This window comes from Lysinibacillus sp. ACHW1.5 (genome assembly GCF_022014815.1).
GTDB classification, from domain to species: Bacteria; Bacillota; Bacilli; order Bacillales_A; family Planococcaceae; genus Lysinibacillus; species Lysinibacillus capsici.
On record NZ_CP091777.1, the window covers coordinates 1729134 to 2190506 of the forward strand.

The 461373-nt window shown below is 38.7% G+C and carries 520 protein-coding genes, 4 pseudogenes, 4 riboswitches and 3 other annotated features (2 of these 531 running past the window's edge); of the genes and pseudogenes, 379 read left to right on the forward strand and 145 right to left on the reverse strand.

The features are described from left to right. The 3 genes from L6W14_RS08195 to L6W14_RS08205 form a co-directional block, all read left to right on the forward strand. On the forward strand, positions 1 to 638 hold the 3' portion of the coding sequence (locus L6W14_RS08195; protein ID WP_237900292.1) for an HAD family hydrolase. The gene continues 13 nt to the left of window position 1, outside the view; the window shows 638 of its 651 coding nt (coding positions 14-651); its start codon lies beyond the left edge, outside the window; the stop codon is at positions 636 to 638. Between the two features lie 149 nt (positions 639 to 787). Then, positions 788 to 1219, forward strand: a complete 432-nt coding sequence (locus L6W14_RS08200; protein ID WP_066037421.1) for a hypothetical protein — start codon at positions 788 to 790, stop codon at positions 1217 to 1219. 79 nt (positions 1220 to 1298) lie between these two features. Then, positions 1299 to 3491: a YheC/YheD family protein gene (locus tag L6W14_RS08205; RefSeq protein WP_237900294.1), complete on the forward strand. Its 2193-nt coding sequence runs from the start codon at positions 1299 to 1301 to the stop codon at positions 3489 to 3491. A 76-nt stretch (positions 3492 to 3567) separates the two neighbouring features. Here L6W14_RS08205 and L6W14_RS08210 read toward each other — a convergent pair whose 3' ends face one another. Further along, positions 3568 to 4779 (reverse strand): ATP-grasp domain-containing protein, encoded by a 1212-nt coding sequence (locus tag L6W14_RS08210; RefSeq protein ID WP_237900296.1) that lies wholly within the window; start codon positions 4777 to 4779, stop codon positions 3568 to 3570. Between the two features lie 140 nt (positions 4780 to 4919). Between L6W14_RS08210 and L6W14_RS08215 the strand changes: the two genes are divergently transcribed. Then, positions 4920 to 6314: a Mur ligase family protein gene (locus tag L6W14_RS08215; protein WP_054550872.1), complete on the forward strand. Its 1395-nt coding sequence runs from the start codon at positions 4920 to 4922 to the stop codon at positions 6312 to 6314. A gap of 142 nt (positions 6315 to 6456) precedes the next feature. Next, on the forward strand, positions 6457 to 7842 hold the full coding sequence (gene murF / locus L6W14_RS08220; protein WP_131519835.1) for a UDP-N-acetylmuramoyl-tripeptide--D-alanyl-D-alanine ligase: 1386 nt from the start codon (positions 6457 to 6459) through the stop codon (positions 7840 to 7842). A 42-nt stretch (positions 7843 to 7884) separates the two neighbouring features. Here murF and L6W14_RS08225 read toward each other — a convergent pair whose 3' ends face one another. Together L6W14_RS08225 and L6W14_RS08230 are read right to left on the reverse strand one after the other, a co-directional pair. Continuing rightward, positions 7885 to 9240, reverse strand: coding sequence for a C40 family peptidase (locus L6W14_RS08225; protein WP_237900298.1), 1356 nt, complete (start codon positions 9238 to 9240; stop codon positions 7885 to 7887). Positions 9241 to 9481: 241 nt separating this feature from the next. Next, complete coding sequence (locus tag L6W14_RS08230; RefSeq protein ID WP_048390278.1) at positions 9482 to 9847, reverse strand: VOC family protein; 366 nt, start codon at positions 9845 to 9847, stop codon at positions 9482 to 9484. A 711-nt stretch (positions 9848 to 10558) separates the two neighbouring features. Further along, a riboswitch (cobalamin riboswitch) is annotated at positions 10559 to 10751 on the forward strand. A gap of 29 nt (positions 10752 to 10780) precedes the next feature. On the opposite strand from L6W14_RS08230, the gene L6W14_RS23025 reads away from it, so the two are divergent. The 7 genes from L6W14_RS23025 to L6W14_RS08260 all read left to right on the forward strand — a co-directional run bounded on the left by L6W14_RS23025 (position 10781) and on the right by L6W14_RS08260 (position 17625). After that, complete coding sequence (locus L6W14_RS23025) at positions 10781 to 10903, forward strand: hypothetical protein (RefSeq protein WP_004229388.1); 123 nt, start codon at positions 10781 to 10783, stop codon at positions 10901 to 10903. 62 nt (positions 10904 to 10965) lie between these two features. Further along, positions 10966 to 11133, forward strand: a complete 168-nt coding sequence (locus L6W14_RS08235) for a hypothetical protein (protein ID WP_167444835.1) — start codon at positions 10966 to 10968, stop codon at positions 11131 to 11133. Between the two features lie 169 nt (positions 11134 to 11302). After that, on the forward strand, positions 11303 to 12664 hold the full coding sequence (locus tag L6W14_RS08240) for a PepSY-associated TM helix domain-containing protein (RefSeq protein WP_237900300.1): 1362 nt from the start codon (positions 11303 to 11305) through the stop codon (positions 12662 to 12664). Between the two features lie 181 nt (positions 12665 to 12845). Next, complete coding sequence (locus L6W14_RS08245; RefSeq protein ID WP_237900303.1) at positions 12846 to 14324, forward strand: sensor histidine kinase; 1479 nt, start codon at positions 12846 to 12848, stop codon at positions 14322 to 14324. Further along, positions 14302 to 14988 carry a response regulator transcription factor gene (locus tag L6W14_RS08250; protein ID WP_112117822.1) on the forward strand — a complete coding sequence of 229 codons (687 nt, stop codon included), beginning with the start codon at positions 14302 to 14304 and terminating at the stop codon, positions 14986 to 14988. Before L6W14_RS08245 ends, L6W14_RS08250 begins: the two co-directional genes overlap by 23 nt. Positions 14989 to 15103: 115 nt before the next feature. After that, positions 15104 to 15814, forward strand: coding sequence for an ankyrin repeat domain-containing protein (locus L6W14_RS08255; protein ID WP_131519840.1), 711 nt, complete (start codon positions 15104 to 15106; stop codon positions 15812 to 15814). A 728-nt stretch (positions 15815 to 16542) separates the two neighbouring features. Continuing rightward, positions 16543 to 17625: a hypothetical protein gene (locus L6W14_RS08260; protein ID WP_131519841.1), complete on the forward strand. Its 1083-nt coding sequence runs from the start codon at positions 16543 to 16545 to the stop codon at positions 17623 to 17625. Between the two features lie 111 nt (positions 17626 to 17736). On the opposite strand, the gene L6W14_RS08265 is transcribed toward L6W14_RS08260, so the two are convergent. The 4 genes from L6W14_RS08265 to L6W14_RS08280 all read right to left on the reverse strand — a co-directional run bounded on the left by L6W14_RS08265 (position 17737) and on the right by L6W14_RS08280 (position 21356). Beyond that, on the reverse strand, positions 17737 to 18342 hold the full coding sequence (locus L6W14_RS08265) for a response regulator transcription factor (protein WP_004229368.1): 606 nt from the start codon (positions 18340 to 18342) through the stop codon (positions 17737 to 17739). Beyond that, positions 18339 to 19451, reverse strand: coding sequence for a sensor histidine kinase (locus tag L6W14_RS08270; RefSeq protein ID WP_131519842.1), 1113 nt, complete (start codon positions 19449 to 19451; stop codon positions 18339 to 18341). Before L6W14_RS08270 ends, L6W14_RS08265 begins: the two co-directional genes overlap by 4 nt. Before the next feature lie 13 nt (positions 19452 to 19464). Further along, on the reverse strand, positions 19465 to 20592 hold the full coding sequence (locus L6W14_RS08275; RefSeq protein ID WP_237900305.1) for a DUF418 domain-containing protein: 1128 nt from the start codon (positions 20590 to 20592) through the stop codon (positions 19465 to 19467). Positions 20593 to 20744: 152 nt separating this feature from the next. After that, positions 20745 to 21356 (reverse strand): class I SAM-dependent methyltransferase, encoded by a 612-nt coding sequence (locus L6W14_RS08280; RefSeq protein WP_237900307.1) that lies wholly within the window; start codon positions 21354 to 21356, stop codon positions 20745 to 20747. 230 nt (positions 21357 to 21586) lie between these two features. On the opposite strand from L6W14_RS08280, the gene L6W14_RS08285 reads away from it, so the two are divergent. Beyond that, positions 21587 to 21829, forward strand: coding sequence for a hypothetical protein (locus L6W14_RS08285; protein WP_004229360.1), 243 nt, complete (start codon positions 21587 to 21589; stop codon positions 21827 to 21829). Positions 21830 to 21880: 51 nt separating this feature from the next. On the opposite strand, the gene L6W14_RS08290 is transcribed toward L6W14_RS08285, so the two are convergent. Next, a complete protein-coding gene (locus L6W14_RS08290; protein WP_131519845.1) occupies positions 21881 to 22930 on the reverse strand; it encodes an NAD(P)/FAD-dependent oxidoreductase in 1050 nt (349 codons plus the stop codon). 147 nt (positions 22931 to 23077) lie between these two features. Between L6W14_RS08290 and L6W14_RS08295 the strand changes: the two genes are divergently transcribed. The 10 genes from L6W14_RS08295 to L6W14_RS08340 all read left to right on the forward strand — a co-directional run bounded on the left by L6W14_RS08295 (position 23078) and on the right by L6W14_RS08340 (position 34305). Continuing rightward, a complete protein-coding gene (locus L6W14_RS08295) occupies positions 23078 to 23866 on the forward strand; it encodes an ABC transporter ATP-binding protein (protein WP_237900309.1) in 789 nt (262 codons plus the stop codon). 13 nt (positions 23867 to 23879) lie between these two features. Then, positions 23880 to 24806 (forward strand): iron-hydroxamate ABC transporter substrate-binding protein, encoded by a 927-nt coding sequence (locus L6W14_RS08300; protein WP_048390303.1) that lies wholly within the window; start codon positions 23880 to 23882, stop codon positions 24804 to 24806. A 23-nt stretch (positions 24807 to 24829) separates the two neighbouring features. Continuing rightward, positions 24830 to 25831, forward strand: a complete 1002-nt coding sequence (locus L6W14_RS08305) for a FecCD family ABC transporter permease (RefSeq protein ID WP_048390305.1) — start codon at positions 24830 to 24832, stop codon at positions 25829 to 25831. After that, complete coding sequence (locus tag L6W14_RS08310; protein WP_048390307.1) at positions 25824 to 26831, forward strand: FecCD family ABC transporter permease; 1008 nt, start codon at positions 25824 to 25826, stop codon at positions 26829 to 26831. Before L6W14_RS08305 ends, L6W14_RS08310 begins: the two co-directional genes overlap by 8 nt. A gap of 147 nt (positions 26832 to 26978) precedes the next feature. After that, positions 26979 to 27920 carry a nuclease-related domain-containing protein gene (locus L6W14_RS08315; protein ID WP_237900311.1) on the forward strand — a complete coding sequence of 314 codons (942 nt, stop codon included), beginning with the start codon at positions 26979 to 26981 and terminating at the stop codon, positions 27918 to 27920. Positions 27921 to 28683: 763 nt separating this feature from the next. Beyond that, positions 28684 to 29103, forward strand: coding sequence for a MarR family winged helix-turn-helix transcriptional regulator (locus L6W14_RS08320; RefSeq protein ID WP_054550884.1), 420 nt, complete (start codon positions 28684 to 28686; stop codon positions 29101 to 29103). 11 nt (positions 29104 to 29114) lie between these two features. Then, a complete protein-coding gene (locus tag L6W14_RS08325) occupies positions 29115 to 30314 on the forward strand; it encodes an MFS transporter (protein ID WP_131519847.1) in 1200 nt (399 codons plus the stop codon). Between the two features lie 162 nt (positions 30315 to 30476). Next, positions 30477 to 31346 (forward strand): iron uptake system protein EfeO, encoded by an 870-nt coding sequence (gene efeO / locus L6W14_RS08330; RefSeq protein WP_048390316.1) that lies wholly within the window; start codon positions 30477 to 30479, stop codon positions 31344 to 31346. 9 nt (positions 31347 to 31355) lie between these two features. Beyond that, a complete protein-coding gene (gene efeB / locus L6W14_RS08335) occupies positions 31356 to 32615 on the forward strand; it encodes an iron uptake transporter deferrochelatase/peroxidase subunit (protein ID WP_131519848.1) in 1260 nt (419 codons plus the stop codon). Continuing rightward, positions 32590 to 34305: an FTR1 family iron permease gene (locus L6W14_RS08340; RefSeq protein ID WP_237900313.1), complete on the forward strand. Its 1716-nt coding sequence runs from the start codon at positions 32590 to 32592 to the stop codon at positions 34303 to 34305. Before efeB ends, L6W14_RS08340 begins: the two co-directional genes overlap by 26 nt. Before the next feature lie 41 nt (positions 34306 to 34346). Here L6W14_RS08340 and L6W14_RS08345 read toward each other — a convergent pair whose 3' ends face one another. Then, positions 34347 to 35192 carry a pentapeptide repeat-containing protein gene (locus L6W14_RS08345; RefSeq protein WP_237900315.1) on the reverse strand — a complete coding sequence of 282 codons (846 nt, stop codon included), beginning with the start codon at positions 35190 to 35192 and terminating at the stop codon, positions 34347 to 34349. 138 nt (positions 35193 to 35330) lie between these two features. Here L6W14_RS08345 and L6W14_RS08350 point away from each other — a divergent pair, with 138 nt between their 5' ends. The 4 genes from L6W14_RS08350 (at position 35331) to L6W14_RS08365 (ending at position 40976) form a co-directional block, all read left to right on the forward strand. After that, positions 35331 to 36935 carry a PucR family transcriptional regulator gene (locus L6W14_RS08350; protein WP_237900317.1) on the forward strand — a complete coding sequence of 535 codons (1605 nt, stop codon included), beginning with the start codon at positions 35331 to 35333 and terminating at the stop codon, positions 36933 to 36935. Between the two features lie 129 nt (positions 36936 to 37064). Continuing rightward, positions 37065 to 38333 carry a cytosine permease gene (locus L6W14_RS08355; RefSeq protein ID WP_112117837.1) on the forward strand — a complete coding sequence of 423 codons (1269 nt, stop codon included), beginning with the start codon at positions 37065 to 37067 and terminating at the stop codon, positions 38331 to 38333. Beyond that, on the forward strand, positions 38330 to 39433 hold the full coding sequence (locus L6W14_RS08360) for an S-methyl thiohydantoin desulfurase family protein (RefSeq protein ID WP_237900318.1): 1104 nt from the start codon (positions 38330 to 38332) through the stop codon (positions 39431 to 39433). Before L6W14_RS08355 ends, L6W14_RS08360 begins: the two co-directional genes overlap by 4 nt. Continuing rightward, positions 39426 to 40976, forward strand: a complete 1551-nt coding sequence (locus tag L6W14_RS08365) for a hydantoinase/oxoprolinase N-terminal domain-containing protein (protein WP_054550891.1) — start codon at positions 39426 to 39428, stop codon at positions 40974 to 40976. The genes L6W14_RS08360 and L6W14_RS08365 overlap by 8 nt, the downstream gene beginning before the upstream one ends. 17 nt (positions 40977 to 40993) lie before the next feature. On the opposite strand, the gene L6W14_RS08370 is transcribed toward L6W14_RS08365, so the two are convergent. Beyond that, the gene (locus L6W14_RS08370) at positions 40994 to 41668 is read right to left on the reverse strand and encodes an HAD family hydrolase (protein WP_237900320.1); all 675 of its coding nucleotides are present in this window, start codon (positions 41666 to 41668) and stop codon (positions 40994 to 40996) included. 6 nt (positions 41669 to 41674) lie between these two features. Further along, positions 41675 to 41908 carry a cyclase gene (locus tag L6W14_RS08375; RefSeq protein WP_237900322.1) on the reverse strand — a complete coding sequence of 78 codons (234 nt, stop codon included), beginning with the start codon at positions 41906 to 41908 and terminating at the stop codon, positions 41675 to 41677. Positions 41909 to 42098: 190 nt separating this feature from the next. Here L6W14_RS08375 and L6W14_RS08380 point away from each other — a divergent pair, with 190 nt between their 5' ends. The 11 genes from L6W14_RS08380 (at position 42099) to ptsP (ending at position 52727) form a co-directional block, all read left to right on the forward strand. Beyond that, the gene (locus L6W14_RS08380; RefSeq protein WP_237900324.1) at positions 42099 to 42875 is read left to right on the forward strand and encodes a hypothetical protein; all 777 of its coding nucleotides are present in this window, start codon (positions 42099 to 42101) and stop codon (positions 42873 to 42875) included. Further along, a complete protein-coding gene (locus L6W14_RS08385) occupies positions 42872 to 43228 on the forward strand; it encodes a GntR family transcriptional regulator (RefSeq protein ID WP_048390347.1) in 357 nt (118 codons plus the stop codon). The genes L6W14_RS08380 and L6W14_RS08385 overlap by 4 nt, the downstream gene beginning before the upstream one ends. 9 nt (positions 43229 to 43237) lie before the next feature. After that, positions 43238 to 43945, forward strand: coding sequence for an ABC transporter ATP-binding protein (locus L6W14_RS08390; protein ID WP_066037440.1), 708 nt, complete (start codon positions 43238 to 43240; stop codon positions 43943 to 43945). Positions 43946 to 44032: 87 nt separating this feature from the next. Further along, positions 44033 to 44953 carry an ABC transporter ATP-binding protein gene (locus L6W14_RS08395; RefSeq protein ID WP_237900326.1) on the forward strand — a complete coding sequence of 307 codons (921 nt, stop codon included), beginning with the start codon at positions 44033 to 44035 and terminating at the stop codon, positions 44951 to 44953. After that, entirely contained in the window at positions 44931 to 45872 is a 942-nt protein-coding gene (locus L6W14_RS08400) for an ABC transporter permease (RefSeq protein WP_237900328.1), read from the forward strand. The genes L6W14_RS08395 and L6W14_RS08400 overlap by 23 nt, the downstream gene beginning before the upstream one ends. A 179-nt stretch (positions 45873 to 46051) precedes the next feature. Continuing rightward, entirely contained in the window at positions 46052 to 47995 is a 1944-nt protein-coding gene (gene nagE, locus L6W14_RS08405) for an N-acetylglucosamine-specific PTS transporter subunit IIBC (RefSeq protein ID WP_237900330.1), read from the forward strand. Between the two features lie 97 nt (positions 47996 to 48092). Then, a complete protein-coding gene (nagA, locus tag L6W14_RS08410) occupies positions 48093 to 49253 on the forward strand; it encodes an N-acetylglucosamine-6-phosphate deacetylase (protein WP_259419089.1) in 1161 nt (386 codons plus the stop codon). Positions 49254 to 49319: 66 nt separating this feature from the next. Continuing rightward, positions 49320 to 50030, forward strand: coding sequence for a sugar isomerase domain-containing protein (locus L6W14_RS08415; RefSeq protein ID WP_237900334.1), 711 nt, complete (start codon positions 49320 to 49322; stop codon positions 50028 to 50030). Between the two features lie 20 nt (positions 50031 to 50050). After that, positions 50051 to 50755 carry a glucosamine-6-phosphate deaminase gene (locus L6W14_RS08420; RefSeq protein WP_237900336.1) on the forward strand — a complete coding sequence of 235 codons (705 nt, stop codon included), beginning with the start codon at positions 50051 to 50053 and terminating at the stop codon, positions 50753 to 50755. After that, the gene (locus tag L6W14_RS08425; RefSeq protein ID WP_004229305.1) at positions 50752 to 51018 is read left to right on the forward strand and encodes an HPr family phosphocarrier protein; all 267 of its coding nucleotides are present in this window, start codon (positions 50752 to 50754) and stop codon (positions 51016 to 51018) included. The genes L6W14_RS08420 and L6W14_RS08425 overlap by 4 nt, the downstream gene beginning before the upstream one ends. Continuing rightward, positions 51015 to 52727 (forward strand): phosphoenolpyruvate--protein phosphotransferase, encoded by a 1713-nt coding sequence (gene ptsP / locus L6W14_RS08430; RefSeq protein WP_237900338.1) that lies wholly within the window; start codon positions 51015 to 51017, stop codon positions 52725 to 52727. The genes L6W14_RS08425 and ptsP overlap by 4 nt, the downstream gene beginning before the upstream one ends. A 42-nt stretch (positions 52728 to 52769) precedes the next feature. Here the strand turns inward: ptsP and L6W14_RS08435 are convergent, their stop codons facing one another. Continuing rightward, positions 52770 to 53441, reverse strand: a complete 672-nt coding sequence (locus L6W14_RS08435; protein WP_237900944.1) for an HAD family hydrolase — start codon at positions 53439 to 53441, stop codon at positions 52770 to 52772. A 72-nt stretch (positions 53442 to 53513) separates the two neighbouring features. Beyond that, complete coding sequence (locus L6W14_RS08440; RefSeq protein ID WP_054550900.1) at positions 53514 to 54281, reverse strand: sporulation protein; 768 nt, start codon at positions 54279 to 54281, stop codon at positions 53514 to 53516. A 111-nt stretch (positions 54282 to 54392) separates the two neighbouring features. On the opposite strand from L6W14_RS08440, the gene L6W14_RS08445 reads away from it, so the two are divergent. The 3 genes from L6W14_RS08445 (at position 54393) to L6W14_RS08455 (ending at position 56420) form a co-directional block, all read left to right on the forward strand. Continuing rightward, a complete protein-coding gene (locus tag L6W14_RS08445) occupies positions 54393 to 55247 on the forward strand; it encodes a LysR family transcriptional regulator (protein WP_237900340.1) in 855 nt (284 codons plus the stop codon). A gap of 76 nt (positions 55248 to 55323) precedes the next feature. Then, complete coding sequence (locus L6W14_RS08450) at positions 55324 to 56058, forward strand: urease accessory protein UreH domain-containing protein (RefSeq protein WP_237900342.1); 735 nt, start codon at positions 55324 to 55326, stop codon at positions 56056 to 56058. A gap of 41 nt (positions 56059 to 56099) precedes the next feature. Next, positions 56100 to 56420, forward strand: coding sequence for a YnfA family protein (locus tag L6W14_RS08455; protein WP_237900344.1), 321 nt, complete (start codon positions 56100 to 56102; stop codon positions 56418 to 56420). A 45-nt stretch (positions 56421 to 56465) separates the two neighbouring features. On the opposite strand, the gene L6W14_RS08460 is transcribed toward L6W14_RS08455, so the two are convergent. From L6W14_RS08460 to L6W14_RS08470, 3 genes are all read right to left on the reverse strand, one after another. Next, the gene (locus L6W14_RS08460) at positions 56466 to 57233 is read right to left on the reverse strand and encodes a class I SAM-dependent methyltransferase (protein WP_237900346.1); all 768 of its coding nucleotides are present in this window, start codon (positions 57231 to 57233) and stop codon (positions 56466 to 56468) included. A 284-nt stretch (positions 57234 to 57517) separates the two neighbouring features. Then, a complete protein-coding gene (nhaC, locus tag L6W14_RS08465) occupies positions 57518 to 58894 on the reverse strand; it encodes a Na+/H+ antiporter NhaC (protein WP_237900348.1) in 1377 nt (458 codons plus the stop codon). 101 nt (positions 58895 to 58995) lie between these two features. Then, positions 58996 to 59760 carry a sulfite exporter TauE/SafE family protein gene (locus tag L6W14_RS08470; protein WP_237900350.1) on the reverse strand — a complete coding sequence of 255 codons (765 nt, stop codon included), beginning with the start codon at positions 59758 to 59760 and terminating at the stop codon, positions 58996 to 58998. Positions 59761 to 60150: 390 nt separating this feature from the next. Here L6W14_RS08470 and L6W14_RS08475 point away from each other — a divergent pair, with 390 nt between their 5' ends. The 8 genes from L6W14_RS08475 (at position 60151) to L6W14_RS08510 (ending at position 67693) form a co-directional block, all read left to right on the forward strand. After that, a complete protein-coding gene (locus L6W14_RS08475) occupies positions 60151 to 60771 on the forward strand; it encodes a DUF47 domain-containing protein (protein WP_004229078.1) in 621 nt (206 codons plus the stop codon). A 15-nt stretch (positions 60772 to 60786) separates the two neighbouring features. Beyond that, on the forward strand, positions 60787 to 61803 hold the full coding sequence (locus L6W14_RS08480) for an inorganic phosphate transporter (RefSeq protein ID WP_004229076.1): 1017 nt from the start codon (positions 60787 to 60789) through the stop codon (positions 61801 to 61803). A 241-nt stretch (positions 61804 to 62044) separates the two neighbouring features. Further along, positions 62045 to 62743 carry a response regulator transcription factor gene (locus L6W14_RS08485; protein WP_237900353.1) on the forward strand — a complete coding sequence of 233 codons (699 nt, stop codon included), beginning with the start codon at positions 62045 to 62047 and terminating at the stop codon, positions 62741 to 62743. Continuing rightward, complete coding sequence (locus L6W14_RS08490) at positions 62740 to 64188, forward strand: HAMP domain-containing sensor histidine kinase (protein WP_237900355.1); 1449 nt, start codon at positions 62740 to 62742, stop codon at positions 64186 to 64188. The genes L6W14_RS08485 and L6W14_RS08490 overlap by 4 nt, the downstream gene beginning before the upstream one ends. Then, entirely contained in the window at positions 64185 to 65258 is a 1074-nt protein-coding gene (locus L6W14_RS08495) for a LolA family protein (RefSeq protein ID WP_237900357.1), read from the forward strand. The genes L6W14_RS08490 and L6W14_RS08495 overlap by 4 nt, the downstream gene beginning before the upstream one ends. A gap of 9 nt (positions 65259 to 65267) precedes the next feature. After that, positions 65268 to 65489 (forward strand): hypothetical protein, encoded by a 222-nt coding sequence (locus L6W14_RS08500; protein WP_221683140.1) that lies wholly within the window; start codon positions 65268 to 65270, stop codon positions 65487 to 65489. Positions 65490 to 65598: 109 nt separating this feature from the next. Beyond that, positions 65599 to 65814 carry a hypothetical protein gene (locus L6W14_RS08505; protein WP_237900359.1) on the forward strand — a complete coding sequence of 72 codons (216 nt, stop codon included), beginning with the start codon at positions 65599 to 65601 and terminating at the stop codon, positions 65812 to 65814. A gap of 103 nt (positions 65815 to 65917) precedes the next feature. Further along, positions 65918 to 67693, forward strand: coding sequence for a cation:proton antiporter (locus L6W14_RS08510; RefSeq protein ID WP_237900361.1), 1776 nt, complete (start codon positions 65918 to 65920; stop codon positions 67691 to 67693). A 273-nt stretch (positions 67694 to 67966) separates the two neighbouring features. On the opposite strand, the gene L6W14_RS08515 is transcribed toward L6W14_RS08510, so the two are convergent. Then, on the reverse strand, positions 67967 to 68320 hold the full coding sequence (locus L6W14_RS08515; RefSeq protein ID WP_237900363.1) for a DUF4260 domain-containing protein: 354 nt from the start codon (positions 68318 to 68320) through the stop codon (positions 67967 to 67969). After that, a complete protein-coding gene (locus L6W14_RS08520) occupies positions 68321 to 68746 on the reverse strand; it encodes a MerR family transcriptional regulator (protein WP_237900365.1) in 426 nt (141 codons plus the stop codon). 124 nt (positions 68747 to 68870) lie between these two features. On the opposite strand from L6W14_RS08520, the gene L6W14_RS08525 reads away from it, so the two are divergent. The 3 genes from L6W14_RS08525 to L6W14_RS08535 all read left to right on the forward strand — a co-directional run bounded on the left by L6W14_RS08525 (position 68871) and on the right by L6W14_RS08535 (position 72230). Further along, entirely contained in the window at positions 68871 to 69377 is a 507-nt protein-coding gene (locus L6W14_RS08525) for a sigma-70 family RNA polymerase sigma factor (RefSeq protein ID WP_237900367.1), read from the forward strand. Continuing rightward, positions 69370 to 70560, forward strand: a complete 1191-nt coding sequence (locus L6W14_RS08530) for a hypothetical protein (protein ID WP_237900369.1) — start codon at positions 69370 to 69372, stop codon at positions 70558 to 70560. The genes L6W14_RS08525 and L6W14_RS08530 overlap by 8 nt, the downstream gene beginning before the upstream one ends. Before the next feature lie 221 nt (positions 70561 to 70781). Then, a complete protein-coding gene (locus tag L6W14_RS08535; RefSeq protein WP_237900372.1) occupies positions 70782 to 72230 on the forward strand; it encodes a tetratricopeptide repeat-containing diguanylate cyclase in 1449 nt (482 codons plus the stop codon). Between the two features lie 51 nt (positions 72231 to 72281). Here the strand turns inward: L6W14_RS08535 and L6W14_RS08540 are convergent, their stop codons facing one another. Then, on the reverse strand, positions 72282 to 72830 hold the full coding sequence (locus L6W14_RS08540; RefSeq protein WP_237900373.1) for a GNAT family N-acetyltransferase: 549 nt from the start codon (positions 72828 to 72830) through the stop codon (positions 72282 to 72284). Positions 72831 to 72995: 165 nt separating this feature from the next. Between L6W14_RS08540 and L6W14_RS08545 the strand changes: the two genes are divergently transcribed. From L6W14_RS08545 to L6W14_RS08585, 9 genes are all read left to right on the forward strand, one after another. Then, positions 72996 to 73466: a DUF2975 domain-containing protein gene (locus L6W14_RS08545; RefSeq protein WP_048390401.1), complete on the forward strand. Its 471-nt coding sequence runs from the start codon at positions 72996 to 72998 to the stop codon at positions 73464 to 73466. Between the two features lie 10 nt (positions 73467 to 73476). Continuing rightward, complete coding sequence (locus L6W14_RS08550) at positions 73477 to 73698, forward strand: helix-turn-helix domain-containing protein (protein ID WP_004229042.1); 222 nt, start codon at positions 73477 to 73479, stop codon at positions 73696 to 73698. A gap of 119 nt (positions 73699 to 73817) precedes the next feature. Then, positions 73818 to 74468: a TetR/AcrR family transcriptional regulator gene (locus tag L6W14_RS08555; protein ID WP_237900376.1), complete on the forward strand. Its 651-nt coding sequence runs from the start codon at positions 73818 to 73820 to the stop codon at positions 74466 to 74468. Between the two features lie 56 nt (positions 74469 to 74524). Then, positions 74525 to 76843 (forward strand): ABC transporter permease, encoded by a 2319-nt coding sequence (locus L6W14_RS08560; RefSeq protein WP_237900378.1) that lies wholly within the window; start codon positions 74525 to 74527, stop codon positions 76841 to 76843. Positions 76844 to 76848: 5 nt separating this feature from the next. Next, positions 76849 to 77604 (forward strand): ABC transporter ATP-binding protein, encoded by a 756-nt coding sequence (locus L6W14_RS08565; RefSeq protein ID WP_237900380.1) that lies wholly within the window; start codon positions 76849 to 76851, stop codon positions 77602 to 77604. A gap of 103 nt (positions 77605 to 77707) precedes the next feature. Next, positions 77708 to 78226 (forward strand): sigma-70 family RNA polymerase sigma factor, encoded by a 519-nt coding sequence (locus tag L6W14_RS08570; RefSeq protein ID WP_221683153.1) that lies wholly within the window; start codon positions 77708 to 77710, stop codon positions 78224 to 78226. After that, positions 78213 to 78875, forward strand: a complete 663-nt coding sequence (locus tag L6W14_RS08575) for a TIGR04104 family putative zinc finger protein (RefSeq protein ID WP_237900381.1) — start codon at positions 78213 to 78215, stop codon at positions 78873 to 78875. The genes L6W14_RS08570 and L6W14_RS08575 overlap by 14 nt, the downstream gene beginning before the upstream one ends. Positions 78876 to 79016: 141 nt before the next feature. Beyond that, positions 79017 to 79568: a biotin transporter BioY gene (locus tag L6W14_RS08580; protein ID WP_004229030.1), complete on the forward strand. Its 552-nt coding sequence runs from the start codon at positions 79017 to 79019 to the stop codon at positions 79566 to 79568. A gap of 18 nt (positions 79569 to 79586) precedes the next feature. Then, positions 79587 to 81152 (forward strand): amidohydrolase, encoded by a 1566-nt coding sequence (locus L6W14_RS08585; RefSeq protein WP_237900383.1) that lies wholly within the window; start codon positions 79587 to 79589, stop codon positions 81150 to 81152. A gap of 34 nt (positions 81153 to 81186) precedes the next feature. Here the strand turns inward: L6W14_RS08585 and L6W14_RS08590 are convergent, their stop codons facing one another. Continuing rightward, positions 81187 to 81396 (reverse strand): hypothetical protein, encoded by a 210-nt coding sequence (locus L6W14_RS08590; RefSeq protein WP_048390417.1) that lies wholly within the window; start codon positions 81394 to 81396, stop codon positions 81187 to 81189. Between the two features lie 212 nt (positions 81397 to 81608). Here L6W14_RS08590 and L6W14_RS08595 point away from each other — a divergent pair, with 212 nt between their 5' ends. The 23 genes from L6W14_RS08595 to L6W14_RS08705 all read left to right on the forward strand — a co-directional run bounded on the left by L6W14_RS08595 (position 81609) and on the right by L6W14_RS08705 (position 100641). Then, a complete protein-coding gene (locus tag L6W14_RS08595; protein ID WP_237900385.1) occupies positions 81609 to 83378 on the forward strand; it encodes a glycerophosphoryl diester phosphodiesterase membrane domain-containing protein in 1770 nt (589 codons plus the stop codon). Positions 83379 to 83594: 216 nt separating this feature from the next. After that, complete coding sequence (locus L6W14_RS08600; protein ID WP_237900387.1) at positions 83595 to 84551, forward strand: stalk domain-containing protein; 957 nt, start codon at positions 83595 to 83597, stop codon at positions 84549 to 84551. A gap of 317 nt (positions 84552 to 84868) precedes the next feature. Continuing rightward, complete coding sequence (locus L6W14_RS08605; protein ID WP_004229022.1) at positions 84869 to 85660, forward strand: DeoR/GlpR family DNA-binding transcription regulator; 792 nt, start codon at positions 84869 to 84871, stop codon at positions 85658 to 85660. Between the two features lie 13 nt (positions 85661 to 85673). Next, a complete protein-coding gene (locus L6W14_RS08610; RefSeq protein ID WP_205447410.1) occupies positions 85674 to 86939 on the forward strand; it encodes a class-III pyridoxal-phosphate-dependent aminotransferase in 1266 nt (421 codons plus the stop codon). A 43-nt stretch (positions 86940 to 86982) separates the two neighbouring features. Then, complete coding sequence (locus L6W14_RS08615; protein WP_237900388.1) at positions 86983 to 88002, forward strand: phosphotransferase enzyme family protein; 1020 nt, start codon at positions 86983 to 86985, stop codon at positions 88000 to 88002. A 25-nt stretch (positions 88003 to 88027) separates the two neighbouring features. Further along, the gene (gene eat, locus L6W14_RS08620) at positions 88028 to 89434 is read left to right on the forward strand and encodes an ethanolamine permease (protein WP_048390427.1); all 1407 of its coding nucleotides are present in this window, start codon (positions 88028 to 88030) and stop codon (positions 89432 to 89434) included. Between the two features lie 20 nt (positions 89435 to 89454). Beyond that, on the forward strand, positions 89455 to 90198 hold the full coding sequence (locus L6W14_RS08625) for an HAD family hydrolase (RefSeq protein WP_237900390.1): 744 nt from the start codon (positions 89455 to 89457) through the stop codon (positions 90196 to 90198). Positions 90199 to 90202: 4 nt separating this feature from the next. Then, complete coding sequence (locus tag L6W14_RS08630; protein WP_237900392.1) at positions 90203 to 90493, forward strand: hypothetical protein; 291 nt, start codon at positions 90203 to 90205, stop codon at positions 90491 to 90493. 15 nt (positions 90494 to 90508) lie between these two features. Further along, positions 90509 to 91990 (forward strand): aldehyde dehydrogenase family protein, encoded by a 1482-nt coding sequence (locus tag L6W14_RS08635; RefSeq protein ID WP_237900393.1) that lies wholly within the window; start codon positions 90509 to 90511, stop codon positions 91988 to 91990. 14 nt (positions 91991 to 92004) lie between these two features. Beyond that, on the forward strand, positions 92005 to 92286 hold the full coding sequence (locus L6W14_RS08640; RefSeq protein WP_004229005.1) for a BMC domain-containing protein: 282 nt from the start codon (positions 92005 to 92007) through the stop codon (positions 92284 to 92286). Between the two features lie 16 nt (positions 92287 to 92302). Continuing rightward, on the forward strand, positions 92303 to 92917 hold the full coding sequence (gene pduL, locus L6W14_RS08645; RefSeq protein WP_237900395.1) for a phosphate propanoyltransferase: 615 nt from the start codon (positions 92303 to 92305) through the stop codon (positions 92915 to 92917). 5 nt (positions 92918 to 92922) lie between these two features. Further along, positions 92923 to 93543 (forward strand): hypothetical protein, encoded by a 621-nt coding sequence (locus L6W14_RS08650; protein WP_237900398.1) that lies wholly within the window; start codon positions 92923 to 92925, stop codon positions 93541 to 93543. A gap of 15 nt (positions 93544 to 93558) precedes the next feature. Next, a complete protein-coding gene (locus L6W14_RS08655; protein ID WP_048390435.1) occupies positions 93559 to 93849 on the forward strand; it encodes a BMC domain-containing protein in 291 nt (96 codons plus the stop codon). A gap of 30 nt (positions 93850 to 93879) precedes the next feature. After that, entirely contained in the window at positions 93880 to 94650 is a 771-nt protein-coding gene (fabG, locus tag L6W14_RS08660; RefSeq protein WP_103117888.1) for a 3-oxoacyl-ACP reductase FabG, read from the forward strand. Positions 94651 to 94668: 18 nt separating this feature from the next. Further along, the gene (locus L6W14_RS08665) at positions 94669 to 94944 is read left to right on the forward strand and encodes a BMC domain-containing protein (RefSeq protein ID WP_048390439.1); all 276 of its coding nucleotides are present in this window, start codon (positions 94669 to 94671) and stop codon (positions 94942 to 94944) included. Positions 94945 to 94960: 16 nt separating this feature from the next. Beyond that, the gene (gene pduL, locus L6W14_RS08670) at positions 94961 to 95803 is read left to right on the forward strand and encodes a phosphate propanoyltransferase (RefSeq protein ID WP_066037475.1); all 843 of its coding nucleotides are present in this window, start codon (positions 94961 to 94963) and stop codon (positions 95801 to 95803) included. Between the two features lie 6 nt (positions 95804 to 95809). After that, the gene (locus tag L6W14_RS08675; RefSeq protein ID WP_004228986.1) at positions 95810 to 96079 is read left to right on the forward strand and encodes a EutN/CcmL family microcompartment protein; all 270 of its coding nucleotides are present in this window, start codon (positions 95810 to 95812) and stop codon (positions 96077 to 96079) included. Then, the gene (locus tag L6W14_RS08680; RefSeq protein WP_237900946.1) at positions 96069 to 96461 is read left to right on the forward strand and encodes a BMC domain-containing protein; all 393 of its coding nucleotides are present in this window, start codon (positions 96069 to 96071) and stop codon (positions 96459 to 96461) included. Before L6W14_RS08675 ends, L6W14_RS08680 begins: the two co-directional genes overlap by 11 nt. 48 nt (positions 96462 to 96509) lie before the next feature. Beyond that, complete coding sequence (mdh, locus tag L6W14_RS08685) at positions 96510 to 97448, forward strand: malate dehydrogenase (RefSeq protein WP_066037477.1); 939 nt, start codon at positions 96510 to 96512, stop codon at positions 97446 to 97448. A 171-nt stretch (positions 97449 to 97619) separates the two neighbouring features. Then, complete coding sequence (locus tag L6W14_RS08690) at positions 97620 to 98153, forward strand: cysteine hydrolase family protein (RefSeq protein WP_237900400.1); 534 nt, start codon at positions 97620 to 97622, stop codon at positions 98151 to 98153. Then, positions 98143 to 98688: a GNAT family N-acetyltransferase gene (locus L6W14_RS08695; protein WP_237900401.1), complete on the forward strand. Its 546-nt coding sequence runs from the start codon at positions 98143 to 98145 to the stop codon at positions 98686 to 98688. Before L6W14_RS08690 ends, L6W14_RS08695 begins: the two co-directional genes overlap by 11 nt. A gap of 25 nt (positions 98689 to 98713) precedes the next feature. Then, positions 98714 to 99583 carry a DMT family transporter gene (locus L6W14_RS08700; protein WP_237900403.1) on the forward strand — a complete coding sequence of 290 codons (870 nt, stop codon included), beginning with the start codon at positions 98714 to 98716 and terminating at the stop codon, positions 99581 to 99583. A gap of 635 nt (positions 99584 to 100218) precedes the next feature. Next, positions 100219 to 100641 (forward strand): hypothetical protein, encoded by a 423-nt coding sequence (locus tag L6W14_RS08705; protein WP_237900406.1) that lies wholly within the window; start codon positions 100219 to 100221, stop codon positions 100639 to 100641. Between the two features lie 35 nt (positions 100642 to 100676). Here L6W14_RS08705 and L6W14_RS08710 read toward each other — a convergent pair whose 3' ends face one another. Together L6W14_RS08710 and L6W14_RS08715 are read right to left on the reverse strand one after the other, a co-directional pair. Next, on the reverse strand, positions 100677 to 101750 hold the full coding sequence (locus L6W14_RS08710; protein WP_237900408.1) for a hypothetical protein: 1074 nt from the start codon (positions 101748 to 101750) through the stop codon (positions 100677 to 100679). Further along, positions 101743 to 102297 carry a sigma-70 family RNA polymerase sigma factor gene (locus L6W14_RS08715; RefSeq protein ID WP_237900410.1) on the reverse strand — a complete coding sequence of 185 codons (555 nt, stop codon included), beginning with the start codon at positions 102295 to 102297 and terminating at the stop codon, positions 101743 to 101745. Before L6W14_RS08715 ends, L6W14_RS08710 begins: the two co-directional genes overlap by 8 nt. A 163-nt stretch (positions 102298 to 102460) precedes the next feature. Here L6W14_RS08715 and L6W14_RS08720 point away from each other — a divergent pair, with 163 nt between their 5' ends. From L6W14_RS08720 to L6W14_RS08730, 3 genes are all read left to right on the forward strand, one after another. Next, the gene (locus L6W14_RS08720; protein ID WP_237900412.1) at positions 102461 to 103018 is read left to right on the forward strand and encodes a GNAT family N-acetyltransferase; all 558 of its coding nucleotides are present in this window, start codon (positions 102461 to 102463) and stop codon (positions 103016 to 103018) included. Positions 103019 to 103194: 176 nt separating this feature from the next. Further along, on the forward strand, positions 103195 to 103449 hold the full coding sequence (locus tag L6W14_RS08725) for a hypothetical protein (protein ID WP_237900414.1): 255 nt from the start codon (positions 103195 to 103197) through the stop codon (positions 103447 to 103449). A 205-nt stretch (positions 103450 to 103654) separates the two neighbouring features. Further along, positions 103655 to 104638, forward strand: a complete 984-nt coding sequence (locus L6W14_RS08730; RefSeq protein WP_237900416.1) for a hypothetical protein — start codon at positions 103655 to 103657, stop codon at positions 104636 to 104638. A gap of 244 nt (positions 104639 to 104882) precedes the next feature. Here the strand turns inward: L6W14_RS08730 and fumC are convergent, their stop codons facing one another. Beyond that, positions 104883 to 106274 carry a class II fumarate hydratase gene (fumC, locus tag L6W14_RS08735; protein ID WP_131519885.1) on the reverse strand — a complete coding sequence of 464 codons (1392 nt, stop codon included), beginning with the start codon at positions 106272 to 106274 and terminating at the stop codon, positions 104883 to 104885. Positions 106275 to 106552: 278 nt separating this feature from the next. Continuing rightward, positions 106553 to 106768, reverse strand: a complete 216-nt coding sequence (locus L6W14_RS08740) for a hypothetical protein (RefSeq protein ID WP_054550939.1) — start codon at positions 106766 to 106768, stop codon at positions 106553 to 106555. Between the two features lie 310 nt (positions 106769 to 107078). Here L6W14_RS08740 and L6W14_RS08745 point away from each other — a divergent pair, with 310 nt between their 5' ends. The 5 genes from L6W14_RS08745 to eis all read left to right on the forward strand — a co-directional run bounded on the left by L6W14_RS08745 (position 107079) and on the right by eis (position 110846). After that, positions 107079 to 107291, forward strand: a complete 213-nt coding sequence (locus L6W14_RS08745; RefSeq protein WP_039884758.1) for a helix-turn-helix transcriptional regulator — start codon at positions 107079 to 107081, stop codon at positions 107289 to 107291. Beyond that, positions 107288 to 107686: a hypothetical protein gene (locus L6W14_RS08750; protein WP_131519886.1), complete on the forward strand. Its 399-nt coding sequence runs from the start codon at positions 107288 to 107290 to the stop codon at positions 107684 to 107686. Before L6W14_RS08745 ends, L6W14_RS08750 begins: the two co-directional genes overlap by 4 nt. Positions 107687 to 107886: 200 nt before the next feature. Beyond that, positions 107887 to 108444 carry a hypothetical protein gene (locus tag L6W14_RS08755; RefSeq protein WP_237900417.1) on the forward strand — a complete coding sequence of 186 codons (558 nt, stop codon included), beginning with the start codon at positions 107887 to 107889 and terminating at the stop codon, positions 108442 to 108444. Positions 108445 to 108894: 450 nt separating this feature from the next. Further along, on the forward strand, positions 108895 to 109626 hold the full coding sequence (locus L6W14_RS08760; protein ID WP_048390527.1) for an AAA family ATPase: 732 nt from the start codon (positions 108895 to 108897) through the stop codon (positions 109624 to 109626). Then, a complete protein-coding gene (eis, locus tag L6W14_RS08765) occupies positions 109623 to 110846 on the forward strand; it encodes a GNAT family N-acetyltransferase (RefSeq protein WP_131519888.1) in 1224 nt (407 codons plus the stop codon). The genes L6W14_RS08760 and eis overlap by 4 nt, the downstream gene beginning before the upstream one ends. A 30-nt stretch (positions 110847 to 110876) precedes the next feature. Here the strand turns inward: eis and L6W14_RS08770 are convergent, their stop codons facing one another. Further along, complete coding sequence (locus L6W14_RS08770; RefSeq protein ID WP_237900420.1) at positions 110877 to 112259, reverse strand: MocR-like pyridoxine biosynthesis transcription factor PdxR; 1383 nt, start codon at positions 112257 to 112259, stop codon at positions 110877 to 110879. A 110-nt stretch (positions 112260 to 112369) separates the two neighbouring features. On the opposite strand from L6W14_RS08770, the gene L6W14_RS08775 reads away from it, so the two are divergent. Next, positions 112370 to 112810, forward strand: a complete 441-nt coding sequence (locus L6W14_RS08775; RefSeq protein WP_237900422.1) for a GNAT family N-acetyltransferase — start codon at positions 112370 to 112372, stop codon at positions 112808 to 112810. 104 nt (positions 112811 to 112914) lie between these two features. Here the strand turns inward: L6W14_RS08775 and L6W14_RS08780 are convergent, their stop codons facing one another. Continuing rightward, positions 112915 to 113607 carry a class I SAM-dependent methyltransferase gene (locus tag L6W14_RS08780; RefSeq protein WP_237900423.1) on the reverse strand — a complete coding sequence of 231 codons (693 nt, stop codon included), beginning with the start codon at positions 113605 to 113607 and terminating at the stop codon, positions 112915 to 112917. 232 nt (positions 113608 to 113839) lie between these two features. On the opposite strand from L6W14_RS08780, the gene L6W14_RS08785 reads away from it, so the two are divergent. From L6W14_RS08785 to L6W14_RS08810, 6 genes are all read left to right on the forward strand, one after another. Further along, on the forward strand, positions 113840 to 114442 hold the full coding sequence (locus tag L6W14_RS08785; RefSeq protein ID WP_237900425.1) for a CPBP family intramembrane glutamic endopeptidase: 603 nt from the start codon (positions 113840 to 113842) through the stop codon (positions 114440 to 114442). Between the two features lie 72 nt (positions 114443 to 114514). Next, positions 114515 to 114700, forward strand: a complete 186-nt coding sequence (locus L6W14_RS08790; protein ID WP_237900427.1) for a helix-hairpin-helix domain-containing protein — start codon at positions 114515 to 114517, stop codon at positions 114698 to 114700. Then, entirely contained in the window at positions 114693 to 114860 is a 168-nt protein-coding gene (locus L6W14_RS08795; protein ID WP_016993359.1) for a hypothetical protein, read from the forward strand. Before L6W14_RS08790 ends, L6W14_RS08795 begins: the two co-directional genes overlap by 8 nt. A gap of 8 nt (positions 114861 to 114868) precedes the next feature. Beyond that, positions 114869 to 115501 (forward strand): hypothetical protein, encoded by a 633-nt coding sequence (locus tag L6W14_RS08800; protein WP_131519892.1) that lies wholly within the window; start codon positions 114869 to 114871, stop codon positions 115499 to 115501. Positions 115502 to 115582: 81 nt separating this feature from the next. Then, complete coding sequence (locus L6W14_RS08805; protein WP_237900429.1) at positions 115583 to 116569, forward strand: helix-turn-helix transcriptional regulator; 987 nt, start codon at positions 115583 to 115585, stop codon at positions 116567 to 116569. A 48-nt stretch (positions 116570 to 116617) separates the two neighbouring features. Continuing rightward, on the forward strand, positions 116618 to 117250 hold the full coding sequence (locus tag L6W14_RS08810) for a type 1 glutamine amidotransferase family protein (RefSeq protein WP_237900431.1): 633 nt from the start codon (positions 116618 to 116620) through the stop codon (positions 117248 to 117250). Between the two features lie 51 nt (positions 117251 to 117301). Here the strand turns inward: L6W14_RS08810 and L6W14_RS08815 are convergent, their stop codons facing one another. Continuing rightward, the gene (locus L6W14_RS08815; RefSeq protein ID WP_237900433.1) at positions 117302 to 117799 is read right to left on the reverse strand and encodes a DUF1648 domain-containing protein; all 498 of its coding nucleotides are present in this window, start codon (positions 117797 to 117799) and stop codon (positions 117302 to 117304) included. Between the two features lie 93 nt (positions 117800 to 117892). Between L6W14_RS08815 and L6W14_RS08820 the strand changes: the two genes are divergently transcribed. Continuing rightward, complete coding sequence (locus tag L6W14_RS08820) at positions 117893 to 118633, forward strand: sulfite exporter TauE/SafE family protein (protein WP_004228897.1); 741 nt, start codon at positions 117893 to 117895, stop codon at positions 118631 to 118633. 3 nt (positions 118634 to 118636) lie between these two features. Then, positions 118637 to 119581, forward strand: a complete 945-nt coding sequence (locus tag L6W14_RS08825) for a PD-(D/E)XK nuclease family protein (protein WP_237900434.1) — start codon at positions 118637 to 118639, stop codon at positions 119579 to 119581. Positions 119582 to 119618: 37 nt separating this feature from the next. Here L6W14_RS08825 and L6W14_RS08830 read toward each other — a convergent pair whose 3' ends face one another. Beyond that, complete coding sequence (locus tag L6W14_RS08830; RefSeq protein WP_237900436.1) at positions 119619 to 119852, reverse strand: DUF3923 family protein; 234 nt, start codon at positions 119850 to 119852, stop codon at positions 119619 to 119621. A 226-nt stretch (positions 119853 to 120078) separates the two neighbouring features. Between L6W14_RS08830 and L6W14_RS08835 the strand changes: the two genes are divergently transcribed. The 3 genes from L6W14_RS08835 (at position 120079) to L6W14_RS08845 (ending at position 122350) form a co-directional block, all read left to right on the forward strand. Beyond that, entirely contained in the window at positions 120079 to 120732 is a 654-nt protein-coding gene (locus L6W14_RS08835; protein WP_237900438.1) for a hypothetical protein, read from the forward strand. 125 nt (positions 120733 to 120857) lie between these two features. Then, positions 120858 to 121010, forward strand: a complete 153-nt coding sequence (locus L6W14_RS08840; RefSeq protein WP_167444836.1) for a hypothetical protein — start codon at positions 120858 to 120860, stop codon at positions 121008 to 121010. Between the two features lie 179 nt (positions 121011 to 121189). Next, on the forward strand, positions 121190 to 122350 hold the full coding sequence (locus L6W14_RS08845) for an MFS transporter (protein ID WP_237900440.1): 1161 nt from the start codon (positions 121190 to 121192) through the stop codon (positions 122348 to 122350). Positions 122351 to 122418: 68 nt separating this feature from the next. Here the strand turns inward: L6W14_RS08845 and L6W14_RS08850 are convergent, their stop codons facing one another. The 4 genes from L6W14_RS08850 to L6W14_RS08865 all read right to left on the reverse strand — a co-directional run bounded on the left by L6W14_RS08850 (position 122419) and on the right by L6W14_RS08865 (position 125475). After that, positions 122419 to 122766, reverse strand: coding sequence for a VOC family protein (locus L6W14_RS08850; RefSeq protein ID WP_237900442.1), 348 nt, complete (start codon positions 122764 to 122766; stop codon positions 122419 to 122421). A gap of 107 nt (positions 122767 to 122873) precedes the next feature. After that, the gene (locus L6W14_RS08855; protein WP_048390553.1) at positions 122874 to 124040 is read right to left on the reverse strand and encodes a Ger(x)C family spore germination protein; all 1167 of its coding nucleotides are present in this window, start codon (positions 124038 to 124040) and stop codon (positions 122874 to 122876) included. A 130-nt stretch (positions 124041 to 124170) separates the two neighbouring features. Next, on the reverse strand, positions 124171 to 124416 hold the full coding sequence (locus tag L6W14_RS08860; protein ID WP_004228871.1) for a YkuS family protein: 246 nt from the start codon (positions 124414 to 124416) through the stop codon (positions 124171 to 124173). A gap of 81 nt (positions 124417 to 124497) precedes the next feature. Then, a complete protein-coding gene (locus L6W14_RS08865) occupies positions 124498 to 125475 on the reverse strand; it encodes a dimethylarginine dimethylaminohydrolase family protein (RefSeq protein WP_237900443.1) in 978 nt (325 codons plus the stop codon). A 118-nt stretch (positions 125476 to 125593) separates the two neighbouring features. Here L6W14_RS08865 and L6W14_RS08870 point away from each other — a divergent pair, with 118 nt between their 5' ends. After that, positions 125594 to 125791, forward strand: a complete 198-nt coding sequence (locus L6W14_RS08870) for a transmembrane Fragile-X-F protein (protein WP_048390561.1) — start codon at positions 125594 to 125596, stop codon at positions 125789 to 125791. Between the two features lie 136 nt (positions 125792 to 125927). Here L6W14_RS08870 and L6W14_RS08875 read toward each other — a convergent pair whose 3' ends face one another. After that, positions 125928 to 126503 carry an LOG family protein gene (locus tag L6W14_RS08875; RefSeq protein ID WP_237900445.1) on the reverse strand — a complete coding sequence of 192 codons (576 nt, stop codon included), beginning with the start codon at positions 126501 to 126503 and terminating at the stop codon, positions 125928 to 125930. A gap of 79 nt (positions 126504 to 126582) precedes the next feature. Here L6W14_RS08875 and L6W14_RS08880 point away from each other — a divergent pair, with 79 nt between their 5' ends. Beyond that, a complete protein-coding gene (locus L6W14_RS08880; RefSeq protein WP_237900948.1) occupies positions 126583 to 126900 on the forward strand; it encodes a MazG-like family protein in 318 nt (105 codons plus the stop codon). Between the two features lie 10 nt (positions 126901 to 126910). Continuing rightward, the gene (locus tag L6W14_RS08885; RefSeq protein WP_237900447.1) at positions 126911 to 127354 is read left to right on the forward strand and encodes a GNAT family N-acetyltransferase; all 444 of its coding nucleotides are present in this window, start codon (positions 126911 to 126913) and stop codon (positions 127352 to 127354) included. A gap of 33 nt (positions 127355 to 127387) precedes the next feature. On the opposite strand, the gene L6W14_RS08890 is transcribed toward L6W14_RS08885, so the two are convergent. Continuing rightward, positions 127388 to 127840, reverse strand: a complete 453-nt coding sequence (locus L6W14_RS08890) for an NUDIX domain-containing protein (protein WP_237900449.1) — start codon at positions 127838 to 127840, stop codon at positions 127388 to 127390. A 95-nt stretch (positions 127841 to 127935) separates the two neighbouring features. Between L6W14_RS08890 and L6W14_RS08895 the strand changes: the two genes are divergently transcribed. After that, a complete protein-coding gene (locus L6W14_RS08895) occupies positions 127936 to 128436 on the forward strand; it encodes a hypothetical protein (protein WP_227744841.1) in 501 nt (166 codons plus the stop codon). A 286-nt stretch (positions 128437 to 128722) separates the two neighbouring features. Here L6W14_RS08895 and L6W14_RS08900 read toward each other — a convergent pair whose 3' ends face one another. From L6W14_RS08900 to L6W14_RS08915, 4 genes are all read right to left on the reverse strand, one after another. Beyond that, positions 128723 to 128983, reverse strand: coding sequence for a hypothetical protein (locus L6W14_RS08900; protein WP_237900450.1), 261 nt, complete (start codon positions 128981 to 128983; stop codon positions 128723 to 128725). 54 nt (positions 128984 to 129037) lie between these two features. Beyond that, positions 129038 to 129427: a hypothetical protein gene (locus L6W14_RS08905; RefSeq protein WP_237900452.1), complete on the reverse strand. Its 390-nt coding sequence runs from the start codon at positions 129425 to 129427 to the stop codon at positions 129038 to 129040. 3 nt (positions 129428 to 129430) lie between these two features. After that, entirely contained in the window at positions 129431 to 129616 is a 186-nt protein-coding gene (locus tag L6W14_RS08910) for an antitoxin VbhA family protein (protein WP_048390572.1), read from the reverse strand. 304 nt (positions 129617 to 129920) lie between these two features. Continuing rightward, a complete protein-coding gene (locus tag L6W14_RS08915) occupies positions 129921 to 131093 on the reverse strand; it encodes a multidrug effflux MFS transporter (RefSeq protein WP_237900950.1) in 1173 nt (390 codons plus the stop codon). 276 nt (positions 131094 to 131369) lie between these two features. Here L6W14_RS08915 and L6W14_RS08920 point away from each other — a divergent pair, with 276 nt between their 5' ends. The 4 genes from L6W14_RS08920 (at position 131370) to L6W14_RS08935 (ending at position 134150) form a co-directional block, all read left to right on the forward strand. Continuing rightward, entirely contained in the window at positions 131370 to 132221 is an 852-nt protein-coding gene (locus tag L6W14_RS08920) for a GNAT family N-acetyltransferase (protein ID WP_237900454.1), read from the forward strand. A 103-nt stretch (positions 132222 to 132324) separates the two neighbouring features. Continuing rightward, positions 132325 to 132858: a GNAT family N-acetyltransferase gene (locus L6W14_RS08925; protein ID WP_237900456.1), complete on the forward strand. Its 534-nt coding sequence runs from the start codon at positions 132325 to 132327 to the stop codon at positions 132856 to 132858. Between the two features lie 160 nt (positions 132859 to 133018). Then, positions 133019 to 133234, forward strand: a complete 216-nt coding sequence (locus L6W14_RS08930) for a hypothetical protein (protein WP_054548789.1) — start codon at positions 133019 to 133021, stop codon at positions 133232 to 133234. Between the two features lie 136 nt (positions 133235 to 133370). Next, positions 133371 to 134150: a class I SAM-dependent methyltransferase gene (locus L6W14_RS08935; RefSeq protein ID WP_237900458.1), complete on the forward strand. Its 780-nt coding sequence runs from the start codon at positions 133371 to 133373 to the stop codon at positions 134148 to 134150. Between the two features lie 211 nt (positions 134151 to 134361). On the opposite strand, the gene L6W14_RS08940 is transcribed toward L6W14_RS08935, so the two are convergent. Beyond that, entirely contained in the window at positions 134362 to 134757 is a 396-nt protein-coding gene (locus L6W14_RS08940; protein ID WP_048390581.1) for a hypothetical protein, read from the reverse strand. Positions 134758 to 134949: 192 nt separating this feature from the next. Here L6W14_RS08940 and nagZ point away from each other — a divergent pair, with 192 nt between their 5' ends. The 7 genes from nagZ (at position 134950) to L6W14_RS08975 (ending at position 143177) form a co-directional block, all read left to right on the forward strand. Continuing rightward, positions 134950 to 136638 carry a beta-N-acetylhexosaminidase gene (gene nagZ, locus L6W14_RS08945; RefSeq protein ID WP_237900460.1) on the forward strand — a complete coding sequence of 563 codons (1689 nt, stop codon included), beginning with the start codon at positions 134950 to 134952 and terminating at the stop codon, positions 136636 to 136638. A gap of 66 nt (positions 136639 to 136704) precedes the next feature. Beyond that, complete coding sequence (locus L6W14_RS08950; RefSeq protein WP_237900462.1) at positions 136705 to 138141, forward strand: AcpB/EbpR/MafR family transcriptional regulator; 1437 nt, start codon at positions 136705 to 136707, stop codon at positions 138139 to 138141. Positions 138142 to 138344: 203 nt separating this feature from the next. Continuing rightward, a complete protein-coding gene (deoD, locus tag L6W14_RS08955; protein WP_054548784.1) occupies positions 138345 to 139052 on the forward strand; it encodes a purine-nucleoside phosphorylase in 708 nt (235 codons plus the stop codon). Between the two features lie 62 nt (positions 139053 to 139114). Continuing rightward, complete coding sequence (locus L6W14_RS08960) at positions 139115 to 140296, forward strand: NupC/NupG family nucleoside CNT transporter (RefSeq protein ID WP_237900464.1); 1182 nt, start codon at positions 139115 to 139117, stop codon at positions 140294 to 140296. Positions 140297 to 140463: 167 nt separating this feature from the next. Next, a complete protein-coding gene (locus L6W14_RS08965; RefSeq protein WP_237900466.1) occupies positions 140464 to 140892 on the forward strand; it encodes a hypothetical protein in 429 nt (142 codons plus the stop codon). A gap of 165 nt (positions 140893 to 141057) precedes the next feature. Next, positions 141058 to 141996 (forward strand): oxygen-dependent tRNA uridine(34) hydroxylase TrhO, encoded by a 939-nt coding sequence (locus L6W14_RS08970; protein ID WP_115674027.1) that lies wholly within the window; start codon positions 141058 to 141060, stop codon positions 141994 to 141996. A gap of 287 nt (positions 141997 to 142283) precedes the next feature. After that, the gene (locus L6W14_RS08975; RefSeq protein WP_131519909.1) at positions 142284 to 143177 is read left to right on the forward strand and encodes an SDR family oxidoreductase; all 894 of its coding nucleotides are present in this window, start codon (positions 142284 to 142286) and stop codon (positions 143175 to 143177) included. Between the two features lie 165 nt (positions 143178 to 143342). On the opposite strand, the gene L6W14_RS08980 is transcribed toward L6W14_RS08975, so the two are convergent. After that, positions 143343 to 143834 carry a DinB family protein gene (locus L6W14_RS08980; RefSeq protein WP_237900468.1) on the reverse strand — a complete coding sequence of 164 codons (492 nt, stop codon included), beginning with the start codon at positions 143832 to 143834 and terminating at the stop codon, positions 143343 to 143345. Between the two features lie 227 nt (positions 143835 to 144061). Between L6W14_RS08980 and L6W14_RS08985 the strand changes: the two genes are divergently transcribed. The 14 genes from L6W14_RS08985 to L6W14_RS09050 all read left to right on the forward strand — a co-directional run bounded on the left by L6W14_RS08985 (position 144062) and on the right by L6W14_RS09050 (position 154683). After that, complete coding sequence (locus L6W14_RS08985) at positions 144062 to 144277, forward strand: helix-turn-helix transcriptional regulator (RefSeq protein WP_054548780.1); 216 nt, start codon at positions 144062 to 144064, stop codon at positions 144275 to 144277. After that, on the forward strand, positions 144264 to 144758 hold the full coding sequence (locus L6W14_RS08990) for a hypothetical protein (RefSeq protein ID WP_237900470.1): 495 nt from the start codon (positions 144264 to 144266) through the stop codon (positions 144756 to 144758). Before L6W14_RS08985 ends, L6W14_RS08990 begins: the two co-directional genes overlap by 14 nt. Positions 144759 to 144887: 129 nt before the next feature. Continuing rightward, positions 144888 to 145556: a VanZ family protein gene (locus L6W14_RS08995; RefSeq protein WP_237900472.1), complete on the forward strand. Its 669-nt coding sequence runs from the start codon at positions 144888 to 144890 to the stop codon at positions 145554 to 145556. Between the two features lie 79 nt (positions 145557 to 145635). After that, positions 145636 to 145947, forward strand: coding sequence for a hypothetical protein (locus tag L6W14_RS09000; RefSeq protein ID WP_237900475.1), 312 nt, complete (start codon positions 145636 to 145638; stop codon positions 145945 to 145947). A gap of 140 nt (positions 145948 to 146087) precedes the next feature. Next, positions 146088 to 146339: a binding site (T-box leader), on the forward strand. Between the two features lie 78 nt (positions 146340 to 146417). After that, positions 146418 to 146567: a hypothetical protein gene (locus tag L6W14_RS09005; RefSeq protein ID WP_237900476.1), complete on the forward strand. Its 150-nt coding sequence runs from the start codon at positions 146418 to 146420 to the stop codon at positions 146565 to 146567. A 771-nt stretch (positions 146568 to 147338) separates the two neighbouring features. Then, positions 147339 to 147569 (forward strand): hypothetical protein, encoded by a 231-nt coding sequence (locus L6W14_RS09010; RefSeq protein ID WP_066038523.1) that lies wholly within the window; start codon positions 147339 to 147341, stop codon positions 147567 to 147569. 90 nt (positions 147570 to 147659) lie between these two features. Next, positions 147660 to 148166, forward strand: a complete 507-nt coding sequence (locus L6W14_RS09015; RefSeq protein WP_371824165.1) for a GNAT family N-acetyltransferase — start codon at positions 147660 to 147662, stop codon at positions 148164 to 148166. Between the two features lie 138 nt (positions 148167 to 148304). Further along, positions 148305 to 148808, forward strand: coding sequence for a hypothetical protein (locus L6W14_RS09020; protein WP_237900481.1), 504 nt, complete (start codon positions 148305 to 148307; stop codon positions 148806 to 148808). A 242-nt stretch (positions 148809 to 149050) separates the two neighbouring features. After that, on the forward strand, positions 149051 to 149548 hold the full coding sequence (locus L6W14_RS09025) for an RNA polymerase sigma factor (RefSeq protein ID WP_016994968.1): 498 nt from the start codon (positions 149051 to 149053) through the stop codon (positions 149546 to 149548). Further along, positions 149535 to 150650: a hypothetical protein gene (locus tag L6W14_RS09030; RefSeq protein WP_237900483.1), complete on the forward strand. Its 1116-nt coding sequence runs from the start codon at positions 149535 to 149537 to the stop codon at positions 150648 to 150650. The genes L6W14_RS09025 and L6W14_RS09030 overlap by 14 nt, the downstream gene beginning before the upstream one ends. 220 nt (positions 150651 to 150870) lie before the next feature. After that, the gene (locus tag L6W14_RS09035) at positions 150871 to 151695 is read left to right on the forward strand and encodes a stalk domain-containing protein (RefSeq protein WP_237900485.1); all 825 of its coding nucleotides are present in this window, start codon (positions 150871 to 150873) and stop codon (positions 151693 to 151695) included. A gap of 147 nt (positions 151696 to 151842) precedes the next feature. Continuing rightward, the gene (locus L6W14_RS09040; RefSeq protein ID WP_237900487.1) at positions 151843 to 152160 is read left to right on the forward strand and encodes a hypothetical protein; all 318 of its coding nucleotides are present in this window, start codon (positions 151843 to 151845) and stop codon (positions 152158 to 152160) included. A gap of 528 nt (positions 152161 to 152688) precedes the next feature. Then, positions 152689 to 153789 carry an alpha/beta hydrolase gene (locus L6W14_RS09045; RefSeq protein WP_237900488.1) on the forward strand — a complete coding sequence of 367 codons (1101 nt, stop codon included), beginning with the start codon at positions 152689 to 152691 and terminating at the stop codon, positions 153787 to 153789. Positions 153790 to 153999: 210 nt separating this feature from the next. Further along, positions 154000 to 154683 carry a hypothetical protein gene (locus tag L6W14_RS09050; protein ID WP_237900490.1) on the forward strand — a complete coding sequence of 228 codons (684 nt, stop codon included), beginning with the start codon at positions 154000 to 154002 and terminating at the stop codon, positions 154681 to 154683. Between the two features lie 415 nt (positions 154684 to 155098). Here the strand turns inward: L6W14_RS09050 and L6W14_RS09055 are convergent, their stop codons facing one another. Next, positions 155099 to 156148, reverse strand: a complete 1050-nt coding sequence (locus tag L6W14_RS09055; protein ID WP_237900492.1) for a hypothetical protein — start codon at positions 156146 to 156148, stop codon at positions 155099 to 155101. Then, the gene (locus L6W14_RS09060; protein ID WP_237900494.1) at positions 156138 to 156713 is read right to left on the reverse strand and encodes a sigma-70 family RNA polymerase sigma factor; all 576 of its coding nucleotides are present in this window, start codon (positions 156711 to 156713) and stop codon (positions 156138 to 156140) included. The genes L6W14_RS09055 and L6W14_RS09060 overlap by 11 nt, the downstream gene beginning before the upstream one ends. A 1235-nt stretch (positions 156714 to 157948) precedes the next feature. Between L6W14_RS09060 and topB the strand changes: the two genes are divergently transcribed. Both topB and L6W14_RS09070 read left to right on the forward strand, forming a co-directional pair. Then, positions 157949 to 160078: a type IA DNA topoisomerase gene (gene topB, locus L6W14_RS09065; RefSeq protein ID WP_237900496.1), complete on the forward strand. Its 2130-nt coding sequence runs from the start codon at positions 157949 to 157951 to the stop codon at positions 160076 to 160078. A gap of 107 nt (positions 160079 to 160185) precedes the next feature. Beyond that, positions 160186 to 161031 carry a nucleotidyltransferase gene (locus L6W14_RS09070; protein ID WP_237900498.1) on the forward strand — a complete coding sequence of 282 codons (846 nt, stop codon included), beginning with the start codon at positions 160186 to 160188 and terminating at the stop codon, positions 161029 to 161031. Between the two features lie 84 nt (positions 161032 to 161115). Here the strand turns inward: L6W14_RS09070 and L6W14_RS09075 are convergent, their stop codons facing one another. Further along, positions 161116 to 161727: a TetR/AcrR family transcriptional regulator gene (locus L6W14_RS09075; RefSeq protein ID WP_237900500.1), complete on the reverse strand. Its 612-nt coding sequence runs from the start codon at positions 161725 to 161727 to the stop codon at positions 161116 to 161118. Positions 161728 to 161929: 202 nt separating this feature from the next. Between L6W14_RS09075 and L6W14_RS09080 the strand changes: the two genes are divergently transcribed. From L6W14_RS09080 to L6W14_RS09170, 19 genes are all read left to right on the forward strand, one after another. Then, positions 161930 to 162682, forward strand: coding sequence for a glucose 1-dehydrogenase (locus tag L6W14_RS09080; protein ID WP_237900502.1), 753 nt, complete (start codon positions 161930 to 161932; stop codon positions 162680 to 162682). A 512-nt stretch (positions 162683 to 163194) separates the two neighbouring features. After that, a complete protein-coding gene (locus L6W14_RS09085) occupies positions 163195 to 164553 on the forward strand; it encodes an aspartate kinase (RefSeq protein WP_048390622.1) in 1359 nt (452 codons plus the stop codon). Between the two features lie 104 nt (positions 164554 to 164657). Further along, positions 164658 to 164843, forward strand: coding sequence for a hypothetical protein (locus tag L6W14_RS09090; RefSeq protein ID WP_131519919.1), 186 nt, complete (start codon positions 164658 to 164660; stop codon positions 164841 to 164843). A gap of 204 nt (positions 164844 to 165047) precedes the next feature. Continuing rightward, positions 165048 to 165731, forward strand: coding sequence for an adenosylcobinamide amidohydrolase (locus tag L6W14_RS09095; protein ID WP_237900504.1), 684 nt, complete (start codon positions 165048 to 165050; stop codon positions 165729 to 165731). Beyond that, positions 165728 to 166684: an adenosylcobinamide-phosphate synthase CbiB gene (gene cbiB, locus L6W14_RS09100; RefSeq protein ID WP_237900506.1), complete on the forward strand. Its 957-nt coding sequence runs from the start codon at positions 165728 to 165730 to the stop codon at positions 166682 to 166684. The genes L6W14_RS09095 and cbiB overlap by 4 nt, the downstream gene beginning before the upstream one ends. Next, the gene (locus L6W14_RS09105) at positions 166671 to 167765 is read left to right on the forward strand and encodes a pyridoxal phosphate-dependent aminotransferase (protein ID WP_237900508.1); all 1095 of its coding nucleotides are present in this window, start codon (positions 166671 to 166673) and stop codon (positions 167763 to 167765) included. Before cbiB ends, L6W14_RS09105 begins: the two co-directional genes overlap by 14 nt. Beyond that, entirely contained in the window at positions 167762 to 168370 is a 609-nt protein-coding gene (locus L6W14_RS09110; protein WP_048390631.1) for a histidine phosphatase family protein, read from the forward strand. The genes L6W14_RS09105 and L6W14_RS09110 overlap by 4 nt, the downstream gene beginning before the upstream one ends. Positions 168371 to 168382: 12 nt before the next feature. Beyond that, positions 168383 to 168958: a bifunctional adenosylcobinamide kinase/adenosylcobinamide-phosphate guanylyltransferase gene (locus L6W14_RS09115; RefSeq protein ID WP_131519924.1), complete on the forward strand. Its 576-nt coding sequence runs from the start codon at positions 168383 to 168385 to the stop codon at positions 168956 to 168958. A gap of 20 nt (positions 168959 to 168978) precedes the next feature. After that, complete coding sequence (gene cobS / locus L6W14_RS09120) at positions 168979 to 169755, forward strand: adenosylcobinamide-GDP ribazoletransferase (RefSeq protein ID WP_237900510.1); 777 nt, start codon at positions 168979 to 168981, stop codon at positions 169753 to 169755. Continuing rightward, complete coding sequence (locus tag L6W14_RS09125; protein ID WP_237900513.1) at positions 169728 to 170324, forward strand: histidine phosphatase family protein; 597 nt, start codon at positions 169728 to 169730, stop codon at positions 170322 to 170324. Before cobS ends, L6W14_RS09125 begins: the two co-directional genes overlap by 28 nt. Next, the gene (locus L6W14_RS09130; RefSeq protein WP_131519927.1) at positions 170276 to 170668 is read left to right on the forward strand and encodes a bifunctional adenosylcobinamide kinase/adenosylcobinamide-phosphate guanylyltransferase; all 393 of its coding nucleotides are present in this window, start codon (positions 170276 to 170278) and stop codon (positions 170666 to 170668) included. The genes L6W14_RS09125 and L6W14_RS09130 overlap by 49 nt, the downstream gene beginning before the upstream one ends. A 31-nt stretch (positions 170669 to 170699) precedes the next feature. Then, the gene (locus L6W14_RS09135) at positions 170700 to 171194 is read left to right on the forward strand and encodes an ECF transporter S component (RefSeq protein WP_048390640.1); all 495 of its coding nucleotides are present in this window, start codon (positions 170700 to 170702) and stop codon (positions 171192 to 171194) included. After that, positions 171191 to 171877 (forward strand): hypothetical protein, encoded by a 687-nt coding sequence (locus tag L6W14_RS09140; protein WP_237900515.1) that lies wholly within the window; start codon positions 171191 to 171193, stop codon positions 171875 to 171877. Before L6W14_RS09135 ends, L6W14_RS09140 begins: the two co-directional genes overlap by 4 nt. A gap of 436 nt (positions 171878 to 172313) precedes the next feature. Then, the gene (locus L6W14_RS09145; protein WP_237900517.1) at positions 172314 to 174047 is read left to right on the forward strand and encodes an ABC transporter ATP-binding protein; all 1734 of its coding nucleotides are present in this window, start codon (positions 172314 to 172316) and stop codon (positions 174045 to 174047) included. Continuing rightward, the gene (locus tag L6W14_RS09150; RefSeq protein ID WP_237900519.1) at positions 174044 to 175855 is read left to right on the forward strand and encodes an ABC transporter ATP-binding protein; all 1812 of its coding nucleotides are present in this window, start codon (positions 174044 to 174046) and stop codon (positions 175853 to 175855) included. Before L6W14_RS09145 ends, L6W14_RS09150 begins: the two co-directional genes overlap by 4 nt. 41 nt (positions 175856 to 175896) lie before the next feature. Beyond that, positions 175897 to 176316 carry a DUF1801 domain-containing protein gene (locus L6W14_RS09155; protein ID WP_004228761.1) on the forward strand — a complete coding sequence of 140 codons (420 nt, stop codon included), beginning with the start codon at positions 175897 to 175899 and terminating at the stop codon, positions 176314 to 176316. Positions 176317 to 176442: 126 nt separating this feature from the next. Then, positions 176443 to 177426, forward strand: a complete 984-nt coding sequence (locus L6W14_RS09160) for an alpha/beta hydrolase (protein ID WP_131519931.1) — start codon at positions 176443 to 176445, stop codon at positions 177424 to 177426. Between the two features lie 2 nt (positions 177427 to 177428). After that, complete coding sequence (locus tag L6W14_RS09165; RefSeq protein WP_066038510.1) at positions 177429 to 178100, forward strand: response regulator transcription factor; 672 nt, start codon at positions 177429 to 177431, stop codon at positions 178098 to 178100. Then, a complete protein-coding gene (locus L6W14_RS09170; RefSeq protein ID WP_131519933.1) occupies positions 178097 to 179086 on the forward strand; it encodes a sensor histidine kinase in 990 nt (329 codons plus the stop codon). Before L6W14_RS09165 ends, L6W14_RS09170 begins: the two co-directional genes overlap by 4 nt. Before the next feature lie 34 nt (positions 179087 to 179120). Here the strand turns inward: L6W14_RS09170 and L6W14_RS09175 are convergent, their stop codons facing one another. Further along, positions 179121 to 179990, reverse strand: a complete 870-nt coding sequence (locus L6W14_RS09175; protein WP_131519934.1) for a DMT family transporter — start codon at positions 179988 to 179990, stop codon at positions 179121 to 179123. 109 nt (positions 179991 to 180099) lie between these two features. After that, the gene (locus L6W14_RS09180) at positions 180100 to 180957 is read right to left on the reverse strand and encodes a LysR family transcriptional regulator (RefSeq protein WP_237900521.1); all 858 of its coding nucleotides are present in this window, start codon (positions 180955 to 180957) and stop codon (positions 180100 to 180102) included. Between the two features lie 136 nt (positions 180958 to 181093). Here L6W14_RS09180 and L6W14_RS09185 point away from each other — a divergent pair, with 136 nt between their 5' ends. The 7 genes from L6W14_RS09185 (at position 181094) to L6W14_RS09215 (ending at position 186623) form a co-directional block, all read left to right on the forward strand. Next, a complete protein-coding gene (locus tag L6W14_RS09185) occupies positions 181094 to 182302 on the forward strand; it encodes an MFS transporter (RefSeq protein WP_237900523.1) in 1209 nt (402 codons plus the stop codon). A gap of 29 nt (positions 182303 to 182331) precedes the next feature. Then, positions 182332 to 182712 carry an SRPBCC domain-containing protein gene (locus L6W14_RS09190; RefSeq protein ID WP_237900525.1) on the forward strand — a complete coding sequence of 127 codons (381 nt, stop codon included), beginning with the start codon at positions 182332 to 182334 and terminating at the stop codon, positions 182710 to 182712. Positions 182713 to 182824: 112 nt separating this feature from the next. Continuing rightward, positions 182825 to 183541, forward strand: a complete 717-nt coding sequence (locus L6W14_RS09195; RefSeq protein ID WP_131519937.1) for a toast rack family protein — start codon at positions 182825 to 182827, stop codon at positions 183539 to 183541. Between the two features lie 119 nt (positions 183542 to 183660). Further along, positions 183661 to 184212 (forward strand): sigma-70 family RNA polymerase sigma factor, encoded by a 552-nt coding sequence (locus L6W14_RS09200; RefSeq protein ID WP_131519938.1) that lies wholly within the window; start codon positions 183661 to 183663, stop codon positions 184210 to 184212. Next, positions 184187 to 185251 (forward strand): DUF4179 domain-containing protein, encoded by a 1065-nt coding sequence (locus L6W14_RS09205; RefSeq protein ID WP_131519939.1) that lies wholly within the window; start codon positions 184187 to 184189, stop codon positions 185249 to 185251. The genes L6W14_RS09200 and L6W14_RS09205 overlap by 26 nt, the downstream gene beginning before the upstream one ends. Before the next feature lie 83 nt (positions 185252 to 185334). Then, a complete protein-coding gene (locus tag L6W14_RS09210) occupies positions 185335 to 185859 on the forward strand; it encodes a tubby C-terminal domain-like protein (RefSeq protein WP_048390662.1) in 525 nt (174 codons plus the stop codon). Positions 185860 to 185891: 32 nt separating this feature from the next. Then, positions 185892 to 186623 carry an alpha/beta hydrolase gene (locus tag L6W14_RS09215; protein WP_131519940.1) on the forward strand — a complete coding sequence of 244 codons (732 nt, stop codon included), beginning with the start codon at positions 185892 to 185894 and terminating at the stop codon, positions 186621 to 186623. Positions 186624 to 186748: 125 nt separating this feature from the next. Here L6W14_RS09215 and L6W14_RS09220 read toward each other — a convergent pair whose 3' ends face one another. Genes L6W14_RS09220 through L6W14_RS09230 form a run of 3 tightly spaced genes read right to left on the reverse strand, consistent with a single transcriptional unit; the run spans position 186749 to position 190618 of the window. Then, positions 186749 to 189223, reverse strand: a complete 2475-nt coding sequence (locus L6W14_RS09220; RefSeq protein WP_237900527.1) for an ABC transporter permease — start codon at positions 189221 to 189223, stop codon at positions 186749 to 186751. Next, entirely contained in the window at positions 189223 to 189951 is a 729-nt protein-coding gene (locus L6W14_RS09225) for an ABC transporter ATP-binding protein (protein ID WP_371824167.1), read from the reverse strand. The genes L6W14_RS09220 and L6W14_RS09225 overlap by 1 nt, the downstream gene beginning before the upstream one ends. Before the next feature lie 52 nt (positions 189952 to 190003). Next, positions 190004 to 190618 (reverse strand): sigma-70 family RNA polymerase sigma factor, encoded by a 615-nt coding sequence (locus L6W14_RS09230; protein ID WP_308339955.1) that lies wholly within the window; start codon positions 190616 to 190618, stop codon positions 190004 to 190006. A 105-nt stretch (positions 190619 to 190723) separates the two neighbouring features. On the opposite strand from L6W14_RS09230, the gene L6W14_RS09235 reads away from it, so the two are divergent. The 8 genes from L6W14_RS09235 (at position 190724) to L6W14_RS09270 (ending at position 199527) form a co-directional block, all read left to right on the forward strand. After that, positions 190724 to 191617 carry a DoxX-like family protein gene (locus L6W14_RS09235; RefSeq protein WP_131519943.1) on the forward strand — a complete coding sequence of 298 codons (894 nt, stop codon included), beginning with the start codon at positions 190724 to 190726 and terminating at the stop codon, positions 191615 to 191617. A 5-nt stretch (positions 191618 to 191622) separates the two neighbouring features. Continuing rightward, the gene (locus L6W14_RS09240) at positions 191623 to 192234 is read left to right on the forward strand and encodes a DUF4166 domain-containing protein (protein WP_131519944.1); all 612 of its coding nucleotides are present in this window, start codon (positions 191623 to 191625) and stop codon (positions 192232 to 192234) included. Further along, positions 192203 to 193759: a YndJ family protein gene (locus L6W14_RS09245; protein WP_131519945.1), complete on the forward strand. Its 1557-nt coding sequence runs from the start codon at positions 192203 to 192205 to the stop codon at positions 193757 to 193759. The genes L6W14_RS09240 and L6W14_RS09245 overlap by 32 nt, the downstream gene beginning before the upstream one ends. A 63-nt stretch (positions 193760 to 193822) precedes the next feature. Next, a complete protein-coding gene (locus tag L6W14_RS09250; protein WP_131519946.1) occupies positions 193823 to 194266 on the forward strand; it encodes a hypothetical protein in 444 nt (147 codons plus the stop codon). A 162-nt stretch (positions 194267 to 194428) separates the two neighbouring features. After that, a complete protein-coding gene (locus tag L6W14_RS09255) occupies positions 194429 to 196111 on the forward strand; it encodes a methyl-accepting chemotaxis protein (protein ID WP_131519947.1) in 1683 nt (560 codons plus the stop codon). Between the two features lie 71 nt (positions 196112 to 196182). After that, positions 196183 to 197142 carry a hypothetical protein gene (locus L6W14_RS09260; protein ID WP_237900529.1) on the forward strand — a complete coding sequence of 320 codons (960 nt, stop codon included), beginning with the start codon at positions 196183 to 196185 and terminating at the stop codon, positions 197140 to 197142. A 227-nt stretch (positions 197143 to 197369) separates the two neighbouring features. Then, positions 197370 to 198881: a right-handed parallel beta-helix repeat-containing protein gene (locus L6W14_RS09265; RefSeq protein WP_227744846.1), complete on the forward strand. Its 1512-nt coding sequence runs from the start codon at positions 197370 to 197372 to the stop codon at positions 198879 to 198881. A 454-nt stretch (positions 198882 to 199335) separates the two neighbouring features. Then, on the forward strand, positions 199336 to 199527 hold the full coding sequence (locus tag L6W14_RS09270) for a hypothetical protein (RefSeq protein ID WP_048393895.1): 192 nt from the start codon (positions 199336 to 199338) through the stop codon (positions 199525 to 199527). A 63-nt stretch (positions 199528 to 199590) separates the two neighbouring features. On the opposite strand, the gene aac(6') is transcribed toward L6W14_RS09270, so the two are convergent. Then, positions 199591 to 200025, reverse strand: a complete 435-nt coding sequence (gene aac(6'), locus L6W14_RS09275) for an aminoglycoside 6'-N-acetyltransferase (RefSeq protein ID WP_237900531.1) — start codon at positions 200023 to 200025, stop codon at positions 199591 to 199593. Between the two features lie 123 nt (positions 200026 to 200148). Between aac(6') and L6W14_RS09280 the strand changes: the two genes are divergently transcribed. From L6W14_RS09280 to L6W14_RS09290, 3 genes are read left to right on the forward strand one after another with little or no spacing between them, the layout of a single operon-like run. Further along, the gene (locus tag L6W14_RS09280; RefSeq protein WP_048393890.1) at positions 200149 to 200745 is read left to right on the forward strand and encodes a class I SAM-dependent methyltransferase; all 597 of its coding nucleotides are present in this window, start codon (positions 200149 to 200151) and stop codon (positions 200743 to 200745) included. A 27-nt stretch (positions 200746 to 200772) separates the two neighbouring features. Beyond that, complete coding sequence (locus tag L6W14_RS09285) at positions 200773 to 201348, forward strand: DNA-3-methyladenine glycosylase I (RefSeq protein ID WP_131519951.1); 576 nt, start codon at positions 200773 to 200775, stop codon at positions 201346 to 201348. Further along, positions 201338 to 202021: a DUF1963 domain-containing protein gene (locus tag L6W14_RS09290; protein ID WP_131519952.1), complete on the forward strand. Its 684-nt coding sequence runs from the start codon at positions 201338 to 201340 to the stop codon at positions 202019 to 202021. The genes L6W14_RS09285 and L6W14_RS09290 overlap by 11 nt, the downstream gene beginning before the upstream one ends. Here the strand turns inward: L6W14_RS09290 and L6W14_RS09295 are convergent. After that, positions 202018 to 202323, reverse strand: coding sequence for a transposase (locus tag L6W14_RS09295; RefSeq protein ID WP_131519953.1), 306 nt, complete (start codon positions 202321 to 202323; stop codon positions 202018 to 202020). The genes L6W14_RS09290 and L6W14_RS09295 overlap by 4 nt on opposite strands. Positions 202324 to 202398: 75 nt before the next feature. On the opposite strand from L6W14_RS09295, the gene L6W14_RS09300 reads away from it, so the two are divergent. Both L6W14_RS09300 and L6W14_RS09305 read left to right on the forward strand, forming a co-directional pair. Beyond that, positions 202399 to 202599 (forward strand): hypothetical protein, encoded by a 201-nt coding sequence (locus tag L6W14_RS09300; RefSeq protein WP_131519954.1) that lies wholly within the window; start codon positions 202399 to 202401, stop codon positions 202597 to 202599. 158 nt (positions 202600 to 202757) lie between these two features. Continuing rightward, on the forward strand, positions 202758 to 203057 hold the full coding sequence (locus tag L6W14_RS09305) for a GPW/gp25 family protein (protein WP_048393880.1): 300 nt from the start codon (positions 202758 to 202760) through the stop codon (positions 203055 to 203057). A gap of 116 nt (positions 203058 to 203173) precedes the next feature. On the opposite strand, the gene L6W14_RS09310 is transcribed toward L6W14_RS09305, so the two are convergent. Then, positions 203174 to 203674, reverse strand: a complete 501-nt coding sequence (locus L6W14_RS09310; RefSeq protein WP_131519955.1) for a hypothetical protein — start codon at positions 203672 to 203674, stop codon at positions 203174 to 203176. Between the two features lie 237 nt (positions 203675 to 203911). On the opposite strand from L6W14_RS09310, the gene L6W14_RS09315 reads away from it, so the two are divergent. The 3 genes from L6W14_RS09315 (at position 203912) to L6W14_RS09325 (ending at position 205510) form a co-directional block, all read left to right on the forward strand. Then, positions 203912 to 204298 (forward strand): hypothetical protein, encoded by a 387-nt coding sequence (locus tag L6W14_RS09315; protein ID WP_131519956.1) that lies wholly within the window; start codon positions 203912 to 203914, stop codon positions 204296 to 204298. Between the two features lie 77 nt (positions 204299 to 204375). Beyond that, positions 204376 to 204996, forward strand: a complete 621-nt coding sequence (locus L6W14_RS09320) for an NAD(P)-dependent oxidoreductase (protein WP_131519957.1) — start codon at positions 204376 to 204378, stop codon at positions 204994 to 204996. 358 nt (positions 204997 to 205354) lie between these two features. Beyond that, complete coding sequence (locus L6W14_RS09325; protein ID WP_016993988.1) at positions 205355 to 205510, forward strand: hypothetical protein; 156 nt, start codon at positions 205355 to 205357, stop codon at positions 205508 to 205510. A gap of 197 nt (positions 205511 to 205707) precedes the next feature. Here the strand turns inward: L6W14_RS09325 and L6W14_RS09330 are convergent, their stop codons facing one another. Next, on the reverse strand, positions 205708 to 205908 hold the full coding sequence (locus L6W14_RS09330) for a hypothetical protein (RefSeq protein WP_016993987.1): 201 nt from the start codon (positions 205906 to 205908) through the stop codon (positions 205708 to 205710). Between the two features lie 117 nt (positions 205909 to 206025). Between L6W14_RS09330 and L6W14_RS09335 the strand changes: the two genes are divergently transcribed. The 3 genes from L6W14_RS09335 (at position 206026) to L6W14_RS09345 (ending at position 207599) form a co-directional block, all read left to right on the forward strand. Then, positions 206026 to 206355, forward strand: a complete 330-nt coding sequence (locus L6W14_RS09335) for a hypothetical protein (protein WP_237900533.1) — start codon at positions 206026 to 206028, stop codon at positions 206353 to 206355. Beyond that, positions 206339 to 206977, forward strand: a complete 639-nt coding sequence (locus tag L6W14_RS09340; RefSeq protein ID WP_237900535.1) for an O-methyltransferase — start codon at positions 206339 to 206341, stop codon at positions 206975 to 206977. Before L6W14_RS09335 ends, L6W14_RS09340 begins: the two co-directional genes overlap by 17 nt. Before the next feature lie 64 nt (positions 206978 to 207041). Then, the gene (locus L6W14_RS09345; protein WP_237900538.1) at positions 207042 to 207599 is read left to right on the forward strand and encodes an isochorismatase family protein; all 558 of its coding nucleotides are present in this window, start codon (positions 207042 to 207044) and stop codon (positions 207597 to 207599) included. Between the two features lie 37 nt (positions 207600 to 207636). Here L6W14_RS09345 and L6W14_RS09350 read toward each other — a convergent pair whose 3' ends face one another. Together L6W14_RS09350 and L6W14_RS09355 are read right to left on the reverse strand one after the other, a co-directional pair. Beyond that, entirely contained in the window at positions 207637 to 207858 is a 222-nt protein-coding gene (locus L6W14_RS09350) for a hypothetical protein (RefSeq protein WP_237900540.1), read from the reverse strand. Then, entirely contained in the window at positions 207859 to 208206 is a 348-nt protein-coding gene (locus L6W14_RS09355) for a hypothetical protein (protein WP_237900542.1), read from the reverse strand. A gap of 296 nt (positions 208207 to 208502) precedes the next feature. Here L6W14_RS09355 and L6W14_RS09360 point away from each other — a divergent pair, with 296 nt between their 5' ends. After that, positions 208503 to 209384: an AraC family transcriptional regulator gene (locus tag L6W14_RS09360; RefSeq protein ID WP_131519961.1), complete on the forward strand. Its 882-nt coding sequence runs from the start codon at positions 208503 to 208505 to the stop codon at positions 209382 to 209384. Between the two features lie 12 nt (positions 209385 to 209396). Here the strand turns inward: L6W14_RS09360 and csaA are convergent, their stop codons facing one another. From csaA to L6W14_RS09375, 3 genes are all read right to left on the reverse strand, one after another. Next, complete coding sequence (gene csaA, locus L6W14_RS09365) at positions 209397 to 209729, reverse strand: chaperone CsaA (protein WP_004228641.1); 333 nt, start codon at positions 209727 to 209729, stop codon at positions 209397 to 209399. Between the two features lie 88 nt (positions 209730 to 209817). Continuing rightward, on the reverse strand, positions 209818 to 209994 hold the full coding sequence (locus tag L6W14_RS09370; protein WP_004228639.1) for a hypothetical protein: 177 nt from the start codon (positions 209992 to 209994) through the stop codon (positions 209818 to 209820). A 77-nt stretch (positions 209995 to 210071) separates the two neighbouring features. Further along, positions 210072 to 210413, reverse strand: a complete 342-nt coding sequence (locus L6W14_RS09375) for a DUF7668 domain-containing protein (RefSeq protein WP_131519962.1) — start codon at positions 210411 to 210413, stop codon at positions 210072 to 210074. A 116-nt stretch (positions 210414 to 210529) separates the two neighbouring features. On the opposite strand from L6W14_RS09375, the gene L6W14_RS09380 reads away from it, so the two are divergent. The 4 genes from L6W14_RS09380 to L6W14_RS09395 all read left to right on the forward strand — a co-directional run bounded on the left by L6W14_RS09380 (position 210530) and on the right by L6W14_RS09395 (position 213429). Continuing rightward, entirely contained in the window at positions 210530 to 210814 is a 285-nt protein-coding gene (locus L6W14_RS09380) for a DUF5316 domain-containing protein (protein WP_237900544.1), read from the forward strand. A gap of 725 nt (positions 210815 to 211539) precedes the next feature. Beyond that, positions 211540 to 211848 carry a hypothetical protein gene (locus L6W14_RS09385; RefSeq protein ID WP_004228634.1) on the forward strand — a complete coding sequence of 103 codons (309 nt, stop codon included), beginning with the start codon at positions 211540 to 211542 and terminating at the stop codon, positions 211846 to 211848. Positions 211849 to 211954: 106 nt separating this feature from the next. After that, entirely contained in the window at positions 211955 to 212374 is a 420-nt protein-coding gene (locus L6W14_RS09390) for a hypothetical protein (protein ID WP_048393864.1), read from the forward strand. Between the two features lie 260 nt (positions 212375 to 212634). After that, positions 212635 to 213429, forward strand: coding sequence for a DnaD domain protein (locus L6W14_RS09395; protein ID WP_237900546.1), 795 nt, complete (start codon positions 212635 to 212637; stop codon positions 213427 to 213429). Here L6W14_RS09395 and L6W14_RS09400 read toward each other — a convergent pair. After that, complete coding sequence (locus tag L6W14_RS09400; protein WP_131519965.1) at positions 213415 to 214335, reverse strand: phosphotransferase family protein; 921 nt, start codon at positions 214333 to 214335, stop codon at positions 213415 to 213417. The two genes, L6W14_RS09395 and L6W14_RS09400, sit on opposite strands and share 15 nt — an antisense overlap. Before the next feature lie 369 nt (positions 214336 to 214704). Here L6W14_RS09400 and L6W14_RS09405 point away from each other — a divergent pair, with 369 nt between their 5' ends. Continuing rightward, complete coding sequence (locus L6W14_RS09405) at positions 214705 to 215481, forward strand: N-acetylmuramoyl-L-alanine amidase (RefSeq protein WP_048393857.1); 777 nt, start codon at positions 214705 to 214707, stop codon at positions 215479 to 215481. Between the two features lie 106 nt (positions 215482 to 215587). After that, positions 215588 to 215872, forward strand: a complete 285-nt coding sequence (locus tag L6W14_RS09410) for a hypothetical protein (protein ID WP_048393855.1) — start codon at positions 215588 to 215590, stop codon at positions 215870 to 215872. A gap of 44 nt (positions 215873 to 215916) precedes the next feature. On the opposite strand, the gene L6W14_RS09415 is transcribed toward L6W14_RS09410, so the two are convergent. From L6W14_RS09415 to L6W14_RS09430, 4 genes are all read right to left on the reverse strand, one after another. Beyond that, complete coding sequence (locus tag L6W14_RS09415) at positions 215917 to 216525, reverse strand: copper amine oxidase N-terminal domain-containing protein (RefSeq protein ID WP_131519966.1); 609 nt, start codon at positions 216523 to 216525, stop codon at positions 215917 to 215919. 129 nt (positions 216526 to 216654) lie between these two features. After that, complete coding sequence (locus L6W14_RS09420) at positions 216655 to 217146, reverse strand: DUF2975 domain-containing protein (protein WP_131519967.1); 492 nt, start codon at positions 217144 to 217146, stop codon at positions 216655 to 216657. Positions 217147 to 217288: 142 nt separating this feature from the next. Beyond that, entirely contained in the window at positions 217289 to 217996 is a 708-nt protein-coding gene (locus tag L6W14_RS09425; RefSeq protein WP_131519968.1) for a DNA alkylation repair protein, read from the reverse strand. Positions 217997 to 218014: 18 nt separating this feature from the next. Beyond that, complete coding sequence (locus L6W14_RS09430) at positions 218015 to 218611, reverse strand: TetR/AcrR family transcriptional regulator C-terminal domain-containing protein (RefSeq protein WP_237900548.1); 597 nt, start codon at positions 218609 to 218611, stop codon at positions 218015 to 218017. 127 nt (positions 218612 to 218738) lie between these two features. On the opposite strand from L6W14_RS09430, the gene L6W14_RS09435 reads away from it, so the two are divergent. Next, on the forward strand, positions 218739 to 221819 hold the full coding sequence (locus L6W14_RS09435) for an MMPL family transporter (protein WP_237900550.1): 3081 nt from the start codon (positions 218739 to 218741) through the stop codon (positions 221817 to 221819). A gap of 84 nt (positions 221820 to 221903) precedes the next feature. On the opposite strand, the gene L6W14_RS09440 is transcribed toward L6W14_RS09435, so the two are convergent. Continuing rightward, on the reverse strand, positions 221904 to 222524 hold the full coding sequence (locus L6W14_RS09440; RefSeq protein WP_131519971.1) for a hypothetical protein: 621 nt from the start codon (positions 222522 to 222524) through the stop codon (positions 221904 to 221906). 226 nt (positions 222525 to 222750) lie between these two features. On the opposite strand from L6W14_RS09440, the gene L6W14_RS09445 reads away from it, so the two are divergent. The 6 genes from L6W14_RS09445 to L6W14_RS09470 all read left to right on the forward strand — a co-directional run bounded on the left by L6W14_RS09445 (position 222751) and on the right by L6W14_RS09470 (position 226687). After that, positions 222751 to 223140 carry a KGG domain-containing protein gene (locus L6W14_RS09445; protein WP_131519972.1) on the forward strand — a complete coding sequence of 130 codons (390 nt, stop codon included), beginning with the start codon at positions 222751 to 222753 and terminating at the stop codon, positions 223138 to 223140. 179 nt (positions 223141 to 223319) lie between these two features. Further along, on the forward strand, positions 223320 to 223874 hold the full coding sequence (locus L6W14_RS09450; RefSeq protein WP_112117949.1) for an integrase: 555 nt from the start codon (positions 223320 to 223322) through the stop codon (positions 223872 to 223874). Positions 223875 to 223945: 71 nt separating this feature from the next. Beyond that, positions 223946 to 224128 carry a hypothetical protein gene (locus tag L6W14_RS09455; protein WP_227744851.1) on the forward strand — a complete coding sequence of 61 codons (183 nt, stop codon included), beginning with the start codon at positions 223946 to 223948 and terminating at the stop codon, positions 224126 to 224128. A 627-nt stretch (positions 224129 to 224755) separates the two neighbouring features. After that, complete coding sequence (locus tag L6W14_RS09460) at positions 224756 to 225793, forward strand: threonine aldolase family protein (protein ID WP_237900552.1); 1038 nt, start codon at positions 224756 to 224758, stop codon at positions 225791 to 225793. A gap of 94 nt (positions 225794 to 225887) precedes the next feature. Continuing rightward, a complete protein-coding gene (locus tag L6W14_RS09465; RefSeq protein WP_131519975.1) occupies positions 225888 to 226439 on the forward strand; it encodes a DUF1697 domain-containing protein in 552 nt (183 codons plus the stop codon). Between the two features lie 35 nt (positions 226440 to 226474). Further along, positions 226475 to 226687 carry a hypothetical protein gene (locus tag L6W14_RS09470; protein ID WP_237900554.1) on the forward strand — a complete coding sequence of 71 codons (213 nt, stop codon included), beginning with the start codon at positions 226475 to 226477 and terminating at the stop codon, positions 226685 to 226687. Positions 226688 to 226733: 46 nt separating this feature from the next. Here the strand turns inward: L6W14_RS09470 and L6W14_RS09475 are convergent, their stop codons facing one another. After that, on the reverse strand, positions 226734 to 226925 hold the full coding sequence (locus L6W14_RS09475; protein WP_131519977.1) for a hypothetical protein: 192 nt from the start codon (positions 226923 to 226925) through the stop codon (positions 226734 to 226736). Positions 226926 to 227381: 456 nt separating this feature from the next. Between L6W14_RS09475 and L6W14_RS09480 the strand changes: the two genes are divergently transcribed. Continuing rightward, positions 227382 to 228182 carry an SDR family NAD(P)-dependent oxidoreductase gene (locus tag L6W14_RS09480; protein WP_016991487.1) on the forward strand — a complete coding sequence of 267 codons (801 nt, stop codon included), beginning with the start codon at positions 227382 to 227384 and terminating at the stop codon, positions 228180 to 228182. A gap of 62 nt (positions 228183 to 228244) precedes the next feature. Here L6W14_RS09480 and L6W14_RS09485 read toward each other — a convergent pair whose 3' ends face one another. Together L6W14_RS09485 and L6W14_RS09490 are read right to left on the reverse strand one after the other, a co-directional pair. Next, the gene (locus L6W14_RS09485) at positions 228245 to 228748 is read right to left on the reverse strand and encodes a DinB family protein (protein ID WP_131519978.1); all 504 of its coding nucleotides are present in this window, start codon (positions 228746 to 228748) and stop codon (positions 228245 to 228247) included. A gap of 349 nt (positions 228749 to 229097) precedes the next feature. Then, positions 229098 to 229970: a DMT family transporter gene (locus L6W14_RS09490; protein ID WP_131519980.1), complete on the reverse strand. Its 873-nt coding sequence runs from the start codon at positions 229968 to 229970 to the stop codon at positions 229098 to 229100. 213 nt (positions 229971 to 230183) lie between these two features. Here L6W14_RS09490 and L6W14_RS09495 point away from each other — a divergent pair, with 213 nt between their 5' ends. Then, entirely contained in the window at positions 230184 to 230600 is a 417-nt protein-coding gene (locus L6W14_RS09495) for a GNAT family N-acetyltransferase (RefSeq protein ID WP_131519981.1), read from the forward strand. Between the two features lie 371 nt (positions 230601 to 230971). Here L6W14_RS09495 and L6W14_RS23030 read toward each other — a convergent pair whose 3' ends face one another. The 3 genes from L6W14_RS23030 to L6W14_RS09505 all read right to left on the reverse strand — a co-directional run bounded on the left by L6W14_RS23030 (position 230972) and on the right by L6W14_RS09505 (position 232268). After that, the gene (locus tag L6W14_RS23030; RefSeq protein ID WP_256451369.1) at positions 230972 to 231094 is read right to left on the reverse strand and encodes a hypothetical protein; all 123 of its coding nucleotides are present in this window, start codon (positions 231092 to 231094) and stop codon (positions 230972 to 230974) included. Between the two features lie 51 nt (positions 231095 to 231145). Beyond that, entirely contained in the window at positions 231146 to 231595 is a 450-nt protein-coding gene (locus L6W14_RS09500; RefSeq protein ID WP_237900556.1) for a DinB family protein, read from the reverse strand. 127 nt (positions 231596 to 231722) lie between these two features. Next, on the reverse strand, positions 231723 to 232268 hold the full coding sequence (locus L6W14_RS09505) for a DUF7010 family protein (RefSeq protein WP_131519983.1): 546 nt from the start codon (positions 232266 to 232268) through the stop codon (positions 231723 to 231725). A 364-nt stretch (positions 232269 to 232632) separates the two neighbouring features. Between L6W14_RS09505 and L6W14_RS09510 the strand changes: the two genes are divergently transcribed. The 3 genes from L6W14_RS09510 to L6W14_RS09520 all read left to right on the forward strand — a co-directional run bounded on the left by L6W14_RS09510 (position 232633) and on the right by L6W14_RS09520 (position 235128). Beyond that, positions 232633 to 233199 carry a TetR/AcrR family transcriptional regulator gene (locus tag L6W14_RS09510; protein WP_048393822.1) on the forward strand — a complete coding sequence of 189 codons (567 nt, stop codon included), beginning with the start codon at positions 232633 to 232635 and terminating at the stop codon, positions 233197 to 233199. Between the two features lie 126 nt (positions 233200 to 233325). Continuing rightward, positions 233326 to 234450: an ABC transporter permease gene (locus L6W14_RS09515; RefSeq protein WP_237900558.1), complete on the forward strand. Its 1125-nt coding sequence runs from the start codon at positions 233326 to 233328 to the stop codon at positions 234448 to 234450. Then, positions 234451 to 235128, forward strand: coding sequence for an ABC transporter ATP-binding protein (locus tag L6W14_RS09520; RefSeq protein ID WP_131519984.1), 678 nt, complete (start codon positions 234451 to 234453; stop codon positions 235126 to 235128). A 510-nt stretch (positions 235129 to 235638) separates the two neighbouring features. Here the strand turns inward: L6W14_RS09520 and L6W14_RS09525 are convergent. After that, on the reverse strand, positions 235639 to 236823 hold the full coding sequence (locus L6W14_RS09525) for an MFS transporter (RefSeq protein WP_237900560.1): 1185 nt from the start codon (positions 236821 to 236823) through the stop codon (positions 235639 to 235641). A 17-nt stretch (positions 236824 to 236840) separates the two neighbouring features. Further along, positions 236841 to 237659: a MerR family transcriptional regulator gene (locus tag L6W14_RS09530; RefSeq protein ID WP_237900562.1), complete on the reverse strand. Its 819-nt coding sequence runs from the start codon at positions 237657 to 237659 to the stop codon at positions 236841 to 236843. Between the two features lie 239 nt (positions 237660 to 237898). On the opposite strand from L6W14_RS09530, the gene L6W14_RS09535 reads away from it, so the two are divergent. Next, on the forward strand, positions 237899 to 238384 hold the full coding sequence (locus tag L6W14_RS09535) for a DUF2975 domain-containing protein (protein ID WP_237900564.1): 486 nt from the start codon (positions 237899 to 237901) through the stop codon (positions 238382 to 238384). Between the two features lie 212 nt (positions 238385 to 238596). Continuing rightward, a complete protein-coding gene (locus L6W14_RS09540) occupies positions 238597 to 239043 on the forward strand; it encodes a GNAT family N-acetyltransferase (protein WP_237900566.1) in 447 nt (148 codons plus the stop codon). A 509-nt stretch (positions 239044 to 239552) separates the two neighbouring features. On the opposite strand, the gene L6W14_RS09545 is transcribed toward L6W14_RS09540, so the two are convergent. The 4 genes from L6W14_RS09545 to L6W14_RS09560 form a co-directional block, all read right to left on the reverse strand. Then, a complete protein-coding gene (locus L6W14_RS09545) occupies positions 239553 to 240200 on the reverse strand; it encodes a pentapeptide repeat-containing protein (protein ID WP_131519989.1) in 648 nt (215 codons plus the stop codon). A 75-nt stretch (positions 240201 to 240275) separates the two neighbouring features. Beyond that, positions 240276 to 241226 carry a bile acid:sodium symporter family protein gene (locus L6W14_RS09550; protein ID WP_237900568.1) on the reverse strand — a complete coding sequence of 317 codons (951 nt, stop codon included), beginning with the start codon at positions 241224 to 241226 and terminating at the stop codon, positions 240276 to 240278. An 89-nt stretch (positions 241227 to 241315) separates the two neighbouring features. Beyond that, the gene (locus L6W14_RS09555) at positions 241316 to 241507 is read right to left on the reverse strand and encodes a hypothetical protein (RefSeq protein WP_054549391.1); all 192 of its coding nucleotides are present in this window, start codon (positions 241505 to 241507) and stop codon (positions 241316 to 241318) included. A 37-nt stretch (positions 241508 to 241544) separates the two neighbouring features. Then, the gene (locus L6W14_RS09560) at positions 241545 to 242078 is read right to left on the reverse strand and encodes an HXXEE domain-containing protein (RefSeq protein WP_237900570.1); all 534 of its coding nucleotides are present in this window, start codon (positions 242076 to 242078) and stop codon (positions 241545 to 241547) included. Positions 242079 to 242224: 146 nt separating this feature from the next. Between L6W14_RS09560 and L6W14_RS09565 the strand changes: the two genes are divergently transcribed. Both L6W14_RS09565 and L6W14_RS09570 read left to right on the forward strand, forming a co-directional pair. Further along, on the forward strand, positions 242225 to 242503 hold the full coding sequence (locus L6W14_RS09565) for a hypothetical protein (protein WP_131519992.1): 279 nt from the start codon (positions 242225 to 242227) through the stop codon (positions 242501 to 242503). 257 nt (positions 242504 to 242760) lie between these two features. Then, positions 242761 to 244533 (forward strand): oleate hydratase, encoded by a 1773-nt coding sequence (locus tag L6W14_RS09570; protein WP_066038265.1) that lies wholly within the window; start codon positions 242761 to 242763, stop codon positions 244531 to 244533. 185 nt (positions 244534 to 244718) lie between these two features. On the opposite strand, the gene L6W14_RS09575 is transcribed toward L6W14_RS09570, so the two are convergent. After that, positions 244719 to 245180, reverse strand: coding sequence for a GNAT family N-acetyltransferase (locus L6W14_RS09575; protein ID WP_237900572.1), 462 nt, complete (start codon positions 245178 to 245180; stop codon positions 244719 to 244721). 78 nt (positions 245181 to 245258) lie between these two features. On the opposite strand from L6W14_RS09575, the gene L6W14_RS09580 reads away from it, so the two are divergent. The 3 genes and pseudogenes from L6W14_RS09580 to L6W14_RS09590 form a co-directional block, all read left to right on the forward strand. After that, on the forward strand, positions 245259 to 245654 hold the full coding sequence (locus L6W14_RS09580) for a pyrimidine dimer DNA glycosylase/endonuclease V (protein ID WP_237900574.1): 396 nt from the start codon (positions 245259 to 245261) through the stop codon (positions 245652 to 245654). Between the two features lie 15 nt (positions 245655 to 245669). Next, complete coding sequence (locus L6W14_RS09585) at positions 245670 to 246293, forward strand: HAD family hydrolase (protein ID WP_131519996.1); 624 nt, start codon at positions 245670 to 245672, stop codon at positions 246291 to 246293. A gap of 378 nt (positions 246294 to 246671) precedes the next feature. Next, positions 246672 to 246818: pseudogene (locus L6W14_RS09590) on the forward strand (ABC transporter permease); the annotation flags it as partial. 102 nt (positions 246819 to 246920) lie between these two features. On the opposite strand, the gene L6W14_RS09595 reads toward L6W14_RS09590, so the two are convergent. Together L6W14_RS09595 and L6W14_RS09600 are read right to left on the reverse strand one after the other, a co-directional pair. Then, positions 246921 to 247157 carry a DUF362 domain-containing protein gene (locus L6W14_RS09595; RefSeq protein WP_131519997.1) on the reverse strand — a complete coding sequence of 79 codons (237 nt, stop codon included), beginning with the start codon at positions 247155 to 247157 and terminating at the stop codon, positions 246921 to 246923. An 11-nt stretch (positions 247158 to 247168) separates the two neighbouring features. Next, the gene (locus L6W14_RS09600; protein ID WP_131519998.1) at positions 247169 to 247678 is read right to left on the reverse strand and encodes a YwhD family protein; all 510 of its coding nucleotides are present in this window, start codon (positions 247676 to 247678) and stop codon (positions 247169 to 247171) included. A 582-nt stretch (positions 247679 to 248260) separates the two neighbouring features. Here L6W14_RS09600 and L6W14_RS09605 point away from each other — a divergent pair. The 3 genes from L6W14_RS09605 to L6W14_RS09615 all read left to right on the forward strand — a co-directional run bounded on the left by L6W14_RS09605 (position 248261) and on the right by L6W14_RS09615 (position 249859). Beyond that, positions 248261 to 248611 (forward strand): PadR family transcriptional regulator, encoded by a 351-nt coding sequence (locus L6W14_RS09605; protein ID WP_237900576.1) that lies wholly within the window; start codon positions 248261 to 248263, stop codon positions 248609 to 248611. After that, positions 248598 to 249596, forward strand: coding sequence for an HAAS signaling domain-containing protein (locus L6W14_RS09610; protein WP_237900578.1), 999 nt, complete (start codon positions 248598 to 248600; stop codon positions 249594 to 249596). The genes L6W14_RS09605 and L6W14_RS09610 overlap by 14 nt, the downstream gene beginning before the upstream one ends. Before the next feature lie 125 nt (positions 249597 to 249721). After that, positions 249722 to 249859 (forward strand): hypothetical protein, encoded by a 138-nt coding sequence (locus tag L6W14_RS09615; protein ID WP_004228528.1) that lies wholly within the window; start codon positions 249722 to 249724, stop codon positions 249857 to 249859. Between the two features lie 152 nt (positions 249860 to 250011). Here the strand turns inward: L6W14_RS09615 and L6W14_RS09620 are convergent, their stop codons facing one another. Then, positions 250012 to 250422, reverse strand: coding sequence for a DUF3888 domain-containing protein (locus L6W14_RS09620; RefSeq protein WP_131520000.1), 411 nt, complete (start codon positions 250420 to 250422; stop codon positions 250012 to 250014). Positions 250423 to 250893: 471 nt separating this feature from the next. Further along, positions 250894 to 251532 carry a hypothetical protein gene (locus L6W14_RS09625; protein WP_237900580.1) on the reverse strand — a complete coding sequence of 213 codons (639 nt, stop codon included), beginning with the start codon at positions 251530 to 251532 and terminating at the stop codon, positions 250894 to 250896. A gap of 134 nt (positions 251533 to 251666) precedes the next feature. On the opposite strand from L6W14_RS09625, the gene L6W14_RS09630 reads away from it, so the two are divergent. Beyond that, positions 251667 to 252551 carry a gluzincin family metallopeptidase gene (locus tag L6W14_RS09630; protein WP_131520002.1) on the forward strand — a complete coding sequence of 295 codons (885 nt, stop codon included), beginning with the start codon at positions 251667 to 251669 and terminating at the stop codon, positions 252549 to 252551. Between the two features lie 403 nt (positions 252552 to 252954). Here L6W14_RS09630 and L6W14_RS09635 read toward each other — a convergent pair whose 3' ends face one another. Further along, positions 252955 to 253077 (reverse strand): YjcZ family sporulation protein, encoded by a 123-nt coding sequence (locus L6W14_RS09635; RefSeq protein WP_081456919.1) that lies wholly within the window; start codon positions 253075 to 253077, stop codon positions 252955 to 252957. 224 nt (positions 253078 to 253301) lie between these two features. Between L6W14_RS09635 and L6W14_RS09640 the strand changes: the two genes are divergently transcribed. The 5 genes from L6W14_RS09640 to L6W14_RS09660 all read left to right on the forward strand — a co-directional run bounded on the left by L6W14_RS09640 (position 253302) and on the right by L6W14_RS09660 (position 255451). After that, entirely contained in the window at positions 253302 to 253637 is a 336-nt protein-coding gene (locus L6W14_RS09640) for a hypothetical protein (protein WP_131520004.1), read from the forward strand. A gap of 16 nt (positions 253638 to 253653) precedes the next feature. Beyond that, the gene (locus tag L6W14_RS09645; RefSeq protein WP_237900582.1) at positions 253654 to 254061 is read left to right on the forward strand and encodes a hypothetical protein; all 408 of its coding nucleotides are present in this window, start codon (positions 253654 to 253656) and stop codon (positions 254059 to 254061) included. 48 nt (positions 254062 to 254109) lie between these two features. Continuing rightward, positions 254110 to 254817: an alpha/beta fold hydrolase gene (locus L6W14_RS09650; RefSeq protein WP_237900584.1), complete on the forward strand. Its 708-nt coding sequence runs from the start codon at positions 254110 to 254112 to the stop codon at positions 254815 to 254817. Between the two features lie 41 nt (positions 254818 to 254858). After that, positions 254859 to 255062, forward strand: coding sequence for a hypothetical protein (locus L6W14_RS09655; protein WP_237900586.1), 204 nt, complete (start codon positions 254859 to 254861; stop codon positions 255060 to 255062). Between the two features lie 176 nt (positions 255063 to 255238). Then, entirely contained in the window at positions 255239 to 255451 is a 213-nt protein-coding gene (locus tag L6W14_RS09660; RefSeq protein WP_237900588.1) for a hypothetical protein, read from the forward strand. 291 nt (positions 255452 to 255742) lie between these two features. Here the strand turns inward: L6W14_RS09660 and L6W14_RS09665 are convergent, their stop codons facing one another. Further along, positions 255743 to 256096: a hypothetical protein gene (locus L6W14_RS09665; protein ID WP_237900590.1), complete on the reverse strand. Its 354-nt coding sequence runs from the start codon at positions 256094 to 256096 to the stop codon at positions 255743 to 255745. A 190-nt stretch (positions 256097 to 256286) separates the two neighbouring features. On the opposite strand from L6W14_RS09665, the gene L6W14_RS09670 reads away from it, so the two are divergent. The 11 genes from L6W14_RS09670 to L6W14_RS09720 all read left to right on the forward strand — a co-directional run bounded on the left by L6W14_RS09670 (position 256287) and on the right by L6W14_RS09720 (position 265576). Further along, positions 256287 to 256511, forward strand: a complete 225-nt coding sequence (locus tag L6W14_RS09670; protein ID WP_048393782.1) for a hypothetical protein — start codon at positions 256287 to 256289, stop codon at positions 256509 to 256511. Positions 256512 to 256725: 214 nt separating this feature from the next. Further along, positions 256726 to 257073 carry a CPCC family cysteine-rich protein gene (locus L6W14_RS09675; protein ID WP_227744856.1) on the forward strand — a complete coding sequence of 116 codons (348 nt, stop codon included), beginning with the start codon at positions 256726 to 256728 and terminating at the stop codon, positions 257071 to 257073. 469 nt (positions 257074 to 257542) lie between these two features. Beyond that, on the forward strand, positions 257543 to 258448 hold the full coding sequence (locus L6W14_RS09680) for an NAD(P)/FAD-dependent oxidoreductase (protein ID WP_237900592.1): 906 nt from the start codon (positions 257543 to 257545) through the stop codon (positions 258446 to 258448). 199 nt (positions 258449 to 258647) lie between these two features. Continuing rightward, positions 258648 to 259145 (forward strand): P-loop nucleotide/nucleoside kinase family protein, encoded by a 498-nt coding sequence (locus L6W14_RS09685; RefSeq protein ID WP_237900594.1) that lies wholly within the window; start codon positions 258648 to 258650, stop codon positions 259143 to 259145. Positions 259146 to 259301: 156 nt separating this feature from the next. Then, positions 259302 to 259553: a binding site (T-box leader), on the forward strand. A gap of 77 nt (positions 259554 to 259630) precedes the next feature. Beyond that, positions 259631 to 260992, forward strand: a complete 1362-nt coding sequence (locus L6W14_RS09690) for an amino acid permease (RefSeq protein WP_112117983.1) — start codon at positions 259631 to 259633, stop codon at positions 260990 to 260992. Positions 260993 to 261189: 197 nt separating this feature from the next. After that, positions 261190 to 261660, forward strand: a complete 471-nt coding sequence (locus tag L6W14_RS09695; protein WP_131520388.1) for a peptide-methionine (S)-S-oxide reductase — start codon at positions 261190 to 261192, stop codon at positions 261658 to 261660. A 429-nt stretch (positions 261661 to 262089) separates the two neighbouring features. Further along, positions 262090 to 262932 (forward strand): DUF5700 domain-containing putative Zn-dependent protease, encoded by an 843-nt coding sequence (locus L6W14_RS09700; RefSeq protein WP_237900596.1) that lies wholly within the window; start codon positions 262090 to 262092, stop codon positions 262930 to 262932. An 874-nt stretch (positions 262933 to 263806) separates the two neighbouring features. Beyond that, positions 263807 to 264094 (forward strand): RNA polymerase alpha subunit C-terminal domain-containing protein, encoded by a 288-nt coding sequence (locus L6W14_RS09705; protein ID WP_237900951.1) that lies wholly within the window; start codon positions 263807 to 263809, stop codon positions 264092 to 264094. Between the two features lie 18 nt (positions 264095 to 264112). After that, positions 264113 to 264673 carry a DUF4256 domain-containing protein gene (locus L6W14_RS09710; RefSeq protein ID WP_131520385.1) on the forward strand — a complete coding sequence of 187 codons (561 nt, stop codon included), beginning with the start codon at positions 264113 to 264115 and terminating at the stop codon, positions 264671 to 264673. Positions 264674 to 264899: 226 nt separating this feature from the next. Then, a complete protein-coding gene (locus L6W14_RS09715; RefSeq protein ID WP_225341030.1) occupies positions 264900 to 265040 on the forward strand; it encodes a DUF3953 domain-containing protein in 141 nt (46 codons plus the stop codon). Between the two features lie 335 nt (positions 265041 to 265375). Beyond that, positions 265376 to 265576 (forward strand): hypothetical protein, encoded by a 201-nt coding sequence (locus L6W14_RS09720; RefSeq protein ID WP_131520383.1) that lies wholly within the window; start codon positions 265376 to 265378, stop codon positions 265574 to 265576. Between the two features lie 177 nt (positions 265577 to 265753). On the opposite strand, the gene L6W14_RS09725 is transcribed toward L6W14_RS09720, so the two are convergent. Further along, the gene (locus tag L6W14_RS09725; protein ID WP_225340930.1) at positions 265754 to 266011 is read right to left on the reverse strand and encodes a hypothetical protein; all 258 of its coding nucleotides are present in this window, start codon (positions 266009 to 266011) and stop codon (positions 265754 to 265756) included. A gap of 572 nt (positions 266012 to 266583) precedes the next feature. Between L6W14_RS09725 and L6W14_RS09730 the strand changes: the two genes are divergently transcribed. The 4 genes from L6W14_RS09730 (at position 266584) to L6W14_RS09745 (ending at position 272316) form a co-directional block, all read left to right on the forward strand. Continuing rightward, positions 266584 to 268215, forward strand: a complete 1632-nt coding sequence (locus L6W14_RS09730; RefSeq protein WP_237900598.1) for a DUF5050 domain-containing protein — start codon at positions 266584 to 266586, stop codon at positions 268213 to 268215. A 669-nt stretch (positions 268216 to 268884) separates the two neighbouring features. Next, positions 268885 to 269514, forward strand: a complete 630-nt coding sequence (locus L6W14_RS09735; protein ID WP_048393769.1) for a hypothetical protein — start codon at positions 268885 to 268887, stop codon at positions 269512 to 269514. A gap of 739 nt (positions 269515 to 270253) precedes the next feature. Continuing rightward, entirely contained in the window at positions 270254 to 270892 is a 639-nt protein-coding gene (locus L6W14_RS09740) for an SLATT domain-containing protein (protein WP_237900600.1), read from the forward strand. Between the two features lie 17 nt (positions 270893 to 270909). After that, on the forward strand, positions 270910 to 272316 hold the full coding sequence (locus L6W14_RS09745) for a reverse transcriptase domain-containing protein (RefSeq protein WP_237900602.1): 1407 nt from the start codon (positions 270910 to 270912) through the stop codon (positions 272314 to 272316). Positions 272317 to 272406: 90 nt separating this feature from the next. Here the strand turns inward: L6W14_RS09745 and L6W14_RS09750 are convergent, their stop codons facing one another. The 3 genes from L6W14_RS09750 to L6W14_RS09760 are packed head-to-tail and all read right to left on the reverse strand — an operon-like array spanning position 272407 to position 273561. After that, on the reverse strand, positions 272407 to 273126 hold the full coding sequence (locus L6W14_RS09750; protein WP_237900604.1) for a site-specific integrase: 720 nt from the start codon (positions 273124 to 273126) through the stop codon (positions 272407 to 272409). A gap of 26 nt (positions 273127 to 273152) precedes the next feature. Continuing rightward, positions 273153 to 273338, reverse strand: a complete 186-nt coding sequence (locus tag L6W14_RS09755; protein WP_237900606.1) for a hypothetical protein — start codon at positions 273336 to 273338, stop codon at positions 273153 to 273155. A gap of 52 nt (positions 273339 to 273390) precedes the next feature. After that, positions 273391 to 273561 (reverse strand): hypothetical protein, encoded by a 171-nt coding sequence (locus L6W14_RS09760; protein WP_237900608.1) that lies wholly within the window; start codon positions 273559 to 273561, stop codon positions 273391 to 273393. Between the two features lie 789 nt (positions 273562 to 274350). Between L6W14_RS09760 and L6W14_RS09765 the strand changes: the two genes are divergently transcribed. Then, the gene (locus tag L6W14_RS09765) at positions 274351 to 274536 is read left to right on the forward strand and encodes a hypothetical protein (RefSeq protein WP_237900610.1); all 186 of its coding nucleotides are present in this window, start codon (positions 274351 to 274353) and stop codon (positions 274534 to 274536) included. A gap of 32 nt (positions 274537 to 274568) precedes the next feature. Here L6W14_RS09765 and L6W14_RS09770 read toward each other — a convergent pair whose 3' ends face one another. Further along, on the reverse strand, positions 274569 to 275324 hold the full coding sequence (locus tag L6W14_RS09770) for a DUF4393 domain-containing protein (RefSeq protein WP_237900612.1): 756 nt from the start codon (positions 275322 to 275324) through the stop codon (positions 274569 to 274571). 526 nt (positions 275325 to 275850) lie between these two features. Here L6W14_RS09770 and L6W14_RS09775 point away from each other — a divergent pair. The 14 genes from L6W14_RS09775 (at position 275851) to L6W14_RS09840 (ending at position 285547) form a co-directional block, all read left to right on the forward strand. Further along, a complete protein-coding gene (locus L6W14_RS09775) occupies positions 275851 to 276087 on the forward strand; it encodes a phage holin family protein (RefSeq protein ID WP_237900613.1) in 237 nt (78 codons plus the stop codon). 161 nt (positions 276088 to 276248) lie between these two features. Next, on the forward strand, positions 276249 to 276440 hold the full coding sequence (locus tag L6W14_RS09780; RefSeq protein ID WP_237900616.1) for a hypothetical protein: 192 nt from the start codon (positions 276249 to 276251) through the stop codon (positions 276438 to 276440). 52 nt (positions 276441 to 276492) lie between these two features. Beyond that, positions 276493 to 276693, forward strand: a complete 201-nt coding sequence (locus L6W14_RS09785) for a M15 family metallopeptidase (protein WP_237900618.1) — start codon at positions 276493 to 276495, stop codon at positions 276691 to 276693. A gap of 52 nt (positions 276694 to 276745) precedes the next feature. Next, a complete protein-coding gene (locus tag L6W14_RS09790) occupies positions 276746 to 276853 on the forward strand; it encodes an anti-lipopolysaccharide factor (protein WP_237900620.1) in 108 nt (35 codons plus the stop codon). Between the two features lie 430 nt (positions 276854 to 277283). Beyond that, positions 277284 to 277982, forward strand: a complete 699-nt coding sequence (locus L6W14_RS09795; RefSeq protein ID WP_237900622.1) for a hypothetical protein — start codon at positions 277284 to 277286, stop codon at positions 277980 to 277982. Between the two features lie 881 nt (positions 277983 to 278863). Further along, positions 278864 to 279295, forward strand: coding sequence for a BrxA/BrxB family bacilliredoxin (locus L6W14_RS09800; RefSeq protein WP_004228455.1), 432 nt, complete (start codon positions 278864 to 278866; stop codon positions 279293 to 279295). Further along, positions 279283 to 280071: a class I SAM-dependent methyltransferase gene (locus tag L6W14_RS09805; RefSeq protein WP_237900624.1), complete on the forward strand. Its 789-nt coding sequence runs from the start codon at positions 279283 to 279285 to the stop codon at positions 280069 to 280071. The genes L6W14_RS09800 and L6W14_RS09805 overlap by 13 nt, the downstream gene beginning before the upstream one ends. A gap of 63 nt (positions 280072 to 280134) precedes the next feature. Beyond that, positions 280135 to 280689, forward strand: a complete 555-nt coding sequence (locus L6W14_RS09810) for a hypothetical protein (protein WP_131520377.1) — start codon at positions 280135 to 280137, stop codon at positions 280687 to 280689. Between the two features lie 4 nt (positions 280690 to 280693). Next, positions 280694 to 281185, forward strand: a complete 492-nt coding sequence (locus L6W14_RS09815; RefSeq protein ID WP_237900626.1) for an immunity 22 family protein — start codon at positions 280694 to 280696, stop codon at positions 281183 to 281185. A 103-nt stretch (positions 281186 to 281288) separates the two neighbouring features. After that, a complete protein-coding gene (locus L6W14_RS09820) occupies positions 281289 to 282050 on the forward strand; it encodes an ANT(4')-I family aminoglycoside nucleotidyltransferase (protein ID WP_237900628.1) in 762 nt (253 codons plus the stop codon). 495 nt (positions 282051 to 282545) lie between these two features. Then, positions 282546 to 283340, forward strand: coding sequence for a nucleotidyl transferase AbiEii/AbiGii toxin family protein (locus L6W14_RS09825; RefSeq protein ID WP_237900630.1), 795 nt, complete (start codon positions 282546 to 282548; stop codon positions 283338 to 283340). A gap of 193 nt (positions 283341 to 283533) precedes the next feature. After that, positions 283534 to 284013, forward strand: a complete 480-nt coding sequence (locus L6W14_RS09830; RefSeq protein ID WP_237900953.1) for an RNA polymerase sigma factor — start codon at positions 283534 to 283536, stop codon at positions 284011 to 284013. Next, complete coding sequence (locus tag L6W14_RS09835) at positions 284010 to 284519, forward strand: hypothetical protein (protein WP_237900632.1); 510 nt, start codon at positions 284010 to 284012, stop codon at positions 284517 to 284519. Before L6W14_RS09830 ends, L6W14_RS09835 begins: the two co-directional genes overlap by 4 nt. A gap of 251 nt (positions 284520 to 284770) precedes the next feature. After that, complete coding sequence (locus tag L6W14_RS09840) at positions 284771 to 285547, forward strand: basic amino acid ABC transporter substrate-binding protein (protein WP_004228443.1); 777 nt, start codon at positions 284771 to 284773, stop codon at positions 285545 to 285547. Positions 285548 to 285606: 59 nt separating this feature from the next. Here L6W14_RS09840 and L6W14_RS09845 read toward each other — a convergent pair whose 3' ends face one another. Both L6W14_RS09845 and L6W14_RS09850 read right to left on the reverse strand, forming a co-directional pair. Continuing rightward, the gene (locus tag L6W14_RS09845) at positions 285607 to 286056 is read right to left on the reverse strand and encodes an SRPBCC family protein (RefSeq protein WP_237900634.1); all 450 of its coding nucleotides are present in this window, start codon (positions 286054 to 286056) and stop codon (positions 285607 to 285609) included. 203 nt (positions 286057 to 286259) lie between these two features. Then, a complete protein-coding gene (locus tag L6W14_RS09850; protein WP_054549302.1) occupies positions 286260 to 286697 on the reverse strand; it encodes a MarR family winged helix-turn-helix transcriptional regulator in 438 nt (145 codons plus the stop codon). Between the two features lie 150 nt (positions 286698 to 286847). Between L6W14_RS09850 and L6W14_RS09855 the strand changes: the two genes are divergently transcribed. From L6W14_RS09855 to L6W14_RS09870, 4 genes are all read left to right on the forward strand, one after another. Further along, on the forward strand, positions 286848 to 287252 hold the full coding sequence (locus L6W14_RS09855) for an Ohr family peroxiredoxin (protein ID WP_131520372.1): 405 nt from the start codon (positions 286848 to 286850) through the stop codon (positions 287250 to 287252). Between the two features lie 22 nt (positions 287253 to 287274). Further along, entirely contained in the window at positions 287275 to 287901 is a 627-nt protein-coding gene (locus L6W14_RS09860; protein ID WP_066037868.1) for a nitroreductase family protein, read from the forward strand. A 67-nt stretch (positions 287902 to 287968) separates the two neighbouring features. Next, positions 287969 to 288331 (forward strand): DUF1304 domain-containing protein, encoded by a 363-nt coding sequence (locus tag L6W14_RS09865; protein WP_237900636.1) that lies wholly within the window; start codon positions 287969 to 287971, stop codon positions 288329 to 288331. Positions 288332 to 288388: 57 nt separating this feature from the next. Further along, the gene (locus L6W14_RS09870; protein WP_237900955.1) at positions 288389 to 289123 is read left to right on the forward strand and encodes an SDR family NAD(P)-dependent oxidoreductase; all 735 of its coding nucleotides are present in this window, start codon (positions 288389 to 288391) and stop codon (positions 289121 to 289123) included. 261 nt (positions 289124 to 289384) lie between these two features. Here L6W14_RS09870 and L6W14_RS09875 read toward each other — a convergent pair whose 3' ends face one another. From L6W14_RS09875 to L6W14_RS09885, 3 genes are read right to left on the reverse strand one after another with little or no spacing between them, the layout of a single operon-like run. Next, positions 289385 to 290521, reverse strand: a complete 1137-nt coding sequence (locus tag L6W14_RS09875; protein WP_112118787.1) for a zinc-dependent alcohol dehydrogenase — start codon at positions 290519 to 290521, stop codon at positions 289385 to 289387. Between the two features lie 21 nt (positions 290522 to 290542). Further along, a complete protein-coding gene (locus tag L6W14_RS09880) occupies positions 290543 to 290905 on the reverse strand; it encodes a spore coat protein (RefSeq protein ID WP_048394572.1) in 363 nt (120 codons plus the stop codon). A 12-nt stretch (positions 290906 to 290917) separates the two neighbouring features. Next, the gene (locus L6W14_RS09885; RefSeq protein WP_016993944.1) at positions 290918 to 291127 is read right to left on the reverse strand and encodes a hypothetical protein; all 210 of its coding nucleotides are present in this window, start codon (positions 291125 to 291127) and stop codon (positions 290918 to 290920) included. 775 nt (positions 291128 to 291902) lie between these two features. Here L6W14_RS09885 and L6W14_RS09890 point away from each other — a divergent pair. After that, positions 291903 to 292511, forward strand: coding sequence for a YpjP family protein (locus L6W14_RS09890; RefSeq protein WP_036080766.1), 609 nt, complete (start codon positions 291903 to 291905; stop codon positions 292509 to 292511). 411 nt (positions 292512 to 292922) lie between these two features. Here the strand turns inward: L6W14_RS09890 and L6W14_RS09895 are convergent, their stop codons facing one another. Further along, positions 292923 to 294416 carry an SH3 domain-containing protein gene (locus L6W14_RS09895; RefSeq protein ID WP_237900638.1) on the reverse strand — a complete coding sequence of 498 codons (1494 nt, stop codon included), beginning with the start codon at positions 294414 to 294416 and terminating at the stop codon, positions 292923 to 292925. A 484-nt stretch (positions 294417 to 294900) separates the two neighbouring features. On the opposite strand from L6W14_RS09895, the gene L6W14_RS09900 reads away from it, so the two are divergent. Then, on the forward strand, positions 294901 to 295248 hold the full coding sequence (locus tag L6W14_RS09900) for a hypothetical protein (RefSeq protein WP_237900640.1): 348 nt from the start codon (positions 294901 to 294903) through the stop codon (positions 295246 to 295248). Between the two features lie 302 nt (positions 295249 to 295550). Further along, positions 295551 to 296096: a hypothetical protein gene (locus L6W14_RS09905; RefSeq protein WP_237900642.1), complete on the forward strand. Its 546-nt coding sequence runs from the start codon at positions 295551 to 295553 to the stop codon at positions 296094 to 296096. A gap of 628 nt (positions 296097 to 296724) precedes the next feature. Here the strand turns inward: L6W14_RS09905 and L6W14_RS09910 are convergent. Then, the gene (locus L6W14_RS09910) at positions 296725 to 297165 is read right to left on the reverse strand and encodes a carboxymuconolactone decarboxylase family protein (protein ID WP_131520347.1); all 441 of its coding nucleotides are present in this window, start codon (positions 297163 to 297165) and stop codon (positions 296725 to 296727) included. A gap of 14 nt (positions 297166 to 297179) precedes the next feature. Beyond that, complete coding sequence (locus L6W14_RS09915) at positions 297180 to 297821, reverse strand: FMN-dependent NADH-azoreductase (protein ID WP_131520346.1); 642 nt, start codon at positions 297819 to 297821, stop codon at positions 297180 to 297182. 170 nt (positions 297822 to 297991) lie between these two features. Here L6W14_RS09915 and L6W14_RS09920 point away from each other — a divergent pair, with 170 nt between their 5' ends. Beyond that, positions 297992 to 298492, forward strand: coding sequence for an RrF2 family transcriptional regulator (locus L6W14_RS09920; RefSeq protein ID WP_103118029.1), 501 nt, complete (start codon positions 297992 to 297994; stop codon positions 298490 to 298492). 147 nt (positions 298493 to 298639) lie between these two features. Here the strand turns inward: L6W14_RS09920 and L6W14_RS09925 are convergent, their stop codons facing one another. Beyond that, positions 298640 to 299053, reverse strand: a complete 414-nt coding sequence (locus tag L6W14_RS09925) for a gamma-type small acid-soluble spore protein (protein WP_066036862.1) — start codon at positions 299051 to 299053, stop codon at positions 298640 to 298642. Between the two features lie 194 nt (positions 299054 to 299247). Here L6W14_RS09925 and L6W14_RS09930 point away from each other — a divergent pair, with 194 nt between their 5' ends. The 4 genes from L6W14_RS09930 (at position 299248) to L6W14_RS09945 (ending at position 301860) form a co-directional block, all read left to right on the forward strand. Next, positions 299248 to 300144, forward strand: coding sequence for a TetR/AcrR family transcriptional regulator (locus L6W14_RS09930; RefSeq protein WP_237900644.1), 897 nt, complete (start codon positions 299248 to 299250; stop codon positions 300142 to 300144). 347 nt (positions 300145 to 300491) lie between these two features. After that, positions 300492 to 300830, forward strand: a complete 339-nt coding sequence (locus L6W14_RS09935) for a hypothetical protein (protein ID WP_237900646.1) — start codon at positions 300492 to 300494, stop codon at positions 300828 to 300830. A 48-nt stretch (positions 300831 to 300878) separates the two neighbouring features. After that, entirely contained in the window at positions 300879 to 301325 is a 447-nt protein-coding gene (locus L6W14_RS09940; RefSeq protein WP_237900648.1) for an HTH domain-containing protein, read from the forward strand. Positions 301326 to 301482: 157 nt separating this feature from the next. Beyond that, complete coding sequence (locus L6W14_RS09945; RefSeq protein WP_237900650.1) at positions 301483 to 301860, forward strand: hypothetical protein; 378 nt, start codon at positions 301483 to 301485, stop codon at positions 301858 to 301860. Between the two features lie 82 nt (positions 301861 to 301942). Here L6W14_RS09945 and L6W14_RS09950 read toward each other — a convergent pair whose 3' ends face one another. Next, positions 301943 to 302596 (reverse strand): FusB/FusC family EF-G-binding protein, encoded by a 654-nt coding sequence (locus tag L6W14_RS09950; RefSeq protein ID WP_131520341.1) that lies wholly within the window; start codon positions 302594 to 302596, stop codon positions 301943 to 301945. A gap of 1069 nt (positions 302597 to 303665) precedes the next feature. Here L6W14_RS09950 and L6W14_RS09955 point away from each other — a divergent pair. Continuing rightward, positions 303666 to 304313 carry a class I SAM-dependent methyltransferase gene (locus L6W14_RS09955; RefSeq protein WP_066036856.1) on the forward strand — a complete coding sequence of 216 codons (648 nt, stop codon included), beginning with the start codon at positions 303666 to 303668 and terminating at the stop codon, positions 304311 to 304313. Beyond that, positions 304303 to 305277 carry an HD domain-containing protein gene (locus L6W14_RS09960; protein ID WP_237900652.1) on the forward strand — a complete coding sequence of 325 codons (975 nt, stop codon included), beginning with the start codon at positions 304303 to 304305 and terminating at the stop codon, positions 305275 to 305277. The genes L6W14_RS09955 and L6W14_RS09960 overlap by 11 nt, the downstream gene beginning before the upstream one ends. 18 nt (positions 305278 to 305295) lie before the next feature. Here L6W14_RS09960 and L6W14_RS09965 read toward each other — a convergent pair whose 3' ends face one another. After that, a complete protein-coding gene (locus L6W14_RS09965; protein ID WP_227744884.1) occupies positions 305296 to 305649 on the reverse strand; it encodes a hypothetical protein in 354 nt (117 codons plus the stop codon). 148 nt (positions 305650 to 305797) lie between these two features. Here L6W14_RS09965 and L6W14_RS09970 point away from each other — a divergent pair, with 148 nt between their 5' ends. From L6W14_RS09970 to thrS, 10 genes are all read left to right on the forward strand, one after another. Beyond that, the gene (locus L6W14_RS09970) at positions 305798 to 306280 is read left to right on the forward strand and encodes a hypothetical protein (RefSeq protein WP_237900654.1); all 483 of its coding nucleotides are present in this window, start codon (positions 305798 to 305800) and stop codon (positions 306278 to 306280) included. Between the two features lie 29 nt (positions 306281 to 306309). Then, positions 306310 to 306765 carry a MarR family winged helix-turn-helix transcriptional regulator gene (locus tag L6W14_RS09975; protein WP_227744883.1) on the forward strand — a complete coding sequence of 152 codons (456 nt, stop codon included), beginning with the start codon at positions 306310 to 306312 and terminating at the stop codon, positions 306763 to 306765. Beyond that, entirely contained in the window at positions 306765 to 307112 is a 348-nt protein-coding gene (locus tag L6W14_RS09980) for a DUF3147 family protein (protein ID WP_016993931.1), read from the forward strand. Before L6W14_RS09975 ends, L6W14_RS09980 begins: the two co-directional genes overlap by 1 nt. Positions 307113 to 307127: 15 nt before the next feature. Then, on the forward strand, positions 307128 to 307613 hold the full coding sequence (locus L6W14_RS09985; protein WP_048394534.1) for a GNAT family N-acetyltransferase: 486 nt from the start codon (positions 307128 to 307130) through the stop codon (positions 307611 to 307613). Positions 307614 to 307660: 47 nt separating this feature from the next. After that, positions 307661 to 308125, forward strand: coding sequence for a hypothetical protein (locus L6W14_RS09990; protein ID WP_131520336.1), 465 nt, complete (start codon positions 307661 to 307663; stop codon positions 308123 to 308125). 123 nt (positions 308126 to 308248) lie between these two features. Further along, positions 308249 to 308755, forward strand: a complete 507-nt coding sequence (locus L6W14_RS09995; protein WP_237900655.1) for a hypothetical protein — start codon at positions 308249 to 308251, stop codon at positions 308753 to 308755. 121 nt (positions 308756 to 308876) lie between these two features. Continuing rightward, complete coding sequence (locus tag L6W14_RS10000; RefSeq protein WP_048394530.1) at positions 308877 to 309473, forward strand: hypothetical protein; 597 nt, start codon at positions 308877 to 308879, stop codon at positions 309471 to 309473. 11 nt (positions 309474 to 309484) lie between these two features. Beyond that, positions 309485 to 309841: a membrane lipoprotein lipid attachment site-containing protein gene (locus L6W14_RS10005; RefSeq protein ID WP_131520333.1), complete on the forward strand. Its 357-nt coding sequence runs from the start codon at positions 309485 to 309487 to the stop codon at positions 309839 to 309841. 14 nt (positions 309842 to 309855) lie between these two features. Beyond that, complete coding sequence (locus tag L6W14_RS10010) at positions 309856 to 310086, forward strand: hypothetical protein (RefSeq protein WP_131520332.1); 231 nt, start codon at positions 309856 to 309858, stop codon at positions 310084 to 310086. Between the two features lie 378 nt (positions 310087 to 310464). Then, positions 310465 to 312381 carry a threonine--tRNA ligase gene (gene thrS / locus L6W14_RS10015; RefSeq protein WP_131520331.1) on the forward strand — a complete coding sequence of 639 codons (1917 nt, stop codon included), beginning with the start codon at positions 310465 to 310467 and terminating at the stop codon, positions 312379 to 312381. 124 nt (positions 312382 to 312505) lie between these two features. Here thrS and L6W14_RS10020 read toward each other — a convergent pair whose 3' ends face one another. After that, the gene (locus tag L6W14_RS10020; protein WP_048394519.1) at positions 312506 to 312976 is read right to left on the reverse strand and encodes a hypothetical protein; all 471 of its coding nucleotides are present in this window, start codon (positions 312974 to 312976) and stop codon (positions 312506 to 312508) included. Between the two features lie 172 nt (positions 312977 to 313148). Further along, on the reverse strand, positions 313149 to 313319 hold the full coding sequence (locus tag L6W14_RS10025) for an aspartyl-phosphate phosphatase Spo0E family protein (RefSeq protein WP_004230265.1): 171 nt from the start codon (positions 313317 to 313319) through the stop codon (positions 313149 to 313151). A 518-nt stretch (positions 313320 to 313837) separates the two neighbouring features. On the opposite strand from L6W14_RS10025, the gene L6W14_RS10030 reads away from it, so the two are divergent. Both L6W14_RS10030 and L6W14_RS10035 read left to right on the forward strand, forming a co-directional pair. Then, positions 313838 to 314233: a hypothetical protein gene (locus tag L6W14_RS10030; protein WP_237900657.1), complete on the forward strand. Its 396-nt coding sequence runs from the start codon at positions 313838 to 313840 to the stop codon at positions 314231 to 314233. A 128-nt stretch (positions 314234 to 314361) separates the two neighbouring features. Further along, complete coding sequence (locus tag L6W14_RS10035; RefSeq protein WP_131520328.1) at positions 314362 to 314919, forward strand: histidine phosphatase family protein; 558 nt, start codon at positions 314362 to 314364, stop codon at positions 314917 to 314919. A 53-nt stretch (positions 314920 to 314972) separates the two neighbouring features. On the opposite strand, the gene L6W14_RS10040 is transcribed toward L6W14_RS10035, so the two are convergent. After that, positions 314973 to 315524, reverse strand: coding sequence for a GNAT family N-acetyltransferase (locus L6W14_RS10040; RefSeq protein WP_131520327.1), 552 nt, complete (start codon positions 315522 to 315524; stop codon positions 314973 to 314975). A 200-nt stretch (positions 315525 to 315724) separates the two neighbouring features. On the opposite strand from L6W14_RS10040, the gene L6W14_RS10045 reads away from it, so the two are divergent. The 3 genes and pseudogenes from L6W14_RS10045 (at position 315725) to L6W14_RS10055 (ending at position 317228) form a co-directional block, all read left to right on the forward strand. Beyond that, positions 315725 to 316312, forward strand: coding sequence for an SMI1/KNR4 family protein (locus L6W14_RS10045; protein ID WP_237900659.1), 588 nt, complete (start codon positions 315725 to 315727; stop codon positions 316310 to 316312). Continuing rightward, positions 316309 to 316797: pseudogene (locus L6W14_RS10050) on the forward strand (GNAT family N-acetyltransferase). Before L6W14_RS10045 ends, L6W14_RS10050 begins: the two are co-directional and overlap by 4 nt. Continuing rightward, positions 316794 to 317228 carry a GNAT family N-acetyltransferase gene (locus tag L6W14_RS10055; RefSeq protein WP_237900661.1) on the forward strand — a complete coding sequence of 145 codons (435 nt, stop codon included), beginning with the start codon at positions 316794 to 316796 and terminating at the stop codon, positions 317226 to 317228. Before L6W14_RS10050 ends, L6W14_RS10055 begins: the two are co-directional and overlap by 4 nt. A gap of 14 nt (positions 317229 to 317242) precedes the next feature. Here the strand turns inward: L6W14_RS10055 and L6W14_RS10060 are convergent, their stop codons facing one another. Next, the gene (locus L6W14_RS10060; protein ID WP_237900663.1) at positions 317243 to 317980 is read right to left on the reverse strand and encodes a class I SAM-dependent methyltransferase; all 738 of its coding nucleotides are present in this window, start codon (positions 317978 to 317980) and stop codon (positions 317243 to 317245) included. A gap of 343 nt (positions 317981 to 318323) precedes the next feature. On the opposite strand from L6W14_RS10060, the gene ccsB reads away from it, so the two are divergent. After that, complete coding sequence (ccsB, locus tag L6W14_RS10065; RefSeq protein WP_237900665.1) at positions 318324 to 319493, forward strand: c-type cytochrome biogenesis protein CcsB; 1170 nt, start codon at positions 318324 to 318326, stop codon at positions 319491 to 319493. 159 nt (positions 319494 to 319652) lie between these two features. On the opposite strand, the gene L6W14_RS10070 is transcribed toward ccsB, so the two are convergent. Next, positions 319653 to 320843 carry an amidohydrolase gene (locus L6W14_RS10070; protein ID WP_237900667.1) on the reverse strand — a complete coding sequence of 397 codons (1191 nt, stop codon included), beginning with the start codon at positions 320841 to 320843 and terminating at the stop codon, positions 319653 to 319655. 13 nt (positions 320844 to 320856) lie between these two features. Next, the gene (locus tag L6W14_RS10075) at positions 320857 to 322386 is read right to left on the reverse strand and encodes an AbgT family transporter (RefSeq protein ID WP_237900669.1); all 1530 of its coding nucleotides are present in this window, start codon (positions 322384 to 322386) and stop codon (positions 320857 to 320859) included. Positions 322387 to 322536: 150 nt separating this feature from the next. Here L6W14_RS10075 and L6W14_RS10080 point away from each other — a divergent pair, with 150 nt between their 5' ends. Beyond that, on the forward strand, positions 322537 to 323835 hold the full coding sequence (locus L6W14_RS10080) for a hypothetical protein (protein ID WP_131520321.1): 1299 nt from the start codon (positions 322537 to 322539) through the stop codon (positions 323833 to 323835). A 132-nt stretch (positions 323836 to 323967) separates the two neighbouring features. On the opposite strand, the gene L6W14_RS10085 is transcribed toward L6W14_RS10080, so the two are convergent. From L6W14_RS10085 to L6W14_RS10095, 3 genes are all read right to left on the reverse strand, one after another. Further along, positions 323968 to 324168, reverse strand: a complete 201-nt coding sequence (locus L6W14_RS10085) for a cold-shock protein (protein WP_004230248.1) — start codon at positions 324166 to 324168, stop codon at positions 323968 to 323970. Positions 324169 to 324397: 229 nt separating this feature from the next. Further along, the gene (locus L6W14_RS10090) at positions 324398 to 325024 is read right to left on the reverse strand and encodes a response regulator transcription factor (protein ID WP_131520320.1); all 627 of its coding nucleotides are present in this window, start codon (positions 325022 to 325024) and stop codon (positions 324398 to 324400) included. Continuing rightward, complete coding sequence (locus L6W14_RS10095) at positions 324999 to 327191, reverse strand: ATP-binding protein (RefSeq protein WP_131520319.1); 2193 nt, start codon at positions 327189 to 327191, stop codon at positions 324999 to 325001. Before L6W14_RS10095 ends, L6W14_RS10090 begins: the two co-directional genes overlap by 26 nt. Positions 327192 to 327381: 190 nt before the next feature. Here L6W14_RS10095 and L6W14_RS10100 point away from each other — a divergent pair, with 190 nt between their 5' ends. The 20 genes from L6W14_RS10100 (at position 327382) to L6W14_RS10195 (ending at position 344494) form a co-directional block, all read left to right on the forward strand. Next, complete coding sequence (locus L6W14_RS10100) at positions 327382 to 328290, forward strand: hypothetical protein (RefSeq protein WP_131520318.1); 909 nt, start codon at positions 327382 to 327384, stop codon at positions 328288 to 328290. A gap of 47 nt (positions 328291 to 328337) precedes the next feature. After that, positions 328338 to 329315 carry a thymidylate synthase gene (locus L6W14_RS10105; protein ID WP_131520317.1) on the forward strand — a complete coding sequence of 326 codons (978 nt, stop codon included), beginning with the start codon at positions 328338 to 328340 and terminating at the stop codon, positions 329313 to 329315. A gap of 183 nt (positions 329316 to 329498) precedes the next feature. Continuing rightward, positions 329499 to 329684: a hypothetical protein gene (locus tag L6W14_RS10110; RefSeq protein WP_048394492.1), complete on the forward strand. Its 186-nt coding sequence runs from the start codon at positions 329499 to 329501 to the stop codon at positions 329682 to 329684. 46 nt (positions 329685 to 329730) lie between these two features. After that, positions 329731 to 329937 carry a hypothetical protein gene (locus L6W14_RS10115; RefSeq protein ID WP_036080672.1) on the forward strand — a complete coding sequence of 69 codons (207 nt, stop codon included), beginning with the start codon at positions 329731 to 329733 and terminating at the stop codon, positions 329935 to 329937. A gap of 104 nt (positions 329938 to 330041) precedes the next feature. Beyond that, a complete protein-coding gene (locus tag L6W14_RS10120) occupies positions 330042 to 330455 on the forward strand; it encodes an Rrf2 family transcriptional regulator (RefSeq protein ID WP_131520316.1) in 414 nt (137 codons plus the stop codon). A 70-nt stretch (positions 330456 to 330525) separates the two neighbouring features. Continuing rightward, positions 330526 to 331155: an NAD(P)-dependent oxidoreductase gene (locus L6W14_RS10125; RefSeq protein WP_237900672.1), complete on the forward strand. Its 630-nt coding sequence runs from the start codon at positions 330526 to 330528 to the stop codon at positions 331153 to 331155. 155 nt (positions 331156 to 331310) lie between these two features. Beyond that, complete coding sequence (gene aspA / locus L6W14_RS10130; protein ID WP_004230240.1) at positions 331311 to 332729, forward strand: aspartate ammonia-lyase; 1419 nt, start codon at positions 331311 to 331313, stop codon at positions 332727 to 332729. A gap of 160 nt (positions 332730 to 332889) precedes the next feature. Then, positions 332890 to 334134, forward strand: coding sequence for a methyl-accepting chemotaxis protein (locus L6W14_RS10135; RefSeq protein ID WP_237900674.1), 1245 nt, complete (start codon positions 332890 to 332892; stop codon positions 334132 to 334134). Positions 334135 to 334602: 468 nt separating this feature from the next. After that, positions 334603 to 334905 (forward strand): urease subunit gamma, encoded by a 303-nt coding sequence (gene ureA, locus L6W14_RS10140; protein ID WP_036080666.1) that lies wholly within the window; start codon positions 334603 to 334605, stop codon positions 334903 to 334905. Between the two features lie 15 nt (positions 334906 to 334920). Continuing rightward, the gene (locus L6W14_RS10145) at positions 334921 to 335289 is read left to right on the forward strand and encodes an urease subunit beta (protein ID WP_237900676.1); all 369 of its coding nucleotides are present in this window, start codon (positions 334921 to 334923) and stop codon (positions 335287 to 335289) included. Next, complete coding sequence (gene ureC / locus L6W14_RS10150; RefSeq protein ID WP_237900677.1) at positions 335286 to 337001, forward strand: urease subunit alpha; 1716 nt, start codon at positions 335286 to 335288, stop codon at positions 336999 to 337001. Before L6W14_RS10145 ends, ureC begins: the two co-directional genes overlap by 4 nt. Before the next feature lie 53 nt (positions 337002 to 337054). Then, complete coding sequence (locus tag L6W14_RS10155; protein WP_048395740.1) at positions 337055 to 337501, forward strand: urease accessory protein UreE; 447 nt, start codon at positions 337055 to 337057, stop codon at positions 337499 to 337501. After that, positions 337443 to 338183 carry an urease accessory protein UreF gene (locus tag L6W14_RS10160; RefSeq protein WP_237900679.1) on the forward strand — a complete coding sequence of 247 codons (741 nt, stop codon included), beginning with the start codon at positions 337443 to 337445 and terminating at the stop codon, positions 338181 to 338183. The genes L6W14_RS10155 and L6W14_RS10160 overlap by 59 nt, the downstream gene beginning before the upstream one ends. Positions 338184 to 338200: 17 nt before the next feature. Further along, positions 338201 to 338830, forward strand: coding sequence for an urease accessory protein UreG (gene ureG, locus L6W14_RS10165; protein ID WP_054549250.1), 630 nt, complete (start codon positions 338201 to 338203; stop codon positions 338828 to 338830). Continuing rightward, on the forward strand, positions 338823 to 339629 hold the full coding sequence (locus L6W14_RS10170; RefSeq protein ID WP_237900957.1) for an urease accessory protein UreD: 807 nt from the start codon (positions 338823 to 338825) through the stop codon (positions 339627 to 339629). The genes ureG and L6W14_RS10170 overlap by 8 nt, the downstream gene beginning before the upstream one ends. A 28-nt stretch (positions 339630 to 339657) precedes the next feature. Further along, complete coding sequence (locus tag L6W14_RS10175; RefSeq protein WP_237900681.1) at positions 339658 to 341244, forward strand: ABC transporter substrate-binding protein; 1587 nt, start codon at positions 339658 to 339660, stop codon at positions 341242 to 341244. Further along, a complete protein-coding gene (locus L6W14_RS10180; protein ID WP_131520313.1) occupies positions 341234 to 342202 on the forward strand; it encodes an ABC transporter permease in 969 nt (322 codons plus the stop codon). Before L6W14_RS10175 ends, L6W14_RS10180 begins: the two co-directional genes overlap by 11 nt. Then, a complete protein-coding gene (locus tag L6W14_RS10185) occupies positions 342199 to 343011 on the forward strand; it encodes an ABC transporter permease (protein ID WP_054549248.1) in 813 nt (270 codons plus the stop codon). Before L6W14_RS10180 ends, L6W14_RS10185 begins: the two co-directional genes overlap by 4 nt. After that, the gene (locus L6W14_RS10190) at positions 343004 to 343753 is read left to right on the forward strand and encodes an ATP-binding cassette domain-containing protein (RefSeq protein WP_131520311.1); all 750 of its coding nucleotides are present in this window, start codon (positions 343004 to 343006) and stop codon (positions 343751 to 343753) included. The genes L6W14_RS10185 and L6W14_RS10190 overlap by 8 nt, the downstream gene beginning before the upstream one ends. 6 nt (positions 343754 to 343759) lie before the next feature. After that, the gene (locus tag L6W14_RS10195) at positions 343760 to 344494 is read left to right on the forward strand and encodes an ABC transporter ATP-binding protein (RefSeq protein ID WP_227744880.1); all 735 of its coding nucleotides are present in this window, start codon (positions 343760 to 343762) and stop codon (positions 344492 to 344494) included. Positions 344495 to 344552: 58 nt separating this feature from the next. On the opposite strand, the gene L6W14_RS10200 is transcribed toward L6W14_RS10195, so the two are convergent. After that, a complete protein-coding gene (locus L6W14_RS10200; RefSeq protein WP_237900959.1) occupies positions 344553 to 344921 on the reverse strand; it encodes a YhfM domain-containing protein in 369 nt (122 codons plus the stop codon). Positions 344922 to 345031: 110 nt separating this feature from the next. Between L6W14_RS10200 and L6W14_RS10205 the strand changes: the two genes are divergently transcribed. Then, positions 345032 to 345412 (forward strand): PH domain-containing protein, encoded by a 381-nt coding sequence (locus tag L6W14_RS10205; protein WP_048395723.1) that lies wholly within the window; start codon positions 345032 to 345034, stop codon positions 345410 to 345412. A 163-nt stretch (positions 345413 to 345575) separates the two neighbouring features. Here L6W14_RS10205 and L6W14_RS10210 read toward each other — a convergent pair whose 3' ends face one another. Further along, entirely contained in the window at positions 345576 to 346343 is a 768-nt protein-coding gene (locus L6W14_RS10210; RefSeq protein ID WP_237900683.1) for a GNAT family N-acetyltransferase, read from the reverse strand. A gap of 213 nt (positions 346344 to 346556) precedes the next feature. Beyond that, a riboswitch (cobalamin riboswitch) is annotated at positions 346557 to 346741 on the forward strand. Positions 346742 to 346966: 225 nt separating this feature from the next. On the opposite strand from L6W14_RS10210, the gene L6W14_RS10215 reads away from it, so the two are divergent. Then, positions 346967 to 347722, forward strand: coding sequence for a hypothetical protein (locus L6W14_RS10215; protein WP_131520308.1), 756 nt, complete (start codon positions 346967 to 346969; stop codon positions 347720 to 347722). A 136-nt stretch (positions 347723 to 347858) separates the two neighbouring features. On the opposite strand, the gene L6W14_RS10220 is transcribed toward L6W14_RS10215, so the two are convergent. After that, positions 347859 to 349796 (reverse strand): elongation factor G, encoded by a 1938-nt coding sequence (locus L6W14_RS10220; RefSeq protein ID WP_237900685.1) that lies wholly within the window; start codon positions 349794 to 349796, stop codon positions 347859 to 347861. 182 nt (positions 349797 to 349978) lie between these two features. Further along, a riboswitch (cobalamin riboswitch) is annotated at positions 349979 to 350166 on the forward strand. A gap of 162 nt (positions 350167 to 350328) precedes the next feature. On the opposite strand from L6W14_RS10220, the gene L6W14_RS10225 reads away from it, so the two are divergent. The 3 genes from L6W14_RS10225 (at position 350329) to L6W14_RS10235 (ending at position 354109) form a co-directional block, all read left to right on the forward strand. Continuing rightward, a complete protein-coding gene (locus L6W14_RS10225) occupies positions 350329 to 351321 on the forward strand; it encodes an ABC transporter substrate-binding protein (RefSeq protein WP_131520306.1) in 993 nt (330 codons plus the stop codon). A gap of 51 nt (positions 351322 to 351372) precedes the next feature. After that, positions 351373 to 352050, forward strand: a complete 678-nt coding sequence (locus tag L6W14_RS10230) for a precorrin-3B methylase (protein ID WP_237900687.1) — start codon at positions 351373 to 351375, stop codon at positions 352048 to 352050. 70 nt (positions 352051 to 352120) lie between these two features. Then, positions 352121 to 354109, forward strand: coding sequence for a S9 family peptidase (locus L6W14_RS10235; RefSeq protein ID WP_237900689.1), 1989 nt, complete (start codon positions 352121 to 352123; stop codon positions 354107 to 354109). A gap of 178 nt (positions 354110 to 354287) precedes the next feature. Here the strand turns inward: L6W14_RS10235 and L6W14_RS10240 are convergent, their stop codons facing one another. Both L6W14_RS10240 and L6W14_RS10245 read right to left on the reverse strand, forming a co-directional pair. After that, positions 354288 to 355484 (reverse strand): class I SAM-dependent rRNA methyltransferase, encoded by a 1197-nt coding sequence (locus tag L6W14_RS10240; RefSeq protein WP_131520303.1) that lies wholly within the window; start codon positions 355482 to 355484, stop codon positions 354288 to 354290. A gap of 62 nt (positions 355485 to 355546) precedes the next feature. After that, positions 355547 to 356464, reverse strand: coding sequence for an alpha/beta hydrolase (locus tag L6W14_RS10245; protein ID WP_237900690.1), 918 nt, complete (start codon positions 356462 to 356464; stop codon positions 355547 to 355549). A gap of 160 nt (positions 356465 to 356624) precedes the next feature. On the opposite strand from L6W14_RS10245, the gene L6W14_RS10250 reads away from it, so the two are divergent. Beyond that, positions 356625 to 357101, forward strand: coding sequence for a dihydrofolate reductase (locus tag L6W14_RS10250; RefSeq protein WP_237900693.1), 477 nt, complete (start codon positions 356625 to 356627; stop codon positions 357099 to 357101). Positions 357102 to 357144: 43 nt separating this feature from the next. Here the strand turns inward: L6W14_RS10250 and L6W14_RS10255 are convergent, their stop codons facing one another. Beyond that, positions 357145 to 357780: a PAQR family membrane homeostasis protein TrhA gene (locus tag L6W14_RS10255; protein ID WP_131520300.1), complete on the reverse strand. Its 636-nt coding sequence runs from the start codon at positions 357778 to 357780 to the stop codon at positions 357145 to 357147. Between the two features lie 275 nt (positions 357781 to 358055). Here L6W14_RS10255 and L6W14_RS10260 point away from each other — a divergent pair, with 275 nt between their 5' ends. The 5 genes from L6W14_RS10260 (at position 358056) to msrB (ending at position 361782) form a co-directional block, all read left to right on the forward strand. Then, positions 358056 to 358898: a DegV family protein gene (locus L6W14_RS10260; protein ID WP_237900695.1), complete on the forward strand. Its 843-nt coding sequence runs from the start codon at positions 358056 to 358058 to the stop codon at positions 358896 to 358898. Positions 358899 to 359299: 401 nt separating this feature from the next. Then, entirely contained in the window at positions 359300 to 360229 is a 930-nt protein-coding gene (locus L6W14_RS10265) for a GDSL-type esterase/lipase family protein (protein WP_227744879.1), read from the forward strand. A 4-nt stretch (positions 360230 to 360233) separates the two neighbouring features. After that, positions 360234 to 360815 (forward strand): YpmS family protein, encoded by a 582-nt coding sequence (locus L6W14_RS10270; protein ID WP_004230217.1) that lies wholly within the window; start codon positions 360234 to 360236, stop codon positions 360813 to 360815. A 12-nt stretch (positions 360816 to 360827) separates the two neighbouring features. Then, positions 360828 to 361361 (forward strand): peptide-methionine (S)-S-oxide reductase MsrA, encoded by a 534-nt coding sequence (gene msrA, locus L6W14_RS10275; RefSeq protein ID WP_237900697.1) that lies wholly within the window; start codon positions 360828 to 360830, stop codon positions 361359 to 361361. After that, positions 361354 to 361782 carry a peptide-methionine (R)-S-oxide reductase MsrB gene (gene msrB / locus L6W14_RS10280; RefSeq protein ID WP_237900700.1) on the forward strand — a complete coding sequence of 143 codons (429 nt, stop codon included), beginning with the start codon at positions 361354 to 361356 and terminating at the stop codon, positions 361780 to 361782. The genes msrA (L6W14_RS10275) and msrB overlap by 8 nt, the downstream gene beginning before the upstream one ends. A gap of 336 nt (positions 361783 to 362118) precedes the next feature. Here the strand turns inward: msrB and L6W14_RS10285 are convergent, their stop codons facing one another. Then, positions 362119 to 363960 carry a methyl-accepting chemotaxis protein gene (locus L6W14_RS10285; RefSeq protein WP_237900701.1) on the reverse strand — a complete coding sequence of 614 codons (1842 nt, stop codon included), beginning with the start codon at positions 363958 to 363960 and terminating at the stop codon, positions 362119 to 362121. Positions 363961 to 364208: 248 nt separating this feature from the next. On the opposite strand from L6W14_RS10285, the gene L6W14_RS10290 reads away from it, so the two are divergent. Next, positions 364209 to 364427 carry a YozE family protein gene (locus L6W14_RS10290; RefSeq protein WP_048395688.1) on the forward strand — a complete coding sequence of 73 codons (219 nt, stop codon included), beginning with the start codon at positions 364209 to 364211 and terminating at the stop codon, positions 364425 to 364427. 111 nt (positions 364428 to 364538) lie between these two features. Next, positions 364539 to 365246, forward strand: a complete 708-nt coding sequence (gene deoD / locus L6W14_RS10295; RefSeq protein ID WP_048395686.1) for a purine-nucleoside phosphorylase — start codon at positions 364539 to 364541, stop codon at positions 365244 to 365246. 107 nt (positions 365247 to 365353) lie between these two features. On the opposite strand, the gene L6W14_RS10300 is transcribed toward deoD (L6W14_RS10295), so the two are convergent. Continuing rightward, positions 365354 to 366388: a beta-propeller fold lactonase family protein gene (locus L6W14_RS10300; protein WP_306461349.1), complete on the reverse strand. Its 1035-nt coding sequence runs from the start codon at positions 366386 to 366388 to the stop codon at positions 365354 to 365356. Positions 366389 to 367266: 878 nt separating this feature from the next. Between L6W14_RS10300 and L6W14_RS10305 the strand changes: the two genes are divergently transcribed. The 4 genes from L6W14_RS10305 to L6W14_RS10320 all read left to right on the forward strand — a co-directional run bounded on the left by L6W14_RS10305 (position 367267) and on the right by L6W14_RS10320 (position 369335). After that, on the forward strand, positions 367267 to 367719 hold the full coding sequence (locus L6W14_RS10305; protein WP_131520297.1) for a hypothetical protein: 453 nt from the start codon (positions 367267 to 367269) through the stop codon (positions 367717 to 367719). A 105-nt stretch (positions 367720 to 367824) separates the two neighbouring features. Further along, positions 367825 to 368199 carry a hypothetical protein gene (locus L6W14_RS10310; protein ID WP_131520296.1) on the forward strand — a complete coding sequence of 125 codons (375 nt, stop codon included), beginning with the start codon at positions 367825 to 367827 and terminating at the stop codon, positions 368197 to 368199. A gap of 8 nt (positions 368200 to 368207) precedes the next feature. Continuing rightward, complete coding sequence (locus L6W14_RS10315) at positions 368208 to 368711, forward strand: NUDIX hydrolase (RefSeq protein ID WP_131520295.1); 504 nt, start codon at positions 368208 to 368210, stop codon at positions 368709 to 368711. 69 nt (positions 368712 to 368780) lie between these two features. Then, positions 368781 to 369335, forward strand: a complete 555-nt coding sequence (locus L6W14_RS10320) for a hypothetical protein (protein WP_131520294.1) — start codon at positions 368781 to 368783, stop codon at positions 369333 to 369335. A gap of 5 nt (positions 369336 to 369340) precedes the next feature. On the opposite strand, the gene L6W14_RS10325 is transcribed toward L6W14_RS10320, so the two are convergent. Then, on the reverse strand, positions 369341 to 369484 hold the full coding sequence (locus L6W14_RS10325) for a hypothetical protein (protein ID WP_237900703.1): 144 nt from the start codon (positions 369482 to 369484) through the stop codon (positions 369341 to 369343). A gap of 83 nt (positions 369485 to 369567) precedes the next feature. Here L6W14_RS10325 and L6W14_RS10330 point away from each other — a divergent pair, with 83 nt between their 5' ends. The 4 genes and pseudogenes from L6W14_RS10330 to L6W14_RS23180 all read left to right on the forward strand — a co-directional run. Further along, positions 369568 to 370149 carry a group-specific protein gene (locus tag L6W14_RS10330; protein ID WP_237900705.1) on the forward strand — a complete coding sequence of 194 codons (582 nt, stop codon included), beginning with the start codon at positions 369568 to 369570 and terminating at the stop codon, positions 370147 to 370149. A gap of 592 nt (positions 370150 to 370741) precedes the next feature. Further along, entirely contained in the window at positions 370742 to 371155 is a 414-nt protein-coding gene (locus L6W14_RS10335; protein WP_131520291.1) for a GNAT family N-acetyltransferase, read from the forward strand. 121 nt (positions 371156 to 371276) lie between these two features. Then, positions 371277 to 371933 carry a DUF2306 domain-containing protein gene (locus tag L6W14_RS10340; RefSeq protein ID WP_131520290.1) on the forward strand — a complete coding sequence of 219 codons (657 nt, stop codon included), beginning with the start codon at positions 371277 to 371279 and terminating at the stop codon, positions 371931 to 371933. Between the two features lie 501 nt (positions 371934 to 372434). Then, positions 372435 to 373169, forward strand: a pseudogene (locus tag L6W14_RS23180) (hypothetical protein); the annotation flags it as partial. A gap of 441 nt (positions 373170 to 373610) precedes the next feature. Here the strand turns inward: L6W14_RS23180 and L6W14_RS10350 are convergent. Then, positions 373611 to 374309, reverse strand: coding sequence for a DUF421 domain-containing protein (locus tag L6W14_RS10350; protein WP_237900709.1), 699 nt, complete (start codon positions 374307 to 374309; stop codon positions 373611 to 373613). A gap of 160 nt (positions 374310 to 374469) precedes the next feature. On the opposite strand from L6W14_RS10350, the gene L6W14_RS10355 reads away from it, so the two are divergent. Next, a complete protein-coding gene (locus tag L6W14_RS10355; protein WP_237900711.1) occupies positions 374470 to 375489 on the forward strand; it encodes a serine hydrolase domain-containing protein in 1020 nt (339 codons plus the stop codon). 52 nt (positions 375490 to 375541) lie between these two features. On the opposite strand, the gene L6W14_RS10360 is transcribed toward L6W14_RS10355, so the two are convergent. Continuing rightward, positions 375542 to 376219, reverse strand: coding sequence for a hypothetical protein (locus L6W14_RS10360; RefSeq protein WP_227744877.1), 678 nt, complete (start codon positions 376217 to 376219; stop codon positions 375542 to 375544). A gap of 135 nt (positions 376220 to 376354) precedes the next feature. Between L6W14_RS10360 and L6W14_RS10365 the strand changes: the two genes are divergently transcribed. Beyond that, positions 376355 to 376828 carry a hypothetical protein gene (locus L6W14_RS10365; RefSeq protein WP_131520286.1) on the forward strand — a complete coding sequence of 158 codons (474 nt, stop codon included), beginning with the start codon at positions 376355 to 376357 and terminating at the stop codon, positions 376826 to 376828. 20 nt (positions 376829 to 376848) lie between these two features. Here L6W14_RS10365 and L6W14_RS10370 read toward each other — a convergent pair whose 3' ends face one another. Both L6W14_RS10370 and L6W14_RS10375 read right to left on the reverse strand, forming a co-directional pair. Next, positions 376849 to 377046, reverse strand: a complete 198-nt coding sequence (locus tag L6W14_RS10370) for a hypothetical protein (RefSeq protein ID WP_131520285.1) — start codon at positions 377044 to 377046, stop codon at positions 376849 to 376851. A gap of 341 nt (positions 377047 to 377387) precedes the next feature. Next, on the reverse strand, positions 377388 to 377693 hold the full coding sequence (locus L6W14_RS10375; RefSeq protein ID WP_237900713.1) for a hypothetical protein: 306 nt from the start codon (positions 377691 to 377693) through the stop codon (positions 377388 to 377390). 282 nt (positions 377694 to 377975) lie between these two features. On the opposite strand from L6W14_RS10375, the gene L6W14_RS10380 reads away from it, so the two are divergent. Continuing rightward, on the forward strand, positions 377976 to 378500 hold the full coding sequence (locus tag L6W14_RS10380) for a GNAT family N-acetyltransferase (protein WP_237900715.1): 525 nt from the start codon (positions 377976 to 377978) through the stop codon (positions 378498 to 378500). Between the two features lie 35 nt (positions 378501 to 378535). Here L6W14_RS10380 and L6W14_RS10385 read toward each other — a convergent pair whose 3' ends face one another. Further along, a complete protein-coding gene (locus tag L6W14_RS10385) occupies positions 378536 to 379693 on the reverse strand; it encodes a Ger(x)C family spore germination protein (protein ID WP_131520283.1) in 1158 nt (385 codons plus the stop codon). 155 nt (positions 379694 to 379848) lie between these two features. Here L6W14_RS10385 and L6W14_RS10390 point away from each other — a divergent pair, with 155 nt between their 5' ends. Continuing rightward, positions 379849 to 380643, forward strand: a complete 795-nt coding sequence (locus L6W14_RS10390; RefSeq protein ID WP_237900717.1) for a PhzF family phenazine biosynthesis protein — start codon at positions 379849 to 379851, stop codon at positions 380641 to 380643. 281 nt (positions 380644 to 380924) lie between these two features. Here L6W14_RS10390 and L6W14_RS10395 read toward each other — a convergent pair whose 3' ends face one another. Both L6W14_RS10395 and L6W14_RS10400 read right to left on the reverse strand, forming a co-directional pair. After that, complete coding sequence (locus tag L6W14_RS10395) at positions 380925 to 382304, reverse strand: MATE family efflux transporter (RefSeq protein ID WP_237900719.1); 1380 nt, start codon at positions 382302 to 382304, stop codon at positions 380925 to 380927. 17 nt (positions 382305 to 382321) lie between these two features. Next, positions 382322 to 382801 carry a DUF6530 family protein gene (locus tag L6W14_RS10400; protein ID WP_016994140.1) on the reverse strand — a complete coding sequence of 160 codons (480 nt, stop codon included), beginning with the start codon at positions 382799 to 382801 and terminating at the stop codon, positions 382322 to 382324. Between the two features lie 243 nt (positions 382802 to 383044). Between L6W14_RS10400 and L6W14_RS10405 the strand changes: the two genes are divergently transcribed. The 10 genes from L6W14_RS10405 (at position 383045) to L6W14_RS10450 (ending at position 393627) form a co-directional block, all read left to right on the forward strand. Next, positions 383045 to 384676: a diguanylate cyclase gene (locus L6W14_RS10405; RefSeq protein WP_131520281.1), complete on the forward strand. Its 1632-nt coding sequence runs from the start codon at positions 383045 to 383047 to the stop codon at positions 384674 to 384676. Positions 384677 to 384699: 23 nt separating this feature from the next. Continuing rightward, positions 384700 to 385062, forward strand: a complete 363-nt coding sequence (locus L6W14_RS10410) for a response regulator transcription factor (protein WP_048392951.1) — start codon at positions 384700 to 384702, stop codon at positions 385060 to 385062. Continuing rightward, on the forward strand, positions 385055 to 387850 hold the full coding sequence (locus L6W14_RS10415) for an ATP-binding protein (RefSeq protein ID WP_237900721.1): 2796 nt from the start codon (positions 385055 to 385057) through the stop codon (positions 387848 to 387850). The genes L6W14_RS10410 and L6W14_RS10415 overlap by 8 nt, the downstream gene beginning before the upstream one ends. A 680-nt stretch (positions 387851 to 388530) precedes the next feature. Then, a complete protein-coding gene (locus L6W14_RS10420; RefSeq protein WP_131520279.1) occupies positions 388531 to 390216 on the forward strand; it encodes a methyl-accepting chemotaxis protein in 1686 nt (561 codons plus the stop codon). Positions 390217 to 390420: 204 nt separating this feature from the next. Continuing rightward, positions 390421 to 390759 (forward strand): hypothetical protein, encoded by a 339-nt coding sequence (locus L6W14_RS10425; protein WP_237900723.1) that lies wholly within the window; start codon positions 390421 to 390423, stop codon positions 390757 to 390759. Positions 390760 to 390778: 19 nt separating this feature from the next. Next, positions 390779 to 391372: a histidine phosphatase family protein gene (locus L6W14_RS10430; RefSeq protein WP_237900725.1), complete on the forward strand. Its 594-nt coding sequence runs from the start codon at positions 390779 to 390781 to the stop codon at positions 391370 to 391372. 240 nt (positions 391373 to 391612) lie between these two features. After that, complete coding sequence (locus tag L6W14_RS10435; protein ID WP_237900727.1) at positions 391613 to 391756, forward strand: hypothetical protein; 144 nt, start codon at positions 391613 to 391615, stop codon at positions 391754 to 391756. Positions 391757 to 392184: 428 nt separating this feature from the next. Beyond that, on the forward strand, positions 392185 to 392721 hold the full coding sequence (locus tag L6W14_RS10440; RefSeq protein ID WP_131520276.1) for a TlpA family protein disulfide reductase: 537 nt from the start codon (positions 392185 to 392187) through the stop codon (positions 392719 to 392721). 97 nt (positions 392722 to 392818) lie between these two features. Further along, positions 392819 to 393157 (forward strand): hypothetical protein, encoded by a 339-nt coding sequence (locus L6W14_RS10445; protein WP_131520275.1) that lies wholly within the window; start codon positions 392819 to 392821, stop codon positions 393155 to 393157. A gap of 245 nt (positions 393158 to 393402) precedes the next feature. Next, a complete protein-coding gene (locus L6W14_RS10450; protein ID WP_131520274.1) occupies positions 393403 to 393627 on the forward strand; it encodes a hypothetical protein in 225 nt (74 codons plus the stop codon). Between the two features lie 50 nt (positions 393628 to 393677). Here the strand turns inward: L6W14_RS10450 and L6W14_RS10455 are convergent, their stop codons facing one another. Continuing rightward, complete coding sequence (locus L6W14_RS10455; RefSeq protein WP_237900961.1) at positions 393678 to 394190, reverse strand: GNAT family N-acetyltransferase; 513 nt, start codon at positions 394188 to 394190, stop codon at positions 393678 to 393680. A gap of 415 nt (positions 394191 to 394605) precedes the next feature. Here L6W14_RS10455 and L6W14_RS10460 point away from each other — a divergent pair, with 415 nt between their 5' ends. Both L6W14_RS10460 and L6W14_RS10465 read left to right on the forward strand, forming a co-directional pair. Beyond that, positions 394606 to 394821: a hypothetical protein gene (locus tag L6W14_RS10460; RefSeq protein ID WP_237900729.1), complete on the forward strand. Its 216-nt coding sequence runs from the start codon at positions 394606 to 394608 to the stop codon at positions 394819 to 394821. A 31-nt stretch (positions 394822 to 394852) separates the two neighbouring features. Then, the gene (locus L6W14_RS10465; RefSeq protein WP_237900731.1) at positions 394853 to 395047 is read left to right on the forward strand and encodes a hypothetical protein; all 195 of its coding nucleotides are present in this window, start codon (positions 394853 to 394855) and stop codon (positions 395045 to 395047) included. Positions 395048 to 395058: 11 nt separating this feature from the next. On the opposite strand, the gene L6W14_RS10470 is transcribed toward L6W14_RS10465, so the two are convergent. Beyond that, the gene (locus L6W14_RS10470; RefSeq protein WP_131520271.1) at positions 395059 to 395949 is read right to left on the reverse strand and encodes a DMT family transporter; all 891 of its coding nucleotides are present in this window, start codon (positions 395947 to 395949) and stop codon (positions 395059 to 395061) included. Between the two features lie 192 nt (positions 395950 to 396141). On the opposite strand from L6W14_RS10470, the gene L6W14_RS10475 reads away from it, so the two are divergent. From L6W14_RS10475 to L6W14_RS10485, 3 genes are all read left to right on the forward strand, one after another. Next, positions 396142 to 396630 (forward strand): Lrp/AsnC family transcriptional regulator, encoded by a 489-nt coding sequence (locus L6W14_RS10475; protein ID WP_131520270.1) that lies wholly within the window; start codon positions 396142 to 396144, stop codon positions 396628 to 396630. Between the two features lie 371 nt (positions 396631 to 397001). Then, the gene (locus L6W14_RS10480; protein ID WP_237900963.1) at positions 397002 to 397280 is read left to right on the forward strand and encodes an ArsR/SmtB family transcription factor; all 279 of its coding nucleotides are present in this window, start codon (positions 397002 to 397004) and stop codon (positions 397278 to 397280) included. Between the two features lie 51 nt (positions 397281 to 397331). Continuing rightward, the gene (locus tag L6W14_RS10485; protein WP_237900733.1) at positions 397332 to 397715 is read left to right on the forward strand and encodes a VOC family protein; all 384 of its coding nucleotides are present in this window, start codon (positions 397332 to 397334) and stop codon (positions 397713 to 397715) included. Positions 397716 to 397762: 47 nt separating this feature from the next. Here L6W14_RS10485 and L6W14_RS10490 read toward each other — a convergent pair whose 3' ends face one another. Both L6W14_RS10490 and L6W14_RS10495 read right to left on the reverse strand, forming a co-directional pair. Continuing rightward, positions 397763 to 397936 carry a hypothetical protein gene (locus L6W14_RS10490; RefSeq protein ID WP_175400719.1) on the reverse strand — a complete coding sequence of 58 codons (174 nt, stop codon included), beginning with the start codon at positions 397934 to 397936 and terminating at the stop codon, positions 397763 to 397765. Positions 397937 to 398027: 91 nt separating this feature from the next. Continuing rightward, the gene (locus L6W14_RS10495) at positions 398028 to 398873 is read right to left on the reverse strand and encodes a copper amine oxidase N-terminal domain-containing protein (protein ID WP_237900735.1); all 846 of its coding nucleotides are present in this window, start codon (positions 398871 to 398873) and stop codon (positions 398028 to 398030) included. A 221-nt stretch (positions 398874 to 399094) separates the two neighbouring features. Between L6W14_RS10495 and L6W14_RS10500 the strand changes: the two genes are divergently transcribed. From L6W14_RS10500 to L6W14_RS10510, 3 genes are all read left to right on the forward strand, one after another. Beyond that, a complete protein-coding gene (locus tag L6W14_RS10500) occupies positions 399095 to 399259 on the forward strand; it encodes a hypothetical protein (protein WP_004230164.1) in 165 nt (54 codons plus the stop codon). Between the two features lie 99 nt (positions 399260 to 399358). After that, complete coding sequence (locus L6W14_RS10505) at positions 399359 to 399850, forward strand: GNAT family N-acetyltransferase (protein WP_131520268.1); 492 nt, start codon at positions 399359 to 399361, stop codon at positions 399848 to 399850. 5 nt (positions 399851 to 399855) lie between these two features. After that, positions 399856 to 400794 (forward strand): DUF2268 domain-containing putative Zn-dependent protease, encoded by a 939-nt coding sequence (locus L6W14_RS10510; RefSeq protein ID WP_237900737.1) that lies wholly within the window; start codon positions 399856 to 399858, stop codon positions 400792 to 400794. 23 nt (positions 400795 to 400817) lie between these two features. On the opposite strand, the gene L6W14_RS10515 is transcribed toward L6W14_RS10510, so the two are convergent. Continuing rightward, the gene (locus L6W14_RS10515) at positions 400818 to 401297 is read right to left on the reverse strand and encodes a DinB family protein (protein WP_237900739.1); all 480 of its coding nucleotides are present in this window, start codon (positions 401295 to 401297) and stop codon (positions 400818 to 400820) included. A gap of 86 nt (positions 401298 to 401383) precedes the next feature. After that, entirely contained in the window at positions 401384 to 402001 is a 618-nt protein-coding gene (locus L6W14_RS10520; protein ID WP_004230157.1) for a LysE family translocator, read from the reverse strand. A 212-nt stretch (positions 402002 to 402213) separates the two neighbouring features. On the opposite strand from L6W14_RS10520, the gene fabZ reads away from it, so the two are divergent. The 5 genes from fabZ to L6W14_RS10545 all read left to right on the forward strand — a co-directional run bounded on the left by fabZ (position 402214) and on the right by L6W14_RS10545 (position 404675). After that, entirely contained in the window at positions 402214 to 402639 is a 426-nt protein-coding gene (fabZ, locus tag L6W14_RS10525; protein WP_237900741.1) for a 3-hydroxyacyl-ACP dehydratase FabZ, read from the forward strand. 17 nt (positions 402640 to 402656) lie between these two features. Then, positions 402657 to 402839 (forward strand): hypothetical protein, encoded by a 183-nt coding sequence (locus L6W14_RS10530; protein WP_131520265.1) that lies wholly within the window; start codon positions 402657 to 402659, stop codon positions 402837 to 402839. An 89-nt stretch (positions 402840 to 402928) separates the two neighbouring features. Beyond that, the gene (locus L6W14_RS10535; protein WP_131520264.1) at positions 402929 to 403423 is read left to right on the forward strand and encodes a hydroxymyristoyl-ACP dehydratase; all 495 of its coding nucleotides are present in this window, start codon (positions 402929 to 402931) and stop codon (positions 403421 to 403423) included. Then, complete coding sequence (locus L6W14_RS10540) at positions 403407 to 403865, forward strand: DinB family protein (protein ID WP_237900743.1); 459 nt, start codon at positions 403407 to 403409, stop codon at positions 403863 to 403865. Before L6W14_RS10535 ends, L6W14_RS10540 begins: the two co-directional genes overlap by 17 nt. A gap of 63 nt (positions 403866 to 403928) precedes the next feature. Beyond that, a complete protein-coding gene (locus L6W14_RS10545; protein WP_131520262.1) occupies positions 403929 to 404675 on the forward strand; it encodes a polysaccharide deacetylase family protein in 747 nt (248 codons plus the stop codon). A gap of 43 nt (positions 404676 to 404718) precedes the next feature. On the opposite strand, the gene L6W14_RS10550 is transcribed toward L6W14_RS10545, so the two are convergent. Continuing rightward, the gene (locus L6W14_RS10550; RefSeq protein WP_131520261.1) at positions 404719 to 404997 is read right to left on the reverse strand and encodes a translation initiation factor 2; all 279 of its coding nucleotides are present in this window, start codon (positions 404995 to 404997) and stop codon (positions 404719 to 404721) included. Positions 404998 to 405128: 131 nt separating this feature from the next. On the opposite strand from L6W14_RS10550, the gene L6W14_RS10555 reads away from it, so the two are divergent. The 9 genes from L6W14_RS10555 to L6W14_RS10595 all read left to right on the forward strand — a co-directional run bounded on the left by L6W14_RS10555 (position 405129) and on the right by L6W14_RS10595 (position 416998). After that, on the forward strand, positions 405129 to 405902 hold the full coding sequence (locus L6W14_RS10555) for a GNAT family N-acetyltransferase (RefSeq protein ID WP_131520260.1): 774 nt from the start codon (positions 405129 to 405131) through the stop codon (positions 405900 to 405902). Between the two features lie 300 nt (positions 405903 to 406202). Further along, complete coding sequence (locus L6W14_RS10560; RefSeq protein WP_048392917.1) at positions 406203 to 407717, forward strand: lmo1851 family serine protease; 1515 nt, start codon at positions 406203 to 406205, stop codon at positions 407715 to 407717. 68 nt (positions 407718 to 407785) lie between these two features. After that, complete coding sequence (locus L6W14_RS10565) at positions 407786 to 408688, forward strand: CobW family GTP-binding protein (protein WP_131520259.1); 903 nt, start codon at positions 407786 to 407788, stop codon at positions 408686 to 408688. A gap of 443 nt (positions 408689 to 409131) precedes the next feature. After that, entirely contained in the window at positions 409132 to 409821 is a 690-nt protein-coding gene (locus L6W14_RS10570; RefSeq protein WP_048392912.1) for a CAP domain-containing protein, read from the forward strand. 102 nt (positions 409822 to 409923) lie between these two features. After that, a complete protein-coding gene (locus L6W14_RS10575; protein WP_131520258.1) occupies positions 409924 to 410235 on the forward strand; it encodes a helix-turn-helix domain-containing protein in 312 nt (103 codons plus the stop codon). A gap of 162 nt (positions 410236 to 410397) precedes the next feature. After that, the gene (locus L6W14_RS10580) at positions 410398 to 413352 is read left to right on the forward strand and encodes an EAL domain-containing protein (protein ID WP_237900745.1); all 2955 of its coding nucleotides are present in this window, start codon (positions 410398 to 410400) and stop codon (positions 413350 to 413352) included. Positions 413353 to 413473: 121 nt separating this feature from the next. Further along, positions 413474 to 414907 (forward strand): spore germination protein, encoded by a 1434-nt coding sequence (locus tag L6W14_RS10585; RefSeq protein WP_131520256.1) that lies wholly within the window; start codon positions 413474 to 413476, stop codon positions 414905 to 414907. Continuing rightward, positions 414904 to 415932 (forward strand): GerAB/ArcD/ProY family transporter, encoded by a 1029-nt coding sequence (locus L6W14_RS10590; protein WP_237900747.1) that lies wholly within the window; start codon positions 414904 to 414906, stop codon positions 415930 to 415932. Before L6W14_RS10585 ends, L6W14_RS10590 begins: the two co-directional genes overlap by 4 nt. After that, on the forward strand, positions 415922 to 416998 hold the full coding sequence (locus L6W14_RS10595; RefSeq protein WP_131520254.1) for a Ger(x)C family spore germination protein: 1077 nt from the start codon (positions 415922 to 415924) through the stop codon (positions 416996 to 416998). Before L6W14_RS10590 ends, L6W14_RS10595 begins: the two co-directional genes overlap by 11 nt. 43 nt (positions 416999 to 417041) lie before the next feature. On the opposite strand, the gene L6W14_RS10600 is transcribed toward L6W14_RS10595, so the two are convergent. After that, positions 417042 to 418388 carry an MATE family efflux transporter gene (locus tag L6W14_RS10600; protein WP_066036795.1) on the reverse strand — a complete coding sequence of 449 codons (1347 nt, stop codon included), beginning with the start codon at positions 418386 to 418388 and terminating at the stop codon, positions 417042 to 417044. Positions 418389 to 418559: 171 nt separating this feature from the next. On the opposite strand from L6W14_RS10600, the gene L6W14_RS10605 reads away from it, so the two are divergent. After that, positions 418560 to 419636 (forward strand): undecaprenyldiphospho-muramoylpentapeptide beta-N-acetylglucosaminyltransferase, encoded by a 1077-nt coding sequence (locus tag L6W14_RS10605; protein ID WP_237900749.1) that lies wholly within the window; start codon positions 418560 to 418562, stop codon positions 419634 to 419636. An 81-nt stretch (positions 419637 to 419717) separates the two neighbouring features. Here the strand turns inward: L6W14_RS10605 and L6W14_RS10610 are convergent, their stop codons facing one another. After that, positions 419718 to 420266 carry a GNAT family N-acetyltransferase gene (locus L6W14_RS10610; RefSeq protein WP_004230128.1) on the reverse strand — a complete coding sequence of 183 codons (549 nt, stop codon included), beginning with the start codon at positions 420264 to 420266 and terminating at the stop codon, positions 419718 to 419720. A gap of 542 nt (positions 420267 to 420808) precedes the next feature. On the opposite strand from L6W14_RS10610, the gene L6W14_RS10615 reads away from it, so the two are divergent. The 9 genes from L6W14_RS10615 to L6W14_RS10655 all read left to right on the forward strand — a co-directional run bounded on the left by L6W14_RS10615 (position 420809) and on the right by L6W14_RS10655 (position 433021). Further along, positions 420809 to 422836 carry a diguanylate cyclase domain-containing protein gene (locus L6W14_RS10615; protein ID WP_237900751.1) on the forward strand — a complete coding sequence of 676 codons (2028 nt, stop codon included), beginning with the start codon at positions 420809 to 420811 and terminating at the stop codon, positions 422834 to 422836. Between the two features lie 113 nt (positions 422837 to 422949). After that, a complete protein-coding gene (locus tag L6W14_RS10620) occupies positions 422950 to 423624 on the forward strand; it encodes a response regulator transcription factor (protein ID WP_237900753.1) in 675 nt (224 codons plus the stop codon). Further along, the gene (locus L6W14_RS10625) at positions 423621 to 425006 is read left to right on the forward strand and encodes a HAMP domain-containing sensor histidine kinase (protein WP_237900756.1); all 1386 of its coding nucleotides are present in this window, start codon (positions 423621 to 423623) and stop codon (positions 425004 to 425006) included. Before L6W14_RS10620 ends, L6W14_RS10625 begins: the two co-directional genes overlap by 4 nt. 232 nt (positions 425007 to 425238) lie before the next feature. Continuing rightward, positions 425239 to 428064, forward strand: a complete 2826-nt coding sequence (locus L6W14_RS10630; RefSeq protein WP_237900757.1) for a 2-oxoglutarate dehydrogenase E1 component — start codon at positions 425239 to 425241, stop codon at positions 428062 to 428064. A 90-nt stretch (positions 428065 to 428154) separates the two neighbouring features. Beyond that, a complete protein-coding gene (gene odhB / locus L6W14_RS10635) occupies positions 428155 to 429417 on the forward strand; it encodes a 2-oxoglutarate dehydrogenase complex dihydrolipoyllysine-residue succinyltransferase (RefSeq protein WP_237900759.1) in 1263 nt (420 codons plus the stop codon). Between the two features lie 340 nt (positions 429418 to 429757). Continuing rightward, positions 429758 to 429944: riboswitch (Lysine riboswitch) on the forward strand. A 119-nt stretch (positions 429945 to 430063) separates the two neighbouring features. Beyond that, on the forward strand, positions 430064 to 430921 hold the full coding sequence (locus L6W14_RS10640; RefSeq protein WP_004230114.1) for a transporter substrate-binding domain-containing protein: 858 nt from the start codon (positions 430064 to 430066) through the stop codon (positions 430919 to 430921). 170 nt (positions 430922 to 431091) lie between these two features. Further along, complete coding sequence (locus L6W14_RS10645; protein ID WP_004230111.1) at positions 431092 to 431817, forward strand: amino acid ABC transporter permease; 726 nt, start codon at positions 431092 to 431094, stop codon at positions 431815 to 431817. A gap of 12 nt (positions 431818 to 431829) precedes the next feature. Then, positions 431830 to 432561 (forward strand): amino acid ABC transporter ATP-binding protein, encoded by a 732-nt coding sequence (locus L6W14_RS10650; protein WP_004230107.1) that lies wholly within the window; start codon positions 431830 to 431832, stop codon positions 432559 to 432561. Positions 432562 to 432823: 262 nt separating this feature from the next. Continuing rightward, positions 432824 to 433021 (forward strand): DUF6501 family protein, encoded by a 198-nt coding sequence (locus tag L6W14_RS10655; RefSeq protein WP_237900761.1) that lies wholly within the window; start codon positions 432824 to 432826, stop codon positions 433019 to 433021. A 48-nt stretch (positions 433022 to 433069) separates the two neighbouring features. On the opposite strand, the gene L6W14_RS10660 is transcribed toward L6W14_RS10655, so the two are convergent. Further along, positions 433070 to 434137, reverse strand: coding sequence for a toxic anion resistance protein (locus tag L6W14_RS10660; RefSeq protein WP_009371332.1), 1068 nt, complete (start codon positions 434135 to 434137; stop codon positions 433070 to 433072). Then, positions 434134 to 434784 carry a 5-bromo-4-chloroindolyl phosphate hydrolysis family protein gene (locus tag L6W14_RS10665; RefSeq protein WP_237900763.1) on the reverse strand — a complete coding sequence of 217 codons (651 nt, stop codon included), beginning with the start codon at positions 434782 to 434784 and terminating at the stop codon, positions 434134 to 434136. Before L6W14_RS10665 ends, L6W14_RS10660 begins: the two co-directional genes overlap by 4 nt. Positions 434785 to 435195: 411 nt before the next feature. Here L6W14_RS10665 and L6W14_RS10670 point away from each other — a divergent pair, with 411 nt between their 5' ends. After that, a complete protein-coding gene (locus tag L6W14_RS10670) occupies positions 435196 to 435408 on the forward strand; it encodes a hypothetical protein (protein WP_237900765.1) in 213 nt (70 codons plus the stop codon). Between the two features lie 94 nt (positions 435409 to 435502). On the opposite strand, the pseudogene L6W14_RS10675 reads toward L6W14_RS10670, so the two are convergent. The 3 genes and pseudogenes from L6W14_RS10675 to L6W14_RS10685 all read right to left on the reverse strand — a co-directional run bounded on the left by L6W14_RS10675 (position 435503) and on the right by L6W14_RS10685 (position 437926). Further along, positions 435503 to 435760: pseudogene (locus L6W14_RS10675) on the reverse strand (CPCC family cysteine-rich protein). A 111-nt stretch (positions 435761 to 435871) separates the two neighbouring features. Further along, complete coding sequence (locus L6W14_RS10680) at positions 435872 to 436153, reverse strand: acylphosphatase (protein ID WP_237900768.1); 282 nt, start codon at positions 436151 to 436153, stop codon at positions 435872 to 435874. 45 nt (positions 436154 to 436198) lie between these two features. Next, positions 436199 to 437926 (reverse strand): globin-coupled sensor protein, encoded by a 1728-nt coding sequence (locus L6W14_RS10685; protein ID WP_237900771.1) that lies wholly within the window; start codon positions 437924 to 437926, stop codon positions 436199 to 436201. A 123-nt stretch (positions 437927 to 438049) separates the two neighbouring features. Between L6W14_RS10685 and L6W14_RS10690 the strand changes: the two genes are divergently transcribed. The 3 genes from L6W14_RS10690 (at position 438050) to L6W14_RS10700 (ending at position 439523) form a co-directional block, all read left to right on the forward strand. After that, positions 438050 to 438334, forward strand: coding sequence for a DUF1033 family protein (locus tag L6W14_RS10690; protein WP_237900772.1), 285 nt, complete (start codon positions 438050 to 438052; stop codon positions 438332 to 438334). 222 nt (positions 438335 to 438556) lie between these two features. Continuing rightward, the gene (locus tag L6W14_RS10695) at positions 438557 to 438757 is read left to right on the forward strand and encodes a cold-shock protein (protein ID WP_004230088.1); all 201 of its coding nucleotides are present in this window, start codon (positions 438557 to 438559) and stop codon (positions 438755 to 438757) included. A 274-nt stretch (positions 438758 to 439031) separates the two neighbouring features. Further along, positions 439032 to 439523, forward strand: a complete 492-nt coding sequence (locus L6W14_RS10700; RefSeq protein WP_237900774.1) for a YkvA family protein — start codon at positions 439032 to 439034, stop codon at positions 439521 to 439523. Between the two features lie 61 nt (positions 439524 to 439584). Here L6W14_RS10700 and L6W14_RS10705 read toward each other — a convergent pair whose 3' ends face one another. Continuing rightward, a complete protein-coding gene (locus L6W14_RS10705) occupies positions 439585 to 440400 on the reverse strand; it encodes a S1C family serine protease (protein WP_237900775.1) in 816 nt (271 codons plus the stop codon). A 58-nt stretch (positions 440401 to 440458) separates the two neighbouring features. After that, the gene (locus L6W14_RS10710; RefSeq protein WP_237900777.1) at positions 440459 to 441097 is read right to left on the reverse strand and encodes a hypothetical protein; all 639 of its coding nucleotides are present in this window, start codon (positions 441095 to 441097) and stop codon (positions 440459 to 440461) included. A gap of 171 nt (positions 441098 to 441268) precedes the next feature. On the opposite strand from L6W14_RS10710, the gene L6W14_RS10715 reads away from it, so the two are divergent. From L6W14_RS10715 to L6W14_RS10730, 4 genes are all read left to right on the forward strand, one after another. Next, a complete protein-coding gene (locus L6W14_RS10715; RefSeq protein ID WP_237900779.1) occupies positions 441269 to 441739 on the forward strand; it encodes a DinB family protein in 471 nt (156 codons plus the stop codon). Positions 441740 to 441819: 80 nt separating this feature from the next. Further along, a complete protein-coding gene (locus tag L6W14_RS10720) occupies positions 441820 to 442377 on the forward strand; it encodes a TetR/AcrR family transcriptional regulator (protein WP_237900781.1) in 558 nt (185 codons plus the stop codon). 27 nt (positions 442378 to 442404) lie between these two features. Beyond that, positions 442405 to 443640 carry a beta-ketoacyl-ACP synthase II gene (fabF, locus tag L6W14_RS10725; protein WP_237900783.1) on the forward strand — a complete coding sequence of 412 codons (1236 nt, stop codon included), beginning with the start codon at positions 442405 to 442407 and terminating at the stop codon, positions 443638 to 443640. Between the two features lie 199 nt (positions 443641 to 443839). Next, complete coding sequence (locus L6W14_RS10730) at positions 443840 to 444586, forward strand: amidohydrolase family protein (RefSeq protein WP_237900785.1); 747 nt, start codon at positions 443840 to 443842, stop codon at positions 444584 to 444586. Positions 444587 to 444640: 54 nt separating this feature from the next. On the opposite strand, the gene L6W14_RS10735 is transcribed toward L6W14_RS10730, so the two are convergent. Beyond that, on the reverse strand, positions 444641 to 445360 hold the full coding sequence (locus L6W14_RS10735; RefSeq protein ID WP_237900787.1) for a metallophosphoesterase family protein: 720 nt from the start codon (positions 445358 to 445360) through the stop codon (positions 444641 to 444643). Between the two features lie 129 nt (positions 445361 to 445489). Then, the gene (locus tag L6W14_RS10740; RefSeq protein WP_004230062.1) at positions 445490 to 447094 is read right to left on the reverse strand and encodes an ABC-F family ATP-binding cassette domain-containing protein; all 1605 of its coding nucleotides are present in this window, start codon (positions 447092 to 447094) and stop codon (positions 445490 to 445492) included. Positions 447095 to 447689: 595 nt separating this feature from the next. Between L6W14_RS10740 and L6W14_RS10745 the strand changes: the two genes are divergently transcribed. Beyond that, entirely contained in the window at positions 447690 to 449576 is a 1887-nt protein-coding gene (locus L6W14_RS10745) for an FAD-dependent oxidoreductase (protein ID WP_305799923.1), read from the forward strand. A gap of 17 nt (positions 449577 to 449593) precedes the next feature. On the opposite strand, the gene L6W14_RS10750 is transcribed toward L6W14_RS10745, so the two are convergent. Both L6W14_RS10750 and L6W14_RS10755 read right to left on the reverse strand, forming a co-directional pair. Continuing rightward, positions 449594 to 450781 (reverse strand): MFS transporter, encoded by a 1188-nt coding sequence (locus L6W14_RS10750; RefSeq protein ID WP_237900967.1) that lies wholly within the window; start codon positions 450779 to 450781, stop codon positions 449594 to 449596. A gap of 123 nt (positions 450782 to 450904) precedes the next feature. Then, complete coding sequence (locus L6W14_RS10755; protein WP_131520404.1) at positions 450905 to 451204, reverse strand: ArsR/SmtB family transcription factor; 300 nt, start codon at positions 451202 to 451204, stop codon at positions 450905 to 450907. A gap of 113 nt (positions 451205 to 451317) precedes the next feature. After that, positions 451318 to 451537: a binding site (T-box leader), on the forward strand. Between the two features lie 44 nt (positions 451538 to 451581). Here L6W14_RS10755 and argS point away from each other — a divergent pair. The 4 genes from argS to recQ all read left to right on the forward strand — a co-directional run bounded on the left by argS (position 451582) and on the right by recQ (position 457699). After that, on the forward strand, positions 451582 to 453255 hold the full coding sequence (argS, locus tag L6W14_RS10760; RefSeq protein WP_237900789.1) for an arginine--tRNA ligase: 1674 nt from the start codon (positions 451582 to 451584) through the stop codon (positions 453253 to 453255). 130 nt (positions 453256 to 453385) lie between these two features. Further along, positions 453386 to 454561 (forward strand): MFS transporter, encoded by a 1176-nt coding sequence (locus L6W14_RS10765; protein WP_131520247.1) that lies wholly within the window; start codon positions 453386 to 453388, stop codon positions 454559 to 454561. A 254-nt stretch (positions 454562 to 454815) separates the two neighbouring features. Next, on the forward strand, positions 454816 to 455919 hold the full coding sequence (locus L6W14_RS10770; protein WP_237900791.1) for a TcaA NTF2-like domain-containing protein: 1104 nt from the start codon (positions 454816 to 454818) through the stop codon (positions 455917 to 455919). A 7-nt stretch (positions 455920 to 455926) separates the two neighbouring features. Then, on the forward strand, positions 455927 to 457699 hold the full coding sequence (gene recQ / locus L6W14_RS10775; RefSeq protein ID WP_237900793.1) for a DNA helicase RecQ: 1773 nt from the start codon (positions 455927 to 455929) through the stop codon (positions 457697 to 457699). A gap of 61 nt (positions 457700 to 457760) precedes the next feature. Here recQ and msrA (L6W14_RS10780) read toward each other — a convergent pair whose 3' ends face one another. After that, on the reverse strand, positions 457761 to 458282 hold the full coding sequence (gene msrA, locus L6W14_RS10780) for a peptide-methionine (S)-S-oxide reductase MsrA (protein WP_081011039.1): 522 nt from the start codon (positions 458280 to 458282) through the stop codon (positions 457761 to 457763). 174 nt (positions 458283 to 458456) lie between these two features. On the opposite strand from msrA (L6W14_RS10780), the gene L6W14_RS10785 reads away from it, so the two are divergent. The 3 genes from L6W14_RS10785 to L6W14_RS10795 all read left to right on the forward strand — a co-directional run bounded on the left by L6W14_RS10785 (position 458457) and on the right by L6W14_RS10795 (position 461140). Next, positions 458457 to 459407: an LCP family protein gene (locus L6W14_RS10785; RefSeq protein WP_237900795.1), complete on the forward strand. Its 951-nt coding sequence runs from the start codon at positions 458457 to 458459 to the stop codon at positions 459405 to 459407. A 64-nt stretch (positions 459408 to 459471) separates the two neighbouring features. Then, the gene (locus L6W14_RS10790; RefSeq protein ID WP_048392857.1) at positions 459472 to 460671 is read left to right on the forward strand and encodes an AI-2E family transporter; all 1200 of its coding nucleotides are present in this window, start codon (positions 459472 to 459474) and stop codon (positions 460669 to 460671) included. 103 nt (positions 460672 to 460774) lie between these two features. Further along, positions 460775 to 461140, forward strand: coding sequence for a cupin domain-containing protein (locus tag L6W14_RS10795; protein WP_048392856.1), 366 nt, complete (start codon positions 460775 to 460777; stop codon positions 461138 to 461140). A 55-nt stretch (positions 461141 to 461195) separates the two neighbouring features. Here the strand turns inward: L6W14_RS10795 and L6W14_RS10800 are convergent, their stop codons facing one another. Then, positions 461196 to 461373, reverse strand: partial view of an aminotransferase class I/II-fold pyridoxal phosphate-dependent enzyme gene (locus L6W14_RS10800; RefSeq protein ID WP_016992684.1) — the 3' end only. Its footprint extends 998 nt past the window's final position; only the last 178 of its 1176 coding nucleotides appear in the window; its start codon lies beyond the right edge, outside the window — the gene reads right to left on this strand; the stop codon is at positions 461196 to 461198.

The following is a 461373-nucleotide window of genomic DNA, read 5'->3' on the forward strand; positions in this document are numbered from 1 at the left end:
TAATTTTTGATTTTGACGGTACAATCATTGATACGGAAACAGCATGGTATAACGTTTTTAAAGATGCCTATGCACAATATGGTGTTGAATTATCGTTAGCAACCTATGCTAAGTGCCTTGGGACCAATCTTCAAACCTTTAATCCCTATACATATCTTGTTACACATCATCACATACAACTGGATGTGGAGGCTTTTCAAACATCCATTCAGCAACGCCATGCACAATGGATGGAAACGGAAACGCTAAGACCTGGTATTTTAACATTGCTACAGCAGGCAAAGGAAGCGGGTTTGAAGATTGGACTTGCTAGTAGCTCCAGTCGTCAATGGATTGATGTGTATATGGATCGGCTGGGTATCCGACATTACTTTGATTGCTTTTGTAGCGCTGACACGGTGACAAATGTTAAGCCTGATCCAGAGCTTTACTTGCAGGCGCTTGAACAATTAGGAGTAGAGGCTGATGAGGCCATGGCAATTGAGGATTCACCGAATGGCGCACAAGCCGCTGTAGCAGCGGGACTTTATACAGTGGTCATTCCGAACGAGATTACCAAGCAATTACCATTCAATACAAAACACCATACCGTTACTGCATTAGAACAATACACAATACATGATCTCCTCGCAACATAAGCTTTGGCAAAAGCCTCCCCCTCATTGGTGGAGGTTTTTTTAGTTTCTTTAGGAAGAAGTCGCCATATTTTTTGTCGCAACATATGATAACGAGAGGGCAACTTACACGGATCAAATCGTATAGTCAAACTAAGAGAGGGGGCTACGAATTGAATAGTGATAAGAAAAGAAATCACTTTTTATGTGAAGCTTTAAGTGATTTAAAGGATCTTCAGGATATTATGATGAATTTTCATTCTAAATATTTTGGTCAGCTACTTATTAAAATTGTCGGGAGTGATACGATTCCATTTTTTTTAATTACACATAGTGGTGCTCATTTAAGTTTATTGGATACAGTGAAACAGTTTGAGACAGAGTTTTTCCGCATTGAGGATGTTGATAGAGAGCGTTGCCGTGGCACAGTATCATTGTTGCGTGCTTTTGATTATGAAGGAAACGATACAAATTCGATTGCAGATGTGGTGAGGTTAGAAAAAACAAGTACAAAGAAATCTATTGAACTCAGTGGTATATCGGCCATTCAGCTCTTAAAGCCAGACATGTTGAAGGGGAAATTTATCATAGAGCCGAAATGGTAGTACCATATTAAACTACTAAAGCTAGAGCATCTGTCTATATGCAAGGGATACAAAGTGAATGTAATAGAGAGAGAATCTAATGAAAGGAAGTTTAGCTATGACGATTATTGGTATGCTGCATCATCGACTTGATCCAACAACAGTGCTCAAGTCCTATGCCTTTGCAGCAGTTGCGAAAGCTGAAGGCGCAACATTTTTTTACTTCACACCTAAAAGTGTGGACTTTGCCAAACGTTCTATTCGAGCAAAGGTCTATGAGAATGGACAATGGCAAGAGAAAACAATGCCCTTTCCTGATGTTATCTATAATGCAGGAAGCCCTGAGAAATTATCTGTCTCGAAGGAGATTATTGACCGTTTAAAAGAGGAGATTCCATTCACAACCCATTCAATCGGGAACAAATGGAATGTGATGAAACGATTAAAGGAAGCGAAGGAATTTGAACAGTATTTGATTCCCTCTGAAATTGTAAAGGATGCCGATTTATTTCATAAGTTCGTTAATTATTATAAACGAGTTGTGTTTAAGCCAATTGATGGACGAAAAGGGAAGGGTATTTATTTTATAACGAAGGCTGGAGCCAAATATTTTGAGGTGCGAAAGGATAGCACCACGACAACCTATACAAAGCCACAATTGGATGCATTGATAAAGGAGCAACTTACGTCTGGCACCTTTATTATGCAGCCGTATATTCAATCTGTTACAAAATCTGGTCAGGTCTATGATTTCCGCCTACATGTTCAAAAAAATGGAGAAGGTAAATGGGTAGTGACAACGGTGTATCCACGCATTGCACCGAATGGCTCCATCATACCGAATATTAATAATGGTGGCTATACCAATTATTTAGATCCTTTTTTGGAGCAGGAGTTTAAGGAAGAGGCCTATAATATTCGGCGAATGCTTGAGCATTTTTCACTGGCGCTGGCACATCATCTAGATGAAATTCAAATGGCGAAATTTGGGGAAGTTATTGATGAAATTGGCATTGATGTAGGGTTAGATCAACATCAAAAAATTTGGATGTATGAGGTCAATTGGCGCCCAGGCTGTCCTCCTGCCTTTTACTTGGAATTAGATGTGGTCATCCATTCTATCCGTTATGCGATGTATCTTGCCAAAAATCAAAAACCGCTGAAAAAGAAAATTGTCCAACAAAAAACGAAGCAGGTGGAGGCAAAGAAAACCTTACCTATTATTGCGATTACAGGAAGTGCAGGGAAAACCACGACAAAGGCATTTGTGGGTTCGATTTTATCGAAAAAGTGGAATGTATTTGAATCAAAGGATTATTGGAATACGACGGAGCATACGAAAAAGCATAAGGAAGAAATCAATGATACACATCAGGCCGTTGTATTAGAGTATGGTATGGCTTACCCAGGCATTATTACTAATCACTGTAGCATCATTCAGCCGAATATTAGTATTGTAACGAATATAGGCTTAGCCCATGTTGGGAACTTTGATGGAGATGTAAGGGGTGTTGCCAAGGCAAAATCGGAATTGATTCATGGCATGGATCAACAGGGATTACTCATTGTCAATCAAGATGATGACAATTCAAGATACTTAGAGACACAGCAATTTAAAGGGAAAATCATCACGGTAGGCATTAAAAAAGAAGCGGATTACTGTGCATATGATTTGCAATATAAAGATGTCGGCATGTCCTTTAAAATGAAGCTGCATGGGCAAGAAATAGAATTATATATTCCTATTTTAGGAGAACATCATGTATACAACGCATTGAATGCAGTGGCAGTGGCTGATTTTTTAGGATTTAGTCCACTTGATATTCAGGCAGGGCTCAACTTTAAAAAACCACCAAGACGTTTAACGATTTATAATTGCCGTGATGATATAACGGTTATTGATGATACAGTACACTCTCATCCGCAGGGGGTTCGTGCTGCGCTCGATGTACTGAAGAATATCGCAACAAATCGCAAGGTAGCCATTATTGGGCAAATGCGAGAACTTGGTGTCTTGAGGGAAGAGGAATATCGTAAGGTTGGAGAGTACGTGTATGAGATCGGCATCGATGAATTTATTACCTATGGCTTTAGGACAGATGAAATGAGTAATGCTGCCATCGCGAAGGGCATGGACCCATCCAGAGTACATCATTTTATTAATAAAGATCAATTGCATGCCCTTCTTGAAAAGCTCATTAAGCCCCATGATACCATTCTTGTGAAGGGTGCAAGTAAAACCAATATGTTTGAAACCGTGAAGTTTTTAGATCAAACGTTTAAAGAAGAATAATCGTTTACGACTGATGAAGATAAAAAAGCCCGAGTAACTGTCCACTGGCAAGCGGCAATTATTCGGGTTATTTTTTTCAAACTCTCAAAATGAATTTTATTTCCTTCGCTGCAGTGATTGCGTGATTTCTTGCTTCCTTCAAGGTTGCTCCCTCTGCAATGACATAGGCGTAACGATGACCCATCGATAAAGGTGGGGTGAGGAGGGTGCCTCTTCTCGGTTTGACATATACTTCAACGACGCCATTTGATCTTGTCGCTCTTGCCTTGCCAATAACCTTTTCTAAAATTCCTCTACTTTCCACAATGACATATTTTGTATACACAAATTTTTTATGTCTTGGTTGCAGATTAGGCTGTTCTCCTAGCAAAATCTTCAGTGTTTCTTCTACTAAACTAAAACCTAGAGCTGCTTGTAGCATATTATTCATAGCGCCACCTGAAATTCGAGGATTGATCTCGATAAGTTTCCAACCATTTTGGGTTAATCGAAGCTCTAAGTGAAGAGCCCCATTCTCAATACCAAAGGCTTTCACGATGGAATGGAGTACCTCCTCGATGCCTGATTGGATGTCTTTAGGGGCTTTCACTAGAACACCATAGCCAGTAATGATAAATCGTTTTCCTTGCGTAATTTCTTGCTCAATTATACCAATGACATGTGGTTGTTGTTGATAAACAACCGCCTCTACTAAATATTGAGGGCCATCTAGATATTCTTCAATCATGATGGTTTCATAGGGATTTTTACTGCGTAGTGCTTTGAGGTGGTTATTGAGCTGGTCGGCATCCGTTGCTAGTAAGACATCTTTTGAGCCAGTTGATTTAGGAGATTTTACGATTAATGGAAAGGTTAAATTTTTAGCTATAGGTTCGTTCGGTTTCATGAGCGAAAATTTTGGTGAGTATGGTTGATCTTGTAAAAACTTTCTTGTTTTTTCTTTATCCTCCATAGTTTCAATGGCACTGGAGGATGTATAGTTCTGACAAAATTCATCACATAGTATTGAAGCAATATGGACAAATGGATCAACAAAACTAACGATACTTTTAATATTTAATCCAGCTTTTCCTAGTTTCTCAATTTCATCTTTCATGCTCTCGATATCAAAAGTATCAATGAGTATCATTTTATGGATGTCGGGGTAGGCTCTGCGCTGCTGAAGTTGTTTTTCATTATTTGTGAAAAGTACTGTGAAGTAGCCTAATTTTTCTGCTGCCCTTGTTGCTTCACGACTAGACCCAGATTTGTTTGTACCGATAAATACAATGGCTTTCAGGTATATCACTCCTTCTATTGGTACTTAGATACTTAATCACCTTTATATATATGCAATGAAATAGATTTCCTCTAGTTATGTATCTTGTCTACATCCAAGCAACTTTTAAAAGGTTACATATACTAGAAAAGAAAGGAGGGAGAAAAGATATGAAGCCTCTTTCGGTGAAAAATTTAGCAATGATTACGGCAGGCTATCTAGTGCACGGGTCAGAGGATACACTGATTCAGCATGGGGCTTATCGATTAAAGCAAGTGAAAAAGTCCAATACGGCCCTTTTTACAAGTAAACGTATTGTTAATTGGAAAAATCTTGAGCCACTTTCTCCTCTAGTGCTAGTGACCGATAGAGCTTATCGGCCAACTGACATTCCCAATCATGTCATTATGATACAGGTAGCGAATGCAGAAGAGGCCTATTGGAAATTTGTCCATTTTTATCGCAGCCAGTTTCATATTCCGATTGTCGCGATCACAGGTACATCAGGCAAAACAACGACAAAAGAGATGATTAAACATATTCTTTCGGCTGATCGGAAAGTGACTGCGACGACATTGAGCAGCAATTCTAGAACGGCTTCTTTGCAATATTTACTGGGCATTGAGGATGAAACCGAGGCTGCCGTTTTTGAAACAGCAGTGGGCTCACCTGGAGACGTTACGAATGCAGGGAGATATTTCAAACCGACAATCGGTATTATTACGAATATCGGAGCCCATCATTTAAATTATTGCAAAACATTAGAAGGCTATATTCAAGCAAAGGGAGAAATGCTAGATATCATTCATCCAAAAGGTACATTAATTATCAATGCTGAAGATATGAATACGAAAAAAATAGATGTTTCGAGATTTCGTGGGCGTTTGATTAGGGTAGGAAAGCATGACTCCTGTGATTTTCGCGCAAGCCATATCCACTACTATCAAAAAGGGATGAAATTTATTCTGCATCATGATAGAAAAAGCTATGACATACTTGTACCAGGGTTTGGAGAGCATCAGGTTTATAATGCTCTTGCTGCCATTGCCGCGGTCCATGATATGGGGATCCCTATTCCAGTCGCAGCACAACAGCTTCAATCATTCCGTCAATTAAAAAAACAACTGCAACTCTTTGAGGGCATTAATCATTCCATGTTATTGGATGATACATGGAGTATTACAACCACTTCCTTAGAGGCTGCCTTAAAAGTGTTGAATGAATTAGGTGACGGCAAGAAAAAGATTGCGGTTATTGGTACGATTACCGATTTAGGTTCATGGGGCTACATTATTCACGAACAGGCGGGTGAATTAATTCAACGGATTGGCGTGGATGTCCTGATTACCATTGGAGAACACGCAAGGATTATGGCTGATCATGCAGTAAAGCTAGGATTTAGCGCGCCTGTTTATACATTTAAAAATAGTACGCTAGTCTATCCGTTATTGCAGAAGATTGTGGATGAAAATACCATCATTCTCATAAAGGGAGATATGTATAGCAAACAGGTCTCTAAACTAGCAACGGAGCTAAAGCTAAAGCCTCCACCACCTGCTGATTAGCTTCTTTCCATATAGGATATTGACTGTGCCACATAGAAGAGCTTTCTAATAAGGTATAGTAATTGATCAAAAAGCAGCACGCTAGATCAAGAGAAGAAATAAGTCATCTACAAGATTGATAAAGAGAGGAGGCGTAGTACACTTGCAATCCATTAGTGTGCAGAAACTTAGAAATGTCCTACAGGGAAAGCTCATTCACGGATCTGAACAATGGTCTGTTAAGCAGGCGATCTACTATAATCGGCATGATTTAACAAAGAGCCATTCGCTCCTGTTTGTTAGTCGAAACGATCAAATCAATTGGCAAGAGATTGATCGGAAAGGTCCGTCTCTTATCATATCCGATAAATCGTCTACAGAGTTAAAAAATGCACTGGAAAATACAACCGTTTTACAAGTGAAAAGTGTTGCACAGGCATATTGGACATTTATCGAGTATTATCGTGGGCTCTTTGAAATTCCCGTTGTGGCTTTAACAGGAACTTGTGGGAAAACAACGACAAAAGAGATGTTAAAACATATTGCTAGTCAGCATTGGCAAGTGCAAGCATCCATCAGTAGTAAAAACGAGCCAAGGCAATCATTACCTTATTTAACGGGCATTGACGATAAAACACAAGCTGCTATCTTTGAATTAGGCTTAGGGAATACGGGGAATATTAAACATCAATGTATGATCTATCAGCCAACTATTGGGATCATTACAAACATTGGTGTGCATCATCTAGATGGCTGTCTCAATTTGGAGGGCTATATTAAGGCTAAGGCAGAAATTGTGGAAGGCATTAAAGAAGATGGCACGTTAATCATTAATGCTGATGATGCCAATACTAAAAAAATCTCATTGAAAAGATTTAAAGGGAAGATTATCAAGTTTGGCTTACAGGATACGGCAGATTACAAGGCTTCGAAAGTGGAGTTTGCCAATACGGGCATGAAGTTTGTTTTAGAGGTAGCGGATGAAACATACAATGTGTTTGTCCCAGGCTATGGAGAGCATCAGGTCTATAATGCCTTAGCCGCGATTGCAGCGAGCCATGAAATGGGGCTGACCATTCGTCAGGCAATCGCAGGACTAAGAACATTTAAACAGATGGCAAGACATTTAGAGTTTACGACAGGACTTGGTGACAGTACGATTATTGATGATACATGGACAAATAACCCAACATCTGTAGAGGCAGCCTTAAAAGTGCTAGATACGGTGGGAAAAGACAAAAAGGTCATTCTTGTTTTAGGGGATATAAAGCGATTAGGCAATTTTGAAGAAAAATATCATCGCGAAATCGGCTCCATGGTAGCAGTAAGAAAGATCGATACATTGATTACCATCGGCAAAAGGGCAGAGAAGATTGCCGATCAAGCGCAAAAGGATGGAACCAGCGCAGAGGTTCATACGTTTAAAGAGGTAGCAGGCGTTTTAGAATTATTGAAACCAAAGCTAGATGCAGACACGATAGTTTTAATTAAGGGACCGATGTCTAGTAGATCCATGATCGAATTTGCCAATAAACTAAAAAACGCATAGAAAAAGGGTGTCTCAACATGATTGAGACACCCCTATCCTCATTTATTTTAAGACGCGTCGAGCGCTTACAAAATTCTTTTGTGCCCACGTCGAAGAAATGTTTTGTTTTACAATATTATTAGTTGTCATACTAATATATTGGTTATTGCCTATATAAATACCCGTTTGTGTGATCTCTTGTCCACCATTATTCGTAGAGAAGAACAGTAGATCCCCTTTTTGTAATTGTGATTTTTGAATACGTGTCCCTACTAAAGCCTGTTTACTTGCTAGTTTATCTTTTAAATCAATACCATGCTTTTTAAAGACATAATAAGTAAAGCCCGCACTTGTAAAAGTCAGTGCACTCTCATTGTACGTATAGCCGAATTTTGCTTTGCTTGCTAAGCCAGTAGCAGTTGCAATAATTTTATCGGCAGATGTACTTGCTGAAGGTGCACTTACGCTGGGCGTAGAGGTGCTACCAGAGAAAACGCGCTTCGCTGTAATATAATGTTCAGTATAGTAATCTACAAATAATACTCTTGTCATTACACCATCTGAATTAGGGATGATGATACGGTGATCTCCTGCGTAAATCCCGACAAGTGAAGGTGTTTTAGAGCCTTTGACACTATTAAAGAAAACTAGGTCACCTTTCTTTAAGTTAGCACGTGCCACAGTGGATCCTTGGTTCATTAATTGGTTTAATGAAGTTGCGCCGAGTGTCACACCACTTTTACGATAGATAAAATCAACGAAAGTTGGAGCTGTAAAGCGTAAGCTAGCCTCATTTGTTGTGGAACTAATCGTTACTTTGTTTTTATAGGATAGAGCATTCTCTACAATTTTATCGCCTTTTGTAGCAGGGTTGGCAGATAGCAGAGTAGGTAATACTCTACGTGCAGATACATAGTTTTCCGTATAATACGGCTTACTATTTAAATCAGAGATAACTATATTTTGTTTGGTATCAGCCATATGGATGATTTTATTGTCGCCAATATACATGCCGACATGATCGGGATCAGTTCCTGTTTTTTTACTTTTAAAGAACACTAAATCGCCTTTTTGTAATTGGTTTCTCGCTACATAAGTCCCTTGCTGAATCATATAATTTTCATTATACGTACCAAGGTCTACCCCGTTTTTCTCGAAGATGTACATTAAAAATGAAGCACAAGAAAATTTGTATGGGTATGTAGGCTTGTAAACTGAATTGCTGTATGTTGCTTGCCCCATTAAGCTTTTACCAGTCTGAATTAATTGGTCTGCTTTTGCAGCTACCGCCTGTGCGTTGTTCTGAGCATTTGTAGTCGCAGCCTCTACTTGTATTGGCGGGATCGCTGTTTGCACCATTCCAAATGAACTAAATCCAATTGTTAATGCAAGTGTTGTAGATAAAAATCGTTTATTCATTTTGTGTAACCTCCTAAAGCATCTAGTAGGATTTCTCCTGTATACCTTTGCCATGGAAATAATCGTAGCATGAAAAAGTAGGGCTTCTGAGCGGTAAATGTTACCAGGGTAACTGAAGGGAGGGCTTCAACACTTGCTATAAAAGGCTTTATCAAGGGAATTTACAGTTTTATTACAAATGTTTCAGTAAGATGTAATATGGAACAATTCCATGAAAAAAGCTGCCCCAAAACGAGGCAGCCTACACGATTTTCTGTATCATTTCTACACGATTACCAAAGGGATCACGGAATTCAAAACGCTCGTAATGAGGAATAGGCACAGAATCGAGTATCTTGATTTGATGAGCTGCGAGTTTCTTCCGCCAATACTGAATATCCGCTACTTGATATGCAATATGCGCCTTTGTGGTCAAACGATCGAAGCCATCCTCTGTCCCTACATGGACCTCCTGTTGACCAAGCTGTAACCAAAATCCCCCACGTCCTTTGAGAGAGTCAGGCTTCTCTAATTCTTGAAGTCCTAAGACATGACAATAAAAATCCTTCCCTTGCTCCTCACAACCTTTCGGAATTGTAATTTGCACATGATGTAAACCCATTATCATCTCAGACCGCCCCCTTTTTTTCTTAATTATAGAGTAATTTCTAAATATTTGAAATGGATGGGAGGATAGAATTTGAACTGATGGATAGAACTTTAAAAGTAGGGGATAGAATTCTAAATCATCAAATGGAAGGATAGAGTTTAAACTGGTGGATAGAATTTCAAAAGTGGAGGATAGAATTCAAAAACTGGTGGATAGAATTATCAAATTGAAGGATAGAGTTTAAACTGGTGGATAGAATTTCAAAAGTGGAGGATAGAATTCAAAAACTGGTGGATAGAATTATCAAATTGAAGGATAGAGTTTAAACTGGTGGATAGAACTTCAAAAGTGGAGGATAGAATTCAAAAACTGGTGGATAGAATTATCAAATTGAAGGGTAGAGTTTAAACTGGTGGATAGAATTTCAAAAGTAGAGGATAGAATTCTAAAACTGGCGGATAGAATTATCAAATTGAAGGATAGAGTTTAAACTGGTGGATAGAATTTCAAAAGTGGAGGATAGAATTCTAAAACTGGTGGATAGAATTATCAAATTGAAGGATAGAGTTTAAACTGGTGGATAGAACTTTAAAAGTGGAGGATAGCGCTTCAAATTTAGTGGATAAAACCTCGAAAGAGAGGGATAGAGCTCTAAATCTAATCTTTAGAACTTCAAAAGACCAACATTTCTATTCTGTTAAGATTTAATACTATGGTATAATAATAAAAACGGAATAATAGGATAGAGGTACAAATTAGATTTTTTAATTTGTTTAAAAGGGAAGATCGGTGTGAATCCGACGCTGTCCCGCAACTGTAAATGGGAGCACATTTCAAAAGGCCACTGTTACGAGTCGGAATGGGAAGGTGAAAGGTGTGATGAACATAAGCCAGGAGACCTGCCTTTATCTAGTACAGCCAAAAAACCTACGCGGATAGGGGGTGTTGAGTGTGACTAGAGAATTTCTCCTGCATGCTCATAGTACGATGATTGCTAAAAAGGGTGCTTCTATGTTTAATAGAAAGCTTCTTTCCATCTGGCAATCACCGTATTATGTCGTGTATTTGTCATAGTAGACATCTTTCTGATGAGGGAAAGATGTTTTTTTATGGAAAAAATTAAAGGAGCGGTCCACATGAATCCACAAGTTGTTGAGTACTATGAAAGCTTATTCAAATTTGAAATTATGCAAGAGCCTAAACCCTTAAAGGAGCTTGTCGAACAATATGTTGGGCATGATGCTTCACATGAGCAATCTATTCTAGCAGCATACGCAAATGTTTTGAAAGAATTAAGAGGATAGAATATGTTTGGCTACTTCGAAAAACGAAGTAGCCATTTTTATGAGTAAATAACATAATACCAATTGGAATACATTTGTTTGTCATAAAACTGCCTTTAGGACTTCATTCATATTTCACTTTTTACTTATATAATTAATCTGCTATAAATAGAGAGATTGGAGATTAAATATGAAAAATTTGCTTTATTCTAGGTTTTGGCGACTGCATTTTTTCGCAGCACTTTTTATTACGCCTTTATTGCTGTCTCTCACATTAAGTGGGATTGGTTATTTGTTTTTTACAGATGTAGAAAATCGATTATATGACGATTATTTCTTTGGTGAGAGCCATAAGGAAGAGGTCTTAACAATTGATGAAGCCGTGGAAAAAGCGGAGGCAGCATTTGCAGGATACTCTACTACAAAAGTGATTATGTTGGAGGAGCCATATAATACGCGTTTAACTTTATCAAATGGCACTAAACAAAAGTACGTATTTTTAGACGATCACAATCAAATGGTTGGTAGTCAGGACGCCGATTATACATTTTCAAATATTATGAGAAATACGCATAGCTCCCTCTTTATTGGTGGTACCTTTGTAAACTATTTAGTAGAGCTAGCAGCTTGTTGGACGATCTTTTTATTACTGTCAGGTCTTTATATGACATTCAAGGGAAATCTCCTAAAGAAGGGCAAGTCAGAGAATAAGAGGCAAAAAAGTAAGAGATTGCATGCACTTGTTGGGACAATCATTACCATTCCAATGGTGATGTTCATTTCGACTGGGCTATTATGGTCTGCTTTTCAAGGTTCCATGCTTGCAGATATAGCGTCAGAAAATCCTACTTTTGGGTATCCATTACTCCAACAAAAGCCACCAACATCTGATGTCTCTGAAATTCCATGGGCCACTCGTCAATTAGAGGCACCGACATCAGAAGGAGAACATGCTCAACATCATGGCGGTGGTGCTGTCCGTTATACGAACGACAGCCAAATGACGATTGCTCAGCTTGAAAAAGAAATCAATTCGATGAACATTGCTAAGCCTTACTCTATAATTTATCCGACAAACGGTGAGGGCGTCTATACAGTGGCGAAGGCTAGTAATTCTGGTGTAACAGGGCTAGATGTAAAACCTACAGCGGAAGCCACAATGTATTTTGATCAGTATAGTGGCAAGTTTATCGATCAAGTGAATTATGACGATTATGGCCCATTAGCTAAATTCTTTACATGGGGAATACCATTACATGAGGGGCATTTATTCGGCTGGCCGAATAAGCTTTTAAACTTAGTGGTTTGTCTAGCCTTTTTAGCCGTAATCGTGTGGGGCATTCGCACTTGGATTTTACGTAGAAAAAAAGGGGAGCTGTCTGCACCACCGCAAATTTCTCATAAAATATCCATGCCATTCATTATTTTCCTTGTCATATTAGGGATTATGATGCCGCTATTTGGTGCGTCATTAATCGCTGTGGTAGTAATTGAATTTATCCTTTTAGGTTGGCAAACAAAGAAGAAGCTAAGAGCACAAGAAACTAAATAAAGCTAAGATGATACGGCACAGCGGGTTTGTGCCGTATCTTTTTTTTTGTTTATTTCATTTATAGGAACGCAATACTATACTGAAGCGGCAAAAATGTTTATAGATTTTTCAGCATGATTTTATAAAGTTTTAAGATTTGTATGGTACATTGCTAGTAGTTTCAGCTTATGGGGGTATGTAGATGTCAATAAAAACAAGGTTTTTGCTATCTTATGTGGGTGTCATCATCATTGCCATCACACTATTACTAGCAGCGGTATTTCTTTTTTCCTTTGCCATTACAGGTGATGTCAAAGCGATTGAGCATTTTTATAAAAAATCTTATGTCCAAAAGCCTTTGACGACAGTAGAGGAAAATGCGTTTCTAGATTTAAAATTACTAGCTAAAAAAAGTCCCCAGCAGCTTTTAGATCTCGAACAGCTTGAACAAATCAATGCGCCTTCGATAGAGATTGTGGTACGAAAAGATCATCAAATCGTGTATTCAACACAGAAAGAGCATAAACAATTATTGCTTCAAAGCTTACCTAGCTTTGAAGCGACCAATATTAATTCTCGTGACACCATCATGATAAATCGAGCCTTTTATACGTATGTTAAATTTGATTTTTATTTTCCAGATCAAACAGAGGGCAGTATTTTCGTATTGAGAGAGGTTAGTTCCCATGCAGAGGTAACGAGGGAACTGCTACCGATTCTTTTAGGTATTTTATTTGTCCTGTTTATGATGATTATTGGCTTTTTAAATTATTTAGTATCAAGAAGTATTATTAAACCGATATCGGCATTAAAGGAAGGGGCAGAACGAATTAAATCGGGCGACTTGGATTTTGAAATTGCGACCCACTCGAAGGATGAAATTGGTCAGCTGAATCGGTCATTCGAGGAAATGAGAGTCAAATTAAAAGAATCCATCCAGCTTCAGCTTCAATATGAGGAAAATCGAAAGGAGCTCATCTCCAATATCTCCCATGATTTAAAAACGCCGATGACTTCCATTATCGGCTATGTGGAGGGCATTAAAGATGGTGTGGCAAATACAGAGGAAAAGATGGATAAATATTTAACGACTATCTATACAAAGGCAAAGGATATGGATGTATTAATTGATGAGCTATTCTTATTTTCTAAATTGGATTTGAAAAAGATTCCCTTCCAGTTGGAAAGCATCAATCTCCAGCAATATATGCATGATTATGTAGAGGATGCAAGCTTTGATTTTATTGCACGAGATATTCATTTACAATATCTATCAGCAGGCTCGCCGCTTTTGGCAATGGTGGACCGAGATAAATTAAGACGTGTCCTGACGAACCTTTTAAGTAATAGCGAAAAATATATGGATAAGCCGTATAAGCAAATCATTATTTCCTTGCATGAGCGAGCAGAGGATGCGATTATTCAGGTAACAGATAATGGTGCAGGCATTGATCCTGTCGCATTGCCCTATATTATTGATCGATTTTACCGTGCGGAGCCTTCACGTAATTCGCAAACAGGAGGCAGTGGCTTAGGGTTAGCCATTGCCAAACAAATCGTTGTTGAAATGGGTGGCGATATTTGGGCAAAGAGTGAATTAGCAAAGGGCACGAGCATATTCATTTCATTGAAAAAGGCTGAGGAGAAGGTGAATCATCATGAAAAAAATTCTGCTAATTGAAGACGAGGTGAGCATAGCTGAGCTTCAACGAGATTATTTAGAGATTAATGGCTTTACAGTAGATATCCAACATCATGGAGAGGATGGGCTACAGCAGGCACTTAAAGGTAATTATGATTTAATCATTTTGGATATTATGCTACCAGGGATAAGTGGCTTTGACATTTGTAAACAGATTCGAGCGGTACACAATATTCCCATTTTATTTGTTTCAGCTAAAAAGGAGGATATTGATAAAATTCGTGGTCTTGGACTAGGAGCGGATGATTATATTACAAAACCATTTAGTCCGAGTGAATTAGTGGCAAGGGTCAAGGCCCATTTGTCAAGATATGAGCGTCTGGCGAGCCATCAACAAACAAATCATATGATGTCCATTCATGGTATTACAATCGATACTTCGGCTAGAAAGGTGTTTGTTAATGGTGAGGAGATTGCCTTTACAACGAAGGAATTTGATTTACTTGTCTTTTTTGTTAGACACCCCAATCAAGTATTAAGTAAGGAACAGCTATATGAGCGAAACTGGGGCTATGAATCAGCTGCAGACGTTTCGACTGTCACTGTTCATATACGAAAGCTACGTGAAAAAATTGAACGAGAGCCAGCGCATCCCAAGTTTTTGGAAACAGTATGGGGTGCAGGCTATCGCTTCAATGTTTAAGTAAAACTACCTCGTCCTTGTGACGGGGTAGTTTTTTTAGACTTTTTTAAGAATTCGTTAATGGGCAATTTAGCATTACCGCTTACACTGAGGAAGGAAAGGCGGTGTATTAAAATTGAAAAAAAGGCAGGCAGTTATCATTGCATTAACATTTTTACTTCAAGGGTGTGCCTCAATTGATACAGAAACAATACAGCATGATAAAGGTGGGAGTGAAGTGGTGGGAACAGAATGGGCGAGTGAGTTGCTCAAGGCAGCTGAAAGGGGAGATATCGATGGGCTTCAATATGCTTTGAAACAAAAAGGGGACATCAATGTACAAGATTCAAATAATCGAACAGCTTTGATGATAGCTACCTATAATCAGGATATAGAGGCAGTTAAATTATTAATAGATGCAGGAGCAGATGTTAATATTCAGGATAATCAGCAAAATACGCCATTTCTCTATGCAGGTGCGGAGGGCTATCTGGCTATTTTAAAGATGACCATTCAAGCTGGTGCTGATCCGACTATTTTAAATCGATATGGGGGGACAGCACTCATACCAGCAGCAGAGCATGGTCATGTGGAGGTCATCGAGGAGCTATTGAGCAATACCGATATTGACGTCAATCATGTGAATCATTTAGGCTGGACAGCCCTGATGGAGGCGATTGTCTTAAATAACGGCAATCCAACACAGCAAACCGTAATACAACGACTAATTGAACATGGTGCTGATGTAAATATTCCCGATCAAAATAACGTGACACCTCTGCAACATGCAAAACAACGAGGATTTAAAGCAATCGAACAAATTCTACTTGCAGCAGGCGCAAAGTAACCCAAACTGTAGAGATGGCTCTCTACAGTTTTCTAAGTGTTGAAAAACAAAACAGTCAATTGAAAGGTAGAAATGGATTTCCGTTGCAGGCTACTTGCTTTCCTGTGGGCGAGCGCCGAATCACTTCCTCCGCTACCGCTCCATTTAGAGTTTCGCCTGTCTTGCTATCCCACGGGAGTCAAGCAGCCTTCCACTTCAACCCACTAACTTATTAGCAAAGGTTTTCAAATAAAGTGAAGGTGTTCACTACTCTTTATGAAGAGGTGTTGTCATGCATCACTTCTCCACATTGAAAATAACAACTTATCCCCTCTAAGAATACAGTTAATGGACGATTTGATCGCTATGTTACTATAAAAAAAAGTAAAGACACTTTGCAGAATGATTGATTGGAGTGGAGCCAGCGTCACTCCTAGGGGATTTAGCGTCACAGAGGAGACCCTGGAGCGAACGTAAGTGAGTGAAGCGGCTCATCGGATGCCCCCTGGAAAGGACGCTGGTGTAACGGAAATCAACCCCTCGACTTGCAAAGTTGCTTTTTCTGGCGTTGACATCATCTTTTTTCAACAACATGCAAACTGTAGAGACAGCTCTCTACAGTTTTTTGTTCTTAAATTATTTTTCCTATTTTTTAATTCTTTTTTAATAGTTTATTTAGTAGCAGTTTAGATATGGACTTTATGATAAATTTTGTCAACCAAATTACACCATAAAGGAGAGTTCAACAAATGAAATTAAGAAAACGTATTGTCCCAGCAGCATTGGCTTTATCCGTAGTATCAGCAGGTCTAGTAACCATAGGCGAGCCATTAAATGCAGATGCGGCAAGCAATAAAGCAGTAGTAGCGGAAAACGAGCAAGTAGCTAAAATTACAAACATCAAGCCATTAAATACAATGACACTACAAATTACATTTAATCAGCCATTAGCAGCAGCTGATGTAGACCTAAATCATTTAGATGCTATAAAAAAACATTTTACGTTTAATGGAGATTTAGAGATTGTCAATGTGCCACGCTTAATGACAGGCTCTAAGAGTACATATATTGTACCAACAACATTCCAAGAAGATGATTTTATCTATACATTGAGCTATAAAGAGCAACGCAATAAAGTTTTTGAGGGCACAGATGAAAAGGTATATGTACGCAATGTGGAGCAAGTTACAAATGATACATTTACATTGGAATCCTTTCAGGAGGATGGCGTAGTAGATTATGCTAATATTATTGAAGCCTATCGCGCAGGCCGTGGAGATTTAGCATTTAGCTTAGATGGTCATAATCGAGATGCTAGCGGCAAACGCTTTGATGTTATTTCTTCCTTACGTGATCGCTATGTGACGGTGAGAACAAGTGAGGGAGAAGAGTTTGTTGCTAATTATGTACCATTTACACAAGCAGCTGATGGCAGACAGGCTCCTCAATTTAGACTCCCTGCTGGCAAGGTTTTAAAACCTGGTGTGACTTACCGTGTGTACGCACAATGGGCGGAAATAGATGTAAGGAGCTTTGTAGCGAAAGAAATCGCGCCAATCACTCTGCAAACAGCGAAAGCCATGGATGAAAAATCCTTTGAATTACAATTAAGAAACGATCCGCAATCTGATTTACTTGCTGGCCGAAGTGTAGCGTTAAAAGGCAGTGATGGGAGTACATTGCAAGCACAATATCGTTATTCATCACGTAAAGGTACTGTTGGCATTTTTGATCTAACGAATGGTGGTACGTTGAAAGCAAATGTCAGCTATACTGTAATCCCATTAAACAACTGGGCTATAGCAACAGATTTAGTTCTACAAGGAAAATAAACGTTCTTTTGCTTAATAAAATAATGAATCTGTCATTTGAAGCTTAAATAAATGGAACGTATTTTATGCTAACAATGTAAAAATCTCGTCACAGCTGTGGCGAGATTTTTTTTATAGCCAGCCTTTTTCACCTGCTACCTGAGCGGCTTGCTGTCTAGATTCAACTTGTAGCTTTTGAATAGAGGTAGATAAATAATTGCGAATCGTGCCCTTCGTTAAAAATAACTGCTTACTGATTTCGTTTGTGGTCAAGCCTTTTTTGACTAGCTGAAGCACCGCAATTTCTCGTTCATTTAAAGGGTTTTGCTCCTTCATAAATAAGGAGGCGGCTAAATCCTTGCTGACCACCTTTTCTCCTTGCATGATTTTTCGAATAGTAGCAATTAAATAATCGATGGGTTCATCTTTCAATAGATAGCCGTGTACCTCGCAATCCATTGCCTTTTGCAAATAACCAGGGCGTGCAAAGGTTGTTACAATCATTACCTTGCAAGGGAGGTTGGCCTGTTTAATTTTTTCAGCAAGCTCAAGCCCTGATAGATGGGGCATTTCAATATCAACTAGGCAAATATCTGGTGGCTCCTGCTGGATCAATTCCCATGCTTGTTGTCCATCTGCCACCTCAGCTATGACCTCAATATCAGGCTCAAACGCTAGTAGCGAAGTTAGGGCACCACGTAACATTTGTTGGTCTTCTGCTAGTAATACACGTATCATGTTAGAGGCTCCTTTCCATCTTGAATTGGTAGAGTGAGGGTGACGCTGGTGCCTACTGGTGTGTCACTTTCAATCAGGGCAAAGCCTTGCAGCATATGCATTCTTTCTTTTATGGAGTGGATGCCATTCCCACGTCCTTGTGACTGTAAACCGATGCCATCGTCTTTCATCACAAGTGTATAGTGTCCAGCACAACATTGAATGGCGAAATGACATTTTTTTGCCTGACTATGCTTGAGAATATTCGTAGTCGTCTCTCGTACACATAGAGCAAGCATCGTTTCCTCCACACTAGAAAGTACGATTTGAGGACATTGATTGTCAAGGGTTGTCGTAATATTCGCGCTTTGTAAAAGCTGTTGGCAATGGATAAGCTCCGTTTGCAACGAAATAAAATTCATATCAGACACAAGCTCACGTACTTGTTTTAAGGCGGTACGGGTAGTGGCTAATATGTCATGTAGCTCAGGCTTCACGCTTGAAGGATCTCGGTCAATCAGTTTGGTCGTTAGTTCGGTTTTTACTTTAATCATTGTGAGCGTATGGCCAATTGTATCATGAAGGTCTCTAGCGATCCGTTGTCGTTCCTCTTGCTGAACAAGCTGTGTATTTACGTCTGCCAGCTCAGCCTGCAGATTTTTCGACTTTTCCACAAAATAAATGAGAATCGGGAGCACCAGTTGAAACATCATTATCGGTACTAGTACCTGTGATTCCTTTGGTAAAAGGGAATCTGTTGTCATGTACAAAACCGTCAAAAACATGACAGCGATGGCTACAATCCCACAGGCAATATGCCATTTTGATTTTGCACGTCCTAGTAAGTCGGCAAAGGTAAAGCCAAAAATAAGCATAAAAGGATCGACAATTATGCTAAGTAAGGTGATAAGGACAAAGGCTACTAGAGATGCAGTAAGAAGCCTCCAATCTCGATGCCATAAAGCAATGTAGAAGGCTATTAGGTATAAAAGGAGCACTGTTATTTTCATAGCTAAGGGAAGGGAATGAGACCCTAATACTAATGCGAATAGGAAAATGACAGAAGCTGCATCAATGATTAAATAATGCTTAATTTGTTCTCTAGGATATATTTTTATTACTAGCACCATCCTTTGTTGCTGATTACTGTGTCATCGCTTGAAGGGCTTTTTTACGAATCCATTCCATAGGGCCCATTTGAAATTTCTGTAACCAAGCGAACGCTATAACAAGTTGTAAGATTGATAGAGATAGCCAAATACCAATGACAGTGAAGCTATTGACTTGCCCACCTAAGCCAAGCCCCCAGCCATAAAAAATAATCGACGCAAGCACGTTTTGGAGGACATAGCAGCTTAAAGACATTTTACCAACATGAGCAAAGCGCTGCCAAAGCCAGTCTAGCCTCTTATATTCTACCAGTTTACCTAAAATTCCAATATAGCCAATGGATAGAAGAGGGGCACAAAGATAGCGAACAGGTAAATCAAAAAGCCCACCAGGAATAAAAATAAGCAGATTGATAGGAAAGCCAACGAATACACCGATATTAAATAGCTTTTGTCGAGTTTGACGTCCTTTGTCAGTTGGTGAAAATACCTCATTACGCATGAACTTTATACCAAGTAAAAATAAAAAGACATTCATCGGGATAATAAATATAGCTTCTGAGCGATAAAATAAAAAGTTTGTGAGACGATGCTGCACCTGCGCAAACCATGTGCCATGTTCATAGAGCTCAGAAACGGATGCCATACCATTTAATGAAACACCAGCTCCTTGTAAGGTACTGATAAAAATAAGCAGAATCATTAGGATGTGAAAGCCACCAAAAAAATAAAAGGCTCCTGTCATGACCTTATCACCCAAACGTACAATAAAAGCGACGATGAATGCTGTGACAGCATAGCTCATTAAAATATCATACTCCATCACAAGCGTGTAGTGCAGTAGCCCCTCTAACCCTAAGAAGACGATAGTCCACAGGTACACTCCTGGCCAGGCTGTACCTCTCCGTAAGGCTTGCTGATATTTTAATTGCAGACCTACTCCAAACATAATTGTTAACAATCCAAGCAGCTTGCCATTAACGAAAAATAATACAACCATACGTAAAAAATCATTGAAGGACCACCAACCAGAATAATCACTTGTTGTTATATACGATAAATCACCAAGATAAGCAAAAATCCAAATATTTGTGCCAAGCGTTCCTAAGACGGCAAAGCCTCTTAACATATCGATAAAGGGGAGTCTTTGTTGTGTTTGCATAAGTTCGATCACTCTTTCTTTTTTTTCTTACCTTAAGGATAAGAAAATTTCAAGAGAAAACCTATTCACACCAGTCAAAGAATCTAGATGACAGGTGTCATAAAGTATGCTGTGCCAGCACAAAAACCAGCAACGCTTTTGCTGCCGGCTCATTATTTTGTACAGGTATAGATGCGATAGTCTAAAAGGTCTTCGTATTTTTCATTCATGGCAATATGCTGATCCATGATTTTATAGAATTCGGATTCTATATCTTTGGAAACTTGAAATTCAGGCTTGGATGAGATGGATTTGTTTTTTTGTATACGGATATCATAAAAACCAGCCTGTTGCAGTAGTCTTACCCAATCCTTTTTCCTGAGGAGAGACTGAAAGCCGTAAAATTGTTGGAGGTCGTCTGCAAGTTCGGTACGAAGTGTTTGAGGAATGGTAAATTCGATAGCAATGAAGCGGCCACCTTTTTTCAATAAACGATAAATTTCCTGCAAAGCCTGCTGCAAATTAACAAAGGCCAGAACCGACTCAGCTAGAATCAAGTCAAATGTCTCGTTCGCTAACGAGGTTTGTTCAATAGAGCCTTGCAAAAGTTTAACAGGTAGACGTGCTTTATGCATACGCTGACGAGCCTTTTCTATCATGATGGGCTGAATATCGAGACCTGTGACGTTTGCTTGATAGGAAGATGCTAAATAAGCAGCCGTTTGCCCTGTACCACATCCCACATCTAAAATATGTGCGTTTCGTTCGATATTCTCTGCTTGCAAAACAGCCTTTGATAGATTAATGCCCCCAGGATGTGCGCCTCCGACCCCGAACTTAGCTAAAAAGGTAAGATAATGAGAGTCTTGTATAGTACCACCTTCTTTTTTCTTATAGTATGACAGGGAAACTAGTATGGTTCCCTTATTATTTTTAACCTCTTCTTCAAAAGTCTAATTCGCTATAAAAATTTTCACATATACTAGTGAGAAGCTTTCAGATAGGGGGTGTATAAATGCCATATTTTCAGCCGAATGCTAGAAGAGGTCCATATCCGCCAAACAATAGGCAATATTTTGGCCCACCTTTTCGAGGTAGGATGGTGCAACCATACTATTCTCCCAATCAACAACAGCAAGGTCCTAGATTAGGAAATTTACCAGATCATTTAAATACAATTATGGGGCATGCTGGGACGATTACAAATGGAGTAAATATGTTGAGACAGATGGGGGCGTTATTAAGTTTATTTAGATAAAAAACTAGAAACCCTCTTAAGATCAGGCTCTTAAGAGGGTTATATTTAGGTTTAATGGGCTGGTGCAAATTGCTTTTCGATAATAGAGCGATTTTTCTCTTTAAATAGCTCATTATGTGAGGACACCATGCCATGACGATAGGCAGTTGGTTCTAAATACGTTTTAATAGAATTGACTGCATTGGCGGCATCTTGGAATGTGCCAAGTAGCAAATTAATTTTTCCATCAAATGATAAAATATCACCTGCTGCAAAAATACCTGGCTGTGCTGTTTCACCTGTTGCCTTTCCTTCAACATAATAATCATCCTTTTTCGGAATGGCAATGGCCTCATCAAATGCAAGAGACGCCTCACGATTATAGCCATGACTGACGATTACCTCATCGATTTGACGCGTATAACTTTGCTTCGTTATCGTATTCTCACATGTGACTAATTGAATAGCCGTTTTATCAATATTTGCGGAAAGCTTTGTAATCGTTGTATTACACTCAATGCGCACACCTGCATCCAGTGCTTCCTGTACAGTGGCTTCGTGTGCTGATAGATTCTCTTTGCGGTAAACAACCGTTACGCTTTTGGCAATCGGACTTAATTCAACAGCCCAATCGATGGCTGCATTACCACCGCCTGAGATCATGATATCCTTATCGACAAAACGTTTATACGATTGCACAGTGTAATGTAGATTGGACATTTCATATTTTTCAGCACCCTCAAGTGTTAGCTTTTGAGGGCTAATAATGCCGCCACCTACAGCTAACAGTACCGTTTTAGAATAATGCTTTTCACCGGCTGCTGTATGAATGACAAAAATATCATTGTGACGTTCAATTAAATCTACTTTTGTACCTGTCAAAATTGTAGGATCAAATGTTTTGGCTTGCTCGATTAATTGTTTAACAAATTGTTCACCCAAAACGGGAGGATGTCCCCCAATATCCCATATCAGCTTTTCAGGATAAAGTAATACTTTACCGCCAAGCTGTGGTTGACTTTCTAATAATTTTGTTTTTAAACCCCGTAAACCACTATAAAAGGCACTATATAAGCCAGCTGGGCCACCGCCAATAATTGTCACATCATACACATGCTGCATTTTTATTGCCACATCCTTAACAAATAGTAAAAAAGTAATTGACAAAATCTTATCAGGTAACTAGACTAATTCTAGTGATAATGATTATCATTTTTAGCTTTGAATATCATAGCATGGAAAGAAGTAAAAAGAAAGTGAGGGTCCGATTTGCGTTTAGAAGTTGAATCGATTCGTGTTGGTTATGAGAATAAAACGATTGTGCATGACTTATCGCTGCAAATTCCTGATGGCAAAATCACGACAATCATTGGTTCAAATGGTTGTGGAAAATCAACCTTGTTAAAAGCTATCACACGGATTTTAAAGCATGAGAGTGGACGGGTCATATTAGATGGTCAAAATATTTCCAAGTTGAAAACAAAAGAATTAGCAAAAGAACTGGCAATCTTACCACAGAGTCCAGAAAGTGCACATGGTTTAACAGTGGAAGAGCTTGTATCCTACGGTCGATTTCCTTATCAAAAGGGCTTCGGGAATTTATCACAAAAAGATAAAGATGTTATTGGCTGGGCTTTACAGGTAACCAAAACAGAAGAATTCCGTTTACAATCTGTAGATGCTTTATCTGGTGGACAACGTCAGCGCGTATGGATTGCGATGGCCTTGGCCCAAGAAACCGACATTATCTTTTTAGATGAACCGACAACTTATTTAGATATGGCTCATCAGCTAGAAGTTTTAGAGCTACTTTACAGGCTGAATGAAGAACAGGGGCGCACGATTGTCATGGTCCTCCATGATTTAAATCAAGCGGCACGTTTTTCAGATTATATTGTAGCGCTTTCACAAGGTGAGCTTGTAAAATTCGGAACGGCTGAAGAAGTGATGGTTCCAGAAGTATTGAAAAAAGTATTTAATATAGATGCAGTTATTGGCAAAGATCCACGAACGAACAAACCAATGTGCATTACATATGACTTATTACAAACCATTTAAAAGGAGAATAACAATGAAAAAGTGGCTATTACCAATGTTTATGATGCTTGTGCTCGTACTTGCAGCATGTGGCAGTAAGGAAGAAAAAACAGAGAAGGCTGATGAAGGCTCAAAAGAGGAAGCTTCAACAGAAACAATCACATATCAATCAGAGTCAGGCCCTGTAGAAGTACCAGCAAATCCGAAACGTGTTGTTGTACTATCTTCTTTTGTAGGAAGCTTATTACAGCTTGATGTAAATGTGGTTGGTGTGGATGCATGGGCAGCAAAAAATCCCAACTTCGAAGATGCGATTAAAGATGCTGTTGTAGTTGAAAATACTGATATTGAAAAAATTCTTGAGCTAGAACCAGATTTAATTATTGGCTTAAATGGTATTGAAAATGCTGATAAATTAGCAGAAATCGCGCCAACTGTATTATTTACGTATGGTAAAGTAGACTATTTACAGCAGTTCATCGAAATCGGTAAAGTGGTAAATAAAGAAAAAGAAGCAACTGCTTGGGTAGAAGATTTTAAAACACGTGCAGCAGAAGCTGGTAAAAAGATTAAAGAAAAAATCGGTGAAGATGCGACTGTAACAGTAGCAGAGAACTTTAATAAACAGTTCTATATTTATGGCGATAACTGGGGTCGTGGAACAGAGATTTTATATCAAGAAATGGGCTTGAAAATGCCTGAGAAAGTAAAAGAAACAGCGTTAGAGCCTGGCTACTATGCTATTTCTCAAGAAGTTTTAGGGGAATATGCAGGTGACTATGTGATCTTCAGTATGTTCCAAGATCAAGATAATTCCTTTACAGATGCAGCATGGTTTAAAGATTTAGAAGCAGTGAAAAATGGTCATTTATTTGAAGTGAATGCAAATGCCTTTTATTTCAATGACCCTATCACATTAGAACATCAACTGAAGTTCTTTGAAGAGAAATTTTTACAATAATTAGTAGAGAGTAGCGAAGGCGAATGACAAAGTTTCGAAAGCTTCCATTTTGGCTTCAGGTATTGCTTGCATTGCTTGTATTAATTGGTACTGCCAGTATCTCGCTGTGCTTAGGGGCAGCGAATACAAGCATTCAAGATGTCTTTCAAGCAATTGTCGGACAAAGTGGAGGTAAACATTACACGATTTTACGTGAAATTCGATTTCCTCGTATCATTGCAGCTATTTTTGTTGGGAGTGCCCTCGCAGTCGCTGGGGCGATTATGCAAGGGGTTACACGGAACCCATTAGCTGATCCAGGGCTGCTTGGTTTAACGGCAGGGGCAAATGCTGCCCTTGCTTTAACAATGGCATTTATCCCTAAATTCTCGTATTATACGTTAATTTTAGCCTGCTTTGTTGGGGCGGGAATCGGTATGATGTTAGTTTATGGGATTGGTGCTTCTACTAAAAAAGGCTTTTCCCCTTTAAAGCTTGTTTTAGCTGGTGCGGCTGTCACAGCCTTATTACAGGCAATCGCTGAAGGGACGGGCATTTTATTTCAAATTTCCAAAGATGTTTCGATGTGGACAAGTGGCGGTTTCATTGGCACAACATGGCAGGCATTATTGATCGTACCCGTTATTATTATTGGCTTACTGCTTTCATTTGCTTTTAGTCGTCAATTAACGATTTTAAGCTTAAATGAAGAAGTAGCAGTGGGTGTCGGACAAAATACTACGCTCGTAAAGGGTGTAATGATGTTCGTTGTGGTTATTCTGGCTGGCTCTGCTGTGGCCCTAGTCGGAAATCTAGCTTTCGTTGGCTTAATGGTACCGCATATTGTCCGCGCGTTTGTTGGGACAGACTATCGTTTTGTCTTACCGATGAGCGCCATTGTTGGTGGCTGGTTTATGGTGTTGGCTGATTTCGCAGGGCGCATGATTAACGCACCTTATGAAACGCCAGTTGTCGCTATTATTTCGATTTTAGGTCTTCCATTCTTCCTATTATTAGTGCGGAAGGGAGGACGTCAATTTGTTTAAAGAAGGTCGCAAAAAACAGCGTAAATGGTTACTCATATGGCTTGTGGTAACCTTGTTCATTTTTATTTTAGGGATTTCATTAGGTGCTGCTTCGGTTTCTATTGACCGAATTCTTCCAACCTTACTGGGCGATGGTAGCTTTAAAGAGTCCTTTGTACTCTTTTCAGTCCGTTTACCTAGAATGTTTGTGCTAGCGGCTGCGGGTATGGCATTAGCACTGGCAGGGGCCGTATTACAGGGCGTAACCCGCAATGATTTAGCAGACCCAGGAATTATAGGTATCAGTGCTGGCGCAGGTGTTGGGATTACTGTCTTTTATTTGCTAGTAGATGGCGACCTTCCTCACTTTGCCTATATTTTACCGATTGTCGGCTTTTGTAGTGCCTTAGTGACAGCACTGGGTATTTACTTTTTCTCTTATCAGCGTAATAAGGGTGTCCATCCTGTGCAGTTCATTTTAGTAGGGGTAGGCGTAGCATCAGCCTTATCAGGGGTCATGATGGTATTAATATCCTCTGCTGAGCGGAGCGATGTACAATTTATTGCACAATGGCTAGCCGGAAATGTATGGGGCACAGATTGGCCATTTTTCTGGGCGCTAATGCCTTGGCTTGTACTGGGCATCCCTTACATTTTCTATAAAGCCAACGTTTTAAATGTCTTGGCCATGACGGAGCAAACAGCAGTCGGTCTTGGTATGAACATTGGGCGAGAACGTTTCCGATTATTAATTGTTGCGGTTGCACTAGCGGCTGCCGCGGTATCCGTAACAGGGGGAGTAGCCTTCATCGGTTTGATGGCTCCCCATATTGCAAAACAGCTCGTTGGTCCACGCTACCAATTCTTTTTACCATTGACGCTATTCATTGGCGCAAGCTTGCTAATGCTTGCTGATACCATTGGACGTGTTGCTATTGCAAGTGCAACGGTTCCTGCTGGGATTGTTGTTGCATTTATTGGCGCACCTTATTTTCTATATTTATTACGCAAAAATGTATAGAAATGTATTAGTTATTGGTCACAAAAACAGTCTTTCGATCTAATAAAAATAATGAAAAAAAGATTTTACATCATCTATCTTTCAAGTTTTTGAGAACCTCATTTGTTGAGGTTCTTTTTTTGTATAATCAGAACAGGAGGTGCATACATGATTCTATTAGCACGACAACCATCGGACTTGCAAAAAATACTAGAGGTGGTGCTCCGTAGATTGCCACAGACGCATAATAACTACGCTTATTATGGTGAACGTTTGAGCCGTGTCCAAGCAGGTCTTGCAGGGGAACAACGTGTTGATGCAGAATGGCTCGAAATCGATTTACCAACCCCACATTATTTTCTACATGATTTTCAAACCGCAAATAGCTACGGATCTACCCATCAAATGGATACCATCTTTCTCTGCCCTCATTTTTTACTTATTCTTGAAATCAAAAATATAACAGGAAATCTCTCATATGATGTCCCTTTTGCACAGTTTACACGGATGACATTGGATGGCACTGTGGAAGGAATGACTGATCCGTTTGTTCAGCTGGATCGGCATGTCATATGGATGAAAAAGCTTCTACTGCAAGAACGTATCGAATTACCTGTTGTACATGCGGTAGTGCTGGCAACGAAAAATGGCATTTTAACAAAGGGTTTTGAGGGGCAACCGATATTTCATGTGAAAGGGTTACGATTTCATCTACAAAAATGGATAGAGCATTATCAACCTACAGAAAGCGTTGATCTTTTACAATTAGCCAACCTTCTATTGTCCCTGCACACAAAGTTGAAAAAAGAGGTAGAGGTGCCTCTTAAGGAAATGGTGAAGGGTGTGTTATGTCCACAGTGTGTTAACGGGCAGCGATTATTGTATCACTATAAAAAATGGACGTGCCCACGTTGTGGATTGGTGGACGATGATGCATTGGTTCGAACATTAGAGGACTACAGGTTACTAGTCGGGCAGCAGGTAACCAATCGAAGCTTCCGCGAATTCTTTGGCATTGACTCTCCCGATTTAGCGTACAAGTTGATGCAACAACTCCCTTTGAAAGCAGAGGGTGTCAAAAAGCATCGGAAATATTGGATTAAGGAATAGCGAACTAAGCGTTACAATTCAAGCGGTCTGAATTGTCGCTTTTAGTGCTGTAGAGAGAAAGGGCGCTTGAAGTAAGTGGATAGAGTGCTGAAAGTGACGGATAGAACAAGGAAAGTAGCGGATAGAACGCGCAAAGTGATGGATAGAACAGAGAAAGTGGAGGATACGCTTCGCGTAAGTGGATAGAGTGCTGAAAGTGACGGATAGAACAAAGAAAGTAGCGGATAGAACGCGCAAAGTGGCGGATAGAACAGAGAAAGTGGAGGATACGCTTCGCGTAAGTGGATAGAGTGCTGAAAGTGACGGATAGAACAAAGAAAGTAGCGGATAGAACGCGCAAAGTGGCGGATAGAACAGAGAAAGTGGAGGATACGCTTCGCGTAAGTGGATAGAGTGCTGAAAGTGACGGATAGAACAAGGAAAGTAGCGGATAGAACGCGCAAAGTGGTGGATAGAACAGAGAAAGTGGAGGATACACTTCGTTTAAGTGGATAGAGTGCTGAAAGTGACGGATAAGATAGAGAAAGTAGCGGATAGAACGCGCAAAGTGATGAATAGAACAGAGAAAGTGGAGGATACGCTTCGTGTAAGTGGATAGAACAAGGAAAGTAGCGGATAGAACGCGCAAAGTGATGGATAGCGCAATAAAAGTGAAGGATACCACTCACCCCCAAGAGCGATGTTTCGCTTATTTCCTACTAGACAAATAGAGTTTTTAGGTATATAGTTAGCTAGGCTAACTAATATAAAAGGAAGTGATAGTGTGACAATTGAACAGGAATTTTTTAATCAGTACCGCTTAATGTATCGGCCGTTTATTAATCAGCTGAATGTGCAGCTTGAACCTTATCAGTTATATAGCTCACAGTGGGCAGTGCTTCGTTTCTTGAATGATAAGGGTCCACATTCATTTGTAGATATCGCGAATTTCATGTCTATAGAGAAGCCAAGTGTCACGAAGCTTGTACATAAACTGGTGGAGCTAGGCTATGTGGAAACGATGACGGGCAAGGATAAGCGTGAAAAGCTGGTACACCTATCAAAGCATGGGGAAGAGCTTGTGCTGGAAATAAAGTCGCATCTAAATCCATTTTTTGAGCAGGCTTTGGCAGGCGTGCCAAAACAAGATATTGACATTGCGACACAGGTTTTAGCAAGAATTTGTATGAATATTAATCAATAGGGGAGAGCAACGTGGAAGCAGCCAGAAAGAAACTATGGACAAAAGATTTTTTAATTGTCTCACTTATTAATTTTACCATTACGTTAATCTTTTATTTATTAATGGTTACGATAGCAGCATATGCGGTGGAGCATTTTAATGCCTCTACAAGTACAGCTGGGCTTGTATCGAGTATTTTTATTATCGGGACACTATTAGGTCGTCTTGGGACAGGGCGTATTATTGGAGACTGGGGTAGCAAAAAAACATTATTTTGTGGACTATTATTATTTATGTTATCAACAATGTCTTATTTTATAGCAGGCAATTTACCGCTGCTGATGATCAATCGTTTAGTACAGGGGATTGCACTAGGGATTGCCAGTACAGCAACAGGTACCATTATTGCACAAATTTTACCAGCTGAGCGTCGTGGAGAAGGGATTGGTTATTATAGCTTAAGCGCTATTCTAGCCACAGCCATTGGCCCATTTATTGGAATATTATTAACACAGCTATTTGCAGATTATCGTATGATTTTTGCAGTAGATTCTGTGTTAGCGATTATTTGTTTCTTTATGTATTACATTGTGACCGTGCCAGATGCACCGAAAAAAGCAAAGGATACAGCTGTAAAGGCTGGGTTTAAAGTGACGAACTTTATTGAAATGCGTGCAGTACCGATTGCCTTTGTGGCACTTGTGATTGGCTTTGCTTATTCAGGTGTGATGTCGTTTATGACGTTTTATGCAAAGGAGCTAGATTTAGTATCAGCAGGTAGCTACTTCTTTATTATCTATGCTATTGTCATTTTGGCTACACGTCCATTTACAGGGAAATTGCTTGATACAAGAGGGGCAAATATCATTATCTATCCATGCTTAGTGTTGTTTGCAATAGGCATGTATGCCTTTAGCTCAGCAACAACTACGATTGCCTTTTTAATCGCTGCCGCTTGTATCGGGATTGGCTATGGAAACTTCAACTCGGTGGCACAGGCAATTGCCATCAAAGTAACACCAAATGAGCGTTTAGGACTTGCGACATCTACGTATTTTATTTTTTATGATTTAGGCTTAGGTGTCGGGCCTTATTTCTTAGGCTTATTTGTACCCTCTATGGGCTACAGCTCGATTTTCTTCTCGATGGTCTTTGTTATTTTAGTGTCGATTGTGCTTTATTACCTTTTACATGGAAAACATGAAAATTTGAAACAAGCAAAAATTTTGTAGATTAGAATCATTATATTGTAGAAAAAACGTCTTTTTTCTAGTTGTTCGTAAAGAATAACTGAAAAATGACGTTTTTTTCTATTTACAAAAATAGTTGTTGCAATAGATGATGATAATCATTATCATCACAATATAAAACAAATTCGGAAGTAGGTACGAAGTATGAAAAACAAATCATTTTTGTCGGTATTAGTAGCAGGAGGCATTTTAATGGCTGGCTGTGGCAATACAGAAGAAGTAAAAAAAGAAGATAAGCCAGCAACAGAACAGGCGGAGCAAGCTACAAAAGAGGTGGATTTATCTTCTGAATTATCAGCCTATCAACAATTTGCGTTAGAGCAAATGGATCAATTTTTACTAGATACAGAGAAATTTGTGAACCTATTCAAAGCAGGCGATATTGAAGGAGCAAAGGCAGCGTATGCGCCAGCACGTATGTATTTTGAACGTTCTGAGCCAATTGCGGAAAGCTTCGGTGATCTTGACCCTCGCATCGATGGACGTTTAGCAGATATTCAAGAAGAAGGTAAGGGTGAGGAAGAATGGTCAGGCTACCATAAGCTTGAGTATGCTCTTTGGGAAGAAAATACAACAAAAGGTTATGAGGCTGTAGCAGATCAGCTTCTTGCAGATGCGAAGGAATTGCATGCACTTGTGCAAACAGTGGAAGTGACACCTGACTTAATGATTACAGGTGCAGTAGATTTATTAAATGAAGTATCAACATCTAAAATTACAGGTGAGGAAGAAATTTACTCTCATACAGACCTTTATGATTTTAAAGCGAATATTGAAGGCGCAGAAAAAATCTTTGAGATTTTACGCTCAAAATTAGAAGCAAAAGATTCTACATTAGTGGCAACACTTGATGAAAAATTCAAAGCAGTAGACGATTTATTAGCACAGCATACAACGGCTGATGGTGGCTATATATCTTACGAAGAATTAACGGAGGAAAACACAAAAGCACTGGCAGCAGCGGTGAATCAGCTTGGAGAACCATTAAGTCAAATGGGTATCATTTTGGAGTGAACATAAACAATGACAACGTCAAACGAGGAAAAATTTATAAATAAAAAAATTTCTAGACGTGATATGTTAAAGCTAACAGGTATCGGTGTGGCAGGTGTTGCCATCGGTGCCTCTGGCTTGGGTGGTGTCATGAAAGCAATGGGCTATGATGTCTTTGAGCCAGTAGCAGATAGCACGACGGCTAGCAATAAGGTCAATTTCTATGGCAAGCATCAGTCAGGTATTGTGACACCTGTACAGACGAATATTTATTTTGCTTCTTTAGATGTATTAGTGACATCAAAGAAGGAACTACAAGCATTGTTCCAGCAATGGACACCCCTTGTAGTGCGTTTAATGAATGGTGAAGTCATGGTCGATGTTTCGACAAATACAAGAGTGCCAACTGGCGATACTGGAGAGGCAGAGGGCTTAGATGCATCTAATCTATCCATTACCATTGGTGTCGGGCCTTCATTATTTGATAAACTGGGCATCCAGCATTTAAAACCAGCGGAGCTAAAGGATTTACCACATTTCCCTAAAGATCAGCTACAGAAAGAGTACACAGGTGGTGATTTGTGTATTCAGGCTTGTGCAGATGATCCGCAGGTAGCCTTCCATGCTGTTCGTAATCTAGTACGAGCTGCTTCAGGTAAAGTAGCAATAAAATGGTCACAGGCGGGCTTTAACTCGTTTCCAGCTAGTGGAGGGACACCACGAAACCTCTTCGCCTTTAAGGACGGTACTGTAAATCCAGCCATTACGGATGAAAAAGACTTAAATGAGGTCGTGTGGGTGGATAAAGGCTGGTTAAAGGGTGGCTCTTATTTAATTGCGCGTAAAGTTCAAATGCATCTTGAAACTTGGGATCGTACATCATTGAAAGATCAAGAGGCAACATTTGGCCGTTACCGCGACAGTGGGGCACCTTTTGGCAAAACAAAGGAATTCGATGATTTTGATGTAGAGGCAAAGGATGATAAGGGCAATTATATAATGCCTGATACATCACATGTCCATTTGGCGCGGAAATCAGGTGCGCGTATTTTGCGACGCTCTTATTCCTATGCGTCAGGCGTGATGTCGAATACAGGGACCCATGATGCGGGGCTAATCTTTATCTCTTTTCAAAAAGACCCAGCCCAATTTACAACCATCCAAAATAGCTTAGGGCGTATGGATAAAATGAATGAGTACATTACCCATCGAGGCAGTGCCGTGTTTGCTTGCTTCCCTGGTGTACAAAAGGGGAGTTATTTAGGTGAAGCACTTTTTAACGCGCTGTAGTATCGTGTTTGCCCTTATGCTGACTTTAGCTTTACCTGTGCAAGCTGCACAGTCCTATAGTCATCTCTATATTGCGATTAGTGATGCACTGATGAATACAAAGCAGGATAAAGAGGCGGAGGCCAAGCAGGCACTTGAACAATTTGCTATTGATTGGGCGAAAGTATCTTCAGAGCAGAAAGAGGCAAAAGCAAAGGTTGATGAAATCCTTGCACAGGCTACTGAGGCAACGTCCAAGGATGAACGTTTAGAGGCGCTATCCGCACTATCCAATGCATTGCGTGCATTAGAAAAGCTTGAAAATCCCGTGGATGAAGCGGCACAGCGAGCAGAGTTTGGACAAAAATTTAAGCCGATAATGGCAGACTTTGAAAAAGCTTTAGCAAGTGGTGATATTCAGGCCATTGATGAAGCCTACAAAGATTTTAATAGTAAATGGAATAAAAATGAGCGACCTGTGCGTGAACAAAGTATCGCAATGTACGGGCAAATCGAAACACAAATGGCATTTCTTCGTATCTCTATTTCGGCTGAGGAGCCTGATGTAGCGCTTATGCAATCTCAATTTGCTGCTTTAAAGCAAACGATTGAGGATTTTGTAGCTGGTAAAGAAACAGCCGAAGTGGTAGAGGGGGAGTATTCATTAGCGACATTAATTGCCTATATAGATGAGGCCAATGATTTTGTCAATGCTGGTGATTACCAGGCAGCTTCAAATAAAATACGTGAGTTTATTACCATTTGGCCAAGCGTAGAAATTGAAATCTCCACACGTAATGGTAGTCTTTACACGAAAATTGAAAGTGATATGCCGATTATCGCGAGTGATTTATTAAAATCCAAGGTCGATCAGCAAGCTATTACCAAACAATTAAATACATTCCGTACTGAAATTGAGCTAATTCAAGGGGATACCGATTACACAATTTGGGACGCTGCGTTAATTTTATTACGCGAAGGACTAGAGGCATTACTGATTATTTTAGCCTTAGTGTCATTCCTTAATAAATCAGGACAAAACAAGATGCGCAAATGGATTTATGTCGGAGCGTTTGTCGGCGTTCTATTATCCGCCGTAGCTGCCATCCTTATGTCGACAATTTTAAATTCGGCAACGATTGATACGAATCGCGAGTTAATGGAAGGCTATGTAGGGTTAATTGCTGCAGCGATGATGATCGGTGTTGGTATTTGGCTGCATAGTAAATCAAGCGTGGTCAGTTGGAATCGCTATATTTCCAAACAAATGGGTCACGCCATTTCGAGTGGCTCTATTTTTGCGATGGCTATGATTAGCTTTTTATCGGTCTTCCGTGAAGGTGCAGAAACACTAGTCTTTTATGCGGGGATTGCACCGAAAATGGAAACGTCGCAGTTTATTCTTGGAATTGTGGTGGCACTGCTCATTCTTGCTGTACTTGCAGTTGTGTTATTTAAAGCAAGTGGCAAAATTCCAATTCACAAATTTTTTGCAGTAGCAACTATTTTAATTTATGTGCTAGCCTTTAAAATTATTGGTGTCAGTCTGCATACTTTGCAGCTGACAGATAATCTGTCCACAACGATTGTTGATGGCTTACCTGTTATTAGCTTAATTGGCTTCTATCCAACGGTGGAAACAATCATAGGACAGTCTATTTTACTTGTGTTAGTGGCGGCTACTGTGCTTTATAAAAAGAAACAAGCCTAATGAAAAAGGGTAGATGAGCGTAAAACGCCATCTACCTTTTTTTATTGCCAATGAGCAGGTCGTTTTATATAGGAAGGTAATTTAGTCGAACGATCCCCCTGTGCCGCGTTGATTTGCATTTGGGTTAAAAACAGACTTGTTGAAAGATCAGCACCGCGTAAATTGGTATCTCGCAAATCAGCCCCGATGAAATCTACTCCCTGTAAATTCGCATCTTGAAGATTAGCTGCTATTAAATAACTCCCCCTTAGATCAGTCGCTCGTAAATCCTTGCCTTTTAAATTTTTGCCCATCCAATCAGCCCCACGCTGATTCAAGTTTCTAGAAGCCTTTCCCTTCACAATGTGCTGGCGAATTTGTTCGCTAGTTTGGAGCAATAGTGCATTGATCGGCATACGAATAGCTACCATATCCAATGCTAATAAGGTATCTGCATCCTGAGCTATTGTCTGCTGTAGGTGCTTCAATTGAGCAATTAGCTGTTCATAAAGCATATTATCCACCTGATAGGACAAAGCCTCCGCCACATATGCAATCATTTCGTAAAGCTGTTCCATAATAGGAAAAACACGAAACATCTTGTCAGCATGCTCACGAGATTGTCGCCAATCCTGTCCATGAAATGTCACCTGTGAAACCTGTTGACCTGCGCCTAGGCAATCAAAAACGGTACAGCCCTTAAAACCTGTCTCTCGTAGCTGACTATGTATGTGACAGCTATAGTTATCCTGCAAATTAGGACATGGCGTGCCTGCAGGTTTATTGATCGCAAAATCACTAGAAGCCACAATATTTAAAGCGGTACAGCACAAGCCAAAACAGCTTTGACAATCTGCCTGTAGACTGTGTCTGATTTTTGTACCAATGGTTTTTGTCTGATTAGACATCCTCATTTTCCTCTCTGATCTTATCCATTTAGTTACTATTTTAACACTAACAAGCTACCAGTAAAAATAGAGAGCAAACTGTATTTTGAAAGATAGTAGGGGATATGGTATTCTTCTTCAAAAGAGTTGTAAAGAAAAGTGGTGGTGGAACATGGGGTAACGGTCAATGAATTATTACAATTGCCATCTTTTCGAGGGGCAGAGGTGTTAACAGGGCGAGATAACTTACACCGTACTGTATCATCTCTATCTGTATTAGAGGTATCGAATGTTGATTTTTATTCGAAAATTATTAACCGTGTACAGGAGGAATGGTATGCAGAGGAGCTTGTCATTAGCTCCTTTTACTCTATTCGAGATAGTGTGGAGCAGCAATGTGAAACGATTCAGCATTTACATGATTTAGGAGAGCTGGGGCTTATTTTATATTATGTCGGCATTGTATTGCCTGATATTCCAGAAGAAGTGCTTGCGTTAGCGGAGGCACAAGGCTTTATTATCATTTGTATGCCGCGAAATGATTATTCACTGCGCTATAACGAGGTTATCTATGAGGTTATGGAAGCGATTGTTAGTAATCAAGGCGTTAATGATCATTTTGTCAAAGAGACATTAGAAAAGGTATCGTTACTACCTGAGCATTTAAGAAGTGTTGAAATTACACTGAAAATGCTTTCAGATCGTTTAAAGGCTAATATTGTGCTCACCAATAGTCATTTTGACATTGTGAACCAAGTGATGTGGCCACGAAATTCATCATTAGATGTAGCGAATGTCATTGAAAAATGCTCCCAATCCAATTTTCAGAGGGAAGCAGGCAAGCTTGAGTTGCTAAAAAGTGATGTCGCCTGTGTCGTAGACTATAAAAGAGTACATCAAAAAAATGGTGAACCGCTATTTTTATTTCTGATTAAAGAAAATACAAAATTACCTGCTAAGACAATTGAAAAAGTAAGTGAGGTTGTGCAAGTAGCCATAAATTTATGGGGAGACAAGCATGATGAGGTTAGTGAATATGCCTTAGTTAAAGCTATTATCAATGACGAGGGGGAAAAAATGAGAAGATTAGCCAATCTTCTTCATATTGATGTTTCCGCCATTCAAATGATGTGGCTTGTCTACATGCATGATTTAGCAGACGAAAAAAGAATTCGCGATGAATTAGAAGAGCAACTGTCCAAATATTATCAAACAAGAGTCATCCAATGCATTGACCATTGTATGATTGTACTGGTAGGCAATTGCTTTTATAAGCATCATGAGTTTGAAATTGCCATTGAATATAGTGAAACGACTCAGTATGATGCCCAAATCGCAGAAATTGTTTATGCACCTAAAATGAGAAATACAAAGTCTGTTCGTCAAATGTATCAATTGGTCAATCAGGTGGGGGACAAAGCCCATACGATTTATCCGATGCGAAAATTGTTTACTGCAGCGGAAGTGCGCTCCATGAAAAGGGCAATTGATGTCAGTAAGCAGGGCGAGGAAATGATTGAAGAATATTTATCTGTAATTGAACCCATTTTACGTGACCATGATTCCTTGCAGACATTGATAACCTTTTTATTAGATGCAAATGCTAGTGTGGAGCGCTGTGCAGAGCTCCTCTATATCCATAAAAACACGGTGAAATACCGCATCAAAAAAATTAGTGAGCTGATTGGCACAGATGTTACCGTATATTCGGAATTTTATGATGCCTACATGGCTTGCATGCTATATCGATTGATTAATGATTAGAATAATCTGAAATTTTGTCATTTTGAACAAAATTTCAGATTATTTTTTTCATTTGCGCAAAAGACTCGACACTCACCTGTCTTCTATAATTAAAAACATTAATCCATCACCAAATAAGGAGGGAGTCACATGCAAAATGAAAATAAAGGTCAATCTTGGTATAGCTTAGGCATTATTTGGGCTGGTGCCATGATTTGTATTCCCAGTTTATTAGTCGGTAACGCACTGATTACCAATATGAGCTTATCAAAGGCACTGGCTGTTGCTTTTGTAGGCTATGCTATTGTCGTGATCATCATGATCTTGCAAGGCATGCAAAGCAGTGATTTAGGAAAGCCCACTGTCCATATAGCAGGACAGGTGTTTGGTAAAAAGGGCTCTCGTACAATTTTATCCATTATCTTAGCCATTGCTTGCTTAGGGTGGTTTGGCATTCAGGCCAATGTGTGTGGCGTAGCCTTAGCAAACTTATTAGCAATCTATCATTTGAATATACCCATTCCAATCGCTTCCTTCATTAGTGGTATGGTCATGGTCGTATCCGCACTTTATGGGATGAAGGTGTTGCGTATTTTAAGCTATATCGCCGTACCATTGCTCGTCATCATTTGTCTGTATGGTTTAGGTCAAATATTAACTGGTGAGCAACTACAGCTCGTTCGGGATTATCAACCGCAGGGCAATATGAGCTTTATGGATGGTTTAGCTGTAACGATTGGGTCCTTTGCATTAGGGGCTGTTATAGCGGGTGATTATTCGCAATTTTCAAAAAAGCGTTCAGACGTTTTCAAAGCCGCTACATTAGGGATTATTCCTGCAGGGGTGCTAATGATTGCTGTGGGAGCTGTCTTAACGATTGCCTATCAAACAAGTGATATTACAGCAGTCTTTCTGCATATCGCAACACCCTTTATTGGTGGAGTGGGTCTGATTTTAGCAACATGGAAAACCAATTTGGTCAATGCAATTTCAGGTGGTATTGCCTTAATTAATGTATTTGATGTTGCTAAAAACAAAGAACGATTAGCCATAGGTGTGGCGGGTACAATTGGCACAATCTTAGCCGTTGTAGGGATTTTAAATTATTTTACACCTATCATGTCAATTTTATCGGCGATGATTCCGCCTGTTGCAGGGGTGATGATTGCTTCCTACTGGGTCATTCATAAAGGCAAAACAGATAGCTGGCAGGAAGTTGAAGGGGTCAATCGATTAGGTGTATTTTCTTGGCTAGTAGGTGCTGTAATTGCCTGTATGCCAGTGGTATTTTCCTTATTCCCAGCATTGCCAGCGCTACCAAACCAACCGATGATTGGCATCATTATTTCATTCGTGATTTATTATGTTGGGTATCGTGTATCTGTACAAAAAACGGTCATATTGGAGGAACATAGATGAGATATTTAGATCAGGCAGCTATTGAACATATTGCCATAGGGGCGGCATTTTTAGGAACAGGTGGGGGAGGAGATCCCTATATTGGAAAATTAATGGCGCTTTCTGCTATCGAAAAAAATGGCCCTGTAAAGTTGTATTCAGTGGATGAAATTGCGGATGATGATTTTTTCATTCCAGCCGCAATGATGGGGGCACCATCAGTTTTAGTAGAAAAATTCCCACGTGGCGATGAGTTTGTTAAGGTTTTCCAAAAGCTCGCCCAATATTTGGGGAAAGAAAAAATTGCAGGCACCTATCCAATGGAAGCAGGTGGGGTCAATTCGATGATTCCTATTGTAGTAGCAGCACAGCTTGGCTTACCATTGATTGATTGTGATGGCATGGGGCGTGCATTTCCTGAATTACAAATGGTGACATTCCACTTAGATGGGATTTCGGCAACGCCAATGGCCATCACTGATGAAAAAGGGAATATTGGTATTTTTGAAACGATTGATAATAAATGGACCGAGCGTATCGCTCGAACAGCAACAGTAGAAATGGGCGCTAGTTCTCTAGTGAGCCTCTACCCAACAACGGGTGCGCAAATTAAACAAAGCGGTGTTCATCATATAGTGACGCTTTCTGAAAAAATCGGTGAAATTATTGCCTCGAAAGATCAAGAGGTGAACGATAAGCTACAAAGCCTTTTAAAGCTTGCGGAAGGATATGAGCTTTTCCAAGGAAAAATAGTGGATGTTATTCGTGAAACGAAGGGCGGCTTTAACCTAGGTAAAATGAATCTTGAAGGTATTGAATCTTATAAAAATGATCAAATGAAGGTTCATTTCCAAAATGAAAACTTATTAGCTGAGAAAAACGGGCAGGTTATAGCGATGACACCAGACTTAATTTGTTTGGTGGATTATGAAACTTTACTGCCTGTTACAACAGAGAGCTTAAAATATGGTAAACGTGTGCGTGTGATTGGCTTACCAGCACATGAAAAATGGCGTACAGCAAAAGGTATTGAAACAGCTGGACCCAAATACTTTGGCTATGAATATGAGTATACGCCAATTGAGGAATTGGTGAAAAAGGAGGTAGCAGAGCATGTATAAAATTGGAATCGATGTAGGTGGAACAAACACAGATGCCATCCTTTTAGACCATAATAGCCAGCTTATTTACAGTGTGAAATCACCAACAAGCTTAGATATTAAAACAGGGATTGAAAAGTCACTGCAACAATTACTAGAGGGTGCAAATATTGACAAAACAAAAATTACTCATGCGATGTTAGGGACAACACAATGCACCAATGCCATTGTTGAACGTAAAAAGCTAGCAAAGGTTGGTGTCATTCGACTAGGTTATCCAGCGACGGCTTCCGTACTCCCTTATACAGCTTGGCCAGCGGATATGATTGATAAATTATCTGGTAATTATGCCATTGCCCATGGTGGTTATGAATATGACGGCCAATTATTGAGTGCGCTTGATCAACAGGAAATTACAAAACTACTAGAGGAATGGCGTGGTCAAGTAGAATCCATTGCGATTGTTGGTGTCTTTTCCTCTATTAAAAATGATCAAGAATTGCAGGTTCGTGAATGGATTCAAGAAGTCTATGGCGAGGAATTTCCAATTTCCTGCTCCTCATTAATAGGTTCAGTCGGGTTAATAGAACGTGAAAATGCTACGATTCTAAATGCTGCATTATGTAAGGTGATTGAGACAACAACACAGGGCTTTGTACAGGCGTTACAAGCGGAAGGCATTTTTGATGTAGAGGTTTATTTATGCCAGAATGACGGTACATTAATGTCTATCGACTACGCCAAGCAATTCCCAATTTTAACAATTGCCTGTGGACCAACAAATAGTATCCGTGGAGCATCGTATTTATCTCAAATTCAAAACACGATGGTATTGGATGTTGGGGGTACCACTTCAGATATCGGTGTATTACAGGATGGTTTCCCGCGAGAATCCTCGGTCGCAGTTGAAGTGGGAGACATTCGGACAAACTTTAGGATGCCAGATATTATTTCAGTCGGACTTGGCGGGGGAAGTATTGTTCGTGTGAACGGCAACAAAATTACAGTCGGGCCGGATAGTGTAGGCTATAAAATCAGTGAGGAGGCCCTTGTTTTCGGTGGCTCGACCTTAACGACAACAGATATCGCTGTCCGTTTAGGCTTAGCAGATGTAGGTGATTCCACGTTAGTGGCACATATTGATGAAGCCTTTGCCAAAGCCGTTCAAGAAGAAATTTCTTCGTTACTAGAACAGGCGATTGATAAGATGAAAACTTCCTCAGAGGATGTGTCACTAGTCTTAGTAGGGGGTGGTGGTATCATTGTGCCAGAAAAGATTCGGGGCGTTTCCACAATTGTAAAATCTGAATACGGTGGTGTTGCGAATGCCATCGGAGCCTCGATTGCACAAATTAGTGGTCAATATGAGCAAATTTATATTTATTCCAAAGAACCGCGTGAGGAATCCTTGAAGGATGCACAAAACAAGGCTGTGAAACAAGCCGTATTAGCAGGTGCTCTTGAGGATACCATTGAGCTAGTGGAAGTAGAAGAAACACCTCTCGCGTATCATCCAGAAAATGCAACAAGATTAAAGGTAAAAGTAGTAGGGAAAATGGTGTAACAGTCAAAGGAAGAGTCCTAGTTAAACAGGGCTCTTCCTTTTATTAATTGCTCAAATGAATGAATCACTGCATCAGGTTTAATGTCAGTAGGATTCGTGAGCCGATGAGGATTGTACCATATGCCCTTCATCCTTGCTCGCTGACAACCAGCAATATCTTTTGCTAAGTCATCCCCAACGAATAAGGCTTCATTTGGCTGAACTTGGAGCTGATGTAGAGCTAATTCAAATATGCGTTTGTCAGGCTTAGTTAAGCCTACTTCCTCCGAAATAAGGATAACATCAAAATAGCTAGCTAAACCTGTATGTGTGATTTTAGCCTTTTGTCGCTGTGTAGAGCCGTTTGTGATAATGCCAACTTGTACTTGCTTCTTCATCGTTTGGAGAACCTTCAACACATGTTGATCAATAGAAAAGCAATATGGAAACTGCTGATCCCAAAAATCTTGCATGTCATGGCGATGCAATTGAAAGGTTGATGGAAACGCATTAAAAAACGATGATAAAACATTGGTTTTATCGGCAATCCCATAGTCTCTTTTATCGTATTCCTTAAATTTTTCCAGCATGTTCTTTTTGAGCATACCCTGAATAACACCATAGTATTTTTCCAAAATAATATAAAACAGGTTATCGACAGCATGATCTCGATTAAGTAAGGTATCATCTAAATCAAATAGTATCGCTTTCAACGAGCTTCATGTCCTTTCTTGCTCAACAAGAGGTTTTCGTTTATGTTTTTCATTAATAATTTTTTTGTTTAAGATCGTTACCTTGCCAACCATGAGCAACCTCATATCTTCCACAATATACTTAGCTAGCTCTTCGTCCGATATGTCATCTCCATCAATATCAAGGCGAAAATCCTGCCCTTGTATGCCACCACCATTGGTAAATTCAATTTCAAAATCAAAGACAACTCTTTTATCCATTCAAGTACCACCTTACGCTTAGTGTTAGAGTGCTATCCATATATTCTGTGTTTAATAGATGAATACCTTCTTTGAGCATAAGCGTAATTGTTGAGTAAACAAAATTTCCTTTTTCTTGTATTTACCACTTGCCAACAAAAAAGTCATAGTGTAATATGTGACTAGTACACTATGACACGAGGTGTTGTGATTGAAAAGCTTTACAGGACTTTTAAAAAAAGAATGGGTACTTTATCGCTCATGGTTTCTAGTAGGGATATTTATGGGACTTATGCTATCTTGGATCGTTCCATATATCTTACATCAGTATGTCGATCTCTTTGCACATGAGCATCAACTAGCATTTGCATTTACGATGCTCGTCCTTTTTCTAGGTGGATTCTATTCTATCTTACAATTTTTAGCATCGATGCGTTTGGATATTAAAGCAAAGGAGAGCTGGCTCCATTCAACAAGCTCTATCACAAAGCTTATCGGAGCAAAATTGGTTTGCTCATTAGTAGGTTATGTCCTCTTCACTATCCTTTTCACGAGTATAGCCATTTTCAATATTAAGGATGAGCTGATCGCGAGCGCTGGACAAATTTTATTAGTTTTGGTAATAATTGTTATTATATTGACAATTTTACAATTAATGCTATTTATCGTTCTTTTATTCTTTTTAGCTTTTTATTTGCAATTGAAGCGCATAATAGGTCGTTTTTCAATTGTGCTGACAATGATTGTGTTTTATGTAACCACAGCTGGTTGGGCGCGGGTAACGGAGAGTCAGCTGTATCGAACGATCTTCCTCCATGGGGAAGTTTCGCTTCAAAACATCGAACACTATCTACCAAAAGCGAAAGAATTGACGATGGAATGGATGCTTGGCTCGATATATGTCGTTGAGGAAATAGCCATTACGTTATTACTACTACTGCTGTTTTTAGCAGCATCGAAGTGGCTTGAAAGGGTGGTTTTACGATGACGATGGATTTTTCGCGTGACAAACCCATTTATAGCCAGCTTGTCGATCGAATTTGTGGAGACATTTTGAAGGGGAAGTTGGAGCTAGGTGATCGACTTCCCTCTGTTCGAGAATATGCAGTAGAAACAGGTGTCAATGTCAATACGGTGCAACGTGTATACAAGGAGTTAGAGGCAATGAATATAACGGAAACCAAACGAGGACAGGGTACATTTATTACGAGCAATGAGGAGCGCATTGAGTTATTGCGGGAAGAGATGAAAAATCAGCTGGCTGAAAATTTTTTAACATCGATTGAGGCATTAGGCTTTTCGAAGGAAGAGATGCTTGTGGTTTTGAAAAATAAAGCGTGAGGTGAAGGGATGTTACAGCTATCAAATGTATCTTTTCAATATAAGAAAAAGCCAGTTTTACAGGATCTATCCTTCTCCTTTCCGATTGGACAAATCATTGGACTAGTTGGGGAAAATGGTAGTGGTAAATCTACGCTTATGAAAGTTTTGGCTGGTTTACTGAGACCCACTGCTGGTGAGATCACACTAGAGGGTAAGCCAGTCACACGTAGAAGTGCTGACAAAATTGCTTATTTACCAGATACAGATTTATTTTTTGAGTACTACACGGGTGAACAGCTTTTCCAGCATTATGCTTCGCAATTTGAAGATTTTTCCTATGACAAAGCCTGTATCGTCGCACAATTTTTACAGGTAGATACACGCACAAAGCTACGCCAATTATCAAAGGGTAATCGTGGTCGCATGAAAATGGCTGCCACCCTTGGACGAGAGGTTCCTTATTATGTCATGGACGAACCATTTGCTGGGCTAGACCCAATTGTGAGAGAGCAGTTGATTAAAGGCTTAATTCAATTTACGGACATCGAAAATCAAACGATTTTGCTATCTACACATGAATTATATGAGGTAGAGCCTATTTTAGATCAAATTATTTTATTGCAGGCAGGATCAATCATGGCCTACGAGAATGTGGAAACATTACGCGATGTGGCTAATAAGGATGCAGTTGAGTGGATGAAAGGGTTTTATCGTCCTTCAGTAAAAGACAGCTAAAGGTGAAGAAAGAATCGTCAATAAAGCAATGTTGTCGTGCCAGACTGCATAATGCTCAGGCGAAATAGATTAGAAAGGGTGAAAAATATGACAGAACCGATTGTACAATTGCAAAATTTATCGAAAACTATTCGAGGAAAGCAATTAATTCAACAGTTAAACATTGATTTATATCCAGGCCAAATTACAGGATTTTTAGGACCGAATGGAGCGGGGAAAACAACAACAATCCGAATGATGACAGGGCTTATGCATCCAACAGAGGGCAATGTCATCATCGACGGGCTTTCACTGAAGGAGCATTATGAGGAAGCCATTAGTAAGGTAGGTGTGATTGTTGAAAATCCAGAAATGTATAAATTTATGTCAGGCTATAAAAATTTACTACATTTTGCACGTATGCATAAAAATGTAACAAGGGAACGAATTCAGGAGGTCATTCAACAGGTTGGGCTCGAAAATCGTATACATGAAAAGGTCTCTACATATTCACTTGGTATGAGACAACGACTAGGATTAGCCCAGGCGTTATTGCACAGACCGAAATTTTTAATTTTAGATGAGCCGACGAATGGCTTAGACCCTGCTGGTATTCGTGAGTTTCGTATGTACCTGCGTAAGATTGCTTCAGAAGAGGGCGTATCCGTCTTTGTCTCAAGTCACTTATTATCAGAAATTGAATTAATGTGTGATCGAGTGGCCGTGATTCAAAATGGGCAGCTAATTGATCTGCGCGATATTCACAATGAAAGCTCATCGTTTTATTATGTGGAGGCTGAGCCAAAAGAGCAGGTGTCTGCTTATCTGGAACAGTGTGACTTTAACTTTGTAGCAGAGAATCAAGGCTATGTGGTGGAAATGAAGAAAGAAGATGTTCCAGCTATGACTACACAACTAGTCCAAGCGGGTATTCAATTATTTGCCGTACAGCCACATCAAAAAACATTAGAGGATCAATTCTTAGAAATGACTGGAGGCGGACAAATTGCTAAAGCTAATTCAAAATGAGTGGATGAAATTATGGCATAAAAAAGGAACATGGGCAATGGTGGCTATGCTGATTCTTGTCATTCTTGTTCCTGCTGGAATCACCAAATATTATGAAGTAAAATCCCCGACGGAAGGCTCATGGCAGGACATAGAGCAGGAGGCCATTCAATCCTATAAAGAGACGCTAGCAGGTGAGGATTTAACGGAGGAAGATAAAGCATACTTTCAAGAGCAGATGGCTATTTCTGAATATCGTTTAGCGAATGATGCACCAAGTCAAAAAGATAGTAGTCTTGCAAGCTTTATGTCCTTTACAAGCGGTATGCTTACGCTTGTTACTTTATTTACAGTCATTACCGCAGCTAGTATTGTATCGAGCGAATTTTCAACAGGGACGATTAAAATGCTCTTAACGCGTCCAATGTCCCGTGCCAAAGTGTTAACGTCTAAATTACTGACAACATTCCTTTTTGGTTTGTTATTGTATGTGGTCAATGTTGTGGTAAGTGCCCTTATCGGCTTAGTCTTGTTCGGCATGGGAACAGGTGTGGAATTAGAAATGGTCAATGGACAGGTCGTTGAAAAGGCTGTATGGAGCGATTTAGCCTATCATTACCTATTATCTGGTGGCGATTTTGTGATGTCTACATTATTTGCCTTTTTGATTGGCTCAGTATTCCGTTCAAGTTCATTAGCAATCGGTTTAACGATGTTCCTTTCTTTTACAGGCGGCATGATAGTTATGTTCTTAAGCCGATACGACATCGTCAAATATATTTGGCTCACACATTCTGATTTAACACAGTATGAGCATGGTGGTGGCTCCATGATTGCTGATGTGACGTTGCCCTTCTCATTAACAGTACTTGCTATTTACGCAGTAGTTTTCCTTGTCATTAGTTATTCAACCTTTATGAAACGTGATGTCACGGCATAAGCTAAAGAAGAACTGTGCCCTAATTTTGGATTAGGGTGCGGTTTTTTTGTTTAACATCACGAAATATTAAAAAAGTATTTATTTTTTTTTGAATTGCGCCTATAATAATAGCAACTTAGTGAAAACGCTTTTTTTTTTACTAAAGTGGTCTAGACAACTATACCAAAGGGGGATAAAGAATGTTTGCTTTCTTACAAAAAATTGGTAAGTCGCTCATGTTTCCAATCGCAACATTACCAGCAGCAGCATTACTATTGCGTTTAGGTTCAGCGGATATGCTTGGGGCCATACCGAATGAAGCCATCCAGTACATTGCTAGTATTATGGCCGCTTCTGGTGATGCTATACTAGGGAATTTACCAATTATTTTTGCTATCGGTATTGCGATGGGATTTGCACACGATAGTGGTGGCGGCGCAGCTCTAGCGGGTGCGATTGCGCATCTTGTTTTAGTCGCCGTTTTAGAGACTGTTAACGAAGAATTAAATATGGGTGTGTTTGGTGGTATTATTGCCGGTATTACGGCAGGCTTATTATATAACAAATATTATAATGTGAAATTTCCAGAATGGTTATCATTCTTCGGTGGACGGCGCTTTGTACCGATTATTACGTCCATCACCATGGCAATTTTAGGTAGTATTTTAGCGATTGTTTGGGGACCAATTCAAGGTGGCATTGATGCTTTCGGCAATTGGATGATCGGTGCAGGATCACTTGGCGTAGGGATGTATGGCTTTTTCAACCGTCTATTAATTCCAGTGGGTCTCCACCATGTAATCAATACAATTATTTGGTTTGATTTCGGTGAATTTACAAATGCTGCAGGCGAAATCGTGAAAGGGGATATTAACCGTTTCCTAGCAGGAGACACAACAGCTGGACATTTCCAAGCTGGTTTCTTCCCAATCATGATGTTTGGCTTACCAGCAGCCTGTCTAGCAATGTATTTTGCAGCGAAAAAAGAAAAGCGTCCAATCGTTGGAGGGATGTTCGTTTCCATCGCTTTAACAGCCTTTTTAACGGGTGTTACAGAGCCTATTGAATTTTCCTTTATGTTCTTATCACCAGTTCTTTATGGTATTCATGCTGTATTAACAGGTATTTCATTGGCTGTGGCCTATCTTGTTGGGTTCCGTGATGGCTTTGGCTTCTCTGCAGGCTTAAGTGACTACCTACTAAACCTTGGTCTGGCAGATAAACCATGGCTCTTATTACCTTTAGGTTTAGGCTTTGGGGCGATTTACTTTGTAGTATTCTATTTCTTAATCAAAAAATTAGACTTAAAAACACCTGGACGTGAAGACGATGAGGATGAGGATGGCGAAGTAAATGCTATTGCTGATGATATGGATTTACGTGCATATTATACAATTGAAGCATTAGGTGGAAAAGACAATATTAAGCAGGTGGATTATTGTACAACCCGCTTACGCTTGTCTGTACTGGATTCTGCTAGCGTCGATGAAAAAACATTGAAGCAAACAGGTGCAAGAGGAGTTATGCGTATTAGTAAAACCAATGTCCAAGTAATCATTGGGACATCCGTGGAGTTTTTAGCTGAAGCCATCAAAGAACGTTTGAAAAAAGGCAATCCAGCACCAGCCAATGCAGGACTTCCAGTTGCACAGCCTGTCCTGGAAGAAACGGTGAAGAATGACACGGTGACATTCCGTGATTTCGAAATGCCAATGACGGGCGATTTATTACCTTTAACAGAAGTGCCTGATGAGGCATTTTCAGCAGGCTTGATGGGCCCAGGTTTCGGGATACGTCCGACAGATGGTGCAGTCTATGCACCATTTGATGGTCAAGTAGTGATGGTGTTCCCAACAAAGCATGCAATTGGCTTAAAATCTGATACGGGCATTGAAGTATTAATTCATGTTGGTTTAGATACAGTCAAACTAAATGGTGATGGTTTTGATCTGTTCGTTACAGATGGTCAAAAAGTTAAGCGTGGGGATGCGTTATTAAAAGCAGACATTGTACAGATTGAAGAGCAAGTACCTTCTGTCATCACACCAGTTGTCTTTACAAGCTTAATGGGGCAAGAGATTACACTTGAAAAGACTGGCTATCAACGAGCAGGCTCAACGAATATTATTACAATGAAGAAGTAACGACTAATGGGGCTGTTAGCGAAGGTATACAGAGGCAATGCGCTATTGCACACGGATGCCTTTTCGACAGCCCTTGTTCAAGAAGGAGATGTTTTTCTTGAGTTTACTCATTCGAAATATCACAGTAGTGAATGGCAATGGACGAGATGAGCAGGTTGATGTATGGATGAAGGATGGTAAAATTGCGCTAATTGCTCCTCAGCTTGATATCCACGATGTAGAACAGCTTGATGGTTCAGGGAAGTTTTTATTGCCAGGATTTATTGATATGCACATTCATGGATCCGCTCAAATGGATACGATGGATGCTTCTGATGAAGGGCTTCATACAATGGCTCAATCCCTTTTAAAAGAAGGAACGACAAGCTTTTTAGCTACAACGATGACACAAAGCTATGACAACATTGAACGAGCTATTGAAAATGTAGCACAGTTCCAGCCACAGCCAGACGAAGCAGAGGTACTCGGTATTCATATCGAAGGGCCATTTGTTTCAAAGCAGCGAGCAGGGGCACAGCCGCTTGAATATATTGTCGAGCTAGATTTGGCTATATGGACAAAGTGGCAGCAACTAAGTGGCCATAAAATTAAGCAAATTACACTAGCACCAGAAGAACCAAATGGCATGGCAGCTGTGCAAAGTATTTCTGCTAGCGGTGTCATTGTTTCAATTGGTCACTCGGATGCGACCTTTGAGCAAATGCAACAAGCGGCACAATTAGGTGCCACACAGGGGACACACTTATATAACCAAATGCGTCCATTCCACCATCGAGATCCAGGTGTAGTTGGCGGTGTCCTGTTGCTAGATGCGATTAAAGCAGAACTGATTGTTGACTTTATCCATATGCATGAAGGCGCGGTGGAAATGGCCTACCGCTTAAAGGGAGCAGACGGGCTTATTTTAATTACCGATGCCATGCGCGCAAAGGGAATGCCTTACGGAGCATATGATTTAGGTGGTCAAACAGTTCATGTGACAGAAGCAGGCGCTCATTTGTCAAATGGATCATTAGCAGGCAGTATTTTAAAAATGGATCAGGCTGTACGGAATATGCATCACATTACGAATTGTACGCTGGAGGAGCTTGTCAAAATGTCCAGCTTTAATGCTGCCGAGCAATTGAAGCTAGGTAATAAGGGTCAGCTTATACAAGGCTTTGATGCGGATGCAGTGATTTTAGATGAACAATTAAAGCTCCACCAAACGATTAAGGCGGGCAAGGTCTTATATGATGCAAATTCAAGTGGACAATAGTTACTAATATGCAGCAGGTATACAAACATCTTGCATGAAACGATGGAAATGAAAAGGTGATAGAACATGAATACCTATTTTCAACAAGTAAATCGATATTTAACAATGGTGGCACAGCAGGAAAGCAACCAACTTATGCATATTGCCAAGCAAATTGTTAAACGTCTCACAAAGGGAGGCATTATCCAGCTCTTTGGCTCTGGTCATTCCATGCTATTAGCACAGGAATGTTACTACAGAGCAGGTGGCTTAGTGCCTGTCAAACCGATACACATAGAATCGTTAATGCTACATCAGGGTGCACGGCAATCCTCACAAAATGAAAAAAAACAGGCTTTTTTAGCCTTCTATAAGGATCAGCTGCAATTTGATGACCAAGATGTTTGTATCATCATTTCAACCTCTGCCAATAATCCAGTGCCCATTGATATGGCTATCTATGCAAAGGAAGCGGGCGCTTTGACCATTTCACTGCAATCACTGGAATATCAGCACCAGCCATCGCGCCATCCGTCAGGCAAGCGTTTAGAACAAGTAGTAGATGAAGTTTTGAATACGCATGTGCCATTAGGTGATGGTGTGTTAACCGTTGACCAATTGCAGTATGCCCCTGTATCAACGGTGTTAGGTGCGACTTTATTAAATGCTTTATTCGCTCAAATCATTGAGCTTATGCATGCACAGGGCACTAGTGTACCAGTGTTTGGTAGCAGTAATTTAGGGGAAACTAATAACGATGCGCTTATTGATCAGTATGGTCAGCGTATTCATTTCTAGGATACAAAGGAGGATATGTGGTGAAAGTAAAAAGATTTTCCTCAATGGATGATTTATATTCACATGCAGTAGCGACCATCGTTGAAGCCAAAAATAATGGCGCCACAACGTTCGGGTTAGCTACTGGTGGGACAATGGAACCACTATATGCTAAAATCTGTAAAACAGATATTGATTTTTCACATTGTATTAGCTTTAATTTGGATGAGTATGTTGGGCTTGAGGCAACTCATCAGCAAAGCTACGCCTATTATATGAACAAACATTTATTGAACCAAAAACCATTTTTAGCATCGTATTTACCAGATGGATTAGCAGTAGATCCTTTAGTGGAAACAGCTCGCTATGAAGGATTACTGCAACAATATCCCTTAGATTTCCAACTGCTTGGTATCGGTCAAAATGGTCATATCGGCTTCAATGAGCCTGGTACGTCATTTGCTTCTTTAACACATCTTGTAACACTCGAAGAATCTACTCGTCAAGCTAACGCGCGTTTCTTTTCATCCATTGACGAAGTGCCAACACAGGCATACACGATGGGTATTCAATCGATTATGCGGGCAAAATGCATTTTGTTACTCGCAGTGGGAGAAGCTAAGCGTGAGGTGTTAGAGCGTTTACTGGCATCTGATTATACAGAAGACGTACCTGCAACTGCTTTATCAAAACATCCAAATGTAATGGTTTTAACAGACTTACAAGAAGAGGAGAATAAATTATGAAAACACAACAATTTACAGTAGTCGATCCTTTAGGTATTCATGCACGACCAGCGAGCCAGCTTGTGGCAAAAGCAACACCATTTGCTTCATCTATAGAAATACGCACAGAAGAAAAAGCAGCTAACTTGAAATCAATCTTAGGTGTGATGGGATTAGCCTTAAAGCAAGGTTCACAATTTACACTTGTTGTAGAGGGGGAAGACGAAGAGCAAGCATTAGCAGCACTAACGACACTCATCACGGAAATGGGGCTTGCACAATGACACGACTCACTGGTATTGCCGCTTCAGACGGCATTGCCATTGCGAAAGCATATCGTTTCGTCCAACCAGATTTAACATTCGCTAAAACAACTGTTCATGATATCGAGGCAGAGCAGAAACGTTTAGCAGCCGCTCTTGCCAAAGCAGAGCAAGAACTGATTGTCATTCGACAGCAAACATTCGAAAAATTTAGTGCAGAAGAAGCCGCAATTTTTGAGGCACATTTATTAGTGGTTCATGATCCCGAATTAATTGGGCCTATCAATCAAAAAATTGCAGACGAAGCGGTAAATGCGGAGTATGCATTGCATGAAGTAAGCAATATGTTTGTGGCATTATTTGAAGGTATGGATGACGAATACATGAGTGCCCGTGCATCAGATATTAAAGATGTGACAAATCGCATATTAGCACATTTACTCGGAGTACATATTCCAAATCCAAGCAATATGAACGAACAGGTAATTATCGTAGCGAATGATTTGACACCTTCAGAGACAGCCCAATTAGATCGCAACTATGTTCTCGGTTTTATTACCGATATTGGTGGGCGTACATCCCATTCGGCCATCATGGCTCGTAGCTTAGAAATTCCAGCAGTCGTAGGGGCAGGGGTTGCTACGACAACAATTCAGGATGGCGATACTATAATTGTTGACGGTTTGACGGGTCAAGTCCTAGTGAATCCAAGTGCCGATGTGATTGCAGACTATCAGGAAAAGGCACAAAAATATCGGGTACAGCAGGCGGAATGGTCTACTTTAGTGAATGAGCAAACCGTTTCTAAAGATGGTGTGCATGTTGAGCTAGCGGCTAATATTGGATCGCCAAATGATTTGGATGGTGTATTGCGTCATGGAGCAGAGGGAATTGGCTTATATCGAACAGAGTTTTTATATATGGGCAGAGAAAATTTACCCTCTGAGGAAGAACAATTTACAGCGTATAAAACAGTCTTGGAAGGAATGAAGGGCAAGCCAGTTGTTATTCGAACACTCGATATTGGTGGCGACAAGCACCTGCCATATTTACCTTTGCAAGAAGAAATGAATCCATTCCTTGGTCACCGTGCCATTCGTCTATGTCTTGACCAGCAGGAGTTATTCCGCACACAATTGCGAGCACTACTGCGAGCATCTGTCTATGGAAACTTAAAAATTATGTTCCCTATGATAGCGACCATTCAAGAATTTCGTGCGGCTAAAGCCATTTTGCTTGAGGAAAAGGAAAAGATGATAGCTGGAGGGATTGCAGTAGGCTCTTCCATCGAGGTCGGGATGATGGTTGAAATTCCCTCGACAGCCGTAATGGCAGATACTTTTGCCAAAGAAGTGGATTTCTTCTCCATCGGCACAAATGATTTAATTCAATATACAATGGCGGCAGATCGGATGAATGAAAAAGTTTCTTATTTATATCAACCCTATAACCCAGCCATATTACGTTTAATTCAAATGGTCATTAAAGCTGCCCATCAAGAACAAAAATGGGTAGGAATGTGTGGAGAAATGGCTGGCGATGAGCATGCTGTTCCACTATTGCTAGGCCTAGGCTTAGATGAGTTCTCCATGAGTGCTACGTCTATTTTAAAAACGAGGGCCTTGCTAAAGCAATTATCTGTCCCAGAGATGCAGGCTTTAGCAACAGAGGCATTACAGCTAGCGACAGCTGAAGAGGTGCTAGAAAAAGTAAAGCAAGCTGTGACATAAGATAGAACAAAAACCCATCTACTTATTGGTAGATGGGTTTTTTTAGCATGATGGGCTGAAAGAGTCAATGAATATCGGTATTTCTAATAAATCCTCCACGATGGCATCCGCTTGAACATGTTGCCATTGTTTATCTTTTTTCCAAATGCCCTTCATTCCCACATGTTGAGCACCTTTGACATCATTCACAGGATGGTCGCCGATAAAAACGCATTCATGAGGAAGGACATTTAGCTTTTCGATGGCATTTAAAAACAGTTGAGGATCGGGTTTTTTCATTCCTGCCCATTCAGAAACGAAAATGACATCAAAATAATGTTCAATGGCTAATGCCTTTATAGTGTCCATCTGAAAATGCCCATAGCCATTCGTAATTATGCCTAAAGCCAACTGATCCTTTTTCAATTGTTCTAGCATAGGGATAAGGTTAGGAAAAGGGACACAGCTATATTTAAATTCGTTTAGGTAATCTTGAAGAAGTTCTTCCCACGTAATAGGAACAAGTTGAAATTCTTCTACTAATTGCTGATAGACATGGTCCTTCCAAACGTAGCCCCGCTTATCTAATTGGATAAAACGAGTTATATATTGTTCTTTTGGAATGGAGCCTAGTACCTCCTTTAACCGCTCATATTGCTGCTCAATGAAGAGTTCGACAGATGCATCTCTATTTAATAATGTTCCGTCTAAATCAAATAATGCCGCTTTCATCATCATCCTTTTCACCCCTCCTATTTGATCATAAAAAAAGTAGCTGAAGTAAGGCTTCAACTACTTTTTAGTTCATTAGGCATGCTTTGAAATGATTTGCTGAAGCTTTGCTTGCAGTGTCGGTAGGTCATGCATCGTAACCGTTGTGCGAACATAGCTTTCATCCATATCTAATGCTTCAGCAAAAAAGCTACCAATGCCCTTTACTTTGCGATCAATTTGCATGAAAATCTCTGCAGAATGGTTGGATTGAGAAAGGAAAACTAATTCAAGCTCATCTAAATGGCCTCTATATTGTCCAGTGGGTACAAATTCAAATTCCTGGACAAATGGATAGTAGCCGCGGAAGCGTGAAGGAGCTTGTTCACATTCAGCTTCACGTAAACGGAAACCTAATCCACGAATCGCATCTAATATATGACCTGCTAGTGCTGTTGGCTCGACACGAATATAATCCTTATCACTCGGATCGACCGCATTTTTAATATCAAGGCCCGTTTGAATCCATACCTGTGTTTTACCTGCACTAATTGGTGTTTCAAATGGCAATGTTAGTGAAATAGGGAAGATTTTTTCCTCGCCCGCGCCCAGTGTGAAAGGCTCTGTTACTTTAACCTTCTGCAGTGCGGCAACCTCTGTATGTTTGTGATCATTCGACTCACGGATATACGTCGTATTGACGGATAGGTAAATCGTGTCGACCTGTTGCTCAACTTGACCGCCACGTACAATGATTTCCCCCTGCATGACCTCTCCAGCACGATAAGTATCCTTCTCCAATCTTGTATCCACTGTCGCTGAACCTATACCAATACTTGCTAATGCTTTATGAAAAAAAGACATCTTTCATTCCTCCTACTGACATCGTTAGCTATACATACGCTTATGTTGAAAAAAGGTTTCAAGACTTACAAATTTTTCGTTATACTAGTTGAAAACGAAAGAGGGATGGCGATGGAGACAGAGTGGCTACGCACATTTATAGTGGCAGCACAAACTGAAAACTTTCGAGAAACAGCTGAAAAACGATTTATTACACAATCGACTGTAACAAAGCATATCCAGCATTTAGAAAGGGCATTGCAAACCCCATTATTTGATCGACAGAGCAAACAGGTGACGTTAAATCAACAGGGTGCTTATTTTCGTCTGCAGGCACAAAAAATCCTGGCCGCTTTAGATGAAGGGCTACAACAAATGGATTCCTTCGTAAAAGGCTACACCGCTAAGCTTACGATTGGCGTTGCTCCGCAAATAGCGAATTCAACATTACCAGCTATTATTACAGCATTTCAGCATCGAAAGCCCTCTACTCAGATAGTGATAGAGCTTTTAAAATCCAATGAAATTGGGGAAGCGGTATTTACTGGTGTAATCGATATGGGCTTATCCAAATTAACCTCAACTCGTGAGCTTCACACGGTGATGCTCGCACAAGAAGCATTGCATTTAATAGCTCCTATTGCTAAAAAGGAATATGATGCTTTCACCCTTTTACAGCAGGAAACGCTTCTCACACATGAATATGCGCCCTATTGGCAGGAAGTACAACAGGTGCTACAGCAATTTACTAGCCATCAAACAATGCATATTAATCAAACAGAGGTGATCAAGCATTTCGTCAAGCATGGTCTTGGTATTGCTTTACTGCCTAAGAGTGTAATTGAACCAGATTGTCAGCAAAATCTTCTGTATAGCTATTCAGTAAAAGAATTTTCTCATATTGTATCGAATACTTACTTGCTTGCAAAGTATGTCTCGGCTGATTATGATGATTTTTTAGTAGCGTGTAAAAGCGTGTATGGGTAAAGCCGTTTTCTGCACTGTTTATTCATAATGTACCTTTATACTATTTTAGTATAAATGATAGATAGAGGGTGTTTATATGTATAGTTTGTTGTCTAGCATAAGTCAGTTTATTAGTGAGCCTCTTACGCAATTTGTACAAGGCTATGAGCATTCTGCCATGATGATGGCTATTCTTCTTGGCTTGATAGGCGCCTTTGCTCCATGTCAGTTAACAGGAAATATGAGTGCCATTACATTTTACGGCAATCGAACACTTCAAAAGAGCAGTAATTGGCACGAAATTGTGTTTTTTATTGGGGGGAAAGTGGTTGTTTTTAGTGTGCTTGGCTTTTGTGCTTGGCTTTTTGGGCAATCATTTGAAACAAAGATGACCGTTTATTTTCCAATCTTTCGTCAGGCTATTGGGCCGATGATGCTGCTAACAGGGCTGGTGCTAATCGGTTTATTCAAATTAACCTTTCTACAACGCTTCACATCGCTGCTGCCGCCTGTAGTAAAAGAGGGGAAATTTGGCTCGTTCTTAATGGGTGCTAGTTTTTCTATTGCCTTTTGTCCCACTATGTTTGTTCTATTTTTTGTATGGTTAATGCCCCTTGTGGCGAGCACTTCCTATGGGTTGCTTCTACCTAGTATTTTTGGCGTAGCGACTGCTGTACCGCTCATCATCATGCTTCTGTTGATCTATGTCTTTGATGCCAAGCGTATTATCCTACGAAAAAGTATGAAGATGGGAAGAGCTATTCAACTAACAGCAGGTATCCTATTAATTTTAATCGGAATAACGGACACCATTACATATTGGAGTATGTAAGACATGTATAATAGAGTGAAAATGAGAAAGAGAGATACAGTATGATCGCTATATTATTATTTATTCTTGCGGGAATTGGTGAAATAGGTGGGGGCTATTTAATTTGGCTTTGGTTACGAGAGGGCAAACCTTTTTATTGGGGCATTATGGGCGGTATTGCACTTGCTCTGTACGGCGTTGTTGCAACATTCCAGTCTTTTCCTACCTTTGGCAGAGTTTATGCAGCCTATGGTGGGGTATTCATCGTGTTGTCTATTTTATGGGGGTGGGGCATTGATGGCAAAAAGCCCGATCAATTAGACTTTATTGGCGCAGGGATATGCTTAATAGGCGTCATTGTGATATTGCTGCCTCGCTCTTAGCAAGGAAAAAAAGGTTACTATAACAGAATAGTAACCTTTTGTAGTCTATTTTTTACGAGCAATAAAGCGCAGACGATAATAATCAATGACCCATTCATTCTGTTGAAAACAAGTTGGCTTTAATAATTCCTTACATGTCGCATAGACCTGCTCTTTCTCATCAGCCTTTAAGTGTTGTAGAAGATTTTCACTAAACATGACCAACCAGTTGCGAAGCCCATCCTGCCCTTGAAGTGGTGTAGGGCGTTTATAGAGTGTGATATTCTCGACCTGAAAGCCTACATTTTCTAATTTTGATTGATATTCCTCGACGCTTGGAAAATACCAAGGGAAATAGTGGTCGATATAGGGAAATTGTAAAGATTCCATACTTTTTTGCAGGGCCCAAACGATGGATGCAATATTGCCTTGTCCACCCATTTCAGCTACAAAGCGTCCACCGCTCTTTAGTGCACCATAGACATTTTCAATAACTACATCAGGCTCCTTCATCCAATGAAGTGCGGCATTGGAGAAAACGGCATCAAATTGCTGAGAAAAGTGCATCGCTGTAGCTTCTATCGTTTGAAAATTTATGGCAGGATATTTTTGCTGAGCAGCTAAAATCATCGTAGCCGACGCATCTACTCCGAGCACAGAAGCTCCAAGTGCTGATATGTCATTAGCCAAATCTCCTGTACCACAACCCACATCTAAAATATATTCATTTTTTTGTGGCGCTAGTAGATCGATTAAGCTTGTACCCAATTTTGACACGAAATCATGCTTTTCATCATATAAATGAGCATTCCATTTTGTTTTTGTTGTCATCATTTTTCATCTCCTTTAGTAGAGCATAGCAAAGGAGGTCATCCAACAGAAATGCGAAAAATCATGAATTTTGATTCCAAATTGGAATGATAGCTTTCTCTCCAACAGCTAGCTTTACACACTATCAAATTTCCGATTCGATAAGGGATTTACGCATAGTCAAGGTAGGAAAAAATTTTATCAAAGGAGAAATGGGATTTCTCAATGATTTGAAAAAATGATGTCCATAAAAATGTTGAGTAAAATAAAAAGGTAGCTGATGTTTTTTCAGCTACCTTTTGTTATGGTTAAAGCTTTGTTAATGTTTTGCCACTCCAGCCAAACAAGATCGTAAGAATTGGTCCAAGTAAACAGAAGAAGGTGAACGGTAGGTAATCCAATGTGGAAATACCGAGGACACTTGCGATAAAAATACCACAAACACTCCAAGGCACAAGTGGGTTGACGACCGTACCTGCATCCTCCATGACGCGTGAAAGGTTTTTTGGTGCAAGGCCAACCTTTGCAAATTGTGCTTTAAATGCCTCACCAGTTAATAGAATGGATAAGTACTGTTCACCGATCAATGTGTTGACACCGATGCCCGTGATGGCAGCACCCGTAATAACAGAGCCAGCACTTTTAAATAAGCTTTCGACCTTCGCTAAAATGCTTTGAATAATGCCTAGTGTGAATAAAAGGCCACCCATTGTTAAAGCAAGTAAGACAAGCGCGATTGTAAATAGCATACTATTCATCCCACCACGAGTGAGCAAGGCATCTACCTCTTTATTACCAGTTTGAGAGACATAGCCATCAAACAGAATTTTGAAGACATCTGAAGCGGGAACTGGGTCAAGTAAAGAGCCAAGACCTATTCCAATAATGGACACAACAGCCAATGTAATGACTGCAGGTGCCTTGTAAAAAGTCATGATTACGAGAACAACAATTGGCAATAATGTATACCAATGAATAAGTCCTGTAGACAGTAAACCCCCTTTAAATTGCTCCACTGTCTCAAAGGATGTAGCAGCTCCTGTTGGGGAGATAATAGCATAGAGCACAAAGGAGATAAGAAAAGCAGGGATGGTTGTCCAGCCCATATTTTTAATATGCTCAAAAAGGTCTACACCAACTGTACCAGAAGCAAGATTGGTTGTATCGGATAATGGAGACATTTTATCACCAAAGAAGGCCCCAGAAACAATCGCTCCAGCTGTAATGGTCAGCGAAATATCCATAGCTCCGGCAATGCCCATAAATGCTACACCAACCGTCGCGACAGTTGTCAGCGAGCTTCCAATTGAAATACCAACGATACTACAAATTAAAAACACAATAGCAAAGAAAAAGTTTGGCGACACAGTTAAAAAGCCATAATAGATTAGGGTTGGGATTGTTCCACCCATAATCCAGCTGGAAATTAAAATGCCAATAAAAAAGAAAATAAAAACGGCGCCAAGTCCAGCGCTAGCACCAGCAATCATACCACCCTCAAGATCGCGAAAGGGTACTTTTTTCAGTAATCCATAAGCCAGTAAAATGGCAATCACAAGAAAAATCGGGATATGCGGCGTAGCCTTTAAATAGCCAATACTATAAGCCATTATGGCGATAATTAAAATAGTGATAAAGCTTGCCTCAAGAAATCGAGGGTTACTCTTTGCTTCTATTCGAAACATATGAATCCTCCTAATAAATACTTCTGCGCTTCAATGCGGTGAAGCCCAAAAGTATTATAGCACGCTAATATTTTTTGTCAATTGACTGAAAATTGGCGGTCTCAATGAAAGAAATAATCCCAGGCATTTTTCAAAATCAATAAACATGTCATGACAATAAAGATGACACGCATCATGCTCGTTCCACGCTTCAGCGCAAATTTGGATCCAAGGATTGCCCCAAAGATCATGACAAAGCCCATCGAAAAACCATAGAAAAAATGAACTTCTCCTAAAACTAAAAACATGATTAATGCTGCTAAATTTGAGGTGAAATTAAAAGCTTTCGCATTACCAGCAGCTTGGAGAAAATCATAGCCCATCATTAATAGAATAAAAATAAAAAATGAACCCGTACCTGGTCCAAAAAAGCCATCGTAAAAGCCAATAGCGGCAAATGCACCTATATAGGCTAAATGTTTGGCTGTACTAAGTACACGCTCTTGATATTGCTCTCCCCAATCTTTTTTAAACATGGTATAAGCAGCTACAAGGACGAGCATAACAAGCATAAGTGGTTTTAAAATAGCGGGGGATACAAGATGGACAGTAAAGGCACCGAGTAAAGATCCTACAAAGATAAAGGGGAGGATTTTTCCGATTTTCTTGATATCTACTTTACCTGCACGTAAAAAAGTTAGCATACTTGTCCCATTACTAATCGTATTGGCCAGTTTATTTGTGGCAATGGCTGTACTTGGAGGTAAACCAACAGCCATTAATGCAGGTAAGGAGATAAGCCCACCACCTCCAACAATGGCATTTAAAAAAGAGGCGATAAAAGCAAGTAGTAATAATATAGTAAGTGAAAATAAATCAATATCCATATGTAAGCACCCATCTTTCATCATCGTGTTTTAACATAGCGTACTGCGGAAGTCAAAAAATAACAATGAAATTCCAGCATTTTCATGTAAATTTCGTTTACAATTCCTTAACATTTCACAAGACAAACAAATAAGAAGAAAAAAGTTTATTTCAAGTATTTTTATAAAAATAAAAGAAAAAATGGTCATTTTTAAAGAAAAAATAGTGATTTTTAATATTTGATTTCCAACGTTTACAACTTGCGAAATAGCTTAAAAATAAATGTGGCAAATTTTATATTACAGTTTTGTAAAATCAACATCTTAGTGTTTAAAATTTTGTAGAATTGTGTAAATGTTTTGTTATGATGGTTCAGAAATTGACAATATTTTTTCAACAGGAGGAACAGGATGTTCAACTCAAATAAGCAAGATCCATTTTTTCAGTCACTATTAAAAATCGCGAAAAACGTGAATGAGGGTATCTATTATGCACATAATGCCCGTATTCAAGATATAGATGCGCTAAAAGAAATTGCAGATACAATGAAGCAATACGAAACAAGTGGCGATAAATTAATCCATGAGCTAATTGTTATGCTGAATAAATCTTTTATGACGCCAATTGAGCGTGAAGATATTTTAGCATTAGCCAATAAATTAGATGATGTAATTGATGGAATGGAAGGCTGTATTGCGCACTTCAATATGTACAATCTAACAGAAGTAACAGAGCCAATGCGCCAATTCCTCACATATATTGCGAAGAGTACAGATGAAATGGTACAAGCCATGGAACTGTTAAATAGTAAAAAGCTTGTGGAAATGCGTAAACATGCTATTCAAATTAAGGACAATGAACGTGAATGTGATGAAATTTTCCGTTCTTCAATGAAGCAATTATTCATCCAAGAAAAAGATCCAATGCGTTTGATTGTTTTCAAGGATATTTATGAGCAATTTGAAGACATTGCGGACAGCTGTCAAACAGTAGCAAACACAATTGAAACAATAATTATGCGTAATGCATAAGATGGAGTGTACGAAATGGATACGATCTTATTAATCACCATATTAGTCGTTATTTTCGCACTTGTGTTCGACTTTATTAACGGCTTCCACGATACAGCAAATGCGATTGCTACTTCTGTATCTACCCGTGCCTTAAAGCCACGTACTGCGGTATATATGGCAGCGGTAATGAACTTCGTCGGAGCGATTACATTCGTTGGGGTAGCCAAAGCCTTAACAAAAGATATTGTGGACCCATTTTCTTTAAATGCCTATGATGGCGATATTACAGGTTCTGTTGTTATTTTAGCAGCCTTATTATCTGCCATTACATGGAATTTACTAACATGGTATTTTGGGATTCCATCAAGTTCTTCTCATACATTAATAGGTTCTGTTGCAGGGGCAGCTATTGCCGCAGCAGGATTTGATATTTTGAACTATGCTGGGTTTATTAAAATTCTTCAAGCACTTATTTTTTCACCATTACTAGCGTTCGCAGCTGGTTTCCTGATGATGACATTATTAAAAGTCATCTTCAAAGATATGAATTTATATCGAACGAATAAAGGCTTCCGTACAATGCAAATAGGGACAGCAGCCTTACAATCCTTTACACACGGGACAAATGATGCGCAGAAGGCAATGGGGATTATTACCTTGGCGCTAATCGCCGGCGGCCTACACCAAGGAGATGATATTCCTTTCTGGGTACGTTTTGCTGCAGCAACTGCGATGGGTCTTGGTACATCTGTCGGAGGCTATAAAATTATCAAAACGGTTGGCGGTAAAATCATGAAAATCCGCCCAGTAAATGGGGTAGCGGCAGACTTAGCTTCTGCATCGATTATCTTTGGTGCCACATTAATCCATTTACCAGTTTCTACAACACATGTAATTTCTTCATCCATCATGGGTGTCGGAACAGCACACCGTGTTAAAGGCGTTAAATGGGGGATGGCACGTAAAATCGTTACAACATGGGTCATCACGATGCCAATCTCTGCTGTCATGGCAGCATTGATTTACTATATTCTAAGTTTATTTTTCTAGTTCGCTAAGGAATGCACAATCACAGTGCATTCCTTTTTTTAATGGGATAAAAATAAAGGATGTAGCGGATAGAACCAGCAAAGTGGCGGATAGCCCGGGCAGGAAGAAAACTGCTTCGGTGAAATCGGTAGCCTCCTCCCCTTGTGTAAAGAGCAGTTTCGCTCTAAGGTAATTATAAAGAAAGTGTAAAGTTCGGAGAAAATCGTTTTTTCCGTAGTAAGGTGAATGCAGGAGGAAAATGATGAAGGAAAAGTTACTACTGATTGAGGATGATATAGCGATTGGGCGCATTGTGAAGGATACGCTGGAGCAGGAGGGCTATTGTGTGACATGGGCTACTACGGGCCTTGAGGGACTGGCAGATTTTCAAACGCAACCTTTCGATTTAGTGCTAGTGGATTGGATGCTGCCAGAAATGGATGGGTTAACGGTTTGTCAAAATATCCGTTGGGAGAGTGATGTGCCAATCCTAATGATGAGTGCCCGCAAGGAAGATGCGGATAAGGTGGAGGGCTTGCAGGGGGCAGACGATTATCTCGCTAAACCATTTAGCTTAGAAGAACTAAAGGCACGGGTTGCCTCTCATCTTAGACGCTGGCGACGCTACCGCAAGCAAGACGTGATAGAAGAGCATACTGCCTATGCGAATGGCTTAACAATAGATTGGCAACGAGAAATAGTAAATGTTTATCAGCAAGAAATTGCATTAACTCAAAAGGAGTTTGCTCTTGTTAGGCTACTAGCTAAAAACCCGAGTCAAACCTTTACAAAAGAGGAACTGTATCAGCATATTTGGCAGCAAGCAACGTTAGAGGACACTCATACTGTCACAGTGCATATCAAGGCACTGCGAGAAAAGCTCAAGGATTCTGTGAAAAATCCAAATTTCATTCAAACTGTGTGGGGTAAGGGCTACCGTTTTATTGGTGAACCATTATGAAAATAAAAGCGTGGTTACTGATTATGTTTTTTATTGTAATGGTATTACCCATAGTAGGAGCTTATAGCCTTTATGTGTGGATTAATGCTTATTACCAAGACAAAAATGTGGCGGAGTACTTTGACAAGTGGACAGAGCTAAATCAGGTAAAAGATGTCGTTGACAATCCAATGCTTTATCAAAAAAATGCCAATCTAAAAGAGGTTGAGGAACTTACCAATGAGCAGCTGGCGATTACCCTCTATACGAAATCTGGCTATGTTTTATATTCCTCCAACCCTTTGCTAACGGGCTATGTAGGGAAAGAGCGCATGTTAAATGGTTTATATGATTTACAGCAAGCATACAACGCCTTTACATACAAGGAGCCTGTATATCTAAAAGGTGATTTGCTTGGCATCTATGAAATTCAATTAATACGAACAGATTGGGTAAAGGGTGTAGAAAAGCGTTCATGGCTTGTCATCGTAAGCACGATCCTGTTGTTTCTTATCATTTATTTAACTGTCATCTTGTTGCTTCATCGGAAACTGAATCGGCCATTAGGTGAACTGATGCAGCACATGCGTCATTTTGCGAAAGGTCAGCATGTTACATCAACTCTAAGCGTAAGAAAAGATGAGATTGGGGCACTCGCCAAAACATTTGAGGCGATGCAGGTTGAAATTGAAAAGACTCGGGCTTCCTTAAAAGCGGAACAACAGCAAAAAGAAATGATGATTGCAAGTATTTCCCATGATTTGAAAACACCCCTTACAGCCATCCAAGCCTATGCGGAATCTTTACAAAATAAAGGCTTATCAGAACAGCAGGAGGCAGAATATCAGCAGGTCATCGTTACGAAGGCAGATCGGATGAAGCATATGCTAGAGGATTTAATGATGTTTACCTTACTTCAATCAACGAACTATACATTAGAGCTCATTGCTGTGGATGGAGAAGAATTTTTTGACATGGCCTTGTCTGACTATGAACCGTTATGTGAGGAAGAAGGATTTACATTAAAAGTCTTCTGTGCTGTGGATGGGCTCTATGCTGTGCACCCTAAACAACTTCAGCGTGTCATTGATAATTTATTGAGCAATGCCTGGCGTTATGGGGAAAAGGGGACAACAATCGGCTTAGCGGCAGTCAATGCTGGAAATGATCCCGAATGGGGCTTTGATTTCTTGAAGTCTGCTTTAAACAAGCAAGAAGGTATGTATATAATTGTGCAAAATCACGGAAGAGGCATACCACAACAGGACATTGTAAAATTATTCGAGCCCATGTATCAAGCAGATTATGCGAGATCAAAGGCTGGTGAACGAGGAACAGGACTAGGCTTAAATATTACAAAACAAATTATTGAAAAACATGGGGGTACTGTCGAACTGCTTTCTAGAGAGAATATTGGAACAGCGGTAATTTGCTGGCTACCACCTTATAAAGGAGTAAATGAATGATGAATTGGAAAAGATCTTGCCGAGCAGCAGGCTTAATTGCTGTTATGACATTTAGCTTGGTGGGCTGTAATTCAGAGGCAACTTATACACCTCAGGAAATTATCGACCAAGCCCTTCAAGAATCGAAAGAGCCACTCACTTATTATGGCGAATATACGTTAGATATGGGAGAGCTAGGTGGTAAAGCTCAAGTGAAGGAATGGGTAAAGGATAGCAATAGACGGATAGAAATGACAGGCGATAATGGTGAACATGTTATCACAGTCAAAAATGATGCTAAAGTGATTAGCTATGATGTCACTGAAAAGACAGCCTACACAATGGACTATTCCCAACCTGAATTAGGCAGCTTGCAATCACCTAAAGATCAGGTACAGCTTATTTTTAATATGGTTAAAGATACGCATGATATTAAGATAGCAGGAGAAGAGAAGGTTGCAGGTAGAGATACCTATAAAATCGTCGCAAAAACGAAGAATACGGAATCGTTATTTAGCGATATGGAAGCTTGGATTGACAAAAAAACTTGGTTGACGTTAAAAATGGAGTCAAATAATGCAGGCAATCAAATGATTACCGAATATTCAAAGATCAATTTTGATGAAAAAATCGATGATCAACAATTTATACTAGATCTACCAAAGGATGTAATGATTCAGGAAATTAACGGACAGGACACTTCAGAATCCATCTCATTGGGCGACGTAAAGCAGCAGCTTGAAAAGTTTTTATTAGTGCCAGAAGTAAATGGCCTTACGTTAGATAATATATCCATGGTTAAAGGGATAGAGGATCGACCAGAATACTCGTTTGATTATAGCTTAGATGGAGAGTTAGCTTTTTTTGTTACGATTTTTAAAGCAGATGCGAGTGTTGCAGATATTGGTCCCATTCTAAATGAAAAAGAAATAGATATTCGAGGACAAAAAGGCGCTGTTATGGATGGTGAAAATTTCCGTTCCCTTGCTTGGCAAGAAAACGGCTACCAATATAGTATGGTTGGACAAAATCCAGAATTAACAGTTGAGGATCTTGTAAGCTTTGCGCAACAAATGACCGTTGTACAATGAGGTGATACTATGAAAAAAGCGCAAGGACTAAAATGTCTGGCATTATTTTTATTTACCACTATTTTCTTGTATGGGGTAGGGGAAACCTATGAGGTGTCTTGGCTACAATTTCACTTTACGGGACAATATCAGGATGTAGGCTTTTATTTCAGTTTTACATCCCTCATTCCAATAGTAATTGGATTGTTAATGGTGGGTCTCTATGAATCATTGTTAAAAAGATTCATCTAAATAGGTAGGAGCAGGATCAGAGTGGAGGATCCTGCTTTTTTTATGGTAGAATTATAGTTCGTAGAATACAGTATTTATATAAAGAGGATACTAATAGGAGGTTTCATCAATGGCTACATTTCTACATGGCTTTGCTCAACAACTTATTTTCCCCTTGTTTATGATTTTATGCTTTTATTTCACATTAACTTATTTTCACCATCTAAAGACAGGCGATGACCGTGATATGAAGAACACAAAATGGGCAGCAGTGGTGTGTTTAGCTTTCGCTCTGGTTGCACCAGCGCTTTATAATGTGGTTACGTTCATGATCATGATGAGGTAAAGTAATAATTTTGGCACAATACGTACATAATGTAAGGTAACAGGTTTAGTCATTCTAAAATGAGGGAATATACATATATCCTAGGATATTGTAGGTGGTACATATGTTTGATAATTTACTATTTCAGTTACCTTTTATTATTTTTATCGGTTTGTTTTCGCAGTGGTTAGCATGGCGTTTTCGCATGCCTGCTATTGTCATTATGAGTATCGCTGGGCTTATTATTGGTCCGTTTACAGGGTTAGTGTCTCCAAAAGAGACATTTGGCCCTATTTTTCATACCATTATTTCTCTGGCAGTTGCCGTTATATTATTTGAAGGAAGTTTAAGCCTTGATTTTCGAGAAATACGTGGCTTTAAGAAGTCTATATTACGTATTTCCACAGTAGGGGCAGCCATCGCTTGGATTGCAGGCTCTACTGCAGCCCATTTTGTTGCGGGGCTATCATGGCCAGTCTCTTTTGTCATTGGTGGATTATTTATTGTGACAGGTCCAACCGTTATTTTGCCTTTATTGAGACAAGCAAAATTGAAGGAGCGACCAGCAGCTATCTTAAAGTGGGAAGGCATCGTTGTAGATCCTTTTGGCGCATTGTTAGCGCTATTTGCGTATCAGGTCGTTTTGGGTATATATCATTTAGAAGGTGGGACATCTCTTACCGTTTTCTTTGTTTCCGCCTTTTTAGCCGCCCTGCTAGGAGGGGTCGTCGGATATGTAATGGGCCAATGCTTGGAGCGTGGTTTGATTCCCGAATTTTTGAAATCACCTTTGTTGCTCGCTACTATTTTACTTGTTTTTGCCCTAAGCGATGCCATCATGCACGAAACGGGCTTATTGGCTGTGACAGTGATGGGGCTTGTGATGGCAAATATGCACTTAACAAGTCATCATGAGCTGTTGCATTTTAAAGAAAATATTTCCGTTATTTTAATTTCAAGTGTCTTTATTATGCTGACGTCGTCTTTAACCATTGATACGTTATGGCAAATCGTTGATTGGCGTATGCTACTATTCGTGCTTGCAATGATGTTTATTGTTCGACCGTTATCGATTTGGATTGCGACCATTAATACGGGCTTAACATTGGAAGAACGGGCCTTAATTGGGTGGATTGCACCGAGAGGGATTGTGGCATTAACCGTTTCAGGTTACTTTACAACGGCACTACAGGACGTAGGTTTTCAAAGTGCACAATTATTAACAGCGCTCACATTAGCACTTGTTTTTGCGACAGTGGTTGCCCATGGCTTTAGCATTGGCTGGCTTGCTAAAAAATTAGATCTACAAGCTTCCACGGGGAAAGGTATTGTAATTGTAGGCGCTTCTCCATTTACAACAGAGCTCGCAACGTCCCTGCAAAATAACGGAATTGATGTGTTGATGATGGATCGTGCATGGGAAGATTTATCTGCTGCTCGACAAAATGGTATTAAGACGGAAACAGGTGATATTCTAAGCGAGCATACAGAGTTTTATGTTGATTTAACCCCCTATGATCAACTAATTGTAGCGACCAAGCAGGACGCCTATAATGTCCTTGTTTGTGCAGACTTTGTTCCAGAATTAGGGCGTCCCAATATTTTTCAAACGGCTTTACATTCTACAGACCCCAAAAATTACTCAAGAAAGTACGGGGGACAGCTTCTTGTCGATGCACAGCATGATATTCATCAGCTCAATGAACTGATAGAGAAAGGTGCACAACTTCGTCAAACGAAAATTACAGAAGTATTTACATGGAAGGATTATGTAGAACAAAATCCTCATGCCGTCTTGGTGTATGCTATAACACAGGATGGAGCTATCGTGTTGGATATGGTCAATAAATATGACGATATAAAACATGAACCACATACTATTATTAGTTTAATTCGCTAAAACCAGCCACCTGTTTGTGCAGGGCGGCTGGTTTTTTGATGCAAGGGAAAGGAGACTAGTTGACTGAAAATGGCCATGCTTGCGACACACTAGCAATTAGTGTTCTGCCTGTTTCATACAATGCAAGAACAGCTAGCTTAAAGAGAGCAACTCCATATTCCAATGATAAATAATGGTAATCCCACCCCAAGAGAGCATTTAATTAGGAGGTTTTTCTAAACCCTTTCTACTAAAAATTGCAGTGTTAAATGACTAGCCATACTTTCCTCCTCATTACGCAATCTGCTGTAAATGTGTCTTCTTAAAAGCGTCATCATATTTTAAACCATAGCCAAGTGCGCGATCTAAGAAAATATGTGCGAGCCAAATCAGGGCAGCCATCAGAGGTATTGATGTAGTCGTTAGTAAACCAATCACCATCAATATGGCAGGTAGCACAAAGCTATGCCCCATGTTATAGAAAAGAGCGCCTATTTTTGTATTGATGAGATAGCCGACCATTGTGATGTCTGGGAGCAATAAAAACACAATAAAATAAAGCCATGGAAAATTTAGATGACCATAGAAAGAAGCTGTGATGATGAAAGCCAGGATATATTCGATTGAGATGATTTTACGTAGTGACATTTAACCACGACCTTCCAGTAAATTTTGATACATATCCTCAATGAGTAAGGCAATTTTTTCTTGATTTTCTTCAAATTGTCCGTCAGCCATTAACGTTTTTGTCAGTTGTAATGAATGAAGCGCATGCTGATAGAAGCGTAGTTGCTGCTCAATCTGGGCAATCTTTGTGGAAAATAGCTCTACCGTTTCTTCATTACATGCTGTTGAAATAGGCTTTTGTTCGAGTGTCAGTAAATGTTTAATTTCTTGGAGCGAAAAGCCTAGCTGACGTAAAACGATAATAAACTTCATTGTATGTTCACACATGGCATCATACACACGGTAGCCATTGTCTTGTTTTTGCGGCTGTAAGAGTCCCTCTTTTTCATAGTAGCGAATTGTATCAGTTGTTAATTGAAATTTCTCAGCGAATTGTTTAATTTTCATGTAAGTACCTCCTAAATTCATCCTAACATTGGAGTATGCTCCAAGGTCAAGGTGCTTGAGGAAAAAAATTTAAAAAAATGAAACGGTCATTTAGTGGCAGTCGTTTATAGTGTAAGAAGGGGAGGTGGACGGCATACTTGAGGAAATAATCGAAGAACATGCAGTACATTTATTACGTCTCGCCTATTTTTATGTGAAAAACCGACAAACCGCAGAGGATATTGTGCAAGAGGTCTTTATTAAATTTTCTCAGCGTGGTTATGAAGAACGCGGGCAGTTGCGCGCGTATTTATCCACTCTAACGATTAATCAAAGCAAGGATTATTTAAAAAGCTGGCATTATAAGAAATTACTATTACAAGAAAAAATATTTCCTGTTCAGGGGAATAAACAACGAGATGAGCTCGTGGCAGCAGAGGAAAGGTCCCACATTGGGGCAGCTATTTTAAAGCTTTCACTTACCTATCGGGAACCCATTATCCTTTATTATTTTGAAGAAATGAAGATTCGTGATATTGCCCAGCTACTTGGCATTGCAGAGAATACGGTGAAAACAAGACTGAAGCGGGCAAGAGAAGCATTAAAGCCTCATCTGAAGCAGGAGGAATGGGAGGTGCTTAGACATGAATGAGATACAGAAGGAATTACTCAAAGTTGCTGGTGATATGACAGCAAGCAAAGAAAGAGTCAAAAAACATGTACTACAACAGTCTATCAATAGAAGGAGGCCTTTTCGTTTCACCCTTTTAACCGTCGTACTGACACTTTGTGTGGTGGGGTTTATGATGGTGCAGCTTCTTACGAACGAAACAGAGCAAACAACCTCACTATTTCATGAAAGACAGCTTGAGCATTTCGAACGTATTAATCGGCTAATGTGGCCAGGGAAAGAGCAGGAATTTTATAAAGAGGAAGCCTATCTATCGTATGAGAAGCTCGTTGCCGCCTACTATTTTGCGAAATATTTAGGAATTGATTATTCAAAGGCAGAGCTAGAGGTGGAGAGAAAGAAGCAGGTAGAACAGTTGGAAATGCTTGAACAAGCATCTGAATACGAAGCACTATTTCAGGGATTAGCACCGAAACAGTATGTTGAAACTTATCTTGAGCCCCTTCTGCCGATGTATACAACTCGAACAAAGCTATATGCCTTCTATAAAGAAAAATATCCAACTTTTTATGCTTACCAAGAAGTAGCCAATATTGATGCCAAACGCTATTTCCAAGCGCATTATACTGAGCAGGCAACAGCCTTTCAAGAGGAGCAAAACATCGTATTACGGACCAGTTCACATGGCTCTTCAATGGTCGGAACAGTTGCAAAGGTTGAAGCGAATGTTTTCTTATTTATTGAAGGGGTGATTCCTGAGGACCTTGACCATATGGCAGAAGAACAGCTTGCTGAAAAATATGAACAGGCCGATTGGTATCCTGTGCTGGATGATTTTCCTGTCAAGCAGGGGGATTATATTACGTTAACTTCTATGGGAACAGGCAGTACGGAGGAAAACGGGGTCGTAAGAAAATATGGTTTATTATCTAAACTGGAAAAACTAGAGCCAACCATTACTCAAAAGCTTGAGCTAGAAAATGACAAAGAGGTCGCTCAATTTTTACAGGATATCCCTTGGCAGCCCGCAAATTATATGAAAAGACCACCCGAATATTCATTTGAAGTAGAAGGCGTCCGTATTGAAATGTGGAAGGGCTATGGCGGTTCAATTTATCTCCAAAAGGCTGATAGTGGAGAAATTCACCTTAGTGCCAACAGAGCGAAGGCATTAATAGCCATCCTAGGCATAGAACAATCTTAACAAGTCTCTTGAAAGAGGCTTGTTTTTTGTTTAGGGGAAAATTATAGTGAAAGTACCATGTTAAAATAACCTTTAATTGAATGTAGGAAAAAATACACAGTGATTTTCTTTATTAGGCTGAATTACTTAATGTCAAAAAAATAAATGAGTCTAAAGAATTGTAATATTTTAAGGTCGAAGGTAGTATTAAAGAAGTAAGGATGAAGAAAAGGAGGGGCGGTATGAACGCACAAGAATTTGAAGAACTATGGATTACGCTTAATGAGTTATATAATGCGGATCGTTTTTTAGAATATATAGAAATAAGTAGTGCCGCAATTGAAAGTGCCATTAAGCTTGAAATGTATGATAAGGCTATCCTTCTATTACGTTATAGCTGTGCCAGTTATTTTCAAACGGGTGATTTACAGCTTTCTATAAGTGTCCTTGAACAATATCGTGAGTTAACCTTTCAACATGGCAATGATATTGATCTAATTCAATATTACAATTTAGCAGCCATTTATTGGGGAACATTTGGTCATTTAAAGAAATCAGAAGAGTTGATGTTGAAAGGCTTAAAAATTGCTGAAACAATCCAGCACGTGGAGAGCATGGGGAAAATCTATAACAATCTAAGCGACTTAGAAATATCCATGGGAAGCTATCGGACAGCTAAGGAATTTGCCTTAAAGAGTTTATATTATGCGAATGCGTTTGAAATGAAGCATAAAGAGCCTTATACAGGGATTATCCATCCGAAGACAAACCTAGCTGTTGCACTTATTTGGCTTGAAGAGTTTGAAGAAGCCAATACGATATTACAAGAATTAATGGCAACGATTCATCTTCCACCCTATTCGAAAGTACAACTTGAGGTCCTTAATGCCTATGCCTTCCTGTGTGAAAGACAGGGACGTATAAGTGAGGCCATAGATTTATATCAAAAGACAAAGCATTATGCTTTACAAAACAATGACCTTTCTCTACTTCAACTAATCTATAATTCTTTAGTGAAGCTAATAGAGGAGCAAGGCAATAAAATTGTATTGTGTGCGATACAAAAGGAATATATTAATATTTTGTTAGAAATCCAGCGTGAAAACTATTCACATGTATTGTTTGAAATGGAATATAACGATCATAAGAAGCAGTTTGAAAAAAATGCCTATATTGATCCTCTGACGAATATTTACAATCGTCGCTATTTTGATGAACAGGCCAAAAAGATGGTCGAAAAGGCGACTGAAAATCATCAGCAATTGGCCCTGATGATGGTGGATTTAGACCATTTTAAAGAAATCAATGACATGAATGGCCATTTATTTGGCGATGATGCTTTGACGAATACAGCCAAAACTTTACAGGACTATTTTCAGCCCTTTGAGTCTATTGTTGCCCGTTTTGGGGGGGATGAATTCATTGTGTTGAGTCAAGTAAAGGAGGGAGAATCAGTGCAAACATTGGCTGACAACCTGTATCAAACCTTAACGGCACTGTCACTGACAGTGAATAATCAAACTGTTCAGTTGGAATTTAGTATTGGTGTCAGTACGAATGATCATGGCAAAATTCAGAAAGTAGAAGAGCTTATCCAGCATGCGGATGAAGCGCTCTATAAATCAAAGCGTAACGGCCGCAACCAAATTACGCACTATAATCATTATTGCGATGTGGGAAATGGTATTTAAAAGAGAGAGAGGCATATCTACGTGGGAAGTGCCTCTTTCGTAAACGTGTTGCTAGTGTGATGGATTAAGCAAGCCATAAAACACAATATCTTCAAAAGTACCGTTTTTATAAATATGATTCTTTAATGTTCCCTCATAGTGCATGCCACATTTCTCCATAATTTTCCCAGATGCAGGATTAGATTGGAAATACCGGGCATAAATACGATGATACTGTTTCTCCTGAAAGGCAAATTCAATCATCGCTTGAGCAGCTTCTGTTCCGTAGCCATTACCCCAATAGGGCTCTCCAATCCAATAAGCGATTTCTCCTCTTTGATGTTGGGATTGATTTGACAGTCCTATCGCTCCATATAATTGTCCACTTTGTTTGTCTGTTATCGCAAATTCGTAACTTCGATTTTCCTCAAAGTTTTGTTGATGCGTGGAAATCCATGATAATGCACATTCTAAAGTATAAGGATAAGGTAAACTCAATGTGCTTTTATAGATCGCATAATTGTTACATAAAACACTTACTTCCTGTGCATCTGCTTGTGTAAAAAGTCGAAGTATTAAGCGTGGCGTTTCTATCGTCTTTTCGGTTGGTGAATAAATCATCGAATACCCCCTTATCATTGGTTGGATTGATTATAGCACAATAAAAAGTAAAGTAAACCAAATAATGGGTTTTAAATCGCATCTTGAATTGGAATAAAAATTTATTGAAAAACGATAAATTATATGATAAATTAAACAGGAGAATAAATAAAAGAGGTGCGTAAGATGAAACGAGAAACGCTCTTTTTAAAGATAGCTGTTTTTCTAATAGGTATACCCGTTCTTGCCTTATGTGTATGGGTGGTGCCTCGTGTTGCTTTGAATACAGTGGAGCATTCTCCCATTTTAACCATTGTTGCATTAATCGGCGTCTATGCAACGGCTATTGCTTATTTTGTTGCGCTATTTACGACGATCAAACTATTAAGCTATATTGACCAAAACATTGCATTTTCAGAGCTGTCTGTCAAAGCTTTAATCAAGATCAAATATTGTGCAATTATTATTAGTAGTGTTTACGTGGTTGGCATGCCACTGATATACTATGCTGCGGAAGTAGACGATGCCCCAGGTCTTATCCTTATCGGAATGGTCATTATTTTTGCTTCCTTTGTCGTGGCAGTCTTTGCTGCTGTGCTGCAAAAGCTTCTAAAAAATGCCATCGATATCAAATCAGAAAATGATCTAACGGTTTGAGGTGAATACTATGGCAATGATCATTAACATTGATGTAATGCTGGCGAAACGAAAAATGAGTGTAACAGAGCTTTCAGAAAAAGTTGGCATCACGATGGCGAATCTTTCGATATTAAAAAACGGCAAGGCCAAAGCCATCCGCTTTTCAACATTAGAGGCTATTTGTGAGGCATTGGATTGTCAGCCTGGCGATATTTTAGAATATCGGAAGAACGAGGAACTACAAAAATAAGGATCTGCATAAAGCAGATTCTTTTTTTTGTAGAAATTATTGCCAATATAAGTCGTCCTATGCTAGGATAAAGAAAAGAGGTATCGACAGGCAGTCGGTCAATTATAAGGAGTTGTCTTATGAGGGAAATAAAAAAAGCGGAAGAACGCAGAAATGAAATATTAGATGCAGCGGATGAATTATTTGCACAGAAGGGATTTGATGGCACGAGTACGAGTAATATATTGGAAAAAGTAGGCATTGCTCGAGGGACACTCTATTATCATTTTAAATCTAAGGAAGATATTATGGATGCGCTCATTGAGCGTTATACAAGCACGATGCTAGCAAAGGCGAAAACCGTTGCGGCAGACAAGACTATAGCTGTAAATGAGCGGATATTGCGCGTTGTCATGGCATTGAATATGCAAAATGAACAGGGTGGACAGGAAGTGATGGAGCATGTTCATAGACCGCAAAATGCTTTGATGCACCGCAAAATACAGCAAGTGATCATCAATCAAGTGCCACCAATCCTTACCGCCATTATTCGTGAGGGCATTGAGCAAGGTATTTACCAAACGCCTTATCCCTATGAGTGTATGGAAATGATTATCGCTTATACCAATACGGTATTCGATGATGATCTCGTCTTGATAACAGATGAGGAAAGAGCTGCCCGTATTCCGGCATTGATTTTTAATATTGAACGAATGCTAGGGGTGGAAAGTGGTAGCTTATTGTATATGATGCAAATGTTTGGAAATAAAGAAGAAGGCACTACGAACTAAGTTTTTTTAGGTCTTGTTAGGTTTATAGCGGTAAACAATATACAAAGAGGTGACTTATGTATTGGAAAATTGTGCGAAATGATATGGCAAATAGCAAGCTAATTACAGGTATGACCATGCTATTTGTGGCGGTAGCAGCTTTACTTGCCACACTATCAGCAGTACTTATGGTCCATTTGACAAGCGCAATTGACACACTGATGAAACAAGCAGAAACGTCTCATTTTCTTCAGATGCATGCAGGGGAAATCGATCAAGTGCGGCTTACTGAATTTGCAGAGCAAAATAAATATGTAGATGAATATCAAATGAATGAATTTCTAAATGTGGAGGGCTCGAAGATCCATATTGCGGGTACCACATTGGCACATAGTGTGCAGGACAATGGTTTCAGCACACAAAGTGAGAAATTTGATTATTTACTTGATCTTGATGGTCATGTGATTGAAGTGGCAAATGGTGATATTTATGTACCTGTAAGCTATTGGAAAGACGGCATTGCCGACTTGGGGGATACTGTCATCGTTCATGATCAAACCTTTACAATAGCAGGATTTCTAAGGGATTCACAGATGAACTCAATGCTGACTTCCTCCAAACGCTTTCTTGTCAGTGAACAAGATTATGCAGCAATCCAGGAAGCGGGAACAGTTGAATATTTAATTGAGTTTCGTTTGAAAAATTTGGCGGATTTAAAGAATTTTGAAGAAGCCTATACAAGTGCAGGGTTAGAAGCAAATGGACCAACCATTACCTATAAGCTTTTTCAAATGCTGAATGCCATATCAGATGGGCTTATGATTGCTGTTATCTTGCTCATCAGTGTCCTTGTAGTCGCTATTGCGTTTATGTGTATTCGATTTACATTGCTCACTAAAATTGAAGAGGATACTCGAGAAATCGGTGTGATGAAAGCAATTGGCCTACGAGTGACAGATATTCAGAAAATGTATCTAGCCAAATATGGCGTTATAGCTGTGATTGGTTGTATGCTCGGTTTTGCCTGTTCCTTCTTCCTTCGAGATATTCTATTAGAAAATATCCGTCTGTTCATGGGAGAAACGGACAATGTTTCACTCATTTGGTTGTTCACAGGTCTGGGGTTGTTACTCGTGTTTATCGTGATTATGGGCTATGTACAATCGGTACTGAAACAGTTTCGCAAGCTATCAGCCACGCAGGCTCTGCGCTTTGGCACAATGCAAGGAAAAGGGCAACATGCAAAATTATTGAACCTCAGCGCCAATAAAAGGCTACCGATTAATCTTTTCCTTGGCATAAAGGATGTGCTATCACGAAAAACACTTTATGCGACAATGCTTGCAGTATTAGTATTGGCAACATTTATTATCATCGTCCCTCAAAACTTACACAATACAATTGCAGCTAAAAGCTTTATTACGTATATGGGTATTGGGAACAGTGACATCCGAATTGATATCCCACAAGGCAAGCAAAATGAACAACAGGTGGCAGCGGTGATGGATAGGCTTGAGCATGATACAGCCATTAAGAATTACACTGTTTTGACAACAAAAAAATTCACAACGATTGCCCAGGACGGAACAGCGCAAAACCTAAAAATAGAACTGGGTGACCATACGATTTTCCCCTTAGAATATGCACACGGAGAGGCTCCAGTTGCTCCTAATGAAGTGGCACTTTCGGTGCTCAATGCAGAGGAGCTTCAAAAAAAGGTTGGCGATAGTTTAGCAGTGGTCATTAATGGACAGAAGAAAAATTTGAGGATTAGCGGTATTTATTCAGATATTACCAATGGAGGCAAGACTGCGAAGGCAGCTTTCTCTGACCATTCTACGGATAGCATGTGGAGTGTCGTCTATAGTACGATGGCAGATCCATCTCTTGTTGCAGATAAAAGGGCGGAATATGCAAAAACCTTCTCATTTGCCAAAGTGTCAGGTATTGATGATTATATTTATCAAACTTTTGGTACGACGATTCATGCCATCGAAAAGGCAGCTCGTGCAGCACTCGTCATTGCCTTATTGCTGTGTGTGCTCGTGACATTATTATTTATGAATATGCTGATTGCGAAGGATCAAGCGCCCATCGCTATCATGAAGGCATTGGGATTCACGAATGTCGATATAGCTACACAATATGCTGCACGTTCGATTTTTGTATTACTGCTTGCTATCTCGATGGGGACGTTGCTCGCAAACACGTTAGGTGAATATTTAACTAGTACGGTCATTGCCTCATTCGGGGCGGCTTCGTTTGATTTTATGATTAATCCACTAGCAGCGTATGTTTTTTGCCCACTAGCGCTTACAAGCGTTGTACTGCTAGCCACGCTATTTGGTACGTCAAGGGCAGGGCAGGTAAAAATTATTGAGCATATAAAGGAGTAGAACCTATGAATATCGTAAGTGGTGAGCAAATAGCAAAGACGTTTCAGGTAGGCAAAGAACAGCATCCCGTTTTACTGGATGTATCAGTTGCCATCAATCAAGGGGAGTTTATTGCCATCATGGGCCCATCAGGCTGTGGTAAATCGACACTGTTGTATGCCCTTAGCGGGATGGACAGTGTTGATCAAGGTCAGGTCATCTTTGATGGAATGGACTTAACGACATTAAGTGACAAAGAACTGGCTGATTTGCGTAGAACGAAAATGGGCTTTGTCTTTCAGCAGCCGACCTTTCTAAAAAGCTTAAATATCCTCGATAATATCCTGTTACCTGTGATGCGTGATGAGCGAAAAAATGTCAGGGCCTTGACAGAAAGGGCACTACAGATCATGAGCAAAATGGGGATTGCAGACTTGGCAAAGCGAGATATTACACAAGTGTCTGGTGGGCAGCTTCAACGGGCAGGCATCTGCCGGGCCTTGATTAGCAACCCGCAAGTGATCTTTGGAGATGAACCAACAGGCGCATTGAATTCAACGTCTGCTCAGGAAATCATGGATTTATTAGCCTCCATCAATAGTGAAGGCACTACGGTGATGCTTGTGACCCATGATCCAAAGATTGCCGCAAGAACAGAGCGTATCCTTTTTATGTCTGATGGTGCTATCGTGAATGAATTGAGATTGCCTCGATTCACAGGCGCCGATTTAGACGATCGAATGGTCAAAGTTGTCTCTACTATGCAAAAAATAGGTATTTAGCTTGAAGAAATCCGTAATGATTTAAAAATTACGGATTTTTTTTGATAAAATGAATCGCATTCGTTACGGCGACCGTCAGTAGTGTAGAAAGTAGGTGAGGGCAATGATGGCTATTGAACAGATAATCGAGGAGCACGGTGATTACTTACTAAAGGTCGCCTATCTATATGTAAAAAATAAGGCAACGGCGGAGGACATCGTGCAGGATGTGTTCATCGCCTTTTATCAAAAGCAGGGACAGTTTCGTCAGGAAGCATCCTTACGTACATATTTAGTGAAAATGACGGTTAATCGAAGTCACGATTATTTACGAAGTTGGAAAAGTAAACGACTGACATTGTTTGAAAAGATCACGGGGCGCACAACAGCTATGACACCTGAAAAGGAGATACTAGAGAAAACGGTAAAAAAAGAGCTGGTGGAGGCACTGTTTACTTTATCAGTTGCCTATCGAGAGGTCTTGATTTTGTATTATTTTGAGGAGATGTCGACAGTGGAAATTGCACAGCTTGTACACTGTCCGGAAGCAACGATTCGCACAAGATTACAGCGAGCTCGTAAACAATTAGCAACAGCAATGGGTGACTTTGATTGGGAGGTGCTACGCCATGAATCAATTTAAAGAGGAACTATTAAAGGAGCTACAAGATGTCAAGCTCTCACAGCAGCGCAAACAGGTAATCGCGGAGAAAGCACGACGAAAAGTTCAACTTAAAGCAGATGGTCAATGGACATATCGCATCGTGTTCGCAACCTTTACTATTTTTGTTATCGGTTTTAGCTATATCCTGACACAACAGAAGGGGCAACAGGGTTCAGGCCATCAGGCGGCTAGCCTACAGTCCGATAATTGGCATTGGTGGTCACTATTTGCTTCGGATTATGTAAGAGGAATGATTTTACTAAGCATTTTTATAGGCGCTACATTTATTGTCAAACGCTATCTATTGAAAAAGGGGTATGGTTTACCTGTTTGTATTGAATGTGAGGAGAGTTGGTCTGAGAAGGATGCCCGTAAATTATATCGTAAAAATAGTGAAATTGTGTGCCCTCATTGTGGACAAAAACAATACCGCACAAAAAAATCCATGCAAATCAGTGGTGTAATGACGATGCCAGTGCCGCTGCTGATTATGCTGCAACATGTTTTCCATCATTTTGTTATCGGTCTCATTTTCTTTTTAGTGGGCATGTTCTTCTACCATTATCAAATTGCGCCATATGTGTTTAAGCTACAAGAGAAAGATCCGATGAATGAACCGTTATGGTAATGATTTTGGCAAGAAATTGCTAGGCTAATCTAGCAATTTCTTTTTTTATTCTAAAATAGATTGACAATGGTTTTCATTTGCTTTATCTTTGTGTTAACTTATTTTTATTATTAGTTAACGCACAAGGGGAGGCTTTTTACATTGAAAAAAGGAAGTACATATCAATATGTGTTAGCAGCATTTGGGGCAGCAATAATCGCAGTTTTAGCACAGGTAACAATCCCACTACCACTTATCCCGATTACAGGTCAAACGCTAGCGGTTGGAATTATCGTGACGATTTTAGGGACAAGATTAGGCACGTTATCTGTTCTATTATATATTTTACTAGGGGCAGCAGGTTTACCTGTATTTAGCGGTATGTCAGGTGGACTAGGAATTTTAGTTGGTCCAACAGGTGGATATATTGTAGGCTTCCTTGCCACAGCCATTATTATGGGCTTATACTTAGATAAATTTGGTATTACATTTACTCAAGCTATTATTGCGAATATCATTGGGATGATTGTGACATTAGCGTTTGGGACAGTGTGGTTAAAAATTGTAGCAGATTATACATGGACAGCTGCCTTTATGGGTGGTGTTGCACCATTTATCGTGGTGGGTATTGTCAAAGCGGTACTTGCAGCATGGATTGGTGTAATTGTTCGACGTCGCTTAGAAAGAGCGCACTTAATTGAAGCAATAGCATAGGACATGGGAGGAATTGTTTTGGCAACATTATGGACAGGTGGTAAGATTTACACGATGGCTCAGGTTGGTGAAACAGTGGATGCAGTCCTTGTTGAAGATGGAAAAATTGTGGCGACAGGCTCAGTAGAGAGCTTGTCGCCACTAGCTGCTTCTATCCAACATTTAGAGGGCAATATCATGTATCCAGGCTTTGTCGACAGTCATTTACATATTATTGGCTACGGAGAAAAGCTCAAGCATCTTGATGTATCGGCGGTTACGAGTAAAGAGGCATTACTTGTGAAAATTCAGGAGCGAATGGCTAAAGCGTCAGCACATGAATGGGTCATTGCGATTGGACTAAATGAAAACCAATTTGAGGAGCCCATTTTCCCGACCTTAGCAGAGCTAGATGCCCTTGGAGATGCTCATTTAATCATTAAACGGAGCTGTCATCATTTGATCTTAGCCAATTCTAAGGCACTCGCTTTTGCAGGAATTACAAATAGGACTCCTTCGCCAGAGGGGGGTGTCATTGACAAAGTAGATGGTCAGCTCACAGGGATCCTAAAGGATGCTGCCTTGTATTTAATTGTTAACCAGATGCCACATATTACACCTGCGTATATTGAGGATGCACTGACAAAGGCGGTGACCTCATTGCAATCCTATGGTTTAGTAGGGGGACATTCAGAGGATTTAAGCTATTATGGACCGCCAAGCCAGCCGATTCAGGCTTATCGCAAAATAGTAGAGGCACAGCAATCCTTTAAGGTGCATGTATTACAGCATCATACAGTTTTTGAAGAGGTTGCGAAGATGGATTTAGCTTCCTCACCATTTTTGGAGTTTGGGGCGATGAAAATTTTTATTGATGGAGCCTTTGGAGGTCGTACGGCTGCACTACGTCAGCCTTACTGCGATGATTCGGACAATGCAGGGATGCTTATTCATACAACTGAGCAATTAACAAGCTATGTTCAGCTGGCACGTCAATATGGACAAACCGTTGCCGTGCATGCCATTGGGGATTTAGCAATCGACACGATTTTAGACGTTTTTGCGGCATATCCTCCTCAGGAAGGTCAGCTTGATCGCGTAATTCACTGTAGCTTAGTCGATGAGGAACTATTAGCCAAGCTAGCTGCATTACCAGTGGCAGTGGATATGCAGCCGCAGTTTGTACAGGGAGAATACCAAGCAGAGCTATCGAGACTTGGAGAGGAGCGCGCACAGGGCTTACATCCTTTAAAGTCGCTTCTTGACAGAGGGCTGATTGTCGCAGGCGGCAGTGATGCGCCAATTGAAGTGCCAAACCCGTTGCATGGTATTTATGCGGCTGTCACTAGAAGAAATTTTGGGGAAACACATGATGGCTATAACCCTCATGAGAAAATTTCCCGATTTGAGGCAGTCCGTTTGTATACAGTAGGAGCGTCTGAAATCATTGGACAGCAATTGATGCGTGGCAAAATTGCAGAAGGCTTTGCTGCAGACTTTACGATTTTACAAGAGGACGTTTTTACGGTAGAGATGGAGCAGCTTCCACACATTCAAGTCGCATGTACGGTTGTGAATGGTCAGATAGTATATGAAAATCGCTGAGAAGGTTATCCTTCCCAGCGATTTTTTTATGGGACTATTGTTTGTCAGTTAATTGTTTTACTTGTTGTTCTAGGGTCGACACACGTTTTGATAAGTCCTCTACTTGCTGTTGCATGGTTGGTGGAGGAGACACAGGGGCAGTAGATTTCATTTTTTTGATCATATGGATCATCACGAAAAAGATCGCTAGAAACATACATAAAAGAACGGTTGTACTAATGATATCACCAAGGTTGAATTTCATGTTTGCGCTCCTTTCTGTAGTGGGTATCTAGTTATATACAGGGTGACATGCTAAAAAGTTTCAAAAAAATGGTGAATGTCACGATTAATACAAAAATTGACGTCTACTTTGGTGTAGAGGAGTGCTATTTTATTGGCTTCGAGGAATGGGTCATAGCAGTCAAAACATACGTTAGTAGTGAGCGATTTTAACAGCATGATAGGGGTGAGTATGTGCACAAGGCAGGACAAGTAATGCGACAGGCTGTCCATAATATTTATGTTTATCGATTCGATTATGTACAGGTTTTCGCATTAATTAGAATCTTTCAGTTTTTATTAATGATCCCTGTAACCTCTATCGTTTTGAAGCTCATGCTACGAGTAACAGGGTTTACACATATTACTGAGCAAAATTGGCAAAGCTTTGTGACGCATCCCTTTGTGATGATAATGATTTGTCTATTAATTTTGCTGTTTTTATTATTTGTATATTATGAGATGGGCTTTCTATTTCTCATGGCCTTTCATCAGCAACGAGGACTTCGCTACCGATTTCTTCCTTTATGGCAACAATTAAATCGCAAGGTTGTCTATTTTTTTAGTGTGCAAGTTCTATTTCTCATCGTCTATTTAGCACTATTAATGCCACTAGCTTCCTTTATGCTACCCCTTACATTGACTCAATCCATCTCCCTACCACATTTTCTAACTGAAGAAATCATGAGTAGTCGAGCGGGTAGGCTAGCATATGCTGCGGTGGCAAGCATCATCGTGATGATAGGTATTCGAAGTATCTTAACGTTACCTATCTTTACCATCCAGCCGAACATCTCTATTTTGCGTTCTTTTAAGCAAAGCTGGCGATTTTCCAAGCGTGGTTTATTTGAACTAGTCGTGCTACTAGCTATGCTTTTAACAGGTCATTTGTTGATGATGCTTGGTATCACAGTGGTCGCTACGTTTCCGCTCTATTTAATTGAACGTTTAATGCCAAGTGCAGCCTTGGTTACGGCTGGGCTGACACTAGCCTTTTTAGAAATGGTCTTTGTGGTGCTATTTAGTTTATTACAGGCGATGTTTTCACAAGTTATGGTCGCCATTACGTATAATACGCTAGTTATAGGCAAAGTGAGCGGGACTACACATCGGAAGCGGCGCTATAAGCCATTACTATTGATCAGTGGCATTGTGTTTCTCGTATTAAGTATGATGAATATCAATTCATTAGAGAAAAGTGTCTATGCGCCAGATACCAAAATTATTGCCCACCGCGGCTATGTAGCAGGCAATGTAGAAAATACAATTAGTGGATTGGTGAGTGCAGCCAATGCGGGGGCAGATTTAATTGAAATCGACATTCAACAAACGGTGGATGGGGAATTCGTCGTCTTCCATGATCGAACATTACGAAGGTTAGCAGGTAAAAATGGTGTCATTGCGAATATGACCCTGAGTGAACTAAAAACGTTAACCATTCATCAAAATGGCTTTAGCGATAAAATTGCTTCATTAGATGATTGTATTGAAATTGCTAAAGCATTAGATGTGGCGCTACTAATCGAATTAAAGGTGCATGGTCAAGAAACAGAAGATGTTTTACCTAAATTAGTAGAGAAGCTACGAAAATACAAGGTGCTAGATTCCTACTATGTGCAATCCGCTGATGGACAGAAAATGACGCAATTAAAAAAATTGGTGCCGAATTTGCGAGTCGGTATTGTCTATGCACTCAATATTGGACCAATAGAGGAAAATGTTGATTTTATTGCACTGGAGGAATCCTGGGTAACGGAGTCGCTTATCGAAGAATTGAAGCAACTTCCGACCGATTTATTTGTTTGGACACTTAATGACGACCGTTCCCTGCAAACCTTTATCGAAAAAAATGTCAGCGGCGTCATCACTGACCACCCCGACGTCGCCCGCGAGCTAAGAACCCAGCAAAGCGAAAACCAGTATTTCTTACAGCGCATCCTGAATCGTCTGAGATTTATCTTTTGATCGGGGGAGAATAAAATTGCGAAGAAGCGAATATCCGCGAAAGCAAAGCACCGCCATCTAGTAAATCGAATATTCAAGAGAAGTCGCTCGCAAATCGCTATCGCTCAAAATGAGGAAGCAAAGCTCTAGCCATAAAAATGGAGACAGTTTGTAACCTTTTTGGTGTGAACACGACTACTTTATTGAATTCGGGAAAATGAAGGAGATGCTTTTTGTATGAAAATGACGAAAGTCGTACCATTTGCTATGTCAGCATTATTAGTAGGGGGCGCGATTGGAGCTCCAACTGCATCAGCGAACGAAGGAGAGGCTACTGTGATTAACGCAGAAACTTCGGAGCAACAAGTGCAGCCTATTTTTATTAAAGTGACAGGTACGGTTGAAAACGTAGAAGTACGTGAAAATGCCACATACTATACAGTGGTTGATGGTGACAATACAAATATTGTGATTGCCAATAAAGACTCATTAGTTTTTGACAATATGGGAAAAGAAGCCAAGCTTCAAAAAGGAGATAAGGTGTCAGCTTACTCATATGCTAAGAAGCCGATGCTTGCGATTTATCCACCACAATACAACCCAGAAGTAATCATTGTAGAAACAGAAGAAATGGGTAGCGTGGAAGTGGATTTCTTCAATAAAGATTTAGTGGATACTGAAAATAACCTCAAGTTAAATGTTGGGGAAGACACGAAGCTAGCAAGTGCTACTGGCAAAGCTGTGAAAGTGGACGATTTAAAAGAGCAGCATTTAGTGGTGTTCTACACAATTGCAACGATGAGCATCCCTGCTCAAACACCACCGTCAAAAGTGATAGTATTAGATACAATTGAGAAGGAAGAGCCTGTTGAAGTGGATCCAGCTCCAACACCACAACCAGAACCAGCTCCAGTTGATTCAGCGGTTCAAGAAATTATCAATAAAGACTTTTACGAAGTAGATGGGACAAAAATGGTGCCGCTACGCTTAATCGCTGAAAAGCTAGGCTTTAAAGTAGAAGTAACGCCAAAAGGAGCCATTGTTTCAAAAGGAGCCCTTTCGTATACAATTACGCGAGGTCAAAAAGAATATGGTTATAATAAAGCGCTTCGCCAATTTAAAGTAGCCCCTGCTTTATTAGAATCTGGCAAAACATACGTACCTGTTGAATTTGTAGAGGAATTAACAAAATAATCTCGTCATCTCCCTTTATGGTTTCTACCATGAAGGGGGATTTTTTATGGGAAAAATAGTTGTAGAAAAATATTTTAAAAAAGGTTTTAGAGAGCAGTTGGAGACAACTGAAATTGGTTTTTTGTGGAGTTTTCATATTACGCTTAAGAGAAATAAGTGGCTTTAGAGAGAAAAAATCATACAGAAAATAAGATTCAGAGTATTGACAATTATTAAACTATTATTTAAAATTCAAAACAAATCCACATAAATACAGAAAAACAGGGTTGGGTTTGTGGATTTTGTTGGATTTAACTTTGTGTTTGGAGTGATGATGTATGTCTCTTTCGTTTGAGGAACGTAAAAAAGTGATTTTAGATATTTTAGATTTAGAAGGAAAAGTGAAGGTAAGTGATGCAGAGCAGCTATTAAATGTATCAGGCGAGACTATACGTAGAGATATGGATCGATTGGAGAAGGAAGGGCTTCTACACAAAGTCTATGGGGGGGCTGTGAAGGCAAAGGAAAAGTATGAGAGGACCTTTGAACAGAAAACGTCACTTAACAATATAGAGAAGAGAAGGATTTGTAAGGCTGCTGCAAGTATTGTGGAAGACGGTGATGTTATCTTTATCGGTCATGGTACAACAGCCTATGAAATCGTTCGTTATTTAGGTGATAAGCCCAACGTCATTGTCGTCACAAATTCACTCCCAGTTCTATCATTAGCCGCAGAATGCTTTCAAGGGAAGGTGCTCTTTGCGGGAGGAGAATATGAACATCGACAAAAATTTATGGGAGGTCCATTAGCTGATTTATTTTTTAATCAACTAAAGGCAAATAAAGCCTTTGTTGCTGCAGGCGGAATTTCGTTAGCAGATGGTATTACCGACTATGATATTACGGGCGCAGCGATTTCAAAGAAATTAATAGAGCGGGCAGAAAATACGATTATTTTAGCAGACCATACGAAATTTGGTGTCTCTACATTTGCACATATTTGTCATTTAGAGGACGTTTCGATGGTGATTACAGATCAAAAGAGCTCCACACAATGGCAGGAACGATTACAGCAGAAAAAAGTGGAATTATTCATTGCAGGTGAAATGTTGGATGACGTCAATGTATAGGAAGGTGGAAACTATGGACTATTTTGCAAATAAACAGGCAACCTTACAAAAATCAATTGACTGGTGGAATCCAGGAAAAACGAAACAGTGGCAAATCGATGGTGTTGATGTCGTTATCGGTAAACGAGAGGGCTATTATTTCTACGATGTGGATGGCAAAAAATTAATGAATGCGCATCTCAATGGCGGAACATATAACCTTGGCCATCGTAATCCAGAAGTCATTGCTGCATTAGTGGAAGGAACCAATTATTTTGACATTGGTAATCATCATTTTCCATCTACTGCACGTGCACAGTTAGCTGAAAAATTAGCAGCCTGCACACCAGAAGGCTTAACATATTCTATTTTCTCTAGTGGTGGAAGTGAAGCAATTGATGTTGCTCTAAAGTGTGCGCGTTATGCTACAAAACGTAAAAAAACGATTTCCATTAAAAATGGATATCATGGTCACACGGGTCTTGCGGTTTCGCTTGGCAATGAACGCTATTCAAAACCATTTTTAAGTGAGGGCAGTCCCCATGAATTTGTGCACGTACCATTCAATGATCTTGCGGCAATGGAACGAGAGCTTGCTAAAGGGGATGTAGCTAGCGTAATTATCGAGACTATTCCTGCGACATATGGTTTCCCCTTGCCCACTGCTAATTACTTGGCTGATGTCAAATCACTTTGTGAACGATACGGGGCATTATATATTGCAGATGAGGTGCAAACGGGCTTAATGAGAACAGGTAAGCTGTGGGGAATTGAGCATTATGGGGTGAAACCGGATATTCTGGTGACAGCAAAGGGTCTAAGTGGCGGTATCTATCCAATTGCAGCTACAGTGGTCAATGAACGAGCAGGTGGCTGGATGGAAGAAGATGGACTAGCCCATATTTCTACATTTGGTGGAGCAGAACTAGGTTGTGTAGTGGCGATGAAAGTATTAGAAATCTCCCAACGTCCTGAAGTAGTAAAGAATGTAGAATATGTTGCTCGTTATCTACGAAGTGGTTTAGAGCGTATTCAACAACAATATCCTGATTTCTTTGTGGGTATTCGTCAGCTTGGCGTTGTTATGGGCCTAGAATTTAATCATCCTGAAGGGGCTAAATATGTGATGAGCTCCTTGTACAAACATGGTGTATGGGCCATTTATTCAATGCTGGATACACGTGTGTTGCAATTTAAGCCAGGGCTATTATGTGATAAAGCGTATTGTGATGAATTGCTTGAAAAATGTGAGGCGGGCATAAAAGAAGCAGCGCAGCTTGTGAAATTTGCACGCTATTAAAGGAAAGAAAGCTTGTCAATTTAGTAAACAGGGGGTTTTCTAGATGGGTCAAATGGATTTCATAGATTTAGAATGGGTCCTTTCCAACTTTCATCAAGCAGCAAATGATGCATTAAAGGAGTTTAGTTGTTTACTAGTAGCATCTTGTAAAATGATTGATTATTCCGAAAATGCGACGTATCTCGTAGAAGATGGGCAGGGCAAAAAATATATTCTGAGGATCAGCCGACCAAATTACCATAAAAAAGAGGAGATCGAAGCGGAGATTGCCTGGTTAAACTCGCTCCATGAGCAATCTCCTATTGATGTATCACTACCGATGCGAGCAGATGACGGTGACTACGTACATGCTCATTCGTATAATGACACGATCTATTATAGCACATTATTTACATTTTTGGAGGGCAATGCTCCTGATGAGAATAATGAAGATGACTTAATTCAGCAATTTGAAACATTAGGCGAAATTACAGCCATGTTTCATAAACACACAATCGAGCAGCATGATTATTACCAAGCCTTTCAGCGCATGACATGGGACTATGACACGATTCTAGGTCAATCTCCAAAATGGGCGAGATGGCAGGATGGACTAGGAATGACCCCTGCACGAATCGCTTTATATGAGGAAGCATCACATATCATTCAAAAGAAGCTTGAGGCATTTGGGAAAGAGAAAACACGATTTGGTCTTATCCATGCGGATTTACGCTTAGCTAATTTACTCATCTATGGGGACGAAATTAAAGTGATTGATTTTGATGATTGTGGTTTTGGGTGGTTTTTATATGATTTAGCCACATCGGTGAGCTTTATTGAGCACATGCCGTATCTTGATGAGTTGATCGCTTCATGGGTTAAGGGCTATAGCAAAATTCGATTATTAACAGACGCAGAAAAAGAAATGATTCCAACTTTTATATTAATGAGAAGACTACAGCTTATTTCGTGGATTGGAAGTCGTGATAATGAGACAACGCGCTTACTTGGTGAAAATTACACGCTTCAGAGTGATGATTTAGTGAAAGCTTATGTAGAAAAGTATCAAGACTGTACCAACTAAATAACGATAAAAGGTGGCGAATAACATGTCTTCGAAAAAGGATGAAATCATCGTATTAAAGAAAGCCCTTACACCCATCCATTTATGGACAATTGGCGTCGGCATTGTGATTTCTGGTAACTACTTTGGCTGGAATTTTGGTTTAAGTCAATCTGGTTTTTTAGGAATGCTCATTGCCACATTATTTATGGCGATTATGTATTTAACGATGACCTTAGGTATTTCTGAATTATCGACGATGTTACCTTATGCGGGAGGACCTTACTCCTTTGCTCGACGGGCGATGGGGCGTTATATCGGTTTTATTACAGGAGTTGGTGTCGTGCTGCAATATGTCATTGCCGCACCAATTATCGCGATTGGTATTGGGGGCTATATCAGCTTTTTGTTTCCAGCCGTACCGACAGTGGTGGCAGCTGCCTTTATGTATGCTCTGTTCATGGGGGTTCATATTATTGGCATTAAAGAATACGCCACAATCGAAATGGTGCTTGTCTTTATCGCTTTAGGCTTACTAGTCTTAATGTATTTCGTTGGTTTACCGCAAATTAATGTGGGCCATTTATTCCCTGAGAATGGCGATCTTATACCAGGTGGATTTAAAGGCATCTGGTCAGCATTGCCCTATGCGATGTGGTTATTCCTAGCAATCGAGATGTTGCCTATGTTATCGGAGGAGACGAGAGATGTGCAGAAGGACATGCCGAAGGGGTTAATTTCAGGTATGGTGACCTTGCTGATTTTATCCATTTTGACAACAACTGTTGCCATTGGGCTAGCTGGCATCGATGTCATGACGGTTGCTGAAGATCCATTGCCAGCAGCGATTGCCGCTGTTTTTGGAAATACGTATTGGTTGGCGCAGATTTTAGCATCTGTTGGCTTAGTAGGACTAATTGCAAGCTTTTCGGGTGTGATTTTGGCTTACTCTCGTCAGGTCTATGCTTTATCACGTGCAGGCTATTTGCCAAGCATGTTATCGAAGATGCATAAAAAGCGTCAGACACCCTATATGGCCATTATTTTGCCAGGCTTTATCGGGTTAGTGTTAGTCATTTTATTTAATCCAGATGATTTAATTTTAATTTCTACATTTGGGGCATTAGTATCGTATATTACGATGAATTTATCAGTGTTGATTTTGCGTAAAAAAGAACCTCATTTAGTACGTACCTTTAAGACACCGCTGTATCCATTTACGCCTATTGTCTCACTTGTGCTAGCCGTCATTGCTATCTTTGCGAGCTTCTTTGCGAATTTGACTTTTTTCATCGTTTGTTTGGCTGTTTTTGCTGTGGCAACGATCTATTATTGGGTGTGGGCAAGACACCATATTAACGAGGATGCACCAGAGGAACGCTTTGCGAAGGACGCTACAGTGCAGGTAGAGGTGCAAGCACCAGTATCGCCAATAGAGGCTATACGAGAATAAATAAAGGGATGGGTTTTCCTATGACAAAAGTGGAATGGGTCATTTTTGATAAGGATGGAACAATCATAGAAATGGATTCTTTATGGATTGCCTGGGCCAAAAATTTATATGCTAATTTAACTGAAGATTCAGACTTAGAGATCTATTTTTCCTTACAAACTTTTTTAAGAAACATAGGGGTTAATGACAATGGAACAACGATTGACCCAACGAGTCCTCTAGCTATTGGAAGTATACAAGAAGCTGAGACGATCGTGGCGTTCTTACTCTATCAGCAGGGAATCCCATGGAGCAAAGGGGTAACACTTGCGAGAGCAGCTTCCAACTTAGCCACATCGCAGCAGGAAAATAGCAAGGTACAGGCATTACCAGGTATTCGTAATCTCTTAATAACCTTAAAAAATAAAGGGAAGAAATTAGGGGTGATTACAGCTGATCAAACGGCACGAGCCAAATCTCATTTACAACAGCTAGAGTTATTAGCTTTGTTTGATTTCGTTCTAGGAAGTGACCAAGCTACATCCAGTAAGCCCTTCCCAGACTTAGCATATGTGGCAAAGGAACAATTTCAAGTATCGCTTGAGAAAGCCGTGATGATTGGCGATTCGAATGCAGATATGCTCTTTGCTAAAAATGCTGGCATGTGCTTTTCTATTGGCATCATTCCTAGTACCACATACCCAAAGGATTATTTACCTGATGCAACCGCAATTATTGAAGCGTATAACGAATCTGTTCTCACCATGCTAATCGAAAAGGAGTGAGCATATGGACAATCAGCTAATTGCCAAGATTACTGAATTGGTATTGGAAAAACTAACGCAAGGCTTTCAGCCTGAACAAGCTTCTAAAACGTTATCAAATGAAGAATTACAGGAATGGCAATCATTTCGATTAATAAAAGAAAACCAACATCAGACGCAGCAAACAACTGCCCCTGCATATGTAGCATTATCTACGCATGAATTACAGCATTGGCAAAGTCTGCACCAGCAATCATCAGGCACTGTCTCTGTAGCTAATTCGAGCGACTTAATTGCCCTAAAAAAATTTACATGACGGGAGGTTCGTCATATGGTGAGAGACCAAGATTTGGTTTCGATACAAGAGGCAAGAGACGGAATAGCAGCCGCTTCGATTGCGCAAAAAATGTATGCCAGCTTTACGCAAGAGCAGGTCGATCGAATTGTCGAGGCCATTGCCCAAGCTGCTTATAAACAGGCAGAAAATCTTGCTGTATTAGCTGTTACGGAAACAAAGATGGGCATTATTGAACATAAAAAAATAAAAAATGAGTTGGCTTCTCAAGGTGTCTATGAAGCCATTCGGCATGAAAAGACAATCGGCATTATACATGAGGATAGGATAGCAAGGCAGGTGGAAATTGCTTATCCATTCGGTGTTATTGCGGCAGTTACACCTGTCACGAACCCGACTGCTACAGCCATTTTTAAAACGCTAATTGCCTTAAAGGCGCAAAATGCCATTGTCTTTAGTCCTCATCCAACAGCAGTCAACTGCACTATCGAGGCATTGAAAATTTGTCAGCAGGCAGCCGTTCGTGCAGGGGCGCCAGAGGGACTTATTCAATGGATTAGCCATCCAACAATAAAAGGAACAGAGGAACTTATGCATCATCGTGATGTACAGCTAATTTTAGCTACTGGTGGAGCAGGGCTTGTCAAAGCAGCCTATAGCTCAGGGAAACCAGCCTATGGTGTTGGCCCTGGGAATGTTCCTGTCTATATTGATCGCACAGCAAATGTGAACGAGGCAATGAAGCAAATTATCGATAGTAAATCATTTGATAATAGTACGATCTGTGCCACAGAACAAGCTATTGTCGTACATCAGGAGGTCAAAGCGCAGGTGATGGCTGCTTTAGCAGAAAATGGGGCCATCCTTCTAAGTGGACAGGACAAGGAAAAATTAGCAAAGGTGATTTCACCAGTAGCTCGTACATTAAATAGCCAAATTGTTGGAAAGCCAGCAACCGTAATAGCCCAAATGGCTAATATTGATGTCCCTCGGCATACACGCGTATTAGTGGCGGAGGAACAGGAGATTGGGAAGGAGTATCCATTTTCCATGGAAAAGCTTTCTCCCATCCTAGGTCTTTATACGGCTCGTTCTCAGGAAGAAGCCGTAAAGATTTGCCGTCGCTTGCTTGACGTTGGAGGGAGAGGACATAGCCTGGCTATTCATGCACAGGATGAACATTTTGTTAAGCAGTTTGCCGCTCAAATGCCCGTGTCCAGAATCGTAGTCAATACTTTAGCATCTGTTGGGGCTGCAGGCGGTACGACAAGTTTAACGCCTTCCTTTACATTGGGCTGTGGGGCCTATGGGGGAAATATTACGAGTGATAATATTTCTGCACATCATTTATTAAATAAAAAAAGAGTGGCCTATGGTGTGAAGGCACTAACGATTCCTCCCCCAAAGCATCCACAAAATATACAGGCTCCAGCGATGCAAGCAATTGAAGGGGTGTCTATTGACAGGTTGTCCATCGAAAAGATTGTAGAGGAAGTACTCACAAAGCTAAGTAATTAGAGGAGGAAAAGGAAATGAGCGTAGAGATAAATGGAGCTTTAGGCATGATTGAAACAAGAGGCTTAATCGGATCAATTGAGGCGGCAGATGCCATGGTGAAGGCAGCAAACGTCAATATTGTAGGGAAAGTACATGTTGGTGGCGGCATTGTGACGGTGCTGGTGACAGGTGATGTCGGGGCAGTCAAGGCAGCGACGGATGCAGGCTCTGAGGCCGCACGTCGAGTAGGTGAGCTATTATCGGTACATGTTATTCCACGCCCTCATTCGGAATTATACGCAATTTTACCTAAGTGAAAAGTGAGGGATTGTGATGACAAACAATCAAATACATGTCACTGAAGTTACAAATCAAAGTATCCCGATTGCGATTTCTGCCCGTCATTGTCATGTTAATGAGGAGGATTTCTATTATTTATTTGGTAGAGACGCAGCGTTACAGAAATGGAAGGAACTTTCCCAGCCAGGTCAATTTGCTTCACAGCATGTTCTAACGATAAAGGGACCCAAAGGCCAAATTGACAAGGTTCGGGTTTTAGGCCCATTTCGCACTGCAACCCAAGTCGAAATCAGTCAAACGGATGCCATCAAGCTTGGCGTAACACCACCAATTCGTATGTCAGGCGACTTAGAAAAATCTGAATCAATCACATTGATTGGACCTCATGGAACTCGCCATAAAACACAAGGATTGATTATTGCACAAGCACATATTCACATGGCTGTATCCGATGCTGCTGCCTTCAATGTCCAAGATAAGGAAGTTGTGACGGTTGAAATCTGTGGGGATGGACGTCAGCTACGATTAATGAATGTGGTAGTGCGTGTCTCCTCAGCATTCGTCCTTGAGATGCATGTAGATACAGATGAAGCGAATGCCGCAGCTGTTCAACAGCATTCAATTGGCAAGCTTATCAAAATGGAGTGACAGGTATGGATATAAAAGAATTACAGAGAATCATCGAAGAAGTAGTCATATCGATGATGGATAAAAAGCATAAAAGACTTTTGCTTGTCCATTCTCATACGACCATTTCTAAGAAACAGGTGGACGTATTACAAAGCTATTGCCATGTTGAGGAGTGGCAGGCAAATGAAACCACAAGTCCCACTCAGCTATTCTACGATGCTATTGTTTTTCTCGAAGTCGATCAAGCATTTATCGTCAGCAGTGCCCAAGGCTTGCCTACTACACCGGCAGCCTTGTACCTGTCTGAGCTGCTGGTTAGCAATCAAACAGCAATTTTAATTCCAAATGAAAAATTATCTGCTGTTGTCACAGCAAAGGAACCGAATCCTTACATGAAAATGTTGCTGCATCATATAGAGCGCTTAAAGGAGTTTGGCTGTGACATTCAGTTATTTGCACAGCTTATTCGATTTTTAAAGCAGCAAGAGGAACCGGCTCGTTCGACTATAGTGGCAAACTATTTGACAGCAGAGATGCTTCAATCGTACAAGGGGAAACGGCTGACACTACCTGCCCACACAAAACTTACACCACTAGCACAAGAAATAATTCAGGAAAAGGGAATGACGATACAAAGATATTAGCAGGAGTGTTGTTACATGATGAAATCGATTGGTATTGTGGAGACAAGAGGACTTGCGATTTCAATACGAATCGCAGATGCTATGCTTAAAGCAGCGGATATTCGAATACTTCGACAAGAAACCATCGATTTGGCTCTAGTAACCATTGCCATTGAAGGGGACACAGCGGCCATTCAGGAAGCGATAGCCATTGGTACACAACTAGCTAAAGCAGCCAACCAATGGATTGCCTCTTCAACTATTTTAAGGCCAGATATCGCGGTGAATGGATTAGTAACAGAAATTGCGAAAAAGCCAAGTACTTAAAATGAATAAAAGGAAAGGTGGAGGAACGAGTTGAAGGTCGATTTAACGGGGAAGGTTGTCATAGTTACTGGTGGTAGTAAAGGAATTGGGAAGGGGATTGCTACCGTATTTGCTGAACAGGGTGCTCATGTGGTGATTGCAGCAAGAGGTATGGAAGCTGCCACAGATGTAGCAAATCAATTACAAGCGCAAGGATTCTCCGCTTCTGCTGCCACTGTTGATGTTGAAAACTATGAATCTGTTGAAAGCATGGCTACGGAGGTTGCTAGCTCTTTTGGTTCCATCGATATTTTATGTGCCAATGCTGGTATTTTTCCCTCGAGGAAACTAGAGGACATGACGACGGACCATTGGGATCAGGTATTAAATGTCAATGCCAGAGGAACGATGTTTGCTGTCAAAGCTTGCGTGCCCCATTTAAAGAAAGCGAATGCTGGCAGGGTCATTATTACCTCGTCGATAACGGGTCCAGTGACTGGCTATGCTGGATGGACACATTATGCCGCAAGTAAGGCAGCTCAATTAGGGTTTATGCGGACTGCGGCTCTTGAATTAGCACCCTATCATATTACGGTCAATGCCGTGTTACCAGGAAATATCGCAACAGAAGGCTTAGATGGTCTTGGTGACACCTATCTACAGAAGATGGCGAAGGCGATTCCATTTGGCAGCCTTGGTCGTGTGGAGGATATAGCGTATGCTGCATTGTTCCTTAGTAGTAAGGAGGCAGGCTTTATTACGGGTCAATCGATCATTATTGATGGTGGCCAAACATTACCTGAAGATGCAGAGGCATTTTAATAGAAGGAGGGATACGAAATGAATTTAGGCGCATTAGGAATGATTGAAACAAAGGGCTTAGTGGGCTCTATTGAAGCAGCTGATGCAATGGTCAAGGCTGCCAACGTGAATATTGTGGGTAAAGTCCATGTGGGTGGCGGTATTGTCACGGTGCTTGTTCGTGGGGATGTAGGGGCTGTGAAAGCCGCAACAGATGCAGGAGCAGCAGCTGCACAACGTGTTGGAGAGCTATTATCTGTACATGTGATTCCGCGACCACATGCAGAATTGGAAGCGATTTTAAAAATGCAATAATGAGTGAGGTGGCTATATGAATGAACAAGCAATAATAAAAATTGTTAATGATGTCATAGCCGAATTACTACCTAAAAAAGAAGCAGCGCCTACACCCAATGAAATTCCTATAGGTATCTCAGCAAGGCATATTCATTTACAACAAGAGCATGTCGAGCAGCTATTTGGCAAAGGTGCTACGCTGAGTGTAAAAAAAATGTTAGCTCAACCCGGTCAGTTTGCAGCACATGAAACGCTACAGGTGGTAGGACCAAAAGGAAGCATCCAAAATGTACGTGTATTAGGTCCAGCTCGCACCTTCACACAAATTGAAATTAGTCATACAGATGCCATTGCCCTAGGAATTCAACCACCTTTGCGTGAATCGGGAGAAATTGCTGGCTCAGCTAGCTGTATACTGGTAGGACCTAGAGGAAGTTTGATTTTACAAGAAGGGGTCATTATCGCACAAGCACATATTCATATGGCACCTGCTGATGCACAGCAGTTAGGAGTTCAGAACGGTCAATACGTCTCCGTTAAGGTGCAAGGGCGACGTCCCATTACCTTTGAGCAAGTGAAAATTCGTGTGGCTGATCACTATCATTTAGAAATGCATATTGATACAGATGAAGCAAACGCAGGCTTCATCCAACAGGGTGAAACGGGTACAATTATAACAGGCAAGATGGCAGGAGAGCCTTACAATAACTTCGTCAGTCCTCCAATTGAAATTAACCACAAGATAATAACGGCAAATGATGTAAGCCGTTATCAAGGTGAGACAGTGATAGTCCCCAAAGAGGCAAGGTTGACGGCACTGGCGAAGGAGGCCGTGGAAAAATTAGAAATTGAACTTCAGTTTCACGAAAAAGGATGAGGATGCATGCGGATAGGAACAGTGGTTGGGAATATCTGGGCAACACGTAAAGAGGAAGGGCTACAGGGATTGAAATTACTCATTATCCAGCCAATAAAGCTGGATGGTCAACTGAGTGATGAACAAATTGTTGCTGCAGATCGTATAGGTGCAGGTGTGGGAGATAACGTCATTTTAACAATGGGCAGTGCTGCTGTACGAAGTTTTTCTACGACCAGTATTTGTCCAATTGATGCCATTGTAGTTGGCATTATAGATGGCACAGATGAATCGTGAGGTGAGCACAGTGACAGAAGCGATAGGAATGATCGAAACGTATGGCTTGATTGGCTCCATTGAAGCTGCAGACGCCATGCTAAAAGCAGCCAATGTCCAATTAGTGAAACAGGAGCTAGTAGACGGTGGTATCGTAACCATTATTGTCGAGGGAGATGTTGGTGCAGTACAGGCTGCGGTTGATGCTGGTAAAGCGGCAGCAACGCGAACGAGCAAGCTACTAAGCGCACATGTAATTCCACGAGCAGCCAATGAAGTATTCACAGCGATTATTGATGAAACAAAGCCGATAAAAGCGACGGAGGCAGCAGCCAAAAAAACAAGCACTCGCCAGAAGCCTCAACAAACAAAACTTGTAGAGGATGAGCAGGCAGATAAATAGTCGATGGATCTTTAGCAATCAATCTATGTCGTTAGGAGGGGGAGGCATATGAGCTTTAGGCGACCCAAAATTGCCATCATTGGCGCTGGACATACAGGTGCAACCGTAGCGTTAATGGTTGCACAGAAACAGATCGGGGATATTGTGCTTATCGATTTACCAGACTTCGAAAATGCTGCGAAAGGGAAGGCATTAGATATTCTCCAAGCTGGACCAATAGAAAGATTTAACGTACAGGTGACGGCTACTTCAAAGTATCAGGAAATAGCTCATGCTGATATTGTGGTTATCACGGCAGGTATTGCAAGAAAGCCTGGCATGACACGGCAGGATTTAATTCATACAAATGCGGCAATCATCCGCTCGGTAAGCGAACAAATCAAACGTTATGCGCCAACTAGCTATATTATCGTCTTAAGTAACCCTGTCGATGCTATGACCTATGTTTGTCTGGAAACAACGGGTTTTCCCAAAAATCGTGTCATGGGACAATCAGGTGTTTTAGATACAGCGCGCTTTAATACCTTTATCGCACAGGCTCTTCAGCTTGCTGTCGAGGATATATCGAGCTTCGTCTTGGGCGGACATGGCGATGAAATGGTGCCTCTCGTTCGCTATACGTATGTCGGAGGAATACCATTAGAAAAATTAATGCCACAAGCACAGATTGAGCAATTAGTGGAGCGAACGCGAAAAGGTGGAGGCGAAATTGTCGCCCTACTTGGCAATGGCAGTGCTTACTATGCCCCAGCCGCCGCCATTGTCCAAATGATTGAAGCGATTGTGAAGGATCAACGGAAAGTAATGCCCATCATTACGTATTTACAGGGCGAATATCAAGTAGACAATGCCTGCATCGGTGTCCCCGTTGTGTTAGGGGGAGCTGGTATTGAAAGTGTAATTGAATTGCATTTAAACGAAGAGGAACAGCAAGCATTTAATCATTCGGTTCACCAAGTTTATCAAACATTAGCCTATATCAAATGATGCAAGCGCATGACACCATCTAATAGTGGCATGTATTAGATGGTACTGTACATAGTTGAGGCACCTTACGATGTTGTAAAGGTGCTTTTTGTTGTGCAAAATTTTCTTTTAATGGAAGATCGTTTTCTGTACAATTAAAAAAGTTACTACTGATGCACAAAGGAGGATACGATGAAACAAGCACTCATCATTATCGATATACAGGAGGCTTTCTTTCTAGATGGCCAGCAAAATCTTTGGAACAGTGAAGCTATTATCAAAAATATTAATGCCTCCATTACATGGGCACGGCGTAACGAAGTACCCGTTATTTTTATTCAGCATACAGACGCAGATGATGTGGATTTTGCATTAGGTCAACCAGGCTGGGAACTGTATCATGGATTACTTAGACAGGCGGAGGATCAAGTGATTCAAAAAACAACGTGGGACGCTTTCTATCAAACGGAGCTTGCAGCTTATTTACAAGCGCATCACATCGACCAATTGATTTTCGCGGGTGCTCAAACAGAGTTTTGTCTTGATACAACAATCCGGAGTGCTTTTAGTCATGGCTACCATCATAATATTTTAATAGAAGATGCACATAGCACCTTAGATAGTCATGTACTGGCAGCACCACAAATTATTCAACATCACGAATCCATTTGGCATAATCGTTTTGTGAGGATTCAGTCAATTGGAGGATTCCAACATGCTGATTGATCAGAAAGAGCTCCAGATAAAAGAGCTATCCTATACAATTCGCTGTGCCCGACGGGAAGATGCCCAAGCCTTATCAGATTTACGCTTGCAATTAGACGGTGAAACGGAAAACTTCGATCGTGAACAGGGCGAGGCATTGATTGATCGAGCAGGCTTTGAGCAGCTTATTCAACAGGATAGCGAAAGCTCAAAAAATTTATGTTTAGTAGCGGTTGTCGGTGATCGGATCGTTGGGTTCTCAAGATGTGAGGGCTCTCCACTCAAAAGGCTTGCCCATAAAATAATCTTTGGTGTTGGCGTCAGTAAAGAGTTTTGGGGCTATGGCATAGGAAAAGCCTTGCTGCAAGAATCCATTGATTGGGCAGACGACAATGGTATTCGCAAAATAGCACTAGAAGTGTTAGAAACCAATGAGAAAGCGATACAGCTCTATAAAAAAATGGGCTTTTTAGTGGAAGGCATTCTGAAAAATGATAAATGCCTTGCAGATGGCAGGTTCTATCACACGATCATTATGGGAAGATGGCAGGAATAGCATCGGAGAAGGAATTTAAAACAGCATGACAAATTTTATGTATATCTTTTGTTTGATTGTCTGGGGTCTTAATTTTATTGCAGTCAAAATTCAAGGAACGCCAGTCAGTTTAGAATTATCTTTAACCTATCGTTTAGTCATGACAGCTCTTTTATTTTTCATCCTTGCTTGGTTCTTGAAACCACAGGGTAAACCACAACAGGGCGACGTACCTTTTATCATCGTTTTTGGCGTTTGTAATTTTGCATTCAGCTATTTAGCGCTGTATTATGCGACGATATGGAGCTCGGCTGCTATTGTCACATTAATTTTTTCATTAAAAGTTATACTAACACCCATCGCCCTACGGATATTTCTCAAGGAACCATTGCATCGTCGTGTTTTAATTGGCGGTATTTTAGGCGTCATCGGCGTGGGGGTGCTGATTTATCCAACTTTACATAATATGGAGTTAAAAGGAGTGTTAATTGCCTTCGTAGGGACTATCCTAACAGCCATTGGGGATGCAAGCTCTGCCCGAAATGCCAAGCATCAAATCAACCCGATTTATGCGAATGCCATTGGTTTTGCAGTGGGTAGTGCAGTCATGTGTGCCATTGTTTGGCTACAGGGACAAACAGTCACAATACCCAAATCCTTTACCTACTTATCAGCGCTCTTGTATTTAACGCTTATTGCATCCTTTTTCGCATGGTTATTTTACTTAAAACTAGTCGAACGAATTGGAGGGGCAAAAAGTGGTTATATGGTTGCATTATTCCCCGTGATTGGCGGTATTGCGTCTGTTGTCATCGGCGAATCAACACTCAGTATTTATTTAATCTTAGGCTGTCTTTTTAGCTGCATTGGAGCTGCGATTGCCTTAGGCTTTAAAATTAAGCCTATTTTACGATGAACGAAAACCCCTTTCCCTTCATAAACTAGAGAAGAACGCTTGAAAAGGGTGAGGGACAAAATGTCATTCGTTCCATTGAATGCAATGGGTATCAGGAGAGAAAAAGATGAGGATCACTGGGACATTGATCGCTGGGAAAATGATGGTGGCAGAAGCCTAGAGGCGTAAGGGAGACAGAAATTTGTCTCCCTTTAAATATTTTTGAAACCTTTTGATCAATTGCTCGTATGATAAGTAGACAAGTTTTCATTGTCAGTTACAAAAAAGGGAGAAATGATTTTTTGAACCATTGAACAAAACGATTACTATTCATTATTTACGTGATTGTCATTGCGGATGCGTACTATACAACGCTCTATATTGAACCAAAAACACCGCCGCAACACCAAACCATTAAAGCAACAGCTATCACGGTAGACCAACTACGGTAGCAAGCCTCACAAAAGGAAGCGGACAACCCGTCGTTTGAAGCCTTTTTCCTTCAAGCAATTGCTTCAAAGCGTGGTCCAGGAATTGGTGATGCAAGTAAAATTTACAGAAGCACGAACTCAAAAGCGTGTCTATTTACACGATCAACAGCTACGTTGCTGACACCCTGTACATTTACAGGGTTTTTTTAATAGGAGGAGCAAAATATGAGTATGGCAACCTATATAGGCTTCAATTTTCCAGTTGAAATACAGGATGACTATACAGAAAATGAAGTTGACATAAATTATTTTTTCTCGGTAAAAGAGAATCGCCAAATTGTACAGGCAAAGCATTTTACAACACCCTATGTATATGAAATCGAAACAAAGGGAGAGCCTATTTGGCAAATGCATAACGAAAATAAAGTGTATTCCCCCCATAACTATGAAAAAGCCAAAAGAACTTTTCACCATGTATGTGACTTTCTAAAAAAATTCCTTCCCAAAGGAGATTATTGCGAAATCTACATTTGCTGGATAGGAGAAGAAGGAGAGGAACATGAGAAAAAACTGGCACTTCTGTTAGACCAACTGTCAGTAGATGAGGTAGAAATAGTTGAGAAATGTTTGCTGATGTTGAGCAACTAATACCTTCATAAAGTAAAAGATTGAAGCAATAAGCCTCAATCTTTTTTCTGTTTGCTAGGAAGCTGATAGCCCTCTAAGTCTGGAATAAATTCTTGTGGGTCAATTGATACATTCACTTCAAGCTTTTCTGGATGAACATAGCTTGTCAGCTCACCATTTTGGTCATATGTTTCACTTTTAACGAGAATGCCAGTATCTTTATCCACCCAAAAACGAAACGCTTCTGTCGTGCCTTTTAAATTTTCACTATTTGTCACCGTTTCATCCATTTTCCCAGCTAATACGATTGTATTATGACCTAACAACGCTTCATTTTGTTTTTCAATCTCCCAATGCTCCATATTTCTTAAATAACTAGCAGCTTTCTCATAAGCGAATAACGACATACTTGAACTTCCAAATGAAGGTCTTTCCCTCAATTTATTATATGAAATAGGCGGATATTTCAAGTCAATACTAAAAGCTTGCTCAGGAGTAACTACGTCTCGTTTTGATTTCTGTTTCGTTTCACTAACTGTATAAACTTTTTGTCCATAAAGTGTTGTATATTTTAACCAGCTCTTTCTGTTGTTATAAAAGTACTCCTGTGTATCGTTCTTGATGCCCGTCGTGTTATCATCTAGAGCGATTATTTTTTCATAGCCTCCAACTTCTTTTTTGGTACTTACTTTATAAGTAACACCCAATGTTCTAGTGGAACCGTCTTGAGAAATTTTATGTTCTTCAAATTTTCCAGCTGCTGAGTGAAAATAATCAATCGAATTTAATAATTTACTCACGACATCCTCTTTCGTCATATCCCCGTAAAATTCTTCTTGGATGGGGGGATGATAAAGAGTAGTTTCCATTATAGGTTCTTGTGAACGGTCTCCCTTATCAACTGGTTGTACTGTCAGCTCCGTGACTATAAAATAGCTAGCCCCTATAAGAAAAAAACCAATGACAGCTATAGGTAACAATTGATTGAAAATGGATTGAAATTGGGGCTGTTTCTTGTGACCTTTTCGAAGCCTTTGCCTTACTTTTTCTTTATGTTTCTCATTAAAATGAATGTCCTTAAATGCCGTGTCATCCAATGCCTTGCCTATATTTTTAAACATATCATTCATTTATCTTGCACCCTTCCATTGATTTTTTGAGCATAAGTCGAGCCCTATGAAGTCGAGACTTAATGGTTTGTAAACGCAAATCTAACAAATCAGCTATTTGGTTATAGGACAGCTCTTCATAATAATAGAAAATAATGAGTTCTCGGTATCTTATTGGTAGAGCAAGGATTTTTTCAGAAAGTAATTGTTTATCCTCCTGTCTGACTAATTCCAACTCAGGGGATTGACTAGTACTCTTAATTTTTGAGAAAAATTCTGTCAGAACAATATTTCTATAAGACCAGCTTTTTAATTTATCTTTACATAGATTGACAGTAATTCGATATAACCATGTTTTATAGGAAGATTCATTCCTGAAATTATCTAAATGCTCATAGCACTTTATAAACACTTCTTGCGCAATATCTTCCGAAAGCTGCTTGTGCTTCATATACGTAAAGGCAAGACGTGCTATGTCATCTCCATATGCCTTCATCAACCATTCAAGCCTCTCCTCCTTACTACATTCACTGCTAACTTCTATTGATGTTCTCACATGTTCAAGCATCTTCCACACCCTTTCAATTATTAGACGGAGTTGGTGCCATTTGGTTGTAATCAATTTACTATAATAACGAGTGATTTGTAATAGCAGTAAAAGAGAGTATGAGAGATTTTTGTGTTATTATTCAATAGTAAAATGCTAATAAATGGTGAAAAAGGGGAGTAGTATGCATACACAATTCGAATTTACGGTTTTTCCTCAATTGGAAACAGAACGTTTTATTTTACGAAAAGGGATAATGGATGATGGCCAAGATATTTTGAGACTTTATTCTAATGAAAATGTAGTGAAGTACCTGCCATTACCATTGTTTGCTTCCGTTGAAGATGCTATTGATGAAATCAATTGGTATAAGAAAATTTTTAAAGAACAAAAAGGCTTAAGATGGGTAATCGAGGAAATTCAGACCAACAAGGTGATTGGCACATGTGGCTATTTGAATTATGAAAAAGAGCATAATCGTATAGAAATTGGCTATGATTTAAACCCTGAGTATTGGGGGAAGGGTGTGATGCAAGAGGCTTTAAGTTCGATCATCCACTTTGCCTTTACATCCATGGGAATCAATAAAATCGAAGCAAAAATAGAGCCAGAAAACACAGCATCTATCAAACTATTGGAAAAATTGAACTTTTCTCAAGAGGGCCTTTTGAGACAACATGAATTTGAAAAGGGGAAGTATGTGGATCTCGCTATCTTTTCCCTATTGAAAAGTGAATTTTAGAAGGTTAGGAAAGTCGCACTCATCATGAGAGGTGGCTTTTTTTTTGCTATTACTGCGAGATACATAGAGAATCAGCCATGTTAAACGTAATTATTAAATGGAAAATATTATATAAATTAACTAGTGTAAGGTATTATTATAATAAATGGCTAACCTTCTAAAGAGGAGTGAGAGAGATGAAGCTCGTAAATGTTGTATTGACAGGACTATTGATAAGTGGATTGTTAATAGGTTGTACCGAGGAAGAAAAAACGAAAGGAGAACAGGCAAAAACAGAAGAAACAACAATCAAACAAGTAGCAGCAGTAAACCCTCGAAAAACTGGAATGATGTATCAACCCCTGAAGGCTTCAATAACTATGAGATTGAACCAACGTTGGAAGCATGGATTGCCTATCATGCCCAAGATATTAACAAAACAACAGACGTAGACGAATACTATCTAAGGGCAGATCGTCTCACGAAGGAAATGCTATATTTTAGGGTTCAAGGGGAAGACCTTCAGCTGTATGGGCTCACACACCAATTAGACGGGAGCAAGGTGGACGAACTCGAAAAACTTCTTTATACAGAGGCCAGAAAGGAGTAAAAGCTCAAAGTGAAATATTTATTAGCTATATTGAAGGGGGAATATTTTTGAATAATAAACAACTAATTCCTATAAATGAAATTAAAGAAGAGTTTGAGGCTATTTTATTAGAACATGCTAGTATTGCGCATTGTGAGATTAATTTAAAAAACGGCACGATTAAAAATATACAACGATTAGACACCCGCTATGACGAATTTGCTTTGGATATTTTGAATAATGAATTTTGTTTTAGTCTAAAAGAAAAAAATAACATAAACTTTCATAGAATTAATCTTGAAACATTTAATCAAATACATGCTATCACATTAAATTTAAATAATTATTTTTCTTCTGAAGAAATTAAGTATGAAAGCTATTATTCCAAGTTAATTTATCTTAATCCTCAATATTTCTTGTATTTTATTACGAAAAGAGAAATTAACTATGGACATCCCTTTTATCAATGTATTTTTTTAGTAAACACTTCAACAGGAGAGATAAAACGATTAAATCCATTACTTCCAAACGGAGATAATTTACTTAGATTAGATACGTCCAAAAACATCTATCTAAGCAATCATCACCATTTTTTACTATTAAAAACGGGGAGAATTAGACCCTTTGAAAAACAATCAATGTATAAAAATGTAGATATTGAAAATCCTTATCATGACCACCTTGAATCTATTTACTTAATGGAGGTTACATCTTTAATTGATCAACAACATTTTAATAATGCAACATTGATATCTTTATTAAACTATTCAAGTGCTTCTGAAAAATTGCAATATGAGAACAATATTCTATCATACGTAGTATCTGATTTTACTAACAATACTAAAGAGTTAATAAAACATGATTTGTTAGACGGGGATGTTTCAAAATTTCAAGATGACCAATTAATACGAGATTATTTAAATTATGATTTTGAAATATTACCAAACTACTATCATTATATCTCTAAATTATCTAAACAAGAAAAAAGTAATACATATAATTTGATTGACGATGAATTGTCGTTTAATTTAAAGCTGAATGAGATAAGCTGAGAGAATTTTAACTAGTTATAAGCATCTGTAATGGATTACATAGGAGGCAGAATAAACCACTCTCCGATGAAGTGACTGCATAGGATAGATACAATTATTTTCATTTGGAAGCTGTTTGGCATGGATTCGATATTCTATCGAGATTCATGTCTTTTAATTTTGCTTCCATCCATGCTAAAGATATTTCTCATAAACAAAAAAAGATTGAAGCCCATTAGCCTCAATCTTTTTATGGTCGCTTTCATTATTTTACGTTCGGATAAATCATTGTTGCTGGGTCTACATATTCATCGAACTGTTCTTCTGTAAGTAAGCCACTTGCGATGGCTGCTGCCTTTAAGGTCGTGCCTTCTTTGTGGGCCTGTTTTGCGATTTTTGCTGCGTTTTCATAGCCAATATATGGGTTTAATGCTGTTACAAGCATTAATGAATTTTGTAAATTATGATCGAGTACCTCTTTGTTTGGCTCAATGCCTACTGCACAATGGTCGTTAAATGATTTCATTGTATCTGCTAATAGGCGAGTTGATTGCAAGAAGTTGTAAATGATGACTGGTTTAAAGACGTTTAATTCAAAGTTACCTTGAGAAGCGGCGAAGGCAATCGTTGCGTCATTTCCAACTACTTGCGTGACAACCATTGTCATTGCTTCACTTTGGGTAGGGTTTACTTTACCTGGCATAATGGAAGAGCCTGGTTCGTTTTCTGGGATCGTAATTTCCCCAATACCTGAACGAGGGCCACTTGCTAGCCAGCGAACGTCATTGGCAATTTTCATTAAATCAGCTGCTAAAGCCTTTAATGCACCGTGTGCTACAACTGCTTCATCATGACTCGTTAGGGCATGGAATTTATTTGCAGCTGATGTAAATTGTTTGCCTGTTAGCTCACTAATTTCCTCAGCCACACGATCACCAAATTCAGGGTGAGCATTGATTCCTGTACCGACTGCTGTACCACCAATTGCAAGCTCCTTCATATAGTCAATATTTTGGATAATCATATGCTCTGATTTTGAGAGCATGGCTGCCCAACCGCTAATTTCTTGACCTAATGTGAGAGGTGTCGCGTCCTGTAAATGCGTACGACCAATTTTAATAATGTCCTTAAATTGAGCTGCTTTATCTTCCAAGGTTGCTTTTAGTAAACGTAGTCTTGGTAATAAATAATCTTCCACTTTTAAAACAGCCGCAATATGCAATGCTGTTGGGAATGTATCATTTGAGCTTTGTGATTTATTGACATCATCATTTGGATGAATACGGTCAGCTTTACCAGCATCCTCTAATAGTTGATTCGCACGGTGAGCAATGACTTCATTCACATTCATATTGGATTGTGTACCACTACCAGTTTGCCAAACCACAAGAGGAAATTGATCGTCCCATTGACCATTTAAAATTTCATCTGCAGCCTGCACGATGGCATTTGCTTTAATATCAGAAAGTTTGCCTAGTTTATTATTCGCAATCGCCGCACTTTTCTTTAGGATTGTCATAGCTTGCACAAGCTCAATTGGCATTTGTTCTGTACCAATTTGGAAATTTTCTTTACTGCGCTGTGTTTGCGCGCCCCAAATTTTATTAGCAGGTACTTTAATTTCACCCATAGTGTCTTTTTCAATACGATAATCCATGTCAAAACAGCTCCTTTAGTATGTAAAGTTCTCCTCATGTACAGATAAAAACGGATACTCTTAGTCTGATGTAAGAATATCCGTTTGATACATGCTTATTCAAAAAAGAGGGGGATTCTGAATGAAGCAATTTGGAGAAAGAAATAATCTATTGATAATGATAATTGTTATCAATTAAAAAGTCAACGGTTTTGCTTGAAGAAATTTAAAGTGAATGATTCGCAATTATTACCTATTTTATTCCCGAAAATTAAGGGAATAAACCATGTTTAAGTTGATTATCTCTTTTTCTTTCCAAGGTCTTTAAGAGGCTGCTTTTTAGGGATTTTTTCGAATAATATCTTCACATGAAAATTGTTGTCATCAACTTGAAGTACCTCCAACACCTTTGCCTTGCGCCCTTTAATGCGAATATCTTCTTCCACAGTAGGTAGCTTGACAAGCAATTGACTTAAAACGGACGTCTTGTTTTCGTAGTAATGCGTCACAAACATCGCGATTCTCCTTCTGACTTTTGATTGTTACTCAATTTATGAGCGTGGGATAATAGTTAGAACTTTGGAGATGGTGATCAAAGAATGAAGAACTACGAATAGATGCTTAAGATAATTAAAAATTGAAAGGGGTCTGTACAGTTTTTTAAAAATAAAGTATTTTGGTTCACTACATAGAAAATAGATAAAACTATGTGATAAGAACTAATAAAATAATTGGGTGTAAAACATGTTTGACACCTTATTTGTCTTACATTAATATTATGGTGTAAAAGATCTTTTACAAGCCAGGAGCGGAGTGGTGTTAGAAATGGAAAATAAAATAAGAGTATATCGTGAAAAAAATAGCCTCTCACAAGGTAAATTAGCGGAGTTATGCAATGTGACAAGGCAGACCATTAATGCCATTGAAAATAATAAATATGATCCAAGTTTGGAATTGGCTTTTACTTTGTCCTATATTTTAAGTGCTCCTATAGAAGAATTATTTATTTTTACATATGGAAGGAATGAGAAAAAGTGACGATTACAAAAAAGGTAAGTTTAATCGGTTCTTTAGTTATTATTGTTTCTATTGGTAGTTATGGTGTATATGAATGGATAACGAAAGAAATGATTGATGCAGCGACAATTTTCTTTGTATTCTTAGGAATAGGTCTTTTATTTCAGTCCATTACTTGGGGAGAAATGAACGGAGTAAATGAAGGAAAAAAAGATGAGTTAGAAAAACATATCACACTTATTAGTTCAAAAATTAGTTACTATCTTTTACTGTTATTTATGGTTATTGTTTTAGTGATCTCAGAAAGAGTAACCGCTTTAAATGATATTAAGAATATTCCACTTGTTATTGTCATAGGACTTGCTTGGATTACTATGCCAATTACTGAGTTTGTGGTTTCTAAAAAATATAGTTAAATAAATTGATCTTTGTAAAGAAGGCTGATTTATTTTGATGAAATTTAATTTTAGATCAACTTACCTCGATAGATAGATTAAGAGGTGAGTTGATTTTTTTGTTGGATATTTATGTTAAAATAACTATGGAATTTTATGACAGTTTATTGTTATTAGACTACCATGACAAAAAAATTTAGAAAAAGGGGCGAGAAAGAAGAATGACGAATAATATCATCGAACAAGCGAAACGAGGGCTGGAGGGTTTTGCTATTGGAGGTTATCATACTAGCGGAAATTTTAGTAAGTATCGGGAGGAATACTATAAATATTTTGGAGATCCAGATGATGAAACGAGAAAATACGCTATAGCTGCATTTACTTGTATGCTGGGTACTTGGGAAACGGGTTCTCTTCAGATATTTCAGCCCATACAAGAGTGGGAGGAAAATAAAAAATGGAACTCCAATCCATTAGACCAGAAGCGATTTTATCGTTTTAAAGATTATCTTTATGCACTGTTAGCACATCATGAGCAGATAGAGAAAGAATTCCCCTATATGTATGAAGATATTGTTTTATTTTTAATAAAAATAGAATTAAATCAAGGGATCAGATATGAGGAATGGTTTCCAGAGCATAACCCGAATTTGTTTCAGCGATTAAGAGAAGAAATTTTAATACCTAAACAACATTTGGTAGATAAAAGAAGTCATCGGAAATTCTTATTAAAAGAAATAGGTATTGAAGCTTTTTTCGAATCGGATCAATTTAGGTAATGAAAGTAATCCAAAAGTGGATGGAATCGCTCAGAAAGGGCTCCAAGGTGATCATCGGATGAGAGGCTACGTGCTTATTAGAGACAATCATTTAGCAAGCCACTGCGAAATAAAATTGCAATGGAAAACACTACTGCCTGTTGCAGGGAAATCATTCACTTAATCAGTTAGAGAGGAGGTCAATGTCCACTTATTTTATAAAAAAATCAAAAATATGACATGATACTACATATAGTAATTGCAACTTTCGACATGTTTTTTATTTATTTCTCGGGAAATATCTCATAGCGATTTGTGAAAATGGTAGGGACTTCGTCAGCTGTTTTAGGCTATTTATGTTTGGCAGGCTCGGGTGGATACATAAAAAGGTAACATTTCAATCAAACAGGTGGGTGGAATACGTTTCAGCTAGGGGGATGTTCGCTATAATAAGAGTGAGGAGGAAATGAAATGTATTTAAAATCATGTAAGGTGTTACAGGATACAATTCCAAATAAACAGGAGTATCCTTTTAATATTCCAAGCTTGCAGGATTTGCATGAGCTGGAGTTCCCAACGAATGTGACGTTCTTTGTTGGGGAAAATGGTTCGGGGAAATCAACATTACTGGAGGCGATTGCTGATCGCTGCGATTTCAATACGGCTGGTGGCGGTCGTCAAAATTTATATGAAGTACATAAGGCGGAATCTTCATTGGGGGAATATATCCGTTTGTCGTGGCTGCCGAAAATATCGAATGGGTTTTTTCTTCGATCAGAAACATTTTATCAATTTGCCAGTCATATTGATTTGTTAGAGCGCCATCCAAACAAATATGCTGCTTTTGGTGGGAAATCACTACATCATCAATCTCATGGAGAATCCTTTCTTGCGTTATTTATGAATCGCTTTAAGGGTAAAGCCATTTATTTATTGGATGAGCCTGAGGCGGCATTGTCTCCAACGAGGCAGCTGAGCTTGCTGAAAATAATCAAGGACCTTGAGCATGAGGCACAATTTATTATTGCTACACACTCACCCATTTTGCTTGGCTATCCGAATGCAACGATTTATAGTTTTGATCAAGGAGAAATTGAATCCATTCGCTATGAGGATACCATTCACTACATCGTGACCAAACGTTTTTTGGATGCACCACAGTCGATATTAAGAGAGTTATTTGATGAGGAGAGGGAATCATGAATCAACGAAAAGGCTTAATCATGCGAGAAATTCGATTGGATGAAATGGCACAGTCCATTGATTTACTGAATTATGTCTTTCAAATGTCAATGTCCATTCACAAGGATCGTCGCTTTGTGAATGCGAAGAGTAGGCAATTTAATGAAGGGCATGCTATCGGGTGGTTTGATGGTTCACAGCTTGTATCGCAAATTTTAAGTTTGCCTTTTGAGGTGAATGTGCATGGCAAGATTTATGAAATGGGTGGCATCACAGCAGTTGGGACATACCCTGAATATTCAGGGCATGGCTTAATGGAGAGCTTGATCATTGAAAGTCTGCAAAGTATGCGAAATGAAGGACAGTATATATCCTATTTATTTCCATATTCTATTCCTTATTACCGCAAAAAGGGATGGGAAATTATGAGTGATATTGTGGAATTTCAAGTGAAGGATACACAGCTTCCTCATTATGCTGGGCTTAATGGGAAAATTCGCCGTGTTGATCCCAAGCATGAGGATGTGGTGGCTATCTACGCACGCTATGCGCAGAAAACGCATGGGGTAATGGTGCGCAATAGTATTGCCTGGAACGAGAAATTTCAGGAGGATTTCTGGGAGGAGAAATTTATAGATAGTGATGTGAACCTTCAGGCGGCGGTCTACTATGATGAAGAAGATGTGGCACAGGGCTACATGTTCTATCGCATTATGGAGGAAAATTATTACATCGATGAAATCGTCTATTTGCAGGAAGAGGCTCGAAAAGGTTTATGGAATTTCGTCTCGGCTCACAGCTCGATGGTCTACAATGTCTACGGGAAGACAACTGGAAATGAAGCGGTTGCCTTTCTATTGGAGGACAGTGAGATCATTCAAAAGGTATCGCCTTATTTCATGGCAAGAATCGTTGATGTCAAAGAATTTTTACTGCGCTATCCATTTATCGGTCAGAATTTCGAGCTTCAGCTAGCTGTCAGTGATCGCACTGTGGCGTGGAATAATGGTAGCTACATCATCAAAATGAAAGATGGAAACCTTTCTGTTCAGAAGGTAAGTGAGACGTTGAACGCGAATGCTGTGCATTTAACAGTGCAAACACTGGCAACTATGCTATTAGGCTACAAACGTCCAACCTATTTAGAAAGAATTGAACGATTACAGGGATGTGCAGAGGAAATTGCATTGCTCGAGGCGGTTTTACCAGTAGGTATCCCAACATTTATTGATTATTTTTAAGTGGTATGGTAAGAGCCATAACGTTGAAGGTTATGGCTGCCACGCCTCTTTTAACAGCTCGATGCCCAGCTTGATTTCTTCCAACGCTAATTTACTAAAGCCTAATTGCAGCATTGGTTCCTCATTTTTTTGATGGATAAAAAAGGGGCTTGTCGGATAAACCTTCACACCGTAAGTCGCCGCCTGTTGGATCAGCTGCTGCTCGGAAAGCGGAGACTTTATCTTCACTAATACATAGAGTCCTGATTGCTCGCCTAACACGGTTATTTGCTGACCGAAATGTCGTTGTAGCTCCTGTACAAGGTGCTGCATTTTTTGTTTATAGGTCAAACGCATTCGTTTAATATGGCGTGACCATTCTCCCTGCGCCATAAATTGGGCCATTGTGCGTTGATGGAGGGACGAAGCATTTTGTTCAAATTGAGCAAAACGCTCTTTATAGGGCTGAACAAGTGCATTTGGTAGCACCATATAGCTTAAACGCACACCTGGTAAAAACGATTTGGAGAAGGTGCCGAGATAGATTACCCTTGATGAGTCGATGGAAGCAAGGGCAGGAAATGGCTGTTGCGTATAGCGAAACTCTCCATCATAATCATCCTCTAGAATATAACCATCGACTTGTTGAGCCCATTGTATTAAGGTCTGTCGCTGCTGAATAGACATGGACACACCGTATGGGAAATGATGTGACGGGGTGACATACATTAAGCGTGATTGACAGTTTTGGAGTATGTCAAGTTGAGCTCCTGTTTCCATTACAGGGAGTGGCTCTATTTCGAAGTGATGTAACTGGAAGGCTTCCCGTGCACCATCATAGCCAGGGTCTTCCAAAAGAATGCTTGGGAAAGATTCTTTTAGTAAAAAGCCAAGATACAAGAGCATTTGCTGTGTGCTACTACCAATAACGATATTGTCACTCGTTGTATAAACCCCTCTTGCTTGCAATAAATACGGCACAAGCTGCTCCTTTAGCACTGATTCTCCAAACAGTTCTCCATATTCGTAACAGGTTGATTCCTGTAATACTTGATTGGCAATTTGGCGCCATGTTTTCATGGGAAAATGTTGCTGATCGACAGCTCCTGCGCGAAAATCTACACGATAGGAGGCAGCCTTCTTTTTTGGCTGTGACATAGGGGGCTGTGCCTGCTCCTTTAAAAAAACCTGCTCTAGTGCATTGACGAAATAGCCTTTTCGTCCCTCCCCACGTATGTATCCTTCTGCTACAAGCTGTTCATAAGCGGTTAATGTAGTATTACGACTGACCTGTAAAGTTTCTGCAAGTTTTCGTATAGAGGGCAGGGAATCATCTGTTTGAAGTGTACCTCGCATAATAAGTGCTTTAATTTGCTGGTACACTTGCTTATATTTTGCCTCTTTTTCTGTTAATAGAAAGATAAAATCGTCCATCAGGCACCACCTTGACATGTTAAAATATTTGGAACTGTTTCTTTTGAAATGTCAGATTATTTACTACCATCATACTAGAAGGACAATCAAAAGGAAATGGAGATTAAAATATGAAAATTTGTATGGTGACACAGAAAACGATGGGAGACGTAGTCTCATTATTTAATGCCTATCGTGAATTTTATGGACAATCATCTGATTTACAGCAAGCTGAGCAGTTTATACAGGAGCGAGTAATGGGAGCAGAGTCTATTATTTTCCTGGCATATTTGGAGGAGGAGCCAGTTGGATTTGCACAATTGTTTCCAGTCTTTTCATCCGTCGCTATGAAAAAAGCGTTTCTCTTAAATGATTTATTTGTGGCGAAACAAGCCAGAAAACAAGGTGTAGCACAGGCGTTGATGGAGCAATGCTATGCCTATTGTCAGCAGGAAGATGCTCGTTACATGATGCTTGAAACCGCTAGAGATAATGTCCAAGCACAGAAGCTCTATGAAAAAATGGGCATGACGATTGATGAAACTGTTTATTATTACAGTATTTATTGGTGATTTTTTTCGATGTGATGGATGTTGGTGGAAACCCCGCTCAATACCACTATAAATCTAAGTTTCAGCCCCTACCATTGATTGTGACTATGGTGGGGGCTTTGTGGTTATGCGTGGCTCATCCATCCTGCGAAGAGACCTGAGGAGAAAAAGCGGGTAATGTTTTGAAAGCCCGCTTCACTTAATAGCTGTTGGATTTCTTGATCGGAGAGGAAGGAAATATTCATGATGCCCTTGCCCATGCTATCTACCTTTTCTTTTGTATAGCCGGCCTCTAAAAAGTAGCTTTGCCATATTTTGATGCGATCTTGTAGCTCGTCACTTTCTCGTTCTCCGTAGGCACAAGCGAGGACAAAGGGCTTTCCAGGTTTTAATTGCTTGTGAATATTTTGCAGTAGATGGAGTTTCTCCTGTCGATCTTCAATAAAATGAAGAACGAGGATACAGCTTGCCGCATCGAATTTCGGTGTTGATTGGGGTAAGCGCTCAATTGTTCCTTGTAGTAGCTGAACGCGACTTTCAATATCCAGTTGCACGGCTTTATGCTGTGCAATTTGGAGCATTTCCTCAGATGGATCAACCCCAGTGAACATCCATTTAGGGTTTGTTGGTCCCCATGCAGAAAGCTCGTTGCCCCCACCAGCTCCTACAACAAGCAGGGATGCTTCTTGTTCTCCTAAATGCATGCGGAAATAGGCTTGTGTCACGGCAAATAATGTGTCATAGGCAGGCACTGAAATTCTTGTGCTGTGCTCATATGTTCGTGCCTTTTCTAATAAATGTGTAGATAATGTACGCATTGTGATAGCCTCCAGTGTTTTATCGTCTCTATTACAGACCTTTAATATCTGTAATAGAGTATAAATGAAAATAACTGAAAAGACAAAGGAGAAGCCCTTTGACATCGTTTTTTTATTGTAAAACATTTAATAATTAACAATAAAGATAAATAATTTAATGTTTATCGTTAAATAACTATTGAAAAAAATGGCACTTTCTTCTATGCTTGTAGTAAACAGGAGGGGAAATAAGATGATGAATAGTTTAATCAGTGCCATTTTGCAAGTGATGTTATTTTCAGTGATTCCGTTTATTTGGTGGCTTTGTACAGCGAGAAAAAAACAGCCCTTTTTAACGTGGATAGGATTGCAAAAGCCTATTATTGTGCACAAGGGAAGGTATGCTATGTACATTGTACTTTCTACTTTCACGATGTTAATACCGAGCTTTGCGCTAGTCTTTTTCTATATTGATCGCTCCTTGCTAGCGGCGAATCAATTCGCGGGACTTGGAGCTGCTGCCGTCATTCCAGCACTTTTCTACGCTATTATTCAAACAGGTTTATCAGAGGAGCTATTATTTCGCGGCTTTTTATTAAAGAGATTGATGAAGATTTTTGATTTTCAAGGAGCAAATCTCTTGCAAAGTATTGTTTTTGGCTGTGTTCATGGGGCCATGCTATGGTCGGTGCTTCCGCTTCATGTAATCTTATTAGTTGTGCTTACTACAGCGCTTGCTGGCTATGTGATGGGCTGGGTGAACGAACGAATTGCTGGAGGTTCCATTGTCACTAGCTGGAGTATCCATAGTATTGTAAATTTCATAGCGGCGTGCTTGTATATGTTTAAATTTTGACTTATTTGCATTTCTTTGCTGTCACTTGCATAATAGGGCAGAGAAGATTTTTTCGTGAAGGGACGTGCAAGCATGACAGAGTGGCCTAAGGGAGTAGCAAAACCAGCAATTCGCGCATTACATGCAGCGGGCTATACAGAATTGAAGCAGCTAGAAAGAGTTGAGCTTTCTACATTAGCTCATCTTCATGGACTGGGTCCAAAAGCTTTAGCAGCGATTGAGGCGGCACTAAAGGAAAGTAGGGAACCTCGTGAATAAGCTGACATTGTTTTTACTGGCGATGGTTGTCTATTATATCCTTGTTGTAGTCGTTATTAGCAAGCTGTTTATTATTCCTATTATGAAAGTGATGGCTCTTATCTTTTTTATAGGGGCAGGCTATATCTTTTCTCGTAAAATGCGTAGGAAATTACAGTAGGAGGTAATATGAAAATTGTTAAATTAACATTCTTTTATTTAGCTATTATTTTATTGGCATTGACGCTGTCCTTAGCGGGTGTTCGTCTATCCATCTCTCTTGGGATATTTGCATTAATTGCGGTAGGAATGATTTATCGCCATATACATATTTTATATCGCACAAACAATATGGAGCAGGTGGATAAATGGGTTAAAAATCACCGAAAAGAGCCTATATTTGCTGCTCTCTATGCATCAGCTTACGGGACAAAAGAGGAACAGATTCAGGCAATCGATGTCATCATCCATCATTATAAGCAGCCAGCCATTAAGTACAATTACCTCTTTATTAAGGCCATTATGGAGGAGAATCTTGGTGCTGCTAAAGTAGCCGCAAGACAAATTGATAAGGAGCCTTTAACTAGCTATGCACTATGCTATATTGCTGCGCTGGAAGGTCGAGCGGCCGATATGAGAAGTGATAAACTAACACAGCCGTGGATGCAACCTGCAATTGAAGCGGTCTATGCCTGTACAATAAAGGATCAGGCTAATTTCCGCCAATTCGCGGATGCCAGCATCCAGCAAGCACGTGGCATACAGAAATACGGTTTAATACATAATTTTAAGCAAATGGAAGATGAATTGGTAAAGGCATAATGGAAGGGCTACTTGATAACAGTATCAGGTAGCCTGATTTTGTGTCAGAAATCATAAATTAATTCAATGAGGTGAAAATGTTTGTCTAAAATGGATCATATGATGCAGATTTTATGGATGTTGAATTCAGGTAGGAAAATTACCGCGAAAGAAATCGCTGAAAAATTAGAGATTAATATTAGATCCGTTTACCGCTATATTAACTCACTTTCTGCCAGTGGTGTGCCGATTATAGCTGAAACAGGTCATCATGGAGGATATACCCTGTTGAATAATTTTATTAAAAGTCCTCTTATTTTTGATGTTGATGAGAAAGCGGCATTACTTCATGCTTCTATTTTTGCAAAAGAAGCTGGCTATTTTTTAGATGAGGCATTAAACAGTGCAACAGCAAAGCTTACCATGTATTCAAATCAAGAGCAAGAAAAAATGATTCAACAGCATTTACAAGGTTTCGAGATAATCGGTCCTGATGAATCCTCCTTGGAGCCACTGTTAAAAAAATTAGAAGAGAGTATAGTAAAGGGAACATCTATAGAAATGGAATACCATACTAATAATGAAGAGCAATCTAAGTCTAGGGTGGTTAATCCATATGGTTTGGTTTATTGGAAACAAAACTGGTATGTCGTTGCATTTTGTCATGTAAGAAATGAAATCCGTACTTTTAAAGTAGGCCGAATTAGTAGTCTGCATCAAACAGGCATTCCCTTCCAACGGCCACAATCTTTCTCTGCAAGTGATTTTTTTATGAAAAGCCTTTTTCCTCAAGCCGAAGATAAACAGAACCTTGTGCCCTTCATCATTTGTGGAAAGTCAAGTGCTGTGGATGCGATCAGTCAGCATTGGTTTTTAAAGTATCACCTCCAAGAACGCACCAATAAGAACGCTATATTTTTAGTAGATGAGGAAGCATTACATACCTATGTACCCTATTTACTTTTTTCCTATGGAAAATCAATCCAAGTAGTAGAACCCATAAGTCTAAAGCAAAAGATAATTGACGTTTTATATGAGCTCATCCATTTTTATGAAAATGAAAACTTTACTGACGGAGAATGTCAGTAAAGTTTTTTTATACTAAGCATAGTTTCAATAAAAGGAGTGTTGTTTATTATGCAGACAAGAAAAGTGTATCTTTATGTATTTGATACGATGGCAGATTGGGAGATAGGGTATTTAATGGCCGAATTAAATACAGGTAGATATTTTAAAAAGGGGTTAGAGTCTTTAGAGGTGATGACAGTAGGGATTGATAGAAGTCCAGTTACGACGATGGGTGGCATCACCATACTTCCAACAATGACCGTTGCTGAATGTCACTTGAATAGCATGGATGTCTTGATTCTCCCAGGAGGCAATACATGGCTAGAATCTATTCATGACCCTGTATTGAATAAAGTCTCAAAAGCGTTGAATGAAGATGTTTTCGTAGCTGCAATTTGCGGTGCAACGTTTGGTCTTGCAAAGGTTGGTTTGCTTGATACAAGACAACATACGAGCAACGATCTCGAATACTTGAAGATGCTTTGTCCACATTATATGGGGGATGAACATTTTAAACAGAAGCCAGCCGTAACTGAAGGGAATTTAGTAACGGCATCTGGCATTGCACCATTGGATTTTGCCTACCATGTTTTGAGGCTGCTCAATGTTTTTACACCTGAAACATTACATGCTTGGTATAAGCTTTATGAGACGCAGGAGAAAAAATATTTTTATGAATTAATGACATCCATTGAATCATAATTAGTCTAAGAAGAGCATGTTCATTGTTAGAACATGCTCTCTTTTTTTACATTAACTTTTTTTAGCCAACAAAATGCCTCGCACAATCCCTATCATAAAGATACCAAATAACAGCAGTAAAAATAGGTAAGCATGCCATTGTTGTAAAATACGTTCACGACCTAGAGCTACCGTCAGGTCATTGAATAGGGAGTAGGTAAAATACAATAGAATACTATTTTTGATGAGACAAAACGTAAGGATGCCATTCTGTCGCTGTTTATGGGAGAACGGTGCTTTATTTTTACGCATCACAGGATAAGCTGCCTTTATCTCTAAATAGTGTAAAAGTAGAAAGAGCATAAGAGCGACAAAGGGTAAATAAAAAATAGCAATTTTCGGACCGAATTGGGCATGTTCACTCGTGAAGCTTTGCAAGACAGGAATCATGGCAGGGAGCTTGCCGTATTGAATAAGTGTCGCCGTAATGCCAGCTAGAAAAATAGTCGCCACAATAACCGTTAACTGGTGACAAAAGCGTGGTGTAGGTGTTTTTTGTTGTATATGCATCCTTGCTCCTCATTTCCATCATCATTGATAATAACAATCTGTTATACTGTATCATAGAATGATTGCTTTTTGTGTGAGAGAAAGAAGGATATTATGGAATACTTGTTGTTTTTACTTATTGGCATCATTGGGAATGTCATTGGGACGTTAGTTGGGGGTGGTGGCTTAATTACCTTGCCAACGATGATGCTAATGGGTGTACCCGTCCATTCGGCTATTGGCGCAAATAAAGTGTCCAATATGGTGAGTGCTTTTTCAAGCTTTTATACAATTTATCAACGTAAGGAATTAGCATGGAACGAAATGCGTTCGGTGTTACTTGTCTCTTTAATCGGGGGTACATTGGGGGGACTTTTCGCTTCATTCATGAGTAGTCAATCATTAACGTTCATTGCTATTATTTTACTTGGCTTTGCGCTTGTCATGTCCTTTATGGGTGGAGCTGATTTTGGCGATAAGGAACGTTTTACGATGAATCGAAAAAACGGTCCTATCCTTCTTGGAGTTGGCTTTTATGACGGTATGTTTGGTCCGGGCAGTAGTACATTGGCGCTTTATACATATGCACATGAGAAGATTTCCTATATTAAAGCCGTGGGGCTATCACGGGTAGGGGTATTTGCCATGTGCTCAGGTGCAGCGATTACCTATATTGCTACAGGGAAAATTGAATGGCCGTTAACGCTTATTTTAATGATTGGCTCGACGATCGGTGCACAAATTGGGCTTGTGCTAGCCAGAAAAGTGAAGGCACATCAGGTAAAGCTTTTACTGCGTATTGTAACGATTGTGCTGATCATACAGCTTGTTTATGATTTCATCCATCAGCTTTAGGAGGTGATTGTCCTGTTTGAAATTTCACCCTATCCAACCTTTTCGTGGTCGCTATCACGTCATAAAACATTGACAAGCTGTGCTCGCAAATACGGCTATGAATATTACTTTTCACATAACGGGTGGCTCAGTTACAATGTTGAGCCATATCATCAACAGGTGTATCGCTTAAAAAAGCTGCAATCGATGCCTATTTTATTTGGGCAAATTGTCCATCGATACATTGAGCAGGCCATTAATGATTATTTACAAGCAGGAAAAGCTCCAACTGTAGAGGAGCTAATTCAATTGGGGCGCGGACAGCTGAATGCAGCCTTTATTGACTCCACTCGTCGTCTTGAATTTTGGAGGCAAAAACCAAATAAGTATTATATGATGCAGGAAATCTATTACCATGGCACCCTTTCTCCTGAGCTGGTGCAAGACTATAAAGAACGTTTACGACTTGTCTTTAATCATTTATTGATGAGTGAAACATTCCAGCAAATCACCACACAAAAAGGCTATCTCCGTATCGGAGAACCAGAGCAATTCCGCTCCATGAAAATAGACGATGTCCAGGTATTTGTTGTTATGGACTTTCATTATTATGATGAACTGAGGGATAAATGGATTATTGTTGACTGGAAGACCGGTGGAGAATCTGATGATGACCGTCAGCAATTAGCCCTCTACGCGTACTATGTTCAGCAAAAATACCGTGTGTCTCTAGCGCAAATCGAGGTCTATAATGAATATTTATTAACAGGCAAGCGCAAGAAATATAGTTTTACAGACATCGATATGGAGAACATTTTGTATACGTTTCAGCGCAGTGTTTTAGAAATGAAAAAGTATCAGGCTGATATTTTTTCCAACGAGCCTATAGACCTCGAGGACTTTGAACAAACACTAGAAAAATGGCATTGTCGTGGCTGTAATTTTAGGGAGCTATGTGCATCAAGGTGAAAAAGAAGCGAGTGCTAATATAGCCTCTCGCTTCTTTTTAAGTGATTTTCGTAAAGTGAGCTTTTGTGCTTTTTTTAATAAAGTAAAGAAAAATTAATTGCACAAGTAAAACGATTAGAAACATGATGCCCAAAATAATGAATGACACCATTTTCACCTCAGGTGTTTGCACAATCCCTGCACCATCAACATTTCTTGCCCCAATAATTACGGCGATGCCAGAAAAGATCAATAACCATACAATATTTACAGCCCACCAGAATATTTTCATACCTAATATGAACACCTCTTTCTTCTTGTAATTCCCTCGCGTTTCTTAATTATAACGATTTACCTTAAATTTGGAAATGTCCGATAGTCGGTGCTACATCTCAGCCTACAGACGGATTGACTATTTTAAAAATAGAAGTTTTTCACAGGCTTCATTTCTTGTTTAGGGTATATATGGTAAATTTGGTATGTTCATATTATGGATTACCTTAGAAAGGAGGCAGCATATGATGAACAATAAAAAGAGGTTCATAGGGTCAATCGTTATGTTGGGTATTTGTATGTGCCTGTTTTTTCCGTATCCTTACAATGAAGCGATGATGGCACATACTACATTCATGTCAATTCCGATCGAAACACAAGATGGATACGTGTTACTTGGCATCTTTGGCTCGATTTTATTTATAATTGCTATGATTTTACTACTTAGGAGTATCAACAAATATCATTTTCGAACATTTGTTATTGTAGTATTACTTTATTCATTTTTACCTCATTTGCTTATCATGGCGTATCAAGAAACCTTTGCTAGTGGCATTATGGCCATTTCATACAAAGGGGATGGAGAATGTCGTTTTGATATGGTGAGAAAAGACTTCATGAATGGGGAATGTACCATTGTCTTACATAATCGAAGCAATGAAGCTGTGTCCTTTGATTTACAATTTATCGATACGAATTTTTTTAAAGGCGATAAGCGGATGAATTCACTGATGAATATAGCAGGGCCATATCATGTGTCCATCGAGGCCAATCGTGAAAAAGCTATTCATCTAAAGGAATTACTCGATTTAACAAATGTTCCTAATCATATAGAGGGAGGTAGCTCCTCTAAGGTGCATGTTCAATTAATAGACGGTGACAAGGAAAGAACTTTATAAATAGTCGATGCTTGGAAAATATTTTGCGTCTTATACATAGTTCAACATTGTATTTGCTTTTGTGGTAAACTTGTATTAAATTATAGTAAGTTATGAATTGATCTTGAGAGAGGAGGCAAAAAGTCATGGAAACGATTTTCAGAAGAACGGCGATTGAGGTAAAGACATTTTTACAATTAGATGATTTAGGCTCAAAGGGACCAGTCTGTGGTTTTTTAAGAAAACAGCATAGTGAAAGTAGTAACCGGAAGCTTTTTGCTTTTGTCAGTCATGTGTGAAAAATGACTTTTTAACCATACAAAGTAATTGGTAGACGCCGGTTTTATGGCGTCTTTTTTGTTGTGATAAAACGGAGAGAGGGTGAGTGAATTGCTAAAAAAACTAAGACAATTAAGGAATGTTGCAGTGTTCCAAGCGCTTCTAATTTAGAAAAATAATTAGAAGCGAGGAATTTACTATGAAAAAACAACCAATTTTTACTTCATCATTTCTTTTTCTATTCATAAGTAATTTTTTTATTTTTATAGGATTTGAAATGTTATTGCCTATTTTACCAGCCTATTTATTAAGCATAAACGCCAATCCGATGCAAATAGGCTTGGTGACGACGGTATTTACACTAGGTGCCATCACGATAAGACCTTTTGTAGGGTACTATTTAATGGATCATAAGCGGAAAAAACTAGCGATTGTGGCAAGTATAGCCTTACTCATAATTACAATGCTGTATCCATTGCTTAATACGATTTGGATTTTCCTATTACTCCGACTTTTCCATGGAACAGCGTGGGGTGTAACCACGACAGCCAATAGTACAATGGCTGTAGATAGTATCCCTAAAGCTCGATTAGGAGAGGGAATGGGCTATTTCTCGGTATCCACAACCGTGGGAGCAATTGTTGCACCAAGTCTCGGGATTCTTATTTACAGTACCTTTTCTTTTCACACGCTGATTTGGTCGTCAGCCTTCCTAAGCCTTTTTGCGATCATAATGCTTTCATTTGTGCATTCCACGGCACCTATTCAAAATGACAAGCAGCCATTTCGATTTATGGAAGCGATATTTGAAAAAGAAGTAAGGTTTCAGGCAGTATTGACTGTTGTGACGACGCTGGGTTTTGGCGCTATTATTACATTCTTAGTTCTTTTTGGTGAACAAAAGGGATTAAAGCATATTTTTCTATTCTTTCTTATCAACGCAATTGTTTCCACTTTAATACGTCCTTTTACAGGGAAATGGTTTGATAAGCATGGACCATGGTCGATCATTATTGTGTCAGCGATTTTCGGTTTTCTATCTTTAATCGTGTTATCCTATACTACAAATAATTTCACATTGATTATCGCCGCGATTTTATTTGGTGCAGGCTATGGCACCGTTATGCCGTGCCTACAAACCTGGGCTGTTCAAAAAGTAAGCGAAGCCAAAAGTGGTGCAGCCAATGCCACTTTTCTTTCCAGTTTTGATGTTGGAGTAGGTATGAGCGCATTTATCTTAGGAATTTTAGCTGAATGGATAAGTATAGAAATGATTTTCCGACTTGTTAGCCTTAGCTTTCTTCTTGTCGCTCTGTTAGTCTATCGGGATTACATTCTTAATAAGAAAACAAACCATTAATATAGGAAGAAGGACCAGTCTCAAGTGTCTGGTCCTTTTTTCTTTGACTTATATAACGCAAGGGTAAACTATTTTTCCCAAAGCTCAATCAGTCGACCTTCTGGATCTTTAATCCAAATAAACTTTCCAAATTCGTTACACTCTAGAGGTTTTGCGAGTGGGACATCAAAATGTTCAAGATGCTTTATCATCTCGTTTACATCATGAACTTGGAAATTTAACATCACTTGCTGTTCTGCTGGAAAATAATTGTCCTGTTCAGTGAAAAAAGAAAAGATCGTTTCATTGCCTTCTTGGGGTTTAATGATTGTCCCATTCCAATCGTTTATTTCTAGCATCAAGGTTTCGCTATACCACTTTTTTACAGAATCTAGATTCTTTGTTCGCCAAAATATACCTCCAAAGCCTTTTATCATCGTCTCGATCTCCTGTCTGTTTAACGTTTCCTCATCTTTTCCATTACTATAGCATGACAAGATGGCCATAAGAAAGAGACCATGCCATTTTGGATGGCCTCTAGCTATTATTCGGTAATCGTTTCTGCAAATGTTTTACGGCCAGGGCTTACTTTATTAATATGAATATCGATTTTACTAATGGAATCTTTGCTTAAAGGAATTTTGCCATCCTTCTCTAATCTCTTCCAAGCCTTTACATTACTACGATAGAGATATTCGGACAGACGAAAGACATCCGCATCCATTTTTAGTCCTTCCTCAAAGGTAGTTAGGATTTCTTCCTTGACGGCTTTTTCTACTTTTTTTCTTACCTGATTGGGTGTTAGCCTCCCTTTAAAACCATTTAAAATCGTATCGAATTTTAAATTTACCTCAAACTTTACGTCATTACCATTCACAATTGGCTTGACTTTGACATCTAGCTTTTTAATATCGACGGTTAAGTAATCACTTTTTTCATTATTTTCTAATTCGACGGTAATTTCTCCTTGCTTTGTTTCATCATTCATCCACTCGATTCCACGTGCCGATTTGCCTTTAATATAGCCTTTAAAACTATCCTTTGAAAGAATACCGACACCAGCAAAAACGGTTTCTGTTTTGGAGCCATCCATTGTTTCCCAGTTTTCGTTGACGGTTACGTAAGGAATTTTCATTTCGTGATTGGGCTCATTTAAGCCAATGACGAGCTGTCTTAAATTAACAGGCTCTACAAATGACTCCTGCTTCGCTGTGTTTTTAGGATTACTTAATTTGGCGGCAGTTGGTGATTTCTCTAACAATGGAGAAACTAATAAAACATCCTCGATAGGATCTTGGGTACAGTAAACCCAAATATGATATCTTGTCTCTCGAAAGCGTAAAAAAGTATCAATAACAGCAATCGCATGTTCATCTTTCATAGCACTCTCTGAGAAGAGAAGAAAGGTCATATGTCCCCAAAATACTTCTTGGTCCATTGAACGATACAATTTGTAAATGGCTTCTTCTATTGTCTTACCCTTCGCTTGACCAATTTCGGTAGGCGCTGCATTAGGGTTAGCTGATTCTGTTTTCGCTACGTTAGCAAAGTTGATAATTTGTAAGTATGCTGTATATTCATTATCCTTGTAGTCAACCCCCACACCTTGTACGTAATACATGCGTTGCGGCTCTGTTACATCCCAACAGCCTGATAGCAGTAGTGTAGTCGTCAGCATTAAAATAACAATCGCAATTTGTTTTTGGCTCATATATCTCCCTACTTTTTGAAGTTCGTGTATATTAGTTTGTACAAGAACGCAAGGTATTATAAGTAGAGACCATTTGTATGTAGGAAAGTGCTGCTCTCGTCAAAATGACGTAGAGACAGCACAAATGATTTTAGTGGAAATATTTTTGGACGCGTTCAACGACCTCGTTTGCCGATAGTCCATTCGCATCAATCACAGGACCTTCCATAACTGGATCACTAATTCCCATGACATCGCGATCCTGACCTGTAATAATACAAGCATCACATTTTTTCGCATCCTCTTCATTGCGAAGCTGGATGACTTCAAAGCCTTGTGCTTTTAAAGCATCTTCGATATTCGTTAATGATTGTTCCACACCAATAATTCTAGACATATCTTGTCCACCTCCTACAAATAATGTGCCATTTCAGGTTGCTCATTATTCATACTATTTTTTAGTGGGGAGAGATAATTTCTAGAGATCCGTGCGTAATAGGGGTTGTGTACTACATCTAAAAGAACCGCCAAAGCTTCGAGAAATCGTAAAATCAACATATTCTACGGTGATACCTCTCTTCGCTAGTTGCTCGCCAATCCATGTAAATTCTTTGTCTGTAATATAGACTTCTTCATTAATAGGTAAGCCGTTAGTAGCAAGTTTTGCGGCATCCTCTAGGGAAACGTGAATTTTATCCCAATCTTTTAGCTGTTTGGGAATACCATCAATGAGTGCTTCCTCGCAGACAATCATTAGACCCTCTCTAACGAGGCTAAGCGCACAGTCGAGATGAAGAATGGTTGGATGAAGCGGCACTTCGACCACCGTATAATCAAAGTTACTTGCTAAATTACGCAACCACTGCACACCATTTTTATTGGAGGCTAGTCCTGAATTCCCGACAAAAATCGTTTTATCTAATACTAACACATCGCCGCCCTCTAAGAACGGGCCAGCTTCAGAATCTAAACCATCTGCCATATCAGGCTTTGGAATGGAGACATAGAAACATTGATTTTCATTTGCTTCCTGTGCTAAAAGATTACGTACGGGCAAAACTTCGTTGCGTCTATGTGGGAATCGAAGGGAGCCCTCGATTAAAAAATGGCCGATAGTGAAAAAGGGATCGCGAACGAAGAAATTGCTATAGCCATCTTCTTTTCCTACTTTTTTTTCATAGTCTGTTAAACGTCTTGGTACTTGTACTTCTACCCCGTATTTTTCTAATACTTTTTTTAAATTTGCTCGTTCCAATTCCCATTGCTGCTGTCTTTCTGGAAAGACATCTTTAAAATTTTTACCGAGTGTATCTACGCTTGCATAAAGTGCTAGTGTTTCTTCTGTTAAAAATTCATCATCTGTTGGAGCCTCCTTAGCTGGAAAAGCAAATTCCGATTGCGCCATGACAACTCGTTTTAAAGGAGCAAACTCACTTTTTACAAAAATATTCGTCATCTTACTGCCTCCTGTTGTATGATTTAGAAAAAGTAGTGAAAATTTTTCCTGTGATGTTCCTTATCGTAAGATATATAGTTACTATATAGTCAAGGATGGGCTGTAAGGTGGTGAAATGATGGGCATTGCAGAAGTGTTGACCATTGTCTTTGTCGTATTAAAGCTAACAGATGTCATTACATGGTCGTGGTGGCTGGTATTATTACCAGCGATTCTTTCATTTAGTCTCTATGCCATTATTGGGCTGGTGAAGCTTGGGATGGTATTGATTGCTGTGGTAGCAGTGAAAAGGCGGGAAAAGAAAGCAGAATTATGAAATCATAGTAGCCAAATTACTAGTAATTAGAACAACCTGGTCCTTCTTTTGTTTCGCATAGTCATGTAGGATCGTATTGGAGATTAGAGCATGAAAAAGGTGAGGTTAGTCCAATAGGTCCACCCTCACCATTTTATTATTTGCTTAATTCATAAGTTTTCACAGCTGGAGGAACAAAGCTTTCACATTTATCTAATAGTGCTGCTGCGTCCTCATCAACAATAAGTGCCTCGCGATATTGTGCTTTTAAAAATTGTTCATTTTGCATATGGTCAAAGAATGATACTAATAAATCAAAATAGTTTTCCATATTGAAAATAGCACAAGGTTTTTGAAGCAGCCCGATTTGATTCCACGTAAATACTTCAAAAAATTCCTCTAATGTTCCAGGTCCACCAGGAAGGGCAATAAAGCCATCTGCTAATTCCATCATTTTACTTTTACGTTCATGCATTGTCTTTACAACAATCAGCTCTGTCAGCTGTTGATGCGCAATTTCACGTTCTTCTAATAATGTCGGAATCACCCCAATGACCTTGCCGCCTTCTTCTAGCACTGTATTCGCTACTGTTGCCATGATGCCTACAGAAGCACCACCATAAATAAGAGTAATTTGTCTTTTGGCTAATTCTTTTCCTAGTAAAATCGCTCCTTGACGATAAGCATCGGAAGCGCCTAGACTGGATCCGCAAAATACGGCAATACTTTTCATAGCTGATTTCCTCCATATCTGATCGAATTCTTTTATAGTATAATTTATTTTGAAGAGGAAGGAAATGGAGGAAACTGAATTGGAACTAAATGAATTTCAACGCTGGGTAAAGGATTACTATGAAGCACGTGGCTGGTCAGAGCTTAATATTTTTACACGTATTGGCTTCTTGGCAGAAGAAACAGGTGAGGTAGCAAGGGCGATTCGAGCAATCGAGATTGGTAGAGATCGACCAGATGAAAAAACACCATCCTTTGAAGAAAATAAGCAGGAGCTAATTGAAGAGCTAGGGGATGTCTTAGGAAATCTTATCGTGATTGCCAATCAGTACAATATTCCATTAGAAGAAATATTTGCAGCTCATCAAGACAAGCTGATAAAGCGTTACCAGGAATAGGAGGATCGAGATGGAATATCAAGTAGAGGTTTTACGGGGACAGCATGAGGATTTTACAAATTTTTTAAGAGAAAAAATTCGTGCCTATAATAATGAGCAATCTCCTTATCATCGCGAAAGTAGAAAGAAGGGTGCGGTTCTTCCTTTACAGTTAATCGTCACAGATCAACAGCAGCAATGGATAGGTGGTATAACAGCTGAAGTCTACTGGGGATGGATAGAAATACATAAATTTTGGTTTAGTAAAGAATATCGTGGAAAGGGAATTGGCACAAAGCTCTTAGCACAGGCAGAGTTAGTAGCCAAGGACATGGGGGCAACAAAAGCTCTACTGACAACCTACGAGTTTCAAGCGCGTACCTTTTATGAGGCACATGGCTATCAAGTAGTGGGAGAAATTAAAGATTATCCACCAGGCAGTAGCTACTATACGATGGTGAAAGTGCTTCATTAAGAATAGGCTGTCTAAGGAGATAGACAGCCTATTTTAATTGACATCGCCCAAATAGATTGTTGTTTGTTGTCCTCGTATAAATTTCTGTAATGGTTGGGTAAGCGCTTTGGGGTAAAGTCTATATGTATGAAGCTTTTCAATCGGTATCCATTGTGTCCCAATTTGAAGACTATCAGGATTTGTTGGTTGACAAGTTTGCGTATTTACCTGACAGAGGAAATAATATTCTACCTGATGTACATCAGCGTCAAAGGCGGCATGCTCATGATTTTGTCCGATGTATTCACGGATAAATAACAGCTCTCCAATGTGAACGGAGGAGCCAATTTCCTCCAGGCATTCCCTTTGCAACGTCCTGTGAAAGGTCTCTCCATGCTCCTGTCCACCACCTGGACAAAGGTAAAAGTAGCCCTCTATATCTTGATTTTTTGTTAGCAATAGTTTCCCATCCACGATGATGATGGCTTTGACAGAATTTCTAATCATGGACTTCTCCTTTTAATTGTTATTTTTCGTGATCATGACTAAAACGCTTCATGAATGTCTACCTTAGTAAAAAGGGGAGATGAAGCGTGTATTCAATGTCCAATTTTAAATTACTTGTCGAAAAACAGACCGAAATTGATACCATTTATCAGAAATGTAATGATTTAATTCAATCAACTGTTACACCAAAGCTAGATGCAGAGGTCGAGCAGTTTTTAATGCTAGTTGAACAGCATTTGACACAGCAAGGCTTTACCATTACGAATACATCAACAGGGTTAATCGCCAATTATCAAGAGGCTGTTATTAATGTAGATAAACATTCAAAGCATTTGGAAGAATGCTTTTTTATCAATTTAAATAGTTATGCTGAGGATCAAGTCTCTATTGTACTCGATATCTCACCAACGATGCTACCGAAAATTTCAAACCAGCTCGATGGCTACACAGATATTATAGAGCAAATGACGGATAAGCTAAAGCAAGCAAAAAGTCTAGAGAAAGCCTGTACGAATCCCAAATTTCTTTATAAAACGCAAAGCAACAAAGTTTTTCATACCCCTCAGGAAGTGTTGGATTATTATTTTCAAGGATAGGAGAAGCAGCTAGAAAAAACTAGTAGGTGTATAAAAAATGGAAAATTGATGTTGAGGACTGACCTCAACAGTATAGACAAATAAAAAAATACACCTTCGATTGAATATGGGGTTAAAAACTAAATTTCAATTAGGAGGTGATTTTTCTAAGAGTAAAAGGTTTTAAATGAATTAAATGATCCCTATTGCGAAATATATATAAAGGATGATGATTCAATTACAAATCACCATCCTTTTTAGCGTATTAAATAAGTAAAACATACTTAATCTGTAAATAAACCATTCCTTAATCCGTTTCAAAGGGCTTTTCTTTATACTTGGAAACATCATAACGCCCAATTACTTGATAATTAGACGTTTCATCGTCAGCCTTGAATTTATTGAAATCAGCTACATCCAGAGCATCTGTCATCATCTTCAATAAATATTGTGGTTCCGGAGCTTCTTCTACTGCTGCAAGAACTAGTGCATTTCGTAAATATCCTGCATACTGTGAGAGCAATTGAGCATTGAAGTCTAGCCTATTTGCTTCAGCAAAAAGCTTCATGAAAATCGATACCGTTCGTGTATTTCCTTCTCGGAAAGGATGAACACGTCAAAGTTATGTCATAAATGAAGAAAAGTCCTCAACAAGGAGAGGATTAGAATACTTCCATTGCTTAGATTTAGACCAACTGAAAATAGTTTTTAAATCAGATACAATGTGATCTTTATCACTATAAGCAACAGATAATCCGCTTAAAACATGTTCGCTTTTATAAATATTGACTGTGCGGAATTCTCCTGCCGATAAATATAGTTCATGAAAAAGGAAGTGATGAATCTTTTGAAGACTTTTATATTTTTGGAAGTCAATCTCATGCGTGATAGAAGAAATATCTATAATCCCAGCGATTAACAGTTGTGCTTCAACGTCAATCAATTGTTGTTCATCTCGAATATTTAATTTGTTGATTAAGACATTTGTATTAGGATAAATATATGGGTCCATAAACTACTGTGAAGCCCTTGTATATTTTTCAACAATCGCTTGTTTCAATTGGCTGGATGATACTTGACCATTTTCATATTGGTTTAAGAGGTTCTGTGTAAATGCGCTCGGTTTTCCACCGTCAATGGCAGCCATACCAACTGCGAATTGCACTTGCTTTTTACGTTCTAAGGATGAATTTTCTTTCATAAATAACACCCCTCACTTTAATGGTATATCTCTTATATCAGTTTTATGCATCAGGAGATAGTTAGATCACTGCACGATGCCTACTGACATAGTTCAATCTTTGTCATTAAGTATTTACACTTTGAGTGAGAAAATTCAATAGGTGCCAGTGGGGAAAATTTAGAGCTAGGCTATCCTATAATCAAAGTGGGTGAAATTTTACGAAGAGTAAAATTTCACCCACTTTTTCTATTCGGAGGAGAGGTTTTGTTCTAGTCTTTCATCTATCTAAAAGCGATAGCGATTGGAAGCCCGCTTTCTTCCATTATCGAATAAACTTTCTCCCGCAAAGCCACATTATCAAGGTTAGGCCTAAGAAATAAAGTGGCATTGTCAGTAAAGAACCGTTATGCAGTAAGCTCATACCAGATGTGATGGCACTGACGAGTAAGTAATAGCAGAGACTAAAGATAGCGCCTGCTGTGCCAATCACATCCTGAAAATCTACTAACGCTAAACTTAAGCAATTAGGAAGTGCGATGCCCGAGCCTAGCAGTGTGATAAAAATAGTAATCAGCATACCAATGGCCATCTTGCTCGCGTGCAATGGCAGGGTACAAACGATGGTTAAAAGCAAAGTGCCACCAAGCATTACCAAACAGCCAACATGGATGATTTTTTGTGGCGAATGGTTGATGACGAGTCGCTTTGAAATCATAGCCCCTATTATGGAAGCAAGGGCAACGATAATGCCAAGAAATCCGTACAGGCCAGGTGACAGCTGGAAATGTTCGATGAATATAAAGGGTGCTTCGGCATAGTAGCTAAATAGAACACCATTAATGCCTCCTATTAGTAGCCCATAGACAAGCACGATGGGTGAAGCAAAAATGCGTTTGACGACAGGCCAAATCGCTGTTCTTTGTCTTGTTGCAGGATTGGTTGTTTCTGGAAGTCTGCAATAAGCATAGATAAACAACAGGATACTCATGATGACAAGGACAAAAAACACGGCTCGAAAGCCTAGTGCTTGATCCACCCAACCACCAATTAACGGCCCTATAGCTGGGGTAAAGGCAATGACGGCTGAAATTTGAGCAAACATAGCATGGCGTTGGCTTCCCGTCACACTTTCACGCAAAATGGTTTGCGTAATAATGGAGCCAGTTGCAGCGCCGAATGCTTGTAGCAATCGACTTGCTAATAGAAAAGGGATTGTCTCTGCGTAAAAGCAGAGTAGGCTACCTATTCCATAAAAAATTAAACCACCTAGCATGGCAGGTCTACGGCCAATAAAATCAGAAATCCATCCCCAGCAGAAAACGCCGAACGCAAAGCCAATAAAATAGATGCTTAATGTTAATTGGACAGAGCTATTGGCTACATCAAGTGCAGCGGCAATATCCGGAAGTGATGGTGTGTATATTGTTTCACTAATTTGTGGAAAAGCCACAAGAACAATCATTAATAATAAAGATGGTACTGCCTGTTTTTTCAACATATTGCCCTCCTACAAGCAAAATTCTACTTTGTTAGTTTCAAGTAGATTGCGTAGCTAGGGAAACGGCGGGACCATTATAAGAATACGTTCATAGGATGTCATGTTGAAATCACCTTTATATGCTTGAAGTAGGAGTGCATAGTCTAGCAACTATTATAGGCTATTTTACAATAATTATATAGTAATAATTGCTAAAGCTAAGAGATATTGCTTGTATATGGAAGGGGGATTTTGTAAAATGGAACATATGTTCTTTTGAGAGGGTGTATCTAATTGAATTTTGAGCTAACTTTATTTACTTCTAGTGATATTCAGGGATTAATCGAGCTATCAGCTTCCGTTGGATGGGATTACGATGCCTACGAAATTGAAACGATTATGGCAGCAGGTAGAATAGTTGGACATAAAAATATGGAAGGAAAAATTGTTTCCTGTGCAGCTATTATTCCCTACGACACAAATGTAGCTTCCATTGGCATGGTAATTGTGCATGAGCAATGCAGAGGTTTTGGCTTAGGTAGTATTGTTACACAAGCCTGTATCGATAGTGTTTCAGCGGAAACAGCAATTATGCTGGTAGCTACAAAAGAAGGTGAACCTTTATATCAAAAAATGGGCTTCACGACTGTTGAGCATGTACATAAATATTTGGCAGACAAATATGTTGAGACAACAAGCGAAGCAGATTTTTTATTCACCATCAAAGAATTTCAAGAACAGGATTTTGAACAGCTTGCCCAACTTGACGCAGCAGCCTTTTGGGATAGTAGAAGAATCTTTTTACGTAAAAGAATACAGCAGTCACAGCGCTGTGTTGTTGTCAAAAATCATGACAACCAAATGATTGGCTATGGCTTATCGATCGCGGGGCCAATTTATCTTCTTTTAGGGCCAATCGTCGCACCAAGTAAAGAAATAGCGCATCATATTATCAATGAATTGGCTAAGGGCTATCAGGGGAAATTACGTATCGACTGTCCATCTGTTCAACAGGAGCTTGGTCCAATTTTACAACAAAGTGGTTTTACGATGGCTGCCACACCACCTGTCATGATCCGTAATGCCAAAAAAATACCTACAAGAAATCAAACATTATTTGCTCTAGCAGCACAAGCTTTCGGGTAATCAAACGTGCAAGCCTACTTTGGGGTTTGCACGTTTGTATTGTCAAAAAAGGATTTTGAAGGAAGAGTAGAGAATGATATGGATGGTAGAGGAGGGGAACAGCATGTTTCCAGAATTAGAAACAGCAAGACTTAGGTTAAGAGAGCTCACAGAGGAGGATGTTCCTGCGATTTTTCGTTGCTTTTCCAATGAGGCTTTAACACGCTATTATGGGCAGGAGCCTTTTACTGACACACAGCAGGCTGAGCAGTTAATTAAGCAATTTGCTAAAAATTTTGAGGAAAAGCGTGGGATTCGTTGGGGAATTGAACGAAAAGATTCGAATGAAGTGATTGGTACAGTTGGCTTTCATTTATGGTCGGCGGCACATCAACGAGCAGAAATTGGCTATGAAATTCATCCTGATTACTGGCGGCAGGGTTATACAAAAGAAGCTGTGCAGAAAGTAATCGCATATGGTTTTGGGGATATGAACTTAAACCGGATTGGAGCCGTTGTTTTTTTAGAGAATGAGGCATCTTCCAAGCTTATAATTCAGCTTGGATTCCAACAGGAGGGCATATTGAGGGACTATATGTATCAAAAGGGACAAGCACATGATACATTTATCTATTCTTTGTTAAAAAAAGATGAATAACGTAGCTTTAGCGCATTTATAGAATAATCATTTACTTGGAAATGGATAATAAATAATAATTTAGATGGAGTTTTGAGGCTGCTTTTTTCGGTTATAGTTCTTATATGAACAACAATTCATAAGTTCGTGTAAAAAAGTAACAGATAAGGGGCTGGGTGTTATGGAGCAATATAGCACAGCTTATTTTCAAAAGCTAGATTTACTGTCAAGCTTATACGCGGGACAGGCTGCTTTAAAGGATTCCCTTCCAACAGAGAAGGTCAAGCGGATGGAGCGCTATCAACAAATTGAAGCGGCGATTACAAAACTAAATAACGAAATTAGAATAATTGAACGGACCATATTAAAGTCCTCCCATCCTACTAGAAATAGTTAATGGTAGCTCAACCCATGCATATCCCAGCATGGGTTTTTCGTTTGATAAGGTAAGCTTATGTATTTTTATAATAATTATAGATTTTTCTTATGGGTGATCTACTAGTACACTAAAATAAAAGGGGAGGGTGAAGAGAATGGGGATTGATTTCCATAATCAGCAACATCGTACGTCTTATACAACTAGACAGGCAGATAGCTCATGGAAGGCAGCATTAGCGAAACATATTCCTTTTCATAGTATGGGAAGGGTAGTAGATATCGGCTGTGGCGGAGGGATTTATGCCAAGGCACTTGTCGATATGGGGGTGGCATCTGTAACAGGTGTAGACTTTTCACTAGCCATGTTAGACGGAGCGAAAGAAAATTGTCGAGCATATCCGCAAATCACATTTGTGCAAGGAAATGCTTTCAATACAGGGCTTGCAGGGGATACTTTTGATATCGTGCTTGAAAGAGCCTTAATTCATCATATACAAGATGTCAAAGCATGCTTTCAAGAGGCATTTCGGCTTTTACAGCAAGGCGGTTATTTTATCGTACAGGATCGCACCCCAGAGGATTGCTTACTTCCAGGGGATGCTCATCATATAAGGGGCTATTTCTTTGAAAGTTTTCCTTCGCTTATTCAAAAGGAAGTAGAGCGCAGACACACTAGTCAGTTGGTGACAGAAAGCTTACAAGAAGTAGGCTTTCAAGAAATTAGTGAGCTCAAACTATGGGAGACGAGACAGGTCTATGCTAATAAGGAGCAATTATTGGCTGATTTACAAGGTAGAGTTGGGCGTAGTCTATTGCATGAATTGAATGACAACCAATTATCGACCCTTCTTGAACATATAAGGAATGCAATTACCACTGAAGGTTCCATCATTGAAAAGGATCGATGGACGATTTGGATCGCCAAGAAAAAATAATAACCACCTTCTGGAGAGGATCAACCCTCTCCATTTTTATTCGATTGCAGCAGCAAAATCTTACTCCGCTTTCTCAGAGCTATCCGTCAATTTACAGGATCTATCCGCCACTTTTAACTTTCTATCCATCACTTTAGGATTGCTATCCACTACTTTGCACATTTTATATCCGCTTTCCCAGAGAAAACCCTCATAGCATCACTATAAGGGATTATTTAGCAAGTGCTAGCAAAAATTCATCGCGGTCTGCTTCTTCCTGCATTTTACTATCGACAAGCATTGCACCTGATTGAACACTTGTGATGTCGTTGTCTACCAGAAACTGTACATTGACCTTGGCTACTTCATTGTTCACCGTGCAATCACCCTCAAACTCTACAACATCCTGTCCCTTTTGTGTTTCAAAATAGACCCAATATGGATTTTCACAGGCAGAGGCAAAGGCACTCTCCAAAGTTTTTGCGCTATTTTCATAGGAATAGTTTTTTACGTATGTAATATATTCATTGTCTGTAATATCCTTTTGTGGACCATAGAAGTACCAAAATACCGCTAAGATACCGATTGGCACAATCCACAGTATATTTCTCTTACTTAATTTCCCCATGTGTTATATCCCCCTTTATGTGAATATTTTAACATCTTCTTTTGCATTTTTGCTAGCTTACGATAATATTTTCTATTGAAGGCTGCGATTCTGTTCACAGCGTGAGCTTTGAATTCAGGTGGCAGTTATGATAACGTTAGTTGATAGATTTGTTTCGATGTCGCCAAATGGCTTGGTGAAGGAGGTTTTTACATGCATAAAAGAAGACGTGGTGTGCTGCTAGTTCTTGTGCTGATGTTAATGGGTCTAGCCTTTTTTATCGGCATGAAAATGAGGCCAGTCACACTACCGACTAGAAATCCTGAGACAACGCCCGTTCAAGAGGATGCGTCCGAACAGGAAGGTGGTTCAGACAATATAGAGGTCCTCATTCAGGATATTGCTCAATTCGCACGAGAAGGAAAAGTACCTGATGTACCATTTGCAGCAGGAGATACAGAACAACAAGTGGTTCGTGAGCAATGGGGAGAACCACAGCAGGTCACGGAATCCGCCAATGGACAATATGAGGATTATGAGGATGTGACGATTGGTTATCGAGGTTCACAGGCCTTCGATATCCGTTCATCGAAAGAGAATATTAAAAGCATTCGTTTAGCAGATATTAAAAATAAGTTGGGTGAACCTGATGAAGTTCGTTACTATCAGGATCCTTCAACCGATCAAATTATTCTTGTCTACCAAGTAAATGCCAGCTATCAATTAAAGTGGATTTTACCGAAACCGATTGACAGTGATGTCAATCCTACTGTTCATCATATTTCGGTCTATACGGAACTGAAGCCACAAGCGCCAGATACGGTGGAACAAATGACATTGGACGAGAAAATCGGTCAAATGATGTTTGCAGGTGTTTCAGGTACGACGCTTCAGCAGGAGACAATAAGCCTTATTCAAAAGGCTAAAGTAGGTGGTTTAATTCTTTATGGCAATAATCTTGAAACACCCCAGCAAACGGTCACATTGATGAATGACCTAATGGCTGCCAATTCGAATAATCAGCTACCACTTTTCCTTGGCACCGACCAAGAGGGTGGGAAAGTAGTCAGATTACCAGGCGCTTTAAAAAATTTCCCAACGAACCAAAAAATTGGGGACATTAACCAATCCAAGTTTTCATTTGAAGTAGGCCAATTATTAGGGGAGCAATTAAAGGCATTTGGCTTCAATCTGGACTTTGCGCCTGTATTAGATGTCAATAGTAATCCGAATAATCCAATTATCGGGGATCGTTCGTTTTCCAATGATCCAGCTATTGTCAGCAAATTGGGCATTCAAACAATGAAGGGTCTGGCGTCGGAGCAGGTTATTCCTGTCGTGAAGCATTTCCCTGGGCATGGTGACACATCTGTGGATTCCCACTTAGAATTGCCAAAGGTGACAAAAAGCTTGAACGATTTGAATAGGCTAGAGCTTGTCCCATTTAAAGAGGCCATTAACAATGGTGCAGATGTCGTCATGGTCGCACATATTTTATTGCCAAAGATCGATCCCCAGTATCCTTCCTCCATGTCGAAGGAAATTATCACAGGTATACTAAGAAAGCAACTGGGCTTTGACGGTGTTGTGATGACTGATGATATGACGATGAAGGCCATCACGAATCATTATGCGATCGGGCAAGCAGCTGTCGATTCAATCAAGGCTGGTAGTGATATTATTTTAATCGCTCATGAATATGCCAATATTACAGATGCGATAGAAGCGGTGAAGGTAGCCGTCAGCAATGGGGAAATAACAGAGGAACGCATCAATGAAAGTGTCCAAAGAATCCTAAAACTAAAAGAAAAATATCAGCTTGTCAATCAGCCCGTGCCAGCAGTTGATATCAACAAGCTTAATACGGACATCGAAAAAGTTTTAAATACGTATATGAAATAAACGCAAAAAGGGACATACAGCTACCAGTGTATGTTCCTTTTTGTGAATGATGGATAGGGTGAGAACGTGGATAAGGAATTCAAATTAGCTAGTCAATTATTACTGTTACTAGATTCTGAACAAAGATGGTTTACTTTAGGGGAGGTTGAAAAAAGCTTACATATTTCAGATAAGACCATACGGAAGCTCGTAGAAGAGATCAATCGGCAATTACCAGCAACAATGACGATTGACGTATCTAGAGGAAAGGGAATTTTTCTACAACGAGATGGGCGAAGTACAACCGTTAGTGAAGTGCTTTCGAGCATGTTCAGGCAAACCATCTTCTATCGCTTCATGCACTTATTGTTTATCAATGGGCAACCTTATTCGATGGAGGAGCTAGCAGAGGCGATGTTTATGAGCACTTCCTCGTTGAAGAAGCTGATTACGCAACTAAATAATCATGATTTGAAGCCGTATAAGCTACGCATTACATACTCGACGCCCGCCGTAAAGGGAAATGAATTGAATATCCGCTATTTTTATTGGAAATTATATGGTGATGCCTATGAGTATACAGGATGGCCATTTACCAATAGTGACTTTGATTTTATCAATCAATGCATCACGCAAATAGAGCATGAGCAAAACATTGTTTATTTTATTAACTCCAAAAGGAAATTATCCTTTTTAGTGGCGATTGTCTTGGAAAGAGCCAGAAAGGGGAACTATGTCAAAATTACGGAGGATGATTACGCTTGGGAAAGAGGAATGTTCTATTTGCCGGTAAAAGACTTTGCACAGGCACTGGAAGAAAAATTTTCGATTGAATTACCAAAGCGTGAATTGTTTTTTATGCAATCTCTATTTAGTCTAAGCCAATATCATTATTATGAAGGATCAGACATGACGCCAATGAAGGAAATCGAATTATATAAAAATAAAGAAATTGATCAAATGGCGCTGCAGTTATTCACCTTATTGGCAAAGGCTTACCCTAATCTACATATGAATGAGCGGTTTAGCTTGGAGGTATATGAGTTTTTAGACAAGCTTTTAATCGATAATGCCATCCCTGAATGGCTGATGATTTCAAAAAGTAATTTAACAAACTATGTCCAAATTGAATGTCAGCAAATTTACCAAGATATGCAGGTCTGTATGCAAACATGGAAAAAAGCGTACCCTTCTATCCTGTATAATGACTTTCATTTAACCAAGCTTACCTTGCTTGTTCGTTCAGGGCTACGTTATAAAAGTAAACGAGCCTTCTTGGTCATTGGAGAGGAATTTTCAATCCGCCATTATATCGCCAATTTAATCAAGAATGAAATTGGGGACCAGCTGATTATTAATACCTCTATTATGAAGGGGTTAACGGATGAGATGGTGCAGCAGCATCACATTGATTTTGTCATAAGTAATTTTCCCGTTGCCTTGACGACAGTGCCGGTTGTTATTATATCTACGATTCCTACCAAAAGGGACTTAGATAATATTCGTCAAGAATTACTTCGGTAATTTGGTCAATTATTTCCCGTACACAACGTAACAATCTGGTCTAGTTTGTCAGGATTATTAAACCTTATACTCATAGTAGTTTCTGAACAGATTTCTTGTAAAAGAAGTAGTTTTGGAAATGGCTATGGGTATTTTTTATTGGTAAATGAAAACGGTTACCTAATTGGATTGGAGATAAATGACAAGTTTTTGGAGGAATGAAAATGAGTAGACATTTAGGAGCAAAAAAGGGAGAAATAGCTGAGCGTGTCTTGCTGCCTGGAGACCCTTTACGTGCAAGATTTGTAGCAGAGCATTTTTTAGAGAATGTCTATTGCTATAACGAAGTAAGAGGAATGTATGGGTATACAGGAACGTTCAAAGGTGTACCGATTTCCGTGCAGGGGACGGGCATGGGGAATCCATCGATGAGTATATACGGTACTGAATTGGTCAACGATTATGGCGTGAAAAAATTGATTCGTATTGGCACATGTGGCGCGATGCAAAAGGACATTCAAATCCGCGATATCATTCTAGCCCAAGCAGTGTCTTCAGACAGCAATTTGACGGAGAAAATTTTCTACGGCAATAATTACGCACCAATTGCGGATTTTTCCTTATTAATGAAAGCGTTTCAACGAGCGCAAGGGAAAAAAGGCAATGTGTTTGTTGGCAATATTTATAATTCAGATGAATTTTATCGTGAAACATTAGACAGGCTTCATAAGTTTATGGAATTCGGTGTTTTAGGGGTAGAAATGGAAAGCACCGCCCTCTATACGTTAGCCGCAAAATATGGGGTAAAGGCATTGTCTATTTTGACGGTAGGTAGTCAACTATTAACAAATGAAAGCTTAACGCACGAGGAAAGTGAAAAATCCTTTTTTGATATGGTGGACATTGCTCTTCATACAATCATCGATGCGTAAGGGATTGCATGGGATGGGAAGAAAAAGCATTTGAAAACATTGTTCGTTACGGAGGGGACAACATGCATTATATTATTTCGATAGTAGGTCTACTACTCGTACTATTTTTAGCATGGCTTGCAAGTAATAATAAGAAAAATATTAAATATCGCCCAATCATTGTGATGATTGTTATCCAGCTTGTTTTAGGGTTTCTATTACTGAAGACAGGTATTGGGGAATTTTTAATTAAAGGATTTGCTGATAGCTTTGCAAAACTACTTGAATATGCCAATGAGGGCACAAATTTTGTATTTGGTGGGATGGCGAATGAGGGTGCACATACATTTTTCCTCTATGTTTTAATGCCAATCGTATTTATGTCAGCCATCATCGGCATATTGCAACATTATAAAATTCTACCGTTTATGATTAAATATATAGGTTTCGTATTAAGTAAAATCAATGGCATGGGAAAACTAGAATCCTATAATGCGGTTGCAGCGGCAATCGTAGGGCAAAATGAAGTATTCATTTCAGTGAAAAATCAAATCGGCTTTTTACCAAAGCATCGGCTTTATACCTTATGTGCTTCTGCGATGTCAACGGTATCGATGTCCATTGTGGGCTCTTATATGACGATGCTAGAGCCAAAGTATGTAGTGGCAGCTCTCATATTAAACTTGTTTGGTGGTTTTATCGTGGCCTCAATCATTAACCCGTATGAAGTACAAGCGGAGGAAGATATAATCGAAGTGCAAGAAGGTGAAAAGCAAACGTTTTTTGAAATGCTAGGCGAATACATTATGGACGGTTTTAAGGTAGCCATCATCGTCGGGGTTATGTTAGTAGGCTTTGTAGGGTTAATTGCCCTCATTAATGGTGTGTTTGATGGCATTTTCGGTATCACATTCCAAGGTTTCCTAGGCTATGTCTTTGCCCCAATTGCGTTTGTCATGGGTGTACCTTGGCATGAAGCTGTGAATGCAGGGAGTATCATGGCGACAAAGCTTGTGGCAAATGAATTCGTTGCCATGCTGGACTTCGTTAAAATCCAAGATAGCTTCAGTGAGCGTACAGCAGCGATTGTCTCTGTATTCCTCATATCCTTTGCTAACTTTGGCTCAATTGGTACCATTGTAGGTGCTGTAAAAGGGTTAAATGAAAAGCAAGGCAATGTAGTGGCACGCTTTGGATTAAAATTGCTATACGGTGCCTCACTTGTAAGTGTTCTATCAGCCATCATTATTGGGATTGTATTTTAATTAGAAGAAATTAAAGGGCATATTTTAGGCGTATCAATCCCTAAAATATGCTTTTTTTGATCTTTTGTCAGGTGAGAAACATTGTAACATTCTTCCCCGATTTTCGTTTGATAGATTAAGGGGTTTAATTGTACCTATAGTAAAAATTTATAAGGGGAGGGATAAGAATGAAAACTTTCTATCATTGTTTAATCATGTGGATACCTTTTATAGTGCTGTTTGCCTTAGCTGGATTTGGCTTAGAAGTTTTAGAAGGAAGAAAAATCAGGACATCAGAATATATGACGGGATTTCGTGATTTAGGCGTTGGTTATATGTTCTTAATGAGCTCTTTTGCTTTTATTCTCTATCCGATTTCGTTTTTACCGCTAACATTTATTGTGAGTCGTTTTATGAAAAATTGGCTGTTCAAAGTGGTTACCTTCACTTTATTTGGTGGGGCAATAGGGGCTTTTTCTTTCGTAATCATTTATGATTCGCGATTTATAGAAGAATATAATTTAAGTATTATCAATTCGATGCTTATTTTTGGTATTGCGAGTTTACTCTATGCTTTAGTAGAAAATGCGGTGAAGAAAAATATAAAATTTGTTTAACGAATGAATGTGTCTTTTTTTATCTAGCGGCATATGGAAAATTATTTCTACTCATTTCAGTCTAATTACCGATAGCATATTAACGGATTATCCTTTATGGTTAATAGGTCGTAAAAGACACTATCAGGAATATCCTGCAAATATTGAAATGATAGGTGGAAAACAATGAATTATCGAGTTTTATTATATTACCATTACACGAAGATTGAAGACCCAGAGACGTTTTCAGCAACGCACTTAGAAATGTGTAAAGAAATCGGTTTAAAAGGTCGTATTTTAGTAGCCAATGAGGGCATCAATGGGACTGTTTCGGGGACGATTGAGCAAACAGAGCAATATATGGCAAACATGCAAGCAGACCCATTATTCGAAGGCATTGTCTTTAAAATTGATGCGGCAGAAGGACATGCATTCAAAAAAATGCACGTTCGCCCACGTCCTGAGTTAGTCAACTTAGGCCTAGAAGAAGACGTCAACCCACATGAATTAACAGGTCGCTACCTGTCACCAGAACAATTCCTTGCTGAAATGCAAGATGAAAATACAGTAGTATTAGATGTGCGTAACACGTATGAATACGATGTCGGCCATTTTCGTGGCGCGATTCGACCAGAGGTAAAAAATTTCCGTGATACACCAGAATGGGTCCGTGCAAACCGTGAGCTATTCGAAGGGAAAAATGTTTTAACATATTGCACGGGTGGTATTCGTTGTGAGAAGTTTTCGGGTTGGATGAAACGTGAAGGCTTTGGCGATGTCGGTCAATTACATGGTGGTGTAGCAACATATGGAAAAGATCCTGTGGCGAAAGGTCAATTATGGGATGGTCAAATGTACGTTTTCGATGAGCGTTTAACGGTGCCAATCAATCAAGTAGAGCATGTGATTGTCGGTCGTGATCACTATGACGGTGAACCTTGTGAACGCTACATTAACTGTGCAAATCCTGAATGTAACAAGCAAATCATCGCATCTGAAGAAAATGAAGCAAAGCATTTAGGTGGCTGTACAATCGAATGTACAAAGCATGCGCGCAATCGCTACATCGTGCGTCACAATTTAACAGAAGAGCAAGTAGCTCAAGCAATTGAGGCGTTAATTTAAACAAACAAAGCGTTATTAAATATCTTTCATAACCTACTTTATAGAGGTTCTTCAAACACTCAATGTAAGTGTTCAAACTATCCATTTCAACATTGGACTAGTCTGCTCGCTTATATAGGGTGTTTTTTCTTTTGTAAGGAAAATGTAAATGACTCCATCATTGGTGGAAGGGCAGAAGAAATCTGATGCTGTTTAAAGTAAATGTTCAGAGGGTATTCAACAAAATGTAACAGTGTAAGCACACAAAGTGTTTGTCACGAATTAATCAAAATAGGAGATGATAGCTGATGGGAAACCCACATCTAACCGATCCACGTAAAAAATTTCATACCGAAAAATTCCCAAATCAGGAACAGAACACGCCAGCGCTACAGCGTGGAATGATCCCCAAACCTGACTGCGGAGAAGAATCATATAAAGGATACAATCGTCTAGGAGGGCGCAATGCCTTAATTACAGGAGGCGATTCTGGGATTGGCCGTGCTGCCGCTATTGCCTATGCACGTGAAGGAGCCAATGTAGCCATACAATTCTTCCCTGGTGAAGAGGAAGATGCCAACGTCGTTAAAGAATTAATTGAAAAAGCAGGAAGAAAAGCATTACTGCTACCGTATGACTTGCGAGAAGATAACGCGGCCACAGAGATTGTTACAAAAACCATAGAAGCCTTTGGCGGATTGGACATTCTTGTATTAAATGCTGCGCAACAGATCGCACAGCCATCCCTAAGTGACTTAACAATTAAACAAGTGCAAGACACTTTCAAAGTAAACATCATCAGCATGTTCGAGACCGTAAAAGCTGCTGAAGAACATTTGGAACCAGGAAGTGCAATTATCACCACCACATCGGTTCAATCTTTCGATCCATCCTCATCTTTAATGGATTATGCCGCGACAAAAGGTGCAATAAGCAACTTTATGGTATCCCTATCCTCGTACTTTGCTTCTAAAGGTGTCCGTGTCAATGGTGTTGCACCTGGCCCGATTTGGACGCCGCTTCAGCTAGATAACGGGAAATTAGAAGGAGAGATTCCTGAGTTTGGTCAAAATACGCCTCTCGGCCGTGCGGGACAGCCAGTAGAGCTTGCACCCGTTTATGTTCTTCTGGCCTCGGATGAAGGAAGTTATATCACGGGTCAGATTTATGGAGTGACAGGTGGTAAGCCGATAGACTTATAAACTTACTAAAACCACTCTCGACATTAGTGATGTTCTACTGTTTATGTTAGATAAACAGCTTAAGATTGATAATGAAACGAATTAAATGCTATGCCCCCTATAGTTAGTAGTTTGTCTCTAACTTAAGGGGGCATCTGCTTTTCCGTCACCAATTTGAATCCTCGTTTATAAGTAGGAGCGCTTAGCTGGCCATGAACCTTGTAGTTTACGAAGTTGAACAATTTGTCCTGTATGGTAAGCGTCGTGCAAAAGGATATTTAGATATTGTTGCCAAACTGGAAGAGCGGGACTAGGTTGATCTAATGCCTCTTCTTGCAAGGATGTTAATGAAGATTGTAAGGCATCATGTACGTGAAGTGTTCGATTCACTGTTTCTTGCCAAGCATCTTCATCATGAGCACCGCCTTGGACAAACGTTTCATCATTATTTTGTGGAGCAACAAATGTCTCATCTTTATGTATGCGAGAAAGTAAGCGCTCTTTAAAGATTAATAAATGGTTTACATTTTCCCAAATCGTATTAGCGGCATTTCCTTCTGGTTGCCAACTAGCTTGCGCAGCACTGAGATTCGTTAATGCTTCTGATAACGGTGGGTACCATTCCTCTTCGTAAAACACCTGATTGACTCCATTTTGCAAGAGCTCTTTTTTACTCATTTGAATAACCTCCTTTTTGTAACGCTCAAAACATTCCTCACTATTAATTTATCAAATTTTCAGAAAATAGTACATAGTAATAGAATTTTGTTGTTCTTTACTCGACATTGCCATTTCATCTAACTAAAAATCAAATTGTAAAGTTTGCTTGACATATGTAGTGATGTAAAGTAAACTTTACTTAACATTAAATGTATAGTTTGCTTTACATTTATAAAGGAGGCATTATGAAAAACAGAATTCGAGAATTACGAAAATTGAACAAGATTACGCAGGAAGAGTTGTCGAAACAAGTTGGTGTTTCACGGCAATCGATCATTGCTATTGAATCAGGCAAATTCAATCCATCCTTAGAGCTTGCCTACAATATTTCCAAAGCGTTCAATAGCACAATTGAAGAAGTGTTTATATTTGAAGAGGGGAGAATGAATGATGGAGATTAATATCTGGGGTATGATTGGATTGTATGGGGGAGTGATTGGTGGACTCCTTGGATGGTGGTTCGGGCGACAGAAAGCTAGAAAAAACAGAGGTTTAGACGAGCTGTACTATCATATTTGGCAAAAGGCGAGATCCTATTCATGGTATGTGACATTAGGAGCGCTGTATGTTTTCTTTACGTTACTCAATTTTGGAATTGAATTAAGCACTGCTATGGTTTTAGGTATCCTTTTATTAACACACGTAGCGAGTTGGGGAATCATTGGGATTATTTTGACCATCAATATGTCCAGTGCAGCCCCGTTACAGCCTTCACGTGTGAAGGTGGGCCTATTCGTCTTCATTACGTCCATTATTGTATTCACGATCATCTCGATCCTGACGACAAACTGGCTGTTTTTATTATTTAGTATTCCACCTAATTTAATTGCACTTATTACTGCACTTACGCCGAATCGAAAAGATTCCGAGATAACCTACTAGTATAATATCGTACCGTTTTTTCCCCTATAGATATGGTGGTCTATAGGGGTATTTTTTTATATATGACATTAAAAGCATCTAAATGGAAAAATGGTTTTGACTAAGTTACAAAATTTAGGAGGTGTTTACTTGCATACAAACTATGTTCTATATAATATTGTTCCTTTCGGATTTTTAGTGTTGTTGGTCTATATTTTAATAGATGTATTTCTTGATTACTTTAGAAAAGAAATCAAGCGTAATCAAAGACGTGTTCCTCTATACAGCTTTTTCTTCTATTTACTATGTTTACTTCAAATTAAAGTAGGGGGAATAACACTTTTACCTTTAAATCCAGCAGACAATAGTAGTCGTTTTATTAGAGCTAATGATTGGTTTGGAATTTTTGATCGTATCCACTTCAATATGTATTTGTGGACTTATTCAGCTATAGTTTATAATTTTTTATTATTACTTCCTTTAGGGATATTTTTATTCGTTCTTTTCCATTTTAAAAATAGAAATAAAGCCATTTTTATAGTGATATTGTGTTGTTTAGGTACAGAGCTTTTGTGTCTTCTCTTAGGGGCGTTTAGTTTAGTTCCTAGGAACCTTAGTTCTGTAGATGCTATCTACTTGTTATGTAATATGCTTGGTGGAATCATTGGTATATTAATAGTGAAAATATTTACGCATATACAAATGAAGCGAAAAGATAGAGTTTATCATGGTAGTTTTAATGGAATAATAGTTTTCGGCAATTGGGCGCGTTTATTTATCAACGTGTCTTTTTCTTTTAAGGGCAATATTATTGAATAATACAGTTATTTGAAACCTTTCCTACAATTTACCGTTAAGTATTGTTAAACAGCTATACAAATAGAATGGGGGATTCGTTATGATGGGTTGGCTTAATATTGGCAGTCTCTTACTAGGACTAATCGCTTGGATACTTCCAGTTATTTATCTAATGGGAAATAAAAAACATGAACAATCTAATTGGGGTATCCTTTCCGTTCTCAGCATCAGTGCCTGTGCTATTTCAATTAGTTTTCAGATGTTCTATCATTATCATTTAGTAAAAATTGAGGATTGGGCGGCACTTATGGACACAACACGTGCAGTCGTGATAGCCACAGCAGTTCTTCTCATTTTTACATTGCTATTAAATGGCCTTACTTTTATTGTATATCAAAAGAACAAAAAGTAAGATATTCGTTGCCTGTTCGTATGATTGAAATATATTTTTGGTTTTCAGAGAGTGTAATGAAGAGAATGGTAATTTTTGGGCCTTTTACAATCGGGCGCTTTATTTAGCGAAAATCTACTATTTCTCTTGAGATGGCTAGAACAAAGGCTATGAAAAGAAGTAGTATCAATTATTTTTACGAACAGAAAGTTACCGGTCGATGAGAGGTGCATGTAAAACGATTGAGAATTCATCTTGGAGCTGTGTACCGAAAGGATTATTCTAAGTAGGCTACGCCGGTAAGCACCTGTAATCATGTGCGAGAGTATCGTCAAATGACCGTACTTCTTAAGGTAAGTAATGTGAATTGCTTATAAATTAAAGGTGGTAACACGAGTTGAATCGTCCTTTTGGTTAATCCAAAAGGGCGTTTTTTTTATTCCTTTTTTGAGCAAGTATTTGAAAATCTAAACGTATGAGGAGTAAGCATTATGAAAGATAATCATCAAGATTCACAACTAAAGCGGGAATTAAGTACGCGTCACATGCAATTAATGGCACTTGGCGGATTCATTGGGTCGGTTTATTTTATGACTCTAGTTCAACCACTCAAATGGCAGAGCAGGCAAAGTGAGGAATAGGCTCTAAAGTAGCGGTTAAAACATGAAAAGTAGCGGATACAACGTGAAAAGTGATGGATAGAGCAGGCAAAGTGAGGGATAGGCTCTGAAGTAGTGGTTAAAACATGAAAAGTAGCGGATACAACGTGAAAAGTGATGGATAGAGCAGGCAAAGTGAGGGATAGGTTCTAAAAAGGCGGTTAAAACATGAAAAGTAGCGGATACAACGTGAAAAGTGATGGATAGAGCAGGCAAAGTGAGGAATAGGCTCTAAAGTAGCGGTTAAAACATGAAAAGTAGCGGATACAACGTGAAAAGTGATGGATAGAGCGGGCAAAGTGAGGGATAGGCTCTGAAGTAGTGGTTAAAACATGAAAAGTAGCGGATACAACGTGAAAAGTGATGGATAGAGCAGGCAAAGTGAGGGATAGGCTCTGAAGTAGTGGTTAAAACATGAAAAGTAGCGGATACAACGTGAAAAGTGATGGATAGAGTAGGCAAAGTGAGGGATAGGGCCATCTATTTTGCTCCTTTTCATTTAAGGGTCATATTGTTGAGTAAAGCAATACATCTTACATTTGCGTGTTTATCTTAACATTGGGTCCAATTGTTGAATAACATTCTTTTAAGTAAAGTTTCCAAACAAAGCTTCTGGCACTTTAAGTTTCAGCATTTTAATACATGATATACTTAAACGCACTTGAATTAACACAAGGTATATTGTTATCTTTGTAGAATCTAATTATTATAATAAATTGCGGTGAAATTCAATTCTATAAAGGGAGTGTAAAGGTGGACCTACTACTTTGGGTAACTATTGGTTTCATAATAATTGGATTTGTTGTGCTCGCTTCTATGAAAAAAGATATGGAAAGTAAGGTCGCTTTTATAAAATTGAATATGGAAGAAGAGGGAAATTCATCAAAAGCAAGATCTGTAGTTTGGTGGATATGGAGTACCACTGCTTGGGGGATCGTAAGTCTGTTTCTTGTTGTTTGGTGTGTCCATCATTACTTTGGGTAACTTTTTGGCTTCAAATGGGTAAAAACAGGTACTGCACATTTCTAAATGAAATATTGTAGCAAAATATATTAAAAGCAAAGGGTGGGCATTTTGAAAATAATCGAGACGGAACGATTATACCTTAGAGCGTTAAAAATGGACGATCATCATGAATTATCAAAAGTGCTTTCCGACCCTAAATCTATGCAATATTACCCTCATCCCTTTAATCAAGAAGAGGTTAAAAATTGGATCAGGTGGAATGAGAAAAATTATAAGCAATATAATCACGGACTATGGGCAGTTGTTTTAAAAGAAGGAGATCTATTTATCGGTGATTGTGGAATAACCATGCAGAACATTGACGGTGTATGGTTACCTGAAATCGGTTTTCACATTATTAAAGCGTATTGGAATAAGGGGTATGCGACAGAAGCGGCATCTGCTTGTAAGGAATATGCATGGAATGTTCTGGGCTATTCTGAAATATTTTCATACACGACCTTAAAAAATATCCCGTCCCAAAAAGTTGCGGAAAAAATCGGGATGGAAAATTATAAGATTTTTGAGAAGAATGGTGAACAACAAATCGTTCAAGTTGCCTACAAAAGTTTATGAATAGTTAGTAACTCATTTTTTAGTCCAGAAAAGGGCGCGTTAATATAGGAACGTGTCTTTTTCTTTAAGGAGTTGAATAGCATTCTTTTTGGGAATTAGATATTTATTTTATAGAAGGAATGTTATAAGGGGGATTGAATGAAGAAATATATAAAAGGTTTAGTGCCTTGCATTTATTTGATGTTGTCGTTCTTTGTACTATCTGGCTGCAATGCTCAAAAAAGTGGTAATACTTATTATTTATTATTGATGGGTGAAAGTGAAAGCTGGAATCTAACTGGGTATGAAATTGTTATAACACCAGAAGACTTTAAAGCAGGATTTGGGACCTTAAAAATGAAAAACGTCAATACGTATAAGACAGATTTCTTCCACTTTGAAACGCATGTGGTTATCGAGAATGATGATTCAGTCGTTCATACTGATTCAGTTACTGGTGAGACGAATATAGCAGAATATACAACTGGTGCTATTGCAGGGCCATACATCAATAAAAATGGTGACTTTATTACACTGAAAGATATACATGAGATTTATGTGGTCGTTGATTGGTGGGATACTAGTAAGAACGAAAGTATAAAAGAAAGAATAGATTTATTTAACAAATCGGAAAAAGAACAGTCCTTCTTGAACGAACTATAGGTAAAGTTGAATAACGATCTTCTCGGACGCTTTTCTGAAATAATAGGAAGCGTCTTTCTTCATGAAAAGGGCAATTATCAGTAAGCCCATCTAATACATAGGTACTGTGGCATCATCTAGAAGTGCATTGCATACTACTGCAATCTTGATAAAAAGGCTACTCTAAAATATTTCCAGGAGATTGAACAATTTTTTAGAAAACGAGCGTCTAAGTAGTAGGATTGAAACGAGGTGAGTTGTTGTTGGAACAAATCGTAGAACAATATGGTGAATATTTGTATCATCTTAGCTATTTATATATGAAGGATTTTCAGCTTGCAGAGGAGATTACACAGGACGTACTCATGAAGTACTTATTACATAAAGACGATTTTAGAAAAGATGCTTCATTGAAAACGTATTTAACCCGTATCGCTATTAATTGCTGTCACGATGAACTACGTAAACAAAAGAGAAAATCATTTATTTCAAAGCTTTTACCACTAGGTAGAACTGAACCCTCTGTAGAGCAAACATATATAGCAACTGAAGATTTTGCAACTTTAAAGCAAATTGTCTTTGCCTTACCACTTCATTATAGGGAAGTCATTGTACTGTTTTATTATGAAGAATTTGATGTTTCTGAGATTGCTAGTTTATTAAATGTCTCACAAAACACCGTTCGTACAAGGATTCGTCGAGCGAGAGAATTGTTGAAAACAAATCCGGAACTGGAGGCAATATTTTATGAAGGAATTTAAAGACAAGCTAAAAGAAGAATTGCGACATGATGCCCCATTTACAAATGACATCAAGCAACGTATATTGCAAAAGAAACCCATGAAAAGAAAGTTGAACTGGCAGGTTGTCTCCGTATCTATTGCAGCTTTTTTCATGATTGGGTTCATGCTATTCGTTGAATTTTCTCAAAAGAATAACCTACAAAACGCAAGTCAGCAAAATGAGCTATTACCAATTGTCGATGATGTTTCCTCTCTAGACATCATTGAGCCGAACTATGCCCATCTACTTGGGAAACAATGGATGCTGCATTTTTTGCCAATGATTATCGATAAGGAAGCCCCCATTACGTATGGAGATTATGTTGCTTTTTATGGAACGGATGGGCTTGTCGTTTCAACTGTATTAGGATTAGGGAATGATCATGTAACAATGAAGCAAGGGCAAATTTTAGTAGAGAATACCCCATTAAAAGTTCATGGATTAAATGAGCAAATAAAAAAAGAGGATATCAATGACCCAATGAAAAATCCTTACTTTTTTCATAATTTTGGAACAAGACCAGCGCCATTCAATGACAAATCGATTTCTGCGAAAGAAAAAGAAATGGTTGTTTATGACAGTGACGAAGGTCATACGATTATGAAAATTAGTGAGGGGCAATTAGTCGGTAAGGTCGTAGGCTTCCAAAATTTTGAGCTAACATTTGAATTGACTGAAGAGGAGCAGCAAGTTTTTAATGCCTTTAAAACGGATTATAATATTGAAAAGTTAAAAAATATGACACCCCAAGCGATTACTAAAATGTTTTTAATGAGTGATATTGAAAAAGATTTTAAAACATATGAAGCATTGTTCACAACAAATAGGAACGATGAAACTGAAAGTGTTCGAAGATATTATGAGAAATCGAAAATCGTACGACAGGCGTTGTTTACAAAGGAAATAAATCGCCTTATTATCGCAAACCTCTTTGCTGGGCTAGAACATGCGGAATTTGAGCAACAAACAGATACAACAGGAGTTATAAAATTTATCTCACTTGATGGACCAAGAGAGCTAGGTATGGAGAAAAATGCCCAAGGAATTTGGCAGCCAGCCTTTAGCAGGGGAATTTATTAGCTTTTTAGAAAGGATATCAATTCTAGTTGATAATTTTCATCAGTATCCTTATCTAACAATCGGACGCGTTTATTTCGAAACGCGTCTTCTTTTAATGGGTCGTGTAGATTGAATAAAGAGCAGAATAGTTTAACGATATAGGTGGATTTTTATGGTAAAATATTTAGTGGAATGTATTTTTGGGGAGAATAGTGACTTTTAAGAAAAGGAGTGTTCAAAGTTGAAAAAAGTGTTCTCAGGAATTTTTCTTGGGTTGATTCTAATCATGACTTCGTCACCGGCATATGCAGCCGATTTTCAAATAAAAGTTGACGGTGTTACAATTGCATCTGATGTAAATCCAGAAGTTAAAAGTAATCGGACAATGGTTCCTTTACGTGTAATTAGTGAAAATTTAGGGGTAAATGTTGTATGGACGGATGCCCAAATCACCCTTACTAAAAACGATATACAGGTAACACTAAAACTTAATCGTAATCAAGTGGTGAAAAACGGTAAAACAGAAACGCTTGATGTAAAGCCATATATGAAGAATAATCGTACTTTTGTTCCGATGCGTTTTCTTGCCGAAACATTTGGCAGCAATATCACTTACAAAAACGGTACAGTAACGGCTGAGACACAGCCTCTCTTTATTGATGGTATAAAAGTAAAAGCATTGCAATACGAATATCATATGACATTAGGCGGAGTCGTACAGCAAATCAATGGGAATGGTTATAACGAAGCTATTTATAATACTTTTATAAAAAATAATGGAAGTAAAATTGAAGCACCTACTTATAATCCATGGGATTCTCATCCCATTCCAGTAGGAGACTATGATAAAAATTCGCAATTTGATTTTTTAGACCAAGACTCGAACAGTATCAAACGGTTTGATATTTATTTTTCCACGGGGGACTTGGGCGGAGTTTTGGTGCATGATACTACTGCAAATCATTGGTATGTCTACAGTGATACCGCAAGACTGGGAATACTTCAATTAATTGATACAGCCTCGTTGAACGGCTTTGTGACGGTTATGAGTAATACAGTTCCTTAAGGTGGATGATAGTGTTTTACTATTGTTTTAACGGACTTACTTTAATAAGGAGTAGAGCCTTTTTCTACTTAAACAACTTTGCAACTTTGTTTGTACCATTACGCAGGTTTATATTTTCATGTTGTCAAAAGAAATGAGGTAATTTATTTGGATGAATGGAAGAAAGTTGTACTTAGTTTACTCGAAATCATTGTAATTCTATCGATTGGTTTACTTTTCACAACTTATATTTTAAGACCTATATACGAGAATTTTGGAATTCAATTTACAGGTGACGTATGGGTAAACTGGTTTGGATTATCGTATATTTTATTCGTCTTATACTCGTTGATTGTCGGTATTTTTATTTTTCAGGAAAGTAATATCTTTAAACAGCGACGTACATCCGTACTCTTTTGGCTCATTTTTATTGGTTCAATTTATGTAGTTTTTATTCCTTTTATAAAAGGTGAAAATCCATTCTAAGACTTCTATATAGTTCATTATTTCAACAATCCCAAAATCTATTACCGACACAAAGTAGGATAAAAATCAAAAACTGCATCCATTTAGATGCAGTTTTATTTTTTTCTAATCAGGGTTTCACCAAGTGGGATTCCAACCACAACAACCAAAACAGTTAAAATTAACAGTGCTCTAAAAATAAAATATGCAGCTTCATCAAACATCGTATCCCTCCTTCTTTTTTACAATACCTACCTCATACTCCGAAAAAATTATGGTTGTGTTTTTATAGTTTACGTCATTACAAGGTACGTATGCAGTTTTTAAAAAATTTGTGGTCTTCAGACATTTCTTTAGTAAGGAATGCATCATGCTTCCTCTAAAGGGTCGCTTTAATCCTTTAGAAAATGGAAGAATATAACCTTGTATTGATGCTATACAAGATCTTCAATCATTATTTGCTAAAGAATGAGCTAAAGGTTAATAATCCTTTACCCGAGATAATAAATAGTAAACGATACATAAGTAAATTTAATGGAGGTTATGATGATGAGGGTAGCGAAGAAGATAGCCAAGATAGCAGGAATCCTTCTAGTTATACTGACCTTGTTTATGGGGATTGGATACGCTATTCTTGTGATTAATCCCTTAGGAAATAAACCAGGCAAGCCAGTTGCGGATATTGAAGACAAGGTGGAGATTTGGGGAGAAGAAGTGGCAGGTAATCATTCAGAAAGTAAGCTAGACGATATGAATATTAAGGGCAATCCTAACAGACTTTTGGCGACATTCAAATTTTCCACTGGCATTGTGGGAGAAGACTATAAAGACAATGAAGCGGTCATTGATACCTTTACCTATATCCATGAAATTGAAGGGGGCTATGAAAAATCAACCTATGAAGATGAGCCCTATCTGATTCCTTATACGGTAGCGAACAGTGACAGTGCCGTCATTATTATGCCAGGTGGTGGTTATGGCTTTAAGGAAATGGATGGAGGAACAGCAGAAGGAAAGGAAGTAGCTGCATCATTAAATAAAGCAGGTATTAATGCATTCGTTCTCCACTATCGTTCCAATCCCTATGAGTGGCCTATTCCACAGCTAGATGTTCAGCGTGCGGTCCGTTATCTACGTTACCATGCCAATGATTATGGTCTCCATCCAGATCGAATTGGTTTAATAGGTTTTAGTGCTGGAGGCTATCAAACGGGTAGCTTTATTAACCTTATTCAGGGAGAAAATCTGTTTCCTGCTAGTTATCAGCTTGATGCCATTGATGCTGTTGATGATCAAGTGGCATCCGCTGCTATGATTTACCCTGCATTGACGTATCGCTATAATGTGCCCATGCTCTTTGCTTCTTTTAATGATGAAGCTGTCAGAAATCCAGAAAAACGTGAAGAGCTCTTGCAGCAGACAGATTTATCTACGCATTTCAGAACAGCTCATATACCTCAGTTTATAGCTTATGGGACAAAGGATTTAGCAATCGGGGTAAAAGGTCCACAGGAATATATCCAATCTGCACGAAACGCAGACGCGGATGTGACTGTGATAGTAGCAGAGGACCAGAATCATGGCTTTAAGCAGGAATACTATATGCAAGCGTATCTTGAATGGGTAAAGAAAATTTTTGATTCTTTATAATTAGCTATAAAAGTGGTCAAAGATTTTAGTAAGTGCTATTTTATATGGTTTAAAGTAAAAATGAAGAGAAATAGGAATGACAAAAAAGGGTTCAAAGCAGCCTTAAAGGGTGCTTTTTTACGTCTCTTTTGACTATTAGTTTTTATTTTTCTAGTATTTTCCGTAATAAGGATCAACGCTCATTTTCATTAAAGGGCTATTATTGGAGTAATGAGTATTGCGAAAATGGATAAAATTAGAAATAATTTAATGAAACATTCATCAATAGGGGGAGCTAATATGCGTTATTTTAAAAGCTACTACTTGTTTATAGTTATTACATTGTTGTTAACAGGATGTGTAGGAGTAGAAACAGAAAAATCTCCATCAAATTCGAAATTAACTATTGAGTCCTACAACATGAGTGAAAAGGAAACCTTATTAATTAGTAAAACAGGTGTAGAGCAAATTAAATTTTTCAAGTTGAATGGCACTTTGAAAGAAGATGATGATTTACAATTTTCGGTGGAAGTTTTTGAAAACGGTAAGTTTAAAGAGGAGTTACTAAAGACTTGGGGTGAACTCGAAACAAAATATAATGACAGCCTTATTTCTTTTGGAATTATTGACAATAGAGACGAAGATCATTCTTTAAAACTTTTAAATGGAATACCTTCTGGGCTTGCTACAACGTTTTATTCAAATAACATGACTACATCATCTTTTGGTTTGCTAATCGATAGAAAAATGACTTTAGAAAAAAATAAACCTATTTATTTAACAGCATGGCTAGGTACTACTAAAAACGAACTGCGTTCTGGCGGTGGCACAACTGGGGAACTGCCACAGGGTATTGAAGAAGCTGAGCTAGCATTTATATACAAAGTTTTATGGACCGACAAGGAAGAGAAATAATTTTTCCCTAAGTTATTCAACAATTGAGTGCGATTCTGTAGCAAAGATCAGCGCTCGTTTTCATTAAAGGGCCATTTAATTGAATAAAATACAATTGTAGGTTTGTCATAAAGTTTGATTAAATGAATGGATATCAACTTTGATATGAGAGTAGATCTAAAGAGCATGTTTTGAAAAAAGATTGATCAAAACATGCTCTTATTTAATGTAGCAGATTAAATTTTATATAAAAAAGTTTGATTATTTTTTAAACCCTAGTTGTACTATTGGCCAATTTGTTTAAGTACAGGTTTGTCATAAAGTTTGATTAAAAGCACCTCATGCCACCATTCAAATTCATATTTAAGAAGCAACCATTGAATTAGATGTACTCAAGCGATATTCTGCAACCCCATCCGCCTAGGATTTGTTATTTCTACCATGGTGTTTCAGTTTTATGTTCAATAACTTGTACTACTTTCGGTTCAACAGCTTTTAACATTTGTTCACTTGAACGATTGCTTTTAGGAACATCATCATTATTTTCACCTTGAATTTGTCCTTCAGCCTGTGTATTTGCAATCACATCAATCACTTGTTGTTTAGAGACATTTTTAGATGCTGCAATCTCGACAACAGATTTACCTTTTGCTAATTCTTTTTTTAATTCTGTTGGGCTAATTTTTAGTAAAGAAAACAGTTTTTCATCGTTTAAAAAGGAATCAGCAGTATAATCAGGCTTACCATTTGTAGAGAAAAAACCTTCTACTTTATTGTTTAAAGGTGTAGTCTCACCTCCGATTAGAGAAACACTGATTGTATTGTCTTGAACAAATACCTGGTAGAAAGGTGTTTTTGATCCCTTTTTGGTGTAATTCAACATAAACGTTTTTTGATCCGGGTTCTCCATTTGCTCCATAGCAAACTCGTACTCTTCGATGTTGCCAAACATTTTATCAATTAGATCATCTACCTTCGACCTGATTTCCTGATCGGTTAAGGCAGTGAGTGGTTTCTCCTTTGGCTCCCAATTCTCCTGATTCACGTGTTCAATCGCACCTGTAATACCATTTGTATGAAGGGAAATCTTTTTGCCAATTCCTCCTTTTTCCTGCAGTATGATGCTTGTTTGGACACCTTGAACCTTGCTTGCATTGATAATCTCAAATGATTTTGTTTCGGGAAATGCGTTATACAGCTTCTCTAGTGTTGCTTTGCCATCCTCATCCACCTTGACTTGTTCAACAGTCATTGGTGTTCTAGTAAGCATTTCAATCAGGTTAGGGGCCGCAAATGCTGCGGTTGGAATCAAAATCGCAGTAGCAACTAATCCACTCATTAATCGTTTTTTCATATTTATTTCGCTCCTTTTTCGTTGGAAATATTGAGAATAGGATTGTTCTATTCGTTTGGAAATGGCTGGAGGGCATTCCATAGTTTCTGCCTCTTTGTGCAGATATTCACGGATTTTACGTTCAATTGGCATTGATTTCTTCCATCCTTTCTGGGGGGAGATTACTTAAGTTTTTTCGAAGCACCTGAAGACCAGCATGATACCTGGACTTGACTGTACCCAGAGGAATTTCGAGCAATGTCGCTATTTCCTCAAGTTTATAGTCGTGAAAAAAGCGGAGGACAATCACCGATCGTTGTTTATCGGTCAGTTTTTGGATTGCCTGTGTTATCATTTGCTTCGTCCCATCCATCAACACAGAAGGTCGATCCCAATGAGGCTCTTCCTGAGAAAAGGCACGGATGCGTTCAAAAATTCGGAATCTCCGCCAGCTCTTGACCCGAAATCTCTGCACTTGACGGATTACCAAGCCGTTTAGCCAGAAGTGGAAAGGTCTGTTCGTATCATAGTTAGCAAGTGAGGTCCACATTTGCATATATATCTCATTCATGACATCTTCCCGATCCTGCTGATGGTCCACCAGAAAGGAGACTGTCCGGTAGACGTCCTGATAGGTGGCATCATACATCGTACGAAACGCCTGTTGATCACCTTCCTTCATTTTTTGGAGTAATTGGTACATATATTCATTTTGCATTCAGAGGATCCTCCTAAGTAAGCTTACACACTATATTGTCTCTTTATCAAAAAAAGGTTCGGTTCTTTGTTTTTTTGCAAACAGCTGAGTGTCGGCGGCCATCAATCAGGAAGACAATCAGGAGTACAACGACTCTATACCAGCCGTGGTTCATTTGCTAATAAGCAATCAGGGGATAAACGTGATAATTGGATCATCGATGACTATTTCTGTGAGTGGGAAAGAAAAGAGCTTGGATTGGCCAAATAGTGGTGAATTATCATCGTACAATCGAATATTATTTTAATAGCATTTAACAAGCTGGTTTTTCAGTTCTAGATTTACGTGAAGGTACACCAAAGCGTGAACATTTTAGTAGGGAAGAAGAATTTATTAGAAGACAAGGAATTCCGATTTTACTGGCTTTTTCTTGTTTGAAGTAAATAAATTTCCTAATATTGATTCTTGAACTAATAGGGGCTTTAGTCAATAATGATCTTCCACAATCGGTCGCTTTCCTGAAAACAAGAAAGTTCCTTTTAGATTAATTAGAGTTCGAAACTATCACTATTTTTTAGGGTGTTGAATATCCTTGTATGAAAAAATCTTGCATTGAAATAATAAAATTTATCTTTTGTTTATTTTGAATATTCTGTTTTTATTGTTGGTAATCCAGAACAATCTCCTTTATTGCCGTTGGAAGAAACAATTGTCATTGCTGATGAATTAGGTCTAAAACATCCTCCAGACTCTAAAACAAACGAGCCAGTTGTAAAGACAACGATTGTTACTATAACAACGAGTTATTGAAAAGTTTGAGATTGAACGAGTTTATTACGAGCGAAGGCAAATTGATTGGGCATTGCAACTGATTTGGAGATTACTAGTGAAATGGCTCGGAATATTAGCTATATTCATGAAGGTATGATTAGTTTGTAAAATAAGGGGTGGGGAGGTATTTTTGTTCAAACTTTATTTTAAAGCAACATCTTATATTTACTGTAGCAATAAGTAGACAAATCTCAACAAAGGAATCTAAAGGGAAAATAGAATACAAAATCGATTGGCTTGCGACTAGAGATTTAATATATTTAAAGGGAGTTCCTTGTACATAGATTTTAGTAAGTGCTATTTTATATGGTTTAAAGTAAAATAGTAGTAAGGTATTTCACCATCAACTCAACTAATCTGATTAGTTGAGTTTTATGTTTTTATAGAAAAGCTACTAAAATATTGTAAAGAAGATGTGATGATTAATGGGGAAAATTGCTATATTAGCAGAGAAACCATCTCAAGCAAGAGCATATGCAGACGCCTTTAAAGTGAAGCAAAAAGAGAAAACCTTTATTGAACTGGAACCTTGTGCTACTTTTCCTCATGGTGCAGTTATTACCTGGGCAGTTGGTCATCTTGTTGAATTAAAGGAGCCGAAAGAATATCAAAAGGAATGGGAGAAGTGGTCGCTTGCTTCACTACCGATCATTCCGCAAAAATTTGAAGATAAAGTGGTCTCTAAAATGTATCCACAATTCAATGCAGTCAAAAAAATCTTTAGTGATCCCCAAGTAACAATGATTTATAACTGCTGTGATAGTGAACGTGAGGGTTCAAATATCTTCTACTCACTTTTGAAAATGACAAAAGTAAATAAGCCCGTTAAACGATTATGGATCAATTCATTAGAAGTAGAGGAAATCCGAAAAGGTTTTAATCATATGCAAGGTAATGAGCGGGATTTGCTTATGTACCAAGAAGCCAAAACGCGTCAAATTAGCGATTGGTTAGTAGGTATGAACTGTAGTCGCCTCTATACGCTACTGTTGCAGAAAAAGGGCTTCAAGGGCAGTATCTCCATCGGACGAGTACAATCGCCAACCGTCTATTTAATTTATAAAAGACAGCAGGAAATTGAACAGTTCAAGCCTGAAAAATTTTATGAAATCGAAGGGGTTTTTAAAGCTCAACATGGTGTTTATAAAGGGAAGGCGAAGCTAAAGACAAAAGAGCGGGCTGAGGCAGTGCAGTTATTGCAACAGCATGGGATTGAACCGAATGATACAGGTCTCATTACAAGTGTCACGAACAAAACGAAGCGGATGGCACCACCTAAACTACATGCGCTATCAACTTTACAAGCGGCTGCCAATAAACGTTGGAAATACAGTCCATCACATGTGTTGAAACTTACGCAATCACTTTATGAGAAAAAGCTCGTTTCTTACCCACGTACCGATTCACAGCTCATTACGCATAATGAGTTTGCTTATTTAAATGAATCCTTAGGAAACTATCAGCAGCTCGTGGGAAAAGCATTTCAGCCAATCAATAGAGGGAAGAACAAGCGCTATGTCGACAGTGCCAATGTTGGAGAGCACTATGCGATTATTCCAACGAAAAAAATACCGACGGCCAAAGCGTTGCAATCCATGAATGCTGATGAACGAAATATTTATTTTGAAATCCTCAATACGACACTCGCTATGTTTCATCAGGATTATGAATACGATGAAAAAACGATTATCACGAATGTCAAAAATGTAGAGTTTAAAACAGTAGGGAAAACAGAGCTTGTCAAAGGCTGGAAAGAATTATTTTCAAATGAGACAGAGGTGCAGGCGCGTGAGGAGTCTTTACCTGTTGTCTTCCAAGATGAGCTGGTACAAAGTAAGATTGCTATTGTAGAAGGCACGACAACACCTCCGAAGCCCTATACAGAAGGTCAACTCATTACGATGATGAAAACCTGTGGTAAATCGGTTGAGGATGAAGAGGAAATCGAGGTGCTGCAATCGATTGAAGGGATTGGGACGGAAGCAACTCGGAGTGGCATTATTGAGACGATTAAGAAGCATGGATTTATTGAAGTACGAAAAAATATCGTGAGCATTACACCGAAAGGACAGCTTTTATGTCAGGCAATTGAAGGAACATTACTGTCAAGTCCTTCTATGACGGCCAAATGGGAAATTTACTTACATAAAATTGGCCATGGGGAAGGCTCTGCCAAACATTTTATCGAAAGCATAGGCAAGTTTATTCATCAATTAATAGCAGAGGTGCCTAAACAGTTAGAGGCACTGACAATTGAAGCAGAGCAGTTTAAACCAGCCGTGGTAAAAGATATTGCCATGTGTCCAGCATGCAAGGAAGGGAAAATAGGCTTGCGTAAAACCTTTTATGGTTGTTCGAATTATAAAAATGGTTGTAAGCAAACGTTCCCACAAAGGCTATTAGGAAAAAAACTAACGGAAAAAAACATCCATGATTTATGTAAGAGTGGGAAAACTGCTATGATGAAAGGCTTTAAATCAAAGAATGGCAAACAATTTAATGCAGCCCTACGTTTGGTAGAAGGAAAAATTGAATTTGAATTTAAAGAAAAGTAAATGCTGTTAGTTTCAAAGGACTTCCAACATGAAAGTAGGATAGTGTGTTTGTATAGGACATGCTATCCTATTTTTAAGTAAATCAGTCACCTAAAAGGAGCGATGTAATGACGACTATAAAAGAAATTGGCAGCTTATGTCTGACGGATAGTGATGGATACATAATTAATCATGCAGATTGGAATAAAATCAACCCTATTTTTCTTGCTGTCATCAACGATGTGGTTCATACCTATCGCACCCTTCTCCAAGATGACTTACATAGCATTTATATAAGGGGATCGATTCCAAAGGGTATAGGTATTGAAGGAGTAGCTGACTTAGACACAATAGCGGTCACGAAGCAAAATCCTAAAAAACAGCAGGTAAAGCGGATAAAAGATGTAGAGCAAGCGTTAACTCAAAACCATCATTGTGTAGATGGGATTGAGCTAAGTGTATTCGGCAAAGAAGATATTTTAAATACGACATCTTTTTCAATCATTAGTTTCATCCTCCAAACCCATAGTATATGTGTGTTTGGAGAGGATTTAATACCTCGATTACCAAGATATAAAGCGAACGAGGCTTTAGCGAATGACCACCTTATCCAATTGCAGGGGCAAATAAAAAATGCCTGTGATGATCTTCAAGATAATTCGGATAGAGAGGATATTAAAGATTGTTGTAAGTGGATTATGAAAATTATAGTAAGAGCAGGGCTTGCACTTGTCATAACGAAGGAAAACACCTATACAAGGGATTTATACCCCTCCTATAAACGGTTCTCAGAATATTACCCTGACAAGGAAAGCGACATGAGAAGGGCACTTGAATATGCAATAACCCCCATAATCGATACGAACGTTTTGTTATTGTTTTTAAATGAATTTGGAACGTGGATGGTCAGTGAAGCGGAGAAATGGTTACAATTCTATAACCCTACTAGAGAATTAAACATGAAAATCGTATAACTCGAGACAAATAGAGAAAGGTAATCACATATGCGTTGTGATTACCTTTTGTTTTTGTTGTTAATTGAAATTTGGTGTTCTGCTTTATCTTTCAAAAGGGTTGTCAATATAAGGGCCTTTAATGGTAATACGCATTAACTGGGTCGCCATAAATTTGGGGGTATAGGGCATATCATTTTCTAACCACCAGACGATTACTTCAAGAAAGGCGGCTGCATAAAAACGGACGGCCATTTCGCGCGGCACGGTCAGCTTTTGGTCGTCAGGCTCCATCATTTGAATGCCGCTCGAGACAAAATTGATAATAATGTCTTTAAGGCCATCGGAGAAATAAGGGATATTTTTTTCTGTGAGATAGACCTTGTATAGTTTACTATTCAGCGCTATTTGTTCAAATAAATGCATAAATGTCTCATGTGGCTGGTCATAATTTGGTAATAAATCAAAATCCTTCTTCTCTTCGCAGGGTGGGTGAATACTACTTACAAGCTCATGCAAGGCTTCTTCTGAGCTTTGATAGAGAAGGTCTAATTTATCACGGTAATGTAAATAAAAAGTGGCACGGTTTAATGTAGCCCGTTGTGTAATATCTTGTACCGTAATCTTTTCATAGCCTTGTTCATCAATTAATGCCACTAGTGCATCTCTTAATAATTGGCGTGTTCTGATGACGCGAGGGTCCATTTTTTTCGACATTTTGAAGCTCCTTGTATTAAATTTTCTATTTAAACAACAGTCCGATTGCAAGTGTTGTGAAAGCATCATTATGGGCTTTGGTGTTGTTTGCCCTTTTTCAATTGCGCGTTATAATTATATTAACGACACCGTGTCGATAATACAACTAGTTGTTAACGTGTTCACGAATTGTTCATTTATATAGAAGAAAGGGAGATTTATGATGGGTCGTTTAAATGGGAAAGTAGCAATTATTACAGGAGCAGCAATGGGAATGGGCGCTTCTGAGGCAAAACTATTTGCACAAGAAGGCGCAAAGGTTATTGCAACAGATGTACAAATCGAGCCCTTGAATAATTTAGTAAAAGAAATTAAAGAAAATGGTGGGGACATTCTTGGTCTTCAACATAATGTTACTTCTGAGGATGAGTGGAAAGCAGTGATTGCCGAGGCTGTAAAGGCATATGGCAAAGTGGATATCCTCGTCAACAATGCGGGCGTTTCATCACCTAAAACAATTGCCAACATGGAAATGGCTGAATGGAATAAAATTATGGATATTAACCTGAATGGTTGTATCATTGGCATGAAATATGTGATTCCTGAAATGCAAAAAGCTGGCGGTGGTTCAATTATCAATATTTCTTCGATCGGTGGAATCGTGGGAATGGCTGGTACAAGCCCTTATACAGCAGCAAAAGGAGCGCTTCGTGTGCTTTCTAAATCGGCTGCGATTGAATATGGTAAAGATAAAATTCGTGTGAATTCTGTTCATCCAGGCATTATTGTAACACCAATGACAGCGCCTACGATGGAAGAGGGCGGTGCATTGCCATACTATCAAGCTTACACGCAATTACCATACTTCGGTGAACCTGAAGATGTAGCTTATGGCGTAGTGTTCTTAGCATCAGACGAATCCCGCTTTATGACAGGCGCAGAGCTCGTAATCGATGGCGGCTGGACAGCCATTTAATCCAATAGCAAAATCAAAACTAGGCATCACTCGACGTGAGCCTAGTTTTTTTATATGGACGAGGGTGAATACCGGCAAATCGAGTGAAGATAAACGCGGTCATACCTGCGATTAAGCAATAAATCCTCGATAACGAGCGATAAACCAAATAAATAAAAGAGAAATCCCTGCTGAAGGAATCCTTGATACATACAAAAATAGCACAGACATAGTGGATATTTGTGCATATCATAAATGGAGTAAGCGTTTTCTTCATTTATATAGAAGAAAGTCAAAACCGAAAATTTCACGATTATGTGAACGTCACGAAAAAAAATTCACAAAAACCTTAACTATTTCATGTGAAATCCGTATAATAAATCAAACAGTACGAAAATTGTCCATATTTCTCGAAAAATTGCGTGAATTTTTTAAATTGTATTGACGTAGGAAACGATAATTTGTACACTGTGTACAGTCAATTGTTTTGTGGAGGAATACAATTAATTTGAAAAAGTTAGGATTTGATAGATATGATCGTGTGTAAATTTGGTGGAACATCTGTAGCAAGTGCAGAACAAATACAAAAAGTAGCAAACATTGTAAAATCTAATCCGGCGCGTAAGATTGTTGCCGTTTCAGCACCAGGGAAACGTTCTGGTGACGATATAAAAGTAACTGACCTATTAATACAATTAGCAAATGCAGCGTTACTACAAGAGAATACAGAGGAAAAATTGCAAACTGTTGTGGATCGTTTTAGAGCGATTGCTGATGGTTTGGGGCTAGATAATGCCATTTGTGACGTAATCGCAGAAGATTTACGTGAACGTGTACAAGGTGACAAAACCAATGTGGAATTATTCATCGATAGTATTAAAGCAGCAGGTGAAGATAATAACGCCAAGCTTATTGCCGCTTACTTTAATGCCATTGGTATGCCCGCACGCTATGTCAGTCCTAAAGAAGGTTTAGTGGTCAATGATTTACCAGAAAGAACCTTTGCATTACCTGAAGCGTATGCTAATTTAGCCCCTTTAAAAGACACAAAAGAAATTATTGTGTTCCCAGGGTTCTTCGGTTACACTAAAGCGGGCGTATTGCGAACATTTGACCGCGGTGGCTCTGATATTACAGGCTCTATTTTAGCAGCAGCCGTTGAAGCGGAGCTGTATGAAAACTTTACGGATGTGGATTGTGTGTTCTCCGCGAATCCGAAAGTCGTCAACGATCCAGTGGAAATTAAAGAAATTACGTATCGCGAAATGCGCGAATTATCATATGCAGGCTTTTCAGTGTTCCATGATGAAGCGTTAATGCCTGTCTACAAGATTGGGGTGCCCGTTAACATAAAAAATACAAATAATCCATCAGCCCCAGGTACACGTATTGTACCAAGCCGTCCTGCAACAGGTCGTCCAGTTACAGGTATTTCGGCAGACAGTGGCTTTTCAACTTTATATGTCTCTAAATATTTGATGAATCGTGAGGTAGGCTTTGGACGTAAGCTACTCCAAATTTTAGAAGATGAAAATATTTCTTATGAACACACACCATCTGGTTTAGACGATATTTCTGTCATCATGCGTTCGAATCAACTAACACCAGAAAATGAAGCACGCATTCTTAGTCGTGTGAAAGAAGAGCTACATGCAGAGTATGTAGAAATGCGTCACGGTTTTTCCATGATCGTGATTGTGGGCGAAGGGATGCGTCACAACACAGGATTAGCTGCCCGTGCTGCCACAGCGATTTCAAAAACTGGCGCAAATATTGAAATGATCAATCAAGGTTCTTCTGAAGTGAGCCTCGTGTTTGGTGTCCTTCAGGAATATGAAAACCGCATTTTACAAGCGTTATATGAAGAGTTTTTTGCCCATGCAAAAGCATAATGACACAATCGTCACTAATCCAAGTGTTTCTTGCTTGGATTAGTGTTTTCTTTTTGCTGAGAATACGGTAAAATCGATGGCGTACATAGTTGGGAGGGTTATTCGTGAAGAATTTAACAATTGGTATGCTTTTTTCGGTCATTGGAATACTTTTTGTCTGTTTAACGATTATGGATATTTTACCGTCATCGACAAAAACAATGAAAATTGTCTACATAGGCATTGGATGGGTCTTTATTATCATCGGCTCTGTCATCCGCTTTAAGAATCTCAAACAAAAGCAGCAATAACACTTTGAAAATGGAATTGTGACAATCGCCAAAGTTATGATACAATTTCAAAGAAAATAAATAATTTGAGTATTATGAAGTTGTTATTCTGTACAAATGTTCAGAAGGTTCAAATTTTAATAAAGAATCGACCGTACAAATTCTTCTTTGTAAGAATTTGTTTTTTTATGTTCCGTCATAACTTTATCGCGAGGAGGCGATTGATTGCCTATACTTACTAAGGATTGCATTCATATTTTTGACGATTATGTTGCCCTTCAAACAGCTTCAGCCATGAAGGTTGTATCCTCAGCCATGCATAACCCAGGCTTTGGTCATTATACGCATCTGATGAATCGAACGGTGCCTATTACCTATGATGAGCGACAGCCACATCAGGAACTGCTGCAGTTTTTGCAGGCACAGCATTTCCCGCATGACAATACAGTGGCTATGATGACGGCTGTCCAAGCCAAGTTTGCGACTATTCGTGACTTTACATATGAGGGAATCCACCTTGTCATTATGATTACCGCAGGACTTGGCAATGCGGTAGATATTACCCGTGCTTTTTATCGAGAGGAGCAGTATCATCCAGGCACTATCAATACTTGGGTGCTGATCAATGGCAAGCTGTCTGATGAGGCACTTTTTCAGGCAATGATTTCAACTACGGAAGCCAAGGTCAAGGCTTTAGTAGATGAGGGTGTTACAGATCCTACGACAGGCACGCTAGCTACAGGTACATCTACTGATAGCTTGCTTATTGCCTCGACAGAAGAAGGGGACTTCCATCAATATGCAGGTCCCATCACTATGCTTGGTAAGGTCATTGGCTATGGTGTTTATGAAACGATGTGTGAGGCGGTTAGGAAATACAAAAAAGATAAAGAGGAGAGGTCTAAATGATTGCTATTGTGATTGCCTGCATCATAGGGCTTATTTTTGATTTAGTAGTAGGGGACCCTCCGAAGCTTCCTCATCCTGTACGCTGGATTGGACACTTGATTCAATCGCAAACAGCTTTATGGAATAAGGGCAAATGGCGCAAGCTACGTGGGACAGTGATGGCACTTGCTGTTGTTGGCACGACCATGTTTGTGGTGACGCTAATTCTATTACTAAGCTATCAGGTGAGTATCATTTTTGGCATCCTTGTAGAGGGTCTGCTGATTGGTATCGGACTGGCACAGCGTAGCTTGAAGGAAGCGGCGATGGCTGTCTATGTGCCGCTTGTCAAAGGGGATTTTGCCGAAGCACGTGTTAAGCTGTCTTGGATTGTCGGACGTGATACCGATAAGCTAGGTGAGGATGAAATTGTGCGTGGTGTGGTAGAAACGGTTTCTGAGAATACAAGTGATGGTGTGACAGCTCCACTCTTTTATGCCTTTTTATTTGGGGCAATTGGTTTATGGGGCTATAAGGCTGTCAATACCTTGGATTCGATGGTGGGCTATAAAAATGAAAAATATAAAGACTTTGGTATGTTTTCAGCCAAGCTTGATGATGTCCTGAATTTTATTCCAAGTCGCATTACAGGCTTACTGATCGTGCTTGGTACGAAAAATGAAACAGATCGTTCGCTTGGCAAGCGCTTAAAGCGTTGGGTACAGGACGCTAAGAAGCATCCTAGTCCAAATAGTGGCTATTTAGAGGCAGCGACTGCAGTGCAGCTTGGTGTACAGCTAGGGGGAAAAAATACGTATCAGGGCGTTGTCTCTCATCGAGCAATTATGGGAGAAAAAATAGTGCCATTAACGAAAGAGCATATTGCAACGTCCATTATTCATATGCGTATTGCCACAGTACTGTTTGCGCTTGTTATGTTAGCAGTGGAGGTGTTAATTTATGCGGTTACCTAATCACGGAGCAAATCCGCAAAATGTTTATCAGCAATTAGGCTTAACGATGCCTGAGGTGGTATATGATTTCAGCGAAAATGTCAATGCGGCAGGACCACCAGCCTTTGTGGAGGCACGTTGGCGTACTTTTTATCCACTAATTCAACGCTATCCAGATCCAGATGGGGAGCCTTTTTTAACGAAGGTCGCAGCTTTTCATCAGGTAGAAAAGAATACGATTTTACTAGGCAATGGGGCTTCAGAGCTTTTTAGTGTACTAGCAAGACGCTATGCCAATAAGCGTGTCATCATTGTGCATCCAACTTTTTCAGAATATGAGCGAACATTGCGTGCTGCAGGTGCTACGATTGTTCCTATTGTCGTGACGGATTTTATTAATTACACATTGCCATTAGAGCAGCTACAGCAGGAAATGATGACGGCAGATGCTGTTTATCTTTGCACGCCTAATAATCCGACTGGCGTACTGCCAAATAAGGAAAATTTACTCGCCTTAATCGCACACGGAGCAATCGTTAACTGTGAGCTTGTTATCGATGAGGCATTTATGGATTGGGTAGATGAGGCGCATTCGCTGATTCAGTTTAGTGCCCAAAACCCACATGTAATTGTCGTTCGTTCGATGACTAAAATGTATGCGATCCCAGGTTTACGACTTGGGTATTTGGTTGCGCATGCTACAATTGTGGGCGCCTTAAAAGAAATGCTACCGCATTGGAATTTAAATGCCTTTGCGCTTGTAATTGGGGCAAGCTGTTTAGACGAGCAGCACTATTGTCAGCAGGCAATTACCTATGCCGCTGCGCAAAGGGAATGGCTGCATCGTTACTTACAGGACAATGGCTGCCAAGTAACGAATAGTGTGACGAATTATGTATGCTTCTCCTTACCGAAAACACAGCAAGCGGACGCCTTTTTCAGCTATTGTCTTGCACAGGGTGTTGTGCTGCGTCACACAAAAAACTTTCAAGGTATGCAGGGTGAGTGGTTCCGTATTGGCATAAAAGACATTGCAGCCATGACATCTTTACATAATTGTCTACAAACGTGGTTTAACCTAAATAAGGGGAGAGAAAAGTGACAACTTTTTATCTAGTAAGACATGGGGAAACACAATGGAATCAGGAGCATCGACTACAGGGGTGGCTGGATTCTCCATTAACGGAAAACGGTAGAGCAGCGGCTGAAAAACTTCACAAGCAACTGCAACAGATTCCTTTTACCGCTGCTTATTGTAGTTCAAGTGGTCGTGCAAGAGAGACGATGGCTATTTTGATGGCCAATCGCAAGCTGCCTATTGCCTATGAAGATGATTTACGGGAGATCTATTTAGGGAAATGGCAGGGGCAGACAATCGACGATATACTGGCGACACATAAGCTTGATTATGAGCTATATACGAACTACCCTGCGCAGTTTGTGGCGAGTCATACAGAAAGCTTTGGAGCTGTAACAGAAAGAGCGATGTTTACATTAAAAAAAATAGCAGCCCAACATCACAATGAAACGATCCTCATTGTCTCCCACGCTGTAACGATTAAATGCATTATCAATGCTATTTTACAGCGCAGCATTAGTGAGCTGTGGGCAGCCCCATACATTCATGGGACAAGTGTGACAGTGATTGAACGGCAAGGTCAACAATGGCTTGTGAAGGATATTGGTAATCTACATCATTTACAATAGGAGGTGTCCTACATGGCGCTTATTTTTATTACAGGTGGTGTACGTAGTGGTAAATCCCATTTTGCCGAGCAAGCAGCGCTTCAGCATTATGAGGCACAGACATGTACAGCGAAACGCTTGCTCTATTTGGCCTCGGGTATTGCCTTAGATCATGAAATGGAAAAAAGAATCTTACGGCATCAGGCAGATCGCCAGGCACAGCCTATTCAATGGCTGACGGTGGAGGCTCCCTATGCAATTTCTGAAGTATTTGAGACACTTCAGGATGGAGATGTGGTGCTGTGGGATTGCGTGACAACTTGGCTGACCAATGCTTTTTACGAAGGGTATGACAAGGGGACACCCTGTTTACAACAGCCTGGTTGTTTAGCTAAGAAGCTACAGGCCGTCAAGCAGGCGATCCAATCACTACTGAAGAAGGATTTGACTTTTTTTGTGGTATCCAATGAACTGTTTGATGAACCTCCTTATGCTAGTGAGGAAGTAGAATTATACCGACGAACGCTCGGACAGTTCCATCAATGGTTGGTTTCTATGGCACAGGAGGCCTATGAAATGAACTATGGCATTGTAAAGAGATGGAAATAATCAAGAAGGAAGGCAAGAGGATGAAAAATTTTTGGCATAGCCTCCTACTGGCATTTCAATTTTTTACGGTATTGCCAGTATATAAAGAGCTTCCGCTAACAAGGTCCACCATCACAGGCATGTTTGCTTGCTTACCGTGGATAGGTGCTTTAATGGGAACAACGGTGGCAGCTGTGCTTTATAATCTTATGCAGTGGACAGCCAGCAGTGAAGTGATGCTAGCTTTCACTGTGATAGGGCTATTTGCTTTATGGACAGGTGGTTTGCACTTAGACGGCTTTATTGATATGGGCGATGCCTATTTTTCCTATCGAGATCGAGAAAAACGATTGGAGATTTTAGATGACCCCCGTGTGGGAGCGTTCGGAGTATTGGCTGTGGTGTTTTTATTAATGGGGAAATTTGTTATTCTACATGAGCTTTTAGTGCAGCAGAAATTCGACTTGTGGATGGTACTATTCGTTCCATTTCTAACAAGGGTGGGCATGAGCTTTTATTTTATGTCACTCCATTGCTCAAAGGAAAAAGGTCTTGCTTATTTTTTTAAGTCTCATATGAATGCTAATCGATTAAAAGTGTTCATGCTGTTATCGCTCGTATTGGCGATGACGGTTGTTTTTATCAGCACGCAGTTCTTACTTCTTCCTGTTGTCCTAGTCGTCGTTTTAGCCATTGCACTTTTTATTTTTCGACAATTTACGTTGCGTAATTTTGGTGGAGTATCTGGCGATTTACTGGGTGCCTCCATTGAAGGGATGGAGGTTGTGCTATGGGTGACATTGTTACTGTGTGCTTAATACGGCATGCGCCTACTAAAGAGAATCTTGAAAAGCGTTACCTTGGGTGGACGGACGTACCATTAGCAGATACAGCCAAGCTTGCTGTTGTGGATGCATTGGTTAAAAAGGTATATGGCAGTGATCTACAGCGCTGTCGACAAACGGCTGCTCATTATTTTCCCAATGCTAGCTATCAGGCAGAGGCATCCCTTCGAGAGACGAACTTTGGTGCATTCGAAGGGAAAACCTATGAGGAGCTAAAAATGGATGCTCACTATCGGGCATGGATAGATGATCCAATCCGTACACCCCCTCCACAAGGTGAGGCATTCGATGATTTTATGAAACGTGTTGTAGATGGATTTCATTATTTACCGAAAAATGAGGATAGCTATTATTTAGTGGTTCATGGTGGGGTTATTCGTGCCTTACTTGTTGCCTTTGCGCCAACAGAACAGCCCTTTTGGTCCTATCAAGTGCCACATGATAAACAATTTGTTTTAACATTTACAAGAAAGGCTTGGGAGGAGGGAGCACGATGCATGTCTTTATCGGAGGTGCCTATAACGGCAAAACCGACTATGTGAGGCGCTTGTATGAACCGCAACAGATGGTGATGATTGCTGGTGAACTACCTGAGGTAGCGCCCGCCTGTGATGTCCTTGTCCTAAAGAACTTAGAAAAATGGCTTGTGACACAAAACTTGGAGGAAGATGAACAAATCGTACAAAAGGTGCTAGCCACATTACAAGAGCTTGAACAGCATTGTACACTCGCACTTATTGTGACGGATATGGGGCGTGGGGTTGTGCCAATGGAAAAACAAGCCCGACAGCTACGTGATACCTGTGGTCGTCTATATCAAGCTTTGTTCAAGGAAGCGGAGCAAGTTGTACGGATTTGGTATGGAATAGCTGAGCCATTGAAGTAAAGTAGACATTCAACAGAAAAGAGGGAATGAAATGGAACGACAAAAATTAAGAAAATTGATTTTGACGGCGATGGTAGCGGCCATCTGTGCAGTAGGAGCAATGATTAAGGTACCAGCGTTTATTTCAACGGCTGCACTGGATTCGGCTCCTGCCTTTTTAGGTGTTGTCTTTCTATCCCCCATCTTAGCAGGGGTTGCTGGATTAATCGGCCATTTTATTACAGCATTAACATCTGGATTCCCCCTAGGACCTTTACATATTATTATTGCGGTAGAAATGTTGATTGTCGTATGGGTCTTCGGGGTGATGCATAAAAAAGGCATGCACTTTTGGAAATGGCCAGTTGCCTTAGTATTAAATGGTATTGTTGCGCCACTACCATTTTATTTTATTATTAGTCCAGCATTTTTCTGGGGTGCTTTAGGTAGTATTCTAATGGCAACGGTGATCAATTTAATCATTGTTGCGGTAGTAATGCCCGTCCTATCAAAGGTTTTTGTGCGTAAGGAAGGTCGAGCACAGTGAGAAATGCGATGAAAGTAGGGGCATTCATTGCGACCATGGATAATGCCGCAGCCATTGGACAAAAACCGCAAGATGTTGTGTCGGCATCAGACCAATTGACAGCCTATATGACAGCCCGTGTAACGTTTTTAGAACAGCTTGCTGCACAGGCACTACCTATTCAAGTTCTACTTGCGAATTTTTCTGGAGACGCTGCATGGTCTCGCTATGAAAAAGGTATACAGCAAGTGTTTGCAGAGGCAGGTCTTACATGCCCAGCCATTACGGGGAGTACGGAATCCAATATGCCCACATTGCAGTCAGGCTTAGCTGTTACAATGCTTGGAGAAATTCAGCAGCAGCGTCGAGCATTTGACCACGATCAGCTTAGCTGGTACACCTATGGCCTGCCGCTTGTGGGTGAAGAGGTGTTGGCACAGCCTGAAGATGTGGCGCAGTTGCTGCCTGTTTTCAAGGCATGGCAGTCAGAAATTGTTCAGCAAGTATGGCCAGTCGGATCAAGGGGGCTGCAAGGAGAATTTGCCCGTCTGTTTGGGGAGCGACATGTGGAATGCGCCCTTGATGGTGCAAAATCAGCAGGCCCCTGTACGGTCATTTTGCTAGGCATTGCTCCAGACAATGAATCACAGGCACAAAAAATTTTCCTGCGAAATTTTGAGAAACTACGCATTTCTGAAAAGTGATGGGGCTTGTTTTGGGCAAATGATCGTTTCTTGGGACAGGGCCAGATAATCCAGAGCGAGTGTTATTTTACTTCTGTAGTATCCTTGCTCTGGGTAGTTCCTTACATATTAACAGGATGACGCTGAATCTAAAGTAGCTGGCTGTTGCTTGTAAAGGAAAAGGCCTGCTCTGAAAGGGGAGGAAGTCGCTCTTAAGGAGAGCAAAGAGGCCGCTCCAAAGAAGGATAACCCCGCTCCAAAGTAGAACTTCGCTCTAAAAAGTCACCACCCTCCAAAATCTGCTTAGAAATTAGATTTTTTCTCCTTATGAAGACACTACACCACAATCAAACCACTCCAATAATATTACGAGACCCGAAAAATTATTTATCAAATGGGAATGATTTTCAGTTATAATAAGGAACGAATGGGATTTAAATAGAACGGAGACGAATGTATGCAGGCAGTTAAACAATTAGGGCAGTATTTGGGGCCTTATAAATTTTTCACGCTGATTGCACCGTTATTGATGGTGCTAGAGGTGACGATGGATTTAATTCAGCCGACCATCATGCAACATATGATCGATACGGGGATTGCCAATGGGGATAATCGTTACGTATTGAATATGTTTGTGTGGATGCTTGGCAGTGCAGTGCTCGGACTTATTGGTGGGGTTGGTTGCTCGTATTATAGCTCGAAGGCGGCGATTCATTTTGCCTCGGATATTCGACAGGCTCTTTATGAGAAGATGATGACTTACTCAGCCAAGGAGCGAGATGCTTTTACAACGGGGAAGCTGATTACGATTTTAACGAGTGATGTGGAAAGTATTCAGCGTGCCTTTATGATGACGCTGCGTATTTTTGTGCGTGGGCCCTTGCTCTTTATCGGCGCAGTGATTATTGTGTTTGTCACAGCACGTGAGCTTTTTTCCATATTGCTCATTATCGTACCATTGTTGGTTATAGCGATGTATTTTTTTACGAAGTATTCGGGTGTATTGTATCGTCGTGTTCAGGAGGCCATTGATGCCGTCAATACGAAGCTACAGGAAAATTTGGCGGGTATTCGTGTAGTTAAAGCCTTTCGCCGTGAAACACAGCAGGTAGCACAGTTTGGAGAATTAAATGAGGCGTTGACGAAACGTTTTATTACAGCTGAGCAAATTGTCGGCGTGCTTGTACCCTTTACGATGTTTGTTGTCAATCTAGGGATTGTAGCCGCGCTTTGGCTTGGAGCCATTAAGGTAGACGCGGGTACGCTGCAAGTGGGCGTTATTCTTGCGTTCATCAATTATTTAACGATTATTTTAAATGGACTGATGTCCTCTAGTATGGTGCTGATGCAGATAGCGCGAGCCTTGCCTTCAGGAGAACGCATTGTGGACGTGTTAAACAAAGAGATTGCTGTTAAGGAAGCGGAACATGCGCTGACCGATCCAATAAAAGGGGCCATTGACTTTGATCAGGTGAGCTATCGTTACTATGAAACAGCTGAGGATGTCCTCAAAAAGATTTCATTTTCGGTGAAACCAGGGCAAACGGTCGGTATTATTGGGAAAACAGGTAGTGGTAAATCGACGCTGGTGAAGCTATTACCTCGCTTATTTGATCCCTCTGGTGGCGCAATCCGCATAGACGGAAAACCGCTAAAATCCTACTCACTCGCAACCCTACGTGAGCATATCGGATTTACCTCACAGAAAGCATTATTGTTCTCAGGACCGATTGAAAGAAATATTCGTCTCGGTAAGGATGATGCTACAGCTGAGGACATACAGCAGGCATTAGAGGCTGCCTGCGCCAGTGAATTTGTAGAGCGACTTGATAAGGGCTTAGCACATGAATTATCACAGGGTGCTACGAATCTTTCGGGTGGGCAGAAGCAGCGCCTTGCATTAAGTCGTGCGTTTATTCGAAAGCCTGCTATTTTGGTGTTGGATGATACAACGTCAGCGCTCGATAGTGCATCAGAACAACAAGTGCAGCGAGCTATTGCCACCTATTATCAAGACACAACGACCTTCATCGTAGCGTCGAAAATTGCCTCCATTCAGCAGGCAGATGTTATTTTGGTACTAGAGGATGGCGACATTGTTGGGCAAGGAACCCATCAGCAGCTTCTACAATCAAATGCGCATTATCAAGCAATTTATGCGTCACAGCAAAAGGCTGGTGAACAAGGATGAGTCAAGGTCAACCAAAGCAAATGAATTTTGGACGTGGACCGCGTATGGGAGGACCAGCTGAGAAGGCGAAAAATCAAAGGGAGACATTGTCACGTGTGTGGCATTATGTCAAGCAACAAAAAATAGGGTTGTTTTTCTCTATCTTTTTTGTCATTGCCTCGACCTTTTTAAGCCTTGCGGGGCCCTATATGATTGGGCATATTATTGATGATTATATTATGAAAAAGGATATCGACGGAACGATTCGTTTAGGCATCCTATTGGCCGTTATTTTTTCAGTAGCCTCTATTCTGACATGGCTGCAAACCTATGTCATGATTCATGTGGCGATGAAAACCATTCGGACATTGCGTCTCGAATTATTTCAAAAGCTTCAAACACTGACATTACGCTTCTTTGATCGGCGTGCACTTGGGGATTTAATGAGCCGTGTGACCAACGATATTGATAATTTAAATACAGCACTTGCGCAAAGTGTTACGCAAATCGTGTCGTCCATTTTAACTGTAATCGGTGTCAGTATCGCCATGTTTACATTAAGCTGGCAATTAGCAATCGTGACATTGATTATTATTCCGCTGATCGTTTTCACAACCAAGCAAATCATTAAACGCAGCAGTAAAAATTATGCAGCACGACAACGGGATCTTGGGAAGCTCAACGGCTATATTGAGGAAATGATTACAGGTTCGGAGGTACTTACGCTTTTTGGCAAGGAGCAGCAAACGATTGATACGTTCCATCAGCAAAACGAAAATCTACGAAACTCTGCCCAACGAGCAGAAATTACCTCTGGCTTACTAGGTCCGATTAATAACTTTATGAATAATTTAGGCCTTGCTGTCGTCATCGGAACAGGTGCCTTTTTAGCAGTAAAGAGTATTATTACAGTGGGGATTATTGCCGCCTTTGTGACCTATACACGGCAATTTTTCCGTCCGCTTAATCAGCTATCTAATCTATTAAACACCTTCCAGTCTGCTATTGCTGGGGCAGAGCGTGTTTTTGAGATACTAGATGAACCCTCAGAGGTAGCCGACAAGCCTAATGCGATCAAGACGGCATCGCTCAAGGGGGATGTTGTTTTCAAGCAAGTATCATTTAGCTATGGGCCAAATAAGCCTGTGTTAAAAAACATTGACTTCCATGCCAAGGCAGGAGAGACTTTTGCTCTTGTTGGCCCAACAGGCTCAGGCAAAACAACGATTATCAATTTATTAACACGTTTTTATGACGTCGATCAAGGTGAGATTTTAATTGATGGGCATAATATTGAACACTATCAGATGGCGACGATTCGCCAAAGAGTTGGTGTGGTTTTACAGGACACCTATTTGTTCTCGGGAACGATTCGTGAAAATATTCGCTTTGGTAAGCTAGATGCGACAGATGAAGAGGTTGTGGAAGCGGCAAAAATTGCGAATGCCCATCATTTTATAAAATATTTACCTGCCCAATACGAAACACCCGTGCAGGCAGGAGGAGCCAATTTAAGTCAGGGGCAGCGTCAGCTTATTGCGATCGCCCGTGCGATATTAGAGAATGCAGATATTTTAATTTTGGATGAAGCGACATCTAGCGTGGATACCCAAACAGAGGTCGATATTCAAAAAGGCTTACAGCATTTAATGCAGGGACGCACAAGCTTTGTCATTGCCCATCGTCTGAAAACAATCGAAAATGCCGATCAAATCCTCGTGATTCAGCAGGGAGAAATTGTCGAGCAGGGCAATCACCAAGAGCTGATGCAGCAGCAGGGGATCTATCGTCATCTTCAACAAAAACTATTGTTAGAGCAGGTAGAATAGGGAATAATAAAGGTACATCTTCCAGAGGGCGAGGGATTGACATGTATGAATTAAAGACCAAAGAAACCGATGTAAGTGTCATTGAATTTATTGAAAGTGTAGACCATCCAAAAAAGCGAGAAGACGCCTATCGATTATTGGACATTTTTACAGAGGTCACAGGCTATGAAGCCAAAATGTGGGGACCGAGTATTATAGGCTTTGGTAAATATCATTACAAATATCAAACAGGCCATGAAGGGGATGCCCCACTAGCTGCTTATTCCCCTCGCAAAGCGAAAATTAGCTTATATTTTGCTCCAGGGGATGAACGAGAGCAACTATTACAACAATTTGGTAAACACACAACAGGAAAAGCCTGCGTTTATATTAATAAGCTAGCGGATGTGAATGAAGACATCTTAAAAGCCCTTATACAACAAACGATCGATTTTTTACGAAAAACCTATCCAGATGCTTAATCAAGAGAGCTGCCTATTAGTTAGGTAGCTTTTTTGTATGAAATTTATCTATTTTCTCCAAAAGTTTAGTAGAAATTTATTTTTACCGTGTATCCTTGCAAGTATCAACGAAAAGAGGAGATACGTATGAAAAAGAAAGCAAAGAAAATGATTGTCTATATGGGGGCATTGATTGTGCTTGGAATGGTGATAATTTGTATTTATCACTATAGCTTAATACAGAAGGAGTCAGCTATTTTACAACCTAACGGCACATTAAACAATGTAGATGGTCAAAATTTCCATGTTTATCAGGAGGGGGCTGGCGAGGATACATATATTTTTATGGCTGGCTCAGGTATCGCAGCACCCGTATATGAGCTAAAAGGGCTGTATCGTAAGTTTTCACAGCATCATCAAATTGCAGTAGTGGATCGAGCTGGCTATGGCTATAGCGACGTAGCCCATGATGATAGAGGAATCGATACGATTTTAGCGCAAACACGACAGGCACTTCTGCAAAGTGGGCTTAAACCGCCATATGTCCTTGTGCCACATTCCATTTCAGGGCTAGAGGCCATTTACTGGGCTCAAAAATACCCAGAGGAAGTAAAGGGCATCATCGCGCTAGACATTGGCCTACCTAGTCAATATGTAAAGCATAAAATGGGGACGGTCGATCGTTGGATGGTGAGAGGCATGCACCTCGCTACTAAACTCGGCTTACATCGACTTTTGCCAACACAGGTCTATAATCCGCAAGTACTTCAACTGTCGTTTTTAACAGCACAGGAAAAGGAAATCTATCAGGCGTTGTCCTTTAAACAATTTTTTAATGAAGATATGCAAAATGAGCTGTTGCAGGTCTACGAAAATAGTTTACAATCAGAACAGCTCAAAAAGCCGCAAGACACGCCTATCTTACTGATTGATGCGATTGCGGAAGAAAATAAACATTCGAAATATACGAAGCAAAATCGGCAGGATTATGCTGACTTTGCAAAGCAATTCACTTATGCACAGGTGAAAGAGGTCAGTGGGACACATAGTATTTATCTCTATCAGCCAGATGAAATCTATCAACTGGCAATGGAATTTATGAAAACAACGGGTGATGAGAAAGGTCGATAAGTATGAAAGGTTTTAGAATCTTAATTATAGAAGACGATCACATGATTGGTGATCTACTGCAAAAAATAGTGCAGCGTGAGGGCTATGAGGCAATCTGGAAAACAGATGGCAAGGATATGATGGCGCTGATTCAGCAGGTGGATTTAGTCATAATGGATATTATGCTGCCAGGAGAGGATGGCTATCAATTGAGCAAAAATATTAAACGATTAGGCTTAAATATTCCAATCATTTTTCTATCGGCACGTAATGATATTGAAAGTAAGCTAGAGGGGTTGATGGTCGGCGAGGATTACCTGACAAAGCCATTTGATCCGCGAGAGCTGTTGCTAAGAATGCAAAAAATGCTAGCACAACAGTATGGTACACTTACGCAAATTCAGCATTTATTGATCGATGGGGAGCGCCGTCAAGTATTTCATCATAGTATTCATGATGAAATCGCCCTAACAGCGATTGAGCGAAAAATTTTCTTTTATTTATTTGACAATCGTGACCGAGTATTAACAAAGGAACATTTTTTTGATTATCTTTGGCCGCTCGATGAACGCAATCATAATATTTTGAATGTCCATATTAAAAAAATTCGAACAAAGCTACAAGACCCAGCAGGTACTATTGTGCAAAATATTTATGGAGAAGGGTATCGTTTAAATACCTATAATAAAAAATGACCTTAAAAACAAAATACCGTACTTTGTTATTTGTAGCCATTGGGAGTGTGCCGGTTGTACTATTAGGCATTAGTGTGGCCATGTCAATTTTGTATGACAAGGCCTTTAAAATGAAAAATGACGGCATTCCGTTTCATGAGTCCTATGCCTATCCTGTGATGCTGATTACGTTTGTGCTAGCGTTAGGAATGCTCGCATGGCTATTTTCCACATCGATCCATTCGTTACTATCCAAAATTACACTACTTAATAAAACGATACGAGAACTAGCAAGTAATGAGCGAATACCTGACACGTTAACGATAAAAAGTGAGGATGAAATTGGACAGCTTAGCCAATCTGTCAATCTTTTAATTGAGCGTACAACTTACCGAGAATTAGAGCTTGCCCAGCAGCAGGAGCTTCAAAAAGAGCTGCTACAAAAGTTGCGACATGACATTCATACGCCGTTAACGGCTATCCGTTTGCAGCTGTTTTATCTAGAGGATCAGCTACAGGGGCAGCCCAAATTGGTGGAATCCTTACATGCACAAATTCACTATATCACGAATTTAACGAATGCATTTCAGTTACAGTCCTTTGATACGAGTGAACAGTCCTATGTCATGCAGGAGGAGGTTCAACTTGTCCCATTGTTACAAATGATGATAAAGAAGTGGCAGTATCTATATCGCATGCAGAATATTACGCTGCATTTTCAGCACGATGATTTACAAGCAACTTGGCTTAGCAATGAATTGTGGCTACAGCGTTTATTCGATAATGTCTTTCAAAATACATTAAAGCATGCCCAAGCATCCAAGCTAGAGGTGACGATTAAGGACGGGCAAGTTGTCATGTGTGATGATGGTATTGGCTTTACGACCGAAGATGAGCATGGCGGACTTGGGCTTAAAATCATTCAGGATATTGCTAAAACATTGAATATCGAAGCTTCCTTACAATCAAACAAAAATGGCACGACCTTCTACTTTACACACGAATAAAAAACAACGGCAGCCTTTGCCGTTGTTTTTTCTTTTACACTGATTTTCGTTGCTGTAGTAAGAACAGGGCAAGTCCTAGTAAAATGACCACAATACCGATCCCCTGTTGAACGGAAATCATCTCATCTAAAATAAAATAAGCTAATATACATGTGCCGATTGTTTCGCCTAAAATACTCATGGAAATCACCGTTGTACTTAACCATTTCAATAGCCAATTAAAAATGGTTTGCCCGAAAATCGTTGCAATGACAGCCAGCCCTACAAGGGACCACCAGGTGGAGGCTGAATAATCAAAAAACGATTCTTTCATAAAGAGGGCATAAACGGCTAAAAAGATCGAGCTACTGCCATAGCCGATAATAGAATAGGGAATGAGCGATAAATCCTTGCGCACTGATTGCCCAATAAAAAAGTAGGCTGTAATAATACCTGCCGCAATAAAGGCAAGAATATCGCCATAAAGGGCTTGTCCACTAATCTGGAAATCTTGCCAGCCAATAATGAAGCAGCCGATGATCGCTACGAAGCAGCCAACAATCGCTCCTTTTGAAAATCGCTCTTTAAATAAAAAATAGCTGCCTACTAAAGAGAATAGTGGCTGAAGTGTCACAATGACGGTTGAACTAGCCACAGATGTGTAGTTTAATGATTCAAACCATAACACATAATGACAGGACAAAAATAAGCCTGATAAAATGCCGAGTCCCCATTGTTTTTTCGAGAGACTTGTAAGCTCCTGCCGCAAGCTCTTCTGTGCCAATAAAAATGGAAGAAGTACTAGCATCGCAAAAAATAGTCGATAAAAGGCTGTAATCGCTGGTGGTGCATCAGCTAGCTTAACAAAGATTGCTGAGGTAGATAATGCAAATACTGCAAAAAATAACGAGATGTAATAAAACATGATGTACTCCTAAGCATTTACAAGATTAATAATGACAAACCTATTATAGTGTAGTCCGCATGAATAATATAGGGTTTTTAGAATATTAGCACAAAATAGGTTTATGGAGCTAATTCTGCTCAAGCAAGGATTCAATGACCTGTTTTAATTGCAGAATGAAGGGCTGCTTACTGTCATCTTTTTTATAGATATAAACTGTTTCGATCGCACTGTGAAGCCCATCTAAATCATAAAAATACAGGTCGGGACAAGGATAAAGTGCTAGTAATTTGGTATTTAATACAGCCAATGTATGCTCGATTTCAAGAAAATCTAAAATACTACTAACTGATTTAATTTCCTTCATCGTAAAAGGTACCTGCTTGTCAGTGAGCCATTGTGCTAATGCATGGGTATACATGCAGCCCTTACTTAACACAAGCAATGTGACAGGTGTTCGTTGATCAAAGTCGATGATATGAGCGGAGCTTGAGATAACTTCAAACGTCTCTGTGGCTAGTACATCATAGTGTAGATCGCTATAATGCTTGATTGGATTACTTGTCAATGCACAATCTATTTCCGCCAGATGGACTTTGTGATTTAAGGCTGTACTTGATTCCACAGTGAAATCAACATCTATCGGACTTCGACTAGTTTGCAGTGCGTTCATGATGGATGGTCCATATATTTTTATGGTTGTATGAGATGTACCAACCAAAATGCTCGTTTGTGTAGGGCCGATGGTATGTAAAAAGTCTTCATACTGCTCGGCAACTTTCTTTAAAAACTGTAAATAATGTTGACCTACCTCTGTCAGCTTTAAGCCTTGGGGTGTTCGTTTAAAGACGTCCTGCCCAATTTCACGCTCCATTTTTTTCACCTTTGCTGTTAAGGCAGATTGTGTATAATTGGTGATTTCAGCCGATTTACTCAAGTTTTGCCTCTCTAAAAGCTCCATTTTTAAGGCAATTTCTTCAATGTTCATGTTGTTCCTCACATACCTATAGATTTTTTTAATAGCCGCTATCATTTTCCTCCATTTTACGTACGCTAGCTGTCCACGTACACTCTAGATAATGAAAAGGTAGACTGCAAAAGCAGTAACCTGATGGAGGGTTTTTATGCATACATATTATCGATGGGTCATCTTGCTTGTGGCTACGTTTTCGCAAACAGCCGCAACCTTTGTGACCTACGGAATGGGGCCAGTTGCCTCTTTTTATCAAATGGAATGGCACTTAACGTCCTTCCAGACAGGGCTAATTGTTTCAGCCGTCAATATAGGGCCAATTTTCTCCATGCTGCTATTTGGTTATCTCATGGATAAAAAGGGAGAAAAGCAGATTATTGGATGGGGCTCGATACTACTAGGCATGTCAGCCTTATTGCTAATACCCGTGAATCATTATACGACATTGCTTCTCGTATTAATAGTTGTGGGGATATGGTATGGCAGTGCGCAAACAGGTGGCAGTACTGCTATTGTGAAATGGTTTCCTAACAAGCATCGAGGACTGGCTATTGGGATACGCCAAACAGGTATTCCGATTGGTGGTGCATTGGCTTCCACTTTGCTGACCTATTTGTATCAACATCATCATCTATCCTCTGTCCATTTAGCACAGGGCTTGATGGCGATTGGTGGGGGACTATTATTTTTATTGCTGTACAAAGAACCAAAACAGCATGACTCCGCTACGGCACCTCTCATTCCTTTTAAAGAGAAGATGCGTGCTATTCGGCACAATCGAGCGCTCTATCCTTTATTTTTTGTGGGCATGGTCATGATGTCCCTCCAAATGATTATCATTGCTCACTTTATGAGCTATTTACATCATGAAGGTGGGTATACATTAACCGAGGCGGGGCGCTATTTAAGTCTGATTTTATTTGGTGGGATGTTTGGGAGAATTGTACTTGCTTGGATGAGTGATCATTATTTCGCTCTAAAACGAGAGCCATTATTAGTGCTCGTCATGCTCGCTACATTCCTGATGGTTGGCTTTTTGCCCTTTGTCATACATAGCAAGGGCCTCATGATTTTATTTTGCAGTCTATTTGGGTTTTTAGCGCTTGGCTGGTATTCCATATATATCACTTGTGTCACGGAGCAATCCGATTCGCAAGCAGTAGGACTAACTGTTAGTGCAGCGTTAACGATTAATCAGTTCTTTATTGTCTTGGCACCAACGGTTTATGGTTTATTAGTTACTGTTTTTTCCAGCTATCAGCTCGCTTTGGATGTTATCGCTGTGATGGTTATACTGGGGGCATTTCACTTATACAGAACATCCCAAGGTAGTCTAACTTCTGAAAGTTCGGTAAAATAATGGAAAAGAGGAAATGGAGGTTGCGACGAATGACCAGTTCGATTTGGATTGAGGCAAAGATAGATAAAGTATGGCAGGCGATTACAGAGGAGCAATCCCTCTCCCGATGTTACGCACCAGGCTCCATATGGGACATCCCTATACTAACAGCTGGAGAAAAGATGACATTTACCTTAATGCCAAATGCGCATAACCAGCTTTCTGAAAAACTGCCGATGGAGCTAACGATTCAGCAAGTGAAGAAAAATGAGGAATTTTCCTTCTATCTAGAAGTTCCTGAAACATTGATTGCTATTACGCTAGCCCAACAGGGTAATGGCACTACGGTGAGCTTTAATTCGTCAGGCTATGATGCCTCTCTTGCGAATTTAAAGGCATTGCTGGAGGGGCATGACATTCCTTATCAGTAAGCCTCTCTACGTCTTAGGTCTTAGATGAATTTCGAGCGGAGGGTCGTATTTTAATTTCCTCCCTTCTATATAATGAAATTATTGGTAGATTATACGGTGGGAGGAAATAATAGTGAAAAAATTAGTGGGTTTAGGTGTCGTGATAGGCACGTCAGCATTGGTATTATCGGGGTGCTTTTCCTTTATTCCAAATAAAATGCGAGAGGAAGCCATTTTGGTGGAAAAGGATAAAGCGAAAGCATTAGAGGTAGACATTGATTTAGGTGTTGGCGAAATGAATGTATCGAGTGGTGCAAAGGAATGGGTTGAGGGCAACGCAGAATATAATGTAAAAAAGCTAGCCCCTCAGGTAGACTATGATCTACATGGCGATACAGGAGAAGTGGAAATCAAGCATAAGGGCTCAACGAAGCTGGGGCTCTCCAATATTAAAAACACATGGGCGATTCAACTGAACGACAGCATCCCCATGGATCTAAATGTGGAAACGGGTGCCTCTCTTGCCAATCTTGATTTACAGGGTCTTCAGCTGGAAAAGCTCGATATTGAAGCGGGTGTCGGTGATCTAACGGTTAATCTAGGTGGCGACTGGAAAAAGAGCTTTACAACGACTATTGAAACAGGTGTCGGTCAAACAACCGTTATTTTACCTTCAAAGGTTGGCGTGAAATTAACGACAGAAAAAGGCATTGGCTCGTCTAATGTGGAGGGCCTTATATCAAAAGGGAATGGTGTCTATGTCAACGAAGCTTACGACAAGGCGGATGTCGTGCTAGAGGTCAATTCGGAATTGGGCATCGGGGAAATTACCTTTAAGTTAGATCGATAGAAAATGGAGTAGGCTACTTTCATTGAAGTAGTCTCTTTTTGTATGGCCAAAAAAATAAATAAAAGTGAAACCTTTTGCTTGGATAAAAGACTCTAAGTATGGAAGGAGGGGAAACAAGCATGGAACATGATTTATCTATCGTTAAACAAGCGATTGCGGGGCAGAAGGAAGCCTTTGAACAGCTACTTGTGCTAGAGGAAGAAAAACTATATTACACGGCGTTATCGTATGTTGGTCAAAAAGAGGATGCGCTAGATGCTATTCAAGAAGCGGCATGTAAAGCCTATTTAACCGTTCATCAACTAAAAAATCCAGCATTTTTCTCGACATGGCTGTTCCGCATTTTAATTCATGAATGCTATCGTTTGCTGAAAAAGGGCAAGAAAATGATTCCCTATGAGGAGAGGGAATTATTAGAGCGGTTGCATGATCAGGAGCAGGTCATAGGGAATCCTATTGATTTAGCAGAAGCTATCCAACAATTAAACCATTCCCAGCAGATGGCGCTCCTTTTATTTTATTATCACGATTTACCTATTAAAGAAATTTCAGACATGATGAAAAAGCCTGAGAACACCATCAAAACCTATTTGCATCGTGGTAAAAAACAGCTAAAACGACAATTAGAAAGGAGTGCAATGTTCAATGAAAAAGTCAGTGACCCTACCTGAATTTCCACGGGATGAGGTACGAGCAGCGATTGCACAAGGTATTCAACAAGCACAAGGTAAACCAATTCAAATGAAAAGAAGAAGCAAGCGTAAACCATTCGTATTTATTGCCAGTACTGTTGCCGTTTTTAGTTTAACCATTGGCACAGCCTATGTATCACCAACATTTGCGAGCACATTGTCCAAGCTACCAATTATCGGTTCCGTATTCAATGACTCAGGCTTGCCTGGGCTAAAACAAGCCAGTGAACAGGGACTAACCAAAGCTGTTGGCGAAACACAAACCATCAATGGGATTTCGGTCACAGTAGATGAGGTGCTTTATGATGATTCTCGTATAACAGTTGGGGTAACGATGCAATCTGAGCAGGAATTGAGTGAACTATATTTTGGAGCAGGCTTGGAATTTACCATTAATGGCGCCCAACCAACTGTCAGCTCAGGTAGCTATTCTGAACAGAGGTTAAGTCCTACGGTTCGGACAGGTATTGCGACGTTTGATGTCAAACAGGTTGAGGAAATGCCAGATTTCTTTCAATTGGGCTTAATATTAGCAGGCGAAAAGGGAGAAAAATGGACGTTTTCGACCCCGATTGAAAAGATTACAGAGATTGTCCATGTTCCTGTGAATCATCGACAGCAGTTTGAAGGCATTGAGCTTGATATATCCAACATCTCCTTCAGTCCATCGGGGATCTCCCTTGACTATGAAGCAAAGATGAATGGAATCCTCGATAACCCACCAGCATCTATAGAATTTTTCATAACAGATGGGCAAGGCAGGGAGATCGCCTCTCATTCGGGCGGTGGAAAAGCGCAATTTGATGATGGGGTGTGGAAATTAAGCAGCACGAAAGCCTTTGATCCAATAGCACAACACGTTGGAAAATTAACCATTACGCCTTATGTTGCTATTCCAACAGGGGGTGGGAGCGTTCAAATAGATGCTGATGGCAAAGAAACACATCTTCCATTCAATCCATCAGCCTATAAAGAAGTGAACTTCCAACCATTTACAGTAGAAGTACCCGTACAATAATAGGAGCGTCAAATACATCCTTTGTATTTGACGCTTATTTTATGGTAGTTTTAAGAAAGCAATGTTTCAAAGGAGCGAATAGATTGAAGACCTATACATACAAGCAACCAGCGGCCATCGAGTCAACAGAGGCCGTTAAAATTTTAAATGAAGCGGGGGAGGTATCGTCCACCGTTCAACGCGTGTATTCCAATGCACTAAAAAAAGCATTCGATAAAACGATGGACTATCGTTATTTCGTTCGTTTTGATGTTCACGATCGCAATGGTCAGCCGCTTTTTACGTGTAAAAAAGTATCCCGTCGCGGGCGCGTGCATTTCCGTGGCAAGGATTTGGTAACAGGTAAAGACTATATGATTGCCTATGATGGCTGGCAAATTATGATTCCTGATTTAGTTATTACCGATGGCGAACAGCAGATCAAGCTCAACAAAGAAATGGAGGACTGGTCTGTTTTTACTGTGAATGAGCAGCCTATCGCACGCTGGCAAGCGACTTTCTGCGAGACGCATTTTAACATTACACTACAAATTGAAGACAGCAGTCCCATTCAGCAGGAAGCCTTTTTTATTGCCATCGGACAGGCAGTGCTGTTTGTTGGGGCTTAAATAAAGGTAGATGGAAGAAAGGGCTTGATGAAATGCTAAACATATTACCAGCAAAAGAGATTTATTTACAGGGAAATGAGCATGCCCTACTGCTTTTACATTCCTTTACAAGTCATACAAGAGATATGAAGACAGTAGCCACTGCACTACATAACCAAGGCTATACTTGCTATGCGCCGCTATATCGTGGACATGGCACTCATCCAGAACAGTTATTACACTATCAGGTAGACGACTGGTGGCAGGATGTAGTGAATGCTCATCAATTTTTATTGGATGAAGGCTATCAAAAGATTTCGGTCATCGGTCTATCCATCGGGGGAATTTTCGCATTGAAGCTTGCTCAATTAGAAAGGCTCGAGCAAATCATTGTCTTATCTGTGCCGTTTGATAAGGAGCCAGAGCAATTAAAACAAAGGATTATGGACTATGCCCATAATTACAAAACAATAGAGGGCAAGCCACCACTTCAAATCGCTCAGGAAATGGAGCCATTTGAGAACATGCCGTTACATGCAATGAACGTATTCCAAACATTTATCCAAGCAACGATGGAACAGCTTGATAGAATTATCATTCCTATCGCTATCTACTATGGTGAAAAAGACGATGCCTTATACACGCAAAGTGCTGAAACGATCTATCAGCACGTTCATTCATCTAGAAAGCAGAAGAAAGGCTTTGGAAATTCTAAGCATCTCATGACATTAGGACGAGATCAAGAGGCTATCATAAAGGAAATGATAGAATTTCTTCAAATTTAGGGAGAATTTCATTTTATAAAAGGAGTGGGGGTGCTCCGCTCCAAAGAGGGGTAAAAGCGCTCGCTCAAGAGAGAGCCCCGATTCTAAAAAAACAGCCACCTCTAACCATAGAGGGGCTGTTTTACTTATATTTCCAATATCTCGTTCGCTAATTTTTGTCTGCTCATCCAGTAGCCTTGGAGGGTAAAGACAATGAGGGTTGACCCTAGGAAGGCGAGACTTGTGAGGCCCAATGTTAGAAAGTCATAGGACATTGGAGAGCCTTCATCAATGAAGGCTACCATTCTCGTTAAGACGAACCCCAGAAATGTCCCGACCATGAGACCATAAAGGACGAACGATAGGACTTGTGTCAGTATGAGCTTCATCAGCCCATTTGGTGACAGACCAATTAATCGTTGGATGGCATAGTCACTGCGTTTTGTATAAATGGTATGCAGTAATGTTTGGAGGACACCAAGCCCCGTGGCAGCTATTAAAATAACAAAGACGCCAACAAATAAGCTCCACCGTTGGAAGAACATTTCATTGGATTGTGCTAATATGGTCGCTTTATCTGTCAACTTCAGGGCTGGCCAGCGCTGTCCCAAGAATGACAGCTCCACCAATGCCTGCTCTGGGTGGGATGTTTCGACCATAATGTCTTCGATAATTGGGTGATCCTGTGCCGTGAGGAATGATGACCAATCAACGATTAAATCAGCACGGTGAATAGGTGTATCAGTAATTCCTATAATTTGTAACTCACCAGTAGGTATATCCTGCTGGGCCGTAAAATCATAGGTACCCATCGTTACACGATCACCCACTGCCAAATGATAACGCTCGGCAAAGCCCTTTGTCACGACAAGGCCATTTTGTAAATTTCCTTCCTCAATTTGAGGCAACTTCTTTAATTGCATAAATTTCTTAATATCAATGGTTGTATAGTTCTCTGGTAGCCATTCATCACCGAGTTGTAGAGCAATATACGCATTATTACTTTGTGTATACGCGTACTGTACGCTTGGCAATGCTTCTATTTCCTCTATAATTGCAGGCGTGATCGTTGGATCATTTAATTCATTATTGATTTTTATGGCTGTTTCGTATTGTGATTCTGTGTAGGCAAGGTCATTGTGTTGTAAGGTTTTCATTAATGAACTTCCAAAGGTTAAAATAACCATTAATCCTATCATGCTGAGCACCACGGGCATATTTTTGCGTACTTGCGGCATGAGCTGCTGGCATGCTAAATAGGCTTCCTTGCCAAGTACCCTTCGAATCGGCTTTAAAGCCAGATGAAGGATGGCTGTAAATAGATAGGGGATTAGTAACAGTAAAATCCCACATACAAGTAGTGTTCCGAGTAAAATAAACAGGGCACCTTGATCGCTTCCTGTCCCAGCTAAATAGGCTTGTAAAAAGAAGAAGGTAGCTGTCACACCTACAATACTGACAATAATTGTTTTCCATTTTGTCCAACGTAGCTGTAAATTTTCATTATCTGTCGCGATTTGTAATGGCAGTAGTCGAGAGCTTTTCGCTACTTGCCATTTTGTCATCACTTGAAGAATGATGAAGCTGGAAAGGGCAATTAAAAGAATAAACACAATAGGAAGCTCTGTTTTAGCTTCGGGTAAATGCAAAAAGCTAATTAATTGTGGTAGCCAGCTTTTTATTACCACAAGGCTCAGCGTTGTTCCAAGCGTAACGCCAAAGCTAATGATCAGTGATAGTTGGAGCTTGACTATATGTCCAACCTGTTTCACGGATGCCCCGAGAGCCCGTAAAATCATGAGCTGCTCTTTGATTTTATAGAATAATAGCTGGAATGTGGACAGCAATAGGACACTTGAAATGAGTAAAATAAAAACAGATAGTACAATCATAAAAACCATTAAGCTCTGTAAATTTCTTTTAATGACATCGTAATCACTCATAACATCAACACGTAATGTTTCATCCAGTTGTTTGATTTCTGCGCCTACTGCCTTGGCACGCCCCTCATCAGTTTTAATGAGCGCAAATATGCCTGCCGTTTGTGGCTGACTGTTGTTCATCCATGCCTTAACTACGTCATTCGCTAAGAGGATGATATTAGGACTGTCAGTGCCTTTCATCGTCGGTAAAATTTCTTGCACGATAAAATCCTTTGATTGAATATGAATGGAGTCCCCAACTCGTTTGTTGAAAAGACGGGCAACATTTTCCGAAAGAATGGCATCATTCGGTCCAAGATTGACCGCAAAATGGTAGCGACTTTTCACAAGGTCATCATTTTCGACGCCAACGGTATAAAATGCGGTGTACTTTTCATGTTCAACGATTGTGTGAGCTATCGATAAGCGGGACACTTGTGTGACGCCGGCTAGAGTAGAAAGCTCCTCTATTTGATTTGTCGTCAACAATTTTTGCTGATCGGGATTATAACCAACCATTAAATCCATTTCCCCATACAACGCTTGGATGTCTGCCTTCATCTGGCTATTCGCATTCCAAATGTAGACGGTCATCGTCATCACCAGGCAAATTGAGATCGTAATAATACTAATACTCGTTAGGACATTTGCCCAAGCGGCACGAAAAAGCTTGAGGGCAATATTACGCATCGTAAACATTAGCGATCCCCCCTCGTTATTTCCTTGAATTTCATTAGAATACAATCTAAATCCTCTTCATTTTGTCGGTTTTGATAGGAATCCACAATCGCCCCATCATGGAAGAACAATACCCGATTGGCATAGGTAGCCACATAGGGGTCATGTGTGACAAGTAATATCGTTTGCTGGTTCTTTTTTTGCAGAGCAACAAGCAGTTCTAAAATTTCATCTGTTGTATGAACATCCAAAGCCCCAGTTGGCTCATCTGCCAGTAAAATAGGAGGATTGGCAATAATCGCTCGCGCAATGGCGACACGTTGCTTCTGTCCACCAGAAAGCTCATGTGGTCGATGCTTTGCCCAAGCAGCGATGTTTAAGGTTTCCATCATGTGCTGCACACGCATCTTAATCTCCTTGCTAGGAATATCATTTAAAATAAGGGGAAGTGCAATATTATCCTCGACGGTTAAATCCTTTAGCAGATGAAAGGATTGGAAGATAAAGCCGATATTTTCTTTTCGGAATTGCGATGCTTTTGGCTCTTGATAAATAGCCTGCGCTTCCTTGCCAAATAAAAATAATGCGCCATCTGTTGGCTCATCAATGGCACTGATCATATTCAGAAGAGTACTTTTACCAGAGCCGCTTGTCCCCATAATCGCCACCATTTCTCCTTGATAAATGGTGCAATGGATATTTTTCAAGGCATTCACAGTATGATGCTTTTGCTGATAAATTTTGGACATCCCTTCAACACGTAGCACCTCTGTTAAACGTCCTTCAGGGATGGGTATTGCATTAATGACTTCTTTCAGCGGATTGAACCCACTCATCGAGATATGCCCCCTTTAATTGTTGTCGTAATGCATGCAAGCCACGGCGAATATGTGTTTTCACGGTACCTTCAGGGCATTGCAAAATCGCCGCAATATCCTTGACAGAGTAGTCTTGATAAAATCGTAGTAATAGCACCGTTTTGTACTTTTCCTCAAGCCTGCAAAGAGCCTGCCATAAATCCAGCTCTTCTTCGATGTATGTAGGAGATGCACTTGTTAAATCCTCGAAAGTTTGTGGTTCAACAGGCATAACTGTTTTTTTCTTCGCAATATAGGTTTTACAGCAATTTATCATAATGCGGGTAAGCCAAGTGGCAAAATAGTGAGGCTCCTTTAATTGCGGTAGCCCCTCATAGGCTCGAATAATGGTTTGCTGAAAAACTTCTACGGCATCGTTTTCATTTTGTACGTAGACATAGGCCATTCGGTAAAGCTTATGCTGCTCCTGCTCAATGAGCTGATAAAACGCCTGCTCATCACCTTGTTGGGCTAAGGCTACAAGAGTTTGTTGGGTGCTCGTAATGAAAATCGCCTCCTTTTCGACCATTAGACTCAGCAAGTCATCATTTCGATTCAAGTTTTTTATTTTTATTGAGAAACGTCATAAGCATACCCATTTAATAGAAGGTTATCAATTTACTGCTATAATGATAGTGGCTTCATCAAAAAAAGGAGTGAGTTTATGAGCAGAAAGCCTATTTATGTCGAGATAGACATTCAGGCTCCTATAGAGAAAGCATGGGATTATACACAAAATCCACATCTGCATGAGCAATGGGATTTACGTTTTACATCGATTACATATATGCCGAAAAAAGCACCCGAGGAGCCACAGCGTTTTACCTATGAAACGAAGGTAATGCCAGGCTTACAGGTAAGCGGCTGGGGAGAAAGCAAGGGGGAGCATCATAAAGAAAATGGCACGCGAACATCCTCACTGCATTTTGGTACGCCTCAAAAGCGCTCACCCATAGCGGAGGGAAAAGGCTATTGGCAATATATCCCGCATCAACAGGGGCTGACATTTCTGACCCAATATGATTATGATACACGCTATGGCAAGCTTGGCGTATTCTTTGATTTATTTTTTCGTCCATTAATGGGGTGGGCGACGGCACTCAGCTTTGATGTTTTAAAAAGATGGCTAGAAAAAGGAGAAAATCCTACCGCACAGTATAGACGATTCTTTTTAACAATGCTTCTGTGTCTATTCTTTTGCTTTGTCTGGTTCTATCATGGTCTTGTACCGAAGATCATCCATTTGCATCCGCAGGAATTAAAGATGACCGCTTCATTACTAAACCATGCAGATCCGCTAGTTATGTGGATAGGGGTTGCGGAAATTCTCTTTGCTTTTTGTTGGCTTTACCCGCGAGGAAAACGCTGGCTCTTTGGCATGCAAATCATCGTTTTTCCGCTCTTGACGATAGCTGCTATTGTTGCGGACCCGACAAGTGTACAAGCACCCTTTAATCCACTTACCTTTAATAGTGCTTTATGGGTGTTGTCGATTGTCGGATTTAGCTTAAGTAAGGATGTACCGAGTGCTAAAAGTTGTAAAAGAAAGCGAGGATAACAAGGATGACGATCTATCAAACATTATTAGGGGATGATTTTGCAAGACTTCATCCGATGCTACAACAGCGTTATGCGTTACCAATTGATGAACCATTTTTTGCTAAGGGTGTGATGCATCAAATAAAATCTGGTGCTAAATGGATGTGTCCCTTCTATACACTGGCTGCGAAAACGCGATTTCTGTTCCCAGAGTCAGGGGAGGATATCCCCTTTACTATTTCGAATACATGCAGAGCCCTGCCAAGTGGGGAACTAGACGTGCTATGGGAGCGCACCTTTTATTTCCCGCAGAAAACAAGGCATTTTGATGCAAGGATGACCATTGATCCAATCCAAAAAATTGTGAAAGATTATTTAGGCACACCCGCTCTTTTTTATTCCGATTTGCACTTTACGGTGACACGAGCGGGGACATTGGTCATTCGTTCAGGTAAGCAGCGCTTTGTCCTCTCGCGTTTCGAATGCCCGATGCCTAGACTGTTAGAGGGTCGAGTCATTGTAGAGGAAGGCTTTGATGAATCGAAAAATGTCTTTACCATTCATGTCTCCATCCATAATCCATTCATAGGGAGGCTCATGATGTATGCTGGTGAATTTACGCGACAATCGAAGTAATTTCATTTTTTTACTAGGGATTTTGTTCACGGTGATGTGCTTTGTGCTTAGTGGGCAACCCAATTACTTATGGTTACTAACCGTTGCTCAACTAGTTTTCGTTCCCACCATGGTATCAATGGTTGTGGATGTTCAGAAAGTCGGCACAGCCATTATTTTAGGGATGATGCTAGCCGTTACACTGCTGCATTGGTCGACGGATGGCGTTTTGGTTAATGTTTTGGCAGGCATGTATGTACTGTATACCTTCTATATCGCCATGCAAGGCGTGAAAAGATTTTTACAACGAGGTTTTACAAATATTGCGGAGTTTGCTATCGACATGGGGCTTTTCTACCTAGCCCTCGGTGGTCTGTGGTTTTTCGCCTATGTCACCAACATGGAAACTGGTTTTTCACCATTAATCACGTGGTTAACGGCCATTCACTTTCATTATTCGGCTTGTTTATTACCCATTTCAGTCGGACTTTTAGGTCGATTACATGATAGTAGCGGCTATCGTGTGATGGTGATGATGTTGCTGGCAGGGCCAATCCTTGTTGCGATAGGTATTGCCTTTTCCATTCTCATCGAAATCATCGCAGTCGTTCTTTATATTTTCGCCATTTACGGCTTGTTTTTCGTAGCGCTCAAAACAAAGCTTCCGTTTGGACAGGGGCTATTGCTGAGGACTTCCTATGGAGCGCTCTGTCTGACGATTCTTGGATCTTGTCTGTATGTTTACAGTCGTGTCAGCGGAAACGTTTCCATCGGCATTCCAGAAATGCTTCAATTCCATGGTGTGATCAATGGTGTTTTCTTTGGGGGGATAGGGGTCATCGCCTGGCTAATGGCTGTCCCCCCAACAACACAGCGTCCGTTTGAGTTCCCTGTAAGCCAAATTCGCGGGAAGCTATATCATGAGAATATACCACACCCTGGCTTGGTCGATGCCTTACAGGATTTTGTCGATACTACAAAGCTACCGCCTGTCATTCCACATTTTTATGAGTATACGATGACCTATCGGCTGCTTTCGACGGTGCAATGGAAGGCTTGGTTTCGACCTTTTGCCTTTCTGTACCAAGGAATGAGCCGTTTGCTCCAACAGCTCAATTTACCCTTTTCCAGTAAGCAAGTTGAGATGACGGGTAGCATTGTTCAGGTCGATTCTGCACGAGATAGCCGTCCGTCTCCACGTGCATGGATTCGGACAATTCATCAGCAAACCGTTTTTGTCGCGATTTATTCGAAGCACACAAGCGACGAAACGACCTATATGAATATAGCCTTACCACTCCCGTTCTCAACAATGGTTGGCATTTTGTATGCCTATGAAGAAAATGGTCAGCTACACCTAACAAGTCGCCATGATGGAGATGCAGGAATTTATTTGGCGATAGGAAAAAATGTGATGAGGCTACCCCTACAGGAGCATTTTCAAATTTCTGCGGTAGATGACAAGACATTGTCAGCACACCATCAGATGACGTTATTTGGTATTCCATTCCTACAAATTGATTATCATATTAAAAGAAATGCATAGATTGGCAGGAATTTCTTCAACCGAACGAGAAGGTCCTATTATAGAGACAAATATCAAGGAGTGATGGATGGCTTGCGTTTAACAAAAGGAATTTCTGGTTTCGATGCAGCGCATTTAATTCAGCAGGACATGCGCATGTTTCAGTCGATGGTGTACCATTTAGTGACAAGTGAACAACGAGCGAAAGTACGGCAATTTATCGATCAAGCGCCCTTTGTCTATATGCAGGCAGTAATTGAAATCGATGGAGAAACACTGACAATTCTTCATCATCGTTTGATGCCGTACATCGCCTTTGCCAAGCAGGAGGAGAGTAGCTTTACCTTTTTATCCAAGTCTCACCTGCATAAATACTTTCCTATGCGAAAATGCTTGGAAGCGGAAACACTTACAACATTACTAACAAAAGATGAGGCGTTCCATAGCCTATCTGCTATAGAATGGAAATACGTTACTTATTTTAATAGCCAAACCATTGGCGATGTAATGTTCAATGGCTGGGATTAAGTGTAGTACTAAAGGCGCACGATAAAAGATGCTATAAAAAACATTATATTGACCAAGTTATTTCTGGAAATATAGCAAAAATTCCTAAAACCGCTAATCTTCCTAATTAAATGGTAGATTTTTAAGGATGGAATAGATTAGGAAAATAAGGGGTTTTTGCAAATGAAGTTCAAAACAATCAGTAGACGCATTGTTTTTTCCTTTAGCATTGTGATTGCAATCATGATAGGATACATTGTTTACAATTACTTTGCCATCAAGCAAAGCAATGATGCGACAGAGCAAATTGTACAGCAAGAATTACAACTATTAATTATCGATTACGAGCAGGCACAGTCCATTGATTTAAGAATAGCGGCAGCTAGAGGCTATGTGCTTTCTGGGAGAGAAAAGTATAAAGAGATATTTCAGGATAATGTTGCAAAGGAACTAAGCAATGAAGAAAAGCGATCAGCATTATCTTCCTCACGCGAATTCGGACAATTTGCGAAGATGTCTAAGGAATGGAACCGTTATATTGAGCAAGAGGTATTTGCGGTATATGACCAGGGGAACACCAATCAGGCTACTCAAAACCTCACAAAAATGGATAACACAGCTACGACCATTCGTGAAGGCTACGAAGGTTTAGCAGCGCAACGAAAGCTAGCCATTAATGAGGTAGGGAAAGACAGCATTGCCGCTGGAGAGCAGAAACAGCGAATCGCCATTATCGTAGGTATTGTGATTATTCTTCTAGCAGTGATAATTGAGCTATTAAGTGCTCGTGGTATTTCAAGACCAATCGTGACGTTAACCAAGCGTATGCAACAAATGACTAATGGTGATTTAAGTGAGCCGCCTTTGAAGGTTCAATCGAAGGATGAAGTAGGGCAACTGATGGAAGCGACCAATACGATGTCAGATATTTTAAATCGTCTATTAAAGCACATTCAAACGGTGTCCAATGATGTAGCGGCACATAGTGAGGAGCTTCTTCAGTCAACTTCAGAGGTCAAAACTGGGACAGAGCAAATTGTTCATACGGTTACGGAAATGGCAAGTGGGACAGAATTACAGGCAGATCATGCCTCTGATGTCGCTTCCGTCATGAATGATTTTACTAGCAAAGTCACTACGGTTCATCACGGCAGTAAAGATGTTCAACAGTATTCGCAGAATGTAAAGGCTTTAACACAAGAAGGTAGAAGCTTAATGACCACTTCCACCAAACAAATGGAAGCCATCCAGCATACAGTGAAGGACGCGGTGAATCAGGTAAATGGCTTAAGTAAGCAAACACAGGAGATTTCTAAGCTTGTAGCGGTCATTCAAACGATTGCTGCCCAAACTAATTTACTCGCATTGAATGCAGCGATTGAAGCAGCCCGAGCTGGGGAACAGGGGAAAGGCTTTGCCGTGGTGGCTGACGAGGTTCGGACATTAGCTGAACAGGTCGCCCTCTCCGTTGATGATATTACAGCGATTGTCAGAAAAATTCAGGATGATTCCGATACAGTAACCTCCTCGCTAGAGCAAGGCTATGAGGAAGTCGAAAAGGGCACAACACAAATGGCTGCAACCAATACGACATTCTATCGAATTGCGGATGCTATTGAGGCCATTGCGACAGGCATAGAAGGTATGTCAGTGGAGCTAGCAGAGGTTGTTCACAATACTGTCACGATTAATAAAGCAGTCGATGAAATTGCTGCGGTCTCCGAACAGTCAGCGGCGGGTATTCAGGAAACATCGGCTACCATTGAGCAAACTGCAAGCTCCATGGCGGAAATTAAACATAGTGCCGAGCATTTAGCAGAAATGGCTGAACAACTAAACGCCCTGATTCGTCAATTTAAGCTATAGTAATTAGCTGTGGATTTCAAACTTCCCTCACATTTCATCTGTATACTAAAGCATTGGAAGGTGGAATCATTTTGAGAAAATATTTACTTTTATTATTGATGAGTACTTTATTCATGGCACCCGTTGCCTACGCCCATACGATGGATAAAAGTACACTATTCACGGATGTCCCTGAAACAGCCGCCAATATTCAGGACATTATGGTACTACACAGTATTGGGCTTCTTGGGTACAATGGCAAGGATATGGCCTTAAACCCAACAGACAATCTTTCACGCAAGGACTTTGCAGGCTGGGTAGGTGGCTTTTTCAGCCTTGAGGGAGCAACAGTGGATGAGCTAGCACAAGCAGCTCAAAAAGAGGATTACGTGTCTTCGCTAGAGGGAGATATTACGTACAAGGAAATAAATACAGCACTTTTTCATCATAAACTTGAGCTAGCCAATCCTGATGCAACCATGACGAAAGAAGAGTACATTGCATTCTTAACAAAGCACCTAACATTTGATATGGACGGACATACGCTTATTCAAATGGGCGGCTTTGCAGAAGGACCAACGGGTACGATTGAAGACGTTGTCACAGGTGACCAAACAGGAATCATCATCGACGGTAAAACATACATGCTGTCAGGACACCCTCGCATCTTTGCCGATTCACCAGATGCCAAAAGCTGGGTAGGGCAACAGCTAGAACGTTCTATTTTTACAACAGCAGCGGATCACCATCATGATCATGACGATGGGCAAGAGGAAAGCCACGTGGATCATGCAGAAGGCCACGGCGACAGCCACGAGCATGAAGCATCCGCCTCCAATGAAGCAACACTACAATATGTGCAAATTAGCACTGCACAAGTGGTAAAAGAGGATGCCAAAGAAATGGAGTCTTCGAACGCTACACCAAGAGAAGAGCAACAAGCAGCCGCAGCAGATGACACAGCATCCAACTCAAACACAGTTTGGATGATCGCTATCCTAGCAGCACTAGCCGCTATTTTTGTTATTGTATTTGTGAAACGCAAGAAATAATGTAAATGAAAAAAACCAGCAATGACCGAGGGAATTCGGTTGTTGTTGGTTTTTTCATTTTTCCCCACTTTCATTAAACCGTCAAACATTCCAAATAAACACCTGCATATTCCAGCAATTTTACACAAAATTGAATAAGCACAAGCATGTTCGGTATATAAATAGGGTACGAACATTTTTTGGTTAGGAGTGTGTAAATGGCTGTACTTGTGGTGAAGAGGAGCATAATGCATCGTTATCAAAGTATCGGGCAGGCGATTGAAGAGGCGGCGCCTGGGGATATGATTGAAATTCGGGATGGGATTTATGAGGAAAGCTTGGATATTGCCAAGCGGCTGACGTTGTATGGGGTTGGCAATGTGACCATCAAGGGTGGTGTATTTATTCGCTATCAAACTCCTGTCGCGATGCGTAATTTACGGTTCCGGCAAGGGCAGGGGCTATATGTGAAAGGTGATTTACAGCTAGAGAATTGTGTCATTGAGGAGCAATTGATTCGAACGCAGATGATGGTGAGCTATGGTAGTTTGCTGATGAAAAATTGTGCAGTGCTTGCTACGCCATTGAATCATTTTGGTTTGCGTGTGGCGAATGGCTCCAGTGTTATTCTAGTCGACACGACATTTGAGCATCATAGGAAGGCACAGATTATTGCTCAAAACTGTGAGCTGACCTTGACGAATTGTATGCTGTTGGAAGGGAAGAAGCATGGTGTTTTTGCGATTCGCCATGTCAAGCTGACAATGGAGGACTGTGAAATTCATGGGCATGACAAGGCACAAGTAATGGCTGCGTCGAGTGAGATGACGATGACCAATTGTTTAGTGCACCAAGGGCAAGGGGTGGGCATTCAATTGTTTGATAGCACGACTTTCAGGATGGATGGCTGTGAAATAAAAGAGCATCTTGATACGAATATGGTGGTTCATCGCAGTGATCTAATGGTATCTGATTCTATTTTTTCAGATGGTCAAAGTCATGGGTTGTATCTTGGAGAAAAAACCGAAGCTAAGTTCTATGATTGTCAAGTTTCTCGGCATGTCAAGGCGCAGGTGTTGATTGAAAATAGCAAGGTGGAATTTCATACATGTCATGTTCGCAATGGTATGGCTGTCGGACTTACCATTGTGGATGAAGCAAATGTTTCGATGAACCAATGTAAAATTCAAAACCATCAGCAATTTCATATTATTGTTGATGCTAGTGGATTAAAGCTACAGCAATCGATTATTCAATTTGGGCAATCAGGTGGTGTTTATGGTAATGAACATGCCAAAATCATGATGCATCATACAACGATACGAGAGCTGCAAAGCCACCATATCTATATCAACAATGCCCGATTATTTACACAATATTGCACGTTTGAACAAATGGAAGGAAACGGAATCACTTGCATTGATGCAATTTTTGAGATAGCTAATAGCTATTTTAAAGATGGTCAAGAAAGCTCGTATGCCATGATTTGGTCAGATCAATCAATGGGGCGTATTGAAAATTGTAGGGTGGATAAGGCGGCTAGACCATTTTTAGCGCTGTCCAATAAATCATTATTGGAAATGCGTCATACAGATATAGCTGCGGTAAAGGCTCCAGCGGTGGTCCAGGAAAACAGCCAATTATTTGTACAAGGACATGTGCAGTCAGCAACATGGCAGAAGGATGCAGCATCAAAGGTTTCGCAAATGGAGGACATGAAATTAGAAATAATGAAACATGATATTAAAAAAATAATATAAAAGCCGATTATACAAATAAGACAAGTAGTTTCAATTTTGAAATTACTTTTTTTGTGGATTCGCGTATTGATATTTCATATATGTGAAAAATGGGTAAAGGAATACGGTTGGGTTGTTAATTAAATTTAAATTGTGAAAAAAAACTATAATTCGACAAAATGCAAGAATATTTTTATAATGGTATAGATGTCTTGTTGCAATTACTGCAATATTTTGAAATATTCCACAGGAAAACTTATACAATCTTTGTATAAGTTATAACCAACATAATAAAAGTTTTTACTGAATGTAAAATAAATATTAAATAAATGTGGATAATAGATTGATTATTTTCTATGTTTAAACCTATAATTAGTAAAAATGGTTCATGCAATAAGATGAATTTTCGTTAATTATGAAATGGGAGTAATGATTTTACAATAATAAATAGAGAGAGTATTGGGGTGATATGAGTATGTTTGGGCTGACAAAAGAAGAAATTATGTTAATGCTAGAGGAGATGGAATTAGCAGAGAAGCACAAGAATGTGATTGCTGATATCTTACATCTAAATAATATGCGAATCGAACAACAACTCGCATTAATGATCCATTTAATCATAGATGAGCGCGAACGAAATATTTCCAACAATACATATCTAAACTAAAAAAATGTCGAAAAATCACAGGTGCTATGTTTGCAACGCCTGTGATTTTTTTGTCAGCCATTTTTATAATTTTTTTGTGAAGCAAATGATGCGATTAGCTTCTGTAAAACCGAGCTGAAGATGAACCCTTAGGCTTTCGTCATTGTCCCATTCACAGTCACTGGCAAACTCTAGACAGCCCCTATGCTTTGCCCATTGCTCACATTTCTCCACAAGCAGTCTAGCATAGCCCTGCTGGCGATATTCCTCTCTCACAAAAAGGCCTTCTAAATAGCCGACTGGACTCGAGTCAGTCCCTTCTACATAGTCTGTTCTTAACTGGCATTGGGCAAATCCAACTGCTTCGTGATCATCATAGGCAAGGAAAATAGCTGCGTTTTCTTCCTTTAGCAGCTGTGTCATCTTTTCGGTAAATTCCTCTCGTGTATGATTGGGCCAGAGCAGTAAGGCTAATGAGGCTGCAGCATGAGCGTCCTTCTGGTTTGCTTGTTGAATCATAAAATCTTCCTCCTTTGTAAAAAATGAAACAATTTGTTTTGAAGTACGTACAAACTAGTAAGCGTTTTTATTTTAAAGCTCTAATTCTTTTTAACAATCTTACTTGAGGGGGGGAATCCAATCATGTCACTCTTACAAACGTTAATTGAACAAGCGAAAAAGCCAAATGGATGGATTGGCTCAACGATGCTACAAATTATGAATTTTGCCCATCGTGGTATGAATGCATGGTTCATCAGGCAAGGAGCTATCAATGACGGTGATCGTGTGTTAGACATAGGTTGTGGTGGTGGGAAAACGCTCCAAATTTTATCCAAATTAAATCCAAATGGTATAATATATGGGATAGATTTTTCCACACAGGCAGTGAAGGAATCAATCAAATTGAATAAAGCAAATGTTGCCAGGGGTAGCGTCATTGTGAAAGAGGCAAGTGTTTCAAGCATTCCATACGATGATCAGTTTTTTGATGCGATTACAGCCTTTCAAACACACTATTTTTGGCCATCCTTGGAGCAGGATGTAGAGGAAGTATGGCGGGTTCTGAAAAACGGTGGGAAATTTATTATCATAGCAGAGCTCTACAAAATGAACTATCATATGAAAGCCTATCAAACACCTGAGGCAACGAAGCAATTATTAGAACGTATCGGTTTTCAAACCGTGTATGTCACCGAAAAATCAAGTAAAGGATGGCTTTGCATTACAGCTATTAAGTAAAGGATACATAAAATGGAGGGTATAAAAATGAAAAGATGTGATTGGGTCAAGCTAGATGAACCTTTGTATGTGGAATACCATGACAAGGAGTGGGGTGTACCTGTCTATGATGACCAGCATTTATTCGAGATGCTTTGCTTGGAGGGGGCACAGGCTGGCTTGAGCTGGTGGACGATTCTCCAAAAGCGTGAAGGCTATCGTGAGGCATTTGATCAATTCGATGTGGAAAAAATTATCCATTATACAGCAGACAAGCTAGAGGAATTGCAGCAAGACACACGGATTGTACGCAATAAATTAAAAATAGCTAGCGTGGTGACAAATGCTAAAGCATATCTCCAAATACAGGAAAAGCATGGCTCATTCTCAGATTATATTTGGGGCTTTGTAGATCACAAACCAGTTTTGAATGAGTGGGCATCCATCAAAGAGGTGCCTGTGACGACAGAAATTAGTGATCGTATGAGCAAGCAATTGAAGAAAGATGGCTTTAAATTTATCGGTAGTACAATTTGTTATTCCTTTATGCAGGCAGTAGGCATGGTAAACGACCATACAACAGATTGCTGCTGTCGACAAAAGGAGCTAGCGGATGGCAATTGAACATATTCGGGCTCAACTAGCCACGCAGGCCACGATTTTTCAAACGGGTGGTATTCGACCTACACATGATTTATTGGAAAGCTGGATTGGCTATGTGGGCTGGTCCTTACCAGAAGAGCAGCCACCATCTGGCTATCAGCCGCTCGCTACGTTTTTTCTAAAAGGTCTACCCTATGTACCGATGGCATTACAGCCTTTTCACTTAGTCACAGTCTTTGTCGATGAACGTCTATTAGATCATCTCATGGAGGATGATCTTAGTTCTTATTTTAATATTAGAACGTACACCTCTTTGGAAGGCTTAGTAAAGCGCGAATGGCAGCATGAACAAATTCGCGCGTTTCCACTCCTACCACAGCATATCACGAACGACTATCCAACATGGGATGGGGGCGGTATTCCTGCTCAATTGGAGGAAGAGATTTTGACGTTGGAGCATGAAGAGCAGCTCGACTATTTTGAGGATATTGTTGAAGACCTCTATCCACTCCATAAAATTGGTGGCTATCCAAGCTTTTGTCAAAGTGGCGTTGATTTCGGTGACGATGCGCCATTTGTCCTCCAAATTGCCTCCGATGCAAAAGCGCGTTTGAACATCGTGGATCATGGTAATTTTTATTTTTTCTACAATCCAACCATCCAGACTTGGCACGTCTATTGTGATTTCTACTAAAGGGATGGCGGCTTGTCTCTTTCATGAATTGTCATCATGATGAACTGGTAAATCAGATATAAGCCAAGGTACGCCCCTGTAATTAGAAAGACAGGGTTTAAGAACACAGCATGGATCGTTGTCATAAAGACTACATCCTCAAGAATAATGTTCGTTATAGCTGTAGCGGCAATCGTGCTAAACAGAATCGCAGCAAGGACACCTAGTATGTTGAAAAGAAGGCGAAAGCTAGCCCATTTGTGCTGAAGATATGCCATAAGGCTGGGGATGCCAATCGTGGCAGTCAGCATGAAAATTGTCATAACATCACATCCTTTCTTTCAGATTGCCCTTGTTCGTTCCTGCATAAACATAGAAAACGATAGGAGGGAAACCGATTGCGATGGCAAGAAGGAGAGTTAAAAAGCACTAGGAAGGTGAAAAAAGTGGAGCATAAAACGATGGTCAAAAATGGCATTGGCTTTGGTTCGGTTTTAGCGATTACGATCTCCTGGAGTGTGCATCACTCCATCATTTGGGCAATCATTCATGGCTGTTTTAGCTGGCTGTATGTTATTTACTACGCCATCATGCGCTAAGCTTGTAGGTCAGCCTATCAACTAAGATGTTGTTTGAATAAAAATAACATTGGGTACATAAAAACAAAGCGTTCATAATTTTTAATGAGCAAGCATAAATAACAAAGTGCTCTTTTCCAAAGTACCAATTGTATGAACGTAGAAGAAAGGTTGATAGAATGACACATCAAGTAACGGCTTTAAGTAATGTTAATGGTAATGCTACAGGCGTGGAAGGTATATTACAAAATGTAGCATTTATTTTATCGACGTTTACGATTCCTTGTCCGCTCCGCGAATATGTGACAAGGTCTGATATTCGTAAACCCTTCCAGCGTATGAAGAAAATAAACACAAAACGCCTTATAGAATGTATCCAACGTTTTGAGCCACGAGCTGTCGTAGTAGATGTTGATTATCTTGGCGATGTGAATAGAGGGAAATTAGAGCCCATTGTCAAAGTCATTGTCAATGAATAGCTGAAAAAATATGAATTCTGCCAGGTATGGTTTCACGAACCTGGCAGAAGATTAAATGTGCTTATAGTGGTAGGATTATGGTATATGAATTGTTGTCAAGTAGGATAATGGAACAGTTACGCGTTTCTAATGGCAATAATTTGCTGGCAATCAATGATAAGTGGTGTTGGTGCTGCTGCCTCTATCTCTAAGAATGTAGCACAGCAAGTTTTAGGATCTAAGCTGATAAAGGAAATTCCTGCAAAGCTACCGCCACCTGCTAAAATAACATCTACCAAAGTACCAGGAGATAAGCATCTTAATAGATGACAAATACAGCCTTTACACTTGTGATCTTTGGAATAATCCTTCTCGTAGTAGTACTCTTCCTCCTCTTTTTTGCAAGAGCAAGAATCCTCCTTATGTTCCCATTTACAATGGTCATCCTTTTCATGACACTTACATCGCTGGTGCTTCTGTTCCCATTTGCAATGCTCATGCTTGTGTTTGCATTTGCATCCTTCTTGTTTGTGTTCACATTTTTTTTCTAAATGACAATAGCATTTTACATATTGTTCACAGCACTTTTCTTTTTTATGATTCCAATTCATATATTGACTATATCTACTATCCTGCATCTTTTAATCTCCCTTTTTGTTAGTTTTTTAGTAATGGTAGCGCTAACCTTTACATTTCTAATCTATGAAGCCACAAACAAAACTTCTTGGTAATTTGCCCTTTGTACAAAAAGAAAATTATTTTTTAATAATTAAAGAGAGAAATAGCTATACATAGCTGTGAGAATAATAACAATTTCAGGGAAAAAGATTGCTAGACTTCCGCCTGTAAATTTCATGGAGAAATGGAGCGAGTGTATGAAAAATGTCCTGCAAATCTTCTTTTTATTCATGTGCTTACTGGTTGTGGTGTCATTGTGGATGGTACAAAGGGAGCCTTCAATTATAACCCCGAGCCCTGAAAGAGCGACTATCTATGCAGAGGAGCTTGGCGAAAAATTACAAGCTACGAATTTTACAAAACAAGTGTTACAGGCGATACGGTCGGCAGGCTACTCGCCTGATAGTACAGTTGGTTATCTAATAGACTCTCCAGCGCATCAAGTCATCACTATTCAATTACACGATGGGGAAGAAATTGATGTAAGTACAGAAAGTGAAATTCAATCGATTATCGATGAGCTAGCTGAAAAGAATAATATGCATCTATTTATGGTTGATGTTCAATTACTAGAGCGTGAATAGTAGAGGGGAGGCACTGTGATCTGTGCCTTTTTACATATATAGGGAATTGTAATATAATGATAAAAGAGGTGAGAGAAATGAAAATATTAATATTAGGCGCGAGTGGTCGTGTCGGCAGCCATCTGGTGGAACTAGCAATAAAGGATCAGCATGAGGTCACCCTATTAGTCCGAAATCCCGATAAATTACCGCACCATCATCAACAGCTGTGTGTAATGAAAGGGGATGTTTTAAACAAGCAGGATATCGAGCAGGCAATGCATCATGTGGATGTGGTGGTGAGTGCATTAAATACAGATGGAGGCACTACATTATCGGCTAGCTTACCATTGATTCTTGAAGCGATGACAAAGCAACAGGTGACAAGAATCATTACGATTGGAACAGCAGGGATTCTACAAAGTCGTGTAACGCCGACTCTTCTTCGTTACCAATCAACGGAATCGAAACGAAAATCGACCTTTGCTGCACAGGAGCACCAACGTGTATTCGAACAGCTACAGCAATCTGCAATGGATTGGACAATTGTTTGTCCTACCTATTTACCTGATGGGGCCTGGACAGGAAACTACCGCGTTGAACGCAACTTCTTGCCAGAGGGAGGTAGCGAAATTTCAGTAGCGGATACAGCAGATTTTGCCTACCAACAAATCTTTAGCAAGGATTTTTTGAGAACGCGCGTCGGACTTGCCTACTAGAAAAGGGGAGCTATGGTGAAATATATTCATGCCATCATCGGGATGACAATCATTGTCGTAGGATGTGCCTATCTCAGTACAACCATAGAAGAGGCACCTGTGAGAAATGTGCTGCTGAAAGTCTATGGAGTTATCATTGTTTTCATCGGGTCATTCTACCTCAAAAAAATTGCGAAATTTGGTAAGCAATAAGCACTTTTACATAAGGATAGTCTAAATGGACTTATGACTTTAACCTTTTTTTATCCTAAATCGTCCAAATGATAGCTATTTTAGTGAAAAAATATACTGTTATTTTCCTTTTTATAGAAGGTTTGCTATACTTTATGTCGAATATATCTATTGAAGAGGTGATTGTATGGACAAGGAGATATCAAATAACTATCAATATCCTAAACACCTAACAAGCCTTGATGGAATCGAAACGACAGAATTATATGTCATCAAGATAACAAAGGAACAAGTGGATAGGTTGATTGAGGATATCGATCAAACATTAAAGACGTCGACATGACGTCTTTTTTCATGCCAAAAAAGGCCACCTTCCAAGGAAAGTGACCTCAAAACAGGAGAGCTGTGGAAAGGCTAGATTTGCTTTACACTACTATTTGTATGTAAAAGTAATCTTGTTAGCTAGCCATTTGCCTGAAAGATAGATGAAATTTACTCGATTTTCTAGCAACTCAGTTCACTATCCATATATGTACTACCTCAGTTCTTCTGACATGAAAAGGAGTAATTCAAAGCCAAATAATCGCGGATGATAGTAGGCTGTCCGCCATTTTCAAGACATAGCTTACTGGCAATTTTAATTTCCTTCTGATTATAGTGAGATTGTGCTCCAATCAAAAATATGCCTGACAGTATCAATAATGTACCGATGCCCAACACATATTTTATAACCCTTTTCACTCATCTTACCTCCATTTCGATACGTTCACCCTACTGTCTAACATATGTTGAAGCATGAAAGCATTATGTTTAATTGACAATTTGTATACATTTGTATACAAAAGGAGTGTTTTAGAAATGAGAGGATCTGGATTTAGAGAGCATATGAGAGAGGGACATCACCGTGGAGGACGCCACAGAGGAATGGAAGGCGCGCCACAGCGAGGAGCAAAAACGTTCCGACGCGGCAAAGCGATTTCATTTTTAGAGATGCTGCATGTGAAGCGAGCTACCATTAAACAGCAATTAGAACAGCCAGAATTTCAATCGATTCAGCAAATTTTAGTCGGTGAATTAAAAGCCATCGATCTGGTTATCCAAGAATTTTGCCAGTTGTTTGATATTCAAGAAAATGAAACCGACGTCAGTCTACAAGAGGAAGATAACGCACATGAAACAAATGAATAACTATATAGATGAGGTATTTTATCAGGACGATGCCCTATTAGAGGATGTCCTGTCCTCTATTGCCGAAAATGGTATGCCTGCTATTTCTGTCTCTCGATCATCAGGAAAGCTGTTGACGATGCTTGTATCGATTACTAGGTCAAAGGCTATTTTAGAAATTGGTGCTCTTGGCGGCTATAGTGGTATTTGTCTGGCGAGAGGAATGGAAGGGATAGGCAAACTGACATCCCTAGAGTTAGAGGATAAATATGCACAGCTAGCCGCCAAAAATCTTGACAAGGCAGGCTTTGCCGAGCAGGTAACGTATATGACAGGTCCTGCATTGGATAGCCTTGAAAAGCTTGTGGCAACGGGACAGTGTTTTGATTTTTTCTTCATTGATGCTGATAAGGATAACTATGAAAATTATTTAGCCTATTGCATACAGCTAGCAAGCCCTGGTGCATTCATTGTGACAGATAATGTCCTAGCAGGAGGCAGTGTAGCAGACCCTATGGCGACACCCAAGCGCTATACAGCCATCATGAAAAAGTTCAATGTCACAGTGGCTAATCATCCGCAGCTGGATTCGATTCTTTTACCCATTGGGGATGGTATGACGGTTTCAAAAGTTATAAAATAATGCATATCAGAAATTAACTATTAATGGTAAAATATTGTTAGCAAACGATAAGGGAGAGATGCTTTTGAAGCAAGCACTAGTGGTCATTGATGCACAGCAAGAATTAATCGAGGGAAATCAGGATGAACAAGCCGTCTATCGCAAGGATGAATTGCTTAAAACAATCAATGCCGTTATTCAAAAAGCTATTGAGGCAGAGGCACATATTATCTTTGTACGTGATCAGGATGTAGCGGGTGGAGAAGGGGAAGGCTTTCAAGTACATCAAGCGATCCAAGTACCTACTACCGCTGTTTATTTTGATAAACTGGCTACAAACGCTTTTTATAGGACGGGATTACTCGATTACTTACAGGCCAATGAGGTAGAGCATTTGGTGATGATGGGCTGCAAAACCGAGCATTGCGTGGATACAGCAGTTAGAGCAGCAACTATACAGGGCTTTGATGTCACTTTAGTGGGAGATGGCCATTCAACAAATGGTTCCGACTACTTATCACCAGAAGATACGGTTGCACACCATAACGACATCCTACATGGCCATTATAATGTGGATCATTTCTCACTTGTACGAAACGCCGACGAAGCATTATTTGAACCAACACATAATAGTTATCGCTAATTAAAAAATGACCAAGAATCTAGGCTCTTGGTCATTTTTACATATAGAAGTGATTGAGCAACCAACCTATAACAGTACTGAAGATACCAACTACTATCAAAACCAGCCCATGGGTTGGTGCTTGATAATCCTTTTTAAGTACAATTCCCATACAGATAGCCATGAGCCCACAAAAAGCTTGGAATAGGAGAAGAGCAGCTATCACATTGACCCAACCGATGATTAAAAGTAATCGCCTACTATTGCTTTCATGTACCATTTATTGTTCTCCTTCATCATTGCTATGTAAATAAAGTACCGTACCTAACACGCCTAGTAGTAGGGTTGAAAAAATAATAGACATAATCGCTTGATAGACAATGGCGGTTATAGCCAAAAACAGTAAAATAATCAGTATGAGGAGGCGCAGTAGGAATTTTGTTTTTTTACGAATGGCGAAAAAATCCTGTAGAATAATGAGTAAAAAGCTCACTCCAAATAGGAGAGCATATTCAAGAATGATTAGAGGATGCACATTCGATACACCCTCACCACGAAAGTATTTTAAAATAATTATAGGAATGAGTATGTATTTTAAATACTTGTACCACTGGAAAAGACGATCCATGTTGCTGCCTCCAGCTCAATAGACTGTTTTTACAAATATTGTAACGGAAATTATGAGGCGACACAAGAATCTTTTTTTTCATAGGGCCACTGTGCGAGCAGTGACCCTAAGTATCAAGTCAGGAGGTGTAAGGCTAAAATTAGCTTTACACTATTATATGTATGTGAAAGTAGCTTCAAAAGCTAGTTATCTGCCTGTTCAATAGATTATTTTTTGGAAGGCGACTAAATGGGGCACCAATTGTCGGATGGAAGGCTACTATTCCTGCTAAAGTAAAGATAAGGAAGGTGATAGAAGTGGATTCTTTAACAAGGTTGAATGAGGCGATTACGTATATCGAGGCCAATCTAACAGAGGAAATTGAAGTGCAAGAAGCTGCGAGATTAGCTTATTGCTCGGAATACCATTTTAAACGTATGTTTTCCTTTCTAGCAGGCATCTCGCTATCAGAGTATATTCGTCGTAGGCGTCTGACGCTTGCCGCACTGGAACTATCAGATTCATCTATGAGAATTCTCGATATCGCGATTCGTTATGGCTATCGCTCTGCAGATGCATTTACAAGAGCCTTTCAGCAAATGCATGGCATCACACCATCGGAGGCGAGGCAAAATGGTCAGCACCTAAAAGCGTTTCCACGAATGACCTTCCAACTTACCATACAAGGAGGTTGTGAAATGAATTACCGACTCGAACAAAAAGAAGCGTTTCACATCGTGGGTCTTATGAAAAGAGTACCTATCGTCTTTCAAGGAGAAAATCAAGCGATAACTGAAATGGCACGTGCATTAACAATGGAGGATATTGGGCACCTAAAAAAGCTGTCGAATGTAGAACCAACAGGAATCATCCAAGCCTCCACAAACTTTTCTGAGGACAGAATGGAGGAAAAGGGCGAGCTGGATCATTATATCGGCGTAGCCACAACCGAAACGTCTCACCATTTTTCACAGTTGGATGTACCCGCTTGTACGTGGGCTGTCTTTCAAGCGGTTGGACCATTCCCACAAACACTGCAGGAAACATGGGGGCGCATTTATGCGGAGTGGTTCCCATCATCTGGCTATGAACAGGTTGCTGGTCCAGAAATCGTGCACCATACAAGCACGAATTTTTCCTCACCAACCTTTACAAGTGAAATCTGGATACCACTTCAGAAAAAGAAGCCTCTTGCATAATGCGAGAGGCTTTTACTGTATTTTCGTTCCATTGGGCAGCTGCTGATCGGGCGTTAACAGGATTACATCTCCTTCCACAGGTACACCACCAATGACTAATACCTCTGACTTAAAACCCGCAACGCGACGTGGCGGGAAATTAACAATCGCCACTACTTGCTTCCCAATGATGACTTCGGGTGTATAACGCTTCGTAATTTGTGCGGAAGACTGTTTAATGCCCAATTCTTCACCAAAATCAATTTTCATTTTAATCGCAGGAACCCGAGCCTTTGGCAGTTCCTCAGCCTCTAATACCGTGCCGATTCGTATATCAAGTGCTATAAAATCTTCTATTGTCGCCATCACTGTACTCCTTAAGCTTTTATGACAATGTTAGCATTTAATAGAAAAAAATACAAAAAAGAAGAGCACATAGCGTGCCCTTCTCTCGTTAACGACGATGCTCTACCAGGTCAATCGCACCTAACACAATGTGTGCTAAGCCAAAGCCAAAAATCGTATTGGCCACCATTTTGTTAGAGCCATGTTTTTGCTTCATTGCATAGCCTGCCGCCGTAACAGCTGACCCGAGTATAGTGGGGATTAAACCTTCACGAATTCCATTCATAAATTGATCCCTCCGTCGTATGATTCGGCGTGAGTTTCACACCATACTTACTATGAACGTTTGGCGCGGATACTATACTAGGCATCAACCGTATCAATCATGAAAGCAGTGATCTCCGTTTGATCTGCATTTGTATAGGCCTTGCAAAAAAGAACCACAGCACTTTCTTCATCATCAAACCATAAATAGCGAATTTCTGTTGTAAAACAACTTTGGTCATTCATTTCATACACATCAATAGCTACGGAAGCTTCATCCAGCGGCCATGTTAAGATACCTTGCAAGGCGAAAACCTCCTGCAGAAATATAGCAGTATCCTCTGTTAATATCTTCTCCTGTTGAAGTTTCTCGTATCTATTATGTACTAAATCATCTAAGGTCATTTTTGTTAATGCTTCTATTTTGTCTTTCATTTGCATAGCCTCCCTCCTTATAGTTATTTTACTGGAAAAGGAAAAATTTTGTATAGGTAAATAGGGATTTATTGAAACGAAAAAGAGCGGTTAGCCGTATAATAAACGAAGGGGAGCTGAAAATGAAGTATATAGGCATTGGCACCATCTTGTCCATTCAAGGTGTTATATGCTCCATTCTCATATGGGGTACAGAGAAAGCCCATTTGCTTTCAGGGCTACTCGGTGGAATTTTCATCGTTTCTGCCATGTTATTGTCAGGAACCATCGCAAGCGGAGATCGAATGCGCGCCAATTTCGCAACAGAAACCAATGAAGACAGAAACGAACGCAATCTTCTCATGAATAATGCGTTACTATTAGCCATACCAAACATTATCGTAGCAATCATTGTGTATTATCTATGAAGCTAATAGCAGCAATCAATTTAGAATAAGTATTGTATTCAACACATTTAGCATTCAATCCACCGATTTGAATGAGCAACCCATTCTAAGCGATTCTATCCATGAAAATGAGCGATGTAACCGTCAAAATTAGCATTCAATCCACCGATATGAATGAGCAATCCATTCTAAGCGATTCTATCCATCAAAATGAGCGTTGTATCCGTCAAAATTAGCATTCTATCCACTGATTTGAATGAGCAACCCATTCTAAGCGATTCTATCGGTCAAAATGAGCAATGTATCCGTCAGATTAGACATTGTATCCGTCAAAATTAGCATTCTATCCACTGATTTGAATGAGCAACCCATTCTAAGCGATTCTATCCATCAAAATGAGCGTTGTATCCGTCAGATTAGACATTGTATCCGTCAAAATTAGCATTCAATCCACTGATTTGAATGAGCAACCCATTCTAAGCGATTCTATCCATCAAAATGAGCGTTGTATCCGTCAGATTAGACATTGTATCCGTCACATTTAGTATTCTATCCACCGATATGAATGAGCAATCCATTCTAAGTGATTCTATCCATCAAAATGAGCATTCTATCCACCACATTTTACAGGCTATCCACCAATCGTTACATATAAAAATCATAAAAAGTGTCACATCTACCCTAGGTGTGGCTTTTTTTGTTGCATTTAATAGAGAGGAGTACATTTGCAATAGAGAGGTGGTACTATGCAATTAACAGATGGTACACAGATATTTGACACGGACATCATTGATGAGGCTGCTAAAAAGAGGGAGCGTGATGAGCAGGAGCGGGAGATGCTCAACGCCTTTGCCCGCTATGCATACCTACGATATAAGCAAATACGAGACAAAGTAAATCCGCGGAAATGCAAATATATGTATATTCATCAGGTACGTCAGCAATTAGCATTACCTGCTAGACTACAACGTGTTTGCAAGCTGCTAACGATGACGGAAGAGGAAGTTCTCTACATTGTTGAATTTGTGCGGAAGTATTTGAAATACGTTAAATAAGCCTCATCTACAAAGATGGGGTTTTTTTACATAATTTCTAGGGAGAATTGTTTCTCAACAACCGCTCCATATAGTATGATGAACGTGTATAAAGGAGTGAGCGTAGTTGAGATTGATTAAATTTCTAGTGGTAATTGCTATATTTGTTGGTGTAGTGGGGTATGGTGTACTACATTTCGGCACAAAATTTGCCTCTGAAAAAATTGTAGATACCTTGTCGACAGAATTAGAAAATAGCGGACAAAAGGAAGAAATCAAAAATACCATTGAAAATGACCCACAATTAAAAGCCTATATGGAAGAGGCGAAAACGGTCGATAGCAGTACATTACCGTTTACGACAAAAGAAGAGGCAACGAAAGTCTTAATTCAAAAAGTGGGCATTACCGATTTGAACGACATGCGTGTAAAATTGCAGGACGGCTCGATGACGCAGGAAGAAGCTCTACAAATGGTGGAAGGCAAATTATCCGATGAAGAGATTGCAGCTTTAAAAGTCATTGTCTATAAAGAGCTTTATGAATAACAAACAGCAGAAGCAATTGTTTGCTTCTGCTTTCATTTTCCATTACAGATCTCTGCTGATTGACGTAAATCTCGGACATGAATAAACACATTATTCACCTTCTTGGTAAGAGGGGACGACGTTGCAAATTTCATTCTTTCTACCATCTTTCACTTGTTCTTAAAAGAGCATGCTTCATGGCATGTTCTTTTTTTATGTCCCATTTTTAAAAATTTTCTTTATCTAGTTAGAAAGGACATTAGATGGAAAGAGGGATCGTCATGATTTATCGAGTAGCCAAAAAGGAGAATTATGTGGTTTTGGATAAAGCATTTTTAAAGGATGAGCAATTAAGCTGGAAAGCAAAGGGTCTGCTTGCCTATATGCTGTCTTTGCCAGATGATTGGTCATTTAGTCTTGCAGATTTAGCAATACGTAGTAAATGTGGGCGGGAAGCGACAGCCAAAATTTTGGACGAACTCATAGAGGCGGGCTATCTTCAAAAAGTACAGGAACGAGGAAAAGACGGCAAGTACGGTGGGGTAGAATTTTTCGTCTATGAAGTATCAAAACGTGCTGCTATACCGTCAACGGTCGTACCATCGACGGAAAAGCCCACACTACTAAATAATAATTTACTAAATAATCAATTACTAAAAGATAAAGATGATAAGGAGTCTACTAACACTGCCTACCACTTTTATGTGCAACAAGGCTTTGGCACACAAACAGCCTATATTGCTAGTAAAATTCGTCATTGGCTCACTATTTTTTCAGAGGACATGGTCATCTATGCGATGAAGCTAGCGGTGGTGCATAATGTTTTACGCTGGCGGTATGTCGAGAGCATCTTACAAAATTGGTGCAATCAGAACATAAAGAGTCTTGCAGATATTGCTATCGACCAGCAGCGTTTTCAAGCCCGCAAGCAGCAAGTGTCATCACATTCTAAAGCCAGAAGACGGAAAATCATTCCGCAGTGGTTTCAGCAGCGTGATCAGGAACAAGAATCTCGGCCAACAATTGATTTTGCAGCAGAACGACAAAAAATTTTAGCCCTCTTACGGAGTGAATAAATTCTCCGCATACCATATAGGCTTAATCGATGAAAAGTTATCATGATCCTGTAAAATCATGTGAATTCTTTCCAACGCATCATCAAAGGAGCGTGGGTCATAGTGACGAGTCCAAACAATGGTTGAAAAGACAGTCATGGCTGCATAGAGAGCATATAAACGCCAAAACATATCGTCTGGTGCAGATGAAAAATAGCCATCAATCTGGCCAATACAATAGGGGATACTTTGTCGTCTACTAAACAAGGCAAGATTATAAAAGTCATGATAAGGATCGCCCACATCATAGCCATTAAAATCTATCACCCCATTGTAAGTATGTCCTTTACAAATAATATGACCAAGATGAAAATCATCATGAAGCAGGGTGATGGGGCGTTGCTTTAATAGCGGTAAGTGCGTTTCAATAAAGCGCAATAGTTTAGCTTCTTGTGGAAGTTGATAGGCATCTTGTTGGTATGCCTTCAAATAGGTAGAAAACTTTTTGAGCTGTGTTGTCTCCCAATGAATTATTTGCGGAGGGCTCACTTGATGTATTTTTCTCAATTCTTTCCCCGCCGCAAGACCAAGGTGGAATTGCTCAGAGTCAGAAAGTTCCTGAATAATTTCATCTGCTGGTGTTTCTTCTAAAAAGCTAACGACCATTGCGGATACATTGGCTTCCTGAAACAAGGTATAGTTAACGGCTTTATGTGTTCTTACACCCTGCTTTGCTAACTCTTGGAGCAAGGAAAACTCTACTGCACGTTTGTCATGATGTGCTAGATCTGACAAGCGCACCAAATAGCGCGTTTCACCAACTGTTACCAGATACTTGCTATCAGGTGAATAGCCTTTGTTAATTTTCACTAGCTGTGTAAAGCCGTGTAAGCTTGGTAATTGACGAATAATCTCTACTGCCTGCACACTTTCTTTCCTCGCTTTCAATATTTTAGAAGAACTAAAATACTACAGAAAATAATACTTTGTCAATGCTTGGAAGCGAGAAAAGAGGTTATAAAATCATAATGAAAAAATAGTAAAAGAGCACAACTAACTAGAAAACACTTTTGTGCGCGCATTTACTAATAGTAAGTGGATGTCCTTGTGACATTCACACTTCATAGCTTCGAGGAAAGAGAGGTGAAACGATCGCAGTAGCCTTAAGCGCGAAAAGAAGCTAATAAGCCACAAAAGGAACCTCTAATTATCTGTTGTTTACCCTAAAAAACCCAAAAGGAAGAAAAGAATAACATAGCATCAGTCGCTAAAAATAATAGGAAAGGACGGTGCAACATGAGTTATGTTATTGAAAAACAGATGATGTCAGGGCTACCGAATCAAGCGCTAACGGCAGTCAAATACGTTGTGGCGCATGAATCAGGTAATGGCAGCAATACAGGTCCAAATGCATTGGAAAACGAAATTGCCTATATGAATCGAAATAAAGCCAATGCCTTTGTTTCTCACTGGGTAGGCGGTGGTGGAAGAATCGTACAAGTAGCCCCAGTCAATCGCGTGCAATATGGCTGTGGACCAAAGGGAAATCCGTATAGCTATGCCCAGGTGGAATTGGCACGGACTGCTGATAAGGAACAATTTAAAAAGGACTATGCGGCTTATATTTGGCTGTTACGTAAGCTTGCGATAGAGGCAGGGATTCCCACTGTTTTAGATGGTAGCGGCAACGGCATTAAGTCACATCGATGGATTGCAGAAAATCTAGGAGGCACTACGCACAAAGATCCATTTGACTATTTAAAAAGTATGGGGATTACAGAAGCACAGTTCCAGCAAGATATTAAAAATGGGCTTGAGGAGGGATTAACAGTGTCACAATATAATGAGCTAAAACAAGAAATAGAAACGTTGAAAAGCTTACTAGCTGAAAAAGCTAGTTTACAAACAAGCAGAGAAGTGGGAGCAGCCCATAAAGAGGCCTGGGAGTGGGCTATTAGCGAAGGCATTATCCGAGGCGATGGAAGTAAGAACATGAATCCAGCAGGCGCCTTAACAAGAGAGCAAATGGCGACCATGCTGAAACGCTATTACGACAAATTTATAGCCAACTAATTGTGTAGGATAAAGCTCCTATGTCATCACGAGCTTTATCCTTTTTCATTGAATAAAGGTTTTTTCAAAATTTTGTCGAATGTAGTAGAAGAGAGGAGGGGTTTTGATGTTAACTAAAATAAGAAAAGTAAAATTTGAACAAGAAAGAAAAAATCCATTATACCAGGTGGTGATGGAATGTCCCGATGGTAAGCAACTCTATGTAAAATTTGATTATACGTATAAAACAAAAAATTTCTGGCCATTAGAAGTGAATTATAATAAAAAGAACTATGGTGCAAAGCTAGCATGGTATACAAATGAAGTCGAGAATATGACAGTGGCTTTATTTCTAGAAACGATTGCTGGTAAAATCAACAAGAAGTATGATTTTAACTTTAAGAAACAATAAAAAAAGCAGCACCTTGTAGGAGCATACTGCTTAAGACTTGTCCATTATTTAGTTGAGATATAAACAACAAGTGCTGCCTCATCAAATGTTACATTTGCGCCAAGTGCTTGACTGACAAAGCGTAAAGGCACCATTGTTGTACCTTGATATATTTCAGCAGGATGGCTGAGTGTGATTGTTGATGCAGAACCATTTGTATCAACATAAGCCGTTTTATTCCCCACACCAATCACAATTTTTTTACTGTCCTTTGTTGCCGTTACTTTTTTCGTTGCATTATCATAGCTAACCGATGCCCCAAGAGATTCAAAGATTGCCTTCATTGGCACTAAGGTTGTGCCATTTTTCATATAAGCGCTAGGCGTATAATTTTGCTTCACGTCATTTAAATAGACAGCAACCTTCGTTAATACAGGTGCTACCGTTGCTTTAGGGGCTGGCGTAGAATAACTTTGACCGCCTGAAGAAGACCCTGCATCATTGCCACCATTGCCATTATGATAATGATAGCCAGAACAAAGCCCTTTAGCCTTTGATTTGTCAGAACAGTTGTGACCGCCATTGCTATCTAAACGCCCTGGATGTGCGCTCGCAATAGAGGCTGTGGTGAAAAATAATGTAAGCATCGCCATCAACAAAACCAATTTCTTCATATAAATCCTCCAATTATCAAAATATGTAATTATTATACTATTGAAAAGAGAATTTTGATATGTTTTTATAGGAAATTAGTTTTAACCCATTAAAAGGCACTACCAGTCAAGATTGGTAGTGCCATTTTGTTATACGGTTAATTGATTTTCGTTTTGGAGATCAATGGCTTTTTGGAGCAGTCGATGCAGAACGGCTGCCAAGGTTGCAATCGTACTGGTTACAAAGATGCTGATAAGTGTCAGCGTAATAATTCCTGTAATATCTTCCTGGCCAGTAAACATTATCATAATTGATGCAATACCTAGCGCAAGGCCGGCTACAATAGTGAGAGCACAATTTTTGATCGTTCTCAAAGCCCGTACAGATGATTTGGAGAACGCTTTATGCTGGTCGATGTTCGTTAAGAGGCGATAGGCCTGATACAACGCCGTGTAATAGGGAATGCATAGTGCATACACATAGAGTAAAAAAAGATAAGACAAATAGGAGGATTCGGGATGTGCCGCTGCATCTCTACTGGCTATCCCAGGTAGCCAAAATAGTCCTAAAGCTAATACAGGGATACCTAGCAGCATAATCACACTCTTTAGGAAAATGGTTGAGCCCTTTTTATGTTTCATACAAAACACCTCACTGGTAATGGTATATTGATTTTAAAATAAAATTTATCGTTTTTCAATAAAAACATATTGCTATTCATTGATTTTTTTCGTTTTAAAAGACATCCATCCTTATAGGATAGATGCCTTTTAAGTGGGATGATTAACATCTTACATATTTACGTTTAAAGCCAATTCTGCCTCGCTCTATTTCCTTTTGAATTGTTTCATAAGCATTTAGCTGTGTGCTTTTCTTGTTGTCTCGCTTCATTTCTACAGGACCAATCGCTTGTGCGGTTGCTACTGCTTGTTCGTGGAGCGGCACATAAGAAATAGCTACCGTGTATAGAAAATTATTCATGGCCGATTTTGTACGTTCTGGTACGTCGTGGATGGTATTTTTCACGACATCCAGCATGTTAGCCAGCTTGCTCTCGGAAAATTCGCTATCCTTGCGATTCCCTAATAGCCAGCAATAGCAGCTCCAGCCCGCAGACATTTTCAGTTCCTCACCACTGGCAATCCACGCATCCGCCACCTCCTGAGCAATCGGTGCCTCTGCTAAAGTAACCGCTACTACATAATCCGACAGCATATAAAAATAAGCTGCCTCCATCCATCGATTAAAATCTTCCACAGTCATGGCTTTTGGATCTGCTATGATGCCAGCAAAGTACATCGCATCATAGTTGCCCGTAGCATAAAGCTCTTCTGCAAGACTCTGATCTATTTTAATTTTCTTCGCAATAGGCTTCATGGCACCTGTTGCCACACCAAATAACGGCTCATGGGCGCCATTTGACATATACATTTTTTTCGTCCGTTCTTTGCCAAGAGCCTCTAGCTCCTGCATCACCAATTCAGCATTCATAATAGCACTTCCTTTTCTTTAAATATCGATTGCCATGAGACAGCTAGTATTATTTACACCATATAGCGTTTTAGTTCCTTCTAAGTGGTCGCTTAAGAACCGATCCACCATTTGAATAAGCTCTTCAACGGAAAAATCAAGCTCGCCCTGTAGCCAGCTAATGGTAACAGCCGTAATGGATACAGTGAAAAAATGGGTCACAAAACTCATATATTTTTTCTCTACCTCTTGACACATTTCCGCAATTTGCTTCACAAAGTCTTCAATAATGCTATATATTTCTTGATGAAAAAAGCGATTAAAATGCTCATGGCCCATGGAGTTAATAGCATTTAGTGCAAACGCTCGATTTTTTTCTAAGTACAATAATATATCTCGATAGCCTTCTTGCCAAAGGCTTTCATCCTTATAATCATCCAGTAACTCAATTGCCTCTCGCTCTAGTGTCCACTTCAATAAATCATAAATATCCTCAAAGTGATAGTAAAACGTCTGTCGATTTAATTGTGCTTTCTCCATGACTTCCTGTATGGATATCTTTTCTAATGGCTTGAGTACCATTAATTCTTTTAAGACACTGGCTAATTGCCTTTTTGTTTTTTCACTTTTTTTCATACAGATCACCTTTTTTACAATTTTGCATTTTTGTCTGAATTTATACAGATCACGTTATCTGTCTATATCTTGCTCTTCCTTTCTTGATATACAGTATAGTCAGTTCTAATTGGAAAGGAAGAAAAGCATGAAAAAGTCATGGATATTGAGTCCTGTTTTTTGGGTGATAACAGTTATCGTGATGCTGATGATAATGCCTAATCTTGAAAAACTTGTACTAGATAAAGGACAAATCACATTGCCTAGTGACTTAGAGAGTGTCATTGGCACAGAGCTGTTAAACGATATTCAAAACGAAGGGAAGGATACCTATTCGTTTGTCTATGTATTTCATCAAGAAAAGGGTTTAACAGCTACTGATTATTTGGCAATCGAAGGGGTCCTTCATCATTTAAACACAAATAAGCTTCTTATCACAAATGCGCTCTTCCATACAGACAGTGAGCAGGCGGCGAATCAATTGGTTAGTAAAGACCATACAACCGTCATGGCACAATTGTCAATCGATAGAAAGATCGGTACAGCCAGTGAAGCAGCAGCGCTATTAAGGGCGGAAGTAAAAAATTTACCAATGGATACATATGTAACAGGAGCCGATATTGTGATGGATGATTTCTCTGCCACAACCCAAGAAGGTGTGAAAAAGACTGAAATCATTGCTATTGTCTTTATCATTGCCATATTAGTGATTATTTTCCGTTCACCGATCATTCCATTGATCTCGCTTTTAACAGTAGGGTTGGCTTATGCTGTATCATTATCCATCATCGCCTTACTTACTAATTATTGGGATTTTCCGTTTTCTAACTTTACACAAGTATTTTTAGTTGTCATATTATTTGGGATTGGTACAGACTACAATATTCTTTTGTTTACTCGCTTTAAAGAGGAATTGGCTAAAACAAATCATATCTTAAAGGCGATACAAAACACCTACAGAACCGCAGGCAAAACCGTATTACTAAGCAGTTCATCTGTGTTAATAGGCTTTACGGTGTTGTATTTTTCAAAATTTACCTTGTATCAAAGTGTTAGTGGAATCGCGATTGGCATTTGTATCTTATTGGCGGTTTTGATGACATTAAACCCATTCTTTATGGCATTGCTTGGCTTTAAGCTGTTTTGGCCAAGTAAGGTTATATCAGAGCATACTGAAAATAAGCTGTGGGGTTTTTTAGCAAAAAACGCCTTTGCAAGACCTATCGTTGGCATTATCTTTGCCTGTATCCTCACTGTACCATTTATTTATCACTATTCAGGAGAGCTTAATTATAATGATTTAGTAGAAATCGATGACAAATATGAATCGAAGCAGGCAATTAGTTTGATTGAAAAACATTATGAGCCTGGTATGAGTGCGCCCGCCACACTTGTCATCCAACAAAATGAATCGCTCGCAAGCACTGATTATTTACGTGCATTAGATGAATTAACTGGCATTATTGCGAATACACCTGGTGTAGCGAAAGTCTATTCTCCGACACGTCCAGAGGGGGAGCGTATTGCTGATCTTTATGTGAATGAACAAGCAAATACACTACAGGGGGGCTTAGGAGAAGCACAGGAGGGTGTCAGTTCCATTCAAGAAGGACTACAGGATGCCACCAATCAATTATCGAAAGAACAAGATGTCAGTGGTGTCCAAAATTTAATTAATGGCACCATACAATTACAGAATGGGGCTAGTGATTTAACGAATGCTTTACAGGGATTAACGAATGGCTTAGACAATGCAACAAATGGTTCTACCGATTTAATAGACGGGACAGTATCCCTAGAAGCGGGACTTGGGGAGCTTCAGCAAGGGCTCAATCAATTACAAACCTCCTATCAACAAATTGATACGGGCTTTCAACAATATCGTTCCATTTTTTCTCAAATCGAGCAGCTAATCACGTCCTCTAAACAAGCGTTCGAAGGTATTTTAGGGGCCATGAATGCGTATGTCCAAGCAAACCCGGAAGCAGCAGAAGATGACAACATCCAAACAACTATAAGGACTGCTCAGCAGGGACTAAGTTCGTTAAATGCATTAGATGCTGTATCACTTTCAGCCCATTTTAATCAATTAACACAGACTTTTGGGCAAGCCAATACTTCCTTAGGTAATGCTCAATCAGCCATTGTGACTTTAAAAGCAGGCGCTCGTACTCTAAAAAATGGTGTCAATGATTTATCCCAAGGAATAGGGACAGCAGCACAAGGAGCCAATCAAATAACGACTGGTTCACACAATTTAACCAATGGATTAGCTGAGGTAAAAGCAGGTCAACAGCAATTACAGCAACAATTAATTAGTCTACAGGATAGCATGGTGGAACTGCGCAATGGATTAGGCGAAGGAGCAGAAGGGCTAGAAGATATCTACGCAGGATTAGATGATGCAAATAGCTATTTACATGAATTGTCAAACAAAGAAACAGGGACATTCTTTATACCAGCAGAGGTGTTACAGGGTGAATTCCAAGAAAGCTTAAATGCCTATATGACCGATGATCGTCATGCCGCAACCTTCATGATTATTTTGGATGTCAATCCCTATAAGGAAGAAGCTATGACGATTATGCGTGACATCAAGCGTCGAGTAGACAGCTATGTGGAAAGTTCGTTATTGCAGCAAGCAAACGTCTATTTAACAGGTAAAACAATGAGTAATATCGATTTACAAGAAATTTCTTCAGCTGACTTTATACGAAGTGCAGTACTGATGCTTGCCGGCATTAGCGTGATTCTATGGTTAATCACACGCTCCTTTTTACAAACACTTATTATTAATGCCAGCTTATTAATCGCGACATTTTCCAGCCTTGGTATAACTGAAATGATAGCGAAACAGCTGCTAGATTATGACATGCTTAGCTGGAATGTACCGTTCTTTACGTACATTATGATTGTCTCACTTGGTGTGGATTACTCGATTTTCTTGTTGATGCGCTATAACGAGACAGCACAAGCAGGACTGAAGGAAATTATTCCGACAAGCCTACAGATGGGAAGCATTATTTTAGCAGCGGCTGTTATTTTAGGTGGCACCTTTGCTGCATTAATGCCATCTGGCGTTATTACGCTGATTCAGGTAGCGATGGCAGTCATTATTGGATTAGTGATCTTGACGTTTATGATGATGCCAATTTTTATTCCAGCTTGGTTTGGGTTTGCCGACAAAATAAAATTATTCCTAGCAAATAGAAAAGAGAAAAATCTGTAATGTCATCTATTTTTTTAGAATAGAAAAAATACTATTATATGAAATGAAGATGTGGATTTGGTATTTTCCAAATCCACATTTTAGCTAGAGCCTATTCCAAATAAACATAAATTGAGCTGCATCCGATTCGAGGGCAATTTGATGATAGTCTGTTGAATCATCATCTGTAATCAAGCGACCTTTTTGCACGTTTAAAATGGCATGTTTAACAGAGTCTGGATGTTCAATCGCATAGTGGGAGTCTTTTAGAAGAGTGAGGGCAGATCGACATTTATGTTTATCGATGCGCTCATTTTTTCCTTTAAAATACAGCTTAATTAAATAGGGCACATCGTCAATGATTAAACCGAGCTCAGGATTGGAACGCACAATTAAATCGTCACAATACCAATTTGCCTTACCTGGTTCAAACCACTGAACGTTTTTATTTTTTAAGAATTTTATATAGGCTTTAACGGCTTCTTGGTAATTTTTCTGGCGTGCAGGAAGGGCATTATCCACGATGTCGAGTAAATAGGTATCATTAAAACGCTGCTCATGGTATTTTTTTAATCCATCACGCAAGGCTTTCCAATAATCTTTTATTGGATGGTACTCTCCCTGATATTTGATATCCTTCACAAATTTTGTTTTTGCTGCACTTCCCTTCATTGTGAAGTCTGTAAATTGTGTTAAACCAATAGATGGCTTTGTGAGCGTCGTCATTTTTCCATCACCCTTCTTTCATCATCGATGACATACTATAGATTAGTATTATATTGGAAAGGGTACATGTATATGATTGATGGGCTTGTTAACAATCAGCTCCTAACAGTATTCTATTACAATAAGAAAATCAATTTTTTAAAAAAATATGTTTAGATGTGTTTTGACTGGGAATATAAATAGCGAGCTAGTAAAAAGCTCAAAAAAATATTTAGGAGGAATAGAAATGGCTAACAAGCAAAACAATCGCAACAGAAACAACAATGAAAACATGACTGTCGAAGAAGCGGGACGTAAAGGCGGAGAAGCTACCTCCAAAAATCATGACCGTGATTTTTATGAAGAAATAGGACGTAAAGGCGGCGAGGCTACGTCTAAAAATCATGGACATGAATTTTATCAAGAAATTGGCCGCAAAGGTGGAGAAGCTACGGCTGAAAACCACGGCGAAGAATTTTATGAAGAAATTGGCCGCAAAGGCGGAGAAGCTACCTCTGAAAAGCACGACGACGATTTTTATGAAGAAATAGGACGTAAAGGTGGAGAAGCACGCAGTAAACAGCGTAGTAACAACTCCAACGGCAATCAAAATCGTCGAAATAACAATAATAACTAATCACTTTTAAATAGCTTGAAACCCTTCACACACAGGGCGTTTGTAGTTTTAAACTACAGGCGCCTTTTTTGTTGTTAAGTTCCTCTCAATCCACAGGATAAATTTGTTGAATTTCTCCTAATTGTAGTATATATTTAATCCGCTTCTATTTGTTTTTAGAGGAAATGAGGATAGAGAGAATGACACAACTTAAAGATAAAGAACTATTTCAGGTAATTCAATCCGTCGTGCAGGCTGTGAACATGACGGTCAAGATAAAACAAGATGATTCAGGTATTAATATGAGCTATAACTTTATTGGGGATTATGTAGGATTTGATGCGAAACGATTAGTAGAGGCAAGAAATGAACTAATGCTTCCAACTTCACTTGAAATTTATGTCAAAACAATGACCCTTCATGAGCTAGGTCATGCAGTGGATCGACAAGCATTACAGGCGTCACTTCCACGTACAATTGAAATCTTTACGATGAAAAAGCAACATGCCTTAAAAGAAATATATCGTCAGGAACAACTACTAGCCATGCTGATTGAAGAACATGAAATGAATATTCAATTTGAGCAAACGGCTTGGGAAAATGCATGGATGCTTAACCATACACATCACTTAGTTCCTGAAAAGGACTTTGACTATATTAAACAGCATAGCCTAGCGACCTATCAGCGTTTATATGAGCAAGATTTACAAGCTTATCACCATCTTTTGAACCAGCAGATGGTGCAATTAGTTTAGCTAGAAATAATCATTTCATACCGTCGCGGGAATAGATCAAACCAAATAGGGCAATGTAATACTACTTGGAGGTGATCATTTTGACAAAGGGCAAGCAATATAAACGTCAGTCAGAGTTGGCGGAATTAGCGACAGATTTAAGTCCAGATGATTTAGATGTGCGCGAAGAAAATGCTCTAACACAAGAGCAAAAGAAAAATTCGAGCGAAGGAAATCGTTCAAAAAAATCTGCCACACGCAAATCGCAATCATAACGTAAACACCACAATCATTTCCGATTGTGGTGTTATTTTATCTATTTGCCACTTTTACATAGAACTGTACTACCGAGCATTGATTTAATGTTACAATTTATAGAATGAATGAAAGGAGCTGGAATAAATGATTTTATTTATCGTATTTGTTGGAGTTGTCGTTGTCATAGGCATCGTCAGTAATGCAAATAAAAATCACAGCAAATCGAATGAGCACAACCACCATATCCATTCCCCTAACGATTTTTCAACAAATGATGCATATCTTTCCTCCCAGGACAGCCAACAGTGTGCTGATTCTAGTGCTACTACGAGTGACTCATCCTGTGGCTCCGGTGGGGAATGAAGGTGGCCCATTCTGAATTATGGAGATATTGCTAGTAAATTGGCTTACGAGAATTCAAAGTAATCGAACTAAGAGCAAATTTTTTATAACGTGATCAAAAGCGGAGGAGGTCTGTTTTGCACCGATCTCTTCCGAAGTACATATGTAAAATTTCATCACCTCACCACTAGTAACTATTGTTACTAGAGAAGTTGTGAACTGTTCTTTAAGATATAGCGAAAATGAAGCAACAGGCGTAAGATAGAGGAATAGATAGAGAGAATTTGGAGGTAGTAGTTGATATGATTCGATTCGAAAATGATTATGCAGAAGGTGCCCATCCACAAATTTTGCAGCGGTTAGTGGCTACAAATGAAGAACAATCTCCTGGGTATGGTATGGATGAGCATTCCGAAAAAGCAAGAGCGTCTATTAAAAAAGCGATTGCAGCGGAGCAGGCAGACATTCACTTTTTAGTGGGGGGTACACAAACGAATACGACCGTGATAGCGTCTATTTTGCGTCCTCATCAGGGCGTCATTACTGCTAGTACAGGTCATATTGCGGTACATGAAACAGGAGCTATTGAGGCAACTGGTCAAAAGGTGCTGACATTGCCTAGCGGTGATGGCAAACTAACTGCGGCACAGGTGAAAGCCTGCTATGATGCGCACTGGCTGGATAGCACACATGAGCATATGGTGCAGCCAGGCTTAGTGTACATATCTCACCCTACAGAAAATGGCACGACCTATAGTAAGACAGAATTAACAGCCTTACGTGAAGTTTGCCGAGACTGTGACCTACCACTGTTTATCGATGGTGCTCGTTTAGGCTATGGTCTAGTGGCACAAGACAGTGATTTATCACTCGCTGATATCGCTAAGCTTTGTGATATATTTTATATTGGTGGCACTAAAATGGGTGCATTGTTTGGCGAAGCAGTCGTGATTGTTAATCCTGCGTACCAAAGGGATTTCCGCTACATGATCAAGCAAAGAGGGGGGCTGCTTGCCAAAGGTCGATTATTAGGCATTCAGTTCGAAACGCTATTTGAAGATACGCTCTATATGGATATTTCGCATCATGCGGTAGATATGGCAATGCTGATACGACAGGCATTTCTCGATAAAGGCTTCGCAATGCGCTATGATTCAAAAACGAATCAGCAATTTCCAATTTTACCAAACCATCTACTTCCAACGTTAGAAGAAAAATATTCCTTCTCCATTTGGGAAGCATACGATGATACTCATACAGTTGTGCGCTTTTGCACAAGCTGGGCTACGACCAAAGAAAATGTGGATCGTTTACTAGACGACATCCACCAATTAGTATAGCCAATCAAGCTGCACCTTCCGTCAAAGGGTGCAGTTTTTTCCTATTATTCCCTAACTCTTGCTATACTATAAATAACAGGAAAGGTGGAAGCGAATGACTAAATACGTAGCACTTTTAAGAGGTATTAATGTAGGTGGGCACAATAAATTAAAAATGGCTGAATTGAGAGACGCGTTGCAACCATTAGGACTCCAAAATATTCGGACCTATATTCAAAGTGGCAATATCCTGTTTGAATCGAGTGAATCAGAAGAACTTTTACAACAGCAAATTCAAGAGACCATTCAAACTACCTTCACTATCACGAGTACAGTAATCATTCGTACAGCTGAAGAATTTTGCTCTATTGTGAACAATTGTCCTTTCTCAGATCAAGACTTAGCAGATGCAAGAGCTGTAGCTACAGGGGAAAGTCTCCATGTTGCACTACTTCCAACAGTTCCAACTGAAGAGAACGGTGCTAAGTTATTACAATATGCAAGTGAAAAAGAGCGTTGCATGATCAAGGGGAGAGATGTCTATCTTTTATTTTACGATAGCATTCGCAATGCCAAGCTTAGTCAACAACTGCATAAGCTAGAGGTGCCTGCTACAGTTCGCAATTGGAAAACGATGATGAAGCTTGCGACAATGATTGGTGAGTAGAGAAATTCATCTTTTCTAAAAGGAGGCGTGTTTAGATGAGACGGGATCAAGTAGGTTATTTTATTTATCCTTTTTTATACTTCATTGTTAGAACGGTGAATCAATGGAGGAAGCATGAGTCGATTGCATGGGGAGAAAATGTGACGATGATGGTCATCACAATGGTCTTCATCTATTTCTTTGTTTGGATGTGGAATTGGTCCAAAAAGCCGTATCAATGGGGAAAAAAGACTAATAAAGAAACATAAAGCAAGAGAGCAAATTTCATTTATTGAAATGATGCTCTCTTGTTTTTTATTTGAACTTTTCGGGTTTTGTGGCTTTAATAGAGGCAATTTCTCCACATTGCGTACAGACAGTGAAAATAAGGGGTGAACCTGAGGAAAAGATGGTATTCATGGGTCTTAAAGCAGCATAGCCATCTAATTTTCCTTCAGAAAAAGATTGCCCGCCACAGGCTTTACAACTATATGTATTTGTTTCCATATTCTCACCTCATAATGTAAGTTTAAGGAAATTATAGCATAGAAAAAACTACAGCGATATGCATCACTGTAGTCAGAATTGGTTGATACCCTTTGAGGTTTTCAAAAGTATTATAGCATAACAACTTATTCATTGTATAGATGAAGGAAAATAACTAGATGTTGCGACTTCATTTGATTTTATCGAATTGGCTATTTGAACGAAAAGATTGGGTGTTTTCTGATTGGTGATATCTTTATTCCTGAAAATATGCTGTTTAACTACGTTATAGACATAGAGAATGTTTAGTGAATCATTTATGCCATCTTCACGATCTTTGTAAAATCAACAAGTTCACAGTGGAGCTATAAAATGCTAAAGGTTATTAGTTTAAAATTAAATAGTTTAATGTTAAACTATTTTACGTTAGGAGAGCTAATTTGCTCTTTTTCGTGTGATTTGAAGGAGGAATTGAAAATGGATCGAGTAAAAAATAAAGTGGCATTAGTAACAGGTGGGGCTTCTGGTATTGGTTTATCGGCAGCTAGCTTGTTAGCAAAAGAGGGTGCAAAAGTAGTCATTGCTGATTTTAATGTAGAGGGTGCGAAAGAAGCAGCAGCAACTTTAGTCAATGATGGGTATGAGGCGGCAGCGGTTTTCCTTGATGCAGGGGATGCTTCCTCCATTGAAGCGGCCGTGAACTTCACTGTAGAACAATACGGCTCATTAACGGTGCTCTTTAATAATGTTGGTCTAACTAACCTGAAGAAAGATTTAGATGTATTAAATATTGATTTAGATGAATGGGACCGTTTAGTCAATGTGAATTTAAAATCGATTTTACTGGGTAGTCGTTTTGCCATTCCACATATGCAAAAAGCGGGCGGGGGCTCAATTATTAATACGGCTTCTATGGCTGCATTCGCCAGTGACCAAATTCGTACAGCCTATGGGGCAACAAAAGCAGGTGTGGTGAATATGACAAGAAACATTGCTACACAATTTGGGAAGGATCATATCCGTTGTAATGCGGTTGCACCAGGTCTCATATTAACACCTGCCGCAAAAAACAATATGCCAGAAGAAATGCTGGCCATTTATGCGAAATTTAATGCGCTACCATATCATGGGGAAGCGGATGATATTGGCCATGCAGTTGTATTTTTAGCCTCTGACGAATCAAAATTTATGACGGGCCAAACATTACAAATTGAAGGCGGACATTACCTCGCTAACCCAACCATCGCTGATACGAATAACTGGCTAGCATCTTTATAGTTAATCAATAAAAGAGGTTGTCTTAAAATAGACAACCTCTTTATTAGTTGGCACAAGCTTAGCTACATTTGAGGAGCTTCCAACCCAAACTGAGCCCATTCCTCTTTCGCTGGACCATAAATACCTGGAACAGTTAAACCAGCCTGACGCATCAGAACCGTCATTTGACCGCGATGATGACTTTGATGCTGTAGTAAAAATAATAACAGGGAACCATTGGGCATTTGTCGACCAATAAATTCAATCGTTTCAGTCATTGTCTTGTCAGTCCATTGCGATTGTATCGCTTCCACAAAGGCTTCACTCGCTTGGTGATAGCCATCTGCAATGAACTGAGCAGAGGTAGGAACTGGAAAATCCTTTGCTGGGGCTTCAAACGCTAAATTCGAATTCGAGGTAATAATTCGAATTGCAGTAACCGTGTGCCAAGCAACGCGTCCTAAAGTCCAGTTTTCCGGAGTGATTGCCTGATGTAGTGATTCATCTGTTAGATGATTAAGTAATTTTTGCGTAGCAGCGGCTTCAAATGCCCAAGACTGTAAAAAATGATCGATTGTTTGAAACATGAAATCCCCCCAAAAATAGCCTATGATGTCTTATTTTCCTATGCTCCTAAAAGAAAAGCAAGATAAAGCACTGCATAAAGGGGAAGGGCAATCGAGAGCAGGATGTACATGCTCCATTCACCAATCGATAATTTCCGTTGCCACCTCGTTAATTTTAGCTGTCGACAATAGACCATACTAGCAAGTAAAAAAATTAATAAAGTAAAATCCTTTAAGTTATCTAAAAAGATGTTCAGAATATCAGCTCCTTTAGGCATTGGCAATATATGTGCCAACAAGACGTTCAATGACCATAAGCTGAGCCAACATAAAAAGTGCGTTTCTATCTAACATAGAAACGCACTTCCATTTATTCATCTCGAAGGACAATAAAAACACCACTAAAAATTAATAGGGAGCCTATCCAAAAGGAAAGCCCAATCGTCTCTCCTAATAAGAGCCAGCCTAAAAATGTGCCGACAATTGGTTGAAAGAAGAAAAATAAGCCGCCACTAGACGCATTCATTAGTTGAAGCCCTTTATTCCACAATAAAAAACCACCAGCTGTTGAGATAATGCCTAAGTAAAGCAAGCCTCCTGAAATGGTCGGTTGTAAAACACTTGCCAGATCTAAATTCTTTAGCCTTGGAAGGACAAAAGGGGTCAATAACATCACGGCAATCATAGATGTATAGGTTGTGACAACAATTTGTGAGTAATGGCTTGGTACCTTTTTGACGAATACCGACATCAGTGCCCACGTTAAGGCAGCAAGCAGTAAATAGAGTCCACCTAATTGCTGTGTCACATCGATTTGACCATTGCCTACAACGATCCCGACACCAATCGTGGCAAGAGTGATAGACAAGCATTTTTTCAGCGTAATGCTTTCTTTTAAAATCAAACGGGCGAAGACAACCATAAAAGCAGGGGTTGTAGCAGTAATAATTGCCCCCATCTGCGCGGTGGATAGCATTGTGCCCATTTCCTGTGTCACAATTGAAATCGTGTTCCCAATAAGGCCAACAAGAAAAATGATCAGCCAATCTTTTTTAGCTATTTTCCAGGATTGCCTCATCATGACCCCAATGATCCCAAGTGCAATCACCGCGATCAAATAGCGCATCCAAACAAGCTCTAATGGTGGCACAACCTCCACCACTACTTTAACAACTACATACATGGCACCCCAAATACTCGCAGCAAGCGATAAAAAGATAGCACCGATTATTAGATTTCTCATGTTTTTTTCCTCCGTTTTCATAGATACCTATGCCCTTAACGGAGAAAAAGAGCTTCTACCGTTAAGGAAGAAGAAGTGCTGGTACGTCCTGTTCAAATAATGGAGCAAACATCATAATAATCCCACCATCCTCAAGTCATTTTTTATTAGTATAATAGAATAGACATCGTTTTCATAGGGAGATTTCATGAAAGCAAAAAGAGGGGGATGAAAATGGTAATACTTCAATATGTGATGGAAGAGAAGGATTTGCCAATCATAAAGGAGGTCTATCAATCTGTTGGGTGGATGAAACATGATGAACAGATTATCAAACAAGTTTTCGATGCAAGCACACATCAAGTATTCGCTGTGGTAGATGGAAAAATAGTGGGCTTTGCCAGAGCTTTGTCAGATGGCGTCTTTAATGCCGCCATTTACGATGTGATTGTGCATCAAGCCTATCAAGGCACAGGGATTGCTCGTTTACTTCTGGAGGATCTGATCGCACAGTTAAGGGAGGTATCCTGCATTCAGTTAATCGCCACAACAGGGAATGAACCGTTTTATGCAAAAATGGGCTTTAGAAAATTGAAAACGGGTATGGCCATCTATAAAAATCAGCAACTAGCTCAAGAATATTTGGATTAAAGGGAAGGGGCGGAAACCCACCAATGGTTTCCGACCCTACATTTTTAGACTGGATGAAATAGCTGTTAGTGGATACCTGCTTATAGTGCCCTACACTCCACTCATTCAAGTTGATTAAATCCTTAAGGGATTTGGGGACAGGGCAATTCCAATCTACATTTGCTATTGTTAGTGGGAAATTATCCTCAGCCGGATTAGGTGTATGGATATTAGCTAAATCCAAACCAGCATCCTCCTCTACAAACTCCATCCATATTTGATAAGGTTTTCCCAATGTCGAGAGCCTTTCTGATAAGCGGTTATATAGGGCTATATGTGCTTTGATGTGCTCTCTTCTTATCTTTAAACCATCATTGCCGTACCCGTAAAAATCAAGGTGAATTGTGCCACAAATTAAACCAACCTTCTTCGTCAATGTCTACAATAGATAGCTCTGTGGTTGTTTGTCGCCATAAGTTACGGAAATAACGCCTTTTCCCACGAAATTTTTTCATATTACTGTTCTTCCATTTAAAAAGCTGTTCCTTTCATTACGTTGCCTTTTATTAAAATAAAAGCTTTGGCAATCCACTAAGATGCGCGATAACAGAGATTTGCCCAACATGGTAAGCTTCATGTGAGTAAACATGATGAAACAACCAGTTACATGTAGGGACGGAAGGTGGCGTCCAACCATCGGAAAACTTCGGCACCTCGACTATTTCATTGAGCTGCGATTCGTCTAATGTATGTAGAATGTCATCTGTATAATTTCTAATTTGAATATAGCTATCTAGTATTTCCTTAGGCGAACAATCATCGTGAAGGTTTAATATACAAGGATTTTTAAGTCCAATTTCATTCACCCAATAGTCTTCGCTACTTGATAAATGAGAAATAATCCATGCTACATTATTTGGATAAAAATCAGATGTCTTAAACCAAAACGCCTCATCAAGTGTCCTTAGGTAAGGTATTAACGTTTTCCTTAGATCATTACGATATGGAAATAGCACATCTATACATCCTTTCTTTTATTAATAGGTTTATTGTAAAGGAGCAAGCACAGGATAGGAAATGAATCCTTTTTTCTCAGATTAAAAGAGGTCTGGAATATTAAAAAAATCACCTAGAGGAAGGTGATTAGATCGGATTGATTTTAAGTTCTCTTAGAATTAAAAGAACGCCCACTCCATACACGATAGAAATGGCTAAAGGTACAAGTGTGAAGGCTTGATCAACAAAGAAACCACCTAAAATCAGGGCAGAAAAGCAGACACCTAGAGTCACAAATAAATAAGCCTTACTTTTATAAATCCATATGTATGGCAGAAAATGAGAGCCTGCAAGTAAACCAATTGTAAAGGGAAGATATTCAGGTATGTTCATATACACAATGATAAATACAGGTATGTAAAAAGCTTGAGGAGCGGCAACGATTCCTCCTAACGTCCCTAAAGGATTGCCAGTAGCGTTTAAATTAATCCCAAGAATTTTACTAATGCCTAAACCAATAGGGAAAATGGCACCTAAGCCAAATATCCAACTTAAACGAACCGCTTCGATTGGCAAAACTAAGGGCATTAGAGTAAAAAGTAAAAAGACAACCGCACCAGAAAGTAAAATGGGAAATCCCTTTTTTACTTCAACAATCATTTCCTTTTGTAAATCTTCCAGTGTTTTATCCATCAACGCACCATCCTTCATGAAATAAATAGAATATAACCTATAATATACCAGTATATTTCTATTTTTACCACAGATGATTTGAAATGGAGTTTTTTGTAAAGTTTGAAGGTGATCGAATCCTATGTCCCCCGAAAAATTATGAAGACAAAGATAATTATTAAAATTGTTGAAAACACTTGTAAAGAGAAACGAACATTAGCAATCATTCCTTTCAACTTTCTTACATTTTAAATACCTATGGAGATTTGACAATATTGATTTTGGGGTTACAAAAACGCCATCTTCTCAAACATCAAACATGGCTAAAGGTTACTCGCTTTTTTTTTGTCTCAATGTTAGCATTGTAGAATATTGGAGGTATCATATGGGACGAGATAAAAAATTTTCTGAACAAGACCTTTGGCATCATACGCATCAGCTTTTGCTATCTGTTGGATATCAAGGGTTTACAATGAGCTTGCTTGCACAAAGTATCGGTGTATCAAGGGCCGCAATTTATAAACAATATCCAAATAAAGAAGAACTTATTATTCAATTTATGGTTTGGCAAATGGAAAAAAGCATCGAGAACCTTTCAAATGTTAATTTTTCGCAATCATTTGAACAACAGCTTGAGGACTTACTTGTTCGTATGTTTGATATGCGCGACCTACATCAAATTTTAGGATTCGCCTCACAAATTAATGACGTATCGCTGGTTGTGAAGCAAAAAAAGGAAGTATTAAATAACATGCATGGTGGACTTTACATACCACTTCAACAAGTAATTAAACAGGGGAAGGAAGAGGGGATAATTGCAGAAGATCGTAACAACTTTATTTTGCTTAGCTTCATTTTTCAATTGATTGACATGCCAAACCATCTCAATATGCCTATAGAAAGCTTTTTAAAGGAGATCAAATTGCTTATTTTACATGGTATTTCAAAATAAGTAACAAGCGTGTCACTTATTTTAGTTACACAGGTGTAACTTTTGTGTATAATGAAAAAGAATTCATATTTAGCAGGATTCAATCTTTGCTCATATGAATTCTATTTCTAATATGGAGGCTACATCATGTTTTTAGCACTAAAAGAATTAAAATATGCGAAGTTCCGCTATGTAATGATGACCACAATTATCATTTTAATCGCATGGCTCGTGTTCATTTTATCAGGACTTGGCAACGGTTTAGCGACTTTGAGTGCCGCTACACTGAAAAATATCGACGCAGAATACGTTGTCTATGAAGAAACAGCAGGGGCTACATTCGCAAAATCGATCCTGTCAGAAAATCTGCAAGATGATTTAGAAAAACAAAAAAATGTAGATAAAGTCGCTGCGTTTGGCGCTTCTACAATAGCAGTCGGTAAAACAAAGTCAAAAGATGCCGATTCGAAGGAAGATGTCGCATTTTTAGGCGTTGAGCCAGACGCATTTTTTATGCCAGAGGTAATCGAGGGTGAAAAATTATCATACGACAACAAAAAAGGTGTTGTTATTAACGATACGTTAAAAGAAGCAGGCTACAAGATTGGTGATATTTTACTAGTAGCAAACTCTGACATGAAATTAGAAGTGGTAGGTTATGTAAAAGGTGAAACCTATAATCACTTACCTGCTATTTTCACAGTACTGGAAAACTGGCGTGATTTTCAATATGCAGCTCCTGGCTTTGACAATGATACGGACAAGGCTGTACAAGCTTTCTTCCTAAAGGCTCCAAACTTAGAAGATCCATCTACTATCGACAAAGCCGTAAAAGATGTTGAAACGGTAACAAAGAAAACAGCAATCAACGGTATGCCTGGTTATAAAGAAGAAAACGGCACTATTATGATGATGCTTGCTTTTTGTATCGTTATCTCTGCATTCATTATTGCTGTATTCTTCTACGTCATTACAATGCAAAAGACACAACAATTTGGTGTCATGAAAGCAATTGGCGCTAGCAATGGTTTCATCGGTAAAGCAATTGTTGCACAAGTAGCGATTCTATCAGTATTAGGTATCGTTATTGGTATCGTCTTCACATACTTAACGGCTAAAATTTTACCAGAGGGTATGCCATTTGACTTAGAACCGACCTTAATCATTACCTATGCGATTGTTTTATTAATTATTGCATTATTAAGTTCAATTGTTTCTGTACGTCAAATCGTTAAAATCGATCCATTAACAGCATTAGGGAGAGTGGAATAAATGGCGCTATTATCATTACAAAATGTTTCTAAAAGCTATAAAGAAGGCGCTAGCACTGTCCAAGCATTAAAGCAAGCAACACTTGAAGTAGAAGCTGGGGAGCTAGTAGCCATTATCGGTCCATCAGGTTCGGGTAAAAGTACACTACTTTCAATTGCAGGCGCTCTATTACAGATGTCAGAGGGTACTCTAGAAATTAACGGCAGGAATATTGTTCATCTTTCAGCAAAACAATTAGCAAGTTTCCGTTTAAAAGAGCTTGGTTTCATTTTACAAACATCTAACTTAGTACCTTACTTAAATGTACTTGATCAATTACTACTGGTGAAAAAAATGGGTGGTAAAGTGACAAAAGAGGATAAAGAGTTTGCAAAGCAACTACTTACAGAGCTTGGCTTAAGTGATAAATGTAAAAAAATGCCGAATGAATTATCAGGTGGTGAGCGTCAACGTGTTGCGATTGCACGCGCATTCATGAATAACTCAAAAGTGATTTTAGCCGATGAACCAACTGCTAGCCTTGACTCTAAACGGGCACTTGAAGTCGTAAAGCTTCTTGCCAAAGAAGCAAAAGAACGTAATAAAGCTGCCATAATGGTAACCCATGATGAACGAATGCTACAGTTCTGTGACCATGTATATCGTATGGAAGATGGCGTGCTCACGCAACAATCTTAATCAATACAAAATAGAGGCTGGTATAAAACTCTAGCTTTCATCAAAAAGGACTCGTGCTTTTGTGTCAGTAAAAGTGCGAGTCCTTTTCGTTATAGAAAGGAATATTAAATGATTTTTATTGTTTAAACGATCAACCTAAACTAAGAAAAACATTTAATGATTATGCACGGGTATCAAGCCTCTTCAAAAACTGCTACACAGGTCATTGGGATGGAATGCTACAATAGACGAAGGATGCTCTGTATGCTTTAAAGCCTATGACGGATTATGCTAGGCTGCATAATAAAGGCGGATTTCATGCGTTTACGCCTGATACAAAGGAAGGAATAGCAGAGAGCCGAAACTTTTGCTCACTCTATGGCATTGATGTGGAAGCTGCCACAGGTTTATCCAATGGGGCTTTTACCTGTTATTTTTTAAATATAAATGTTTTTAATCAAGAGTACATATTTAAAAAAGCTACCTTCATATTGAATATGCCATTTTCAATATAAAGGTAGGATAAAAAAATTAATATTTGACTTTAGTGATAATAGGGGTTTCAACTCTACTATTCAATTTTTGGAATAGCCAGATAGCAAGGAATAAAGCCATGCTTACAGTACCAAAACCGACCCAATTCAAATTTAGGACAGAGGTATGACTGATGACAAACCCGCCTAATGCAGACCCCAGTGCAAAACCGAATTGGATAAAGGAGGTATTTATGCTGAGGGCAATGTCTGGATTTCGAGGTACTAGTGTAACAAGGAGGAGCTGCTGGGCAGGAGAAATACTCCAAGTTGCTACCATAAAAATCATTAAAATCAAGATCAATACAAAGAGATTGATACCAGCTAGTGCGAATAAGAGGAGCGTTACTGCTTGTAACAGCAATCCAAAACAAATGGTAAAACGCGAACCCTTTGCATCAGCCAATTGCCCGCCCACTTTTGAGCCAAGAAAGCTACAGATGCCAGCTAAAAATAGAATGCCACTAATTTCGGTCATAGAAAGAGGGGATGTGGCTTGCAAGAAAGGCGTAATATAAGTAAATAGGGTAGCGTAGCCACCGACATAAAATAAAGTAATCGTCAGGGCAGTTAGAATTTTTGAATCTTTTAAAATCGAAAGCTGCGACCTGAGTGTAACAGCTTCTTCCTCCTTGATAACTGGAATTTTTTTATAGATGATAAGCAGTGGAAGAATAGTTAATAAACCGATCAACATAAATAAAACTCTCCATCCAACTATTTCGCTAAAAAATGTGCCAATTGGAACACCCAGCACGAGCGAACTACTTAGTCCCATCAAAATGATGCCGATAGCACGGCCTCTTCGTTCTTTTTCAACTAATCGAGTAGCTACTGCCATGGCTACCACTGTAGCAATTCCTCCGCTAACCCCTTGAATAATTCGTATCCCTAGTGCGTATTCAAAAGAAGAGCTGATAAACATGAATCCGTTACTAATAATGAACACACTAACGGTAGCCATAAGCAACTTTTTGCGATCCACATTGATCGTGAGCGCAATGAGAATTGGAGCGAAAATGGCTGCTGCTAGGGCAAATAAAGTCACTAATAACCCAGCTTCTGAAATCGTTACTCCAAAGTCGACGGCAATCATTTCAATAACGCCTGTGATAATGTACTCAACGGTTCCGATTAGGAAAACAATGAGTGATAAAACATAGATAATCAGCTTATTTTTCAACTCAATTCACGCTTCCTTCAGCTATTTATAATAGGTATTTGTATCTCCATTAATTGCACGTTTTGGGTTGTAGATAATGGTAAATAGATTTCTCTACCTGGTTCGTTTTCCTTGACTTGATAGTTATTTTCTACAATCCAGTTAGCTAAATCAACACAGGCTGTACAAGCAAAGTTAGAATCTGAACGAAAGGTCATTGTGGCCATCATTGGCTCAGGAGGAAGAGTCCGTAGTTGAAATGTGTCAGGGAATGATGAAAGCTCCTTGGTTAAAAAATAGCCGACTTCAAATTCAAACTCGTCTTCTTTCTCCTCTATTTCTTTCCATAAAACAACCTGAGGACTTTGAGCTAATTGGCGCATTTCCTTTGTGAGTAATTGATTAAATGTACGAAACAGATCTGGAATATCTTCTTCGCTCCCGCGTGCTTTCAAAGAAAGGAATTGCTGAGCATCCACTGCCTTGATGCGGATTTCTTGATCTGATTCCACCTGACCCTCTCGTTCTAAAAGTTGCATACGTTCTTCAATTCGTGCAAGCTTGGCCTGTTCCGTCTGGATAATATGTTGAATCTCACTTTTTTTCAGCTTAAACATCCCTTGTATATCTTTTAACGAAATATCTTCGTGGAGCAAACGTATAATTTGTGGCAAGGTAAACCCCAATTCCTTATAGAGAAAGATCCGATTGAGCTCTAGTAGCTGGTCTGCTGAATAGTATCGGTAGCAAGTATCATGGTCCACCTTTCTCGGCTTTAATATGCCAATCTGATCATAATAGCGCAATGTTTTTAAGGATACTTTGCTTAGCCTAGAAAATTCACTGATTTTAAACAAAATATCACCTCCAATCTAATAACTTAATGCAAGTATACAGTTTCCTGTGCAGGGGAAAGTCAAATGCTTTTTAAATAACCTTACTACAATCTAATGTAGTAAGGCGCTTGTGAATATTTCAATGAATGTTAAATATACAAATAACAATAATAATATAATTAAAAACAATTATTATTTATTGTTAATCAATAAATTTCGTGTTAAATTTATAGTGTCATTAAATAAGTGAGGTGCTTTCAATGAATGTTAAACCAGGTTTAACATCTTTTTTAAAGGTAATAATTCTTCTGGCTGGGATGGCCATTCTTGCCCTATGTATATTTTTTGTACCTCCTATGGCTCATTTCGCATCGAGTTTGTATCCGAATTTTTACCCAATGAATTATCTCATTTTCATTGTGATGTATGGATCGGCTGTACCTTTTTACATTGCTCTCTATCAGGCTTTTAATCTTTTACGGTACATTGAAGCGAATACAGCTTTCTCGGAATTATCTGTAAAAGCATTAAAGTACATAAAGTGGTGTGCGATAATAATCAGTGGCTTGCATGTCTTAGCTTCACCACTTTTTCATTTTATAACAAACAAAATGGATCCTCCTTTTGGAATAGTGGGACTCCTCATCATTTTTGTTTCACTAGTTATCGCCATTTTTGCGGCTGTCCTCCAGCGGCTTATACAAGAAGTGACGAATATAAAATTAGAAAATGATTTAACGGTCTGAGATGGATGATATGGTGATATTAGCCAAACGAAAACTGCTCATAGAAGAGATGTAGAACATATCAGTTAGAATTCGGAATCCTATGGAAGTTTAATAGTGACGCAAGTAAATTTCTAGATAGATATGTAGTTTAATTTTTTAAGGGGGCTGATCCACTTTTATTCTACTTTTGCTATACTTTATGAAATTGAATAGTATAGGAGGCTATAAAAGTGGATTGGAAGATAAAAAAATTTGAAGAATTAACAGTAAAAGAACTATATGAGATACTGAAGGTTCGTGCGGAAGTTTTTGTTGTAGAGCAAGAATGTGTCTATCAGGATCTAGATTCAAAAGACGAAAATGCTTATCATTTATTTGGTGAAGACCAAGGAGAGGTAGTTGGGTATTTAAGAATTCTACCCAAAGGAATAGCATATCAAGAAGCAGCAATCGGAAGAGTGTTAACAAAGCAAACCTACAGAAAAAAGGGATTGTCTCTGGAAATGGTTAAAAGAGCAATTGATTATATTCTAGATGATATTGGAGAAGACGCAATCCGCATTTCTGCGCAGGCATATTTGCTAAAATTCTATGAGGGCTTCGGATTTGAAAAGACATCAGATGTTTATTTAGAAGATGGAATAGAACATATAGAAATGCTATATAAAAGGCTGTAATTATCAGACACCTTGCGTTTAAAGAGGAGGATAGCCCTCGAATAGCAGGATAGAATTCTAAAAGTGGAGGATAAAACTGAAAAAGTAGCGGATAGAACGCTCAAAGTGAGGGATAGCCCTCGAATAGCAGGATAGAATTCTAAAAGTGGAGGATAAAACTGAAAAAGTAGCGGATAGAACGCTCAAAGTGGAGGATAGCCCTCAAGTAGAAGGATAGAATTCTAAAAGTGGAGGATAAAACTGAAAAAGTAGCGGATAGAACGCTCAAAGTGAAGGATAGCCCTCGAATAGCAGGATAGAATTCTAAAAGTGGAGGATAAAACTGAAAAAGTAGCGGATAGAACGTTCAAAGTGAGGGATAGCCCGCAAATTAGGAGGATAGCCCTCAAATAGCAGGATAAAATACTAAAAGATGATAAAATAGCAGATTAACAAATTGTAAAAATTGAGCGCTATCCGAGCATAAGGATAAGCGCTTTATTTTTTTCTTGAACTTTTAAGCCCTTAAACTAGTATTTAACCTTCAACCCTAGTAATGAAGCAAAACCTATGGCTTGTTCAGTAGAGACTTCACACCCATTTAAACTTTCTGGAGTTACTTGAAGTCTTTTAAATTTACATGTACTGATGTCTATTCCTTTTAAGGGAGTTTGAGAGAAATCAACATCATTTAGATCACTTTCCTGAAACGCTACTTTATTAAGTAAACAATCATAAAAATTCGCACCTTGCAGGGAGGTGCTATCAAATAGCACTTGTTTAAAGCGCACTTCGGGGAAATTGCATAAGTTTGCAAGGCAATTTTCAAATGAAACATTGCCGAGGTTTGCTTCAGTTAAATTCAACCCTAATAATTTACAGTTTTTGAAGGCCACTCTATGAATGATGCCTTCACTTAAGTTAGTGTTAGATAAATCACAGTTTTCAAAAATGACGTCCGTTAAATCAATTTTTTGAAAGGTACAATCGATGAATGTGACATTTTTAAAGATAACATTAGAGACGATTAATCGTTCAATATCCTCGTGAGCAATGACCGTATCCGTAATCTTGCAATTTGTTAAATAGGGTTCCTCCTCATAAAAAATATCCTGAAAATTTGCTTTGTCAAGATTCGGGGATATTTTTGGTGATATAAGTTGGAAATTGTATGACATATTAGCACACCCTTCAAATATAAATAAAAGCTTCTCCTATTTAGTATAAGTGCAAACCTAAAATAAGAACACCGTCTATACGGTGCTCTTATCTGGTTTATACAAAGGATTCACCATCTTACTAAAAACGGAGGCTAGCACCTGTTGAAACAGCATACCGAACACAACAGGCATGGCGACTTTACCTGGAAAGTACGTTGTGGCTACGATGACACCGACTGCAATATTTCTCATGCCACCAGTAAAAACAAAGGTTGCCATTTGTGGACCGTCTTTTAACAGATATCGACCAATGAGGTAAGCAAATAGATAGCCTGATACTGCAAGGAAGAACACTAAAAGCACCACGAAGAAGAGATGCATGTTGATATCCTTTAAGTAGGGAGCAATGGCACTGCTATTAATCAGTATGACAGCAAATAAACATAGCTTTGAAAAAGGAGCAAGTTTTTTACCGATTTTTTGAGGGATGGCTCCTTTCGAAAGTTCATTCACTAAGATACCTAAAATCGTGGGTAAGACAATCATCCATAGTAAATTCAGAATCAGGGATGCCACATCCAACTCAATTTTTTCACCCGAAACGATATAGAGGATGGAGGGGAGGAGGATGGGTGAAAGGAGCGTATCAATTAAAATAATTGATAAGCCTAACGGTAAGTTCCCTTTGCAAATATTGATCCAAATAACACTCGTTACACCTGTTGGAAGTGCAACTGCTAAGACAAAACCAACAGTCAACAAATGGTCATCGAACAAAACAGTGGATAAGAAATAAGCCCATAAAGGCATCAAGAGATGAAGAAAAAGGATGGAGAATAAAATGAGAACTGGATGCTTCATGAAAATTTTTACATCTTTAAATTTCATATGTAAGCTTCCTGAGAATGTCATGAAGGCAAATAGCCAGGAGACGAGGAATAATAAATGATGTCCAATACTTTCTAAGAATACACCTACAATTAAACTTAATGGTGTCAGGATCGCAATGTATTTTTGGAGAAATACATTTAGTTTTTCTAACATACAAAGACCTTCTTTTTTTATCTGATTTTATCACTTTTATTATAATCGTAGGTAAATTTACCGCAAAAAAAGCAGAAGATTTACTCCTGCTAAGAATTTACATGTTTTTTATTGGTTTCTTTAGTGAACGGCATCCATACAATGCCTACAATCAATAAAATATTACCTGTCCACCTAACCCATAAATAATAAGGCTGGTCTTTTAAAAAGTACAACGAAGCTAGGATAATAACCATCCCAATACCAATCATTAATTTTAAATAAATCGGAGTTTTTGCCATTCTCCTGCCTCCTTTCTATCTTTTCATGAATATGTATCTATATCACTTTTTTTCCTATCCAATGCGCAGTAAAGACAATGGGGAAAAATAGTATGCCAAAAGGCAGGCTTATCAAAACGATATGCCAAGTAAGGATGCCACTAGTAAACAAAGATTTAAATAAAATAATGCTATAGGGAATAATGATGATGGCTGATGTTATAGCTCCTGGAGTAACAGAACGAAATAAGAGCGATTGTCCAATATGGGTAAAAGCATGGATAAAGAAAACAAGTGTAACAGCTGTGAAAAAATAAATAGTAAAAGCAGCCCCGTTTAGAAAATAGTAGTTAGCCAGAATGGTAGAGAGACTGACAAACAAGAAGATAAATAAGACAGCAACTGCAAATTGTGCGGTGCTCATTGAAAATTGTTTTACCACTTTATCGGCTATTTTTTTGGGTAATCTTTCATACAGCTTATGACGATTATGATGTAACCATTTCTCTACCATAATAATTTCTTCAAAATCGTGAATAATAAATAAAATAGGAAACAACCAAATTAGTGTTTGAACATTCAACCATTCCATATGAATACCTCTCTCCTTATCTCTATGCTTGAAGTGTGACTGAAAATACCATATTTATATAATATATGTTAATAATAACATATTGAAAATAGAAAAAGTTGTAAGCAATTATTGAATCTAATTAAAAAGAAATCGGGGATGAAGCTGTGAGTGAAATCGATAAACGTAATAGACTAAACAAGGAACCATTCTCATATCAAACGACAAAAAAGGGGACTGTCGTTATTTATTATGAAGGGAAGCAAATTAAAATCGTCAAGGAGAAAGAGGCTGAGCGTCTACTAGCAAAAATTCAGCAGGTGGAGGGGCAGATAAAGGAAATCCAGCTATTGTTAGCTAAAATGACGGGAAATTTTAAACGAGGTAACGAGAAATTGGCTAAACATAAAAAGGGAATGAAGGCTGAAAAAGGTTTATTGAGATAATAATTATGCAAAGCTAATAGTAACATATTGAATTGGTTTTTCCTTTTTAAGGCAGGCGTTAAGGGGGTTATTACGATTATTTACTGTATGGTTCTCTTTTATAAAAATACAAGCACTTGCTTTGTCCAATGAGAAGGGAAGATAAATTAACGCACAATTAGCGGATTTGAATTTTTTGTTAATTATTAGCTCATTTTACCATTTTGTCGATAACCTGTGTTATTCTATATTAGAATAATAAATTAGGAGGCGGTAATATGTATTACAGCAATGGTAACTATGAAGCTTTCGCACGTCCTAAAAAACCTGAGGGAGTCGATAAAAAGTCTGCTTATCTGATTGGCTCGGGACTAGCCTCACTGTCAGCAGCATGTTTTTTAATTCGTGATGGCCAAATGAAAGGTGAGAACATTCATATTCTTGAAGAGTTAGATATTTCAGGAGGAAGTCTAGATGGCATACTTAATCCGACGAGAGGGTTTATTATTCGCGGTGGACGAGAAATGGAAGATCATTTTGAATGCTTATGGGATTTATTCCGTTCCATTCCTTCGTTAGAAGTAGAAAATGCTTCCGTTTTAGATGAATTTTACTGGCTTAATAAAGAGGATCCTAATTATTCAAAATGTCGATTAATGAAGGATAGAGGCCAAAGACTTGAGGATGATGGCAAGTTCACTTTATCAGACAAATCCTCAGAAGAAATGATTAAATTATTCTTTACGCCTGAGGAAAAATTAGAGGACAAAAAAATCACAGATGTTTTCTCAGATGAATTTTTTGAATCGAATTTTTGGCTCTATTGGTCTACAATGTTTGCGTTTGAAAAATGGCATTCTGCGATGGAGATGCGTCGTTATATTATGCGTTTCATTCATCATATTGGCGGATTACCAGATTTATCGGCCTTAAAATTTACAAAGTATAATCAGTATGAATCGCTCGTGCTGCCAATGATTAAATACTTAGAAAGTCATGATGTTGATTTCCAATATAATACGGTTGTAGAAAATGTTTTAGTTGATAAGGTAGGAGACAAAAAAGTAGCTCATACATTGGTGTTAAGAAAAGATGGTGTGAAAAAGAATATTGAACTAACAGAAAATGAGTTAGTGTTTGTGACAAATGGTAGTATTACAGAAAGTACAACATACGGGGATAATAATACGCCAGCCCCTATCAATAAAGATTTAGGTGGCAGCTGGTCCCTGTGGAAAAATATCGCTGCCCAAGGTGAAGAGTTTGGTCGACCAGAAAAGTTCTGCGATAATCTGCCAGAGGAAAGCTGGTTTGTTTCAGCTACCCTTACAACATTAGATGATCGAGTGGCTCCATATATTGAAAAAATCAGTAAAAGGGATCCATACGCTGGTAAGGTTGTAACAGGAGGGATTGTCACAGCTACCGATTCTAATTGGATGCTAAGCTATACATTGAACCGCCAACCTCACTTTAAAAATCAACCAAAGGACCAGTTAGTTGTTTGGATTTATGGCTTACTTTCAAACAAGCCAGGTGATTTTATTAAAAAAAGTATCACAGAATGTACAGGCATTGAGATTGCACAAGAGTGGTTATACCATATGGGTGTACCAGTGGATGAAATTCCAGACATTGCACAAAATTCTTGCAATACGATTCCATGCTATATGCCTTACATCACTTCTTATTTCATGCCAAGAGCAATGGGTGATCGTCCACTTGTTGTGCCAGAAGGATCAGCTAATTTAGCCTTTATTGGCAACTTCAGCGAAACAGCAAAAGATACAGTCTTTACTACGGAATATTCCGTAAGAACGGCGATGGAGGCGGTCTATCAACTATTAACGATTGACCGAGGTGTGCCAGAGGTGTTTGCGTCTGCCTTTGATGTTCGCACATTATTAGCATCAACGGCTCGTTTGCTGGATGGTAAAAAACTAACAGATATTGATGCACCATTTATCTTAAAGCAAATCGGTAAATTGGGTATTCATAAAACAAAGGATACAATCATCTATGATTTACTGAAAGAAAGTAAACTAATATAGTGTTAAAAAGAGACAAAGCAGTTTGAGGGGCTTTGTCTCTTTTTTTATAGCCAGTCTTTTACATAGGCAAGTAAACCGATAAACGCACCTACCCCCATGCCAATAAAGACAGGCACTATGAGGTTGGCTTTCTTGTGTACGGTTTTCATTTCTTCCATTGAAATCCCTTCTTTCTCATCACATACTTAAAATTCTAAGCGCATCGTCTGGTTCGTATCCTTGAATCCGTGTTTTTCATATAAGGATTTAGCGCCTTTATTTTCAGTCAATACATTTAACTCCAGATAGTCCAAGTGACGATAGGCTGCCCATTTTTTCGCTTCTTCTAATAAAGCAGATCCAATTCCTTTATTTTGGTAACGCTTGCCAACAATCACATCCACAATAAAAGCATATTTGTGTTCAACCAAGCAAGTATAGGGTGGGGTCGTCGTTTCTTTAATAAGCAAAAAGCCTACTACTTCGTTCTCGAATGTTGCGATTAAAATATCTGAATCATCTTCAATGATCGTAAACCTGATAAAGTTGGCATCTTGTTTGGCAGGTTTGATATATTTAGGTTGAAGAATTGACATCTCTAAAAAAAGCTCTTGGTATAAACGCTCAATTTGTGGAATTTCATCGAGCGTTGCAGTTATTATTTCCATACTATCCCTCCGTCAGTTTTAGTATCATAGTAAGTAATATTTTACATTAATGGTTGATTAATAGAAAGGAGAAGGCACATGAGGTTATGGCATATAGATTTAATTGCGTATCTACCAAAAGGACAACTACTGTCGCAGTGGAGAGAGCTAAATAGCATATTTGCGAAAGAGGATCAGCATATACTGATTAATTATATATACGAATACCCAAAAGAAGATTTGTATTTGTATACAGAAAAAGTCATGGATGAAATGAAGAAGCGGGGTTATCAAATTCGAACCTACGAAAAAAAGAATAACTACTTTAAGGGTTTGGGCCCAGTAAAGGATAGGAGACCCTTTCAACAGCATCATAATCAGGAATATCTTGAAATATGTTTTTTTAATTTAAAGGAGAAATTTATAAGAGGTCAGAAGGATTATGAAGAGGAATTGTATCAGCAATTATGCACCTATATAAATAACGTGCTTTAACTAGGAGGGTTATACATGTTAAGAGCGATTATATTTGATGTAGATGGAACGATTTTGGATACAGAGCAAGCGATTTTACAGTCATTGCAAAGAACCTTACGAGAAGAAACACAACAGGACTATCCCTTTGAGGCATTACGATTTGCTTTAGGCATCCCAGGAAAAGATGCATTGCAGAGGCTTAATGTGGATGACATAGAGGCTGTGCATCAGAAATGGTCTGCGGCTGTGCTTGATTTTTCAAATGAAGTGGCTGTTTTCGAAAGTCTAGAGGAAGTTATTCAGCACCTTGCAACAAAGCCACTACAATTAGGGATTGTCACTTCTAAAACAGCGCAAGAGGTAGTGGATGAATTTGAGCCGTTTGGGTTAAGTGAGTATTTCCAGCATATTGTAAGTGCCAGTGATACGGAAAAGCATAAACCACACCCAGAGCCGCTGTTAAAATGTCTGGACGCATTACAGGTAGCACCAGAAGAGGCCATCTATATTGGTGATTCTATCTATGATTTCCAATGCGCAAAGCAAGCAGGCACCAAATTTGCCCTTGCCCATTGGGGAGCCAAATCCACCATTGGCTTTGAGGAGGCAGATTACGTTTTTTATGAGCCAAAGGATATTTTAGCAATCGTTAAGTAGCATGAAAAATAGAAGATGGTGTCCTAGATTTCACACCATCTTTGCCTATGAGGAAGGTAAATAGTTAAGAAGGTTAAGACAGTCAAATTCCTTAAATCTACACTCACATGAGATAAAATAATCGAGCGTAAGCTTTTTGCTTTTAGATAAGTAATGACCCACACGATACCTGCTATGGATAAATAGATATACAAATGATAGGATTTACTAGCATAAGAACAGGTGGTAATTTAAAAAAGGTCTGCATCAGTAATTTTTCCGAAGGATGAAAAAGTTAATGATACGATTATTCAACACATAGTTAAAGATTTTATAAAGAATGTTTCTAAAGCAGAAAAGGTAACATTGAGTTGCGAGGTAGCCCTTATTACTTTATAGAACAAACAGACTTTATCGATTCAAAGCAAGGTTTTTCTTTTAGTCTCTGTTAGTAATGATATCTGGCCCGCTCTTATGTGGAGCATCGGCATCATGGTCATCGCATATTTTTTCGCCATTAAACAATTTAAACGCCAGTTAGGCTAAATTCGTCATTATTAAATAAGCCATACGAAAAAGTCGATTTCTTATTGTATAGGAAATCGACTTGTTCTCGCTTCTATTCAATCTATATGGATAAAGCCAATGCTAATTTCGAAAATGATTTCGTGCTAGAAGGGTTGCTGACTGATAGTCAGAAGGCAAATCATCCTCAAAATAAATCGCCTCTACTGGACAAACTAATTCACAAGCTCCACAATCAATGCAAAGATCTGGATCAATTACATATTGGGTATCTGTCATAACAATGCAATTTACTGGACAGACATCCAAACAGACAGCCGCTTTTTCATCCCTGCATAATTCTGTAATTACAAATGCCATTATAAATCCTCCTATACAGACAACTGGTGTTTTAATTCTTCGGGTGAGTGTTTCCAATACGCTTCATTAAATTCAGATAAAAACTGAAAAAGTAGCCTTTTTGAATGACTATCCATATGCTGCAAGTGAAATTTCCCTTTCAGTGCCTTATCTAAAAAATTTACCTGCTCTGGCAAAGATTTATAGCCAAGCTTAATACGACGTTCTTCTTTTGATACCCGTACTTCACTTGCGGTACATCCCGCATAATAGGGGCCATTTTGATTAACCTGAATCGCTACCCAAACTATCCAATAACGATAATAATCGCTACTAGCATGAGCTAGATCAGGTGAAAAACGAACTTTTTTTTCAATTTTACTTCGTCCGTGTAAGGCTTCTAAATCTATAAACACGTGCTCTTTTTCACAATCTATAATAATTGACGTTACATTATTTAGATCAAGGGTACCTACTCCGTAACCTCCATCTCCGTCAGTTGAATCGTTACTTAAAATTGTAAAATGCATTTTCTCTTTCATAGAAGTCACCTCGACACATTTGTATTTCCTTATTAATAAATAGTTAATCGGTCTGAACATACAGTTTTTGCTCATAGCAAAACGCATAAAAAAAACATCACTGTACGCTACGTTGTACAAGATGTTCTACCTGTTGGTAATTTTTCAAGTACAAATCTAACAAACACATTACGTATAGTTTTATAAATTAAGATACTTGAACGTTTTAGTAGTAATTTTTTTCTATACGTAATGGTTGTCTAGGATTTTTCCTCATACTTTTATCGTTAAAAAGTATAAATACAATATAACGTCTAACATCAATGATTGTCTTCAGACTAATGTCTGAAATGTTATGTATTGGAAATTTAACGATAATACAGTGATTGGACCTTTAATTAGCAGAAGGTTGTTGCTATAAATTTTGCCATTCCGTTTTAATTGGTAGAAACCAAGCAGCTGAAAAGGAACTAAGACTCCTGAAAACAGCTATTTTTTCTATAAAGGAAAAAAATTGCTTGTTGTTGTAACAATAATAGTGTACGATACATAGTATAAGTTATACAGTGTATATCATATAGTAAGTGGAATTGAGGTGAGTGAATGAATACGTTACTGAATTCATTAATGACAGAACTTAGGAGAGGAACACTGACATTAGCCGTTTTAAGTCAATTACGAACACCGCAGTATGGATATTCACTTGTTCAATTATTGGAAGATTCGGGCATTAACATCGATCAAAGTACCTTATATCCATTGCTTCGCCGTTTAGAAAAACAAGAGTTAGTGACAAGTAGCTGGGAAACCTCTGAGAGTAGACCCCGCAAGTATTATGTCTTAAGTGAATTTGGATTAGACGTCTTTTTGCAATTGAAACGAGAATGGATTAATAATTCAAAAGAACTTTATGAGCTACTAAAAGGAGATGAGGATAAAGATGAATCTGACTGAAATTTATATTCAAGAAGTCACGCGGAGGCTCCCTGAAAAAAATCGTGAGGATATCGCACTTGAGTTACGATCAACCATTGGGGATATGCTGCCTGATGATTACAATGAGCATGATGTAAAGGAAGTGCTGGAAAAGTTAGGGAATCCAGCGGCGTTAGCGAGCGGTTATCGTGATCAACCAATGCATTTAATCGGCCCTCGCTATTTTGATGTATACCTCTCGTTACTAAAAATGATTATTCCCATTGCCGCTGTCATTGCGGTAATCTCAATGATTGCTGAATATTTTATTAGTTTTGGCGGGGAAGAGGCGGTTATGAATGCTGTCCTCAATATGATGGGTGAAGGAATATGGAGAATCATTGAAGTAGGCATACATGTCTTTTTCTGGCTAACGGTCGTATTCGTCATTTTGGAACGTACTGATAAAGGAAAAGAGCAGCATCCATTATCAGCAAGTCTTAAAAAATGGACTCCCGAAGATCTGAAAACCGTCATTTATATTCCTAAGAAAAAGGCAATTACCAAGCTTGAAGTATTTGGCTATTTAATGTGGACGGCCATTTGGGCAACTTTTTATTTTTATGCAAATCATCTTTTAGGTATATATGAAGATGGTGGAGAGGGTCTCGAATTCGTAATGCCAGCTTTAAATCAGGATGTTTTACTTCATTATTGGCCTATTGTGATCGTTGTCATTGCTCTCGAAATTGGCTTAGCTCTCTACAAACTACTGAAAGGGCAATGGACGAAAAAGGTGGCAATCTTTAATACAATTGTGGAGCTTTTCGCAACCGTTGTATTCATTGTGATAGTAAGTAATCCGAATTTTATGAACCAAGAAAGTATCGCGTACATGAGTAATTTATTTACCACCTCTACTAAGCAATTTGAAATATGGCTAATTGGCGGCATAATCATTATATTTGTTGTATCTGCGACAATCAGTATATTCGACGGCTTCCGCAAGGCTCGAATCCGTTAATTCATCGTTGTTTATCAACCATGGATACTTTACTTAAAGATGGCCTCCGTATAGAGCCATCTTTTTCTTTTCAAATCTATGTAGGATGAAGTGAAATTACATAAATAAACAGTGGGGGAATTAAAATGGATTTACTAATTGGAATAGCAATTGTACTAATTGTGTTTTTCTCTTCAAGCATAATAGAGAGAAAGTTAAAATCGATTGAAAGGCAAAACAATCGCATAATAGAAATACTAGAAGAAATAAGAGATAGAAAATAAATAGATCGTCTAGGAACAGCGAAATTTAGTATTACGATGAAATACCCCATCAAAGTAAGACAAGCTTTGATGGGGTGCTTTTATGATTCACAGATAAAAAAATCGCATGACATTCAATAAAGGGACAAGCCCATGATTTTAATGAGAAGGTATTATTCAGGCGGATATTTATACGTTTTGAGATGTGTGTGATGAATCAATTTAACATCAGGTCCTGAAGAAATTTCATAGGTCATTCGATCCTTTCCAATAGGAATCCATTGTCCGCCATCCGTAGGTTCAATTTCAAATGTAATTTGCATTTGAAAGCCTCGGAAATGATTTCTTTTTGTATCAATTACTTCAATTTTCCAAGGCGTAATATGAGGGGAAACATCCTTTCTAATCTTTGAATAATAATTGGTCAAATCTTCGTCAATATAAGGAGTAAGCAAAAGCATGAGCATATCCTGCAATCTCAGCTCGTTAGAATCCTGTGTTAGTTCAGCTGTTGAAGCGGGTATGGTTTGAAATGAAGTAATTAGTACAAGGGAGAATATAAAAAACAGTAAAATCTTTTTCATTTTCTTCCAAACACCTCTTTGTGATCTTTCCCTAATGCATTGTATTGTTACCTTTATGGAATGAAGTATGTATGATTGAAGTAAAAGTGTTCGAGTATAGGTTATACAAACAATTGAAGATATTTTCTGACATGACGATTGACAAAAAATAAGGAGTGATACGGTTCATCATAATAAATGGTGTGGAACCAATCATTTTGTCGGAGCCTTCTATATTTTGACCAACATAGGTATTCGATAGAAAATTTAAAATAACCTCTAACATAAATCTACGTCCCATCATAACGAATTAATTTTATATTGGATGGCGATGACGTGTGCAATAGGCAAAAAATAGAAGGGGCACGGATAGAAGTGCCCCTTAGTAACAAATCGGGAGGTGCCATGTTAAACGAATCTGTTTAACACTACTTCTATTTATATGATAAGATTACTTGGTTTTATAGACCATCATCTTGCATATGCTAAAATTTACGCATCATAGCGAAGAATGGCTGTTATCCAGTCCTTTACTAATAGTTGCCATTGGAGCTGTGAACTATCTAAGGGAAGAGAAAGACTTTGCAGCTCTTTAGGGAGCAAGTGTATTTTATGACGTATTATTTCATTGTCAGGTGATTCTGTATCAATAAATAAAAGATAGCGTCCGATTAAATCTTCCTTATACATAGATGGATAATCAAGGGCTTTTAATACACGTGTAGAAAATTCCACACCATTTATCCTTACTTCAAAATGTCCCCGCACATTAAATTCACAGTGAATATGTGTACCAGATAATCGACGTAGCGCTTGTAGGAAAGCAGCTAATGTTCTTTCACTAATGAAAGAGGTTTTCCAATAGTATTGACTTTCTTCATGTTTACTTGAATTAGCATCATATGTATCATATCTTATTTCTAATGTTTCTTCGGCTTCGTCAGATTCTTTCCTAGTGAGGTAGTGCCGAGCAATTTTTTTAATGGTGTGATGATCTAAGTCACATCCATAGCTGAGAATAGTTACTTGTCTACGCTGTGCTTTGGCAAATAACCGCATTTCTAAATTTGCATCACTATTTAAATCCCAGCCATAGCGTGGATTGTAATGAATACACGTACTTTTGTTCATTGCGACCTCCTTTTTGCCATGTCTACTAACATTATAAATAATTTTGTCTAATTTTCCCTATTTTTCTTTTAAAAATGAAACTTTTGGATTTTAAGTTTCGTATAAACTGGAAAATACTTTTTTAGGAGGTAATTATGGCTAAATGGAGAGGCACAATCCTTCTTTGTACATTGCTATTAACAGCCTGTACAGCAGAAACCGTTCAACCTAAAGACCAAATACAGGAAGAGCAAAACGATGAAAATATAGTGGTCACAAAGGATGGCAAAATAACCTTTGAGATTAAGAATGAGATTGGTGTTCCACCAGAAAAAGTAGAGGCTATAAAGGATGAAATTGTAACAGCATACGACCACATAAAGGCTTCTATACATACTTCCTACACGCCATCCGAGCACATAAACGTATGGTTTAAGGAAGACGGTCTATCCTGGGGGCTTGCATCGAAAATCGAACTAGTTGGCGTTCAAGAAGATTCTTATCCACTTGTCCATGAAATGACCCATTCTTTACTTGGCTATGGCAACAATTTTGGATCAGACCATGGCTATTTTACACAAGAGGGTTTTGCAAGTTATATGGAGGAGCAATATGGGAAAAAAGAACAATTTTCCTTTGAAAAATTCATGAAGCATTATTTGGATTCAGATAAGTTAATTCCTATTAGTAAGTTAATTGATCCAAATCAAGATGATGTCTATTTTCGCCCAGCACTTTCAAGTGAAGAACAGAATCGAGTCATGATGGAGATGAGCTACACGCATGCGGCATCATTTGTTAAATTCTTAATTGATACCTACGGACTCGAAAAGTTTGAACATATATACAACGAGAAAGAACTAGCGCAAAAATTAGAGGAAGTTTACGGGAAGAGTAGTAGTGAGTTAGAAAAGGAATGGTTAGCATTTATTCAACAACAACAAGGATTTACGCATGAGGAAAAGTTAAAATCGGGATTCTTTTATGATATGAATACAACTCTTCTTCAAATAGATCCAAAATATTTTGCCAATGAATAATATTTTCTAAATTATTCAAGTAAACCCAAGTGCTCTTTATTCGGAGCTCGTGGGTTTACTTGTGTATGAATTCGGATGAAACTGTCTATGTAATAAATGAACGCCCAGTAAAATGAACAGACCACCAATGATTCTTAATAATATATTTTTGAGAAATACAGTATCGTCAACCGTAATGACAATCAACATAGGGCCAACCATAATCAATGCAATGCCTAACAATGCTTTAATTACTCTCATCATGTAAAATTCACCTCAAATTTACCATTTCAGATTTGATTATCGCACGATTGTCTGAAAAGGAAAAGGGTCACTAGGCTGGTAAAGTGACCCTAATAAAATAGCTAGTATGACCTTACAGAACTTAGGAGTCTGTAAAAGGGTTAGGTGCTAATTGGGATGATTAGTACATGAAAGAAGCGCCAACAATAATTAAAAGAATGAACAGAACGACGATTAATACGAATGTTGAACCGTAATAGCCGCCACCGCCAGAGTCGCCGCCATAATAGCAGCTGTTGTTCATGTTACCTACGTTTCCATTGTATCCCACTGAAAATCCCTCCTTTCTACAACTTATAATATGTATGCTTGCAGAAAGGAGAAATGGTATTTACCCTATGGTTCTAAAAAATGCTGAAAACATTCTTGTAGAAGAAGGTTTTTTATTTACTTAATTTTTATTTTTTTACATAATTAGAGAGTAGTGTTAGATTTACAAGTGAAGTTAGAAAAGAAAGTGGGCGTTACATGCTACGGGAAAAGCTAAAGCAAAAAATCATAAGTGAACCAACCGAATGTATGGCTTATTTAACAGAATTAGTGAAGTCAAATCGAATTTATGATGGGGAAGTATTGGCAATCATTATAGATATTATAAAAAATGGACCTGATCAATTAACCAACACACAGTGGGATGTTTTGTTAGATAAGGGTTTATTACCTGATCTCTATGTAGAATGTGATAGCTGTGAAGATACCATTCCCTGGTCAGAAATGTACCGTGCGATCTTCATAGCGAGAGATCATTATTGTCCCTTTTGTAGATATATAGAAAATAAAGAGAATACAAGGTTATTAGACTAGGATGGTAGAGGCAACAATGAAATGGTTCATGATAACTGCCGAATGGCTATTGTTTTTATATGTGGTAATTTGTCTATTGAGCTTTAACATAATTCACCTTGGAAACCTTCTCTATGTGGATATGCCGCATGAAGAAGCGATGACTGTGACAACATCCTTTGCGCAGACCTCACTGTTCATTATAGGAATAGGTGCTGTTTGTTTCTACTATATGAAGTATTTAAGGGGGAGTAATGCTTATAAAAGGTCAAAGGCAGTGATCTGGGGAAGTCTATTTACCTGCCATGCATTGGCAAGCTGCTTTTATTTGTTCATGCGATATGGGCTGATATGGAATCGGCATGAAGCAATGGAGCTTTTATTATCGACGATCATTAGTTTCATTTTAACCATTCAGGCAGTTATGAAATATTACAGGTGTTAAAGGACCGAAACTGGATTGTGTATAAAATGCAGGATATAGGTGAGAAATATGAAAAGAGGATTTAAACGCATTATGTTAATTATATTTACAATTATCATTTCATTATTTGTGTTGATTCTTACTTTGAGTTTTATTAATCATAAAATACAATTATCAAAAGAAGAGGTACGATTTGTTCCAACTGGGCAACTTGTAGAAGTTAATGGTCATCAAATGCACGTTTATACAGAAGGAAAAGGAGAAGATACCCTTGTTTTTATGTCTGGTGGTGGTACGAGCTCACCTGCATTAGATTTTAAATCACTTTATACTTTGTTAAGCGATAAATATAAAATTGTTGTTGTTGAAAAAGCAGGTTATGGATTTAGCGAAGTCACAGATATTGACCGAGATATTGATACAATTCTAGCTGAAACAAAAGAGGCACTTTTTAAATCAGAAATTGAAGGTCCATATATTTTACTCCCGCATTCGATGTCTGGCATTGAAGCCTTGAAATGGGCGCAAGATTATCCTGATGAAATAAAAGCTATTATTGGATTAGATATGGCTGTTCCTGCTGTATATGAAGAATTATCTATCAATATGTTCCTCGTTCGATTAGGTGCTTTTACTGCTAAGACTGGTTTGACCAGATGGATTCCAAATCTATCGGAAAGTGATGCAATAAAATATGGGAATTTAACAGATGAAGAGAAAGTGTTGTATAAAGTAATTTTTTATCGAAGAACATTGACTAAAGATATGGTTAATTAAAAGCAAATGCGCAAAAAGTCAAAGAAGCTGGAATCCCGAACATGCCTATGCTTTTGTTTTCATCGAATGGTGTGGGGACTGGTTTTGACAATCAAAAGTGGAATGGAATTCAAAATGACTTTATTAATAGGATTGATAAAGGTAAATTGATAGAGTTAGATTCATCTCACTATATTCATAGTATTGACTATGAGCGAATAGCTGAGGAATCAGAGGCCTTTATAGAAAGTTTACATCGTTACTAGCGGAGCGCATTAATTAACTAATATTGAGTTGCAAATGCAGCTCTTTTTTCTTTATTAAACTAACGGAGTAGTTTAGTGCTATAAGAAAGTAATATATAAGGAGGCCACATGAAAAAATAATATTATTTTTTTCCCTACTAGCTGTTTAGTTAGTTACTTCGGGTTGTTTGAATGAAATGGGTGGGCAAAAAATAACTGTACAGAAACGAACTGGTGAAGAAAATATTTTTGAAGACTTTAAAGAAGTCAATCAAAAAAAACAAGTGGAAAAAGCGATTGAAATAGTGGAAAATGCTAATTGGATAAATAAAAAAATAGAAATGGCACGCTATGCTGACTACCAATTTCAATTTCCATTTAAGAACAGTAGCGAAATCGCTTTGGGTTAGCCAAAATGGTGAAAATTTAGAAATTGTTACGGATAGTGATAATTATGTGAAATTAACAAAGCAAGATTCAGAAAATCTCTATGAAGTTTTAATAGGGGAAAAATTAATAAAATAATGTCATGTCTTAAATACGCTTCAACTAACAAAGTCTTAACCTTAACTTAAAGACCAATGGTAGTTTAGTTTGAAGAGCTTTGTTTGACTTGCGTCCAACAAACAGGGCCAGATTGCTGAATAACATTCTTTAACGAAAGGTTCGAAAACGATGCTTTGGAGATTTTTAAAGTTACACTACATTTTAAAAACAGCATCTATTGTGCATACATATGGAAGCTGCTCTTTTTCAGCGTAGATGTTGACATAAAATGTGATTTTTGCGTTGCCAAAAGTATGCGTTTCTTCTTTATCTGCATACACTTCAAAAAAATCAATTGTGTAATGTTTATATCCATCTTTCTCCATGTAACACCAAACTTCATCAGCTTTTCGTGGATCAAGGCCTTTAGTATGTAAAAACTCGACAAGCGTATTATTTTTCATAATTTGCTCCGCATAAAAAATACAATCCTCACATAGGCAATGATCGACAGTACCAACAAATTCTCTCTTCGCATAAAATTGCTCATTTAATTGTTTCGTGTTCATGATGTCCTCCAATAGATTAATGGTTTGATTTTATCAATAATTCAAAAATTTTTGCACATTTATTTATTCCTATAACGAAGTAGAGTGTTGAAAATAAATGTAATATACTTAAAAAAATGTATGGATAATATATGTTATAATAGTTATTAATTACACAATTATCGATTAAATAGTTTCAAGGAGGTTATTTATGAAAATAACCGAAGGCTACGGCAAAGTGATGATAGATGATTTTGAATTTTATGGTGAAATTAAACAAGATAAATGTTCTAAATGCAAATATAATTTAGTATATTACGATGATTTTGATTCTTATTTTTGTCCTAATTGTAATAGTTGGACTGAATCAAAATGTAGTGACCCTACTTGCAAATATTGCTCTAATAGACCAGAAACACCTTTAACTCGCAAATAACGAGATTAAACTCCCCTGAAGGTACTTAATCATCTTTCATTGTCTATGGAGACATGCTAATTTTGACCTTCGTTGATGGCTAAAAGAATGCTCAGTAATAAGGAGATTACAATTTTAAACTCATAATATTTTATCAAAATGAAAAGAGAAAGATTGTTGTTCCAGAACTTAGGTAAAGAGAATTTGAAGGACTTTACCAGGAGGTTTCTCAAAAATGAAAAACGAAGAAAATAAGACAAATAAATTCATGCCAAACATAAACTACGATGATACAACTAACTGCGAACATGACATTGAATCTGATATAGTAGTTGGAAATTCACCATGCCCTTGCTGCGAGTTTATTACAATTCCGAACAATGGCGATGCCCTTGCTTATATTTGCCCCGTATGTTTTTGGGAGATAGATTTGTTTATTCAAAGTAATGTTGAGGCAAGTGACCAAAACCATGGCTTAACATTGACTGAAGCAAGAAAAAATTATCAAAGTTTTGGGGCAGTATTGCCCATGTTAAAGAAGTCTTGCAGACAACCAAAAGAATATGAATATCCAACAAAATGAAGAAGCAGATTTAAAGTTGATTGGAGTGGAAAACAGCGACTATGGGAGGAGCGAAGCAAACCCTCCAGAATGCGTACGTCTGAAACAGAAATCAACGGTTTTAAATTGTTCAAGATTCGGGCGCGATTTTACAATAAGGAACAGCGCTCGTATTCATCTGGATCTTGATATTGAAAATCCCCACCTGTTATTTCACATAAAAAATATTGTGTTGTTACTTTATGTTTTGATTCATATATACCCGAAAGACTCAGGAAGCTATTGAACAACTATTATCAAATTTATCTTGAAAAAATCTACCACAATTGTGCGCATTTCTTTAAAAAGGAATGCGTCTTTTTTAATACGAAATAAACAAAAACTTCGCGTTATTAGTGTGTAAAGAATGGAAATCCATGATGTAGGAAATAATGTAGTTCTCGAATGCAAATTACAATTCAAAAGAAAGCAAATCAATACGGAGGTAAAAATGACTGTTCTTGATTGTATCATAATAGGCGGAGGTCCTTCTGGGTTAAGTGCTGGCTTAACTTTAGGAAGAGCAAGGAGAAATATTGCATTAATGGATGATGGGACAAATAGGAATAGAGTGACACAGGCGTCTCATGGTTTTATTACGCGTGATGGGATAAAACCGCTAGCATTTAAAGAATTAGCGTTAAAAGAGTTGGTGAATTACCCGTCCGTCTCCTATCTTAATGCGACAGTTACTGAAATTATAAAGGATATAGGTAATGAGCGATTTACTGTCAAAACATCTACGAGTCAGGAATTTGTTTCAGAAAAAATCATCCTCGCCACCGGTGTTCAAGAAATATTTACTATACCAAGTATAAGAAAGTTTTATGGGAAAAGTCTATTTAGTTGTCCGTATTGTGATGGCTGGGAGCAAAAGGATAGGCCATTAGTGGTGATGGCAGAAAAAGAAGAGCATGTACTGCATTTGACTAAGTTGATTTATAATTGGTCACAGGATTTGGTTGTCTTAACGAATGGAGCTCACCTATCTAAAGAAGGTAAGATGGAGTTACAAAAACACAATATCAAAATAATATCAGAAAAGGTAAAAGACCTCATAGGTAATGATGGGTACTTGCAAAAAATAGAATTTGAATCAGGAGCCACCATTATAAGGTCGGGTGGATTTGTGGCCCCCTCTTATTATCGCCCCAATCAGTTTGCTGAGAAGCTTGGCTGTGATATTGACGAAGATGGAAAAGTCATAACAGATGGTGTTGGTAGAACAACTCAAAAAAATGTATATATTGCAGGGGAAACCGAAAGATCTAAACCTTCCACTTTAATGATTTCAGCTGCCAAAGGTAATAAAGCTGCTGTTTCAGTAAATACTGATTTAACGATGGAACGCTTTTGATGACGTCATAACACTTGGAATAGGATCTTAGCAAAAACATATCAGCTAATGTATTCTCAATATTGTGTTAGAGTTACTATAAGAAATGACGAAGAACGGATTTTGCTTGTAGAATCCGTTTTTCTTGTTCCAAAACTTATAGTTTTACAAGGTAGGGTAACAACTAAAACCAATAAAAAAAGCTCGGGGGAAGAAAAACATGAAACAAGTGGGGACTCTATACTTTTTCTGTGGAAAAATGGGAGCAGGAAAATCAACAAAATCAAAACAATTGGCTAAAGAAAAAAATGCGGTACTTTTATCTGAGGATGAATGGCTTTCCTCTCTTTATCCCAATCAGATCACATCATTTGAGGACTATCTAAAATTATCGGCACAGCTCAAGCCAATGGTGAAAAAGCATGTCCAAGACATATTGAGTGTTGGTACGCATGTAGTAATGGATTTTCCAGGTAACACTCAAAAACAGCGAAAGTGGTTTTTGGATATAGCGTCAGACGTCAATGCAAACCATCAACTAATCTACCTTAATTTAAATAACCCGCAATGCTTGCGTCAAATTGCGCAAAGGCGTAACGAACAACCCGAAAGAGCAGCTTTTGACACGGAAGCGACGTTTATTGAAGTTACTAAATTTTTTGAAGCACCAGAAGCTTCCGAGGGTTTAAATATATGGGAGTTTAGTGGGAAAGAATAACACAGAATTTTAGCAACAGAAAAAATTAGCTGAACTAAACCGCCTATAAAATTGTTATATGTAATTTATGCAGTTTATAAAGAATTTTTTAAAATTATATTGACAAACTATTTTTTTTCTGTAAAATGAAAAACAATTCAAAAATATTTGTATAGAACAAAGGCTATGAAAAGAAGTAGTATCAATTATTTTTACGAACAGAAAGTTACCGGTCGATGAGAGGTGCATGTAAAACGATTGAGAATTCATCTTGGAGCTGTGTACCGAAAGGATTATTCTAAGTAGGCTACGCCGGTAAGCACCCGTAATCATGTGCGAGAGTATCGTCAAATGACCGTACTTCTTAAGGTAAGTAATGTGAATTGCTTATAAATTAAAGGTGGTAACACGAGTTGAATCGTCCTTTTGGTTAATCCAAAAGGGCGTTTTTTTATTCCTTTTTTGAGCAAGTATTTGAAAATCTAAACGTATGAGGAGTAAGCATTATGAAAGATAATCATCAAGATTCACAACTAAAGCGGGAATTAAGTACGCGTCACATGCAATTAATTGCACTTGGCGGGTCCATTGGGGTCGGTTTATTTTATGGCTCTAGTTCAACCATTCAAATGGCGGGACCATCTATTTTACTAGCTTATTTAATTGGCGGGTTAGTTATTTTCACCATTATGCGTGCATTAGGCGAAATGGCAGTAGCAGAACCTGTATCAGGCTCATTCAGTATGTACGCGAATAAATATTTAGGGCGCTTTGCTGGTTTCTTATCTGGATGGACATATTGGTTCATGTGGATTGTCGTGGGCATGGCAGAACTAACAGTTGTCGGTGTATATATTAACTACTGGTTTCCAGATATTCCACAATGGGTAACTGCCCTTGTCGTACTTGTGATGATGACGCTTGTAAATTTAGCAAATGTAAAAGCATACGGAGAATTCGAATTCTGGTTTGCGATGATTAAAGTTGTGGCAATTATCGGGATGATCGTCCTAGGATTAGCCATTATTTTCTTCGGTGTCGGCAACCACGGTGAAGCAATTGGCTTTGATAATTTATGGGCACATGGTGGCTTCATGCCAAACGGTTTCCATGGTATTTTAATGTCACTTGTATTAGTTATGTTCTCATTTGGTGGGGTTGAGTTAGTGGGTATTTCTGCAGGAGAAGCAAAAAATCCTAGCAAGTCTATTCCATCAGCGATTAACAACATCGTTTGGCGTATTTTAATTTTCTACATTGGGGCATTAGGCGTTATGATGGTTATTTATCCTTGGAACGAAGTTGGCTCAGAAGGTAGCCCGTTCGTTCAAATTTTCGATTACGTTGGCATCCCTGCTGCGGCTCACATTATTAACTTTGTCGTCATTACAGCTGCAATGTCTGCCTTTAATAGTGGCTTATATGGTTCAGGACGTATGCTACACAACTTATCGGTACAAAAAAATGGTCCAGAATATTTTAAAACAGTAAGCAAAAACGGTAGTCCGAGTCGAGGGATATTATTTTCGTCAGCTGTGTTATTAATCGCGGTTGTCTTAAACTATGTAGTACCTGAAAAAGTGTTCATCTATATTTCTGCAGTTGCGACGGTTGCAGTTATTACAAGCTGGATGATTATTTTATTAGCACAGTTGAAATTTAGGAAGTCAAAAACGAAAGAGGAAGTAGCCAAACTGAAATTCAAAATTCCGCTTTACCCACTTTCTACGTATATTGCTATTGTATTTTTATTAATGGTGATTGTGTTAATGGCGTTTATTCCAGATATGCGTGTTGCCCTATATGTGGCACCAGTTTGGTTTTTCATCTTATTTATTGGCTACAAAGTAATACATGTTAAAAAGTAGTGACATCAATACATTTAGCTGATACTTCTACAGCGCAAACGCTTGGTTGAAAATATACTCGATTCGTTACACCTATCTAAGGATTAATAATTTTTATCTATTAGTAAACATACTTTCTTGAATGTGAAGAGTGCCTTTCTTTATGAATAGGTTCGTAATAAAATTGATCTGTATTTAGACAAAAAAGGAGGGGCATGATGGAAGTAATATATTTGGCTGGTGGATGTTTATGGGGCGTACAGGCTTTTATAAAAACGCTACCAGGAGTTACGTTTACAGAAGCGGGAAGAGCGAATGGAACAAGTCGTACGCTTGAGGGCGATTATGACGGGTACGCTGAATGTGTAAAAACAGAGTTTGATCCAACAGTTGTAACCATTCGAGATTTAATGGGCTATTTATTCGAAATCATTGATCCTTACAGTTTGAATAGACAAGGACAGGATGTTGGTGAGAAATATAGAACGGGCGTATATAGTGAAAATCCTGAGCATTTAAAAGAGGCGAAGGCATTTCTTAGAGAGCGAAATGATTACGAGCTTATAATGGTTGAAGTATTGCCCCTTACAAACTATGTCAGAAGTGCAGAGGAACATCAAGATAGATTAACCAGATGTCCAAATGATTATTGTCATATTCCCGCAGAAATTTTAAATAAATATAAATAACGGAATTTATGAGACCTTTCATTTTAAACTACACAACAATTTTGAGGGGGAAGTGGATGACACTATCTATTCTGTGTGTCTGTAAAATGAGAGAGACCGCTATTTGTAAACATTATACCTAAAAATGATAGTTAGAATAAGGAAGATAGTGTATTGGTATATAGTATTGAACAATGTATTATCAAATCAATACATCACTATTTTTTTTAAAAGATAAAGCCTGTATCTTCAATTACCAAGTAATTATGGATACAGGCTTTTTTTGTGGCCTTTTAATAAAGATTGATAATAATTAAGTTCGATTAGTTATAATAAATTTTTGATGAAAAAACTGTATGAAATAAGCAGGAACTAAAAATTATTTGGAGAAATTTAAAAGTATAGTTCAAATTAATGAAGAGGATTGTTATATAATGGAGGACGGTAATTATGAACATTTATAATACAGTTCCATATTTTTTATTAAACTACAAGCCTTCGGAGCGGTTCTTAAAACACTACCATGAAAAGTTCTCCCAACACTTCAAGGAATATTTTCTGTATCATTGTAAAAATGCAGATGAGAAGATTAAAAACGCCATTCAAAAATATCCTTCCAAAATGAGTGAGATAAAGGAATCGAGTGGAAAAATCGAAAGTCTAATTCAACAAGTTGTGTTAACTTACAGACAAAAATATAATGTCGAGTTCACTAAAGATGTACATATTATTGTTGGAGCATATGGGTCAAATGCATTTACACATCGTCAAATTATTCCTGAAGTGACTTTTTGTTTAGAAAAGCTCTCTTCTAATGATAAGCATTTAAAAGTAATTATTGCTCATGAATTTGGTCATACGCTTCATAATATTTTATCAGATCAGGAGGGTATGGATTGGTCTAAAGTTCAATGGTTTCATCCTTTTACAGCGCTGTTTCAGGAAGGTTGTGCAACGTATTTTTCAGAACAAGTTGCTGATGCTGATAAATCGGTCTATTTTTTATACGATGATAATGGAGAAGAATGGTTAAGATTTGCAGAGGAAAACAAAAATGATATTATCACTACTTTTTTGGATGATATAAACAAACGTACACAACCTGAAATTATTCATGAATGGTTTTCAATTAATGGAGGTTCCAACTTTGGTTTCACACGTTTAGGGTATTTTATTGGCTACAATGTGATTCAAATCTTAATTGAAAAGTATCAAGAGAAAGAGGCTGTTACACTTTGGAAAGAATCTACCTTCAATAAAGAAATAGAGAATGTGCTTTTAGAACTTACTTAAAATGATTTATTTAGAGTTAAGTTATTTGACATTCGGGCCCGATTGTCGAGTAACAGAGGATGAAAATGAACAAGCTTTTTATAAAAAACAAACTTAAAACTGCTAAAGAAGAGTCCATTTTGAACAATCTCTTTCAAAATGGATTCTTCTTATTTATCTTAAAACAAGTATTTACGAGAGGTGTTGCTCGAACTTATTTCAACTTGCTTCTCTGAATAGGAAATAACATATCTTTATCTCTCATCGCATTTGTAAACATGCCATTACGATACACAACTGGATTCCCTTTAATCCTTCCACTAGCTTTAAGCTAAAGAAATAAAGAACATACCCTATCTATGATGGCATTGACAGTAGAAACTTTAAGGTCATCTTCAATATATTCGTAATCTAATCTCCACATTTCCATGAAATCTATATGGGTTCTTGAGCCACAATTTGAAGTTAGTAAGAACATCAGGTTTACCGTCTAAAATATCCAACCCTTTTAACTTCAAATACACAATGCATAAGTTGTAGTAGTATGTTCTTATCGTATTAGGAGAATACTTCTCGTTCTGCTCTTGCTTGTATCCTATCAAGATATTCTTTTACCAATGATTTAAAACTACTCCCTTGCAGTATAGATTTCCAATAAAAAATTCACCGTTCATTTTGTTCAAGAGGTTTTGGTCCAATGTAGAGGTTAGGCTGTTTTAACAGATTTTTTAATGAGTAATTGAATTTGGCTAAAGTTAACTATAGAAAGTTGCTATATCGTAAATGTAGCAGCAACTTCATTAGAGCGTGAATTGCAGAAAAATTAAAGTTTCCCTTTTCAATCCCTTTGATGAAATATGGTAAAATGGACAAAAGCATAAGGTTTGGAGGGATGATGTTGGCAGAAAAAAGGTTAAAAGTTTGTGAAAAAGGACATCCATTTTACAAAAGCACAGATTGTCCAAGCTGTCCTACCTGTGATCAGGAAAATAAACCTAGCAGTGGCTTCCTTTCCAAGCTGAGTTCACCTGCAAGAAATGCATTCGTACACGCAGGTATTGATACGTTGGAAAAACTATCAATGTATACAGAAAAGGATATCTTAAAACTGCATGGTATTGGACCAGCCTCCTTACCGATTATGAAATCATCATTGGAAGAAGAAGGCTTGTCATTTAAATAAGTGAGGGGGAAGACAACAATGTCAACGAAAGAATTATCACAAGAGCAAACCGAGGAACTAATCAATACTTTGCAAGTTCGCTTCGAGAAAAATACATCTCGTCATGAAGGGCTTGATTGGGTAAATGTCCAAGCTAGGCTAGAGGCTAATAGGGAGAAACTATGGTCGCTCCACGAAATGGAGGCAACAGGCGGTGAACCAGATGTAGTAGGCTATGATGCAAACACGGACGAGTTCATTTTTTATGATTGTTCTGCGGAAAGTCCTAAAGGTCGCAGAAGTTTATGTTATGACCGTGAAGCATGGGAATCTAGAAAAAATCACAAGCCTGAAAATACGGCTATGGATGTTGCAAAGGAAATCGGCATTGAGCTGTTAACAGAGGAGCAATATCGCCAACTACAGGAGCTTGGCAAGTTCGATTTAAAAACATCAAGCTGGGTACAAACACCTGACAACATTCGCAAACTAGGCGGAGCTATCTTCTGCGATCGTCGCTATGACATGGTCTTTATGTACCACAATGGGGCAGAATCCTACTATGCGGCAAGAGGCTTCCGTGGATCGTTAAGAGTTTAAGAAACAAAGGCATATGTCCGATCTGCGGATGAGCATATGCTTTTTTCTATGGAAATATAGTTATGCCAATGTCTTTCTAGTTAGCTATAACCTTTAGTAGTGTATGATAAACTAAAAGGGGAGGTGGAAAGTTATGTTAAATTGTTTAAAAATTATTTTTTCCATCACGGGCATATCTCTCGCAGCTTACGGACTAATCACACAAGATTTCCAATTGAATTACCTCATGATATTGTTCTTAGGCCTTTTCATGTTCACTTTAGGCATTCAAGAATTTCAAAAACAGCGAACAGTTTATGGTTGGTTCCTAATGGGGGTATCTATATTTTCAATCTATGTGTCCGTTCAAAGCTTTGTCTTGATTTAAAGGAAGCAGCCACTGATTTTCGTAATACCATACATCGATCAAGTCCTTCCAGCCATTTTCATAAATCACTTCCATAATGGCCCTTCATCTGAGGGGTTTTTGTTAAAATTGCATGGCATTTTTTATTCTGTCGATGTCATCAGGAAATGCAAATGTTTTTCCACCGTTTTAACCGTTTCATTATACCCTATAAGAAATAACAAAATGAATAATAAGATTATTTTCTTCATTATTTCCCTAGATACTTTATAGATTTGATGGGTCAGACTCGCTCATCGCTCATATCAGATATTTTTATGTTATAATTTACATAAATTACATAATGAGGTGATAAGATGGAGAATGAAAAATTGGTTTGCAAGGTTTGTGGTCGAGATAAATTTACGACTGGACAGGTGGGAGGTACTACAAGCCAAGGCAATATAAGACCTATTGGCGCAATTATGGCAGTAGGGTCACCACTCCAAATGACTTTTTGTAAAAACTGTGGCGAAGTTGCTTCATTTAAAGTAGTAAAACCACAGAATTTTAAATAATCGTTGAAAGGATCATTGATAGGAAAGTGATCCTTTTTATATAGTGGACGTTTAAAAGGGGATAAGGATTTAAAAGCATACATGATGTTCGACTTTGGTTAAGTGAATACCATGATATGAAACCTCTTACAAGACAAACACCCTCTAATTCGTTAAAGGGTGTTTTGCTAATAAATACTAGATCGAGTTTCGATAAGCTCTCAAAGTTGAATGTAAGTTTGAATTCGAACTTGCGATTGATTTTTTATAGTTATACATACCTAATGGGCTTAAATGATTAGAACTAGATCCTAATAACCCTTGCTTTACAGCGCTTTTTAACGTTTCAATTTGTTTGCTAGATAGTTTAGAAGTTTTACTTTCTTCAAGAATTTTATTGACATTATTTATTTTTTCTTGATCCTCTTTTGATGTAGCTTTCACTTCCTTGCTCATTTGTCGCGTCAACCCATAATACTTAGACGAGGACTTTCGGGACATTAAATATTGCATAGTGGAAAATTTCGTTGTCATCATGATACATTATCACCTTCCTATTCACATTTTTAGTTCCATAGTTGTTATCGTACTGGAATTGAAAAGATTTAGTATATTTACTTTTTTTAGTAATTTGAGTTCGAGCTTAGTTAACTTAATGATAAAAACTTAGAGTTGTCAAAACTGAGGTAGAATTTCTCTAGGATTCATCCCAATTATTAATCAGTTAAGATCCTTTCACATGGTCAAGAATTTATTTACTACATTATTACTATGCAGCTAATTAAATAATGTGCTATTTTCAAAAATTATTGTTGGATCTCCCTGCAATACAGTAGTTGACAGCATTTTCTTTATCAATATTTAGTATTTAATTAATTCTATATAAATAAAAAGTTCAATCATTTAAATAAATAAACGACTTTTTAATTAATAAATTGTATTATTGCATATTTTTTTCAAAATTATAGAAAATGTATGGTGAATTTTTGTAACATACAAGATACAATACTTACTAGGGAGGTAAATTTATGAAAAAAATATTCAATGTGCTTTTATTATTAATTTTTACTTTTATCTTATCAACTTCTATACCTGTATTAGCCAATGAAACAGTTAAAGCAGAAGGAGAATTTGATGAATTTGGTATCAGGAATCATAATTTAATTAAAAATGAGTTTGATCCTATTAATCCATCGGATGGATGGGAGACAATACATTCAAAGAATAGTGTTGAATTAAATAAAAAGTGGACTATTACATTTACTGGTAGCACTGTGAGTGTCGATAAAATTGCTGGAATCGTAATTGAAAAAGATGGTAGCTTTCTTCCTGTGAAAATTGAGTTACACCTAAATGAAAATAAGGCGACTATAGAAACGGTAAAAGATTATTTAGGAGATCAGTCATATACGATAAGGGTATTTCTTGAAAATGGACTAAAATATAAAATGGATTTTACTACCAAATCCAAACATTTAAATTCCTTAAATTATGGAAACTCAACTGGTAATCTTCTAAACGGAGGCATTGTAGCAGAAGATAATGACTGGATTTATTATGCTAACTCGAGTGAAAACAATACTTTATATAAAATAAATAAGTCCGATTCAACCAAAATTAAATTAAGTGACTTAGAGTGGGTATCACATATCAATGTTCTTGAAGGGTGGATATACTTCTTTAGTGCTCAAAATGAAGACAGTATGGGATATATACATAGAATCAGAACTGACGGTACGGACCTGCAAAAGATAACTACTAGCAATGACATTTTCAGAGTTAGTAATAATGGCTGGATTTATTTTAAAGATATGATGCCAGCTAATAATGGCAATGGCTATTTTAAAATAAAACACGATGGTACACATCGTCAAATAATAATGAGTGATGAATATTATTATCATACTCCGATTATTGAAAATGACTATATACTCTATACGTTTGGTGATTCAACCCAACTTGTTTTATATAATCTAATTAATAATAGTAATTCGATAATCACTACTGATATTCATACAATTTTTAATTATATATTAGTTGATGATTGGATTTATTATCAGAACGGAATAAATAAAATTTACAAAATGAAATTGGATGGTTCTGATAAATCTGAAGTAATAGATAATGTAGGAATTTTTAATATAAATAGAGATTATATTTATTTCACCAATTCTGATAACTATATCTATCGAATGAATATGGATGGATCAAATATTCAACAATTAAATAGTATGCCATCTCATAATATAAATATAATTAATGACTGGATTTATTTTGAAGATCAAGAGTGGAATTATTACCGTATGGGGCCAGATGGTTCATTATTACAACTCGTAACGGTGGCAATTCCAGATACACCAAGAGTTAATATTTCACCACCATATGTTGATGGGGGGACAATTGGTGGGCCTTATTCCATGTCAACTAATGTAAATTTGACGGTTGCCATAACAGGGGAAAACAATTCAACTGTCATTTTCAGTAATCCGAGAAGTAATGATGACAATATTGCCACTGCAACGATTACGGGTCCAAATCCTTCTGGACATGTTTTTTTAAATGTGCAGAAGATTGGTACAGGAGAAGCTCAGATAACATTTGATTACACAGATATTAACAATAATACTGGGTCGATGACATGGATTTTTAATTTTCAATAGAACTAATTTTACAAGCTAAAGGATGCGTCTATGGACGTGTCCTTTTATAGTGTCGTTCAAAAGAGGCATTGACTAATCATTCCCTCTTTTTTCATCATAAAGTCGGCAATAAAATCATCACAGCTTGGCGAGCAGGCATTCATATATAGTGAACCTCCAAGTAAATTAAGCGAAGCGAAAACAAAGCCAGTTTGATACAAAGCATGTCGCGTGTTGGTCAATGTATTGATACGGACCGATTGAAGCATTTTGGTGCAAAAGCATGGCTTATGTAAATATTATAAGCATACCGTTAGCAGAAACGTTTGAACGGCTTGAGTCCTTTCTACTTACAGTTGTTCATTTTGACAATTATGTGAATGGTTTCACCTAACTAACTTTAAATTGTTTTCAAGGGTTTTTGAAGAAAATTCACAGTAAATATTACTTTAGATGTACAAGTAATGCCTTGTACGCCAATAATAAGGAAGGATAAGTGACGTGATTTGGCGTGATTTGTTTTTTATTTATAAATTACGCCAAAATATACATAATAAACGCCAAAAAAATGGCGTTGATTGAGTATTGATTTAGAAAAGTTAAGAATGTTAGGATAAAATTACCTCGAGGGATATTTACTATAGTAATTCAACAACTATTACTAAATAGATTACAATAGGAGTTTATTTCATGAGAAAATATAAATTAATAACTATTTTAATGATCACAATGACGTTACTTTTTTCAGGGGTCTCTAGTTCGTATGCAATTAGTACTGTTGAAAGTATGAATCAAGAACGAAAATTAGAAAATGATTTAGCAGAAGCACTTGAATTGATTTTTGACAAAGCAGTTTTAAAAAATAATAAAGAAGTTATTGTAGGTTATGATAGAGAAATAATAGAGACAGAATTAAAAGGTAATTCTATGAAAGAGGCGATCATTGAGGGATTAGAAGTAGAAAACCTACTAATTTCTTCTGAAGACGTTAATATAATTTCTGAACCACAAATTACACTATTTGCAGTAGCTTGTGAATGGCATGGTAAAAGAGAAACAATGGAATTTAGAGCAGCAGAAAATGAATGTATTAAAGAAGGTTTATCGAGTTATTTTGGTATTGCTACATCATTAACGATTATTGTTGATGCAATTAGAGCATCTAATTTCAAACAAGCTGCAAAATTAATTTTAAAAGAGTTTCCTAAAAAAGTTGCAGGTGCAACACTTCCAGGTTTAGTAATAAATCTTAGTGTTATCTCAGTAAGCTGTTCTACTAAAATGAACAAACTATTCCCAGGAAGTTCTAATTGTGAATAAGGAAAAATAAAATATGAAATTAATCAGGAACTTTCTAATTTATTTTATAGTCGGTGCGATAATTATAAACATTTCTAAGTTTATTTATAATAAAGAGGACTACTATTTTGATAGTAAAGAGACGATAATGTACGGTATTATTACTATGGTTGTATTTCTCATAATGGATTATGTAAGAAATATAAGTAAGTCCAAAAGTAAATAATTTTGCGATAAACCCAGGTATTCAATAATTTTGAGCCTGGGCTTTTTCCTTTTGTATTATTGGTATATTTAGTAATTAAATATTACTTTATATGAATACATACTAGAAGCGATGAAACATAATGAAAGCTTTGATTGTTCAAATTGAGCAATCACAAAAAAGTCACATTCCCCCCGAAAACCCACGAAATCAGGCGAAAAGCATGTCTTTGTACATTCACACAAAACCTCTTTGCGAATACATATGAAAGAGGGTAAAAGCATGAACGCTTATGATGAATGTATGCGTTCATGCTTTTTCAAATCCCTGATATACCTAGGTTTGTAGGGGATTTTTGAGGTTGATTTTTGAAAAAAGTCACAAAAAGATAACATTAAATCTAATTTTTACTTTAAACCTTAGTGGAGGTAAGTGAAAATTTAGTAGGGAATAATATATGTAACTTTTGAAATATAAGTAAATATTTCCCCTAAAATATCAGTTCTTATATATAATTATAAATAGATGTTAAATTTAATATTAGGAGGAAATCATTTGAGTAAAGTACCTTATAGTGAACGAGATATTTTATATGAGATTCAACACAAAATTAGCACACTTAATAAAACTAGGGATAACAAAATTAAGCAAAGTTTACGGCTTGAAAAGTATACTGAATTGTGGAAAGTTGTAACCTTTATATTAAACATAGAAGCTGTAATTTTTGTGATATTATCAATAGGTGCAGGAAGTAGTATTGAAACCGTTCTCTTTAATAATGCTTATTTTGTAATAATTTCAAGTATCTTTTCAATTTATGTTATTTTAATTCAATATTATATAAGTGAACAAAGATATGGTGAAAGAGCTTTAAAAGCACATTATCAGCAATTACACATTGAAGATTTAATTTTATCTTTGAAGAATCTTTTAATCATGAAGAATTCAACAGATGATTTGATAAAAAATAGTTATTATGTAAATGAATATAATAAAATAATTAATGAATATCAAATACTTCTTAAAAACAATGAAAATCATGAACCAATAGATTATCAAATGGCTATTCTTGAATCTTCAAGTGTGAAAGAGAAAAAAAAGGATTTTACTAAAGATAATGTAATGATTTACGCCAATATTGTATTTTGTTTTCTAGTTCCCTCAATATTAATCTTAGTACTCATTTTTACTTAGTCTATAAGGAGAAAAATATGGATATTAAAAATTTGGCATACAAATATGTTTTAGAATCATCGGAAAATAATATTTACACGATTCAGACACTTGCTAATTTAAAGATGTTGAAGGAATTGGGTGAAAAAAAATGCTTTGAAATTCTTTCTATTCCTGTAGATGAATTTTGTAAACAATATGATACGGATATTCGAAAAGACTATTTATATAAAAATGATTTTTTAACACCTCGAAATTCTTATTTAATTAATCCTTTATATTATTTATATTATACTTATTTAGTTTTTGGAATTGCTGAAGAATACTTAAATGAAAATAACTATTTAGATTTTTCAACTGAAAATCTGTATGTTTTTTATGCAGGATATTATACAAAAGATAAAATAGCTAAAAACCATACTGTCTACTATGATAGTTATCGAAATTTTCAGGAGAAAAGAGAAGAATATTTAGGACAGTCTGCTTTAAAAGTTGATATCAAAGATTTTTTTGACTCAATTAAACTTAGGACGTTATTTCAAAAATTAAATAGAAAATTAGTGAATAAAGAATATCTTATTGAGTTAGAGAAATTACTAACTTATTGTAGATTTGAGGTATTACCTCAATTTAATTATTCTATTGCCTCATCGATATTATCTCAAATTTATTTACAAGATTTTGATGAACAAATAAATGATAACTTGCCTGAAAGCTTAATATATATTAGATATGTTGATGACATGTATTTTATTAACACCTTAAATGAAGATATAAAAGAATTTAATAATTGGCTTAACATAATAATTCACTATTTATGGAAGGATGATTTGCACCTTAATACTACTAAAACAAGAATTCTAACAGCAGATGATTATCAAGAACATATAAAATTACCAGATAATGATTATGGTGGTAATCAAAGTAATTCTCGTTTTGTAAAATTAATTGATGATAAATCAACAAATGTAATAAGAAATGGCGATTTTTTAGATATGTTGATGGAATTATGTTCAATTGAAGAAGAATTTGGCATTGATATGAAAAAATATGAATTAGTAATAACAGAGTATCTATCAATTGATGGGGATTACACTAATAAAGTACTAAGAGACATAATATATACTCAAAAATGGGAAGAAATGGGTTTTTATGATATGAAAAAAATTTATAATAATTGGAAATTCATATTATTTAATCCATTACATTTTACAGTACTTTACATAATGATTAAAAATTATCTTTATGATCGAAGCTCTAAAAACGAGTATAAAGTTAAAGAGATTATAGATTATCTAATTTCTAATGAATCATTGACATTTAGAGACTTAATTATCGGTGTTACATATCTTTTACAAAATGAATTTAAAGAGAACGAAATTTTATTAAAAATTAAGGAATCAGATCCTGATTTTACTGATTTTATTTATAAATATATTCTTTAAGACTGATTAGAACACTATCGATTTTAAAACAAATGATAAATAATATTTGAGAGAGATATACACTTAAAGTGCTATCTCTCTTAGGTTATCTTACATTGAATTCTCCGATAATTCAATAAACTTAACATGCATTTTTTCAGTAGCAGCTACCCGCATTCCAGACGTAACATGCAGATAAATGTTCGTAGTAGTATCAGAGTTTTTATGCCCAACGCGATTCATAATAAAATTCAAGTCCACACCAGCCTCTGCCAACAAACTTATATGAGTATGGCGGAGGATATAGATGCGGAATTGTTTGTTGATGTCAGTGAGGATGCCAAGTCGTCGAACGGTTTGGTTCAGCATCTTTATGGTAGGGGGGATACCTTCCTTGTCACCGAATACAAAATCGGACTTTATCCATTCACGATCCTCACGCCAGTGATAAAGCTGCTTCAATTTTTCTACCACAATATCATCAATATCAACGGAGCGGATGCTGCTAAAGGTTTTTGGAGGTGTAAGCTCCAAGTCACCACGTACACCATTTTTCGCATATACCATTTTGTTGATGTGAATAACCTTCTTCTCTAAATCGACATCCTCATACTTAAGGGCAACAGCTTCTCCTGGGCGCACACCTGTGAAGGTAATTGAGTAGATCAATGTGCGATACATAATATTACGATGCTTATCTACATAACTTAAAAATTCTTTCAGCTCATCTGTTTCTAAATAAAACTTTGCTGTTTCCTCCGTAGTAACTTCTCCTAACGTCATTTTCTTCTTTGGTACAAAAGTAGCTTCTACAGGATTTATCTCTATCAATCCAGTTTCCTTCGCATAGGCAAAGATCATTTTTGCTGCATTGTGAGTGCCCCGTAGTGTATTAAATGCTGTACCGTTTTCAAATAGGTGATTGAGCCACCTTGTAATTCAATCGTTGAGATGGCAGTCATTTTCTTTTTCGCTAAGTACCGATTGAGTAGGGAAATGCAGTAGGCACGATGTTCATTTGTTGTTTCCTTATTGCCTTTCATCCGATAGAGCTTTAACCAATCTTGGCTGAATTCATCAAACGTAATCTTTGCATCAAAGGGTATATGCTTTCTTTAGCTCTGCAATAGCTTTTTCTACTCTTTTACGTGCCTCACCTTTACTTTTACCACGACGTGTAATTTGTCGACGTTTACCAGTGGTAGGGTTACGGGGGCCCTCACCAGTACAACGCCATGGTGTCTTATTTATTTGGATGAAATGCATTAGCTGTCACCACCTTCATGAATTACATCCCAAATTATTTTAAGTTTCTCAATATCTTTCTGATCGCAGTGAGGGAGAGACTTATACCATTCCTGTAATAAGGGGTTGTGAGCAAAAGGTTCTTTTAATGCTGGATTATAAGAAGGATCATTCGAGAAACCTGCCACTTCAATTAACTTTAAGTAATCATATTTATAGGCGTTAGCGATTTGTTGCAAAGTTTCAGATGATGGTTTAATAGGTTACCAGTTCGACGATTTTTTCCTCTTTCAAGCATAGCTAAGTAAGAATGATGTATTTCGCTGATCTAGATATACACATAAAGTGTGTTATTAATTCTACCTGACATAGTACCTCTTATCTCAGGTGCTCCAACAATATTATCTACATCTCGTAGTCTAATGTGCAGTAATTGTCTTCTAAAATCAATTTCTACGAGTTTAGGGTAGATTGCTTTTCTAGTGTCTTCATTTTTATTAGCATAAGTTAAAATATCTCGGGCATGGCTGGGGTTAAGCAAGAGATAGAACACATGAATAGTAAACCTCTACGACCATGCAACAAACCTGAATGTCCAAACCTAACACGTAATGGATATTGCGAACAACATAAGACAGCCAAGGCAGATAACAACCGGAACAATGACAAGTATTCTCGAAACAAGAAACATGACCGTTTCTATCATGCAGGACCATGGACTAAATGTGGTGACAACATCAAGATACGCGACGGCACGGGGCACAGAGTATTTGGTTTCAAGAGCAGAACTAGGACTAGGAGGAATATAAAATGTCAGTGTATGAATTATGCAAGTATTTAATTGATCGTAAATGTTATGAGCAAGATGTCATGTTAAATAAAGTGAATGTCTTTTATGCTAACAATCAATTGGCAGACGAAGAATATACAGGTTTACTTACAATAATGGACGCACAGAAAACGCAGGCATATACCAAGCGTTATTTTTTTGTCTAAAGGGCACAAAAGTTTAACTGCGCCCTTTAACATTATTCTTGAATGCAAATCGAACGAAATATCTTACCAAAGGTTGTTACTTGTGCACAACTGTTGATATATACAGGTTCCCCAAAAACCGAAGCAACTTTAGCATGATGTTTAATAAGCTCATGTTCTTTGAGCTTTTCGTAGGGTTCATCATTAGATATTTTTACATTATCGTGAAAACTAATTAAGCCTAAACGCTTTAGATTATCCAAATAGGCTAATATTTTAATTGGATGTTCACATCCAGATTTTTCGGCGATGTCTGAAAAATCTTTAAATATAGGTGCCACACTTAGTCCGTTTTCGTGTTTGTATGAAACTGAAAGTAGAGGGAAGATGTCACCCTCAATATTTTTTAAAATTTTCGCTTCATCTGAATTTAATTGTTTTATGATTTCCACATATGAAGGATGAACAGAATTAACTTTATCATTGTTCATGCTTGCAACGATTAAATTGGCAAACATTTCTCTTAACTCTTCTGAGTCAATATAATATTTGGATGCTTCTATAGCTGGACCAATGATATTAAGCTGAGGTTCAACTAAATCTTCGCTAGGTATACTATTTAGTTTTTCATTTATCTTATTTACGTAGTCTTCGTAATTTAGTTGGTGCTTAAATTCTTGTTTCTTTACCCAAAGCTCAACATGATTTCCAAAAGCAAGTTCCCAAAGGTTAGAAACTGAATTACCAACACTTTTTGCAACCGGAGACATAGCCTCATCTATAAATTTCGGTATTAGATTTATATTCAATAATTTCACCCCCTTTTTAAATAAGTATAGGAGGTAATTAAAATGGAAACAATATACAGCAATCCTTTCTGGACATCTTTTTTTATTTTTCAAATGGTTTTTGGTTAACAGTGGCTATTAGTCACTTGAAATTATTCAAAGAATAATAATTAAAATTTTGCCTTCCACAGATTATTGTGGTGGGTTTTTACTAAGGACTTTTTGATAGGATAATCATTTCTTTTGTCGAAAGATAAAATAGAGGAGTGATGTATATGAATTGAATTATGAAAAAGTACATTTGAAGTGTGGATACACATACTTATGAAAAGTGTAAAAAAGTCAGCAACGTATATTTCACCAAATGTCAGTCAGAATTTTACCAATCTGAATGCTAATGCAAGTAAATTAGCAAATGAAATTTAAAAAAATCCACAGTAAGAATAGTAATAGATTTTTTTTATTTGTTGGAAAAGAACCGGTTAAGAATGAATGAGCACTCTCTGTTGAGAGTGCTTTTTATAATGTGAAAAAGGAAGTGTTGTTAATGGAAAAATGGATAGCAGGAATTAGTGAAGTTATTGTTACGCTCATCTCTTATTCTGTGGATGGCTTAGGTATGGTTGTTACTGTTCTGATTGGCTTTATGGCCATTGATTACTTAACAAGAATCATGGGCTGTATCGTAAATCAAAATTTAAACAGTCGTACAGGCTTCAATGGCATCATACGAAAAATTTATTACTTAATGCTAGTAGGATCAGTTTATTTTTTTTCGTCGTGATTTCTGGCTCGAGTTTGCAGGGGATGGAGCAGCCATTGCATTTTGTGTATTGTAATTTAATCGATCACAGAAAACGGTACTAAAATGTGCTTGCCTATGCCTGACAATGTACAAAATATTTTAGCAATCGTGAAGGATAAATCAGGAGAGGGTGAGGTTCAATGAGTACAAGCGTAATTCAAACATGTCTTTATCTAAGGGAATTAACAGCTGCTGCTCAAACAGCTTGTCGGCTACTCTTTCAGGAATGCTTAAAAGCTGGCATTGAAGACGTTTTTATCACAAGAGACATCGCGGTCAAGCACGACAAAATTACTTGTATGAGCAAAGACGAACAAGACCAGGGCAAGTAGTTATCTGGACGCTTAATAGTAACCTACATCTTGTAGGGAATGGGATATTGCTGTGGCACCACCACGAAACCTATATGATATTTCAACACTTTCAAAAGTGGGTGCGATTGCTAAGGAATTAGGCATTGAATGGGGTGGATATTGGAAGGCAGGAAAATACGATGCACTTCATTTTGAAATTCCTACAACATGGAAAATACCTGCAGGCTATAAATTAGAAGGACAAGTAATCGTGCCAACAATAGCAATGTAAGAGTGCAAATTATTGTAGAAGATAAACTTTAAAAAATAGAGAGGATGATATTATGAAATCCACTAGCACAACCGCAAAAGTTGCAGTACGTGATTATATTCAACAAGCAGTCGATAAAGGATTGATAGATAAATCATTTTTGGAGAAATTCGACAAGTGAACTATGACAAGTGGTGATTTTGAAGGATTGAAGATTTTCATTGCTCAACTAAAAACTATAAGACCAGCAAAGCTATTTTAATCGAGCTGGTTTTAAAAATGTGACAATTCTGTGAAAAATATTGTTGGATTTAAGAACGAAACTAAATGACAATGTCAAGTCTTTTAGTTTGAATTTCACTAAAAATGTTGCTTTTATTATATAAAAAAATAAAAAATGCGCCAAATAATGACGGTATAAGTGGCGTGATTTGGCGTACTTTCTAAATAATTAATTTAACACCGCCAAAAAATGGCGTTGTAGGCGTCAGATAGTGGCGTAAACATAATGTTGAATTACTATTTTGAGAAATGGTAGGATGAGTTTAACTCGAGGATTACTAAATTGCTATAGCAACTAGATTAACTATAAGGAAAAGGAGATTTATACAATGAAAAAAACAATTTCATACTTGCTAATAAGTTGTTTATTTTTTGCATTTAATCTAACTCCGGCTTTTGCTAGTAGTAATGAAGATCACACAATTGAAAACATTGTTTTTCAAGAAAGTTCTAGTGTTAATGAAAGGGTAATTAATACCTTAGATGAAAATGGAATAGAATATACTATAGAAGAAAATAATATTATCCTCAAAAATCCTTCTCCTGAATTGGTGGAAGAAGCAAACGGTTTAGTAGAAAAAAGCTTTTTAAATGAAGTAAACTCACAAGAAAATACCATTAATCAAATTTCTCCATTTGCTGCTACGTATCCAACAAATTGGGTACATAATCCACTTTACGACACATATGGTAGTACTACAATTGAAAAAGCTGGTAAAGTAACTGTCGCCGCAGCAGTATCGTATTATTTAATTAACGTTACAAGTATCTACAATAAATTTGTAAGATCTGTAGTAGCAGCGGTTGGAACTTTCTTCTTTGTAAATGGTGGAACAACGGATAAAGTATACTATACTTCAACACATGCTTGGAGAGAGTTAGGCCCTGGTTCATTCAGTCCAACTAATGGGCAATTCTTAGGTGACTATGAAATAATGAGATATGAAAAAATAACAAATGCTGCAGGGGATATTGTCGATAGAAATACGCGTTATGCGAAATCGACTGTTATTGAACCGATTTTTTAATAATATTAATAAAGCATAAAAATTAAGTGTTTACTTACTAGTTTTAGAGCTTGGATAAAGGAGGAACAGATGTATAGAGCTTTATTAAGATATATCGCTGCTATTTTTGTTTTGTTAATAAGTTCTTACTTTATTTTTGATGAATCATTTATGAAGGCACTTAAATTTACAATTCTTATGGGTATAATTTTCGTAGTATTTGAATTTCTTGATAAAAACAGAGATAAAAAGAAGGACTAAGCATGAATCATTTCCAAAGCCCAGGTACTCAATTAATTTTGAGCCGGGGCTTTTTTATGTTTTTATTTACTGTCTCTCTTACTTTTTACATAAAATTAGAAAATCTTTTAGTGACCAAATGGAGAAATGTAATGGTAAAACAGTGATGAATAAAAACCCTAAAATGAATGAAATCATAGTGATTTCTTCGCTATCAGTTGCCATAACACCGATGAAAAGCAGTCGCACAAAAAATCGATAAATTGGTCACACAGGTAAATTTGTTAATTTAGGTTCTTTTTTTCTGAAAAAGAAGTAAAAGATAATTTGATAAAGATATAAAATGGGTATACATAATAATCCGAACGATGCGAACGTCATTTAACTCACCTCAATTTCAATTCTGGAAATTTCCCCTTAGAATGTTAGACCTATAAAATCTTAACAATGTATTGCTCTATTTCATATATGTAATATTTCCATAAACTAATACTTGATAAAATGCAATACCATATCCGTTACACAAAAAAGTCACCAAAATCACAAAAAAATCACATTCCCCCCGAAAACCCACGAAATCAGGCAAAAAGCATGTCTTTGTACATTCACACAAAACCTTGCTATAATAAGCTTTGCGAATACATAGGAAAGAGGGTAAAAGCATGAACGCTTATGATGAATATATGAAGCAGGTTGTAAAGCCGATGCGTGAGGAGCTTGTGGAGGCTGGATTTACGGAGCTAACGACTGCGGATGCGGTGAATGAATTTATGGCGGAGACGAAGGGAACATCGTTAGTGGTGATTAACTCGGTTTGTGGTTGTGCGGCAGGGCTTGCTCGTCCAGCGGCGCGTGAGGCAATTGCAGCGGTGAAGCCAGATCATCTAGTGACGGTGTTTGCGGGGCAGGATCCAGAGGCGACTGCGGCGATGCGTGGTTATTTTGAGGATGTGCCACCTAGCTCACCATCTATGGCGATTTTAAAGGATGGGGAGTTGGCTTACTTTATCCCACGTGAACAAATTGAGGGATTCCCTGTGGAGCAGATTGTCTCTCATTTAACTGGCGTGTTAGAGCAAACATGCGAGAACTAAAAACGATTGTGACGACAGCGGGCAGACCAGACGATGTATCGATGGCGCTCGCTGCTTTTGCGTGTCAAGAATTAGGTGCTGCGTTTGAGCCACGAAACAAGCGCTCTGTTCGCAAAATTTCGCAGGAGTTGCAGGCACATGTGATGGTCGCTGGGAAGAATCGCTTCGAGTATTATGTCTATGGGGCGCAGGAGCCGTTTTTCTTTCACCCCAATTCTGCGGCGTTTCGATTAAAGCGTGTGGCCCGTGGTGAGGCAGAGCCTTTTTTGGAAGCGGCACAGCTTCAACTGGGGGATTCGGTGTTGGATTGTACGTTAGGTTTAGCGGCAGATGCCATGTTAGCAGCTTATACAGTGGGTGAAGCAGGTCGTGTTGTGGGACTGGAAGCAAATCCAAATGTAGCGTTTATTGTTAGACAGGGGATGCAAGCCTATGATACATCAGAGCTACCGTTAACTGCCTGTATGCGACACATCGAGGTAATACAGTCTGAGGCTGTTCGCTATTTAAAAACCCTACCAGACAACGCATTTGATGTGGTTTATATGGACCCAATGTTTGAGAAGGTTATAGAAGAGGCCAATAATTTTCAGGCATTACGGCTAGCAGGGGAGCATGTCACATTAACCGATGAATGGGTTTATGAAGCCAAGCGTGTAGCGAAAAAGCGTGTGGTGTTAAAGGCACATTTTCGCTCAGAGTGGTTTGCGACCTATGATTTTCAGCAGCATGAACGGATAACTGCAAAATTTCATTATGGTGTGTTAGAGGTATAGAGGCTTGTTCTTGAGACAAGCCTTTTTTTAGTATATGGTAATAAAAGAGGAGGGTGGAATAATATGGTGAACAATGATAAACGAACTCCCTTTGAGCTAGAGTTGCTGGCGAATGCACAATCGTTGATCTGCACAAAACCTCCTATTCCATGGGCATATGAAACGAGTATTGCTGCCAATGGTGTTTTGGCTTGCGGTTGGGATCATGAGGAAAACATCGTGCTAATTAGTGGCTGTGGCTATAGTGTCACTGAGCCTATAACAGGTCGTCGTCTTCATCGAGAACGAGACGTGGATGAAACCTACGACAGAATGAGTGATGACCGTTTAACATTTCAATTGCCTCAGGGGACAATATCTATTTTCGGCTTTGAAGCTGGGGATGGGATTCATATGACAGCAGATGGCTGGCAGGTTGAAGTTATTTATCCTTGGTGGCCACGTGCAACAGTAGTAATCGATTATCTTTATATAACTAATTATACTTATTTAAAAAATGCGACAGCTATTGATTTACAGCGATTGGATGGCATGATTAAATGTGGATTTTCGCCATCTGGCAAGCATTTAATAATAATGGGCTCAGGCGGTGCATTGATTTATTCGAGAAAGGGATGAGGTCATGGATGATGAACAAAATGGCTATGTTTCCATATGGGCTGGTCATTTTACAAGCGAAGAACAGTTACATACATATCTTGCCACTGTCTATCAGGGAGAAGATGAAACGGACGAAGCCTTTTCACAAAAATTAGCAAAGCTTTTTTTACCAGAAAATCAGCACCGTACTTGTGAGGAAGAGTTTAAAGCACTTTATGATGAATTCTACAATCAATTTGAATACGATTTCGGCTTAACCTTCGACGAGGATTTTTGTGAAGCACTATTTTACGAAGCAGCTTCAAATCAACTTAAGCAACTACTTTGTGATGAATTTTCCTATTCGCAGCAATTTAAACATCAAGTGCTAGCCAAAATGGGCAATGAACTACAGAAAGCTTATAATGCAATAATTTTACTATATGACATGAAATATGAGGGTCACATTCAATCTGTAAGCCATGAAGCGTTTCATATCGATTTTGTATGCTCTATTAAATTACAGGAAATGTGATGAAAGGAGGTTTTGATGATGTTACCAGCAAAAATTCCTCGTTAAGCCCGTGGTCCACCTTGGTTCAATAACAACGATCTTACTTATAAAAGGAGCGATGTAAATGATTGGACCAAGAAAAAAGACAAGTGATGAACGCAGGCAGATTGCCCATTCGATTGCGCAACAAGTTCTCGCAAAATATGGAGGAAATGTTCGAGCAATTGGTATTTATGGCTCGTTGGCTAGAAAAACGGATGGTCCGTTTTCTGACATTGAGCTTAAGTGTATCTGTCATGAATTAGAGCACAGCTATAGCTATGAATGGACAGCAGGAGATTGGAAGGCAGAGGTTAATTTCGATCAGGCAGAAGTGATTATCGAAGAAGCAATAACGGTTCAGGAAGATTGGCCATTAACAAATGGGAAGTTTGTCGATTTACAGCCACTTTACGATCCTTCTGGCTTTTTTCTAGAACTCAAAGACAAAGCGGCCACTGTGGAGAATGCCCGATTTAAGGAAGCAATTTGCAAAACCATTGTAGAAGAAATGTATGAATACATGGGGAAATTAAGGAACATAGCTGTTCAGGGTCCCAACACATTTTTGCCGATACTGGCGATGAAAATAGCGATGACAGGTGCCATGATAGTAGGATTACACCATAAGCAGTGCTATACAACATCTGCACAAGTATTACCTGAGGCTTTAGCGATGGATGATCAGCCACACGGGTTAAAAGCATTAGCTGAAATGGTCATGACAGGCAATCTAACGAATCCTCAGCAAATCATAGCTGCCTGTGAAAACTTTTGGCAAACACTTCTCCAATGGGCAGCTGAAAAGGGCTATCAGATTAAATGCTCTAAGGAGATTCCTTGGTAATTTTTTATAGTACTTTACTTTTATAGTATAAGGTGCTATAATAGAACACGTGCTATTTTAGGTAGCATATTTCCGTAATCTGGCATTCTGCTTTTTGTTTTTGTAGATACTTATTCACACTGGCGCATGCTTTGGGGCTGCAAGGACGCAAAAGATGGTAGGGTTTGCGTTGCTTAAGTTAGAAGGCACACAGTGGAATTTTACCGCGGTGATGAAACGAATCTGGTTTCAAGATAATATTCCCCAGACGATTGGGTTGAGACTTTTACAATTTACGAGAATGTTACCTATAAATACTAAAGGGGTAGTTTCGCAACAGCGAGGCTGCCCCTTGTCTAATTTTAAGGCCAGTCATGTCCAACCATGACAGGCCTTTTTGGTATACATTACCGTTTACTCTCTTCCATAAATAAGTGATAATAAAAGCATGAATTTTAGTAAAAATCTAAATTCTGCCTAAAGAAATCAGAAAAATCAAAAAGGTGAGGGATGTCAATGGGAAATATCGACACACTATCGACGAATGTCGTGACACAATTAGAAGAAATGGCTATACGGCAAGACAATATGGATCAGCTAGTATCACGCTATTGCCAAGAAAGACTGCTTTATCGTCTATCCATATCCTCCTATGAAGATCAATTTTATCTAGATGGGGATCTATTATTATTTGCTTTAACAAATGGATTGGTGAAGCCTTCCAATGAAGTCACGCTGACAGCTCAAGCAAGCGTTCATCAACACGATATAGTGAAACAGGCCTTTAAAGAAATTTGCTCACTAGCAATACCAGCGGATGGCATTGAATGGGATGCACAGCGGATCGAATCGTCTGTATCGAGTGACAATATTCAACTAAGCATACCAGCTACATTGGGCAAAATGACTGTATACATAGAAGTTTGGATTACCTTTAAAGAAAACATGCGAATAACACCAAAGACCATTAATTTTCCGAGCTTGCTAGACAATAAGGCTGCGGTAGTTTATACATATCCAACAGAATTCGTACTGGCACAAAAATTTATCGAAATTTACCAGTACCCAGCATTAGAAAAGACTGAAAAAACAATAAATGAAGTACAACAATTGCTACAAACGCAAACTATTGAAGGACGAAGATTGCAGGCGTATATTGTGGACTTATTTGATCGTCATCATTTTACAATCGAGCTAACTTCTACACTCGAGATGACAGGGATTCTGAAACAATTCTTTATCCCTGTTTATGAAGCTATTTTGGCTGAGGACGAATTTTTCAAGCAATGGAACAATCGAGCTTGGCAATGAAGAGAGGGACCCGCAAATCATCTACGGTTTGCGGGTTTTTGCATGGCTATTATTCAGTAATTTATTAGGGGGATACATTTGTATGTCTTATGAATGGTTTCTTCTTTTTATTAAAATGAAGCTAAAGTGTATCTGTTGCACGAATAGATAAAGTTGAATCGTATTATGTCATGAAGGAGGTTAGGTGAAAAATATGATAAAGTTTGCTGGCATAAGTTTGCAAGAAATTGTTCAAACATATAGTGACACCCTCATACGAATTGCTGTGCATCAGACCAAAAATATGGCTGAGGCGGAGGACATTGTGCAGGAGGTTTATATGACACTGATGAGGCAGAACAAGCCCTTCGCTCATGAAGCACATTTAAAGGCTTGGCTCATAAAGGTGACATTTAATAAGTGCAAGGATTATTTTAAGTCCTCACGTGTGAAGAATACGGTACCCATTACAGACGAAATGGCCTTTATTGCAAAAGAGGAGCAGATGGTTCTTACTGAAATTTTTGAGCTTCCTTCAGAAGAGAGAGTCATTGTTTATTTACATTATTACGAGGGCTATACAACGGCAGAAATGGCTGATTTATTAGAGATTAACGTAAATACAGTAGGCTCAAAGCTCAGAAGGGCACGAATGAAGCTGAAAACGATTCTAGAAGAGGGGAGCAAAGTATGATGAATGCTTATAAGAATGTGATGAAGCAGATTCATGCTTCTGAGGAATTTAAGCGTAAGATGCAGGAAGAGATGATGAAATATGAAAAGAGGTCCTTTATGAAAAAAGTAAGAATTAGTGTTGGAAGCTTAGTAGCCTGTGCAGTGATTGCTGTCCTTGCTATGGTAAATATCAATCATGATACACCAATTGATTTGACGGAGAGAATTGTTGCGGACCATTCAGCTCCTGCAGCAAGTGCGCTAGTAAATATCGAAGGGACCATTACAGAAGTCGGAGAAGATGGGCTGAGCTTTACATTGGATAACGGTATGGAAGTAGTCGTGACAGACAAAACCAAAATAGGAATAGACGGACCGACAGCACCACCTAAGGAGGAACAGCTATTTGAGCCTACTTTTAGAGTAGGTAATTTAATTGGCGGCTATACAGAAGATACCTCCTCAAACCCAGTTCAGGCTGCTGCCATTTATACAAATTGGAATTTTGAACATCCATTACGATAAAAATTTAGGTGCTCAAAAAAAGAATTTCCTAAAGGGGATTCTTTTTTTATATCATCTAGTTAACTATTTATTCCTTTTTATCCTAAAAACGAGATTGAATAATACTATTTATAAAGAAATGATTATTTTTATACAAAAAAGTATTGTCTAAAGAGAATATTGTCACTATAATTTACGTAATAGTCTCACATTTCCGAATTGCGAAAAATAATACGCATTATGGAAAAAATATCATACTAGGGGGATGGGCTATGAAAAGAAATTTAATGGTGTTGCTTACAATTATGGCAGCTTTCACGCTAGTTTTAGCGGGTTGCGGCTCGAAAGACAATACATCATCAGGTGATGGAGATAGTAAAAAAGTTTATAAGGTAGGTACTGAGGCTACATTTGCACCTATCGTATCTCTTGATGATAAAGGGAATATTGTAGGGATTGATGTGGATGTGTTACAAGCAATCGCGGATGAAATGGATTTTGAAGTGAAGTGGGAAAGTATTGGTTGGGAGCCTGTATTCCAAACAATTAAAAATGGTGAAACAGATATTGGTGGTGCAGGGATTACAATTACGGACGAGCGTAAGGAAACATTTGATTTTACTGAGCCGTACTACGAATCTCAATTATTAATCGTGGTGAAAGAAGATTCAAAGATCCAATCATTGGATGAATTAAAAGATAAAAAGATTTCTGTACAAATTAATGCTACTGGTCATATGGCTGCCAAGAAGCTACAGGGTGAATCTAGTCCCAACATTTTTGCTTTCGAAAATCAACCAATTGCTATTCAAGAGATGCTGAATGGCAACGTAGAAGCGGCGATTGGAGATAATTCAGTTGTTTATGAATATATCAAGGCACATCCAAATGACAAAATCAAAGTAATTAAAGATGATTCCTTCGAAAAAGAATACTATGGTTTCATGGTTCAAAAGGGGAACAAAGAGCTTTTAGATAAGTTAAATGAAGGCCTTAAAAAGATTAAAGAAAACGGTAAGTTAAAAGAAATTACAGGTTCAGACTTTTAGTAAAAAATAAACCGTAGAAGCTCACCTCAAGGGGAGTTCTACGGTTTATTTTTTAGGTGCTAGTCTTGCGCTTCAGCAACTGTTTTGACCCGTTCTAAAAATTGTACGACTACTTTGTCCGATGCAAACAATAAAAATAATTTGACGAACCATTTTAACGCATTATTTGTTACGGAATAAGTAAAGGAAGTCTCTGTTTCATTTATTTTATTTAATTCATAGTAAGCCGTAATTTCAAACAAATTAGCGAGTACAAAGCCTACTTTCAATATTTTTTTATCAGGTGTATTCGAATATTCCAATGTTTCTACATCATACGTTTCGATACGTTTTCCTTCTTTATATTTTTGGCGATAAATACTGCCAACCCCTTCTTCTGTTACTTTTACAGGCTTGTTTTCAATTACCTGTGGCATAATCTTCTGCATGTCAGCTAAAGAGCCATCAAGTAATGTCCAAACGTTTTCGATGGGGGCATTTATGTTTATAGTCTTTGTCCATGTTTTCATCCAAACACCTCTACTTTCAAAATTACTTATCTATGCTGTAAATTAAACTAATTAATAAATGTAAGTATACTAAATTTTAACGGTAGCCACATGATTATTAACATTTGAGGGGATCAGGGAGAGAAAAACAAAAAAGATTGAAGCCAATGTAGCTCCAATCCTTCTTATTTACATATTCATCCTATTAGTGGAATAGCTATGTGTTAGTTTTCATCTTTTATTTTCCAATCGTTATAAACGATATCTTGAAGTACATTTTTCAGTTGTACAAATTGCTGCTCTGAGATATTCGATTGCTTCATCACTTGGCGAGACACTTCAGGTAGTTTCCTTCTTACATCTACGCCTTCCTTGGTTAAATATATTTTCATTAATCGTTCGTCCTCCTTAGAACGTTCACGACAAATGTAATTCTTTGCCTCTAATTTTTTTAACAACGGTGTTAATGTTCCTGAATCTAAAAATAAACGTTGGCCCAATTCTTTCACCGTTATCTGTTCGTTTTCCTCTAAAGCTAATAAAGTGATATAGCCTGTATAAGTAAGATCGTAAGGCTTCAATAATAATGTATATTGCCGAGTGATTTCCTTTGATGTTGCATACAAAAGAAAGCACAGCTGGTTATCTAAATGATTAGGCATAAAAATCCCCTCTTAAAGTTCTTCTACTACCATTTATATTAAAAATAAAGTTCCTACTTGTCAAACGCAATTAAATTGTGTACAATTCAATTTGTAAAAATTAGATTGTACACAATTTAATTAATAACAAAAGATAAGGGGTTTTCAGTTATGAAAGAATTATACGCAACTACAATGATTAATGAAGGTGGCCGTAGTGGCACATCCTATGCAGAAGATCAATCTTTATCGTTAAAAATTGCACCACCAGGCTCCAAATTAGCGGATGTTACAAACCCAGAACAATTATTTGCGGCTGGCTATAGTGCTTGCTTTAATAGTGCATTAGATTTAATCAAACGCCAAAAGAAACTAAAAAATGCATCAACCATTAAAGTAACAGTGAAATTAATGGAGCAAGCTTCTTTTGACTATGTGCTTGCAGTGGAAATCGAAGGGCATATTGAAGGACTAGCAGTGGAGGAAGTACAGGAATTATTAGAGGTCACACATACGGTATGCCCATATTCAAAAGCAACAATGGGCAATATTAATGTAACAATAAAAGCAGTTTAAATTGTGAAAAGAGGGAAACTACATGTTATCAACTACACCATTAAAACAAATTATGCAAATGCGTAAATCTGTTCGTAAATACAATGCAGAGACTAAAATTCCGCGTGAAACAATCATGCAGCTGTTGCAGGATGCTACTTCAGCACCTTCTTCAAGTAATATGCAGCCATGGCGCTTTCTTGTCATTGATGATAAGGAAATTCAGAAGAATATCAACTTCTTTTCATTTAATCAAGAGCAAATCGAAACAGCCTCTGCCATTATTGCTGTCATTGGTGATATAGAGATGTATGTAAATGCTGAGGAAATCTATGCAAAAAACGTGGAGCTGGGCTATATGCCAGAACCAATTGCCAATAAGCTTGCACAAGATGCGCTGACAATGTATGGTTCAGCACCAACAAAAACATTAGAAAATATCGTACACTTTGATGCTGGCTTAGTATCGATGCAAATCATGCTATTAGCGAAGGAAATGGGCTATGATACCGTTCCGATGGGTGGATTTGATAAAGCAAAATTCGCTGAATACATGGAATTACCAGCAAATGAAATTCCTATTTTATTATTAGCCATTGGTGAAGCGGCAGCCCCAGCATATGGTTCTTCACGCCTACCAATAGACCGCATTGTTCGTTTTAATAAATAGTTTCAAGCAATGTCCTTGATACACTTGAGGACATTGCTTTTTTAAAGATTTTTTAGGAGGGAATAGGATGTCTTCATTAACTTTTATTTTAAGCTTAGTCGTAGCAGCAGAGCATTTGTATATTATGTATTTAGAAACGTTTGCAACTACTTCTAAAAGAACAGCAAAAACATTTAATCTGTCTGAAGAAGCGTTAGAAAATGCAAATGTTCAAGTTCTTTTCAAAAATCAAGGGGTTTATAATGGTCTGATTGCGATCGCCTTATTGTATGGATTATTTTTGTCACATCAGCAAACTGAAATTGTTGCCATTTTTTTAATCTTTGTATTCATTGTCGCTTTGTATGGTAGCTTAACAAGCTCTAAATCGATTCTATTAAAACAAGGTGGACCTGCTATTTTAGCACTTATTAGTTTATTTTTCTCGTAAACTTAGGTAGAGTTTTTCATAACATCCTAACTTTTTAATAAAGGGGTAAAATAGATGATGCTTAAAAATAGAAAAGTAATAGTAACAGGTGCAGCTTCTGGTATAGGAAAAGAAATTGTTAAACAATGTTTAGATGAAGGTGCTTCAGTACTTGCTTGTGATATTAATGAAGACGCCTTAATGGCATTAAAACAATCAATGAATGTCCCTTCAGATTTGTATACATATCAATTAGATGTAAGTATTTATGAAGAAGTTGTCAATTTTTTTGGAAATTTGGAAAGAGAACATTGTGATGTGGATAGTTTAGTTAATAATGCAGGGATTTATTTGGGTAAGAATATACTGGATTATCAAACTGTGGAAATTGATAAAGTCATAGATATAAATTTAAAGGGATGTATTTATTTTTCTCAAATGTTCGGGAAATATCTACTTCAGAGCGAACGTAAGGGAGTCATCGTGAATATGTCTTCTGTATCAGGTATGGAAGGCAGTTCAGATGCAATATATGGACTCTCAAAAGCTGCTATATTGGGATTAACTAAAAGCTGTGCAGTGAATTTCTCACCATACATCACAGTTAATGCCATTGCCCCTACAATGGTAAACACTCCTATGATGGATGCAATACCTATTTGGAGAAAAGAGGAATATTTAAATCATCAGCTCATCGATACACCTGTAATGCCTAAAGATGTTGCTGATACTGTTATTTTCCTCTTGTCAGATAGATCAAAGCATTACACAGGTGCGACATTTGATATTAATAATGGTGGATATCTAAGGTAGTTCAAGAACTTATTCAACTGTTTTGCCAAACTAATTATTTATCATTAGAAGTTGTTCAATGAAAGGAATCGCTACATAATGATTTTTGATTAGGGAGGGGTTAGTTCAGTTGATCAAAATGTAGTTCGCCAGTCGAAGGGGCTTGGTGCTCAAATATTAATGCCATTTTGAAGCAGAAGTAATAATATAAATATGTACCCCTAGGTCAATGAAAAAGGTACTTTTGCAATGCAGAGACAAAAGTACCTGAAAACTTCTATATTAGGGTTTTAAAACCACTTTAATGCAACCTTCTTGCTTTGTATCGAATATTTCATAAGCATGTTTTGCTTTTTCAAGGGGGAGTACATGTGTAATGATATCACCGACATTCACTTTTCCTTCAGCCATTAGGTTATAGACATGGGGCATGATATGAACAACTGGAGCCTGTCCAGTACGAATCGCTACATTGCGTTGGAATATATCTCCAAGTGGGAAGGCATTGTATCGACCGCCGTATACACCGGTAATTTGGATTGTTCCTCCTTTACGTACAGCTTGACTGGCTGTGACAAGGGCGCCCATAGCACCACCTTGAAGTTTTACCCCACTTGCAAGAAATTCTAGAGGCGTCATTTTTCCGCTCATCCCTACGCAATCAATGACAACGTCTGCACCACCCTTGGTAATCTCTTTCAAGTATTCGCCACAATTTTCATGGTCTTCAAAGTTAACGATTTCCACATTATTTGTCTTCTTTGCATGTTTAAGACGATACCCAATGTAGTCAACTGCGATTACTCTTTCTGCTCCTTTCAGCCAAGCAAATTTTTGTGCTAGCAGTCCAACAGGTCCGCAGCCAAGAATAATAACAGTATCTCCTTTCTTTACACCAGCATTATCTACACTCCAAAAAGCAGTAGATGCGGCATCAGCAAGGAGAACAAGACTTTCATCAGGAACTTCTGATTTCTCTGGAATTTTGAAAGGGATAAAATTACCATAGGGCACTCGCATAAACTCTGCCTGTCCTCCTGGAAAACCGCCCGTTGTGTCTGAATAACCAAAGTAGGCACCCATTTCGCCATTATCGTTTGCATTATCACATTGACTTTCTAGATCATGATTGCAGTACCAGCATTCCCCGCATGCAATATTAAAAGGAATGACAATCCTGTCACCCTTTTTAACCTTCGTCACATCTTTTCCAACTTCTTCTACAATACCCATTGGTTCATGACCAATGACATAATCTTGTCCAAGATTCGGAATCATACCATGAAGCAAATGCAAGTCTGACCCGCAAATGGCAGTAGTGGTTAAACGAACAATAATATCATCGGCTTTTTTTATTTTAGGGTCTTGTACTTCTTTAACCTCAACATTTTTTACACCTTGAAAAGTGACAGCTTTCATTAAAAAATCCCTCATTTTCGTTTATTTTTTCGGTGGGGTAGGGAACATTCCTTTTCGATTCATATCTTTAGGGAATAAATCCAACTGGGCAATACTAATCGCATTTTCTGCTGATTTAATATCCAGTTCCTTTTGACCTGCAAGATCATAAGGTTTTAGCCATTCTTTTTTTACCATCAGTTCAGAAATTTCGAAATATAAATCAACCATGACATCCAGCTGAGTTCTCAAGATTTTCTGAAGAGCAGGAGAAGCTGTTTCTGTTAAGGCAATTGAAAGATTCCGAATACCCGTTTTGGTTGTAAGTAAAAACTCAAGAGCAATCCCCGAATCAGTTAGTTCAGGCATTCCAACTGAATTTATAGGATCTAAATAGTCTTGCATACAATTGTCCTCCTAATATTCCAATTCCGATTTTGAGTAGAGCTTAACCATAGCAGTGAGTGCCGGGGTAGATAATTTTACATTTTTGTCCAATAACGCTCTTAAATCATCATCAAAGACCACACCTTGACTCAGCTTCGATTTAAGTAAACTAGTTGTCATAAAGTTAATGACTTCATGAAATTCCATAGTTTCATGAAGTGCTAATTTTTTCTCAAACACGTAATTCGCACCTCCATAATTTTCTTTAAAAAGTCTTCCCTGTAGCAAGTCTATTTATGCAAATTCGCATTGGATTAATTCTAAGACTATATTGATAGATAGAATCTGATTTAACAGTGAATTTCCTCCATTCTTTTCACTCAACCCATTTATGACATTACCTATGTGATGGAAGAAGGGAGCAACACTTTTTTTAGATAAATTTATACAAAATTGGTTAAAAAAAAGGACCTTCAGTCTCTGTAGCTGTCAGGTCCTTATTTTTTATACTATTTCATTTGTTTTTTAATATCTTCTACTTTGGTAAACTTCAAGACAACAAACAAGCCCAATAACTCTGGATATATCCCTTTTAGCTTCAATGGTTCATCATCTTTTGAATGCAACCATAAATTTGCTTAACACGCCGCCAAGAATTATTAATATTATATTAGTCCCAACAAGCCAACTGTGTGCATGCATTACTATACATTGTAATGTAAAGAAAAATAAAAAACCCCAAAAGCTGCATATAACAGGCTTTTAGGGCTTAGTAGGGTACATATTACAAAATATAAAAATTAGTCCGTGAAACATAAAGATGATAAGTAACCTAACATTAATAAAAGACCAATACCCATTGCGATGCTCATGCTTTGTACCTCCTTTAAAAAAACGACACATTATTCATAAATATTGTACAATGAATTATAGAAATATGAAACCTTTTAATGGCGAGAACGTATATAATAATAGGAGAATTACCAATTTGTACATAAAGAGTAGGTGACAATAAATGAAAACGTGGGTTAAGAAAAGTATAGTCATCATGGTTGCGTTTTTAACATTTGGTTTAATAACGCCTACACATGAGATTTGGGAAGCATTTGATCAAAATCCTTCGAACCGTGCATCCATCGGCCCTTCATCAGGGACAAGCACTGCTTTAGCTGCTGAGCATGATGATAGCAGTGACGAGCAGCTACAGATACAAGAGGAAGCGATTGATTATAATGCCTTACTGGTGGATGCAGCTAGAGAACAATCGTACATAAAATTTGGCACAAAAATTGGTCCAAAAATTAGCAATGAATTCGACAGCATCATCTTCCCGAAAATGGAGGAAGCCATTGCAATGACAGTGGCTAATCTTGATGATCAAACTGCTGCATCTTTAACCATCTCTGAAAGACCAAGTGGTAATTACGGTGAGAAAATTTTCAATGTCATCAACAATGAAACAGGCACAGATTTAATTCGCTTCCATGTGCGCACAGAAAAAAGACCGCAGGAAGGCTACTACTACAACTTCCATTACCACAGTGTCGAGGACAACTTCATGGCACACAACAACCTTGGCGATATCTATTGGGAAAAAAACACACCACCTAAGTGGTTGTCATGATAAGTACGAAACACTCGTTTACATGACGAGTGTTTTTTTGTGAATATCTCAGCGTTTGTAAAAAGTCATTGAGTTATAACTTTTAATTTTTCAGAGTGGGGGAGGTAGGGGAAAGCATGTACCCTAAAAAGTACCCCAAATTCTTAAGTTTTTGATTTTCTTAGATTTATCAATTGAATTGTAGCGATAGCTGATATCAATAGCTACATCGAGCACTCTCGATTGAAGGTGCTTTCCATCAATATAAACAGGACTTTTGTTTATGATTGATTACCCTATATGCAAGTCCTTTTGTTATGCTTTCACAGCCTCTCCCGTAACTTCACATATGGCTTTATAGCACCATTTAGACAACCATATAAAAGAAGAAAGGTGACTTTTATAGTCACCTTTTCACTTATAGATAGCAATTTATTTATTGAATATTTGCTCATAACGGTGGAAGAATGCCACTGCGTGCGCTCTTGTTAGAGAATCATTTGGTTTAAACTCTGCATCCGTTTTAGTAGTTGTTAAGTCGAAGTCACGTAGAAACTGGATGGCTTCTGGCTGAGATACTGTTTTTCCATAATGCATAGATGCTAGGATACGAGCAAAATTACCACGTGTGATGTCTTTGACTGCATATACCTGTTTAGACGCTGATATACCACCAAGGGTTGGTAGAGCGTACTTACTTGCTAGTTGATAGTTTACATCTGCACTCCATGAAGAACTAGGTTTTGTTGAAGCTAATTCATCAGACTTAAAGTAACGGAAAAGTACAGATAACATCTGATTTTCTGTTAAATTCGTGTTTGGTTTCAGTAAGTTTTCGTATTTCTTTGTTGCAGGGTTGTATACGTTTGGATAACCGCTGATAAGTCCTTTGTTTACTGCCCATTGAAAATCCTCTGCCCAGTACTGGTCTGCCTTGTAATCAGCGAACTTTGATACATCTATACTACCTACTGGAGTTGTAGGTGTTGAAGCTGAGTAGTTTAAATAACTTGATGCTACATACCCCTCTGTCCCGTCATTTCTTTTCACAGGATACCAAACAAAATGGTTTTTCTTCGTTGATACGGCTTCATATTCAAAAGGACCAGTAATGGTAACAATTTCGCCTTTACGTAAAGTACCCATAGATGGACTATCCGTAGTAGGCTTTGTCCTAACTGTTACATTAGTTGTTGCATTAACTTTTTGATTTGTTTTAAAAAAGTACTTTGATTTTGTTAATGGTAAATCAAAATCATAGTTCATCACTGAAAATTTAATATTTTCCCTGCTGTTAGAGTCATATTGAAAATGTTCGCGTGTAAAAGGCAGCTCTGTTAAGTCTATTAATTCTAATCTCTCAATAATTCGGAGAATTTTTTCTTGATAGGCATTTGCATTTCTTTCCCCAGTTGCTTGAACAAATGGACTATTTACTGGCTTAGTACCGTTATAAGCCATGATAGCGAAGTACCAATGTTCCAATATATCTCTTTCCCCACTGTTGATGCTAGGCAAATCCTTCCGCTTAAACATATCATCTAGAGTCTCCACACCAGCTCGAATATTATAGACAATATCGCTTTTTAGTCTATCTTGATTGTAGCCTGCTTGATTGGTAATTTGCATAATGCCAATTCCATTATCAGCTGTCACAATCGCTTTACCATTCCTATCGAAATGACGCCAATTTCCACTTTCACCTTCCGCTATTGCCTTCACAATTTCAGGAGGAACATTATAACTCAGTGCTGTTTCGGTTAACAAACAGTTCATTGTGGAATAATCAGGGTTGACCTTCGATGCCGAATCATACTTACATGTATTTGCAATATCATTAGCTAATACATTTTTATCTATATTTATCGTTAGAGAGAGGGCACCAATGACAATACCACTAATCAATGGTTTCAATATCTTTTTCATATCTGGTTATTACACTTCCTTTCATATGTTCCAAAGTTAAAAGATTCAGATATATGTTATCATAAACCCAATATTTGGGATAGGGGTAATATTCAATGTTCCTTTCATTTAACAGGGTAGAGTGATAAAAGCCTAACATATATTGTTTCGGTGAAAGGGTTGTAAATAGTGATACTATTTTAGTGATAAAATTCTGTTTCATTTGGAGTAAGTGTATCAAATGGCTTTGTATCAGTAAGTGCAGCCCATTCTGCTTCTTCGGGTTTTTATATTCATGCAGATTATAGTAGGTGGAGTCGTATATATGGTGACAAATTATAAAGAAGTAAAATACAACGTTGCTGGAAAATTTTTTCAACAACTTATAAAAACTATCCATAGGCTGATAGAACTTATGAAAAAATATTATATGAATACTAAAAAATAAAAAGATGCAAAAGAAGATTTGGTTAATACCCTCATCTTCGTTGGTGGAGGAACAAATATGATAAAAAGATCAATTTTGTTATTTTTAGTTACTTTCCTTCTGTTAACTGGGTGCAATGAACGAAATCAAGACAATATTTCTTTCCCTGTATTTAATTGGAATGGTCATAATTATATTGTTACTAATGAACCGATCCCAAATGATAAATTAGAAGAAAAAGTCGGAGAAATAAAAGAACAAACAACAGATTTACCTTCAAAACACGAAGAGGGTTACAGGCTGAATACCGGAACGAATATATATAAAATAAGGGCTGTGGAAATTACGAATGATATTGATAGCAATATGGCGATAGAGATAGAAGGTGAATATAGAGTAGCGAGAATAATTGTTGACATAAAATAATAGTATCTAGCTTATGCCATTTGATGCTCATTTTTGGAGAAAAAGTTACACACCTATAATATTTTGATAAATTAAAGGATTCACATACACAAAAAAACTCAAACCATTTTTGTCTGAGTTTCAGTACAAAAGGTATTGGTTAAACGAAATATGCTGATTGATGAAACAGCTAAATGACTGGGATGGACTTAGTATTTATTAAAAGGAAAAATGTCATGGGCAAACTCCTTTCTTATGTACAAACGAATATGACCTAAAAAACATAAAATATTCTAATCGAAATAATAGAAGGGAGGATACATTTGTCTAATAATCATGGATTCAATAAGCTTTGCAATGATTGCGAGGGATGTGAAGACTGTAAAAGTTTCTCCAAGTTTAGGGTTTCTAGTTGTCCCAATGTGCCAACTCAAGAAGAACCAGTACAATTTATCCCAGCTTATGGTTCAATATATAACGTAGCTGGAGGAAATCCTACTATTGATCCAAATGTTAATTTCGACACAGTCGGACCTTCCAGTGGAACAACACCAAGTACAATTGATGATTCTATTACTGTTAATAGTCAAGGGGTATATACTGTTACGTTTACAATTGAATTAAGAGCAAGTTCAGGAGGAATATCGAATAATATTATTTTTCGCCTCTCTATAAATGGGACTCCTCTTGCAACAAAACAGATTGAATATCAAACCTTTGTAACTGCTACTAATATTGAAGTAGATTTAGTATCAAGAACAGACCAATTAGCGTTAAACCAGGGTGATGTTATACGAGTTGCCATAGTAAGTTCAACGGGACTCATAACTTATGATAATGCTGCATTGGTAGTAACAAAAGTTGCATAGGTTAAACAAATACAATGAACTATGCGATATAGTGAATTACGTTAATAAACTGTGTAAATTGATATTATTAAGTTTTATCAAAAGTATACGAAATACGCTAATCAAATTTCCATTACAAAATAAACATGTTCACTGTACGTGTATGTTGGAAACAAGTGAAAGACCACTCAATATTTAACCCCAATCTTAATAAACTTGCAAGAATTTAAAAAGCCTTAAAAATCTACACAGCACTTAATTGGTTGTCATACTAATTACGAAACACTCGTTTACATGACGAGTGTTTTTTTGTGCGAAAACACAATACTGAGAGAGGTAAGTGAAAGTATATACTCTAATAATTTTCTAAGATTGCATGGTCATAGAAGACATTTAAGAGGAAATAATTATAGCCCCTGCCTTCTGCCAGTATTTCAAAAGGCAAGGAAAAGGAAGAAATCAGTCGCTTGATGGAGGAATGTGGGATTGAATTTGTCTATTCTTGCGCTTACCCGGGAAATTTTTTTATTCCTAAACAAACATTTGAACATTTTGTTAAAGGGAGATAGGGGGGACTGACAAATGAAAATACGACTCCAATTGATATCAAACTACTATAAGAAAAATAGCTACCTGTTAAGGCAGCCATTTATGATTCCGCAACATTGCCCATAGCAATAGAAATTCGATTCCAACTGTTAATTTGATTAATCAAGATAACCAAATCGACATAAGCCTTTTCATCAAAATACTTGCGAACACGTTCATATAATTCATCAGGAACGCGTTTTTCTGGAATAAGCGTAATATGTTCCGTTAATTCTAATGCTACTTTTTCAGCATCTGAATAAAAAGTACATTCTCTCCAAGCGCTAATGCAGTATAAGCGCTGTTCAGTCTCTCCCATTTTCTTCGCATCAGCAGTGTGCATGTTGATGCAATAGGCACAGCCATTAATTTGAGAAGCTCTAATTTTAATGAGCTCACGAAGCTTTCTCTCAATAGCACTTTTCTTCGTGTATTTTTCCATTTCCATCATTATCTTCATAGCATCTGGTGCAATTTCATAATAATTCATACGTTGTGTCATTGTGAATCCCTCCATTATTTATTAGCTAATTCAACGGATAATTGATCCGCTTGATCAAGTGCGTTTTGCAAGACATCTTCTGTATTCAATAAGGCTGTTCCTTGGACACGAAGAATATTAAAATCTTCTATTCCAAGAAAGGCAAACATTGATTTAAGGTATTTGTAAGAATACTCCACTTCGGTATACCAATCGCCATTTGTATAAATTGAACCACTTGCCTGTATGATGATCATGCTCCTTCCATCATTTAATAAGCCCACGGAACCATTTTCCGTATATTTGAATGTTTCTCGCGCAATTAGAATGTTATCCATATAATCCTTTAGCTTTGAAGGAATATTAAAATTATGCAAAGGCATTACAATTAAATATTTATTAGCACTTTTAAATTGAACTAAAATTTCATTCATGCGTTCCAAAACTTCATTTTCTTCGTGTGTTAAAGGATCTCCATTTCGTGAATGTTCCCAGCCACTTAAAACAATTTTATCTATCATCGGAACAACGTCTTCATATAGATTAATTTGCTCAATTACTTCATCATCCTGTTTATTTTCTTTGTATGTCCCTAGAAAATGATCTAATACTTGAAGGCTCAAAGATGTCTTTGACTCCACTTCAGGGTGTGCATTTATCACAAGTAGTTTACGCATAAAAATCCTCCAGTTAAATAAAGTTGTTACTAATCGTCGATTTATTTAATCGTTGATTAACTTTGTCTACAATATACGCTTTTCATTTTCGTTTGTCAAACTGATTCATTTATGTATAGCTAAAATGTGTTACTATCATGGTAAGCAAAATGTTTTAAGAGGGTGGAATAATGAAATATAGTGTGATGGTTGAATATGCCCTACACAGTCTTGTTTATTTAATTGATGTACCAAAAAATGAAAGTATAGGAATAAAGGATTTATCAGAATTTCAAGGATTATCGGAGACCTATCTTTCAAAAGTTTTAGGGAAATTGTCCAAGGAAGGCATTGTTAGCTCGGTATCTGGTGTAAAAGGGGGTTATCGACTCAATAGAAAACCTGAAGATATTACATTTTGGGATGTTGTACGAGCTGTTGAAGGTGAAGATCCGATATTTCAGTGTAAGAATATTAAAGCAAATTTTGCTTATCAAAATAAAAAACAAAAGTGTGAGTCTTGTTCAAGTCAATCGAACTGTACGATCAATAGTGTCATGCTGGAAGCGGAAGAACACATGCGAAATTATTTAAGAAGCAAAACGATAGCGTGGTTAGAAGAAGAATTACTGCGGACTCTACCAAAGGAGCAAATAGAAGAAGCAAAAAATTTTTTTAAAAAAACAAATTGATAACTTGAATCGAATCATTTTGGATGTATGTAAATTCGGTTTACCTGAATGAAAATCTAAAGCGAGAATTTTATGCTGAAGGAATTAACCAAAATTGGGAGAAACAAAAAACCGGCAAGGATGCCGGCTGCGGATGTTGAATGAAAGCTATTTTGAATTATTTTCGTTAGCAAATTTACCTGAAGCAAATTTTTTGTTTGCTTCAGCTTGTTGAATTTGTTGTCTGATTTGGTTAACATCAGTTTCATTCCCAAATTCAACGTTCGTTGACTTCATTGCGTTCATAGAACCAGAAGCCTGTTGCTTTTTAGCTTCAGCTTGTTGAATTTGTTGTCTGATTTGATTAACATCAGTCTCGTTCCCGAATTCAACGTTCGTTGACTTCATTGCGTTCATAGAACCAGAAGCCTGTTGCTTTTTAGCTTCAGCTTGTTGAATTTGTTGTCTGATTTGATTAACATCAGTCTCGTTCCCGAATTCAACATTCATTGAATTCATTGCGTTTGGAGCTGCATTAGGAATTTTTGAGTTGAAATTTTGGTTGTTGTTATTATTCGCCATTAAATATCACCTCCTGAAAAGTAGTGTGTGCAGAAGGTTTTTTACTATCCATACATTTTAGAAAAACCTAACCGATTTGGACTGGCACTACAGAGTGAGGACCTCTAGTATCAAATTTGCATAGTTTAAGAAATCTAGTTTTCCTAGTATAATTGTAGTAAGTTCGTTATTGTGTTTAGAGATTGGAGAAATGTATGAAAGATCGTAAACAAATCGTTATCGAATCAACATTACAATTATTTACTGAGAAAGGGTATCAGCATACATCGGTTCAGGATATTTTAGATAAGGCAAATATTTCGAAAGGTACATTTTATAATTATTTTTCATCTAAAAACGAATGCCTGAAAGCCGTATTAGAGCAAAATCGTCAAGAGCGAAATGTTTTAAAAGAGGAAATTTTAGTTGGTAAGAAAAAAGATGATGTAGACGTTTTAATTGAACAATTAATCGCCACATTAAAAATTAAAGAAAAATATAATTTAATGCCATTATTTCGAGAAATCTCCTTTTTGCATGATGAAGAGCTGCAAGAAATTCTTGCGGAACATCGCTTTCATGAAATCACCTGGTTAAAAAACAGATTCTATGATATTTATGGAGAAGAAGGAAAGCACTATTATTATGAGTGTGCGGTCGTCTTTTTTGGCACATTCCAATATTTATCTTTTTATTGGAATTTGGCTACTAATATGACGATAGATCTAAAAAAAGTGGTTACCCGGTCATTGAAATATGTAGAAAGTTTTCTGCCAGAAATGATTAAGAGTGGAGAAATTCTATTAGAGCCTCAGGAAATGTTTTTATTAGAAAAGGATCTAGCCTATAAGTCCATTACTAATAAAGAAATACAAGAGAAATTAGAGAAATTTTGTAAAAAAATCTCGACAATCGAACTTCCACAAAAATCACTCGAACTCTCTAGCTTGCTTTTGGATGAAATGAAGAGAGAAACACCCCGCTTGAGTGTTTTAGAGATCATGCTACAGCCATTTCGTGCTTCTTTCGCTGAAACGATTTATAAATATGAAGCTGAAGAAATTGCCAACCTTTTCTGGCTCTTTATGAAGATGCAAAACAGCAAGGCATAAATGAATGATTGAATGACGAGACCAGCTTTTTAGCATAAAGTTGGTTTTTTCTTTTGAATTCGTTGGCTATTAATACTAGTGAGGGCATTAAGTTTTTTTCATTCTTCTGTCAGTGAATACTCGATACTTGGTGGAATCGTGTCATTTTTCATAAAGCGGAAATCATAAAAGTATACATTCCCACCAATTATACTTTGTTCTATAATTCCTATCCAATTCATGTTGAAACCGTATTAAGACACAACAAGTAAGCTCACCATAGACGACTATACATTCTTGGTTTAAGTGAATTACTAATTCAGGAAGTGTTATAATAATTTTACAGATTGTGGAGGTGGAGAGAGCTTGTGAAGGAAATAAGAAAACTATGGATGATTACATTTAAAATATTTTTAGAATTAATAAGAATTATTATCCTTTTTTCCATTATTGGATGCGTGATGTGGGGAGGCGCTAGGCTTATTTATACCTCTTTTGGAATAAATGTTGATGGTTCATACGCTGGGTGGCTGGGGGGAATCGCCATATATAGTTTATTGTTTGTCCTCTATCGTAATAAACTGCAGTTTTCGGGATTTTATAATGGTCCATATCGCCAAAAATTATCTCCTACAACCACTACCATTTTTATTACGATTTCCGTTTTTTTATTAATACTGCCACTTTTTTGGCGTCCTCATTTTTAATATAGTTTCATTTGATACATCAAAAAGAATGAAAAGAGGGTTACTACTGTGAAAGAATGGAAGGATAGGGCAGAAGTATCTTTTGTCACGGATATTTCCCGATTCGATTACCTGAAACAGCAAATTCAAGAAGTGGCTGAAAAATTCAGTTTCAATCATCAGCAACTTGCGAAAATAGTTGATTTACCAATGAATGAGCTGGATAGTTTATTGAATAACAAGGGCAGCATCACGACGGAGCAGCTAGATAAGATTGAACGAAAAATAGCTATGTTATGTGCTGGCTTTGAAGGCCTTGATGCAAGGGAAAGAGCCGCATTGCTTTTGAATGACCTCATTAAGGATTACATGTTTTCAACGGCTAGTGTCGCGAAAATGATTCATGTAGAGGAAAAGGACTTAATCGATTTTAGACAAGAGATATCGATCGATAAGAACGTAGAATTGAAAATTTGCGTGAATAGTATCATGCTCCATTTTGTATTACATGACTAATGACAAGCCCTGGTATTTTGGACTAAATCATTCACGAAGGAAGAATAAAAAATCTTCTCTTCTTCGCTGACATTCTTCATCACTTCCACGATTTCCTTCATACATAGTAATGATGAGAACCACACACATTAACCTCAAAAAGTATGGGGGTTCCAAAATGAAAAGTGCCAATAAAGTGTATGTGCTTTTATTGATCGTAGTTTTCTCATTCTCTACAACCGTATATGCAGAAGAAAATAAGGAAGGTATTCTTGTATACCATGTGAAATATGATTATGAAGCTATAAATAAATTTTTGGGCATGACAGTGCAGGAATACGACCAAGAGTGGAGGAAAGGTCTTTCGATTGCAGAGATGGCGGAGAAAAAAGGAATTGCTAGAAGAGAGGTAGAAGGCTATTTTTATCAATTTCATTATGAAGAAATGCAAAAATGGCGAAAAAAGGGTGTCATGACGGAGAAACACTATTTCCATCTTGTGTACGGATTAGCCGATGAAATAGAGGAATTTATTGATCGTAATCCCAACCGATAACATTTCTCTATACCCTAAGAGTAATTCTTTTAAAGTTTAAAGGCAGAAATGTTGCTTGCACAACATTTCTGCCTTTGTTCATTTATTTTTGTGTAATACGCTCGAAAAACTCCAGTGTTCTGTTCATATCCGTAACATGTACATTGCATGTTTGACTATCTGCACAAATGTAATTACTGTGGTTGGTAAACGTGCCAACCACCTGTCCTTTAATGGAGGTAGTAAATAGGCCTACATCTGAATGGCGATTACAGATAGCGCAAATGCCGCGAACCGTGTTATTGGCAAATATCCCTTTGATCCCTTTTAGCTGCCCATTTTGCTCAAGGACAACATACTTTCGATGTGTGCCAGCATCATCCCAAGCAAGATAACAAATTTGCTGAAAATCGAGTGCTTCTAGATTTGGTAGCTTGAGCTTCTTTTCCTTTTTAAATAAGGCTTTAAGCGTACTAGCGGTCACCGGCTTGAACGGGATGACATATGGTTTTAATTGCTCTAAAAATGCATCGCCTTGTGCACGATCTGTGACAGCAAAAAGCTGGTCAATCAGCATTGTTTCTGCTGCTGATAATGCTAATTTTGTCGTTACCTCCGTATCAACAAGGCCACGTACTGCTAGGATAACGTTTTTATCCTTTGTTGTTGTCAGTGCATGTAAAATTTTATTTAATTGCTGTTCTAGTAAATGATAGTTGGCAACCGTTAAAAACGGCTGAATTGTTTGTTGTTCCATTTGAAATCTCTCCTGTTTATTAGGCTATTTGATTACTTTTTGGCCTAAAGAGATCATTCAATTTCTGTTAGTTTATAACTTAATCTTGACCTCTTTGACCTAAAGAAGTCGTTCTAGAGCATGCATTACAAGTGAATGCGATCATTTAGATCCCTCCTTTAAAGGAAACGTTGATTTATATGGGTTTTACATAAGGTTTTATAATAGGTTGAATTAAACAGGCGACCAATTTACATTAATTTGTTAAAAATTATAAGTGTCTATAGATATAGTAACATGTGATTGCCCTAATTGCTCTTGAATTGTTTTGAAATTTACTCCCTTTACAATGGGATAAGATGCAAAGGTTCATGCAAATTTATTAGACGAAATTGTTTGTCTATAATCAACATTTCCATCTTCATTATATGCAGGACACTATTTATTTTTCTTTTGTTAGGCTAATTTTTGTAATCTTGATGTATAAGAATTAGGATTGTTTAAGTAATTTTAATGAACTAATTATATTTCTACCATAAAAAAGAATAAAGTAAATTAGTGTAACATTTATAAAGAAATAAAGTATATTAAAGTGAATTTGAGTAATGCCATTTATAGTAAATATAGCAATTGCGGATGATAACTCATTCTCACCGATGTAACTTATAAAGGGGAATGGGGCTCCAAATTTGTTAGAACCAAAAGATGCAAAGAAAATGGACATTAAGCTCATTAGAATGCTAATCCATAACAACGCCTTTTTGTTTGTACCTTGCATTAAGTCATCTCCTTTTATATTTTAACTACCCAATATTATTATTATATCGTAAAAAGTTGAATATGGTAATATTTTGGGAATTTATAATAAAATATTATCCAGAATGTTTATTGTAATTTTTATACATATTGATTATAACAGCTTATGAAAATTTGAAAATTGATAATGCACTGTTTATTTTCTGAATTGTTGGAAAGGTAATAAATTGGTATAATGGACTGAATTGGTTAATGAAGGGGGATTTATGATGAAACAGATGACTGAACGTATATTAATGAATGCTTGGAGAATTTATACATTGTAGGAGGCACTATGCTATTAAATAAAGAAGGTTTTGATTTATGGGCCGATGGATACGACCAAACGGTACAACACAGTGAGGAAAAGTATCAATACCCATTTGCAGGCTATAAAGCGATTTTAAATAAAATTTTCAATGAAGTGATGGCTGTTCCCGCTTCCACAGTTTTAGATATTGGCTTTGGAACAGGGGTATTAACGGCGAAGCTTTATGAACAGGGGCATTCGATTTATGGCTTTGATTTTTCTGCGAACATGATTGCCATTGCCAAGGAAAAAATGCCAGAGGCTCACTTAATGGAGTGGGATTTAATGAATGGCTTGCCACAGGAGCTATTACAGCAGCCCTATGATGCGATTATTAGTACATATGCGCTCCATCATTTTACAGATGAGCAAAAGTCTTTGTATATCACACAATTATTACAGCACCTATCACCAACAGGGAAAATTTTAATTGGCGATGTAGCTTTCCAGACAAGAGAGCAGCTGGAGCAATGTCGTCAAGATAGTAAGGGATACTGGGATGAGGATGAATTTTACTTTGTCCATGAGGAGCTAAAGGTCGCCTTACAGGAAATTTGTGAGTTAACCTTTTACCCACTATCGCATTGTGGTGGAGTCTTTGTGATTAGTCGGAAGAATATAAATGCTGATTAGTGACCCCTTATATGGGGAGTTCGAAATCGATGGTTTGTTAGAGGAATTGATTGTAAGTAAGCCAGTTCAACGCTTAAAGGGTATTCATCAGGCTGGGGCAGGCTTTCTAGTAAATAGCAGGTGGACTATTTCAAGATTTGAGCATTCTGTAGGTGTCATGCTGCTTATTAGACAGTTTGGCGGTTCATTGCAGGAGCAGGTGGCAGGCTTATTACATGATGTGTCCCATACCGCTTTTTCCCATGTGGTGGATGTTGTCCTTGAAAATGAGGCGGAAGATTATCATGAAGCAATATTCATGGATGTTATCAAACAGTCTTCGATACCTGCGATTCTTGAAAAATATGGCTACGAGGTAGAGAACATACTAGATACATCCAGATGGTCGTTACTTGAACAACCTGCTCCAGCATTGTGTGCGGATCGTATAGATTATACATCAAGAGATATGTATTTTTATGGAAATTCATCCTTGGAAGATATCCAAAAATTTTTACAGGACTTATTCGTTTTTCAGGGGAAATTGTGTGTTAAAACGATTGAACGTGCAGAATGGTTTGTAAAAATTTATTATCAGGAAGTGTTAGATTTTTTCTTGCACCCTTTAAATATCTATGCGACAAGTTCGTTAGCGCATGTATTAAAACTGTCGCTAGCAAAACAAATTCTAACGCTTGAAGATTTCCTAAAGACTGATCATGAGGTATTGCAGCAGATGAAGGCTTCACATGATCGAGACGTTAAAGCTCTTTTACAACAATTACATGAAAATGTAGAGGTAAGAGAAGAACAAGAGAATTATGACATTCATTTTCGCAATAAAGTGCGACTCATCGATCCAGCTATCTATCATCAACAGCAACTATGGAAGGCGAGCGAGGTATCTAACCATGTCAAAGCAATGAATGTCTCTGCTTTGGAAAGGTTTGAGCAGGGTGTTTATGTGAAAATAATCAAAGGGTAGGCAATCATTGAGGAGCTGTCAAAAGGCAGCTCCTTTTCTATAGGCCAACATGGATAAAATATATTTGCCAGAAAGCATAAATAGGGCATAGACAGCGAGCGCGCTCATAACAGAGATGCCTGGTTTAAACCAGCTTGTTAGGAGAAACGTGAGCACAGTAAATAATAGCATGCCGACCGCTCCAAATACCGTGTTTTGAAGAACAGCATGAAAGGTATCTTCTTTCATATTTTTCATTTGCATGCCCATATTAATGAGCGTCAATATCGGTAAGGCCGTAATAATACCTGATAAAAATAAATACTTAGATTGGCTAAGTAGTAGCGCTAGCACCATGATTGTGCCACCTACTAAATAGAGAAAGTATAACATGGGGTGCCCTCAATTAAATTCAGAATAGAGTAATAATACTGTGGAAAGAGAGTGTTCACAAGTACTCATTGATACTATTTAGCAAGAAACGCAGAAAGATAGATGTTTATGAAAAATAGATAGAATGTTTGGGAGGGGGTGAGTTGTGATGTCCATTCTATCCTTTATGCTTTTATATGTAATAGGCATACCAATCTCCACACTGTTGCATGAAATTGGGCATGCATTGGGTGTTATAGTATGTTCAAAGGAACGAGCCCATGTTTATTTGGGGGCAAAAAATTCTCCTGAAACCTTGCGTATAGGTCGTATACATTTCCATATTCGATGGGGATTTTTTGGCTTCTGTACCCCGCAAAAAAGGGGTAATTTAACGCGCAAGCAGTCGCTTGGATTTATAGCGGGTGGTCCTATCATGTCTTTAGCAGTATTACTTTGTGCCAGCTATCTAGCCCGTTATTTTACTGATTATGCAGGGATACACTATTTTTTTAATGGCCTTTTTTATTGGAATACTTTTCAATTTCTTGCAACAGCATTCCCGCTAATTTATCCAAACTGGTATAAGCCCTATGCAGGATTACCCTCAGATGGCTATCAAATGCTAAGCTTACTGAAGAAAAATATCTGAAAATATAAACTTTAACGAGGTAGCTTTTAATGTATCGTATTATACGATATAATCGTGTGGAACGATATATTAAAGGAGCTATTACAATGATTAAAGATATAAATGATTATTTTACAACGATATTCTATCATCTACATACAACCCATGAAGATGTTATTTCCCATCAAAGTGTGCGTATTTTGCAAATGATTCAAAAGGAAGCGGAAGTGACGGTGCGTGATATTGCAGGGTTACTAAATATTTCTCCTAATACGGCATCAGAGCATGTGAAAAAGCTAGAGCGTCATGGCTGGGTGATGAAGGAGCGTGCAAGTGACGACCAGCGTAAGGTCATGCTACATTTGACAGCAGAAGGGCTACAAGTGTTGAAGAAAAACTCGGAGCTAGATGATGATAAGCTACAGCAAGCCCTTAATCAGCTAACTGAGCAGGAGCAGCAAGCCATTCTACAGGCGTTTCGACGTCTAAGTGAGGTGGCAAAATAATGTATACATTCTTTAAAATTTTGAGTTCAGCAGCCATCATTGGCGTTGTGACGGAGGTTGCACGTCGATTCCCTACCTATGGAGGCATTATTGCTGCGTTGCCATTGGTGAGTATTTTAAGCATTATTTGGCTGACCGTGCAAAGTGAGTCGAGTGAGCATATTCAACGCTTTACAGTAGGCGTTATCGTTGGCTTGCCCGCAACGATGTGCATGCTATTTGTGATTTACATGGCGATGAAATCCTCTGTACATATTGTACTAGCTATTGGACTTGGTGTACTATCCTGGGCTGTATTTTTAGGCATACAAAAAGCGATTGCAGGGGTTTTTCATATTTCCATTTAAGAAGGGGTTTATAACATGACGATTATTGCCATACATCAACTACCAAAACAAACTGTAAGCGAATTTTTTCAGGAACATTGGGGTACGACAGAGATGGTCATTTCCAGTGGCATTTATGATTGTAGTGAATTAGCGGGCTTTGCTTTTATGAATGAGCAACAAATGATGATCGGTTTAATCACCTATATCATGCGAGAAGAGGACTGTGAAATCATTTCGTTAGATAGTACGGTTGAGGGGAAAGGTATTGGTTCTGCTCTTGTGAAAGCGGTAGAACAAGCAGCAATGGAGCAGGGCTGTACAAGCATATCACTTATTACAACAAACGATAATTTACATGCATTGAAATTCTATCAAAAACGAGGCTATTGTTTAATAGAAATACTGCGTAATGCAGTGGAAAAAGCAAGAGCCTATAAGCCTTCTATCCCACTCATTGGTAATGATGGTATTCCAATACGAGATGAAATACGTTTACAAAAACAACTTGACTGTCAATAAGTCAGGTTGTTTTTGTTATACTAGTTGGGAGGAAAGAGAGGGAAAGTATGAAAAAAATACTATTTATTTTAGTACTGAGTGTGCTTGTGGTCGGGGCAATCTTTATGATTTATCTCAAGAGCAATCCACCACTTGTTATTCAAAGCTATAGCAGCAAACAAGGCAATGAAGCAATCAAAATCATCGCACTTGAAAATACAGGGCTGCGTGAAATTAAGCTAAAGCAAATACTGGTGAATGATCAGCGTCCTGATAACGCGAAGCTTGTAATAAGTAAGTCAGAACCTTTTGAGGCGGAAACAAAGCTAGAGGGAAATGATCAACTATCTTTTCATAAATTAGCACAGCGAACGATCGTACCTCAAAGATACATAAATCAACAAGCTATTGGCGAGCAGCCACAGCATTATGCAGTACAAGTTCTAGCATCTAACAACCAGAAAGTAACAATACACTATGAATACTTAAAAATACCTTTTACGCTTACAGTTGAGCTTCAAGCCAACAAATAATCACTTTTTGTCTTATCCTTTATGCCTGTGTCAATTTCTAAGATTGTTTGGTGAAAAGCTCCTATCCCTCCTAGAACATGGTAATATTGTATTAACAGCAATTGTAATACTAGGAGGGACCTAATGGCATTTATCATCTTGGGTATAGTACTATTTATCTGTGTTGTCACTGTGGCTTTAGTGTTTATGAAAAAGCTTTTAAAAAATGATATTATGCTTGAAGTGACAGCCACTTGTGAAGGAAAAAATGAAGACAATCAAGCGATTATGAAGATATATTTTAGGTATTCCATTGGACGTCTTGCCAGAAGGAAACGAGAAATGATAGGCAGTATTGAATGGTCTGAAGGGTGGATGCCTGTCAGCTATAATTTAAAAGAACATGGCGTGTATGATGAAGAACGACTTTTGTATGCAACGAATGAGCAAACGTATTCCACCTTTGAAATCAATGCGACGAATGCGCTTGATGAGCAAGGACGTGGAGAGGGCTACGTGGTCCTTGTATTAGAAAAGCCAAATACCTCTCATATGTCCCGAGCGGGTGTTATTCTCGCTGTGACAGCCAATATGGTTACATATCAATTATCAGACTCGACTAGCTGGCCCAATGATATGCTAGCGAACTAGCTATCCAATGTATTGGATAGCTTTTTTGGTATTTACAAGTAAAAATAGGCTGTTTATGGAACCAATTGCGGAAAATAACGTATAGAAAGAAGAAGGACTTGCAGGAGGAAGGAGGATATAGATGTCCGAACAACATAGCAAATACAATGATTCAAGGCTTGTCACAATAGATGAGCAAATATGTGCACTTTTGCAGCAACGAAAAGAGCAAGCTGCTCTTACTCCAGGCTTGCCTTCGGATGATACCATTTCGAAATGGGCACAGCAATATGGTTTCGATGATACTTTTTTAGCGTTGTTTTTCCAGTTGATTAAATCAGAAAAATACTATACTTCAAAGGTAGAACCTTCAGGCTTCCGTCACTATATCCCTGTATTGAAAACGGTAGCAAAGGGGGAGCGTTTGTATACGGTTTCTTATGTTCGTCAATATGACAATGCAAGTGTGGTGCAATTATTAATCGATTGGGATGAGCAGCAAGAACCTCAGCTAACGATTCAGCAAAAATTAGAACGAAAACATTTTGGTCTATACATTGATGCGTCCTATGAATGCCGAAGTAAAGGTACAGGTGGCTCAAATGGACATGAAAGCAGTACGTATGTGGTGACACCACCCTTGCCAGATGATTTAAGGGGACTTCATTTTGTTTTTACAGAATACGAGGATGCCTTTGAAGAAAAGCCGACAGGGTGGGCTATCACCATACAAGGTTAGGGGGATATTTAATGAAAAAATCGATCTTTCCACTTGCCCTCATCATCCTATTGACAGCTTGTCAAAGCCCCAAGCAGGAGATACATTATATCGCCAAAAGTGAACATTGGAAAGCCATCTATCATAGTAATGGTGAGGTGGGCTTACGCTTATTTTATCTGGGAGATGATGATGATTTGGGGCCTTTAGAAATTACAATTGAGGGGACAAAAGAATCCCAAAATTTAAGTGATGTTCAGTTAAATAAAGATGGCTATTATTCCTTCACAAAAAAAGAAAGTGAGAAAATCTTTAAACGAGAAACAAAGCCAATGATCCATGTAGAATGGCAATCTGAAGATGAGACCTTAGAAGTGAAAAATCATTAGGAGATAATAATAAAATGCGAATTGAACAGCGCGAAGATATAGTGATTTTTGATGGGCTAGAAATCAGCGGTACGATTCAAAAAAATCAACAATGCCCGAGTTGTCAAAATTCCATCATCTATGATGACACGTTTGATAGTTATTTTTGTGCGATGTGTAATGAGTGGCAAGAGGAGGCATGTGATGACCCGCATTGTCACTATTGTGTTCAACGTCCAGAACGCCCATTGCAAGTCCGTCGCTAAATTTTTTTCTTTTTTAGTGTTTGACAAAGAATTCACTATTCGTTATAGTAATTAACAATTTCATACAAAATGAAATGGGCAATGATAAGGACAAGAGATGCGATTAACCATTTATAGAGAGGGAGGCCTTGGCTGCAAGCTTCCTAATGTCGTACTCCCATCTTACTACCTTGGAGCCGTGCTTGGAAACTTGCACCGTTTTTTGCAGCGTTACAGCAAAATCAATGAGCCACTAGCTTATAAACTAGTGGGAATTTGGGTGGAACCACGGGTAATCAACACATACTCGTCCCTTCTTAGGGGCGGATATGTGTTTTTTTTATCTACACAATTATGCCAAGGTGTAATTGATTTTATTACGAAAAGGAGTAGAGAAACATGTCAAATCAACGTATTCACATTCAATTTCCAGATGGTCAACAACAAGCATTTACTAAAGGTGTGACACTAACCGATATTGCACAAGCGATTCGTCCAGAGCTTCGTAAAAAGGCAGTCGCAGGGAGTGTTAACGGAACCATCATTGATTTGACGCACCCGATTATGGAAGATGCACAAATTACATTGTACGATGCAAGCTCAAAGGAAGGGATCGAGGTCATTCGCCATTCTACGGCCCATTTATTAGCTCAGGCAATTAAACGACTTTATCCACATGCACAATTTGGAGTAGGACCAGTCATTGAAAATGGCTTTTATTATGATATAGACATTGCTAATACACTGACACCGAGTGATTTACAGCAAATTGAAAAGAAAATGAAACAAATTGTACAGGAAAATATACCGATTCATAGACGCGAGGTTTCACGTGAAGAAGCAAAGCAATTATTCGTCCATGATGCGTTAAAGCTAGAGCTGTTGGAGGCAATTCCTGTAGATGAGCTAGTTACGATTTATGAGCAGGGAGATTTTTATGATTTATGTCGTGGTCCACATGTCCCGTCTACAGGCAAATTACAGCATTTTAAATTAATGCATGTGTCAGGCGCTTACTGGCGAGGCGATAGCAATAATCAAATGCTTCAGCGTATTTATGGCGTTGCCTTTGCTACAAAAGAGGAACTGCGCGATCATTTTATCTTCTTGGAGGAAGCAGAAAAGCGAAATCATCGCAAGCTAGGTAAAGAGCTATCGTTATTTATGTTTTCAGAGGAAGCACCTGGCATGCCCTTCTATTTAGCCAATGGTCAAATTTTACGCAATGAACTGGAATCGTATTTGCGACATTTACAAGCAAAATATGATTATAGGGAAGTACGAACACCACTGATGATGAACCAACGCTTATGGGAGCAGTCAGGTCACTGGGATCATTATAAGGACAATATGTATTTCACACAGGTGGATGACCAAAGCTTTGCCTTAAAGCCGATGAACTGTCCTGGGCATATGCTGATTTTCAAAAATGCCTTACATTCCTATCGGGATTTACCTATACGTATGGCAGAATTTGGGCAAGTGCACCGACATGAATTTAGTGGCGCCTTGAATGGTTTGTTACGTGTACGAACTTTTTGTCAGGATGATGCCCATATTTTTGCAACACCACAGCAAATTGAGGATGAAATTGCACTGGCCTTAAAGATTATAGATGAAGTGTACAACGTCTTTGGCTTTGCGTATACGATTGAATTATCGACACGACCAGATGATTATATGGGTGATTTGGCACTGTGGGATCAAGCAGAAGCAGCACTTGAAAATGTCCTAAACAATTTAGGTATTGCCTATACAATTAATGCAGGGGACGGGGCTTTTTATGGACCGAAAATTGACATCCATATTAAAGATGCGATTCAGCGCAGTCATCAATGCGCAACAGTTCAGCTTGATTTCCAGCTACCAGAGAAATTTGATTTAACGTATATTAATGAGCACAATGAAAGGGTGAGACCTGTTGTCATCCATCGTGCAGTGTTTGGCTCAATTGATCGCTTCTTAGGTATTTTAATCGAGCATTTTGGCGGAGCATTCCCAACTTGGCTGGCACCACAGCAAGTCCAAGTGATTGGGGTAGCAGAGGCACATCAAGGCTATGCCAAGCAAGTTGTTGAAGCTTTACAACAAGCAGAAATCCGTGTGCAATTAGACGACCGTCAAGAAAAGCTCGGCAAAAAGATACGAGAAGCCCAATTGCAAAAAATACCATATATTGTGGTAATCGGTGATCGTGAGGTTGCCAACCGAACTGTAGCTGTTCGCAGACATGGTCAGCAAAATTCCGCTGATAAGTCACTACAGCAATTAATAGAAGAAGTCACAGCAGCCATTCAACAAAAAAGTTTAGCTTAATTCAAGTAAAGAAAGCTTGCGATGAATGTTCGTCATTCATCGCAAGCTTTTTAATTGTTAAGAAATTTTTACTTCTATTTTTTTGAAATGACTACTAGAATCTACATGGTGTGCATACAATGAATTAAAGGTGCTTGGAACTTTCTTGAAAAAGCGAATGTCCCAGTATTACTTCTTGTGTTTCAGCGTCGATGACAAGAAATTTGCGATAGGATTCATCGGTATTGTGCTGAAAGGATGCTAAAAAATAAACTTGTCGATTGGGATGAATAAAAGTATGTTGAGAGAGGTCTATTGTTTCCTGTTTACCATCTGTTTGTAAATAAAAACGTTTTGTCGCATTTGCTACATCTTTAAAAGCCATCTTTTGACGAATATTCAATGAAGCATTGGTATATTCCTCATAAATCGCACGATTAAGCTGCTGATAAAATGTGTCCTCATCACGAAACGATTGAAATTGGTTGTTTGGGTATTGATATAGTGTATTTATTTCAGTTGGTGTGCAAAGTGTGGGTGATGTATGGTCTACTGAATGTTGAGGTGGCAATAATATTTTGGAAACAACCATAAAAGTTAAGATGAATACGTGCATCATTCAACCTCCAAATGTTTTCTTATCAAAAACATCGCCTACTTTTTCATTCTCTATACATTCTGAGAAATGGCTAGGTGAATGCATGTATCATCCCCGATAAAACCAGCCAATAAAACATGGCCTGGCTTTATCATATCTATACTTTCTTCTATTATATGCCTCGTTATGATTAGGAAGCTTGTGCTTGTTTTAAATATCTATTAAGTAAGACATCCAATTCTTGACTGTAATCTACTACAATAGGGTGGGTGAAACCAAGATCCTTTGCTTTTTTATACATAATTCTTCGTTTGATCTCAATTTCCGCCTTCAAGAATTGTTTAAGTAATAAGTTAACCAAGATATTTTCCTCCTAATTTTTTATCCATATTCTTGAAATAAATTTTTATGACCTCGATTCAACTTTTTCATTGTATATCACTTATATTAAAAAAAATGTCACATTGTGTATCGTTTCTTAAATTCGTAATTTAGTCATAGATAGGGTACTTCATCCTATTTAGCTCGATTGAAAATTTTTATGTATTATAGATAAATAATACTGTGAATTTCCCTTTTTATAGAATTTAATACATGACTTAAAACCCTATTCATGTGCTGGATAGGGTTATTCACGTTCTTTGTTTTAGAAAATATTAAGGGGAAAATAGAGAAGTCTTAAGTCTTTTATACTAAGAAAAAAGTTGTGATTAGAGATTGAATTTTCCGATAATTAAGCGTGGAATTCATATCTTGTCACATTTTAGCAAATTCCCTTTTTTGTTGTTTAGAAATGGGGACATTTCATTGTCTATGGTGAAATGTTGAGAATTTTTGAAATTAATGGAATAATGGATGGTAGATGAGGTGATGTAGCGCATGATGAAAAAACTGGTTTCCATCATTGCTTTTTTAAGTTTACTAACGGCATGTGAAAGGGAGAAGCCCTTACAGGAACCGACCATTGTGTATGACATGGATACGACATCCACATCCACTGAATTTAGCTATGTAGCCGATTTATCTTTGGAAAAAAGAGAGGCCTATCAAGCATTTTTAAACGATGGAGAAATTCGTCATTTGCAGACCTTTTCGCCAGAGGAAATGCTGCTAATTATGTTTGATTTAGTGGAGGAACCTCGTATGGATGCATTGTATGCGATTACTTACAGCAATGATGCATTCCCCACAAAAGAATTGTTTGAGCAATACTATACGGATTCACTTGCAGGTGATTTGCTACCTATTTCATGTATAGATTTTATGATCGAATAGTGATTAATGAATCGAGCACCCCTGATTTACAGGTCGTTTAACTGGAAACTTCCGTTGGGAGTCAGTGCTACATCAAAACATATACCCTGCAATTTGAAATATTCATTAAGATTAAAGAGGAGAAACAGATGACTGAGATTTATTTTGTTAGACATGCACATGCCCATTATTCAGAGGATGAATATCATCGTTCACTATCTGCTCAGGGACAAAGGGATGCAGAGCGTGTCACAAATCTTTTGAAGCATCAGCGAATTGACGCAGTTTATGCTAGTCCCTATCGTAGAGCCATTCAAACAGTGGAGGGGATTGCACAGGCGCGTCATTTACCCGTCCAAACGATAGATGCTTTAAAAGAACGGCAGCTTGCTAGTGGGAAGCTGGAGGATTTTCATGCAGCAGTTCAACGGGTGTGGCATGAGCCAAGCTTTGCATGGGCAGGTGGAGAGTCCAATCAACAGGCGATGGCTCGTGCTATTCCAAGTTTGCGGCGCATCCTTCTTACTCATCCAGAGGAGTCTGTCGTTATCGGTACACATGGCAATATCATGGCATTGATGATGCAATATTTTGATGCCCAGTACGATTATGCATTTTGGCAAACGCTAAGTATGCCAGATATCTATCGATTATCCTTTCAAGGGCTATCCTTACAGGAAGTAACACGTGTGTGGCAAGCGGACTGAACAAAAGAAAAGAGATACTACAGCAATCATAGTATCTCTTTTGTGCTATTCTGTTAATTCCTCTCCCATTCGGAGCGTAAGAGGCCAAATAAAACTACGTCATGGAATGTACCAAAGCGGAAAATTTCTTGGCGTAAAATGCCTTCTTTTGTGAAGCCACATTTCTCATAGGAGCGAATAGCTGCTGGGTTAAAGCTAAAAACCTGAAGCTTGATTTTCTGAACAGCTATATATTGGAAGATAAAATCAATGAGCGTTTTCATTGCATCCGTGCCATAGCCCTTGCCGTGCCACTCTTTCCCAATTGAAATGCCGACAGAGCAAGTGCTATTTTGCCAATTCACTGCATAAACGCCACAGGAGCCTATTAACTGTTGTGACGCTTTTTCATAGATACCGAAAAAGTATTCCTCCTTCTTCCCACTGATACTGTTAAAGAAAGCGGTATGATCCTCTACAGTTTGTGGAAAAGGAATCTCGTCATTAGCAAGTAGCAAAGAGGTAATCTCGCTTTCGATTGCTATAAAAGCCTCTAGGTCAGCAGTAGTCATTTGTTGTAAAGTGATCGATTGCCCTGTTAAAAATGTTGTCAAATAGTGTTCCATTATTTTATTCTCCCTTGTACAAGGGCTGCAAGTAGCGTTACAACCCTACGATTGTTGGTAATATTTTCACGTCTACTGCATCTTTCACACTCATAAACCCACCCCTTTTTTGTGCATACTTCCATAGTAGCATGAGGGACTAAGAGAATGGAAGAAATTATGTTAAAATATGTCATAGTTAAAGAGAGAGAGGGATTAAGATGCGCACAACATATTTTGCGAATTTATTACAATACTTACCACAAGAAGAGCAGCAACAATTACAACAGGCTTTTGGTGCTTCAGAGACACAAATTCAGGCCTTGTTAGAAGTATTTCCGAACTGCCCACAAGCTTTGGTGGAGCTATTACAGGATGTCAATGGTACATATTATTGTCAGCATGGGCAAGAAACGATCTGTGTTTTAGTGCTAGGCTCTGATTTAGGGGATTATCCGTATTATTTAAAATCGGTGGAGCAAATCATGAAAGATTATCATGATAAACGTGAAACAATTTATGAGCGCTATCAGGAATTTTTAGCGTATGTGGAAGTAGATGAAAAGATTAATATGCATGTCCCGTTAAATGAACGGCTCTGCTTTGCTGATTGTATGAATAATGGGGGCACATCGAGCCTATATATTGATTTTACGCCAAATGAAGCGGGACAAGTTGGCCAGGTGGTTCGTTATGTCCATGATCCTGATAGCTTTGAGGTGATTGCAGCTTCGTTTGAGGATTATTTACAGCAACTTATAGAGGGAGACTATGAATTCACTGCTATTTACGAGGAGGAATTCGAGTGACTATGCAGCTCAAGTTCTATGAGGACAAAGCACAAAATTTAGTAGAACAATATACCCTAACAGAAGAGCAGCTACGCTATACAAAGTCTCCAAAAGAAAGCATTGCACTTGCTAAGCAGGATCATAGTTGACATGCCATTTTAGCAATGGACGGTAACAAGCTAGTCACGTTCTTTGTCTTACATGAAAAAGAGGGGGTGACGCCTTACTCCTCCAATGAACATGCGCTATTAATCCGTTCCTTTTCCACTGATTTTTATGAGCAGGGCAAAGGCTATGCCAAGACAGCACTTCAATTATTGCCTGACTTTGTTCGCAAGCATTTCCCACTCATCAATGAGCTGGTGCTTGGGGTCAATGTGCCAAATAGAGCTGCTCAAGAACTTTATAAGCGATGTGGCTTTGTCGATGAAGGCAGACAGGCAATGGGACTTCGAAATGAGCTAAAGGTGATGAGCTACTATATGAAGGAGGTTGAAAATTGAGCCACCATATAATTGAAGCAAGAATGGAGCATTTACAAGCGCTTTGTACAATCGATCAAGAAGTAATTGGAGATTCATCCAGAGCGGAAGAAATTCAGCAAGCTATCAAAGAGAAACGCTGTTTGCTATACCAATCCGCCGATACCATTGGGGGGTTTTTGCTATTTAGCAATGACTTTTTTGGCTATAGCTTTATTTCCTTAGTCATTGTCAAGCCGTCCGAGCGCAGAAAGGGGATCGCATCTGCCTTAATGACCGCTTATATCCAAATGGCTAAAACAGCAAAGGTTTTCTCCTCTACAAATCAATCCAATAGGCGTATGCACCAGCTTTTTCATAACCTAGGCTTTATCAAAAGCGGTTTTATCGACAACTTGGATGAGGGAGACCCAGAAATTATTTATATGAAACAAGCCTCACCACAAACCTAGGGTGAGGCTTTCGTTTATTTTTTTGCTTTGATGAATAAAAAGGATGGCCTGCGTAGTTCCTTTTCAATAGAAGGAAGCTGTTGAATGGCTGCTGTGCTTGGAATTGGTTCTACGATTTTATCAATGGTTAACCCATGGGTAATCAATGTATTGACCAGTGTCGCTATAGTGCGATGATATTTGACAACACCATCCACCAACCATGTTTGCTCACGCAAGCCTTCTTCCTGGTAATGATCCACCGCATAGTGCAGACGTTGATGATTGTCATCATATACCCAATTATCATCTGTTGTATGACGAGCTGTAGCAATAGGATGCTCCACAGAGAAAATAAATACACCGTTAGGACGTAGCATGTGAGCAATTTGAGCAATGACCGCATCGAAATTTTTGACATAATGAAGAGATAGGGAGCTGGTTATACAATCAAAGCTAGCCGAAGGAGCTTCATAATCCTCTATTGCCTGTAGCTGATAGTCAATTTGTGGGTGGGCATGCTCCTGTTTAGCGACGGACAGCATATTGCTCGAAACATCTAATGCGGTTACGTGCTTGGCTTGATGGTCGATACAATACTTGGCGAAATCTCCCATACCACAGCCAATATCGAGTACCTGTAAATTTGTCAACGGTGGAAGTAAAGCCTTCATCGTGGGCTGCTCCAAAAGACGGTTATAATTAGATGCTTTTTGTCTCAATGTCTTGTAGTGATGAAAAAATATCGGATTATCATAAATATTTTGTTTCATTAAAAGCCTCCAGTTTATGAAACATAACGTTATGTTATTTGTGCGCATCATTATTGTCCCATGTAGATAGAAAAAGAAATAGACTTTTATTACAATTTTTTGTAAGATGTAGATAGAGGCATACCATTTTTTGATACAGTTGCCTTCCATTTAATGGGATGTTTTCTCGTTCCCTCTACATAATGATGAATCCTACCAAGCACATCCCCATTTCCATGTCATAAAAATGTAACAATTTGAAAAAATAAAAATATTTAAAGGGAAAACATGGCACTTCTTACACGCTATAACGTTCTTACTATTTGGAAGCATATTCCGAAAAAAAGACGTTGGAGGGATTCTATTGAATCAAGAAAGTTTATTATCCATTAGTAGCAATGCCTTATTTATTGCCTTTATTCTACTACTCATTGCTATTGTGCCATTAGGGCTAGCAGTCAAATCAAAGAGAAAAACATTCGGTAAGCTAGGACTATTGCTCACTTATATAGCCTTTGCCCTACAGCTCGTGTACTTTGTTGTCAGATGGGTGGCGGTTGACCATGCACCTGTCAGTAATATGTATGAATTTATGACGTTCTTTGGCATCATGCTTACAGGAAGTTACTTAATTATCCATTTCTTATATAAGCAAATCGTGGTTGGCTTATTCACGATTCCTGTATCCTTAATCATCCTTGGTTATGGAAGCGTTTTCGCGAAGGAAGTATCGCCGCTTGTTCCATCATTACAAAGTCACTGGTTAACGATTCATGTCATGACTGTGGCCTTTTCTAGTGCCATTTTATCTGTATCCTTTGCTACAGGTTTAATTTACTTATTAAGAACGCTGGATGTTTCCAAAAAATCTATCAGTACATACGGGCTTGAGTTTGTGTTGTATTGTTTGGTGGTTGTCATTGGCTTTATTGGCGTATCGACGTTTTTCAGCCTTGCCACAGAAGAGGTGCAGGTACAATTCGATAATGCACAGGGACAGCAAGAAAAAGCCACTTACTCCATGATGCCCCTGATTGTCAGTAAAGGAGCCGTCACCGAGAAGGGTGAAGCAATCGGTGTTGTCGAAATCACAAATAAAATAGATGCCAAGAAATTAAACTCGATTGTTTGGGCATTTATTGTGGGTACTATTTTATATGGTGTCATTCGATTCATCACAAGAAAATCAGTGAGTGCCTTATTAAAGCCATGGACAAGCCGCGTACAGCCACAATTAATGGATGAGATTTCCTATCGCGCTGTTGTTATCGGCTTCCCATTATTTGCATTAGGTGGCCTGCTATTCGCCATGATTTGGGCGCAAATTGCCTGGAGTCGCTATTGGGGGTGGGACCCGAAAGAGGTGTGGGCATTAATTACCTTTTTATTCTACGCAGCCTTCCTCCATTTCCGCTTATCCAAAGGCTGGGAAGGAGAAAAAACAGCCTGGTTGGCCATTATCGGCTTTGGCATTATTGTGTTCAACCAAGTATTTGTCAATCTAGTCATTGCCGGCTTACATTCCTATGCCTAGCTAAAAGGGGGGATTGGTAACTCCAAAGTGATTCTGAGTGAGGAGGAGTCCGCTGTAAAGTGAGAGACCCTCTTAACTTTGGCCATCTTTTCTTCTTATTAAAATATTCAACCGAAAAAAGCATTACGAAATGCATGTAGCACTTCGTAATGCTTTTTATTAATTATTTTTTGCGAAATAGTCTAGCGTTGCTTGACCTAAAACATTGGCGGCAATTCGTAATGAGCGCTCGTCGATATCGAATTTCGGATGATGGTGTGGATAGACTTCCACCCAATCAGGATTTTTTGCCCCTGTGAAGAAAAACGCACCGGGGATTTCCTCTAAGAAATAGGCAAAGTCCTCGCCACCCATATTCGGATCGACTATTTCAACAGTCTCAACATCTGCAATTTTCTCTGCGGACGCCATTATATGCTCTGTCTCTGCATCATGGTTCACAACAGGCGGATAGCCTCGCACATACTCATACTCGTAATCGGCTTTTGTTAAATAACAAGTTGCCTTTAAAAGCTCTTCGATTTCATGCTCTAACAAACTACGCTCCTCCTCGTGGAAAGTGCGCACTGTACCTTTCATGTACACTTGATCAGCAATGACGTTGAATGGATTTAATGCCTCAATATGCCCAATTGATACTACTGCTGGACGTAATGGGTTGATACGACGTGCCACAAGCTGCTGTAAATTTGTAATAAACTGAGCTGCAAGGACAATGGAATCCTTGGTGTCACTTGGGTTTGAACCATGGCCACCCTTACCTTTTATCGTTATATAAATACCATCTGCTGCAGCCATTAATGGTCCTTTAGCTGTTTGCACTTTGCCAAGATCAGTGGGTGCCCATAAATGTGTCCCAAAAATAACATCTACACCTTCTAAGCAGCCATCTCTAATCATCGAAATAGCTCCACCTGGCGCAAGCTCCTCAGCATGCTGATGGATAAAGACGATTGTTCCTTCTAAATCATCCTTCATTTGATTAAACGCCTTCGCTAAGATTAAGAGGGAAGCTGTGTGTCCATCATGGCCACAAGCATGCATACGCCCTTTAATTTTCGATTGGAAAGGTAAGCCGGTTTCTTCCGTAATGGCTAAAGCATCAAAGTCTGCTCGCAAGGCTACTGTTTTCCCTGGTTTTCCACCAACTAGCTTTGCCACAACACCATTGCCACCTACACCTTCACGAACCTCATGTCCTAATGCGCGATGAAAGGCAGCAATGGTTTTTGGCGTTTCAACCTCTTCAAAGGAAAGCTCAGGATTTTCATGGAAATGACGACGAAGCTGTATTGTCTCTTCTTCATAATGTTTTAATAAATCTGCTAACTGTTGTTGTAATGTTGTCATTCACTAACACTCCTTATTTTAAGTAAATATAATCTCCCGGACCAAGCGGTAAACCGAATAGGAACCAAATGGCGAAGAGGATAATCCAACCGATTGCGAAAAACACCGAGAACGGCAATAAAGAAGATATAAGCGTGCCTATACCGATATTTTTATCATAGCGCTTTGCAAATGATAGTAAAATCGCGAAATACGGTAACATAGGGGTAATTGGATTTGTAATCGAATCCCCTACACGATAGGCCATTTGTGTAACCGCTGGGGAATAGCCTAAATATAAGAACATTGGTACGAAAATTGGAGCAAGTAAAGCCCATTTTGCAGAAGCACTGGCGATTAATAGGTTGACAAAGGCACAAATTAAAACAAAACCTATCATCATTGGTAAGCCTGTAAAATTCAATGCTTGTAAAAGCTCGGCACCTTTAATGGCTAAAATAGAGCCAATATTGCTCCAGTTGAAAAAGGCAATCATTTGTGAAGCGGCAAACGCTAATACAATAAATGGCGCCATATCTGCAATGGATTTAAAAATTTTCTCCGCAACTTCCTTATCGTTTTTAACCTCCTTCGCTGCAATCCCATAGGCAAGGCCAGGTAATAGGAAGAAGAATAACATGATAGGGACAATGCCTGCCATGAAAGGTGAGTTTAAAAAGCCACCTGTTGCAGGATCACGTAAAAGACCGTTCGACGGTATGACTGTAAAAGCAATGACTAAAATATAAACTAGCGTGACGATTCCAGCCCATTTCAATCCTCTCTTCTCTAAAGCTGTCAATGGCTCTAGCTTTTCAATTTCACCGTGAAACGAACCAAAGCGAGGCTCTGTAAACTTTTTTGCAACCCATGTACCTATAATGACTAATAAAAACGTCGAAGCAATTAAAAAATAGTAGTTCATCGTTGCACGACCAGTGTACGCGGGGTCTGCTATTTGTGCTGCTGATTCTGTAATCCCTAATAATAATACATCTAGAGAGCTAATTAATATGTTCGCACTGAAGCCTCCAGCTACAGCTGCATATGTAATAATTAAGCCTGCTAATGGATTTCGACCAACACTCATAAAAATCATGGCTGCAATTGGTGGTAAAATGATAAATGCCGCGTCAGCCGCTAAGTTACCAACTAAACCTGTAAAAATGATAAAAGGTACAATTAATTTTGTAGGTGCTGACATCACAATTTTCTTCATGACAGCTGAAATTAAGCCTGTTTGCTCAGCTAAACCAATACCAATCATTGTCACGATTACTAGCCCTAACGGAGCGAAGCCTGTAAATGTTGAAACCATCTGCGTTAAAATTAAGATAAGTCCTTCTTGACTTAGCAGATTTTTTACTTGAATGACATCTTCGGTCCCAGGTTGAACTGCTGAAATACCGAGCATGGATAAAACCAATGATAAAACTAGTACTACACCAGCTAGAATAATAAATAACGTGATTGGGTCTGGTAGCTTATTACCTGCACGCTCGATTTTATCTAACATGTTGTCAATCCAAGATTTTTTCTTAATTGTTTGTGAATTCCCTTGCATAAATTTCATCTCCTTTTATACTTTATTAGACTTAACCTTTAAAAATCCAATGTCTCTATTTTAAGACATTGGAAATCTATGTCCTTTATACAAAGAAACCATATTTTCTGACTATTTTCAATATTTATTTTTATTTAAGGAGCTATATGTATGTATAAAATTAATGTTTTTACCGCAAAACGCTCACTTTCATGGGTTCAACAGCTTGAAAAAATTAAACCCTCTTTTTGTGAATTTCATTACTATGCGTATACTGATTTTGAACAGTTGAATGAGCTATTAGAAAAGTATTTGGAAGGGGGAGATGGAGCGCTTTTTAGCGGGCAAATTCCATATTTCTATGCTCAAAAACATTTTCAAGAAGCAACGGTACCCATGCATTATTTTGATATTTCAGAACGTGATTTTTACCGTACCGTTACGGAGCTTTTTTATGAGAAGAAGATTGCCATGAATCGTATTGCCATCGACTTTTGCTATGAGGAAAACGGCTATTTGGGCATTCATGAATGGTCGATAGGAAAAAAACCTTATCTTTTTAGCCAAACGATGAGCGAGTACGCAAGTAGCGATATTGTCGATAAAGCTGGTGAATGGCACATACAATTGCATAAGGAAAACAAGGTTGATTTGACCTTTACCCGCATTGCAGAAATACGTGAGCGCTTAGCTGATCAAAATATACCCTTTATCGCTTTTTACCCGTCTCCCTATGCAATGCAATTAACATTAGATCATTTTCTCAATCAACTTCAAATTCGGCAGCTTAACCAAAATAAAGTAGTGGTAGTCCATATTTTAATTCCGATAGATAAATCGAATATAGAAGACCTAGAATATCGGCAAATTGCCTTATATAAAACTATATTAGATTTCAAACAACTGTATGCTAGCTCATTTATCGTACATCGTGAGGCATCCTTTATTGCAATTATCACGACGTATAAGCAATTTTTAAGTACAACGAATCGTTATTCCCATTGTCATTTGGTTGATTTTTTAAATGAGAAGCTTTCGTTTCCTGTCAGAATAGGGTGGGGAATTGGTGATTCTCTAGTTGAAAGTCAGGAGTTTGCTAAAAAAGCTGCAACCCTCTGCTCTTCAAAGGAAACACAGGGATACATTATCGAAAATACACGAGAAATCGGGCCATTACTTTATGGAACGATGCTACAGTTTGACGATGAAAAACAACAGCATTTAAAAAATTTAAGTACGACATATGATATTCCCTTACTACAATTACAAAAAATAGAAGCGATGCTGGAAAAACTAACGACAACGATCGTCAGTGGAGAACTGCTCAGTACACATCTTGGCATTACGGTACGCTCTGCAAACCGCATTTTAAAGCAGCTCCATGAAAAAAACTTAGCACATGAATTACCAAGCAATACATCCACCACGCGTGGACGCCCAAAAAAGTATTACCAAATTCATTTATATTAGTCAGGATGGAATGGTTCATACGGTGGGGGCTACCTGTGAAAGTTGATAGGATGAATAAATCCTGGCACAGGAAAAAAGAGACATCCATTTACGAATGTCTCTTTTTATTTGCACGTCTATGTTAAGTGAAGATTATAGTTTCACTACATTCGTTGCTTGAGGTCCACGGCTGCCTTCTTCTACGCCGAATTCAACTTTTTGGCCCTCTTCTAAAGTTTTGAAGCCATCAGATTGGATAGCTGAGAAATGTACGAATACATCATTGCCACCTTCAACTGCGATGAAGCCAAAACCTTTTTCTGCGTTAAACCATTTTACTGTACCTTGTGTCATGTAAACACCCTCCCAAAAAAATTCAACAATCAATTGCTTCTATCACATATAAAAAACGTATTCAAAAGCTCGTATTACTTTTGAATACGTGTTTTTAATCATAGCAATGAAGTAATGTAATTATTACCCTTATTATAGTACAGAATTATTTGTATATCCAGTAAATTCCGTTTTTAGTAAGGAAAAATTTACATTTGTAATCTAATAGTAAAGAAGCGCTATTTCCTCATTAATTAATCCATGCTTTTTCTTTAGCAACGATAACAGCCTCCGCCCGCGATTCTACATTCAGCTTGACGAATAGCTTGGATAAATAGTTCTCCACCGTACGCTGGGTGACACCTATTGCAGAGGCGATGGCTTTATTGGTACAGCCTTGGGCAACGAGCTGTAGTATTTCCTGTTCCTTATCGCTTAGTAGAACCTCCTGCTGCACATTTGGCAGGTTGGAGCGCTGCTGAACAAAGTCTAAGAAATCGGCTGCCAGTAGAATCTCACCTCTTATGGCTGCTTGAATGGTTTGGATCACTTGCTCCTTTGTTGCTAGCTTTGATAATAGACCATCAATTTTTTTCTCAATTAATAGCTCATAATAATCGGAAAGTTCGTAGCCTGTGTAAAGTATAATCAATGCATCTGCTTGTTTTTTCTTAATCATCTCTGATAGTTGAATGCCGTTGATTGGCTTCATATTGATATCAATCAGAAACAACTGAAAGGTATCTGTATCCATTCTTGATAAAACGGCTGCGCTATCCTGTTCTGTTTCGATTTGAACATTGGCTAAATCCTGCAACAATGTTTTCGTACCATCTAAAACGACAGGATGGTCATCTATAATAAGTATGTTCATCATATGATTCCCCGTCCTCTTGTATTTGTATATAAATATGCATGCCCTCATTAGGGCTCGATTGAATGGTAATGTCACCATTAAAAGCACGGACACGTTCACGAATGCCATTAATACCCATTGATGCAGAGGACTGTATTAAATCGTCAATGTCGCAGCCTATACCATTATCATCGTATCGAAGGATAAAGCCTTGAGGGATGGCATGTAATTGAAGTAAAACCTCTGTTGCTTCGGCATGCTTGATTGCATTATTTAACAGCTCCTGCACGAGACGATAGACTACGAGATGCAGGGTGACATCCTGAAATTCTACACGATCAATTTGTGCGCTTAATAAAAAATCAGCCCTTATTTTTACCTTTTGGATGAGTTTTTTTAATGCCATTTGTAAACCAAAGGTATCTAATAGTGGGGGACTCAAGTTCTCACAATATTCTCGTAAGTCCTTCGTTGCATTTAATAACTGCTCGCGTATAGCTAGTACGGTTTCCTTTTGAATAGTAGGAGAGCCAGCTAGGACATCAAGCTCTCTGGCTAAATGAAGCTGCTCCTGCAAAATGGTATCATGTAATTCCTGTGCTAAAATACTCTTTTCCTTCTCAATAATATTCCATAGCAATTTATCGAGCCATGGAAGCGGTGTATCACTGGTATTTTTTATATGCTGAATTTCACGCACTAAATCCTCAATTTGCTGTAAGTTATTGATAAACATCGACACATACAGTGCAAGCAATTCTAACCAAAGCAGCTCTTCCTTTTGCAGAGCATGGTGTATTTCTAACATAATCTTTTCCTCACCAGCATCATGTAACAGTAATTGCGGATAGTAGCTTACATGCTGTGGAGAATCGTCTGTGATTGTACAGATATGAAACGCTGTCGTTCCAAGCTTCTCGGTGATTTCATATTTAAAACGATCCAATAATTCTTGTTGGTTTTTTGCTTTGCCCATGCGCTGAACGGCTGCATATAAATTATGTACATAATTTCCAGTAGAAGCGAAGATAATTTTCCGATACTTAAAATCAATGCGTTCTTTTATATAAAAGCTCGCAATGATCACCATAAAGACAAGTAAAAAAATACTTGTGACATGGACGATGGATAGCTCCCCCATGAATAACAGGGCAATCCCTGCTGTTAAAAGAAGCGCACTGAAAAAGGCTAGCGTTGAATAATAGCGTAATCGTGATAATTGGTATTCAATATCGAATAATCGTTCGTTCACCTGAATGAACAGAAAAGAGAACGGAATAAATAATAAAAACAATGCGGCGATTTCAGCGTGTAATATCGGCTTATGTCCTAATATTTCAGGTGTAACGAAGAATAATAAAAAGGGTAAAAATGGCACGATAAAGGCAAGTGCAATTAAACGAATTTTGGCCAATTTTGTACGTAAATAACTCGTTACTAAAATATAAATTGCATAGAGCACTAGGACAGCAAATAAGCTCAAGTTCAAGATAGATGTTATCTCACGTAATGTTGGTATAACTTCCTCAAGTAGATAACAGCCAGGGATGATAGGTGTTAATAAGTATAGCCATTTACTGTGAGGGTAGGTCCATCTGATTTGTAGAAATTTGAAAAAGTGTTGTAAAAAGTGAATAAAGAGAACCATACATAAAATAATACAAATGCCAATGACAATCATCCCGATCATATTTCCTCTTGCTGATGCGCCAGTACTGATATAGGCCAATGAGCAAGTTAATAAAAATAGGATCAATAAAAACGTTGAAAGATTATTTTGATTGCGTCGCCAAACATAAAGTGCGACTCCAAAAGCTAGGAAAAAATAAAAGATGGGGAACAAAATTTGCAAATATAATTCTTCTGGCATATCTCGATGCTTGACAGCAATGGTGTGAATGCTCTGATCAGCCTTTTGAATCGTTAATGAATTGGCGCTTCTAACGACCCTTTGTAGCCGAACGTAGCGATTCTCTATGGCTGGCTGCCCATCGATAGTCACAATCACATCCCCTTTTTCAATATTTTTTTGCTCTGCCCATTGAGGATAATAGCTATCCATAATAACAGGCTGACCATTTGTCGTATCGAGAGTGAGACTAATAAAGGGTGTTTTGATGGTAATACCTAATACATAAATTCCAAGAATTAAATAAGTAAGAAAAATACAATATGTCCATTTTTTCATTGTGAAACCTCGAATTTGCTTATGATCTTAATCTCCTATATATTATCGCTAATTATTGATAAATTTGGAATACCGAAATAACGGGTTTCGGAAAACCACTATTGTTTTTTCGGAATAACGAAATAGTGTTTTCGGACATGGGTATGATAGGGTAAATTTAATCATTAGTGACGAATAGGGGGACTTCTGCGTGAAAAAAGGCATTTTAACACTTATTCTTTTTTTTCTCATCGCTATGATCACCATTCCATTGACCACGAAGGCGAAAACGGTGAATCAGGATAAAGTCGAAGTTGAAATTGGTCTTATAGGTAGTGATCATCATTTTATCTATAAGATTCCGAAGCACCTACATAAGGATATGCCCTATACAGAAATGAAAAATGGTATTCAAGCTTCCTTAGCTAATCATTGGAAAATTGGTGAGACTCGTTATGAGGCCAATAAATCCGATGTTGCCTATACCTTTTATATTCAGGATTTATTTCAAGAAAAGCAGGATGGTCAGTTAAAAGTAGCCATACCCTATCGTCATCTCGTAGGGATGTTTGGCGAGCAAGATCCTATTCAATTGCGTATTTTAGCGAGTAAATTATCCAAGTGGACTGTCAATACAAAGGATTGGACAGCGCTTGGCTTTATGGAGCCCTTTACTTTTTTAAGTGAACGTGAATATGTCTATGAGGGAGCGGTACAAGAGTTATTAAATCAAAGAGTGGGCCATTTTGATGGCACCATTCAAAAAAGTCAGTTGCTTGTATACAGTGTCATTTATTTTTGCTTTATGGCTATCCAACTGCTTGCTTGTCTTATTTTATCCAGACGGTTAAAAAGAAAAATCATTAAAAACCCAGACAATATGCATCAGTTCCGTAAACTCAATTACCTGTATCAATTGGTGCCGATCTTAATCATTGTCGCACAAATCGTGTTTCTTGTATTATCAGGTCTGATTACAGCATTTGGATTATATTTTAGTCCTGGGATTGATTTATTAGTAATCGTTGGACCTGTTTTATTAAATATCATCTTGCTGCCCACTTTTTTCGTCACAACGGAGAGTGAAATTTCGAGGGAGCTCAACAATAATTCGTTGTGAAATGGTATAATGGTCAACAGCAAACTTGAAGGAGCTGTTGAAGAAAAATGACGCATCCAGAATTAGCGTACTTAAATTTACTACAACATATATTAGAAAATGGCACAAAGAAAGAGGATCGTACTGGGACAGGTACATACAGCGTCTTTGGGTATCAAATGCGTTTTGATTTAAGCAAAGGGTTTCCTCTTCTAACGACAAAGCGTGTGCCCTTTAAGCTTGTAGCAAGTGAATTATTATGGTTCATTAAAGGGGATACCAATATTCGTTACCTGTTGCAGCATAATAACCACATCTGGGATGAATGGGCATTTAAGAAATGGGTGGAATCTGATGAGTATACAGGCCCAGATATGACAGATTTTGGTCGACGCTGTTTAGTAGACGAGTCATTTAACGCATTGTATCAGAAAGAGCTTGCTTCATTTTGTGAACGTGTCTTAACAGATGATGACTTTGCACAGCAATATGGAGATCTCGGAAATGTCTATGGCAAACAATGGCGCCATTGGACAACCTCTGATGGCGAGAGCCTTGATCAGCTACAGGATGTCATTCATCAGATTAAGCACCAACCTGATTCACGCCGTATCATTGTCAATGCATGGAATCCTGAGGATGTCATTAATGCGGGCGCAAAGGGCAGTAAAGCTGCATTACCACCGTGCCATGTGATGTTCCAATTTTATGTAGCAAATGGTCAATTAAGCTGCCAGTTAATGCAAAGAAGCCTTGATACATTATTAGGCTGTCCATTCAATATTGCGTCTTACGCCTTATTAACACATTTGATCGCACATGAGTGTGGCTTAGAGGTTGGCGAATTTATTCATAGCATTGGGGATGCCCATATTTATGCTAACCATGTGGAGCAAGTGAAAGAACAGCTATCACGTGAGCCAAGAAACCTACCAACATTGCACATCAATCCAAATAAAGCATCCATCTTTGATATAGAGCTTGAGGATTTATCGATTGAAGGATATGATCCACATCCTGCGATAAAAGCACCGATTGCCGTATAATGCCAACAGCAGCCTTTTTGGTTGCTGTTTTTTCAAACGAATAGCTAGGTCTAACTATTTGTTTTACGAAATAGGTAAGTAGTTGGATGACTGGATGAAAAGAAATTGATTATAGTTATTATGGTGTAATTAGCATTATTTGGTATAATGGCAATAGTCCATTATATTGTAGGGGTGATAGTTGTGAAAAATACAATGGTACTTCTAGTAGATGAATATGATCGACAGCAAAGCGAGCCAGAACAAAGCATGGGTTCTGTTCAACATGCATATTCTTGTAACAAGATCGAATTGTCGCAGCAACAAATTCAAGAAATGATGCAAATCATCGAAGAGATTCGTTTGAAAGGTTATAAAGATACACTATAAATGTAAGCGCCTCCTAAGCTATAATGGCTATGGAGGTGTTTTTTTTATGAACGTTATTTTTATCGATTCTTATTCTGGGGAAGAGCTGCTACATATGGTGTCACAAGATGTAGCAGGCATTTTGGCAGCAGCGCAAGGAGAAAGTGTGACATTTCCTGTAGGTCACTTTAAATATGAATTTCATAATTTAGATTTTTATGAGGACAACGGTCAAATACGACAGGAATTAGTCATTTACGTAAAAAAAATATAAGGATACATTAGCAACAGCTTAACGGGGAACAATATATACAGGTGACAGTGCTTGACTTTTTTCTGCACCTGTAACTATAATAGTTACAACAGGTGGTGATACATATGGTGAACAGTCGATTTTCGGTGGCGATCCATATTCTTTCGCTCATTGCTACAACCTCTGATAAAAGTCTCCTTACGTCCGATTTTATAGCTGGAAGTGTGAATACCAATCCAGTAGTCGTAAGAAGAATGATTGGTGTGCTAAAAAAAGCAGGCTTACTTTCTTCTCATTCTGGCATGGCTGGTTATGAGCTATTAGTAGCGCCAAAGGATTTAACACTGCTAGCGATTTATCAGGCAATTGATGGGCCAGAGCAGCTATTTGCCATTCATGATGAGCCAAATCCAGCGTGTGCAGTAGGTCAAAAAATCAAGCATACATTGGAGGGTGTCTATACATCTGTGTGGCTGGCAATGGAAGAGCAATTACAAGCACAGACGCTACAGGATGTGCTAGATCAGCTTCGTACTTAGACGGAGATGGTCTTCTTGTATCTAACCTGTAACTAAAATGGTTACAACTAAACCTTAGGAGGAATAAATCATGAAAATTGCCGTAATTGGTGCAACAGGAAAAGCTGGACAAAAAATAGTAGAGGAAGCGGTACAACGTGGTCATGAGGTCACAGCCATCGTTCGTTCAGCAGCAAAAGTGACAGCTGCTATTCCAGTAATTGAAAAAGATGTGTTTGATGTAACGCAAGATGATGTAAAAGGCTTCGATGTCGTTGTCAATGCATTCGGTGCTCCAGCTGGACAAGAAGATTTACATGTCAAAACTGGTCGTCATTTGATCTCAATTTTCCAAGGTATTCCTACAAAATTAGTGGTTGTAGGGGGAGCGGGCAGTCTATTTGTGGACCCAGAGAAAAAAGTGCGTGTGATGGATACACCAGATTTCCCAGCCATGTATTTAGCAACAGCGCAAAATCAAGGACAAAACCTACAGGATTTACAACAATCATCCATTACTTGGACATTTATTAGTCCATCTGCATTTTTCGATCCAGAAGGACCACGTACAGGTCACTATACAGCAGGCGTCGACCACTTATTAGTAAATGATGCGGGGGAAAGCTATGTCAGCTATGCCGATTACGCAGTGGCTGTCGTCGATGAATTAGAAAACCCACAGCACGTTAATAGCCGTTTCACAGTAACGTCAAATAAATAATAAAATGCAACCGAGCGTAGGAAATGCGCTCGGTTTTTTGTGATTTTTTTGCTTTTCTGAAGGATTTTTTTCGTTTACAGAAAAATGACTGTTTACAATACGACTTTTATTAGCTACTATCAAGTGTGAGTATTACATAAAAGGAGACGACAATAATGTCAACACAACGAATAGAAAAAGATTTTTTAGGTGAGCGCGTATTACCAGCAGAGGCGTATTACGGAATTCAAACACTACGTGCTACGGAAAACTTCCCAATTACAGGCTACACAATTCACTCTTCACTTATTAAAGCAATGGGGATTGTGAAGAAGGCAGCTGCATTAAGTAATATGGAAGTACACCTATTATCAAAAGAAATTGGTGAGGCAATTGTCGAAGCAGCACAAGAAGTGATTGATGGCAAATGGGATGCTGAATTTATCGTAGACCCAATTCAAGGTGGAGCAGGTACATCCATCAATATGAATGCCAATGAAGTCATCGCTAACCGTGCCCTAGAAATTTTAGGGAAAGAAAAAGGTGACTATCACACAGTAAGCCCAAACAGTCATGTCAATATGTCACAATCAACAAATGATGCTTTCCCAACAGCTATTCATATCGCTGTGTTAAATTTAATAGATGAATTATTAGTAACGATGGATTATATGCAATCCGTTTTCCATCAAAAAGCAGAGCAATTTGCTCATGTCATTAAAATGGGACGTACGCATTTACAGGATGCTGTGCCAATCCGCTTAGGACAAGAGTTTGAAGCTTATTGCCGCGTGATCAACCGTGACATCGTACGCATTCGTCAAACACGTCCAAATTTATATGATGTGAACATGGGTGCAACGGCTGTCGGAACAGGCTTAAATGCCTTCCCAGACTACATTAAATCTGTTGATGAGCATCTTGCTGAAATTTCTGGTTTACCATTAAAAGGTGCAACGCATTTAGTGGATGCAACACAAAATACAGATGCCTATACAGAAGTATCAGGCGCTTTAAAAATCTGTATGATTAATATGTCTAAAATTGCTAATGACTTGCGTTTAATGGCTTCTGGTCCTCGCGCAGGCTTAGGAGAAATCCTGTTACCAGCTCGTCAACCAGGTTCTTCAATTATGCCAGGTAAGGTCAACCCAGTGATGCCTGAGGTGCTGAACCAAGTAGCCTTCCAAGTAATTGGGAATGACCATACGATTTCTCTTGCATCGGAAGCTGGTCAATTAGAATTAAACGTAATGGAGCCTGTATTAGTGTTCAACCTAATTCAATCCATTAGCATTATGAATAATGTCTTCCGTGCGTTTACAGAAAACTGCTTAAAAGATATTGAAGCAAATGAAGAGCGCATGAAAGAATATGTAGAAAAAAGCGTAGGGGTGCTAACTGCAGTTAACCCTCACATTGGTTATGAAGTAGCTGCTCGTCTAGCACGTGAAGCTATTTTAACAGGTCGTTCTATTCGTGAGCTTTGCATTGAAGAAGGCGTCCTAACAAAAGAACAATTAGACTTAATTTTAGATCCATATGAAATGACACACCCAGGTATTGCGGGTTCTAGTATCATGAAATTAAAATAAAACGAACAATGATGGACTGTAGACATGCCCTAAAAGGCTGTCTATAGTCTTTTTTTTGTAGACCTTTTCTCATATAAAATAGAGCGTATCCTTATGTATTTTAGGATTATTCAACTATAATAATGGTATGGAAGACATATTTTAGTTGGGGGAATTTGTAATGAGTTTACGAAAAAAGAGTTTACTTGGCTTTTCTGTTTTAAATGTTTTAATGATCGTTATTTTATTGATCGATTTGGCCAATGTAACGACATTAGATTGGTTTTCTACCGTGTTAACGATTGTAGGAATTGCTATTACACTATCTTACACAGTGTATGTTCACTACAAAGTGATACAGCCTATCAAACAAATCACAGAGGCTGCACAAGGAATTACGGCAGGTCAATTAGATACCGTTGTCATTGAGGTTCGTGATAATGGTGAAATTTCTCAACTAGCACAATCCTTTTTAGAGATGCAGGAACAATTACGATCAATGACACAAAAAATTGCGCACAGCTCTACAGATTTATCAGCAAGCATCGAGGAATTATCTGCGAGTACGAATGAAATTACGCTTGCTGTGGAAGAAGTAGATCAACAAATGGAGAAGACGTCAGAGGGCTTGAAGCAAGCAGCACAATCGGCTAATGATAGTGCTAAATCTATGCAAGAAACCGTTGATGGCATTGAGCGAATTACAGTAGCCACACAAGATGTGTTTGTCCATGCGAAAGATGCTAGCGAGATAGCAGGAAATGGTGCAAATATTTTACATGTGGCAAAAGAGCAAATGCAATTTATTTCCTCTTCAACAGAAAAAACAAGTGGATTGATGCAGCAATTATCCCTTAAAATGTCAGATATTAAATCAATGACAGATATGATTACTACCATTACAGATCAAACAAATCTACTAGCATTAAATGCGGCCATTGAAGCAGCGCGCGCTGGAGAGCATGGTAAAGGCTTCGCCGTTGTAGCTGAAGAAGTGCGTCAATTGGCAGAACAATCAAAGCACTCTGCTACGCAAATTGTGGATTTAGTTATAGGAATAGAAAGTGATACAAAACAAGTAGCCTCATCAGTAGAAGATGATTTGAAAAATGTTCAACAAGGAGTGTATGTCATTGACGAAGCGACAAAATCATTTGGCACAATTTCACAGCATGTTAGTCAGATGACAAGTCAGCTGGAGGATATTTCGACGACAGCTGAGCAGCTTTCAAGTAGCGCCAATGAAGTGGCATCCACTGTGACAACCATCGCAGCTGGCATGGGCAAGCTATCGAATTATACTGAAGCTGTTTTACATTCAATGGATGAACAAACAGCCTCAATGCAAGCAGTTAATCATGTCACACAGGATTTAAGTGTCCAAGCGGATAATTTACAAAAGTTAACAAATCGATTTCATGTTTAGGTAAGAAATTGATATTTTCAAGATTTTTTAGCCCTGAAATAACTATCACATATTAATAATTTTATAAGTTTTTTAGTATAATTATTATCTTCCTTTCACACCTTCGAGAAGAGGCTTTTTTACAGACGACCAATTTTCTGTAAAATATGCCTCTTTTTTTATTATTTATTTCGTAAACTTGTAAATTAACAGATAAATAAAAATGTTGAATTTTCTAATCGAGTTTCTTATAATGGACTAGCTGTTACCTCTATTACTCACTTCAACTATTGCAACCCGCACTCGCCGGGTCAACAAGTCATTTCTATTTCTCTTCGCATATCCCTTGCGAAATTATAATTTGTAAGACTACAACTAAATGTAACTAAAACTGAATCGTAAGACCATTACAAAAAATTGAAAGGAAGTCATGCCTCGAAAAAATATTATTGAAAGATAATTCTGAATAAAAGAAAGAGAGAGATTGGATTGAAGCTATCACCAGTTGAACAAGAAAAATTACTCCTCCATGTGGCAGGAGAACTTGCGCTGAAAAGAAAAGCTCGGGGCTTAAAGCTGAATTATCCAGAAGCTGTCGCTCTAATTAGCAGTTTTATTATGGAAGGTGCTCGAGATGGTAAAACGGTAGCACAGCTTATGAGTGATGCCAAGCATGTACTGACAGCGGAAGATGTGATGGAAGGTGTCGGGGACATGATTTCAGATGTGCAGGTTGAATGTACATTCCCAGATGGGACGAAGCTGGTCACAGTTCACCGTCCAATTCAGTAAAAGGAGTGTTTGTGAATGATTCCTGGAGAAATTCGACCGAAAAGCGGAGAGATTGAGATCAATGTGGGTCGAGCGACGAAGAAGGTATTGGTGGCGAACACAGGTGACCGCCCGATACAAGTAGGTTCCCATTTTCATTTTATTGAAGTCAATAGATTTCTAGCGTTTAATCGACAAGATGCGATTGGTATGCATCTCAATATTCCATCAGGAACAGCCGTGCGTTTTGAACCTGGGGAAGAAAAAGAGGTGGAGCTTGTCGAATTTGGTGGTAAACAACATGTCTTTGGCTTAAATATGCTAACAGAGGGCTCTACCCACCATAAGGACGAAATTTTGGACAAGGCAATTGAAGGTGGCTTTAAAGGAGCGGAAGAAAAATGAAGGTAACACATGAAGCTTACGCAAAAATGTTTGGTCCCACTGTGGGTGATAAAGTCCGTTTAGCCGATACGGATTTATGGATTGAAATTGAGAAGGACTATACTTCATACGGTGATGAGGGGGTCTTTGGTGGTGGTAAATCACTACGTGTCTCAATGGGGCAAAATGGTAAAAATACACGCAATGAAGGTGTACTGGATACAGTTATTACCAATGTTATGATTATCGACTATAAAGGGATTGTAAAAGCAGATATCGGTATCAAAGATGGTCGTATTATCGGTATAGGGAAAGCAGGCAATCCGAACAGTATGGATGGTGTGGATCAGGATATGATCATAGGTGTGGGAACAGAGGTTTATGCAGGCGAAGGGCTTATTGCAACAGCAGGAGCAATCGACACGCATATCCATTTCATCAGCCCTGATCAGGTGGAAACAGCATTATTAGCAGGGACAACGACATTTATAGGCGGTGGAACAGGTCCAGCAGCAGGCTCAAAAGCGACAAGCTTAACGGCTGGTGAATGGCATCTGCATCGCATGCTACAGGCTGTGGAGGGATTCCCCATCAATGTTGGTTTGCTTGGAAAGGGTAGTGCATCTGATCCTGCGCCTATTATCGAGCAGGTTCGTGCAGGTGCGATCGGGTTGAAAATACATGAGGACTGGGGTGCCACACCAGCTGCACTCGATCAAAGTCTATCGGTGGCAGATGAATATGATATTCAAGTTGCCCTCCACTCCGATACATTGAATGAAGCAGGGTTTGTAGAAGATACAATCAATGCGATTGATGGCCGTGTCATTCATATTTTCCATACGGAAGGTGCGGGTGGCGGTCATGCTCCAGACCAATTAGTGATGGCATCCTTACCTAATATTTTGCCAGCATCGACAAATCCTACGAAACCGTTTACGACAAACACGATTGATGAGCATTTAGATATGCTGATGGTTTGTCACCATCTAAAGCATGATGTACCAGAGGATGTGGCATTTGCAGATTCACGCATACGCCCAGAAACAATTGCAGCAGAAGATATTATGCAGGATTTAGGGATTTTGAGCATCATGTCTTCCGATTCACAAGCGATGGGACGTGTTGGTGAGGTCACAATCCGAACGTTCCAAACAGCAGACAAAATGAAAAAACAGCGTGGTCCATTACCACAGGATGAAGGCAAGGATCACGATAATTATCGCGTTAAGCGTTATATAGCAAAACTAAATATTAACCCAGCTATTGCCCATGGCATAAGCCATGAAGTAGGCTCGCTGGAAGAAGGTAAATTAGCGGATATTGTCTTATGGGACCCAGCGTTCTTTGGGGTGAAGGCGGAAGTTGTCATTAAGGCTGGTATTGCTGTGTATGGCATAACAGGTGATCCAAATGCTTCCATTCCTACACCGCAGCCAATGAAAGGTCGTCCAACATATGGCTTCTACGGTCAAGGGCCACAGCATTGCGGCATGACATTTTTACCGAAAATTGCTGTGGAAGAAGGCTTGCCAGAAAAATTAGGCCTAAAACGAATGATTGGCACGGTTTCAAATTGCCGAAATATTCGTAAAGCTGACATGAAGCTTAATAATGCCACTCCGCAGATTGATGTTAATCCAGAAACCTATGAAGTGAAAATTGATGGGGAGCTAGCAACATGTGAGCCAGTGGATGTACTTCCAATGGCACAACGCTATTTCTTATTCTAAGCACATGATATGAGTGTAACAGCGAATACAAAGAAAAAGAGGAGCTAAACCATATGTTAATAGAAAAAATTATTGGCAATATAGCGAATGAAGAAGAACATCCACAAAAGGCAACGGAATGGATTGAGCTAGAGTGGGAGGAATTAAGCAAACGCATTCTTCGCACAGCAACGGATCAAGGAACAGATATCGCTTTACGTATAGAGGGTGAAGAGCCTCTACAATATGGTGACCTATTATTCGAGGATGAGCAACGACGAATTGCAATTCGTACAAAATTGGAGCCAGTTATCGTCATTACACCAAAAGATATGTATGAAATGGGGAAAGCTGCCTTTGAATTGGGCAACCGTCATACTCCTAGCTTGATTGCAAACAATGAAATCATCGTACGAGCAGATCATACGATTAATCCATTATTAGATGAAATTGGGGTGCACTATGAAACAACTGAACGACGCTTCAAGCAACCGTTCAAATACCGTGGACACGCTCACTAATTTTTCCTTATTACAATTATTGCAAATTCATGACTCCGCATTTCCAATCGGTTCCTATACACATTCCTATGGTATGGAAACGTATATTCAGGAAGATATCATTCGCACAAAGGAACAATTAGTTGAGTTTTGTCAGGTCTATTTATTTCACAATGTAGTTTACGGTGATGCAATTCTCATACAAGAGGCATTCCATGCAGCTAAAAGAAGAGATGTTGCTCGTCTTATTGAGCTCGACCAACTTTGTGGGGCAATGAAGCTAGCGAAAGAATCTAGAGATGCTAGTGTCAATGTAGGGAAGCAATTTATGCGAACAGTAGCCCCTCTAATGGAGAGCCCTTTTTTATTGCAATGGAAAGAGAAGATTGACCACGAAGAAGTAAAAGGCCATTATGCAGTTCTCTATGGGATTTATTGTGAAGCACTAGGTGTGAACGTTTTTCATGCAATCATGACCTTTATGTACGCATCAATTAGTGGTTTAGTGCAAAATGCTGTCCGTGCTGTACCGTTTGGTCAAAATACAGGTGTGCAAGCATTACATGAGCTATTAGCCTCTGTGGAGGAAGCAGCCAAAACGGTGTTGACGTTAACAATGGATGATCTAGCCAATAATGCACTAGGTATTGAACTGGCGTCCATGAAGCATGAGTTTTTATTTTCGAGATTATTTATTTCATAGAAAGCGAGAGGATATACATGAAACCAGTACGTATTGGTATCGGTGGGCCTGTTGGATCAGGCAAAACATCTTTAGTCGATCAATTAACACGGGTAATGCATGAACACTACAACGTAGCTGTCATTACCAACGATATTTATACAAGAGAAGATGCACAGTATTTAATCACAAACGGTGTGTTAGCAGAGGAGCGAATTATTGGAGTAGAAACAGGTGGTTGTCCACATACAGCCATTCGAGAGGATGCATCCATGAATTTTGCTGCCATTGATGATTTGAATAAGCGCTTTCCTAATTTAGATATTATATTTATTGAAAGCGGTGGCGATAATCTATCGGCAACATTTAGTCCTGAGCTCGTGCATGGCTATATTTATGTGATTGATGTGGCAGAAGGACAGGACATCCCACGTAAGGGTGGTCCAGCGCTAACGCGTTCAGATTTATTGCTAATTAATAAAACTTCGCTAGCTCCTCATGTTGGGGTTGATCTGGAGCTCATGGATCAGGACGTGAAAAAAATGCGTAGTGGACGTCCATATATTTTTGCGGATGTTCGCTCCCAAACAAATGTAGATAAGGTGGTTGAATGGATTCAGCACCATTTGTTACTTGAAGGTGCCGAAGCAGTTGAAGAAGATGTTTAACCCTAGCAAAGTTAATCATTTTGGCAAATTAGAGATGGCCTTTGAACCGAGACGGGGCTATACACGACTTGTTCATGTGTACCAGCAACCCCCATTAAAGGCCAGTCGTGAATTATACGAAGGCAATCATCCAGCAGCCACCGTTTTTATCATGGAATCCTCAGGGGGCATGGTTGCAGGAGATCGCAATGAAATTACGGTTACACTAGCGCCAGATAGTCAGGTGAAGCTAAAGCAACAATCAGCATTAAAAATTTACCCTTCTCACAATGGTGAGTTTTGTACACAAGCTATAACGGTGGAACTTGCAGAGCAGGCGAGATTAGAATGGCTCCCTGAAGTGACGATTCCATTTGAACGAGCAAAATTTCAGGTACATACAACCATTCGTATGAAGGAAAGCTCGACATTGATCTGGGGAGAAATTGTTGCTCCAGGTAGAGAAATGCGAGGAGAAATCTTTGACTATCAAACATTCCAATCCAAATACAAGATCTATGTAAAGGATACTTTGATAGCTTATGACTCGTTGCAGTTTAAGCCGCAGGAGATGAATTTTGCCAAAATCGGCTTGCTTGAAAAGGCACGCTATATTGGTTCTTTGTGGATTGTCTCTCCATCGGTTAACAAACTTCAAATAAGGGATTTACAGGATCAAATCCAACAGGAAAAGTCCCTTCAGGCGAGTGTGACAAAATTGACAGATCAAGCCATTCATTGTAGATGGCTTGCCAAGGAGCAACGAACACTTCACAAAGAAATAAACCGCATGTTCGAGTACATCGCAGCATTGCTGTAATTTCTGTTGTGATAAAGGAGATAGTAAATTGAAAAAGTTTTCCGTATTGATACTTTTGATGGTGCTAGCGGTAGTTTTTGTGGGCTGCTCGTCTAATCAAGGAGGAGAGAAACAACCGACAGCTACATCATCTGCCCAGGCAAATGAGCTTGTTTTTGCCTCAGAGTCTGAGTTTGCAGGCTTAAATCCTCTTTTGGAGGAAACCAATTTAGATGCCTTTTTATTTAGAGGTCTGATGCGCTTTGATGAGCATAATGTACCCATCAATGATATTGCTCAAAGTATTAAAATATCAGATGACCAGATGACTTATACCATTTCGATTCACAGGAATGTAACCTTCCATGATGGGCACCCATTAACGGTGGACGATATTATGTTTACCATTAACAGTATTTTGGATGATGCAAACGGTTCTTATTTAAAGTCTGATTTTAGCCATGTTGTGTCAATGGAAAAGGTCAATGACATGACGATGACTATCCAATTAGATGAGCCATTTACACCGCTATTAGACAAATTAACGGTGCCAATTTTACCAAAGCATGCCTTTGAGGGGCAAGAGATGAGAACCGCTACATTTAACCAGCAGCCAATCGGTGCGGGTCCGTATATGTTTGAGCAATGGGACAAAGGGACAAGCCTGACACTAAAGGCATATCCATCTTTCTTTGGCACAAAAGCTTCTATCGAGAAAGTAATTTTTAAATTTATCCCCGATAGTAATGTGCGTGCGCTCCAGCTAAAATCGGGTGAGGTCGATATAGCGTTACTAGACCCGAATCAGGTAGAGGAGCTATCGAAGGTCGAGCATTTAAAGCTATATGAGGTGGAATCAGCAGATTATCGTGGTGTTCTCTTTAATATGAAGTATCCTATTTGGCAAGACGTTGCTGTTCGCAAGGCCATTAGCTATGGGACAGATCGTGCAGGTATTGTCAAAGGCATTTTATATGGATACGGTACAGAAGCATACTCGCCGCTACAAAAGCATGCCTTTGTAAACGCCAACATTGAGCATTATAAATATGACCTTGATAAAGCAAGCGAGCTACTCGACCAAGCGGGCTGGCAACTAGCTGAGGATGGTTTCCGCTATAAGAATAATCAAAAATTAGCATTTACTATTACGGCACCTATTACTGACACAGTGCGTGTGAACATGGCTAATTATGTGGCAGAAGGCTATAAAGAGATTGGGGCAGATGTGCAAGTAGCTGCACTCGATTGGAGCAATATTGTCATTGAAGAAACAGAAGCCTTTATGGTTGGCTGGGGAAGCCCGTATGATGCTGACCATCATACGTATAGTCTCTTCCATTCTGGTGAATCCAGTCTCACAAGTGCTGGCTACAATTACGGTAGCTATAACAATCCGAAAGTGGATGCATTGCTAGAGGAGGGGCGTACAACCGTTGATCCTGAAAAACGTAAGGAAGTCTATGGGGCATTACAGGAGGAGCTAGCACAAGATCCACCATTCGCCTACTTTGCCTATGTGGATGCTATGTATGGTATTAATCAGCAGATTAGTGGCGTCAAAGAGCGCATTTTAGGTCATCATGGGGCAGGCTTCCTCTGGAATGTCGAGGAGTGGAAATGGCATGATCGCTAAATGGATCGGGAAGCGCGTGATAATGGGGACAATTGTCCTCATTATCGTGAGCTTCCTCTCTTTTTTCCTGATGCATGCGGCTCCTGGTAATCCAGCTGCAGCATATTATGGTGGCAATGCCCAAACGTTATCGACAGCGGAGAAAGAACGCATTGAAACAGCTTTTGGTCTGGATCAACCGATACTCTATCAATATGGTGTGTGGCTCCGTGAAGCGATGCAAGGAAATTTAGGCTACTCGGCAAAAGAAGGCAGACCAGTAGCGACAATTATACAAGAACGTTTACCAAATACATTACAGCTCGTTGTTGGAACTTTAGGCATCGTAGCCATTGCCTCAACATGGCTCGGCTTACAGGCAGGCATGAAGGAGGGTTCGTTATTAGATCGCGGACTTTCCTTTGTAAGTATTGCTAGCTCAGCCATTCCTCCATTTTGGCTTGGCATTTTATTCATCATGGTGTTCTCTGTACAACTAGGCTGGTTTCCTTCATCGGGGATGAAGGATGTACGAGGGGATGGCGGCCTTGTGGACCGACTATACCATATGGTTCTTCCTTTATCGGTCCTTGTACTGGCACATGTAGGGGTATTCGCACGTTTTTTACAGGAAAATGTGAAGGCAGAGAAGCATCGTTATTATGTAGAGGTGGCACGTGCCAACGGAGTACCAGAGCGAGCTATTCGTAGGATGATTTTACGCAATGCCATTATTCCATATATCAATTATGTCGGTGTGACCATCCCATCATTTTTTGGAGGATCCATCGTGGTTGAAACATTATTTGGCTGGTCAGGCTTAGGTCAGCTTTTAGTGAAAGCAGTGATGGTAAAGGACTTTCCTGTGCTGATGGGTGCCATTTTAATCACTGGCGTAGTAGTCGTTATCTGTTTATTTGTGATTGATGTCCTCATGATTTGTCTCAATCCCCGCTTAAGAAGAGGGGGAATCGTATGAGAAAAGAGCAAAAAATGCTCATCTTTTGGCTAGTGATTCTTGGTCTTTTAGTAGGCTTCACCCTATTTTCCTCATGGTTAGTGCCTTTTGAGCCAAACGCGATGGATATGAATCATATTTATGAAGCACCTAATGGAACACACCTCCTTGGCACAGATCAGCTAGGTAGAGATGTTCTTTCCCGCCTACTCGTTGGTGGTAGAGTGACCCTTTTTATCGCTACGTTATCGGTTGTTCTATCCAGCATAATTGGCATTATCTATGGCGGTATAAGTGGCTATTTCGGTGGAGCTATTGATGCAGTGATGATGCGTATACTAGAGGCATTTTTAACAATTCCATCTTTAGTGATTGTGCTTGCTCTTCAAGCGATTATGCAAGGAAGTGTATGGCGCATGGCAATGATTATGGGGTGCACAGGCTGGTTTGTCACTGCCCGTATCGTGCGCTCTGAATTTATCCGGTTGAAGGAATTAGAGTTTATCCACATGGCGAAGATGTTTCGCACGCCGCTGTGGAAGATTCTTTTTCGTCATTTATTGCGTAATAGTCTTCCCGCCATTTTTGTCGTGACGATATTTAATTTTGCTGGTGCTATTTTTACGGAAGTATCCTTAAGCTTTTTAGGTATCGGTGTTCCACCGTCCATTCCATCGTGGGGGACGATGCTCTATACTGCACAAAATGATTTACTTGTCGGGGCTTGGTGGATGGGCCTTTTTCCTGGGATGTTCATTTTCGTAACGATTTTATGCGTGCAAGCTATTGGTAGTAGATTTAAGCAGAGAGGGGGACAGACCCATGTTTAAAATAGAGAATGTTACTGTTCGAATAAACGAAAAATTTATATTGAATGATCTCTCGTTTACGGTGCCAAAAGGTCAGATTACCGTGATGATAGGTGAAAGCGGTAGTGGAAAAAGCACCATGCTCTCTGCCATTCTAGGCATGCTTCCAGCGCAAGCAACAGTTGAAGGCTCAATCTTTTTTAATGGAAGAAATATAGTGGAATTAGCAAAACAGGATCAAGCTGTACTACGCCAAAGGCACTTCTTTACGATTTTTCAGGATGCTGCTAATAGCTTTTCGCCAACGCAAAAAATGAAACAGCAATTGTATGGATTAACTGCCTTACGGATGGGGCAGACAAAGGCAGTATTTCTAGCTGAAATGAAGCATATTGTACAGGATTTACATTTACCAGCAGATGTGTTGGAGCGCTATCCCTTCGAGCTTTCTGGAGGAATGCTACAACGCTGTATGCTTGCCTGTGCTCTTTATCTGGCGCCAGCTGTTTTATTAGCGGATGAACCAACCTCTTCCTTAGATATGCTGCATCAACAGGAATTTATTCAACAATTGAAAAGGCTTCATACACAGCTAGAAACAACCGTACTCTTAATTACCCATGATTTAGATGTAGCTGCTTCCATCGCGGATTTTATCCTCGTCATGAAAAATGGAGAAATTGTGGAGCGAGGGCGAGTAACAGAAATCTTTGAGCAGCCTAAGCATCCATACACTAGTCAGCTAGTTGCGCATCATTTTTAGGAGGAGGTGTGGGCTTTGATACTTCAGGTTCACAATATTTGTAAAAGCTATCGAAAGGGACGCCCAATATTAAATCATATTCATCTTACTGTAGGAAAAGGGGAAATAGTCGGCTTAGTAGGAGAAAGTGGCAGTGGCAAAAGCACATTGGCCAAAGTAATTATGCAGCTAGAAGCTCCTGAAAAAGGGGCAGTATACTTTCAACAGCAACCAATAACCAAGCATCGTCGCGCAGCTTTTTATGACAACTGCCAGATTATTTTTCAAAATGCAACAGCCTCTTTAAATCCCATGTGGACTGTAAGGGACCTATTAAGAGAGCCGCTTCAGCATAAGCAACCTATAACGGACACCTATTTACAGACCATGCTGGAGAAGGTCAAGCTACCAACAGATATCTTACATGCCTTGCCCTCTGAGCTAAGTGGCGGAGAAAAACAGCGAGTTAATTTATTACGATCCCTTTTGGTCGAGCCACAATTAATCGTATGTGATGAAATTATTTCAAGCCTAGATCGCTTGATTCAACGAGAAATCGTTGATTTATTAAAGACCTTGAATAAAGAAAGGGCAATGGCCATTCTCTTTATCTCTCATGACTTAAAGGCTGTTTCCTATTTATGCGATCGCATTTATGTGATGAAGGCTGGAACCATTGTTGATGAGAGCAACAAAGAGAATAACGGCTTTACCTTCACGGACAGCTATGCAAAAATGCTGTTTCAGGCAATGGATCATTGATTTGGCAAAACACTTCCTTTGAATGGGAAGTGTTTTTTTATGAGTGAACGAGCGCAGCTCATTTTTCAGTGAACTCCTTAGATATTGTGTAGATCGTATGCGTATCCTCGACATGCATCAAACTACTGTTTTGCCCTTTATCACCTAACCAAAGATGATAGCGATATTTGTTTCCTGCCTTGTCCACTATTTGTCCATCATATTCTGGCAAAGCCATATTGACAACACCCTCGTTTTTGACTGTTGTTGCAATGGCTTGTTGGAATAGTGTAAGTGATTCTTCATCCGTATATTCTTTAAAAAAATCAGTGTTCACCTTGTTAAATTTAGCACCAATAGAAATGCTGACCTTAGCTAATTTATCTTCTGGTTTTTCATTACATCCTAGTAAAACAACGGCTAGTAGAGACACTAAGGCAGCTATCATTATTCGCAACCACTCACCCCCTCTATAGGCTAAATAATACCACCATTTCCTGTCGTAGCTCTCACTTCTTTGTAATACATTAAATAAACGAGAGCGAAAGGGGACAGATAGTGGGCTTATTTGATGGATTGATCGGCAATGCAAGCGAGGTGAATTTAGAAAAACTACAGGAGGAGGTCCATAATTTATTAATCCCAAACGAGACAGTCAAGAACGCCTATAAAATTATTAGAGACACGTTTATTTTTACCAATAAACGATTGATCCTCATTGATAAGCAAGGAGTGACTGGCAAGAAAACAGAGTATCATTCCATTCCCTATAAAAATATCGTTCATTTTTCAGTCGAAACAGCTGGAACATTTGATTTAGATGCAGAGCTTAAAATATGGGTGTCTGGCAGTCCATTACCGATTCAAAAAAACTTCAATAAGGCGACAAATATTTATAAGGTGCAAAGCGTCTTAGCACAGTATGTTTTGGGGACGTAATGAAGGTGCTAATAGTACGTGTGCACAACCCAAAGCCCGCAGATTTGTGAGGCTTTTCTGTCGTGCCAGGAAGGGGGCGGTGTAACGGATTTTAAATCGGCTTCATGATTACGGTAAGCTCGAAAATACTGTCAAGTGTAAATAAGAGCGCCTTGCCGAGACCTTATTCAAATACAATCATTTCTCCGACTTCTTTAAACCCGAAGCGTTTATAAATATTTTTTCCATCCTCTGATGCCTGTAAGACTACGGGCTTTTGCTTATCGATTGTTTGACTGAGTAGGAATTGAAACATCTCACTGCCATAACCCTTGCCCCTATACGCATCTTTTGTCATCACATCATAAATCCCATAGCTATGTTTACTGTCGATTAATAATCCCGTAGCGATAGGTACTTCCTTTATACAACCAATAAACATGCGGGCATTTGATGCTAGTTTTTCCTGTGAGAATTGATGAAAGTAAATTTCTAATGCATCTCTTTCTGCTGTTTCTCCAAATAAACTTAGAAAAACTTCCTTATATTGTAGAAGATCTTCCTTGTTACTTACTTCTGTGATGGTAAGATAATTGGAAATTCGTGGACCTGTGTGAAGTGTATGGTCAAGCTTCATCATCATATTTCGTTCAGCTTCCTGTAAATTGCAGTCTTTTATCAGTTGTAGCCAATCATCGCTTAGATAGTTGGCATCCACCCACGTGCTGAAGGGAAGTTTATTCACAATGAAATGATTAATCCTTTGTTTAAGATGATTTTCCTTATGAATTATAGGCGATTTCGCTACTAACAAATTAAATGTATCAGTTGGAATATTTGTATTGGCTATGACAAAATGAGCTTCCTCTATAATTTGTCCAGAAACGGCTCGAGTAAATAGTTTCATTTTTTCCTCTAAATTACTCGTTACTAATTGTTGACTTGTTTTCATATTTTTCATCCTTCCACTATTAGAAGTACACTATCTTTCATTATAAAGTCAATGAAAGATAAAAAATACGCAGTTCACCTTTTTTATATCCCCCTATAACTTTATTAGTAGTTTGGAAAATATTATGATATTTGACTTTAGAAAAACACTACTTTAAAATTGATTTTAGTAATCTAATAGGAATGTGGAGTACACTCGATTCCTATGACAACTGAATAGCGTGTAGTAATAGGTGTAAATTGCGTGCAATTTGCTTAAAAGGGAAGTCGGTGTGAATCCGACACTGTCCCGCAACTGTAAATGTGAGCGACTTTTCAGCAACCACTGTCAAATGATGGGAAGGGGAAAAGTGGCGATGACCATGAGTCAGGATACCTGCCTGTTACGAGTACACACCATAAACCTACGAGGAATAGGAGGTGGCATGTTGACAAAACAGAATGCTCTGTTCGTCACAGTACGTCAAACGCCCATAGTAAATGAAAGGGTTCATAATCGAACTCGTTCACACATACTTAGGGTTTGTTTGGCATTGTGTGATGAAAGAAGATAAAATGAAGGATTTCCTCAAAAGTAGGGAGTCCTTTTTGTTTTGAAAATATGTACGCAAAGGGGATGCACGTATGACAAATATTCATGTAACGACAACGTTGGAAACGCCTTATGAAGATCTGAACATTTGTAAGCAACCACGCACAGAAGTTGCCAAGAAAGCGAAAACAAGAATGGTGGTCGAGTCTCTGATCGATCAATTATTAGCAACGAAGCTGATTCGCAATGATCGCTTCTTTGAGCAAATCTTATATAATAAAGAAATTATTTGGATACAAAATGGGGATGTGGACGGTCATCTTTTAGCGAAAGCAGCCATAGCAGATGAACTAAAAACAAAGACGAATAGTTTTATGATGTACATGCCGACCAATCCGATTGTCTATGAGGTCAAAGGAGAAGCGTATCACTTAATTACGCGCATTGATTCTACACGCGCAAAGCCCAACCTCGACCGTCTATCATTGGAGCCCAAGCCTGTTTTAAGTGCCGCTCGTGTCAATGACTTATTATGCTCGATTGTCATGCGCTTTTACGAAACATATTTATATGATTTAGCATCTCATCATGACAAACTCATTGCATTTGTGCAGCAGGAATATGCCCAATTTATTGAAGCGGTGCAAGCGTTAAATGATTATCATTTCAACTGGCATCCACGTGGCAACGGTCACGAGCTTTTACTGCAATTAATTGATCATCTACAACTATTAAAAAGTCAACCTGGTAAGGTACTCATTGATTTTACGAACAAGCATGACTATGTAATAGTTGAACCCGCATATTTGTTGGACAATCCAACAAAGAAAGCTGTCGGTGCACTATAAAAACAAGCCCTCCATTTTTTGGAGGGCTTGTAATATCTTGTTGTAGGGTAGAGATATATTGATGCCCAAGCAAGAAATACCCGCGCTAGAGCGATGGATACCCGTGGAAGCCGAGAAAATACCAGAAGCGCCCACCCTACAGGCAATGCATGGCTGCCTGTGCTTCTTGCCATGGAACCGAATATCCTTTGCCCTTAGCACAAAAGATACTAGAGGAACTATACTCAGGGTCGGCATTTTTATCATAGCCAATCTGTGCAATCACATCCTCTGTATTATGGCACACATCATAGCCATCAAATTGGAGTGTGAGTGCACCTTTCCCATTTGTATAGGCGGCAAAGGTTGTACTGTAGCTCATTAAAGTGGCAACAGGTGCACGACCTGTTAGGATAACATCCGTTTCGGATAAAATCGGGTCATCGAACGTGCCTGCTGCTTGCTGAATATCAGTCATCATACGACCGATAAAGTCGTTTGAAGCTTTCATTTTAAAGCGATAATAGGGTTCAAGTAGAACATTTTGTGCCTGCTCCAGCCCCTGACGCAGGGCACGGAAACTGGCTTCACGGAAATCTCCCCCCGATGTATGTTCATTGTGCCCGCGACCTGTTAGAAGTGTAAAATGAATATCTGTTACAGGGAAGCCTGTTAGTAGCCCATGATGGTCACGCTCAAACAGGTGCTTTTCAACAAGGCGCTGATTGCCTACAGATAAATGATCGGCATGACAGGCATTGGTGAAGGTATTACCTGTTCCACGTGGATTTGGCTCCATTAATAAATGAACTTCTGCATAATGCTTGAGGGGCTCGAAATGACCATAGCCCGTTACGGTCGTCGCAATGGTTTCCATGTATAAAATTTGCGGCTCACCAAAGGAGACAGCTAATGAAAAACGTGTCATTAATACCTCAGTTAGGACCTCCAATTGAATGACACCCATAATATGCACATGGATTTCCTGAAATTTTTCCTGCCAGACCACACGCAAGGACGGCTCTTCTGCTTCGAGTAACCGGAAAATCTGTAGCACTTCCTTGATATGCTGATCACCCTCATATTGAACCTTTGCCTGTAAGGTTGGGACAAGCTCATAGGGCTGTGATAGCATCGTTGTACCGATTCGATCCCCAATGTTTGCCTGGCTCAGTCCTTTGACAGCGAAAATTTCTCCTGCCTCTACCTGTTGAACGGTCTCAAAGCGACTGCCGTTATAAAGGCGAATTTCGGTCACTTTTTCTGTTACTTCGTCAAATGAAAATTCATCTCGTACATGCAACGAGCCCTTGGTTGCCTTCATAAAGGTTAAACGCTGGTGACCATCATGACGAATCTTAAAAACCTCGCCCTCAAATGGGGCATCCTTGTCAAAATGGGAAGCCGTTAACAGCGGGAGCTGGTCAAGAAATTCCTGAATGCCCTCATCCTTTAAGGCCGAGCCAGCAAAGCAAGGGAAGGCACCTTCATTTTTAATCATTTCCTTTAATTGAGCAAGACACTGTTCATGCTCCAATGACTCATATAGAAAGGCATCAAGCAATTTTTCGTCGCGCTCCGCCAGCCATTCCATAATATTATTTGATACATAGTCTGCTCGCAGTGGCTCATCGATGAACAAAACATGCTGAGAGCAATCTTTGCGAAGCTGGCTGATGACGGCCTCCATATTGGCACCCTCACGATCCATTTTGTTGATAAAGAAGAAGGTAGGGACATGGTATTGACGTAAAAGTTGCCACACTGTTTCTGTATGGCCCTGTATCCCTTCGACAGCGCTAATGATAATAATGGCATAATCCATCACACGAATGGCACGCTCCATCTCAGGGGAGAAATCGACATGCCCTGGCGTATCAATCAATGTGTATGTATCATCGCCAATATTCATGCGCCCTTGCTCGGCAAATATCGTAATGCCCCGTCTGCGCTCTAGCTCATGATGATCAAGAAAGGTATCCTGATGATCAACACGCCCCCGTGCTTGAATACTATTTGTATGAAAAAGCACTTGCTCAGAGAAGGTCGTTTTTCCTGCATCCACGTGCGCAAGTACACCGATCGTTTTGTACATAAGAAATCCTCGTTTCTATAGAATGCTATCTTTTTATTGTAACAGAATACTAGCTTCTATATTTCTTGTAAAATAGTTCGTCTTTATGTCGAAATAGTGCTAATATAATGATGATTATACTTTTAGTGTCATACTACTGATTGCGCGATAAATTTTCTTCTGCTAGTCTATCAATAGTATTGACCATTATAGAACGTATTGGTGCAAATGGCATTTGTCATTTGCTTAAAAGGGAAATCGGTGCAATTCCGATGCTGTCCCGCAACTGTAAATGGGGAGTCTATACAGCATGCCACTGTAGTGAAACTATGGGAAGGCGTATAGATGATGAACCTAAGCCAGGATACCTGCCAGTATGTATTTTTTGACTAAGAACCACGAGGATGGGGATAGTGATGAAGGTAATGATACCGTTATTTCACTATGCTACTCTCTTGGCGACAAGAGGGTTTTTTTATGCCCTTCCAACTACCTTAGTAGTAAAGAAGTCTCTGATTTCTTTCTATATTTTAACAGCAAAGGAGAAAAGGACATGAAGAAATGGAAAAGTATATGGCTGATGATGATCATTGCCTTGGTCGCTGTTTTAGGGGCTTGTAACGCAAAGGACAAAACGGAATCAGCTGCACAAGGTGAAAAGGTTGAGCCATCTGAGGCGGCAGCAGAAGTAACCATTGAAAATAATGACACAACTCAAACATATACGGAAGCACCAACAAAAGCGATTAGCTTAAATCAACATGTGACAGAAATCATGCTTGCACTTGGTTTAGAGGATTCTATGGTAGGGACAGCTTACTTAGATGATAAAATCTATGAACCACTGCAAGAGGCATACGATAAGGTCCCTGTTCTTTCCGATCAATACCCAACGAAGGAGCAAGTCATCGATGCCGAGGCAGATTTCCTATATGCTGGCTGGAAAAGTGGCTTTGGCGAAAAGGGTGTAGGCACACCAGAAGAGCTTGAAGAATTAGGCATCCATACGTATTTACATACGGCTTCCAACATGACAAAGCCAACAATAGAAGATATTTTCACTGATATTCGCAATATCGCGAAGATTTTCCGTATTGAGGATCGTGGCGAAGCTTTAATTGAGCAAATGACGAAAGATGTAGAGGCAGTACAAGCTAAATTACCAAAAGATAGCGAAAAATTACGTGTTCTTGTGTTTGATAGCGGTGAAAAGGATGTATTTACAGCTGGTCAAAACTTTATGAATGAGCTTGTGACAATCGCGGGTGGACAAAATATCTTTGGTGATGTGGAATCTGGCTGGACAACTGTGTCGAAGGAAGATGCAGTAGACCGCAACCCAGAGGTAGTTGTCGTGATTGATTACGGTGAAACAACGGCAGACCAAAAGATCCAATTCTTAAAAAATGATCCAGCCTTAAAGGAGATGGAAGCGGTCAAAAATGAGCGCTTTGTCATCCTGCCACTTTCAGCAGCGTCTGAAGGGGTTCGTGCGGCAGAGGCCATTGAAATTTTAGCAAAGGGCTTCTATCCTGAAAACTTTTAATCCATTCGAGCTAGCGTTTTGCTAGCTCCTTTTTTATAAGGAGCGATAAAAATGAACGCATTTCAAAAAAATGTACCAGATCAAACATTTGAAACACTGAACGGTCATGGTGAGTTTACCCGTCTAGCCGTTAGCCCTGGCATTATTAATAAGCATTATACTCCTGCACAATTCCAAAAAATAGCCGAAATTGCTGGCGAAAAGGGGGCGATAAAATATTCTGCTTCCTATAGTATACTCGTATCCATACCAACGTGCGATGCCACGGAAGCGGTGCAAGCCTTACAGGAAGCAGGTCTTTATGTTGCTCCCTCTGGTTCAATCATAGCCATGAAGGCCTGCGATTTTTGTGATGGGGAGAAAATGGAGGCTGCTCCGATAACCGAACAGCTCTATAATGCCATAGAGGGGATGAAGGTACCTGCAAGAGTGCGTGTCAATATTAATGGCTGTGCATCAGCTTGCTACAATGCAGTCTATGATGATATTGGACTCGTTTACCAACAAGAAAGCTTTGATGTCTATTTAGGGGCAGTACCAATGGGAGCAAAGGCACAGGCTGGCACGTTATTCGCTAAGAGGGTAGACGTCACACAAATTGAAGATTTTTTACTGCACCTGATAAACCTTTATAAGGAGCATGCTCGCCCAAATGAGCCCTTTTATAAATTTTATCGCAGAACAAAGTCAGCAGAATATTGGGAACTAGTGAAAAATTCAATTCAATAGAGGAATATTACTTAGGGTGTCGAAGTATTGTAGTAAGGCACAGAAAATTACAATACAAAGGAGCAAGAACATGACATCGAAACAAGGGATTCAACCAGAAGATCTTTATCACTTAAAATCAGTAGCAGATCCACAGCTTTCACCAGATGGGACAGAGGTAGTTTATGTAGAGACTCGTATGGACGAGAAGAAAAACGACTATATATCGAATTTGTTTTACATAAACTTGAAGGACAAAACACCACAGCAATGGACATTTGGTGAAGATAGAACGAGTTCCCCTGTTTGGTCACCAGATGGCAGTCAAATTGCATTTTTGTCAACGAGAACAGGTAAGTCACAAATTTATGTTCTTTCGAAAGCAGGTGGAGAGGCAAAACAGGTGACACATTGTAAAAATGGAGCGACCTCCCCTGTCTGGTCACCATGTGGCAAGAAAATTGCTTTTTCAGTCGTGCTAGGGAAAGATGAAACCATCCTAGATAAAGCGGAGGATGAAAAGAAAAAGGATAAAGAACTAAAGCCACTAGAAATCGAGAAAATGAAACACAAATCGGATGCTGGTGGATTTATGGATATGGAGCAGTTTACCCATATTGCCATTGTCAATGTGGCATCAGGAGAGCTAGAACAAGTGACAGAAGGCAAAGAGTACTGCCATCTGGGTACTTGGTCGCCAGATGGCAAATACCTTACGTACTTAGCAGATAAAGCGGAGGATTTAGATTTCTCATTTAATGTGGATATCTATTTATTGGAGTTAGAAACGAAGCAGAGTCACAAGCTAACAGAAGGTTCGGGTGCATATTACCAAACAGCTTGGTCTCCGAATAGTCGCTATCTTTCTTTTGTAGGTGGAGAACGTGAATTTGAAAATGCCACACAAGCAAAGCTTTGGATGTATGACATGGAGCAAAAACTACTAAACTGTGTAACAAGTGAATTTGATGCGCCTGTTGGTGATTATGTCATCGGTGATTTCCTGCAAGGTGTAGCGTCACCACGAGTGCAATGGATGAATGATAATCATAGCTTCTACTTCCAAGTCACAGATCACGGCAATGCGGCGATTTATTACGGAAATGTAGATGGCGAAATTTACCCAGCTATCCATGATGATCAATATGTCTATGGCTTCTCACTTGATGCGCAAAATGATCAGGCTATTGCGGCTATTAGCACAACGACCAATCCAGGCGATCTGTTTTATGTGAACCTAAAAACAGGTGACAAAGAACAGTTGACGTCCATTAATGAAGATTTTTTAAAAACCAAAACATTAGCTGTTCCAGAGAGTATCGAATTTGAAGGTGCTGAAGGCTGGAAGGTCAACGGCTGGATTATGAAGCCAGTTGGCTATGAAGCAGGGAAGAAGTATCCTCTCATTCTTGAAATCCATGGTGGTCCGCATGCAATGTATGGCAATACCTACTTTAATGAATTCCAAATCCTTGCTGCACAAGGCTTTGCAGTGCTTTATACGAATCCGCGTGGTAGTCATGGCTATGGCCAAAAATTTGTTGATGCAGTACGTGGCGATTATGGTGGTAATGATTATGCGGACTTAATGGCAGCGGTAGACTACGCTCTGGAGCACTATGATTTTATTGATCAAGATCGTCTAGGTGTAACTGGTGGAAGCTACGGTGGTTTTATGACCAACTGGATTGTTGGCCATACAAATCGCTTTAAAGCAGCTGTGACGCAGCGCTCCATTTCGAACTGGATTAGCTTTGCTGGTGTCAGTGATATCGGCTATTATTTTACAGACTGGCAAATTCAAGCAGGACTCGATGATATAGAGAAGCTATGGCATCATTCGCCACTGAAGTATGTAGACAAAGTGGAGACACCATTATTGATTTTACATGGTGAAAAAGACTATCGTTGTCCAATTGAGCAGGCAGAGCAATTGTTTATCGCCTTAAAATATCGTAAAAAACAAACAAAATTCGTGCGTTTCCCTGAGGCGAATCATGAACTTTCAAGAAGTGGAAAGCCTACATTACGAATTAATCGACTTGAATATATCCGTGATTGGTTTGTGAAATATCTATAATCGGGTGGCCTAAGAAGAGAACATCTTCTTAGGCTACTTTTAATAGAAGGGCTCTGTTTGATTGTTTATAACGTTTCAATCTTTTGGAACCTTTATTGTAGAGGTACCGAACCTCCTTAGGTAGAATCAACTTTTCCTTACATAAAAAGAATCACACCTTGGTGTGATTCTCGATTGGTTAGTCGATTTTCTGGATGAACACGACCTTCAGATAATTAAATTCAGGGTATTCACGTGGTACACGGAAATCCTTCGGTAAACCGTATTCCTCGACAATTTTATAGCGTGTACGAGTCTCTTTAAAGGCTTGGTCAATAAAGCCTTTGAACTTTTTCATGCCAAAGCTGGCATTATTTGTGGAAGCCACAATGATGCCGTTTTTAGCGGTAATGGCAATCGTGTCCTTTAGTAATTTAGGGTAGTCCTTTGCCGTTGAAAAGGTCATTTGCTTCGTACGTGCAAAGCTAGGTGGGTCTAATACGACAAGGTCAAACTGTAAAGCATGGCGCTGTGCATATTTAAAATAATGGAAGACATCCATGACTTTTATATCCTGTGCCTCATAATCAATATGATTGACACTAAATTGCTCAATCGTTTTGGCTAGACTACGCTTTGCCACATCTACACTCGTTGTCTTGATGGCTCCTCCTAGAGCGGCTGCCACAGAAAATGCTCCTGTATAGGAAAATGTATTCAGCATGTCTGTGTTGTTGGCATAACGCTCTCGAATAGCCAATCGTACCTCACGTTGATCGAGGAAAATCCCTGTCATGGCGCCATCGTTTAAATGCACCGCATAGGTCATACCATTTTCCTTCACCATGATAGGAAATTCTCCTGGCGTGCCCATTACAAAATCATCTTGCTCGATATATTGTCCTTTACTATCAAAGCGTTTTTTCTCATAAATCGCTTGGTAGTCTACTGTCTCAGCAAGCGCCTCATACACCACTTCTTTAAATGAGTAAATGCCCTCACTATACCAGCTTACCATGTAGTAGCTGTTAAAAAAATCAATCGTAAGACCGCCGATGCCATCTCCTTCACCATTAAACACACGAAAGGCTGTTGTGTTTTCATTGCTAAAAAATGCAGCACGATTGTCGATGGCTTTTTTGAATTTTTTTATAAAAAAAGCTTTATCAATTGTTTCATTCGCATCGGTCGTTAGCACCCAGCCAATCCCTTTGTTTTGGATGCCGTAGTAACCTGTTCCAATAAAACGGTTATGATGATCCATGAGTCTGAGGAGTGTTCCTTGCTCAGCAGGTAAACGTCGTGCATCAACCGCATCTTTTGAAATAAGTGGGAAGCCTTTTTTTAATTGATCAGAAAAGGGCTGTTGTACTTGTAGAGCTATTGTTTGTGTCATAGTGTCATCCTTTAAAAAACGTTTTGCTCTATTATCGCACTGTTTGCGCGGGATAGCCAAACTTATTTCAGGAATTGCGCAATTTTTGTCACGGTTGCAATCGTTGCTTCTTCAAAATAATTCATTTTACTGAAATAACTATGGATTAAACCTGGCATTGTAATATGTTCCACTACCACACCAGCAGCCTTTAACTTTTGTGCATAGCTTAGACCCTCATCAAAGAGAACATCTGCCTCTGCAGCTATAATGAATGTTTTCGGCATGTTACGGACTTCCTCTAGCTGAAGAGGGGACACAAGTGGATTTGTGAAGTTTGCTTCCTCTGTATAGTGATGAGAGAACCACTGCATGGCTTGTGTATCTAAGCCGTAATCTTCACCATATGCCAGATAAGATACTGTTGAAAAATCGACATTTGTGACAGGATAGATGAGTGTTTGAGCGTGTAACGATGGTCCCTCGAGTGCAGTAGCTAAGTATGCAACTACAGTAGCCAAATTTCCGCCAGCACTGTCCCCAGCAACTGATAATCGACTTGCATCGCCACCTAAGGCTTCCATATGATTGTGCACCCATACTAAGCTATCATAGGCATCATGTAAGGGTGTTGGGAAAGGATATTCAGGTGCTAAGCGGTAATCCACTGATACCACAATCGCCTGTGCCTGGTCTGCTAATAGCTGGCAGCCTGCATCGACAGATTCTAGATTGCCATAGACCCAGCCTCCCCCATGATAAAAAACAATAACAGGTAATGTTTTACCGAGAACAGGCGTATAAAGCCGAACTGTAATTTGTTCGCCATCTCGCACTGTAATTTTGTGATCCTCAATGGATGCTAGCTTCGGTTTGTGTGCAGATTGCCATTGTGTAACCTTCCGCATGGCTCTCGCTTCCTGAGGTGAAACTTTGTAATAAGGTGTACCAGTACGCTGAGCTTCTAGATATTGAACAGCTTCTTTTCTTAAAGTTATCATCTTCATCATTCCTTTATTGAGAGGTTTGTTATTCCTATTATAAACTATTCATATAATTTTACTAGGATTTAGGTGTAACAAATGTTTATTTATTTAAAAATAGGTGAAATAAGCGCATTATGTTTATAATAAAAGGGACGAAAGTATTTGGAGGGACAGTATGATTTCTTTAATTGTGGCACATGATGACAATCACGTCATCGGATATAACAATGGGATGCCTTGGCATTTACCTGGGGATCTGCAGTATTTTAAACAAAAAACAATGGGCAAGCCTATGATTATGGGACGTAAAACATTTGAATCCATCGGTCGACCACTTCCAGGGCGACGCAACATCGTTATTACACGAGACGAGAACTATCAGGCAGAAGGCATTGAAATTGTCACTAGCTTGGAAGGTGCTTTAGCGCTAGCTGGAGATGTACCTGAGGTGATGATTATTGGCGGCGAGCAAATTTTCCGTTTAGTGATGGCGATGGCTGATCGCTTGTATATCACAAAAATTAATCATGCCTTTCAGGGTGACACCTATTTCCCGAGCTATGAGCAAGATTTTGTTCAAGTCTCTTCAGAGGAGCCTGAAACAGCACCAGAAGGTTATACATTCCAATATCAAATTTTTGAACGTAAATAAACGAAAAAGCAATCGCTCCCTTCACAATGAGCGATTGCTTTTATTATAGATAAAAATAAACACACGCATACATGGAGGCACAGCCAGCTAGCACAAAGAGATGCCAGATTGCATGGTTAAAGGGCAGAGAGCGCCATGCATAAAAGATGGCTCCAATCGTATAGAATAGCCCACCTGCTAGCAGTAAAGCAAAGCCATGTAAACCTAAATACAGATAAACGGGCTTAATGGCAAATATAATTAACCAGCCCATGCCAATATAAAAAATTAATGAAAGTACTTCAAAGCGATTAATAAAGAAACATTTAAACAATACACCAAGCACAGCCAATGACCAAATAATACATAGTAGCGTCAATCCAAGGGCACCACCAACGGCAATTAATAAAAACGGCGTATAGGTGCCGGCAATTAAAATATAAATGGACGAATGGTCCAAAATAGCGAAAAAGTGTTTATATTTTTCTGGCATACTGTGTAGTAATGTAGACATTAAAAACAGAATGATGACAGACGCACCGAAAATGCTGAAGGTTGTAATATGTAGGGCATTTCCTGTTTGTACGGCTGCTAACAGTAGAACAACCAGTGCTGGAATACTAGCAATGAAACCAATACCGTGTGTTATGGCATTCCACAGCTCTTCCCTCCATGATTTATAGTCAAATGAATCAACCATTTGAAACACTCCTTTCGTTCGTACATTTACTATACCCCAATAATTTATAGATGAACATTTACATTTGTCATATAGTTCATATCAAAAATGTCATAAGCCTGTCATATTCTTTGAGGGGCATTGATAGACAAGAGGTAGGTGAAAACGCTATAGTATCCAAGGTAGCGTTTACATGCTAGCTAGGACAGAGCTTTGCCTAATGACAAATGTCATGTTTACATAATGATTCATTAGTCTATATAATAAATTTTAATGAAGTAAAAGGATGTGTCGAAGTGAGACGAATTCATATAGTAACGGACTCAACTTGTGATTTAACAAAAGAAGAAGTAGCACAACATGGCATACATATCGTGCCTTTAACGATTCAAATTGATGGTCAAACATATACAGATGGAGTGGACTTAGAGCCACCATCTTTTTTAGGCTTAATGAAAAATGCAAAAAATTTACCGAAAAGTTCACAACCAGCACCAGGTAAATTTAAGGAATTATATGATGAACTCGGTAAAGATGGCGATCAAATTATCTCCATCCATATGACTGGTGGTATGAGTGGCACAGTAGAGTCAGCTCGTCAAGCAGCTCAAATGACAGATGCCGATGTGACAGTCATTGACTCACGCTTTATCGCGATTGGTTTAGCTATCCAACTACGAGAGGCCATCCGCATGCGAGATGAAGGCGCCACTGTGGAGGACATCGTGACACGTTTAGAAAATGTACGAGACAATACACATTTATACGTTATTGTAGACACGCTCGAAAACTTAATCAAAGGCGGTCGAATTGGTAAAGGCACAGGCTTTATCGGTTCCCTCCTAAACATCAAAGTCATTGCCAACCTTGAAGGTGGCGTATACAATCCTGTGTCAAAGGTACGTAGTCATAAACAAGTAGTCAATTTTTTATTTAAACAATTCCAAGCAGATACAGCTGGAAAAACAGTTAAGGCAGTCGGCATTTCCCATGCAGATGGCCTAGTAACGATGGGCAACCCATTAAAAGCGCTGATCGAAGAAACTGGCTTTAACGATGTTGAAATTGCCTTTACATCTCCAATCATCTCGACACATACAGGTCCAGGAGCAATTGGTTTTATTTATTTTGCAGAATAACAGGAAGGAGCTACTACATAAGTAAATGTAGTGGCTTTTTTATTATGCGTGGAACTCCTAGCAGGATGAGCGGATTATTCAAAGATGAGCAGTTTTTGTTTAGCTGTGATCAGTTTTCCACTAACTATGAGCGTGAGCGGCTTCAATTAAATAGTAATCGTGTTGAACAGTAGCTTCAATCAAACAGTGATCACGTTGCCACCAAAAATAAATCAGACATCCTACTAATTATCATCCCTTCTGCATAAAGGCACACTGTATAAACACACATTTTTCCATACATAAACCTGAGGAAATTTGGCAAGCACACAAAATTATGGAGAACTAAGGGGAAGTCACTTTTCATGGCGGCATGAACTATTCTATAATAGAAGTAATAGAAAGGGATGGAAGGTGGTCAAATGGACATTTGGCGATTTATGTTGTCATGTTTGACCGTCTTTGTACTAAGTGGTTGTGCAATATCAATCGATGAACCGAATCCGCAAGCAGAACCTGAAGGTGAGCAAGCAGGAACGGAGCAAGATATACCGCAGGATGAGCAACAAACAGAAGATGAGGAAAAAACATCTAAGAATATGTTGACGCAAATTTTTGAACATTTTTTTGAGCCATCAGCAGAGGATTTATCGCAAATTGATGAAGAACAAGCAAAGCAACTACATTACTTGGCACTGGGAGATTCGTTGACAGATGGTGTCGGTGATGAGTATAGTCAAGACGGTTATGTTGGAAGATTAGCAGATTCATTGCTCGCATGGCCTTCGATTTCGGATGTAGAGGTTGATAATCGGGGCAAACGTGGCAGACGCAGCGATCAGCTACTAAAATTAGTGAAAAAAGGGCATTATGATGAGGAGCTGCAAGAAGCACAGCTAATTTCCTTAACAATGGGTGGCAATGATGTCATGAAGGTCGTCAGGCAGGATTTATTTAACCTGAAACGTGATGCATTTGATAAGGAATTACTGGCATACAAGGAACGTTACAGCAAAATCGTAGAAGGCATTCGTGCTAAAAATCCGACAGTGCCCTTATTACTCATTGGTTTTTACAATCCATTTTCGATTGTAACCAATGAGGCGAATGAATTTGATACGATTATCACAGAATGGAATAATGTGATAGAGGAAGTAGCCAGCAAGGATTCCAATGCTTGTTACGTATCAGTAGAAGATTTGTTTGATTCAAATGAAGAGCTCGTCTATCATACAGACTTTTTCCACCCGAATGCAAAGGGGTATGAAAAAATGACAGAGCGTATACTAGCAGCAATGGAGCAGTGTGGTATGGAAAAAAAGATTAACAAGGCAATAGGCTTCGAGGAGTGACAAAATGAATAAATGGAAAGTCGCGTTTTTCGCCTTAGCGGGCACAGTGCTTTTTGCAATCCTCCTCGTCGTTTTTTTAGCAACTAGACCAGTGGATGACGTCCATGTTGCGAAGAGTTCAGCAGGTGAAAGTGAAAGCAAAGGAAATGTACTCGTGGTGCAAACCACAACAAAGGAATTAGAATCGATCTCAAAAAAATACCTAAAGGATGCAGCGAAAGGCTCACCTTTACCACTTGATTTCACAATTGGGGATGATATTCAACTACGTAGCACACTGACGGTATTCTATACGGAAATCCCCATTTCCATGAATTTTGATCCTATTGTGGATGACAAGGGGAATATTATTTTAAAACAGACAGGCATGAATGTAGGGTTATTAAACATTCCACCAGAAACGACAATGAAAATCATGCGCGATTCGGTGGAATTTCCCTCATGGATTACCGTGAATCCGAATAAAGCAGAAATATATATTGATTTATCGCGCATTAACATTGCCTCTGGTTCACGTGTACGTGCTAAAGAGTTGGACTTACCAAAGGATAAAATCTTATTGGAAATTATTGTTCCTGGTGAATAAGGAGTGAAATGAATGGCAAAGCAATATGCAACATTTGCGGGAGGCTGTTTTTGGTGTATGGTCAAGCCCTTTGACGAAACACCTGGGATTGATTCCGTAATCTCAGGCTATACAGGTGGACATGTTGTAAATCCTACCTATGAACAGGTTTGCTCGGAAACAACAGGGCATGTGGAAGCTGTACAAATCACATTTGATGATGAGTTATATAGCTACGAGCAGCTACTTGCGATTTATTGGACTTTAATTGACCCAACAGATGCAGGTGGTCAATTTTACGACCGTGGAGAATCCTACACAACGGCCATTTTTTATCATAACGAAGAACAGCGTGAGCTAGCTGAACGTTCAAAGTCGGATTTACAAGCGTCTGGTAAGTTTGATAAACCAATTATGGTAAAAATTTTACCAGTCACTACGTTTTATCCGGCTGAGGATTATCATCAACAGTATTATAAGAAAAATCCAATGCACTATGAGCGCTATTCGATTGGATCAGGTCGTCGAGCGTTTCAGGAGCAACACTGGGGGAACAAACATGAATAAGGAACAACGTTTAAAAGAACTAACAGAGATGCAATACTATGTCACACAGGAAAATGGCACAGAGCCACCATTCCGTAATGAGTTTGATGACCATTTTGCAGAAGGCATCTACGTAGACATTGTGTCTGGCAAGCCTTTATTCAGCTCACTCGATAAATACAACTCAGGCTGTGGCTGGCCAGCCTTCACAAAGCCGATTGAAAAAGAACAGGTAACCGAGCATTTCGATACATCTCACGGTATGCGTCGTGTGGAGGTACGCAGCAAAGAAGCGGATTCGCATCTAGGACATGTCTTCCCAGACGGCCCAAGTGAGCAAGGTGGCTTACGCTACTGCATAAACTCAGCAGCGCTTCGATTTATCGCAAAAGAAGATTTAGAAAAAGAAGGCTATGGCGAATACCGAGCACTATTTAAATAGTAAAAACCTAGCAAGGTAGCTCCTTGCTAGGTTTTTTTATGGTCATGAGAAACAGCAGATTAGAAGGATAGAAATCTGAAAGTGGAGGATAGAACAGAAAAAGTGGCGGATAAGCCTGAAAAAGTAGCGGATAGATTGCTGAAAGTGAGGGATAGCCCAGCAAATTAGGGGGATAGCCCTCAAATAATTGGATAGAAATCTAAAAGTGGAGGATAAAACTTAAAAAGTAGCGGATAGCATGCTCAAAGTGAAGGATAGCCCCAAATTAGTAGATAGCCCCGCAAAGTCAAGGGAGAACCAATAAAAAATTGGTTCCCCCTCTCTCTTTCAGTTCGCTTAAACTTTAAACTCGCTTACGAGGTTACGTAGGCAATCTGCTTGTTGGGCAAGCTCAGTGGCTGCGGCGTTGATTTCCTGCATGGAGGCGGAGCCTTGTGTGGCTGCTGCCGCAGATGTCACGGTATTGGCCGCGGATTGTTCTGCGTAGGCATTGACATGAATGAAGTCACTTGCCACCGCATTACTATTTTCAAGTGTTGTCGCAATTTTATCTACCATGGCCGCGATGATTGACGTTGTTTCTTCGGTATGCGATAAAATGTTGGCTAAGGATTGATTTGTTTCGTTTGTTACTTCAACGCCTCGGATGACCGTTGTCACACCCTCGTGATTTTGAGCAATGATGGATGTGACCTCATCTTGGATAGATGTGACAATCGATGTCACCTCTTTCGCTGCACTTTGGGATTGCTCTGCTAGTTTGCGAACTTCATCGGCTACAACAGCAAAGCCTCGTCCATGCTCACCAGCCCTTGCCGCTTCAATCGCCGCATTTAAAGCGAGGAGATTCGTTTGCTCAGAAATGGCCGTGATTGTACCAATAATGGACGTAATATCCGCAGATTTACGACCTAACGCCTCTACCGTAGATGTTGTAGAAGCCATTGTTTCTTCAATCGATTGCATGACGAGTGATGATTGTTCTACAGAGCGGCTACCTTCATCGGCTGCTTGCTGCATGGCGATAGAGGCACGATGGACAGCACTCGCTTGTTCATTTAATTGATGCATGGAATGCTCTAAGTCGCTCATTTTTTGCTGCGCACTATTCATACTGGAAATCGTATTGTCACTATCACTCGCAATATCTGCTGTCGCATCCGCAATATCCTGAATTGTACGCGCATTTTCATCTGCTAATGACATTAGCTCCTGACTGCTGCTTGATACATGATCCGCTAACTCACTTACGCGTCGAATTAAGTTAGAAATTGACTCAATTAACGTATTCGTGGAGGCTGCAATAATCGAAAATTCATCACGATTATGCACATTTACACGTCTTGTCAAATCGCCTCCTGCTTGCGCAATATCAAGGATAGAGTCATTAATCGCCTGTGTATTACGTTTTAATGATTTAAATAGCATAAAGCCAAAAATTACAATTGCTAAAAAGCCAACGATTGAAACGAGAAAGAATGTAGTGATAGAAATATTTACCTGCTGGTTAAGCTTGTCTAATTTTGTTTTATTGGAATCGTCCATGACAGTATTAATGGTCTCAATGTTTTGGTCGATATGTGTTTTCATTGTTTCCCCAGTAGCACCCATCATCAGTTTACGAGCCTGCTCAAGGCCAAGCTCATCACGCATTGTCATGACTTTATCTGAATAATCAAGGTAATTTTTATAATATTGCTCGATTGCCTGCATATGACCGAGTTCCACTTGGCGATCTTGAAATTGATCTTTCAAAGCGGCTAGCTTTTTATTAATGGTATCTATTTTTAAATGATAAGAAGTAGAATAAATGCCGTTACCCGTAATTAAATATGATTGTTCTAAATTGGTCAGTCTAGCAATCTCATAGGCAAGTTGATTCACCGTTAGTTGCTCCTGCACATTTTTCTTTGTGAAATCTTCCATTTGGTGTTGCAAGTTTTGTATATTGACATAGGACAATATACCCATAATACCGTTAATTACAATAAGAAGTGCAAACATAATAAGCACTTTACCCCGAATTAAATGGTAAAAACGTTGTCGTTTTTCTTTAATAGGAGGGGGATTTTTCCCAGTTTCCCCTTGTGTAGAAGCTTTCCTCTTCTTAAAAAAGCTAAAAGTAAAGAGAGACGGGCGTTTTTTCGCTGTACCATGGGTTTTTTTAGTCTTTTTCATCGCCATCACCTTCCTATTTTTTAAATAATCGATTTCAATTTTATCTTATTTTACTAGATTTTTCTATCTTTATTTCTAAAAATTAAAATTTTTCAGATAAAATAACTATGACAAAAGTCAGGATCGACCATGAAAATAGTTCTAAAATCATAAGTGGGTAAAATATAGTAGTAGTGGAATTTATGACGAATGCTATTTTTTTTGATACACTAGCGAAAAGCCAATGCATAAAAAGGGGAATTTGTTCGATGAAGAAAAGTTTTTATTTATATGTCCTAACCTATCGAGGTGGCGATTGGTCTGACCCTAAAGTACGCTTTGCAGAGGAAGTGTTTCATGAGCATAATTTTCCAAAGCAGAGCACAGACTTTAATGAGTTGTCCGACTATATAGAAACCTATGCAACGGAAAACCTAACAATCCAGACCTTTGATACTTTGTGGACACTTTATGAGGAACAAGCATAATTGTACGAAAACTATAAATAATTTTGTAGTTGCTAGACGTCTAGCATTGCGTAAATGACAGAAACACAGTATTATTTATAGTGATAACTGACAGAAAAGAGGGATTGCAGTATGAGTATTCATATTAATGCAAAAAAAGGTGAAATCGCTGACACAATTTTACTTCCAGGAGATCCATTACGTGCAAAATACATTGCGGAAACATTTTTAGAAGATGTAATTTGCTACAACGAAGTACGTAATATGTTCGGATACACTGGTACGTATAAAGGGAAACGTATTTCTGTACAAGGAACTGGTATGGGTGTGCCATCTATTTCAATCTACGCAACAGAATTAATGCAAGAATATGATGTTCAAAAATTAATCCGTGTAGGTACTTGTGGTGCAATTCAAAAAGATGTAAAAGTACGTGACGTGATTTTAGCACAAGGAGCAACATCTGATACACGTATGAACCAAATCATCTGGGGCGGTGCTATCGATTTCGCACCAATCGCTGACTTTGATCTTTTATTAAAAGCATACAATGCAGGTAAAGATGCAGGTCTTAACTTACAAGTAGGGAATATCTTCACAGCGGATTTATTCTACTCAGATGAGCACCAAAATGAAAAATTAGCGCAATACGGCGTACTAGCGGTAGAAATGGAATCAGCAGCTCTTTACACATTAGCGGCAAAATTTGGCCGTAAAGCACTTGCTGTTCTAACAGTAAGTGACCATATCATCACTGGTGAAGTAACGACAGCTGAAGAACGTCAAACAACATTCAATGACATGATCGTGGTCGCTTTAGACGCAGCGATTCAAGACTAAGCTAACTTTAGCCATAATTAACTATATAAAGAATGCAGGCAACCGACAAAAAACAGCCCATTTTCTAAGATGGGGTGGAAGTAGTCGGTTGCTTTTTTTAGGGGTAATTATTGACAGATTGTTCCAGTTTTGATACCAGTCGGCCCGTTAAATCCTGGGATTGTGGCAATTACCATGTTTGTTGCTATGTCGATGACAGACACCGTATTGTCTACTTGATTTGTTACATAGGCAAAAGTACCATCTGGCAAGATGGTTACTTGGTCTGGAGATGCACCTACAGGAATAGTTGCAATCACCGTATTGGTGGCTGTATTGATGACAGATACGGTATTATTGCCTTTATTCACAATGTAAACAAGCGTTCCATCAGGGGTAATCGCTGTTCCTACAGGTCCTGTACCAACAGGAATGGTAGCCACTACTGTATTGGTAGTGGTATTAATAACCGATACGGAATTGCTATTTTCATTTGTCACATAAGCAAATTGCCCGCTTGGAGTCAAAACAATGGATCTAGGACGAATTCCCACAGGGATTGTAGCAATCACCGTATTGGTTGCAGTATTGATAACAGATACTGAATTGGAATTCTCGTTGGCAACATAAGCAAACGCACTGTTTGGCGTAAAGGCAATACCTTGAGGTTGTAGCCCTACTGGAATAGTGGCTGTTACGGTATTGGTGGCTGTATTAATGACCGATATAGTGTTCGATCCGTGATTGGATACATAAGCAAGTGTTCCATTTGGTGAAATGGCGACACCAAGGGGGTCAATGCCTACAGGAATGGTAGCGATTGGCAAGTTTGTGGCAGTACTAAAAACCGTTACATTATCCGAGAAGAGCGCTGGAACATAGCCGAAAGCGCCATTAGGTGTAATCGCTACTTCTAGCGGAGCAGATCCTACTGGAATGGTAGCGACGATTGTGTTTGTTGCGGTATCGATCACAGAAACTCTATTATCAGGTGTTGCGAGCTGCCCAGCATCTGTCACATAGACGAGATAATGACAACTTGGTGGTATGGGTAAAAATGGCGGCTTACATTTACAACGACAACAAGGACAACAACAGCGACAATGACAATTTGGATTTGACGTAAACTTGAATTTTTGAAAATATTTATGTTCTTTCCCCACACAGGACATCCTTTCAGTCATATATGGCTACTTTATGCGTAAAGAGCTAGGCTTGTTGTACGTTTACCTAGCCATTCCCTTTTACCATTTTTACTTGTTATTGGAACAGTTCTAAACTTCTGAGTACGGTTTATGCAGTATGAAGAAACTTAAAAGCATGGGAGCAATGAAGATGTTTAGCTTGATTAAAAATGATATAAGATTCATTGAAATTGAATATGATCTTCGTTATAAGGAATCTTCGAAAACATTTTCCTGATTTGACGATAAAAATTAATTTTATTACATTAGCTTTCCAATAGCTTCTTCGATATCTTTTCATTCGTACACCGACTCTTTTAACACTTTCCCACCAATTGTAATTTCTAAGCTTCGCCCCATAATGTTCATAAAAATAACGTGTTTTATTCTATAACTAAGACTTCGACAAATTTAGTTTGGTAGTTCTTTTGGATTTCCTTCAGCAATTGTTTTCCTATCCCTTTTTGTGATAGTTTTCTAAAAGATAGAGCGTTTCTACATAATTGGAATGGGGAAGGGTTTGAGTCTCTTTTACTTGCAGATGTGAAGCCAATAATGTCGCCTAATTCATTTTCAGCTACTAGTACATACTTCATTTTTGTCGGCAATTTGTTGTGTCCATTGTTCGTAGGATAATTTATTTTAATATTTTGCTAGCACAATATGCTTATAGCTTGTTCATCAATTATCAACAGGTACTTTTCTAATACCTTTCGCATCTTTATAGTTGCCTTTCTAATGATCAAATTTATCACCTCCTATTAAATCTTTATAAACAGAATGATAACATCTTCTACAGTTTATTTACTTAATAAGGTAAAATATGAAATGTATAGGTTTAGAGAGGGGGTATATTTTTGGAAAGTAAGTATATGTGTACGATTAAAATTAATTTAGAGGGTGGAGATATTCAATTTGATGTGTCAAATGAAGAGCAACTTTTTAGTTTAAGATCTGGTTTAGCCTTTATAGCCATCCCGCAATTTTTCTCCACGCTCACCAGTTTTTATCTAGGTAATACAAATGAGGTAAAAATAGATTGTCACGGAAACTATGATTACTATATTTTTTCCAGCGATGGTGAATACATATTAATTGAACATAAAAGTCATTATCCTATCGAAAGAATATTTAATTATCAATTTTCTCTTAAGGGGTATATGGAGGCTATAGATCAAGGCTTCAAGAAATATTTGGAGCAATTAGAGAATGAAGGCATCTTCCCATTGGAAAATCATGTATTTGCTGATCCTTTAGGAGAAGATGTTTTAAATGCTTTCTATAACTTTTCTTCATTATTAAAAGCTTGAATAGCAATGAAAAAAATAAACGTATGACCGCTTCAAAATAGAAGCTCTCTTTTACAGATAAATTGCAGCAGCCGATTCTTAACCAGACAAGGAGGATGGTGAGCTTTGAAAAAAATAGGTATACTCATAGCAGCTCTTTTCGTAGTAAGTGGGGTCTTTATTGATAGCAATAAATTATTATACCCTCCTTTGCCAATCGATTCCCTTACACCAAAGGAAGCCATACAAAAATTAAATGCATCCCCCTTTGATTTAGTGGCGCTCTCCAATGATAAGAAGGCAACTTGGTACCTCGCAGCCATTTCTGCTAGGGGCATACAGAAGGTGGACGAGGACATTCAGCAAATGATGGCTAATGAAGGATGGGCATTTCTTGAAAAAGAGGGGAGTGGATTATTTTTCGAAAAAAATGGGGAACGTTCTATTGTGACAACGGAAATGTGGACGAAGCAGTATGTGCTTGTTCAAATTCAGAAATGAAGTGCTCTATGGAAGTCTGGGATCTCTATGATAAAAATCGCCAAAAAACAAATAAGCGTCATGTACGTGGGACAGCATTAGCAGCTGAAGATTACCATATCGTTGTGCACGTATGGATTCACAATAACAGGGGAGAATTCCTTTTAACAAAAAGACATCCCAATAAACATTATCCTCATTTATGGGAATGTCCAGGAGGCTCTATAGTAACGGGTGAAAGCAGTTTGGACGGGGCTATTCGTGAGGTGGAAGAGGAAATAGGGATATCATTATTGAGGACCAATGGACAATTAGTAAAGAGTGAACGACGTGATTGTTTCAATGATTTTTATGACGTTTGGTTATTTGAGCAAAGCTTTGAAATTAGTGACACCAAACTTCAGGAGAAGGAAGTGACAGTAGTTCAATGGGTCACAAAGCTAGAGCTTGAAAAGATGCTTCACGCCAATAACGTAGTACCGACACTTCGCTACTTTACGTCCATTTTTAACGATAAGACTACGCCATGTTAGTGTTATGTGTCAGCATAATTCTGATTCTGTAGGTTAACCTATACCTAAATAGGTTAGAGGAGCGGTAAAATGAACAAGCGTATTCTTATTGGACTAGCTTTATTTACGTATGTTTCCCCTTTTAATTTGGTTTCTGCAAAGGACAGTGATGCGCCACAACCTCTTGAAGAATTTCTTCCTGAAATCGGCTATAAAACAGTTGAAATAGCCGTAAAAGAGTTCGAATACCACTATAATAAAGAGCTGAAGCTACCCCTACGAGTACCGCCAATCAGCTTTACGCATCACTTTGGAAGGTTTAGTGATTTAGACGGAGAAATGAATGATCAGCTGGAGGTGGTAATGATCAGTGATCAATTGCCACAAAATCATTTCAAAATCAAGGTTCGACCAGTTCAGCATAAAATGTCATTTGAAAAATATAAAACAGATGTATTTAAGTTGAAAAATGGCAGTGAGGCAGCCTATATTGAAAATCCACGAATTGGTTTTCATTTACTTGTATTTGAAAGAGACAATTGGCAATATGTCTTTAGTATTGATCGAGATGTGGCAGATCAAGTAACGGCTGAAGTCTTGATTGATATTGCTAATTCAATTGATTATCCAAAGCAAAAGTATTAGCCCCTCTAATTTTTATTCTTACCTTTCAGCTCTTCTCGTAATTTCTTTAGTTCCTCCGTTTGCTCCAAAATAGTATTGTTAACTCGTCTAATCGAATCATATATAGCAAAAATCCCCGCAAAAATAAGAATGATAACTAATAATTCCATCTTGCACCTACTTTCTATTTATACAATGATTGTAACAGGAATTTCTAAATGTTCGAAGAATTAGATAGGTGGAGGTGCTTGTCATGCAGAGATATGTTTATCATATGGTTCCAAGGGAAATGGTGGGTCTTGAGCTCATGCCTTTAAATAGGTTAGGGGCAATGTATCCACATTTATATGAACGATATTCGAAAAAATATTTTGATCATCCAGAGAGGCCGAAATTATTCATGAAAGAAATTCCTCACTTAAATTGCTTGTGGAATGATGTTGTTCATTTCCTACCAATCCATCCTAGTCATCTATATAAGGCTTTAACAGAGCTTGGTATTGCATCGAGAGAAAGCCTAATGTTTTATCAAATTCCAATCCAAAAACTAGCGGCAAATCGTAATGCGATGTACCTGTATTCCAAGGAACACTATAAAGGGCCAGCAGGGGCAATTGCTGCAGAGGATATAAAACTACTGTCGTTACCTGATTATAGAGAACTAGAACAGCTACCATCAGCAACAGTAGACTATTTCCAAACGGAGAAAGAAAAAGGGAAGAACTTTGGGCTTTTTGCGTATATTCCCCATCTCTTGAGCTTAGGCAATGTCAACGTAGACGAGGCGAAAATTATTTCATGGAATCAACATAATCCTAGTATCAATACTAATTGAAGTGGGAAAAAAATAGGGTTTGCCGAATAGCAGGCTACCCTTTTTTGTCGCAAATTGAATAGCGGTGGAAAAACGATACACCCCTCTTCTGGAAAACTTATTAAACCTTCATAATTAATCATAAAAGGATTCTTTCAATGGCGCAAACACGCCTTCTGTCTCCAGCTCATTAGCTATTGTTCCTAGTAAACTTTTGAAAAACGAGTTGAAGCAAATAGACAATCAATCGAAATATAAGTAGATAGAAAAAGGCCTCAATAAAGCTTGTTGCTAGTATTATTACATAACGACCGAAATCTTCTAACTCATGAAAAGTATAAGTTTGTATGTGCCAATCAAAAAACAATGCTTTGTAACTCGTCCCCACAAAGATAGGGATGAAAAGTAACCAATAAAAGCGAGGTAAACTAAATTTATAGCCTTTAGCCAGCAAGGTACTCCCTCCCCATTTTTTTAGCCATCATAACATAAAAGAAAATATTTTAGTATATTATGGAAGTATTAAATGATAATTCGAATACGTTATTTACAATTATAGTAATTTAAAGGTATTATTAGTAAGTTGAGACGATGTCCAGAAAGGTAGAAGTCCATGAAAATGATCCATTCAAGCAAGATACATCCCGAAGTGAAAACATTATTATCCTATGCCACATCCGAAAAGAAAGTGGAGAAGGAATACTCATTGTACATTGCATGTCCAGAAAGAGTATTGTATGGCTATACCTTTGCACAAGACACTATCGGTTGTATTGGGATTGTTAAAAGAGAGGCAAATCAATGTGAAATTAAACATATAGCCGTATCGCCTGCTTATCGTGGAAAAGGCATTGGACGTGAGATGATTCGGTATGTAGAAGAACATCATGCTTTTTCTTCCATTTATGCAGAAACTGATCAAGAAGCCGTACTGTTTTATAAAAATATTGGCTTTCATATTACAAGTTTAGGAGAAAAATACCCTGGAGTGGAGCGTTTTGGCTGTCTATTAACCTTCACTACATAGCGGTTAAATTCGTTGTGCTGTCGATAAACGTCCACTTATGTGCTTTTTACGCCCTCTTATTTGTCTGTAGTAAAAGATAGGAAATTTGAATGGTACGATAACATAGAAAGGAGCTATAAAAATGAAACAAAAATTGTGGTGGATTGTATGGGGCTTGGCATTGTTCATAGCAGGCTATTCGGTTGTTCAATATTTACTATTCGATGCACGGCAGGCGGGATTTGTTCAATTAAAGCTTATGCTTAGTGCAACATTGAGTTCATTTTGGTATATCATGCTCTATATACATATTGTATTCGGTATATTAGCACTAGTCATCGGTCCTTTTACGTTGTCATCAAAGTTACGAGAGAAAAATGTGAAACGCCATAGACTACTAGGCAATATCTATATGGTTAGTATTTTGTTTGGTGGCTTGGCAGGACTTTATTTAGCGCTGAACGCAACAGGGGGATGGGTAGCACAGCTAGGCTTTGCTTTATTATCTATAGGGTGGCTCTTCACCATGTTTCAAGCGCTGGTCCATATTAAAAAAAGAAATATCCAAGGCCATCAGAAATGGATGCTAAGAAATTATGCATTAACCTTTGCAGCTGTCACATTGCGAATTTGGCTCCCTTTGTTTACGGTAGTATTTGGCTTTGATAATTTTGAGTATAGTTATGCCTCTATCGCTTGGCTATGCTGGGTGCCAAATTTAATCGTGATGGAATGGTATATCCAGCAGAAACTACCAAAATTTGAAAATTACCAAAAAATGGTAAAGACAAATGGATAATGTTGAAATATATTATTGAGCATTGGGTTCTATATGACCTAATGTTCTTTTTATTTTAAGATACATAGTTAATTCATTCTAATATTCTAGGTACATTAATTATCTCAATAAGTAGACTTATGAATATGATAAAAAGGGACAGGAGGTGAAGTCGCATTGAGGTTTAGTTACAATCGTAATTTTGATAATTTTAAATGTGATGCAAAATGTAATTATCCAATGAAATATAAATGTAATGAATTTGGGTGTAATGGCTACCCATATGTTTATGGTATTGAAGATCCAATCGGTGTAACAGGAGCTACAGGAGCTACTGGTGCTACAGGAGCACAAGGTCCCCCAGGAGCACCAGGACCTCAAGGAGTAGCAGGAGTAACGGGAGCAACGGGTCCACAGGGAGAAATGGGTCTCCAAGGAGTAACGGGAGCAACAGGTCCACAGGGAGAAATGGGTCTCCAAGGAGTAGCAGGAGTAACGGGAGCAACAGGTCCACAGGGAGAAATGGGTCTCCAAGGAGTAGCAGGAGTAACGGGAGCAACGGGTCCACAGGGAGAAATGGGTCTCCAAGGAGTAGCGGGAGTAACGGGAGCAACAGGTCCACAGGGAGAAATGGGTCTCCAAGGGGTAGCAGGAGTAACGGGAGCAACGGGTCCACAGGGAGAAATAGGACCTCAAGGAGTAGCAGGAGTAACGGGAGCAACGGGTCCACAGGGAGAAATGGGTCTCCAAGGAGTAGCAGGAGTAACGGGAGCAACGGGTCCACAGGGAGAAATGGGTCTCCAAGGAGTAGCAGGAGTAACGGGTCCACAGGGAATAATAGGGGCCACTGGACTTCGAGGACTTGCGGGAATAACAGGAGCAACAGGAGAACGGGGACTAGCAGGAATCACAGGGGCAACAGGAGCCCAAGGCGTAGCAGGAAATACAGGAGCAACTGGTTCACAGGGAATAACAGGGGCAACAGGAGCCCAAGGCGTAACAGGAAGTACAGGAGCAACTGGTTCACAGGGAATAACAGGGGCAACAGGAGCCCAAGGAGTAACAGGAAGTACAGGAGCAACTGGTTCACAGGGGATAACAGGGGCAACAGGAGCCCAAGGAGTAACGGGAAGTACAGGAGCAACGGGTCCACAGGGAATAACAGGGGCGACAGGAGTCCAAGGAGTAACAGGAAGCACAGGAGCGACTGGCGCAAGAGGGACTACTGGTGTTACTGGAACAACAGGTCCAAGTGGTTCAGGTTTGATGGAAGTTTTCCTCTCTACAGATCAATCAGTTGGTAATAATGATTTTCTTGGTACTGGTAATTCGTCAGCTTCATTCGTGAGAAGTTCAATTGTGATTCCTGAAAATGCTACAATTAGAAGCTTAACATTGAATATTCGCGACCATGCTCTCATCGCAGGTCAAACCGCTTCAGCACAAATATTTATCAGCACAAATTGCGGATTTACTAGCGTTGCTACAGGTATCATTGCGAGCGTATCAGGACCAAATTCATCTACAACACCCAATTGTTGTGCAAAAGTGATTGCAAATTACCCAGTTAATAGTTGTACACTTCTCTCTGTACAAGTAAGTACAACGGGAGGAGCATTTTCAAACGGTGTTTCAGCAACGATACTTTTTAATACAGTTTAATTACGCGTTTTAATTTGTGAGTTTTTTGAGGGAAAGTTAATAAGGAAAGATATGCAATTTATTATTCTGGTTGATTGTTGCTAATAGGACATCCTTTACATCAATGTTATAAGTTGAAAGTTGGTCTTTTAACCAACTCTCGGTTAGCGTTGTTTTATTCAACTCATGGTAATCAATTTTTCCCTCTTTAATAAGAACGGTGGGAAGAAAAAAAGGATTAGCTTGTACATTTATATCTGCTCGTGTTGGTGTTTGGTAGGGTGTATGCAAAAAACTAGAGATCGATCCGTCTGGTTCCCATAACGCGAGTGCTACATTTTGAATTTCTTCAATTTTTTCCTTTCTTAACTCTGATAAAAGTAAATCCACAGATATTCTAGCCTTTTGTAAGTTGGCGCTAATAATTTGCCCATTTTTAATCAGGGGAATCGGCGGGGAGTCTATTAAATGACGAAAGGCAACCCATTTTAGGCTCAAAAAAACACCGATGAGGTAGAGCGCAACTAAAACGGCCATGGTAATCATGGAACCCTTCATTCCTAACCCTTCATCAGATAAGGGATGTGCGATAATATTCCCAAGTGTGATAGCCATTGCAAAATCCAGCATTCTTAACTGAGAAATAGAGCGCTGTCCCATAATTTTTGTTGCGAAAAGTAGGAAGAAAAAAGCGACAATGGCTCGGAGAATCCATTGAATAGCAGTAAGTGATTCTTGACTATGAAAAAATGCCACAGCGACACATCCTCTTTTTTCTTATTGTTTCCTTCCGTTACATGATTATGCGGATCTTCAGGATTGAAACGAAATAGACTTGTAAAAATATGTTCAAAACGATATTGTTAAAATAAAAAAGCTATTATTTAGTAATTTTAAGAAAATCAGGAGAATATCTATGCAATCAAAATTACAAAATATTCTTATCGACATACAAGAGAAGGTTAATTTTTCAGGAACGGTGCTAGTAGAAAATCAGGAAAAGATTGCCTTAGTCAGCCAAAGTTTTGGCTATGCGAATCGCTCAGAACAAATCGACAATCATACCAAAACTCGTTTTGGCATTGCCTCTGGCTGTAAAATTTTTACTGCAGTCGCTATTTGTCAGCTTATTGAAAAAGAGAAGCTAGCATTTGACACGAAATTATGCGATTGTCTGCCTCAACTATTTAAGCACTTCGATGAGCAAGTAACCATCGCTCATCTGCTAACACATACGTCAGGAATACCCGATTATTTTGATGAGGAAGAAATGGAGAATTTTGAAGTGTTATGGGTTGAAAATCCGATGTACCAGCTTCGAACATTGCGAGATTTCTTACCATTATTTCAGAATCGTCCAATGAAGTATAAAGTTGGTGAGCGATTTCACTATAATAATGCAGGATATATTGTATTAGGGTTAATTGTAGAGCATGCAACTGGTATGGATTTTTCCGCTTACATTCAACAACATCTTTTCGATCGGGTGAATATGACGGAATCAGGCTATTTTTCGTTAGATTCTTTGCCAGCTAATACAGCATTAGGGTACATAGACAACCCAGATGGAACTTGGAAAACAAATATCTATTCTTTACCTGTAAAAGGGGGTTCTGATGGGGGAGCATTCGTAACAGGGAAGGATATGGCAAAGTTCTGGAGTGCACTTATGAATTTCGAACTTTTAAATGAAGAGTTAACGAATCAACTGTTAATGCCTCATGTCGAACTGAATGAAAATGATTGTTATGGCTATGGTGTATGGATTAAGAAGAATAGTGAACAAGCAATACTGAAATACCATGTGATGGGGTATGATCCTGGCGTGTGCTTCCATTCAGCCTATTATCCTGCTTCTTCCATCAAAGTTGTCGTATGTTCCAATAAATCTAAGGGCGCTCTTGATATGATGAAAGGAATAGAGGCTATCCTATAATAGGATAAGGCTTGTCTGTGAAAAAGATTACAGGCAAGCCTATTGCTAGTTATTAAGTAATGCCACCATGGATATTACAATAATACTCGATCTCAATAATATGAGGTGAGGATACACCATTATATGAATAGTAGCCACCGATTGCAATATTGTAAGCACTGCCTTGATCTTTAATGGAAGGGTCATACCCCGTTTGCGTCCAGTAGCCTTTACCCTGTTCAATTTTAGAAGACAAGGAATGCATAACCGAAAATAACTGTCTTCCACCAGAAATGTTCATGCTTAGTTGGGTGTCAAATGAACTATCCACACGAATGATTGTTCGATGTGCCCCCATATGTAATTCAACGAATTTTGGTACTTTAACGGGAGAAAAAACTTCCTTATTATCGGCCACGACATAAGAAGTGTCTATTCTGCCTTTTAACATGTCTTCAAAATCTTTTAATTCAAGCCAATAATTTGCTGAAAATGTTGTAATGGGATCTAGCTTAAAGCCTGTACCATACTCTTCATTTAGTTTATTGACAATAGTCGAATATTCTTTATAGTAGTATTCTTTCTGTGGTAGCGTTAAAACTAATGGAACAGGTGCCATGACAGATTCCGTTGTTATTATTTGTTTATCTACTGATGTAGATAGTGGTGAGGCTGCTTTGTCATCCTTTTCACAGCCTGTCAGGAAGATGGCTCCTACTACAATGCTTGTCACCAAATATCTTTTCAACACCTTCACCTCCCAAAAAATGAATAAAATCTATTATAACATACATAAATATTTATAATTTCATTTATTTGGTAAAATTATAGTTTCGTAGTATATTCTAGAGGGAACGACGATTTAGCAAGTGTAAGGGGCGGTATAGTGGCAATTTTAAAAGATGATTCAAGTGATCCGAGCTGTGAGGTAGAGCTAGATATTTTAATGGTGAACAGGGAGAGTGTAAAGTTTCGTATTGAATTTCGCTTTGGGCCAGCTTTCCCAGCAATAAATACGGAGATTTATTGTTTAAAAAGAGATTTCCTTCAATTATTAGAAGACATAACACAATTGGAGCCTGCTTATTTGAGTATGCTGGAGCCGCATGATCCTGGTCTATGCATCTATCATATCCCTCATTATGGAGAATATTTTTTTCCTGGATACGGTATCTTTCAAATTCCTGAAGAGGAGAGGGAGGAAGCAGAGCCTCGTTATAAATTAATATTTGTACTAGATGCTTATGAGAAGAATCATCATGGTGCAAGAGAATGTGGACCTGCATTATGTATTATTGTGACGATGGAACAAATCCGAGTGTTCATTACCACTTTGCGAGAACAAGTAAAGAAATTTTAAAGTAAAAGGTGATACAACGGTCATTCATTCTCTTCTACAACGATGCTATAGGATAGGTTGAGACGATCACATACCCAATTTTTAAATAGATGATCAATTTGTTTTTTTATTTCATCGCTAGGTAATTGCTCATTCATCCCTAATTGTTCAAACGAAAATGTTTCCTGAATTTGATCGGTATATTTCGTATTAAAGGTAAACGTAATGAGTTTAGACACGTTGATTTTCCTCCGTTTTCTAGTGTGTACATTTATGAGCCAATTATTAGAAATTGAATGTCGTTGATATTTGTAAATAAATTTTTTATCTTTGGGTAAAAAGAATAGAAAATGCTGCCGTCATATTTAGTATATCTAATTGGCTTGCAGGGCCCTTGAATTTTTTCTGTCTAGCTCAAATAGCATTGTTTTCTTTAGGTGTAAGATCTCGTTCAGAAATATTTTTTCCTCCTCTCCAATTCATTGTTTGTCAAAAGGTAATGTAACAAGTATGAAATTTATAAAGTATTTTTGTTAAAATTTAGTATAAACTTTTGTGCATGTAGGTGCAATAGTTACCATTAAGGGGCAGTATACTTCTGTTTTCTTCGCTTCTTTTGCTTATAGGTAAGATAAGAAGTTTTTAAGGAGGCATAACTTCCAATTGCTGCATAGCCATAAAACCAGCCCATGAATAGTCCTGCAAGAAGATTATGTCGGTAGCTGATGAAAATAGAAATGAATAAGCCGACAACTAGTGCAATGGTTGGAACCCAAAAAGGCTTTATATGACACATTTTCTTAATGAGTTGGGTAATCATCATAACTACAGGGACTGCAACGACGGCATCCCAAAAATTTGTATGTATGAGTGGAAAGTGTTCCATTCTGCTCACCTCTCATTGACTATTTTGAACTTATTGTGGACATATAGGGAAATTTTATACAGTAGTGTAGTGTGCAATCATTGGGGATTTGTAGAGAGAGTGTATAGATAGCTCTGGTAGACTTACTCTGTCGGGATGCACAAGCAAACTAACACGCACAAAAAGGCAGGGCAACTAGCCTTGTCCTTTTAACAAAGTGGCATCAAATGGAAATAGAGATTGCAATAGCTAGTTGACAAATGTAAAATTTGATTAATAAATCTACAATAAAAGAGGTATATGATGTTTCCAATTTTACATACTGAACGATTAGTGTTAAGGGAATTGACGAGTTCTGATGGACAAGCTCTTCTTGCGTGCTTTTCGAATCCTGAAGTTTTGCGCCATTATGGTCAACAACCTTTAACGAGCTTAGTTCAAGTGCAGCAAATCATTCAAAATTTCGCCAACAATTTTGCCGAAAAACGTGGCATTAAATGGGGCATTGCATTAAAGGATCAAGAAGGAATTATTGGTACAATTGGCTTTCAAGAGTGGTCAATAGAGCATCGAAGAGCGGAAATCAGCTACGCCCTTTTTCCTGAAAATTGGGGAAAAGGCTATGCTCAGGAAGCTGTCAAACGAGCTATTTCCTATGGTTTTGAAGAAATGGATTTAGTACGTATTGGAGCCATTGTATTTAAAGAAAATGAAGCTTCCAATCTACTATTGCAAAAAATAGGCTTCGAACAAGAAGGCTTATTAAAAAAATATATGCATCAACATAATGTGTCCCATGATACTTATATATACGCACTTATAAAATAATAGGGAGACCAGATTCCTATAATAAGGACATCTGGTCATTTTTTTATTGTTTCTGTAAAAGTTTTTCGACCTGGATTGATTTTGGCTACATCCACATCAATTTTACTAATCGAATCCTCTGATAATGGGATTTTTCCATCTTTCTCAAGCTTTTTCCAAGCCTTGACGTTATCGCGGTAGAGATATTCTGACAATCGATAGATATCCACATCTAATTTTAGGCCTTCTTTAAAGGTTTCCTGGATTTCCTTTTTCACTTCTTTTACAATAAGCTCTTTCAGCTCCTGCTCGGTTACTTTTCCTTTAAAACCATTGATGGTCGCATTGATTCTCAATTTGACTTCAAATGTAACAGCCTCTTGTTTGACAAATGGTTCCACATCGACATGTATTTTCTCAATACTGACCGTTAGTTCTTCCTGGTCACTTGTGTTTAATTGAAAGGTAATCTCCCCACGATTTGTATAGTTATGCATCCATTGACTGCCGCGAGCCGCAGTGTCTTGCACGAACCCCTTAAAGCCATCTTTCGATAGGACACCAACCCCTGAAAAATAGGTTTCCTCAACTTGCTCCTCATCTGTTTCCCAATCGTCTTTAATGGACACATAAGGAATTGTTACTTCATGACTTGGTTCATTTAAGCCAATGACAACATCTCTTAAGTCTTTTGGTTCAATAAATGTTTCTTGTTCTGTTGGGTTGATTGGGTTACTTAATTTTGATGAGGATAACGAATTTCTTAAGATAGGTGTGACAAGCAGTATGTCTTCTACTGGGTTTTTTGTACAATACACCCAAATTTGATACCTAGTATCGCGAAAGCGTATGAATGTATCGATGACAGGAATAATGCGTTCATTTTCCATAGCCTGCTCTGAAAAGACCATATATCGCATATGCCCCCAAAAAATTTCTTGATCCGAGGAGCGATATAATTTGTAAATGGCCTCTTCTACTGTTTTACCAGTGGCACGTCCTACTTCAGCAGGCGCCACCGTTGCGCTAGGTTGTATAGATTTCGCGACATCAGCGAAATTAATCACTTGTAAATAGACAATATACTCGTCGTTTTCATAGTCTACACCTACTGCATTTATATAGTACATTCTTTGCGGCTCTGTAATATCCCAGCATCCAGCGAGTAAGGTCGTCAATCCGATGATCATTATAAATTTGAAATAAGTTTTCATGGTTTCTCCACTCGAATTGCTCTTCGGTTGTATTTTATAGTGTTAGCTTAGACAAAAGATGGCTTTTTTATAAAGTGCTAGCTGAGGAAATGGGACTTGGAAAATTATATCCAATAAGACGATTTTTAGGTATGATGAGGTAAGGAGGGAAGAACGTGACTAGTATTTCATATTGTCTAATTAATACATTTACGAATGAACTATATAAAGGGAATCCTGCAGCAATATGTCTATTAGATGAAGAAGTTTCTGAGGAGGCCATGCAAAAAATTGCACAGGAGATACCTGTCCCGACAACAGCCTTTATTGAAAAAAAACAGGTTGATTTTTCGCTGAAATGGTTTTCACCAAATAGGGAAATACCCATTTGTGGTCATGGCACCCTTGCTAGTGCCTTTGTGCTTTGGCAGCAAGGAATTGTGCCAAAGGAGCACACAATTACATTTCATACAGCAAGTGGTCCTTTACATGCCAAGTGGCAACATGATCGAGTGGAAATCGCCATCAAAACGTATCCAATTGCTGAAATGGAATGTCCTTCAGCATTGGAGGAATGGTTAGGATGTAAGCCCATCTTTGTAGGGAGGACCGAATTGGATTATATCGTGGAAGTAGGCAATGAAAGCCTAATTGCACAGTTTAAACCTGACTTTTCTGCGATGAAGCAGTTTCCTGTTCGAGGTATATGCCTAACTAGTCAATCGAAGGAAGTAGGTATTGATATCGTATCTCGCTTTTTTTCTCCAGCACAAGGCATTGATGAGGATCATGTAAATGGATCAAGTCATGGCGCACTAGCTCCTTATTGGTGTGAGAAATTATCTAAACAACAGCTTGTCAGCAAGCAGCTTTCTAAACGTGGAGGTGTAATCTATGTGACCCCTCATCACAACAAGGTATTAATTGCAGGCGCAGCAGTTACAGTATTGCATGGGAAATTAAACATCTAGATACGGTTTAGAAGGAGATTTGTATTCAAAGTAAACAGTTCGTTTTCTATATTTTTTCCTTATTTTGGTAATTGCTATGATTGCGAAAAGCGAGAGAAAAATTTGAAATTTGTTGTAACCTTTTTCAATGGTAAACGACTACTCTATTAGTAGAATACAAATTAAACTAAAGCAAGTAGTAACATTCACTTTTCACAAAATGACCAGGGCTCAATTTTGAGTGCCTGGTTATTTTGTTGTCATAATAAAAGGAGGGCACGCACATATGGCATGCCCTCTGTTTATTCGCTCAGCATAGCTTTTAATGTTCGTTTTTGCCAGCCTAGCTTGAAGTATGCGTATTGCATAATGAAATGGACGCAGAAGGTGATTGGATAGGCTAACCAAACACCATTTAGTTCTAGTGACGTATGGTGAGATAGTAGAAACGCTAATGGTACCTGCACAACCCAAATCGTAATGACTAAGAAGATGGTTGGCCATAATACGACACCAGTGGCACGCATTGTAGCAGAAACAGTTTGTGTGTGTCCGAAAATTAAATAGCTCCAAAAGGCGATGTATAAATAATTCTTGGCAATAAGTACAGTCTCATGTGAATCAATAAAGAAAGCCAAAATAGGCTCTGCAAACAGATACATAATGAGTATGATCGCGCCACCTAGAAGATAATTAATGCGCACACCCATTTGTCGGATTTTTTTAATCATCTCTGTAGAATTAGCCCCTAACGCCTGTGCTACAAAGACAGATGTTGCAATGGCAATACTCATTGCTGGGACTTGTGCATAGCTAGCTACCTGATTGACAACGCCATAAGCGGCAGTAGCATCCGAACCATAGCCATTCACAAAGCCAATAACGGCAATTTCGGCTACTGAAATGGCAACCATGCTAATACTGGCTGGAATGGCTAGCTTTAATAAGGACGTTAAAATATCTTTCTTTAATTTAAAATGCTGTAAGATTGTTTTATCAAAACGTAGTAAATGCTTTGTCTTATGCAAATAGGCTAACAACAGAATCATTGTCACCAGGTTTGATAACACAGAAGCATAGGCAGCCCCATTTAAGCCGAACGCAGGCAACCCCAACCATCCGAATACTAAAGGGGGGAGGAAGGCGATATTTAACACAACACTAATTACTAAGAATAGAAAAGGTGTTTTGGAATCGCCGACTCCTCGCATAAAGGTTGTATACACCAAATACCAAAACATAATTGGTAACGTGAAGAAAAGTATTTGGGCATAACTAATACTCATGTCTAAAATATTCGCAGGTGTCTGCATAAAACGTAAAATCCATTCGATGAAAAAGCCACCAAAAATCGCGACAGCGATGGATAAAATAGTTGTAAAGGCGAGTGTTACACCAACAACCTCTTTCATTTTGGCATGATTACCAGCCCCAAATGTTTGCCCGACTAAAATAGAGCTTCCTGAACCAATGCCAATTGCAAAGGCCATTAAAAAGAAGAAAAATGGAAAAAATGCCGAAATGGCTGCTAGGGCATCGACCCCTAAATTGCGTCCGACGATAAACATAGCAAAAACTTGGCCAACAGATTGCAGCACATTCGCTAGCATCACGGGAATTAAGAAATTAAAAAAAGCTTTGCGTAGCTGTTGATCATCCTGTAACATTTGTTCGTTCATCATTAAGTTCCTCTTGAGTTTTAATAACCCATTTCTTTTAAGATTCTTGATAGTGTGCGTAGGCGTTCACCAATGAGCTCACCATCATTATTAAGTGCTTGCTGAAAAAGCTGAATATCCTCTTTAATCTGTTCATTTTCTGTGCAAACTTCCACTGTCATGGCATCTCCCTGTAGGCCTACACGATTAATTACAGGGTTTTCTTCATCATATAAATGCTCATGACGATAAGCCTCCTTAAAATAAAGTTCCGTTTCACACACTAAAATAGCGAGATCAAGTACGCGGTGTAGGGGAAGTTCTTCTGATTGGCGAGACCACTTGCCACCTGTATGCCGCCAAACCTTCGCAGAAATATCAACCTTTCCTCGATCATTCCATTGTGCCAGACCAAGGGAAAGCCCTTGTGCATCTGTTTGATAAGCTGTGCGCCCATCAATATTGGCATAATTTTCTGCCACGATGACAGGTTTATGTTTTAAATGTGTTGGAATTTTCATGTATCCGTACTCCTTATCATTTCGAATTTAGTAATTTAGTAAATTACTGCTTTAGTAAATTTAGCATTAAACGCTTCTATAAGTCAATCGAAAAGGGCAAAGTTTGAACCCTTTCTTTTAAGACCAGCTAAAGATGGGCTTAGAGTAAGGGATTCATTACAATAAACGTTCAAAATCTGCCGTGGTTTTTACAAAATAGTAAGTTATAATTTATAGAAGTATGATTGATTGGAGAGAAATAGGATGGAAACAGCTAAATATCACCGAATGGTTTATACACGTATATGTGAAAATTTACAAAAATGGGCTAATAGTGACTTTGTTAGAGAAGACGAGCTCTATTCATTTTTACATACGTTAAAAGGCACCGCTGGATCAATCGGTTTACATGAATTAATGTCGATTGCTCATGAAAAGCTAGAGCTTTTGAATGAAGACAGCAACAAGCAATGGACCCAATCAGAATGGAAAAAGTTTCTTGCTCCATTTATTGAAAGCGTCCATTTTTATAAAGAAAATGATTCAATGACACAACATATGGAACATCCTACAACCATCATTAAAAATCCAGCAAAACAAGATTTTATTCTGATAATAGATGATGATGTTGTATTTATTTCCTATTTAAAAAATGTTTTAGAGAAAAAGGGCTACTCTGTCATTGCAGCTCATAATGGTAAACGAGGATTAGCGTTAATTTATGAATTGCAACCATCCATCGTATTTCTAGATATCATGCTTCCAGATTCTAATGGCTTTTCTATTTTAGACAATATTAAAAAGACGAAAAAAGAGCTCATGTTTGTGACAGTGATTAGTAGTAATGATTGTAAAGAAAATCGTATTCGCACATTGGAGATGGGTGCTATGGATTTTATGGCAAAGCCCATTGATGAAGAGGTATTAATCGCTTATGTTTCCAATCGCTTAGCCTATAAAAGAGAATTAGAACAGGCTATCGTCATTGACGAATTAACCCAAATTTATAATCGTAAATTTATGGAATCGCAAATGAAGCTTTTCATTAAACACCATCAGCAAAACAAAGAACATTTTTCAATTGCGATGATCGATTTAGATTATTTTAAAAAAGTAAATGATACATATGGTCACCTAGTGGGGGATGAGGTGCTCAAGGGTTTTGCTTCATTGGTGAAGGAGCTAAAAGGGGCTGACGAAATTGCTTGTCGCTATGGTGGAGAAGAATTTGTGATTTTAATGCCTCGTACAACTAAAAAAGAGGCATTTATTTTTATTGAAAAACTTCGTACCTCCATGGAGGTAAAAACATTCATAGCAAATGAAAATAAATTCCATGTTACATTTTCGAGTGGAATTACGGAAGCCACTTCTACCAATTTACATCCTAAAAAGATGCTAGAAGAGGCAGATCAAGCACTTTATACGGCCAAGCAACTAGGGAGAAATCAAACGATCATCTTTGATAACGTAGCTGCTGTGGAGAAAAGAAAGGTGAAAATCAAGGTCGTTGTCATTGATGATGTGTATATTATTCGTGATCTGATTACCAATCATTTTAAGCATTTGGAGGAAAAGGACGATTATAGGATTGAAACACTGGCATTTCCTGATGGCATTAGTTTTCTAGAATCCAATTGGTATGACCCTACATGCAAATACATTATCTTATTAGATTGGATATTGCCGAAAATGGACGGCATCGAGGTGCTGAGTAAGATAAGAGAGCAGCATGCTTCAAGTAATGTAATCGTCTCCATGCTAACTTCACGTGTGGGGGAAGAATACGTCATGAAGGCTTTCATTAATGGGGCGGATGATTATATTGTGAAGCCGTTTAATGTGGCTGAAGTATCAGAACGTATTGTTCGTTTAATTCATCAAATGTTTCTTTAATGGGAAAGGGAGAAAAAGACAGGATGGCTAGAATTTTAGTAGTAGATGATGAAGAAATATTACGCATGTTAATACGTGAAACATTAGAAGATTTAGAATTTGATATTGATGAGGCAGAGGATGGCGAAGAAGCCCTAAAAAAAATGATGGAAAGCTCCTATGATTTAATGATACTCGACTATATGATGCCGAATTTAACAGGAATTGAGGTGATCGAGCTTCTCCCACAAGAGATTAAAATGTCGATGCCTATTCTCATGCTGACAGCAAAATCACAGGAAAGTGATCGTCAAAAGGTATTTGATTTAGGGGCAGATTACTTTATGTCCAAACCGTTTAGTCCCATTAAGCTAATGAATCTGGTGGAGGACATCTTAAATGATTAAGTCGACACCCTTGCTGAATAAAAGTATACGCAGCCAATTCTTTAAAATGCTGCTTTTTCTAGTTGTTAGCTTTTTAATCATCATTGCTGCCTTTCTTGTCGTAGTCAATGCAAGTCAAAATGCCCTACAGCAGAAGAGAGAGCAAATGTATGAAAAATCAATGCTTGTGGATGAATTGGAAGAAAATTTTAATGGCATATTTTTTCGAGCAAGGGGCTACTATGCCTTTCAAAATGAGCAGGAATTAAAGCTATTGTATGAAAATTTGGAGAATTTCGAAGTTCTATTACAGCAGTTTTCGCAACTGGATTTAACGGAAGAAGAACGAGGGCTCTATAATGAGCTAGTTGATTTTCATTATAATTATAAAACAGTTACTCTCCCAAAAGGGTTAAGCTTTGCGAAGATGGGGGATTATGAGGCTTTGCGAGAGCTTTCGAATAGTGGCGCAAATGACCTTGTCAATAAATTTATTGCCTATACAAAATCCTATAAGAAAAAAACAGACCACTCCTTAAACCAAATTTTTAGCAAGACAGTGGAGCAGGGGCAATTATTTACTTTTATTTCGCTCATGATTAGCGGTCTCATTTTACTATTTGTTGGGGTCATTTTACGAAGAGTGCTGAATAATATGATTCGACCAATTGAACAATTAACACTTGCGACAAACGCTTTGGCGTCAGGGAAATCCATTGATTTAGGTAATCTTGTACAAAAGGAGGATGAGTTAGGCATTCTAGCGAACTCATTTCTTAAAATGATACTCTCCATTCAGGATAAGGAAGAGGTACTGACCACTCAAAATGAGGAGCTTTTAGCGCAGCAGGACGAGCTTCAAGAAAATCAACTACAATTACAAAATTCATTAAATTATTTAGAAAAGTATAATCAATTAAATCATGTACTAACCTTTACGTTAAATAAACAGAAACTAATCGATAATCTCCATAATTATTTAAACGACATTTATCAATATGATACGAGTGTGCTGTATTGGATGGAGGGTAATGTGTATGCAACAAAAGGCTTATCACATCAATCTGCTGCAGCCCTAGTTGATAATTTTGACATGGATAAACAAGCGCGATTAAAGCAGGAAAAATCCTTTGTTATTAAACGTCAATTAACAGCAAATGAAAAAGGAATTGCACAAGATTCTTATTATGCCTACGATTTGTATTCGTCCGTGTTTAATTCTAAACGAGAGCTAGTCGCTATTTTAATGGCGACACGAGAGGGGCATCCCCACAATGATCGGGATATAGATAGTTTAAACGGACTATTAAATCGTGTGTCCATCGCATTTGAACGTATTCTTATGTATGAAGAAGTAGAAAAATCGAGGACGTTAAATCAAACGATTATTGATAATGTCAACGAAGGAATCCAATTAGTTTCTGCTACAGGCGATACCGTTCTTATCAATAGAGCGCTATGTGGTATTGTCAACCTCCTTAACTTGACAACAGAAACAAGTATCCCTAAAAAGGATTGGCTCCAGCATTTCCAAAAATGTAGTGCCCAATCAGATGAATTAATTGAATTTTTAGAGGCATCTATTATGGAAAGTTTTGAGGATACACGAAAATACCGCTATTGTATGACGGCTGAACATGAAATCTTTGTCGAGGTATATGCAACCTGTCTTTTTGATGGACAGGAAAAAGTAGGCACAATTTTTGTGCATCGTGATATTACAAGAGAATATGAAGTAGATCAAATGAAATCCGAATTAGTGAGTACGGTAAGTCATGAACTGCGAACGCCTTTATCGAGCGTACTTGGCTTTACAGAGCTTCTGTTAACGAAAAATATAAAACCCGAACGACAAAATAAATATATCGATACAATTCATAGAGAAGCGGTGCGACTAACCAATCTTATAAATGACTTCTTGGATTTACAGCGAATGGAGTCAGGCAAGCAGCAATATAACATGGAGACACTACAATTAAATGAAATAGCTTTTGAAATTGTCAATCGCTTCCGACATGAGCAAAAGCATAATGTCCATCTAATTGATAGGGCAAGAGAGGTCCATGTCAATGCAGATCAAGATAGACTCGTTCAATTATTTATTAATTTAATAGGAAATGCGATTAAATTTTCTCCCCAAGGTGGGGATGTGGAAATTTTGTTAGAAAACAAAAATAATAAAATTCAAGTGAGCATAAAAGATGAGGGCATTGGCATATCTAAACAGGATATTGCTCAGTTGTTCCAAAAATTCAAACGAATCGATAATAGTTTAAGACGTAAAATAGGAGGCACTGGACTGGGTCTCTCCATTTGTAGAGAAATCATCTTAAAGCATGAAGGAGAAATATGGATAGAGTCGGAAGAGGGACAAGGTACTACTGTGTACTTTACTTTACCACTTGCAAATAACACTATCACCTTCGATGAAGAGGATGTAATGGAGGATAGCAAAGGCTTAAACATTATGATCGTCGAGGATGACTTAAGCTTAGCTCTATTGTTGTCTGAAGAGCTTAAAAGCAAGGGCTTTACCGTAATTCATCATCATGACCCAAAAAAAGCTTTTGAAGATACACTCAATACGCCTTTACTTGGTATTGTGATTGACATAATGCTTGGCGAAGAAATGAGCGGCTGGGATTTAGTCCATGCACTAAGAGAAAGAGAGCATACAAAAGAGATACCGATTATTATATCCTCAGCATTAGATGAGGTAAAAGAAATGGTGGACCAATTTCAAATTAAAAAATACTTAACCAAACCATACCCACCTGAAGAAATATCAAAACTGTTTGTAATAGGATAGCTGGATTCATTGTCCGTAGCATTAAATTGTAAATAAAATGTGAGTGCAGTAGCGCAACGATGAACAACTTATGATAAAGCTTATGTCATATTTAGCCTGTTAAATATTTTTTCTGTATATTATAGTAGTATAGAGTAAAGTGCAGACAGTCTTCTTATTAGAATGTCTCTGCTTCTATAATAGAAGTCTCTTAAAAAATAGTGAATAAGGCTCTTTCTCTACCAATAAAATAGAAAAATAAGTTTCCCATAAAACCAGGTATTGTTTAACAGTACCTGTTTTTTTTAGTAATCCAGTGTTAATTAAATTAATGTATAAAAATACATCTATTAAAAAAATTAATTTACACCCTTTCCAATTTAGGGGATTTGAAGTAAAATAATTCTTACAAAAATACTGCATGTTTATTTCTAAATTCCTAGGGATTATGTGTAAGTACCTGTTTTTTTAGAATGGTGGTGAAAAAATTATGAATAATAAAAGTTATAATAGTGATTTTTTGCGGAAAAGTAAAAATATCATAAATGGCATGTAAAAATAGTAAAAGAATGCATCACTGGTACATAGTAGCAAATAACGGCTTATTCCCTTGTTTGTTCATAGGGAAAGTATTACCAGATTAGTAAGTGTAAAAATTTTCATTTTAAGGTTTATTTTTGAATGAAAGAGGGGGGATCGTTATGAAGTTCAAATCATTGAGGACAAAAATCTTATTCGGATTTTTCATCATTCTAATAGGGATTATGATACAAAGTGGATATATTATTTATTCAAATATCCAAATGAATAAAGAGATTGAAGATATGGTGCATCGGGAGCTGGAATTGTCTATTGTCGATCAGCACTTAGCCAACTCTATTTCGGTGAGAATCGGTGCTGCCAGAGGATATGTATTAACAGGCAAGAAAGTATATAAAGATACATATGAAGAATATACAAAATTGTCTTTAGCAAACGAGGAAAAAGCTCGGCAAATACTTGAATCGCCAGAACTGGAGGTAGTTGCGGCAAGAGCAAAGGAATGGCGTCAATATGTGGAGGAAAATGTCTTTCCAATCTATGAAGGTGGCAATAAAGAATTAGCCGTTAATAACCTAATTAGTAAAGAGGATGAAATTAGGGCAGTACGTGAAGGCTTTGAAGCGCTGGCAAGCTCACGCGAGGAGTCGATTCGCCAGGCTGGACAAACATTAATAGAGAATAATGAACGTCTCAATACAATTAGTATTGGGGCATTTGGTATCGTTGTTTTATTAGCAATTGGAGCCGGTCTCACTTCGGCATTATCAATTTCTAGACCTGTTCAGCAAATTTCAGAACGAGTGAAGCTGATTGCGCAGGGTGATTTAAGCCATGAGATGCTAGCTATTAAGGCAAAAGATGAAATTGGAGAATTAAGTGCTTCCACCAATACGATGACTACGAGAATGAAGGACATGCTTCAGCGAATTCAAGATGTGTCCAATGAGGTAGCTGCACACAGTGAACAACTTCTACAATCCTCGATTGAAATTAAGTCAGGAACCGGGCAGGTAGCACTGACAATGAATGATATTGCAGAGGGAACAGAATCACAGGCAAATAATACGAGTGACCTATCCAATTTGATGAGTGATTTTGTCATTCGAATGAATGAGGCAAGTCAAAACGGTCAACACGTCCAGAGTAATTCCAATCATGTTCTTTCTCTAACAAATTCAGGTCAACATTTAATTAAAGCGTCTACCAATCAAATGACAAAGATTGATGCCATCGTCCATGATGCAGTTGATAAAGTAGAGGGATTAAATCATAAATCTCAGGATATCTCCAAGCTTGTCGTTGTCATAAATGATATTGCCAAACAAACGAATTTATTGGCACTCAATGCAGCAATTGAGGCGGCACGGGCAGGTGTGCAAGGTCAGGGCTTTGCCGTGGTGGCAGAAGAAGTCCGTAAATTGGCAGAGCAGGTGTCAGTGTCAGTTATCGATATTGAGCTCATCGTCGGGCAAATTATAGAGGAAACCAATGATGTCACAATTTCTTTAAAACGGAGCTATGAAGAGGTACAGCAAGGGACAGAACAAATCTCTCTCACGAGTCAAACATTTATCGAAATTGACCAGGCTGTAACAGAGATGGCCACAAACATTACGAGTGTCTCTCAAAACTTAAATCAGCTGGTAGAAAACTCTGTAAGAATAGATGAAGGCATTGAGGAAATTGCAGCGATATCTCAGGAATCTGCTGCAGGGGTGGAAGAAACCTCCGCAACGATGCAGCAAACTTCGAGTGCGATGGAGGAAATTTCGAATAGCTCCAATCAGCTTGCAAAAATGGCGGAAGAATTAAATAGCCAGGTAGGCCAGTTTAAGCTTAACTAAGCATGAACCCAGGACTCATCAAAATGGTGAGCCCTGGGTTCAGTTTTGGATACCGCATCTCATGGCTTAGATCAAACCAATAAACGGTTTCTCCTTTTGTATGACATGGGTTTTATAATTCACTCGTTTTGATAAATCCTCTTTAAAAGGGTATGATTGGTATCGTTGTAAGTTCAGATTTAGTGAAAAGGAGTCGACTCACACATGGAATGTGCATGTCCATCACAAATGACCGATCAGCTAAGAGTAGAAGGGGATATAGGGGCAGACCCAATTTGGTGTCATCGTTGTTTTTGTAATTTAAATATAGAGGATGTCCCACTATCAGCTCAATTAAAACACGAATTAGAAATATGGATTCGACAATATGGAGAATGGATTGATTGGAAGAATGACGGTATTTTTTCGTATGGAGTTGAATTAGAGGAACGATTTAATCAGCAAGGAATGCAGCTAACAGAACGGGTGAGAGCAGAGCTTGCCGATACATACAAGGTATTCTATAAGCCTTCAACTTTTGCGAGGAGATATGCGGATAAGTAATAAGGCGAGGGGGATCGCAATGGAAACAACCGTTTTAATGATTCGACATGCAGAATCACCATTTATCTTTGGAAAGGAACGGACAAGAGGCTTATCTAAAAAGGGTAAGGAAGATGCAAGTGCAATAACGACAGTGCTCCATTCATTTAACATAGATGTGATTGTTTCAAGTCCTTATACACGAGCTATTCAAACAATCCAAGGATTGGCTGATGATCACATGCTGGAGATACATATAATTGAAGGTTTAAGAGAAAAACAGTTAAAGGGAGCTTATCAACTTCCTACCGAAGAAATAGATGAAGCGATAAAAAAATCATTTCAAGACCTCGATTACTGTTTGGAGGGTGGTGAATCAAGCAGAAATGTCCAAAATCGAGCCATTCCAGAAATCATTCATCTATTAGAGAAATATGCAGGTCAAACAATCGTCATTGGTACACATGGTAATATTATGGCAATCATCTTCCATTATTTCGATACCCGTTATGGCTATGATTTTTGGAAAAATACATCTAAACCGGATATCTATCAACTCATTTTTGAAGGCGTACAACTAAATACAGTTCAAAGATTAAACGAGGAAAATACGTTTTGCAAATTTCCTTTATAAATGTGTAACCTTTGCCAAGCTGGCACGACTACTGTACTAGTAGAATACAAAACACTAAAGCAAACTAGTAGGTTTCACTTTTCACAAAAAGATCAGGGCTCCAATTTTTTGAGAACACCTGGTCTTTTTGTGTTCTGGCAACAAAGTGGAAGTAATGCTAAAATAAGAAAAAATTTTAGAATTTTCTTGAAATTTAATCAAAATCACGCATAGAAATTGAAAAAATGAAATCCCCCATCGATGGCAGGTGTAGTGTGGGGCGCAGCGATTTTACTTGTCTTTGTAGACGAAGCATTGCAGGCTTCTTCTCAACGGTATTTTTTTTATTGGCATGATTATAGGGCGTATGATTTGTTTAAAATGGACCAAAGTTATCGAGCGTAAAAAAGCTATGTTCATAAGTGGAGGTGCGCTGTTATCCGCTATTTTTACATTATTCTTTGCGGATTGGCTAATGTGGCCAATTAAAAAACATTCCACAGCAAACCATGATTCAAACAAGTGTCTCAAAGGAGAAATTACCAACGGTGTATACATCGTTGAATGTCATTGTGACAGGGGTATTCGGCCTTTCATCTTTAATGATGGGCATGTTGTCAGAATGGTATGGGATACGAGTTGTTTTTTTCCTTTCAGCTAGTATGCTATTTCTCGTAAGTGTAATTGCCTATAAAAATAAAACATCTTTCACGTAAGAAAGAGTAGCCCTTACTTTTAGAGTAGGGGCTATTTTTTATAAAAAGTTCATATCCTGTTAGTTGATAGTATGGTAAAATATACAAATATTTGTATATTTTAAAAGGAGAGTTAGTATGAATCGTAAAAAAATAAGTTTCATTATCTCTGCACTTATCATAGCAATCTTTATTGGTGTGGCATTAAAAAATGTTTTTTTCCAAGCATCTCTTACACCATCTATGACTGTTTTGGAGGATGGCACCAAACAAATTAATTATGAAACTGCTTTAACAAAGCTAGATCAATCCTCCACAACGTTTGAAGCATATAAGGGCAAAATAGTAGTAGTGAATTTTTGGGCGTCCTGGTGTGGACCTTGTCAACAGGAAGCACCGGAACTAGAGGCATTTTATCAACAAAAATCAAAGGATGTCGAGCTGCTAGCCATCAATGCCACAGCCTATGATAGCTATGCAAAGGCGGTAGCATTTAAGGATACCTATGATTTATCGTTTCCTATCTTTCTAGACGAAGAGGGAGTACTACAGAAAACGTTTGAAGTGATGAATTATCCTAGTACCTTTATCTTTGATGAAGAAGGGAAATTACAGCACAGCGTGAAAGGCGAGCTCACTCAACAACAATTAACACAATTAATTGATGATCTCTAAGAATATCTAAGTCTTAGACGATATATTGAGAAAAATGAAACTTTTCGCAAAATGATGCGTAGAAGTAGCTGAAGAAAAAAGGAAGGGGGCTCCTTTAATGCTACGGAAACACATGATTATTATCATCATTGCGTGGATTGTAGAAATATCGTTGACGTATTGGGTTGCCACAATATTCTCTGTGCGATTTATCGAAGTGATGTTTTTCACGGGCATTGCCTTTACCTTAGGAACGTTTTACTTTTCGAGTAGCGGTGGAGCGATGTCAAGGCTTTATACATCCCAAGTGAGTGCACAAACAGGGATCATTCATGAGCGAGAACGGTTCAAGGTTAAACTTGGGCCCGTATTTATAGCGTCACTGATATTTTTCCTTATTGGATTGGTATTCTTTATTTTACTTGTAACAGGCATTATTCCACCACAAAAGGTGTGAAAGTTATTGGCTTCCACCTGCAAAAAATCAAGATGGCTAGGTGCTCATTTTGATTTTTTTGCGTTGTATAGAATTTGTAGAGTGCTATATTATAAAATAGGCTTCGATAATTGTATTTTTACAATTATAAAGGAATAAAAAGGTAAATATTATACTATAATTACCCTTCGTTATTAGTAATTTGTCATGCGAAATATGTATATCTATGGAGGTATACAAGATGTTAAAGGAGCTATCAAACCGCAGTGCCCCAAAATCCAAACCAACAAAATAGAGAGATGAGTAGACACCAAGAACCTGACGTTCAGTATAATGCTATGCTAGAAATTCAAACAATGGAAAGTAGCATAAAAAGATACATAACAGTGCATGGTGATCACTTGAATGCAACTGAATATCATTCTTTACTGCAAATGATTAAGAGTTTAGAGGAATTGAAAACAGCGATTAAAGGGGTCTCATTAGATTAGGCAGATTCTTTTAAATTGGATGATCTGACAATACGGTTTGTCAGATCATCCTAAGAATTAATCCACCGGTAATAAGTAAAAGTGAAGTTTTGACCATTCATTTCAAATGATTCTCCGCTTCTATCCAATTGTTTAAAACCGTTTTTTTCTAATACTTTTTGAGAGGCTATATTGTTCGTTGTTGTTTGTGCCTCAATGATGAGCATGCCTTGCTGGCGCATAAGGTCTAATACTAATTGTAAGGCTGTATGGGCAACCCCTTTCCCACTAAATTCTTTTCCTACTCTATAACCGATATGGCCTAATCGTTGATCCTTATCAATATCGATTACATTGATTCTTCCTATAATTTCTTCATGTTCATTTTTTATTAGATAGAAATAGGAAAGCTGTTGTGCTTGTTCCTCTAAAAGCATGTCATTTTTTCTTATGAAATTTGGTAATTCGTAATAGTCATCCCCTCGACTTGGGACTGTTTTTTCAAAATAGGCCCTATTTTTAACCTCAAATGCATATAAGTTTTCAAAATCACCCTGTGTTAATTTTTCTAATCGAATTTTCATGGCATCTCCAATCAATTTTGGTTTTTCTTTCATTATACCTGTAGTCTAGGGCTAATATCATCTGTTTTTTGATTGTTCAGTTTTGTAGATGTGCGATTAGTACAATGGTTGCGTTCATGGAACGTACGTTAGTTATTATTGGAGCGTATCCAAGGAGGTGAAATAGGCAAAAGTGAATAATGTGTTTTTGGTATTGAGCGCATTGGGGTCAGGGATAGACATGAATACTGGTTTGCTTCTTTCAGACATCCACTTAAAAAGGACCGTCCTTAAAAAGACCTACTTCCTGTCGGGTTAAGTGAATTAGATAGTGAGCGGACAAGTAAATTAGTAGAGGCATTGAGTGATTTTTTAAGAGAGTCCAGTAATTTTCAAAATGTGGAAGCACTTGTTCCACTAGTTAAATGAACTTAGGTTGGTTCAAGCCTACCTCTATATTCAGCAGGAGCGTTTTGGCAAGCGTATTCAGATTGTATGGCAACTAGAGTCGGAGACAAATGTCTTCATTTCAGCACTGACTATCCAGCCATTAATTGAAAATGCATTAAAGCATGGAATGTTAAAGCGTTCTGACGGGGAACGATACATATTCGTATTATCAATTTTGATACCCATCTTGAAATTACCGTAACGGATAATGCGTTGGAATGGATGAAGAGCAATTGGCAAAACTACTACAGCCTAAAGAACGCTCATCCATCAGATGGCAACACCATTATGGTCAAGGTCTACGTATTACAAGCAAGCTTCACGAAGGAACGGTGGTTTCATTTTGTGGTAGTAGCAAAAAAACGTCTTCGTCATTAGATGCATTGCCTCCTGATGAGCAAAGCATCTTTTATTATTTGCAAGTTTGAAAAATAGAAATTTAGAGCACAGCCTGAGGCGTCTTCGTTTTAAAATGTGTGAATAAGTAGCAGCCCAAAATCACGATGATTCCCCCAATGCCTTGCAGCCAGCTTAGCTGTTCACCGATAAATAAAAAGGCGAGCAATGCTGTAAAAATCGGATTAAAGTTTAGAAAAATACCAGAGGTTGTAGCACCTAATTGTTGAACGCCAATATTCCAAAATACCATACAAACTACTGTAGAGATGACCCCTGTATAAAGAAGCGAAAGGATGAAAGAGGAGTCGATCTCAGAGAAGGTAAAATCCTTGATCGTGAATGGGACTAGGATGAGTACCCCAAACAAACCTGCATACAAAGTCGCCATTAACGGAGAGGTTGTTTGCATAGCCCACTTACTACATACAGAATAAAGTCCCCATACGCAAACGGCTGCCACCATCCATAAATCTCCTATATTCAATTGGAAGTGCCATAGCAGCTGCCAATCTCCTTTCGATAGGACAAGAAAAACACCAATTAAAGAGAGTACCATCGCCAGAAGCTGCAAGCCATTTATTTTTTCTTTCAGAAAGGCGAAGGAAAAAAGGGCGATGGACATGGTATTCATTGTAGAAATAAGACCAGCATTCGTGGATGTTGTTCGTTCCAACGCTAAAAATTGAAATATATTAAACAAGGCAACACCTGTAATGCCCATCAGAAATAATGGCACAAGAGCGGCCTTAGCAGGAACCAATCTCTTCTCTTTCCACCAAACTAACGGTAGCAGGACGATCACGGCGATCAGCCATCTAACCAACGTTAAAGTCATCGGAGAGGCATGTGCCACTAGCGTCTTAGCCACAACAAAATTGCCTCCCCATAGTAAGCTCGTGACAAGCATTAAGCCCATATAAAATTTAACCATAGTATAGGTACACTCCTTTTTGCTTTTGTGTATAATAAGAATCATAGCACTATTAGAGATTTGTCAGCATAATATTTTGTATAATTGAATAAATTCAAAATAAATGAAAGTTATTTGACGATTTTCGAAATAACGTTTTGGAATCATGTTAAAAACTTCCTTGTCTAAAAATAATCAAAAGAGGAGAAAACAATGGAGGATATCAAAAATAAAGGATTAGATCATGTGGATCTGCAAATCTTAGCGATTTTGCAGCGAGAGGTTCACATTAGCAATGCGGAATTAGCTAGACGGGTCAATTTGTCCCCACCAGCAACCCATACAAGGGTGAAACGTCTAGAAAATGAAGGCTATATTGATCAACAAGTCGCGATTTTAAATCAGGAAAAATTAGGTTTTGATTTATTGTGCTATATATTTATGAGCACGAATATTCATCAGGAAAAGGAAATAGAGGAGTTAGAAAACAGCTTGAAAACAATGACCGAAATTTTGGAATGCCATTGCTTAACTGGTGCCTATGATTATTTGTTAAAGGTCGTAATTCGAGACCGCCAAGACTTAGATCAATTTATTCGAAAATTAAATAAGCTTGGCGTTTCTAGAATTCAAACGAATTTATCCTTACGAGAAATTAAATATTCTACAGTGTTACCGATCGAAGAAAAACAGCAAGTCTGAGTAAGCTAACTCAGGCTTGCTGTTTTTTTACTCATGATAGGTAAGCAGCCGCTCCAAATGAGTAGAGAAGCGCTCGAAAAAGGTAAGCAGCCGCTTTAAACGAGTAGAAAGTCGTCCTAAAAAAGTTAGTTACCACTCTAAATGAGTAGTGACCCGCTCTTAAAAAGTTAGTTACCACTCTAAATGAGTAGTGACCCGCTCTTAAAAAGTTAGTTGCCGCTCTAAATGAGTAGAATTCCGCTTTAAAAAGAATAGACCCCGCTCCTAAAGATTCATCCTGTTCAAATAAGGAGACCACACGTACAAAAATCATACAACCCACAAGTTGCTTATAGTTGACATGCAACCATATAGTTGCCTATAATCAAGCTATGAATTGGGATCAAGACGCTGTTTTTAAAGCACTAGGGGACTCGACTCGTAGACTTATATTAGATGAACTGGCTGAGTGTGATGAGATGACATTGTATGAATTGACAGTGCGTCTTCTAATGAAACATGAACTTTCAATTTCGAGACAGGGGATTGCTAAGCATCTGTCTGTCTTGGAGAGTGCTGGACTCGTCCTATCACAGCGGAAGGGAAAATATCGAGTCATTCTTTTCAATAAGGAACCACTTAAAGATTTACTGAAAGGATGGGTAGAGTAAAGTTTACGTGTGAAGGATGCTTCTTAAACAACTTAAAAGGAGGAAAAGCAATTGAATATTATTGTTAACAGTATCTTTGTACAAGATCAGGAAAAGGCACTGGCATTTTATACGGAAAAGCTAGGGTTTGTAAAAAAGGAGGATGTCCCAGTAGGAAAACATAGATGGCTAACGCTTGTGTCGCCTGATGATTTAGAGGGCACTGAGCTATTACTTGAGCCAGATGAGCATCCTGCAGCAAAGGACTATCAAAGGAGGATTTTCGCTGAAGGCATTCCAGCAACAATGTTTGGAGTTGTTGATTTAGAAAAGGAGTATAGCCGTTTACTGGAGAAAGGCGTTGAATTTACACTTAAGCCGACAAAAGCGGGAGAAGTCACAATAGCAGTTTTTAATGATACATGTGGCAACCTTATTCAGATTATACAAAAATAGTGTAGAAAAGCGTGTTTGATAAAAAATATCAAAACACGCTTTTCTCATTACTCAGCCATTACCCAACCTTTATCATCGTTCAAAACGTTTAGATTTTCTTTTGGCTGCGCATTTACGGTCTGTTCTTTGGCTTCTGCTTCCTCGCTGGGCGGAGCTTCTTCCGACGAACAAGCAGATAAAAGGAATAGTAGCGCTATACTTAATGATAGGAATTTCTGCATGAGGCAAACCTCCATCAATCAATCGTTGATATGAATATTTTGCACATCTTTTAACAGAATATGTTGTGTATAGCTGCCATTAAAAATTTTTTTAAGCGACTGTATTACTAATTATTTTGCTAAAGCCATTATGATCTGCGCTATTCATCAGCTGCTGTATTGACTTTACAGCTTGTTCAGAGAATAGATACCAGTTATCCTCTGATGCATCATGTAGTAGAACTTTAGGATAGCCCTGTAATAGTTCCTCAGGGAAAGGTTGATTTAATGTATAGATATCATATTGTTTGACACTGTTATTATCATGGCTCATAAAATCGAATTGGCCAAGCTTATAATAAGATCCAGGTGCTTCTAAATTGAAGTGCCAATAATATTCTTTCGGAGCCTCAACTTTGTCACCTTTCTTTTCTTGGAAAATTTTGTAAAGAGCTTGGTGATAGGCATTGCCCTTGATGTCCTGAATGATCCCACCCATTGTCATATGGTATTCATAGCGTAGTACCTTGATTTTTTCATCTTCGATTAGCAATGGTTCAGTCGTAATATTTACTGTGCCTTGATTGTAATGCACTTGACTGCCAAATGTTTCAGCAATAAAGCGGATTGGTACATAGGTGCGATTGTTTTTCATGTATGGTTGTACATCCAATTGTTCTTTTTCACCATTTTTAATGACTGTTCGGTTATTAAGATTCAATTTAATGGTTGTTTGATCCATTGCAAGGGTGATTTGTGAATCCTGCCAATGAACTTGTGCACCAAGATTTTCGCTGATCACTCGTAATGGCACCATTGTTCGATTGTTTTTTTGCTCGGGTGCTGTATCAGATTTTACCACAACATCGTCGATTTTGATTTGTGTTGTTGCAGCTTCCGCGGGTGTTGCCATCCACAGCATCGTTGTTAGACATAGCCCTGTAAAAATTTTCTTCATGGTAATAAACCTCCTTTACTTAAAACACTTACCACCTCGAAATTTTACCATAATATTCTTTAGTATATAATAAAAATCTTACTATTTTTTCACTGAATTCGATAAACGTTTTAATTATTAGATGCATAATGACACAAAGTCACCATCGCTAATAGCAACTTTTTGACAGCGTATAATCTGTATTTGTTCTCGAATACTAATGCTGAAAGGAGGTTTTTTAAATGAAGTTTTTGACATGGGGCATTGTTGGTGCAGCATTATTTGCTGTGATGAAAGGCTACGGGAAATCGAATCAAGGACAAAAGGATAGCTTTCAACAAACAACGACGCCTGTACAATTAGTCGCCAATGCAAACCCGCTAACAGCCAATACACCGAAACAGTAAAACAAAAGCTTATAGATTATAGGGATCTATAAGCTTGCTATAATTTTACATAAATATCCTATCATTGGTATAATAGATTGCGAGAAAAGGGGTGTATAGATGCTTCATTTTACAAACTATCATGACGATGATTTAGAAGAAATTCTGCAATTATTTTACGAAACCGTACATAGTGTAAACGCAAAAGATTATTCACAGGCCCAATTGGAGGCTTGGGCACCGTTAGCAATACAGCCAGTTAAAGTAGCGACTTGGCAAAAGACTTTAAGACATAATAAGACCTATGTCGCACGGAAGCATCATCAAATTGTTGGCTTTGGGGATATGACAATGGAGGGCTATTTAGATCGACTTTATGTCCATAAGGATTTTCAAGGACAGGGGATTGCATCAGCCATCGTAGATTTACTAGAAGCAGACGCAAAAAAGCTTGGTCTTACCCATATTTACACGGATGCTAGTCTTACAGCGAGACCATTTTTTGAACGGAAAGGGTACCAAATCATGCAAACACAAACAGTCGAGCGACAAGGCATATCGTTGACGAACGTTAGCATGGTTAAATTATTACCTGATGAAAAGGACGGATGAAAAGGATGAATTATGTAAAGGGTTTTGTTGTATTAATGATGTTATGCTTCATACTTAGTGCCTGTGCACAAACAGAAAAGCCTTCCCATGAAAAACGGGATGTAGATAATATCACGGTTTCATTCGAACATCCAGAAACGAAGCAACCATATAAAATAGTTCATGCTTATGAGCTTTTTCAAAACTATACGGAAAAGGTAGAAAAGGACCCAGATCGTTCACCATTGGATGTCTATCGAAAAGAGGTCATTGATCCTGTTTATAGTGCCTGTTTTGAGAATGGTGAATATATAAATATGGCTGAGACGGTGTTGAATATCACACCCAAACAATTGAAAGAAAATCAATTATTAAGCGAAAAAATTGATAGGGAAGCAACTGAAAAGAGTATCAAAGAGGGTCTATTCAAATCTTCTGAATTTCTTCCAACTAATAATGAAACAACGGTATGTGTGTTTCCAGCCACAGACGTTAACGCGAATATGGTAACGATTGGTGCAGGTAAAATAACAGCACTCTATAATAAATATTATACTGATGAATCTATCAGGGCCATTATCGCTCATGAATATCATCATAGCGTTGCAGCTGAAAAACGTCCACGTGGTGAAAATAAGGTGCTAGACCATCTCATATTTGAAGGAAGGGCTGTGATGTTTGAAAAATTAGTTTATCCTGATTTGAACTTTACGCGAGTTGATTTAGATGACAACAAAGTCTACTGGGCAGATGTTGCAGCAGATTTGGATAAGCCTGATCTGCATCGTGCATTAGATATAATTAGAGGTGGAAATGGTTTACCCTATCAATATGGGTATAGTGAGGGATATAAAATGGTAAAATCCTATCTTGATTTGCATCCAAATGTATCGATAGAGGAGTGGACTGCTTTAAGTCCGAAAGAAATTTTTGAAAAAGGAAACTATCTTGAAAACTATCAATAAACAAGCAAGCAACAGACCCAGTATCAAACTCGGTCTGTTGCTTCGTTTAGGCATCGATGAATGGTTAAAATTGCTTGTAAATGCATCCCTTCATGAAAGATGGTGCGTAACAGTACTTGTTCAATGGTTTGCATACCCATGTCAATAGGAGGGAATTCCTCTGATAATCGATGACCATACTGTTCCTTTAATTGTTCAGGCTGCTGAGCCAAATACAATTTTAACACCTCAAAAGACGGCGTTTCGTCGTCAAAATGCTTTGGTGATGTCCCAAAGCCAAACCATTTCTTGAAAGCTTCTAAATCTGCATCCTTTTCTTTTGTTAATGCCTCTATCCATAAATATTGATCGAGATAAACATGACCCATATTCCAGCGAATATTATTATGAAATCCAGCTGGAATGATATTCGCTTTTTCTTCTGACACATGCTCGAGTAAGTGAAGCAGCTCGCCACGATAATTGGCTAGCTGCTGAAATAAATTTTCTTGACGTTGATTCAAATGGAACCCTCCTTTTTAATATTATTGGCTATAATCCTCCATTTTCCTGCAAAAAAAGAAGAACACTTTTTGTGTTCTTCTCCAAATTATCTGCTTTGTGTCTGTAATGCTAAACGGACACCGAGACCGATATAAACGAAGCCAACTGTCTTTTCGAGCCAGCGTGAGCTACCGCTTGTTTTTGTAAAGATTTTTTCGCCAATGAAGCTTGTAATAACTGCGAGTAGGATTGTATATAAAGCACTCATCACGACAAAGGTTATACCGAGCGTTAGCAATTGGCTTGTGACAGATTGCTCGTTATGCTGAACAAATTGCGGTAGGAAGGCTAGGAAAAACAGTGCCGTCTTTGGATTGAGGATTTCTGCTAAAAAGCCTTGACGGAATGAAGTACTAGCAGGACTTTGTTCGACAGTCGGTTGCTCAATTTTCTTTGGCTTTGTGAGGAGCATCTGAATGCCTAAGTACACAAGGTATGCCACACCAATATATTTCACCACTTCAAAGGCAGTGGCCGATTTCATTAAAATAGCAGAGAGACCTAAAACAGCCGCTAATGTATGAACCAAGTCACCAAGACCAATACCTAAAGCTGTATAAATACCATTCTTTTTTCCGCTTTTTAATGTTTGCGTAATGGTAATAATAACTGCAGGACCTGGAATTAAAAATAATAAAAGAACTATTGCGATAAAAGATAACATGCGAAACCATCCTATTCTAATAAACTAATCATTCTAGGGTGAATGCATGGAATATTATATTCTAGCTATTGTGTGGCTGTCGATAAAGAAATATTGAAAAAATAATGAAAAATAATTCAGAAAACTAATGGATAATACTAATGAAATTTTATTACCTAGTACTAATATTTAGTGTTAGAATAAGATTATAAAAATACGTTGGAGGAATTCATATGTTAACAAGTCAACAATTACAAGCTATTTTGCCACACCGATATCCATTTCTTTTGGTAGACCGTATTGTGGAGTTAGAAGAGGGCAAGCGCGCAGTGGGGTTGAAAAATGTAACGATTAATGAAGAGTTTTTTAAAGGTCATTTTCCTCAGTATCCTGTGATGCCAGGTGTACTAATTGTTGAAGCATTAGCACAGGTTAGTGCAGTGATTATGCTGACAAAGGCTGGGAATGAGGGAAGATTAGGTTTATTGGCAGGAATCGATCATTGTCGCTTTAAAAAGCAAGTAAAGCCTGGTGATCAGCTACATCTAGAAGTGGAGATTACGCGTGTGAAGGGCGCTGTTGGGAAAGGCAGAGGGATTGCAATGGTAGATGGAGAAATAGTTTGCGAGATGGATCTTGTTTTCGCTTTTGGATCTTAGAAAATAGAGGTTCTCAGTTGAATTACACATTTATGCTTTATATCGCCGTTTGTATTATGCAAATAGCGCTATTAGCGAATATTACGATTGCTAAAGGCGCTTGGAATGGGTTGACAATGTGGCTTTGTACGGTAGTTTTTGTTTTCGCAACAGCTATTTTTGGATTAAGTAGAGCGCGGCAAAAAGACACTCAAAAATAAACGACTTTGCTTCAATTCGTACTACACGGCTCTCTTTCCTTCATATAGTAAATGGAGTGAAAGTTTTTAATATGAGAGGGTGAGGAGGTTTGAGGGTCGCTTTTATAGAGCATAAAGAAGAACAGCTACAGCCAGAGCAAGCGTTGGCGAACGATTTCTGTGATCAATTTGTGCAAAAGATGCATAAAAATATATTGCATAAAAAGCTTGATGAGGATGTGTATCAGTCCTATTTTGTTATCCTTCAGCAACAATATACAAGGCAAGAGCTGCGATTTATTGTCCATCTGTTAAAGGTACAGGCAAATGAGATAATACGCATGAAGCCCATGTTTATTACCATGAGTGGTGTTATTTTATCCATGTTTACATTGCTTGCTACAACCATGAATAGCAAACTCATGATCGGCATGTCGCTTGCCCAAATTGTTGCATTAGCCGTCTTGAGTTTTAATGTCGCCATTATATGGATTTCCTTTAAAATTGAAATCGAACATAAGCGAGTGCAGGCAGTGATTGCATTATTAGATTATTACGTAACAATTGTTTCAGAAGGGAGTGACCTTCGTGCAAAAGACAGTTGAACAATTACATTATTGGCTTATAAAAGTACCAGAAGTATTTCGTGTGATGACAGAAGCGGAAATAACACAACGACCTGCTCCAAAAAAATGGTCCAAAAAAGAAGTAATCGGTCATTTATGTGATTCGGCTATTGTCAATCTTGAACGATTTCTTCAAGTTCAGAATGAAGCTTCACCCTATGTAGTGACTACATACGACCAAGTACAATGGGTCGCGTTACAGGGCTATCAGGAATTACCAATAGAAGATATTTTAATGTTGTGGACAAGCATCAACCAAAAAATCATGTATGTACTGGACCACCTTGATGAAGAGACATTGGCCCAGCCATGTGTGATGAATCAACACCAAAGAACATTGGGATGGTTGATAGAGGAGTATATGCAACATCTGGCACATCATATCCACCATCAAATTTTAATGAATGAATGCGAAACATAAGCATTTTTTTAGGAAATCCTCAAATAATAAAGTACGAAAATAATTATTTGGGGACGTGAAAATGTGAAAAAGTTTTTATTGCTTTTACTACCACTTAGTCTAATCACGGTGTCGCTTTTTTATGTAAAAGTGAGTTCTTCTGAAAATAAAGGAAGAAAATATTATGAGGAAGCAGGTCAAATTCTTTGGGAAATTCAGACAGATGAAAAAATCATTGCCTTAACATTTGATGATGGGCCACATCGCAAATATACAGCGGATATCCTTGATGTATTGGAAAAATATAATGCAAAAGCAACCTTTTTTATTGTCGGTCAAAATGCAGAAAAAAATCCTGAGCTGATTACAAGAATGTACGAAGAAGGACATGAATTGGCCAATCATACCTATACACACCCTTTAAGAACAAATGTTACCAATTTAATGAAAGAAATACAGCAAACAGATGAAGTGATTGCAGGGATTACAGGCTATCAGCCAACATTATTTAGACCAGTTGAAGGACAATATACCGATGCGATGATTGATGCAATTTCAAAAAAAGGCTATAAGGTTGTGATGTGGTCTTGGCATTTAGATACGCTTGACTGGAAAAGCCCTGGTGTTCAGCGCATCGTGAATACCGTTTTAAAAGGTGTGAAAGCAGGCAATATTGTCCTATTTCATGACGGTGGGGGAAATCGAGCACAAACGGTTCAGGCAATGGAACAAATCATACCGGAGCTTGAAAAACAGGGCTATCAGTTTGTGACGGTTTCTGAATTATTGGAAATCCAAAGGACACATAAGAAAATGGAAAAAAAACAGTAGTGTTGAAGCAGAAACATCTTCAACACTTTTCTTTATGTAATGGTTATTTAAACATTTTTTTGATGTGTTTAAGCTCAGCAATTAAATAATCAATTTGTTTCTGCATATTATCTATTTTAACTGTTTGATGCCCATTTCCATTGCCATTATTCGTTTGAGAAGAATCATTGTTCGCGTTTTGGAGCGCTTCTAATGCGAGTCCCGCTGCAATGGTTTGTAAACCATCCCCTAATGTTGAAATGGCTGTGCCAATATAGGATAGCTTAGCCGCATAAATTTCTATGGATTCATTGCCTTGGGTCGGTTTATTATTTCTCCCCATTATTCTTCCTCCTTACATTTGTCATTACTTGCATCATATGCGACAACAAGTGAAAAGGCGATTACTATGATCGTTGAATGATTCACTAAAAATGGTAAAATTAGTACAATCAACGGATGGGGGGACTAGCATTGACACAACATATAGAGCTGATTCAAATGAATAGTGAGCTGTTAGAGGGGAAGGGCAGCTATTGTTTACGAAGCAAGAAGAAAACAGAGGGCTACCAGAACAAAAACAAATGGCTTAATCAACAATTTGAAAAGGGCTTACATTACATACAAGTACTTGAAAATCAAAAACAAGTAGGTTTTATAGAATATACGGACGCGGAATACTCTTCAAGAGTTGTACATGCAGATGGCTATGTGGTGATTCACTGTTTATGGGTAAGTGCAGTGGGCAAGGGCTATGGTACACAATTACTGAAGAGATGCTTAAAGGATGCCAAGGAACGTGGAAAAAAGGGAGTGATGGTCATTACGAATGACCAAACTTCCTGGACGCCAAGCAAGGATTTGTTTTTACAGCACCAGTTTCAACATATGGCAACAGCACTCGATGATTTTGAATTATGGGTCTTTCCATTTCATGAAAGCGTTGAACGGCCATACTTTCCTGATAATTGGCAGGAACGATTAACGAGATTTCCTCATTTAACGATTTTACGTTCCTTTCAATGTCCATATGTAGACGTCGCCACGGAAAATATTCAATTAGCTGCCGAAAAATTAGGCTTGCAGCCAGTGCTGGTGGATCTTCAAACGAGAGAAGATCTGATGGAGAAATCACCGACACCGTATGGTATTTTTTCAGTGGTTTATAAAGGACAATTGATTGCCTTTCATCGATTAACCGTGCATTCCGTATATAAAAAACTGCAAAAACTCATGAATAATTCCTAATAGGATGCAACTTTTTTGGATACTGGCACGTTATATTCTTATAGCATTTCTATGATTCTTTGAGTTTTTTGTTGACTGCTACTAGGAAATGAGTAAAATTAAAAGGCAGTACCATAATATGCCTAAACTTAGTAGTATGATGGCTGAATAGGTGCTGGAATGCTAGTTAGAATGAAGCATGATCGGACAAGGTCTGTCATGAAATTTTGACAGTCTTTTTCTTTTCGTCTTCTGGATAACCTGTTAAGATGGTAGTAGTGTGACAACAAGTTAGTGTAAATGAGAGTGGTGACAATCAAGATGGATGAACAGAAAAAAGAAAGTACAGAACAGCAGCAGGAGCCGACTCCAGCTGAAATAAAGCCAGCAGGACAATTTATACAACTGAAACCGTTTAAATTTATCATGCTAATGTTCTTTACAATTCTTATTACGGCAGGTTTAACGATTTTTGCGTTAACCTTTGGTGATAAGAAAGTAGTGGAAGTGAAAGTTCCGATTGAACGAGAGGAATTTACAAAATTATATGAAGCATTTGATTTACTGAAAAATAACTATTACCAAGATATTGACGATGAAAAAGTGGTCGATGGTGCGATCAATGGTATGTTTGATGCATTAGGCGATCCTTATTCCGATTTCATGGTAAAGGAAGAAGCGGATCAATTTAATTCTGGCCTATCTTCAAGCTTCCAAGGAATTGGTGCAGAAATCCAAGAACGTAATGGTTATATTACAGTTGTGTCACCTATCAAAAATTCTCCTGCTGAAAAGGCAGGCTTATTACCAAAAGATATTATCTTAACAGTTGATGGGAAAAGTATTCAGGGCTTAAGTGCAACAGAGGCAGTTGCACTGATTCGTGGCGAAAAAGGAACACCCGTAAAATTAACGGTAAAACGTGGCGAAAATACGGAACCTATTCAAATGACGATTGTTCGTGATGACATCCCAGTCGAAACCGTTTATGGTGAAATGCTGGATGGCAATATTGCCCATATTCAAGTTACATCATTTAGTGAACAAACTGCCCAAGAGCTTGAAAAAATCCTTACTGAGTATGAAGGTAAAGGAATGAAGGGCATTGTCTTAGATTTACGTCAAAATCCTGGTGGCTACCTAAAGGCTGCTGTCGATATCTCTAATTTCTTTGTACCAGAAGGAAAGGCGATTGTGCAGGTACAAGAAAAAGATGCGGAGCCTCAAATTACAAATGCCATTGCAGGTAAAAAATATAACCTACCGATCACGGTACTAGTTGATAGTGGCAGTGCTTCAGCCTCTGAGATTTTGGCAGGAGCATTAAAAGAGTCAGTTGGTGCTAAAGTTGTTGGTGAAACATCATTCGGTAAAGGAACTGTCCAAAATGTTACACCGTTAAAAGACGGCTCTAATTTGAAATTTACGACAGGTAAATGGTTAACACCGAAGGGTAACTGGATTAATGAAAAAGGAATTGAGCCTGATGTCAAAGTTGCGTATCCATCCTATGCCTCTTTACCATACTTGAATGCCTCTTTAGAAATGAAGACAGGCCTACAATCTGACTCTGTGAAAGCAGCAGAGGAGATGCTTCAGGTGCTAGGGTATGAGCCTGGTGAAGTAGATGGGATCTTTGATGACAATACCGCACAGGCAGTAGAAAAACTACAAGCAGCGAACAACCTTGAAGAAACAGGCATTCTAACGGGTAATACAACGTATGCTTTAATGGATGCGTTACGTGCAAAAATGAAAGCCGATGATCCTCAGTTACTAAAAGCGAAAGAGCTTCTTGTAGGAACAGCCGAAAAAACAGAGGAAACAACAAACTAACAATGTAGCTGTCGCAACAGTTGTCTTTCACGGCATCTGCGACAGCTTTTTTGATGGGAGGAACTACTATGAAAGATGTGTACCTATTTAGTGGCTTTTTAGGGAGTGGCAAAACATCCATGCTGACAGATGTCATTCGCCAGCTAAAAGAAAAGAAATTAAAGCCTGCTGTTATTATGAATGAGCTCGGGAAGCTGCCATTTGACTCGCAGGCAGTGGAAAAGGATATCCCGCTAAAGGAGATGCTAGAGGGCTGTATTTGCTGTTCGGGTGCTGAAAAAACAGAGGCACAAATTCAATCTCTTCTATTAGATAGTGATTTTGATGTGCTCATTATCGAGACAACAGGTGCAGCACATCCTGTAGAAGCTTTGGATGCCGTTTTTTCACCGCTTTTTGCAGATCAGCTCAATGTGAAAGGCATTATCACGGTGGCGGATTCTAAGCTCTGGCTACAACGTAATACATTAACACCACAAGTGCGCTCTTTATTTCTGGAGCAAATTCGCCATGCACATCTATTGTTAGCAAATAAAACAGACTTATTAACAGAGGCAGAGCAAGGTCAGGTCGTCTATGAACTGCAGGGCCTGAACCCTCATGCCTTTATATTGCAAACGACAAATGGGCGCGTACCACTCAGCTTATTAGAGGGGCTGAAGGCAACAACACAGGTCGATAAAGCAGATATAGTTAAAGCGCCAATAGCCTCTATGCAGCTGGGCTCTCGCTTAGTAGATTTTACAGATCAGGAATTTACACAGGAGCAGTTTGAAGATTGGGTGCGTGCATTACCTGAAACGATTTATCGTATGAAAGGCTATGTACCAATTAAGGGCATCAAAAACCCAATGTTGTTCCAATATGCTTATGGAATGGTGCAATGGCTCCCAGAATATCTGAAAATGCCAGCAAAACTTGTTATTATTGGAGAGAATGTTAGTGCTTTACCTATTATTGGGGCGAATTGAAGAATAAAACAACCAGTGAATTTCTGCACGTGAACAACCTGTGTAGCTTTACACAGGTTGTTTTATTTTTATGTAAATGAAATGTAACGCTCTTGTAACACAATTGTAATATTAGGCTGACATGAGGCTACGACACTAGCCATCTCTAGGGTGATGCATTGAAAGTAATGAAGAAAGGCGATTAAAAAATGAGTGTATAAAACATACATTTTTTATTCATATCAGCTGTTTATTTTCTAAAATATTTACGAGTTTAGGAGGGGTGTCAACCCTCTTTCAAACGTAAGTATTTCATAGATTGGTGAAACCTGCTAAAAAATAACGCGAAAAAAACGTGGTTTTTCGCGCATTTTCTTCTTCGTTGGCGTAGTTAGCAGATGTTGGTAAGATTTTAATGAAAATCATCCCTTACGATTAGTGGCAGAGAAGGAGGAATTGCAAACATGAAAAAAACACTAACTGCAATTTGTGCAACATTTCTTTTAGCAGCTCCAATTCAAATAGCTTCTGCTGCTGCAAATACAACAGAGGGGAATTCCGTACAGCAATCAACAAACTGTAATGTTTATTATTATAAATGGTCAAACAATAATCATAAGTGGACGATTAAACTTCCACAGGCATCTACACCATCTAATGAGACGCCAACAACAAATAATACAACACCAACAAAGCCAAATAATAATCAATCATCACAAAATGAAAAGCCAGCAACACCACCAACTACTTCAACACCATCAACAACAACTTCAGATGTGGACGCATTTGAACAAGAAGTAGTAAAATTAACAAACGCTGAGCGTACAAAAGCTGGTTTATCACCACTTCAAACAGATGCGAAATTAATGGCTGCAGCTCGTGAAAAATCACAAGATATGCAAACAAATAAATATTTCTCACATACGAGCCCAACATTTGGTTCACCATTTGATCGTATGAAAGCTTTAGGCATCGCTTATAAAGCTGCAGGTGAAAACATTGCTCAAGGTCAACGTTCACCACAAGAAGTAGTACAAGCGTGGATGGACTCACCAGGACACCGTGCGAACATTTTAAACGGTAAATTTACGCACATCGGTGTAGGTTATGTGAAATCAGGTAACTACTGGACACAACAATTTATCCAAAAATAATCATTTATTAATAGAAAGATGCTCTATAAGTCTATAAAGGCTTATAGAGCATCTTTTTTTATTGAATTAATGGTAAAATTTGATGAGAAAGGGAGGATAGAATTGAAACAATATAGCATAGCAATGGCGATTTTCTCATTAGCCGTGTCGTTTTTAATAGGAAGCTGGCTCATCGCCACTAGTTTAAAAGAGCAGCCAAGGGAATCCGTGCAACACCAGCTATTGTCACAGCAAGAGGCGGCTGATTATTTAGGAATCAGTGTAGTGGAAGTGCTAAAATTAACAGAAGTGCAAGATGGATCAAATAGTTACATAAGCGAAATCCCTCATGTAAAGGTAGGGGACAAAGTCTATTATCCAAAGCAAGCCATTGATCGCTGGCTATTGGATATGGAATTAATCGTAGTACCTTAAGAAAAATTGGATAGGGGCATCCCCTAATAAAAAAGAGTGCTTCTCCAGCGAAAAACGGTCGATGAAACTTTTCTTTCTCTTTTATAAATAGTAGTTTTTAAACTGTATTTTGGGGGAATTGATAAATAAGTAGTGGGTAAAAAGTAGGGAGAGGTGAGATGGATGAAAAAGCCGAATCTATTAAAGCAGTTTTTTACAAAAGAAGAAAGACCGCATACGTTTGCGCTGGCAACAGCTCAAGACCATCGTTTATTTTCATATGCCATGTCCTTTGCCAAGTATCACCCCGATATGATGATAGTGTTTGCGGCAGATGGCGAAATTATTTACGTCAATCAAGAAGCACTCTATGAGCTATTACAATATCGACCTAGTCATGCGGAAGATTTCAAGAAAATTCTGACTGATGTAGATTATAAACGATTAAAAAGAGCGTTCAATCGAACATTACGAGGAAAGTCGGTCAAGATTGATATTGAAAGACTACAGCATCAAGGACAAAACCTAAGCCTCGTACTGACGTTTATACCAATCAAAAATGACGACAATCAGGCGGAGGGGCTCTATTTAATCATTGAAGATATGTCCACGTATTCAGCCATGAAGCATCAGTTAATGCTACATGAGAAGCATTTAAATTACGCCCAGCATATTGCGGCAGTTGGGAGCTGGGAGTACTTTATTCAGCATGACAAACTGTTTTGCTCAGATAACTTTTATCATATTTTTGGCTTTGCACGTTCAGATAACGATGGTATTGAGCACGTTTTCCAGTTCATTCATCCAGATGATTATGAAAGGACATATGATGCATTTAATCATGCGCGAAAAGGGTCTAATTTTGACAGTGACTTCCGAATTTATCACGGTAAAACCAATGAGCTGCGTTTTCTACAGGCAGCCGCCGAAGTCATATGGAAGGATGACAAGCCCTTTAAGATGATTGGGGTTGTCAAAGACGAAACGGCTTTCAAACTACTTGAGAAAACACTAAATGATACATTAGCCAACTATCATTCGATCTTTGACAATTTAGATGCAGGGATTTGGATGCGAGATTCCATTCGTGGCAATATGCTGTTCGCCTCTAAAGGATTGGAAGGAATTCTTGGTATTCCATTAGCTAAGCTTTATGATGACTCAGAAGTATGGATTAATATGATTCATCCTGCACATCGTGAGGAGGTATTAGCGTATACAGATCATCTCGCTTCAGGCAAAAGCTATCAAGTGATTTATCGTATCCTAACGGGGGAGAATCAGACAAAGTGGTTGCTGGAACAAATTGTGCCTAGACTAGATCAGGAGGGAGAGGTCAACCATATTTTCGGCTTAGTAACTGATATGACAAAGGAGATTGAACGGGAAAAGAAGCTTAATTATTTAGTGTATTATGATGAATTGACAGGTTTACCGAATCGCTTGAGCTTGCATGATAAAGTTGATACCTTATGTTTAGCTGGCGAACCCTTCGCACTATTATATATTTCGATTAACCGCTTTCATATCTTAAATAATGCGCTAGGTACGAAAATCGGTGATGAGCTTCTGCGCACGGTAACCAACTACTTTTCAACACTAACAGATGATCACAGTTACATGGCACGTTTAGACAATCAGCATTTTATCATTGTCATTAAAAAATATGTGAGCAAGCAACATATTTACGCGCTGGCTAGCCGTGTACTGAAAACCTTTGATACACCTTTTTCGATAAAAGACTATCGCTTGCACCTATCTGCTAGCATTGGAATTGCTTTTTACCCAGAGGAGGGCTTAACGAGAAACATTTTATTAGAAAATGCATATTCAGCTTTATGCTATGCCCAACAGCAGGGAAGGAATCGTTTTCATATTTATGCCTTTACAGAGGATATTACTTCCTATAAACAGTATGTGTTAGACCGAGATATGCGACAAGCCATGTTAAATGAGGAATTCGAATTATATTTCCAACCATTGGTGGAGCCGCAAAAGGGGGTTATCAACGGTGCAGAAGCGTTAATTCGTTGGCATCATAAAGAATGGGGCCTTGTGTCACCTGGTGAATTTATTCCATTAGCGGAAGAAAACCATATGATTCACATCATTACAGATTGGGTGATTAAAAAAGCATGTGCGTTGTTACAGCACTGGAAGCAGCAAGGGCATGTGCTGCGAACAATTAGTATTAAGATATCGCCAATCCGTCTGATGAAAAAGGGCTTTATTCAGTTTGTCCAAGAGCAATTACAGGTAAATTCGATTGACGCGCATTATATACAGTTCGAGATTAGCGAAAGCACCATCTTAAAAAATAGTACAAGTGTGATGACCGTTCTCAAAGAATTACAAGACATCGGTGTTAAAATTGCTATTGGTGATTTTGGAACAGGCTACTCTTCCTTAGAATCATTGCGAACATTCCAACCAACGACACTCCATATCTATGAAGCGTTTATCCGTGAAATTCGTCATGACCGTCCGATTGAAAATGGACTCATTTCAGCAACGATTTATTTAGCCAAAATGCTTGGTATTCAGGTTGTGGCAAAAGGAGTTGAAAGTTACGAGCAATTTATCTTTTTAAAGCAGCAAGAATGTGATTATTTGCAAGGTAGTATTTATACGAAGGCTGTTCCCGCGCAAGCCTTTGAAAAAATGCTGGCACAAGGCATTTTAACACCACAAAAAGCGATTGTTCATAAAAAACCTGTGGTGGAGCGACGCAAATATTATCGTTTTCAATTCCCGGCCTATGTGAAGGGCTTCATGACAATTATCGAAATGAATGAGCAAAAAATTAATATCGGTCATACCCCGATCATCATTGAAAATATTAGCTTAGGCGGCATGAAGATTCGCTCTTCTTTGAAGCTACCCGTTAATCAAACGATGAAATTTAAATTTAGCTTTATTTTAATGAATCAATCATTTAACCTAGAGGGTACTTTTAGATGGACCTTAGAAGAAAAATACCAAATCTATTCTTATGGCGTCGCCTTTAATTTGACGCAGGAGGATGAAGGAAAATTAGCCCCGATCATCAATCGAATGACAGCCTTGCATAATCACCATGAAAAAATAGAGGGAACGCCCTTTATGTATGAGGATATTGAAGCTTATTTTAAAAAATAGCTGATCATGAAGATGCCCAAATGTTCTAGAGGGCATCTTTTTTTCATGGCGTGGAATCACACGAACTAAGCGTTTGAAATACACGAAAAATGCTTATACTCTCCAGTAGAGGAGGCGTTTTATGGATAAAGTGGAGTATATGATCAAAAGCCTACAAAAAGCATTCTACCATTCCTCGGATTTGACCGTCAGACAAATAGATTGGCATGAAGGGGACACGGCTATTTTATGCTTTTACGCTTCTCTTGTTGATGCGAAGGAAGTCCAAAAAATACTGGATACCATTTATGCACGTTTAGATACAGAAAAACCTTTTTGGAGTGAAACCCTACTTACAACACTCGATAATTTTGCGCTACCGCAAGCGATTGAACGGGTTTGCCAAGGTGAAACGCTCGTGATTTTGCCTGATACGGGAAAAATGCTGACGTTAGCGATTACCAATGAAGTTCGTCGTAATCTTGAGGAGCCAAACAATGAACATATTCTGCGAGGCTCCCATGAGGGTCTTGTGGAGCGGGCGGATACCAATTTAACATTGATACGAAAGCGAGTGAATAATCCCGCTCTTGTGGTCAAATCTTTTACAATTGGACAACAAACTAGCACTAAAGCTTATTATCTCTATATGGATGGGGTTATTCAGCCTGAAACCTTACAAGAGATGGAAAAGCGGATTGCAGACATTAAAATCGACTATTTTTATAGCATTGGCCAGTTAAGTGATGCACTAGAGGATTCCGTGTTATCGCCATTTCCACAATTGTTAAATACAGAGCATCCAGATCGTGTGGTAGCCCACTTAGTGGAGGGTAAAGTTGTGGTCATGACCAATATTTCGCCGTCTGCCTTGATTGGCCCTGTGACATTTTTCTCTTTCTATCAAACACCTGATGACTATAATAGTCGGGTAGTGGTTGGCTCTTTTTATAAAATAGTGCGTTTACTGTCGTTTGTAACGGCGGTTTTTTTACCAGCATTTTATATTGCTGTAATTAGCTTTCACTTTGAGGTATTACCCTTAGAATTAAGTAATCAAGTAAAAAATGATGTTAATGATATACCTTATCGACCGTTAATTGAAGCACTGATACTTGAGATTATTATGGAGCTCATTCGAGAATCAAGTATTCGTTTACCACAATCAGTAGGGCAAACGATTGGGATCGTAGGGGGGTTAGTGATAGGAGATGCTATTGTAAGTGCGGGACTCGTGTCGAACTTAATGGTCATTGTTGTCGCCTTAACGGCCATTTCAAGCTATGTTGTCCCGTCCGTTGAATTGAATAGCACGATTCGCATGCTCCGTTTTCCGTTTATGCTACTTGCCTCATTATTTGGGTTTTTAGGCATTGTGGTAGGAGTTGTCCTCCTATTAATTCATTTAATTAGTTTAACGTCATTGAAACAGCCGTATTTTTCACCTATCGTACCATTTCAACCGAAAGCTGTTTATAAAATTTTTTTACGCTGGCCATTTATTAGACCGACAGTCCAAGTTACTTCCTTTCAACCACCGAAGGATGAAAAGGGAAAAAATGAGGATACACCATGAATTTTTCTCTATCAAAGGCACAATTTTTTTTACTACTCTTTATCATTCAGACAGGTGTTGTCTACATTGCCTTTCAAACACCGTTAATCATATACAGCCAACATAGTGCATGGTATGTCTTCTTCCTTGCTAGCATCTTCCATTACGGCTTGCTGTTATTTTTTGAACGCTATTATCAATTTTTCTTTTTAAATGGGTTCTTTCGCTGGGTCTATCTGATCTATTGGTTATTAATAACAGCTGTATTAATTGCCTATATGGGGTATGTTCTGGCCTCATGGGTCTTGCCCCGAACACCTGAATGGATTGTTGTCATGATGATTGTAGGGCTATCTTTGTATGCCAATTTAGTTAGACCAGAAACCATCATCAATATTGGTGTCATGCTAATTCCTATCATTTTCCTCTTTGTCATTTTTTTAATGCTGGCTATTCCAGATTTAACGTGGAGTAATCTTTTTCCCGTTGAGTGGAACAATACTAGGCAAATCATCGCGGGCATGATTCATAGCATGTATGCCTTTTTTGGGATTGAAATGTACCTTCTTTATCGTCCATTTCTCAAACAGGATTTACAGGTGAAGGGAAAGCCCTTATTGATTTATCAACTCGTCATTTTTATCTTTTATTTTATTTCGGTTGTCTTTACACAAATGTTCTTTGCTTTGGAGGAGGTTCAACTAATACCAGAGCCTATTATGTATATTTTAAAATCACAGGAAGTGAACTTTGTAAAACGGCTGGATATTTTTTTCATCTATATTTGGCTTTCTTGGTCCATTGTTACGGTCATGATCTACGGTTTGTCCTTTCGTGTGCTTTATTTGTCAAAAAAGCGGAAGCATCCGAAACGAAGTATTGTTTTTTTTCATCTTCTCTTAGCCATCCTGCCGCTATTTGTCATGCAATTTCAGCGCATTGAGTTTATCAAAAATTCTATACACTACGTACTCATTGTATTTACGATTCTACTACCAATGATGATAATTTGTTGGAATAAATGGAGGGGAAAACGTGTATCGTAAAGGGATTATGCTCCTCTTGTCCATGTTACTTTTAGCTGGCTGTTGGGATGAACGACTTTATAAAAACGCTTCCGTTGTGACGCTCGTTGGGGTGGACGGATATATAGGGGCATACAAGGGATATTATGCCTATCCGAATACAGCAGCTCAGCAAAATGAAGTGATTGAAGCGGACGGCATTTCACCAAGAGATGTACGGAATCAAGCCAATTTAAAAGTAGAACAAACACTTGATTTATCTGAGCTATCGACCATCCTTGTATCGGATCAAACGGTAAGAGAGCCTCTTTATGATATTTTGGATATTTATTTTCGTGATCCCCAAAACCCGATTTCGATAAAAATTGCTGTAACAGAAGGGGATGTCAAGCCGTTTATAGAGCTAACAAAGGATTTAGCAGGGGGGGCAGGAGGCTATTATGAACGTTTTATGGAAAGCACAGAGGAAAATACAGTTTTTCCGAAATTAGATTTACAGACGGTTGGCTCCATGCTATTTGAACAGACAATTGATATAGCACTACCGTATATTCAGTTAAGTGAGGATAAAAAGCATGCTGTTGCGGCAGGTGTCGCTTTATTCTCAGGTCAAACGTTTACGGGTACAATATTAACACCAAAACAATCTCTCACGATGCTCCTCTTAATGAATCAACCTAGCAAACAAGCGCGGATGAGCTATATGTGGAAGCATGATGGAAAATCGATGCCAATCACGGCTGATGTTATTCATATCAAGCGTCAATGGACGGTGAATGAGGAATTAAAAAGAATAGACATGGATTATCTCATAGAGGTAGAAATTGAGGAATTTGCACATGACCATTTATATAAAGACCCCGTTTTCAAGGAGGTTCAGCAGTTGATTCAAAATCATGTGCAGGGAGAGTTTGAGGAGGTTTTGCGGATTCTTCAAGGTCAGCAATCGGATACGTTGGGGATTGGTCGATATATTCGTGCTTATCACCCCAAAATGTTTCAGAAGGATTGGCATGCTATCTATGCATCCTTACAGCTAGTGCCGTCTGTTCAAGTGAAAATCATTCGTACAGGTGTTTTACGCTAAAAAAATCGCCTTTCTCAAGTTAGAGAAAAGCGATTTTTTGTTGTTAAACAGTGACTCTTTTTTGAACAACCAATAGGCGGATTAAAAGAGTAATTGCGCCCATTGTTAAACCTGCCACAAGGCCAATCCAATAGCCAAATGGGCCGAAATCCGTATGTGTGGCAAGGGTATACCCAACTGGCAAGCCAATCACCCAATAAGATATAATGGCCATGATAAACGTGATCATTACATCTTTATAGCCTCTCAATGCGCCTTGTACTGGTGCTTGTATCGCATCAGATAGCTGGAAAATGGCTGCGTAGACTAAAAATTGTACGGCATACTCAAGTACCATCTGATCTGTCGTATACATATGTGCTACAGGTTCACGTAAAATAAACAAGATGCAAGCTGATATAAAGCTAAATAAAATGGCTGTGCCGACACATAGATAACTATACATACGAGCATCTCGCATGCGACCAGCACCGATCTCAAAACCTACTAATATTGTGACACCCATAGAAATACTGAGCGGAACCATGTATAACAGAGAAGTGAAATTGATGGCAATCTGATGGGCTGCGATGATTTCTGTGCTAAAATTACTCATCATCATGGTCACAGCAGAAAAAATACTTGTTTCTGCAAATAGGGAAATACCGATCGGTACCCCAATCAATAAAATTTCCTTCCATCGAAGCCATTCAAGCTTAGGCCAATCATGAAACAGACGGAATCGTTCGAACGGTACTCGTTTAGCGATGATCCATACTGTAATCATGAATATTAGCCAGTACGTTATTGCTGTCGCTACACCAGCTCCGATGCCGCCAAGCTCAGGCGCACCAAATTTGCCGAAAATAAAGATATAGTTCAGTACGATATTAATGGGTGTTGTCATTAAGGTAATGATCATCGTGACCCGTGTCTGACCAAGGGCGTCAATAAAGCAACGCATAACAAAAAATAAGAAAAGTGGCAAAAGACCTGCACACATCGCATAGATGTAGCCTTTTGCAATGCTATGTACAGCAGACTCTAAGTTCATCTTACTAAGTATCCAATCAATGCCAAAGAACAGTCCTGTAAAAATAAGGATCGCCAGCAATATGGCGACATAAATGCCTTGCTGGACTGCCTTTTTTGCATCCATCTCTTTTTTCGCGCCCACAAGCTGTGAGACAATTGGCGTAATAGCTAGGAGTATACCTGAAAGTCCAGTATAAATCGGCATCCATATAGAGGAACCAATCGAAACACCTGCTAAATCAACCGTCCCGTAACGACTGGACATTAAAATATCAAAAAATGAAATAAGATAAATAGCTACCTGTGTCACTAAAATAGGGACAATCATTTTTAAGAGTAGCACGTATTTTTCCTTAATTGTGGATGTTTGATACATATTTTCTACTTCCTTCATGAACATAATGAACAAGTATAGCATATGTAAAGAGAGAAAAGCTGAAATTTTCATGCTTCATCTATATCTTTTCGTCAGCATATAGTAAAATAGAACACTGTAAACAAAAAGTAGTGCTAACTACAATGGTTTTTAAGGAATAGGAGAATTTGTGTGAAACAACAAACAATCATTTTAACCGGTGGTGGGACAGCTGGCCATGTATCGTTAAATCAGGCGATACTCCCGTCTTTACTAGAACTTGGTTATGATGTCCACTATATTGGCTCAGAGCAAGGTATTGAAAAAGAATTAATTGGCGAGGCGTTCCCCGATGTTCCGTTTTATGGCATTGCGAGTGGTAAATTGCGTCGTTATTTCTCCATGAAAAATTTTACAGATCCATTTAAAGTGCTTGCTGGAATGATGCAGGCTTTTCGTATTATTAAAAAAGTGAAGCCACAGGTTGTCTTTTCAAAGGGAGGATTTGTCTCTGTACCCGTTGTGATGGCAGCGAAATTAGCAGGTGTGCCAGTCGTCATCCATGAATCTGATGTAACACCTGGTCTTGCCAATAAAATAGCCTTACCTTTTGCTTCGCATGTATTCACGATTTTTGAAGAAACACTGAAGCATTTACCTCAAGAGAAGGCTACTTGCACAGGCTCCATTATTCGACCTGAGTTATTTGAGGGAGAAAGAGCGAGGGGGCTAGCTTTCTGCGGTTTTTCTACTTTAAAGCCTGTTTTACTTGTTATGGGAGGGAGTTTAGGCTCTGTTGTCTTAAATGAGGCACTACGTAAAAACTTACCAGAGCTCCTCAAGCAATTTCACATCATTCATTTATGTGGGAAGGGGAATTATGATCAAGCACTGGAGGCAATGCCAGGCTACAAGCAATTTGAGTATGTGACAACTGAGTTACCTGATTTATTGCATGCTGCAGACTTTATTGTGTCACGAGCAGGCTCTAATTCCATTTTTGAATTTTTAGCGCTTCACAAGCCGATGCTATTAGTACCTCTCTCAGCGCAAAAAAGCCGTGGGGATCAAATTTTAAATGCCAACTTGTTTAAAAAACAAGGTTACGCAGAAGTGTTACAGGAAGACGAGTTGACGAAGGAATCTTTTATGAAGTCTGTTCATACACTAACAGAGCGTAAAGGGGAAATGGTGGAGACAATGGCAAAAACGCAAAAACCAAAAACACCAGATGAAATGGCGTCATTAATTTTACGGTACAAGAAATAAGTGCTAGTTGAAAAAAAGAAAAGAAGCTATGAGGTAGGTCGAAATGACAAAACCTTTTAGCTTCTCTTTTATATATACACACTACATTGCTTGCTCTTCGCCTTCTTGCATTTGATGTGCCGTTGTTAGGTAGAATAAATCTTTTGGAATTTTAAATAAGTTAAATTGTGCCTCACCGCTATTAACCTGTGCTAATAATGTTGGATGACTCTCATTGGCACTCACCACATAGGGAAGCTTTAAAGCAGCACGCTGTGATTTTAAATTTTCAACACGTATACGGAGAAAGACCGTATGAAAATTATAGTCAAAAAATAACTCGTTCAAAAATAACATTTTTGCTTTTTGATTATAACCTTTACCTTGGTAAGGGAGTCCAATCCACGTTCCTAGAAAGCCTGCACCGTCCTCCACATCGTGAATACTAATGGTGCCGATTGGTTGACCCCAATCATCAGTTATGGTCCTCGAGATAGCGAGTCCTCTCGCTTCCTCTTCAATCAGTTGTTTTGTCATAAACCAATATTCATCAGCGGATGTGGCTTTTTGACGGACAAAAGGGAATACAGAAGGGTGTGATAATAGCTCATAAAGCTCTGTACATTCATGCAGGTCTCGATGTTTAAGCATACGAAACGCCTCCTTTACTAGGGTAGTTAAAACAATTCCGTTGAAGCATAAAGAAGAAAACTAAAATTCGTACTGGAATTAAAACCCAAAGAACTAGACGTTATAACTATGATACTCCATAATCTCCCGCTGTCTTACTGATTTCGACCATACCGAAAAAAGGCTAGTTTTTTAAATATAATATAACATATCATCTGCTTGATGCAATCATTTTGCTCGTAAAAAAACAAAATTTGAGTTTAATAGTCAGTAAATTCTGATAAATGAAATGAGATTATCCATAAAATTGTTGTTTTTTAGCATTAAGCCTAACCTCTCAATTTTATCTAATATTAATCATTTATCTACATCTTTAGTAGGGTTAATGGTTTGTTATAATAGGTAATATATCAAATATTATCCTTAAAAGGATATAATTTTTATGATTCTAGAAAGGTAATTTTTTATTTTTATGTTATAATAGTAGTATTATTTTTAATCTAACAACACATACATACGTACATTTCTATCATGATGGCAATGGCTTTTCTGGAGGTGACAGCATGGAGTATATTTTAAGCGAAGATTTCTTTAACACATTATTTATTGGCAAGGATTTTGTTTTTCTCGTGAAAAAAGTAGGGGACGATTATCAATATATTCGCTTAAATCAAGCAGCTCAAGATCTGTTATCGAATGAGGCGATTGGCAAAATGATTTCGACCGTTACCTCAAAGCGTAATTTTTTGATCATTCAGAAAAATTACCATGAGGCCATTAGAGAACATAAACAGGTTGACTATGTAGATTATGCATATGTTCAGTCGGAGGTTCGTAAATATGAAACATCCGTCAGACCATTGAAATATAAGAACGAAGACTATATTTTAGCCATCACGAAGGAAATATTCTATGACCGCAGCATTGAAGATAAATTTTTATTTATGCGGTCCATGTTTGACCATGCCTTCTTCTCAACAGTCATTTTGTCGGCTGAGGGATTGATATACGAAGTGAATTCAAGTTTTATGGAAGATTTTCAATTAGATAATGAAACCGTCAAACAGAAAATGTTTGTGGATTTACCGATTATTCCAAAGAAAGAAGTTGAACAAATAAAAATTTGTTTACAAAAAGCTGCAAGAGGGGAAAACGTTGGCGAGAAGTTTATTAAATTGCATACATTGGACCAGCAGGAACGCATGTATTTACTGTCACTATCACCAGTGATGCAGGATGATAATTCCTTTGCCATATTTCTTATCATGCAAGATTTTACACAATTTACTTTACAAAAAGCAGAATTACGTTCGAAGTCTCACGGGCTAGAGGTATTTAAATCTGCATTAAATTCAGCTACGGCTATAACTGTATTAGATCATAAGGGTAGCATTACCGAAGTGAGTGATATGTTTTTACAGGCTTCTGGCTACACGGCGGAGGAGTTAATCGGTCAGCCCTACACATTGATTGAACCTCGATTCCATGGGCAAGACCTTTTTCAAATAATCGAAGATAAGCTGGATACGATGGGAATGTGGCGTGGAGAACTGTGCTATCGAACGAAATATCATGCCGATTACTGGGTAGAAGCTACCATCATTCCATTAAAAGATGAGTTTGGTCAAATTGAACAAATTTTAACCATTAACTATGATATTACGGATAAGAAAAGAATGTTCACAGAACTAAAAAATATTGAACGTACTTTCCGACTCATCACAGAAAATACAAATGATTTAATTGTGATTACAAATGAGGACGGCATCATTATTTATGCTTCCCCTTCCTATGGTATTTATTTAGGTTATGAAAATGTAGAGCTACAAGGACAGTTTTACAGTGACATTATTGATCGAGAAAGTAAAGGAGAATGGCAAACATTCTTAAATAATTATACAGGGCAAACAGATTCACAGTTTGAGCTTTTACTGAAGGCGAAAGATGGAACACCGATATGGACAGAAGGAAATGTCACGGTTGTGCACGATCCTGACCGTGAAAAAGTTTCCCAAATTATGATGGTGTCTCGTGAAATTACACATCGCAAAGAAAGGGAAAATGATTTGCTATATCTAGCCTATCATGACGCTTTAACACAGCTACCTAATCGGCGTTTTTTAGAAAAGGAGTTTCCTAAAATCCTAGCAGAAGCAAATGACAATCAAACCTGTGTGGCGATGCTCTATATAGATGGTGATGATTTTAAAGAAGTAAATGATCGCTTTGGCCATGAGACGGGCGATGCGTTTATTCAGCGATTTGGCAGTTCCTTGAACAAAACAGTTCGAAGCCATGATATGGTTATTCGAATAGGTGGCGATGAATTTATTGTCATTCTAACTGGCTTAACAAGAGATCAGGAAAAAAGACATCATCAAATTATGCATATTATTCGACGAATACGTGATGAATTAGCAGAAGGCTGGATGATAGAGGATCATCTTTTTACACCAACTGCTTCAATTGGCATTGCCTATTACCCAGACCATGCTCAAACATTGGATGAGCTAATGGATTTAGCTGACCAAGCATTGTATAAATCAAAAGAGTCGGGGAAAAACAACCTCTCCATTTCCGACATACACTAAAAAAGTCTGTTCACAAGGTTTTCCTTGTGAGACAGACTTTTTATTTGATGTTATGCTATAACAGTATAGGGATAAAAATCCTACATCGTTATTTTGGAATAGAAGGTGATACGATGTCTAAAAAGATATTGTTGGTAGAAGATGAAAAGCATATCGCTCGTTTTGTTGAACTTGAATTACAGCACGAAGGCTATGAAGTGAAAACTGCCTTTGATGGGCGAGAAGGATTGGCTTTGGCAACATCTGGAAATTTTGATGTACTTTTACTGGATGTGATGTTACCCAGTATTAATGGGATTGAGATTTGCCGTCGTATCCGAACACAATCACAAGTACCGATCATTTTATTAACGGCACGAGATGCTGTGATGGATCGTGTAGCAGGACTCGATGCAGGGGCTGATGACTATATCGTCAAGCCTTTTGCGATTGAAGAGCTGCTGGCTAGAATACGGACAATTTTACGTCGTGTCACGCCAGAGCAGACAAGCAGTGCATCTTTATGCCTACGGGATATTGAAATAGATGTAGCGGCCTATGAAGTTTTCGTTCAGGGGAATAAACTTGATCTAACAAAGACAGAATATGACTTATTGAAACTATTAATCGAGCACAAAAATAGAGTATGTACACGAGAGCATATTTTAACATCTGTCTGGGGCTATGATACGGATATCGAGACCAACGTGGTCGATGTTTATATCAGACATTTACGTACAAAGCTCCCTGGGGCGATGAATGATTATATTGAAACCGTTCGTGGTGTTGGGTATGTGATGCGAGAATGAATAAGTTAAAAAATTATTTACGTCAGCAATCCCTGCAGAAAAAATGGATGCTGACCTCAAGCAGCGTTATCTTTATTAGCTTTACGATTATTTGTGTAGTCGTCTATCTTTCTCTGCATACATGGTTATTAAACGATGAGGAGAGTAAAGTCAATCGGACAAGTAAGGATATCATCTCTTTTTTAGAGTCCCAGGGTCCTACAATTACGATTCAGCAAATTCAGCAAAATACAGGCTTGCTTAAATCGATTGCGGATCGTGATGAAACGGTCCGAATATTTAATGCTGATGGGGTGGATATTTTACGAATTAATGATACCTCTGCTGCTGCACCACTTAATTCGTTGCAAGAAATTTTTGAGATGACCATTGATAAGCAGGATGTATTGGTCATCAATGAACCGATTCGGATGGGCTTTTTCCAAGGCTATATTCAAGTGATTCATCCGTTAACTAGTTTTCAATCTCTCATGCGTTATCTCTTGACAGCCATGCTGATTGCAGGGATAGGAGCCTTAGTGTTATCTGGCTCTATTGGCTATTATCTAGCGAACTATTTAATGAAGCCACTACACGAATTGCGTGCATCCATGAAAACCGTGATGGATCAAGGATTTAAGGAGCCTATACAGCTAACCTATACATCACATGACGAAATTGGTGATTTACTGAAGATGTACAATGCCATGATGAATGAGCTGCAAATCTCATTTACCCAGCAGCAGCAATTTGTCGCCGATGCTTCTCATGAGCTGCGTACGCCGATTCAAGCAATTGAAGGGCATCTTTCTCTTTTAAAAAGATGGGGCAAACATGATCCTGCCATATTAGAGGAATCTATTAATACCTCCTTAACAGAAATTGCTCGTATGCGCAAAATGATTGAGGAATTATTAGAACTTGCACGGCGTGAGGAAAAAGATGAAACAAGTGAGGCCAATGCATTAGTGGTCATCGAAGCAGTGATGGATGAGGTAAAGCTTGTTCATCCACAAGCGCGAATATCGCTGTCGAAACATGGTGAAATTGGTCCGTTATTTATCACCGAAAATGCACTAAGTCAAATCGTTCGTAATATAATAGAGAATGCCATTCGTTATTGTGAAAAAATTCCTGAGATACAAATTTCTATTTCTGTTGCTGGAAATTATGCATGTTTAGAAATTGCTGATAATGGTATAGGAATAGCACAAGACAATATTCCGTTTATCTTTGATCGTTTTTATCGAGTGGATGAAGCAAGAAATCGCCAAATTGGGGGCACAGGCTTAGGACTTAGTATTTCGAAGATGTTACTTGAAAAATACAATGCCACAGTAGAAGTCAAGAGTGAGGTTAATATTGGAACCGTTTTCTTGCTGAAAATCCCGCTAAAATATTAAGAAAAATACACGCTTTATTTCATTATTCTATCCTTTGCGAAAAAAATTGCTTAATTTGCTAAAAAGAGTTGTATTTTTTGTGAAGAGTAGTAAGATTGAGATGGAAAAAACGTTCTTTAAAATATGGAAAAGTAGTGTGAAACATTCTTTTAAAGAACGGCTAAATATTATATAATTAATTGCAATTTAATTAATGGAACTGCCGAAAGGCAAAATTTGGAGGTCATTTTTCATGTCGAACAACGTTACAACTGTAAGTTCTCCATGGTCAGCTTTCTCTGGTCCTAACCTAGGATATGTGATGGAGCAATACGACTTATTCTTACAGTCTCCTGAAGAAGTAGAACCGGAGTTAGTTTCTTTATTCCAACAATTTGGTGCACCAGTAGTAGTAGAAGGTGAAGTAGCTGTAGCTAGTCATACAGCAGCGGCTCCTGCTGGCGATTACAAAAAAGTGTTAGCCGCTGTAAAACTAGCAGATACAATTCGTTCACGCGGTCATTTAGCGGCAGATATCTATCCTCTGAAAAACCGTGAACTACAAACAGCTCAAATTGAAGAAAGCGCGTTCAACTTAAGCGCTGCAGATTTAGCTGAAATTCCTGCAGCAATCTTCTTCAAAGATGTGCCAGCAAACGTGAAAAATGGTAAGGATGCAATCGACTATTTAAAAGCTATTTATACAGACAAAGTAGCATTTGAATATGGTCACGTAGTAGCTACTGAAGAACGTGATTGGATTCAAGCGCAAATTGAATCAGGCTCATTCAAACAAGCATTATCTGCGGATGAGAAGAAAGCCTTATTAGATCGTTTAACTCGCGTTGAAAATTTTGAGAAATTTATTCATAAAACATTTGTAGGACAAAAGCGTTTCTCTGGTGAGGGCTTAGATACGCAAATCGTACTATTTGATGAAATCATTAAAACAGCAGAAGCAAAAAATGTGGAAAACGTACGTATTGGTATGGCACACCGTGGTCGCTTAAACGTTTTAACACACATTTTAAATAAACCTTATGACATGATGTTCTCTGATTTTGCACATGTTTCCAATGATTTATTTATGCCAGAGCATGGCCGCCTTGAAATTACAAAAGGTTGGACAGGTGATGTGAAATACCACATGGGTGCTTCTTTCAACCGTGAATCCGGTATGAATGTGAAATTGGCTTACAACCCATCTCACTTAGAAGTGGGCAATCCAGTAGTACTTGGGGCTACTCGTGCCACACAAGATGATACATCTAAACCAGGGCAACCTATTTTTGACCGTACAAAGGGCTTAGGCATTCTTGTACACGGTGATGCTGCATTCCCAGGTCAAGGGATTGTAACAGAAGTGTTAAACTTCGCTAAAACAGAAGGCTTTACAACAGGTGGAACAATCCATATTATCGCAAACAATATGATTGGATTCACAACGGAACATTATGATTCTCGTTCTTCTGTGTATTCTTCTGACCCTGCAAAAGGCTATGAAGTACCAGTAATCCATGTCAATGCAGATAGCCCAGAGGCAGTAGTGCAAGTCGGACGTTTTGCGGCAAACTACCGTCAAACATTTGGCAAAGACATTATTGTGGACTTAGTAGGTTACCGTCGCCATGGTCATAATGAAACAGATGACCCAACAGTGACAAACCCAGAAACATACAAATTAGTGTCTAAACATGAAACAGTTCGTGCATTATATGGTGCACAATTAGTGGCAGAAGGTCTTGTAACTGCTGATGATGTAGCAGCACTAGATACAGCTATCTATGCAGAAATGCAAGCAGCCTATGACCACGTCAAAGAAATGGCTGAAAAAGATGACCATCATCATTTAGAAATGCCAGAAGAATTAAAAGTAGAGTTCCCACAAATTGATACAGCAGTAGGTGCGGAACGTTTAGAAAAAATCAATGAAGAGCTTTTAGTGTTTGAAGAAAACTTCGAACCACAGAAAAAGCTTGGTAAAATCTTAGAAAAACGCCGTGATGCGTATGCGTCTGCAAAAGTTGACTGGGGTCATGCTGAAACATTAGCATATGCAACGATTATTCAAGATGGCACACCAGTACGCTTTACAGGTCAAGATGCACAACGAGGTACATTCTCTCAACGTCACTTAGTACTGCATGATAAAAACAACGGCAATGTCTTCACACCACTACACCATATTTCTGGTGCGAACGCATCCTTTACAGTACACAATTCCCCGCTGACTGAAGCTGGGGTGGTAGGCTTTGAGTATGGTTACAACCTAGAAAATAGCCATGTACTAACAGTATGGGAAGCACAATTCGGTGACTTTGCCAATATGGCACAAGTGATGTTTGATAACTTTATTTCAGGGGCACGCTCAAAATGGGGCCAAAAATCTGGTCTAGTAATCCTTTTACCTCATGGTTATGAAGGTCAAGGTCCAGAGCACTCTTCAAGCCGTATGGAACGCTATTTACAAATGTCAGCTGAAAATAACTGGTTTGTAGCGAACTGTTCAAATGCAGGAAACTACTACCACTTATTACGCCGTCAAGCAGCATTATTAGGTACAGAAGGGGTACGTCCACTTGTAGTCGTATCACCAAAATCATTATTACGTCACCCACTAGCAGCGGCGAATGCTGAGCAATTAGCAAATGGTTCATTCCAAGAAGTGATTGAACAACCAGGCTTAGGGGCTAAACCAGAAGCTGTAGAGCGTATCGTTTTAGGTACAGGTAAAGTGATGATCGACTTAGCAGAGCGCGTGAAAGATGGCGAAGGCTTCGATCACCTACACATTATTCGTGTAGAACAACTTTACCCATTCCCAAAAGAGCAAGTAGCTGGTATCATTGCTAAGTATCCTAATGCAAAAGAGATAGTTTGGGTACAAGAAGAACCTAAAAACCAAGGCTCATGGAATTATGCATTAGAAACATTATATGAACTTTCAGAAGGTAAAAAACTTCGCTATGTAGGCCGTCCTGCAATGAGCTCAACTTCTGAAGGGGATGCAGATTCTCATAAAGCAGCACAAGCAGCTCTTATTGAAGAAGCGGTTGCTGAGCCAGTAAAGGTTAAATAATATATATCAATTTTTGAAACCGGGCTACTTGCCCTTAAGCAGTAGCCCTTCTATGTGCGTCATGCACGTTAATCAAAGGAGGAAATGAAAGTGGCTGAAATTAAAGTCCCTGAATTAGCAGAATCGATTACAGAAGGTAGTATCGCACAGTGGGTAAAAAAAGTGGGCGATCGCGTTGAAAAAGGTGAATTCATCGTTGAACTTGAAACAGATAAAGTAAACGCTGAGATCATTTCTGAAGAAGCAGGTGTATTAACACAAATTTTAGCTGAAGAAGGCGATACTGTACTAGTTGGTCAAGTTATCGCAGTAGTAGAAGCAGGCGAAGGCGCAGCAGCAGCTCCAGCAGCGGCAGTACCAACTGAGGCAGCACCTGCACCAGCAGCGCCACAAGCAGCACCTGCACCAGTTGCAGCAGCTCCAGTAGTAGAAGAAACTTCTGGTGAGCGTGTAGTTGCATCTCCAGCAGCACGTCGTCTTGCACGTGAAAAAGGTATTGACCTTGCAGCGGTATCTCCAGTAGATCCACAAGGACGTGTACGTGTACAAGATGTAGCAGCTCATGGTACAGCACCAGCTGTAGCACCAGCAGCAGCACCTACATCCGTAGCAACTTCAGGTGGCCCAGTAGTATTCACACCAGCAGCTAATTCTGACCGTGTAACAATTGAAAAAATGAGCCGTCGTCGCCAAACAATTGCAAAACGTTTATTAGAAGTTAAACAATCAACAGCAATGTTAACAACATTCAACGAAATTGACATGACAAACATCATGGCACTTCGTAAACGTAAACAAGAAGAGTTTGTAAAAGCAAACGACATCAAACTTGGTTTCATGTCATTCTTCACTAAAGCTGTTGTTGCAGCATTGAAAAAATATCCATACGTAAACGCTCAAATCTCTGGCGATGAAATTCATTTAAATAACTTCTTTGATATCGGTATTGCTGTATCAACTGAAGAAGGTTTAGTCGTACCAGTTGTACGCGATGCAAATAGCAAAAACTTTGCAGAAATCGAAAAAGATATTGCTAACTTAGCGACAAAAGCTCGTGATAAAAAATTAGGCTTAAATGATATGGCTGGTGGATCATTCACAATCACAAATGGTGGTGTATTCGGTTCATTAATGTCAACACCAATTATGAACGGTACGCAAGCTGGTATTTTAGGTATGCACTCAATTGTAAACCGTCCAGTTGCAGTAAATGGTGAAGTTCAAATCCGTCCAATGATGTATGTAGCACTTTCATACGATCACCGTATCATCGATGGTAAAGATTCTGTAGGATTCTTAAAAACAGTTAAAGAATTAATCGAAAATCCTGAAGATTTATTATTAAATTCATAATGCCATTAAACCCTGCGAACAATGTTCAGCAGGGTTTTTTGTATGACGAAAGGTATTGATCGATTCTATGCTTGAAAGAGTACGAATGTTACATCGTTTAGAGGAGCAAAGAAAGAAAAAAACGCAACTTTTCTCACATATAGAACATACGCTATAATAAATATTTGTTGTAATTTTCAGAAATATCAATAAAAGTTTAATGATTTAAAGTGGAAGCAGAACGCACAATATCCTAATATTGTCATTAGTCAGAAAAATGTTAAAATCGTCTTGACGAACATATTAGTTTTATAGTAGTATCTAAATATCAATTAAATAAACAAACCTCACGAATTGTTACCAGTGAGGTAGAGGCGCGGTATTTATTAGTTCATTGTTGAGTAAAAGCAAGCGAAGACGCAATGAAGAAGGAAATATCGCCGAAGTATAAAAGGAGCTCGTACTTTTATACTGGGTCTGCAGTGAATAAGTGCAGGACTGTCCTAGTAAATGGATTTCCAGATTTACTAGGTTGTGCTATCTCGGAAACATGGAAATTATAGTGAGGATTTGGGCAACTGTCATAAAAGGTAAGACCTAAGTTCAATATACTTAGGTCTTTTTTAGTACAGTTGTCTTATTTTTTTACAGAAAAGGGGAGTTTTTCATGAAAAGAAAATGGTTGTTAGTAATGATCTCTATCATGACGGCAATTGTGCTAGCTGCATGTGGCACAAGTGACAAAAAAGAGGGCGGTTCAAGTGATGCTGGAACTGACAAAGAAGAAGGCGGCGGTGAATTCCGAATTGGAATGGAGGCTGGCTACCCACCGTTCAACTGGACACAGCAAGACGATGCAAATGGCGCAGTGAAAATTGCGGATAATGCAGAGTACGCAGGTGGCTATGATGTACAAATGGCAAAGAAAATCGCTGAAGGTCTAGGCAAAGAGTTAGTCATTGTTAAAATGGAGTGGGACGGTTTAGTTCCAGCGCTACAATCAAACAAAATTGATGCAATTATTGCAGGTATGTCACCAACAGAAGAACGCAAGAAAACAATTGATTTTACAGAAAACTATTATACTTCTGATTTTGTTATGGTTATTAAAAAAGGTAGCAAATATGAAGGCGCAAAATCGATTCAAGACTTCTCAGGTGCTAAAATTACATCACAATTAAATACATCAAACTACACAGTTATCGATCAAATTAAAGGCGTAGAAAAGCAAACAGCAATGGAGAGCTTCCCAGCAATGCGTGTGGCGTTAGAAGCAGGTAAAATTGATGGCTATGTAGCTGAACGTCCAGAGGGCATTTCCGCTTCTGCTGCCAACGATAAATTCACCTATGTAGCATTTGAAGAAGGCTTTGATACAGACCTATCAAATACTTCAATTGCTGTAGGCTTACGTAAAGATGACGCAAATCGTGAAAAAATCAATGAAATCCTAAAAGGCATTTCAGAAGATGATCGTCAAGCGATTATGGAAGAAGCTATTTCTCAACAACCAGCAGCACAATAATGACAGGGCACGGACTAGCAATTAGTCCGTGCATGATCATTTCATCATTATCAAAATGAGAACCTCTCTACATAATGATAATGTCCTAGCGTGACAAATCATAGAATGGTAGAAAGAGCTAGGACACAAAAGAAATAAGCGAGCAAGATGACATTGTTAGGAGGAACATCATGAGTCTTGAGTGGATACTTTCAATTATTGAAAACAACTGGCAAATGTTTTTACGAGGTGCGTATTATACGTTACTGATTTCAAGTATTAGTACAATTATTGGTGCATTTATCGGATTTTTCATCGGAATTATGCATACGATTCCAGTTCGTAAAAAAGGTGTGAAATTTTATAGCTTAAAGCTCATTAATTTTATACTAACATGCTATGTTGAATTTTTCCGTGGTACACCAATGATTGTACAAGCTATGGTTGTCTACTACGGATTAGATATCGCATTCGGTATCGATATGCACTTTATTACTGCAGGTATTTTAGTCGTTTCCCTCAATACAGGGGCCTATATGGCAGAAATTGTTCGTGGCGGTATTGTATCCATTGATAATGGTCAATACGAGGCAGCATCAGCAATTGGCATGAACCACTTCCAAATTATGCTTCATGTTGTCTTACCACAAGTAGCGCGTAATGTTTTACCAGCGACAGGTAACCAATTAATCATGAATATTAAAGATACAGCCGTATTAAATGTCATTGGAGTAACGGAATTATTCTTCCAAACAAAATCAATTTCGGGTAACAACTTCCGTTATTTCGAATCATTCTTCGTTGCATGTGTTCTTTATTTCATCATGACATTTACCGCATCTCGCATCCTTCTGTATGTTGAAAAACGTCTAGATGGTCCTGATGCCTATCAAAAAGAACAAAAAGAAGCCGTATAGGGGGACGCACAAATGGCAGTCATTAAAATCGAGCATTTAAGTAAATCATTTGGACGTAACCAAGTGTTAAAAGATGTAAATTTCCAAGTGGAAAAAGGAGAGGTAGTTTGTTTAATCGGCTCCTCTGGATCTGGTAAATCCACATTGCTTCGTTGCATAAATTTATTAGAAACGCCAAGTGGCGGTCAAATTATTTATAAGGGGGAAGACATCCTAGATGAAAAGCACAATATTCAAGAATATCGCACACATTTAGGCATGGTGTTCCAGCAGTTCAATTTATTTAACAACCACAATGTCATAAGTAATTGCACAGTGGGCCAAATCAAAGTGTTAAAACGTTCGAAAAAAGAAGCAGAAGAAACGGCGCTTAAATACTTGAAAATCGTTGGCATGGATCAATATGTGAATGCCAAGCCACGTCAACTCTCAGGTGGACAAAAGCAGCGTGTGGCCATCGCTCGGGCCTTATCTATGAATCCTGATGTAATGCTATTCGATGAGCCAACATCTGCATTAGACCCAGAAATGGTGGGTGAGGTGTTAAAGGTAATGCGTCAGCTAGCAAACGAGGGCAATACGATGCTCATTGTGACACATGAGATGGAATTTGCCAAAGAAGTAGCAGATCGTGTTGTCTTTATGGATAAAGGTGTAATTGTGGAAGAAGGCCCTCCAGCACAAGTATTAGTCAATCCACAACATGAACGTACAAAGGAATTTTTAAAGCGTACATTAAAATAAGCACAAAAAAGTGAGTCCAACCTGTTGGACTCACTTATTTTCTAGAATTCCATTCTGCATAAAGTACAAAGCAGATTGCGAATGCTACAGCAATAATAAAAAACCATTGCGGTACACCACCAAAACTCATCATAACACCTCAAATATTCATTTTTTTGGATAGAATAGGTATAGTATTTCTTTTTTCTCCACAAAAGACCAAAAATATTATAAAATAAGCAATAGACATTAGCTTTTGCTAGTAAAGAGAGGTAGAGAGAATATGTTACATTTAAAATGGAAAGATGCGCCAACATTACGAACGGTTACATGCAAACATACAAATGCATCGAAATACTTAGTATCAAACGTATTAACAGTAGGGAAAGAATATGAAGTGAAAAATGAAACAGAAGAGTTCCTTTTTATCATCGACAACACAGGTAATGTCGGTGGCTATTATAAAGATTATTTTGAATAAAAACAAACAGGGTGGGTCAGAGCATTTGCTGAGCCACCCATTTTTTTGTTAATCTCGCTGATAGCTGCTAGCACCCGCCACATCCTGTAGCTGTTGTTTCTCTTGTTCAGTTGCGGTATGCAGGGCAAAAACATCTTTAATTGCTGTTTGTAGCTCTTGCTGTGTTTCTTTAAACTTCGAAACTTGCTGTTCAAACGTGGGACTTGAGAAGCGATCATGAGCCCTTGATAATCGCTCCTCTAAACGTGCATAATGATGATCCATATGCATCGACAGCATCATCGCCAGTTGGTTTTTCCAGAGCGGAATCAAGGTAACGATAGAAAACTCAATTTTTTCAGCTAATGTTTGATTGGCCTGCTGAATCATACGTATTTGAGGAGCTGTTTGCAGAGCGACTTGCTGTGATACCTGTAAATCATAAATACGTTGATCCAGTCTTTCGATTTGAGCAGCAAAGTCATTTAATTGCTGAATCGCAAGTGGCTGTTTGGTTGCTTGGACACTCGTTATTTGTGCAGGTAGCTCTACCTCAATGGCTTGCTGCTTTTTCATCTGTCCTGCGGCAATGGCCGTTGCCAATTCCTCAAAAAATCCTCGATTATGGGCATAAAGCGCCTCTAAGTTTTCAACATCTTTGATCAGCTGAAGCTGTGCACGTTCCAGCTGAACACCAATACGTTCCACCTGTATACTAATACGTTCAAATTCTGTGAGTGTTTGCTTCACATTAGGCTCGGTTTTGCCAAAGATTTTTTTGAAAAAGGTTTGCTTCTTTGGTTCCAAAGCAGTCGGATCTACTCGATCTAACGTCTGCATTAAAGAATCAAGCATTTGACCAATTTTAGTGACATCCTTTTGCTTTACTTGAGCAAGCATGCGGTCAGCAAATTGAGACAGAGCTCGCTGTGAATCTTGCCCAAGGGACAGCAATGATTCAAAATCAGTCAAATCGATTTGACTGGCATACAGTAATGCACGACTTTGTGCAAGAGGCGATAGCGTTTCATAAGTCGCCATCGCCTCGTTTTGCGGAGTTGTTTCTAAATAGGATTGGACTAGTGGAGAAAGCCCTGGTATGGTATTTAGTTGAAATGCGTGTTCGTTTGCTGTCATTTATCATCGCCTCGCCAGTCCAATTGTTCTCTACGTCTAAGATTGGAACGATTTGCGAATTCAATCTCCATTTGCAGATGATCGATATCATTTGCTAGCGCATCCTTTAAATCAATTTGAATTGTGTCATTCAAATCAGTTAGGGTTTCACGTGTTTTGGATAAAGTTATTTGAATTTCCTTATCCTTCACAGGCTGCTTGGAAAGCATCGTATATTTATCCGTTAATTCCACAGCAGAAGGTAAGTGTGCATAGAAAAATGGTTCCACATTATAAAATTTACGTGGGTCTGTCTTGACGATTTTGACGATATTTTTGGAGATGCGCGTCATTTCAAGTAGTTGTTTAAAAGCAGAAACAGAACGTACACGTAAATAGTTTTGACTCAATGTTTGAATATGCTTATTAGCTGTTAATACTTGTGTTTCAATGTGTTTGAATTCTTCTTTTGTGATGCCTGCTATTTGCATGACTTTCTTTTTTTGTCTATGTTTCAGCAACGCTGTACTCGTCGCATAGGAACCCGCAAACAGTAAACCACCAAGGAAGAATCCAGGATTTGCCGCAATTGCTGCGATAGAAACAGTTGTGAGCGAAATAAGAAAGCTGGCACTATGTCTAGAGAAAAACTGTCCGACACTAAGCATTGTTTCATCCTCCTTGCTTTTCAATATGTCTATCTTCTTATACGAAATAATCGACATAAAGTTTCATTGAAAATTAATCCCTTACATAAATTTTACTGCTATTTGTGAACTTTCTCAATGATAATACATAGAATAAGTGAGTTGTTTCGATGAATAAGTCGGTTTTGCTATCCTAATGAGCCATTCTGACATGGGAATGAGCAATTTTTTACATCTCGGTCACTGAATAGAGGAGCGTAATTTGATTCAAGAGCGGCTTCTGCCTCAAAGCGAGCGGTTAAGTGAGATCGATGAGCGGCTCCAACTCGAAAAGGAGCGGTTTATTCTCTAAGAAGACCTTCAACCAAAGTAAAGGTCTTGTATGAAACCTTTTCCAAATGAATTCGTAACTAATACAAAGGGGGATATAGGATGACGAAAATTTTTCTGGTGTCTATTACAAAAAATATGGATGAATCGGTAAGTGAACAGAAAGTGAAAGAAAAAGCCTTTGAGAAAAAATCAAAATTAAAAGCCTATTTAAACAAAGAAGGCTATATGAAGGAATCTAAAAATCAATATGTGAAAATCACTGATGAATCAATATTAGTTGCTGCCATTCAAAAAATAAAAATCAAAAAATGATGATAGGTCATGTTCTTAAGAGCATGACTTTTTTGATTTCAATAAAAAGGAGAGACGTCGTCATTCAAAAAACTCATAGTCCAGAGTCAGCTCTCTAGAAAAATAGCTTCCAATTTGAATCTTTTTCGTTTGGTTTTCTTACAAACGCAATACATCGTTCTTCGCACGCACCAAATATATTAAATTTTTTCTGTGCTTGCCTTAAGGATGGCGTATTAGCTCCACCTCCAAAGTCATAATCATTAAATGGAATGCCGTCATCTTCCCAAAAACAAATTTCACATATCTCCTATGTACCTAGTGGTTTTCCGTTCAATGTCTTATACCCGCAACAAGGACAAGTAAATTTCACTCCCAAATATTTTTCGATAATTTTATCATACTTCCTATGGGACAAAACGCCATGTTGAGATTAAAAATTGTTGAACCTATCTCTAAAACAACACGACAAAAAAGCCAGACATTAAACTATGTCTGACTCCATACGTATATAGCCCTTTAAATCATCGTATAATTCTAAAGAAAATGAATTGGAATCGGCTTGAGGACTAACGCCTTTTTGGACAAAAAGGAGAAATTCATTCAGTGCCTTTTCTGAGCCCTCCACTTCCACTTCAATTTGATCTGCGTCATTCAATCGACAGTATCCTTTTAACCCTAATTCAATAGCTTTTTGCTTGATGAAGAATCGGTAGCCTGTGCCGTAGACATCACCAAAAAATTTTATACTTGCTCGTTTGTTCAAGGGAATACCTCCTACTTAATGGAGGAGAGGGGTGAACCTCTCCTTTTATTGCATGACACGTTCTTTTTCTAAATAGGCAATTAAGTTATTAATGTGATAGAGTACATGCTTAGATGCCTCATCGACCTCTTTTAGATGAACATCAGCTTGCTCGATGTGACCTGCTTTATGGGCTTCAGCTGCAAGCTTCGCTGATTCATGGACGCGTAAATGATAGCCATCTAATTCATGATAGTCCTGTAAATGACCGAAACGTTCGACTGTACGAGGCGCTGTGTACCATTTGCCAAGTCGACAGTCTCTATGAGAAGAAACATCGCTTGGATCAACGTTTTCTAGGCCTAGGAACATGTTATAAATGCGCCATTTCCATAAAATATGATCCGCCTTCGATAATTGTAGTAGGGCAATAGATGAAAGCTGTACATTATTGTTAGCAATAAGATCATTACGGAAACGGTTAATTTCTTTCCCTAATAAATGAATATCGCTGGATGTATTATGACTATAATCACGAATATCTTCCTGCAAGCTTGAAATTTCAATCATTCTTGCTGAAACTTCATCAATCGCGGCTGCTTGTTCCTGGGAAATGGCAGCCGTATTTGTCACATCTAAATTAATACCCTCAATCGCTTGAACAATGGCATTTAATAATGGTAACGAATCTTTTGCTTCAACGGTTGCTTCTTTAATAATAGCTGTCGTATCTGTAATCGAGTTAGAAACATCATTCGAATAACTCTTTAAATGATGAACATTTGCGGATACTTCACTTAGCGCAGCTACCGTGTTTTCAGCAAGCTTTCGTACTTCCTGTGCAACGACCGCAAAGCCTTTCCCATGTTCACCTGCACGCGCTGCTTCAATGGAGGCATTAAGTGCGAGTAGATTCGTTTGATCGGCAATTTGATTGATTAATGTGACAACCTGCTCAATATCATTTACCCTTTTTTGTAATTCTGAAAATGAGTCAACAATGGATGTAAAGGTCTCTTCTGTTTTAAAAATCTCCGATAGGGCATGCTCAATAGCGTTTTTACCTTTTGTAGCATGGTCAACAGATTCAGTTGTTTTCTCTGATATATGAGAAGACATGCGTGCAACCTCATTGATAGAAGCTGCAATCTGTTCTGTTGCAGCAGTAGAGGATTGAATCTCTTCATTTTGCTTATCTAGGCTAAAAACTAAATCCTTCATGTACATAATTTTGGCATTGACATCCATTAAAGAAGATACTTCTCCTACCACATTTTCAATAATGCGTTCAGTTAACACTTCCACTAATAATTCTTGATCGACATTGACTGCGGATTGGAAGGATTTCATATATTGAAATGCTTTATTTGGCTTGATACCAAAATTGTATAAAATATATGTAGTAATATAGAAGGCAAATTGGTTGAAGACAACAATTAATTTACCAGGCTCGTATTGATGCTTGCGAAATAGATTGAAAAATTTGACAGTTTCATCTACATAATGATCATCACGAGTTGCTAAGAAAAACTGTGTTAAGTATTGATTAATATTTTCTTCACTAATGATTAATTGAGAGGTAGGGGATATCTCGCTTAAATAATGATGAAAAATGGCATTCATGGAAGGGGAAATGTCTTTGAGCTTTTGATAGAGTGCCTGTAAATGCTCCTCATCTTGTGAATTGAAATGATTGAATGCCAGTGTTTGGTAAAATCGGCCTGTTGCATGTAAATCTGTACCACGTTTTAGTAGTTCTTCTAGCTCTGCTTTAGGTCGAATACTTGAAAACATAAAAATACCTCCAAAAAGTATGTATAATAAGGTAATAATAGCATAATTCAGGTGGTTTTAATAGACATTTCAGTTGTGTTTGCTAAAATGAAACTATCTTATGACAGCAAGGAATGGGCAAATATGTATACAATTATTTACATGAAAGCGGACTATGAGCCTTGGTGGAAATTTGAAGGCTGGGAAGCTTATATTCAAACTGAAGATACATTTGACACGAAGGAGCTCTTTGATCGTGCATTACAGCAAAAATTAGCGCATTTTCGTTCCTCTTACGATAATGAGGCAACGAAAGAGGAGCAGTATTGGGCTTTTTGGTCTGAGGATGAAAGCTTTTACTGTGAGGCTTGCGATGATGATGCACAAGTATATCATGGAATAATTGCGTGTAAAATAGAAGAGAAGTAAAAAAATTTTGAAAAAAAGTAAAAAAGATTTTTTCTTTATTTGACAAAATTATGGATGGCAGTTATACTTAACTTAACAATTTAATTGCTTCACCGGAAACATGAATTCACATATTACAAAAAGTGATCGCGTTAGTTCGGTACTCTTTGTAATATGTGAATTTTTTTCAATCGCTGAAGAAATTACATATTGTTCACTTTTATTTTTTGGAGGTTTTCTTAAATGAAACAAGGTACAGTAAAATGGTTTAACTCAGAAAAAGGTTTTGGATTCATCGAAGTTGAAGGTGAAAACGACGTATTCGTACACTTCTCAGCTATCCAAGGCGAAGGTTTCAAAACTCTTGACGAAGGTCAAAAAGTGGAATTCGAAGTTGTAGATGGCAACCGCGGACCACAAGCTGCTAACGTAACTAAACTTTAATTCTCAGTAATTAAAATTACTTTCGTTAAACCCAAGACATCCTATGCAAATAGGATGTCTTTTTTGTATTATTTGCAAGTTTAAGGATTACAAATCCTGTTTTAGGTTAAATATATAGTAGTGGCGGATAGCCATGCAAAAGTAAAGGATAGCGCTATAAAAGTAGCGGATAGCCATGTGAAACTGGAGGATAGCTGCACAAAAGTAGCGGATAACCCCATAAAATGGAGGGTAGCCCCGCCAAAATAGCGCATCGTTGTAAAGAAGGAGGCAGATGAATGTGAATATTGAAGAAAAATTGCCTGAAGAACAGGAGCAACAAGATTTTTATCAGAAACTACGTACAAAATTAGTAGCTTTCCTTGGGTCGAAAAAGGGAAAAAGTAACAAGTTTACTCCGTATTTAATGTTTGTGCCTGATTTATTTCATTTGTTAATTAAAACAGTAACCGATGCGGGTGTAGATAAAAAGAGTCGTGCATTAATTGGGGCATCCATTGCGTATTTTGTATTACCGATGGATTTAATGCCAGAAGGACTGCTAGGCTTTGGTGGCTATTTAGATGATGTTGTACTAGCAACTTTTGTGGTAAATACCATTATTAATAAGTTGGGTCCAGATGTAGTGGAAAAGCATTGGACAGGGGATGACAAGCTTTTACATGTGCTACAAAAGGTTGCAGAAGTGAGTGATGAGGTTGTCAGTAAAATTCCTGTAAAATCGCCAATTGCTCAGTTCGTCAAGCAAGAAAGTAAAGATAAATAATAATATTATGTAAACCTAAGACACCCTATAAAAATGAACCTGCTTATTAGAGGTTCATTTTTTATTGCTCTTCTAATAAATTTCGGAGTTGTTGTACAGGTACAAATAGACCAACATTTCCAATGGGCTCATATTTCATCGTGGCAAAGATAACCCCAATGACCTCACCATGTTGATCGATTACAGGGCTACCACTATTGCCCCGATAAACAGGAGCTTTTAGCATCCTAACTGGCTCCTGCCAATCTTCTAATTGAATGGCTTCTAGCAATGTTCCTTCATTAGCGATGCCGGTGAAAGCAAGTGGATTTCCAATAAAATAGACATGTTCATTTACAGTGTAAGGTGGATCTTCTGCAAGAGGTAGATAGGGAAGTTGCTCAGCTTGCACCTGTACAAAGGCTAAATCTACGGCTGGATAGCTCTCGATTAATGTTGCTTCCATCAGTCCCTCATCAGGAAAGACGACTGATAATGTTGTGGCATGTTCGACAACATGGGCGTTGGTGACAATCAGACCATCTGGTGAGATGGCAAAACCAGTGCCTTTACTGGAGCCTCTTGAAATTTCAACGACTGCCTTTTTATAGGTTTGTATATCTTCTTGTGCAGAGAGCCGCGTTGAAACCTTGATAAATTCAAGCGCAGGTATGGAGTAGATTTGAAAAATGAGGGCAAATGTATTGAAAAACAGCATTAGTGCCATACCCCACACGATCCAGCGTACAAGAGGCTTTTGTTTTTTGGGCTTTTTTCCATAAATGCGTTCTTCTCGCGCCTGTGCTAAGGCTTTTTGCTGTTCCTCAAGTACAAGTTCAATAAATTCTTCTTCCGTTAATTCATCTTGCTTTGGTGTTGCGTTATGTATATCACTCATTGATTGGCCTCCTTTGCTAAAAAACAGACGCCCAAGCAGGACGCCTGTTTTCTTTCAATTATTCTATTTTTTGCAAGGTTGATGTCACAACAAATGGCTCATCTTGCTCTGTTTCCATCGTATCCTCTTTGCGAATTAGACCAATGTCCTTTGCAAAATATTTGGTTGTGGTCATTTGATCTTCAGTGCGACTTAGCTGGATGACATCTTGATAGACCGTTGTACCAGTATCAACAGTAGCGGTCGTTGATTCAATGGTCCAACCTTCAAAGCTTGTCCCGACTTGTAAAGGCTTTTGAAGTACGGTTTCCAGTACAGGATAAGAAGCTGCCTCAGCTGCACTTGGCATGCTTGGATTACTGTCAACAGGTTCTCGATAGACAAGATCAATACTTGTATCCGTTATGCGGTAGATTTTTAATAGTGTCACACCACCATTATCCTCTATTTGTACGATATGCTGTGTATCGAGGTAGGTAGTTTTTAGTGTGAAGCTAGCAAATTCATTTCCTTCCCCTTGAAAAGAAGCAACAGATCCATCAGGTGGAAAATAGGAGAGAAGTGACGCTTGATCTTGTTCCACTGCTTGCTTGTCTTCCACAGATGGTGTTGGAGCTGGCACAGGCTCTTCCTGAACTTCTTCACGACAGCCAGCCAGTAAAAATACTACAGAAAGTACTAGAACAGGGTATCTCATGAGCACACTCCTTCGCTATTTTCTTTCATTATACGTGAATGAGGAGTGTTATACGAATGATATGTGGGTTTCATATAATAATATTATTATGTAAACTATTTAGCGAAAACTTGTAACAGCATGGAAAATTATCTATGATAGAAATGAAGTGAAAAAATGGGGGGTAAACATATGTATAGACATGTAGATGATTTTTTACAGGAATGGTCGAATGCATCTAATGGAACATTAAACGTATTACAGGCTTTAACAGATGACAAATTAGATCAAAGTATAGTGGAGGGTCACAGTACACTTGGCTGGTTGGGCTGGCATTTAGTCGGTTCAGCAGGTTATTTTAGTTATTTAGCAGGCTTAAAAGTGCCAACGATTCGTCAAGAAGATCCAGTACCAACAACAGCTGCTGAAATCGTAGCTGCTTATGAAAAGGTTGCAAAAGGTGTAAGTGAGGCAGTCGCAAAGCTTTCAAATGAGGACTTATTAGAAGTTGTCACTGGTTTTAAAGCTCCAATGCCAAAAGGCGCTGTATTACGTGTATTAATCGATCATCAAACACATCATCGTGGACAAATGACAGTCTTATTGCGTCAAGCAGGCTTACCAGTTCCAGGTGTTATGGGACCAACAAAAGAAATGCAATAAGCAGTGATGCAGCAGATAAATTATTGATCTGCTGCATTTTTTAAATTGACACTTACCTACTAGTAAGTTAGTATAAAGCCATGACAAATAGAAAATCACAAATTATTGAATTAACATTGAAGAATATTCAAGAAAAAGGTTTCACATCATTTAGTTATGATCATTTAGCAAAAGAGCTAGGCGTTACAAAAGCAAGTATTCACTATCATTTTGAAAAGAAAGGGGATTTAGGTGTTGCTGTTTGCGAAAGAATTCAACAAGGATTAGAGAGAACTTTTACATTGATGAAGGAGTCCACTTTGCCAGCTGAGGAAAAGCCATTTGCCTTTATTATGCAGCGAATAAAATTTCTAGAGCAAGACGGCATTTGCCCTATTTCAGCTTTACAGGCAGATTATCAAGAATTACCGCAACCAATGCAAGAAAAGCTTCAGCAGCTTAGTCAAATGGAAATCAATGTCTTTGTTGAGCTATTGAAAGAAGCTAAACAACAGGGCGCACTCCAAGCTACTAATGATTTGGAGGCTCTAGCTGTATTACTTATTTCAAGTACGAAAGGGGCATTACAATATAAACGTGTTGTAGGAGAAGCGTTCTTTCAAAAGATGCTGGAGCAATTAAATGAACTGTTAAAGTAAGACATGAAACGAGAAGGAGCGATGTGCATGGTACGAAGAGTCGTTGTTACTGGATATGGTGTTGTTTCCCCGTTAGGTAATTCGGTATCAGCCTTATGGGAGAATATTAAGGCAGGAAAATCAGGGATTCAAAAAATTCAAGGGGAGGCATTTAGCGGCATTAATACGCAAATTGCTGGGACGAGTACGGATTTCGATGCAACGCTGTATATGGATAAAAAAGAAATCAGTAAATATGATCTATTTGTTCAATATGCTATTGCCGCGTCACAGCAGGCTTTAGAGCAAGCAAATCTAAATTTGGAACAGGTAGATAAGGAGCGTTTAGGCGTTTACATTGGCTCTGGCATTGGGGGCATTGAAACGATTTTAGAAAATCATCAAGCGATGCTCAATCAAGGGCCTAGGAAGGTGTCACCATTTATGGTGCCGATGATGATTAGCAATATGGCTGCAGGAATACTAGCAATCAAAACGGGCTTTAAAGGACCAAGCTTTTCACCTGTTTCTGCTTGTGCGACAGGAAACCAGGCAATTGGAGAAGCTTTCTTAGCGATTCGACATGGCTATGCGGATGGCATTTTGGCAGGTGGAGCAGAGGCACCCATAAATCCACTAAGCTTTGCAGGATTCTCACGTATGAAAGCTATGTCTACAAGAAATGAGGAGCCAACAAAAGCGAGCCGTCCATTTGATAGCAAACGAGATGGCTTTGTCATGTCAGAGGGGGCAGGAATCGTGTTCCTAGAGGAATATGAACATGCCAAACAAAGAGGTGCAACCATTCTTGGCGAGATAGTTGGATATGGAGTTACGACAGATGCTTATCATATTACATCACCAGATTATATGGGAGCTGCCAATGCCATGAAATTAGCTTTAAAAATGGGCGAAATTGATGTATCAGCTGTCGATTATATCAATGCACATGGCACTAGTACGCCAGAGGGAGATAAATCTGAAACAAAGGCTATTAAACACGTTTTTGGTGATCATGCCTATCAACTAAAGGTTAGCTCCACAAAATCGATGACAGGACATCTCTTTGGCGCGGCCGGTGGAATTGAAGCCATTATTACATTGAAAAGTATAATGGATGGCATTATTCCACCAACCATCAATTATGAAACACCAGATCCCGAATGTGATTTAAACTATGTTCCGAATGAGGCGCTTCATCAAGACGTTAACTTTGCGCTATCGAATGGCTTTGGCTTTGGTGGTCATAATGCTGTGCTAGCATTTAAAAAATTTGAGGAATAAGGCATTAGCTTAGCTAAAAAGAGTGGTATGAATTTAATTGTTCATACCATTTTTTACGTTTGTTTTATCAACTTGAAAAGAGAAGAAGGAACTTAAGCTAATGCAATTCAATAAGTTTTCCTTATGAGAAATAGCTAGAAATTCGTATTATAACTTATAGTTAGAGTATGGTAAATTCAAAGGTAAAGGGGGATAAATGATGCGAATCTTTGATGCACACTTTCATATCATTGACTTTAATTTTCCGATTATCGAAAATCAAGGTTATACGCCACCAAGCTATGTAGTAGAGGATTATCAAAAGGACACAGTGAGTCTCCAGATAGCGGGAGGCGCCATTGTATCAGGATCTTTTCAAGGATATGACCAAGCCTATCTTTTAAAAGCATTGAAACAACTGGGTCCCACGTTTTGTGGGGTAACGCAATTACCTAATACGGTCACGGATGATGAAATTGTACATTTACATAACAATGGGGTACGGGCATTACGCTTTAATAGTAGACGAGGTGGCTCAGAGGATTTATCACAGTTAGAAACCTTTGCACGACGGGTTTATGATTTGGTGGGCTGGCATAGTGAATTATATATCGATGCGAAGGAAATACCGGAGATAGCCTCGACAATTGAAGCATTACCAGCCATCTCCATCGATCATTTAGGGTTGTCGGAAGAAGGGCTGCCACATTTATTAAAGCTTGTTGATAAGGGAGTACGTGTCAAGGCGACTGGCTTTGGTCGTGTGGAGCTGGATGTGAAGCATGCTTTACAAGCGATTTATAATGCTAATCCAGATGCCCTCATGTTTGGAACAGATTGCCCGTCTACAAGAGCTAAACGACCTTTTAATTATGGGGATGTGGAATTGATTCAACAGCTATTCGATCAACAGGCTGCTGATAAAATCCTCTACAAGAATGCGCTGCAATGGTATTTCCAGCGTTGAATATAAAAAAGAATCCATGCTGGCATGAAAATGGATTCTTTTTTAATGACGGGGCTAAACATTTCGATAGTTGGCAAACATAATTTCATTATAATACTGATCTAATTGAGGCATACCTAGCTCTTTTGCGATCATTAGCTCAGCCTCTCGGTCATATGCTACTCTAATAAATTGGATGGCATTGTTTGACTGTGTTCCATCTAGAATGGCATAGGAAGCAGAAGTTAGGTCAAGTGAATTACCAACACTCCCTACATTACAAAGAATTCCTTGTTTATATGTATGTAAAAAAGTTGTATGGATATCGCCATAGAACACAATATCAGGATGTTTCTTGTAATGGCTTGAATTGGTTACTGCAGTATTCTCAAACATAGATAAACGCTTTTCAAGTGGATGATTTGGTAGGATACGTTCAAATTCACTTCTTGGAGAAGCATGGAAAAATCTTATGAGCTGTTCATTTAATTCAAGATCAATATGGAAGGGTAATGACCCGAGATATTGATAGTCTTTTGCTGTTAATCGATCTTTAAACCATTGGAGAAAATCATTGTCAGTAGGGGATTGAATAAATACGTCCCAATTGCCTCGTACGACTTGTTCACAATTCTGTTGGATAAGTTCTATACAGGCAGATCCTTGAGGGCCCTTGCCGATTAAATCACCTAAACAAAAAATTCTGTCAATCTTTCTTAAGCGAATGTCTTTTAATACGGCCTCTAATGCCGTTTTATTCCCATGAATATCTGATATAATTGCAATTTTCTTCACGAAGATTACCCCCTCATTAATGCTATACTATATAATTCAATAAAAATCCTTTTAATCCTTTAAAAACTATATAAACACAAAAGACAAAAAAATCCTCTACCCACTATGGGTAGAGGATTTTTGTAAAGCTTAGCTTAAGCCTTGGCTATCTTTCCACTCTAGGAATTCATCATATGTTAACTGCTTATCTAAAATAGAGCCGTCTTCACGGATTTCGATGACACGGTTCGCAATTGTTTGGATGAACTGATGGTCATGTGATGTGAAAATCATTGCGCCTTTGAAACGAATTAAGCCTTCGTTCAATGCTTGAATAGATTCAAGGTCAAGGTGGTTCGTAGGTTCATCTAATAAAATAACATTTGCTGTCGCAAGCATCATTTTCGATAGCATACAACGTACCTTTTCGCCCCCGGAAAGAACAGCAGGGGATTTCTTCACTTCTTCACCAGAGAACAGCATACGTCCTAGGAAACCACGTAGGAAGCTTTCTGTTTCATCGTCTGGAGAATATTGACGTAACCATTCTACTAATGTTTTTTCAGAACCTTCGAAGTACTTGTCATGATCGTTTTCGAAGTAGCTTTGAGATGTCGTTACACCCCATTTAAATGTGCCAGCATCCGCTTCTTTTTCTTCCATTAATATATCAAGAAGTGCTGTTTTCGCCATTGGGCTACCAAGTAAAACAATTTTATCTTCTTTGTTCATCGAGAAGCGCATGTCCTTGAATAGTGTTTCGCCTTCATGACTTGCTGTTAGACCGTCTACTGTTAGGACATCATTACCAATTTCACGGCCGATTTGGAAGTTGATAAATGGATATTTACGGCTTGATGGCTTAATATCATCCAGCTCAATTTTATCCAGCATTTTTTTACGAGATGTTGCTTGCTTCGATTTAGATGCATTGGCAGAGAAACGTGCGATAAACGCTTGTAATTCTTTAATTTTCTCTTCTTTTTTCGCATTTTGGTCTTGTGCCATTTTTTGCGCCAATTGAGAAGATTCATACCAGAAATCATAGTTCCCTACATATAATTGGATTTTAGAGAAGTCCAAATCCGCAATATGTGTACATACTTTGTTTAGGAAGTGACGGTCATGGGATACAACAATAACTGTATTCTCAAAGTTAATTAGGAACTCTTCCAGCCACTGAATTGCCTTTAAGTCAAGGTGGTTGGTAGGCTCATCGAGTAATAGCACATCAGGTTGACCAAACAGTGCCTGTGCCAGTAAAACTTTGACTTTGTCAGAACCTTCAAGATCGCCCATTAGCATGTAATGAAGATCATCGGAGATACCTAAACCGTTTAATAGTGTAGCCGCTTCTGAATCAGCTTCCCAACCGTTTAGCTCTGCAAATTCACCTTCTAACTCTGCAGCTCGCATGCCATCCTCATCTGAGAAATCTTCCTTTGCATAGATAGCGTCTTTTTCTGTTTTTACGTCATATAGGCGCTTATTCCCCATAATAACTGTGTCGAGCACTGTATGCTCATCGTATTCGAAGTGGTTTTGTTTCAGGACTGATAAACGTTCGTCCTTACCCATTGATACATTTCCTTCCTGCGCTTCAATTTCACCAGAAAGGATTTTTAAAAATGTTGATTTACCAGCACCATTTGCCCCAATTAAACCGTAGCAATTGCCTGGTGTGAATTTTATATTTACGTCTTCAAATAGTTTACGATCGCCATAGCGAAGACCTACATTACTAACTTGAATCATGCAAGTTCCTCCTTTTTTCACAATGGCTCTAGTATAGCATGAAATATGTTCCATAGTCTATAAACATTATTAAATCAAGGTTTGGCGTTCTTTCCGCATTTTTTGTTAAACATAAACTGAATAAAGATACAATAAAAAAGTTAAATTTGGTGTAACTTTCTTTGAGAGTAAGGCGTCTATATTGTAGTGTGATTAACTATTTTTGAAAAAGAATAGAAAAATGACATCATTTACCACGGGGATTTTAGTTGCTTATTCACAAAGGTTTCGGCTAGAATGATTCTGACTGTTTATATGTCAAGTAAATCATCACTGGTGCCCACAAGCCCATCCCCGTTTTGAATGCCAGCTATTCGTGGCTCTTTCATTTATACTAGATAGATGTTGCTAAAGTTAGACGAAAAACATCACAATCCTCATAAATGATTTCATTCATTTTTCTTGATGATAATTTCATATAAGAATGCTGTAAGCTAAAGAATTAGTCGTTGTTGGTATTGATATGCCTGCGTTCAACTAGGACATTCAGCCCTTGTGGCGGGAATGATGATTAAATAAACACATCGATGGAAATTTTAACAATTGGAGGTATATTATGGGTAAGGGCTTATTATGGACAGCCACTTGTGTAATAGTAGTTTTACTTGGGTTTGGTAGCTACTATTTTATTAAAGAAATAACAAACTCTATGGCATACAATAAATTAGTAGATGAGTATAAAAAGCCAGAACCAATTGAACATATAGAGGAAGAATATGATGTTATTGTCATCGGTGGTGAACCAGAGGGTGTGGCTGCGGCTGTGGCTGCGGCTCGAAATGGTGCGAAAACATTGCTAGTCGAAAAACGACAAGAGTTAGGTGGATTATTTACATATGGTATGCTGAATTTCCTCGACATTCCTCGTAATGGCCGTAACAACTCGATTAGTGAGGGAATATTTAAGGAATGGCATGAGCTTGTTAGAGGGAATGACGCTTTTGGCATTGTAGGTGCCAAGGCAGCCTTTAAAAAGCTGATCGATGAAGAGCCCAACTTAACGTTATCCGTGCAAACCGAGGTTGTGAAAGCAAATGTCAAACAACAACAATTAACGTCTGTGGAATTAAAAAATGAGTACGGTACATATGTTGTGACGGGGAAATCATTCATAGATGCTACACAGGATGCTGATTTTGCTGCTTTGTCGGGCGTACCTTTCTTTGTAGGTGGCGAAGATATTGGCATAAAAGATAAGCGCATGGCCGTGACTTTAATGCTACATCTAAAAAATGTCAATTGGGATGAAGTAAAAAAAGCGGCTAATTCCGGTGTATTTGGCGGTGCTAATTTAAATCATACGGTGATGTGGGGCTTTACAAAGCTGCATGATGAATACAAGCCATTACAAGAGGGCACAAGATTACGAGGGTTAAACTTAGCTCGTGTAGATGATGAATATTTCATCAATGCTTTACAGATTTTTGGTATTGATGGTTTGAATGAATCCGCCAAACAAGCGGCCATTGTCGCTGGGAAGAAAGAAACGTTACACATTCTAAAATATTTACAAACAAACTTCCCAGGGTTTGAAAAGGCTGAAATTGTCAGCTATCCAGAAGAACTCTACGTCCGAGAAACAAGACATATTTGGGCAGAGTATCAATTACCAATGGCAGACCTGTGGAAAAATAGTGATCAGTGGGATAGCATTGGCATTGCCTCTTATCCAGTCGATGTGCAAGCGCAAACGCCTCATGATTATGGCTATGTGATCGCTGCACCAAAGCAATATGCTATTCCTTTCCGTTCGTTAGTACCGAAGGATATTGATGGCTTACTGGTTGTCGGACGCTCTGCTGGTTATTCATCACTTGCAGCTGGTAGTGCACGTATTGTTCCAACAGGGATGGTAACAGGTGAAGCGGCTGGGACTGCGGCTGCTCTTATACAGAAGCACGATGTAACCTTTAGAGACATGAGTAAGGATAAACCATTAATCGCTACATTACGAAAGCAATTGGCTAAACAAGGTGCCTATGTTGATTCATTTTCAATTGAGTATCCATATCAAGGAGAATGGTATGATGAAGCCATTCAAACGCTCATTAATTACGGCCTTGTAGTAGGCGGCTATGATAATGACCTAAAAGTAAACAGTAAGGCGACGAAAATAAAGTTTGCTAAAATGTTAAAAGAGAGTATGCTACGTGCTGGTGGAGAAAGTGCATCAGGAATGAAGGATCAGCTCGAAATTGTCATCAATAAAGTTTATAATCAAGGCGATGAAGCCATTGAGCGAGATGAGCTAGCCCAGTATTTGGCTGATGTTCTCATCGGTGAATCCAATGCGACAAGCTGGGATACATTAGTAGAAAAAGGAATGGTCACGGAGAAAGTAGCGAAGAAAGTCTCTGACAATAAGGAATTAAAATTAAAAGAGATGTATGCGATTATGGCTGATGTGATTCATTATGTAGAAAAGAAACACTCCTCTTCTTGAGGAATGTTTCTTTTTTTCTATTGTCCATCCTTTTGATCCAATTGATAGCTTATATATGTTAGCACTGAAGCTATGAGTGCTAAAATTCCACCAGCCCATGAAAGTTTGTCTAGACTACCCGTGGCAACGACAATCCCACCAATTGCAGCCCCTAATGCAATGCCCACATTAACGGCTACAGGGGTTAACGAGGATGCAAAGTCTTTGGCAGACGGGGAATACCTTTCTGCTAGATCCATGAAGTATAGTTGAACAGTTGCATTCACAGCATAAAGCATGATAGCCATTAACATAATACTCGTGAGTCCCAGCCATGTGGAGGACATCGTGAAATAGAGGGTAAATAAGATAATGGCCTGAAAGATGAATGTATAACGCAATTTACTAAGACCATTATGTTGAGCGATCTTGCCAGCTAAAAGATTACTAAAGATCGAAAAAAAACCATAGATTAAGAGAACAATACTTATATATTTCGTATCAATCCCAAGTTTGTTTTCTAAAATTGGCGTAATAAAAGTATAGATTGTGTATGTTCCAGCAATCGTAAAAACAGGAATGAAGAATGCTAGAATGATTTTAGGTTGCTTAAATAAACTTAATTGGTCTGATAGCGAACCTTTTGTTCCTTTACTATTCCGAGGTAGCACAAAGAGGCTGATGACAAAGGCAATCCCTCCTAATAGAGCCGTTAACCAGAATGTCATATGCCAATTACTCCATTGACCCACCATCGTTCCTAGCGGTACACCCATAACGTTGGCAATGGTAAAACCAGCAAATATTAAGGCAATGATAGAGGATCTTTTTTCCTTTGGCATATTATCATTTGCTAAAGACATAGATAATGCTGTTAGCACACCGCTGACAACAGCCGTAACAACTCTAGAAGTCATTAAAATACCATAGGAACTAGCTAAGGCACTTACTATATTTCCAAGTATAAAGATAGCAATGAACAGTAACATGAGTGGATATTTTGCAAATCTACTAACAAAACCGGTTAAGATAGGTGTACCAATGGCATAGGCAATCGCAAATCCAGAAACTAAGGAACCAGCAGTGGCGATGGTAATGCCTAAATCTGTCGAAACCTCTGTTAATAATCCTACAATGACAAATTCACTTGTTCCCATGACAAAAGTTAATAATGTTAAGGTAAAGGCTAAAATTTTATGTTTATGACTAAGTGTATTTTCTTTCATCAAATAATGCTCTCCTTTTATATTTATATATCGAGAATAATCGATATATTATTCGAAACCTAATCAATATAGCGTATCTATTTATCGTGAATAATCGATATAATAACTAAAACAGAAACCCAATTAATCATTTTGGGTATCTGAGACAAGAAACGAAGCAATTTGATGAATCGTTTCTTCTTTTAATTTATAATACGTCCATTGACCATGACGAAAAGATTCGAGAAGTCCAGCTTTTTGCATCATATTTAAGTAGTGAGAAACGGTTGATTGAGAAGTTTTAGCTTTCTCTTGAATATCACCAACACACACGCCTCCTTCGATACTCACTTTTGGGAAATGTTTCTCAGGTTCCTTCAACCACTGTAAGATGTTTAGCCTCGTCTCGTTTGATAACGCTTTGAAAATTTCAATTGGTTCCATATGACGATAATATATCGAATTATCTCGATATGTCAATTGCTAAGTACCGTCATTTTACAGTAAAAATGGTTGACGCCAATAAGGAAGTCCGGTAATATATGTAAAAATCATAGAAAAATTCGATGAAAAAGAGAGTAATTGATGGGATGACTGGCAAGCGAGTTAGGGATGGTGTGAGCCTAATGCAGGGACCATGAATGAAGCGCACTTTGGAGAAGATTCTCGAACAAGTAGTAGAGAATAGCGGGGCGTCACCTCGTTAACAATGGAAAGTGGTCATGTCACATGGCAACTAGAGTGGTACCACGGGATTATCATGCTCTCGTCTCTAATTTTAGAGGCGAGGGCTTTTTTATTTGAACAGGAGGAGGAGCAAGATGAATCAACAAATCGCCGACAGTTTAGCAGTTGCATTAAAACAACAAATAATAGGAGAGGACATATTGTCATTATTAGAAAAACCCAAAAGCTTGGAGCTAGGGGACGTAGCCTTTCCATGCTTTACTCTAGCAAAAGTGTGGAAAAAATCACCGCAGAGTATCGCAGCACATATAGCAAGTCAATTAAATCATGACAGTATCGAGCGTGTGCAAGCTGTTGGTGGCTATGTCAATATTTTTCTCGATCAACAAAAGGTGACGCAGCAGGTGTTACGCAAGATTCTGCACGACAAGCAACTATATGGTACTACTCCAACAAAGATGGGAACGGTCGTCTTAGATTTTTCCTCTCCTAATATCGCCAAGCCTTTCTCGATGGGACATTTACGTTCAACGGTCATCGGCAATGCCTTAGCAAATATTGCAGAAAAAAATGGCTATCAAGCCATTCGTATCAATCATTTAGGGGACTGGGGTACACAGTTTGGCAAGCTTATTGTTGCTTATCAGCTTTGGGGTGATAAAGAGGCTATTTCAGCGTCACCGATAGAGGAGTTATTAAAGATTTATGTGAAGTTTCATGAAGAGGCAGAGCAAGACCCCACGCTCAATGAACAGGCTCGTGCCGCCTTTAAAGCATTGGAGGACGGTAATGAAGAGGCGCAGGCATTATGGCAATGGTTCCGAGATGTATCATTCGTAGAATTTCAAACAATATATGAACTATTAGGAATTCATTTTGATGCCTTTATAGGTGAAGCCTTTTACAATGACAAAATGCCGTCCGTTGTAACAGAATTAGAAGAAAAAGGGCTCCTTGTGGAATCAGAAGGAGCGTATGTTGTGGAGATGGAGGAGATGCCTTCATGTTTAATAACAAAAACGGATGGAGCCACGCTTTATGCGACGCGTGATTTAGCAGCAGCCCTGTATCGCCAACAGCACTACCAGCCGCAAAAGATGTTCTACGTTGTTGGCAATGAGCAGTCCCTCCACTTTAAACAACTTTTTCAGGTAATCGAAAAAATGGGCTATCCTTGGGCAAAGAATCTGCAGCATGTGTCATTTGGCATGATGCTGAAGGATGGTAAAAAAATGTCGACGCGTAAAGGCAAAGTGGTGTTATTAGCTGATGTACTAGCAGAAGCTATAGCGACTGCACAGCGTAATATGGAGCAGAAAAACCCTTCTCTACCTAACAAAGAGCAAGTCGCAAAGCAAGTGGGGGTTGGAGCGGTAATTTTTAATGATTTAAAATCCCATCGTCTAAACGATATTGAATTTTCAATCGAGCAAATGATGAATTTTGAAGGCGAAACAGGGCCATATGTACAGTATACATATGCACGTATTTGCTCTATTTTAGATAAAAAGAAAGCTCCGACTCAAGCTATGCTATTCAAATCTTTAGGTGAGCAGGCTTGGCCAATTATCTTATTACTAGAACAGTTTCCTAAAACGGTAGCTATGGCTTTTGAGCAGGCTGATCCGTCCCAAATAGCAAAATATGTCTTACAACTGGCACGTTTATTCAATAAATATTATGCACAGTACAAAATATTAGCAGATGATGAACAGCAGGCATCTCGTCTTGCACTATGCCAGAGTGTTGCTATTGTTTTAAAAGAGTCATTAGCCTTATTAGGTATTGAGTCACCTGAAAATATGTAAGAAGCATTAGCCATTTAAAGTCAGACTGTCCAATCATTGACCATCCATCGAAAACATGATAAAAGGATAGAGGAATCCATGCAAGCTTTTCATAAATGAAGGCTGCGTAATAATAGAGAGGATCAAACAAATGGCTAAAAAACATTGGACCGTATCACTCACCTTCGTGGTCATTAGTATATTTTTTGTCGCTCTTAATATGAGGCCAGCTGTCACGGGAATAGGACCGCTTTTTAATGTCCTCATGACGTCCTTACATGTCTCGAATACAAGCATGAGCTTTCTCACAGCTATCCCCGTTTTTTGTATGGGATTATTTGCACCTTTAGCTGTCCCGCTTCAGCGAAAAATGGGCACGAAATCAGCTATCACCCTTTTAGTGGCTATCCTTGTCGTCGCGAATGGGCTACGCTTTTTCCAAGCAAGTTATCTCTTGCTCATCGTGACAAGCTTTGCGGCAGGCTTAGCGATTGCAATGATTGGTCCTATTCTAAATGCTTATATTAAGAAAAAGTTTCCAGAACGCTTTACGACAGTAGTCGGTATCTATTCATTCGGTATTGGCGTTGGGGCTACTTTAAGTGCAGCCTTAACCGTGACTTTTTATCAGGGTTTCAGTAATAGCTGGACAATCGCCCTTGGCATGTGGTCAATCCTTGCTATAGTTGCTCTCGTTATCTGGCTAGCGGCAATTCCATCCGAACACAACGAGCAGCTCCAACAAGTAACTGCGTCAGAAGATGTCCGTAATCCGTGGACATCTAGACGTGCCTGGGTAATTTTACTGTACTTTGGTTTACAAACATCACTCTTTTTCTCTATCATGTCATGGCTTACCCCGCTATTACAGGATAAAGGCCTGTCATTAGAGGCATCCAGTGCCATGCTAACAATTATGTCTATTGTACAAATGATAGGGAATATGGCCGTACCGATTCTCATGGAAAAATGGCCAAATCGAATGGTCTGGCTACTAGTGTTTAGCTTTGTTGGCGTGATTGGATTTATGCTACTCTGGCTGACAGCGGGTATTTACCTATGGCTGGCTGTTTTATTAATTGGTATTGTGCTAAGTGGGCTATTTCCAATCGGACTATTGTTGCCTCTTGATGAAGCCAAAAATGATCAGGAGGCCACTAGCTGGTCATCTATGGTGCTGGCAGGTGGCTTTATGGTAAGTGCCATTATCCCCATTCTAATAGGTGTTTGCTATGACTTAACTGGCAACCATACATGGACGTATCTGATCTTTGTATTGTTAATGCTCGGCATTCTAGTAACGACAGGACTATTAAGAAAAAAATGATTGTAAGAGACATGTGTCAGGTTGCACATGTCTTTTTATGTGAAAATTATTTTGAGGGTATGATATCCTTCCATCCTCACAGCAAATTTTGTCTTCCATCAATATTAATGGGTAGAAAGAAATGACTTTAGGGAAGTTGCTGCATTTTTCTAATATTAATTTTCCAATAATAATATTATGTAAACTTGAAACATTACTAGTCCTTGATTATGATAGAGAAGAGAGAATGTAGAATAGAAAGTTTTGGTGAAGGTATGTATAAAAAAGTGCTCATTTTAGGAGCGACAGCTTTTCTTGTAGCAGGCTGTGACAGTCAAATAGGGACAGGATGGTTTCAAAATAAAAAGGCAGAGGTAGAATCAGAGGGAGCTGTAACGAAGCAACAGGAAAAAATTGTCCCAGAGGTCAAAGTAATTGGAGAATATGGTGTTGGAGCAGGCATTATTATCAGGCAGCAGGATGATCAACTGTATATTTTAACGAATGGTGCACTAGTGGCATCCAAACCAACTGCCCTCGTTCAATTTGGACAGGACAAGCTGGTAGCAGCGACTATTCATGTCATGTCAACAGCCTATAATATGGCCCTGCTACGAGTAACCTATCAAGCGGATGTGCAAGTGCCTAATTTATATGAAGGTGAGCTAAATCATCTGGCTGTTTATGTGAATGGCTTACCCTATACAATTCAAAAATACCAAGATAAAGTAGCGGCTTATTATATAAAAGCGGAACAATCGATACCACTAGGAAGCCCTGTCATGGAGGCTGAAAACGGAGCCATTGTCGGGTTATATGTTAATCGACAACAGCAAGGAGCATCGCAGCCATACATATTGCCTATAAAGGAATTCCAAGCATCCATCGATGAATGGATTGAGGAGGGCATGACAGCCAGTGTACGACTTTCCCAATCGAAAAACTTATACCCCTATATTGAACAAGGGGATAAAGAAGCTGTACAGCAAGCAATCGAACAATATGGAGAAAATATATTTGCGTATAATACCGATGAAATTATGCTATTTTTAGATACGTTTCACAAGTATTTAAAGGGGGCTGTGACAACCCAGGATGCAAGTGTTTTGAAACCGATTGTCGGGACAGAGGCTATACAGGAAACCTTGGCTAGTATGGTTGCCTATTATGCTTCCAAGCAAGCCAAAATTCATTTCTCAAACACGGATATTCAGGCAATTCGTGTAGAGGGACAGCGTCTTATCGTACAGGCTAAAACGGAATATATCCTGACGAATGCTGCTGGACAGGAGGCACTTGCCTACTCCAACATGTTGTATGAGTTAGAAAAAAATGAACAGGGCGAGTACAAGCTACTTGGTCTCACAAACAAGGAGTGAATTTTGCATGGAGCAAGCTAGACAAATGCTACAGCATCATTTTGGCTATGATACCTTTCGGCAAGGACAAGCCCAGATTATTGAACAAACATTACGAGGGCAGTCAAGTCTTTGTGTCATGCCAACAGGTGGAGGGAAATCCATTTGCTATCAAATTCCAGCGCTAATGCTTGAGGGGTTAACCATCGTGATTTCGCCACTGATTTCACTGATGCAAGATCAGGTGGAGGCTTTACGTACAGCAAATATTCCAGCAGCCTATATTAATAGTACGCTGACGGCACAGGAAGTGGATGAAACCATGCAGCTTGCTAGTGCGGGTTATTTAAAGCTCCTCTATATTGCACCTGAACGACTGGAAAGTACTACGTTTCTTCAAGCATTGTCGTATTTATCTGTCCCATTACTTGCGATTGACGAGGCTCATTGTATATCGCAATGGGGGCATGATTTTAGACCAAGCTATCGTTCGATCCACAAGCTTTTTACGCTATGGCCCCAAAAACCCACTGTTTTAGCGCTGACAGCTACTGCAACGCCAACGGTTTGTGATGATATTCGTCAATTGTTAGCGATTGATGAGCAGGCAACGGTCATGACAGGCTTTTCACGTGAGAATTTGGCACTTTCGGTGTTAATTGGTGAAAATAAAGAACGTTATGTAAAAAATTATGTTCAACAAAATAAACAGGAAGTGGGCATCATTTATGCAGCTACTCGAAAAGCTGTGGATGCCATTTATGATGTGCTGAGTCGCTCTGGTGAAGACGTTGCGAAATATCATGCAGGTCTATCAGAGAATTTAAGAATGGCTGAGCAGGAGCGGTTTTTAAAAGATGAGGCACGTATCATGGTGGCAACGAATGCTTTTGGTATGGGGATTGATAAAAGTAATGTGCGCTTTGTGTTGCATTATCAAATGCCTCGTAATATGGAGAGCTATTACCAGGAAGCGGGCCGTGCTGGTCGAGATGGTCTGCCAAGTGCTTGTATTTTATTGTATGCTTCAGGGGACGTTCAAACACAGCGTTTTCTTATCGAACAGTCACAGGATGAGGCTCGTATTACACAGGAGCTAGCTAAACTACAAACAATGGTCGATTATTGCCATACTGAGGGCTGCCTACAGAATGCGATTTTAGCGTATTTTGGAGAAGTTGAGGAGGAGCCATGTGGGCGTTGTAGTAACTGTATTGACGGGCGAGCAGTGACAGATGTGACAGAGGATGCGCAAAAGGTGCTGGCCTGTGTTGTGCGTATGGGACAAAAATTCGGGAAGACCATGGTGGCACAGGTGCTAATTGGCTCTAAAAATCAAAAGATCGCTGAATTTGGCTTTGCCCGTTTATCGACCTATGGCATTTTAAAAGGACAATATACCTCAAAGGATGTCTCCAACTTTATCGAATTTTTAATTGCAGAGGGCTTGCTGGCTGTGAAGCACGGTACATTCCCTACAATTTATGTATCTGCTGAAGGCAAGGAAGTGCTGCTTGGCAATCGACAGGTCATGCGTAAGGAAGCTGTCACAGTGAAGAAGCTGGTGGATAATGATCCATTATTTGAACACTTACGGGTATTACGCAAAGAGATTGCCGACGAGGAAAAGGTCCCACCATTTGTTGTATTTTCTGATAAAACGTTACGTGAATTATGTGATAATAGACCAACTGTACTGGAGGATTTACGACAGGTGAGTGGTATAGGCGAAGTAAAATATGAGAAGTATGGTCAACGCTTCTTTGACGCACTACAATCGTTTTTAGAAGCCTCTGTTTAATAAATTTGTTGCTATTGTATAAAAGAGAGGTGTCCCACAAGCTGGAGACACCTCTTTTATATTATTTTTCCCAATGCTTTGCAATGAACGTATCACGCCCAGAAACGGCACGGTCTTGCTGATAGTGTGCTGTCTCTTTTTTATAATAATCCTGGTGATAATCCTCTGCTGGATAAAAGCGTTCAGCATCGCGAATTTTGGTTACAATAGGTTTATCAAAGCGTCCGCTATTGGCAAGCTTTTCTTTCGATGCCTCTGCGATTTGCTTTTGCTCATCTGTATAGGTAAAGATTGCTGTAGTATAGGATTCACCACGGTCATGGAACTGTCCATACGCATCTGTCGGGTCAATTTGCATCCAATAAATATCAAGGAGCTGCTCATAACTAAAAATAGCAGGGTCGAATTCGATTTCGACTACTTCTAAATGACCTGACGTTCCTTTTTTGACATCTTCATAGGTTGGGTTTTCTAAGTGGCCACCCATATAGCCTGAAGTGACTTTATGTATACCGTCCCACTCGACAAATGGCTTGACCATACACCAGAAACAGCCGCCAGCAAATGTCGCTTTTTCTATCATTTGAATCATCCTTTCTTTTGTGAAAATATTATAGCATTGTTTTACGCCAAACTGTGCAAATGGGTGTAAAATAACGTTTAGATAGAAAAACATGGAATAGATCCTTTTTATAATGAAACTTTCTAGCTAATCAATCGTTACATTAACTATATCAAAATAGAGGAGTTAGTTGTTATGGAAGAGCAAGATTATACGAGACGCTCCCAACGTCCTAAAAAGCGTCGATTACGTAAAGGGAGAGCATTTTTTACACTATTACTATTGTGTATCATTGTGATTGTCGGCTATTCGGTCATTCAATATCGCAGCGGGCTTGAGCTAGCCAACGACACCAAAGTTGCACAGGAAGATTTTTCGGGTGATAGCATCAAAGGGGATATCGAAAACTATTTGATTTTAGGGGTCGATACACGTGGAGAGGAAAAATCACGGACTGATACAATGATGGTATTATCCTGGAATAAAGCAAACAACGACATTAAACTCGTATCCTTTATGCGCGATATTTACGCAGATATTCCAGGCTATCAATCCTATAAGCTTAATACAGCTTACTACCTAGACGGTGTTCAGCTATTAAAGGATACATTGACAAATATGTTTGGCCTACCGATTCATCATTATGCACTAATTGATTTTAAAAACTTTGAATCCTTAGTGGATATTTTAGCGCCAAATGGTGTGGAAATGGATGTTGAAAAGGACATGTCTGAAAATATTGGGGTAGAGTTAAAGCAAGGTGTTCATCGTTTAAATGGACAGGAGTTACTAGGTTATGCGCGTTTCCGTCATGATGCAGAAGGAGATTTTGGGCGTGTTGCACGTCAGCAAAAAGTGATTGAGGCATTAAAAACAGAGTTATTAACGCCTACGAATATGTTGCATTTACCAAAATTTGTTGGTGCGGCACAGGGCTATATCACAACAGATTATTCATCTACTGAGGAAATGCAGCAAGTACTTAAATTGCTATCAAAGGGCAAGGTAAACATTGAGAAAGCAACCATCCCTATCGAGGGTAGCTATCAATTCCAAAACTTTAGCCATGCGGGCGATTCTATTGTCATCGATGTGGAGCAAAACAAAGCCTTTTTAAGTGATTTTTTAGGTATTTCACTAGAGTGATGTTTCGCAAAAACCAGCATTATCCTGTAATATAAAGGGAGAGCATTTGGATTGGGGTGGATATATGGAAAAAGAGAGACCAAAAGAGCGTTCAAGCCTGTTAGCAACCAAGTTTATTCGTTTTTTAGGTGGTAGAAACCTATTATTTACACTGGTAATTTTATTACTGGTGGCATGTGTTATTTTTATGTTTAATCAAGTTTCCTTTATCTTTACCCCGCTACAAGTTTTATTTGAAGTAGTCATTTTACCAGGGGTACTAGCCGTCATTGGCTACTATTTATTACGCCCATTGCTGGCGATTCTAGTACGATGGCGCATTCCAAGAATATGGGGTATTTTAATCCTCTATATTGCGGTCATTGGTGTCATTACGTTACTTGTGGTGCTAGTCTATCCGTTTTTACGCGATCAGTTCACGAATTTAGCACAGGAATTCCCAGAGTACTTCATGGCATTTACACAAAACATTGTAGAATTCCTAAATCATTCACGTTTTAATGAGTACTTAGATAAAATTAGTTTTAATTTTGATGAAGTTTTGAATAACTTCACAACGGATATGGTAAAAACAGTGAAGGATATGGCGACCAATGTAGCACAGGGTGTGGCATCTGGTATTACCGGCTTCCTTTCAACGTTAACAGGTATTGTGCTATCACTTGTAACGGTGCCATTCATCCTGTTTTATTTACTAAAAGAGGGCGAAAAATTACCGAAATTTATGCTGAAAGTGTGCCCACCACGTATGCGTAAAGAGGTAACTGACATTTTCCATGACATGGACAAGCAAATTAGTTCGTACATACAGGGACAGATTTTAGTATCCATGTGTATTGGGGCAATGGTGACGATTGGCTTCTTAATTATTGGCATGAAGTATGCTTTATTGCTCGGCTTCCTTGCCATGATTACAAGTGTGGTGCCCTATTTAGGACCCGTTATTGCGATTACACCAGCAGTCATTATCGCTCTTGTTACATCCCCATTGATGCTGATTAAGCTGGCAATTGTATGGACAATCGTTCAGTTAATCGAAGGAAAGTTCATTTCACCGCAAATTATGGGGAAATCACTCAGTATTCACCCGATTACGATTATCTTTGTACTATTAACGGCAGGCTCCTTATTTGGTGTCCCAGGCGTTATTTTAGGGATTCCGGGCTATGCAATCTTTAAGGTACTTGTCACGCATTTATTCAAGCTCTTTAAGCAGCGCTATAATCGCTACGAAGATGACGTTCATCAAAAATATGATATCTAATAAACGACCAGCTACTGCTAGCAACGCAGTAGCTGGTTTTTGCTGTAGAAAACGGCATTATGCTATTCTAGTAGTAGAGAGTCAAAGCAAGGGGGAAAAGGAAATGGCATACATACCGATTAATTTTCAAGAGAAACTGGCTAAATTTCAAGAGCATTGGTCTCCAAAGGTCATTGCTGAAATGAATGATTATCAATTCAAACTCGTCAAAGTTCAGGGGGATTTTGTTTGGCATAAGCATGAGGATACGGATGAGGTATTTATCGTCCTTGAGGGGCAATTAATCATCGAATTCCGAGATGGCCAGGTAAGCCTGCGTGCAGGAGAGATGTTTGTGGTCCCACGCAATGTGGAACATAAACCCTTTGCAGCTTCGGAGTGTAAAATTCTGCTTGTAGAGCCAATGGGTGTCGTAAATACAGGTGAAGAGCAATCAGAGCTTACCGCTGAAAATGATGTGTGGATTTAACCTTCATAGAAAAACCCTTCCAACAAAATGTTAGAAGGGTTTTTACATGGACTAATTATTGCTTTGCTAATAATTGTACTTTTGCTAAGCGATCCACGGCTTCTTGTAGAAGTTCCTTTGGTTGAACTAATGCTAAACGTAAATAGCCTTGTCCAGCTGTACCAAATACGGTTCCTGGAACTGTGACAACGCCTACTTGTTCAATCAATTGAAAGGCTAATTCTGTGCAATCG

Coding starts and splice junctions, on each gene's coding strand:
- L6W14_RS09860 (WP_066037868.1), top strand. CDS start 287,275: ATGTTATCAACTACACCATTAAAACAAATTATGCAAATGCGTAAATCT.
- L6W14_RS09875 (WP_112118787.1), bottom strand. CDS start 290,521: ATGAAAGCTGTCACTTTTCAAGGTGTAAAAAATGTTGAGGTTAAAGAA.
- L6W14_RS08360 (WP_237900318.1), top strand. CDS start 38,330: ATGAGATATTTAGATCAGGCAGCTATTGAACATATTGCCATAGGGGCG.
- L6W14_RS09955 (WP_066036856.1), top strand. CDS start 303,666: ATGCTATTAAATAAAGAAGGTTTTGATTTATGGGCCGATGGATACGAC.
- L6W14_RS08960 (WP_237900464.1), top strand. CDS start 139,115: ATGCATTATATTATTTCGATAGTAGGTCTACTACTCGTACTATTTTTA.
- L6W14_RS10455 (WP_237900961.1), bottom strand. CDS start 394,190: ATGAAAATTCGATTAGAAAAATTAACACAGGGTGATTTTGAAAACTTA.
- L6W14_RS09585 (WP_131519996.1), top strand. CDS start 245,670: ATGTTAAGAGCGATTATATTTGATGTAGATGGAACGATTTTGGATACA.
- pduL (WP_237900395.1), top strand. CDS start 92,303: ATGACAAACAATCAAATACATGTCACTGAAGTTACAAATCAAAGTATC.
- L6W14_RS10630 (WP_237900757.1), top strand. CDS start 425,239: ATGTCGAACAACGTTACAACTGTAAGTTCTCCATGGTCAGCTTTCTCT.
- L6W14_RS08890 (WP_237900449.1), bottom strand. CDS start 127,840: ATGATTAGAAATTCTGTCAAAGCCATCATCATCGTGGATGGGAAACTA.
- L6W14_RS10490 (WP_175400719.1), bottom strand. CDS start 397,936: ATGCAGAAATTCCTATCATTAAGTATAGCGCTACTATTCCTTTTATCT.
- L6W14_RS08785 (WP_237900425.1), top strand. CDS start 113,840: ATGATGAATAGTTTAATCAGTGCCATTTTGCAAGTGATGTTATTTTCA.
- L6W14_RS10720 (WP_237900781.1), top strand. CDS start 441,820: ATGACAAATAGAAAATCACAAATTATTGAATTAACATTGAAGAATATT.
- L6W14_RS09835 (WP_237900632.1), top strand. CDS start 284,010: ATGATGAATGCTTATAAGAATGTGATGAAGCAGATTCATGCTTCTGAG.
- L6W14_RS08535 (WP_237900372.1), top strand. CDS start 70,782: ATGAACGCACAAGAATTTGAAGAACTATGGATTACGCTTAATGAGTTA.
- L6W14_RS10570 (WP_048392912.1), top strand. CDS start 409,132: ATGAAAAAAACACTAACTGCAATTTGTGCAACATTTCTTTTAGCAGCT.
- L6W14_RS10695 (WP_004230088.1), top strand. CDS start 438,557: ATGAAACAAGGTACAGTAAAATGGTTTAACTCAGAAAAAGGTTTTGGA.
- L6W14_RS10405 (WP_131520281.1), top strand. CDS start 383,045: ATGGAAACAGCTAAATATCACCGAATGGTTTATACACGTATATGTGAA.
- L6W14_RS08415 (WP_237900334.1), top strand. CDS start 49,320: ATGAATACCTATTTTCAACAAGTAAATCGATATTTAACAATGGTGGCA.
- L6W14_RS09105 (WP_237900508.1), top strand. CDS start 166,671: ATGCGGTTACCTAATCACGGAGCAAATCCGCAAAATGTTTATCAGCAA.
- L6W14_RS09660 (WP_237900588.1), top strand. CDS start 255,239: ATGGGTGGGCAAAAAATAACTGTACAGAAACGAACTGGTGAAGAAAAT.
- L6W14_RS08985 (WP_054548780.1), top strand. CDS start 144,062: ATGAAAAACAGAATTCGAGAATTACGAAAATTGAACAAGATTACGCAG.
- L6W14_RS08860 (WP_004228871.1), bottom strand. CDS start 124,416: ATGTCTAGAATTATTGGTGTGGAACAATCATTAACGAATATCGAAGAT.
- L6W14_RS09830 (WP_237900953.1), top strand. CDS start 283,534: ATGATAAAGTTTGCTGGCATAAGTTTGCAAGAAATTGTTCAAACATAT.
- L6W14_RS08565 (WP_237900380.1), top strand. CDS start 76,849: ATGAATATCGTAAGTGGTGAGCAAATAGCAAAGACGTTTCAGGTAGGC.
- L6W14_RS10170 (WP_237900957.1), top strand. CDS start 338,823: ATGTTTAACCCTAGCAAAGTTAATCATTTTGGCAAATTAGAGATGGCC.
- L6W14_RS08615 (WP_237900388.1), top strand. CDS start 86,983: ATGGGTCAAATGGATTTCATAGATTTAGAATGGGTCCTTTCCAACTTT.
- L6W14_RS10045 (WP_237900659.1), top strand. CDS start 315,725: ATGCGCACAACATATTTTGCGAATTTATTACAATACTTACCACAAGAA.
- efeB (WP_131519848.1), top strand. CDS start 31,356: ATGACAACGTCAAACGAGGAAAAATTTATAAATAAAAAAATTTCTAGA.
- L6W14_RS10325 (WP_237900703.1), bottom strand. CDS start 369,484: ATGGAATTATTAGTTATCATTCTTATTTTTGCGGGGATTTTTGCTATA.
- L6W14_RS10315 (WP_131520295.1), top strand. CDS start 368,208: ATGGAAGTCTGGGATCTCTATGATAAAAATCGCCAAAAAACAAATAAG.
- L6W14_RS10795 (WP_048392856.1), top strand. CDS start 460,775: ATGGCATACATACCGATTAATTTTCAAGAGAAACTGGCTAAATTTCAA.
- L6W14_RS09960 (WP_237900652.1), top strand. CDS start 304,303: ATGCTGATTAGTGACCCCTTATATGGGGAGTTCGAAATCGATGGTTTG.
- L6W14_RS09470 (WP_237900554.1), top strand. CDS start 226,475: ATGAGACGGGATCAAGTAGGTTATTTTATTTATCCTTTTTTATACTTC.
- L6W14_RS10480 (WP_237900963.1), top strand. CDS start 397,002: ATGAATTGGGATCAAGACGCTGTTTTTAAAGCACTAGGGGACTCGACT.
- L6W14_RS09420 (WP_131519967.1), bottom strand. CDS start 217,146: ATGAAACATAAAAAGGGCTCAACCATTTTCCTAAAGAGTGTGATTATG.
- L6W14_RS09075 (WP_237900500.1), bottom strand. CDS start 161,727: ATGTCGAAAAAAATGGACCCTCGCGTCATCAGAACACGCCAATTATTA.
- L6W14_RS09895 (WP_237900638.1), bottom strand. CDS start 294,416: ATGAAAAAGATATTGAAACCATTGATTAGTGGTATTGTCATTGGTGCC.
- L6W14_RS09820 (WP_237900628.1), top strand. CDS start 281,289: ATGATTGGACCAAGAAAAAAGACAAGTGATGAACGCAGGCAGATTGCC.
- L6W14_RS08665 (WP_048390439.1), top strand. CDS start 94,669: ATGAATTTAGGCGCATTAGGAATGATTGAAACAAAGGGCTTAGTGGGC.
- L6W14_RS09535 (WP_237900564.1), top strand. CDS start 237,899: ATGAATGTTAAACCAGGTTTAACATCTTTTTTAAAGGTAATAATTCTT.
- eis (WP_131519888.1), top strand. CDS start 109,623: ATGAATCAACGAAAAGGCTTAATCATGCGAGAAATTCGATTGGATGAA.
- L6W14_RS08980 (WP_237900468.1), bottom strand. CDS start 143,834: ATGAGTAAAAAAGAGCTCTTGCAAAATGGAGTCAATCAGGTGTTTTAC.
- L6W14_RS09440 (WP_131519971.1), bottom strand. CDS start 222,524: ATGACGACGCTCACAAAGCCATCTATTGGTTTAACACAATTTACAGAC.
- L6W14_RS09790 (WP_237900620.1), top strand. CDS start 276,746: ATGAAATCCACTAGCACAACCGCAAAAGTTGCAGTACGTGATTATATT.
- L6W14_RS09520 (WP_131519984.1), top strand. CDS start 234,451: ATGGCGCTATTATCATTACAAAATGTTTCTAAAAGCTATAAAGAAGGC.
- L6W14_RS08635 (WP_237900393.1), top strand. CDS start 90,509: ATGGTGAGAGACCAAGATTTGGTTTCGATACAAGAGGCAAGAGACGGA.
- L6W14_RS09650 (WP_237900584.1), top strand. CDS start 254,110: ATGAAAAGAGGATTTAAACGCATTATGTTAATTATATTTACAATTATC.
- L6W14_RS10285 (WP_237900701.1), bottom strand. CDS start 363,960: ATGAAAAAGACTAAAAAAACCCATGGTACAGCGAAAAAACGCCCGTCT.
- L6W14_RS08715 (WP_237900410.1), bottom strand. CDS start 102,297: ATGCTTGAACATGTGAGAACATCAATAGAAGTTAGCAGTGAATGTAGT.
- L6W14_RS09250 (WP_131519946.1), top strand. CDS start 193,823: ATGGATGGCTTGCGTTTAACAAAAGGAATTTCTGGTTTCGATGCAGCG.
- L6W14_RS09115 (WP_131519924.1), top strand. CDS start 168,383: ATGGCGCTTATTTTTATTACAGGTGGTGTACGTAGTGGTAAATCCCAT.
- L6W14_RS10770 (WP_237900791.1), top strand. CDS start 454,816: ATGTATAAAAAAGTGCTCATTTTAGGAGCGACAGCTTTTCTTGTAGCA.
- L6W14_RS10190 (WP_131520311.1), top strand. CDS start 343,004: ATGTTTAAAATAGAGAATGTTACTGTTCGAATAAACGAAAAATTTATA.
- L6W14_RS08865 (WP_237900443.1), bottom strand. CDS start 125,475: ATGACGAATATTTTTGTAAAAAGTGAGTTTGCTCCTTTAAAACGAGTT.
- L6W14_RS09340 (WP_237900535.1), top strand. CDS start 206,339: ATGAAACAAATGAATAACTATATAGATGAGGTATTTTATCAGGACGAT.
- L6W14_RS09020 (WP_237900481.1), top strand. CDS start 148,305: ATGAAGAAATATATAAAAGGTTTAGTGCCTTGCATTTATTTGATGTTG.
- L6W14_RS09570 (WP_066038265.1), top strand. CDS start 242,761: ATGTATTACAGCAATGGTAACTATGAAGCTTTCGCACGTCCTAAAAAA.
- L6W14_RS09280 (WP_048393890.1), top strand. CDS start 200,149: ATGTCACTCTTACAAACGTTAATTGAACAAGCGAAAAAGCCAAATGGA.
- L6W14_RS09625 (WP_237900580.1), bottom strand. CDS start 251,532: ATGAACAAAAGTACGTGTATTCATTACAATCCACGCTATGGCTGGGAT.
- L6W14_RS08510 (WP_237900361.1), top strand. CDS start 65,918: ATGTTTGATAATTTACTATTTCAGTTACCTTTTATTATTTTTATCGGT.
- L6W14_RS09930 (WP_237900644.1), top strand. CDS start 299,248: ATGAAAGATCGTAAACAAATCGTTATCGAATCAACATTACAATTATTT.
- L6W14_RS08925 (WP_237900456.1), top strand. CDS start 132,325: ATGTTTCCAGAATTAGAAACAGCAAGACTTAGGTTAAGAGAGCTCACA.
- L6W14_RS08830 (WP_237900436.1), bottom strand. CDS start 119,852: ATGAAAATATTCTGGTGGGCTGTAAATATTGTATGGTTATTGATCTTT.
- L6W14_RS09580 (WP_237900574.1), top strand. CDS start 245,259: ATGAGGTTATGGCATATAGATTTAATTGCGTATCTACCAAAAGGACAA.
- L6W14_RS09335 (WP_237900533.1), top strand. CDS start 206,026: ATGAGAGGATCTGGATTTAGAGAGCATATGAGAGAGGGACATCACCGT.
- L6W14_RS10080 (WP_131520321.1), top strand. CDS start 322,537: ATGTATAAAATTAATGTTTTTACCGCAAAACGCTCACTTTCATGGGTT.
- L6W14_RS10510 (WP_237900737.1), top strand. CDS start 399,856: ATGAATTATGTAAAGGGTTTTGTTGTATTAATGATGTTATGCTTCATA.
- L6W14_RS08425 (WP_004229305.1), top strand. CDS start 50,752: ATGAAAACACAACAATTTACAGTAGTCGATCCTTTAGGTATTCATGCA.
- L6W14_RS09185 (WP_237900523.1), top strand. CDS start 181,094: ATGCATACATATTATCGATGGGTCATCTTGCTTGTGGCTACGTTTTCG.
- L6W14_RS10500 (WP_004230164.1), top strand. CDS start 399,095: ATGAAGTTTTTGACATGGGGCATTGTTGGTGCAGCATTATTTGCTGTG.
- L6W14_RS08840 (WP_167444836.1), top strand. CDS start 120,858: ATGGAAACGATTTTCAGAAGAACGGCGATTGAGGTAAAGACATTTTTA.
- L6W14_RS09460 (WP_237900552.1), top strand. CDS start 224,756: ATGATTCGATTCGAAAATGATTATGCAGAAGGTGCCCATCCACAAATT.
- L6W14_RS10220 (WP_237900685.1), bottom strand. CDS start 349,796: ATGTACAAAACGATCGGTGTACTTGCGCACGTGGATGCAGGAAAAACG.
- L6W14_RS08590 (WP_048390417.1), bottom strand. CDS start 81,396: ATGAAATTCAACCTTGGTGATATCATTAGTACAACCGTTCTTTTATGT.
- L6W14_RS08250 (WP_112117822.1), top strand. CDS start 14,302: ATGAAAAAAATTCTGCTAATTGAAGACGAGGTGAGCATAGCTGAGCTT.
- L6W14_RS09255 (WP_131519947.1), top strand. CDS start 194,429: ATGAAGTTCAAAACAATCAGTAGACGCATTGTTTTTTCCTTTAGCATT.
- L6W14_RS10355 (WP_237900711.1), top strand. CDS start 374,470: ATGCAATCAAAATTACAAAATATTCTTATCGACATACAAGAGAAGGTT.
- L6W14_RS08470 (WP_237900350.1), bottom strand. CDS start 59,760: ATGGATATTGATTTATTTTCACTTACTATATTATTACTACTTGCTTTT.
- L6W14_RS10410 (WP_048392951.1), top strand. CDS start 384,700: ATGGCTAGAATTTTAGTAGTAGATGATGAAGAAATATTACGCATGTTA.
- L6W14_RS09480 (WP_016991487.1), top strand. CDS start 227,382: ATGGATCGAGTAAAAAATAAAGTGGCATTAGTAACAGGTGGGGCTTCT.
- L6W14_RS08270 (WP_131519842.1), bottom strand. CDS start 19,451: ATGGTGCTAGTAATAAAAATATATCCTAGAGAACAAATTAAGCATTAT.
- L6W14_RS09055 (WP_237900492.1), bottom strand. CDS start 156,148: ATGCCAATTGAACGTAAAATCCGTGAATATCTGCACAAAGAGGCAGAA.
- L6W14_RS08640 (WP_004229005.1), top strand. CDS start 92,005: ATGAGCGTAGAGATAAATGGAGCTTTAGGCATGATTGAAACAAGAGGC.
- L6W14_RS10235 (WP_237900689.1), top strand. CDS start 352,121: ATGACATCGAAACAAGGGATTCAACCAGAAGATCTTTATCACTTAAAA.
- L6W14_RS09910 (WP_131520347.1), bottom strand. CDS start 297,165: ATGACACAACGTATGAATTATTATGAAATTGCACCAGATGCTATGAAG.
- L6W14_RS08315 (WP_237900311.1), top strand. CDS start 26,979: ATGATTCTATTAGCACGACAACCATCGGACTTGCAAAAAATACTAGAG.
- L6W14_RS10265 (WP_227744879.1), top strand. CDS start 359,300: ATGGACATTTGGCGATTTATGTTGTCATGTTTGACCGTCTTTGTACTA.
- L6W14_RS09715 (WP_225341030.1), top strand. CDS start 264,900: ATGATATTGTTCTTAGGCCTTTTCATGTTCACTTTAGGCATTCAAGAA.
- L6W14_RS10550 (WP_131520261.1), bottom strand. CDS start 404,997: ATGGGGAGAAATAATAAACCGACCCAAGGCAATGAATCCATAGAAATT.
- L6W14_RS08240 (WP_237900300.1), top strand. CDS start 11,303: ATGAAAAATTTGCTTTATTCTAGGTTTTGGCGACTGCATTTTTTCGCA.
- L6W14_RS09385 (WP_004228634.1), top strand. CDS start 211,540: ATGCAATTAACAGATGGTACACAGATATTTGACACGGACATCATTGAT.
- L6W14_RS08965 (WP_237900466.1), top strand. CDS start 140,464: ATGAAAACTTTCTATCATTGTTTAATCATGTGGATACCTTTTATAGTG.
- L6W14_RS09350 (WP_237900540.1), bottom strand. CDS start 207,858: ATGGTACATGAAAGCAATAGTAGGCGATTACTTTTAATCATCGGTTGG.
- L6W14_RS09370 (WP_004228639.1), bottom strand. CDS start 209,994: ATGAATGGAATTCGTGAAGGTTTAATCCCCACTATACTCGGGTCAGCT.
- L6W14_RS08490 (WP_237900355.1), top strand. CDS start 62,740: ATGAAAATAAAAGCGTGGTTACTGATTATGTTTTTTATTGTAATGGTA.
- topB (WP_237900496.1), top strand. CDS start 157,949: ATGGGGAAAATTGCTATATTAGCAGAGAAACCATCTCAAGCAAGAGCA.
- L6W14_RS09220 (WP_237900527.1), bottom strand. CDS start 189,223: ATGTTTACGATGCGTAATATTGCCCTCAAGCTTTTTCGTGCCGCTTGG.
- L6W14_RS09690 (WP_112117983.1), top strand. CDS start 259,631: ATGAAAGATAATCATCAAGATTCACAACTAAAGCGGGAATTAAGTACG.
- L6W14_RS08680 (WP_237900946.1), top strand. CDS start 96,069: ATGAATCGTGAGGTGAGCACAGTGACAGAAGCGATAGGAATGATCGAA.
- L6W14_RS10750 (WP_237900967.1), bottom strand. CDS start 450,781: ATGAAAGAAAATACACTTAGTCATAAACATAAAATTTTAGCCTTTACC.
- L6W14_RS09155 (WP_004228761.1), top strand. CDS start 175,897: ATGTATGAATTAAAGACCAAAGAAACCGATGTAAGTGTCATTGAATTT.
- ptsP (WP_237900338.1), top strand. CDS start 51,015: ATGACACGACTCACTGGTATTGCCGCTTCAGACGGCATTGCCATTGCG.
- L6W14_RS10250 (WP_237900693.1), top strand. CDS start 356,625: ATGATTTCTTTAATTGTGGCACATGATGACAATCACGTCATCGGATAT.
- L6W14_RS08930 (WP_054548789.1), top strand. CDS start 133,019: ATGGAGCAATATAGCACAGCTTATTTTCAAAAGCTAGATTTACTGTCA.
- L6W14_RS08215 (WP_054550872.1), top strand. CDS start 4,920: ATGAAGCCTCTTTCGGTGAAAAATTTAGCAATGATTACGGCAGGCTAT.
- L6W14_RS08710 (WP_237900408.1), bottom strand. CDS start 101,750: ATGAATGATATGTTTAAAAATATAGGCAAGGCATTGGATGACACGGCA.
- L6W14_RS09970 (WP_237900654.1), top strand. CDS start 305,798: ATGTCCATTCTATCCTTTATGCTTTTATATGTAATAGGCATACCAATC.
- L6W14_RS08300 (WP_048390303.1), top strand. CDS start 23,880: ATGAAAAAGTGGCTATTACCAATGTTTATGATGCTTGTGCTCGTACTT.
- L6W14_RS10200 (WP_237900959.1), bottom strand. CDS start 344,921: ATGATAGCTGCCTTAGTGTCTCTACTAGCCGTTGTTTTACTAGGATGT.
- nagE (WP_237900330.1), top strand. CDS start 46,052: ATGTTTGCTTTCTTACAAAAAATTGGTAAGTCGCTCATGTTTCCAATC.
- L6W14_RS08780 (WP_237900423.1), bottom strand. CDS start 113,607: ATGCGTACATTATCTACACATTTATTAGAAAAGGCACGAACATATGAG.
- L6W14_RS08445 (WP_237900340.1), top strand. CDS start 54,393: ATGGAGACAGAGTGGCTACGCACATTTATAGTGGCAGCACAAACTGAA.
- L6W14_RS08760 (WP_048390527.1), top strand. CDS start 108,895: ATGTATTTAAAATCATGTAAGGTGTTACAGGATACAATTCCAAATAAA.
- L6W14_RS09315 (WP_131519956.1), top strand. CDS start 203,912: ATGAAAAATGTCCTGCAAATCTTCTTTTTATTCATGTGCTTACTGGTT.
- L6W14_RS08545 (WP_048390401.1), top strand. CDS start 72,996: ATGAAACGAGAAACGCTCTTTTTAAAGATAGCTGTTTTTCTAATAGGT.
- L6W14_RS10765 (WP_131520247.1), top strand. CDS start 453,386: ATGGCTAAAAAACATTGGACCGTATCACTCACCTTCGTGGTCATTAGT.
- L6W14_RS09560 (WP_237900570.1), bottom strand. CDS start 242,078: ATGGAATGGTTGAATGTTCAAACACTAATTTGGTTGTTTCCTATTTTA.
- L6W14_RS09730 (WP_237900598.1), top strand. CDS start 266,584: ATGAAAAAAATATTCAATGTGCTTTTATTATTAATTTTTACTTTTATC.
- cobS (WP_237900510.1), top strand. CDS start 168,979: ATGAAAAATTTTTGGCATAGCCTCCTACTGGCATTTCAATTTTTTACG.
- L6W14_RS09595 (WP_131519997.1), bottom strand. CDS start 247,157: ATGGCATTTGTAATTACAGAATTATGCAGGGATGAAAAAGCGGCTGTC.
- L6W14_RS23030 (WP_256451369.1), bottom strand. CDS start 231,094: ATGAAAAAATTTCGTGGGAAAAGGCGTTATTTCCGTAACTTATGGCGA.
- L6W14_RS10565 (WP_131520259.1), top strand. CDS start 407,786: ATGAAAGATGTGTACCTATTTAGTGGCTTTTTAGGGAGTGGCAAAACA.
- L6W14_RS08290 (WP_131519845.1), bottom strand. CDS start 22,930: ATGCAGCATGTGTATGATGTGACAATTATTGGCGGTGGCCCAGCTGGC.
- L6W14_RS08675 (WP_004228986.1), top strand. CDS start 95,810: ATGCGGATAGGAACAGTGGTTGGGAATATCTGGGCAACACGTAAAGAG.
- L6W14_RS08355 (WP_112117837.1), top strand. CDS start 37,065: ATGCAAAATGAAAATAAAGGTCAATCTTGGTATAGCTTAGGCATTATT.
- L6W14_RS09425 (WP_131519968.1), bottom strand. CDS start 217,996: ATGAATGCTGAATTGGTGATGCAGGAGCTAGAGGCTCTTGGCAAAGAA.
- mdh (WP_066037477.1), top strand. CDS start 96,510: ATGAGCTTTAGGCGACCCAAAATTGCCATCATTGGCGCTGGACATACA.
- L6W14_RS10185 (WP_054549248.1), top strand. CDS start 342,199: ATGAGAAAAGAGCAAAAAATGCTCATCTTTTGGCTAGTGATTCTTGGT.
- L6W14_RS09995 (WP_237900655.1), top strand. CDS start 308,249: ATGGCATTTATCATCTTGGGTATAGTACTATTTATCTGTGTTGTCACT.
- L6W14_RS10425 (WP_237900723.1), top strand. CDS start 390,421: ATGGAATGTGCATGTCCATCACAAATGACCGATCAGCTAAGAGTAGAA.
- L6W14_RS08570 (WP_221683153.1), top strand. CDS start 77,708: ATGATGGCTATTGAACAGATAATCGAGGAGCACGGTGATTACTTACTA.
- L6W14_RS08900 (WP_237900450.1), bottom strand. CDS start 128,983: ATGAAGCTTTTTGCTGAAGCAAATAGGCTAGACTTCAATGCTCAATTG.
- L6W14_RS08260 (WP_131519841.1), top strand. CDS start 16,543: ATGAAATTAAGAAAACGTATTGTCCCAGCAGCATTGGCTTTATCCGTA.
- L6W14_RS10005 (WP_131520333.1), top strand. CDS start 309,485: ATGAAAAAATCGATCTTTCCACTTGCCCTCATCATCCTATTGACAGCT.
- L6W14_RS08245 (WP_237900303.1), top strand. CDS start 12,846: ATGTCAATAAAAACAAGGTTTTTGCTATCTTATGTGGGTGTCATCATC.
- L6W14_RS09855 (WP_131520372.1), top strand. CDS start 286,848: ATGAAAGAATTATACGCAACTACAATGATTAATGAAGGTGGCCGTAGT.
- L6W14_RS09060 (WP_237900494.1), bottom strand. CDS start 156,713: ATGCAAAATGAATATATGTACCAATTACTCCAAAAAATGAAGGAAGGT.
- L6W14_RS08935 (WP_237900458.1), top strand. CDS start 133,371: ATGGGGATTGATTTCCATAATCAGCAACATCGTACGTCTTATACAACT.
- L6W14_RS09865 (WP_237900636.1), top strand. CDS start 287,969: ATGTCTTCATTAACTTTTATTTTAAGCTTAGTCGTAGCAGCAGAGCAT.
- L6W14_RS09290 (WP_131519952.1), top strand. CDS start 201,338: ATGGCAATTGAACATATTCGGGCTCAACTAGCCACGCAGGCCACGATT.
- L6W14_RS10445 (WP_131520275.1), top strand. CDS start 392,819: ATGCTACGGAAACACATGATTATTATCATCATTGCGTGGATTGTAGAA.
- L6W14_RS08975 (WP_131519909.1), top strand. CDS start 142,284: ATGGGAAACCCACATCTAACCGATCCACGTAAAAAATTTCATACCGAA.
- L6W14_RS10665 (WP_237900763.1), bottom strand. CDS start 434,784: ATGCTTAGTGTCGGACAGTTTTTCTCTAGACATAGTGCCAGCTTTCTT.
- L6W14_RS10255 (WP_131520300.1), bottom strand. CDS start 357,780: ATGGTTGATTCATTTGACTATAAATCATGGAGGGAAGAGCTGTGGAAT.
- L6W14_RS09900 (WP_237900640.1), top strand. CDS start 294,901: ATGATAAAAAGATCAATTTTGTTATTTTTAGTTACTTTCCTTCTGTTA.
- L6W14_RS09375 (WP_131519962.1), bottom strand. CDS start 210,413: ATGCAAATGAAAGACAAAATAGAAGCATTAACAAAAATGACCTTAGAT.
- L6W14_RS09235 (WP_131519943.1), top strand. CDS start 190,724: ATGAGCAGAAAGCCTATTTATGTCGAGATAGACATTCAGGCTCCTATA.
- ureC (WP_237900677.1), top strand. CDS start 335,286: ATGAAGGTAACACATGAAGCTTACGCAAAAATGTTTGGTCCCACTGTG.
- L6W14_RS09780 (WP_237900616.1), top strand. CDS start 276,249: ATGAGTACAAGCGTAATTCAAACATGTCTTTATCTAAGGGAATTAACA.
- L6W14_RS10645 (WP_004230111.1), top strand. CDS start 431,092: ATGAGTCTTGAGTGGATACTTTCAATTATTGAAAACAACTGGCAAATG.
- L6W14_RS09945 (WP_237900650.1), top strand. CDS start 301,483: ATGAAAAGTGCCAATAAAGTGTATGTGCTTTTATTGATCGTAGTTTTC.
- L6W14_RS09990 (WP_131520336.1), top strand. CDS start 307,661: ATGAAAAAAATACTATTTATTTTAGTACTGAGTGTGCTTGTGGTCGGG.
- L6W14_RS08385 (WP_048390347.1), top strand. CDS start 42,872: ATGACGATGGATTTTTCGCGTGACAAACCCATTTATAGCCAGCTTGTC.
- L6W14_RS09635 (WP_081456919.1), bottom strand. CDS start 253,077: ATGAACAACAGCTGCTATTATGGCGGCGACTCTGGCGGTGGCGGCTAT.
- L6W14_RS10625 (WP_237900756.1), top strand. CDS start 423,621: ATGAATAAGTTAAAAAATTATTTACGTCAGCAATCCCTGCAGAAAAAA.
- L6W14_RS08790 (WP_237900427.1), top strand. CDS start 114,515: ATGACAGAGTGGCCTAAGGGAGTAGCAAAACCAGCAATTCGCGCATTA.
- L6W14_RS10330 (WP_237900705.1), top strand. CDS start 369,568: ATGCAGAGATATGTTTATCATATGGTTCCAAGGGAAATGGTGGGTCTT.
- L6W14_RS08885 (WP_237900447.1), top strand. CDS start 126,911: ATGGAATATCAAGTAGAGGTTTTACGGGGACAGCATGAGGATTTTACA.
- L6W14_RS10585 (WP_131520256.1), top strand. CDS start 413,474: ATGGATAAAGTGGAGTATATGATCAAAAGCCTACAAAAAGCATTCTAC.
- L6W14_RS09575 (WP_237900572.1), bottom strand. CDS start 245,180: ATGGAAATAATAACTGCAACGCTCGATGAAATTCCACAAATTGAGCGT.
- L6W14_RS09805 (WP_237900624.1), top strand. CDS start 279,283: ATGCGAGAACTAAAAACGATTGTGACGACAGCGGGCAGACCAGACGAT.
- L6W14_RS10090 (WP_131520320.1), bottom strand. CDS start 325,024: ATGATGAACATACTTATTATAGATGACCATCCTGTCGTTTTAGATGGT.
- L6W14_RS09475 (WP_131519977.1), bottom strand. CDS start 226,925: ATGGAAACAAATACATATAGTTGTAAAGCCTGTGGCGGGCAATCTTTT.
- L6W14_RS09125 (WP_237900513.1), top strand. CDS start 169,728: ATGGGTGACATTGTTACTGTGTGCTTAATACGGCATGCGCCTACTAAA.
- L6W14_RS10245 (WP_237900690.1), bottom strand. CDS start 356,464: ATGATAACTTTAAGAAAAGAAGCTGTTCAATATCTAGAAGCTCAGCGT.
- L6W14_RS10430 (WP_237900725.1), top strand. CDS start 390,779: ATGGAAACAACCGTTTTAATGATTCGACATGCAGAATCACCATTTATC.
- L6W14_RS09445 (WP_131519972.1), top strand. CDS start 222,751: ATGGCTAACAAGCAAAACAATCGCAACAGAAACAACAATGAAAACATG.
- L6W14_RS08275 (WP_237900305.1), bottom strand. CDS start 20,592: ATGCAAACACAACAAAGACTCCCCTTTATCGATATGTTAAGAGGCTTT.
- L6W14_RS10000 (WP_048394530.1), top strand. CDS start 308,877: ATGTCCGAACAACATAGCAAATACAATGATTCAAGGCTTGTCACAATA.
- L6W14_RS09670 (WP_048393782.1), top strand. CDS start 256,287: ATGAAAATAACCGAAGGCTACGGCAAAGTGATGATAGATGATTTTGAA.
- L6W14_RS09845 (WP_237900634.1), bottom strand. CDS start 286,056: ATGAAAACATGGACAAAGACTATAAACATAAATGCCCCCATCGAAAAC.
- L6W14_RS10670 (WP_237900765.1), top strand. CDS start 435,196: ATGACGAAAATTTTTCTGGTGTCTATTACAAAAAATATGGATGAATCG.
- L6W14_RS08810 (WP_237900431.1), top strand. CDS start 116,618: ATGCAGACAAGAAAAGTGTATCTTTATGTATTTGATACGATGGCAGAT.
- L6W14_RS09130 (WP_131519927.1), top strand. CDS start 170,276: ATGCATGTCTTTATCGGAGGTGCCTATAACGGCAAAACCGACTATGTG.
- L6W14_RS09180 (WP_237900521.1), bottom strand. CDS start 180,957: ATGAACATTGAAGAAATTGCCTTAAAAATGGAGCTTTTAGAGAGGCAA.
- L6W14_RS09665 (WP_237900590.1), bottom strand. CDS start 256,096: ATGAACACGAAACAATTAAATGAGCAATTTTATGCGAAGAGAGAATTT.
- L6W14_RS09165 (WP_066038510.1), top strand. CDS start 177,429: ATGAAAGGTTTTAGAATCTTAATTATAGAAGACGATCACATGATTGGT.
- L6W14_RS09915 (WP_131520346.1), bottom strand. CDS start 297,821: ATGCGTAAACTACTTGTGATAAATGCACACCCTGAAGTGGAGTCAAAG.
- fumC (WP_131519885.1), bottom strand. CDS start 106,274: ATGGATTATCGTATTGAAAAAGACACTATGGGTGAAATTAAAGTACCT.
- L6W14_RS08375 (WP_237900322.1), bottom strand. CDS start 41,908: ATGGATAAAAGAGTTGTCTTTGATTTTGAAATTGAATTTACCAATGGT.
- L6W14_RS08485 (WP_237900353.1), top strand. CDS start 62,045: ATGAAGGAAAAGTTACTACTGATTGAGGATGATATAGCGATTGGGCGC.
- L6W14_RS09410 (WP_048393855.1), top strand. CDS start 215,588: ATGTTAACTAAAATAAGAAAAGTAAAATTTGAACAAGAAAGAAAAAAT.
- fabF (WP_237900783.1), top strand. CDS start 442,405: ATGGTACGAAGAGTCGTTGTTACTGGATATGGTGTTGTTTCCCCGTTA.
- deoD (WP_048395686.1), top strand. CDS start 364,539: ATGAGTATTCATATTAATGCAAAAAAAGGTGAAATCGCTGACACAATT.
- L6W14_RS09975 (WP_227744883.1), top strand. CDS start 306,310: ATGTATCGTATTATACGATATAATCGTGTGGAACGATATATTAAAGGA.
- L6W14_RS09320 (WP_131519957.1), top strand. CDS start 204,376: ATGAAAATATTAATATTAGGCGCGAGTGGTCGTGTCGGCAGCCATCTG.
- L6W14_RS08230 (WP_048390278.1), bottom strand. CDS start 9,847: ATGATAATGGGTTTACATCATGTGCAAATTACAATTCCGAAAGGTTGT.
- L6W14_RS08630 (WP_237900392.1), top strand. CDS start 90,203: ATGGACAATCAGCTAATTGCCAAGATTACTGAATTGGTATTGGAAAAA.
- L6W14_RS09985 (WP_048394534.1), top strand. CDS start 307,128: ATGACGATTATTGCCATACATCAACTACCAAAACAAACTGTAAGCGAA.
- L6W14_RS08690 (WP_237900400.1), top strand. CDS start 97,620: ATGAAACAAGCACTCATCATTATCGATATACAGGAGGCTTTCTTTCTA.
- L6W14_RS08515 (WP_237900363.1), bottom strand. CDS start 68,320: ATGTCACTACGTAAAATCATCTCAATCGAATATATCCTGGCTTTCATC.
- L6W14_RS10030 (WP_237900657.1), top strand. CDS start 313,838: ATGATGAAAAAACTGGTTTCCATCATTGCTTTTTTAAGTTTACTAACG.
- L6W14_RS09395 (WP_237900546.1), top strand. CDS start 212,635: ATGATTTATCGAGTAGCCAAAAAGGAGAATTATGTGGTTTTGGATAAA.
- L6W14_RS09485 (WP_131519978.1), bottom strand. CDS start 228,748: ATGTTTCAAACAATCGATCATTTTTTACAGTCTTGGGCATTTGAAGCC.
- L6W14_RS10210 (WP_237900683.1), bottom strand. CDS start 346,343: ATGAAAACAAGTCAACAATTAGTAACGAGTAATTTAGAGGAAAAAATG.
- L6W14_RS09710 (WP_131520385.1), top strand. CDS start 264,113: ATGTCAACGAAAGAATTATCACAAGAGCAAACCGAGGAACTAATCAAT.
- L6W14_RS08530 (WP_237900369.1), top strand. CDS start 69,370: ATGAATGAGATACAGAAGGAATTACTCAAAGTTGCTGGTGATATGACA.
- L6W14_RS10070 (WP_237900667.1), bottom strand. CDS start 320,843: ATGACAACATTACAACAACAGTTAGCAGATTTATTAAAACATTATGAA.
- eat (WP_048390427.1), top strand. CDS start 88,028: ATGTCTTCGAAAAAGGATGAAATCATCGTATTAAAGAAAGCCCTTACA.
- L6W14_RS08725 (WP_237900414.1), top strand. CDS start 103,195: ATGAAGCTCGTAAATGTTGTATTGACAGGACTATTGATAAGTGGATTG.
- L6W14_RS09295 (WP_131519953.1), bottom strand. CDS start 202,323: ATGACAATTTTCATGCTGACTGCCACGATTGGCATCCCCAGCCTTATG.
- L6W14_RS09815 (WP_237900626.1), top strand. CDS start 280,694: ATGGATGATGAACAAAATGGCTATGTTTCCATATGGGCTGGTCATTTT.
- L6W14_RS08870 (WP_048390561.1), top strand. CDS start 125,594: ATGGGCATTGCAGAAGTGTTGACCATTGTCTTTGTCGTATTAAAGCTA.
- L6W14_RS08505 (WP_237900359.1), top strand. CDS start 65,599: ATGGCTACATTTCTACATGGCTTTGCTCAACAACTTATTTTCCCCTTG.
- recQ (WP_237900793.1), top strand. CDS start 455,927: ATGGAGCAAGCTAGACAAATGCTACAGCATCATTTTGGCTATGATACC.
- L6W14_RS09450 (WP_112117949.1), top strand. CDS start 223,320: ATGACACAACTTAAAGATAAAGAACTATTTCAGGTAATTCAATCCGTC.
- L6W14_RS09205 (WP_131519939.1), top strand. CDS start 184,187: ATGAAAAAGTCAGTGACCCTACCTGAATTTCCACGGGATGAGGTACGA.
- L6W14_RS09465 (WP_131519975.1), top strand. CDS start 225,888: ATGACTAAATACGTAGCACTTTTAAGAGGTATTAATGTAGGTGGGCAC.
- L6W14_RS08990 (WP_237900470.1), top strand. CDS start 144,264: ATGATGGAGATTAATATCTGGGGTATGATTGGATTGTATGGGGGAGTG.
- pduL (WP_066037475.1), top strand. CDS start 94,961: ATGAATGAACAAGCAATAATAAAAATTGTTAATGATGTCATAGCCGAA.
- L6W14_RS09150 (WP_237900519.1), top strand. CDS start 174,044: ATGAGTCAAGGTCAACCAAAGCAAATGAATTTTGGACGTGGACCGCGT.
- L6W14_RS10740 (WP_004230062.1), bottom strand. CDS start 447,094: ATGATTCAAGTTAGTAATGTAGGTCTTCGCTATGGCGATCGTAAACTA.
- L6W14_RS08225 (WP_237900298.1), bottom strand. CDS start 9,240: ATGAATAAACGATTTTTATCTACAACACTTGCATTAACAATTGGATTT.
- L6W14_RS10010 (WP_131520332.1), top strand. CDS start 309,856: ATGCGAATTGAACAGCGCGAAGATATAGTGATTTTTGATGGGCTAGAA.
- L6W14_RS09305 (WP_048393880.1), top strand. CDS start 202,758: ATGACACATCAAGTAACGGCTTTAAGTAATGTTAATGGTAATGCTACA.
- L6W14_RS09435 (WP_237900550.1), top strand. CDS start 218,739: ATGAAAAAGTCATGGATATTGAGTCCTGTTTTTTGGGTGATAACAGTT.
- L6W14_RS08475 (WP_004229078.1), top strand. CDS start 60,151: ATGTTCAACTCAAATAAGCAAGATCCATTTTTTCAGTCACTATTAAAA.
- L6W14_RS10145 (WP_237900676.1), top strand. CDS start 334,921: ATGATTCCTGGAGAAATTCGACCGAAAAGCGGAGAGATTGAGATCAAT.
- L6W14_RS08770 (WP_237900420.1), bottom strand. CDS start 112,259: ATGGACGATTTTATCTTTCTATTAACAGAAAAAGAGGCAAAATATAAG.
- L6W14_RS10600 (WP_066036795.1), bottom strand. CDS start 418,388: ATGTATCAAACATCCACAATTAAGGAAAAATACGTGCTACTCTTAAAA.
- L6W14_RS10400 (WP_016994140.1), bottom strand. CDS start 382,801: ATGAAAATTCCAACACATTTAAAACATAAACCTGTCATCGTGGCAGAA.
- L6W14_RS09225 (WP_371824167.1), bottom strand. CDS start 189,951: ATGTCCAAAATTTATCAGCAAAAGCATCATACTGTGAATGCCTTGAAA.
- L6W14_RS10580 (WP_237900745.1), top strand. CDS start 410,398: ATGAAAAAGCCGAATCTATTAAAGCAGTTTTTTACAAAAGAAGAAAGA.
- L6W14_RS09620 (WP_131520000.1), bottom strand. CDS start 250,422: ATGAAAAAGATTTTACTGTTTTTTATATTCTCCCTTGTACTAATTACT.
- L6W14_RS08700 (WP_237900403.1), top strand. CDS start 98,714: ATGACAAATTTTATGTATATCTTTTGTTTGATTGTCTGGGGTCTTAAT.
- L6W14_RS09550 (WP_237900568.1), bottom strand. CDS start 241,226: ATGTTAGAAAAACTAAATGTATTTCTCCAAAAATACATTGCGATCCTG.
- L6W14_RS09610 (WP_237900578.1), top strand. CDS start 248,598: ATGAATCTGACTGAAATTTATATTCAAGAAGTCACGCGGAGGCTCCCT.
- L6W14_RS10505 (WP_131520268.1), top strand. CDS start 399,359: ATGCTTCATTTTACAAACTATCATGACGATGATTTAGAAGAAATTCTG.
- L6W14_RS10590 (WP_237900747.1), top strand. CDS start 414,904: ATGAATTTTTCTCTATCAAAGGCACAATTTTTTTTACTACTCTTTATC.
- L6W14_RS09810 (WP_131520377.1), top strand. CDS start 280,135: ATGGTGAACAATGATAAACGAACTCCCTTTGAGCTAGAGTTGCTGGCG.
- L6W14_RS10495 (WP_237900735.1), bottom strand. CDS start 398,873: ATGAAGAAAATTTTTACAGGGCTATGTCTAACAACGATGCTGTGGATG.
- L6W14_RS08600 (WP_237900387.1), top strand. CDS start 83,595: ATGAAAATGACGAAAGTCGTACCATTTGCTATGTCAGCATTATTAGTA.
- L6W14_RS10715 (WP_237900779.1), top strand. CDS start 441,269: ATGTATAGACATGTAGATGATTTTTTACAGGAATGGTCGAATGCATCT.
- L6W14_RS09285 (WP_131519951.1), top strand. CDS start 200,773: ATGAAAAGATGTGATTGGGTCAAGCTAGATGAACCTTTGTATGTGGAA.
- L6W14_RS10440 (WP_131520276.1), top strand. CDS start 392,185: ATGAATCGTAAAAAAATAAGTTTCATTATCTCTGCACTTATCATAGCA.
- L6W14_RS09950 (WP_131520341.1), bottom strand. CDS start 302,596: ATGGAACAACAAACAATTCAGCCGTTTTTAACGGTTGCCAACTATCAT.
- L6W14_RS10785 (WP_237900795.1), top strand. CDS start 458,457: ATGGAAGAGCAAGATTATACGAGACGCTCCCAACGTCCTAAAAAGCGT.
- L6W14_RS10705 (WP_237900775.1), bottom strand. CDS start 440,400: ATGAGTGATATACATAACGCAACACCAAAGCAAGATGAATTAACGGAA.
- fabZ (WP_237900741.1), top strand. CDS start 402,214: ATGTTAACAAGTCAACAATTACAAGCTATTTTGCCACACCGATATCCA.
- L6W14_RS09310 (WP_131519955.1), bottom strand. CDS start 203,674: ATGCAGGATAGTAGATATAGTCAATATATGAATTGGAATCATAAAAAA.
- L6W14_RS10710 (WP_237900777.1), bottom strand. CDS start 441,097: ATGAGATACCCTGTTCTAGTACTTTCTGTAGTATTTTTACTGGCTGGC.
- L6W14_RS08850 (WP_237900442.1), bottom strand. CDS start 122,766: ATGATAAAAGGCTTTGGAGGTATATTTTGGCGAACAAAGAATCTAGAT.
- L6W14_RS09495 (WP_131519981.1), top strand. CDS start 230,184: ATGGTAATACTTCAATATGTGATGGAAGAGAAGGATTTGCCAATCATA.
- L6W14_RS09190 (WP_237900525.1), top strand. CDS start 182,332: ATGACCAGTTCGATTTGGATTGAGGCAAAGATAGATAAAGTATGGCAG.
- L6W14_RS08855 (WP_048390553.1), bottom strand. CDS start 124,040: ATGAGCCAAAAACAAATTGCGATTGTTATTTTAATGCTGACGACTACA.
- msrA (WP_237900697.1), top strand. CDS start 360,828: ATGGCAAAGCAATATGCAACATTTGCGGGAGGCTGTTTTTGGTGTATG.
- L6W14_RS09270 (WP_048393895.1), top strand. CDS start 199,336: ATGTTTGGGCTGACAAAAGAAGAAATTATGTTAATGCTAGAGGAGATG.
- L6W14_RS09645 (WP_237900582.1), top strand. CDS start 253,654: ATGAAATGGTTCATGATAACTGCCGAATGGCTATTGTTTTTATATGTG.
- deoD (WP_054548784.1), top strand. CDS start 138,345: ATGAGTAGACATTTAGGAGCAAAAAAGGGAGAAATAGCTGAGCGTGTC.
- L6W14_RS09510 (WP_048393822.1), top strand. CDS start 232,633: ATGGGACGAGATAAAAAATTTTCTGAACAAGACCTTTGGCATCATACG.
- L6W14_RS09545 (WP_131519989.1), bottom strand. CDS start 240,200: ATGTCATACAATTTCCAACTTATATCACCAAAAATATCCCCGAATCTT.
- L6W14_RS09490 (WP_131519980.1), bottom strand. CDS start 229,970: ATGAGAAATCTAATAATCGGTGCTATCTTTTTATCGCTTGCTGCGAGT.
- L6W14_RS09175 (WP_131519934.1), bottom strand. CDS start 179,990: ATGTTTTATTACATCTCGTTATTTTTTGCAGTATTTGCATTATCTACC.
- L6W14_RS10640 (WP_004230114.1), top strand. CDS start 430,064: ATGAAAAGAAAATGGTTGTTAGTAATGATCTCTATCATGACGGCAATT.
- csaA (WP_004228641.1), bottom strand. CDS start 209,729: ATGGCGACAATAGAAGATTTTATAGCACTTGATATACGAATCGGCACG.
- L6W14_RS10180 (WP_131520313.1), top strand. CDS start 341,234: ATGATCGCTAAATGGATCGGGAAGCGCGTGATAATGGGGACAATTGTC.
- L6W14_RS09755 (WP_237900606.1), bottom strand. CDS start 273,338: ATGAAAGGCAATAAGGAAACAACAAATGAACATCGTGCCTACTGCATT.
- L6W14_RS09925 (WP_066036862.1), bottom strand. CDS start 299,053: ATGGCGAATAATAACAACAACCAAAATTTCAACTCAAAAATTCCTAAT.
- L6W14_RS08285 (WP_004229360.1), top strand. CDS start 21,587: ATGCCATATTTTCAGCCGAATGCTAGAAGAGGTCCATATCCGCCAAAC.
- L6W14_RS10610 (WP_004230128.1), bottom strand. CDS start 420,266: ATGCTTAAACATCGAGACCTGCATGAATGTACAGAGCTTTATGAGCTA.
- L6W14_RS08905 (WP_237900452.1), bottom strand. CDS start 129,427: ATGGACCCATATATTTATCCTAATACAAATGTCTTAATCAACAAATTA.
- L6W14_RS08650 (WP_237900398.1), top strand. CDS start 92,923: ATGGATATAAAAGAATTACAGAGAATCATCGAAGAAGTAGTCATATCG.
- L6W14_RS08520 (WP_237900365.1), bottom strand. CDS start 68,746: ATGAAAATTAAACAATTCGCTGAGAAATTTCAATTAACAACTGATACA.
- L6W14_RS09405 (WP_048393857.1), top strand. CDS start 214,705: ATGAGTTATGTTATTGAAAAACAGATGATGTCAGGGCTACCGAATCAA.
- L6W14_RS08835 (WP_237900438.1), top strand. CDS start 120,079: ATGATGAACAATAAAAAGAGGTTCATAGGGTCAATCGTTATGTTGGGT.
- nhaC (WP_237900348.1), bottom strand. CDS start 58,894: ATGTTTCGAATAGAAGCAAAGAGTAACCCTCGATTTCTTGAGGCAAGC.
- L6W14_RS09735 (WP_048393769.1), top strand. CDS start 268,885: ATGAGAAAATATAAATTAATAACTATTTTAATGATCACAATGACGTTA.
- L6W14_RS08560 (WP_237900378.1), top strand. CDS start 74,525: ATGTATTGGAAAATTGTGCGAAATGATATGGCAAATAGCAAGCTAATT.
- L6W14_RS08705 (WP_237900406.1), top strand. CDS start 100,219: ATGAGTATGGCAACCTATATAGGCTTCAATTTTCCAGTTGAAATACAG.
- L6W14_RS09415 (WP_131519966.1), bottom strand. CDS start 216,525: ATGAAGAAATTGGTTTTGTTGATGGCGATGCTTACATTATTTTTCACC.
- L6W14_RS10240 (WP_131520303.1), bottom strand. CDS start 355,484: ATGACACAAACAATAGCTCTACAAGTACAACAGCCCTTTTCTGATCAA.
- L6W14_RS10790 (WP_048392857.1), top strand. CDS start 459,472: ATGGAAAAAGAGAGACCAAAAGAGCGTTCAAGCCTGTTAGCAACCAAG.
- L6W14_RS09005 (WP_237900476.1), top strand. CDS start 146,418: ATGAAAGATAATCATCAAGATTCACAACTAAAGCGGGAATTAAGTACG.
- nagZ (WP_237900460.1), top strand. CDS start 134,950: ATGCATAAAAGAAGACGTGGTGTGCTGCTAGTTCTTGTGCTGATGTTA.
- L6W14_RS08265 (WP_004229368.1), bottom strand. CDS start 18,342: ATGATACGTGTATTACTAGCAGAAGACCAACAAATGTTACGTGGTGCC.
- L6W14_RS09085 (WP_048390622.1), top strand. CDS start 163,195: ATGATCGTGTGTAAATTTGGTGGAACATCTGTAGCAAGTGCAGAACAA.
- L6W14_RS08235 (WP_167444835.1), top strand. CDS start 10,966: ATGAATCCACAAGTTGTTGAGTACTATGAAAGCTTATTCAAATTTGAA.
- L6W14_RS10040 (WP_131520327.1), bottom strand. CDS start 315,524: ATGGAACACTATTTGACAACATTTTTAACAGGGCAATCGATCACTTTA.
- L6W14_RS09245 (WP_131519945.1), top strand. CDS start 192,203: ATGCTGGTGAATTTACGCGACAATCGAAGTAATTTCATTTTTTTACTA.
- L6W14_RS10125 (WP_237900672.1), top strand. CDS start 330,526: ATGAAAATTGCCGTAATTGGTGCAACAGGAAAAGCTGGACAAAAAATA.
- L6W14_RS09070 (WP_237900498.1), top strand. CDS start 160,186: ATGACGACTATAAAAGAAATTGGCAGCTTATGTCTGACGGATAGTGAT.
- msrA (WP_081011039.1), bottom strand. CDS start 458,282: ATGATAGAAAAAGCGACATTTGCTGGCGGCTGTTTCTGGTGTATGGTC.
- thrS (WP_131520331.1), top strand. CDS start 310,465: ATGTCAAATCAACGTATTCACATTCAATTTCCAGATGGTCAACAACAA.
- L6W14_RS08740 (WP_054550939.1), bottom strand. CDS start 106,768: ATGTTTGTGACGCATTACTACGAAAACAAGACGTCCGTTTTAAGTCAA.
- L6W14_RS09200 (WP_131519938.1), top strand. CDS start 183,661: ATGGAACATGATTTATCTATCGTTAAACAAGCGATTGCGGGGCAGAAG.
- msrB (WP_237900700.1), top strand. CDS start 361,354: ATGAATAAGGAACAACGTTTAAAAGAACTAACAGAGATGCAATACTAT.
- L6W14_RS08455 (WP_237900344.1), top strand. CDS start 56,100: ATGATCGCTATATTATTATTTATTCTTGCGGGAATTGGTGAAATAGGT.
- L6W14_RS10470 (WP_131520271.1), bottom strand. CDS start 395,949: ATGGTTAAATTTTATATGGGCTTAATGCTTGTCACGAGCTTACTATGG.
- L6W14_RS10650 (WP_004230107.1), top strand. CDS start 431,830: ATGGCAGTCATTAAAATCGAGCATTTAAGTAAATCATTTGGACGTAAC.
- argS (WP_237900789.1), top strand. CDS start 451,582: ATGAATCAACAAATCGCCGACAGTTTAGCAGTTGCATTAAAACAACAA.
- L6W14_RS10095 (WP_131520319.1), bottom strand. CDS start 327,191: ATGAAAAAATGGACATATTGTATTTTTCTTACTTATTTAATTCTTGGA.
- L6W14_RS09840 (WP_004228443.1), top strand. CDS start 284,771: ATGAAAAGAAATTTAATGGTGTTGCTTACAATTATGGCAGCTTTCACG.
- L6W14_RS08875 (WP_237900445.1), bottom strand. CDS start 126,503: ATGAAAAGTATTGCCGTATTTTGCGGATCCAGTCTAGGCGCTTCCGAT.
- L6W14_RS09080 (WP_237900502.1), top strand. CDS start 161,930: ATGGGTCGTTTAAATGGGAAAGTAGCAATTATTACAGGAGCAGCAATG.
- L6W14_RS10270 (WP_004230217.1), top strand. CDS start 360,234: ATGAATAAATGGAAAGTCGCGTTTTTCGCCTTAGCGGGCACAGTGCTT.
- L6W14_RS09745 (WP_237900602.1), top strand. CDS start 270,910: ATGGATATTAAAAATTTGGCATACAAATATGTTTTAGAATCATCGGAA.
- L6W14_RS08755 (WP_237900417.1), top strand. CDS start 107,887: ATGACGAATAATATCATCGAACAAGCGAAACGAGGGCTGGAGGGTTTT.
- L6W14_RS10215 (WP_131520308.1), top strand. CDS start 346,967: ATGACAAATATTCATGTAACGACAACGTTGGAAACGCCTTATGAAGAT.
- L6W14_RS09890 (WP_036080766.1), top strand. CDS start 291,903: ATGAAAACGTGGGTTAAGAAAAGTATAGTCATCATGGTTGCGTTTTTA.
- L6W14_RS09795 (WP_237900622.1), top strand. CDS start 277,284: ATGAAAAAAACAATTTCATACTTGCTAATAAGTTGTTTATTTTTTGCA.
- L6W14_RS10160 (WP_237900679.1), top strand. CDS start 337,443: ATGAAACAACTGAACGACGCTTCAAGCAACCGTTCAAATACCGTGGAC.
- L6W14_RS10655 (WP_237900761.1), top strand. CDS start 432,824: ATGTTACATTTAAAATGGAAAGATGCGCCAACATTACGAACGGTTACA.
- L6W14_RS09605 (WP_237900576.1), top strand. CDS start 248,261: ATGAATACGTTACTGAATTCATTAATGACAGAACTTAGGAGAGGAACA.
- L6W14_RS10060 (WP_237900663.1), bottom strand. CDS start 317,980: ATGAAACAAAATATTTATGATAATCCGATATTTTTTCATCACTACAAG.
- L6W14_RS10435 (WP_237900727.1), top strand. CDS start 391,613: ATGGCAGGTGTAGTGTGGGGCGCAGCGATTTTACTTGTCTTTGTAGAC.
- L6W14_RS10085 (WP_004230248.1), bottom strand. CDS start 324,168: ATGACACAAGGTACAGTAAAATGGTTTAACGCAGAAAAAGGTTTTGGC.
- L6W14_RS10385 (WP_131520283.1), bottom strand. CDS start 379,693: ATGAAAACTTATTTCAAATTTATAATGATCATCGGATTGACGACCTTA.
- L6W14_RS08365 (WP_054550891.1), top strand. CDS start 39,426: ATGTATAAAATTGGAATCGATGTAGGTGGAACAAACACAGATGCCATC.
- L6W14_RS10335 (WP_131520291.1), top strand. CDS start 370,742: ATGAAAATGATCCATTCAAGCAAGATACATCCCGAAGTGAAAACATTA.
- L6W14_RS09240 (WP_131519944.1), top strand. CDS start 191,623: ATGACGATCTATCAAACATTATTAGGGGATGATTTTGCAAGACTTCAT.
- L6W14_RS10415 (WP_237900721.1), top strand. CDS start 385,055: ATGATTAAGTCGACACCCTTGCTGAATAAAAGTATACGCAGCCAATTC.
- cbiB (WP_237900506.1), top strand. CDS start 165,728: ATGATTGCTATTGTGATTGCCTGCATCATAGGGCTTATTTTTGATTTA.
- L6W14_RS10745 (WP_305799923.1), top strand. CDS start 447,690: ATGGGTAAGGGCTTATTATGGACAGCCACTTGTGTAATAGTAGTTTTA.
- L6W14_RS09775 (WP_237900613.1), top strand. CDS start 275,851: ATGGAAAAATGGATAGCAGGAATTAGTGAAGTTATTGTTACGCTCATC.
- L6W14_RS08845 (WP_237900440.1), top strand. CDS start 121,190: ATGAAAAAACAACCAATTTTTACTTCATCATTTCTTTTTCTATTCATA.
- L6W14_RS08345 (WP_237900315.1), bottom strand. CDS start 35,192: ATGTCTAATCAGACAAAAACCATTGGTACAAAAATCAGACACAGTCTA.
- L6W14_RS10615 (WP_237900751.1), top strand. CDS start 420,809: ATGGAGTATATTTTAAGCGAAGATTTCTTTAACACATTATTTATTGGC.
- L6W14_RS09765 (WP_237900610.1), top strand. CDS start 274,351: ATGTCAGTGTATGAATTATGCAAGTATTTAATTGATCGTAAATGTTAT.
- L6W14_RS10395 (WP_237900719.1), bottom strand. CDS start 382,304: ATGATGAACGAACAAATGTTACAGGATGATCAACAGCTACGCAAAGCT.
- L6W14_RS09515 (WP_237900558.1), top strand. CDS start 233,326: ATGTTTTTAGCACTAAAAGAATTAAAATATGCGAAGTTCCGCTATGTA.
- L6W14_RS09965 (WP_227744884.1), bottom strand. CDS start 305,649: ATGTTATACTTTCTCTATTTAGTAGGTGGCACAATCATGGTGCTAGCG.
- L6W14_RS09045 (WP_237900488.1), top strand. CDS start 152,689: ATGAGGGTAGCGAAGAAGATAGCCAAGATAGCAGGAATCCTTCTAGTT.
- L6W14_RS08205 (WP_237900294.1), top strand. CDS start 1,299: ATGAAAGGAAGTTTAGCTATGACGATTATTGGTATGCTGCATCATCGA.
- L6W14_RS08910 (WP_048390572.1), bottom strand. CDS start 129,616: ATGAAAGAAAATTCATCCTTAGAACGTAAAAAGCAAGTGCAATTCGCA.
- L6W14_RS08895 (WP_227744841.1), top strand. CDS start 127,936: ATGTCCAATTTTAAATTACTTGTCGAAAAACAGACCGAAATTGATACC.
- L6W14_RS09725 (WP_225340930.1), bottom strand. CDS start 266,011: ATGAGCAAGGAAGTGAAAGCTACATCAAAAGAGGATCAAGAAAAAATA.
- L6W14_RS10225 (WP_131520306.1), top strand. CDS start 350,329: ATGAAGAAATGGAAAAGTATATGGCTGATGATGATCATTGCCTTGGTC.
- L6W14_RS10290 (WP_048395688.1), top strand. CDS start 364,209: ATGAAGAAAAGTTTTTATTTATATGTCCTAACCTATCGAGGTGGCGAT.
- L6W14_RS09850 (WP_054549302.1), bottom strand. CDS start 286,697: ATGCCTAATCATTTAGATAACCAGCTGTGCTTTCTTTTGTATGCAACA.
- L6W14_RS10115 (WP_036080672.1), top strand. CDS start 329,731: ATGAACGTTATTTTTATCGATTCTTATTCTGGGGAAGAGCTGCTACAT.
- L6W14_RS10105 (WP_131520317.1), top strand. CDS start 328,338: ATGACGCATCCAGAATTAGCGTACTTAAATTTACTACAACATATATTA.
- L6W14_RS08305 (WP_048390305.1), top strand. CDS start 24,830: ATGACAAAGTTTCGAAAGCTTCCATTTTGGCTTCAGGTATTGCTTGCA.
- L6W14_RS09630 (WP_131520002.1), top strand. CDS start 251,667: ATGGCTAAATGGAGAGGCACAATCCTTCTTTGTACATTGCTATTAACA.
- L6W14_RS09555 (WP_054549391.1), bottom strand. CDS start 241,507: ATGGCAAAAACTCCGATTTATTTAAAATTAATGATTGGTATTGGGATG.
- L6W14_RS09920 (WP_103118029.1), top strand. CDS start 297,992: ATGAAATATAGTGTGATGGTTGAATATGCCCTACACAGTCTTGTTTAT.
- L6W14_RS10475 (WP_131520270.1), top strand. CDS start 396,142: ATGGAGGATATCAAAAATAAAGGATTAGATCATGTGGATCTGCAAATC.
- L6W14_RS09640 (WP_131520004.1), top strand. CDS start 253,302: ATGCTACGGGAAAAGCTAAAGCAAAAAATCATAAGTGAACCAACCGAA.
- L6W14_RS10120 (WP_131520316.1), top strand. CDS start 330,042: ATGGTGAACAGTCGATTTTCGGTGGCGATCCATATTCTTTCGCTCATT.
- L6W14_RS08800 (WP_131519892.1), top strand. CDS start 114,869: ATGAAAATTGTTAAATTAACATTCTTTTATTTAGCTATTATTTTATTG.
- L6W14_RS10075 (WP_237900669.1), bottom strand. CDS start 322,386: ATGCAAGGGAATTCACAAACAATTAAGAAAAAATCTTGGATTGACAAC.
- L6W14_RS10420 (WP_131520279.1), top strand. CDS start 388,531: ATGAAGTTCAAATCATTGAGGACAAAAATCTTATTCGGATTTTTCATC.
- L6W14_RS09675 (WP_227744856.1), top strand. CDS start 256,726: ATGAAAAACGAAGAAAATAAGACAAATAAATTCATGCCAAACATAAAC.
- L6W14_RS09145 (WP_237900517.1), top strand. CDS start 172,314: ATGCAGGCAGTTAAACAATTAGGGCAGTATTTGGGGCCTTATAAATTT.
- efeO (WP_048390316.1), top strand. CDS start 30,477: ATGAAAAACAAATCATTTTTGTCGGTATTAGTAGCAGGAGGCATTTTA.
- L6W14_RS09380 (WP_237900544.1), top strand. CDS start 210,530: ATGAAGTATATAGGCATTGGCACCATCTTGTCCATTCAAGGTGTTATA.
- aspA (WP_004230240.1), top strand. CDS start 331,311: ATGTCAACACAACGAATAGAAAAAGATTTTTTAGGTGAGCGCGTATTA.
- L6W14_RS09880 (WP_048394572.1), bottom strand. CDS start 290,905: ATGCAAGACTATTTAGATCCTATAAATTCAGTTGGAATGCCTGAACTA.
- L6W14_RS08605 (WP_004229022.1), top strand. CDS start 84,869: ATGTCTCTTTCGTTTGAGGAACGTAAAAAAGTGATTTTAGATATTTTA.
- L6W14_RS08395 (WP_237900326.1), top strand. CDS start 44,033: ATGACAGAACCGATTGTACAATTGCAAAATTTATCGAAAACTATTCGA.
- L6W14_RS10660 (WP_009371332.1), bottom strand. CDS start 434,137: ATGACAGCAAACGAACACGCATTTCAACTAAATACCATACCAGGGCTT.
- L6W14_RS09615 (WP_004228528.1), top strand. CDS start 249,722: ATGGATTTACTAATTGGAATAGCAATTGTACTAATTGTGTTTTTCTCT.
- L6W14_RS09685 (WP_237900594.1), top strand. CDS start 258,648: ATGAAACAAGTGGGGACTCTATACTTTTTCTGTGGAAAAATGGGAGCA.
- L6W14_RS08655 (WP_048390435.1), top strand. CDS start 93,559: ATGATGAAATCGATTGGTATTGTGGAGACAAGAGGACTTGCGATTTCA.
- L6W14_RS10135 (WP_237900674.1), top strand. CDS start 332,890: ATGAGTTTACGAAAAAAGAGTTTACTTGGCTTTTCTGTTTTAAATGTT.
- L6W14_RS08460 (WP_237900346.1), bottom strand. CDS start 57,233: ATGATGACAACAAAAACAAAATGGAATGCTCATTTATATGATGAAAAG.
- L6W14_RS09720 (WP_131520383.1), top strand. CDS start 265,376: ATGGAGAATGAAAAATTGGTTTGCAAGGTTTGTGGTCGAGATAAATTT.
- L6W14_RS09000 (WP_237900475.1), top strand. CDS start 145,636: ATGATGGGTTGGCTTAATATTGGCAGTCTCTTACTAGGACTAATCGCT.
- ureG (WP_054549250.1), top strand. CDS start 338,201: ATGAAACCAGTACGTATTGGTATCGGTGGGCCTGTTGGATCAGGCAAA.
- L6W14_RS10155 (WP_048395740.1), top strand. CDS start 337,055: ATGTTAATAGAAAAAATTATTGGCAATATAGCGAATGAAGAAGAACAT.
- L6W14_RS08440 (WP_054550900.1), bottom strand. CDS start 54,281: ATGTCTTTTTTTCATAAAGCATTAGCAAGTATTGGTATAGGTTCAGCG.
- L6W14_RS09680 (WP_237900592.1), top strand. CDS start 257,543: ATGACTGTTCTTGATTGTATCATAATAGGCGGAGGTCCTTCTGGGTTA.
- L6W14_RS08435 (WP_237900944.1), bottom strand. CDS start 53,441: ATGATGAAAGCGGCATTATTTGATTTAGACGGAACATTATTAAATAGA.
- L6W14_RS08550 (WP_004229042.1), top strand. CDS start 73,477: ATGGCAATGATCATTAACATTGATGTAATGCTGGCGAAACGAAAAATG.
- L6W14_RS09705 (WP_237900951.1), top strand. CDS start 263,807: ATGTTGGCAGAAAAAAGGTTAAAAGTTTGTGAAAAAGGACATCCATTT.
- L6W14_RS10020 (WP_048394519.1), bottom strand. CDS start 312,976: ATGCACGTATTCATCTTAACTTTTATGGTTGTTTCCAAAATATTATTG.
- L6W14_RS09600 (WP_131519998.1), bottom strand. CDS start 247,678: ATGAAAGAGAAAATGCATTTTACAATTTTAAGTAACGATTCAACTGAC.
- L6W14_RS10380 (WP_237900715.1), top strand. CDS start 377,976: ATGTTTCCAATTTTACATACTGAACGATTAGTGTTAAGGGAATTGACG.
- L6W14_RS10340 (WP_131520290.1), top strand. CDS start 371,277: ATGAAACAAAAATTGTGGTGGATTGTATGGGGCTTGGCATTGTTCATA.
- L6W14_RS10755 (WP_131520404.1), bottom strand. CDS start 451,204: ATGGAACCAATTGAAATTTTCAAAGCGTTATCAAACGAGACGAGGCTA.
- L6W14_RS09655 (WP_237900586.1), top strand. CDS start 254,859: ATGCCTATGCTTTTGTTTTCATCGAATGGTGTGGGGACTGGTTTTGAC.
- L6W14_RS08820 (WP_004228897.1), top strand. CDS start 117,893: ATGGAATACTTGTTGTTTTTACTTATTGGCATCATTGGGAATGTCATT.
- L6W14_RS09430 (WP_237900548.1), bottom strand. CDS start 218,611: ATGAAAAAAAGTGAAAAAACAAAAAGGCAATTAGCCAGTGTCTTAAAA.
- L6W14_RS09355 (WP_237900542.1), bottom strand. CDS start 208,206: ATGGATCGTCTTTTCCAGTGGTACAAGTATTTAAAATACATACTCATT.
- L6W14_RS08610 (WP_205447410.1), top strand. CDS start 85,674: ATGGACTATTTTGCAAATAAACAGGCAACCTTACAAAAATCAATTGAC.
- L6W14_RS08720 (WP_237900412.1), top strand. CDS start 102,461: ATGCATACACAATTCGAATTTACGGTTTTTCCTCAATTGGAAACAGAA.
- L6W14_RS08745 (WP_039884758.1), top strand. CDS start 107,079: ATGGAAAATAAAATAAGAGTATATCGTGAAAAAAATAGCCTCTCACAA.
- L6W14_RS09870 (WP_237900955.1), top strand. CDS start 288,389: ATGCTTAAAAATAGAAAAGTAATAGTAACAGGTGCAGCTTCTGGTATA.
- L6W14_RS10560 (WP_048392917.1), top strand. CDS start 406,203: ATGGATGAACAGAAAAAAGAAAGTACAGAACAGCAGCAGGAGCCGACT.
- L6W14_RS08970 (WP_115674027.1), top strand. CDS start 141,058: ATGAATTATCGAGTTTTATTATATTACCATTACACGAAGATTGAAGAC.
- L6W14_RS09170 (WP_131519933.1), top strand. CDS start 178,097: ATGACCTTAAAAACAAAATACCGTACTTTGTTATTTGTAGCCATTGGG.
- L6W14_RS09760 (WP_237900608.1), bottom strand. CDS start 273,561: ATGCATTTCATCCAAATAAATAAGACACCATGGCGTTGTACTGGTGAG.
- L6W14_RS10520 (WP_004230157.1), bottom strand. CDS start 402,001: ATGTTATCTTTTATCGCAATAGTTCTTTTATTATTTTTAATTCCAGGT.
- L6W14_RS08625 (WP_237900390.1), top strand. CDS start 89,455: ATGACAAAAGTGGAATGGGTCATTTTTGATAAGGATGGAACAATCATA.
- L6W14_RS10620 (WP_237900753.1), top strand. CDS start 422,950: ATGTCTAAAAAGATATTGTTGGTAGAAGATGAAAAGCATATCGCTCGT.
- L6W14_RS09695 (WP_131520388.1), top strand. CDS start 261,190: ATGGAAGTAATATATTTGGCTGGTGGATGTTTATGGGGCGTACAGGCT.
- L6W14_RS08695 (WP_237900401.1), top strand. CDS start 98,143: ATGCTGATTGATCAGAAAGAGCTCCAGATAAAAGAGCTATCCTATACA.
- L6W14_RS08555 (WP_237900376.1), top strand. CDS start 73,818: ATGAGGGAAATAAAAAAAGCGGAAGAACGCAGAAATGAAATATTAGAT.
- L6W14_RS09135 (WP_048390640.1), top strand. CDS start 170,700: ATGGAACGACAAAAATTAAGAAAATTGATTTTGACGGCGATGGTAGCG.
- L6W14_RS08815 (WP_237900433.1), bottom strand. CDS start 117,799: ATGCATATACAACAAAAAACACCTACACCACGCTTTTGTCACCAGTTA.
- L6W14_RS10685 (WP_237900771.1), bottom strand. CDS start 437,926: ATGTTTTCAAGTATTCGACCTAAAGCAGAGCTAGAAGAACTACTAAAA.
- L6W14_RS08390 (WP_066037440.1), top strand. CDS start 43,238: ATGTTACAGCTATCAAATGTATCTTTTCAATATAAGAAAAAGCCAGTT.
- L6W14_RS10230 (WP_237900687.1), top strand. CDS start 351,373: ATGAACGCATTTCAAAAAAATGTACCAGATCAAACATTTGAAACACTG.
- L6W14_RS09030 (WP_237900483.1), top strand. CDS start 149,535: ATGAAGGAATTTAAAGACAAGCTAAAAGAAGAATTGCGACATGATGCC.
- L6W14_RS10375 (WP_237900713.1), bottom strand. CDS start 377,693: ATGGAACACTTTCCACTCATACATACAAATTTTTGGGATGCCGTCGTT.
- L6W14_RS10320 (WP_131520294.1), top strand. CDS start 368,781: ATGAACAAGCGTATTCTTATTGGACTAGCTTTATTTACGTATGTTTCC.
- L6W14_RS09325 (WP_016993988.1), top strand. CDS start 205,355: ATGGACAAGGAGATATCAAATAACTATCAATATCCTAAACACCTAACA.
- L6W14_RS09825 (WP_237900630.1), top strand. CDS start 282,546: ATGGGAAATATCGACACACTATCGACGAATGTCGTGACACAATTAGAA.
- L6W14_RS09160 (WP_131519931.1), top strand. CDS start 176,443: ATGAAAAAGAAAGCAAAGAAAATGATTGTCTATATGGGGGCATTGATT.
- L6W14_RS08450 (WP_237900342.1), top strand. CDS start 55,324: ATGTATAGTTTGTTGTCTAGCATAAGTCAGTTTATTAGTGAGCCTCTT.
- L6W14_RS10730 (WP_237900785.1), top strand. CDS start 443,840: ATGCGAATCTTTGATGCACACTTTCATATCATTGACTTTAATTTTCCG.
- L6W14_RS08940 (WP_048390581.1), bottom strand. CDS start 134,757: ATGGGGAAATTAAGTAAGAGAAATATACTGTGGATTGTGCCAATCGGT.
- L6W14_RS10035 (WP_131520328.1), top strand. CDS start 314,362: ATGACTGAGATTTATTTTGTTAGACATGCACATGCCCATTATTCAGAG.
- L6W14_RS08495 (WP_237900357.1), top strand. CDS start 64,185: ATGATGAATTGGAAAAGATCTTGCCGAGCAGCAGGCTTAATTGCTGTT.
- L6W14_RS08540 (WP_237900373.1), bottom strand. CDS start 72,830: ATGATTTATTCACCAACCGAAAAGACGATAGAAACGCCACGCTTAATA.
- L6W14_RS09700 (WP_237900596.1), top strand. CDS start 262,090: ATGAACATTTATAATACAGTTCCATATTTTTTATTAAACTACAAGCCT.
- L6W14_RS10700 (WP_237900774.1), top strand. CDS start 439,032: ATGAATGTGAATATTGAAGAAAAATTGCCTGAAGAACAGGAGCAACAA.
- L6W14_RS08775 (WP_237900422.1), top strand. CDS start 112,370: ATGAAAATTTGTATGGTGACACAGAAAACGATGGGAGACGTAGTCTCA.
- L6W14_RS08480 (WP_004229076.1), top strand. CDS start 60,787: ATGGATACGATCTTATTAATCACCATATTAGTCGTTATTTTCGCACTT.
- L6W14_RS09050 (WP_237900490.1), top strand. CDS start 154,000: ATGAGTATTGCGAAAATGGATAAAATTAGAAATAATTTAATGAAACAT.
- L6W14_RS09980 (WP_016993931.1), top strand. CDS start 306,765: ATGTATACATTCTTTAAAATTTTGAGTTCAGCAGCCATCATTGGCGTT.
- L6W14_RS08500 (WP_221683140.1), top strand. CDS start 65,268: ATGAAAAAAGCGCAAGGACTAAAATGTCTGGCATTATTTTTATTTACC.
- L6W14_RS09215 (WP_131519940.1), top strand. CDS start 185,892: ATGCTAAACATATTACCAGCAAAAGAGATTTATTTACAGGGAAATGAG.
- L6W14_RS09265 (WP_227744846.1), top strand. CDS start 197,370: ATGCATCGTTATCAAAGTATCGGGCAGGCGATTGAAGAGGCGGCGCCT.
- L6W14_RS09800 (WP_004228455.1), top strand. CDS start 278,864: ATGAACGCTTATGATGAATATATGAAGCAGGTTGTAAAGCCGATGCGT.
- L6W14_RS08575 (WP_237900381.1), top strand. CDS start 78,213: ATGAATCAATTTAAAGAGGAACTATTAAAGGAGCTACAAGATGTCAAG.
- L6W14_RS09505 (WP_131519983.1), bottom strand. CDS start 232,268: ATGGATAAAACACTGGAAGATTTACAAAAGGAAATGATTGTTGAAGTA.
- L6W14_RS10690 (WP_237900772.1), top strand. CDS start 438,050: ATGTATACAATTATTTACATGAAAGCGGACTATGAGCCTTGGTGGAAA.